We start from the raw sequence: 340,096 nt of genomic DNA on the forward strand, positions 1-340,096 counted from the left end.
GAAGCCACCAGCCCGAGCACCGCCGGGTACTTGCGCAGCCGCAGCAGCGAAGCCACGGGATTGGCCCGCCGCCACTGAAACGCCCGCCGCTGCTCGGGGGCCAGCGACTCGGGCAGCACAAAAAAGCCGTATAGGAAATTGCACAAGCTCAGGCCCGCTGCCACCATAAACGGCACCCGCGACCCATAATCGGCCAGCAAGCCCCCTATCGCCGGCCCTACAATGAAACCGACCCCGAACGCCGCACCCACCAAACCAAAGTTCTGGGCCCGCTTTTCGGGCGTACTGATGTCGGCGATGTAGGCCGTGGCCGTAGTGAAACTGGCCCCGGTGATGCCCGCAATTACGCGGCCCACGAAGAGCCACGCCAGGGTAGGAGCGAAGGTGAGAAAGATGTAGTCCAGCCCCAGGCCCAGTAGCGCGGCCAGAAGCACCGGCCGCCGCCCCAGCTTGTCGCTGAGCCCGCCAATGACCGGAGCAAAGCAAAACTGGGCCAGCGCGTAGGCAAATGTGAGCCAGCCCGAGTACTCCGACGCCCGGCTCAGCCCTTCGCCCGTGAGCTGCTGAATGAGTTTCGGCACCACCGGAATGATGATGCCCAGCCCGATAACATCAATCAGAATCGTGATGAAGATGAAGCCCAGCGCGGGGGAACGTTTATCGGACATAGGGCAAAGCAAAACGACTCCGGCCGTGGGCAGCCGAACCGCAAAGGTCAGGAGAAAAAGCACGCGGCCGAAACGGTGCCAATCATTTAGGCCTCGTAGCTGTGCGGCGGACGTATTTTGCAGCTCTATTTCGCGGCGATAGTTACTTTATGCCTGCTCAACCTTATCCTGTACTAGCATACCGCCCCGAACTCAATGGCTTGCGGGCGGTAGCAGTGGTTATTGTGCTGGTGCAGCACTGGGTGCGCCCGTCATTCCCACTGGGCGAGTTGGGGCCGAGTCTGTTTTTTGTGCTTAGCGGCTATTTAGTAGCCGGCATCATCTGGAGGTACGACGCTTACGTGGGTGCGCCCGGGCCTTGGTGGCGCCGCGTGGGCGTGTTCTACCTGAGGCGAGCCTTTCGCATTTTGCCTTTGTACTACCTGGCCCTGGTTGGCTCAGCACTGCTGCCACTGGCCATGGTGCGCGAGTACCCCATGTGGTTTGTGCTGCCCGGTGCCAACCTGCTCATTTACCGCCTTGGAGGCTGGGGCGATGGTGTGGGTCATTACTGGACTATTGCTGTCGAAGCCCAGTTTTACTTTTTGTGGCCTTTCGTACTTGCTGTGGTAGGCCGCCGTCTTAAATCGTTATTGGCACTAGCAGCCACAGCCTGGGTGTTTCGCGTGCTGTGGTCCACTTGGGTGAGTCCCGGCATGGTGCATTTACTGTTGCCAGCCAGCTTCGACTTGTTTGCGTTGGGGGCAGTATTGCGCCTCGCCCAAGGACAGCAATGGTTGACCCGGATTACTGTGTGGTGGCACGTCTTGCTGGCTTGGGGCATCTGGGTAGGTTTGCGGTTGTTGCTGAGCCATAACCCTGAACCGCAGGCATGGGCGGTGGGCCAATCCATTGTACTGGCTCTGGCTGATTTTCTAACCGTTGGCTGGCTCCTAAATGCCCCTCAGGCTGGCCGGTACTTGGGCATCAACCAATCCGTGGTGCAATGGATAGGGCGACGCAGCTACGGCATATACCTTTTTCATTTACCATTGCTCGTATGCTGGCAGCGGCTGGTGTATCACTTCGTGCCGGATACTGCCGACCGCGCCCACTTAATGGGTCCTTTGCCGGTGCTGCTGGTCCTGACACCAGTATTAGCTGTTTTAAGTGCCGCTGCATGGCATTTGGTGGAAGCTCCCATCGACCGGTTCAAAAATAGGTTTCCATACGCCACCTCTCCATCAGAACTCAAACCAGCCTAGCGTGGCGTGAACGCCTTCAACGCAAGCAAGTGGTCCGAGAGCAGCATTCCGCAGCCAGCATTGACTAAACCGGCGCGCTGGCGCCCAAAGCGGCCAGTGGCAGGGGCCCCGAATCGACGAGGCGCTGCTGCGCACTGAGGCCCACGTCCAGCAAATCCTGCATCAGGCCCTCGCCAATGGTTTCCCGCGTGTAGGTGTCGTTGGTGGTGCTCACCACCAGCACCGGGCGTTCGGGCAGGCCCACCAAGGTGGCCCGGCGGTCAATCTCCGTTGGGAACACGGGCGCGCACATAATCAATCGGGTGTAGTCGATGCTGGTACTGGCCAGCCAGCGGCAGGCAGCCGCTGCGCCGTGGCCGTAGCCGAAGACGGTGAGGGGCGTGCCGGGAGGGCAACGGGCCAGCACGTCGTTGGTGAGGCCGTCGAGGTAGGCGCTGAGGTCGGAGAGGTCGGCCAGCAGCGAATCGGGCGCGAACCACGCCGCGCCAGTGAGCGGCGCTTCGCCCTCGGCGGTGGGCAGGGCGTGGCGACTTAGGGCTTCGGGCAGCAGCAGCAGCCGCTCGGGGGTGTCGAGGTTGAGGAGCTGGTCGGCCAGGTCCGACATGGGCTGGTCGTGGCCGTGCAGGCACACCCACACGTGCTCAATGGCGGGCCCCGGCTCGCCCAGGCTCAGGTAGCGCGCCGTGCGGGGCGTAGTAAAGGAAAGTGGAATCATAGGGTCGCAAGTAAAGCCAACGTGATGCAGAAGTCTATACGGTAGTTGTCGGCGTAGCGTCGGTTCGGGGCTCGTGCGTCTGCCTCAGACCGTGCCACCGCCCTGCCAGCAGGAGCAGGCTGCCGCAGGCGGTTCAAGGTCTGATTAGCTTATTGCGGGCCAAGCATTCCAGCAGCGTTGCTGACGAACTTACATCTGCTTTCCCAGCGTGCTACTTCCGGAATACTGTTCAAGTGCTATCTATTTGTTGTCAACTACCGTATGATGGGCAATCCCGGCTTTTCCGGGCCTCCCTCTGACCCTCACTTACAGTACTATTTCCATGAACCAAAAACGCACCTTCGGCACGGTTCTGACCATTCTGGGCATCCTCGGCATTATCATTGGCGCCCTTGCTTTTCTGGGTATCGGCAACCTTGGCCTGAGCAAGCTCAACTCCGCCGTTCCGTTTATAGTGGGCCTCATCTTCTTCATGGCCGGTATCAACCTCGTAAAGACCACCGGCGACCGGGCCTAGCGCTCCGAATTGATAAAATACTGGCTTGGTAGTCAACGGCTCACTGGCTGTGAGCAGGTTTTTCCACGCAAATACATTGCCTTCCCGAAAAAGCACATTACCTTTGTATCACAAACAGTGCGGGGTGGAGCAGTTGGTAGCTCGTTGGGCTCATAACCCAAAGGTCACTGGTTCGAGTCCAGTCCCCGCTACCTAAAAGGCCGTTTTCCATATGGGAAACGGCCTTTTCCTTTTTAGCCTCCACTATCGGGGCAATGGTTAGTTCGTAAAAAAGGCCCGACGCATGCGCCGGGCCTTTTTGCTAATATGAAACGGAAGCAAATCAGATGTTCAGCTTCACCAGCTTCATGCCCATTCTCTTCTCTTTCTTGAGGTAATCCACCAGCATCACATAACCCGGCTTGGCCGGGTACAGAAACGAGGACGTGGCGTTGCTGGTGCCGTCAATCTTGTCAATTTTGAACTGGCCGTTGTCGCCAAAGGCCACGTTGCCAATGATTTTCTTGGTGGCCTCGCCCTTCTCCTTGTCGTAGTTAATGTACACCACGTTGAACTGCGAGTTGGCGTCGTTTTTCTGGGTGAACTGATAGTCGAACTGGCCCGACTGGCGGAAGTACATGCCCAGCAGGCCCGCGCCCATCAGGCCGCCGCCCGGGGGCACTACGGCCACCGAAGGGTCTTTGGGGTAAAACTTGATGTCAGTCAGTTTGTAGTCGGGGTCGAGGGCGAAGACCAGCATGTTGGCGATTTTGCCTTTCGATACCGAAGACCGGCCGCCCAAGGCGCTCAGGGCAATGCCCATGCCGTCGCCAACCACTTTGTACTGCTCGGCCACGATGTAGGTCTTGCCGTTCGAGCCGCGCACGATGGACTGCGTGTAGTTCACGAAACCGTCTTCCACGCTCGCGCGGGCTTCGGCGGGCAGGGCGGCGGCTACTTCTTTTTGCCAGCCGTAGTTCTTGGCGGCCAACGGCTTGCCTGCTTCACTGAAGCGCTTAATGTAAAAGCCCTGGCTTTTGTTGACGAACGGCTTGTCATCGAGCTTGTAGAATTCGCCCACGGCAATAAACTCCCGCTTCACCGGGTCGAAGGTGAAGGAGTTGAGGGAGAGCTGCTCGGTTTTGGAGGTTTCCACCGGCATGTCGAGCACTTTCTTGCCAGTGGCCGACTCAATGGCTACCATGTAGGCCTCAACTTTCTTCGACATCATGCCGTCGCGGCGCAGGATGGTGGCCAGGATGTACTTGTCCGTGGCCTGGGTCATGCTGATGGACTCGTAGAATTTCGACTTGGGGTCGGAGCTCAGGCGCCAGCGTGGGTTCAGCTTGTCGTCGTACATCTGCAGGTGGAAGCCCTTCATCATGCCTTCGTAGCTGTTGCGCACGAAGCCAAAGTTGGGCACCGCAAACAGGTTCAGTCCAGCCATCATGCCACTGCTGCCCTCGTTGTTGCCGCCCTGCGTCGTGAGCGACTGCTGAAGCACCATCATATCCATTCGGTTCAGGTCGCCAATGGCCTTAAAGCCCATCTTCTGGAGGCCGGTGTCGTAGGTTTCCAGCTCCAGCGTTTTATCCTTCGAGTTGTAGTAATACATTGCGAAGGCGGTGCCGTTGAAGGAGTTGCTTAGCAGGGAATACTTGCCGGCCGGCTTCTGCAAGGTGATGTTGGACACCTTGTTGAGGTCCTGGTCGTAGAAATCGAGCAGGTAATTGTCGTTTTTGCGGTCGGCCTTGTCGCCCTTGGTGTAGGTCACATAGCCCTTCACCTCGTTGCCAGCATACACCGGCTCAATGGCTCCGCGGGAGACATTGGAAATGCCTTCGAGGGTTTGGGTTTGGGCGTGCAGCGCCGCCGGCACGGCCAGCATCAAGCAGGCCGCCAGTAGATGGGGTTTAACAAACATGAAAAAAGGTAAAGAGTTGAGGAATAGTGAAAAAATTAATGAATGGATTTTTTGGATGGCATTGAATTAGGAAACAGCAGCTTGGCAAATTTGCCGTTGTGGTAATGAGTTAGGTACTGACGCTGCAGGGTGGCCGCGGCCGGCGCGCCAGATATGGCCGCGGCGGCGTAGCTGGCAGCCAGCGTGTATTCATCGGCAGGGGCGGCGGTAGCCGGAGCGGCGCCGGCGCTTTGCGCGAAGCAGGCCAACAAACCCTGGTAGTCGTCGGCCTTCCAGGCGTTGAGCGCAGTCCGCAGCTGGTTAAAGTTTTCGGGGTGATGCTGTGAGACGTTGCCCACTACCTCGTAGAACGTGTGCTTGAGTAGGTGCTCGCGCAGCTCGTATAGGCTTAGCGTTACCACCGAGCGCAGGTAGGAGTTTTGGGGCTCCTCGCCCAGCAGCTGCAACGCTTCGAAGAGGGCGTGGTCGTAGCAGTCGTAATCAAACCAGCTCTGTACGGCCTCCAGGCGGCTCACGGAAATGATGCGTGCGAATTCCGGGGTAGGGGCGGCCGGAGCATCGGCAACCTGGCCCTGGGCCAACTCACTCAGGTAACGCATGCGCTTGGCGCAGTCGGGATGACTTTTGAGGGTGTCGGTGGTTTCGAGAGCGGTTTTGACCGGTGCCGCCACCGTAAAGATGGACCTGGATTTGACCGGCGCCTCGGGCAGCGGGTAGGGGAAGGCCGCGCAGCCAAAGTACTGGCCCAGGGCCAGGGGTTCGGGCGAGCGCGGCTGGTCGATTTTGTCCAGCAGCTGCAGCACGCGGTAGGCCTGCGGGGCGTCGAAGCGCGTGCGCTTGAGCAGCGTGTAGCCAAGGGAATCGGCCTGCTTTTCGTATTGGCGGTGGTGAAAGGTGCTGTTCAGCGACAAGCCCAGCGCCAACGCTTTCAGCTTGGAGCCGATGTTGTATTCGTCGGCCACGATGCGCTTCACCTCCCGGCGCAATTCCTTGCTGTGAATTTTGGTGAGCTGCCCGCGCAGGGTCCGCTCCATGTGCTGGGCTTGGATGTGGGCCAGCTCGTGGCACAACACGTAGGCCAGCTGGCTTTCGTTTTCGAGGCGGGCCAGCAGGCCCACGTTCAGCATCACGGTGCTGTTGCCGACGGCGTGGGCGTTGGGCGCGGGGTTGCGGCTGAGCACGAGCTGCACCGGCGGCAGCTGCGGATTGGCCTCCCGAATTTGGGCAAATACCCGCTGCACGAAAGGCTCCAGCACAGGGTCGAGCAGGGCCGAGTGCCGCACGGTGTTGTAGATGTCGGTGGCAGCTTCCTGCGCAATTTTCCGGTAGTGTTCTCTGTACTCGCTGCTTGCCGACTTGGGCAGTACCAGGTATTTCTGCACGGCCGCCTGCTGGGCCACGGCCAACTCGTGCGCTCGCAGGGTATCGGCTGAATAAAAAGGCAGGTATTGGGCCTGTTGAGCCTCGGCTGAGATTACCAGTGCACTGTTCAGGAAGAACAGCAAAAGCAACAGGCGCATAAGGTCGCGGCAGAATATTATTTCGTGCGGGGTAGAGAATCTGCCGAATCAAAGGTAGACCGGTACATAGCTATAATCCTAAGATTAAGTTCTGGCGCTTGCTGTGTTTTGTGTGGTGGTCAATGGCCTAATTCACTGCGTGATGACAAGGGCTGCGGCCTCTATTGAGACAGTTGGGACATACCATTAGCATAGCGCCAGGCGGGCCAACCCGCTCCCAAGTTGGGCTTGGGAAGCCCCGGCTTACTGTTCAAACACGCTCTTAATCCAACGCTAGTATAAAATTTTGATTTTTAGACAGTTTTAATCTACATAGCTATGTTTACTATGATAATAATCATACATTAGCTGTAATCATTCACTGTTTCACATCACCATTCTGTACCCTATGAAAAAAACGCTACTACGCCTAGGTCGGCTGGCCTTCTGCACCAGCTTACTGTTCGGCGCCCTGACCAATGGCTACGCCCAAGAGCCCAACGCAAAAGACAAGAAACTCAAGGTAGCAAAGGAGCTGCGCGAGTTGGGCAACAAATCCACCTCGGCTGCCCGTGGGGCCCAAGTAGGTGGCTTGCAGCGGGCTGACTTGCTGCAGGTAAAAGGTAATTACGTGGTGATTGAGGCAGTTTCTACCGACGCCGACGGCCGCGTGCTGCTGCAGCAATTGCAGCAGATGGGCCTGAAAAACGGCGCTTCTTTCGGGCGGATGGTGTCGGGCTTGTTTCCAATCGAGAAAATTGGCGAATTGGAGCGGGTTGAAAAGCTGCGTTACGCCACGCCGGCGTACCAGCCCATGCACAACAAAGGCCTCGTTACGTCGCAGGGCGATATATCGCTCGGTGCCGAGAAGGCCCGCGCTAGCTTTGCCGTGACCGGGGTGGGTACCAAAGTAGGCATCCTGTCGGATAGCTACGGTACTATTCCGGGGGGGGCGGCCGCTGGGGTTGCCTCCGGCGACCTGCCGAACGATGTGGAAGTACTCGAAGAATTCAACCTGCTCGGCAGCGACGAAGGCCGTGCCATGGCTGAGATTGTGCACGACGTGGCCCCCGGTGCCAAAATCGCATTCAATACCGCTTTTCTGGGGCAGGCGTCTTTTGCCAATGGCATTATCCGACTGGCCGACAATGGGTGCAACGTAATCGTCGATGACGTGTTCTACTTCGCTGAGCCCTTCTTTCAGGACGGCATCATTGCGCAGGCCGTAGACCGCGTGGTGGACCGGAACGTGTCGTACTTCAGCGCGGCTGGCAACTCGGGCCGCCGGTCGTACGAGTCGGGCTTCCGCAACTCCGGGCAGTCCGTTATTATAGGCGGTGTGAACTACGGGGTGGCCCACGATTTTGGTGGGGGCGACACCCGGCAAACCATCGTTATCCCGCCAAGTGGCCAGCTCCGCCTGGCCCTGCAATGGGCCGACCCGTTCTTCTCGGTGAGTGGGGGAGCCGGCGCGCAGACTGACCTGGATGTACTGGTGTTCTTCAACAATACGCTGTTAGGGAATTTGTCTTCGTTTGGCGATAACGTTGGCGGTGACCCCTTTGAATTCTTGGGGTTGAATGCTGGCACAGGAGGAGCTACCATCGAAATTGCGATAGTAAAATATGCCGGCCCCGACCCGGCGTTGATGAAGTACATCGAATTCGGTAACTCGACCGTTACCGAGTTCTTCACCACCGGCTCTACGGTGGTGGGCCACAACAACGCGGCAAAAACTATATCGGTAGGGGCGGCTCCTTGGTTTAACACCCCGGAATTTAATGTCAACATCACTCGTCCGGTAGTAGAGTCGTTCTCGTCCTTGGGCGGTACGCCGGTTTTCATTACCACGACGGGCGTGAACACGGGCATCGACCCCAGCAAAATCCGTCGCAATCCATCGGTGGTGGGTCCGGATGGCGGCAACAACACTTTCTTCGGTTCCGATATTAATCTGGACGACGACAATTTCCCGAACTTCTTTGGCACCTCGGCGGCAGCCCCGCACGTGGCTGCGGTAGCGGCGCTCATGCAGCAGGCCAACAGCAACCGGCTCTCGCCGCAGCAAGTGAGAGACCTGCTGACCAGCACGGCCCTCGACATGGACGACCCCTTCACCGTTGGGGTGTTCGATACGGGCTACGACTTGCGCACGGGCTTCGGCTTTGTGCGGGCCGAGCGGGCGGTGGCCCTTGCCGCCGACCCCTGCCTGAACGACGTGACGCCGCCAGTGGCGCGGGTGGCCAATATTGAGGTGGACCTGCAGAACGGGACACGCACCGTGCTGGCCACGGAGGTGAACAATGGCAGCACCGACAACTGCCGCGTGGCTTCGCTAAGCATCAGCCCCAGCACCTTCACGTGTGCCAACATCGGCCCCAACCAAGTCACACTCACCGTTACCGACCCCAGCGGCAACGTGAGCACGGCCGTGGCCACGGTCACGGTGAAGGGCACTATCCCCACCCCCACCATCACCGTTACACCGTCCAACTCCGTCTTTACTGGCGGCGTGGCGACCACCCTCTACCTGGGCTACGGCCCGCAGAGCGTGACCCTGGTGGCCAGCGGCGGCCAAACCTATAGCTGGAGCCCCAGCGCGGGCCTGAGTCGAACCGACATTGCGAACCCCATCTTCACGGCTACTGCGGCCGGCATGTTCACCTACACCGTCACGGCCACCAGCGCCAGCGGCTGCACGGGCACCGCAAGCGTCACGCTGACGGTCATCGACGTTCGGTGCAGCAGCAACGGCAAGAAAATGGACAAGGTGCTGGTTTGCAAAAACGACAAAAACACACTCTGTGTCGCCGCCGAGGCAGTCGAGGGTCAATTGCGGAGTGGCGCCGTGCTGGGCACCTGCGGCGACAACAGCCCATCGGCTAAGGCAGGCGGCCAGCTGTTAGCTTCCGAGGGCAGCGCTGCGGCCACTGGTCTATTGGAGGCCTATCCCAATCCGTTCACCACCAGCACCACCTTCCGCTTCAGCACCCCGCAGGCGGGACCGGTGCGCGTGCAGCTCTACAACCACCTGGGCCAGCTCGTAACCACGCTCTACGACGGCGAGGTTGCCGCCGACCAGCTCTATGAGCGCACTCTGGCACCTATGGGCCTGGCGAGCGGCCTGTATACCTGCCGGTTCACCACCAGCACCGGCAGCGTCAGCCAGCGCGTGGTCCTCACCCGCTAAGACGGGCCGTCGGTTAGCAAGTGCAACTGCTAGCTAATAGTGAAAACGCCCCGGCCAGTAGGTCGGGGCGTTTTTGTTTCGTCCTGGCATTGAAGCCGTCCCTTTCACTGAAGTGCTTTCGCAACGGGCCGTAGCTCCTGATGCTGCTGTCTTTGTTTCCATTGTAGGGGCGCTCTGTTGCTCAACCGAAGCATCAGAGCATGGCCCGTTGGGAACCTTCCGGGCCGCATTGGCCAGTGCTTTTGTGCCCGATACTGGTGAGCTGGTCTAAAGAGGCAATGCCAAGCTTGTGCGCCCCCTTAGCGCGAAGCCACCCGCGCCACCACGGCATACAGCGGGTCGGAGCGGCCGGGAGGGCGCGGGCTCCGGTCGAGTAGCTCGATGGCCTGCCAGCCGCCGGCTGCTACCAGGTACTGCTGCACCAGGGCCAGGTGGCCGCGGTCGTCGAGGTGGTGCCAGGCGGCGATGGCCTTGCTGGGAAAGCAGCGGTTGGAGAAGGTGATGACGAGCGGGGCTTCGGGCCGCAGCACGCGGGCCAGCTCGCGCAGCACTGCCACGGGTTGGGTCAGGTAGTCGATGGAAACGCAGATGGCGGCGCCGTCAAACTCATCATCTTGGAAAGGCAGGCTGGGCTGCTGGTTCAGGTCCTGCACCACGTAGGATTCCAGGCGGGGGTTGGCGGCTAGCTCGGCGGCGTTCATGCCCAGGCCCACCACGCGGCGGTAGGCCACGTCGGCGGGCAAGTGGCTGACCCAACTGCTCATTAGGTCGAGAATGGCGGTGTCAGGGGCGAAATATTCGCGGTAGAGCTGCGTGACGGCGGCAATGGCCGCGTCGTCGATGTGCGTGACGAAGCGCGGGTGATGGTAGAATTCCGCGTCGGGCGTTTCGTCCTGGCGGCGGAAGATGTTGGCGGGGAGAGCGTGGTTTGGGTCCATGAGTAGTGGTACGCAAATGCAACTAATGCGTACTTAACTACCGGGAAGACGCCACCATGATTTGGCAGCTGAAAAATTTGCTATGGCAAGGGCTTGCGAGACACGTACACTGTGGCTCGTTGGTTGCCTTTCTTCGTAATAGGGTCTCCCGTTACTGCGTCGAAGCGAAGGCCCGAAACAGCGACGTAAAGGCGGTTTTGGGTGTCGAGGTGAAGATTGTTGAGGTAATGCCGGGCCGGCAGGCGTAGCGTCGACTGCGAGCTACCAGCCGTTCGAAGCAAGTCGCCAGCCAACACCAATCGACTTGTTGAGTTGGGTATCGGCCGGGTATTTTCCTGCACACGGTAGCTTATGCCGCCTGCCTCCACCTGCCCGAGCGGCCGAACAATGCCGCTGTAGCGCTGGTACCCGCGGGGCAGCAGGCCGGTATAGGCCCAAGTCTTGCCAAAATCAGTCGTATACACATCCGCATTACCGGCTATTTTTTCGCCCTGCCCGTTCAGGCCGTAGGCAACCAAGGCAAAAATGGTGTCGTTGCGCGCTAGCAAGCCTACCTGCCTGTCAAAGTTCCGTACTGCCTGCCACGTTTTGCCCTGGTCCAACGTGGAGAACACCTGCGTCATATTAGCGACCAGCAGGGTTTTGTCAAGGTCGCCAACCACAGCGCTGGCCATGTCACCAATGTCATCAGAGTAAATGGTGGCCGGAAGCTCCAGCTTTATCCAATCCGGGTCTTCGGCTTCGCGGGTAGCAAGCCCGATATCTTTTTTCTGGCAGGCCGCCGCGAGTAGCCCGGTGGCAAGCAATAGAACGTAGGGTTTCATTGAGACAATGGCGGGGCAAGACAGATTGAAGAAGAGTAGGGCGTGAAGATAAGATAATTAGAATACTCCGAGTCATCTTTATTTATCCAGGAACGCCCGCAGGTATGGCGCCGTGCTGCTTTCCCTGGCTTTGGCCACCTTGGCAGGCGGCCCGGCCACTACCACACGCCCGCCTTCTTCGCCGGCCCCGGGACCGATGTCGATGACCCAATCGGAGCCAGCCACCACGCGCATGTCGTGCTCGACCACGATGACGGTGTTGCCCGCTTCCACAAGGCCGTCGAGTTGCACCAGGAGCTTTTCCACATCGGAAGGGTGGAGGCCGGTGGTGGGCTCGTCGAGGATGTAGAGGGTGTTGCCGCGGCCAATGCGCTGCAGTTCGGTGGCCAGCTTAATGCGCTGGGCTTCGCCACCCGAGAGCTCGGTGGCGGGCTGGCCCAGGCGGAGGTAGCCCAGGCCCACTTCGCGCAGCACGGTGAGGGCGCGGTGCACGGGCGGCTCCTCGGCAAAGAACTCCCAGGCGTCGTCCACGGTCAGGCCCAGCACTTCGGCAATGTTCTTGTCGCGGTACTGTATTTCCAGGGTTTGGGCGTTGTAGCGGGCACCGTGGCACACGGGGCAGGGCGCGTACACGCTGGGCAGAAACAGCAGCTCGACCATCACGAAGCCTTCGCCCTGGCAGTTTTCGCAGCGGCCCTTGGCTACGTTGAAGGAGAAGCGGCCGGCATCGTAGCGCCGCTTGCGGGCGGCGGGCGTGGCAGCAAACAGCTTGCGCACGTGGTCGAACAGGCCGGTATAGGTGGCCATGTTGGAGCGTGGCGTACGGCCAATGGGCTTCTGGTCGACGCGCACCAAGCGTTTGATGCCTTCCATGCCACTCGTGATTTGGCCGCCTAGAGTGACTGGCGCGGGCTGGTCGAGGGCGTCGGCGTCCTCTTCTTCAAAGGAAACCTCCTGGCCTAAATGTTCAGCCACCAATTCAACCAAAACCTGGCTTACGAGGCTTGACTTTCCCGAGCCCGACACACCCGTGACGGTGGTAAATACGCCGAGCGGAAATTCGGCGTCGAGTTGGTCGAGGTTGTTGCGCGTGACGCCAGCTAGATGCAGCCAGCCGGTGGGAGTGCGCGGCTCGCGAGACGCTAGTGCTACTTCAGCGTCGGCAAAGAGATGGCGCCGCGTTTGCGATTCCTCTATTTGCTTTAATCCTTCGGGTGGGCCGCTGTAGAGCACGTGACCGCCTTTTTCGCCCGCGGCGGGGCCGACGTCTACCAGCCAGTCGGCTTTTCGAATTACGTCCAGGTCGTGCTCTACCACGAACAGGGAGTTACCCGCGTCTTTCAAGCCCGCCAGTGCCGTCAGCAGGGCCTCGGTGTCGGCCGGGTGCAGGCCAGCGGAGGGCTCGTCGAGCACATAGACTACCCCGAACAGGTTGGAATAAAGCTGGGTAGCCAGGCGCAAGCGCTGCAGCTCGCCGGGCGAAAGTGTGGGTGTGCTCCGTTCCAGGGAGAGGTAGCCCAGGCCCAAATCGAGCAATACGGCGAGGCGGGCAGCCAGGTCTTCGGCAATGCGCCGGGCCACAATGGCTTGCTCAGGGTGCTCGGCATCGTGCACCTGCTTGCGGGCCGTGCCCCGGGCAAACGGCTCCAGTAGGCTCGCCAGGCGCTTGAGCGGCAGGCGCGACATGTCGGCAATGTCGATACCCGCAAACATTACCGACAGCGACTCGGGCCGCAGGCGCTTGCCCTGGCAGGTGGGGCAGTCGCTGCTGAGCATGTACTGCGCCACGCGCTTCTTCATGAGCGGGCTGTGGGTGGTGGCGAAGGTGTGCAGCACGTGCCGCTTCACGCCCGTGAAGGTGCCCATGTAGTTGGGCTGCTCGCGGCGCTTGATGGCGCGCTGGGTTTCCTGGGGCGAGTAGCCGGGGTACACGGGCAACACGGGTTGCTCCTCGGTGAAGAGTATCCAGTCCCGGTCTTTCTGGGGTAGGTCGCGCCAGGGCGTGTCCACGTCGTAGCCCATGCTCACGAGGATGTCGCGCTGGTTTTGGCCGCCCCAGGCCTGCGGCCACGCCGCAATGGCCCGCTCCCGGATGGTAAGGGAAGGGTCGGGCACCATGCTTTGCTCCGTGACTTCGTACACGCGGCCCAAGCCGTGGCAGGTGGGGCAGGCGCCTTCCGCGGTGTTGGGCGAAAAGGCTTCGGCGTAGATAATGCCCTGGCCGGCCGGGTAGTCGCCGGCCCGCGAGTAGAGCATGCGCAGCAGATTGGAAAGCGTGGTCACCGAGCCCACCGACGAGCGGGTGCTGGGTGCGCCGCGCTGCTGCTGCAGGGCCACGGCCGGTGGCAGCCCATCGATGGAAGTGACTTCCGGCACGGCCATCTGGTGAAACAGGCGCCGCGCGTATGGAGAAACCGATTCCAGGTAGCGGCGCTGGGCTTCGGCGTAGAGCGTGCCGAAGGCCAGACTCGACTTGCCCGAACCCGACACGCCGGTGAACACCACCAGCGCATCGCGCGGAATGTCGACGTCGACGTTTTTGAGGTTGTGCTCGCGGGCGCCGCGAACGCGCACGAAACCCTGCGAATCGGAAGAAGTGGAGAGGTTTGTCGGTTTAGCCATGGTATAGGGTAGAGAGCCCCTCGCCCTACAAAGGCGGAGCTACCCCACGCATACGCAGCCGGCGCGACAGCATCCAAACCTAACCTGCAAAAAGCGCTGCTGGCATTGTGGGTATCCCCGCGGCCTCTTGGTGCTGACCAGGTTGAGGGACGCACCAAAAGGACGGGCGCCGTCGAGCTTACGCCCCACGCCACCCGTCCCGAACAGAACCTGTTCAGTGCCGCTTACTGCTTGCTGAATCGGCTCGCTTGCTTCTGGCCAACAGTAGTTTGCAGTATTAGCGTGTAGAGACCGGGCTTCAGGGCCGATACGTCTACAGTTTCGCCACGGTAGGTGCCGCGCCACACCTGGCGGCCCTCCACGCTCAGAATCTGCACCTCGCTGCCCACAAACTCGGGGGCGGTGGCCAGCGTGAGGCGGTCAGTTACCGGGTTAGGGTACAAGGTCAGGCCCTCGTTGGTGCTCGCAACTTCTTTGGTAGTAGCCAGGGCCGTGCGGGCGGTGCCCTGCTTGGTGATGCGCACCCAGTTGAGGTTGTAGCCGCCAGTTTGGGCAAACACGCCGAAGTTGTAGGAGCCCGCGGCCACGGTCACGGTGCGCGAGACGGTGGTCCAGTTCTGCCAACCGCCGGTGCCGGGCACGGCCGTGGTGCCCAGCTGGGTGCTGCCAGCGTTCAAATCCGACGAAATTGTGCCACCGGCTGCGCCGCTGGCCACGCGGTACTCAAGCAGGTAGGTGCCGCTGGTGGCGAAGTTCACGTTGTTGAAGACGAGGTAGTCGCCGGCGTCGATGTAGCCCATGTTCTGTCCGCCGCCGGTGTCAGTGCAGTTCTCCACCACCATGCCATTGTTCACGTTCGCCGCCTCGGCTTGTAAGGTCAGCGCCGTGGGCGTGGGCGTGGGGCTGGTGGTTTTCTGGTACACCCGCACGTAGTCGACGAACATGGTGGCGGGCAGCTTGCTTTCGTCCACGGTCTGGCCGGGCCAGTTGCCGGCCACGGCCAGGTTCAGGAGCAGGAAAAAAGGTTTCTGAAACTCCTCGGTGCCGCCTGTGCCGTTGCTGATGTTGATTTCGTGGAATTTCACGCCGTCTACGTACCAACGAATGGCCGCGGGCTCCCACTCAATGGCGTACACGTGGTAGACGTTGGGCGCCGTGGGCGTGTTGCCACCGTATTCGGCGTGGCCGTTGTTGTCCCAGTGCACCGTGCCGTAGGTGCGGCTGTCGGCGTTCACCTGTTCCATGATGTCGATTTCGCCGCACCGCGGCCAACTCACCGTGCTGATGTTGCTGCCCAGCATCCAGAACGCCGGCCACAGCCCCTGGCCCAGCGGCAGCTTAATGCGCGCTTCCATCCGGCCGTAGGTGAACTCCTTTTTGCCCTTGGTTATCATGCGCGCCGACGTGTAAGGCATGCCGCCCATGGCCTGCTTGCGGGCCGTAATCTGCAGTTCGCCGTTCACCACGGTGGCGTTAGCAGCCTGGTAATACTGCTTTTCGTTGTTGCCCCAGCCGCCGCCGCCGGTTTCAAATGTCCAACTCGGGCCGATGCCAGTAGTGAACTCATCGGCCCAGACCTGCTGGTAGGTTTGGGCCTGGGTAGCGGCGGTACTGAACAGCAGTGCTGCCGCCCCAAGTAGTGAGGTAAGCGTTTTCATGTGGTAGAGGGGAAAAAAGTGGAAAGAAGCGCTCCGGCGGTAGTGCCGAAGCAAGTGAAAAGCAGTTCAATGTCTCAGCCCGGTGCACCCCGCTCGGGCCGCCAGCCCTAAGCAGGTCCGGCCCGGCCAGTAGGAGCGGGCGCTGTGCTGGTTTCTTAGGGGCAGCAAGCCGGCCGGGTAGTCAAATGTCACCCCTTACTACTGGCAAGACAAGTCCCTAACTGCTTCGTTTTTGGGCTTTAGAAGGCAGTTTTCCCGGCACTTATACACTTACAGCACATTCGCAAACCCCCGATTGGCCCAAGATGCTCCGGAATCGTTACCGGAGAAATCGGACCTTTTCTACGCATAAAAAACACGCAAAAAACTTCCCGATTGCCGGAATTATATTGTTTATTTTTTGGAGTCCCCAACGGCTACTCTGCTTGCAGTATCCTGCTAATTAGCGCGTTTGGTATTATTTCAATGTTGGTATTGACTAGGGCGCTGCGTTTGCCACATCGAGAGTTCGTTTAACAAAGCACTGGATAGGGCGCCTGTGACTACCTAAGGCGAGGCCGGCGCCTCACCGGCGCCATCGGCAGCAGGAGGTAAGAGGTGCACGCTAGCCGAGTTGATGCAGTAGCGCAGGCCGCTGGGCTCCGGCCCATCGGGAAAAACGTGCCCAAGGTGGCCATCGCACACGTTGCACCGGGCCTCGATGCGCTGCATGCTGAAGCTGTCGTCGAAGGCGTAGCGGATGGCGTTGGGGGCGCGGGGCTGCCGGAAGCTGGGCCAGCCGGAGATGGCATGGTACTTCTCGGTGGCTGCAAAAAGCCCGCTGCCGCAGCCGGCGCAGACGTACTCGCCCGGCTCGTAGGTACGGCAGTAGGCGTTGCGGTAGGGCGGCTCGGTGGCCTGCTGGCGCAGCACGTGGTGCTGGCCGGGCGTGAGCAGCTGGGCCCATTTCGCTTCGGAATGCTCCACGCGCCGGGGCGGCTCGGGGTTGCCGTATTTGGCGAAGGTGATGATGTCTTTCCAGCGGAGCACGGGAAAAGTAAGGCTATACGCCGTTCATACCACCTGCGGTGTGGGCTGGGGAGGTGACCATCTTAGCCTAACTCGTTCTGGTGGGCGCCTCACCCCCGGCCCCTCTCCGGTGGAGAGGGGAGCCGGTTATGCGCACGCGAAAATCGTCAGGCTCCCCTCTCCACCGGAGAGGGGCCGGGGGTGAGGCGTAATGCGGAGGGCGACCTCGCTAGAATGTAAACTGTAAACTGGGGCTGGAGGTAGACTTAATCGCACCAAGTGTAAATGGTGACCCTCAGCCGCTGGTGGCCAACTGGGCCACCACTTCCACGGGGTCATCCACTTCGATAATGAGCTGCTGGTATTCTTCGTCCCGCAGCGTGATTACAACCACATTCTCTGGCTTGGCCACGTCGATAAACGACGGCTTGTGGCTGCCTTGGTGGTCGAGGTAAAACGTGCCCGCCGTGACGAGCCCCGGCACACTGGTGCCACCGGCGCGCAGGCCCTCAATGTGCTTGGCGGCCTCGGGGTCAGCCCGCACTTCTGTGATGTGGGAGCGCGGCACGGTGAGCTCGCTTTTGAAGGCAAAAACCTTGTGCAGGCCGCGTACGGTGAAAACAACGGTGTCGTGATGGACGGTGACTTCAACCATGGGAAGATTATTGAGCCAATGAAGAAGGAACGGGATGGGCAGCAGAGGTCGCTAGCGCATTGGGGTGGCTGGCCGTTTGCCAGCGCATCAGCACCAGGTATACCCCACCCGATACGAGGAAACCCACAAACCAGGCGTAGTTGTACACCGCCACCAGGGCGGGCCACACGGCGCCCTTGTCCAGCGCGCCAATGGCGGTGAGAAAGCCGGGAATGTTGGGCAGAATGCCGATGATGAGGGCCGCAATAGCCGCCAGATTGTAGCCGTTGCGGTAGGCGTAGCGCCCGTGGTACTGGTAGAGGTCGGGCACGTCGAGCCGCTGCTGGCGAACGAGGTAGTAGTCGACTATCATGATGCCGCCGATGGGCCCCAGCAGGCCCGAGTAGCCCACCAGCCAGGTGAAAATGTAGCCGGAAGGGTCGGCAATGAGTTTCCAGGGGAAGATGAGCACGCCGAGCACGCCGGTGATGTAGCCGCCGGCTTTGAAGCTGATGCGGGTGGGGGAAAAATTGGCGAAGTCGTTGGCGGGGCTCACGATATTGGCCGCGATGTTGGTGGCCAGCGTGGACAGGGCCACCGCCAGCATGGCCGCGCTCACCAGCAGCTTGCTCTCAAATTTGGCCGCCAGCACCACCGGGTCCCAGATGGTTTTGCCGTAAATGACGAACGTGGCCGACGTCACGACCACGCCCACAAACGAGAACAAAGTCATGGACGTGGGCAGGCCCAGCGCCTGGCCCATCAGCTGGGCGCGCTGGCTGGTGGCGTAGCGCGTGAAGTCCGGAATGTTGAGCGAGAGCGTGGCCCAAAACCCCACCATGCCCGTGAGTGAGGGAAAGAAAAAGGCCCAGAACGCCGCGCTCGACGTGAATTTGCTCGGCTGCGCCAGAATCGGCCCCAACCCGTTGCCGGCCGATATGGCCCACCACAGCAGCGCCACCGCAGCCACCGGTAGGAAAAACGCCTTGAACACCAGTAGCTTCCGGATGCTCTCTACCCCCAGGTACACCACGTACATGTTCACCAGCCAGAACAGCAGAAACACCAGCGCCGGACCCGTTTCGAGGGCCCAGCTGGCTGGAAACACGGGCGGCAGCGTGGCCAGCCCCGGCAGCCACAGCACCGCCATTTGGTAGAGCGCGTAGCCGCCTATCCAGGTTTGGATGCCGAACCAGCCACAGGCAATGATGGCCCGCAGCAAGGCCGGCACGTTGGCCCCGCGCACGCCAAAGCTGGCCCGCGCAAACACCGGAAACGGGATGCCGTACTCGGCCCCGGCGCGCCCGTTGAGCAACATGGGCACCAGCACAATGGTATTGCCCAGAAAAATGGTGAGCAGCGCCTGCCACCAGTTCATGCCGCCCTCAATGAGCGAGCTGGCCAGCATGTAGGTGGGAATGCACAGGCTCATGCTAATCCAGAGCGCGGCGTAGTTGCCAGTGCCCCAGGTGCGCTCGGCCGGCGGGGTGGGGGCCAGGTCGGGACTGGTGAGGCCGGGGGCGGCCGGCGCGAGTTGCTGCGTGGTTTGCATGGTGTTGCTGAAAAAAAAGACCCGGACTAATGTAAGCGTCTGTTCGAAAATAACGTCCTGTCGAGCTTGAAGAACGGTGATTTCGAGCAGTGGCTTGCATTAGCCCGGGCTTATTTCAGAACGGGTGTGAGGCTGTAGCGCGGACATTTAGTCCGCGACCCAGTTTGTGCTATGAGTCGCGGACTAAAAGTCCGCGCTACGGCCTGGTATTCGTGGCCCAAATCAGGGCGTGATGGTCTCGATGCCACCGTCGGCCCGGCGCTTCAGCTCGGTGACTTTGATGTTGCGCAGCCAGGTTTTGCCCGAGAGCTGGGTGTCGTGGTAGAAAATGTACCACTTGTCTTTGATGGGCACAATGGAGTGGTGGGTGGTCCAGCCCTGCACGGGCTGCATGATGACACCCTGGTAGGTGAAGGGGCCTGCGGGCGTGTTGGCGGTGGCGTACGCCAGCAGGTGGGTATCGCCGGTGGAGTAGGAGAAGTAGTACTTGCCGTTGTACTTGTGCATCCAGGCGCCTTCGAAGAAGCGGCGGTTGTTATCGCTGGATTGCAGGGGCTTGCCATTCTCATCCAGAATCACAACTTCCTTCACCGGGCCGTCGAATTTCTTCATGTCCGGGGTGAGCTTGGCCATGCGGGCGTTGAGGGCGGGTACATCACTATTGGGCTCCTTCTCAGCGGCGTTGGGGTTGTACTTTCCACCCTGCCAGCGCTGGAGCTGGCCGCCCCAGAGGCCCCCGAAATACATGTAGGACTGCCCGTCGGTGTCGGTGAACACGGCGGGGTCGATGCTGAAGCTGCCAGCAATAGGCGTCGGCTCGGCTTTAAACGGGCCGGTGGGCGTCTTGCTGGTGGCTACGCCGATGCGGAACACGTCCTGCTTGTCTTTCACAGGGAAGTACAGGTAGTAGGTGCCGTTTTTGAAGGCCGCATCGGGCGCCCACAGCTGCCGGCCAGCCCAGGGAATGTCCTTGACGTCGAGCCCCACACCGTGGTCCGTAACCTTGCCGTTGATGCTGTCCATGGACAGAATGTGGTAGTCGCGCATGGCGAAGTGGTCGCCCTTGTCGTTTTCCGGAATGTCGGCTTCGATGTCGTGCGAGGGGTAGATGTAAATCTTGCCCCCAAACACGTGGGCCGAGGGGTCAGCGGTGTAAATGTCGCGCACCAGGGGTTCGGACAAGGGCTTTTTAGCCGCAGCGGTGTCGGCCTGAGGCGCCGTAGTGGCCGTGGTTTCTTGCGTAGAGCTATTGCTTTGGCAGGCCCCGAGCAAAGCCAGGGAGGCCGCCAGCACCGGCACCGAAACGGATGTTTTGAAGGAAGTGAGCATGGGGAATTTTAGGGATGGAAAGCACTTGCGGGAAATGGCAAAAGCGGTTCGCGGGCAGCCCGCGGAACACATCTTAATCAGATTGCCGCGTAAATATAGAAGCAGTGTCTGCCTGCGCAACTCTTTGATAGATAGCTGCTTTTAAAGCAAAACTACCGGAACCGTTTGTGATAGGTTGGCCAAAACCATCGGCGCGCCAGCCCGTTTATTCCCGCTGCGGCAGATAACTATTTTGCGGCCAATTGCTTTTATCAGCGGGCCGCCAGCTGCCGCCCTCACCCCCGTACATTTTGCCATTCATTATGGACACTACCACAGAAACTGCCTTCCGCCGAATTTTTCAGGTTATCGACGGCAATAAGAAAGCCGTGGGCGACGGCTTCCAGGTAACCAGCCCCATGCCCGGGCCGCGCATCCGCCAGCTCAGCCCCTTCTTGCTCATCGACCACATCGGCCCCATGGCCGTGGCCCCCAGTGACAAGCCCCTGGGCTCGCCGCCCCACCCGCACCGCGGCTTCGAAACCGTGACGGTGATGTACCAGGGCGTGCTGGCCCACCGCGACACGGCCGGCCACGCTGGTAACATCGGCCCCGGCGACGTGCAGTGGATGACGGCCGGTGCCGGCCTCATGCACGAGGAGCTGTACGAAAAGGAATTCACGCGCCAGGGCGGCACCCTGGAGGTGGTGCAGCTGTGGGTGAACGTGCCCAAAAAGGACAAGATGGCGCCGCCCAACTACCAGGACATTCCGTCCGCGGCCATCAAAACTCTGCCCACGTCCGACGGCAAAGGCACTATCCGCGTGATTGCGGGCACCTACGAAGGCGTGAGTGGCCCTGCCACCACCTTCTCGCCCATGACCATGCTCGACGTGCACCTCACCAAAGGCGCCGAGCTAACCCTGAACCTGCCCGCCGACTACAACGTGGGCCTCTACATTGTGAAGGGCGACGTGCTGCTCCACGGCGAGCGACCGGCCGCTACCAAGCAGCTGGTGGTGCTAGGCTGGAATTCGCAGGAAGCGCAAATAACCGCCACCGAGGACAGCATTGTGCTGGTGTTGGCGGGCGAGCCCATTGAGGAGCCGCTGGCTACTTACGGGCCGTTTGTGATGAACACTAATAAGGAGCTGATGCAGGCCATTGCTGACTTTGAGAGCGGGGCAATGGGGAAGTTTGAGGACGAGTAACCTCACCCCCTGACCCCTGCCGGGCACGGCCCCTCTCCAAAAAAGAGGGGGCACCGGCTTTGCGCTGTCATATACCGCTAAAAGTAAAAAGCCTGCTAAACAGCAGGCTTTTTTAATTAACACTATTATCCTAAGGCATGACCAGTGCCCCCTCTTTTTTGGAGAGGGGCCGTGCCCGGCAGGGGTCAGGGGGTGAGGTTTACCGGCTTCCGTAGCGCTGCCCAAAAAAATCGCCCTTGTTCCAGGTCGGCCGCACTGGGTTCTGCGCCACTTGGTAGCCAATCAAGAAGCACAGCTGCACGTATTTCTTACCAGCTTCGAAGTCAAATAAGCCGTTGATATCATCCTGCGGTTTGTGGTAGGTGACGGCGCGCCACTTCTGCACCTCTTCGCTGAGGTTGTTTTTGCCGTCGGCGGTTTTGTTACCGTATTTGATGTGCAGGGCCGGGATGCCGGCGGTCACGAAGTTGTATTGGTCGCTGCGAATGAAGCGGTTCTGCTCCGGCTCGGGGTCCTGCTCCAGGGCGATACCCATGTAGGCGGCGGCTTGTTTCACGGGCTCCAGTAGGGTGGAGTGCTGCCCGCCCAGCGCCACCACGGACAGCAGCGGAGCGATGATGGTGGGCATGTCCATATTCACATCGGCCACGATGCTAGCTTTGGGCACGGTGGGGTTGGCGGCAAAGGCGGCCGAGCCCAGCAGGCCTAGTTCTTCGCCAGTCATAAACACGAAGAGCATGCTGCGCTTAGGCTTCTCCTTGAGCCTGGAGTAAACCTTGGCAATCTCCAGCACGCAGGACACGCCCGAAGCATTGTCGTGGGCACCGTTGTTGATGGAGTCGCCTTTCACGGGCGCCGTGATGCCGAGGTGGTCGAGGTGGGCCGAATGCACCACGTACTCGCTGCGCAGCTTGGCATCGGAGCCTGTGACTTTGCCCACCACGTTGTAGCTCTCAATATCCTGGTAAGTGGATTCGCCGCGGGCACTGACAGCCGTTTTCAGCGGTGCCGAAGCTGGCTTGCCGCCCTTGATAGTGGCAAAAACCTGCGCCGTATCCAGCCCGGCCCCCTGCATGAGGCGCTGGAGCGTAGCGGCGCTAACGGCCGCGTACAGCTGCTGGCGGCTGCCCACCGCAAAGGAGCGCGAGGCGGCCACCTTGCCGTTGGCGCCCAGCACGCTGTAGGTGCCGCGCTTCAAGTCGGGCAGGGCGCCGGCACGCGTCGAAGCTACAATCAGGCCCACGGCGCCGCGCTGGGTGGCCGCCTGCAGAATGCCTGATAGGTCCTGGCTAGCCGCGGCCACCGTGGATGCAAATGTCCTTGGCGCGCCGCGGACAATAACCACCACCTTGCCCTTCACGTCGAGGCCGGCGTAGTCGTCGTAGCCCAGCTCGGGCGCACTGATGCCGAAGCCCGCGAAGGCCAGTGGGGCATCGGCTACGGTGGTGGCGGGCAGCTCGGGGCTGGGGTAAATAACGTAGTCCTGGCCGGCCGTAAGCGGCGCGGCTGCCTGCGCCTCACGCAACGTGAACGTGGCTCCAGGCTTCAAAAGCGCCTTGCGCAGCTGAACCTTCTGGAGGTAAGTGCCGCCTTCGCCAGCGGGCTGTACGCCCAGGTCTTTCAGTTGTTTCGTGACGTAGTCGACGGCCATCTGGTAGCCTTCTGTGCCGGGCTGGCGACCTTTCAGCCGGTCGTCGGCCAAGTAAGCAATGTGGGCTTTGATGGCCGCGGGTTGCACCTGGTCCAGGGATTTTTTGACGGGTGCAGGCACGGTGAGCGGGGCTTGCGCGTGGGCAGTGCCGCTTAGCAGCATGGTGGCAAGCAGAATAAGAGGACTGTTTTTCATTGGAAGGATGTAGAGACGCCACGCTTGGCGTCTCGTAGTTGAACAGTTACGAGGGAACGATGAGGTCCTCACGGCGCTGACGCCGAGACGCAAAATGTTGCGTCTCTACAAGGCTAAAATCTGCTTTAGCTCGGCGTCGGTCACGGTGAGCAGGCCTACTTTGGGCAGGCGCTCGGTGAGCACGCGCCAGTTGGGCTCCTGCTTGAAAATGGGGCGGAGCAGGGCAATGGCGGCCGGCACCTGCTGCTTATTGGCGAGGGTGATGGCGTGCCAGTATTTCATTTCGAGGTTTTTGGGAAACATCTTTTCGGCGGCCTCATATTCCTGAATGGCTTTGGGCATGTCGTTTTTCTCCACGGCGAGGTCGCCGGCGTTCATGTGCTCGTAGGCGCGGTGCAGGCTGAGGAGGCGGCGCAGCTCGGGCAGCGGGGCGGCGCTGTCGTCCACGCGCAGGTCCACGAGACGGTCGGCCCAGGGGCCTTCGGTGGCTTTGCCGCGCACCACCAGCAGCGCGGCCGACTGCCGGCCGCGGATGTCGCCGCCCTGGGCTTCGGCCGCATCGAGAGCAGCCAGTACCCGCTCGGCTAGGGGAAGTTTGGCATTTTGCTCGAAGGCCTTGGCCATGGCGGGCCACACTTTGTCGGAGAGCATCATGTTGGCTTGCACCGAGAATTGATTGCCGGTGATGTGTCCGGCCTTGTCGACGCACTTGTTACCAGTATGCACGGCCACGCGGCCCTGGTTGTCGAGGATGGCGACCTGCCGTACGTCGCGGCCTTCGTCGTTCGACAGCAGCTCATCCAGCGCCTGCTGGGCCGATTTACCACTTTTCAACAGCGCCAGGCCGCGCAAACCGAACGACTTATTGGTAAACGACTGCGTAGCCACCACGCCCACGCCGGCCTCGCCCCAGCTCACGGATGTGCCCACCGAAAACCAGTGGCTTTGCACGGCCACGGCCATTTCGCCGGTGGCGGGGTCGCGGGCCACTATACTGAATGTGTGAGCCAGCGGGTCGGTGGCGGAGTAAAACTGAGCAGCCACGGGCAGGTGCAGCAGCACAAGCAGCAGGAGGGAAAGCAGGTATTTCAGAAGCATAGCCGGGAAGCGAGGTGAGGTGAAGGCAGTGGCCGAAGGTAGTAAACAGCGCTTCTTTGCTTGAATTGGTGCGCTGCAAACCCAAACTGGTATGTGGGGTTTACCTTGCTCCTTCTAGCTCTTATGCTCCCAACTCAACCGCCCATGATTCGCGTTTCCCACCTCAGCAAACGCTTCGGGGCGCACGCCGTGGTGCAGGACGTGTCGTTTGAGCTGGCGGCCGGCGAAACGCTGGTGCTCCTCGGCCCCAGCGGCTGCGGCAAAACCACCCTGCTCAAGATGCTCAACCGACTGGTGGAGCCTGACAGCGGCACCGTCGAAATCAATGGTCTAAATGTATTCGAGCAGCGTCCCGAAACGCTGCGCCGCGGCATTGGCTACGTCATTCAGCAAGTGGGCCTGCTGCCGCACTACACCGTGGCCGAAAACGTGGCCGTGGTGCCGCGCCTGCTCGGGCACGCACCCGCCGCCATTGCGGCCCGCACCACAGCGCTGCTCACGCGCCTGCACCTGCCGCCCGAGCGTTACGCGGCGCAGCTCCCGCATCAGCTCTCGGGCGGGCAGCAGCAGCGCGTGGGCCTGGCCCGCGCCCTGGCCGCCGACCCGCCCATTATCCTGCTCGACGAGCCCTTCGGTGCCCTCGACCCATTGACCCGCGCCAGCATCCGGCGCGAGTTTCGGGAACTGGAGGAACTGCGCAGCAAAACGGTGGTGCTCGTTACCCACGATGTCACCGAAGCCTTTGAATTAGCCGACCGGATTTTGCTGCTCGACGCTGGCCAGGTGCAGCAGCTGGGCACGCCGCGGGAGCTGCTATTTCAACCGGCTAATGACTTTGTGCGCCGGTTTTTCGCCGCCGAGCGGCTGGCCCTGCAATTGCGCACCCTCACGCTGGGCGATGTCTTTACTGAGGAAGCAGCAACGCGGAGCGCCGGGCCAATCCCTTTGCCTTTCACCACCGCAACCACCGTGCATGATGCCCTCGAAACCTTAACCGATTCCGATGCTGGCGCCTCAACAAGCTTCAGCGTAGCGGAGCTGATGGCCGCGTTCGGCCAGGCCTTACAACGAGAGGAGGAAGCATGGAAACGCTAGCAGCCCTCTTCACTTTTTGGCGCGAGCAGGCCGGCAAGCTGGGCGAGCAAACGCTGCAGCACATCGGCCTCACGGCGGCTTCGTTGCTGCTGGCGGTGCTGCTGGGCGTGCCCGTGGGCTTGTGGCTGTCGCGCCGGCCGCGCTGGGCTCCGGCGGTGCTGGGCCTGGCCGGCGTGCTGCAAACGGTGCCCAGCATTGCCCTGCTTGGCTTCCTGATTCCGTTGCTGGGCATCGGGCCCAAGCCGGCCATTTTTGCGCTGTTTCTGTACTCGCTGCTGCCCATTATCCGCAACACCCTGGCGGGTATTCAGGGCGTAGCGCCGGCCGTGGTGGAAGCCGCCCGCGGCCTGGGCCTCACCGATGGCCAAGTGCTGCGCCGGGTAGAATTGCCACTGGCGCTGCCGGTGCTCATGGCCGGCATCCGCACGGCTACAGTAATAAACGTGGGCGTGGCTACCCTGGCGGCCTACGTGGCGGCAGGTGGGCTGGGCGAGTTCATCTTCGGCGGCATTGCCTTGAATAATCCGGCCATGATACTGGCCGGGGCGTTGCCCGCCGCGGGGCTGGCCCTGGCGTTTGATGCGGCGCTGGGCGCGGTGCAAAAGCTGAGTGCCCGCCGCCTGCGGCAAGTGGGCGGGGCGCTGCTAGTGGCGCTGCCGCTGCTGGGCGCGCTCTACCTGTTGCCCCGCGCCACGGGCAAGCTGCTGGCCGGCTTCAGCCCCGAGTTTGTGGGCCGCGCCGACGGCCTGCCCGGTCTCACCAAAACCTATGGCCTCACGCGCCTGCCCAACGTGGTGCTGGCGCCTGCGCTGGTATACGAAGCCGCCCGCAACGCCAACGTCGACGTCATCGATGGCTACTCCACCGACGGCCGCATCCGGGCCTACAACCTGCGCGTGCTGCACGACGACCGCCGCGTGTTTCCGCCCTACTACGCGGCGCCCGTCATTCGCCCCCAACTGTTGCGCGAGCACCCTGAGCTAATGGCCGTGCTGGCCCAACTCGATGGGCAGATTTCCGATTCGGTGATGACCAACCTGAACTACCGCGCCGACTACCTGCACCAGTCGCCCCAGGCTATTGCCGAAGCTTTTCTGCGGCGGCGCGGGCTGTGGCGCGCTCCCCGCCCCGCCATTGCCGATGCGCCAGTCGTGCGCTTGGGCTCCAAGATTTTTGCCGAGCAATACATCCTCGCTGAGATGTACGCCGCCCTTATCCGCGGCAATACCAACCTGGCCGTGCAAACCAAAACCGGCCTCGGCGGCACCACCATCTGCTTCGATGCGCTGCGTGACGGTGCTATCGATATGTACCCCGAATACACCGGCACGGGCCTCCTCGTGCTGCTCCAGCCCACGCCCGCCGTGGTCGATTCGCTCGGGGGCCGGCCCGATGCCGTGCTTAATTATGTGCGTCGCGAATTTCAGCGGCGCTACAACCTGGAGTGGCTTGCGCCGCTGGGCTTCAATAATACTTATGCCCTGCTGATGCGGCAGCAACAGGCGCAGGAATTGGGCATTGCGAGCGTATCAGAATTAGGGCAGTACCTGCGGCGGTGATGGGGTTACTGCTGTCATCCTGAGCGCAGCGAAGGACCTTATCACAGTAGGGTGACTTGAATTACCGCGTATCAGAATCAACATAATAAGGTCCTTTGCTGCGCTCAGGATGACAGAAGGCTACTTTTGTTATATGATTCTTGCCACTGCCACCCCTGCCGACGCCGCCCGCCTCACTAACCTCGTAAACCGCGCCTACCGGGGCGACTCCTCCCGCCGGGGCTGGACCACGGAGGCCCACCTGCTCGACGGCCAGCGCATCGACGAAGAAGGCATGCAGGAAATGCTGGCCGTGCCCGAAGCCGCCATGCTGCTCTGCCTCGGCGAAAACAACGCGTTATTGGGCAGCTTCTACGCCCATGCGCTGGGCCAGAAAGTATACCTGGGCATGCTGGCCGTCGACCCTCAGGGGCAGGCTCAGGGAGTGGGCAAGTTTCTGATTCGGGCGGCCGAAGACTACGGCCGCCAGCACGGCTGCACCATCAGCAAGATGACCGTCATCTCGGTGCGAACCGAGCTTATTGCGTTCTACGAGCGGCAGGGCTACCGCCTAACCGGCGCCACTGAGCCCTTTCCCACCGACCCGCGCTACGGCATTCCCAAGCAGCCCCTGACGCTGCTGGTGCTGGAGAAACCACTCGCCTGAGGCAACTGAAGCTGTGCCAGCGCAGGCTGCCCTCAGTTCCGCTGCACGCTTATTACAACGCTTTTTGGCTGTTGGGCCGTGGCTCTGCTTGGATAAGGGGTCACGTCGTGGAGCACCACCAAGTAGGTTCGCCCATTGGCTTGCACCACGCCTTGCGCATCGGCGCTGACATTGGACAGAACCAACTTAAGCGACTGACTCGACCCATCGCTGGCCTGCACGCTGAGCACCGCTTCCGCAATGCCTCCCCACACGCAAACCACGTCTTGCGGGCAGCGGCTATCGTTCACGGCGTCCACCCCAATAGTCAATTCTGGCACCCGCTGGTTGGGAAAAGCTCCGCTTTGCTGCTGGCGCAAGGCCACCTGCTGGCCGAAAGGCGCATCGATGCGCGGCGCGGCAGAATCGTCTTTCTGGCAGCTTGCCAGGCACCACACGAAGGCCATTAAAACCAAAAGTAATTTCATAGGAGAGGGACTTGACGTATAGGTTAGAGCCAGGAGTTTCGCAGCGTAGACCGCTGCATCAGCCTAATGGTTGCGTGCCGCTCGTAGCAATTGCCGGTCGGCGTTGTTTAAACAACGACTCTCGCATTAAAATTAATTTACGAGCAACTTCCAAAAACCGAGCCGGTTCAAGCAGCAAACTTCCTCTCGCCACGTTATAGTAAGCGGGGCGCTTGTTCCTAAGTAAAGAACACAAACCCGCAAAGGCACCAGACACCAACGTTCCATTCCCTCAACCAAGTGCTATGACCAATACCCCTCTGTCCGAACTTGAACTGGTTCTGAAAGCCGATACTCCGCCCGCCGAAGCGCTACAAAGTGCTCTCGAATTGATAGGCCAGCACCTGCGCGCCGACCGTTGCTTTCTCTACGTGCGCGACCCGGCGCAGGGGCGTGGCCGCATCGCCCTGGTCTGGCGCCTCGATGAAGCCGTGCCCGACCCGCGCCACGACTGGCAAGCCGACACCGGCGACCTACCCAAAGAAGACCCGCTCTTCCGCGCCGCCCTGGCCGCTCAGCCCTCGGTGTTTGTCAACGACGTAACCGAGGCTGGCCCCGAGGTGCTCAACCAGGAATTCGAGCGCCGCACGTTCGGCCACCGGGCCCTCATCCACGCCCACATCACCGAAGGCGAGCAGCTGTGGGGCATTTTGCAGCCCTGCGTCTTCGGCCACCCCCGCCACTGGACCGCTGCCGAGCGGGAGTACGTGGATGCGGCGGTGCCGCTGTTTCTGCCGATTATTAGAGAATATGTGCAGGAGGTGGGCAAGCGCTGAGGGGATTAAAGTGCTGCTCGTCTTTTCCCGAATTGCTCTCAATTAGGGTCCTTTCGGAAGTGCACTTTGGGATTTGGCAATGAACCCAAAGGAAGTGCAACGTTAGCCGATGGGGTAAGTCTATGAGAAGCCTTGGTACCGAGCCAGGGCTTTTTACTTTTCATGCTCCGTCTCATGATACGCCTTCTCCTTCTTTGCCTGATGCTGCTCGTCGTCGTACCCGCGTTTGCCCTTCGGCCGGTGGCTGCTTGGTGGGCCAAGCCGGACACGCTGGGCCTGAAATACCAGCAATTGGAGATAACCACAGCCGACCATGTGAAGCTGACTGCTTGGCTCATCGAGCCTTCAGCCAAGGCTACTGACCAGCACACTACCATGGTTGTGGCCGGCGGCGACGCCTACAACATGTCCAGCAATATCTACACGGCGTGGGCGCTGGCCGATGCTGGCTACCGTTCCTTGCTGTTCGACTACCGGGGCTTCGGCCACAGTCAGGCCTTTGCCATCGACCCACAGCGGCTGTACTACGAAGAATTTGCCACCGACCTGCGTGCAGCGTTGGCTGAAGCACGGCGCTTGCAGCCCCGCGACCGGGTAGGTATTCTGGGCTTGTCAATGGGCGGTATTATCGGGTCGAGAGTGGGAGCCAGTGACAAGCCCGATTTTCTAATCACTGAGGGCTATGCGGGCAATCTGCCGGCCATAGTGGCTTACCAAAAAGCCGCCCACAACAAAACCTTAACCCTCCCAGCCGGGGCCGCTACCTACCCCCGCGTGGCGGCCCGGGTGCATTGCCCCTGGCTACTCATCGCCGGCACCCAGGATAAGAACACGCCCCTCGCCGATTCGGCCGCCGTGGTGAAAGCCGCTCGCCGCCGTCAGCGGCGCCAGTTGTTAGCCGTAGACTGCGGCCACTTGGGTGCGCAGGATAAATTGACCGAAAAGTTCTTCGCTGAAGGCTATGTGCAGGCCATTAGTCGCTTTCTGGCGGGCGGCGAAGCCTAACAGCTCAAGGCAGGGCCAACTGTGTCCGTAAACAGCGTGGCGGCATGTGCTGCTCCCAAAGCTTGTGAAACGAGCTCAGCAGCTGCAAAACCTGATTTAATTGCCAGGCGTAGAGGCATGGCAGGCCAGCCGAACCTCTCCTGGCCTTCTTTGCGCTGTTGTCAATCCTTCATAACTTCTCGCTTGACTACGATGCAGGGCGTGACCTGCTACTGGGTCACTGGCTCCCGGGAATGACAGAAGAAGACCTTTACCCTTCCTATGCCCGGCTGCTAGCGGCGGCCCAGGAGCATGGCAATTGCCGGTTTTGGCTGCTGGATATGCGCCAAAGGGCGTGGCATTCGGCCGCGTTCGCCGCTTGGTTTAGCGGGCTGCTGGCCCAGCAGGTCGTGCGTGAGTTGGGTGCCCCAGTGTTCGTGGCCTATGTTGCCAGTGAGGAGCACCGCGCTACCATCGAGAGCATCTCCACTGCCGCCACTTTGCGCAAAGCCGCGAAGTCTGAGCTTTATCCACACTTTTTCAACAACGAGAAAGATGCTGCGGAGTGGCTGTGCTACTACCAAACTCATAGCGAGTGGAAGTCTCGTCTGCAAAGCACTTGATGATTGCTGTTGGTGTAGACAGCAAGCTAGGCGTGCAGAAAGAGCTTTATAGCAAAACGCATTGGCTGGCGCAGATGACGCTCCGCTAAACTTGCTCCAGCGCGACTTCCGGAACTTTATCGCACCAGCTTCTCGGCCCGAAACAGGTCGTCTGACGCTTGCAGGAGCTTGGCGCGCAGCTTGGGATTATAGTCCGGGTGGAAATTCAGGAAGGCGCGCACCACGCCGGCCGCCCTATCTGTCTGGTAGGAGCCCAGCGAGGCCTGCAGCCAGGAATACGGGAAGAAGATGTCGCCCGTCAGCTGAATTTCCTCCAGCAGCTCCAGGCTCTGGGGCAGGTATTTTTCTGACGTTTCGTGGCGAAGCGGGTGGTGCAGGTAGCCGAGGGCGGCCGTGACCCAAGCTTCTTTTTCGCGGTTTTTGTCGTCGGCCAGGGAGGTGAAGAAGGCGTCGCGGGTGGCGGCATCGGGTGCCAGGGCGGGCATCAGAAATTGCAGGCGGCGTTGGCGGTCCACATTTTTGATGCGATTGAGCTGCTGGGGCAGAATGGGCTGGGGCGAGGTGAAGTCGCGCACGGCCAGCGCCAGGGCCAGGGCAGTGTAGTCGTCCTCGGTCAGCTTCACGCCGACGGGCGCTTTTTCCGATTGCCAGATTTGGTAGAGGCGGGCCTGCGCGGGCTGAGTGAGGGCGATGGACTGGTAGGTTTTAAAGAGCAGCTTTTTGGAGTTGGCCGCCGGGTTTTTCTGCAGGGCAGCCCACAGGTCTTTTTCCAGCGCGGGAGCCACGGCTACGCGCTGCGCCGGGCTGAGAAAGTGCCAGAAAATGTCGCTGGCCTGGCCCGTGAGCAGCTTCAGGTTCAGCTCCTCGGGCTCGCGGGTGAGGGCCTGGCGGTAGACCGTGAGCAGCTCCTGCGGCTTGATGACCTGACCGTTGAGCATGTTCTCGTAGAGGTTGACGTAGGCGGCGGCGCGGGCCACGGGGTTCTTCAAACCCGCGAGCTGCGCCGGAAGCTGCTGGGCCACCGGGAACACACCGTAGCCCAGGCCCGTGGAGTTGAACAGCACGAAGCTGGGCGCCGGCTGGCCCACGGCCAGGGGCAGCGCCACGGTGCGCTCACTCATGTTCACGGTTAGCTCTTTGGTGCGGCCGTTGGGGTACACCAGCAGCACCTCAAACAGCTGCGGCCAAAGGCGGTCGGAGCCGTCTTCGGCGCGCTGGGTGAGGGCGAGGCTGGTGATTTTACCAGCGTTGGTTTTCAGCTCGTGGGTGAAAACAGGGCGGCCGGGCTGGTTCACCCACACCTGGTTCCAGGCCTGCAGGTCGGCGGGCGTGCGGGCGTCCAGGATGTCGATGAGGTCGGGCCAGGTGGCGTTGCTGTTCGCGTACTTCCGCAGATACTCCTGCAGGCCCTGCTGGAAGGCTGCCGGGCCCATCAGCCGCTCCAACTGCCGCATCATGATGGGCGCTTTGTGGTAGATGATGTTGCCGTAGAGCGAGCCCGCGTCCTGTAGGTTGGTTAGCGGCTGGCGGATGGGATTGGCCCCGGCCGTGCGGTCGATGCCGTAGGCGGCAGGGTAGTGGTCGATGACGAACTTGAGGTCGTAGTTCGAGTTTTTTACGGCCACCTGGGTCACTTTATCGGCCATGAAATTGGCGAATACCTCCTTCATCCACACATCATTAAACCACTGCATGGTCACGAGGTCGCCAAACCACATGTGGGCTGTTTCGTGGGCCACCAGGTTGGAGCGGGCCAGCAGTTGGTCCTGCGTGGCGCCCTCGTCCAGAAACAACGTTGAGGCCTTGTAGTCAATAGCCCCCACGTGCTCCATGCCACCGTACTGAAAGTCGGGAATCGACACGAAGTCAAACTTCTGAAACGGGTAGGGAATGCCCGTGTACTGCTCCATAAACTGCAGCGCATCGGCGTGCAGCTGGAAGATGGGCCCGAGGCTGCTTTGCAGCTTCGACGGGTCGGTTTCGCGGTGCAGCAGGGTCATGGGGCGACCGTTCATTTGCCGGGTGAGGCGCGTGAACTTGCCCGCCGCAAACGAAAACAAGTAGGTGCTGATGCTATCCGACGTGGCAAAGCGGTACTGCTTGGTGGCGCCATTTGCTGTCGAGTCGCGCACGGGTCCGTTAGCCATGGCCTGCCAGCCTTCGGGCACGGTGAGGGCCAGCGTGAACGTGGCCTTCATATTGGGTTGGTCGAAGACGGGAAACACGGTGCGGGCGCGGTCGGGTACCAGCAGCGTGTATAGGTAATCGGCGTTGCGGTTGAGCGACTGTTCGCCGGCGTTGAGGCGGATTTCGGCCACGTTGCGGCCCGGCTTGAGGGTGCTGGCGGGCAGCACGAGGTGCTCATTGCGGTGGTCGAAGGGCACGGGCTGGCCGTTCACGGTCAGGCTTTGCAGGTTGGCCGTGGGCGCTTTGAAATCGAGCTGCACTGGTTCCTGAGCATCGCGCAGGTTGAAGGCGACGGCTTCGACCACGGTAATGGGCTCGGTTCTCTGGGCCGGAATGGTCAGGTTTAGGTCATAGGCTATGCGGCTGATGTTCTTTTTACGCGCAATGGCCAGTTCCTCGGATACGCCGGTTGTGACAGGTGGCCCGCCGATGTTCGCAGCACTAGCCGCAGCTGTGGCCGGCAACACGGCGGGGCGGGACACGGGTTGGCGCTGGCAGGCGGCAGTGAGCACGGCGAGCGCAAAAGCGCCAGCCTTGCCATATTTACGGAAGCTAAAATTCATCAGGAGTTTCCAGTGCAGAGAAGCCCAAAAGTAACCGCCAGCACGTGAGAAACGTCCCCGAATCACCATCTGTGGCCCCTGACAATATTCGGCTGTACCCACTGGGCGACGCAGCTATCGTGCTTGAATTCGATGGCCGCATCAGCCCGGCCACGCACCGCGCTATTCAGGCCGTGAGCACCTATTTAGGCCAGCATCCATTTCCTGGCCTGCGCGAATACGTGCCCGCTTTCACCACCCTAACGGTGTATTACGACCCCTGGGTGCTGAGTGAAAACGGCCAGCAACCCTACGAAAGAGTTTCAGAAATTCTACGGCGTCTGCTGCCCGCGGCCCAGGCTTCGGAGGCAACAGTAGCGGCTAAGAAGGTTGAAATTCCGGTTTGCTACGGCGGGGCGTTTGGGCCTGACTTAGCGTTTGTTGCCCAGCACACGGGCCTATCAATAGATGAAGTAGTTGCCCAACATTCAGCGCCCGATTATTTGGTGCACATGATTGGCTTCGCACCCGGCTTTCCTTACCTCGGCGGCATGGATGCGCAGTTGGCTACGCCGCGCAAGGCTCAACCGCGGCCGCTGGTATCAGCCGGCTCCGTTGGCATTGCTGGACTGCAAACGGGAATTTACTCGCTGCCCACGCCGGGCGGCTGGCAACTCATTGGCCGCACGCCGCTTCGCATCTTCAACCCAGAATGGAAAGCGCCCAGCCTACTCCAGGCCGGCCAGCACCTGCGCTTTGTGCCCATCAGCGAAGCCGAATACCAAAGCCGCCAGCAGCATGAGTCTTAGCATTCTTCGCCCTGGCCTGCTCACCACCGTGCAGGACCTCGGCCGGCACGGCTACCAGAAAGACGGCATCGTAGTGAGCGGCGCTATGGACGCCACAGCCCTGCGCGTAGCCAACCTGCTGGTGGGCAATTCCGAGAATACCGCCGGACTGGAAATCACCCTGCTGGGCCCCAAAATCCGATTCGAAACCGATTGCCTCATTGCCCTCACTGGCGCTCATCTTTCTCCGGCCCTCAACGGCCAGCCCGTGGGCCTGAATCGGCCCGTGCGGGTAACGGCCGGCACAGTGCTGGCCTTCGGCGCGCCGGTGGCAGGTGGCCGGGCCTACCTCGCCGTGTCGGGTGGGTTTGCTTTGGCTCCGGTGCTTGGCAGCTACGCCACTTACCTGCGCGCGGGCTTCGGCGGGCTGCACGGCCGAGCTCTGCAAACTGGTGACGTGATTCCCTGCACCGGCCCCACTGATACGGGCCACAGGCTGCTGCAGCAACTTGCCGCTGATGAACCGGCCGCAGCCTGGCAGCAAGCCCGCTGGACGCCAAATTCCGAGTTGTGCCCCAGGCCTCGACCGCGCCCAGTAATACGCGCGCTTCGAGGACCTGAATACGAGCAATTCTCAGCGGAAAGTCAGCGCGATTTTTGGCAGCAGCCCTATACTGTAACCACCGAAGCCGACCGCATGGGCTATCGACTGCAAGGGCCCGTTTTGAGCCGTCAAACCAACGTCGAACTGCTGTCTACTGCCGTCACCTTTGGCACCGTGCAGGTGCCGGCCAACGGCCAACCCATCGTGCTCATGGCCGACCACCAAACTACGGGGGGCTACCCGCGAATAGCTCAGGTTATTTCAGCTGATTTTTCAGCGCTGGCGCAAGTGGTGCCGGGGCAGGCCATCCGGTTTCAGGAGGTGACATTGGCCGAAGCGCAAGCGCTGTACCTTGCACAGAAACGGCAGTTGCACGGGCTGCGGCGGGCTGTTGAATTTAAATTTAAAACTAATTTAAGCTAACCCGTCATGTCGAGCGGAGCCGAGACATCTCGCTCGAATCGTCGAGATGCCATTTGATTACTACCCCACGCGAGATGTCTCGGCTCCGCTCGACATGACCGTTCTTCTGCTTCAGCCACAGCTATGCCTCCAACTCTTACTGTTGACCTAAATTGCGACATGGGCGAAAGCTTTGGCGCCTGGACCATAGGCAACGACGCCGCCCTAATGCCCTTCATCACTTCTGCCAATATTGCCTGCGGTTTCCACGCCGGCGACCCAGCCGTGATGAAGCAAACCGTACGCTTGGCCCTACGTCACAAAGTAGCAATCGGCGCCCACCCCGGCCTGCCCGATTTAGTAGGATTTGGGCGGCGCGATATAGCCATTTCACCCGAAGAAGCCTTTGACATGACGGTGTATCAGCTCGGCGCCCTCACGGCCATCGTGCGGGCCGAAGGCGGACAGCTCCACCACCTCAAGCCCCACGGCGCGCTCTACAACATGGCCGCCACCAGCGCCGCCCTGGCCGAGGCGCTCGCCGAAGCCGTGTATAAAGTGCAGCCCGAGCTCACGCTCTACGGCCTGGCCAACTCGGAACTGACCAAAGCCGGCGAGAAAATCGGCCTCAAAACCGCCCACGAAGTCTTCGCCGACCGCACCTACCAAGCCAGCGGCACGCTCACCCCGCGCCGCCAGCCCGATGCGCTTATCACCAGTGCCGACGCCGCTATTGCCCAGGTGCTGCGCATGGTGCAGGAGGGCCAGGTTCATACCCAGCAGGGCACCAACGTTGCTATTCGGGCCAATACCGTGTGCCTGCACGGCGATGGCGCCCACGCCCTGGAATTTGCCGAGCGCCTGCACGGCGCCCTGCGCCAGGCCGGCGTGGTGCTCCAGGCGGGCCACCTAACTGTTGCCAAATGAAGCCGCTCCCCAAAGCCCGCTGGTGGAGCGGGGCCGGCCTGGGCGCCGCATTCCTCATGGCCAACTCGTCCATCGGCCCGGGCTTCCTCACCCAAACCACAGTATTTACCCAGCAGTTGCTCACCAGTTTCGGCTTTGTGATTCTGGTGTCGGTATTGCTCGACATTGGCGCCCAGCTCAACACTTGGCGCATTCTCACGGTGAGCGAGCTGCGGGCGCAGGACTTGTCCAACAAAATGTTGCCGGGCCTGGGCTATTTCCTGGCGGCGATGGTAATCCTGGGCGGCTTTGCCTTCAACATCGGCAACCTGGCGGGCTGTGGGTTGGGACTGAATGTGCTCACGGGCCTGTCGTTCGAGACGGGCGCGATAATTAGTTGTGCAGTGGCCCTGCTGCTGTTTTGGGTGCGGGAGTTTGGCAAGATGCTCGACAGCTTCGCCAAGGTTCTCGGCATGGGCATGATTCTGCTCACGGTGGGGGTGGCCTTCAGCGCGCACCCTCCCGTGCTGCAGGCCCTGCACCATACGCTGCTGCCCACGCAAATCAGTGCGGCGGCCATCGTCACCATTGTGGGCGGCACGGTGGGTGGCTACATCACGTTTTCGGGCGCGCACCGGCTGCTCGATGCGGGTATTAAGGGGCCCGCGCAGCAAGGGGTGGTCACGCGCAGTGCCATCAGCGGCATTGTTATTTCCACTATCATGCGGTTTGTGCTGTTTCTGGCCATTGTGGGCGTGCTCCGGCAAGGAGCAGTACTTGACCCCGACAACCCGGCCGCGAGCGTGTTTCGGTCGGCTGCCGGGGAGATTGGCTTCCGCATTTTCGGGGTGATTTTGTGGAGCGCCGCAATTTCTTCAGTCGTTGGCGCAGCTTATACTTCGGTGTCTTTTTTCAAAACCTTCCACCCGATTTTCGAGCGCTACGAGCGGGTGTGGATTTCAGCATTCATAGTGCTTTCGACGGCGGTATTTGTGCTCGTAGGCAAGCCTACGCAATTGTTAGTTTTTGCCGGTGCAGTCAATGGCTTGATACTCCCAGTGGCATTGGGCATCGTGCTGGTGGCAGCCACTAATCGCCGATTGATGCAAGGGTACCAACACCCAAAATGGATGCTGGCGGCGGGCTGGGTAGTGGTGCTGGTGATGGGCTGGCTGAGCGTACCGGTGCTGATTGATTTGGTGGGTGGGTTTTTGAAATAGAAGTTGTTCCGAGTGGCGCGCTCGAGGACCTCACCCCCGGCCCCTCTCCCGCGGAGAGGAGAGCCACGGCGTTATAGATGTAGCGTAGACTCTGCGAGTCCGCGCGTGGTGCTGGTTGGCCGTTGTTAGGGTTTCGTTCAAGCGCGGACTCGCAGAGTCCACGCTACACTTCGTCAGGCTCCCCTCTCCGCGGGAGAGGGGCCGGGGGTGAGGTTCTGCTCGGGGTGATTTCAACGGGTAGGTTTTGCCATATACATTGGTTTACCAATGGAAGCCAACCCCTACCGCCGCGAAACCCTACTGCAGCAGCTCACCGCCGTACCCACCTGGGACCTAATCGTAATCGGTGGCGGGGCCACGGGCCTGGGTGTGGCCCTCGACGGTATCAGCCGCGGCTACAAAACGCTGCTGCTTGAGCAGGCCGATTTTGCCAAGGGCACCAGCAGCCGAAGCACCAAGCTGGTGCACGGCGGCGTGCGCTACCTCGCGCAGGGCGACATAGGGTTGGTGCGCGAAGCGCTGTACGAGCGGGGGCTATTGCTGAAAAACGCCCCGCATCTATGCCACAATCAGTCATTCATCATTCCCAACTACAGCTGGTGGGGCGGCCCGTTCTACACCATCGGCCTGAAGCTTTACGACCTGCTGGCCGGGCGTCTCAGCCTCGGCCCCTCCGAGCACCTGAGCAAAGCCGAAACCCTGCGCCAACTGCCCAACCTGCGCCCCGCTGGCCTGTGCGGCGGCGTCCGGTACTTCGACGGCCAGTTCGACGACGCCCGCCTGGCCGTCAACCTCGCCCAAACTTGCATCGCCCACGGTGGCACCGCTCTTAACTACTGTGCCGTGCAGGGCCTGCTGAAAGATGCCACCGGCCACCTCATCGGCGTGCGCGCCATTGACCTCGAAACCGGCCTCAGCTATGAGCTGCAAGCTAAATCAGTGATGAACGCCACCGGCATTTTTGTCGACGCCGTGCGGCAGCTCGATGAGCCCGGCGCCCGCCCGCTGGTGCAGCCCAGCCAAGGCGTGCACTTAGTGCTGGACAAGTCCTTCCTGCCTGGCACCGCCGCCCTCATGATTCCCAGCACCGACGACGGCCGCGTGCTCTTTGCCGTGCCGTGGCAGGGCCGCGTGGTGCTGGGCACTACCGATACCCCCGTGCCCGCCGCAGCCCTGGAGCCCCAAGCCCAACCGGCCGAGATTGACTTCCTGCTGCGCACTGCGGCCCAGTACCTCACCCGCGCGCCCACTCGCGCCGACGTGCTGAGTATCTTCGTGGGCCTTCGTCCGCTGGCAGCCTCGGCTACTGGCAGCACCAAAACCAAAGAGATATCGCGGAGCCACAAAATCGTGACATCGGCCAGCGGCCTCATCACCATCACCGGCGGCAAATGGACCACCTACCGCCGCATGGGCCAAGATGCCGTCGACCAAGCCATTGTCCTGCGTCAGCTGCCGCCCGCCCACAGCCGGACCGCACACCTGCCCATCTACGGTGCCGAGGAAACGCCTGCTCCTGCTTTGCCCTACGACTCGCTCGCCCACTACGGCAGTGCCCGGGTTGCCCTTCGGCAGCTTATTGTCGAACAGCCAGCGCTCGGCCATAAGCTCGATGGCGCGCTGGATTTCCTGCAAGCCGAAGTTGTGTGGGCTGTGCGCCACGAGTTGGCGCGCACCGTCGAAGACGTACTGGCCCGGCGCGTGCGCGCCCTGATTCTGGATGCTGCCGCGGCCCTGCGCGCGGCCCCCACCGTGGCGGCTCTGCTGGCGCAGGAACTAGGCTACGACGAGGCATGGGAGAAGCAGCAATTGGCCGCGTTCGATGAGTTAGCCCGCCAATACCTGCTCACAGCATGATTGAAGCAACTCCACGGCTCGGCGAGGCCCGAAACTTTCCGGGCCGCTAGATGCTTTAGCCGTTCGTACTTTTGTACTACACGCGGCCCCGCCGCCTATTAACCTATTAAGACAATGGCAGTTTATCCCGAATACATGGTCGCGCCCATCCGCCAAGACCTCACCGAGGTTGGTTTTGAGCAGTTGATGACCCCCGAAGAAGTAGATACCGCCCTCGCCTCCAACGAAGGCACCGTGCTGGTGGCCGTAAACTCGGTGTGCGGCTGCGCCGCTGCGAAGGCCCGTCCCGCCCTGAAAATGGCCCTGGCCAGCGCCGACAAAAAGCCCGGCAAACTCGTGACCGTATTTGCCGGCATGGAAACCGATGCCGTAGCCAAGATGCGCGAGCACTTGCTGCCCTATCCTCCCTCGTCGCCCTGCATCGCCCTGTTCAAAGACGGCGAGCTGGTGCACATGATTGAGCGCTACCACATCGAAGGTTCCGACGCCATGCGCATCGTGAACAACCTGCAAGGCGCTTTCGAAGAGTATTGCTAAGCTCTCGGCGTTGCGTCGTAAATGGTCGCTCCGGTTTCGGGGCGACCATTTTTTTTGCTCGCTTCCACCTTTTCCGCCGGTTTAGCCGTGGCAATTAGCAGCGCGCCACCAGCCATAAGCACCGCGCCGGCCATCACCTGCCAGGTTATTTTCTCCTTTAAAAAAATCGCTGCCAATGCCACCGAAAACACCAGTGCCACATTGGTCAGCGGCGACACCCGCGAGGCATCGCCCATCGATAGCGCCCGAAACGAAAGCAGCGAAGACGCTGCCGTGAGCACGCCCGCGGCCAGCAGAAAGCCCCAGTCCCGGCGCTCAATCTTGCCTATATCCGGCAGCAACCCCTGCCAAAGCACCGTGCCCCACGACACAATCAGAATAAGAACGGCCTGCACCGCAAAGGCCAAGCTGGGCGGCACGTTCCGGACTCCAAACTTCGAGAGAGTAACAACGGTAGCGGACACCAGGGCCGCCATTAGGGCAAAAACTATCCACACAGGACCACAGATTTAACGGGTTTCGACGGATTGAAACGGATTATTGTGGTTCCGCTTGCTTTGGAACAATGGTTTCAAACGCTTTTAGTTCAACCACTAGTCTACCATCAACGAAAAAGTCGGCCCTGAGGGAGCCGACTTTTTCGGTTTTCTACTGTTTGACTTCTTATCCAGCGCGCACGCCTTGCAGTAGAAATTAGCTGAATCTGCGGTCTTAGTTAGCCACCTCGCTCAAGAACTTGATGCGTACCAGCCGCAGTTCTTCTTCCGTGTAGTCGTCGCCCATCTCCTTCATGGCCACCGCAATGTTATCAGTGGTAGCCGTCATGAAGTAGTCATAGATTTCTTCCTGCCGGTCTTCCTCCACCATTTCGTTGAGGTAGTACCCAATGTTCAGGCGGGTGCCGGAGTAGCAGATGTGCTCGATTTCCTCCATTAGCTCGGCCATGTTGATGCCCTTGGACGAAGCAATGTCCTCCAGCATCATCTTCTTGTCGATTTGCTGAATGATGTAAATCTTAATCTTCGAGCGGTTCACGGCCGACTTCACCACCACGTCTTCCGCAGTTTCGATGTCGTTGTCTTCCACATACTTTTTGATGGCGGCCACGAAGGGCGCGCCAAACTTCTGGGCCTTGCCCTGGCCTACACCCGACACGTGCGTGAGGTCGTGCAGCGAGGTAGGGTAGGTGGTGGCCATCTCCTTCAGGCTCGGGTCCTGAAAGAGAACGTAGGGCGGCAGGTTCTTCTGCTTGGCTACCTGCTTGCGCAGTTCCTTGAGCTGCACGAACAGCGCTTCGTCGTGCCCGGCGGCCTGCTGCACTTCTTCCTTCTCCTCGTCGGCCTTCTGCTCGGCGTCGAAGTTGTGGTCCTTGGTGAGGGTGATGGGATGAGGGTTCTCGATGAAATCGATGCCCTTGTCGTTGATGCGCACCAAGCCGATGCTGTCGATGTCCTTCTCTAGGAAGCCATTCAGCAGGCACTGGCGCAGCACCGAGTGCCAGAATTGGGCATCGCCCAACGCCTTGCCCTGGCCGTACACCGGCAGCGCGTTGTGGGCGTAGCTCTCGATGTGCGGGTTGCTCAGGCCCAGCAGCACCTGCCCGATGTGGGTCAGGTTGAAGCGGGCTTCGGTCTGCACCACCGCGCGCAGGGCTAGGCCCACTGCCTCTTCGCCTTCAAACCGCTCCTTGGGGTGCTTGCAGTTGTCGCAAAATCCGCAGTCTTGGTTCAGCACCTCGCCGAAGTAGTGCAGCAACTGGCGGCGCCGACACACCGACGACTCGGCATAGTTCGTCATCTCAGCCAGCAGCTGGTGGGCGTTGTCGCGCTCGGTTACCGGCTTGTCCTTGCTGAACTTCTCCAACTTCAAAATGTCGTCGTAGCTGTAGAACATCAGGCAGTTGCCTTCAAGGCCGTCGCGGCCGCCGCGGCCGGTTTCCTGGTAGTAGCCTTCTATGCTCTTGGGCGCGTCGTAGTGTACCACAAAGCGCACGTCGGGCTTGTCGATGCCCATACCAAAGGCAATGGTGGCCACAATCACATCACACTCTTCATTCAGAAATGCGTCTTGGTTGTCGATGCGCACCTGCTGGTCGAGGCCGGCGTGGTAGGGGCGGGCGCGCACGTCGTTCACGCGCAGCAGCTCGGCAATTTCCTCCACCTTCTTGCGGCTCAGGCAGTAAATAATGCCGGCCTTGCCCTTGTGCTGCTTCACGTACTGAATCAGCTGCTTTTTGGTGTTGTGCTTGGCGCGCACTTCGTAGTAGAGGTTGGTGCGGTTAAAGCTGGTTTTAAACACCGAAGCATCGTCCATCTGCAGGTTCTTCTGGATATCCAGCTGCACTTTGGGCGTGGCCGTGGCCGTGAGGGCAATAATGGGCACGTTGCCACCCAGGTTATCAATAATGCCGCGAATCTTACGGTACTCGGGGCGGAAGTCGTGGCCCCACTCCGAAATGCAGTGGGCCTCGTCAATGGCTACGAAGCTGATGGTCGACTTCAGCAGAAACTCAATGGTGTCGTCCTTAGTAAGACTTTCCGGGGCTACGTACAGCAGGCGAACCTCTCCGCTGATAACGTCTTTCTTCACCCGGTTCATCTCCGTTTTGGTCAGCGTCGAATTGTACACCTGGGCATTTACCCCGAAGGCGCCGAGCTGGTCGACCTGGTTTTTCATCAGGGCGATGAGGGGCGAAATGACAATGGCCGTGCCCGGCACCACCAATGCCGGCAACTGGTAGCACAAGCTCTTGCCTGCGCCGGTTGGCATTATCACGAAAGTATTGTGGCCCGCTAATACGTTTTGAATAACAGCCTCCTGCGTGCCCCGAAACTGGCCGTAGCCAAATACTTCTTTTAGTGTGTGTTTTAAGTCAGCAACGAGGGTCGGAAATTCTTGTAGGGCAGCAGATGGCATGGGGCGTGAGCTCAGATGGAACACGTGCAGACGCACGGTTCATTACGAAGATAAGCACGAGCCTACTTTTTTGACGTAAAAAATGGTGTTTTTCGTGAATTGTGGAAAACAATTTAATCATATAAAAGCCCTTGCATTCTCCTGCTTTAGTAACCAGCACTAAATGAATGATTAAATTAGGATTCAACATAGAACATACCTGATAGTCGGTCGCCTCTCCATCCTTACTCGAAGACGGTGCGCCGTCCTAGCACCCCAAGTCAGCTATTCGCCCGGCTTAATTTCTATGCCCCAATTTTGTAGTAACCCACCTGCTCCGCTTATGCTTGCTTCCACTCACTCTGCTCACCTGCCTGCCGCTGCCGTCGAGGCTCCGGCGGCTACCGACGTGCTGGCTATTGCCCGTCAGGTACTTCACGAAGAGGCTGCTGCGCTGCACGACGTGGCCAATGCCATCGGCGCCACTCCCGACTTTGAAAACTGCGTGCAAGCCATCCTGCAGCTCAAGGGCCGCGTAGTGGTCACGGGCATCGGCAAGAGTGCCCATGTGGCGGGCAAAATCGTGGCCACGCTCAACAGCACCGGCACGCCGGCCCTGTTTATGCACGCCGCCGATGCCATCCACGGCGACTTGGGCATGATTCAGCCCGAGGATTTTGTAGTGGCTATTAGCAAGAGCGGCGACACGCCCGAGATAAAGGTGTTGGTGCCGCTGTTGCGCCGCAAAGGCGTGCCGCTGGCCGCTCTAGTTAGCAACGCCGACTCCTATCTGGGCCAGCAGGCCAACTACATTTTGCATGCTCCCGTGCACAAAGAGGCTTGCCCCAACAATTTGGCCCCTACCACCAGCACCACGGCGGCTTTAGCCCTGGGCGACGCCCTGGCCGTGTGCTTGCTGGAAAGCCGCAAGTTCACCGCCGCCGACTTTGCCCGCCTACACCCCGGCGGCACCCTCGGCAAGCGCCTCTACTTGAAAGTGGGCGACCTGAGCCGTCAAAACCAGCGCCCCCAGGTGCGGGAAGACTCCCCGCTAAAAGAAGTGCTGCTTGAAATATCCGGTAAGCGCCTCGGCGCCACCGCCGTGCTCGACGCCGCGGGCTCCTTGGCCGGCATCATCACCGACGGCGACCTGCGCCGCATGCTCGGCAGCTTCTCTGATTTGGAGAGCTTGCGAGCCCGCGACATTCTCACGCCCCGCCCCGCCACCATTGATGTCGACGATTTTGCCGCCGAAGCCCTGGTGCGCATGCAGCAGCGCAACATCACGCAGCTAGTAGTGACAGAGCAAGGGCAGTTTGCCGGCTTCATTCACCTGCACGATTTGCTGCGCGAAGGGCTGGTATAACTCCAACTGTCGGTTGGCCCTTCGCCTACCGAACACAATTTCGCAGCCATCTACTCAATAACTCGCCAACAAATAGTTGGCATATACGATACCTTTGTTACAATGAATTCTACTTATCTCATCGTTATGGCCGGCGGCATTGGCAGCCGGTTCTGGCCATTTAGCCGCACCAACCACCCCAAGCAGTTCCATGACGTGCTAGGCGTTGGCCGCTCCATGCTCCAGCTTACCGTGGACCGTTTTGCCGGCGTGTGCCCACCCGAAAACGTGTTTGTGGTTACCAACCGCGACTATACCGAGCTGGTGCAGGAGCACCTGCCTGATTTGCCCGCCGACCAAATTCTGGGCGAGCCCATTGGCCGCAACACAGCGCCCTGCATTGCTTACGCCAGCTACCGCATTGCTCAGCGCGACCCCAAGGCAGTAATCATTGTGACGCCAGCCGACCACGCCGTGCTGCGCGAAGACGAATTTCGCCGGCTCATGACCGTGGCAGTAGAGTCGGCCCGTGCCAACGATGTTCTTATCACGCTCGGTATTCAGCCCTCGCGGCCCGATACGGGCTACGGCTACATCCAGTACATGGACGAGCAGTCGTTGCCCGGCGGCCAGCTGCACAAGGTGAAAACCTTCACCGAAAAGCCCAATCTGGAGTTGGCCCGCATGTTTGTGGAAAGTGGCGATTTCCTCTGGAATTCTGGCCTGTTCGTGTGGCGAGCTGATGTCATCATTGATGCGTTTCATCAATATCTGGGTGACATTGCCGAAGTATTCGAAGAAGGCGCCGACCAGTTGGGCACGCCCCAAGAGGAGGCATTTATCGGGGAAGCTTATTCGCGTTGCCGCAACATCAGCATCGACTACGGCGTGATGGAAAAGGCCGACAACGTGTATGTCCTACCCGCCGACTTTGGCTGGAGTGATGTCGGCACCTGGGATTCCCTGCACCGCATTGGCCAGCAAGACGAGTTCAACAATGTAGTGAGCGGCGACGTGCTGCTCTACGACACGACGGGCTGCGTTATCAAAACCCCTTCTGAGCGCCTGGTAGTAGTGCAGGGCTTGGAAGATTACATCGTAGCCGAGTACGACAACGTGCTGCTGATTTGCAAGCGTAGCGAAGAGCAGCGGGTGAAGGAATTTGTGGCCGATGTGAAGGCGAAAAAGGGCGTAGGCTACAACTAGCCCCGCGCCGCCTGGCGGCAGTCCTAAGGCAACGCTGTTGCCGCGGCTGCCAGCCCCGAAAACGGGCGCAGTCTCCAGACTGCCGAAAAAGGAGCTATTTCCTTTACGGCAGTCTGGAGACTGCGCCCGTTTTATCGGCTTACAGTTACGCTTCGCTAAACTGTAGCCAGCCTAGGTAAAGCCCTAAGCCTGCACCCGCTGGCGCGCTACTTCAAACAGCATAATGCCTGCGGCTACGCTCACGTTCAGCGACTGAATCTGTCCTGCCATGGGCACCTTCAGCTTCACATCGGCCAAGCGCAGTAGCTCCGGCGAAATACCGTCTTCTTCCGAGCCCATGAGCACAGCTACTGGACCAGTGAAGTCGACTTCGGAAGTGCCTACAGCTTCGTCGGCTTTCTCGGTACAGGCTACTACAGTTACGCCCGATTGCTGTAGGAATTTGATGGTTTCCTGCAGGTTATTCTCGCGGCAAACCGGCAAGATGTTCAACGCGCCGGCTGAGGTTTTCAGAGCGTCGCCGTTGATTTGGGCGGCGCCGCGGCCGGGTACCACAATGGCTTGCACGCCCAGGCACTCGGCGGTGCGGGCAATAGCGCCAAAGTTGCGCACGTCGGTAATGCGGTCGAGCAGCAGCAGGAACGGCACTTTGCCTTCCTCAAACAAACCGGATACGATGCCGTCGAGCGGGGCGTAATCGATGGGCGACACGAAGGCCACGGCGCCCTGGTGGTTTTTGCGGGTGAGGCCGTCGAGCTTTTCGCCGGGCACCAGCTGCACCGGAATGCCCACGGCGCGGGCGGCTGTCGAAATGTCCGAGACCAGGCTGTTTTTGGTGCCGCGCAGCAGGAAAATTTTCTCCAGCGTACGGCCGGCGCTCAGCGCTTCCAGGATGGGGCGCAGGCCAAACAGCATGTCGATGCTGCGGTCGGCGGCGGGGCGGTTTTCGTAGCGAGGCCGGTCATCCGAGCCTCCGCTGCTGCGCTCGCGATAGGGCGGGCGCGATTCGCCGCGGTCGGAGCGGCCGGTGCGGTCGCCGGCGGCTTCGTCGCGGTTGTCGCTGCCGCCGCGGCCTCGGGGGCGGGCAGGGCGGTCGTCAAACTCGCTGCCGCCGCGGTCGGGGCGGAACTGCTTAGGGGTGACGGGACGGTTGGCGCCGTCGTAGAAGCGGCGGCCGGCTACCGGGCGCGCGGGACGTTCGGGCCGGTCAGGGCGGTCGGTGGGGTTCTCCATTTTTCAACGGCGGCATACCAGAGCAGTTCGTACTCGGGTCGGCGCACCAATTCGTAGTAATCAGGTGCAAAGGTACTCGGCCGCGGGCGGAAGGTGTAGGTGATGGGCCCGCCGTTCTGGCTGCCTTCCGGATAAAACCACCGCTCTTCGCCATTATACAGGCGCCGGACGCTGGGCGGGGCTCCCAGCACAATGTATAGCAAGCCCCTGTCAGTGAGCCAGCCCGCTTTGTGAGCGGCAAAAAGGTGGTTGGCGGCCGTCACCCGTCCGTAGTAGCGCCGAATCAGGTCTTTGCCCAACGCCTGATTACCTTGGGCAATGTCGAGCCAGAACCTGTCCACGGCCCGCTTGGGCTCGGGCGCATCGGTGAGGCGCTTGCGCTCCTGGCTGGTGGTGAGGTAGCGTAGGGGCTCAATCAACTCGGCCGCTGTAGTCAGTGCCGGGTACTTGTTTTCGGCTACCATTACAGCCAGCGTGCGCGAAGCCGTGCCGCCGCTGCCTCCTACCCGCAGGGCATACAGGCCAGCCTCGCCAAAGCGCAGGGGCTCGCCGGGCCGGGTAGTGGCCGAATCCAGAATCGGCAGCACCCGCGGCCCCGCCGGCATGGCCGAAGGGTTGGTCATGGGCGGAAGCGCCGCAATCGGATTCACGGCGTAGCGTGCCCAGCGCACGGGCTGGTAAAGGCCGTAGCTGTCGACGCCAAAGGTTTCGCCGGCCTGCACGTAGCGCCGCAGCAGGGGCTGGCCCACCGAATCGGTGAGCACGAAGGGGCGGGTCAAGTGGGCCTCGGTCAGGCGCAGCCAGGCGGATTTAGTGGGATCCTGGTAATCGTCTTTGGCATCAATGGGACCAGTGCGAAGCTGCAGCACCGTGCCTGCAGGCACGCGGGCTGCAGCTATGCAAAAGCTCAGGCGCACCCCGTCGGCTTCGGGGCGGGGGCGCTGCAGGCGCCGCGGTATGCTGTCCTGCCACAAGGGCTGCTTGGCCTCGTAGCTGGGCCAGGCCACCACGTGCAATGGGTGGCCTGGACCCAGGCGTGCCGGCGCGAGCAAGCGCATATATACGCGCAGGCTGTCGCCCTCGCGGCGAGTGTCGACCTCCAGCCGCGGGCCCTCGCGGTAAAGGCCGGCGTAGTCGGGCCGGGCCGCTTGAGGGACGTACGCTTCCCGCGCCCCCATGGTAGTCAGCACCAGGCAGCTCATGGCCCCGAACCCAATAAGACGTCTCATAGCTATAGTCGTTTCTGGACAAGTATTCAAAAGGGTTCAGCTTTGAGGAGGCATGCCCTATTGGATTCAAACGAAAGTTACCAGCGACGGGTATGCTAACGTATGCATTTGTTCCAAAAAAAGGCCGGTCCGCACTGCGCGGACCGGCCTTTTCAGCAAGGTGCCAACCGCAGATTCTAGCGCGGGTAGTACTGATTCATCAAGCCAATGGCTTTCTCGCTACGAGCCTTGTCGCCGCTGAGCTCGGCGGCGCGGTACACGCTCTGCAGGCTGAGCAGGTAGCCGCGCTGGTCGTCCTCGAAGAGGCTGCCATCGGGCCGGGTGGAATAGTAAGCCAGCATTTGCTCCGAGCGGCGGGTCATGGTGTCCAGCAATTCATCGGCCTTTTTCTTATCGCCGCCGGCTACCAATGCGGGCACCAGCTGCGGCGAGTAGTAATCATAAGGAATGGTGTTGTCGGGCATCAGCTCCAGGCACTTGTTGGCTACTTCTTTGGCTTTCGCCACGTTGCCCTCGGAGAGGTAGGCCGAGGCCAGGCGGGCAAATTTGTCGCGGTAGTTAGCCGGGAAGCGCAGGTGGTTTTCGTCGTAGAAAATATTGGGGTTCTGCAGGCCGCGGTATTGGAAGTCCTTCAACAAGTGCTGGTAGGTGATGTCTTTTTCCACGTAGCCTTCGTCACCGCTGCGCGGGTCGTAGTTCGGGTCCTTCAGCGGGAGCAGGCGGTAGGCCATGCCTTCGAGCTGGAAGTAAGGCTGCAGGTTCATGTAGTCGCTGGGGGCTACGGTGCTGCTGAAGTAGATGGGACGCTCCCAGTTATTGGTCGCAATCATATCCAGAATCACCAGGTTTTTCTTCTCAATGGCGCGCTTGCCCATGCTCCACTCCATGCGCGACACAAGCTGCTTCTCCCGCTCTTTGGGGATGATGCCAAGCTTTTTCACGGCGGCTGTGTCAACGGGTAGGTAGAAATTGGGGGTCGGAAACGACATCATGCCCGGGCCGCCTTCCTGGTACTGCACCTGCAGCAGCGGGTTGTTGTCCTGCACCAGCTGGATAAACTCCTTCAGGTTCACGCTCTGCACCGAGGGGTTGGCCGCGAATGGCAGCATGTCGTTGGTGCCCTGCGTGTACCGGTCTTCGCCCATGCTAATGGGGAACGGTTGCGACTTGTAGGAGCGGCGCTTCATCTGGGCGATGTACCAGTCGGTGTTCAGGTAGCTGAGTACGGCCACGCGCACGTCGGTACGCACGCCTTCCACCTCCTGGGCATACCAGAGCGGGAAGGTGTCATTGTCGCCGTTGGTGAACAGAATGGCGTTCTGGGCGCAGCTGTTGAGCAGGTTTTTGGCCGAGTCCACCGAGTTGTAGCGGTTGGAACGGTCGTGGTCGTCCCAGCCCTGGGCCACCATTATGCCGGGGATGAGCAAGCCCGCCGCCAGGGCCAGGCCGGCGCGTAGGCCATCGGCTTTCACCACTTTGCCCAGCAGCTCGGCTATGCCCAGCACACCCAGGCCTATCCAGATGGCAAAGGCAAATGTGGCCCCTGTGAAGGTATAGTCACGCTCGCGGGGCTCGCGCGGCGGCTGGTTGAGGTAGAACACAATGGCCAGGCCGGTCATCAGGAACAGAAGGCCCGTTACCCAGGCGTCTTTGCCATTGCGGCGGCTCTGGAAAAACAGGCCAACAAGGCCCAGAATAAGGGGCAATGCCAGGAAGTTGTTGTGCGCCGGGCTCTCGCCAATGCGAGCGGGTAGGGAAGAAGCATTGGGGCTAAATGGCCCCGCAACGCCCGCCTGCTGAATGTCGGACTCGCGCCCCACATAGTTCCACATGAAGTAGCGCCAGAACATGTGCCCCATCTGGTAGCGGAACATGAAGCCCAAGTTTTGGCCCATGCTGGGCTTCACCCCGTCCTGAATGTCAACCCACTTCTTGTAGTGCGCAATCTGGTCGGGCTCGTAGTTGTAAAGGCGCGGCAGCAGCATCTTGTCACCATCGGGGTAGCCGGCCTGCTGTTGGCGGGGCAGAATTTCCTTGTAGGTGCCGGTTTTCTGGTCGCGGGCGTAGCGGGGGGCGCCTTCCTCGTAGTGGTCGGGCTGCGAGAACAAGTGCGGGCCGTAGAGCAGGGGCCGCGAGCCATACTGCTCGCGCTTGAGGTAGCTCACGAAGGAAAGCACATCATCGGGGGCATTCTCATTGATGGTGGGCTTAAACGAGCTGCGAATGGGAACAATCAGATAGCTTGAGTAGCCTATCATGATGAACACAAAGCACAGCATGGCCGTATTCAGCAGCTGGCTGCGTCGCTTAAATGACTGCTGAAAGCCCACATAAATCAGGGCAATAAACGCCAGCAGGAAGATAATCAGACCCGAGTTGAACGGCAGGCCCACGGAGTTCACAAAGAATACCTCGAAGCTGCCCGCCAGCGTGGGCAGGCCAGGAATGATGCCCACCATAATGGAGCCCACAATGACCATGCTCACCGCCAGCACGATGATGGCGCCTTTGGTGGTGGGGTTGGCGGTGCGGCGGTAGTAGTAAATGAAGCCCAGCGCGGGCAGCGTCAGCAGGTTCAGCAAGTGAACGCCAATGCTCAGGCCAATAACGTAGGCAATGAGGATGAGCCACTTGTCGGAATCGGGCTCGTGGGCCCGCGCTTCCCATTTCAACATAATCCACACCACAGCAGCCGTGCAAAGCGCCGACATGGCGTACACCTCGCCCTCTACGGCATTGAACCAGAAGGAATCGGAGAAGGCAAAGGCCAAAGCGCCTACCGCGCCCGCACTCAGAATGAGCAGGGTTTGGGCGCCGGTAGGCTCGATGTATTCGGCCGAGACGGCAGAGGCCGCGGCATCATAGCGCAGCACCAGCTTGCGGGCCATGCGGGTGATAATCCAGAACAAAAACAGAACCGTGAACGCACTGCTTAGGCCCGACAGGGCGTTGATGAGCACGGCCACTTTGGTAACGTCGCCAAACGAGAACAGCGACATCAGGCGGCCCAGCAGCAGGAAGGTGGGCGCGCCCGGAGGGTGGGGCACCAGCAACTTGTAGGAGCAGGCTATGAACTCGCCACAGTCCCAGAACGAGGCAGTGGGCTCCAGGGTGAGCAGGTACGTGACGGCAGCAATGGCGAAAACGAGCCAGCCAACGAGGTTATTCAGGCTTTTATAGGAACGCATAGAGTCGATAAGAGCGCAGGCCCCACGGGCCAACGCAGCAGGCAGAGGGTCGGGAAACGAAAGTTAGGAAAGCAGTTAAAAGTCAAAAGTAGGCATTGCAGCGTTGCAGTAGCACGAAGTGCAGGCCACGGGCGCGCCGGTAAATCAACGCACTGGCTTGTCAGGAGTGCCACTTGGGCCCGGGGAGGCGGAATACGTGGCGCCGAATACCCCACAAACACGAAAAGCAGCTAAAAGCTGCTTTTCATTCACTAAATCAGAAGAAGTTTCGGTTAGTTCTGCAGAACCAGCCGCTTCGTGGTCACCACTTTGCCGTCTACGAGCAGGCTGTAGAAGTACATACCCGCCCGGAAGTCGCTCAAATCAACGGGCAGGCCGGCGCTGGCAAGCTCGGGCTTAAGCGCGATGGTGCGCAGCTCCTGGCCGATGATGTTGCTCAGGCGAAACTTGTAGTCGCCGGTGGTCCGCTGGGTCAGCTGCACGGTTATCTGGCCGCGGCTGGGGTTGGGGTACACATTAAGGAACGTGATAGAGGCGCGGGTGTCGGGCGTCGTCGTTGGTGCTGCCGCCGGGGCCGGAGTGCCCTGCGTGGCATTGGCCGGCGCCGCAAGCGCTACTGCCAAAGGCAACAGCAGGAACACCAAGCACTGAGTAAAGAATCTCATAGTCAAATCAGGAATAGCAAAGAAGAAAGGAGGCATCAGCCTCAACCATTAAAATACAAGCACCGTGCCGAGTTGAGCTAGGTATTGCCCTTCGCTAGCGCAAAGCGTGTATTGTCAATATGATAGACCAATAACATGGCGAAAAGTTGCATGCCCAAGCTAAAAAAAGTAAGCAATGGCCACCCTGACATGTTCGGCCAGTGATTATTCGCACCAATTGAAAAATTCGGATACGCTGGTTTGATGCCAAAAAGCCCGCAATGGTTGCTACACGTGCCGGATTTCCTGCATTCCAAACCGGCGCAGCTCCTGGTCAATGGCCACGGCCAGCCGCCCGTCATCTTCCACCCCGACAATCTGGCCGCTTACCTGCTTTCCATCGATTAAAAAGGAATGAATTTCCTGGTAGCGGTACAGCGCCCGCAGGTACTCCTGCCGCAGCTTGCCTACTTGCCCGGCTCGCAGCTGCAGGTAGCGCCGCTCCAGGCACTCGAGCAGGCGGGTGGCCACGGCCTCGCGGGCATAGGGGCGGCCCGTGAGCTGGCCAATGGAGGTCGCGGTAGGCACGGCAAAAATTTGCTGGTTGATATTCAGGCCAATACCAATGATGCTGTGTTGAATCTTTGTGCCGCTCAGGCTGTTTTCAATGAGCACGCCACCCAGCTTCTGGTTCCCGTAGTACAGGTCGTTCGGCCATTTTAGCTTTAACTTGGGGTCGGGGCCCAGCAGGGAGGCCGCCCAGTCGTGCACGCCCAGCGCCACGGCCTGGCTAAGGCGGAACTGTTGGGCGGCGGCCAAAAACGTGGGCTGCCACACCACCGAAAGCATGAGGTTTTCGGAGGGGGAAGCCTCCCACTGGTTGCCGCGCTGGCCCCGGCCAGCGGTCTGAAAGTCCGTAATTACGGTGCAGCCGTCGCTGGCCCGGTTTTGGACAATCAAAGCTTGTGCCTCCGTATTGGTGGAGGCACATACCGGCAACCAAATCAGTTGCTGGCCCGTGAATAAGGTTTGAGGGGTGAGAACCACGGCCTTCTTTCGCGTTTCGTTAACTTCGTAGACTTTCAGCTGCAAAGCTCAAACCTAATAACACAATATGAAAAGCACGTTGGTCCGTCAGGATTCAGACACATTGGCAGATTTGGTAATTCGCGGGATGCAGGACAAGAAAGCTTCTGACATCGTGGTGCTGAATTTGAAGGAACTCAAAAACGCCGTGGCGGATTATTTCATCATCTGCTCGGCCAATTCGGACACGCAGATTGATGCCGTAGCCCGGTCGGTGGAGGAAGAAATTGAAAAAGTAACCGGCGAGAGCCCTTGGCAAACCGAAGGCCGCACCAACCGCGAGTGGGTGCTGCTCGACTACGTCGACGTGGTGGTGCACGTGTTTCTGCGCGACCGCCGCAAGTTCTACGCACTCGAAGAGCTGTGGGGCGACGCCAACATCAGCTACATCGAGGCCGAGCCGGCTTAATTCGGCTTGCCCGGATAAAATAAATACGCTGGTACTGCGTCTTATCCGAACCGAACATTTGCTTTCGGCGCGGTGTTTCGCTCTTAGTTATACCTGATTTAACTAGCTATTTTCATGTCGGATAAAAATCCTAATAACAATAAAAAGAAGAAGCCCCTGATGCCGGCGCCTAACCCGCGGCCGGGTGTGCAGCTGTGGGTGCTGGCCGGCTTGCTGGTGTTCTTGTTTGGGGTGATGTGGGTGAACAACCTGAACTCGCCCGCCAAGATTAATCAGCAGCGCTTCGAGCAGATGCTCGTGGCTGGCGACGTACGCGAAATCACCATCATCAACGAAAAGATGGTGGAGGTGAGCCTCAAGCCCGAGGCCTTGCGCAAAAATGAGTACAAGCAGGAGCTGACCCGCCGCACGCCCTTTGGCGCTGCGGGCACCGGTGCCCAGTTCTACTTTCCCGTTGTTGATGCCAAGCTGTTTCAGGAAAACCTGAACAACCTGCAGAAAGATGTTCCCCAAGCCGAGCGTCTGCCGCTGAACATTGACAGCCGTCAGAGCCCCGGCGACTACATCGGCACTTACGGCTTCATCATCCTAATGATAGTTGGCTTCTGGTTCCTGATGCGTCGCATGGGCAGCGCCAACGGCCCTGGTGGTCAGATTTTCAGCATCGGTAAGAGCCGTGCGGCCTTGTTTGAGGGCGGCGACAAGGTGAAAATCACCTTTAAAGATGTAGCGGGCCTCGAAGAAGCCAAAGAGGAAGTACAGGAGATTGTGGAGTTCTTGAAGAACCCCAGCAAATTCACCATCCTCGGCGGTAAAATCCCCAAAGGCGCGCTGCTTGTAGGTCCTCCCGGTACCGGTAAGACTCTGCTGGCGAAAGCTGTAGCCGGTGAGGCTGATGTGCCATTCTTCTCGCTGTCGGGCTCCGACTTCGTCGAGATGTTTGTAGGTGTGGGTGCGGCCCGGGTACGTGACTTGTTCAAGCAAGCCAAAGCCAAAGCGCCCTGCATCATCTTCATTGATGAGATTGACGCCGTGGGCCGTAGCCGTAGTAAGGGCAGCACGCCCGGCGGCAACGACGAGCGCGAAAACACGCTGAACTCTCTGCTGGTGGAAATGGACGGCTTCGGCACCGACTCCGGTGTTATCATTCTGGCCGCCACCAACCGCCCCGATACCCTAGACTCGGCCCTGCTGCGTCCCGGTCGTTTCGACCGTCAAATCAGCATCGACAAGCCGGACATCAATGGCCGCACCGAGATTTTCCAGGTGCACTTGAAGCCCCTGACCTTGGGCCCCGACGTGGACGCTCGTCGTCTGTCGGCTCAAACCCCTGGCTTCGCTGGTGCTGAGATTGCCAACGTCTGCAACGAGGCCGCGCTGATTGCCGCTCGTCGCGACAAGAAGATGATTACCGACCAGGACTTCACCGACGCCATTGACCGTGTGATTGGTGGTTTGGAGAAGAAGAACAAAATCATTTCGCCCGGTGAGAAGCGCATCGTGGCCTACCATGAAGCTGGCCACGCCATTGCGGGCTGGTTCCTGGAGCACGTCGACCCCTTGGTGAAAGTGAGCATTGTGCCTCGTGGTGTAGCCGCTCTGGGCTATGCGCAGTACCTGCCCAAAGAGCAGTTCCTGTACAACACCGAGCAGCTGATTGACGAGATGTGCATGGCCCTGGGTGGCCGCGCTGCCGAGGAACTGGTGTTCGGCAAAATCTCCACCGGCGCCCTCAGCGACCTAGAGCGCATCACCAAAATGGCTTACTCCATCGTGACGATGTACGGCATGAACGCCAAGCTAGGCAACGTCTCGTTCTACGATTCGAAGGGCCAAAATGAGTTTGGTTTCTCGAAGCCCTACTCGGAAGCCACTTCGCAGATGATAGACGAAGAAGTTCGCACCATCATCGAAAACGCCTACGTTCGGACCAAGGAACTGCTCACCGAGCGGCGTCATGAGTTGGAAGTAGTAGCGAAGGAATTGCTGGAAAAAGAAGTGCTGCAACAGGAAGACCTGACCCGCCTCGTGGGCCCGCGTCCGTTCGACAGCCAGACCAATTACCAGGCCCACATGGCCGGCACCGACCGCAGCGAAACCGCCAGTGAAGTCAAAGGCGAGCAAGCCGCAGCCGGCAAGCTCGGCAACGACCTGCCCGAGCTGAACCTGCCCGGTATGGAAAGCAATGACCGCAACAACGAAACCTCGGCCCCCAGCGGCAACGCTGTAGCCGGCTTGTAACCTAGCTTAACTGCTACCAAAAGCCAGTCCGCAAGGGCTGGCTTTTTTTTGTGGGCTTCCCGTACCACTTTCCACTTCTGACAAGCCGGTTACCTTTGAAGCTTCAACCCGGCCCATTTTTACTCCATGGCAGAAAGTTCTCGCGACGCCGTGCTCGCCCGCATCCGCCAAAGCCTGGCGCAGCCCGCGCCGCTGCCGCCCCGGCCCGATTTTGCTGCGCCGGTACACCCGCCGCTCAATAACAGCGACGTAGTGGTGGCCTTTGCTGAAAGTTTCCAGCGTGTAGGCGGCGAGTTTTACTATTGCGAATCCCTTGAGCACCTGGCGGTGCAACTGGCCGGTTTCCAAAAGCGCCAGCAAGTAGGCGCGCCCTACGTATGGGAGCCTCAGCTGCAAGCGCTGCTACGGACCTCTGGCGTAGCCTTTCGAGCCGACGAAACCGAGTTTGTCGAGCAAGCCGATTTAAGCCTAACCAGCTGCGAGGCCTTGGTGGCCCGCACGGGCAGCGTGCTGGTGTCGGCTGCCACGGCCAGCGGGCGCCGCCTGAGCATTTACCCCGACCAGCATTTAGTGCTGGCCCGCCCCAGCCAGGTAGTGGCCGAGATAGGGGAGGCCCTGCGCGTGGTGCAGGCGCGCTTCGGGGCGCAAATGCCGTCGATGGTGTCGCTCACCACCGGCCCCAGCCGCACCGCCGACATTGAAAAAACCTTAGTACTTGGGGCCCACGGCCCGCGCCGCCTGGCGCTTTTCCTGTTGGAAGACGACGCCGAAAACCTGCCCCTATGAAGCCACCCCGCACGTTGCCCGACCTGGCCCTGGAGCCCGGCCGCCGGGTGTATTTTGCCTCCGACTTTCACCTCGGCGCGCCCGATGCTGCGTCGTCGCTGGCCCGGGAGCGGCGCATTGTGCGCTGGCTCGATGAGGTGTCGCAGGATGCGGCGGCCATTTACTTATTGGGCGACATTTTCGATTTCTGGTTTGAGTACAAGCACGCCATTCCGCGGGGGTTCAGCCGCCTGCAAGGCAAACTAGCCGAGCTCACCGACCGGGGCCTGCCCATCACCATCTTCACCGGCAACCACGATATGTGGATGTTCGGCTACTTCACGCAGGAAATGGGCATTCCGGTGCTGCGCCACGAGGTATCGCAGCGCATCGGCAACCAGTTATTTCACATCGGCCACGGCGACGGGCTGGGGCCGAAAGACCATAAATACAAGCTGCTGAAACGGGTGTTCACCTCGCCGGTAGCGCAGTGGCTGTTTGGGTGGGTGCACCCCAACTTCGGCATTGGCCTGGCCAATAAGTGGAGCCGCCACAGCCGCCTGCAAAACGGTGAGGCCGATGCGAAGTATTTTGGGGAGGAAGAATGGCTGCTACAGTACTGCCGCGAGGTTGAAGCAGACACGCACCACGACTATTACGTGTTTGGCCACCGCCACCTGCCGCTTGATGTAGCCGTGGGGCCGGGCAGTCGCTACGTCAACCTGGGCGAATGGGTCAATTATTGCTCTTACGGTGTGTATGATGGCAACGAACTGGCCCTGCAGCATTTTGAGAAGTAGCGCCCACAGACGCGTGCCAGTGGGTCAGCTATTGTTGACCCTGTTCTTTCTCAGTACCACGGCCCACGGCCAGGTTAAAGCTCCTTCCGCGGCTTCGGTAGCACCGGCATCGCAAGTAGTGGTGTCGCCGGTGCAGCCGGTAACAGCACTTGTTGACTCTGCGGCGGGCGCGGCGCCTTGGAAATTTTTGCGCCTCATTAAGCTGCGCAATCCGGGTGCGGCCTCGCTCGACCGACGCGGCACTCTCTACGTCGCCGATGCCGATAACAACCTGCGCCAGTATGGCCCCGAGGGCTTGCCGCTGAATACGTTCGCGCCCACCCAGCCTGGCCATGCGGCCCAAGTTGAGGCTTGGAACATGACCAGTATTCTGGTTTTCAACGACGACCGGCAGCAGTTGGTCCTGCTCGACCGGTTTTTGGCGCTCATTACCGAAGTGCGGCTGGCCGACTTCCTTGACGGCACCGTGCGGGCCGCTACCCTGGCGCCGGATAATCGCATCTGGCTGCTCGACGAGAGCAATTTAGTGCTGCGCGAGTTCGACCCGAACAACCTGCGCCTCGTCAAGAACACCCCATTAGACCTGATTATTGGGCGCACCCGGCCGGACTTCCGCTTTCTGCGGCACTACCAGAATAATATTTACCTGGTTGACCGGGTGACGGGGGTTTATGTGTTTGATAACCTGGGCAACTACAAGAAGAAAATTCCTTTCACAGGACTGAACATGGTGGGTTTCCGGGGCGATGAGATGTATTACTTCGCCGGCGGCTCCATCCATTTTTTCCACCTCTACAACCTCACGGAACGTCGCATGGCTTTGCCCGCCGACGTCAATCCGGCGGAGGTCCGGCAGGTGCTGGTGGGCGATTCCCTGGCGTATATTTTCACGGCTGCGGGAGTGGCAGTGTATCAGTGGAAATAGTCTGAACTAACGCCGAGCTTATTATTACGAGACTCTGAGGCTGGTAACTTCTGGAAAGGTGGGCCGTTAGCTTGAGGAAGTTCTTCCTCCTCAACCTCAACCCATTTCCTATGAAAGCCCTTCGAATTCACGGCATGCGAGATGTCCGCGTCGATAATGTGGACGACCCCGAAATCCTGGACGCCCGCGACGCCATTATCCGCGTAACGAGTACGGCCATTTGCGGGTCCGACCTGCACATTTACAACGGCAGCATTCCGCAGCCCCGGCCCATGACCCTGGGCCACGAATTCATGGGCATTGTGGAGGAAGTGGGTCGGGGAGTGGGCAACCTCAAGCGCGGTGACCGCGTGGTGGTGCCCTTCCCGGTGGCCTGCGGGCATTGCCTGTTCTGCAACCACGAGCTGCCCGGGCACTGCGAAAACTCCAACCCCGAGCACTACGGTCCCGAAGGCGGCTTAATGACCGAAAAAGGCGGCGCCCTATTTGGCTACACCGACTTGTACGGCGGCTACGACGGCGGCCAGGCCGAGTACGTGCGCGTGCCCTACGCCGACTTCGGTCCCCGCATTGTCCCCGATAGCCTGACCGATGAGCAGGCGCTTTTCCTGACCGATATATTCCCCACCGGCTACACCGGCATCGACTGGGCCGGAGTGAAGGGGGGCGAAGTAATTGCCATTTTTGGCGCCGGTCCGGTTGGCATCATGGCCGCTAAGTCGGCTTGGCTGCGGGGCGCGAGCCGGGTTATCATCGTCGATACCCAGGCTTATCGCCTCGACAAAGCCCGCGAAACCGCTAATGCCGAAGGCATTTTGTGGGAAAACCAGAAGCAGGTGGTGGATGAAATTCGGAGCATGAGCCGCGGCTACGGCGCCGACGTGTGCGTGGAAGCCGTGGGCTTCGAGCCCGACCGCAACCTGCTCGACCGCGCCAAGGCCGTTATCAACGTGGAGAAAGGCTCCGACAAAGTGCTGCTGGCCTGCATGAGTGCCGTGCGCCGCGGTGGTTTCGTGTCGGTGCTGGGCGTGTACTCTTCGCCGTTCGACAACTTCCCGATTCACCAGTTCTTCGACAAAGGCATCACCATCAAAGGCGGCCAGGCCCCAGCCCACAAGCACATCGACCGCCTGCTCAAGCACGTGGCCAACGGCGACGTGCGGCTCGACGACATCATCTCGCACCGTCTGCCGCTGACCGAAGCGGCTCACGGCTATAAGATTTTCCGCGAAAAGCTGGACAACTGCACCAAAGTGGTGCTGAAGCCCGGCATGTAAATACTGTTTTGCAGCCAGAGAAGAAGGAACCTGCGTGGTGCGGGTTCCTTCTTTGCTGTTAGAACAAGTGCTTTATCCATTTAAAATGATGTTTGGGTTATCTTTGGAAGAAGACGCGCCCAGCTGATTTTTCTACCAAAGAACTTGCATACATGGGGTTAGTAATAAGTGGGCCCACGGGCATTTATAGGCGTTGGCTGCCAGCGGTAAAAAGCACAGGCATTGCCATGCTTCTGACCCTGGCTGCTGTCGGCACACTTCATGCTCAAGTTCCATTTCGCCCCGCTCCGGTTAGTAAGCTAGCCCCGGCACTGCGGGCCCCGGCCGCTCAGCAGCACACCCGAACGGTGCGCGTGAGCGTGACAGACCCGGTGGCTTTTCGGCAATGGGCACAGCAGTATCTGCGCACCGCCCGGGTTTCCCAGCCCAGTGCTTCGCCCTACACTTTGGCAGTGGGGAGCCTTCGCCCAACTACGCTGGCGCAACTGGCCGCTTGTCCATTTGTGGCATTTGTGGACGTGGCAGACCGGCAAGCCCATCCCGAGCGGCAGCTGAGCAACTCTGATTTGTCAGTAAATGCCATTGCAACGGTGCAGGCGCGCTTCCCGCAGCTCACCGGGCAAGGCCTCACGGTTTCGGTGAAAGAGCTGGAATTCAACCCCGACGACATCGACTTTAAAGGGCGCGTGGTGAACCCTGGTGCTTTCGCAGGTCCCGCCTCAGACCATGCTACGGGCATGGCCACGCTCATAGCCGGTGCGGGCAACTCCCACCCGCAGGGCCGGGGTGTGGCGCGGGGAGCGCGCCTGGCCAGCTCCAACTTTGCCCGGCTACTGCCTGACGATGGCCAGCAGCTGACCCAAGCCGGTGTGTCGGTGCAAAACCACTCTTACGGGGTGGCCATTGAGAATTATTACGGTGTAGAAAGCCAGGAATACGACCGCCAGCTGCGGCAGTTTCCGTCGTTGCTGCATGTGTTCTCGTCCGGCAACTCGGGCACTCAAACCAGTGCAGCCGGGCCTTACGCGGGCGTTGCGGGTGTGGCCAACCTCACGGGGCAGTTCAAGATGTCGAAGAACACCCTGACCGTGGGCGCCACCGACCCTTCGGGGCAGGTAGCCGCGCGCAGCTCACGGGGGCCGGCTTACGATGGCCGCGTGAAACCCGAGCTAGTAGCCTACGGCGAGGCCGGCTCGTCTGAGTCGGCGGCGCTGGTGTCGGGCATTAGCTTGCTCTTGCAGCAAGTGTATCGGGACCAAAACAGTGGCGCGCTGCCCACTGCAGCCTTGGTAAAAGCCGTGCTCGTCAACAGCGCCAACGACCTGGGGCGCCCGGAAGTGGACTTTGTGAGTGGCTTTGGGCAGGCCGATGCCTTGGGCGCCATCGGCACCATGCGCGACCGCCGGTTTTTTAGCGGCACTGTCACCCAGGGCAACGAGCAGGTGTTCACCATTACTGTTCCGGCTGGCCAGCAGCAGCTCAAGGCCACCTTGGTTTGGAACGACCCCGAAGCGCCAGCCAACGCCGCCCGCGCCCTCGTCAATGACCTGGACCTGGAGCTGGTGGCGCGCAGCACCGGCCAGCGCTGGCGGCCGTGGGTGCTCAGTGCCTCGGCTCACCCCGACTCGCTGGCCTTGCCCGCCCGCCGCCGCCCCGACCACCTCAACAACGTGGAGCAGATAACGCTGGCCGTGCCCGCAGCGGGCACATACGAGCTGCGCGTGCGTGGCTTCAGCGTGCTCCAAGGCCCCCAATCCTTCAGCCTGGCCTACGAAGTAAATGCCCCGAACTTGGAGTGGGTGAGCCCGCAAAGCACCGACAACGTGCGCCCCGGCGCGGCCAACACGCTGCGCTGGGACTGGAGTGGCGCGGCCACCACGGCCCGCCTGGAATACCGCCCCATTGGCCAAAACCAGTGGCGCTTGGTTGAGCCTGCGGTGCCGCTAACCCAAAACCGCTACGCCTGGACCACGCCCGATACCACGGCCCTCGCCCAGCTGCGCTTGGTGACCGGTAACCGCACTTTTGTGTCCGACACCTTTGCGCTGGTGCAGGCGCCACCCCTGCAAGTGGGCTACACTTGCACCGATGGCGGCACGCTGCTGCATTGGGCGCAGGTGCCCGGCGTGGGTCAATACCAGGTATATCAGCTTGGGGCTACTGCGCTCGAGCCCTTCGTGCTCACCGCCGATACGGCACTGCTGCTCAGCCCCGCCCAAATGGCTAACCGCTACTATGCCATGGCCCCGGTGGTGCAGGGCCAGGTGGCAAGCCCCAGCACTACCATCGATTTTAGTACCCAGGGCACGGCGTGTTATTTCCGCTCGTTTCGGCCGCGGCAGTTCGTGACCGATTCGGTGGCGTTCGACCTGGAGCTGGGCACTGCCTTTCAGCTGAAGTCCGTGACGCTGGAGCGGCGGGCCTCGGGCGGGTACCAGGGCGTGCAGACCATTGCGCCGGTCACGCAACTGGCCATGCTGCTAACCGACCAGCTCCCCGAACCCAGCCGCTACCATTACCGGGTGCGGTTGGAAACCACCAGCGGGCAGGTGTTTTTAAGTCAGGAAGAGGAGGTGGACTACGTTGGCCCCGACGACCTGCTCGTGTTCCCGAACCCAGCCGAAGCCGGCACCAGCCTAAGCGTGATTTCGGGCAGCCAGGATGAGATACTGATGCAGCTGTACGATGCCTTGGGCCGTTTCCAGCGCGCCGGAACCGCCAATGGAGCCATCAACAGCATCGACACCAGCGGCTTGCGCCCGGGCGTGTACCTCCTGCGAGTGCAGGCCAAAGATGGCCCGACGACCACGCGGCGTATCGTGCTTATGTAAGACGCATGTGCAACAAAAAGCCCCGCCTCTAACAGAAGCGGGGCTTTTTGTTGCACATGCGGGAGCGGCTAGTACAGCGCGTTCAACGCAATTTTGTCGTTGGCATTGAAAGGCCGGTCCACGCCCGAACCGATGCAAGCGAGCATAAACGAGTTGGGGTCGGCAGCGGCGGGCGTGCCCGGAATCAGGATGGCACCCACGGTGCTGGCGCCTTCGTTGCTGGTCGAGCCACCGCAGCTGTAGCTCCGGTCCATGTAGTCGGTGTGGCGGAAGCCGATGCAGTGACCGATTTCGTGGGCCAGAATAGTGGCGATGTACGTGCTGGGATTAGCCGTGCCGATGGCCTTGGAGTTAATCAGGACTTGGTTGTGGGGATTGCCGGCGCTGGTGGGGAAGCCCGCCGACGCCAGATAGCGGGCGCTTTTGGGCGCTTGGGCCAGCGTGATTTCACCGCCAGACGTCACGCGCGTCATCTTCATCAGCAGGTTCTCGGCGTTGAAACGGCGAATGGCCTCGTCGGTCGCGGTAACATAGGCAGTGGGCAAAGCCGTGGAAACCGTCACGGTGATGGTGCGGCCCGAACCCACGTTGACCAGATTGGTGGTGCGGTACTGCTCTTCCGCGCCCACGCGCATCAGCTGGACGGGAGCGGGGTTGGCCAAGTTGTCATTGCTGAGGAAGATGTCGCCTTCCACCACATAGCCGCCTTCAACGGCCATGGCGCCTTGGGCAGTGAAGCCCAGCTGTTTGATTTGGGCCAATACCTCCGACGTTACCTCGTCGGATTTGGTGACTGATTCGGTTTCTTTCGAACACGAGGAAAAAGCGAGTGCCGAAGCGAGGCACAAGCCAGCACTAAGTAGTTTTCTGGTTAGCATGAGCGTGATGAAAAAGAGTGAAAATGGTGGGATTGCAAAGCCGAGCGGCTGTACTTTTTTCGACCGCGCCGGTAGATGATTTATTAAGGATTAAGCTAAAAGACCCCGGCTTTGTGGGGCCGGGGTCTTTTATCATCAATGGGTTGCTGTGCTGGTACTGGCGTCGGCTAGTACACGTAGCGCAGGGCGGTTACATCGCTCGAAGTGAACGGACGGTTTTGGCCGCTGCCTACGCAAGCCAGCATCCACGAGCCGGCGCTGGCCGTGGTGGGCGTGCCGGGGATGTGGATAGCGCCCACGGTGCTAGCGCCTTCGTTGGTGAAAGCACCGCCGCAGCTGTAGCTCCGGTCCATGTAGTCGGTGTGGCGGAAGCCGATGCAGTGACCTACTTCGTGAGCCAGGATGGTGGCGATGTAGGTGCTGGCGTTAGCCGTGCCAATGGCGCCCACGTTCACCAGAACTTGGTTGTAGGGGTTGCCGCCGGAAGGGAAGCCCGCCGAAGCCAGGTAGCTGGCGCCCGTTGGCGAAGGATTGAGCACAATGCTGCCGCCCGAGGTAACGCGGGTAAAGCGGATGAGCAGGCCCTGGGCATTGTAGCGGCGAATGAGCTCGTCGGTAGCCGTGACGTAAGCCGAAGGCAGCGCAGTAGACACGCGAATGGAAACCGTGCGGCCCGAGCCTACGCTCACCAGGTTGCTGGTGCGGTACTGCTCCTGGTCGCCCACGCGCAGCATTTGGTAGTCGGGCTTGCTGGCCAGGTTTTCGTCGGTAATCACAATATCGCCTTCAACAAGGTAGCCGCCGTCGACGCGCTGGATGTCCTGGGTGGTGAGGCCCATGTCCTTGATTTGCGAGATTACGGTTTGGGAAATGCTAGCTTCCTGGGTTGCGGGTGCTACAGCTTCCTGCTCTTTTGAACAAGAGAAAAGTGTCAACGCCGAAGCGGAGCACAAGAAGGCGGTGGACAGTACATTTTTGATTTTCATATGCTGTTGGTGGATTGTGTGTGGTGGTAGGTAAAGGTTTTTTTGAGAGTATGGACGCAATTAGAGGATAATTAATATGAACAACAATAGAAATTAAGTGAAACATTAAAAATATTTCAAAGTACGCGTGTGTATGCCTATTGCTGGCTGTTGTGAATATGTTGATAATGCCGAATTGCCAAAATCTTACACCAATCTCAACAAAGTGCCAACGGTGCTGAGGCGGCGCACTGTTTAAGGTTAGGGTTTGTTTCCTTCATCAAGGCAACATTGCCTTACTTAGCAGGGCTCTAATGAGCCGGCACCCCCTAATCGATTTTCGTATCTTTGCTAGGAACCGAATTTTCGTGGAAATTTTATTTCCCTCAACTATATATTTTTTAGCTAGTGGCTTGTTCATCATGTTCTTCCGGCGGGGGCTGCGGCACCAAGCCGGGCGGCTGCAAATCCAACGGGGGCTGTAGCACCGGAGGCTGCAACCGCCTCAATGTATTCGATTGGTTACAGGACGTAGAAGTCCCGGATTCCTTTGCCGGGTTTGATATCGTAGAAGTCCGCTTTAAGGGCGGCCGTAAAGAGTTTATGCGCAACGCCGAGCGCCTGCCGCTCGTGACCGGCGACGCCGTAGTAGTAGATGCCGCCGGCAGCGGCTGGCACCTGGGCCACGTGAGCCTGAAGGGCGAGTTGGTGCGCCTGCAAATGCGCAAGAAGAAAGTGCCCACCGACTCCAAGGAAATTCGCAACATTCTGCGCATTGCCACGCCCGATGATGTGGAGCGCTGGGAGGCCGTGCGCGACCTCGAGAACGGCACCATGTTCCGGGCCCGCGCCATGGTGGGCGAGCTGCGCCTGCGCATGAAGCTGAGCGACGTGGAATACCAGGCCGACCGCACCCGCGCCCTGTTCTATTACTCGGCCGAAGACCGGGTCGACTTCCGGGAGCTGATTCGCCGCTTGGCCGACGAGTTCCGGGTGCGCGTGGAGATGCGCCAGATATCGCTGCGCCAAGAGGCCGGCCGCATTGGCGGCATTGGCGTGTGCGGCCGCGAGCTGTGCTGCTCCACTTGGCTGCAGGACTTCAAAACCGTGAGTACCACGGCCGCCCGCTACCAAAACCTGAGCCTAAACCCGCAGAAGCTGGCCGGCCAGTGCGGCCGCCTCAAGTGCTGCCTCAACTACGAGCTCGACGCCTACCTCGACGCACTCAAGGATATTCCGCAGGTGCAGCGCCCGTTGCAAACGGCTCGGGGCGAGGCATTTCTGCAGAAAACCGACATCTTCCGTCGCCGCATGTGGTTTGCCTTCAAAGGCGACAACAACTGGGTGATGCTCGACACGTCCCGCGTGCGCGAGCTGCTGGAAATGAACAAGCGCGGCGAGAAAATTGAGAGCCTGCTGCCGCCCCGCGAAGAAGAGCCCGAGCCCGAAGTGTCGGCCATTGTGGAAGGCTCGCTCGACCGCCTGGACGACAAAATCAAGTCGAGCAGCAAGCGCTCCAAGCGCAAGAAAAGCCGTGGCGAAGGCGATGCGACCGAGGCCCGCGCCCCACGCGAAAGCCGCGAGATGCGGGAACCACGCGAGCCCCGTGCTGCTGTTGCCGAGAATGGCACCGAGCCCCGCGAAACCCGTGAGCCCCGGGAAGCGCGCCCACCCCGGGAGCCCCGCGAGGGCCGGATGCCCCGCGACGGCCGCCGCCCCGCGGGCGCCCCTCCCGGCGGCCCGCGCCCACCCGAGCAAATGACCAGCCCCGGCCCCGCCGACATCGATAATCCGGTGCCCGCCCTGGGCGACGTGCCCGAGCAGCGCGGCCGCCGTGGCGCCGCCGCCCGCCCCCTAAACCGCCGCGGCGGCCGGAACCGGAGCGACGCCCCTCGCCCCGAAGGCACCGAGCCCCGGCCCGAACCGAAGGAAGGCGCTGCGCCTTCTGGCCGCAATCGCCGTCCGGAAGGCCCCCGCCGCCCCGATGCCAACGCTGCCGGTGGCCCGCCCCGCCCCGCCGCTGAAGGTGGTGCTGAACCGCGCCCCCGCCGCGAACCCGGCGAGCGCCGTGCCGAAGGCGGCGAGCGCCGCGAAGGCCGTGGCGGCCGCAGCAACCGCCGCGGTGGGCGCGGGCCAGCCGGCGAAGGCGGAGCTCCGTCGGCCCCGGCGCCTGCTCCTGCCGGCGCTTAGGCCTCGGTTTGTTTTTTAATGCCAATCAAGTAGTTAGCTGGCAGCGAAGTAATGCCGCCGATGGGAAACCATCGGCGTGGCATTACTTCGCTGCCAGTTGATTATTCACCCCCGTTTACCTGCGATGTACCAGCGTTTTGCACTCCGATTGACCACAGCCATCGGGCTACTGGGCCTGCTCACGGCCTGCGACCCTAACCGGGTATTTGAGCAAAACATTGACTTCCCGAACGACTCCTGGGACGTGCAGCAAAAGCCTGCCTTCACCTTTGCCATCGAGGACACGACCGCCACTTACGACGTGTACTTCAGCGTGCGGCACGCCTCGGCCTATGGGTTCTACAATCTCTACGTGAAGCATACCCTAACGGGCCCCGCGGGCCGGGTTGGGCAGCCCCTGCTGCACCAAATGCTGCTGCTGGACCCCAAAACCGGCGAGCCCAAAGGCAGCGGCACCGGCGACATCTACGACATTCAGATACTGGCCCTGCCCAACCAGCGCTTCACTAAACCCGGCGAGTACACCCTGACGCTGGAACAATACATGCGCCAGGCTCAGCTGCCAGGCCTCATGGCCATGGGCGTGCGCGTGGCCAAGCACTCGGATAAAAAGTAAGCATTGAGCAGACGAAAAAAGCCGGCTTCGCATTGCGCGGAGCCGGCTTTTTTCGTCTGTATATTTTGCTTTCGCTCAGGCTGCGAGAAGGGCGGCTGCCTGTTTGGAATGGGTGGCTGCTTATTGCAGGCGGGTAACGTCGACGGCGTTAGGGCCTTTCTTGCCGGCTTTGATGTTGAATTGGACCCGGTCGCCTTCCTGAATTTCGTGGATGAGGCCGGTCTGGTGCACAAATATTTCTTCTTGGTTGTCGTCGGCGACGATGAAGCCAAAACCTTTGGTGTCGTCGAAAAACTTAACGGTGCCGGTAAGCATAAGCGGTTGGAGGGGGTAAAAATGGATATGGCCTTGAACTAACGCACCTAACGAGCCGCAGGTTGGCGGCGTGCGGCCCAGGCGAGGAGTACGCAGCCGGGCAAAGGTAAAATTCCTGCGGCGAATGACTTCCGCACTACGGAGCAGGTTGGCTTTGGCCAGGGCAAAGGCGAACAACGGGTTGGGGCGCGCGTATAGACGAGGAGTCTATCCTTTCACCGATTCTAATTCCCGCCCCTGCCATGAAAAATGAGGAAACAAACCTGAACACCGAATCCAACGACATTGCGGGCAACCGCATCGACGGGCCGGTAGGCAACACCGCTGCCCGGCCTACCCAGCCCGGCGCCGGCACGGGAATCCCCGGCGGCCCCCCGGCCCAAAACACCGCGGGTAGCCCTGACATCAGCAGCCCCGATGCCCCGGCGTCCAGCGAGTCGTTGGTAGATTCGGAAATGGGTGCCGGCAATGGGGCCATTGATGCCGATGGCGAGGAGCAAGAAAACAAGGAAGCCAACCCCGACGACCTGAAGCCCACCGATACCTACGGCGGCAACTTCAGCAACAGCACCCAGGGCAGCTACAACGACCGGGAGCGCCGCGAAAACCAAAACAGCGACCCCAGCCGCGGCGAGTTTGGGGCTCAGGACCTGGGCGGCACCACCCAAGGCGGCTACGGCAATCAGAACCGCATTATCAACTACCAGCCCCGCGGCTCGGCCGAAGACCAGTACTACGGCGGCGCCGGCCGCCCGGGCCTGCAAGACAACTCCTACCGCGCCTACGATGGCGGCAACGAGCGGTCGGACAACCGCGCCAACTACGCCTACGAGCAAGGCACCGCTACTGCCGGCACCTCCGGCCGTGCGGCCGATGATGGCCAGCTCCGCGGGACCAATTACGACGGCCCGAGCGGCGACAACCGCAATCAGCCCGACCGCGGCGATGCCAACAGCGCCTTCCAGGTCGACAATGGCTCGGCCCCGAGCAGCCGCGACAGTGGCTTTGCCGATGATTATGGCCATACCTCTCTGCGCGGCGAAGGTGCCGGCAACGTGGGCGCCGCCTCCCAGGCCACCGGTCAAAGCGGCGCTGAGCACCGTAACCAGACCGAAGAGTATCGGCCGCAGCAAACTGGCGTTGACAAGCAAGGCCACCGCGAAGAGCAGCACCCCGGCTATTCCACCAACGACCCCGAAGTAGCTGACCAGCGCGGCCAACGCCCTGCTAGCAGCATGGGTTACGCCGACCGCGGCCGCGAGCAGCCCCGTCAAACTCCTGACTTCCAGACCGGCAACGACCGCAACGGCTACGTGCAGGGCAATGGCGGCGACGCCTCGCAGGGCATGGGCTCAAAAGGCGGCTCCTACAACGACGCCTACGACGACAGCGAGCCCGGCAGCAACCTCGGCTCGCCCGCCCAGGGCGACCAGCGCATCGAAGACCGGGCCCAGAACTATGGCCAGGCCGCTCGCAAAGAAAACCGCAGCGCCGAAGGCGATGATGACGCGGCCGACCACGGTGCCCCGCGTCGCAACGCCGGCCGCGACGACCAAGCCGACGAGTAACCGAACCCGTTTAACACAGAAAAGGCCCGCCAATTGCTTGGCGGGCCTTTTCTGTGTTAGGCAGAAGTTGGAAAATGCTACTTGCCGCTTGCTTTTTGGGCCTGCTGCATGGGGTTCTGGGGAGCCTGCTGCTGCTGCTGGAAGAGCTCGAAGCGGGAGGCGGCGGCCTGGCGGGGGAAGGCGTTGTTGCTCAGGTCCGTGTCGGCCGTCTGCTGGAAGGGGTCGAGCACGAAAGAAACCACGGGCTGCTTGGTGACGATAATCTTGCTGACCTGCGCGTTGTTCTTGCGCCAGATTTCGGCCGGGATGGTCTGGATTTCGGTCGACTGGTCGGCGTAGGTGAGCTGGACGATGACGGGCATCACCAGGCCGCCGACGTTGCGCAGGCTCAGCTCGTAAAAGTGCTGCTGCTGGCCCAGGCGCTGGCGCTGCTCGGGGCTGAGGCCGCCCAGGTAGGCGGTGTAGCGCTGCTGGTCGGCGGGCGTGACGGCCAGCGGGTTGTACTGGTTATAAAAGTCCTTGAGCTCGGGCTTCTCATCCACGAGCGTGCTCGTCAAGGCCGTGGCGTTGCGCTGGGCCGAGATGGAAGGAGCCGCCGCCGCTTGCAGCTGTTGCTGGCGGGCCTTCTCCACGGCCGGGTCGCCGGTGCTCGGGGTGTAGTACTTCACGCATTCCAAGGCCAGGTCAGAGCGGTCGGTGGTGTAGAACCAGCCGCGCCAGAACCAGTCCAGGTCCACGGCCGAGGCGTCTTCCATGGTGCGGAAGAAGTCGGCCGGGGTGGGGTGCTTGTAGGCCCAGCGCTGGGCGTAGGTCTTGAAAGCATGGTCGAAGAGCTCGCGCCCCATCACCGTCTCGCGCAGGATGTTCAGCGCCGTAGCCGGCTTGGCGTAGGCATTATTGCCGAACTGCAACACCGACTCCGAGTTGGTCATAATCGGCGTTTGCAGGCTCTTGTCCGTCCGCATGTATTCCACGATGTTCTTGGGTTCGCCGCGGCGCGAGGGATAGTTGCGCTCCCACTCTTGCTCGGTGAGGTACTGCATGAAGGAGTTCAGTCCCTCATCCATCCACGACCATTGCCGCTCGTCGGAGTTCACAATCATGGGGAAGAAGTTGTGCCCCACTTCGTGGGTTATCACGCCAATCATGGCATACTTGGTCTGGGCCGAATAGGTGCCGTCCTTCTCAGGACGGCCGCCGTTGAAGCAAATCATCGGATACTCCATGCCGAAGATGGGACCGTGCACCGAGATGGCGACGGGGTACTCGTAGGGGATGGTGTACTTCGAATAGGTCTTGATGGTGTGAGCCACCACCTCGGTCGAGTACTGGCCCCAGAGAGGGTTGCCTTCCTTGGGGTAGTACGACATGCACAGCACGGGCTTGCCGTTTTGCTTAATCTGCATGGCGTCCCAGATGAACTTGCGCGAGGAAGTCCAGGCGAAGTCGCGCACATTCTTGGCCGCGTAAGTCCACGTTTTGGTGCCGGTGGCGCGCTTGCTTTCCGCCTGCACGGCCTCGGCTTGGCTCACGATGAGCACCGGCTTCTTAGCAGTTTTGGCTTGCTCCAGGCGCTGGCGCTGCGTGGCCGAAAGCACTTGGGAAGGGTTTTGCAAAGTGCCAGTGGCGCCCACCACGTGGTCGGCGGGCGCGGTGATGCTGACCTTATAGTCGCCAAAGGGCAGCGTAAACTCGCCGCCGCCGAGGAATTGCTTGTGCTGCCAGCCCTGGTTGTCGGAGTACACGGCCATGCGCGGGTAAAACTGCGCGATTTCGTAGAGGTAGTTCTTGTCCTCCGGGAAATACTCGTAGCCGTTCCGCCGAACCTGCTGGCCGTTGATGTTATAGCGCCACTTCACGTTGAAGGCGAACGACTGGCCGGGGCGCAGGGGCGTGGGCAAGTCCACGCGCATCATGGTGTAGTTCGTTACCGTCTTGAGGGCCTTACCGTCTTTGCCCGTCACGCTTTCAATCTTGAAGCCGCCGTCGAAGTCTGAAACCAGGCTTTCGATGGCGTTGAACGTCATGCGGTCTTGCAGCTGGCTTACTTCCGTGGTCGCGGTAATGGAGTTTTTCTCCAGCACGTTCTGGTCGAGCTGTACCCAGAGGTAGGGCAGCACGTCGGGCGAGAGATTGGTGTAGGTGATGGTCTCGCGGCCGGTCAGGGTCTGCTTGGTGTCGTCGAGCGTAACCTGGATGTCGTAGTCGGCCCGCTGCTGCCAGTAGTCTTTGCCCGGGGCGCCGCTGGCCGTGCGGTAGCTATTGGGGGTAGGCAGCACGGTTTCGAGCTGCGCAAATTTGTCGGTGCCCGAGTTGGTGGTTTGAGCCTGCAGCGCCAAGGGCGACAGCAGCCCCAGCAACAAAGCCGTAACGCCGCGACGCGGCGAGGAGAATAAGCGAATTAGCATGAAGCAAATTTATTCAATAAATACGTCTGCCTGGCCATTCAAACCATCAGCGTAGTTGTTGAATAAGTTCGAGTGCCGAAGCGAATCGAGGGCCAGCGCAGTCAAGCTCAAGCATCCTGCTCGTTTCGCCTGTCATGCTGAGGGTGCGAGCTGGGACGCAGCCAGAAAAAAAGCCGCCGACAGGCCCAGCGCCAGTGCACCAGAATACCCAAAGCGTTGTTTTAACACGCAGCCAAGATGCCGAACCACAACCAATTGCCGAGCTTCTAAATCCTCTTACAAGCGGTTGGATGGTTATAATCAGTTGCTAAATTGTATGTTTATGGCTTGTTAGCCCTCGCGCCTATGCCTGCTGTCGTCCGCGCCACCTCCGACTTCTTCGACCAGCTGACCAACGACCTGCTGGCATTACGGGTTCTGGCACAGCAGCGCTTTCGTCCCCTGAGCGCCGAAGAGCTAAACCGTCGGCCCAGTCCAAGCCGCTGGAGTGCAGGCCAGTGCCTCGAGCACCTCAACATTGTGGGCGGCTACTACCTGCCCAGCATAGCCAAGCGCATCGCCAAGGCCCAGGCCCGCGGCTCCAAGCCCACGCCCACCCTGAAGCAAGGCTTTTTTGGCCGCCGTTTTGTGGACGCCATGCGTACGCCGGCCAGCGAAAAAACCTACACCACGCCCCAGCGCTATGCCCCCACCGGCACGCGCCTGCCCCGCACCGTGGCCGAGGTATTCAGCCGCCAGCTCGATGAATTACTGCGCCTGGTGCTGCTGGCCCGGCAGGTGAACGCCAACGCCGTGCTCATCCCCAACGCCGTGTTTCCGCTGCTACTCCTGCGCCTAGCCGACCAGCTCGAGTTTTTGGTGGTGCACATCCAGCGGCACGTAGCGCAGGCCGAAGCCGTGCTCGCCGGCAATGCCGTTAGCGACAAAGCCTCGGCAGCGTAGCGGGCTGTTTAGTAGGCGAATCGTTGCTCCGGTCCGCCCGCCCTAGGCGGGCCGACCGGTTGAAGAATGCACCGCCTGGCTTTAATGACAACCGGTCGGCCCGCCTAGGGCGGGCGGACCGGAGCAACGTCTCCTTTGCAGAGAACTTCCTTAACAACGTATTAAGGATCAGTCTACTAAGAGTGTCCTCATCAAAAAAACCGCCCCGATAGATTCGGAGCGGTTTTTTTGCGATAGATGAAGACTTCTAATCAAGCAGCAGGACTACTTGCCGCCGAAGAAGTAGTTAGCCGACACCTGAAAAGAACGGTTGTAGATTTCGCCGCCAGTGTCGTTGCCATCGGGGTCGTTGGGAGAAATGTTGATGAGACCCAGCCCGTACCCTGCCTGGAGCTGATACGCTCCCAGCCGGTAGCCAACGCCCGCGTTGAGGCCGGCGTCGAAGCGGCGGAAGGTGGCAATAACGTTTGGGGTGGAGTTAAAACCTCCGCCGAAGCCATTGTTCAGTTGGTCGTTGGGGTTCTGCCGGTCGCCGTACTCAATGGTGAGGCCGATGGGAAATGAGTTGGCCGCGCCAATATTTACAAGGTTGGGGTCGGTGCTGGTGATGGCCAGTCTGCTGGAGCCGGTGCCGCCCACGCCAAATGCCACGTAAGGCCCCGCGAACAGCTGCAAGCCGTGGTCGCCTTCGGACGTGTACACCAGGTTCAGGGGTACTTCCAGGTAGGCGAGCTTGGGCGTGGCGGTGTAGGTAACGGTGGTGGTGTAGGGAGGATTGGAGCTGTCGGAACCCGAAAACTTGAGCTGCGACCCTTTCCGGCTGAAAAGCACCGAGGGCTGAAGCGCCAACTTGCCGAAGCTTATGTTGGCCGTGCCGCCAACTTGCACGCCGGTGATGTAGTTGGCCTCGCTGGAAAGCCCGACCGGAATGTCGCCGTACTTATAGGAGAAATTCGAAACGTTCAGACCCAAGCGGGCCCCGAAGCTCACGGCCGTTTGGGCGTGGGCGGTGGGAGCGGCGGCAACCAAGCCGGCCGCGAGGCAACATGCAGATAAAAGGTTTTTCATGCGTGGTAAAAGAAGTAAAAGTGGGTAGGTTAGGTAAAGTGTATGACTTTGATAATCCGGGCAAAAGTACGGGGCGAAACCAGCTGGCCAATCAGTGCCAGCCCTTGCAATAAATTAATTTAAATCGGGGCTGTCTATGCAATAAAAGCGGGTCCGGCATCTTTAAGTCGCCGCTCCACTGCTGCGCTTTGTTTATGCGTCTATTCCTTTTTGTCTGCCTGTTGATAACGATGATTTTCAGCCCTGATTCGGCCGCCCCCACGCCGCCCGACCCCTACGTGGCCCAATGGAAGAAGATTGACGCGCTGCTGGCCAAAAGCCAGACCACCACGGCCGCCCCGCTGGTGGAAGCCATTTACCAGAGCGCCCGCAAGGCGCAGCACACGCCCGCCTACGTGCGCGCCCTGCTCTACAAAATTCGGCTGCTGCAAGCCAAGGAGGAAGACGAAACCGAAAAGGGCATCGCCCTGCTGGAAACCGAGCTGAAAACCGCCACCTTCCCGGCCCGGCCCATCGTGCACTCGCTGCTGGCCGAGCTGTATACCACCTACCTCAACCACAACCGCTACCGTCTCTACCAGCGCACTGCCGGGGCCAGCGCTACCACCGGCCCTACCGCCAGCGCCGACGCCGGCACCGGCCTCGCCACCTGGGACATGGGCAAGCTGGGCGCTGCCATCGTGCGGCACTACTATCAGTCGGTAGAAGATGAGCCGCAGCGCCAGCTCGACGTTTCGCTGGCTACCCTTGGCGACCTGGCCGCGGGGGGGGATACCGAGGGCCGGGCCCTGCGCCCTTCGCTGTACGACCTGCTGGCCCACCGCGCCATCGAGGGCCTCCAGAATCAGGAGCTGTACGTGACCCGGCCCGAGCAGCAATTTCAGCCCACTGAGCCCAAGCTCTTTGGCACAGCCGCGGAGTTCGCTGCCCTGCGCCTGCTCGCGCCCGAGGCCGATTCGCTCAACGGGCAATTGCACGCGCTGCACCTGCTACAGCGCCTCACGGCCTCGCGCCAGCAACTAACTCCGCCAAACAAGGAAGCCCTGGCCGATGTGGATTTGCAGCGCATCGACTACCTGCGCAGCATCACCCAAAACACCGACCTGGCCGACCAATACGAGCCGGCGCTCGTTCGCATGGCCGCCACCTACCAAGGCTTGCCCATCAGCACGCAGTTCATTGCCCGTCGTGCCGAGCTGCTGCGCGAAACCAACCCCGTAGCCGCCGTAGCCCTAACGCGGGAAGCCGAAGCCCGGTTTCCAAAGTCACGCGGGGCGGCCCGGGCGCGGCAGCTGCGCGCTGAAATCGAGCAGCCGGAGTTGTCGCTGTCGGCGGCCGAAATGGTGGTGCCGGGCCAGCCCTGGCGGTTCGATGTGAAGGTGCGCAACATAAATGGCCTGCACGCCTGGGCTTATAGGCTGACCCTGAAAGAGTGGGAAAGCTTTGGAAAAATGCAGTACGGTCGCCCGCGGGATGTGGCGGCTTATAACGCCCGCATTCGAAAGGCTACGGAAGTGGCGGCCTGGACCATTCCGGTAGTGCCTCAGCCCAAAGAGTACAGAGAGCAGCAAGTGGCCGCTACCGGTGCTGCCCTGCCCATCGGCTACTACCTGATTGCCATTAGCAGCCAAAGCACCGATGTTACCCATCCCACGCCCCAAAGCGCTACTTCTTATGTTCTGGTGGGGGCTAGTGAGCTGAGCGTGGTAAATCGATTTAGCCCTGCTACGGGTGCTGCCCAGATGCTGTTTTTGCAGCGCCAGAGCGGCGCTCCGCTTTCGGGCGTGAAAGTTCGCGGGACCTTCAACCGTTTCAACCCTATACAACGCAAGCACATCAGCCGTGCCAGCGAGCTGCGTACCACCGGTGCCACGGGCGAGGTTGAGTTGCCCGCCCCAGCTTCGGCAGTTGATAATGCAGGCGAGGAAAGGCTGATTTCAGCCCGTGCCTGGCGGGGCGCCGATACGCTGCTGGTAGAGGGCGTGGGCGGATATTACCCCGGCCAGTACCCAGAGCGAACTGAAACAACCTGCTTTCTCTTCACCGACCGTGCCATCTATCGGCCAGGCCAAACGGTCTATTTCAAGGGCATCTTAGTGGAAAGAAAAGGCGGCCAGACCAAGCTGCTGACACGTGAAGAGCAGGACGTGGAGCTGAACGACGTGAACGGCCAGACGGTGCAGACGCTGAAGTTTGTAACCAATAGCTACGGCTCTTTCAACGGCTCTTTTGTGCTGCCCAGTGGCCTGCTCAACGGGGAGTTTACGCTGCAGGCCGATGACGGCGAGCTGCGCTTTGCGGTGGAAGATTACAAGCGGCCCACCTTCTTCGTCGCGCTCGACTCGGTGCCCGGTCGGCTTCAGTTGGGCCAACCCCTGACCATGGGCGGCCGCGTCCAGGCCTATTCCGGGCAAGCCACTGATGCCGCGACGGTAAGCTACCGCGTCACGCGCCGCGAGCTGTGGCCCATGTTTGACTTCGGCTTCCGCCCGGGCATGTACCCGCCCGGCCGCGGCAGCAGCCAGGAAATTGCCCACGGCGCCGCCACCACCGACGCGGCGGGCCGCTTCAGTGTCACGTTTACGCCGCCGCTGGTGCCTAAAGTGCCGGGCCGGGGCCGCACGGGCCGTCCCGATTGGGAGCCAGGTTATCTATTTGAAGTAGTGGCCGACGTGACGGATGCGGCCGGCGAAACCCGCACCGGCACGCGCAGCTTTCCCATCGGTCGCAACCCGTTGGGGCTGCGCCTAGCGGGCCCGCAGCAGGCCAATAAGCAGCAGCTGCCCACCTTCACGCTGCTGGCCACCAATGCCACCGGTGAGCCCATGGTGGCAGCTGGCACCTTGCGCCTGCTGGCCCGGCGCTACCGCCCCAACCCGCCCGGCGTGCCCGGTCCAGTGCTCGAAACTCCCGAGAACGAGGCCGCGCCGGAACTGATAAGCACCGTGCCCTTTGACACGAAACCTGGCTCTAACCTCGATTTGGCTGCCGCGTTGACGGCGCTGCCAGCTGGCCGCTACCTGCTCGAAGCCCAAGCGGCTGGTCCCGATTCGGCTCGGGCCCGCCACAACTTCACGCTTTTCGACTCGAATGCTGCCACGGTTCCCTATTCCACCCCCGATTGGTTTGTGTCGCTATCCGAACGTGTAGCGCCGGGGCAGCCAGCCAGTATTTTGCTTGGCAGCAGCGAGGCTGGGGCGCGCATTCTGGTTCAGTCCGAGCGCAACGGCAAGCTTCTATATAAAGAATGGTTGACGCTGAAGGCCGGGGAGCAGCGCCGGTTGGCCCTTGCGAGCGGGCCGGCAACTGCTTCGGGACCGATGCACATTCACACTATTCAGGTTCGCGATAATCAACTCTACTGCCACGAAGCGGTGGTGCAAGTGGCAGAAGAACCGCAGCCATTAAAGCTCGACATCAGCACCTTCCGCGATAAGCTCCGGCCCGGTCAGAATGAGACTTGGCGCGTGACCATTCGCCAAGCCAACGGCAAGGCGGCCAATGCCGAACTGCTGGCCACGCTCTACGACCAAAGCCTGGATATTTTCCGGCCGCACCAGTTTGGAACACTGCGCTTAGAAGCTGGCCACTCTCAGCCGCACTTTGGGTGGCAAGGCTACTTTGGGCAGGCCCACTGGCTGGGAACCACGGGCCGAAATGCCAGCAGTTTGGGAGAGGAGTCCATTCAATATCCGCTGCTTAATACTTGGTCAGCCTTTGGTGGGGGCATAGAGCGCCAGCTTGCCGGCCGGGTGGCAGGCGTGCGGATAAGGGGAGCGGCTGGTGGGGCGCCCGCGCCCGTGATGATGGAGGAGGTTGCGGATTCACAGTCTCTCAACGAAGTGGTGGTGACAGGATTTGGCATGGGCAACCAAAAGCGAAGTGACATGACCGGCTCGCTGACTACCACCAGCCCGGCCGTGGACCTGTCGGCGGTGCAGGCCCGCACCGACTTCCGCGAAATCGCCTTCTGGCAACCCGCCCTGCACACGGACCGCAACGGCGATATCGTGCTCGAATTTCAAATGCCAGAAGCCGTGACGCGCTGGCAGCTGCTGGCCCTGGCCCACGACAAAGACCTGCATACCGGCCAACTGGCCCGGCAGCTCGTCACCCAAAAGGAAATCCAGATTACGCCCAACGCGCCGCGCTTCTTCCGTCAGGGCGACACCTTCACTTTTACCGCCAAATTCTCGAACCTGACCGCCCAGCCGGTAAGTGGCACGACGCAGCTTTTTCTGCTCGACACTGCCACTGGTCAGGACATCACCAGCCAGCTTCTGAAAGGCAATGCCCAGCAGCCCGCCGTAGCTGCCGCCAACCAAAGCGCGGCCTTGGGTTGGGAAATCAGCCTGCCAGCTGATTTCGCGCCGGTGGCCGTGACCTACCGAGTGGTTGCCAGCGCTACGTCGTCGGCGGCAGGTGCCGAGAAACTCACCAGTCAGCAAAAGAAACAAGCCAAACGAAAGAACAAAAAGGGCCAGGAAATCGACAACCAACAACTAACGTCCACTTTCACCGACGGCGAGGAAAACACCTTGCCCGTGCTGCCCAACCGCGTGCTCGTTACCGAGAGCCTGCCGCTGCCCATAGTGGGCCCTGGCACCCGCACCTTCGAGCTCAGCAAGCTCACCAGTACCAGCAGCCCCACGCGCCGCAACTACTCGCTTACGCTGGAAATGACGGCTAACCCCGCCTGGTACGCCGTGCAAAGCCTGCCCTACCTGATGGAGTACCCTTACGAGTGTTCCGAGCAAATTTTCAGCCGCCTCTACGCCAACCTACTCGCGGCCCAGATTCTCAAGTCCAACCCGCGCTTCAAAACCATGCTGGCCGAGTGGGCGCGCCAGGCCCAGAGCGGCACGGCGGCCCAGAAAAACGCCCTAGCCAGCAAACTGGCTCAAAACGAAGACTTGAAAAACCTGCTGCTGCAGGAAACGCCCTGGGTGCGCGATGCCCAAGGCGAAACCGAGCGGCAGGCCCGCCTCACCGAGCTATTCGACGCCACCCGCCTGCAGGGCGAGACTAGCCGCGCCCTGCTCAAGCTGCAGAGCATGCAGCTGCCCGGCGGCGGTTTTCCCTGGTTTGAGAAGATGCCCGAAGACCGGTACATCACCCAGCTCATTGTGGCCGGGTTCGGGAAGCTGAAAAAACTAGGAGCCTTCGATGCCAGCGCCGACCCGGTGGGCCGCCAGGTACTGCAAGAGGCCCTGCAGTACCTGGATGGCAGCCTGGCCCGCGACTACGCCACGCTGCGCAAGCAGAAAAACGTGAAGCTGGCCGTCAACCACCTCCGCGACCTGCACATTCAGGCATTGTACGCCCGCAGCTTCTGGCCGCAACTGGCCGAGGCTCCAACTTCCAAAACGGCGCACGCCTACTACCGCGGGCAAGCTGCCACCTTCTGGCCTGACCAGACGCGCTACCTCCAGGCCCAGGTGGCGCTGGCGCTATTTCGCGAAAGCAAAGCCGCTCCAGCCGCCCGGGAAATTCTGCGCGCCCTCGCCGAAAACGCCCTCCACTCGCCCGAACTGGGCATGTACTGGAAGGAAGTGCGCGGCGGCTACTACTGGCGCGAAGCCCCCACCGAAACCCAGGCCACGCTCATCGAAGCCTTCCACGAGGTGCGCAACGACCAGAAATCGGTGGATGAAATGAAGCTATGGCTGCTCAAGCAAAAGCAGACCCACCACTGGGAAAGCACCCGCGCCACCGCCGACGCCTGCTACGCCCTGCTGCTGCGCGGTTCCGACTGGCTTGCCCCCACCCAGCCGCTGAAAATGACCGTGGGCAGCGAAACGATATGGCCCGAAGCCCAGGCGGGCACCGGCTACTTCAAAGCAAGCTGGCCGGCGGCCGAAGTGCGGCCCGCCCAGGGCAAGGTCACCATTGCCAAGACTGATGCCGGCGTGTCCTGGGGCGCCCTCTACTGGCAGTACTTTGAAGAGCTGGACAAGCTGATGCCCGCCGCCACCCCGCTCAGCCTGGAGCGCCAGCTCTACCGCGAAACGCGCACGGCCAGTGGCACGGCACTGGAAAAGGTGAGCGCCACCACGCCGCTCAAAGTAGGCGAGGCCTTGGTGGTGCGCCTGGTGCTGCGCACAGACCACGCCCTCGAATACGTGCATTTGAAAGACCAGCGCGCCGCCGGGCTCGAGCCCATTGCCCAAACCAGCGGCTACCGCTACCAGAACGGATTGGGCTATTACGAGTCGCCGCGCGACGCCGCTACCAACTTCTTTCTGGGGGCCGTGCCCCGTGGCACGCACGTGTTTGAGTACCGTTTGCGCGCTGCTCAAGCGGGCGATTTTTCGGGTGGTTTGAGCGAGGTGCAGTGCCTGTATGCCCCCGAGTTTCGGGCCCATTCGGCGGGTTTACGACTGAGGATGACTCGGTGAGCCGGCTATCAGGTAAAATATGCTGTTGGATGGTCTCAGGGCCCTTCTGGTCCTCTAAAATGGTCATGGCCTTGGATTTAAAAGGGGAGGGCCGTAGTTTTGTCTTACGTCGGGTTTATTACAATCATCTATGAAGCATCTATTTGTCCTTTTTTCGCTGCTCCTCACCTGGAGTAGTGCCCAAGCTCAAAGCGAGAAGCAAACCCCTGTTACGAAGCTGCCAGGCGAAGAAAACCTGAGCGTGCGCGAACGTGCCGAACGGGATTTTCTAATGCCCGTACGGCGCAAAAAGATGGTGGCAGTAGAGGCTGCCAAAGCCAACGCTGAGGAGAGCACCGCCTCCCCCGAATCGGACGCTACCGCTCGCTACAGCGAGTCGGCTGAGGAATCCAGTTCGGCTCCGGCGCGCACCACCCGCAGCTACGAGGCCCGCAACACGGCCCGCCTCGCTGCCCGCCGCGAAGAAGCCCGCGCCGAGGCTCGGGCCGAAGCCCGCGCCGAAGCCCGCCGGGCTGCTCGCCGCCATTCGTCGCGCAGCAGCAGCAAGAGCTCCAAATCAAAAAGCCACAGCAAATCCGAGTCGCACAGCACCAAAACGAAGACCAAAAGCAAATCGGGAGCCAGCAAGTCTAAATCCGGCAAAAGCAGCGAGTCCAAGCACAGCGCCAAAAAGAGCACTTCCAAAAAAGGAAGCGCCTCGAAAAGCGAATCCAAAAAGAGCAAATCTTCGGCTAAAAAGTCAAGCTCAAAAAGCGGCTCTTCTAAAAGCAGCGCCTCGAAGAAAAGCACGCCTTCGAAGTCAACTTCCAAAAGCAAATCCAAGCGCCGCCGCTAGTCGCGCCATCAACTGAAAAGTCAAACAGCAACGCCTGACACTACTAGTGTCAGGCGTTGCTGTTTTTAGGTAGTAGCGCGACCGTGCCTGGCAGGGACTCTGTAGTTCGCGTGCCCGTGCCGCGTGGGTATCGTTCAGGGACGCGAACTACAGAGTCCCTGCCGGGCACGGTCGCGCTACTGCTCACAACAGCCAAGTAAAGCAGCCCCGTGCGCACTTGCTGGGAGTAGTCAAGTTTTTAAATATCCTGGTTATTCCTATTGCTTATTCTATTGCACATAAAAAAGGCAGGCCACCCGAAGGGGTGGCCTGCCTTTGTCAAATCACTGCAAACGACTAGCGCTTGTTGCGAATGATAAAGTTGTTGAAAACGGCGCTGCTGCCTTCTTCTCCTTGGGCCACTAGGCCCACGCGCACGCCGCGGTCCCAAGGCGGGAGGTACGTACCGTTGAGGCTGAAGCTTTCGGTGGGGAGAGGCTGCCAGGAGGCGCCATCGGTGCTGTAGGCGAAGCGGTAGCGCTGGCCGCCCCACACCTCCAGGCGGAGGGTGATGGTATCGCACGGGTCGACGAATACCTGCACCAGCGACTGCTGCTTGCCGCTCTTCACGTGCCAGATTTGCACCTGCCCATTTCCGGCCATGATGGCCAGGGCATTGTAGGGGTCGCCGATGGCGGCTAGGCCTGCAAACGTGTCCTCGGGAAGTTTAGCAAATTCCAGGGTGGTAGCCGCTTTGTAAGTGGCCACATTAGAGCGGCGGGCCACCATAGCGCCAAGGCGCGAAGGGTTGGCTCCGAGGTGCAGCTGGCCGGCGCGAACGCTAGTTTTAGGCTGCTGCCAAATGGGCCACTGCCATTCCAGGCCCAGCCGGTCGCCCTCAAACTCTTCGGCAACGTTGAAGCGGGCCACATCGGTGAGGGGAGCGGCCTGGGGGCTGCGGCGCTCAAACTCGGGCCAGCCTTCTTCGTTCCAGGTGAACTCGCTCAGCAGGCCCTGGCGACCTACGAACTCGTGGCTCTCGGCCAGGTAGGCGTGGTGCAGCAGAAACCAGCGGCCGTCCATTTGGGTAACGGTGCCGTGGCCGGGGCATTTCCAGGTAGTGTTGCGGTCGAGGATGGGGTTCTGGTCGTACTTCTCCCAGGGGCCGAGCAAGGCCTTGGAGCGGGCCACACCAGTCGCGTAGTTGCAGCTCTTGCCGCAGCAGCTGTTGCCGGCGTAGAACATGTAGAAGTAACCGTTGTGGTGCACCAGGGCCGAGCCCTCCACAAGGGGGCCTTCCCACTTCACATCGTTGGTAAACAGCTCAGTGGCTTCGCCGATGAGGGCGGTGCGGTCGGCGTTGAGGAGCTGGGCCCAGATGGGGGTGTCCTGGTGGCAGGAGTTGCCGTCTTCTTTCCAGATGAGGTAGAGGTCGCCGTTTTCATCGGGCATCGCAAAGCCGTCGATGGAGCCGGCCTCCTGGCCTACCAGGGGGCCGTGGTCGGTGTAGGGGCCCTCGGGGTGGTCGGCGCTGGCTACGGCCACGCACAGCATGCCGCCTTTTTTGCGGGCGGTGTAATACATATAGGTACGGCCGTTTTCATAGTGAAACTCGGGCGCCCAGAAGTTGGAACTGGCCCAGTCGGGCAGTTTCTCGGGAAAAACGTGCGAAACCAGCTTCCAGTCGAGCAGGTTTTGGGAGCTAAAGATTGGGAAAACGGCACCCCACTCAGCCGAGGTGGCGCTGGCATAGTAAGTGTCGCCAATTTTGGTGACGGTAGGGTCAGGGAAGTCGCCGGGCAGCACCACATGGTCGTAGGAGTGGCGGGCGGGGGAGGGGGCAACCTCGGGCGAAACGCCGAGGGCGATGGGGCCTAATGGGGCCGCCAATTCTAGTTCGATTGACACGGTGGGATGTGAAAAAAGGATAGACAGGAAAGCAACCCGTAGCGCGGCTTCGCTTCCATATTTGAAAGGTACGCTAATGAATTTGATACTATAACGAAAACTGTGATTTTTTTTGGATGAACCAACCAAAGTAACCGGCGAACGTAGCCATATGCTAGACGAATGCCTTCGGAATAAATACGTAGAAATTTAGGCCGTAAAGAGGCCTAAATAAGCAGAATAAGCTATGTTTGAGATTGGGTGTTGCCGTGAAATACCTAAGCATATTTGGGGCCACTCTCTGGTATTTGCAGCTATCAAAGCAAAACATAATTGCACTCTGCTAATAAAATGCGTGCGTATAATCCTGTGGCGGAGTAAATACCTGCCGGCACTACTTGTTGAGCGATGATATAGAGAGGCTGGCAGGCAGCGGAAAAATGAAATATCCTCTACACAGTGCCTCAGCTGATACTGGAAGCGCAACGCACAATGCCGGTGCACAGCTGGCCGTTTGCTGCAGGACTAAAATATTAATTCCGGTGAGGGTCCTGAACCGAAGGCGTGGCTATCGGGTACGTTTAGTTATGGCGCTATTCCGCTCCTAGGCTCCTGAGCAACGCACTTTGCAAATCGTGCTGACACGGCGTGCGTACTCAACCCACGGACACGGCCGTTGCGGTGGGCAGGTTGATGGTGAACGTGGTGCACACGTCCTGGCAAGTCTCCACGGTGATGTGACCTTTGTGGGTCTTGACAATGTCCTGGCTGATGAACAGGCCGAGGCCCGTGCCTTTAGAGGTGGGCTTGGTGGTAAAAAAGGGAGAAAACAGCTGCTCTTTTTCAACGGCAGAAATGCCGGCCCCATTGTCACGAACCTGAATTTCTGCTCCGTCCTCCCGAAAGATGGTAGCGACAGTGAGCTGGGGCTGGAAATCAGGGTGCCGCAAGGATTTTTCGAGCACGGCGTACATCGCATTATTTAGCAGGCTAAACACTACTGTGCTCATCTCGGTGGGCACTATTCTGATGGAAATGTTATCTGGGTTCGTGCCAATAATAAGCTCTAAGCCAACATGATGATGTGTTTCATCCAACTCGTTTCTGTATGCCACCAGCTGTTCGTCAATGAATGAATTGAGGTCGACTTCGATGAATTCATTCGACTTGACTTGCAGGAGCTTGTCCATGCTGCGGACTATGCGGGTGAGGCTGGCGCCGTGGTCTTTGATTTTGCCTGCGTTGGTTTCAATCATTGCGAGCAGGGGCACCAGTTCGGTCTGAATGGATTCGTCGGCGGCGTAGACTTCCGAGGCAAGCAGCTCCCGGCATTCGGCCAAAAGCTCCAGGGAGATGTCGGAGAAGTTGTTGATGTAGCTCAGCGGGTTGAGCAGCCGGTCTACCAGCCCCTTGGTGAGTTGGCCAATCGAAGCCAGTTTTTCCTGCCGGATTAGCTGCTCCTGGGTTTCGCGCAGGTCGGCCAGCGTGCGCTTCAGGCCTTCCAGTAAGTCGTCCGACTTTCGCTGCTCGACCAATAGCTCGCTGGTACGGGCGTCGAGCTCCTGGCGCGTCGTGGAGAGGTCGGTCACCATTTTATTGAACGCCGTGCCCAACTCCCCAATCTCATCGCGCGAATTGCTTTGCACGCGCTGGGTGAGGTCGCCGCGCCCCACTTTGGTGGCGGCATCGCGGAGCTTCAGCACCGGCACCGATATGCTTTTGGCCAAACCAAAACCAATTCCGATGCCGATGCTGAACACCAGGAAGCTGAAAAACAGCGAGGTGATGCGAATCTGCCGTTTGCTCTGCACAATTTCTCGGGTGGAAAACGACAGCATGATTTCGCCGGTCATCATGGGTGTGCTAAAACTGGTTCGCTTGACCACCGAGGAGTCGCTGGAAGTGGCGTCGACGTTTACCTTCTTCTGTTCGGGATAGGTCTTGAAGACGGTCCGGTCGATGCGGTACCGGGTGCGGTTGGCGTCCCAAACGGTATCGGTGTGGAGCAAGCTCACAAATTGCAGGAGGGGGTCTTTCTTCACGAAGTCCATGGCCGTTTGCACGCCCTGGAAGTTCTGTTCGGTCATGGCAATTTTCACCCCTAGCGCCACCGTGTTAGCGTGGTTTTGCACGTCCTTGTTGAAGTTGTTCAGCAGGCTGCGCTCCTGAATGACAGGCAGGTAGAAGAGGACGAAAAAGGAGAACAGCAGGACAATGCTCGTCACCGCCAACCAGATTTTGGTCTTGACCGTGAGGCGCATGTGACGGACCACGTTCAAGGCGGCCGAATGACGTGAGTTGTTTACCATACCAGGCGGGCCCGTTGGTAGCAGGCCGAATAGGGGCTGTCCTTATAAAAACTTCTTCCCGTCGATGGTGATGGTTTTACTGCTCGGGGCGGGTTGGTTGACTACGCCAATGGCTCCGGTGGTTTGGGCAACAAAATCGGTTAGCTCGGCTTCGGAATTGAAGAAGTTGGGCGCATCTGCTTTGCCTTGGAACACCAGCGCCAACCAGTACTTGTTCAGCTCGTTGGCGCTCATGTTGTAGATTTTCTTGCTGGTGTTCTGGCCAATGGGCGTGGTGGTTTTCAGGAGGGCTATCACCACTTTGCTGCCGTCGGGCCAGCGAAGCTTTTCCCCCTTCATGGTCGACCTCAGCTGCTCTAGCTTCATTTCGGGCGGCACGCCTTTGCCGTTGCCAATGACCACGAGGTTGAGGTCCTGCGCGCGCGCCGGTGCGCGGCAGTGCACCATGAGAAGCAGTAAGCAGAACGTAAATCGATACACCCAAGCCATATAGAACGAATTAAAAGCCAACGGCAACCTGGAAAGTGACCCTGTCGTGGTTGGAGTGCAAGTGGCTGTTGGCGCGTTGGTATTCGAGTTTCAGGACGGCCAGGTAGCTCAACTCATAGCGCAGGCCGGCCACGAAGGATTGGGTGTTGTCGGAGAGAAAGTACACTTCGCGGTTGCTGGTAAACCGAATGTCGTCGAAGCGGACGTAGGGAATGAATTTCTCGGTAAGGCGCAGGCCCGCGTACACGTAAGAAGCCACGGCGCGCTGCATGCCCAGGCTGTCGGACTGGCTGGAGACCATGCTGCTTTCGGCCAGTAATTCGAATTTCCTGGAGGAAACTGAATCAGTGTAGGAAATGGAGCCCGTCACGATGTCCTGATTTATCCGGGTGAGGGCCACTGGCCTCACCCCGCCATTGCCCGAGTGGTTGTGCATGGTGCTGCCTTTCGAGATGGCATCGTGGTAGAGGGAGGCGCCCAACCGCATGCCGTCGGTGGGCTTGATGTGCACGGCCAGCGTCACGGACTTTACCGGGTTGTTGTCGACCACATCGCCCGACCCGATGCCGTTGCCCACCATAGCATCGTAGCCGAAGCGGATGGCACCCAGGTTTTGCCCCTGCAAGCTCACGCCCGTGGTGTGCAGCGGAATAATGCCCTGTGCGAACAGCAGGGGCCGGTCGATGGTGGGGAAGAACACCCGGCCGTGGTGGTAGGTGTCGTTCCAGTAGTTGATGGGCGTGTGGTGCTTGCCCAGCAAGACGCTGTGGTTGCCCGCGTAGTTATACTTCAGGATGATGCGCTCGACACTGATGTTAAAATTAGTGGGCGAAGCGAGCGAGAACCTGAACACGGTTTCTCCGAGGAAGGACAGGCGCTCCGTTATCTCGGAGGTGATAAACAAGTCCTGTTCGCCAAGGCCAAAGTTTACTTTGCCGTTTTCGTAGTAGGTCAGGGCGTCGACGAACCCTCTGATATGGGTTCGTTGAGCGGAGGCGCGTGGAATGACGCCCACAAGCAAACCAAGTAGCAGGACAATGCGTGAGTAAAAGTTTATTTTCATACGCCACGCATTATTTTTTGACGGCTCCAGGCTTGAGAAGGAAAGAGTGTTTCTCTATTTAGTAGCGGCCCATTGCCACTACAGAAAGCCCGCTCACGAGAACACTGGGCAAGTGCTTACTTGTTATAATTCTTATTTAATAAAGTATTATAACACAACGCTGCCAAATATACTTCAAGATTTGATTATCATAGTGCAATAAGATAAAATTGGCAGCAATGTGTTGAGCGAGCTAACAGTTGAGCCGACTATTCATTTCTATGAACTCATTATCGCACCTAGCCGCTGTTGCCAAGTTCCGCGCCGATGTAGGTGTTGAGGGTGCCGAGCAGGTGCAGGCAGAGATTGCCGCCCGAATTGCTAATGCCCGGCTCGACGTGCCACAACGCTTTCTTGTCCTGATAAGCCTCTATTTCCTGCCCCAGCTCGTTCAGGTCGCGGTCGAAGAGCGTTTTTAGGACGGCTACCAACATGGTGGGTTTAGGTGAGGAGTTAGGGATTGCCATCCAATTTTGAAAATCGCACTTCAACTGTTTCGCTAACGAAGCTGTTTGAATGCCAAGTAAAAGACAGAGAGCTTTATCTGATTCTCTGTTCCATTAACCTTAGAAGCAGCGGTAATGAGTACTCCAGTTGTGATTGAACGTGTCTATGAGGCCCCCATTGAAAAAGTGTGGCAGGCCCTAACCAATACGTTGGCCATGAGGGAGTGGTACTTCCCCCAACTGCAGCAATTCGAGCCCGTGGCTGGGTTCCGGTTTGCGTTTGCCGGTGATGGGTCGCCCTACGGGAAAGAGTGGGTGGTGACGAACGTGGTAGCCGGGCAAAAACTAGCGCACACCTGGGCCTACAAGAACTACCCCGGTAGCTCGGAAGTGACCTTCACCCTAGCTGAGCAGGGCGATAATACCCGGCTTACCCTCACGCACACCGGCCTGGAAAGCTTCCCGGATGACCCCCACTTTGCCCGCCGCCGATTTGAAGATGGCTGGGCCCAGATTCTGGGTAGCAACCTGAAGGAGTATCTGAAAAGGAATAGTTGAATAGCTCGTTGGAAACAAGGCTGCCCGCGCTACGATGGCTACCCGCGGGGCCCGCAAGCTATTCAGCTCCGGCGCTGGGGGCGGCCAAGAGAAACTAGTCGCGGCGTAGGTTTCGGTGGGGTTGGAAATGAAGCCGCCCGCTTCCGGTTGGGGAGCGGGCGGTTTTTGCGTTTCAAGGCAAATAGATAATTACTTCTTCTTGGTAGCTGTATGAATGTTATTGGCATTAGTTAAGCCTATAACATAAGAGACTAGCAAATTCTTGAATTTAGAGTTGCCAAGCAAAGGCAGTACCTTAAGAAGGCTGCGAAAATACATGCCTCTTATCCTGCTAAACATTGTGTAATTTTTATAATACATCTTTTTAAGCTCCGCTTGAGAAGTAATTTTGAGAAGGCCTTCATTAACATTTATAGTTATTAATGGATATTCCGCTGCTCCCTCTGCAGTCAGAATTACTTCTCTATCTAAGCTATAGCTGATAGCCTGCATAAATTTTATAACAGCACCAATTTGAGGCTGCTGTTTAAATTCTCTGGGGTCAATATCAAATTCAATTTCATCTTGTAAAAAGAAATGGCAATTGACAGTTATGCCTTCAATTGTGAACGAAGTGCTTCTGCGGTCAAGCTCGCCTGATTCATCCACAAACATTCTTTTTACATAGTCTTTATCAATGCCGGACCTAGTGTCTCCTTCTTCTTCCGAAGGACCAAAATGCGGGTTGTAATTCTCATTTATAAAATCAATCAACTGCATCCAAACGTCTATACTCACCTCTTGAACATAGATATCTAGTAAGCCACCATCTGGCTCAAATATCCATTTGTGTTCTTCCCATTGTTCATTCATGTGTTAAACTTAATACCTCCGCAGGGAGGTGAAATCTACTTCCAAATCGGCCGCGCCCCCATCACAAACACCACCGTGCCACCCTTCGCCACGTCCTGCTGCGCCAGAAACGGCTGCGTCAGCTTTTGCCCGTTGAGGGTGACTTGCTGCACGTAGACGTTTTTGGCGCTTTGGTTTTTGACCTGAATGGTGAATTGCTGGCCGTTTTCGAGGTGCAGGATGGCGCCGTGCACGAGGGGGCTGCCGAGGGCGTATTGACCCGAGCCGGGGGCGACGGGGTAGAAGCCGAGGGCCGAGAAGAGGTACCAGGCACTCATCTGGCCGCAGTCGTCGTTGCCGCCGAGGCCGTCGGGGGTGGGGTGGTACTGGCGGGCGAGGATGTTGCGGACCTGGGCCTGGGTGCGCCAGGGCTGGTCGGTGTAGTTGTAGAGGTAGGCGGCGTGGTGGGCGGGCTCGTTGCCGTGCACGTAGCCCCCAATGATGCCCTCACGGGTGATGTCCTCGGTTTCGGCGAAGAACGAGTCGGGCAGGTGCATGGTGAAGAGCGAATCGAGGTGGGGCACGAAGCGGCGGTTGCCGCCCATGCGCGCAATGAGGCCGGCGGGGTCGTGGGGCACGGCGAGGGTGTAGTTCCAGGCGTTGCCCTCGATGAAGCCCTGGCCGTTGGTGCTGAGCACGTCGAACTTGGGGCGGAAGCTGCCGTCGGCCAGGCGCGGGCGCATGGCGTTGGCGCGCGGGTCGAACACGTTTTGCCAGTTGGTGGCGCGCTTGCTGAACTCCTGGTAGAGGTCGGCGTGGCCGAGCTTCTGGGCGAGCTGGGCGATGCACCAGTCGTCGTAGGCAAACTCCAGAGTGGTGGAGACGGAGGTGCCGCTGCGCTCGTTGGGCACGTAGCCGCGGGTGATGTAGTCCCCGAGGCCGTCGTACCAGCGGTGGCGGGCGGTGGCCACGCAGGCGGCCAGGGCGCGCTCGGCCTGGGCGGGCGGCACGGCGCCGTTGAGCACGGCATCGGCAATTACCGAGACGCTGTGGTAGCCGCTCATGCACCAGTTTTCATTGGCGTGGTGGCTCCAGACGGGCAGCATGTGCTCGGCGCTCTGGTCGTAGTGGGCCAACATGGACTGCACCATGTCGGCGTTGCGCTTCGGCTGGATGAGGTTGAAGAGCGGGTGCAGGGCCCGGAAAGTATCCCAGAGCGAGAAGGTGGTGTAGTTCGTGAAGCCCTCGGCTCGGTGGGTTTGCTGGTCGAGGCCGCGGTACTGGCCGTCGGTGTCCTGGTAGATGGTAGGGCTGAGGCAGGCGTGGTAGAGAGCCGTGTAGAAGTTCTCCTTATCGGCCCGGTTGGGCGTTTGGATGGTGACTTTGCTCAGCTCCTGCTGCCAGAGCTGCTGGCCGGCGCGGCGGGTCTGGTCGAAGTTCCAGCCGGGCAGCTCGGCGCGCATGTTGGCCAGCGCGCCGGCCGCGCTCACAGGCGAGATGGCAAACTTGACCTTAATTTTCTCGCCGGCCACGGTGCTGAAATCAAAGTAGAGGCGCAGCTGGCGGCCGGCCTGCTCAGGCCATCCTTGCGTCTGGTCGAAGCGGCCCCAAAAACCGCGGTAAACTTCCTTGGGGTCGTATTTGCGGGCGCCGTAGGTTTTGAAGGGCTTCGAGAACTGCATGGCGAAGTACTCGGTGCGGGTGCGGCCCCAGCCGGTGGTTTGGCGGTAGCCGGTCACGAGCGAGTCGTTTTCGATGCGCACGTAGCTCCACACGTTCTTATCGGGGTAGTTGTAGATGCCGGCCATCATATCCAGAATGATGTGAGCTGGCTCGGTGCCCGGAAACGTGTATTGGTGGAAGCCCACGCGGGTGGTGGCCGTGAGCTCGGCGGTGATGTTGTGGTCGTCGAGCTTCACCTTGTAATAGGCCGGCTCGGCTACCTCGTTCTTATGCGAGAATGCGGAGCGGTAGCCACTCTGGGGCCGGTCAGCGGTGCCGGTGTTGAGCTGCAGCGGGCCGGTGGTGGGCATGATGAGGAAGTCGCCCAAATCGGAGTGTCCCGTGCCGCTGAAATGCGTGTGGCTGAAGCCGACGATGGTGCGGTCGTCGTAGTTGTAGCCTGCGCAATACTTGTAGATGTCGGGGTTGTATTTGCCGTTCAGCTCGTAGCTCAGCGTGTCAGTATCGGGCGAGAGCTGCACCATGCCGAAGGGCACGGTGGCGCCGGGGTAGGTGTGGCCCATCTTCTGGGTGCCCACCATGGGGTGGGCGTACTGCACGAGGTTTTCGGGGGCTTTTTGGGCTTGAATAGCCGTTGCAGACAGAAGCAACAGGAGCAGAAGTTTCTTCGGCTTCTTCATACGGGTAGTGCGAATTAGGCGGCAATATCCAGTAATTCGGGCCATGAATAACTGCTTGCATTGTGGCGCCACAACCGCTAATCCCAAATACTGCTCCCGCTCACATGCGGCCATTCATACCAACCAACAGGCTCCTAAGCGGCTGCTAACGCGCAAATGTGCCGACTGCGATGTTTTGATTCCCGCGAGCCGGCAGTTTTGCGCTGTGCACGGCAAACGCAAAGCCGACTATAGCCAGCTAACCGTGGCGCAACTCAAAGCCAAAGATGCTATCAAGCACCCCAGTTACTACCGTGGCTATCTCAACAGCATTACGCGGCTGCTAAATGCCCATCGGCCCCGCGTATGTCAATCGTGCGGCTATGACAAGCACGTCGAATACTGCCACAAACTGCCCATCAAATCTTTTCCTGATTCGGCTACGGTAGAGAAGGTATCAGGAGCGGAAAATATTCTGGTGCTGTGCCCAAACTGCCACTGGGAATACGACCACGGTCTCCTATCAATAAACCCCACACGGGGCGGCCTTAGCTAGGAAGGTCGCCCCGTGTGGGGTTCAAAAAAGTGGACCTGACAGGAATCCAACCTGTACTCTAGCCCTTAGGAGAGGCTTGCTTTATGCAGTTAAGCTACAGGTCCGGTTGGCAAACGTGCTCAGCAAATATAACGCACGACTGCGGATTATGGGTTCAATCTACGACTTATACAGCAGCACGATGATAAACGACAGCACCGTCAGAATCAGCCCGACCATGAACACCGAGTAGCTGGTGCGCAGCAGGCCGTATTTGCGGGAAAGCACCTCGCCGAGGTAGTACACGTCGGTCACCATGTTGGTGTAGAGGCCTTCTTTCTGGCGCATGAGCTCGCGGATGCCGTCCTGGAAGTTGTCAAGGCTGAGCTTGGTGAAGTTGCCGAAGAACAGCAGGTTGACGCGGCGGTTGGTGGCAATCTGGGGGCTTTTCTTTAGCCACTTGAAGCTCGTGACGTCGGGCTGGGCCGAGAGAATGGCCGTGACCACCGAGGCCAGTGAGGTAAGCAGCAAGATGCTCATCGGGATGGCCAGTACCGGGTTTCGCGTGAACTCCGGGCCCAGGGTCGAGCTTTTAGCACCCAGGTAGGTAATGATGACCGACAGCAGCACCGCATTGAGCGAAATCATCATGCTGGCCTTTTTATCGGCCATGTCCGACAGCTTCATGTGGTTGTTGTACATGGTGCGGAACATGGTTTCCACGCCGCGCTTGGGGTCGGCGAACGTATCGGTCGCGGCTTCGACCTTTTTCTTCTTTTTCTTCTCGGTTTTTTTGAGTCGTTCGCGCTGCTCGGCCACGTTCTCTTTGAAGGCTTGGGCGTAGCGCTCCTTGCCGGCCTCCGACTCGTACTTGTGCTCGAGCATGAAGTTGAGCTGCTGCTCAGCCCACTCGGGGTTGGTGTACGTCTTGCCCAGCACCAATTCCCATTCGGTGCGCAGGAGCTCGGCGTTGGAGCGAAAATCTTCGCGCGCCAGGTTGCTCATGTCGGCGTCGGTGAGCAGCTTTTGTAGCTCGGTTTCGGGCTCCGAGTCGCGGTGCGTGGCCTTGATGAGGTCCTGCACCAGCTGCGTGCGGGCGGCATCGGCGCCGCGCTCGGTGAGCCAGGCACTGGCGCGCTCCATGCTGCGAAACTCGTGGCCGTCGTACACGTCCAGGTAGCCGGTATCGTGAAACCAGGCGGCCACCAGCAGGGCTTCGGTGTCTTCGGGGCTCAGGTTGGCGTCGGTGGCCAGGGCGCGGCATTCTTTAACCACGGCCTCGGTGTGGCGCAGCGAATGGTAGGTAAGCTTGGCCGTCAACTCCTTGTTAAAAAGCTCCGTTACGTAAGCCTGCGCGTCTTTCACCAAGGCAGAAACTTTGGTTTTGGGCGCCTTCCCGGCCACCTCCGCGGGGAGGGCTGGGGCTGCTGAAGGGGTAGTACTTTCGGGAGATGCCGTCGGTGCGCCCGGGGCCACAAGGGAGGCGGTTACGACGGTATCGGGGGTGATTTCTTCCATGACAGGCGAAGCTACGGCCGGTTCATCCGGCGGGCTTGCCAGCATTGAACGCGAAGCGTTGAATAGAAGTTAAAAAACACAAGCCTAACCGCACCGCAGCGCTTTGCGTAACGGGCCTATGCAGGCCATTCCCGCGCCGGTCGTACGTTTACTTCAGTACCCTGCGTTAGGGCTTCGGTGCCCCATCCATTTTTAGCTTTATGCCCTTATTTTTTCGCTTTCGACCCGCGCTGCTAACGCTTTGCGCGGTTTTGGCGTTCCCATTGAGTACCCTGGCCCAGGGCGAGTCTGACCAAAACCCCAAATACTCCCGACCCAACTACCGCGGCCCGGGCGTTGGCTGGGAAAAGAACCTGCCGCCCGACAGCTCACGCATTCGGTATTCGGTGTTTTTGATTGGCGATGTGGGCAAGCCCATCGACGCGGCAAAGGGCGGCGAGCCGTCGCTGAATTTCATGCGCAAGCAGATTATGGCGGCGGGGGCCAAGAGCACCACCATTTACCTCGGCGATAATATTTACGAGTACGGCATGCCCGAGGAAGGCGCCTACGACCGCAAGGAGTCGGAGCGCCGCCTGCGCGACCAGATTGACGTGCTGCGCGGCTACCAGGGCGAGAAATACATGATTCCGGGCAACCACGACTGGAAGCAAGGCCTGAAAGGGGGCTTGGAGCAGGTGCTGCGCGAGCAGCGCTACGCCGAAGCCTACATGGGCAGCGACTCGGCCGCTTTTTCCTACACCGGCGACTTCATCACCCCGGCCGACGGCTGCCCCGGCCCCTACGAAATCCGGCTGCAGGACGACTTGGTGCTCATCACCATCAACTCGCAGTGGTTCCTGACGCAGCAAAACGAGCGGCCCTACGGCTCGAGCGGCGGCTGCGGCGTCGACGACGAGACCGATTTCATGGCCCAGCTCGAGGACATCATTGCCCGCAACAAAGACAAGAACATCATGGTGGTGGGGCACCACCCCTTGTTTAGCGACGGCGTGCACGGCGGCTACTTCACGCTGGCCGACCACATTTTCCCGCTCAGCATCGTGCGGAAGTACGCGTTTTTGCCGCTGCCCATCATTGGGTCCATCTACCCGTTTGCCCGCAAGTACGGCGGCATTAGTCAGGACATAGCCTACCCGGCCTACCAGGCCTACAAGCAGGGGCTGATGAACATCTTCAACAAGTACCCCAACATTATTTACGCGGCCGGCCACGAGCACAACCTGCAGTACTTTAAGGAGGGCGACACGCACTGCATCGTGAGCGGCTCGGGCTGCAAAACCCAGCACGTGAAGCCCGGCAAAGACGGTGGCGCCATTTTCTCGGACAAGGAGAAGGGCTTTGCCCGTGTGAACTACTACGACGACGGGCAGGTCTGGACCGAATACTTTGTGCCCGAAGGCAACGGCGATAAGGCCCGCGTGGTGTTCCGGAGCCCGCTCTACGCCAAAACCACCGGCGACGTGGCCACCACCCCGGCGCCCCCCGTGACGCCCGAGGGCAAGCGCAAGAAGCGAGACGACCAAGCCGTGGCCGTGCAGCCCCTGCCCCTGGCCCGGCCGGACTTCCGCGACAGCACCGTGACGGTGGCCATAAACCCGGACTACAACAAGCACGGCCGCGTGCACAACTGGCTGCTCGGCAAGCACTACCGCGCAGCGTGGGCCACGCCCGTGAAGCTGCCCGTGCTGGACCTGGCCACCGCCAAAGGCGGCCTGGTGCCCTACAAAACCGGCGGCGGCAAGCAAACGCTTTCGCTGAAGCTGCGCAACGAAGCCGGCCACAACTTCTCGCTGCGGGGCATCGACAAGGACCCCGCCGCCGTGCTGCCCGAAAACCTGCGCACCGGCCTGGCCAAAGACGTGCTGCAGGACCAGATTTCGGCCCAGCACCCCTACGGCTCGTTTGTGCTGCCGCCGCTGGCCACCGCCGCGGGCATTCTGCACACCAACCCCGAGCCCGTTTACATTCCGCAAGACCCCCTGCTGGGCCAGTACTACGGCACCTTTGCCAACCGGCCTGCGGCCCTGGAAGAGGACGCCAAAGACGACCAAAGCAATGTGGCCAGCCTGGGCTACGCCAAAAACCTGGTGGGCACGGAGCGCGTGCTCGAGCGCGTGCTGGAAGACAACGACAATAAAGTGGACGCGGTGGCCTTTGCCCGCTCGCGCCTCTTCGACATGTGGGTGGGCGACTGGGACCGGCACGAAGACCAGTGGCGCTGGGCCGAGGTGAAGAGCAAGGACGGCGACCGCACCTTCACGGCCGTGCCCGAAGACCGCGACATTGTGTTCTTTAAGGGCGATGGCCTGCTGCCTTACCTGGTGAGCCGCAAGTTTGCGATTCGCAACTTCCAGAATTTCGGCTACGACTACGCCGACTACAAGGGCCTGAACCAAACCGCGCTGGCCAACGACCGCACCTTCCTGAGCGGCGTAACGCGCGAGCAGTGGGTGGCCCAGGCCACTTACATGAAGGAAAACCTGACCGATGCCATCATCGAGAAGGCGTTTCGGGAGCGGTGGTCCAAGGAGATTTACGACCTGCACGCCGCCGAAATCATTGCCAAGCTCAAGAGCCGGCGCGAGCTGCTGCCCGACCTGGCTGCCAAGTATTCCAACCTGCTCTCGGAGATTGTGGAAGTGCGCGGCAGCGAGAAGAACGAGAAGTTCGTGGTAGAGCGCCTGCCCAACGGCAACAGCCGCGTGCAGGTGCGCAAAATCACGAAGGAGGGCCGGCTCACCAAGACGATGTTTGAGCGCGAAGTGGAGTACGGCGTGACCAAGGAGCTGCGCCTCTACGGTATCAGCGGCAACGACGTGTACGAGGTGAAGGGCCAGGCCAACAAAGGCATTAAGATGCGGCTGATAGGCGGCACCGGCCGCGACACCATCACGGACGTGAGCAACGTGGCCGGCTTCCGGCACAAAATTCAGGTGTACGACGGCGACACCGGCAACGTCATCAACACCGGCAAGGATGCGCGCCTGCGCCTGGAGCCGGGCGTGGACGTGAGCCGCTACGACCACCCCAAGCGTTTCGACCTTAAAGACTACCGCCTCAACTACACGGGCCCGGCCCTGTTCTTCGGGTTCAACATCGACGACGGCATTTTGCTGGGCGGTGGCGTTACGCACCGCCGCTACGGCTTCCGCCGCGAGCCTTTTGCCTCAGAGCAAACCCTGGTAGCCAACTTTGCCCCGGCCCGCGAAGCCTACAACCTGCGCTACACCGGGCAGTTTACGCGGGTGTTTGGCAAGCACGACCTGCGCGTGTCCGCCCAGTATTTCGGCCCGCAGCTGCTCTACAACTTCTTTGGCATTGGCAACGACACCGAGAACTTTGCCCGGCCCGATGCCGACCGCGACCGGGTGACGGTGCGCACCGTGAACTCGGCGTATCGGGTGCGGTTCGAGCGCCTCACCATTGCCCCCACGCTGGAGCGCAAGCTGTTCAGCTTCCTTACCATGGGCTACGGCCCGCAGTACGACCGGTTTGAGGTTGAAAAGTCGCCCATCGGCTCCGTTATCCTCGACAGCCTTACCACTACCGCTGGTGAAACCACCTACGAAAACCGCCGCTTCGGTATTCGGGCCTCGGATTTCCGGCCCAACCACTACCTCGGTGGTTTGCTGTACTTCAACCTCGACGCCAGCTCGTCGCCCAAGAACCCGCGCATCGGCATCCGGTGGTACAACGAGGCCCAGTACAACTTCCAGCTCAACGACGAGCGGCTGCGCTTTGGCCGCCTCACCTCGGAAATTCGGGCCTACCTCACACCCAACTTCCCCTTGCACATCACCTACGCCGGCCGCCTGGGCGTGACGCGCAACATTGGTGACTACCGCTTTTACCAGGCCAATACCCTGGGCGGCACCACCAACCTGCGCGGCTACCGCCGCACGCGCTACGCCGGCCGCGGCAGCCTCTACGGCAACTTCGAGGCCCGCATTCAGCTGCTGTCCTTTAATGCCTACCTGTTTCCGGGCAAGCTCGGTGTGCTGGGCTTGGCCGATGCCGGCCGTGTGTATTCTGACAACGACGTGCGCACCGGCCTAGGCGCGCTGCACACCGGTTTCGGGGGCGGCGTCTACGTCGACATCCTCAAGCAAGCTGTTATCAACGTCACGTACTCGAAAGGGGAGGAGCGGTTGCTGTTCCTTGGCTTCGACTTCCTGTTCTAACTAATAAGCTCCGGCACACGCGCCGCAGAGCAACACATTGTCAGCCCGTTTTCGGAGCTGGTCGGCCCACAGGGCTGGCTAGCTTTGGAAACGGGCTAATTTTTTGCCCAAATTTTCCGTCGTTACAGGGTGTGCTTCAATGTACAAAATTTGGGCTTTTTCATAAACTCCTCACATTGCACGAAACCTTATTGATTTCGTTTAAACCAACTTTTCCTAACAGTGAATTCAATTTTAACTGAGTTTATTTTATTTTTTCTGACAAAAACGGCCATAACCTTAATTATTTGGCAACGTTGAACCCGCTGATTGCCGAAAAGAACCCCTCGGCTCTCCGTCCCGCTAAATTCATTTCCACCTTTTCCACATCCTATTTCCAACTACTACATGAAGAAGGTATACCTCTCCGCGCTGGCCCTATTGGGCAGCGCTACCTCTTTGCTCGCGCAGGATGCCCTGGTGCGCAAGCCCCTCAACCTGACGCCTGTTCGGCAAGAAGCTCCTGGCCGCAACTGCGCTACCATGGAAGTGTTTGAGGGCCAGCTGGCTGCCGACCCGGCCCGTGCCCAGCGCATGGAAGCCATTGAAGCCCAAACCCGTCGTTACTTGGCCCAGCCCACCATGCTGCAGCGCTCCTCGGCTACTGCCGATGGTGTCATCACCATTCCGGTGGTGGTACATGTGGTGTACAATACTGCCGACCAGAACGTACCCCAGAGCCAAATCGACGCTCAGATTAAAGTCCTGAATGACGACTTCGCCAGAATGAACAGCGACGCTGGCAATGTGCCGGCGCTTTACGCTGGCGTGGCCTCGGCCACCAACGTGCGCTTTGTGCTGGCTACCCGCACGCCCACCGGTGGTGCCACCAACGGCGTAGTGCGCGTGTCAACCAAAACCCGCTCCTTCAGCAGCAACGATGCTGTGAAGAACAGCAAGCGCGGTGGCAGCGACGCCTGGCCGGCGGGCAGCTACCTCAACCTGTGGCTTTGCAACCTGGGCAGCGGCCTGCTGGGTTATGCCCAGTTCCCGGGCGGCCCCGCGGCTACCGATGGTGTAGTTTGCCTGTATTCCTCGGTGCCCGGCGGCACTGCTACCAGCTACAACCTGGGCCGCACGGCCACGCACGAAGTGGGCCACTGGCTGAACCTGCGCCACATCTGGGGCGATGCTTCCTGCGGCAACGACCTGGTGGCCGACACCCCCACCCAGCAGACCAGTAATGGCGGCTGCCCTGTTTTTCCTAAAATTACCTGCAACAACCAGGGCGACATGAGCATGAACTACATGGACTACACCTTCGACCGGTGCATGTACATGTTCACGGCTGGCCAAAGCAGCCGCATGGATGCCCTCTTTACCGTGGGCGGCGCCCGCGAGTCGCTGAAAACCTCTAACGGAGCCGCAGTGCAGCGCCAAGTGGCCGCAGTAGCACCCGTGTCGTTCTACCCCAACCCGGCTTCCGACGTGCTGAACCTGGAAATCCCGGGTAAAACCAAGAGCACCTACGCCATCAGCGTGTACGACCTGCGCGGCCAGCAAATGTCGCAGGTGCGCTACGATGGCGACGGCCACGTGCAGGTAGCCTCGCTGCCCAAGGGCCTGTACTACATCCGCATCGCCAATGGCACGGAGGTAACTCACCAGCGCTTCGAAAAAGAATAGTAGCTACGGCGCCTGCCTTTGCTTGAATTAAGAGTCGCCCGTGGGGCGACTCTTTTTTTGCCTTCAGCGGGAAATAAAAAAATGTCATAAGCATTCTTGTATTTCTGCTAATAATGGAATTCTACCTGTTGAATCCCCGAGTTTGATTTCATCTATTCAAAAGATGATGCTTTTCGATGCGATAAACACAAGATTTCACTTTTGAGCTCAACTGAATTTTGCTTTCTACCATTTCACTTCTTTTTCAAATTCCACATGAGATTTAATGTGTACAAGTTGACGCTGGGCCTGTTGGGCTTGGCCTGCATTCCGGCCGCTACCCAGGCCCAGACTGCTACCGGACTGACCGAGCCCCAGTCGGGCCGCACTTGCGCCAGCATGGAAGCGTTGGCCGCGCAGCTCGCCGCCGACCCGGCCCTGGCCCAACGCCTGGCCACCATTGAAAAGCAAACCCAGCAATTTGCCGCGCTGCCCGCGGGCCCGCTGCAGCGCAGCACGGCCGTTACGCTCACCATCCCGGTGGTGGTGCACGTGCTGTACAACACCACGGCCCAGAACATCAGCGACGCTCAGATTCAGTCGCAGATTGACGTCCTGAACGAAGACTTCCAGAAGCTCAATGCTGATGCTAGTAAGACACCCTCGGCCTTTGCAGGTTCCGTAGCCGATGTGGGCATTGCCTTCACGCTAGCCAAGCGCGACCCCAATGGCAACGCCACCACGGGCATTCAGCGCAAGTCGACCACCATTACCAGCTGGGGCACCGACGACAAAATGAAGAGCACTACCACGGGCGGCCTCAACGCCTGGCCCGCCGGCAGCTACCTCAACCTGTGGGTGTGCAACCTGAGCGGCGGCATTCTGGGCTATGCGCAGTTTCCGGGCGGCGCGGCTGCTACTGATGGCGTGGTTATCCGCACGTCGGCCTTTGGCCGCAACGGCTCGGCCACCGCGCCCTTCAACCTGGGCCGGACCGGCACGCACGAAGTAGGCCACTGGCTGAACCTGCGCCACATCTGGGGCGATGCTTCCTGCGGCAACGACTTAGTGGCCGACACCCCCACCCAGCAAACCAGCAACACGGGCTGCCCCAGCTTCCCGCGCCGCACCTGCGGCAATACCACCAGCGGCGACATGTTCATGAACTACATGGACTACACCGACGATGCCTGCATGTACATGTTCAGCACCGGCCAGAGCAGCCGCATGAACGCCCTGTTTGCCACGGGCGGTGCCCGCGCTTCGCTGAAGACCTCCGCCGGCGGCACGACTCCCGGCACTACCACGCCCACTGCGCCCACCTACTGCGCCAGCAAAGGCAGCAGCGTGGCCTACGAGTGGCTTGACCTAGTGCAACTAGGCAGCATCAACCGCACGTCGGGTGCCGATGGCGGCTACTACAACGGCACGGCCCTGAGCACCAACGTTACGGCAGGGGCAGCTTACACCATCAACTTTTCGGTGGGCTTTTCGGGCAGCGCCTACACTGAGTACGTGAAAGTATATGCCGACTGGAACCAAAACGGCGTGTTTACCGATGCGGGCGAGCTGATTGTGAACGCCGCGGGTAGCACCTCGAGCACCACGCGCTCGGCGAGCTTCACCGTGCCCAGCGGCGCCAAAAACGGCAGCACCCGCCTGCGGGTCATCGTGAGCGACAACTCGGCCACCACCAGCTGCAGCAGCTACAGCTACGGCGAAACCGAAGACTACACCCTGAACGTGGGCGGCGGCACCACCCGCACCGACGGCACCGAGGGCGGCATCGCCACCCGTACGGCCGGCGGCCTAGCCGACCAGTACACCCTGTTTCCAAACCCGGCTACCGACGTGCTGCGCATCGCCCGCCCTACCACTGCTGACTCTGAGCAACCCTTCACGGTGAGAGTGCACGACGTACGCGGCAGCGAGGTACGGGGCCTGACTTTCGGAGATGGCCAGCTGAACGTGTCGGCCCTGCGGTCGGGCATCTACATGCTCACCATCAGCGACGGCAGCTCGACCACGCACCAGCGCTTTGTGAAAGAATAAGCGACTGTAGAACGCCCGTAATCTGCGTAAAAAAGCCCTGGCTATTGAGCCAGGGCTTTTTTGTGTTCAATACTTGCCAGACCGTGTGGATAGTGAGGAAGACTAAGACAGACACTTATGCAGAGCGCAGCGCAGCCGTTACGGCATCTAGGCGCTGCACCAATTCCTCGTTGCTGGGGAAGAAAGGGCGTAGCTCGGCAGGGAGGGTATCGGTGAGGGTGTAAGTGGCTACGCCGATGGGTTTGTTTACATCGCGCAAAGCGAATTCTACGACCGTTCGCTGCTTGCTTTGGCAGATGATGATGCCAATGCTGGGCTGTTCGTGGGACTTCTTCACTCGTTCATTGAGCAGGGAAAGGTAGAAGTTCATCTTGCCCGCATATTCGGGCTGAAACTCGGTAATCTTCAACTCCACGGCTACCAGGCATTGCAGTTCGCGGTGGAAAAGCAGTAGGTCAATAAAGTACTCTTGGCCTTCAACCTCCAGTCGGAACTGGTTGCCAATGAAAGTGAAATCGCCACCCATCTCAATCAGGAAGCGCCGGACGTTGCTTAGCAGCGCCTGCTCCAACTCATACTCTGAGTGCTCGGGAGCGAGGGCCAGAAAGCCAAAGGTGTATTCATCCTTCAGCGCCAGAGTAGCCGCGGGCAGTTGGGCTGCGGTGAGGGTAGTGGGGAAGTTGTGCTGGGCTGTGATGGTCTTTTGGTAAGCCTGGGCTTTCAACTGCTGAGCCAGCACTGCCTTGGTCCAGTTGCTGTTGCGGGTTTGCAGCGTGTAGTAAAGCCGCTCATGCGGGTCTTTGCACTTGCTCATAATGAGTATGTGCTTGGCCCAGCTGATTTCTCCAACCAATGGTTGGAGAATTCCATTGGTGCTGTATTCGAGATAGAATTGCCGCATGTACCACAGGTTCTGAACGGAAAAGCCGCTCATGCCCACGAACTCTGTTTGTAGGTCGCGAGCTAGTGTCTCTACCACACTTTTGCCCCAGCCGTCTTGCTGCTGGCGCTCGGCAATGAGCTGGCCCAGGTCCCAATACAGCTGCATCTGCTGCTGATTAACTTGCTGCAAAGCGCGGTACTGTGCTTCGCGAACACGCCGCTTCACGGCGGCAAGCAACTGGTGGTAATCGGTAGGGGCTGGGTTCATCGCCCCAAGATACGCGCAGGCAAAATGCCTGCTTCGCGTCAGCGAAGAGTCAACGCAGCAAGACTTATGCTCCCGAATAGGCCCGCGGGTAGTACATGTTATTTGGCTTTGGCCACAAGGCCTGCTCCTCAAAGTGGCTCATGCTGTAGGTGGTGCGGCAGAACCGTTTTAACCCCAATCCGGCTTTGCTAAGTGCCGAACACACCGCCCAAAGGCCAACATAACCTTTTCCTAATGCTTGAGGTAAGCAAAGCACCCCTAGCTTCGTCCCATGAAAACCCTGTATCTCCTTCGCCACGCCAAATCCAGCTGGAGCTTTGATGAGCTTAGCGACCAGGAACGCCCCCTCAACGACCGCGGCCGCGACGACGCCCCCCTCATGGGCCAGGCCCTGGCCAAGCGCCGCATTTGCCCCGACCTGGTGGTGAGCTCGCCCGCCGTGCGCGCCATGAGCACGGCCGTGCTGGTAGCCCGCGAAATGAAGTATCCGCACGATAAAATCGTGGTTGAGCCGGGCATTTACGGCGCCGATGTCGACGACCTGCTGGCCATTATCCGCGACCTGCCCGACACGGCCGGCTCGGTGCTGCTGGTGGGCCACAACCCCACCATTACCGAAACAGCCAACGCGTTATCGCCCAACCCCATCAACGAAATGCCCACGGCCGCCGTGGTGTGCCTGCACTTTGACAGCAGCCAGTGGGCGGAAGTAGGCAAGGCCAACGCCGAGTTCTACTTCTTTGATTCGCCCAAGAACGTTGACTAACTGGGCCAACCCGAGGGGCTGAGGTAGGTGCGGGGAAGCCCGGGAAGTGGCTTTACTTCTGGCAAAATCGTAAAGGAACCCCGGCCGCCAGGCTTAAGTCCTCACGGCGCCCTCAACCCTCTGCTTCATGAGCTCACCTGCCCCCTTGCAAACCCTTTCCCGCGACCTAAGCTGGCTTCGTTTCAATGCCCGCGTGCTGCAGGAAGCCCAGAGCCCCGACGTGCCGCTGCTCGAGCGCCTGAAGTTTCTGGCCATTTTCAGCAGCAACCTCGACGAGTTTTTCAAGGTACGGGTGGCCACCCTGCGGCGGCTGGTGAAGCTCAAGAAGAAGACCCGGGCCAAGCTCAACGAGCGGCCCAAGCGCGAGCTGCGTAAGGTGCTGGAGGAAGTATCGCGGCAGCAGGAAGAGTTCGGGGTCACATTTCGGGAGCAGTTGCTGCCGGAGCTGCACCGCAACCACATTCACCTGCTGAGCGACGCGGAGCTGACCGATAAGCAGCGCGAGTGGGCCAAGCACTACTTCCAGCAAAAGGTGCGCGACCTGCTTTCGCCCGTGGTGCTCGACGACACCCTGCACCACCTGTTCCTGAAAGACCAAACGGTTTACCTCACGTTCTTCCTCAGCCAGCCGCGCGACCCCGAAGCCGGCTTGGCCGACGAGCGAGTGCTGATAATGGAGCTGCCCACCAAGCGCCACGGCGGCCGGTTTGTGCGCCTGCCCGACGAAGGCCAAGAGCGCTACGTGCTGTTTCTCGACGATGTTATCCGGATAGGCGCCGCTGAGCTCTTTCCCGGTTATGAGCAGGTAGCCGTGAACGCCATCAAGCTCTCACGCGATGCCGAGCTGGACATTGAAGAAGAGGTGTCGGGCGACTTGATGGAGATAATCCGGAGCAGCCTCGCTAAGCGCGCCACCGGCTTCCCTGCCCGCCTGCTCTTTGACCCCGAAATGCCCCAGGAAACACTGCAGGCCATCAAGCAAAAAACCGGCATCACCGATGAGGAACTGGTGGAGGGAGGCCGCTATCACAACTTCCGCGACTTCTTCGGCTTCCCGGAGTTCGACGAGCCCAGCTTTTACTACCCCGCCCGGCCGGCATTGCCGCACCCCACGCTGCCCCGCACGGGCAGCCTGCTGGCCGCCGTGGGGCAGCGCGACCACCTGCTGCACTTGCCCTACCAGTCCTTCGACTACGTGACGCGCCTGCTGCGCGAAGCCGCCACCGACCCGCGCGTGTCGGCCATCAGCATCACGCTCTACCGCGTGGCCAGCAAAAGCGCCGTGGTGAAGGCCCTGCTGAAAGCCGCCAAACACGGCAAGCAAGTGACGGCCATAGTGGAGCTAAAGGCCCGGTTCGACGAAGAGTCCAACCTATTTTGGGCCGATAAGCTGCAGCGGGCCGGGGCCAACGTCATATTCACTCCGCCCGAGCTCAAGGTGCACAGCAAGCTGCTGCTCATAGCTCGCCGCGAAGACGACGAGAGCACGCGCCGCTACGGCTATTTCAGCACCGGCAACTTCAACGAAAGCACCAGCGAGCTTTACACCGACCACGGCCTCTTCACGGCCAATGAACAGCTCACCCGCGAATCCGAAGCCGTGTTCGACTACCTGCGCGACCAACAAACCGTGCCTGAACTAGAGCACCTGCTGGTGGCCCCCTTCGGCCTACGCTCCGGCCTCAACGCCCTGATTGACTACGAAATCAAACAGGTCCACAAAGGCAACGAAGCTTACATCCTTCTCAAAGTAAATTCCGTGGAAGACCGCGGCATGATTGCCAAGCTCTACGAAGCCAGCGCGGCGGGCGTGCGCGTGGAGCTTTTGGTGCGAGGCATCGGGTGCCTGGTGCCCGGACAGCCGGGCTTCAGCGAAAACATCACCCAGCACGGCCTCATAGACCGCTTTCTGGAACACAGCCGGGTTTACGTTTTCGCCCACGGCGGCGAGGAAAAGGTATTTGTCTCGTCGGCTGACTGGATGACCCGCAACCTTGACCGGCGGGTAGAAGTGGCCTTCCCCATCCTCGACGAGGCCTTGCGCGCCGAGGTCCGCTTCTTGCTCGACCTGCAGCGGCACGACACTGTGAAAGCCCGCGATTTTGACAATAACTACCTCTTGCCCGAAGACGGCAAGAAGGGCCTGCAAGCGCAGGAGGCTACCTACGCTTGGCTGAAAGGCCTGAAGCGGAGGCAGCGTGACGCTGCTGCTAAGGTGAAGCCAGAGAAGAAGCAGAAGATTTAGGTCTCATCATTGCCGCACAGCGAAACTTCATCTTAACCGCAGACAAATAAAAACCATCTGTCATGCTGAGCTTGCGAAGCACCTTATCACATTCGCACAAATTGTTGTGTGGTGATAAGGTGCTTCGCAGGCTCAGCATGACAGACGGTTAAGTATTTAGGTTTTCTGCTATGCCACCGTCCCCCCACAGCTTGAGCCGCTGCCGGCGGTGCAGCCGTAGCAGTGCTGGTTCACCACAATGCTGCGGCGGCCCAGGGCTTCGGCGTCGAAGTCGCGGATATGTTTTCCGGGGCTGGCGACGTGCAGGTCCAGCATTTGGTTGAAGTCGCAGTCGTACAAACCGCCGTCCCAGCCCACCGAGACGGTGTTGCGGCACATCACGCCAGCGGCGGCCACCGGGTTGAAGGCGTTCACCAGCTTTTCCATGTAGCCAGCGTAGTTGCCCGACTCGATGAGGTAGTCGAGGTAGCGGCTGACGGGGATGTTGGTGATGGCATACAGCTCGTTAAACACAATGCCGAAATCCTTGGCCAGGGCCCGCTTAAACTGGTCCTGCAGCCCTTTTTGCGAGCCGGGCATGAAGGCCCCGCTAGGGTTGTACACCAAGTTGAGTACCAGCCCCGAGCCCTCCTGGCCGTAGCCCACGGCGTTGAGCATCCGCAGGGCCTTTATGGAATCGTCAAACACGCCGTCGCCGCGCTGGCGGTCGGTTTTGTCGGCGTTGTACGAGGGTAGTGAGCTGACCACCTCCACGCCGTGCAGTTTGAAGAACTCGGGCAGGTCGTGGTACTTCTTGTTGGCCACGATGATGGTGAGGTTGCAGCGCACCAATATTTTGCGGCCCAGCTTGCTAATTTCCTCCACAAACCACCGGAAGTCGGGGTTCATCTCGGGCGCGCCGCCAGTCAGGTCCACGGTTTGGATATCGCTCTTGGCCAGCGCGTCCAGGCACTCCTTCATGGTCTCGCGGGTCATTATTTCCTTGCGGTCGGGGCCGGCGTCCACGTGGCAGTGTTTGCACACCTGGTTGCACATCTTGCCCACGTTGATTTGCAGAACGGTGGGCGCCACCGACGGCAACGGGAACAACCCCGCGCCGCGCAGCTTCTCGTGAAACAGCGGCAGATGCAGCGTCTCGGCCACCTCGCGGCTAAGCACCGTGAGCTGAAAAGCCGAGTCGGCCAGCTGGTGGCCCGTGGCCTTTAGGGATTTGGTTGATTGCACAGGAATGAATAACGACTAAGGCCGCGGCCTAATTCGATTACATGGATAAATCCTTGACTTTGTTCATCATCTGCACGCTGTGCACCAGCGTGGCCCCGCCCCGAATGGCAGCGGCAACGTGCACAGCTTCCATCATTTCTGGCTCAGTACAGCCCTTCTCCAGCGTGTCCGATGTGTAGGCATCGATGCAATAGGGGCACTGCACCGCGTGCGACACGGCCAGGGCAATAAGCGACTTTTCACGCGCAGTGAGGGCGCCTTCGGCAAACACCGCCCCGTAGTAGGAGAAAAATTTCTCGGCAAATTCGGGCTGGAACTCGGCGATGCTGCCAAATTTCTTGAGGTCGTCGGGGTTGTAGTAGGTGTCCATGGGCGGGTCAGCTGAGATGTACGAAAATGAAAGAAGCTTCGGGTTTGGAAAACGAGTTATTCGTTGAAATTACGCAAGCGACAAATTGTTATGAACTCTACTCAGTTGCCCACGCGGGGGAAATTATTCACAGATGCAACTTGCCGGGCCGATGGGCATACCGTTGAGGGCCAATAATGAGAAAATAGCGTTAGCACTGCCCTCATTCCGGTAAGGTGCAACAGGGCAGTTCTGAACGGGCCCACTGTGCCGTGCGCGTTGTTGTCAAGCGCTTGTTGAGCAGCGCTTAGCGCCGCAGGCCCGACTTCTCCAGCAGCTTGCGCGGGGGCGTAATGAAAAGCTCCAGGCTGGCATAAGGAGCTCCGTTGAACTTGGAGTCGATGATTTTCTCGCGGTCATTGTTGGTCCGGTCGAAGGCATCGAAGGCGTAGTTGTAGCGGTAGCCGGCTTCGGCCCCCATCCAGAGGAAGCTGAAGATTTCGCGCTCCCAGCGCAGTCGGAATTTGACTTCTGTTTCGCGCAGCTCCAGGGTGCTGAGTGCCCTCTTGCCGAGAACCGGCGTGCCAGTATTGGGGTCCCGACGATTGAGCTCATTGCGCAGCTTGATGATGTAATTGTAGCCATCCACGGTGTAGCCAGCGTAGAAAATGGACGACTCCGACACGTTGTACCGGGCCGTTACACGGGCGGGAAACAAGGCCTCGATGCCCCACCGGTTATTAAACGTTCGGTTGTAGAGCACCGCCGGGTACAGGCTCAGCCGCCCAAAAGTGTAGCCATACTGAAAGCCCAGGCCCCACGAAAACAGAGCACTGCGCTTCCAGCCGTACACGGCCTCGGCCGAGAAGCGGAAGTAGTCGAGGGTATTCAAGTCGGTAGCGGCGTTATAGTCGCCGCTCAGTTCGCCTTTCACCCGGGCCAGGTACCAGTGCACATCATCGACGGGCCGCAGCACCACTACCTGGGAGGAAATGCTTTTCAGCCCCTTGTCTTCGATGTTGCGGTACAGCTCGTAGTCGGTGGTGGCGGGGCCGTTAAATTGGAATTCTTCCCGCTCATAGGCCAGGCCCACTACTACCTTAAGGTGCGGCCGGTTCCAGGCCGGAATGTACCCCTTGATGGACAGGCGCGCGTTTTTGTCGATTTCCCCTGAGTAATTGCTGATGCCCACCACCTGGGCCTCCGACTTCACCCCGAACCGCGGCATACGCTCGTAGCGCACAATCAGGCCCTTGCTGGGCCCCATGCCTAGCACCGAAGGGTTGGCAAACAGGCGTCGATTGGGCAGGCCCACTATGGTATCGACTCCGGTTGGTGCGGCTAGTGGGTACACAGGGGGCCTATCCTGGGCCTGAGCCACGCCTCCAATGCAGAGAAACGCGGCCGCTACCAGCCGGAAACGATAAGCAAAAAACAGAGCCATAGAAAGGGGCCGGAATAGGTAATTAAAGGCGAATGTTGCCCATACGCATAAACCGGAACAATGGCTATTGGCAACGGGGCGGGTGTTGGTGATTTAGCGACTGTAGTGATTTAGTGAATTAGCGATTCACATACTGAAGTAAGTACACGTCTAGTAGCCAGAGACAAATGACCAATCGGGTGCAAGCCCAATTCCTTACCTCTCGGAATCGCTAATTCACTAATTCAGTACATTACTCACTCACCGATTGGTAGGGGTAGCGCTGCTGGTGCAGAGCCGCTACGCGCTTGCCTAGCAATTCGCGCAGCTCTTCCAGGTTGGTGCGCTCCTGGGCCGAAATGAACACCACCGGGTCGTGCAGCTTGGCCATATAGGTGGCTTGCAGCTGCGCCAGCGGCGGGCGCGGGGCGGTGCCGTCGTCCTCGGCGTCGAGCACTTCGCCGAAGGGGTCTTTTTCGGCGTCGTCGGGCTTGTACTGGTCTATTTTGTTGAACACCAACAGCACGGGCTTATCGGCAGCGCCAATGTCGCTCAACGTGTCGTTCACCACCTGAATCTGTTCCTCGAAGCCGGGGTGTGAGATGTCGACCACGTGCAGCAGCAGGTCGGCTTCGCGAATCTCGTCGAGCGTGCTCTTGAAGCTCTCGATGAGCTTGGTGGGCAGCTTGCGAATGAATCCTACCGTGTCAGACAGCAGAAACGGGGTTTGCTCGAGCACCACCTTGCGGGTGGTGGCGTCTACGGTGGCAAAAAGCTTGTTTTCGGCAAACACGTCGGACTTGCCCAGCACATTCATCAGGGTGCTTTTGCCCACGTTGGTATAGCCAACCAGGGCCACGCGCACCGAGCCGCCGCGGGCTTTGCGCTGGGTGTGGCTCTGCCGGTCGAGGTCTTCGAGCTTTTCCTTGAGGAAGGCAATGCGGTCGCGCACAATGCGTCGGTCGGTTTCAATTTCGGTTTCACCCGGACCCTTCATGCCCACGCCACCACGCTGCTTGTCCAAGTGAGTCCAGAGGCCGGTGAGGCGGGGGAGGAGGTACTGGTACTGGGCCAGCTCGACCTGGGTGCGCGAGGTGGCCGACTTGGCCCGCAGTGCGAAAATATCCAGAATCAGCAGCGAGCGGTCCACAATCTTCACCAGCAGCTCGGCTTCGAGGTTGCGGAGCTGCGAGGGGGAGAGGTCGTCGTCGAACACCACCATGCTGGTGCCTTCGTGCTGCACGTAGGCCTTGATTTCGGCCAGCTTGCCTTCGCCCACGTAGGTCCGGATGTCGGGCTTTTCGAGGCGCTGCACGAAGCGCTTCGTGGCGGTGGCGCCGGCCGTTTCAATGAGAAAGGCCAGTTCGTCGAGGTATTCGGTGGTTTGGGCTTCGGACTGGCGGCGCGGGGGCACGCTCACCAGCACGGCGGTTTCCTGCTCTTTGGCGGTGTCGTAGGCGCCGCCCGATTTGCTGGCGACAAAGCCGGCCTTGGCGTTGTCGGTGGTGAAGTGCCGGGTGCTGCCGCCCGGCTTGCGGCCGCCGGAGGTGGGTTTATTTGCCATGGAAAGGGTAGTTGTCGGTTGCTCGTGGTGGCGGGTTGTCAGAAATAAATCCGCTGCCAGTTTGCTGAACGAATTTCTGACGCTTTTGGGTGCGCCTGCTCTTTGGATTGCAAGCTGGCGCCACCAAGCCGCAACTAACAACTAAATCACCGCAAGGTGAGCGAGTAGGCCACCACCTGCTGCACTTGCTGGGGCGTAAGGGTCTTGCCGAAAGCCGGCATCTTGCCCATGCCATTGGTAACTAAGTAGGTGCGGCCAAAGGCGTTGAGGTTACTTTTGGTGAGGTCGTGGGCCCCGTTCAGGCCGGCTTTGCCGTTGGCGCCGTGGCAGCGCTGGCAGTTTTTCTGGTACAGCAGCTGGCCCGGCAGCACCGGGGCCTGGGCCGAAGCCGCCGACACAGCGAGGAAAGGCAGCAGCAGCGACAGCGCCGCAAAGCGAATATTCATATCAGGCACAACACACAAAGAGCCCACAAAGTACCGGCGGATAAAATTAAAGCCATGAGGGTAGGAGGGTGTGAGGGTAGGAAGTATTCTTTATAACCTAAGAGTCATAACGCCGTTAGCCCGACCTTTGCACCTCCTGCCCTCACACCTTCTTACCCTCTTGCCCTAAAAAGTGCGCGTCGCCCTCGTCATCAACACCAGTTGGAATATTTGGAATTTCCGTGCCAGCCTCGTGCGCGCCTTGCAAGCCGCCGGCCACGAGGTGCTGGCCATCGCGCCGCCCGATGATTACTCCCAGCGCCTCGAAACCGAGCTCGGCTGCCGCTTCGTGCCCATCCTCATGGAGAACAAGGGCACCAACCCGGCTAAGGACGCCGCGCTGACGCTGCGCTTCTACAAAATTTACAAGCGCGAAAAGCCCGACGTGGTGCTGCACTACACCATCAAGCCCAACATCTACGGCAGCATTGCGGCCCAGCTGGCCGGCGTGCCCAGCATCAACAACGTGAGCGGCCTGGGCACGGTGTTCATCATCAAAAACTTCGTGAGCAAGGTGGCGCTGGGACTCTACCGTTTCGCGTTCCGCTTCCCGCACAAGGTGTTTTTTCAGAACGGCGACGACCGGCAGCTATTCCTCGACAACGGCTTGGTGCGTCGCGAAATAACCGACTTACTCCCCGGCTCCGGGGTCGACACCGACCGGTTTCGCCCGGCTCCCGAATTCACGCGCCAAACCCCGTTTGTGTTCCTGATGGTGGCGCGCGTGCTCTACGAAAAGGGAGTAGTCGAATACTTTGAAGCGGCCAAAATTGTGCGTGAGGCAGTGCCCGGTACGCGCATTCAGCTGCTCGGCGGCCTCGACGAAGCCGGCGGGGTGGGCGTACCCCGCGCCACCTTCGAGGAGTGGCTGAAAAGCGGCGACATCGAGTACCTGGGCCGCTCCGACGATGTGGCCGCCCACCTGCACCGCGCCGATTGCGTGGTGCTGCCCAGCTACCGCGAAGGCACGCCCAAAACCCTGCTCGAAGCGGCAGCCGTGGGCAAGCCCCTCGTCACCACCGACGTGCCCGGCTGCCGCGAAACCGTAGTCGACGGCCACAACGGCTACCTCTGCCAAGTGCGCAGCGGCCCCGATTTGGCTGCCAAGATGCTGCAGGTGCTCACGCTGCCCGAGGCCGAATTGAAAGGCATGGGCCGAAACAGCCGCCACTTGGCCGAAACTAAATTTGATGAACGGCTGGTGCTCGATAAGTACCTGACCGCCGTAGCCACCGTGCGCCGGTAGCAGCTCTCTGGTGCGGTCGTGCTGAGCGGTGCCGCCGTCTGTTTGCCGCTTTGCATGAGGACTTTTTTCAGAAACCGTCGCAAACACGCATTCGGATTATTCTACATTTGTGTCAATGGAAGTAAAGCAATTCCCCATTTCCGGGCTAGTCGAGTTCACTCCCCGTCTGTTTGCCGACGACCGGGGTCATTTTTTTGAAACCTTCAGCGCCCGCCTCATGGCGCAGGCCGGCGCCGAGGCCCAATGGGTGCAGGACAACCAGTCGAACTCCAAAAAAGGAGTGCTCCGCGGCCTGCATTTTCAAATCCCTCCACACGCCCAAGCCAAGTTGGTGCGCGTAGGCCAGGGCCGCGCCCTCGATGTGGCCGTCGACTTGCGTCGGGATTCTCCCACCTACGGCCAGCACCAGATGGTAGAGCTCATGGCCGAGCGTGGCAACATGCTCTACATTCCCGCTGGTTTTGCTCACGGTTTCATGGCCCTGGAGGACAACACAATTTTCCTCTACAAATGCAGCGACTACTACGCCCCCAGCGCGGAAGGCGGCTTGCGTTGGGACGACCCCGATTTGAACATCAACTGGGGCACCGAAGTGGCGCCGTTGGTGTCGGGCAAGGACGATGAGCTGCCCTTGCTAAAGGATTTTGTAAGCCCGTTTTAAAAAGCTGAGCAGAACATCAAACTCCCCTCCTTACCAAGGAGGGGATGTTTTCGCGAAGCGAGAACGGGGGTGGTTGTGGGCGTTGAACGATAACAGGCGGAACGACTCGCGGTAGAATCGTTCAGGTGTCGTTCAACGAGTGCAACCACCCCCGTCCGAGCCTGCGGCTCGAACATCCCCTCCTTAAAAAAGGAGGGGAGTTTGACCGTTGTTACAACAGTTCCACCAGCGTCTCCAACGCCATGCCGCGGCTGCCTTTCACCAGCACCTGCTGCCCCTGAGCCGGGTGTTGCTTCAGCCACTCAGCTGCTTCAGCTTTGGTAGAGAAGTGCTGCGCTTGCCTAGCTGCTTCAGCTGCCAAGCTCATCTCAGGGCCAATTAGCAATACAGCGGAGAGGTTCAACTCGGCTAGCAGTTGGCCCAGCTGGCGGTGCTCAGCGGCGCTGTCGTCGCCTAGCTCAAACATATCGCCGAGGATAACCAGCTTGCTCTGGCCACCTGCGGCAGGGCGGGCAGAGAAGCTGCGCAGTGCCGCCGCCATGCTGCTGGGGTTGGCGTTGTAGGCATCCAGCACCAGCTCATTTCCTCTTTCTGTGCGGAGCAGCTGCGAGCGGTTGTTCTGTGGGTTGTAGCGGGCCAGGGCGCTGGCTACTTTGTCGGCTTCAACACCAAAGTGCAGGCCCACGGCGGCAGCGGCCGCCAGGTTGGGAAAGTTGTAGTCGCCGGTGAGCTGGGCGGCTACGTCGGTGCCATCGGCTAGGCGCAGGGCCAGGGCCGGGTCGGCGGCTAGCAGCGTAGCGGGGTAGGCATCGGTGGCGCCGGGGTAGGTGAGGCGTGTGGGCACGGCCGCAGCTAGGCCGGGTAGTTTGGGGTCGAGGGTGTTGACGAAAGCGGTGCCGCCGGTGCGGGCCAGATAGTCAAACAATTCGCCTTTGCCCAGGGCCACGCCCTCGGGCCCACCAAAGCCTTCGAGGTGGGCCTTGCCAATGTTGGTGATGAGGCCGTGTGTGGGCAGGGCCCACTGGCAGTAAGCCGCTATTTCGCCCCGGTGGTTAGCACCCATCTCAATCACGGCGAAGTCGTGCTCACCGGTGCGCAGCCGCAGCAGCGTGAGCGGCACCCCAATGTGATTGTTGAGATTGCCGATGGTGGCCAGAACGCGGAATTTCTGGGCCAGCACGGCCGTCAGCAGCTCCTTGGTAGTGGTTTTGCCATTCGAGCCCGTGATGGCCAGCACCGGGATGTCGAACTGCTGGCGGTGGTGCCGGGCCAGTTCCTGCAAAGCGGCCAGTGGGTCGGGGGCGAAGGTGTAGCGGGCCGGGTCGGTGGCGGCCAGGTCGGCGTCGTCCACCACGGCGTGGCGGGCGCCTTTTTCCAAAGCCTGGGGAGCAAAGGCCGCGCCCCGGAAGCTGGGCCCATTCAGGGCAAAGAATAAGGTGCCGGGCTGCGGCTGGCGCGAGTCGGTGCTAACCTGGCCGCCAGCCGCCAAATAATGAGAATAGAGCAACATAAAGTTGAACGCGAAGAGAAAACCGGGTGTAAACTGTTACAAAGGTGGGCTTGATTTTTGTCCTCGCTATCATTGCCTGCCCGAACCGTTTTCATTGCTTTGCGCCTATGCTCCGTTCTACGCTTGTTTTGCTGGTCCTGCTGGCTTTTTCAACTGCTGCCCGGGCCCAGTTGCCAGCGGGCTTTGGGTTCGAACACCAGCCGTTGGCCGCGGTGGTGCACGGCACCGATACGCTGCGCCACGCCTGGGCTGGTGGCTTCGACACGCCCCAGTTCAGCACCATCGACCTGAACAACGACGGCCAAAACGACCTGTTTGCCTTCGACCACATCAGCAGCCGCGTCTATACTTTCCTGAGTGCGGCTGCGCCGGGCACCGCCGCGGGGCGCCGCTGGGAGTATGCCCCACAATACGAGTCGCTGTTTCCGGCCGACCTGCAAGGCTGGGCCCTGCTGCGCGACTACGACTGCGACGGCCGCCCCGACCTTTTTACCTACGTCAACAACGGCGAAATCCGGGTATTTCGCAATGTGCTGGTCAACGGCCGCCCCAGCTTTCAGCTCACCACCAACCAGCTTCGGTATTCTGGCGGATTTACGGGTACTGCCAACCTCGTTCTCGGAGGCTACAACCTGCCCGCCATTCAGGACGTGAACGGCGACGGCAAGCTCGACATCATGACCTATGATTTTGTCAGTTCATCTTACATCGAGCTCTACCTCAACACCAGTCCCGGCACCTGCGGCAGTGACCTCACTTTTAGGCTGAACACCGATAATTGGGGCGGCATCCAGGCCTGCAGCGGCTGCGCCGAGTACAAGTTCACCGGCCAGTCGTGCTTTACCGCGGCCCGGCCCTTGCACACGGGCGGGCACAGCTTGCTGCTGCTCGACCTCGACGGCGACGGGGTTCAGGACCTGCTCGACGGCCGCGACAACTGCGCCGAACTCACGCGCCTGCTCAACCGAGGCACGGCCCTGGCTCCCGTCATAAACCAGGCCGGCATCAGCTCTAGCTTTCCTTCAGCGGCCACGCCCGCCCGGGTGCCCGTGTTCCCAGCGGCGTATTCGTTTGACGCCAACTTCGACGGCCGCCCCGACCTCGTGGTGGCCCCAAATATGCTCACCAATTTTGCCGACCAGGTGAGCCTGCGCAACCATGTGCAACTCTTCGAGAACACTGCTGCTACCGGGCCGCCGGCTTTTGCGTATCGGTCCGCTGGCTTCCTGCAAAACGAGATGATAGACGTGAGCGAAGGCGCCGCCCCAACCTTTGGCGATGTTGACGGCGACGGGCTGCCCGACATGCTCATTGGCAACATCGCCGACCGCGTCAACAACGTGTACCGCGCCACTATTACGTACTACCGCAACGTGGGCACCCGCGCGCGACCGGTGTTCAGCTTCGTTACCGACAACTACCTGGGCCTGGCCGCTCAGCGCCTGGAGGGCATTAAGCCCGTGCTGGTCGACCTGAATCGCGACGGCGCCCTCGACCTGGCCTACGCCGCCTGGAGCAGCAGCGCCAATGTGCTCTACTACATCCTCAACACGGCCGCCGCTGGCCAGCCCGCCGCGTTCGACGTGGCCCGCGCCGTCAGTTTCAAGCCCCAAGGCGCGGCTGGCAGCGGTGTGCTGCCCTATTCTCGGGGAGACATGCCCTGTTTCACCGATGTAGACAATGACGGCTACGTCGACTTGCTCATCGGCACCAACGAAACCCAGGAGCCCGGCATGAGCCTGCGCTACTTCCGCAACCGCGGCTCCGGGCCGCTGGAAGATGCCTTTGTGCTGGTGGATAATGATTTTGGCCGGATTCGTGACGCTTCCGGGGGGCGGCCCACCAACCTGAGCGCCACCGTAGCCGATTTCGACGGCGACGGCCAGCCCGACCTGCTCACGGCCGACGCCAGCGGCTTCCTGCGGTTCTTTTCCAACTACCGCGCCCTGACCAGCATTTTCCCCGAGCGCACCGACTTGCTTTACAATCCCCTGACCGGCCAGTACGAACCCACCCGCCTGGGCCTGGAGATTTCCTCGCACTTCGGCCTGGCTGCCACCGACCTAAACGGCGACGGAACCCCCGAGCTCTTCATTGGCACTCAGGCCGGCGGCGTTCTCAGCTACGGCACGCGCAACCGCACTGCCACCTCCACCACGCGCTCTGAGCCCGCCCGAGCATTGGCCCTGAGTGTGTACCCCAACCCTGCTACCGCCACCGCGACCGTAGAAACGGCCAAGCCCACCCGCATCACCCTGCTCGACCTGACCGGCCGCGTGGTGCAGCAAGTAAGCAGTGCCCAACGCCGCCACGCGGTAAACCTGGCGGGCCTGGCGCCCGGCGTGTACCTGGTGCGGGCCGAAGACGCCGATGGCTCGGCGGCGGTGCAGCGGCTGCTGGTGCGGTAGTGACTTGAAGGTGAGTTTAGGAAACTCATCTCCTATTCGAGGTTTCTAAACTTTGAAAGGTAAACGAGTTTAGTAAACTCGTGTCGTGCAGGAGGCCGATGGCTAGCAGCCCGATGTACGCTCAAGTATGTACAGGAAAGGCGTTCACGGCAAATTGGAGTCGGAGGGATTGGTTTGAGCAGTCCGGGACCGCCGCTGGTCGCGGTGTACGACGTAAGTGATGAGTAAAAGTGAGAGATAAGGCAGCGCGAACCCGATGCCAAACCAGCGCCAAAAGGAGCGTCCGTTTCCGTGAGCCATATAGCCCGTAATCATGGGCATGAACAGGATGGGGGTCAGCAGGACAATGACAAATTCCATAGGTGGAAGCGTGATTATTGCACCCCTGCTGGGGTGGCTTGGGTCAAGAAACAATCGGATTTGGCCTGCAGCAGCGCGCAGTGCAACTGCTCGTTGGGCCCAGCCAGCGTCAGGGAAAGGGCGGCGGGCGGCCCCAGCGTCGCATGCCCACCCATCCAAAGCAGGAAGGCGGCCAATTTCCTTTTCTTATCCATGCGATTTAACTACTTGGTTAACGGACTAGCAAAAAAATATCAGGCTCGAATGGCCCGGATAACAAATTCAGCCACTTCGGTTCGCCGGTGTTCCATCTCGCGTTTGAAGTCCTTGTCGCTTAGCCCCAACCCTACCTGAATAATGGGCTTGCCCAAGAAAGGAAAGATGACCAGTGACATGACATTCATGAACAGTTGCGCGGGGCTGATGGGATGAATTCGTCCCTGCGCCACGGCTTCTTCCACCTGGCGGCGGAACTTGTCGAGGTGGTTGCGCTCCTTCTCCACCACAGCCCGGAAGAAGAAGTGGGGGTTGCGGTTCACTTCGTTCACGATGAACAACGGCAGGAAGCTGTTGCGGCTCACGAAGGTGAGATAGGTATCGACCACGAGCCGGATTTTGTCAAACAACTCCATATCGGTGTCCAGCACAGCCATCACGCGCGGCAGTATCACCCCAATGGCCCGCTCGATAATCAGCGCCGAGAGCTTTTCCTTGCTGCGGAAGTAATAATGCAGCAGGGCTTTGTTGATGCCAGCGCGGTCGGCAATTTCCTGCATGCGCGCCCCGGCCAAACCCTTTTCCAGAAACACTGCTTGCGCGGCTTCCAGAATCAGTTCTTCGGTGGAGCGTTTTTGCAGGTCCATTGGCCAGGTAGTTTAACTGCTTGGTTAAATTTATGCAAAGATGCACTGAAAATTCAATACGACCAGCTGTTTAGCAAAACGGGGAATTGTAAACATCAAACCTAATGGTCTCCCTAGGTTCATGGGCTGCATACTTAGCCCATAATTCCGCATAGCACACACAAACGGGTTTCTGCCCAGTCGCTAGTGGAAAGCGGCTGGGCGGAAACCCGTTTGTGTTTCACCAATAAGTAACTACTTACCTGGCGACAACTACCCGGTGATGAACCAGCTTGGTGGCGGTCATCAACCGAATGGTGTAGACGCCGCTTGGCAAATCGGCTGCTTGCAAGGCTGCCTCCTGCTCGGCACCGGCTTCTACCGTTCCGGAGAAAATCTGACGCACCAGGCGGCCTTGCATGTCGTAGAGGGTCACCGTGGCTGTGCCGGTTGTGCCAACCCTAAAGCGAATCGTGCTCTGGGCCGTGAGGGGGTTGGGAGCCGCCGTCAGGGTTACTGCGTCGGCGGCCAGGGCGTCGACAACGGGCTCTTGAGCAATTACAGCCGCTGAGGTCTTTGCAGCGGTGGTCGGTACGAACGGCGACAGGCGGCTGCCGGGAATCGGGCCTTCCATGGTGCCGTTGGGCAGCTGCCAGGCCACGGCCAGGTGGTCGGCACCGGTCATCTCCTTGTGCAGCGCCTCAATGTAGTAGCGCTGCCCTTGCACCAGGGTGATGGGGGCAGACTTCTGGTCGGCGAACTTGTTCCACTCCCGGGGGGCGGTGCGGCCCGAGAGCACCGCAATGCGGACTTTGTTGGCGGGCGCATCGTTGGTGCTCAGCCACAGCTCGCCTACTTCGTCGCCGGCAATCCAGAAGGTGTAGGCGCCGGTGGCGGGTGGGCAGAGGTAGCCCCGCACGCGGGCCCCGTAGTTGTCGCCCTTGTTGGTAGGCGTTTCGAACTGGGTCAGCTGGCTGGTGCTGGTTGGGGCGGTTTGGGTAGGAATATCCGAAACGTTACGTCCTTTTGCATTGCTCCACTCTTCCCGCAGGATGGTGCCAGTGGCCGAGCACACTGTAGGGGTTGGGGTCGGTGTGGGGGTAGGCGTGGGCGTGGGAGCCGGCGTCGGGGTCGGAGTAGTGGTGGCCGGAGCAGCGATTACGAAAACAGGCGTTTCGGTTACCTGCATGGCCAGTTGGCCGCCCTGCAGGGCTACCCGCTGCACCTGCATGGTGCGGCTGCCGTTGGTGGGGCGGTACACGTCGGCCTGCGTGGCGCTGCCCAGGTTCAGGGTATAAGAGGCGGTGCGGCCTTTTTCGTCCGGAACCACCAACATGTAGACGGACTGCCCGTTGAGCTCGTAGCGGTCCACGATGGGGTCGGCGTTGAGGGTTTCCATGTAGGTGTGGGCACCCATTAGCCGGTTAACCTGGCTCAGGTACTGCGCGGCGGGGCGGGGCGACTTGTCGGAGTTGATGAGGCCCATTGAGTTGAACTTCGTGGCGCTGGTGGGATTGTCGTCGTAGAGCTGGTAGTGAAACACGCGCTCAACGCCCCAGCGGGCATAAGCCAGGGAGGTGCGCAGGGTCCAGTCGGCCTGCGTTTCCAGTACCGACCGCGTGCCCACGGCTACGGCTTTCAGGGGGCTGCCCTGGTTCAGGTCGTAGCCGGTTTCGGTAATCCATACCGGCATGCCGTTGGCGAACTCATTGGCCAGCTGCACGAAGGACTGGGCCACACGGCCGGCGTTCGATACTTCCGGGGCCGCGCCGCGGGCCGAGCCACCCTCCTGTGAGTTGCCGGTGTCGTTGGAGTACAAGTGGTAGTTGATGACATCCCAGCACAGGTTCACGCTGCCGTCGGCCTTGAGGCCGCGGAACTCCCGGCACCAGTCTATCATGCCCTTCACGTAGTCGAAGTTGGCGCTGGCCAGGCCGGCCATTACCACCTGAATGGTGGGGTCAGCGTTTTTCACGCCCACGCCGGGGCCCATGGTGTTTTTGTGGCCGTCGTAGAACGCCGACAAGTGGGCGGCGTGCTCGCGGGCGGTCTGGTAGGCCTTGCGGCCGGCCCACCACTTGTCGCGCTCGTTGTCGCACTCGATGTACTTAATCAGCCCCAGGCCCACTTTCACCTGGTTGATGGCGTCGCCCTGCCAGATGGGCGTGGTGTTCACGCTCAGCAGCGAGCGGTCGACGTTGGGGTTGGAGCCGTACCGGGCCGCCACTTGGAACGCCGCCTTGGCGTGCTGCACATAGGAAGCCGGGGCCAGGAAGCTCTGGCCGAAGCGCACGGGCACGTTGTCGCCGGCCCGCTGGTCGAGCGGGTAGGTGGCCTGCAGCCATGGTGGCATGTCTTTCAGGCACACCAGCACTTCCACGCCTTCCTGCTTGAGGCGCTCGTACATGGCGTCGTAGTTCCAGCCGCCGCGGTGGGAGGGATTGAAAGTGTAGCCGCCTTCGGTCCACTCTATCTTTTCCCAGTCGAGGTAGTGGCGGATGCCCGCAAAGTTCTTCATGGCCCGCAGGCGGGCGGTGTCTACCACCGAAGGCTTGTTGGGGTCTTCCAGGTCCCACTCAAAGGCGTTCACGCCCATGGATTGCCGCAGCTTGATTTGTTTTTGCGCCGCCAGCGTGGCCGGGCTCGGCATTGGGGCCGGCGCGGGGGCCGTCAAGGTCCCGTACAGCTCCATTTCGGTGGGGTACCCGCCCGCCGAAGACGTGATAACCAAGTAGCGGGCGTTGCTGACCACGTTGTCGAGGCGGAACGTGGTGGGCCGGCTGGGGTAAGGGCCTACCCACTGCATGTACTGCTCGCCGGTGAAGGTGGCCACTGGCACGCGCTGCCAGGTGTCGGTGATGACCGACAGGGTCATGGGTGCGTTGGCGAAGCTACCGCTGCCGTCGTAAAGCTTCACGCTTTCGATGCTGATGGCCTCGCCGGCCTTCAGGGGGTAATAAGAATCAAAGGTTGGGATGATTTTGCCCCAGCCCGTGGTAATGTTTACACTGGTCACGCCATCGAAAAGTTGCGTGATTCCATCGGGCGAGTTCGTGAGCTGGTACCAACGCTTGGGGTCGAGAGCGATTTTGCCGGCAGTGGACGGAGTAGTGGTAGGTGTAGTAGGCAAGGGGGCAGCCTTCACAGTCAGCGGCTGGGCCACGTCGGTGGCGGGCAGGTAGGCGGCGCTACCGGCCTGCGAAGCCGTGATGGTAACAGTGCCGGCAGCAAGGGCTGTGGCCAGCCAGCGGCCGCTGGCATTCGAAACCGACACCAGCGCCGGGTTGGAAGAAGCAAAAGTTATGGGCGTAACGCCGTTGGTGCTGGTGGCCACCAGCTCGGATGGTGTGTCGCCAACCGTCTTGGTAGCCAAGGCAGGGAAGCTGATAACCGACTGGGAAAGAGAGGGGCTGGCGAGAGCCGTGCCAAAAACCTGGACCTTTTGCGGCAGGTTGTTGCCGTATTTCCGAACAATGATGGCGTCGGCAGTAACGGCAGGGCTCACGGCGATATTCACCCACTGCATGTAAGCTTCGCCGGTGAAGGTGCCCAGCAGCGTGCGCTGGCTGCCGTTCTGCGCGTAGATGTAGGCCGGCGAACTGGCAAAGGAACCTTCGTGGTCGTAGAGCGAGATGCGGCTAACGCTGGTTTGAGCACTCAGGGCCAGCGTAACGTCGACGTACTGCAGGTTGATGGAGGCCCATTGGGGCTGCACCAGCTTGGTCAGGTCGTCGTTCAGCCACGGCGAGTAATCCTGGCCTGTGTTGAGGCTGGGCACTATGGAAACGACGGTAGCTCGGGTTGCCGTCTGCGCGAAAGCCGGCTGCCCCGCAGTTGCCAATACGAGGCAATAGCAGATTAAGTGCCTCAGCCAAGTAAATGATTGGTAGATTCTTGTCATAACAATTCGGGTTGATTAGAGCGGTTAGAGCGAACTGGTTGATGGGTCTGCTTCGTCTCGATTTGAAAGCTAAAGCAGGTGAATAAGTGCTGTTGACTTGTTGGATATAATTTGACTATTTCCAATTTCAGCGTAATTGTGAAATTGTCTTTTATATATAAGCCAAATCCGACTAACAGCACGGATGTGTATTGTCTAGGGCATTATTTAACTTGTAAAAAGACAAATTGACATGCTCTGAGTGGAGGATGGAAGAGCATTGGTCACGCTAAATAATAAAGTGTATTCTGAATATTTTGCCTCTAAATTACAGCTTAAAAAGGATATAAAAAGAATTTCTGAAAAAAATGTGACCAATTTTTCGAAAAACTTCTTTTGCGGTCTAATTGATATGTCGGATAGTGACAAGAATTCAACTTTGATAATTATTAAATTGAGTTTTATGAAATGGCTCATTAAGTATCTGTTTCATTTTCGTCATTCTTAATTAAAATATTACTTTAGTAATACAGAACGCCAAGGAGATTGTAATTTTAGTGTTCCCGCGTCTTAAAAGTGCTGCTCGCTGGCAGGGATGGCAGCAGCCAGCAGCCATGTCTTATTTCATCCAGACGGTGCAGCGTAAGAAGGTGTAAGGCTGCCCGCGCGTAGGGCAGAAATGGGCCTTGGCGCCCTGGTATTGACTCAGCTTGTTGTATAGCTGATAGCGCAAGCAAGAGCATCACTTGGTCGGCTGAAGAAGGGGAGAAGCTTAAGCAGCGATAGAAACCTACATGCCAGGCGTGGGCGAGCCTCCAACAATGATTCGCGGCCAGATAATGGGGGGGGGGCGGTTGGCCGCTGTTTGCTTAGCATGGCAACCGAAGCAAGCACCGAGCGCAGGAGGAACTGATGCTTTGCGCCGCAGAAACAAAAAAGCCTGCCAGCAAGCGCACTCATAGGCGCTTGCTGACAGGCTGAAACGTGGAGGGTTGTTAAAACTAGGGCGCCGTTAATTCAAAAGCGTCGCCGTCGTTCAAGGCGGTGAACTTGGTTCGAAACTCCTCCAGCTCGTCGCGACGCAGGGTGTGGGTAAACACACCGGCTTGGTCGTGGGCTTCTAAGAGGTAGTTGCCACGGGCGTCAATCAGGGCGGAGTCGCCGGCGTAGTCGTGGGCCAGGGCATCGCGCCCAATGCGGTTTACGCCCAGGGCGCAGGCTACGTTCTCAATGGCGCGGGCGCGGAGCAGGGTCATCCAGGCGGTGCGGCGTACGGCGGGCCAATTGGCTACGTACAGAAGCAAGTCGTAGGGCTCGGTGGCCTGGTTGCGGCTCCAAACGGGGAAGCGGAGGTCGTAGCACACCAGCGGACAGATGCGCCAGCCGCGCCACTCCTCTACTAAGCGAGTGCGGCCGGGCGTGTACACGTGCTGCTCGCCGGCCAGCGTGAAGAGGTGGCGCTTGTCGTAGCTGCGGAGGCTGCCGTCGGGCCGCACCCACAGCAGGCGGTTGTGGTAGGCGCCGTTTTCCTGAATAATGACGCTGCCGGTGACCACGGCGTTGAGGGCGGCGGCCCGCTCACGCAGCCAGGCCACCGTGGGGCCGTCCATGGTCTCAGCCTGCGCGGCGGCTTCCATGCTAAAGCCGGTGGTGAACATTTCGGGCAGCACCACGAGGTCGGTGGGCGTGGTGAGCTGGGCGAGGTGCTGCTCCATGGCCGCGCGGTTGGCAGTGGCATCGTGCCAGTGCAGCTCGGTCTGAACAAACGAAACGGTGAGGTTAGACATGCTTTAGAGAATAATTGGCATCCTGCGCTGCCTACCGCAGGCGGCTGGCGGCTTCAATGAGCGTGGCCTCCTGCTTGGCAAAGCAAAACCGAATCAGGCCATCGTCAAACCCATCGTGGTAAAACGCGGATACTGGCACCACGGCCACGCCTTTGTCGCGGGCCAGGTACTGGGCGAAGGCTAGGTCGGTAGCCGGGGAAAGGGCGTTGTAGCGAGCCAGCTGGAAGTAGCCACCGGGCACGGGCAGCAAGTCCCAGCCTGCCCCCGCCAGCAAATCGCGAAAGGCGTCGCGCTTCTGCTGATAAAAGCCGGCCAGGCCGCGGGCGTGCGCGTCCGAGGTGTCGGCGGCGAGCACGTCGGCCAGGGCGTGCTGGGTGGGGGTGCTCACGGCAAAGGTCAGGAACTGGTGCACGCGCCGCACTTCGGTGGTGAGGGCGGGGGGCGCTATGCAGTAGCCCACCTTCCAACCGGTGGCGTGGTAGGTTTTGCCGAAAGAGGACAGCACGAAGCTGCGCTCGCGCAGCTCCGGGTGCTGGCGGGCGCTCATGCGCGGAGTGTCGTCGAACACAAGGTGCTCGTACACCTCGTCGCTGAGCACGAGGGCATCGGTGCCGGCCAGCAGGCGGGCCAGCTCGTGCCAGTCCTCGGCGGTGAAAACGGCTCCGCTGGGGTTGTGGGGCGTGTTCACCATCACAAGGCGCGTGCGGGGCGACACCACCCGGCGCACGGCGTCCCAGTCGGGCCTGAAGTCGGGGGCGGGTAGGCGAACGTAGCGCGGCACGCCGCCCTGCAGCCGAATGGCGGGGCCGTAAAGGTCATAAGCCGGCTCAAACACCACCACTTCATCGCCGGGGCGCACCACGGCCGCCAGCACCGCATACAGGGCCTCAGTGGCACCCGCCGTGACGGTGATTTCCGTGGCAGGGTCGGGCGCCGGTGCGTTGGTGTGCAGGCGGGCTACCTGGGCAGCAATGGCTTCGCGCAGCCGCGGCAGGCCGGGCATGGGCGCGTATTGGTGGTGGCCGGGCGTGAGGGCGTGGCGGGCCAGGGCTTCCAGCAGCTCCTGCGGCGGGTCGTAGTCAGGAAATCCCTGCGCCAGGTTGATGGCTCCCGTTTCCTGGGCCAACAAGGTCATTTGCGTGAAGATGCTGACGCCAACGTCGGGAAGCTTGGAATGGAGCACAGGGGTGGGGATGAGGGATGTATGAAGGCGAAAGAACGGTCAAACTCCCCTCCTTACCAAGGAGGGTATGTTTCAGTGAAGCTGAAACGGGGGTGGTAGTGGCGTTGCACGATGGTGGAACGACTTATAGGAGCATCGTTCTCACATCGTTCAACGAGGTCAACCACCCCCGTTGTCGCTGCGCGACAACATCCCCTCCTCAGCTGAGGAGGGGAGTTTGGCCGGGCTTATAAATAAATCTGAAAGGTCGTTCCCTCGCCCACCACGCTGTTTACTTCAAGGTGGCCGCCGTGGTTCTGCACAATGCGGTTGACCAGGTACAGGCCCATGCCCGTGCCGTCGACGTGGGTATGGAAGCGGCGGAACAGCTGGAACAGCTGCGGGCCAAAACGCTCCATGTCGATACCAATGCCGTTGTCCTGCACCCGGAGGATGGGGCGGCCGCTCACCACGTCGGGCATGCAGCTGATGTGGATGCGGGGCGGGCGGTCGGGAGCGGCGTACTTGAGCGAGTTGCTAAGCAAATTGAAGAGCAGGCTCTGCATGTTGGGGCGCACGAAGGTGACCACCGGGCAGGTCGCAAAGTCCAACTCGAACACGGCGCCGCTTTGGGTGACCTGGTCCTGCAGACTGCCAATCACTTCGTCTACCAGCGGCGCCAGCAACACTTCTTCGGCCGGAATTTCCTGCTGCTGCCGCTGCCCGCGCACGATGGCACTAAGGTCATCGATGGTGCTGAAAATCTGGGCCAGGGCCCGCTCAAAGTAAGTGATGAGCTTGATGGCGTCGGGGTCGCGGAAGTAGGCCGTGCGGGTCAGCTCCTCGAAAATGCCGGCCATGTTGTTGATGGGCTGCTTGAGGTCGTGCGAGGCGGTGTACACGAAGTTGTCGAGGTCGTCGTTGGTTCGCACCAGGCGGGCATTCTGGGCCTGCAGCTGCTCCTGTACCTGCTTAAACTCGTGCACATCGGTGTTGGCGCCTACCCACACGGCAATGTCGCCGGCTTTGTCGCGCAGGGCTTCGGCGCGGGTGAGAAACCAGCGATAGTTGCCTATCTGGTCGCGCCAGCGGTGCTCCCTTTCATATGGTTCTCCCGTGGCCAGGCTCTCTTGCCAGCCTTGGAGGGTGCCGGAAAGGTCGTCGGGGTGCACAAACCGCTCCCAGCCCCAGTCCTGCAGCTGCTCGAAAGTGCCACCAGTGAAGTCGTACCAACGCCGGTTGTAGTAGTCCACGCGGCCGTCGGGATGGGCGGTCCAGGCCATTTGGGGCAGGGCTTCGAGTAGCTGCTGAAAACGGGCCTGGCTGGCCAGCAGCTGCTCTTGCAGCACGCGCTGCTGGTGCACGTCGGTGTTGGTGCCGTACCACTTCAGGACCTGGCCGCCCGGGGCGCGGCGGGCCTGGGCCTGGCCCAGAAACCAGCGGTACTCGCCGTCGTAGCGGCGCAGGCGGAACTCGGCTTCATAATATCGCTGGCTGGCAATGGCCTGCTCCCAGCGGGCCTGCATGGGGGCGTGGTCGTCGGGGTGCACGAAGGTGAGCCAATGGGCGGCCCCGTTCTTTTCCATGGCGGCGCCCACGTAGGCCGCCGTGCGGTGGTTGTAGAAGTCCACGGTGCCGTCGGGCTGGGCGGTCCACACTTGCTGCGGAATGCTCTCGGCCTGAATGCGCAGCTCTTCCTCGCTGGCTTCGAGGCGGGTTTGGAGCTGGCGCAACTCGGTGACGTCGGTGTTGGTGCCAAACCAGCGCACCACTGCCCCCGTTTCCGCGTCGCGAATGGGCCGGGCCCGGCTCAAAAACCAGCGGTACTCGCCGTCGTGGCGGCGCAGCGGAAAAGTGTCTTCCCAGGGCTCGCCACTGGCGATGCTAGCGCGGAAGCGCTCGGTAATGTCTTCGACCAAGGCAGGGTCGTGCACGGCTTTCCAGCCCCAGCCTTGCATGGTTTCAAACGTAGTATTGGTGTAATCGTACCACTGCTGGTTGTACCAGAAAATATAGCCCGAAGCATCGGCCATCCAGGCCAGCTGGGAAATGTTGTTGGCCAGGGCCGCAAAGTCGGCGCGGCTGCGGGCCAGTTCCTCGGTGCGCTCGTGCAGGTCCTGAATGTCGAGGGTAGTGCCGTACCAGCGCAGCACCTCGCCGGTAGCCGGGTCCAGCTCTGGGGTGGAGCGCGAAAGATGGCGCCGGTACTGCCCGTCGTGGCGGCGCAGGCGAAACTCGTACTGCCAGCTTTTGCCACTCGCAGTGTTGGCCGTAAACGATTCGCCCACCATGGCCCGGTCGTCGGGGTGAATGGCCTCGCCCCAGCTGCTGGTCGCGTCAAATGAAGCCGGATTCTGGCCAGTATAGGCAAACCACTGGGGCGAAATGTACTCGGTGGTGCCGTTAGCGGCGGCCTGGTAGGTGATGAGGGGCAGGCTCTCGGCCAGCAGGCGCAGGCGCTTGTCGGCGGCCTGGGCCACGGCTTGGGCGGCGGCAGCGCGGTTGCGGGCCTGCACCCGTTCAGTCACGTCGACGGCAAAGCTCAGAATGCCCTGTGTGGCGCCCTGGGCGTCGGGCTGCGCGATGTAGGTAAAGTCAAAGTAGCGTTCCTGCATCTGCCCGGTGTCCGGGTTGGCTATTCGAGCCATTACCTCTTCCCCAACAAACGGTTCGCCGGTTTGGTATACCTGGTCGAGCAGGTCGACAAAGCCCTGGGCCGCCAAGTCGGGCAGGGCCTCGACCATGGGTTGGCCCAGCCGGATGCCTTGGCCCAACAGCCGGCTGTAATTGGGGTTGAAGAACGTGAAACGATGGTCTGGCCCCTCCAAGGTGGCTATCATGGCTGGGGCCTGGTCCAGTATCCGGCTTAGCTGCCGGTCTTTTTCTTCCAGCCGCTGCTGGGTTTCGCGCAGCTCGTGCACGTCCAGCATGTAGCCGTAGCGCTGCCGAAGCTGGCCGGCCGCGTTCAGTTCGGGCACGGCCTCGGTCAGGAACCAGCGGTACTGGCCATTGGCACCGCGCAGGCGCACTTCTACCCGCCCCAGCCGGGTAAAGTCGATGCTTTCCTGAATTTCATAGCGGCTCTTTTCCTGGTCGTCGGGGTGCACGCGGCTGGTCCACTCCGTGTCTACCTCGTGCCAGGGGCCGCCCGGCTTCTGGCCCGTGAAGTGGTACCACTGGGGGCTCATGTAGGTGGTGCGGCCCTGGGCGTCGGTGCTGAAGGTGATGATGGGCAGCACCTCGGCCTGGCGGCGCAGGCGCAGGTCGGCGTCGCGCACTGCGGCTTGCAGCACCTCGGTTTCCTGGCGGGCCAGCACTTGCTGGGTCACGTCGACTCCGAACGCCAAAATGCCACTGGCTTCCCCTTGGTCGTTGCGCAGAAGCTGGTAGGTAAAGTCCAGATACAGCCGCCGCCGCTCCTCGGCGGTGCCGTCCTGCACGTCGAGGGGGATGGCGCGGCCCACAAACGGCTTGCCCGACTGGTACACGCTTTCGAGCAGTTTTACGAAGCCCTGCTCCGCCACCTCGGGCAGGCACTTGGCTGCTGGCTCGCCGACGCGGGCCCGGTGGCCCATAAGCTCATCGTAAGCATCATTCACGAAGGTGAAGCGGTGGTCGGGGCCGGCCACGGTGGCAATCATGGCGGGGCTCTGGCTCAGAATCTGGCTCAGCTGCTGGTCCTTGGCTTCGAGCTGGCGCTGGGTTTCGTGCAGCTCGTGAATGTCGAGGTCGGAGCCGAACCACTGCCGGGGGCGGCCGGCGGCCTGGGCATCTTCCAGCGGTTCGGGCACGCCCTGGCTCATAAACCAGCGAAACTCGCCGTCGTGGCGGCGCAGGCGTATTTCGTAGCTCCACGACGTGCCGTTGGCCAGCGCGGCGGCGTAGGCAGGCTGTACGCGGGCCAGGTCGTCTGGGTGCAGCTGTTCTTGCCAGGCCCGGGTGATGTCATCGGCCGGACCAACGCCGGTGTAGGCATACCACTGGGGGCTGATGTACAGAATGTCGCCCTCCTGGTTGCTGATGAAGGTGATGGAGGGCAGGCTTTCGGTGACGCGGCGCATGCGCTGGTCGGCAGCCCGGGCCTCGGCAACAAGGGCCTCGTTGTGCCGCCGCGCCTGCACCTGCTCGGTCACGTCGAGGCTGTAGGCCAGCACGCCGGCACGCTGCCCGTTGCGCAAAGGCAGGTACCCAAAGTTGTTGAAGCGTTCGCGGAGCGTGCCCGTAGCGGGGTCTAGCACTTCGGTGCGTTCCTCGTGGCCAAATATGGGCTGGCCGCTGTCGCGCACCTGCTCCAGCATTTTCAAGTAGCCCTGCGCTGCTATTTCCGGCAGGCTTTCGGCCACGGTGCTGCCCACGGCCACGCGGGTACCCATCGACTTCTGCGCCCGGGCCGAGAGAAAAGTAAATGTGAGCTCGGGCCCTTCCATCGTGCTGATGGTGAGGGGCAGCTGGTCCAGAATGCGCAGCTTGCGCTGCTGCTCGTCCACGTTCAGCAGGCTTAGCAGGAGGTAGCGCAGCTCGCCCGCCGCGGCGCCGGCTGGCACGGGCTGTAGGGTAGCTTCCCAATGCCTCATAGCGCTAGGGGCAGTGGCCGTTGCCGGCTCTTCGGGCTGCCAGTCGGGCTTGAGGAGTTGGGTGGCCCCGGCCTGTGCCGCCCGCAGGCCCGTTGCCCAGGCCGGGGCGGGGGCTACCACATGGCCGGCCGTTTCCAGGGCCTTGCGGAGCGCGGCTAGTGGCTGCCCGCAGAACTGAGCGGCTGCATTTGGCCCCAGAAGTTGCTCCATCGCCGTGTTCAGGGCCAGAACGGTGCTGTCGGGCGCCAGTGCCGCAAATGGGGCAGGCAGCGCTGCGAACAGCAGTTCAAAGTCCGGAGTAGGGAGAGGTAGGGTGGGCATAAGGAGCAATGACAGCGAAGCGCAAGGGGCTTGCTTTTTCAAAGATAGGCGCCAGCATAATGCCAGTCATTTTATCCAGCAAAAAGCCCCAGCTAAGGTAGCTGAGGCTTTTCCGCTCTCAAATAAAGGGGCAGTGCCCTTCCTTATAATGGGCTCTTTAGGTCTTTGGCAAACTCCTTCTGGACGTGTTCTACCTTTTTGGCCGACACGTTGGTGATGTACGGATTCTCGGGGTGCAGGCGGTAGTAGCCCTGGTGGTAGTCCTCGGCGGGCCAGAATTTTTTAAGCGGCAGCACCTCGGTCACAATCTTGCCATCGTACTGCTTCGAGGCATTGACTTTGGCAATGGTCGCCTCCAGAATTTGCTTTTCCTGCGGGGTGCGGTAAAAGGCGGCCGAGCGGTACTCGGGGCCCACATCGGGGCCCTGGCGGTTGAGCTGGGTGGGGTCGTGCGAGGCGGTGAAAAAGATGTCGGCCAGCTTCTCGAAGCTCACCACTTTGGGGTCGTAGTAAATCTCGACGGCTTCGGTATGGCCAGTGGTCCGGCTGGCTACTTGCTCGTAGGTGGGGTTGGCCTTGGTGCCGCCGGCGTAGCCGCTCACCACCTGCTTCACGCCCTTTATTTGCTCAAACGCTTCTTCCTGCGCCCAGAAGCAGCCGCCAGCAAACGTGGCCAGAGCCAGCCCGTTGAGGTTGGCAGGAGCAAAGCCGGCCGTGGAGCGCGGCGGGTTCTGAGCATCGGCCGGCTGCTGGGTGCCGCACGCAACCGTGAAGGCCAGCAGGCTGAGGCTGAGAAAAGATTTCAATCGGTTTTTCATGAGAATAGCAAGACAGAAATGGTGCCGGGAATACAAATTCTGGTGGAGTTGACGTCGCCGCCACGCCAACCTTACACGCGCCCATGGGGCCGGGTGAATACCCTACGATTTTGGAGGCCGCCCGGCTTGCAGTGCCTGGCTATAAAAGCAGGATAGCCAGGCTAAAGTTCAGCTTTTGCGTTCGCCTATGTTGGCTAAAAAGCTGCGCTTAGGCTGAGGTCCAGGGACGGCACTAGGTATTTGTTCTGGCGTAAAACGGCCCTTCGGCGGCTGAGGCACCCTAAATGCCTTTTGTCTCGCAGGGGTGCATCCTTTTCTGCGTATTTACCGTAGCATGCGGCATTGCACCCTTGCGCCCATCTATGTCCACACAACTTCTACTTGAAACTCCTCACGTCACCATCAAGTACGACCACCTAAACGATTGGCTGCATGCCGACTGGCACGGCCAGCAAGACCTGACCAGTGTGCAGCATGGATGCCTGGAAATGCTACGCCTGATGGAGTTGCACCGGAGCCACAAAGTGCTGAACGACAACACCCGCGTGACCAGCATGTGGAGCGATGCCGCGGAGTGGGGCGGCCGCGAGTGGTTTCCGGCCATGGTTACGGCCGGACTCAAGTACTTTGCCTGGGTGTACTCGCCCAATGTGTACAGTCGCCTCAGCACCGACCTGACGCTGCAGTTCACCGATAGCAGCCCCGTGGTGTCGACCTTCGACGACATCGAAACCGCCAAGTCCTGGCTGCAAGTGATGTGATGTAGGGCCCAGCCCGGGACCGAGCCCTGTTTGCTGTAGATTTGTCTGAAGCCCTGCGCGGCGGCAAGTTGCCGGGCGCTTTTTCAGCTCATTATGGCCATCGCTCCCACTGCCTTCACCGTTGCCACGGCTCCCGAGCCCCACCGCGTGCGCACCCGCCAACTCATCAAAGCCCACCCCGAGGTGAAGCAGTTGATGACCCGCAACCCCACCACCTTCCTCATCGGGGCCGGTTGCGTGGCCGCCCAGGTGGCGCTGGCTTACCTGCTGCGCAACCAGGCCTGGTACTGGACCATTCCGGTGGCGTACCTGGTAGGGGCATTTTTCTCGCACACCTTGTTTGTGGTCATTCACGAAGCGGCCCACAACCTGGTGTTCAAAAAGCTGTGGCAAAACGTGGCCACCGGCATCCTAGCCAACTTCCCGTCGGTATTTCCCACGGCCATCAGCTTCAAGAATTTCCACATCAAGCACCACGTATTCCAGGGCGTACACGAGCTCGACGCCGACCTGCCCGACTGGTACGAGGCCAAGCTGATTCATAACTACAGCATCGGCAAGGCCATCTGGCTGTTTTTCTTCCCGCTGTTTCAGGTCATTCGCACGGCGCGCTGCCGCGAGGTGGCCACCATCGACCGCTACGTGGCCGCCAACATCGTGGCCCAACTGGCCTTCGACGCGGCCATTGTGTATTTTTTCGGCTGGACGGCCCTGCTCTACCTGTTCCTCAGTTTTTGGTTTTCGGTGGGGCTGCACCCGCTCGGCGCCCGTTGGGTGCAGGAGCACTACCTCACCCTCAGCCCCGAGCAGGAAACCTATTCCTACTACGGCCGCCTCAACGGCATCAACCTAAACGTGGGCTACCACAACGAACACCACGACATGCCCAGCATTCCGTGGAACAACCTGCCCAAGCTCAAGGCCGTGGCGCCGGAGTTCTACGAGCCGCTGCTGGCCCACACCAGTTACACCAAGCTGTTCTTTCGGTTCTTGTTCGACCAAGAAATCAGCCTGTACTCCCGCATCATGCGCAAGGAGCGGGGCACCGCTACGCTAAAGGACCAGAGCGTACCGGACAAGGAACTGCTGTCGATTTAAATCGGATGGATATGCATAAAAAAGCGGCTCCTTCGTGCGAAGCAGCCGCTTTTTTATGCTATATAAAAAGATTATAACCTGTAATTACGCCTGCTTGATAAGCTGCACGTTAGCAATCAGCTTCACGTCGTCGCCGAGCACGATGGAGCCGGTTTCGGTCACGGCGCCCCAGGTGAGGCCGAACTCCTTGCGGTTGATTTTGCCGCTTACCTCAAAGCCGGCCTTGTGGTTGCCGTAGAAGTCGACGGCCGAACCGCCGAATTCGGCTACCAGCGTTACGGGTTTGGTCACGTCTTTCATCGTGAGGCGGCCGTGCAACTGATAGGTATCGTCGCTTTCCTTGATGAAAGAAGTTGACTCGAATTTGATTTGGGGAAACTGAGCGGCGTCGAAGAATTCTTCGCTTTTCAGGTGGCCATCGCGCTGCTCCTGGTTGGTGTCAATGCTGTCGACGTCGAGCGTGAACTCCACGTTGGCGTTTTCGAAGGTGTCGCCTTCGGTATGAATCGAGCCTTGGAAGGACTTGAAGGAGCCCGTGACGGTGGAGATTACCAAATGCTTGATTTTGAATTGCACTTCGGAATGAGTCGGGTCAATTACCCATTTCGTAGCGGCGGCGGTGGCGGTTTCAGACATGACGTTTGGAGTTGAGGTTGTGATTTGTTGCTACAAAGATAATAAATGTATCGACATTTAATGTTGGTACATTTATTAAAATCAAAACCTCCACCAGTGCTACCAAAACAAGCTTTACACGCCCCGCGTGCCCGACGGCTTCAACGTAGTCAAGTCGCCAATCTTGATGGGCTTGCCGCTGTCGATGCTGTGGCGGGCCGCGATGCCTACCAGGCAGGCCATGGCGCCGTCGCGGGTGCCAGCGGCTTGGCGGTAGGGGTCCTGGCCAGTGGGAGCAAAGATTTGCTTGCGCAGGCGTACATCGCCGCCACCGTGGCCGGGTTCGTTGTTGGGCATCCGAATAATCTCACGCTTGCCGAAGTTGGTGGTGAGCTGAATTTCGTCGACGGGCTCCTCGTCCCAGATTTGGCGCTCCTTAATCCAGGCCTCAATGCGGCCCTTGGTGCCGTTGAAGGCAATGCGGTAGCCTTCGTAGGGCGAGTAGGTAGTGAGGGAGTAGCTGACCTGCACCTGGTTGGCGTACTTGATTTGCACGGCCATCTTGTCAAAAATGTCGATGTCTTCCTTCCACACGCAGCCGTCGCGCAGGTAGCCGTCGTGCTTCTCGTTGTCGGCGTAAATGGCCATCAAGCGCTTGTCCTTGGTCATGTCCCAGTAGAAGGCGCACTTGTCTTTGTGCGGGCAGGGGCGGCAGTTGGTGTGCCGGAACGAGTTGTTCTTGCCGTAGAAGTTGAGCTGCCCGTTGGCGTACACTTCCTCGGGGTCCGACTCCAGCCACCAGTTCAGCAGGTCGAAGTGGTGGGTGGCCTTGTGCACCAGCAGCGACCCGCTGTGCTCGCGCAGGCGGTGCCAACGGCGGAAGTAGTCGGCGCCGTGGTGCACGTCGAGGTACCAGTGGAAATCGGCCGAGGTGACGTCGCCAATCACGCCGCTACGCAGCATTTCGTAAATCTTTTGGCGGTGCGGCGAGTAGCGGTAGTTGAACGTGACCTTAACCTTCTTGCCAGTGCGCTGCTCGGCGTCGATAATCTGCTGACACTTTTTCTCGTCGGTGGTCATCGGCTTTTCGGTGACGATGTCGGCCCCGTACTCCATGCCCTTCACGATGAATTCGTTGTGCGTATCGTCCACCGTGGTCACGATGAGGATGTCGGGCTTGGTTTCCTTCATCATCTTGTCGAAGCTGGTGAAGGTGGGGCACTTCACGCCCAGCATTTTTTTGCCGGTGGCCACGCGGCCGGGGTTGCTGTCGCAGAGGCCCACAAACTCAAGCTGGTTGCTGTACTCTTTGAGCACGTCGACGCCCCACATGCCCAGGCCGCGGTGGCCGGTGCCCACCATGGCCACGCGCTGCTTTTTGCCAGGCGCCAGGGCCGCGGCTAAGGCATTGTTGGTGAGTAAAGAGCCGGCCAACGCCGTGCCGGTGAGTTGTGCGAATGTGCGACGTTCCATAGCGTGAGATTTTAGGGCGAGTTAGCGTCTGTAAGTTGGCTGAATGAGAAGGAATTATTGCCAGCTTTGGCGCACTATAGTTGCGCAATCGATGCCGGAAATCAATTGCTTTTCAGAAAACAGAACGCCAGGCTGAGCGGAGCCGAAGCATCTCTACCGCGAGAGTGATTATTTTCTTGCGCAGTAGAGAGGCTTCGGCTGCGCTCAGCATGACGTTCTTTAAGGTCTTTTCCAGTTTGCTTTACCTCGAATACTACATGCGTTTTTTGTTGCTATGTGGGCTGTTGGGCCTGAGTGCATTACTTAGTGCTCAAGCCCAAAGCCTGCCCGTGCTGCCCCAAAACCCGCCGTCGCTGCGGTGGCAGGAGGTGCGTACGCCCCATTTTCGGGTTATCTATGCCGGCGCCATCGACTCAGCGGCGCAGCGCACGGCCGCACGGCTCGAACAGCTGCACGGTCCCGGGGCGGCTACGCTGGGCGTAAACCCGCCCCCCATCGGCATTGTCCTGCAAAACCAGACTACCGTTAGCAATGGCTTTGTGACCTTTTTGCCGCGCCACGCCGAGTTTTTTACCACGCCGCAACAGGGCTTCGGCCTGGGCACCGTGGATTGGCTCGATGGCCTGGCCGTGCACGAGTACCGGCACGTGGGGCAGTTCGACAAAGCCCGGCAGGGGATAGGCCGGGTGCTGACCCCGCTGTTTGGCGATGGCGCTCTGGGCATTGCGGCGGTGGGCGTGCCGCAATGGTTTTTTGAAGGCGATGCCGTGGGCACGGAAACGGCCCTCACCCGTAGTGGTCGCGGTCGCATTCCCAGCTTCGACGTGGGCCTGCGCGCCAACCTGCTGGCGGGCCGCCGCTACAGCTACCAGAAGGCCGTGAACGGCTCCCTGCGCGACCAAGTGCCCAACTGGTACGTGCTGGGCTACTTCATGACGTCGTACCTGAAGACCCACCACGGGCCCAATGCCTGGGCCAAGGTGCTGGACAACTACTACCGGTTTCCGTTCTACCCGTTTTCGTTTTCCAATGGCATCCGCCGCAGCACCGGCCTCACCGTGGAACGGCTCTACGACCGAACCATGACGGAGATAGATTCGACCTGGCGGGCCCAGCAGGCCGCTCTGCCAGCCATCACGCCAGTGCGCGAGTTTGCGGCCGCAGCCACCGAGAAAATCTATACCCAATACCAATACCCGCAGTACGTCAACGACAGCACCGTCCTAACCCTGAAAACCGGCCTCGGCCACATTGCACAGTTGGTGTTGCTCAGCCGCCGCGGGTCATACCCGGCAGGGGCCGAGCGGAAGGTGTTTGAGACCGGGCAGCTGAATATTCCGGAAATGCTGTCGGTGAACGGAGGCAAAGCCGTGTGGCCCGAGTTTCAGCAGGACGCCCGCTGGGGCCAGCGCATTGCCTCCGAGCTGAAGGTGCTGGACCTGGCCACCGGCCGGCTCACCCGCGTGGGAAAGGGCGCCCGCTACGCCGCCGCTGCCCTGTCGCCCGATGGCCAGCGCCTGGTAGCGGTTCGCACCGACGTCAACTACCGCCATGCCCTCGTGATTGTGGATGCCCAAACCGGCGCCGAGCTCCAAACCCTGCCCAACCCGCAAAACGACTTCTACCAGCAGCCCCGCTGGCATCCCGACGGCCGCCGCGTAGTGGCCGTAACGCTGAGCGCCGCCGGCAAAACCATTGTGGTCATCGAGCCCGCTACGGGCACGGCCCGCGCCCTGCTGCCCGTGGCCAACGTGAACCTGGCCAACCCCCAGCCCTGGCGCGGCTTCGTGCTCTATAATTCCTCGCAGTCGGGCATCGACAACCTCTATGCCGTGAATGCCCGCACCGGCCAAACCTACCGCGTCACGTCCCGGCCGCTGGGTGCCTACCACGCCGCCGCGTCGCCGGATGGCCGTGCGCTGGCTTTTCACGACTTCCGGGCCACTGGCGCCCGGGTGGTCGAAATGGCACTCGACTCCACCGCTTGGACGCCGATTCCTACTGCCACCGCCGACATTCCCGGGCCCTACGCCGCCGCACTCACGGCCCAGGAGCCGGCTGGCCGGCTGGTGCCGCGCCTGCTGGCACAGCCCGATTCGGCTGCCCCGCGCTACGGCGTCCGGCGCTACTCCCCGCTACGCCACGCGTTCAACGTGTTCAGCTACGGGGTAGTGCAAAGCCCCACGGGCAATGCCGTGACCCTGGGCCTGCGCTCGCAGGATTTGCTGAACACCACTCAGATTTTTGCGGGCGTGGGCTATGACCAAGTGGAGCGCACCGCCAGTGTGATTGGCGCCCTCAGCTACCAGGCCCTCTATCCGGTGCTGGACGTGGACGTAACCTACGGCGGCCGCGACGCCGCCATCATTTACCAAGGCCAGACCCTGCGCGACCAGTGGCGCTACACTCGCCTCACGGCCGGCCTGCGCCTACCGCTCAACCTCACCCGCTCCAAATATTTCCAGGCGCTGTCCATCGGCTCCTACTACCTGCACGAGCAGGTGTTTGACTACGACCTGCCCGTGCGTCGCCGCACCGAAACCGGTTCCGAAACGCCGCTGAACGCCATTCAAAACACCATTAGCTATGCCTCGCAGCTCCGGCGCAGTGCCCGCGACGTGGCGCCGCGGGGCGGGGGCACCTTCCTGGGGACCTGGCGCACCACGCCCTTTAACACGCGGCTGCAGGCTACGCAGCTGGCGGCGCAAGGCAGCGTGTTTTTGCCCGGCTTGGGCCGCCACCACGCCATCCGGCTGCGCGGTGGTTATCAGTGGCAGGACCAGGCGCAGTACCAGTTTGCGCCGGCCGTGTCGTTTCCGCGCGGCCAGGGCTACACTAGCTTTGACCGGCTGCGCGTAGCCAGCCTCGACTACAGTCTGCCGCTGGCGTTCACGCACTGGGAGCTGGGCCGGTGGCTGTACGTGCAGCGCCTGCGGGCCACCGTGTTTGGCGACGTAGCGCGGGGAAGCAACCGGCTGGGCGCCGGCATTCGCGATTACCAAAATGTGGGCCTGGATGCGCTGGTGCAGTTCAACGTGCTGCGCCTGCGCACCCCCGTAGAGGCCGGCGTGCGGTTGGTTTATAACACCGTAGTGCGGCAATGGGTGGTGGAGCCCCTGGCGTTCGACATCCGGCTCTAAACAAGCCCAATACCGAAACCAGCCGTTTGGCAGGCGGCCCACGAGTGGCGCAGCGCTGCCGGACGGCTGGTTTCAACTCCTTTCATTAAAGGTGTTTACCCTAGGACCGTGTCCCGGTTCAGGAATTTGTCAATGGCCGAAAGCGTCTCCTGCGGGGCGCTGAGGTGGGGGCAGTGGCCGCCGGTTTCTATCACCACCATGCGGCTGTCGGCCAGTTGCTCGTTGATGTAGTGCCCCACCGCCAGCGGGGCGATGACATCGTGAGCCGACTGCACAACAAGCGTGGGAATGGTGAGAAAGCCCAGCTCGGCGCGGGTGTCGGAGAAGAACGTGACGCGGGCGAAGTGCTTGGCAATTTCGGGGTTGGTGCGCACGAAGCTGTTGGTCAGCTCCATCACCAGCTCGGGCCGCTCGTTCTGGCCCATCATGACGGGTGCAAAGCCGTGCGACCAGCCCAGGTAGTCGCCCTCCATGGCGGCCAGCAACTCGTTGATGTCTTTTTGCTCGAAGCCTCCCGCGTAGCTGTTCTCATTAAGGAAGCGCGGAGAGGGCGAAATCAACACCATTTTGGCAAACCGCTGGGGCTCGCGCACGGCCGCTAGCACCCCAATCATGGCGCTTACCGAGTGCCCCACAAAAATGGTATCGTGCAGCGCCAGGGCACTCATCACGCCCAATAGGTCGGTGGCATGGCCGTCGAGGGTGCCGTGGGTGTTGGGGCTGTAAGCCGATAGGTCCGATTTGCCCGCCCCAATCAGGTCCAGCAGCACTACTTGGTACTCAGCCTCGAATGCGGGGACTAGCAGGCGCCACATGCTTTGGTCGCCGCCAAGGCCGTGCAGAAACACGATTGTTTGCTTGTTAGGGCCTGTAGCTCCGCTAATGGTGACGTTGCTGCGCTCTAAAATGGATGTAGAAGTATTCACAAATTGGCTTTTTTAGTATTTAAGGGTGGAAATTTACACGTAAACAAGAGTATTGCAGGTGGGTTTGAGACTCGCTTGATATGATTGGAGTCATAACGCTTTAAATAGCCAGCACTTATTTTTTTAAGTAGTCAGCCGCCTGCAAGCATTTTGGGTCAAACCCTCAAGTGTTTGGGTACAAAAATGCCCGACCATTTTGGCCGGGCATTGCTTTTTGCAGACAGAAAGAGAGTTGCTTAGCGGGAGCTTGTGCCCGCGCAGTTTGTAGCCGAAATGTTGCTCAGAACGAAGTGCGGCACCGGCAGCGGCAGGGTAATAGCGATGCAAGCGCGAACCGCCCGCTGCTGATTAGGGTCGTTGCGATAGGTGAAGTACACGCGTTTGCCTACTTGGTTCAGGCTGGCCAGGTCAGCGAAGTTCACGGCAGCAATGACGTTTTTATGCTCGCCTGCGGGCTTGCCAATTGGGAAAGCATCATCCACGTCAATCAACACACCATCGGGGCAGGCATCGCCCACTACCACGCCCGAGTAGCATTTGGGCTCGAAGGGGAAGCAAATAATCGGCTCGGGCTTTGGTTCTGGCTCGGTGTTTTCGCTGCAGCTCAACACCGAGAGCGAGAGCAGGACAAGGCTGAGAGTAGAGAAGAAGCGCATAGCAGGAAAAGGCTGAAGGGAGTGAATAGGGGTTTCTGCAGCCCTGACCGGTGTCCTTCGAAAAGGGTTGCGTGGGCATCCTCAGTGCCGTCAACTTCCTGCTTTGAAGCGATTGTCCTTGCTCACACAATGGCCTTTTCCTCCACCTCGGCTTCCTGCAGCGGCGGTTTAGCCTTGCCGATGATGTAGCGCAGCCCTTTGTCGTGGCTGAGGTAGCTCCAGGTCCAGTTCAGCAGCACCATGAGGCGGTTGCGGAAGCCGATGAGCGAAACCACGTGCACCACGCCCCAAGCCAGCCAGGCCGGGAAGCCTTGCAGGTGGTATTCCTTGTCGAAAAGCTTGATGTCGGCCACCGCGTGGTTGCGGCCGATGGTGGCCATGGCGCCTTTGTCTTGATAATGGAAAGGCTGCAGGGGCTTGCCGGCCAGCAGGCGAGCAAGATTTTCGCCCAGCAGGCGCCCTTGCTGCAGGGCAGGCTGGGCCACCATGGGGTGGCCCTCGGGGTGCGCCGCGGTGCGCATGGCAGCAATGTCGCCGATGGCAAACACGTTGTCGTAACCCTGCACGCGGTTGTGCTCGTCTACAGCGTAGCGGTTGCCGGGCAGCAGGCAGTCGGGACGCAGGCCGGCGATGGGCGCACCCGTAACGCCCGCCGCCCAAATGAGCGTGCGCGTGATGAGCTGCTGGCCGGTATTGAGCGTGACGGTATAGCCGTCGTAAGATTTCACCCGGGCATCGAGCCACACCTGCACCCCAAACTTTTGGAGCGACTCCAGGGCCTGCTGCGAGGCATTGGCCGACATGCCCTTGAGCAGCACCGGGCCGCTTTGCACCAGGTGAATGTCCATTTGCTTGAAGTCCAGTTCGCGGAAGTCCTTCGGAAACACGTGGGTGCGCAGCTCGCTCAGGGCCCCGGCAATTTCGACGCCGGTAGGGCCGCCGCCCACAATCACGAAGTCGAGCAGGCTGTTGAGCTGTTCCATGTCGCCGAGTTGCAGGGCTTGCTCGAAGTTGGAAAGCACCGTATTGCGCAGCTCAATGGCATCGTCCACGCTCTTGATGGCGATGGCGTTCTTCGCCATCTGCTCGTCGCCGAAGTAGTTGGTGGTAGCGCCGGTGGCCAGCACCAAGTAGTCGTAGCGCACCCGCCCAATGGTGGTTTCCACCACCTGGGCCACGGGGTCCACGCCTTGCACTTCGGCCAGCCGGAAGTAAAAGTTGTCCTGATTGCTCAGGATTTTCCGAAACGGCGACACGATGTCGCCTTCATTGAGCCCGGCCGAGGCCACCTGGTACAGCAGCGGCTGAAACGTGTGGTAGTTCTGCTTGTCGATGAGCACAACCTGCACCGGGGCATCAGCCAGCGCCTTGGCCAGCTCCAGCCCGCCAAAACCCCCGCCCACTATCACCACGCGCGGTTTGCCGAGGTCATCAATTTTGGTTAAGCCTTCCATGCGGTAAATGTCGGGACCGAATGGGGCCGGCAACGGTGCTGCTTACCGTGTTTGGAGGCAACTGGTTGCCGCGGGCTGCTTCCGGCTCGCTCAAATAATTGCCGGGGCTTGGCCGAATTGGTTTCATGCTCATTCAATCGCTGAACAGCTTCATTGTGAGCGTTGCATCCGGCTGCTATCGAACTCTTTCCGTAAAGCCAGATGTTGGGTCGCTACTTCCACGTTTTTCACTTTTTGCTTATGAGTGTGCTGTCGTCTGTTTCGCTGTTGGTCGGTACTTGTTTGCTGGGCGCTGCCGCGCCGGCGCCTCGGGTGAGCGACAATCAGCCCGTAACGGTTGTGGTAACGTCGCTGGTGTCTACCACTTCTACCGTTAAGCTGTTTTTCTACAACACCCGCGAGGGGTTCTTGAAGAGCGGCAAGTGGGTGTTTTCCAAGTCCGTGAAGCCGGGTGGCAAAAGTGAGTTCACGCTGCCTGTGGAGCTACCCAAGGGCGAGTGGGCCGTGGCCATCACCCAGGACCTGAACAATAACGGCAAGATTGACAAGAACTTCATCGGCATTCCCACCGAGCCCTATGCCTTCTCGAACAACTTTCGCCCCAAGGTGGCCGCGCCGGTTTTCGACGACTGCAAGTTCACGGTAGATGGCCCGGGCAAGGTTGTGAGCATAGTGCTCAAAAACTAATTTCCTAGCGTTCAAGCAAGAGACTTCTGCCTTACTTTGAGGGAGGAAATCAGTCACCCCGAAACGGGTGCAGCCCCCGGCCAAGGCGCTCCACCAGCTGCACCGCGCGCCGCACGCGGGTTTCGCGCTGCTTGGCCTCGTCCACAAGGCGGGCCATGGCGCGGCGGTGGGCACCACTGTAAGTATGAAAAGCTGTTTCGGCCTCAGGCCAGGCGGCGAAAGCTTCGGCTAATTCCGGGGGCAGGTCCACGTGGTCAGGGTTAGGGTCGGGCGCAATCTCAACGTCAAACTCATCGCCCAGCGCGATGCCCAGGGCGCGGCACACGTCCTTGTTCAGCATAAGGTAACGGCCCCCGCCTTCTAGCAGCAATAGACCCAGCCGCAGCTCCTGCCCACGAATGGTGCATATCACCCGTTTGGTGGCCTTGCCACCCAGGGCTTCGAGTATTTCCGTGGGCACTACAATGGTTTGGGTGGGCATAAAGCTGGGGCCACCGGGCTCCAGCGTGGCCCGAAAGTGAACAGGGGTGTGCATAGGTCAGGACGTTCGGATGTGGCCATCGCCGCGCACCAGCCACTTGTAGCTCGTCAGCTCCTCCAGGCCCATGGGGCCGCGGGCGTGCAGCTTTTGGGTGCTGATGCCAATTTCTGCGCCCAGCCCAAATTGGGCGCCATCGGTGAAGGCCGTGGAGGCATTGGCGTACACGGCGGCGGCATCCACGGCGCGCAAAAAGGTGTCGAGGTGCGCCGGGGTTTCCGACACGATGGCCTCGCTGTGGCGCGAGCCGTGTTGGGCAATGTGGTCCAGCGCTTCATCCAGCGAGCCCACGGTTTTTACGGCCATTTTCAGGGATAAAAACTCGGTGCCAAAATGGTCTTCGGTGGCGGGCGCCAGCAACTCGGGCGGGTAGTGCCCGGCGAGGGCAGCATGCGCGGCCTCATCGGCAAAGAGCTGCACCTCGGCTGCCGCCAGCGGAGCCAGCAGCGTGGGCAAATCAGTTAGCCGAGCCTCGTTCAGCAGCAGGCAGTCGAGGGCGTTGCACACGCTCACGCGGCGGGTTTTGGCATTGTGAATGATGGCTTGGCCCTTGGTCAAATCCCCGGTTTCGTCGAAGTAGGTGTGCACGATGCCAGCCCCGGTTTCAATGACCGGCACCCGGGCGTTTTCCCGCACATAAGTGATGAGCTGCTGGCTGCCGCGCGGTATCAAAACATCAACGTAGCCCACGGCCGCGAGCAAGGCCGCCGTCGCGGCGCGGTCGGGCGGCAAGAGGGTGGCTACGGCGGCGGGCAGGCCGTGTCGCTCCAACACGGGCCGTGCCACTTCCAGCAGCGCGGCGTTGGAAAAGGCTGCGTCGGAACCGCCTTTCAGTAAGCAGGCGTTGCCGGTTTTAAGGCACAGCGCCAAGCTGTCGAACGTCACGTTGGGCCGCGCTTCATAGATGATGCCTACTACCCCTAGAGGTACGCGCACTTTGGTTAGGCGCAAGCCGTTGGGACGGTCGGTTTCAGCCAGTACCTGGCCTAGCGGCGTGGGCAGCGCGGCCACGTTGCGCAGGTCGTCGGCCATGCCGCGGAGGCGTTCGGCGGTGAGGCGCAGCCGGTCGTGGCGCGGGTCGTTGGTGGGCATGCGGGCCAGGTCCCGGGCGTTTTCGGCCAGCAGGAATGGGGTGTGGGCTTCGGTGGCATCGGCCAGGTCGCGCAGCAGGGCATCGGTGGACGCGGGCGCGACGGAAGCCAGCGTGCGGCTGGCTTGGCGGGTGGCTTCAAAAACGGGGCGCAGCTCCACGGTCAGGCAGGGGTAGGGGTGAGAAACAAATAATCGTAGTGCACCAGCGGACGTTGGTGTTGCTGGCCCAGGCGCTCCAGGGCTTTGTCCGAACCATATTCGGCAATGCCCAAGCCCAAGCCCTGGCCCTTTTCGTTGGTCAGGCGAATGATGTCGCCCTTGCGGAACTGCCCCTCAATGGCTACCACTCCCACCGGAAGCAGGCTAGTAGCCTTGCCAGCGGCCGTGAGCGCCGCTACGGCGCCCGCGTTCAGGCGCACCGCCGCCTTGGCCGAATCCGGGGAGGTAGCCAGCCACTTCTTCTTGCCCGAGGCCGTTTTGCTGGGTTGAAACCAGGTGTGCGCCGCCGTTTCTGCCAACACCGCGGGCAGAATACCGGCCGTCTTGCCGTTGGCAATGTGCACGCTGATGCCCAGCTTGGCCACTTTGTGGGCCATGTGGCACTTGGTGAGCATGCCGCCGCGCCCAAACTGCGAGCGTTGGCTGGTGACGAAGTTGGCAAAGCCCGTGGCCGTGGGCGCAATCTCGCGCAGCAGCTGCGAAGTAGGCAGGCGCGGGTCGCCGTCAAAAATCCCGTCCACGTTGGTGAGGATAATTAGCGCATCGGCCCCAAGCTGCGCGGCAATCAGCCCGGCCAGCTCGTCGTTGTCGGTAAACATGAGTTCGGTCACCGCAATGACGTCGTTCTCGTTCACAATCGGAATCACCTCGCGCAGCAGCAGCTCCTGAAAACAGTTGCGCATGTTGAGGTAATGCTGGCGGTCGCGGAAATCCTCCTTGGTTACCAGCACCTGGGCGCACAGCAAGTTGTGTTGACCAAACAGCTCGGCGTAAGTGCTTAGCAGCTTCACCTGGCCCACTGCTGCCAGCAACTGCCGGCCCCGCACAGCATCAGCTTTTGCCGGCAATGAAATCAGGCTGCGTCCCGCCGCCACTGCTCCCGACGACACCAGAATAACCTCCAGCCCCTGCGCTTTGAGGGCGGCAATCTGGGCTACGAGCTGCTCCATGCGGTCCAGGTCAGGCAGGCCGTTGTCCTGGGTAAGCACGTTGGAGCCGATTTTGACAACGAGGCGGCGATAGGCGAGGGGCATGGTGCCAAAGATAGAAATAGCACCCCCCTCATCCCCGGGCCTGCTTTGCTTTTCCGATAGCAGGCCCGGGGCGGGAAACTATACGGCCTCCGGGGTCAGCGCCCCCAGCTGTTTGTTGATGAAGTCCAGCTCCTCAAACGTGAGCGCGAAATCCATAGCGCGGGCGTTTTGCACAGCCTGCTCGGGGTTGCGGGCGCCCACCAGCGCCACCGTAATGCCGGGCTGCGCCAGCGTCCAGCGCAGCACCAGCTGGCCGAGGGTAGCGTTTTTAGTTTCGGCCAACGGGCGAATTTTGTTGAGCACGGCGTTCACGCGGGTCACGTATTCGGGTGTGAAGAAGCGGTGGCCGGCGCGCAGGTCGCCTTCGCCAAACGTCTGGCCCGGCTTGATTTTGCCGGTCAGCAAGCCCAGCTGTAGGGGGCTGTACACCAATATGGCTTTGTTGTTTTCGATGCAATACGGCACCACATCGGCTTCAATCTCGCGGCGCACCATGCTGTAGGGTACTTGGTTGGAGGCCAAGGTTAGCGTCTTTTCGGCTTCCTGCATCTGGGCCACCGAGTAGTTGCTGACGCCGGCGGCGCGCACCTTGCCCTGCTCAATGAGGCGGCTCACGGCCTCCATGGTCTCATTGATGGGGGTGGTGATGTCGGGCCAGTGCTGCTGGTAAAGGTCGATGTAGTCGGTGCGGAGGCGGCGCAGGCTGTCCTCGCATTCCTTGATGATGCTGTCGCGGCCGGCGTACTTGTACACGTCGAGGTCCTGGCCGTTGTTGTCCTTGGTTTTCATGGCAAAGTCGCCCTGAGCCAAGTCCCAGCGCATGCCAAACTTGGTGAGGATTTGCACCTTGTCGCGTGGCAGGTCCTTGATGGCCTCGCCCACGATTTCTTCGCTAAAGCCCATGCCATACACGGGCGCCGTGTCGATGCTGGTCACGCCCAGGTCGTAGCTGGCGTGAATGGCGCCCACGGCGTCGTTTTGCTCGGTGCCGCCCCACATCCAGCCGCCAGCGGCCCAGCTGCCAAACGTGATGCGTGAAACGGTGACGCCGGAGGTGCCTAATTCTTGAAATTCCATAAAAAGATAGGATGCGTGTAGAGGAGAAAAGCTGCTCCTCAGAAAGAGGAAAGCCAGGGTGCTAACTGTGCTTTTGCGCGCAATGTTGCGGCCCGCGCCCACACCTCAACCGTACCGGGCCGCCAAGCTGCACCGAGGGAAGAAAAAAAAACTGATAGCCAAAGCGTAAGAAAATAGCATTCAACCTCCCTCGAACTGGCCCGTACCTCAGTCACTCATCTTGCTGTCAGACATTCTATTATGACTGGCGGAATGAAAGAGGCAGGTGCTTTTCCAGGGCGTAAAAAGCTCGCCGGTGTCGGCCCTGCATGATTCAGAATACCAGCAACTCTCTTTTCATCAAACGCTTTTTTCCACATCCACCCTTATTCCTTTCCCATGAACCAGTTGAATTCGATGCAGGACCTGCTGATGCACGACGTACAGATGATGCACAGCGCCGAAACCCAAGCCCTTGAGGGCATGACCGCCATGATTCAAAGCGCTAGTGACCCCAAGCTCAAGGCAGCTTTTGAGAAGCACGGGGTCGAAACCCAGCAGCAAATAGCCCGGCTCGAGCAAATCATGACCATGATGGACATCAAGCCTACCCGCGAAGCAAACTCTGCCGTGAAAGGACTCATTAGCGATACCGAGAAGCTGTTGCGTAAGGATTCGTCGCCTGAGATTCTTGACGCTATGCTCATCGCCGCCGCTCAGAAAATAGAGCATTATGAAATTGCCTGCTACGGCACGGCCGTCCGCATGACCGAAGACCTTGGCTTAACCCAGGCAGCCGAACTGCTGCGTCAGACCTTAGAGGAAGAAAAGAAAACCGACAAGCTCCTTACGGACCTGGCCGAAGCGCGCGTGAACACCAAAGCGGAGCAGAAGCTGTAAGCCCAGGCCTGGCCACAGGTGAAAAGCCAACAAAAGCCCATTGTGCTCCGCTTTGCGCCGTACAATGGGCTTTTGCATTTAGGCACGCTGCGTAAACTTTTTGCTGAGCCTGAATTGTTGTACCTACATCAATTTACCTTGGCTCCTCTATTATGAAAGTTGAAATCTGGTCCGACATCGTTTGCCCCTTCTGCTACATCGGCAAGCGCCGCTTCGAGCAGGCGCTGGAAAAGTTTCCGCACGCCGATAACGTGGAAGTGGTGTGGCGCAGCTTCGAGCTCACCCCCGACTACCAGCCGGAGCCCGGCCGCAACGTGTACGAGTCGTTGGCCCTGAAAAAAGGGATACCCGTGGCGCAGGCGAAGGAAATGAGTGACTACATGGCCAACATGGCCCAGGAAGTAGGCTTGCAATACGACTTCGATAACGCTGTGCCCACCAACACCTTCCTCGGGCACCAGCTCATTCACTTGGCCGCCAAACACGGCAAGCAGGGCGAAGCCAAAGAGCGACTGATGGCCGCTTATTACATCCAGGGTCAAAACCTGAACGAAATCGACACGCTGGCGAAGCTGGCCACCGAAATCGGCATCGACGCCGAGGAAGCTCGCACCGCGCTCACCGCTGGCACATATGCCGAAGCTGTGCGCTACGACGAGTACCAAGCACAGCAAATCAACGTGCGCGGCGTGCCCTTCTTCGTGTTCGAAGACAAATACGCCGTTTCCGGCGCCCAGCCCACCGAAGTATTTGCAGAGGTGTTCGAAAAAGTGTGGGACGAATTCAAGCCCACCAAGCCGGCGCCCGTAATGCTGGCAGACGGCACCGCTTGCGGGCCCGACGGCTGCGAGGTGTAAGCAGCAGCTTCTACCCCTATGACCTTAGAACGTCATGCTGAGCTTGTCGAAGCATCTGTACTGCAATACTAAACTGAGTTAGTTGCGCAGTGGAGATGCTTCGACAAGCTCAGCATGACGTTCTTATTTTTCGTGATTAGGCCCGCCGCATTGGGATATGCGGAATCCCATCTTCCAAATAGCCTTCCCCGCACTGCACAAACCCGAAACCCTGGTAAAACCGCTCCAAATATTGCTGCGCGCCAATCTTGATAGGCTGCGCGCCATACAATACCTCACAGTGCGCAACGGCCTGCCGCATGAGTTCCTGGCCCAGGCCGTGCCGCCGGTGCGCGGGCGACACAATCACCCGGCCAATGGCTACTTCTTCATAGCTGATGCCAGCGTCGAAGAGCCGGGCATAAGCGGCTAGCTCGCCCGCTTCGGTGTAGCCGAGCAGGTGGTAAGCCTGGTCGTCTTGCCGGTCAAGGTCTTGAAAAACGCAATTTTGTTCCACTATGAAGACCTCGACGCGCAGCCGTAGCAGCTCGTAGAGTTCGTTTAGGGTGAGGTCTTCGTAGGGTTTGATGGTCCAGTGGAGGGTCATTCTAGTTATTCTTTGGGCATGCGGGCTACCTCGTCCAGCGTTACCACGCGGTAGGTAATGCCCAAGTTGGCGGCGTTTTGCTCCACAGTGGTGGGGAATCCGGCTTTTTTGCGCCGCTCGTTCACTTGTGCAGCGTCTTTGATGGGCCACACAAAGGGCGGCTGGGGCTCGCGCTGGCCGGTGGCAGGATTGCGGGTATTGTACCCCAACGCCTGCGTGCCGTAGAGCTGCTGCTTCCCCTCGCGCATGAGCTGGCGGTCCAGCATCTGGCCATACAGGTAGAAGGGCAGCTCGCCACGCTTGGCTGCCTTTTTCATAAGCGGGAGGTAGCTTTTGATGTCGTCAGAATGCTGAATGACATACCAGGCGGCCTCGTTGGTAGGCGTGCCCACCAGCGTCTTGCCAGGATAGCCGTACTGTTTCAGAATAGCCCGCACCCGCACCTGGTTCGCCGAATCGGTTTGCTGCATGCGGCGGCCGATGTAGGGAAACAGCGCTTCCTTCGGCACGCCCAGCGCGGCGGCCAAAGAGTCGGGCTTGCGGCTTAGGCGCTGGTCAAACAGCATGCTTCGCCACCGCTGGTCAACGGCGTAAATGCTATCCAGTTCCCGCTTTAGGGCCGGGTTGAGGCGCGATTGGCCCAAAACCGAATGGGCGGCCGACAGCAGCAGAACAACCAAAACAACAATTTTCATAGGCAGCAAAAGAACAATCCCAGAGAGGCCGGCAAAAATAAACCCGGCCCGCTGCAACAGCGACGGGCCGGGTTCTAATCAACGGGCAAGCGCCCTGTTTATTTCTTGGGCTTGGTGCCCAGGTCGTTTTTGCTCACGCTTTCAATATTGCCGCTGCCCGTGGGGCGCGACTGCCCCGCGGTTTTGGTTTTAGAGCTGGAGCGCGAAGCCCGTGTAGGGCCGGTTGCGGGCGTAGTATCGGTTTTGCGGCCGGTGCGCTGCCCGGTGCCGGGCGAGTAGTTCGGGGTAATGGTTACGGGGCTGGTAGCTGGGCTGGCGTTGGTGCGGCTGCCGGCCCGGTCCGCGGCTGACGGAGAGCCGCTTCGGGAGTTAGGCGTCTGGGCCGAAGCGGTAGCAGTGCCAATGGCCAGAGCGGCCAGAATAAGAAGGTTTTTCATAACTGAAATCGGAAGGAAAATAGGTGGGATGCAATTACAACTGGCTCAGTTACGGCATTGTTGCTCCCACCGTTGGCAAATAATAGCTACCGTTCAGCTTACGCCGCCACCGGCTCTTCGCTGCCCAGCTCGGTCAGCACCCGCTTGGCCTGCTGAATAGAGCGCACTTCCTCAAACGTCACAATCAGCTGCTCCTTTTTCTCTTTCAAGCTGGCCGTGCGCGAGTGCGTCTGCACGTAGTTGAGGATGGTGCCGAACTGCTCGCCCTGGAAGTACTGCTTGTGGTCGTCGTCGGCCGGCAGGTAGCCCTTCAGGGTATCGCGTTTGAGGGTGATTTTGGTGAAGCCCGCCTTGCAGGCCTGCCAGCGCAGCCGAACAATGTCGGCCAGCTGCTCCACTTCGGGCGGCAGCGGACCAAACCGGTCCACCATGCTGGTGAGCAGCTTGCGCAACTCCTCGGGTTTCTGCGCGCGGTCGAGCTTGGCGTAGAGCTGCAGGCGTTCCGACACATTGCTCACGTACTTTTCCGGAATGAGGACTTGTTGGTCGGTTTCCACGTTGCATTCGTGCTGGCGGCTGGCACCCGCGGCCATTTGCAGGCGCTGGTTGGAGTCGCCCAAGAACAAGTCCCGGAACTCGGTTTCCTTCAGTTCCTGCACCGCCTCGTCCAGAATCTGGTGGTAAGTTTCGTAGCCCAGGTCATTGATAAAGCCCGACTGCTCGCCGCCCAGCAGGTTGCCGGCGCCGCGAATGTCCAGGTCGCGCATGGCCACGTTAAAGCCCGCGCCCAGGTCCGAAAACTCTTCCAGCGTGCTCAAGCGCTTACGGGCATCGGCGGGCAGCTGCGCCACTGGCGGCGTGAGCAGGTAGCAATACGCCTTGCGGTTGGAGCGGCCCACGCGGCCGCGCATCTGGTGCAGGTCGGAAAGACCGGCCAGATGGGCGCGGTTGATGATGATGGTGTTGGCGTTGGGAATGTCCAGGCCGCTTTCAATGATGTTCGTTGAAACCAGCACATCGTATTCGCCCTCCACAAATTTCATCATGCGCTTCTCCAGCATCTCGCCGTCCATCTGCCCGTGGGCGTAGGTGATTTTGGCATCGGGCACGAGGCGCAGAATAGTGCCGGCCATTTCCTCAATGTCCTTCACGCGGTTGTGCACAAAAAACACCTGCCCGCCGCGCTTCAGCTCCCGCGCCACTGCGTCACGAATCAGGATTTCATCATACACGTGCAACTCCGTGCTTACCGGCTGGCGGTTGGGCGGCGGCGTGGCAATCACGCTCAGGTCGCGGGCGCCCATCAGCGAGAAGTGCAGCGTACGCGGAATGGGCGTGGCCGAAAGCGTGAGCGTGTCCACGTTCACCTTCAGCTCCTTGAGCTTGTCCTTAGTCTTCACCCCAAATTTCTGCTCTTCATCAATAATGAGCAGCCCCAGGTCCTTGAACTTGATGTCCTTGTTAGTGAGTCGGTGCGTGCCAATTAGAATGTCGGTTTTCCCCTCAGCCACGCGCTGCAAGGTCTCTTTTATCTGCTTGGTCGACTTGAAGCGGTTGATGTACTCCACCGTCACCGGCAGCGTGGCCAGCCGGTCGCGGAAAGTCTTGTAGTGCTGCATGGCCAAGATGGTGGTAGGCACCAGCACGGCCGCCTGCTTGCCATCGGCTACGGCCTTGAAGGCCGCCCGAATGGCAATTTCCGTCTTGCCAAAACCCACGTCGCCGCAGACCAGCCGGTCCATGGGGTGGGGCTGCTGCATGTCCTGCTTCACATCTTCGGTGGCCTTGGCCTGGTCGGGCGTGTCTTCGTAAATAAAGCTCGATTCCAGCTCGGCCTGCATAAACCCATCGGGCGAGAAGGCGAAGCCGGGCGCCGTTTTGCGCTTGGCATACAGCCGAATCAGGTCGGCCGCAATGTCTTTCACCTTCTTCTTAACCGACTTTTTCTTGTTCTCCCACTCCGGTGAGCCCAGCTTGCTCATGGTGGGTGGCGCGCCCTCGGCCCCGCTGTACTTGGCAATCTTGTGCAGGGAGTGTATGCTTACCGTTAGCAAGTCATCATCCCGGTACACCAGCCGAATAGCCTCCTGAATCTGCCCATTGATTTCCACTTGCGTCAGGCCCGCAAAGCGCGCAATGCCGTAGTCCTGGTGCGTCACGTAGTCGCCGGGCTGCAGCGTTTTCAGCTCGCGCAGCGTCAGCGCCTTCTTCTTCGAAAACTTTTTCGTTTCCTGTGCCCGGTAATAGCGCTCAAACAGCTGGTGGTCGGTGTACACGGCCAGCTCCAGCTGCTCGTCCACGTAGCCTTCGCGCAGGGCCAGCAGCAAGTGCTGAAACTTCACGTTGTTGTCCAGCTCGTCAAAAATCGTCCGCAGGCGGTCGGCCTGCCGCACGGTGTCGGCGGTGATGATGGTGGTGAGATTTCGCAGCTGGTTTTCCTTGAGGTTCTTCACCATCCGCTCAAATTCCTTGTTGAAGCTGGGCTGCGGCTTGGCCGAAAACTGGAAGGTCTCCGCGTTCTTGAAATGAAACCGTTTGCCGAATTCCACCACGGCAAACTCGTCGAGCAGCTTCTTAAAGTTTTTGCCCGACTCAAACAAGTCGCCCGGCTTGCTCACGATTTGCATGCCGCCGGCCTCGCTCAGCATCTGCTGAAAGTTGGCCTCGGCTTTCTCAAACAGCTCCGTCACCACATCCAGCGTCTGGCGCACGTCTTTCAGCCAAATGCAGGCCGTCCGCGGCAGAAAGTCGAAGAATGCCTCGCGGGTTTCCGTCAGCATCTTGGTCTGCACGTTGGGAATGATGCTGATGCTGGGCCGTGGCTCCACCGAAAGCTGCGTTTCCGGGTTAAACGTCCGGATGCTCTCAATCTCATCGCCAAACAGCTCCAGCCGAAATGGCAGCTCATTCGCGTAGCTGAACACGTCCACGATGCCGCCGCGCACGGCGTACTGGCCGGCCTCATACACAAAATCCGTCTTCTCGAAATCGTACTCGCCCAGCAGCTCGCCCAGGAAGTTCACGTCCAGCTTGTCGCCCACCTTGGCGTTGAAGGTGTTCTTCACCAGGCTTTGGCGGTTGATAACCTTTTCCGTCAGCGCCTCTGGGTAGGTCACGATGAACACGCTGTTGCCCGTCGTAGCTGCGCGGGTCGTATTCAGCCGGTTCAGGGCCTCGGCGCGCATCAGCACGTTGGCGTTTTCCGTTTCGTCGAACTGATATGGCCGCTTGTAGGAGCTCGGAAACAGCAGCGCCTCGGGCCCCTCCGGCAGCAAGTGCTGCAGGTCGGACAGGAAGTAAGCCGCCTCGTCCTTGTCGTGCAGCACAAACACATGCGGGTGCTGGCCATGGGCCACGGCGGCCGCTACCACCGCATCTTGGCTGCCCACCAGGCCACGCAAATGCAGGCGCACGCTATTAGGTTCGGGCTTGGCGGCACCGCGCAAGCGCGCTGCCAGGGTTTGCAGCTCCGGAGAAAGACGATAGAGGCGGAGAAAATCAGCTACTTGCACAGAGAAAACGGCTTGCGAACAACAAATACAGTAGCCCGGCCGGAGAAATTCCGGTCGGGCAGGGGCTTACGATACAGCGTAGCCGAAGGTAAGGTTTCCGGAGCCCACCCGTAGCTTCGTGGTTTCGTTGTCGGCCGGGGCGTGGCCCAAGCTTAGTTGTCGGTTGCTTGTTGTCGGCTGTCAGGCAAACGTTGGCCAACAGATGCCTTTGCCAACTACGACAAACCTCAGTTCTGACAACCGACCTCTAGCACCAACCCCATGCGCGGCTCTTCTCACCTGGCCATTGGCCTCATCACCGGCGTGGCCATAGCGGGGCTGGTCCCGGGCACTCCGTTTTCGCTGCCCGGCATTGCCCTGGCCGGTTTTTCCAGCCTGGCCCCCGACCTCGACCACCCCGATAGCCGCCTCAGCAAGCGGTTAGGTTTCACCCAGAACTACGTGCGGTGGGCGTTTGCGGCGGGTGCCCTGCTGCTGGGTGCCTATGCCTACCTGCAACTGACCCCCGGCCCCGAGCAGCGGCTCTACTACACCGCGGCCCTGGCCTTCGGGCTCATTGGCGTAGGCATGCAGGGCGGCTCGGCGCGCCGGCTGGCGCTACTGTTCACGGGCCTGGGCACGGTGGTAGCCGGCCTCTACACCGAGCAATTGTGGCTAAGTTTATTGGGAACGTTTGTGGCGCTGGCGCCCTTCACTGCGCACCGCTCCTGGACGCACACCATCTGGGCCACCGCCCTCTGGACCTACATCGGCTACCTGGCCGAGAAGCACCTCGGCTGGAGTAGCGTAGCGCTGTTTGCCGGCGCTGGCTATGCGTCTCATCTGCTAGCCGATAGCCTGACCAAAGCTGGGGTCAGATGGTTTCTACCAGTCTTCGATTATTCTTTTAAACTTCCGCTAATTTCCACTGGCTCGGCTACCGGCAACCTGCTCGAAATAGCCATTTGCGCCGGCTACGGGCTGTTGGTTTTGGGGCTGGTCATCGGCAATATTGGTTTTTAAACGGTAGCGCCGCCGCCGCCGCGGGGTAATTGAGCCCAATTGCTTGCTGGCCTGCTGGCCCGTTCTGTTGCATAAGTCAGCCAATACCATTAGCTTCGCAGCAGATATGCCAGTTTATCAAGGCAGTGTTGTTATTGATTCGTATTACTATCCAGCGTTATCGATAGCCCCGGCCGTTCGGCATTCTATAAAGCCAAGCAATTATTATAACATCTAGTCGGGACGTGCTGCACACCGGACGCAGCTACCAGAACAAATAGTGCTATATCGATTGTCATGGACTTGCAGCAGGAGCACTTGTGCCCTGCTTTCGTGGCGATTCTACCCAATCCACACCATTTGTACCACCTAAAACGCTTTTCTAACTTTAATAAAAATCATTACCATGAACCAGATGAACAGCCCCTTAATTCGGGTTGGTGTCTTCTATGACGGCAACTATTTTCTAAAAATAAGCGACTATTACTATTTCCAGCACGAACGCAAGGCCCGCATCAGCCTGGAGGGACTACACGAATATATACGCCATCAAGTTGCTGAAGAAGAGGATGTAGATGTGCGCCTCGCACAGATTACCGATGCGCACTTTTTCCGCGGCCGCCTTTCCGCCACCGAAGCCCGCGACAAGGACCGCCTGTTCCATGACCGCCTGCTCGACGACATCCTGATGAACCTGGGCGTGCAAACGCACTACATGGCCCTGAAAACCCGCGACGGCCGCCTCCAGGAAAAAGGCATCGACGTGTGGCTCTCCCTCGAAGCCCTCGAACTGGCCCTGCACAAAACCCTCGACGTAGTGGTACTCATCGCCGGCGACAGCGACTACGTGCCCCTCATCCGCAAGCTCAACACCGTGGGCACCCGCGTGATGCTGCTGAACTGGGACTTCAAATACGAAGACTTCAAAGGCGAAACCCGCGTTACGCGCGCCTCGCAGCAGCTGCTGGAGCAGGTTACCTACCCCGTGGCCATGCACGACGTCATCGACCGCGGCCTGCAAACCCAGGACGAAGTAGTGGAAGCCCTGTTTGTGAACCAGTCGGAGCCTGCGGCGTTTGCCCCCAGCACCGCCTCGGCCCCCAAGCTGGTGCGCCCCACCGGTCCCACCGCCGCCGGCCCCGTGGGCACGCTGGGCATGAGCACCATCAAAAACCTGAAGAACGGCTTCGGTTTCGTGGTAATGCCGCCCAACAACCTGTTCTTCAGCTACGCCGACCTCACCGAGGGCGACTTCAACGACCTGCGCGAAGGCGATTGGGTGGAGTTCACCGTGGGCCGCAACCACCGCGACGAGGACTGCGCCCGCAACGTGCGCAAAGTAGCCGCCCCGCAGCTCAGTGATATGGAAGACGAGTACGAGCCCGTCATCGTGCACGCCGCCACCGCCGAGCTGTAAAGCCAGAAATTAAAAAGTTAGAATTTGAAAAGCTCGTCTGGATTTCCAGGCGAGCTTTTTTTCTGGGCATCCCGCTCTCAGCTCATCACCAGCTTCGCGAAGTCCCGCTTATCGGCGGGGTAGCGGTTGAAGGTGCCCAGGCCGCGGGCCACGGCCACGTCTTCCTTGCCCTCGGCCACGCGGTAAATCACGCAGCTGCTCACCACCAGCTTTTTGCCGGTGTGGTCTACCAAGCCCTTTGCCACCAACACATCGTGTAGGTGCACCGCGTGCAGGTAGTTCATCTTGAACTCCACCGTCGACACAAACTCCAGGCTGGTGAAAGCCAGCGAAAGTGCGGCTGCCCCCAGGGCGGCATCCATTAGCCCAGCAAGCACGCCGCCGTGGCAGGTGTTAGGGGAGGAGAGGTGTTCTTCCCTCACCGTCATGCGGTACTCGGCCTGGCCGGGGGCGGGCACGCGCAGGTCCATGCCGTTGGCTTGGCCGTAGCGGTTCATGGCATTGTAAGCGGCTACCATGGCGGCCAGGTCGGGAATGTGGCGGGTTACGGAGTTGGTTTCGGACACAGAGTTGGACGAAAAATCTAATAAAATGAATTGAACTAGCAATTGTGCCGAAAATCAGCTTCATTTACCAAACATAAGCGAGCTTCTGCTGGCCTCCCTACCTACGTTTCTGCTATTTGCCCCAATCATGCCTGTTTTGCCGCTCACTTTCGCTGAATTCTACCCGCGCTACCTTCGTGAGCACAGCAAGCGCGGTACCCGCGTGCTGCATTTCATAGGAACTACGCTATTTTTAATTTCTTTGGTAACGCTGACCATAACCGGGCAGTGGGGATGGCTCGTGGCGGGCATTTTGGCCGCCTATGGTTTTGCGTGGGTGGGCCACTTTTTTGTCGAGCGCAACCGCCCGGCTACGTTCCAGCATCCGTGGTTTTCCCTACTCGGCGATTTCCGCATGTACGCCGACCTGTGGAGCGGCCGCGAGAAATTCTAGGACCCGCTTTAGAGTTGCTTTCGCATCAAAAAATGCGGAATCACTCCAAACAGCGTATGCGAAGGCGCTACCACCGCGTAGCCCAGCCGCTCATAGAAGCCCACCGCTGACTCGCGGGAGTGCAGCACAATTTCGGAAAGGCCGGTTGCCCGTGCCTGGGTTTCCAGTGCGGCCATTATCTGGCGGCCCAGGCCCATGCCCGCGGCCTGGGCCGCCACTGCCATGAACCGAACCTGCCCCTGCCGGGCCGTGGTGGGCTGCAACATGCCCACCGCCAGGGCCACGGGGTGTTCGCTGGTGTCGGCTTCCAACAGCAGGGCGTGAATGGTGCCGGGCTCCTCGTCGGCGGGGCTGCGTTCCGAGCCGCGGGGCTGCTGCCAGGGCTCGCGGAGCACCGTGTAGCGTAACTCGTAATAGGCGTCCCACTCGGCAGGCGTGCGGGGCGGGCGGACGGGTGAATTGGACATAAACTGAACCGTGGATAAAAGCACGCAACCATGGCGGAGTTGGGCCGTTACCTTTGCGCCCGGCCCCGGCCGATTACTCATTTCAAAACTACGCCCCACTCCGCTATGGCATCCTTCGACATCGTGAGCAAAGTAGACCCGCAAACCTTGGAAAACGCGGTGAACACGGCTCAAAAAGAACTCCAGACCCGCTACGACCTCCGCGACACGAAGGGCGGCATCGAGCTAAATAAAAAGGAAAACACGATTCTGCTGTCGTCGGAAAACTCCATGCGCCTCAAAGCGCTGGAAGACATCCTGCTCGGCCGCGTGGTGAAGCAGGGCATCGACGGCACCAGCCTCGACTTCTCGGCCGACGAGCAGGCGGCCGGGGCCTTGGTAAAGAAAACCATCAAGGTGCGCGCCGGCGTCGACAAAGACTTTGGCCGCAAAATCATCAAGGCCATCAAAGACGCCAAGGTGAAAGTAGAAGCCCAGATGCAGGACGACCAAGTGCGGGTAACGGCCAAGAAAATCGACGACCTGCAGGCGGCCATTGCCGTGCTCCGCAAAACCGACATCGGCCTGCCGCTGCAGTTCGTGAACATGAAATCCTAGTTCTTCAGCACCGCTACTTCACCACCTCCTTACCTTCATTATTTACATTAATGTACGATTTCGGTGCCTTTGCCCAGGCAGCTACTTGGGTTAGCTTGCTTACCCTCACGTTTATGGAGGTTGTGTTGGGGATAGACAACATCATTTTCATCTCCATTGTGGTGGGCCGCCTGCCGCAGGAGCAGCAAGCCCGCGGCCGCACCATTGGCCTGCTTCTGGCCCTGGTGTTTCGGGTGGGCCTGCTGCTGAGCATCTCGTGGATTGTGGGGCTGAGGACTTCTTTGTTCGACCTCAACCTGCCGTGGATGGACGAGCCCTTTGGAGTGACGGGCCGCGACTTGATTCTACTGGCTGGCGGCCTGTTCCTCATCTACAAGAGCACCACCGAAATCCATAACAAGCTGCAGGGCGATGAAGACCACGAAAGCGGCGTAGGCGGCAAGCAGGTGACGATGGGCAACATCATTTTTCAAATCATCCTCATCGACATCGTTTTCAGCTTTGACTCCATCCTTACGGCCGTGGGCTTGGTCGACAACGTGCTGGTGATGATTGCGGCCGTGGTAGTGGCCATGGGCATTATGCTGGCATTCAGCGGTGTAGTGGCAGGTTTTGTGAATAATAACCCCACCATCAAAATGCTGGCTCTGTCGTTCCTCATAATGATTGGTTTCATGCTGGTGATGGAGTCGGCCCACAAAGAGATTGAGAAAGGCTACCTCTATTTCGCCATGGCCTTCTCGCTCACGGTGGAACTGCTGAACCTGCGGCTCCGCAAAAAGAGCAAGCCCGTGCAGCTGCGCGATTCGCAATACGACTAGCACTGTTCTACAGCGCGCCAACTGGCCGACACAACGCCCATTGAGTGCGTTGTGTCGGCCTTTCTGTTTGGGTAGTACCCGCCAAGCTTTCGGAGAACTTACAGCAGGATTTGGAATGCCGTAAGCACCAGCAGCAGCACCGCTGCTACGGAGACCACCAAGCGGTAGTCGTTTTTGAGTTGGGGTGTCAAGCCGAGCGCCGCCATTAGCAACAGCCCCAGCCAGAGGAGTTTCTTCTTGCCTTCGTAAATGGAAGAGATGGGGTACTCGCGCTGGTAATAGGAGGGCCGGGCCGAAACAGCGATTCCCAATAGAGGAGTGCGCCGCACCACGACCCGGGCGCCGTTGGGCAGGTCGTTGTAGAGGGTGAACGTGCCCCGGTCCGTCTCGTGAACGGTTTTTTGGTAAGAACCCTGGTCGGTATAGATGTAGGTGGTTTCGTTGCGAACGACCGTCTCGGTATTCTCGCTAGCCAGGAAATAGTCCAGCGTCAGGCTGGCGCACAGCAGCAGCGAAACCAGGAGCAGCGGGCGCAGCAAGCGCATGGTCCACGCATAGGCTTTTGCGTGGCGAACGGTGAAGGGGACGTGGGCGGGCTCGAAGCGGGTGGCCCAGGCGGTGCTGCGGGCAACTTCGCGGGCGCGTTCGGGCCAGGCAGGCCGGGCTAATTTGGAACCCGGCTGAATGTTGGCGTCGTAAGCAACGCGCCGCGACGGGTCGCTCAGGACTTCGTAGGCGGCATTGATGGCAAAATACCGCGCATGCGCCTGTGGGTCGGGCGTGCGGTCGGGGTGCGTAATAAATACCAGCCGGCGGTAAGACCGTCGAATTTCGGCTAATGAGGCATTCTCGGGCAACTCCAATACCTGGTAGTGTGTCATCAAGGACAAAATGCTAAAGGGCAGCGGAATCGTTTGCGAGGGTAAGTACAAGCGCGGTTTGGTCGAGCACCCGCTGCTGTACCAACTCGAGCATGCGCCGATTCAGCTCAGACCGATGCTGGCGATAAAAAATGTACTCCCCAGCGCTGAAGACGCCGCTTACCAATCCCACCACGGTGTAGCGAAGCTTGGTGTTGCGACCCAGCAACTCAGCCAGCAGCCGCTGCTGATCGGTGCCGCTGGCTTTGGCCAAGGGAATGTGGTGGTCAAGTACAAAATCTGCTACGATGGCCAGCAGCAGCATGTTTTGCATTTTTAGCACCGGGCGCAGCGTGGTGTGCAAAAAGGCTCCTACCGTGCCGGGCTCTACCGTGGCCGTGGGCACCGACGGGCGCATGGCCAACAGGGCTGCATCGGGGCGAACATCGGAATCAGAAAGCATACAAACGAAGAGAAGTTGGGAAGCGCAGCTAGTCAGGCAACAAAAGAAGGTCAGCCCTTAACGCGTTTTGGAGATAAGTGGTCGAAGTACCTGCCTTGGCCAAAGAAGGATTCGCATCAAAAGCCATACCCGAAACTGCTCGGGCCGTGCATCAAGCTCAGTCAGAGGCTCAGGTACTTGCTGCCCAGAAGCCGAAGGGGCCACAAGAACGCGCAAACATGCGGAAAGCGCACCATTGGTGGTGGCCTGCCGCTTTTACACCACCCCCAGCTTCACCAGCGCATCCCAGAGGACCACGCCCGCGGCCACGCCCACATTCAGCGAGTGCTTGGTGCCAAACTGGGGGATTTCCACGGCCAGGTCGCACAGGGCCAGCACGGCGTCGTCGACGCCAAACACCTCGTTGCCGAGCACCAGCGCCAGCGGCCGGCCCGGTTCCGGCTGGAAGTTGGGCAACGACACGCTGCCCGTGGTTTGCTCCACGGCCACTACCTGGTAGCCTGCTGCTTTCAGCGCCGCCACGACCGCGGTGGTTTCTGCGGCAAATTCCCAGGCCACCGACGTCTCGCTGCCCAGGGCCGTTTTGGTGATTTCGCGGTGCGGTGGCCGCCCCGTGATGCCGCAGAGCCATATTTTCTCCAGGGCAAAGGCATCGGCCGTGCGGAACACCGCCCCCACATTGTGCAGGCTGCGCACGTTGTCGAGCACCAATACCACCGGGCTTTTGGGCGTACTTTTGAAGTCAGCTACCGCCATCCGGTTTAGCTCGGCCATTGTCAGTTTTCGCATGGTCAGTAGCGCGAACTTTGTAGTTCGCGTTTTCGGTTTTAACGTTATTAATTCGCCGTTTTGGGCCTCTAAGTGCTTGGCGCCGCGTGCGAGCTTGGTTGCTTGGCGCTGATTTCTTTTCAAAAACGCGAACCGCAAAGTTCGCGCTACTTCGCTACTCCGCTTTGTCTGCAACCGCTGCTCCCAAAAAACAATTTGTCATCAAGTCCGTCGGGCCCGACCACATCGCGCCCGGCTCGCCCGTCGACACGCCCCTGATGAAGCAGTACTACCTGCTCAAGCAGCAGCACCCCGGCGCGGTGCTCTTGTTCCGGGTGGGCGACTTTTATGAGACGTTTGGCGAGGATGCCGTCACGGCCAGCCGCATTCTCGACATCACGCTCACCAAGCGCGGCGGTGGCACACCCAATGAAATTGCCCTGGCCGGCTTCCCCCACCACGCCCTCGACAACTACCTCCCCAAGCTGGTGCGGGCCGGCCAGCGCGTGGCCATCTGCGACCAGCTCGAAGACCCCAAACAGGCCAAGGGCTTGGTGAAGCGCGGCATTACGGAGCTGGTAACGCCCGGCGTGAGCATGCACGACAACGTGCTCGAGCGCCGCTCCAACAACTATCTCGCCGCCATTCACTTTGGCAAAGCCGAAGCCGGCATTTCCTTCCTCGACATCAGCACCGGCGAGTTTTTGGTGGCTCAGGGCACCCTGGATTACCTGGGCAAGCTATTGCAGAACTTCAGCCCCGCCGAAGTGCTGTTTTGCAAGAAAAGCCGCAATGAGTTCGAGCAGCACTTCGGCCCCGACTTCTGCACTTATGCCCTCGACGAATGGGTTTTTGGCAACGACTACGCCCACGACACCCTCACCCGCCACTTCAAAACCACCTCGCTGAAAGGCTTTGGAGTTGACACCTTGAAGGAGGGCATCATCGCCGCCGGCTGCATCCTGCACTACCTAGCCGAAACCAAGCACTCCGACCTGGGCCACGTGGCCAGCTTGGGCCGCCTGGAGGAAGACAAGTACGTGTGGCTCGACCGTTTCACGGTGCGCAACCTGGAGCTGGTGCACGCCCAGCACCCCGGCGGCGTGCCCCTCATCGACGTGCTCGACCAGACGCTGACGCCCATGGGCGCCCGGCTGCTGCGCAAGTGGATAGTGCTGCCCCTGAAGGAAGTCAGCCAGATTCAGCGTCGCCTCGACACCGTGGCCGCCCTGGTGGCCGATGAGGAGTTGCTGGCTGACCTGACCCAACACCTGCGTCAGATAAACGACCTCGAGCGCCTCATCAGCAAAGTGGCCGTGCGCCGCGTGAACCCGCGCGAGCTGCTGCAGCTGGCCCGGGCTCTGGAGGCCATTGCTCCGATGCGGGAGCGTCTGGCCGCCTCCGGGGTAAAAGCTCTCGAAAAGCTGGCTGACCAGCTCAATCCCTGCGCCAACCTGCGGCAGGAAATCCTCGCCAAAATCAAGCCTGACGCGCCCTTGCTCACCAACCAGGGCGGCGTGCTGAACCCCGGCATCGACGCCGAGCTGGACGAGCTGCGGGCGCTGGCCTTCTCCGGCAAGGACTACTTGCTGCAACTCCAGCAGCGTGAGCAGCGCAGCACTGGCATCTCGTCGCTCAAAGTCGCTTACAACAAGGTGTTTGGTTACTACCTCGAAGTCACCAACGCCCACAAAGACAAGGTGCCCGTCGAGTGGATTCGCAAGCAAACCTTGGTAAATGCCGAGCGCTACGTAACCGAAGAGCTGAAAACCTACGAGGAGAAAATTCTCAACGCCGAAGAACAGCTCTTCGCCATCGAGCAGCGCATCTATACCGATTTGGTGCTGGCGGCGCTCGACTTCGTTCCCCAAATCCAGCAGAATGCCCGCGCCATCGGTGTTACGGACTGCCTCGCCAGCTTTGCCCTTACGGCCCGGCAGCAGCGCTATGTGCAACCCGTGGTGAACGACGGCACCGTACTCGACATTCGCGCCGGCCGCCATCCCGTGATTGAGCGCCAGCTGCCGCCCGGCGAAAGCTATATTCCCAACGACATCTGCCTTAACCAGGACGAGCAGCAGATTGTAGTAATAACTGGCCCCAACATGGCCGGCAAGTCGGCTCTGCTGCGCCAGACGGCCCTCATTGTGCTGCTGGCCCAAATCGGTTCCTTTGTGCCCGCCGACGCGGCCACCGTGGGTATCATCGACAAGATTTTTACCCGCGTAGGTGCCTCCGACAACCTGAGCAAGGGCGAAAGCACCTTCATGGTGGAGATGACCGAAACCGCTTCCATTCTCAACAACCTCTCCGACCGAAGCCTCGTGCTGATGGACGAAATTGGCCGCGGTACCAGCACCTACGACGGCATCAGCATTGCCTGGGCCATTGTGGAGCACCTGCACAACAACCCCAAAGCCAAGGCCAAAACCCTCTTTGCCACCCACTACCACGAGCTCAACCAGTTGGCTGACGACTGCCCGCGTGTCCGCAACTACAACGTGGCCGTGAAGGAGGCCGATGGCCGCATCCTGTTCCTGCGCAAGTTGCAGGCCGGCGGGTCCGAGCACAGCTTCGGCATCCACGTGGCCCGGCTGGCGGGCATGCCCACTTCCGTAGTGCTGCGCGCCAACGAAATCATGCACCACCTCGAAGTGGAGCGCACTAGCGCCGGAGCCGAAGACAGCGTGCCCACCGAGTTCGATGACCTATTAGACAATTTGAGCAAGAGCAACGGCCACCGCAACGCCCCGCCCAACCTTGCGAATGCGCCAGAAGCAGCCGTGGGCGCCGAAGCGGTTGCCGCAGTTCCACGGCCGCGGGCTACCTCAGCCGTCGCCACTGCCCCGCGCCCTACCGTGCAGCTCAGCATGTTTGAGCCCTCGGACCCGGCATTGGAGCGTATTCGTGAGCTACTCCAGCACCTCGACATTAACACCCTGACGCCCATCGAAGCCTTAATGAAGCTCAACGAGCTGAAGCTGACCTTGGGGAGGTAAGAAATTTTTCGGCCTGAAAATGAAGCGGAAAGGCCCGCCAGGTGAAAATTTATATCCCTGGTACTTGCTTCGCCAAAAAAGCCCCTTACCTTTGTCGAACCATTCAGCGCTATGAAAGTAGCAATGAACCTCCCGCGAGAGTAGCTCAGTTGGTAGAGCGCGACCTTGCCAAGGTCGAGGTCGCGAGTTCGAACCTCGTCTCCCGCTCCAAGTTAGAAAAAAGACGTTGCTTTACCGCAACGTCTTTTTTTTATGTTCTTTTCTGTGCATGGCTGCTCCGCTCAAATCTCGCGTTACAGATGAAGAGTTTAGGCTGGTTGTCGCACAGTCTTTTTCCGTAGCGGAAGTCATTGCCCAGTTAGGGTTGGTGCCAGCAGGAGGAAATTATAAGACTGTGTACACCCGTATTAAGAGACTGGAATTACCTATAACACACTTTACCGGCAGCGGATGGAACGTTGGACGACGTTTTCGACAGTTCGGCAAACCTTTTTCTTGGGACAAAATTCTCGTTAAAAACTCAACCTATACATCAACATTTCGGCTCCGCAACAGGTTGATTTTGCATGGTTTGAAAGAGCATCGTTGCGAACAATGCAAGCTGGCAGAGTGGCAAGGGACTCTCATTCCGCTTGAGTTACATCACATCAATGGCATCAATAACGACCATTGTCTTGCTAACTTGCAGTTGCTTTGCCCCAATTGCCATGCCTTAACAGACACCTATCGGGGCAAAAATCAAGCACGAGCCGGAGTGGTGGAATAGGTAGACACGCGACACTTAAAATGTCGTTTCCGTAAGGAAGTACGGGTTCGATTCCCGTCTCTGGTACTAAAAAGGCCGGTCGCTTCCCAGGAAGCAACCGGCCTTTTTTTGCGTCTGCAATTTACTAAGAGCGGTTACCCTGTGGCCCGAAACCGGCCCTCATCAGCACGTAAAGGCCAGCTACCGGGAGCGGGCTTACAATGAAGTCCAGCAGCTGGCGGCTGAGTCGGTAGGCCCAGGCACTGTTGCCGGTGAGCTTGTTGAGCAGGACCATGGCAACGTATACGGCCAAGGTTACCGCGTAAAGCCGCAGCGCAAGCCGCCAGGCAGCAGGAGGGAGCAGAATGCGGAGCAGCAGCAAGCAAGTGCTTAAATAAAGCACCGCATACGTGGCCACAGCGGGCAGGAAGCGTTTGGTAATGCCTCCATCAATCCCCTGCTGCAGGGTTTGGGCCGAACGACTCAGGCCTAGGCTTGCCATCAGGCTTTGCCAAAATTTAGTAAGGGCTTGCAGAACAGGCTCGTCGAAGACGCCAATCAGGAACAGTACCCCTACTAAAAGGCCCGCAACGACCCACTTTCCATAGCGCACGATGCCGGATTTTGGAGCAATGTGGCCAGGCTGTTTAAGCACGGAGAGCATCGGTGGAGGAACGAGGCGTGCTGGAGCTTTGGGCGGGAATAGCCAAGCGCTTTGCCCACAGCATCCAAAGCCCGAATATGAAACCGTACACTACAAAAGTGAAGGTGTAGTGGTGGTTGAAATCGACTGACTGCTGGGAATAATAATGGTTGATGGCCAACGCCGCCACCCGCACAACATTCAGGCACCAGATAAGCACAATGCCCGCGGGAATGTACCACAGCTTACGCAGCCAGGGCCCCGGAAAAGCTGCCACAAATCCCGCAAACAGCATGTATAGCACCAACCCATTGCACGGAGCTCCTATTACCACCGCGGGCTTGCCGCTCATCATAACGAGCGTAGAAAGCTCGGGGCTAATCGTGGCTTTGAAACCTAATAGCTGCAGTAGGCCTACTCCAGCCGCAGTTATCTGCGCGCAAAGTGCGGTATCGAGCCGGCCGTCGGGCTTCAGCCACTGCTCGTAGCCAAAAAACCACAAGAGAAATAGTGCTGCAGCAATAAACAGAAACCGATAGAGTAGGCGGTTGCCGGAAGGAGCCGGGCTGATGGTTACCGTAGACATAGACCGAAGCAATAAAATAGAAAGCAATTATCAACAAAAAAGCGGCTCTTCCTTTCGAGAGAGCCGCTTTTAAACGTACACCAGGAGTTACGCCTTGCGCCGACGGTTGCGAAGATGCTTTGCGCCGTAGGCAATGCCACCAGCCAGCAACAGAGAGATGCCGCCATCAATGGGAATCTCGGTAGGGTTGGTGGGTGTGGTGCCGCCAGGCTCAGGACCGCCGCTGCCAGGCTGGGCCACAGCTACTGCAGTAGCGACCAAAACAAGGAATAAGCTGGGCAATAAATTGTTTAGCAGAAATGATTTCATACTCGAAGGCTAAGTGGGTTTAGTAAGGAGGCAGCGTTGGCGACAGTAGCAAAGATAAAAACACTTATCCATAAGCCAGTTCTGTTTCAATCAGGAACTGGGTAAGCACGAGTTATCTTAACTACTTATGCCACACCTACGTGTTTGGGGCCTAATTGGTTTGCAGGGCGCTAGCGAAGAGAATAAAAGCCTGCTTTAGAAAGCCAGAATGCTATAAATGAGATAACAGTGATTGCCATGGTGCTGACTGGAATGGCAGTGAGTATTTGACGCTATTCCACCTCCTCGCGTGCATCAGCCAGCAGCTGATTTGAATACTGCTGGTGAAAAGAACGACCCATTAGCCTACACCAGCGGGCTTGTTTAACGAGTCCCCGTATGGTAGCACATCGGCCTTGTGCCTACCTTGCGGTTGTCGTCCTGCCCGTTTTTATCTATGCTTCCTGCTTCTGACGCTTCTGCTTCTTCGGCTGCTCCCGTTGACTATCATCCCCTCATTCGCCAGGTGTTCGCCGAAATGGGCAAAGTCGTGGTGGGGCAGCAGCCGCTGCTTAGCCGCTTGCTGATTGGCTTGTTTACGGGCGGCCACATTTTGCTGGAAGGAGTGCCGGGACTAGCCAAAACCCTCACCATTTCAACCCTGGCCAAGGTCCTGCACCTGCACTTTCAACGCGTGCAGTTCACGCCCGATTTGCTGCCTTCCGATTTGGTAGGCACCATGATTTATAATCAGAATCAATCGGTGTTTGAGGTGAAAAAAGGGCCCATTTTCGCTAATCTGGTGCTGGCAGATGAAATCAACCGCTCGCCGGCCAAGGTGCAAAGCGCCCTGCTCGAAGCCATGCAGGAAAAGCAGGTAACCATTGGCGAGACTACGTACCCGCTCGACCTGCCCTTTCTGGTGCTGGCCACTCAAAACCCCGTAGAGCAGGAAGGCACTTACCCGCTGCCCGAAGCACAGGTCGACCGCTTCATGCTGAAGGTGCATGTCGATTATCTTAAAAAAGCCGACGAGTTGGAGGTGATGCGCCGCATGGCCAACCTCAGCTTTGTGGAAGACGTACAACCCGTGCTCACGCAGGCCGATATCTTCGGCATCCGGCAGCAAATCAATCGGGTGCAGATTTCCGAGACGTTGGAGAAATACCTCATCGAACTCGTGTTTGCCACCCGCCGCCCGGCCGACTACGACCTGCCCGAGTTTTCGCAGGCTGTTCAGTTTGGTGCCAGCCCCCGGGCCAGCATTGCCCTGCATCGTGCATCCAAAGCCGTGGCATACTTAGAAGGCCGTGACTACGTGCTGCCCGAAGACATCAAAGAAGTGGCCTCCGACGTGCTCAACCACCGCATCTTACTCACCTACGAGGCCGAAGCGGATGGCATTCGGACCAAGGATTTAATCGAAGCCATTCTGCGCAAAGTGCCGATTAGCTAAAGCGCCCGCGGTTATTGAACAGGTTCCGGACAGTATTGTATGCTACTACATGGTGGCTGTAGCGGTGGCCCGTAGCAGGGCGTAGGCATTCTCTGTGGGGTCGCAGGTGTGCACAGGCACCACGGTGCGAGCGGGCTCGCCGGGCCGGGGCGTTAGGCCATAGGTGTAGGTCTTATCGTAGTAATCCAGCACCAACTCAACCATGAGGGGAAAGTCACCGGCCTCCACGGCAGCCAGCGCTTGCTGAGTGGCTAGGCCGCCTAGGCGCTTGTGTAGCCGTTCGATAGCGGCAGCGAGCTCAGCGGGGGCTTCGGCGCCGTACTCGGCAGCTAACTTGGCCACGCGGGCAGCGCGGGGCACCTCTAGTACCCAGCGCGGGGCCGTGCGCAGTTGGCCAAACAGAGCCGGCGGAATGGTGAGCCGGCCAATTTGCCGGCTTTCGTCCTCTACCCACACCGGGGCAGCCGTGGGCAGCGTCATCAACGCCGCGGCCAGGTTGTTCTCAAACTGCTCCTGCGTGGGCTGGGCCGGCTGGCCAATAGCTCCAAAAGCCGACCCTTTGTGGTGCGCCAGCCCTTCGAGGTCGAGAACTGGCTGGTTGTGGGGCACGGCCGCTAGGGTGTGCAGCACGTCGGTTTTGCCACTGCCGGTGAGGCCGCCGAGTACCCGCCAGTTGCGCGGGGTTTCGAACGAGGCGAGTACCGTTCGGCGGTATTCTTTGTAGCCCTTGTCGAGCAGGTGCACTTTAAAGCCCGCCAGTTCCAGCAGCCATAGCACCGCGCCACTGCGCATGCCGCCCCGCCAGCAGTGCAGGCGCACTTCCTTGCCTTGGGCCAGCTTCTGCGCCTGCTTCACCATTTCCGACATCTTGGGCCCGAAGAATTCCAGGCCAAGGTGCACGGCGCGCTCCTGGCTCACTTGCTTATAAGTGGTGCCGATGCGGGCCCTTTCCTCGTCGGTGAATAGCGGTAGATTGAGCGCGCCCGGAATGTGCCCCTGGGCAAACTCAATCGGAGCGCGCACGTCGAGAATAGGGTAGGGCAGCGCTTCAAATTCGGCTAACGGATGGCGGGGCATGGCTTTAATTAAGAAGTGACAAAGACGAATGAATACGGAACAGTCGCCTCCCGGTGCGGCCCAATTAAGAATTCCTCCCGCTAAGCTGTCGTTTGTAAAGCTGCACGGTGTTTTCCAGACCCAGGTAGATGGCGTCGCACACCAGCGCGTGCCCAATGCTGACTTCGGCCAGCTCGGGCAGCTGCTGCTGCAGCCAAGCCAGGTTGTCGAGGTCGAGGTCGTGGCCGGCATTTACACCCAACCCCAGCTGCCCAGCGCGCGCTGAGGCAGCTCGGTAGGGGGCCACCGCTTGTTCGCGGTCCGCTAGGTACTGCCGAGCGTAGGCTTCGGTGTAAAGCTCAATGCGGTCGGTGCCAGTTGTTACGGCGGCTTCCACTAAAGCCACCTCAGGGTCGAGGAAGATGCTGACGCGGCAGCCCAGGGCTTTTAGCTCGGCCACTACGTCGCGCAGGTAATCTTGGTGCTTGATAACGTCCCAGCCGGCGTTCGAAGTGATGGCGTCGGGAGCGTCGGGTACCAGCGTCACCTGCTCGGGGCGCACTTCGCGCACTAGGTCCAGAAAATCGGGGGTGGGGTTGCCCTCTACGTTAAGCTCGGTGGTCACAACGGCCTTCAAGTCGCGCACGTCCTGGTAACGGATGTGGCGCTCGTCGGGGCGTGGGTGTACCGTGATGCCCTCGGCCCCGAAGCGCTCAATGTCGCGGGCCGCCTGCAAGATGTCGGGCCGGTTGTGGCCCCGGGCATTGCGCAGGGTGGCCAGTTTGTTGATGTTGACGCTGAGCTTGGTCACAGAAGAGGTAAGAATAGGATGAGACATGCAGTCGCGAAGCACAACCGTTCGACACTTTACGCAAGCCACTTGTTTAGGACTGAGCCCTGCTTGCCGACTAGCCGCCGTAGCTTCGGGGCGAAATTACGCCTCTTGCCTTCCTTGCAAGAAGGAGTGAGGTGCTGTGGCCTCTTATGGTCAGGCCGCGCTTTGCTTCCCCCGGCCTATTGATGACCTTTGCCGAGCCAGTCGTTGCATTCGGGGCATCAGGCACACACGAGCCCGTGGCCGTATACCTCAGCTAACCGCAGCAGTTCATTGCTACAACCGGCATTCTTGCACAAACATCCACGCGCTAACCCGCCAATTCACCACCTCATGCTAAAAGACACCATCGACGCCGCCATCAAGCAAGCCATGCTGGCCAAAGACAAAGTGCGCCTGACTACCCTGCGCAGCATCAAATCGCAGATTATGCTGGCCGAAACCGCCGAAGGCTCCCACGGTGCAGCTCTCACTCCTGAGGCCGAGCTCAAGCTCCTCAACAAGGCCGCCAAGCAGCGCCGCGACGCAGCTGCCATCTACAAAGAGCAGTTTCGCTCCGAGCTGGAAGAAAACGAGCTGGCCGAATTGGCTATCATCGAAGAATTTTTGCCTGCCCAGCTCTCCGATGCCGATTTAGTTGAGCGCTTGGTGCACATCATCCAGCGTGTAGGAGCCCAAGGCCCTTCCGATTTGGGCAAGGTGATGGGCGTAGCCGCTCGCGAGCTGTCTGGCCAAGCCGACGGCAAGCGCATCTCCGACGTTATCAACCACTTGCTCAACAATACCAACTTGTAAGGGCTACCTGTTTGCTTCGCTGATGTGCAGCGCGTTTTGTAACCCGCTTTATAGGCGCATCGGCGAAGCAACTAGGCAGTAAGCTACTATATGACGGCCCTCGATATCCTGCTCTTGCTTCCGCTCGGTATCGGGGCGGTAAAAGGTTTTCGGCGCGGGTTGGTGCTGGAAGTCGTTTCGCTGGTGGCCTTTGTTTTGGCCGTTGTGGGCGGATTGAGCCTGTTATCAGCGGCTGTGCCGCTGGTGCGCCACTACGTGGGCAGCGCTTATGGCTTGTTGCCGTTACTGTCGTTCGCGTTAGTCTTCATAGCCATCATGTGGGGCGTGCACCTGCTCGGCGGCTTACTCAAAACGGCCGTTCATCTCACCCCGCTCGGCGTGCTCGACAATATTCTGGGCGGGGCTGCTGGCGTTGTTAAGTGGGTGTTGGGCCTGAGTTTGTTGCTGCACGGCACACGGTTGGCCGGGTTGCACCTGCTGTCGCCCACCCTCATGGCCGACTCGCAGGTGCTGCCCATTGTGCAGCAAGCCACTCCGCTGGCTCTGCAGCTCACGGGCTATGTGCTGCCCATTGCTCAGGATTTGTTGGCAAAGATTAAAGCCGCGTTTGGCGTGAATTATAAAATTTGAGTGTTGCCATTGTTGCCCCGGCCTCAACATTCAACCCTCAACAACTCAACGTGCGCCTGCTGCTGCTCGATAACTTCGATTCTTTCACCTTCACGCTGGCCGATTACCTGCGCCAGCTGGGAGCCGAAGTGCTGGTACGTCGCAACGACGTGCCCCTGCACGAGCTGCAGGCTCTGAGGTTTGAGGGCATCGTGCTGTCTCCCGGGCCAGGAGCACCCGCGCAGGCCGGAGTGATGCCAGCCGTTATCCAGGCTTATCACCAGCACGTGCCCATGCTGGGCGTGTGCCTGGGCCACCAAGCGTTGGGCGAGTTCTTTGGCGCCACCATCACGCGAGCGGCCCGGCCCATGCACGGCAAAGTAGCTGAGATGCGCTGCGAGGCCGATGGAACCCTTTTTGCGGGGCTTCCGGCTACGCAGTTGGTCACTCGCTACCATTCCCTCATCGTCAGCGAACCCTTGCCGGCGCAGGTGCTGCCCCTAGCCCGCACCACCGGCCCCAACCCCGAGCTAATGGCCCTGCGCCACCGCACATTGCCGCTCTACGGCGTCCAGTTTCACCCCGAAGCCCTGCTTACCCCGCACGGCCTGGCAATTTTGGCCAATTGGCTCCGTTGTTGTATCATTGCCAAAACGCCGGGAATTGACGAGAAACGAGATGGAATTGCGCCGCCAGCACCAGCAAGGGTATGAATACGTAGACGAAGGCCAAGGCCCGGTGCTGCTGCTGTTGCACGGCCTGTTTGGTGCCCTCAGCAACTGGCAAGACGTGGTACAGGAGTTTGCGCCCGACCATCGCGTCATCATTCCCCTACTGCCTATTTATGACATGCCCCTGACCCAGGCCGGCGTGCCGGGCTTGGTAGCGTACGTCGAGGGCTTTGTGGCTACCATGGGCCTCCCTGCCGATTTTACGGTACTAGGTAACTCTCTGGGCGGCCACATCGCCTTGGTTTATACCCTCAAGAATGCCGAGCGGGTCAACCGCTTGGTGCTCACGGGCAGCAGCGGCTTGTTTGAAAACAGCATGGGCGCTTCGTTTCCCAAGCGCGGCAACTATGCTTATGTGCAGGAGCGGGTCGGCTTTACCTTCTACGACCCCACCGTGGCCACCCAGGAACTGGTAGACGAAGTCTTCAACGTGACCAATTCCAACTCCAAGTGCCTGCGCATCATCGCCATTGCCCGCTCCGCCCAGCGGCACAACCTGAGCAAGGAGCTAACCAGAATTGAGGTGCCCGTGCTGCTAGTGTGGGGGCTGAACGATACTATCACTCCGCCACCCGTTGCGCACGAATTTGCACGGTTATTGCCTAATGCCGAACTGCGCTTCCTCGACCATTGTTGCCACGCTCCCATGATGGAGCGGCCCGCGGGCTTCAATGCCTACTTGCGCCGGTTTTTGCGTACTACCGAAACAGCCCCGGCCCTGGCTAGTTAAGTTCTGGTTATCATTCTGCCGGCTCAGTTGTTGTTCACTACTTTACCACCTATTCCAAGGGTGCTAATGCCTTTCCACTATCCTTCCACCAAGCCATTACCTATCCCTTCGCCGCTCATAAACTAATTTAGAATATGCCCGCCCTGCTCGCCGAAGACTTACTCAACGAAATGATTCCGCCCTTGAAAGGCACCGATTCGGCGGGCAAAGCAGCGCGCTGGCTCGATGAATTTCACGTGGCCCAACTGCCCGTGCTTGACAACCGCGTTTACCGCGGCCTCGTCACCGAAGCCGACCTGGCCGACTTCGACAACCCCGAAGCGCTGCTTTCGGAGCTTCCCCTCGGCTACGCCGAAGCCTTCGTGCGCCCCGACCAACACTTTTATCGGGTGATGGAATTGGCCATCGAAAATAAAATTCAGCTCGTGCCCGTGGTTGATGAGCGCCACGAGTATGCCGGGGTTGTGACCATTGCCGATGCCCTAGCTGCTTTTGGGCAGCAGCCTGCCGGTGGCCAAGGCGGCATCATTGTGCTCACGATGGAGGAGCGGGACTATTCCCTCACTCAAATTAGCCGCTACGTCGAAGAAAACAATGCCAAAATCGTCAGTGCCCTCGTGGCGCAGGACGAAGTCGACCCCTACCGCATCCGCCTTACCCTCAAGCTGAATACCGATAACTTAGCCCGCATCACGGCTACCCTCGAGCGTTTTGGGTACGTGGTAACCGCTCAGTTCAATGGCAATGCGGTGGCCAGCGAAGACGAGCAGGAGCGCTACGACGCCCTCTTGCGGTATTTGAATGTCTAGCGCCGGGTGCTAAAAGGTTTATTGACGTTGTGGGTGTTTCTGGCCAGCACTGGCCTGAGCCTTGCTCAGGACGCTGATACGCTAGCCCGTCCCCTGCGTCCCACTGTGGTGCCAGCAGATACGCTGGTCCGGGTTGTTCCCTGCCCAGGCGTAGAGCGTGCTGCGGTTAGCACCATCCTCTTTGCCGGCAATAGCGTTACCAAAGAGCGCATTCTTCGCGCTGAGTTGGATTTCCGGGAAGGCGACACCCTAATGTTGGCTGATTTGAGTGCCCGGCTTGAAGCCAACCGCAGTCGGTTATTCAACCTGCAGCTGTTCCATGCAGTGGTAGCTCAGGCCAGCTGTGCCAGCGGCAGACTCATTGTCGTTTTTGGCGTTCAGGAGCGCTGGTACACGTTCCCCGTACCCATCTTTTCCTTGGCCGACCGTAATCTGCGCTCATGGAGCGAGCGTCCGGACCGTTGGCGCCGAGTCGATTATGGCGTACACGTAGTGCGCAGCAACTTTCGCGGGCGCAACGAGCAAATCATCGCCAACCTGCAACTGGGCTTCAATCGCAAGTACGAGCTGTTTTACGAAGCCCCCGGGCTGGGCACTCACCGCCGCATTGGTTTCGGAGCAGGAGCCTCGTTTTACCAAAGCCGCACCCTTGACTACGTCACCCGTACCGACCGCTTGGTGGCATTGCGAGCCGAGCAAGGCTTTCCCATACAGCGGTTCTATGCTACCGCGGGCCTACGTTTCCGCCATACCGTTCAGTTTCTGACAGCACTCGATGCCTCTTATCACCGCGAGCAAATCAACGATTCTGTCAACTTTTACAACCCCAACTACTACCAGGGCCGTACCCAGCGCGAGTTCCTCGACCTCACCCTGACCAGCACTCGCAACCAGCGCAATACGTTTGCTTACCCGCTCACGGGGCAGTATGCTCAGGCCCGGCTCACGCACCGCGTTTTCCTGGACAATACTACCCCCAGCCTTACCACTCTACGGCTTAAGTATGCCCGTTACGTGCCACTGGGCCGCGAGTTTTACTACGCGGCAGGGGTCAGCGGCCAAGCCCGCCTCACCCGCCATTTGGCCTATGCCGATTCGCGGGCTCTAGGCTACGAAGACTTGGTGCGGGGCTACGACGAGTACGTAATTGACGGCCGCCACTATGGACTGTTGCAGCAAGGACTCTCTTATCGCCTGTTCCATCCCGAGCCGGTTCGGCTGCCATCGGTCAGCAACGCGAAAATCAACACCATCCCTTTAGCCGTCTACCTGAATATCTTTGCCGATGCGGGCTACGTAGTCAGCTCTAATGTTTTACCCGAAAACCGCCTTCCTAACCACTTCCTCAGCGCTATTGGTCTTGGCCTGCACCTTGTCACGTACTACGACCGGGTATTTACCGCCGAGTATACCTTGAACGGACTGGGCCAAACCGGTTATTTCTTCCGAGCCGAATTCCCGATTTAACAGTCTTGCCGCGCTCGGTTAGTTATTTATTTGTTACGTAATAGTCCTTTCCATTACGTAATCTGCTTTCCTTATCTGCATGAAAATCGCCATTCTCGGCAAGCCTTTCGACGACGAAGCCGCTCCGGCTATCCAGGCATTGTTCGATGACTTGGCCGCTCGCCGGGCCGAGGTGCGCATTGGCGAAGCCTATAGGGTCTTCCTTAGCAACCGCATTCGCCTGCCCGAAGGCACCACCGAGTTTCGCCGTGGCGACTCGCTACGTGGCGTGCAGTTCGTGCTCAGCATTGGCGGCGACGGCACCCTCCTGGACACGGTTACTTATGTGGGCAGCCTCCAGATTCCAATTTTAGGCATTCACACCGGGCGGCTTGGCTTCCTGGCCACCATCACCCCCGACCGCATTGCCCAGGCCATCGATGCGCTCTACAAGGGCCACTTCAACATCGAAGAACGGAGCCTGATTCGTGTCGACACCGACCCGGACGTATTTGGCAGCCTCAACTTTGGCTTGAACGAATTCAGCGTGCTCAAGCGCGACACTTCGTCCATGATTGTCGTGCACACCTATATCGACGGGGAATACCTCAACTCCTATTGGGCCGATGGCTTGGTCGTGGCCACGCCCACTGGTTCCACTGGGTACTCATTGAGCTGCGGAGGGCCCGTTATGCTGCCGCAGACCAACAATTTTATCATTGCCCCCGTATGCCCCCACAATTTGAATGTGCGCCCTCTCGTGGTGTCAGACCAGAGTGTGATTTCCTTTGAAATTGAAGGACGAAGTACGAGCTATATGCTGGCCCTTGATTCACGCTCCCTGCCCGTAGAAGCCTCCGTTCAAATTGCCGTCCGCCGTGAAACGTTCAATGCGCGCTTGGTTAAGCTCAACCATGTCAACTTTCTCAGTACCTTGCGCAGTAAGCTCAATTGGGGCCTTGACCGCCGAAATCCAGCCGGTATACAATTGTAACTAGACTATTTCTCGTCTAAAAATTTTCACAAAGTTTTTTTAGTTCCCGATAACGCCTACTTTTGTCACTGTCTGAAACTGCGCATTATCTGTGCCGCCCATAACAATCGAACTTAGCATCATCATTTTTGCTGCCTTATGAAAAATATTTTCACATATTCTACGGCCTTTGTGCTCGGTTTGGCCCTAGTGGCGACGCCGGAAGCAAATGCTCAGCAGTTCAGTAAGCGGAAACAATATAACTCCGTGGGCTTTAGCCTCAACGCCCTAAACTATTTTGGTGATGTTACCCCAAGCACTAGCTTCGCTAGCTTACGCTTCGGCGCAACGCGTGTGGGGGCAGGTGTTTCCATCACCCGTCGATTTTATCCTCGTCTCTCAGGCCGTTTTGGCCTTTCTTATGGTCGCATCACCGGCGATGACGCTTTAGCAGCAGACGAAGCAGGCGCGGACTCTAGGTTCCGGTATAACCGCAACATGAGCTTCCGCAACGATATCCTGGAGGCTTCTGCGGTCGCAGTTTTCGACCTGATTGAAAACCGGAACAACTACCTCAAGCGTCCTGACTTTGTACCTTATGTATTCGCCGGCGTTGCAGGCTTCTACCATAATCCGAAAGGCCTTGTAGGTCCTAACGACTTGGGGTTGAGCGAAGGACAATATATTGCCTTAGCAGACTTGAAGACCGAAGGACAAGCTAGTTCTTATAGCAAGGTTAACGTTTCTATTCCTTTCGGTGGTGGTATCCGCTACCGCATCAACCGGAACTTTGATGCTAGCTTGGAAGTTGGCTGGCGCAAAACCTTTACCGATTACATTGATGATGTAGGTGGCAAATATGCAGGTGCGCAAGCCCTCGCAGGTGGCTCACCCGCGCAACGGTACTTCGGCCGCGAAATCACTAGAAACCGTACGGCATTTCCTGGGTTCGATGACGCTGGTTCCCAACGTGGCGATGCAGGCAATAGAACCGACTGGTACATCGTTACCGGTGTCACCTTGAACTACATCTTGACTCCCCGCATCAAGAACCCCAAGTTCCGCTAGCGTACTTTGCTGGCTGATTTTATACCTTACAGTCAGTTTGAATGACAAATTCTGTTTTCCAGAGCGCACTCCTCGTTTGCCTTATGCAAGCGGGGAGTGCGTTTTTTTGCCCAATTACTAAAGCGCAAACCGCCACTGCTACTGCTACTACCCAAACAACTAGCGAAGTTGGGATTGGCATTGGTGCTACCAACTATCGGGGCGAAGTCTCTCCCGAATATCAGTTCCAGAACAATCGGCCGGCGCTCACTGCATTCTACCGCAGAGACGTGTCAGTGCCTATCACCTTGCGTGGTGGCATAACGGCGGGGTTTCTGCGAGCTGCCGACGACAATGTTGTGGGGGTGAATGGAGGGGTACCACCCTTACAGAACTACCGGCAGGTTAATACCAAAGGTGGTTTAGTGGAGGCCTCCGCTGTAATGGAATACAACTTTCTAGACTACCGTAATCGGACGGCTAAGATTCACTTCACCCCCTACTTGTTTGTGGGAGTGGCAGCATTTTATGCCAATACTTCCACCGTGACCAATAACCCGGTTTTGGAAGGCGATTTCAATCGGCAGGGGGCCATGCTGGGCTTTTCCATACCGGCAGGGGTAGGTTTCAAATATGCGCTGTCGAAACACATCAACCTTGGGTTAGAGACTGGGGTGCGCAAAGCCTTCACCGATAATTTAGACCACTTGTCGGACCAAGACCCACTTCTGGTAAACCCTCATACTCAAGATTGGTATTATTATAGCGGCATTAGTCTGTCATATACCTTCTACAAAATACTGTGCCCTGACCAGTATAAGAAGGATAGTCAGCTGTTAAAGTAGTAGTTACGCCAGAAGCGTATGGCTTATCAGTAAATAGAAGTTTCTGCTTGTCTGCAGATGCTTGGGAGGTGTTGGCAGCAGCTAAATGCAACCATTTCCGTAACTTGCGTCCTCTTTTAGCGAAACCGCAAAGATGACCGGCAAGGCCGATATTGATACTCAAAATATTCCCGCCCACGTGGCCGTTATCATGGATGGTAACGGACGCTGGGCCAAGCAGCGGGGGGGCTTGCGCGTCTTTGGGCACCAAAGCGCCATTACAGCCGTGCGCGAGACCGTGGAGGAGGCTGCCGAACTCGGCGTGCGTTACCTGACACTGTACGCTTTTTCAACTGAGAACTGGAATCGTCCGGCACTCGAGGTGATGGCGTTGATGCAGCTGTTGGTGCATACCATCCGCCAAGAGACGGCTACACTGCTCAAGAACAGCATTCGGTTGGAAGCCATTGGGGACATCAGCACGCTGCCGGCCAACTGCCGGCGCGAACTGGCCGAAGCCATGGAACTAACCAAAGCAGGCAACCGCATGACACTGGTGTTGGCCCTGAGCTACAGTGGGCGCTGGGACTTGACGCAAGCGGCTAAGCGCTTGGCTGCCGATGTAGCCAGTGGCCAGCTTCAGCCTGCGAACATCACCGAGGGTACGATAGCCAATTACTTGGTAACGGCTAACATGCCCGACCCGGAATTACTCATTCGAACCAGTGGCGAGCAGCGCATTAGCAACTTTCTGCTGTGGCAGTTAGCTTATACTGAACTTTACATCACCGATTTGCTGTGGCCTGATTTCCGGAAAGAACATTTTCAGGAAGCTATTCGGGCTTATCAGCGCCGGGAGCGCCGATTCGGTAAAACCAGCGAGCAAATCGCTGTATCTTAAATATTTGTAATGATTATTGTGCGTAGTTTCTTCGTAAGATGTGTGCTGGTCCTCTCGTTGCTGGGGGGAGGGCTTGCCAGCCCGGTTTTGGCGCAACAGGGCGCTGCGGGCTCGATTGACGAGCCCAAGAAGTACGTGCTGGGAGGCATTACGGTAAGCGGTTCTCGCTACCTTGACCCCAACACCCTCATTGGCCTGACGGGCCTCCGGATAGGCGACGCTATTTCGATTCCGGGCGAGGAAATTGGTAAATCCATTCGCAAGCTCTGGGCGCAAGGCATTCTGGGAGATGTGAGCGTGACCATCGCCCGTACCGAAGGCAATAAAATCTTCCTTGACTACAACCTCAAGGAACGTCCTCGCTTGTCCAAGTTTACTTTCACGGGTATTCGCAAAGGCCAAACGGAGGACCTTACCAAAAAGATTACCCTGATTCGTGGCAAGGTGGTTACCGATGCCTTGCTGAACAACACCCGGACGCAGGTTCGCAAGTTCTATGTGAACAAGGGCTATCTGGATGCCAAAGTCAATATCATGCAGGTGCCGGACTCTTCTCTGTCTAATAGCGTGGCGTTGCGCATCGATGTAGACAAGGGCGCTAAAGTGCGCATTCATGACATTGCCTTCGAAGGCAACACTGCGTTTTCGGACCGCAAGCTGAAGGGCAAGCTCAAAAAGACCAAGGAACGGAAGTGGTACAAGATTCTCACTCCCGCCAAGTTCCAGCGTAGCGAGTACGAAGAGGATAAGAAAAGCCTGGTGGAGTTCTACAATGCAGAGGGTTATCGCGATGCTACCATTGTGAGCGATACGCTGGTGCGTGATGCCGAAGGACTTGCATTGCGCATCACCGTCGATGAAGGGCCGAAATACTATTTCCGCCACATCACCTGGAACGGTAACTACCTCTACGACGATAAAACCCTAGCCAATGTACTTGGCATCAAGCCGGGCAGCCCATACAGCAAGGAGATTCTCGATAAGCGCCTGAATTACAATCCTACCGGACAGGACATCTCTTCGCTGTACCTCAACGACGGCTACCTCTTCTTTACCATTGACCCGGTAGAAACCAAAGTAGAGGGCGATTCAATTGATATTGAGATGCGCTTGAGCGAGGGTGTACAGGCACACATCAAAGACATCAACATCTCGGGCAATACCAAAACCAGCGACCACGTGCTGCGCCGCACCCTGCGCACGCTTCCCGGTGACAAATTCAACCGCGAGCTTCTTATCCGCTCGCAGCGTGAAATCGCAACTTTGGGCTACTTCGACCCGGAGAAGATTGGCATCAACCCCATTCCAAATCCAGTGGATGGCACCGTAGACATTAACTACACTGTAGTTGAGAAGCCCTCTGACCAGGTTACGCTATCTGGTGGCTGGGGCGGATTCGCAGGTTTCATTGGCACCGTAGGACTGGTTTTCAATAACTTCTCGATGCGGAAGGCCGGTACCCTCCGCAACTGGACGCCCGTGCCATCGGGTGATGGCCAGCGTTTGGCTCTGAATATTCAAGCCAATGGCGTTCAGTACCAAGCTTACTCGCTCTCGTTTACGGAGCCCTGGTTGGGTGGCCGTCGACCCAACTCTTTCTCCTTTAGCCTAAACCACAGCATTCAGCGTTTGGGACAGGCTTTGGACGCCTCCACAAGCAGCTTTATCAAGGTAAACAGTGCCTCAATAGGTTTGGGACGGCAATTGCGTGTGCCAGATGACTATTTCACCCTGAGCAATTCGCTTTCGCTAAGCCAGTACCAGACGCAGAATTACAACCTGATTCCTGGCTTCGCTACGGGTTTTGCTACCAACATCACATTTAACACGACGCTGGCCCGTAACAGCATCGACAACCCTACTTATACCCGTCGGGGTTCAGCACTCAGCCTGAGCCTGAACTTGACGCCGCCTTACTCGCTGTTAAACCCGAACCACCCCAATACCAGCCAGCTGATTGAATTTCACAAGTGGATGTTCGACGCGTCGTGGTTTACCCCCATTGTGGGCAAACTGGTGCTCAATACCCGCGCCCACTTTGGCTTCTTGGGCACTTACAGTGCCAACCGTCAGATTGGTCCCTTTGAACGGTTCAAAATGGGTGGAGCAGGCTTAGGTAATAACGGCGGAGGTAACTTTCTGGTTGGCACCGACTTTGTCGGGTTGCGCGGCTACGACGACCCCAACGCTACGTTTGCCATCCCTACCGCTCAAGATAGGCAAGCGGGTGGTATAGCTTTCAACAAGTACGTGTTGGAGATGCGCTACCCTGTCAGCCTTAACCCGGCAGCTACAGTTTATGTGCTGGCATTTGCTGAGGCTGGTAACGCTTACGATTCTTACCGGAATTACAACCCGTACAAGCTCTACCGTTCGGCTGGCGTAGGTGCTCGAATATTCATGTCGGCATTCGGTTTGCTAGGGTTTGACTTTGGCCATGGTTTCGACCAGGTTATTCCGACTGTGCCTAACGCTGGCAAGCAGGACCCCAATCACTTTCACTTCATTATTGGACAGCAAATTCGCTAGTCGGGCACTAGCAGGCAGCATTTCACGTTTCCTCAGCTATGAAGATTTTCCGTGGCCTGCTGGCCTTATTGTTGCTAAGTGTAGCGTCTGAAGCTCAAGCACAGAAATTTGGTTGGGTCGATACGGAGTTCATCATGGCCAAAATGCCTGAGTACGCCAAAGCCCAACTCGAATTGAACACGTTCTCCGAAACGTGGCAAAAGGAAATCGAGGCACAGAAGAAAGACCTCGACAAGATGTACCGCAACTACAGCGCGGAGGAAGTGGTGCTAACCGAGCCCATGAAGAAGAAGCGCCAAGACGAAATCCTGAAGAAGGAACAAGACATCAAGGCGTACCAAAACAAGCAGTTTGGCTACGAAGGCCAGATATTTAAGAAGCGCCAGGAGCTGAATAAGCCCGTTCAGGACAAGGTTTTTGAAGCAGTGGAAAAAGTCGCTAAAAAGAAGCAGCTTGCTGTGCTCTTCGATAAATCTGGCGATTTGACCATGCTTTATACCAACCCAGCGCACGATTACACGGAATTTGTGTTAGAAGAACTAGGCCTTGGTGCCGAGGACCGCAACCAGCCTGGCCCGAAAGGAACCGTAAAAACCGTGGCTCCGCCCCAAACGCCCGTCGACCCTAATTTTGAGTCTGACTCGGGTGCTCCCGAGCCAGCTGCCAATGGCAAACCAGCTTTGAAACCCAAAACTGCTCGCCCAAGCAAGAAGAACTTGAAGTAATTACCTTTGTCTTAATATTTTTCTGACCTTTTTTCTTTTTGATGAACCTCGTGAAAATCTTTCGTCTGACGCTCGCCGCTGCTCTGCTCACCGCCGGAACCCTGGCTACCACTTCTGCGCAGGCCCAGGCCCCTTTGAAAATTGGCTACACCGACGTACAGTATGTGCTGGCCCAGATGCCCGAAAGCAAGCAGATTGAATCTGACCTGAAAGCTTACAATACCCAACTGGAAGGCCAGTTGAGAAGCAAGTCGGGTGAGCTGGAAGCCAAATACAAAGCGTATCAGCAAGGTGAAGCCACCATGACGGACATCGTGAAGGCTGACAAGCAGAAGGAAATGCAGAACATGCAGCAGTCCATCCAGGAATTCCAGCGCAGCGCGGAGCAGTCGCTGCAGCAGAAGCAGCAGACCCTGCTGAAGCCTGCCCTCGACAAGCTGCAAAAGAACATCGATGCGGTAGCCGAAGAAAATGGCTTCACCTACGTGTTCAACTCGGATGGTGGCGGAAGCCCGCTGTTGTTGCACGCTCCCAAGGATGGCGATATCTCTGACTTGGTGCTGAAGAAAATGGGCATCACGCCTGGCGCAGCTGCTACCATCAAATCGGGCCCGACTACTGCTCCGGCCACGGCTCCTGCGGTTCCTGTTAACAGCAAGACCAAAACCAAAACCAAGAAATAAGCGGCAACTTGCCGCACAGTAGCGAAAAGCCGGAGCAGTTGCTTCGGCTTTTTTCGTGCATCAATACCCAAGTATGATAAGCAACAAACTAGACGCTAAGGATTTAGAGGGAGCCGATTTAGACGCTGCAGAGCTAGGCGACGAACTTTACGAGCATCATCGCATTGTGGTCGATAAAGGGCAGGAACTGCTACGCATCGATAAGTTTTTGCTGGGGCGTTTGCGCAATACCTCGCGCAACAAGGTGCAAGAAGCCATTCGGGCGCTGGCAGTCGAGGTGAACGGCGCCCCCGTGAAACCCAACTATCGGGTGAAGCCTCAGGATACCATTACCATCACGCTACCAGAGCCTCCTCATGAAGGCAAAGTGGTGCCCGAAGAGATGCCCCTGGATATCCGATATGAGGATGCTGAGCTTCTTATTGTGAACAAGCCTGCCGGGTTGGTGGTACACCCCGCCTACGGCCACTGGCAAGGCACGCTGGTGAATGGCTTAGCGCATCACTTGGCCAACTTGCCTACTGGCCGCAATGGTGAAATCAGGCCTGGATTGGTGCACCGAATTGACAAGGACACTTCGGGCTTACTGGTTATTGGCAAAACCGAGTTTGCCATGACGCATCTTTCGTTGCAATTCTTTCACCATACTATCAAGCGTAGCTATTTAGCGTTGGTTTGGGGGACGCCACCGGGCCCGACGGGCACTATTCGGGGTAATATTGGCCGCAGCCTGCGCGACCGCAAGGTGCAGGCGGTATATCCTGGCGGAGAGCAAGGCAAGCCCGCTGTGACGCATTATGAAGTGCTGGAGAGCTTTGGGCCGGTCACGCTGTTGCGCTGCGTGCTGGAAACGGGCCGTACCCACCAGATTCGGGCACATATGCAATACCTTGGCCACCCCTTATTCTCAGATGCGACCTACGGTGGCGACCGCATTCGGGTAGGCCAGAACACGGGCACTTACCGGGCTTTCGTAGAGAATGCCTTTCAGCTAATGCCGCGTCAGGCATTGCATGCCCTTTCGCTGGGGTTTGTACACCCTACTTCGGGAGAACAAATTTACTTTGAGGCCGAGCTGCCCGAAGACTTCGCAATTGTGCTTGCGAAATGGCGCAATTGGGCCGGATAAAAAAGTTTATTCCAAACAAAAGCCCCGATGCAGCTGCATCGGGGCTTTTGTTTGGAATGGAACAAGTACAGGCTACTTCTTCTTGGCTGGGGCCTTCCTGGGAGCAGCAGCACTAGGCTTGGCTTTAAGGATGCTGATGTTGTTGGCAGCACCTTTATTGCCTGGGTCCAGTACCAGAACTTGCTCGAAGTAATTCAAGGCAGCTGATTTGTCGCCTTTCTGGAAGTTATATACACCCAGATAACCGTTGGCTTCTACTACGCCTTCTTTGAACTTAGTAGGGTCGGCACCTTCAGCTTTCGACAGCTCAATGTACTTCTCGTAGTAAGGCTTAGCTAAGCCTTTTTTGGCTTCAGGGTCAAGGTTAGAATTCACCTGCGCCCGAGCCAAGTAGCCAGGAGCGTAAGTAGGACGCGCGGTCAGGATGATGTTGTAAACACTGTCGGCCTGTGTGAACTGCTTGTTGCCAGTATAAGCCGTAGCGAGACGGAACTGGTCGGTGAGGTCACCATTACAGCTGGTCAGCTTGTACTTATACACGCTCACAGCACCTTTGTAGTCCTTCTGGTTGGCGTAGATGGACGCCAAGTCGTTCTGGAAGTCGCAAGCTTTGGAAGGGTCCTTGGCAATAATCTGTTTAATCATGCCAATAGCTTCGGGGCCACGGCCCGTCTTGCTCATGATTTTGGCTTGGTAAGCGTAGTCTTCCGAAATAATCTTGTCGGCAGGAGCAAGCTTCATGTACGTGTCCATGGCCGTGCCAGCCCCGGCAAAGTCGCCGGTTTCATACAGCAAGTAAGGGCGCAGGCGGTTCATCGTAAGGTTGTTGGGGTCGCTCTGCAACACTTTGTTCACCTCGGCCAAAGATTCAGGATACTTCTTGGTCAGGTACAGGAACGAAGCATATTGTGCGTCGGTGGCCGGCGATTTTTCAGCCAGGCCGATGTACTTCTGGAAGCTTTCCAAGGCCAGGTCGTACTGACCAGCGTAGTAGTACATGTCAGCCAACTCCCGGTGAGCGGGGGCATAGCTGGGGTCAAGCTCAATAGCTTTGTTGAGGCTTTCGCGGGCAGCGTTGTAGTTACGCGAACGAACGTTTAACGCGCCTTTCTTATAGTAAGCCTGGGCGTAGCTAGGATTGGCGTTAATAGCACGGTCGTAGCTGCTCATTGCCTCTCCACCACCTTGGTCCGACTGCAAGTAAACATCGCCCCGCGCTACCATCAGCGCCGGTTCGTCTTTCTTGTTCAGCGTTTGTGCAGCGTTGATGTATGTTTGGACTTTGCCGGTGTTTTTGATGTTCGACTCGCCATACGCCTGCGCAATCATGGTGAGCAGTTTGGCGTCTTTGTTCTTAGTTGCCTTTACAGCTGCATCAAATTGTGCTTCGGCAGGACCCACCTCGCCTTTGGCGAGCAAGGCACGGCCAGCAGCTACCTGACCAAAAGGGGAGGTGCCGGATGCGCGGTTGAAGTAAAAAGCAGCTGAGTCGGGCATCTCGCGCTTCGCGTAGAGGCGGCCCAGTTCATAGGCAGCTTCGGGCGAAGAACCGGGGCGCAATGCAGCACGGGCTTCGTTGTAGCGGCCGAGCTCAATGGCGCGTTGGGCGGATTGCACGTTTTGGGCGGTGGCCGCCGTAGTGCCAGCTACCATTGCAATGGCAACGAGCAGCGGCTGTTTCCAGGGCTTGAAACTCATAGGAAGAAAAAAAGATTGAAAAGCGGTAATGAAAAGTGGGTACGCAGGCAGGGCGATTACAGTTTAGGAGTCGTAATAATACGAGCCTGCATTTGAGCGGGCATCAATCCCGATTTTTGGAAAATGAGCTGCCCGTTTTTGCCTGCCATGAAAGATGCAAACCCCGTGCCCAACCCCACACGGGCCTCACGGCTGATTATGTAAAGGTGGCGACGTAGCGGGTAATTCTGCAAGTCGGGATATTCTGCCAGTTGGGCGGCTGTTTTTTCAGCCAAATAAACTTGATAAGGTTGGATGTAGTCGTCGGGCTTGGGATTGGGCCGGGCCGTGATTCGGGCCACTCGCACCTTGTTGGCGAACTTCATCGCTGCGGGGTCGTCCCGGTCCGAAATCCAGTTTACGCCCACAATGCCAATGGCATTCGGATGCGTCGCAACATAATCAAGAAGAGCAGGGTTCGAGTTGGCCGCAAAAACCCGGGTTGTCAGGGTTGCGCCACGCGTCACCGAGTCGCGCACGAAACGCGCGGTGCTGCTGCGGTTGGCATCAAAAACAACATTAATGGCCGACAGACCTTTTTTGCCGCTTACTTGCTGCCAATTGGTGGCCTTGCCAGTGAAGATATCCGCCAGTTGGGCCACTGTCAACAAAGAATCGGGGTTGCTGCGGTTCAGCACAATAGCTAATCCGTCAGTCCCGATGTGGGTGATGCGCGGGGTAATGGTCTGCTTAACAAAGTCAGCCTTTTCCTCAGCATTGAGCTGACGCGAGACCACCGCCACTTTCACCTTGTCATTGATAAGGTCTAAGAATACCTTTTCTTCCGGTTGGAAGCTCATTTTCAGGTGCGCATTCGGATAGAGCTTCGAGAAGGTGTCTACCTGCGCTTGTAAAATAGGAGCGAAGGTTTCGTCCACGCTCACAGCTATCGTACCACTAGTGGGCGTGTCTTGCGCACCCGGGGTGCCGGGGCCATTGCAAGCCACAACCGCTAGAACTCCGGCTAGAAGAGCGCTGCCTGAGGAAAGTAAGTATGCGCGCTTATTCATGGTCATCAGAAGGAGTTTTTTTGCGAAAATGCACGTGGTAGGCTCGGCCAAATCGCACGAGTCCGTAGAGTATGAACACCGAGCCTAGTACCCGGCGAGCATTGGTGCCCATATTAATAATACCTCCATCGGAAGGTTCATGAGCCGATACCCATAGCCAAACACCCAGCCCTACATACACTAAGGCCATGAAAAGGACAAAGTAATGTACCAATCGTTGGGGAGACTTGCCGAGTCGTTCTTCGGTGGTGGGAATATTAAGCATAACGGGTAAATGCAAGAATTGAGAAGTAATAAACCGTGATTCAGCCGCTAAAGGTTCGACTCAATAATAGCCTCTTACTGGCTGCCACTGCAAAAGAGTAGAAAAATGGTCGTTTTTCATAGCGCTGGGCTAGTTTCAGCTATTTGCAGCGAAACCATACCAATGCCTTGCCTCAGCGGTCTAGGTACCGCAGCAAATAAGCTAAAACGGCTTATAACACTTGGACTGTGCCCACTCCTAAACGTTTTCTTCTGTCGCAACTAGAAAAGCAATTCCTGAATCGCTTGCTCGTATTGCTAGCAGTTTTCGTGGAGCGCTTCTGCTTTATATGTAGAATGATTTTCGGTTTTCTATACTCATACGAGAGTGAGTGCTCTTACGCTAAAAGTGCAGTCCTTTTCAACGTAGCAGCGATGCTCAATAGTATGTAGGCATAGCCACTACTTCAGTCAATAGGTGGAGCCTATTAAAAAACCCCGAACCAAGCCGCAGCTCAATTCGGGGTTCTTAATCATTCTGACAAAAAGCAGAACAAAGACTTACTGAATTTTGAAGGTAATCGGAACAGTAAATGATACACTTACTGCACGGCCATTCTGCTTACCGGGGTTAAAACGGGGCAGGGTCTTTACGGCCCGAATCGTTTCCTCGTCCAAGCCGGAGCCCAGTCCTTTTACCACTTTTACATCTGATACTTCGCCTTGAGCATTCACGGTGAAGCTTACGAAGATGCGGCCTTCAACTTGGTTGCGGAGTGCCAGCGGAGGGTATTTGCTGGCTTTCTGGATGGCTGCCACGATAGCGGCGTTGCCACCACCGCCGGGCAGTTCCGGCATTTGCTCCACGTAGGTGTAAACCTTGTTCTCCACAACGGCTTCAACTACTTTGTCGCCTTCGCCGCTAGCAAGCTCGGTCAAGTCCGGAGCGTTCGTGTTTCCTTGTACGGTCACGGTAGCTACAGTCTTTTCCTTCAGCTCTTCTTGGTCCGGCACCTCCTGCTTCTTCACTTCCTCGTCTTTTTTCACTACCGGAGGAGTGAATTTAACGGTGCTCAGCTTGGGGGGAGGGGGTGGTGGCGCCTCGGGTGGCGGCGGAGGGGGTGGCGGCTTGGTGTCGTCCAAGGGAGGAGCGTCCATGAGCACGTTTTCCTGCAGGTTTTTCTTTTCTTCTTTAGGCTGTCTGGCTTTCAGATATGCCGAGATAAGAGGAAAAGAAATCAGCAGCAAGAAAATCGAGGTGGCAATTATCAGCGCCCGGGTTACGTGCCGCTGATACAGGCGGCGCAACACGTAGGCACCGTATGCCTTGTTGCGGCCCTCAAAAATGATATCATTTAAGCTGGCCTTCGAAATTTGCGCGTTATCCATCATAAGGCTGCTTCTTTAATAAGGTCCACGTCTTCTTTGGGTACCTTCACCAGCGCGTATTTCTTCTGGTTCGTGATATTCATCTCGTCCAGAATGTCCACCATGTTCCTGTACTTGGCGTCCTCAGTGGGTTTGATGAGGATGATGGGGGCACGTTCTTCGGAGCCGCCAGCTTCCCGTTGGCGGTCCAAAATAACCTTACGGATGCCGTTGGCTGAGTAGTCGGTTACCTTCAACTCAACTTTCGGTACGGTAGGGTCATTCGGAGTGTTAAGGCCGAAGTAGTAGTAAGCTTTGTCTTCCTTGCCGAGAAGGATGGTCATGGCTTGCGAAGCCTTGATTTTGGTATCCTCCACGTCGTCGGTTTTCTTCACCGGCATCGTGAGCTGCATCACGGTGGGCTTGGCGAAGGTGGTGGTCAGCATGAAAAAGGTGAGCAGCAGAAAGGCCAAGTCCACCATCGGTGTCATGTCGATGCGAGTCGACATTTTTTTGGCCCGTTTTTTCCCACCTTTCCCACCGGAATCGGCTTTTCCTTGAATTTCTGCCATGGGATTTAATTAAGTGAATGGGCTCGAAAATAGGTTCGCACGGTCTGCTCAGGATTATTGAGCAGCGGCTACGGGCTTATTCTCCAAGTCCGTGATGAGGTTAAAACGGTTGATGTCGCGCTCTTGCAGAAGCTTGATTACTTGCTGCACCGTGGGGACGTCGGCGTTGCCATCGCCCTTGATGGCGATGTAGGTAGGCTTCTTGAAAATGGCTTGGTTGGCCCGACGGGCTTCCATTACCCAGTCAATCAGCTGATTGTTGAGCGAATCAATCGGAATACCGGGCTGCTGTGCATTCAACTGCTTACGGTCTTCCTTTTCCACATTGAGGTAAGACCCAAGCTGGTTGATGGGAAGGCCGAAGTTGGGCAAGTTACCAAACTCCTTGGCTTGAGCTGCAGTGAAGTTAACGCCGTATTTGGCAGCTACCTTTTGCAACGCCTGAATCTTGGTTTTGGTATCATCAACTCCAAAAAACACCCGTTTTTTGGCATCGATGGTTAAGGTAATGATATTGCTTTCGGGCAATCTTATCTCCGAAATAGAAGATGGCGTGTCCACTACCACCGTTTCTTCGGGAGCAAACTTGGTGGTGAGCATGAAGAACGTCACCAGCAAGAAGGCCAGGTCCACCATCGGCGTCATGTCGAGCGACGGCGAGGTACGGTGCGGTTTTACTTTAGGCATTGCGAGGTGGGGTTAAAAGGGGGCGATTCGTTCTAATATCCTGAACGAACCGCCCCGCATTTTAGTGCATCAATGAAAGACGGAATTAAACCGTACGCACCGGCTGGCCGGCGTTTGCATTGTTGCCGTGCTGGCTAGCAAAGGTCTGGATAATGCTGAAACCAGCTTCATCGATGCTGTAAGTCAACTCGTCAATTTTGCTAGTGAAGTAGTTATAGGCTACAATGGCTAGGGCCGAAGTACCGATACCGAGAGCCGTGTTGATAAGGGCTTCCGAAATACCGTTTGCCAGTGCTACTGCGTCAGGGCTACCGGCCTGCGCCAGTGCGGCGAAGGCGTTAATCATACCGAATACAGTACCGAGCAGACCCGTCAGCGTGGCGATAGAAGCCAAGGTGGAGATGATAACCAAGTTCTTCTCCAGCATGGGCAACTCGAGAGCGGTGCTCTCTTCGATTTCCTTCTGGATGGCAAGTACACGCTGGTCGGTGCCCATGTTGGTTTCACGCGACATCTCGTTGTATTTCAGCAAACCGGCTTTTACTACGTTGGCAACCGAGCCTTTCTGCTGGTCGCAGGCAGCGAGGGCACCGTTGATGTCGTTGGCGTTCAGCTTCTGGCGCACGGTGCGTACAAACGACTCGATGCTTTTGCTGCCTTTGGCCTTACCAATGGTCAACATCCGCTCGATAGAGAAGGTGATAACCATCAGGAGCATCGACATCAGTACGGGTACTACAGGGCCACCTTTATATACAATGCCAAGGTAATCACCGGACACTGGGTTGTTTGCATTGTTACCACCTTGGAAGTGGCTTGGGTCACCGAATACGAATTTGTAAACGAGTAAGCTGACAACGTAGGCCAAGATAATAACCAGGATGGAGAACAGCGAGGCACCACCGCTGCTTTGGGCTTCGGCTTTGGCGGCCGTTGCGGCGGGCCGTGGGCTCGTATTCATGGCATTTTTCTGTTCCATTGTTCTGGATTGTTTGGGGTTGTTGAGTGAAGTAGTTGAATTGTGTGGGGGTAAAGAAAGAGCAAAAACTTGGTTAGAAGCCAAGCTGCGGCAAAAATAACAATCGATAATCCCGAGTTGTAAAGGACTAAAATAGCACTTACCGAAGCTCAATCTACTCACCAAGCTGTCTTAGTTGGGCAAACCTAACCAAAAAGCACGGGCCGACCAAAGAAAACTTGGCCGGAGCCAATAGAAAGGAAGTGAAAATGTGGTAGAAGTGCGACAACGCTAAATGCCCTGCTTGGGTTGGGTTGGATGCTTTTTTGCCTGTTCCCAGTACACATCCATCTCGGCTAAAGTGAGGTCAGCAAGGCGTTCGCCATTGGTGGCTGCGGCCGACTCTAGGTACTGAAACCGGCTGATAAACTTGCGGTTGGTGCGCTCTAGTGCTTCTTCGGGGTTGATGCCGGCAAAGCGGGCAAAGTTGACGAGTGAAAATAGTAAATCACCAAATTCATCGGCGGCCTTCTCAGGGTTCATTTTCTCGGGCTGGCCGTGGCTGTATTCGTCGCCAAATTCACCTAATTCTTCTTTCACCTTTTCCCAAACCTGCTCGGGCTGTTCCCAGTCGAAGCCTGCGCCCCGGGCCTTCTCTTGTATGCGCATGGCTTTCACCAGAGCCGGAAGGGAAGTAGGCACGCCGCCAAGAACGCCGTTGGTATTGCCTTTTTCTTTCAGTTTGAGCTGTTCCCAATTGCGTTTTACGGTTTCCTCGTCATCCGCTTGCGCATCGCCATAGATGTGGGGGTGACGATAAATCAGCTTTTCGCACTGGGCGTTAAGCACGTCGGCAATGTCGAAGGCTCCTTGCTCTGCCGCGATGCGGGCATAGAATATCAAATGCAGCATGACATCGCCAAGTTCCTTTTTCAGGTCCGTTAAATCATCGCGCAAGATGGCATCGCTGATTTCATAGGTCTCCTCTATGGTGAGGTGGCGTAGGGTCTGGAGCGTTTGCTTTTTATCCCAAGGGCATTCGGTGCGCAAACGGTCGAGAACATCGAGCAAGCGTCCAAATGCTTCGAGCTGCGCTGGCCGGCGAGCACTGGTAAGCAGAGCGCTAGAGACAATCGGGGTATTTTCCATTATTCCAAAGATAAATGAGGCATCGGCAACCGGCTGCCAATGCCTAAATTTGCACTTTCAAAAACTCTACCCCGTGACTCTTATAAAATCAATTTCCGGCATTCGCGGCACCATTGGCGGACCAGTTGGGCAAGGCCTGACTCCTCTCGATGTGGTGAAGTACGCCGCTGCCTATGGTACCTGGGTGAAGACGCAAGCTGTTGACAGCAAGCTCATCATCATTGGCCGCGATGCCCGCATTTCAGGTGAGATGGTTAGCCGCCTGGTGGCAGCCACGCTGCAAGGTCTGGGGCTAGACGTGTGCGACCTTGGGCTGAGCACAACACCGACAGTGGAAATGGCGGTTCCCGCCAAAAAGGCTGCGGGGGGTATTATTCTGACGGCTTCTCACAATCCCAAGCAGTGGAATGCCCTGAAACTGCTGAATGCCCACGGCGAGTTTATCTCCGACACCGATGGGCAGCAGGTGCTGGCTTTTGCTGAAAGTGAAGACTTCGAGTTTGCGACAGTCAATAAGCTTGGGCAGTACACCGTCGATGCTACGTTTTTGAAGAAGCACATCAAAGCCATCCTGGCCTTGCCGCTGGTTGATGTGGAAGCCATTCGGGCCCGCAACTTCCGGGTGGTGGTCGATGCCGTGAATTCTTCGGGAGGATTCGCCGTGCCGCAATTGCTGGAAGCCCTGGGCGTGACCACCATTGAGAAGCTGCACTGCGAGCCGACCGGCGACTTTGCTCACAACCCCGAGCCCCTGCCCGAACACTTGCGCGACATAGCCAAGGTGCTGGAAAAAGGTGGCTTCGACCTCGGCATAGTGGTAGACCCAGACGTGGACCGCCTTGCGCTAGTGAGCGAAAACGGGGAGATGTTCGGCGAGGAGTATACGCTGGTGGCCGTGGCCGACTACGTGCTGAAGCAGCTTGGCGGCGGCAATACCGTGAGCAACCTGAGCAGCACCCGCGCCCTGCGCGATGTGACCGAAAAGGCCGGCGGCCAGTATGCCGCCGCTGCAGTAGGCGAGGTGAACGTGGTGACCAAAATGAAGGAAACCAACGCGGTGATTGGCGGCGAAGGCAATGGCGGCATTATCTATCCCGAACTGCACTACGGCCGCGATGCTTTAGTAGGCATTGCGCTTTTCCTGACGCATTTGGCCAAGTCTGGACTCAATATGAGTCGGCTGCGTAGCTCGTACCCCAGCTATTTTATTTCGAAGAATAAGATTGAACTAACTGCGGAAATCAACACCGACGATGTACTGGTGAAGATGGAGAAGCGCTACGCCAAGCAGCCCGTGAATACGATTGATGGCGTGAAAATCGAATTTGACAAAGAGTGGGTGCATTTGCGCAAATCGAACACCGAGCCGATTATCCGAATCTACGCCGAGTCTGATTCGAACGCTACGGCCGACTACCTGGCTCAAAAAATCATCGGCGACATAAAAGAGATTATTGCGGTTAAGGCATAGCGCTTGCCAGCCGCCGCAACGAGGCATCCTGCCCACTAGCTGCTTAAAGCTCAGGGCTAGGGTTGGTTTCGGCCAAATGTCCGACGTTTGTATAACGATACCTCAGAATTGCCGGACGCACCCACGTTCGGCATCTTCTGTTCTTACCCTCATTATATGACCAACCCCGCCTCTTCTGCTCCCGCCTTCGCTTATTTTGACAATGCAGCTACCACGCCCCTCGACCCCGAGGTGCTGGAAGCCATGCTGCCCTTTCTCAGCCAGCACTACGGCAACCCGAGCAGCCTGCACGGCCCGGGCCGACAGGTACGGGCTGCCATCGAAAATGCGCGCAAGACGGTAGCTCATCTGGTGGGGGCAGCTCCAGCAGAAATTACGTTCACCAGCGGGGGCACCGAGGCCGATAATTATGCTGCTTTTGGGAGCATTCGAACTTTGGGGCTGAAACACGCTATTACTTCGCCGCTTGAGCACCATGCCGTGCTGCACCCGCTGCAGGCCATGGCCAAGGCTGGCGAAATACAGCTGCATTATATAAGGCACGATGCCCAGGGAAATCTTGACTTGGGACATCTGGAAGAATTGCTCGCGGCACAGTCGCGCACGTTCGTGAGCCTGATGCACGCCAACAATGAAATCGGTAACCTGAATAACGTTGAGGCCATCGGGGACATTTGTGCTCAGTTTGATGCCGTGTTCCATACCGACACGGTGCAGACGATGGGCCACTACCGGCACGACGTGCAGAAGCTGAAAAACCATTTTCTGGTGGGGTCGGCGCATAAGTTCCATGGCCCAAAGGGTGTGGGCTTTCTGTATACCCGTAGCGGTTTGCAGGTGAGCCCGCTTATTCATGGGGGCTCGCAGGAGCGCAACGTGCGCTCGGGCACCGAGAATGTGTACGGAATAGTGGGGCTGGCCAAAGCCCTGGAAATTGCGGTGCGGGATTTGGCCGCGCACCAGGCCCACGTGCAAGGGCTCAAAGACCAGTTCATCACGAAGCTGCGGGCTGAGATTGAGGACGTGCAGTTCAATGGTTGTTCTGCCGTGGCCGACAAAAGCCTATACACGGTACTGAGCGTGAGCTTACCGCCTTCGCCCATAAGCGAAATGCTGCTGTTCAACCTTGACATCAGCAAAGTGGCGGCTTCGGGGGGCTCGGCGTGTACCAGCGGGGCGCAGGCAGGCTCGCACGTACTCGAGGCCCTGGGCTGCGACCCCGACCGCGCTACGGTGCGCTTCTCAATGAGTAAAATGAACACCGCCGCCGAAGTAGACTACGCGGTAGCGCAATTAGCCAAGCTGTATCGGCCGGTAGCGGTTTAAAAGCAGGAGAATGTGATTCTGGTAACGGCCCAGCTGAGGGTGGCGTGCCCTAGGCATCGGAGGCTGATGCTTAATGAGTGAAAGAAAATAAAGCGGAGCTGAGGAGGAATAGGTGGCGCGCTGCAGGAGCGATGAATAAAGCTTATTAATCAAGCTCCTCCTAACATGCATGCTTAATATGCGTAAGCCTAGGCAGGTTTCACTATTTTCCTCTATTCACTAATGAACCAGCCCCAATCACCTTCGCCTGCTAACGCAGGGTCTGCTAAATCTTTCATCAGCCAAGCCCAACAGTGGCTTAAGCAGGGCAACGTGGGCCAACTTTTGGGCCAGGTGCCTGCATCCCTCAAAAAAGTAGGCAACCAAACTAGCACCAGCTTCAATAAACTCAGCACCACCCAAAAAGTAGTGGGCGGCGCTGCACTGCTCGTAGGAGCCACCCTGCTGGCCCGCCGCAACAAAGGTGGCCGCGCCGGCCAGTCAGCTACGCTGAATGAGCTGCTGTACTTCGTCAACGACCGCATTGAAGGTTACAAGCGCGCCGTAGACGAAAGCCAGGATACCAAACTGCGCGGTTATTACCAGCAATTGGTGACTCAGAGCCAGCAGTTTGCCAACCAACTCAATGCCTACCTGAGCCAAGAAGGTGGCGCACGCCAGACCAGCACCACCGTGAAAGGCAAATTCTACCGCGCCTGGATGGATGCCAAAGCCGCCCTCACCGGCAACGACGAGAAAGCTATTCTTGGCTCCAATATCTACGGGGAAGAATGGGCTATCAAAGCGTACGAAGAAGCTTTGAACGATGATACGCTGACCGGCGTGATGCGCCAAGCCGTAGACCGCCAGTACGCGCAGTCGCAGAAGACTTACCATGAGCTGAAAAGCCTCAAGGACAAACAATAGGTACACCTATTTAATAAGCCCCACCGGGCGTGGCTGATTGTCGGCCATGCCGGGTGGGGCTTTTTATATTCAATGGACGCCTTGGCCGCCAAGGACAACGCGGAAAAACGGCAAAGCGTCATCACTGCTCAATAGCTACTTTTCGCCGGGTTTCGTAGAACGTGGCTATAATTCATTACTACATGGCTGACATCAATATTCAACGTAAAAAATCGGCACCTAGTCCGTGGATTCTCGTGCTGCTGGCTGTTTTGGCCGCAGCGGTAGCCGCCTATTTCTTCCTGCGGGCTGACCCCACCGATGAGCGCACCCCCACCGCTGCATCCGGTATAGAAACCACCCCCACGGGCCCGCCTCCCGGAGCTCCTACCGACGATACCCGGGTTCCTTCCACGGTTGATACACAGGAAGAGGCCGGAGAATTTACCGCTGCCTCGCTAGCAACTCATGCCGCGACCGACCCTACTGCTCCCGAGTATGCCGTGACGGGCTTGCAGCAACTGACCGGCACGCTGGTGGCATTGGCCGACCGCGACGACCTGCGCGACCCCGCCATCACAGAACAGCGCGACAACTTGACCAGCGCTACCAACCGCTTGGGCGAGTCGACGGCCAGCCTGCGCCCCGGATTCATCGCTGCCGCTGGGCTTATTCGGGTGATGCAGCAGAAGGCGTATCCAGAATTGGAAAGCCGGGCCAATGACTTGGTGAGTTTGGCAGGCCAGATGTCGGGTCGCAGCGCCACCGCCGCCGACCAGCAGCAGAACAAGCAGTTTTTGACCCAGGCCGCCGAGGCAGTGAGTGCCATGAGCGAACCCGCCCGGTAGCTTCGCATGAGTGGCAGCAGCTACTAGCCGGTAGCACATTGCTAGCTAGACACGCCTAACCACGCAACAATAAAGAACTAATATTTCTTATGGAAACCCCTTTGCTGCGCCGCCTGCGCGACCTAACTGAGTTTGAAGTAGCCGACGGCAACCCCGACGTGCGCGGCTGGGCCGTGCGCGGTGGCGACGGCCATGCGCTGGGCCAAGTGCACGAGTTAATTGTAGAGCCCGCCGCCCTGAAAGTGCGCTACCTGGACGTAGAACTTGATGCGCGATTTAAACGTGGCCAGCACGAAAATCATATTCTGCTGCCCATTGGTGTGGCCTCGCTCGATACCGATGGCGACAACGTGTTTGTGCCCGCGCTAAATGGGGAAACCGTATTGAACTACCCGCCCTACAGCGAAATCCAGATTACCCGCGATTATGAAGAAGCCATGCTTCGGGCCTTGGGCATAAACACAGTCAGCGAAAGTGACCAGTTTTATGAGCGGGACTCCTACGACGCAGCGGCATTCTATCGCAGACGTGTTTAATTTCCTGCTTTAGCAACCTTATACGCAGTAAGTGACTCTTGCTTCCATGAAGCAATTTTTATTATTTTTCTGTGGGGTAGGGGTCCTATCGGGTTGTGCCGTAACAATGGCGCCCCATGCCCCATATATGCCAGTCATTCGTGACAAAGGGCAGGGCGAAGCAGCTTTGGCTACGGGGCTAAACGGCACTGAACTGAAGGCAGGCTACCAACTTACCGATAAGCTGATTGTGCATACTTCTTTGCTGCAGTATGGCTTGTTGAGGGACGTTAATAAGTTTCGTTCTGCCGACCTGGGCGTGGGCTACTATTACAACTCACCCAACGGCTTTTGGCGATTGGGAATGCATACCGGTGCCGCCTACGGGAGCGGTAAATCAGCGGGTGGGGGAGGCTTTGACAGCACTGGTCCAATAGTTAGTTCGGATTATAACCTGCGCTATTCCTATGCCTATGTTCAGCCGACAGTGTTGTTGCTAGACAATCGTAAAACGTGGGGCATCGGCGTCCGGTTTGGGCGGGCCTATTATCACCGATTCACGCTGCTGCGAACCGATTCCACCGGTGGCCCCACCCAAAACATTAACTATGCGGGGCGCCAAGCTGCTTTTGTGCAGGTCTCGGCTCAGCACAGCTACCAACTGTCGCGGTGGCTCATGCTTTCCGGTTCCTTTGGGGCGCAAGGATACTTGAACAAGCCTACAGCCATTGGCGATATGCCTCCATTCGTAGGGCAAGTGGGCATCCACTTTCTGCTCAGCAACCGTAGCGCCCTGTAGCGCTAGTTTCGCCGAATCATAGACGCCACGGCGTCTACCCACTGTGGCTCGGAGTTCAACGAAGGCACCAGTTGCCAGTGGCCCCCACCTGATTCCTCGAATAATTCCTTGAATTCCTCGCCAACTTCAATGGTGGTTTCCAAGCAGTCGGCCACAAAGGCTGGACTGAAAGCCAGCACATTCTTGATTCCTTTTGCTGGGAACTCCTTCAAGGCTTCGTCGGTGTAAGGCTGCAGCCACGGGTCGCGCAATCGGCTTTGCAGGCGGCTCTGGAACGCCACGGTGTATTGGTCGGGCGAGAGGCCGAGCTCGGCTGCCACCAGACGCGATGTGGCAAAGCACTGAGCGCGGTAGCAATACTGGTTTTGGTCAGTTAGCGTGTCGCAGCAGCTGCCGAAGCGACAGTAGTTGGTAGGGTCACCTTTCTTGACGTGGCGCTCTGGAATGCCGTGGTAGCTAAACACCACGTGCTCGTAGTGGTGCTTTTCCATTTCAGCCCGGCCCCGCGCAGCAATAGTGGCGATGAAGCCCGGCTCAGTAGCAAACTGGCTGATGAAGTTGATACTGGGCACTACCCACCATTCCTTCACAATGTCCATCACCTTTTCCTGCACCGAGCCCGTGCTGGCCGACGCGTACTGCGGAAATAGTGGCAACACCACGATGCGCTCCACGGCCGCTACACGTAGTTCTTCTAGAGCACTGGCAATGCTGGGATTTTGGTAGCGCATGCCGAAAGCCACTACATAATCGGACCCCAGCGCGGCCTGTACCTTCTCCTTCAAATCGAGCCCGTGGAACAGCAGCGGCGAGCCCCGCTCGGTCCACAGCTCCTTGTAAATTTTAGCTGACTTGGGGGCCCGCAGCGGCACCACTAGCCCCTGAAACAGCGGGTAGCGAATGGCAGCCGGCATGTCAACCACGCGCCCGTCGGTAAGAAACTCATTCAGGTAGCGGCGCACGTCGGGCGTGTTAGGCGAATCGGGCGTGCCCAGGTTGACGAGTAAAACGCCGATGCGGCGGGCCGTAATGGTGGCGGCCGCCGCAGCCGGTGTCGGCGCAGCAGTATCGGAGGTGGAAGGAAAAGTATTCATCGGGGCAAAGTTCAGCAGCAACGCGCGGACTATTGGCAGGAGGCTAAGCAACCACTTGGGTAGCGGCTTAGTTTCGGTGGCTGGGGCAAAACCAGGGTCCGCGCAGCCAAGTAGGGCGCCGAAGTGGCGTTTCACACGACTAGCAGCAGCGTCGCCTTCCACCCCACTTGCAGTAGCGGTAGCTTTTGCCCTTCAAAATTCGTACCTTTGCGGCCCTGATTATCAAACCCATCCATCGTGAACCCCGAAACTAAACCCCACCGCGCCGGCTTCGTGAGCATCATCGGCAAGCCCAACGTTGGCAAGTCCACGCTGATGAATGCGCTGGTGGGCGAGCGGCTCAGCATCGTTACGAGCAAGGCCCAAACCACCCGCCACCGCATCCTGGGAATTCTCAATGGCGAAGATTTTCAGCTGATTTACTCCGATACGCCCGGCATCATTCAGCCCAAGTACGAGCTGCACAACGCCATGATGTCGTTTGTGTACTCCTCGCTGGAAGACGCCGACGTGGTGCTGTTCGTCACGGACATTTACGAGAAGCACGACGAGGAGCCCGTGGTAGAGCGCCTGCGCAAAATGGTGGACACGCCCATCATCCTGCTCGTCAACAAAATCGACCAGGCCGACCAGGCTGAAGTAGAAGCCAAATTAGCTTACTGGAAAGAGCAGCTGCCCAACGCCGCCGAAGTATTGCCCATCTCGGCTCTCAATGCCTTTGGCACTGAGGGCGTGTTGCAACTGGTGCTCGAGCGTCTGCCCGTTCACCCCGAGTATTACCCCAAAGATGAGCTAACCGATAAGCCGGAGCGTTTCTTCGCCGCCGAAATGGTGCGCGAGAAAATCTTTAAGCTTTATAAAAAGGAAATTCCCTACAGCTGCGAAGTAGCCATTGAGGAATTCAAAGAAGAGGAAACTATTATCCATATCCGCGGCATTATCTATGTAGAGCGGAGCAGCCAAAAGGGCATTATCATCGGCGCGGGCGGCGCGGCGCTGAAGAAAGTAGGCACCTGGGCCCGCGAGGAGATGGAGAAGTTCTTCCAGAAGAAAGTGTTTCTGGAGCTTCACGTCAAAGTCAACGAGAACTGGCGTACGGACCCCAAGGCCTTGAGCCGGTTTGGGTACCAATAAAACAAGGGTAAGAGGGTAGGTGGGTGTGAGGGTAGGAGTTGTTACAATTCAACTACAAACTTCTCCCCTCACACCCACCTACCCTCTTACCCTAAAAATACTACCGACCATCTTTTATTTAAATAACCCCGGGCACTGTCGAATCTAGGTCGGGTCGGCGGCTGGGGCCACACAACATGTCTAAGCAGAACACCATCGCCATCGTGGGGCGGCCCAATGTGGGCAAATCCACGCTATTCAACCGCCTCGTGGGCCAGCGCAAGGCCATTATGGACAACGAGAGCGGCGTAACCCGCGACCGCCATTACGGCTACGGCGACTGGATTGGAAAGAACTTCACCGTGATTGACACGGGTGGCTACGTCCACAATTCGGAAGATATTTTCGAAGGAGAAATCAACAAGCAGGTGAAGCTGGCCATTGAAGAAGCCGATGTGGTGCTCTTCATGGTAGACGCCGATGCTGGCGTGCACGGTCTGGACGAAGAGTTCGCTCACGTGCTACGCCGCTACATGGGCAAAAAGCCCATTTACATGGTGGCCAACAAGGCCGATACGAACCTGCGCGCCAACGGCGTGGGCGAGTTCTATTCCCTCGGCCTGGGCGATGGCGAAATCTACGCCATCAGCAGCCAGAACGGCCATGGCACCGGCGAACTGCTCGACGCCGTGGTGAGCCACTTCGACGACCCGGGCATTGAAGAGCCCGAGTCAGAAATTCCGCGCATTGCCGTGGTGGGCCGCCCCAACGTGGGCAAGTCCAGCCTGGTAAACCTGTTGCTGGGCGAAGACCGCAGCATTGTAACCGACATTGCCGGCACCACCCGCGACTCAATTTCGGCCCGCTACAACGCCTTCGGCAACGAGTTTATCCTGGTCGACACGGCCGGCTTGCGCCGCAAGGCCAAGGTGAGCGAAGACATCGAGTTCTACGCCAACATGCGCAGCCTGCGTGCGTTGGAGGAATGCGACGTCTGCATCGTGATGCTCGACGCCAGCCGCGGCATTGAGGCCCAGGACGTGAACATCATCACCCTGGCCGATAAGAACCGCAAAGGCATCGTTATTCTGGTGAATAAGTGGGACTTGGTAGAAAATAAAGAAACCAACACCGCCAAGGATTTCGAGGCGAAAATCTTGGAAAAGATTGCGCCCATTGCGTACATCCCAGTCATTTTCGTTTCGGTGCTCAACAAGCAGCGGGTGCACAAAGCCATTGAAACGGCTGTGGAGGTGTTCCACAACAAGCGTCGCAAAATCCCGACCTCGCAGCTGAACGATGTCATGCTGAAGGAGATTGAGAAGTACGGCCCGCCGGCACTGAAAGGCAAGATGATTCGCATCAAGTATGTGACGCAATTGCCCACGCACAACCCGGTGTTTGCGTTCTTCTGCAACCTACCGCAGTACGTGCAGGCCAACTACACCCGCTACCTCGAGAATCGGATGCGCGAGCATTTCGACTTTAAAGGCGTGCCCATTGGCATTGTGTTCCGCAAAAAGTAAGTGGCTGCGGGCTGACGGGCAACGGCGGTCTCTCCTGGTTTTGTGAAAAAAGTTTTGAGGGGTGGGTTACCTTCTATAGGCTCGGGTATAAAGCCTCGAATTTGATGATTTGCTTCGTGCTAGCCGTCATTCTAAAACTGAAACTCACCCCATTTAACACAACATCAAGATGAAAAAAGTATTGTTCCTCGCCCTGGCTGCTGCTTCGTTTTCGTTCACCGCTTGCGAAAGCAAGAAAGAAGAGGCTGTAGAGCAGCAGGCTGAAAACGTGCGTGACAACGCCGAAATGAAGGCTGACTCGCTCACCGAGAACGCCGATGCTAAAGCTGACGCTATGGAAGAAGGTGCCGACAAAATGGCTCCTGCTACCGAGACTCCTGCTGAGGAAGTTAAGAAGTAGTTCTTAGCCAACTAAGACAAAAAAGCCTCGCCGGTAACGGCGAGGCTTTTTTATTGCTCGATGGTGGTCTCGGGCGAACCTAGCCGGCGGTTGAGTAAGCCGTCTACTACTTCAAATAGGCGGCGCGGCTCGTAGGTGCGCCACGGCAAATCGTCGAGTTGACCGCCGAAGTTGACATAGTTATCGACGTTATATTGGTGCATTTCGCGCTGCACGTGCTCTTGAAAGTTAATGCCCGCAATCCAGCCGTCTTCCACGTCTTCGTACCATTCTTCATAGTAGTCGTCGTCGGAGCCGTGGAAGTTGAACACGTTTTCGCCCACGAGAATAAACTTCCGGATGCCTTCGTGGATGAGCACATCGATGATGTTGCGCTTAAGCTCCATGATGTCGTTTTCGATGGCGTCGTTCCACTCGCCGATGAACTCAAGCACGGCCACGCCGTCTTCGTAATCAGCGAAGAGAATCTTGAAAAACAGGGTGTCGGACCCCAGGCTGTCCCACTGCGGATGAATGTAGTAGCCGTAAATGGTATTGGTGTAAGACTCCAAGCTGTTCTCCGCTTCGAACAGCGGCGACCGCGGGTCTTCGGAAGCGGAATACTGGTCAATCCAGTTGTAATGGGGCTCGATGGTATGCATAGGTCAGAGGCACTTGCTTTGGCTTGTGCCTACCTAGAAACGCCAAAAAACCTGAATCGTTCGAAGGAAAAAATAACCGCATGAGACACAAGCCGAAGCGTGCGCTGCTACCGGGCCATCAGCGCCGCTCGCACACTGCCGTGTTGCTTCAGCAACTGTGCAGCTTCCTCCTCGCCGATTCCTAACTCATCCATCAGCATTCGTTCGCCGCGCTCTACGAGTTTGATGTTGGATAGCTTCATGTCGACCATCTTGTTGCCCTTCACGTAGCCCAGGCGGATGAAGGTGGCAGTAGTGAGCATGTTGAGCACCATTTTTTGAGCCGAGCCGGCCTTGAGGCGGGTGCTCCCGGTCAGAAATTCCGGCCCGGTAACTACCTCTACCGGAAACTCGGAGGCAGCGGCTACGGCTGAGCCAGCGTTGCACACCACGCAGCCCGTAGCCACGCCTGCTGCCCGGGCCTTAGTCAGCCCGCCTACCACGTAAGGCGTCCGGCCCGAGGCGGCAATCCCCACCAGCACGTCTTTGGCGCTGATGCCGTGGGCCTGCAAATCTTCCCAGGCTTGCTCGGCGTCGTCTTCGGCGCCCTCTACTGCCACGCGAATGGCCGAATCGCCGCCGGCCATGATGCCGACCACCAGCTCGGCGGGCACGCCAAAAGTGGGCGGGCATTCCGAGGCGTCGACCACGCCCAGGCGCCCACTGGTGCCCGCCCCGATGTAAAACAACCGCCCCCCGGCCTGCAGCCGTGCCACCGTTGCCTCAACCAACTGCTCGATTTGGGGCAGGGCCTTAGCCACAGTTTGCGGCACCGTGTGGTCGAGCTGGTTCATACCGGCCAAAATATCGGCGGTGGCCAGGGTTTCGAGGTGGTTGTACTCGGAGGGAGATTCGGTGGTCATACGGGGAGGATTATTTCAACAAACCTATGACAGGGAAATTGTCAAACACGTTGGCGTTGTGAGGAGCGTCTTTGTCAAGCTCCGTTGTCAGGTCCTGACCAGCCCAGTGTTCGTAATGGTGGCCGCGCTGCCACAGGCGCGAGCGGCTCACGTCATATATCTGACCCTGATAGGCTACCCAGATTTCGTCGCGGTCTTGGCCGTTGCGCAGGGCAAGCTGGTTGCGGGTGTAGGAGGGGAGGTCGTTTGGTGCCACTGGAACATTATGCCTAGCCCAGCAACGCCTGCAGCCGAATCCAGCGCTGGGGCAGGTCGCCTTGCGAGGCGTTTAGGTAGTCTTCATAGGTGCAGGGCACCACGCGCTTCACCGAGTTATCGCCGAGGCGCTCAACTTCCATCCACCACTTGTCGGCGCGGCGCGATTTGTAGAATACCAGCTTGTCGGGGTTGCCCGGCAGCACCACCGTGTAGGTGAGGAAGCGAAAGGTGCCAAAGCCAGTTTCGGGGCGGCGGTGGTAGAAGCCTTCCACGAAGTACCACAGCATGGTAGCCAGCGTAGCCGCGGCCATGCCGTGCGGGTCCAGGTCGGCGCGATAGCCGTAGAGGCCCAGGGAACTGAGCTGTTCGTTGTGGCCGGCGTACCAGCAGAGTTGGGTCGCGTCCTCGTTGCCGAGGCCGAAGGGGTTGGCGGGATAGTAGCCCGGGGCGTCCTGCCAGCGCAGGGCGGCAATGTCCACGCTCAGGAATTCCGCCTGGCGAATGAGCGGCTCGGCCAAACGGCGGTCGGTTCGCAATTCGCCCACGCTCATGGTTTCGAAGTGCAGCTTTTCGAGGGCTACTAATACTTCGGGCGGGGTGAGGTACTGCTGATGGCCAAGGTGGGCTAGGCTGAATACGAAGTTGGGCTCGTGCACCAACAAGCGGCGCAGGTGGCTTTCCTCGGGTGGGGTGCCGGGGCCGGGCTCGGCCATGTCGGGCCGGGCATCCACCACCGCGAAGCAGATGGCGCGGTCCTGGGATTCATAGGCCAGAAACTGACCGTAGTCGAGGTCGTGGCTGCCGCCGAGCAGCACGGGCACGGTGTTTTCTTCCAGCAAGGCCCCAATGATTTCGCGCAGGCGCTGGTAGGTGTCTTCCAGGGTGAGGCCGGGGCGCAAGTTGCCAAGGTCCACGAAACGCACGGTGCCGGTGCCTTTCTGCAGCTGGTAGAAGCGTTGGCGCACCTCGTTGGCGCCGTGGCGGTTGGGGTTGGGCGGGCCGGCGGCGCTGCCGCGCCATTCATCGAGGCCGATGAGGGCAAGGTCGGCGTTGCGCCAGTCGGGGAAGGTTTCGGTGAAGCGGGTGGCGTAGGCGGCTAGCGTGGTGGGCGCGGGTACAGCGGCGGTCAGCGTATCCGGCAACGGGTCAAAAAACAGGGCCAGATTCATTGGGAGCGGAAAGGCAAGTGCCCAAAATTACACAGGAAAAGCCCGTATACACGGGCTTTTTGGGCGTTTTGACTACTGCCCGGATTTTTGCTACCCACCGTATGTTATGGTTTCGCCTGCAGAACTATAGCACGGCGAAAAAAAAAGCTCTTTATTTAAGCTGAATTTCACTCTGCACGCCTAATAAAACCCACCCCATGGACGTTCGTCGCACCTTCGATATACTGGCCCATCAACTAGCCAATTCGCCCAAGTCGGACGCATTTGCCGCCAAGATTGACGGCCAGTGGGTGCCCACGAGTACCCAGCAAGTGCAGGACCAGGCCAACCTCGTGAGCCTGGGGCTGACGTCTCTCGGCCTGAAGCGCGGCGATAAAGTGGCCATCATCAGCATGAACCGCCCCGAGTGGATGCTAACCGATTTCGGCATCTCGCAAATTGGCGCCGTGAGCGTGCCCATGTACCCCAGCATCACCGTCGAAGACTACAAATACATCTTTGCCGATGCCGGCGTGCGCGCCATAGTCGTGTCCGACGAAAAGCTGCTGGACAAGGTGAAGGAGGCCACGGCCGGTCTCGATATTCCTGCCGACAACATTTTCTCGTTCGACCGCCTGCCAGGCACCCGCCACTTTAGCGAGCTACTGGAGCTGGGCAAAAAGGGCAATGTTGCCGACCTCGAGCCGCTAAAAGCTGCCGTGCAGTCCGACGACCTGCTCACCCTCATTTACACCAGCGGCACCACCGGCAGCCCCAAAGGCGTGATGCTCACGCATGATAACATTCTGAGCAACTGCCGCAGCTCGCAGCCCGCCGTACCGGTTTCCAAAGAAGATAAAGCACTGAGTTTCCTGCCGCTCTGCCACATTTTTGAGCGCATGGTGACCTACCTCTACATGATTAACGGAGTAAGTATTTACTATGCCGAGAACATGGAGGTAATTGCCGACAACCTGCGCGAGGTGAAGCCGCAGATTTTCACCACCGTGCCCCGGTTGCTGGAGAAGGTGTATGATAAAATCGTAGCCAAAGGCCACGAGCAGGAGGGCGTGAAGAAGAGCCTGTTTTTCTGGGCGCTGGACCTGGGCCTGAAGTTCGATACCCAAAAAGACCAGGGCTTCGTGTACAATACCCAATTGGCCCTGGCCAACAAGATTATTTTCAACAAGTGGCGCGAGGCCCTGGGTGGCCAGCTGCGCTGCATCGTGTCGGGCGGCGGAGCTTTGCAGCCGCGCCTGGCCCGCGTGTTCTGGGCCGCAGGCATCCCCGTGATGGAGGGCTACGGCCTCACTGAGACATCGCCCGTTATTGCCGTGGGCGGTTATCAGAAGGAGAACAACATGATTGGCACCGTGGGCCCGGTGGTGCAAGGTGTGCAAGTGAAAATTGCTCCCGATGGTGAGATTCTCACCAAATCGGCCTCTGTAATGAAGGGCTACTACAACAAGCCCGACCTGACCGCCAAGGAATTCGACGAAGAAGGCTGGTTCCACACCGGCGACATCGGCGAGCTGGTGAACGGCAAGTACCTGAAAATTACCGACCGAAAGAAAGAGATGTTCAAGACCTCGGGCGGCAAGTACATTGCCCCGCAGGTGATTGAAGGCAAGCTCAAAGAAGACCCCTTGGTGGAGCAGGCCATGGTGGTGGGCGCCGACCAGAAGTTTCCTTCGGCGCTTATCATCCCCTCTTTTGCCGACCTCCGCGGCTGGTGCAAGCGTAATGATATGCCGGACGCTTCCAACGAGGAGCTCATCAAAAACGAAAAAATCGTGCAGCTCTACGACGACTTGGTGAAGAAATACAATAAGAGCTTCGCGCAATGGGAGCAGGTAAAGCGCTTTGTGTTGCTGCCTGAGCTCTGGACTGTGGAAACCGGCGAAATGACGCCTACCATGAAGGTGAAGCGCAAGATTATTTCGGAGAACAACAAAGGCATTATTGAAAGCCTGTACCGCCAAACCGAGAAGCGGTAATTCTAGGCAATGACAAAACTAGGCAAAGGCTGATTGCGACCTTGCCGCAGGAGTTCTTGCGTATAAACCAAAAGTTGGGCAACCTGAACTACGTTTGGGTTGCTCAACTTTTTTAAATGGAAACTAGTATGCAAGCCTAACAAATTATTCGTAAGTTTACCGCACTTACATCTCCTATATGAAACCCGAAGAAACCGTCGATTACAATATTAAAGTGGCCTGGCACGCCATTTCGCGGATGTATAATACCCAGGCGGCGCAGAACGACATCACGACCAGCATCGGGTTCGTACTGTTGAACATCGACCAGGAGAAAGGTACGCCGGCCACCAAAATTGCGCCCCTGCTTGGCCTCGAAACCCGTAGCCTGACGCGCATTCTGCGGAGCATGGAAGAAAAAGGCCTCATCTATAAGCAGGCCGATTCGGTGGACAAGCGCTCGGTGCGCATCTTCCTGACGCCGCTGGGACTGGAGAAAAAAGAGGTTTCGCGCCAGACGGTGCGGCACTTCAACCTGAAGATTCGCGAGAAGATACCGCAGAGTCAGCTCGATACCTTTTTTAAGGTGACGGCCCAGATTACCAGCATGATTGAAAGCAAAGGCCTCTTTGAGGGCTTTGAATTGAAGCCGTTACGGCACGAAGCATCGGCCTAAGTAAGCCGTTCTCTCTTACACCAATACATCACTTTCCCACTAATTCCCCCACCCGAGGATGAATCGAACTATCAAGAAAGTTGCCGTGCTGGGCTCCGGCGTCATGGGTTCACGCATTGCCTGCCACTTCGCCAACATTGGCGTGCAGGTGCTGCTGCTCGACATAGCTCCCAAAGAGCTGCTGCCCGATGAAGAGAAAAAAGGCTTGAAGCTGGAGGCCCCAGCCGTGCGCAACCGCATTGTCAACGCTGCCCTGCAAGCTGCAATCGTTTCCAACCCCTCGCCACTCTACCGCAAAGCCGACGCCAGCCGCATCAAAACCGGCAACTTCGACGACAACCTCAAGGACATTGCCGGCTGCGACTGGACCATTGAGGTAGTGGTTGAGCGCCTCGATATCAAAAAGGGCCTGTTTGAGCGCGTGGAGAAGTTCCGCAAGCCCGGCACCCTAATCACCAGCAACACCAGCGGCATTCCGATTCACCTGATGACGGAGGGCCGCTCCGACGACTTTAAGAAGCATTTCTGCGGCACGCACTTTTTCAACCCGCCGCGCTACCTGAAGCTGCTCGAAATCATCCCGACGCCGGATACCGACGCCGCCATCGTGGATTTCCTGATGCACTACGGTGACCTGTATTTGGGTAAAACCACGGTACTCGCTAAAGACACTCCGGCTTTCATCGCCAACCGCGTGGGTGTGTTCGCCATTATGGACGTGCTGCGCATTATGCAGGAGCTGGGCCTGACGGTGGAAGAAGTGGATAAGCTCACCGGCCCAGTGATTGGCCACGCCAAGTCGGCTACCTTCCGTACCTCGGACGTGGTAGGTTTGGATACGCTGATGAACGTGGCCAACGGCCTGGCGCAGGGCCTGCCAAACGACGAAGCCAAAGACGTATTCGCGCTGCCCGAGTTCCTCAAGAAAATGGGCGAGAACAAGTGGCTCGGCGACAAAACCGGCCAGGGCTTCTACAAGAAGGTCAAAGGCGAAGGCGGTAAGTCGGAAATCCAAGCGCTGGACCTGAACACGCTGGAATACAAGCCGAGCGCCAAGGTGAAATTTGCCACGCTGGAGCTGACCAAAACCATGGACGCCTTGGCGCCGCGCTTCGCGATGTTGGTGACAGGCAAGGACAAGGCCGGCGAGTTCTATCGCAAGAGCTTTGGCAGCCTGTTCGCCTACGTGACCAACCGCATTCCCGAAATCACCGACGCGCTTTATAAGATTGACGACGCCCTCCGCGCCGGTTTCGGCTGGGAAATGGGTCCGTTCGAAACTTGGGACGCTCTGGGCGTGCAGAAAGGCGTAGAGCTGATGCAGGCCGAAGGCAAAGAGCCGGCTGTCTGGGTTACCGAGATGCTGGCCGCTGGCCACACCACGTTCTACAAAGTGAACGAGGCCGGGGTGAAGGAATACTACGACGTGGAGTCGAAGAGCTACCAGCCCATCCGCGGTGTTGAGAACTTCATCATCCTCGACAACCTGCGCACCACCGGTAAGGTGCTGTGGAAAAATGCCGGCGCTTCGGTTATCGACCTCGGCGATGGCATCCTGAACGTAGAGTTCCACTCCAAGATGAACTCGCTGGGCCAGGATGTAATCCAGGGCTTGCTGAAGGGCATCGATATGGCCGAAGCCGGCTACCGCGGCCTGGTGATTGGCAACGACGGGGCGCAGTTCTCGGCCGGTGCCAACCTGGGGCTGGTGTACATGCAGGCGCTCGAGCAGGAGTTCGACGAGCTGAACATGATGATTGCGCAGTTCCAGAATGCCATGATGCGCATGCGCTACAGCAGCATACCGGTAGTGGGTGCGCCGCACGGCCTCGCGCTGGGTGGTGGCTGCGAAGTCAACCTGCACTGCGACCTCGTGGTGGCTGCCGCCGAAACCTACATGGGCCTGGTGGAATTCGGCGTTGGCCTGATTCCGGCCGGTGGCGGCACCAAAGAAATGACCTTGCGCACGGCCGCCAAGTACGAGGAGGGCGAGCCTGAGCTCAATCTGATTCGGAACACGTTTGTCACCATCAGCACGGCCAAGGTTTCAACCTCCGCAGCCGAAGCATTCGACTTGGGCTTCATGCGCCGGGGCGATGAGATTGTGGTGAACAGCAACCGCGTGATTGCCCAGGCCAAAGCAGCTGCCATTGACTTGGCCGATGCCGGCTATACCCAGCCGGTACAGAAAACCAACATTAAGGTGCACGGCAAAGGCGCGCTGGCCATGTTCAAGACGGGTGTGTACGCCATGAAAGAAGGCCGCTACATCTCGGAGCACGACCAGAAAATTGCCGACAAGCTGGCCTTCATCATGTGCGGTGGCGACCTGAGCGCCCCCACCGAGGTGAGCGAGCAGTACCTGCTGGACCTGGAGCGCGAAGCCTTCCTCAGCCTCTGCGGTGAACGCAAGACGCTGGAGCGGATTCAGAGCATCCTGACTACCGGCAAGCCGCTGCGTAACTAATCAATTTGTCATGCTGACGAAGGAAGCATCTTATCACGGCTGCTTTTGTTAGCTTTTCATAAACCAAGTGGCGCGAGCGTGATAAGGTCCTTCGCTGCGCTCAGGATGACAATCAAAACTAAATGTCTAACAACACAGCATATATCGTTGCCGGCTACCGCACGGCCGTGGCCAAAGCGCCCCGCGGCGGTTTCCGCTTTACCCGCACCGACGACCTCGCGGCGGAAATTATCAAGCACCTTGTGGCCTCCGTGCCGGCTCTTGACCCGGCCCGCGTCGACGACGTGATTGTGGGCAACGCCGTGCCCGAGGCCGAGCAAGGCCTGCAAATCGGCCGCATGATTTCGCTGCTCTCCCTGCCCATGAACGTATCGGGCATGGTAGTGAACCGCTATTGCGGCTCGGGCGTGGAAACCATTGCCATGGCCGTGAACCGCATCAGCGGCGGCATGGCCGACTGCATCATTGCCGGCGGCGCTGAGAACATGAGCATGGTGCCCACTGTAGGCTGGAAAACGGTGCCCAATTACAACCTGGCCACCAAGTATCCGCAGTACTACCTCGGTATGGGCCTGACGGCCGAAGCCGTGGCGCAGGAGTACAAAATCAGCCGCGAAGACCAGGACCAGTTTGCCTACGCCTCGCACCAGAAGGCCGTGAAGGCTATTCAGGAAGGCAAGTTTAAGAGCCAGATTCTGCCCATTACGGTAGAGGAGACCTACGTTGACCAGGCCACTGGCAAGAAGAAAAACCGCTCTTTCGTGGTGGATACCGACGAAGGCCCGCGCGCTGATACTTCGGTAGAGGCCTTGGCACGCCTGCGTCCCGTGTTCGCCGCCAATGGCAGCGTAACGGCTGGCAACTCGTCGCAGACTTCCGATGGCGCGGCCTTCGTACTCGTGATGTCGGAGCGCATGGTGAAGGAACTGAACCTGGAGCCCATTGCCCGCATGGTGACTTATGCCACTGAGGGTGTGGACCCCCGCATCATGGGCATGGGGCCGGTGAAAGCCGTGCCGAAAGCTTTGAAGCAAGCCGGCATGAAGCTCGACGACATTGATTTGATTGAGATGAACGAGGCTTTTGCTTCGCAGTCCATCGCCGTGATGCGCGAACTGGGCATGAACCCGGACAAGCTGAACGTGAACGGCGGCGCTATTGCCTTGGGCCACCCGCTGGGCTGCTCGGGCGCCAAGCTCTCCATCCAATTGTTTGATGAGTTGCGCGGCCGTGGCCAGAAGTACGGCATGGTAACCGCCTGCGTAGGTGGGGGCCAGGGCGTGGCTGGCATTTACGAGTTGCTGAAGTAATTCACAAGTGCTGCTATATTTTGCAGGCTCAGTTTGACAGATGCTGGTTGCAGCTTTTGTGCCGTATACAAATTGATTGTCTGAGAACTAGCAGCCGTAACTAGTCGTTATACTAAAAGCAGAAAGCCCCGCTCATCCGGGGTTTTCTTTAACCAAAGTAGTAGGCGTGCCTAACAAATTCGCCTCAATTCGCTTAACTTTACACACCCACTCCTAACCTAGCCAACGTCATGGAAGTAACGCAGCATGCGCCCCTTAAAGGCGGCGAATTCATTATTAAACCCACTGATTCGCAGGACGTCTTTACGCCGGCCGATTTCACCGAGGAGCAGAACTACATGCACCAGACCTGTCTGGACTTTGTAGCCACCGAAGTGCATCCGCTGCTAGAGCGCCTCGATAACCACGAAGAAGGTCTCATGCGCGGCCTGATGGAAAAGGCGGGCCAATTGGGTCTGTTCGGTGTGAGCGTGCCCGAGCAATTTGGTGGTCTGGACATGGACTTCCCCACCGCCCTGCGCGTTACGGAAGGCGTGGGCGGCGGCCACTCGTTCCCAGTAGCTTTCGCGGCCCACACGGGCATCGCGCTGCTGCCCATTCTGTACTTCGGCAACGACGAGCAGAAGGCCAAGTACCTGCCCGGCCTCACCAATGGCGAGCTGATGGGCGCGTACTGCCTCACCGAGCCCGGCTCCGGTTCCGACGCTCTGGGTGCCAAGACCAAAGCTGTCCTCAATGCCGAAGGCACGCACTACGTGCTGAATGGCCAGAAAATGTGGATTACGAACGCCGGCTTTGCCGATGTGTTCATCGTATTTGCCCAGATTGACGGCGACAAGTTCACCGGCTTTATTGTGGAGAAGAACACGCCCGGCCTGAGCCTCGGCAACGAGGAGCACAAGATGGGCATTCAGGGCAGCAGCACCCGTCAGGTATTCCTGGCCGACGCGCTGGTGCCCAAAGAGAACGTGCTGGGTGAGATTGGCAAAGGCCACCTCATCGCCTTCAACGTGCTGAACATTGGCCGCATTAAGCTGGCTGCAGCTTGCCTGGGTGCTACCAAAATGGCGGCTACCCTGAGCGTGAAGTATGCCAACGAGCGGGTGCAGTTCAAACTGCCGATTTCTAAGTTTGGCGCCATCCGCTACAAGCTGGCACAGCAGGCCATCCGCATCTACGCTGTTGAATCGGCTATCTACCGCGCTGGTTCCGATATCTACCGCATGGAGCAGCAGCTCATGGCCGAAGGCAAAGGCTCCAATGAGGCCCTGCTCGGCGCCGCTCGCGAATTCGCTGTAGAGTGCGCTATTCTGAAAGTAGAAGGCTCGGAAGTGCTTGACTACGTGGTAGACGAAGGTGTGCAGGTATATGGCGGCTACGGCTTCTCGGCCGACTACCCCATGGACCGCGCTTACCGGGATTCGCGCATCAACCGCATTTTCGAAGGCACCAACGAAATCAACCGCCTGCTGGCCGTTGACATGATTTTGAAGAAGGGCCTGAAAGGCGAAATCGACCTGATGGGTCCGGCCCAGGCCGTGCAGCAGGAGCTAATGAGCATTCCGAGCATGAGCCAGGACGAGGAAAGTGGTTTGTTCAGCAAGGAGTTTAAGACTATTGCCAACCTGAAGAAGGCCATTCTGATGGTGGCCGGCTCGGCCGTGCAGAAATTCACTGCCACCCTTGCCAAAGAGCAGGAGTTGCTGATGAACATTGCTGACATGTCCATCAAGGTATACATCGCCGAAAGCACGCTGCTGCGTGTGGAAAAAGAAGCTTCTGCTAAGGGCGAAGAAGCCTTGTCAGTAGAAGCTGACATGGCCCGCGTATACCTAGCCGATGCCATTGACATTGTAGAAAAAGCAGGCAAAGACGCAATCGGCAGCATGGCCGAAGGCGACGAGCAGCGCCTGTTGCTGATGGGCCTGAAGCGCTTCACTAAAGCCGAATTGCTGAACGTGAAGGAAGCCCGCCGCCGCGTGGCTGCCAAGCTGATTGAAGCCAACGAGTACGCTTTCTAAAGCACTGGTTTTTCAAATTTGACAAATTAGTCGGGTTTTGTAAGCGTAAAAAAGGCCGCTCCTGATTTCAGGAGCGGCCTTTTTGGTTGCTATGCAGATACCGTTACTTGAGAAAGCCAGCAACTGATGCCCGCCAGCGAGCGGGGTTGTTGCGGACGTAGCTTTCGTGCTTGGCAGTAGGGTAGGTGACGAGTTGCTTGGGACCGCGGATGGCGGCATAAATGGCCTCGGTTTCCTGGCGCGTCACGCGGGGGTCTTGTTCGCCCCACTGCAGTAAGGTTGGCACGCGCACGGCGCGGGCATAAGCCACGGCGTCGTGGTTGAAGCCCCAAAAGCCGTTTTGAAGGCTGCCCGTAAACACGATGAGGTGGGCCAGTGGCTCCTCGGGCTTGTTCAACGAGCGGAGTCGGCCCTTGGAAGCATCAATCAAGCTGGCGAAAGGACATTCCAAAATCAGGCCCTGCGGCTGCATGGTGGGAAATTGCTTGATGCCACGCAGCACACTCACGGCGCCCATGCTGGTGCCAAAGAGGTAGATTTTCTGATTAACGTTTTGCCTAAACACCCAGTCGTACGCGGCTTTCACGTCTTGAGCTTCCTCGTAGCCGACAGAGGTATAGTTTCCTTCGGAGGCACCGGAGCCGCGAAAATCGACTTGTAGGGTGCTGAATCCTAGTTTGCGGAAGCTTTTTGCTTCGGTATCGAGCCCTCCGCGCTGGCTGTGGTAGCCATGAAACAACGCGACCGTCCCCCTGGACTTATCTACGGGCACGTACCATGCCGCCAGATGGGTGCCATCGGCAGCCGTGAAGGTTACGTCTTGGTACACGGTGTCGGGGGCCGGTCCATCAATGGGGCGGCCGTTGGGCACACCCAGTAAAGCATACTTCGCCATTGCCAGCGCCGATGGTGGGCCGGGAGGCAACCTGTCGCCCGCTACGTCGAAGTGGGTAAAATGGTAGGCTTGATTAAACAGCACGAAGCTGCAAAGCGCCAGCAGGCCGGCCAGTGCCCAGGCAATGCGCCCTGTCCAATTCCGCTTTCTTTTGATGGGTTGCATGGGTTACTTTACCACTATTTTTTCGAGCTGCAGAGCCGCCGATTTCTTGCTGGGCCGGCTCACGCCAATAATGGTTTTCTCGCCCAGCCACGCGGTGAAGTCCTTCACGTAGGCAAGCTGCTGGTCGTCGGCAACGTTAAGCTTCAGTCGTTCGGGCTGGCTCACCACGCCTGTTTGGGCATTGATGCGCCGCAGGTAGAGGTCCGATTTTTTGTTGATGTTTTCCAGCGTCACCACCTGAATGGTGTTATTGAACACGGCTGCCCGAAAGCCGATGCCCGTATAGGCGTCCACGGCTGGGGCCACTTGTTTTTTGGGCACGATGCTGTGCCAAGTAGGCTGACCAAACTCACTGTAACCAAACACATGCAGCTCGCGGGCATGCACCGGAGTGCCTTCTCCGCCCTCTTCAAAATGCTTCTCCGCAATTACGACCAGCTGTTTGTCTGCTGTCAACAGCAACTCGCTTAGGTAGACGTCCTCTAGGCGCTTTACTTCCACTCCGTTGGCTTTGCCCACCTCAGCTAGGTAGGCAGGAGTGAAGCGGAATTCCGGCGAAAATTTCATGTCCCCAGTGCCACTGAAGTCGTATTTCACCACCTTCAGGCTATAATATTCGCCGCTTTGGTAGTCGGCGCACAGCGCCGCGGCATACAGGCTGCCATCGTTCAATACCTTAAACTTGGCATCGCGTATCGTCACCGCCTTGCCGCCATAGGTTCCCCCAACCGGAACCCCCAATACTTTAATCTCGGTAGACTTGCCCGCTGGGTACCGCCGTACGGTTAGTTTGGTCATGCGGTCGCTAACCAGGGTCACGTACTGAGTGCCATCGTTGGCCACGTGAACAGCCGGGGAGAAGAAGTCGCCCAGTGCGTGAAAGTCGTAGGTCTTGTCTTCCAGCTTGGCTAGGTTCTGGTCGAATAAGGTGGCAGCAATGCTTTTCACTTGCTGCTCGCGGGTATAATAGCGGAAGGCCAGCAGCCGGGTACCATCAGGCGAGATGGAAACTCCGGGCCGCCGGTCACGGGCGGGCACGGCTATCACCGTTTTGGCTGCGCCTTTTTGACCGTTCTGTAAGTTCACCGCCACCACGTTCAGCTTTTGGCCGCTTTCCTCTTTCTGATGAATCACCACCAGGGCTTGCTGCGGTCCGCGGCCAAAAGCTTCAAGAGTTTCATCGGGGCCCACTGGAATAGTGGTGCTCCATTGTTTTTTGAGGTCAGCATCGTAACGCTCCACGGCATAGCCGCCCGCGCTTTGATGCGCCAGAATGACAAAGCCCGAGCCGTCGGCTAAGGGAAGGGTTTTGTTTGGCACCCGCATATCGTAGCGGTCGGCGCCTTGTTCGGGCAAATAACTGAAAGGGGTAGACTTCACTTTTTGCGCCAGTGCCGGGGTGGCCAAACTTAGGAGTGCGCTTCCCATCAAGCCTGTCAGCAACGCTCGGTAAAGCATAGGTTCTAATTTTTTTTAATTGTGCTATAATACCGGGTTCATGCCCCGGTTGTGCCCAAAAGTACCCACTATCGACTGAGCTTTAATTAAAAGATGCACTATAAACAGTACCAACCTCAAGCCACCTAACAAAAAGATGTTTTAAGCATAACACTCCTGCTGTCACTTTCGTACATAGACCCCGTTTACTTTGTGTCTGCAAGGAGAAGTGCAATAAGGCTGATGCCAAAATCTGGATAACTAATTGCTAATCAGCTTATTGCAATTGTATAAGAAATTTTTATCTGGTCTTTCACACATTTTGCCTACCCAAAACTTAGTCCTTCGTACCTTTGCCGAAGCATTAGGTTATAATATCATGAAATCTCTTTTCAAGTTTACGCTATTATTTGCGCTCATCGTCAGTGGCAAACTTGCTAAGCAGCCAGCTGCTGCTGCTATGGCAAAGAATGCAGAAAGCAAGCCTGCAGCTGATACCTCGATGGTTTTTGTCAGCCAGATGATTCCTGCTCAATCGGTCAAACCGGCCCACGCAAAAGCCAAGACCCGGCAGACAGGAACTGACCTAATAGCAAACCTATTTTAATAATTCCCTCGACTTTTTCGGAAGTCTTTTTTTTGCCCGTACCTCTAGCAACCCGTCTGTTAGCTAATTCGGCTCCAGTTTACGGCTGTAGCCGGTAAGCTCTCAATGTGGCGCCGGATGTTCGCATTGGCAGGTTGCTCCAGGTTGGGGTCGTCGGCCAGAATGGCCTGAGCCGCTGCCCGGCTTTCACTCAGGATGCGGCCGTCTTTGGCCAGGTCAGCAATCAGCAAGTCTAGCACGCCGCTTTGTTGCGTGCCCATCAGGTCTCCAGGGCCGCGCAGCTTAAGGTCGATGTCGGCAATTTCGAAGCCGTTATTGGTTCGCACCATGGTTTCGAGCCGAGTGCGGGCGTCTTTGCTCAGCTTAAAGCCCGACATCAGGATGCAATAGCTCTGGTCGGCGCCGCGGCCCACGCGCCCGCGCAGCTGGTGCAGTTGGGAAAGGCCGAACCGTTCCGCCGATTCAATTACCATCACTGAGGCGTTGGGTACGTTCACGCCCACCTCAATCACGGTGGTCGCCACCATAATCTGGGTTTCCTTCTTGATGAAGCGTTGCATTTCGAAGTCTTTCTCTTCGGCCTTCATGCGCCCGTGCACAATGCTGATTTGGAACTCCGGGAAAGCCCGCGACACGCTTTCGTAGCCATCAGTCAGGTCCTTATAGTCCATCGTTTCCGACTCCTCAATCAGCGGGTACACGATGTAGGCCTGTCGGCCCAACTTCACCTGGTCGCGGATAAATTCAAAGACTTTCAGGCGGTTGGCGTCGTAGCGGTGCACCGTCACGATGGGCTTGCGGCCGGCGGGCAGCTCGTCAATCACACTCACGTCGAGGTCGCCGTACAGCGTCATAGCCAAGGTGCGCGGAATGGGCGTGGCCGTCATGACCAGCACGTGTGGGATTACGTGGGGGTTTTTCTGCCACAGCTTCGAGCGCTGCGCTACGCCAAAGCGATGCTGCTCGTCCATGATGGTCAGGCCCAGGTTGCGGAACTGCACCACGTCTTCGAGCAGGGCGTGGGTACCCACCAGCATGTGCATGGTGCCGTTGCGCAACGCCTCGTGCAGCACGCGCCGCTCGGCGGTGCGGGTGCTGCCCGTGAGCTTGCCAATGTGAATGCCCAAGGCATCGGCGTACACTTTCAGGCCGGTGTAGTGCTGGTCGGCCAGAATTTCGGTGGGCGCCATGATGCAGCTCTGAGCACCGTTATCGGCAGCCATCAGCATCGCAATGAAGGCCACGATGGTTTTGCCCGAGCCCACGTCGCCCTGCAGCAAGCGGTTCATCTGCTGCCCGGCACAGAAGTCTTTATAAATATCGTGGATGACCCGCTTCTGTGCGCCCGTCAGGTCAAATGTGAGGTGATTTTTATAGAAATCAACCAGGGTAGGCACTTGATTGAAAATCTGTCCGGCCAAGGTCACCTTGCGTTGGTCGCGCTGCCGCAGTAGCTTGAGCTGCACGTAAAACAGCTCCTCAAACTTCAGCCGGAACTTGGCAGCGGCCAGCAACTCTGGACTCTGCGGAAAGTGAATCTGCTGCAAGGCCTGGGGCTTGCTCATGAGCCCGTAATGCTCAATCAGGGCCGGCGACAGCGACTCTACTACGTGCGACTGCGCCAGTTTCAGCAACTCGGCCACCATGCGCATGATGGCCTTGCTGTCGACGCGGTGATAGTTTTTTAGTTTCTCCGAGGTGTTGTACACCGGCTGCAGAAAGCTCTGACCGGGTTTGGCCTCAGTCACTTCTTCCAGTTCGGGGTGGGCCATCTGGGGCCGGCCGTTGAACATCGTCGGCTTGCCAAAAACGATGTACTCCTGGTTGTTTTTGGTGTACTGTTGCACCCACTTCACACCCTTAAACCACACCAACTCCAACTCGCCGGTGCCATCGCCCACCTTGGCGGTGAGGCGCTGCTTCGGGCCTTCGCCTACCAACTCCTTATTGCGCAGCATGCCCTTCACCTGCACATAAGGCAAGTCGTCGTGCAAATCAGCCACGTTGTAAACCTGCGTCCGGTCGAGGTACCGGAAAGGGTAGCGCTGAATCAGGTCGCCGTAGGTAAACAAGCCCAGCTCTTTGCCCAGCAGCTGGGCGCGCTGGGTACTGCCCACGGTGCGCAGAAACTCAAGCCGGGTGTTGAAGAAACTCATTTAACAATTAACACTTATCATTTAACAGTAAGCAACCTCTTATCAATCAACGGGCCTGAATTGGCAGCACCCTTGCTTTCCTGCGAAAGCTGTTAAATGTTAATTGATAAATGGCAAATGATTAGCGGTAGCGCAGCGTATTTAGCATCCGCACCATGTCTTCCTTCACGTACTCAATCACAGGCGCTAGAGAGTCGTTGGCTGTTGCCGTGCGGAAGTACAAGGCTCCGCGCAGGAAGTGCTTAGTGCTGTCCGTGGTATAGAACTGAAACTGGCTCGGAACCTCGCCCTGCAGCTCAAACACGGAAGCGCGTAGCCCGTTTGGGGTCTTCAGAATGCGCTCATCAATGGCCGTGGCCTTGATTTCGTGCTTGCCGGTCAGCTTGCGGGCATCCTCCATCATCTTGTTATAGAGGCGGCGGTCGCGCTGCACATCCATATAAGTAATCTGCACGTTGGCATTCAGCTTGGGGTAGTACACGTTCAGCCAGTGCGGCTGAGCCATGTAAGACGAGTCGCGCTTAATTACCGCTTCCTTCGAGATTTCAAAAGAGTAAGGATGGTCGCCTGGAAGAAGCTGGTAATGGTGGGGCGGCAAGTCGATGCGATTATATCCCTTGGGCTTGGGCGTAAATTCCGGAGCCGAAGAACAGCCTGCCAGCACGACCAGCGCCACAACCGCCAAGGAAATCTTTTTCAGTAGTAATGCCACGTAGTTTCTGCTAGTGATGCGACGCCAACATCATGGCCGGCGTGCCAGGTATCAAAGGTAACCTTTGGCCCGTGCCAGTCGCAACGAAAAAAGCCCCGGGCTAGTGCCGGGGCTTTTTCTGAGAATCGTTAATTATCGACTAAAAGGGGAGTTTGTCGAGCTCAGGTTCGTGGCGGAAGGTCTGTTGCGGTTCGGCAGCTGCCTGACCGTTGGCATCAGAGCCGGCAGCTCCGGTGCCTTGCGGACGGCCGCCCAGCATCGAAATCTCATCAGCGATGATTTCCGTGATGTAGCGGGTTTGCTGGTCCTTATCCTGGTACTGGCGAGTGCGCAGTTTGCCTTCAATGTATACTTGCTGCCCCTTTTTCAGGAATTTGTCAGCCATGTCGGCCAAGCCGCGCCACGCCGAGATGTTGTGCCACTCGGTGCGCTCTACGCGGTTGCCTTGTTTGTCTTTGTAATAGTCATTGGTAGCGAGGGTAAAGTGAGCCACGCTCACGCCACCTTCCAAATGCCGCACCTCAGGGTCTTTGCCCAGGTTGCCTACCAATATTACTTTGTTCACTCCGGCCATATTAATGCACGTTAGGAAATACAGAATCGAAAGAGCCACTCGGCTTTTCTTGCATTAAAGATAAGGCATTAAATTGAGTATTGCTAATATTTTACTAAAAATAAAAGCACGATTAACTAATATGAATGGGATGATACGAGTCAGATATTCTGGCTGCAATAATTAGCAATAAGCTTGGGCTTGGGCAATGCCTCAATCTCATCGGCAGAGTAGGCCCGTAGGCCTAAATCGCGAAGGGTGCTGGCCGGCAATGGCTGAGCTAAAGTCATGGGGTGGAAGCGCGCCTCCAGCTTCTGATGGCTTAGCACGTGGCGGTAAGCTGCGCTGGGCTCCGCGGCCTGGCTGGTATCGAGGCGCGCACCCAAGGCGTCGAGGTGGCGCACGAGTTCCGCAGGGGGCAATTCCGCGACGGTGGTTTCGGTCATGGCGAAATCGTAGAGGCCTTGCCAGATGTCTTTTTCGCGCCGTTCGCGCAGATAGGTTTGCTCGCCGTGGCGCAGCACGAAGTAATGAAAGTAGCGCGTGCGCGACGCTTTGGCTTTGCTCTTCACCGGCAACAGCGCCACTTGCCCGTGCTGAAACGCCCAGCACTGGCTTTGCAAAGGACAAAAGAGGCAGTCGGGCTTTAATGGAGTGCACTGGATGGCACCGAACTCCATGATGGCCTGATTAAAATCAGCGGGCGTGCTGGCTGGAATGTGCTGGTCGGCCAGGGCCTGAAATTCCTTGCGCGAGCTGGGAGCGGCGATATCGGAATGCAGGCCGAAGATGCGGGCCAGCACGCGGTACACGTTGCCATCGAGTACGGCCACGGCTTCATCAAAAGCAAAGGAGGCAATGGCGGCTGCGGTGTAGGGACCTACGCCGCGCAGCTGCAGCAAGCCCGCGTAGGTGCTGGGAAATTTCCCTCCGAACTCACGCACTACCTGCTGGGCGGTATGGTGCATGTTGCGAGCCCGCGAGTAGTAGCCGAGCCCCTGCCAGTAGCGCAGAACCTCGGCTTCGGGCGCTGCCGCTAACTCCTGCACCGTAGGGTAAGCCGCTAGAAAGGTGTTATAGTAGGGGAGGCCCTGTGCCACACGGGTTTGTTGTAGAATTACCTCCGATAGCCAGATGGCGTATGGGTCGCGGGTATGGCGCCACGGCAGGTCGCGGTGATGGCGGGGGTACCAGGCCAAAAGGGCGGCTGCCAGAAAGGAAGGCCGGGGAGTTGTGTTGGTCAAAATTTTGAAAGCGAATAATTTGAGTCCAGAACTTGTTTCGTGGTTCTGGTTGGTAAAACAAAAAAAGGAGGCTACCTTTGTGGCCCCAATTCAAGGGCGAACCGCCTACCGGGCAAGGGCTTACGCTGGAATGCGGGATTTTTTTGCCTAAAAACGTAATTTTTTTAACCACATAAGGACCATACCAACGTGACTAAAGCTGAGGTAATCGCCGAAATCTCTACGAAGACCGGCATCGAGAAAGCAGATGTATTGATGACTGTTGAGGCTTTCTTCAAAGTCGTGAAAGATTCAATGACGGAAGGCAACAACATTTATGTACGCGGCTTTGGCTCGTTCGTAAACAAGAAGCGCGCCCGTAAAGTAGCCCGCAACATCTCGAAAAATACGTCGCTCATCATCGAGGAGCACTATATCCCGAGCTTCAAGCCGTCGAAGACTTTCGTGGCTAAAATCAAGAACAGCAAGAAGGTGAAGTCCGTTGCTGCTAAAGCCTAAATTATCTGGCAATAGGCGGTAAATAAAGTGCACAGTAGCGAGCTTTCTGAACACTTATTTGGGTTATTACTGTTACGCAATCGGGCAACCGACCGGGACCCCCAGCTACCTACTATCAGATAATGAATTACCGGCCGCGCCGCCGGTGTCTTTTCCGCAAGGGGAAGCCCGGCGGCCGGTTTTTTTCAGCCCATGGCCACTACTAGCTCAGCTTCGCATCAATTGGTTGTCCTCGCCGCCTCGCTTGCGTTGGTGGGAGGACTTTACGTATTGCCCAAAGGCATCGTTAAGCCAAAAGAAAGCCGCTCTGAACTGAACAAGGACGCTGCTAAAACGGCCAACCGTGATGGCGGTGGCTTCAAAACCAATGGCTCCAAAACCGAGGCTTCCTCGGGGCCGGTGCCGGCTACGGCTATCGACAACGGCGGTGCCCATTCTGACGACGACGGCCACGACCACGGTCCGTCAGCTCCGGAAGCCGCCCCGCACACCAGCGCCACTTCCGCCCAACGGCAGGAACTGGCGCGTTTGCTCAGCCAGTATAAGGCAGCGCCTAATGCGGCTGCGCAGTCGGCAACTGCTATCACGTTGGCCCGTCGCTACGAAGCCGTAGAGCGCTTTGACAGTGCCGGTTACTACCTCGAGCAGGTAGCGCTGGCCAGCCCAAGCGCTCAAAACTGGCAGCGGGCAGCCGATGCTTACTTCCAAGCGTTTAGCTTTGCGGCGTCGGAAGAGCGGGTAAAGCTGCTGGGCGGCAAGTCCCGGGAGCTTTATGCGAAGGTGTTGCAGAAAGAGCCGGGTAACCTCGACGCTAAAACCAACCTCGGCATGGCCTACATGGCCTCCGACAACCCCGTGCAGGGTGTAACCATTCTGCGCGAAGTACTGGAAGCGGACCCCCGCAACGAGAAAGCCCTGTACAACATGGGCATTCTGGCGGTGCAAAGCAACCAGTACGATAAAGCCGTGACACGCTTCAAGGACTTGGTGAAAGTCAATCCGAAGAACGTGAACGGACAGTTTTACCTCGGCGTAGTCCTGGCCCGTACCGGTGCCAAGGAAGAAGCCAAAGCGGCCTTCCTCACCGCCAAGAGCCTGAGCCCTGACCCGGCCCTGGCGGCTTCGGTCGACGAGGAAGTTGCCAAATTGAAGTAGCTACAACCCAATCAAACACCAACTTAACCCCCAAGCATCATGCCCTGCGGTAAAAAAAGAAAGCGTCATAAGATTGCCACTCACAAGCGTAAGAAGCGCCTGCGCAAGAATCGCCACAAGAAGAAGTAAGCCTCACGGGGCGTAGCGGCGGCCGGCAGTTTTCCTAACGGGAAAGGAGCCAGCCACCTATCTCTCACGTAGCCTCCTGGGTGTGGCCGCGTTGGGTGCTTTTCCCGTGGCTCGCGAGGGAAGCCAGAACCATCGGTTCTGGCTTCCCTTTGCCAGTTTCGGGGTAGTGCTGCGGTTACATTTTGGCAGGTTACCTTAACTAAATCAATGCTTTGAGTAATGAATTAGTGATTAATTCTACTCAGGAAGGCGAGCGAATTGCGTTGTTGCAGGACAAGCGGTTGATTGAATACCACTTCGACCGCAACGACACCAATTACTCAGTAGGCGACATCTTCCTGGGCACCGTGAAAAAGGTGATGCCTGGCTTGAACGCGGCATTTGTGGACATTGGCTACGAAAAAGACGCGTTTCTACACTACGGCGACCTCGGCGAGCAATACAACTCTTTCACGAAGTGGGTACGCACCGTTCAAAGCGGCCGGGCCGGCACTGCCGGGCTGGAGAAATTTACGTTTGAGCCTCCGCTTGAAAAAGTAGGCAAGGCCGAGAGCGTATTTAAGAAGGGGCAGCAGCTGGTGGTGCAAATCATCAAAGAACCCATTTCGACCAAAGGCCCCCGGGTGAGCACCGACATTTCGATGGCTGGGCGCTACTTGGTACTGATGCCGTTTTCGAACACCATCAGCGTTAGTAAGAAAATTGTAAGCAAGGCTGAGCGTGACCGTCTGAAGCGGCTCATCGCCAGCATCAAGCCCGTAAACTTTGGCGTTATCATCCGCACCGTAGCGGAAGGACGTGAAGTAGCCGAGCTTGACAAAGACATGCAAGACATGGTGGCCAAGTGGGAGCAGCTCTACAGCACGCTCCGCACGGCCAAGCCTAACGACAAAGTCCTGGGTGAGCTGGGCCGCACGTCGTCGATGCTCCGCGATATGCTGAACGAGTCGTTCGACAGCATCATGGTGGACGCCCCGACGATGTACGACGAGATGCGGGATTACCTGCAAAAGATTGCGCCCGACAAGCTCGGCTTGCTGAAGCTTCACAACTCGAAGATTAAAATCTTCGAGCAAACCGGCATCGAAAAGCAGCTTAAGACGCTGTTTGGTAAGACCGTAACGGTGCCCGGTGGTGGTTACCTCGTAATCGAGCACACCGAAGCCCTGCACGTTATCGACGTAAACTCGGGTAGCAAGAGCAACCAGGAGAATGACCAGGAGGCTACGGCCCTCATGATTAACCTGCTGGCGGCGAAAGAGGTGGCCCGGCAGCTGCGGCTGCGCGACATGGGCGGCATCATTGTCATCGACTTCATCGACATGCGCTCGGCCGAAAGCCGGAAGAAGGTTGAGGATACCGTGCGCGACGTGATGAAGCTTGATAAAGCCAAGTACACCGTGCTGCCCATCACCAAGTTCGGGCTGATGCAGATTACCCGGCAACGGGTACGGCCAGCTGAGAACATCGTGACCGGCGAGGTGTGCCCCACTTGCGGCGGCACGGGCAAGATTTCGGCCTCCATCCAGGTAACGGACGACATCGACAACAGCATCGATGACTTGCTGGTGAACCAAAACCAGTCAGGTATTACGCTGTCGGTGCATCCGTTCCTGCATGCCTACTACACCAAGGGTCTGGTTTCGCGCCAGATGAAGTGGTACCTCAAGTACTACAAATGGGTGAAAGTAGTGAAGGACAGCAGCCTTGGCCTCACTGATTATCGCATTGAGGACGAGCGCGGCGAAGAAATTCAGCTTCGTTCTTCAGCAGCGGCCATGAGCCGTTTGCAAGACCGTGAGGTTGAAATTGTTGACTAAACAGGACAATAGGTTCTGCTAAAAGAAGGGCCCCGCCGCTTGCACCAGTGCAAGCGGCGGGGCCCTTCTTTTAAGTGCTCGTGCGTAAGTATTTACTCAATCAAAGAAGAGCGCCGTGCAGAGCGCAACTAAGCATCTCGCTCGCATCGTTCAACGATTGAGTTACTACCACACGCGAGATGCTTCGACTGGGCTCAGCATGACGTGCTTCTCAACATCAGTATCTGATTTTTTGGTTAGTACCTAACAAAGCACCCCAAGCGAGCTTAGAATTTGATGCCCAAATCCAGCGCTACGGAGCTGTTCTTGATGGTGATATCTCTGAAATCACGGGTCTTCTCGAAGTAGCGGTCGATGTCTATCAGGCCGCGGTTGTAGCTGATGCCGGCAAAGACCTTTGTGCTTTTGGCTAGCTGAAATTCAACACCCAGGCTGGCCAAAGCATCGGCATCCAAAAACAAAACATGGTCGCTTGCCTTAGTCTCTTGAGCAGTGGCGGGGTCGGTGTAGAACTTGCTGCTGTTGATGCGAGTGCCAATGGGCACGTTTAGCGAGCCGCCCACCTGGAAGTACAGGCGGGTGTCGGGGGCTACCTCGTTGGTGAAGAGTTTTACCGTGAGGGGCGCCTGCAGGTACTGCATATTGAATTTTTGCGTTGCAGTGAAGGGCTGCCCCCCCGAAACATCCCGGTAGGAAATTGTACCGCCTCTGCCATTCAGCAGCAAACCCGTGCTTAGCGCATAGTTTTCACCAAAGAAGTAGTCAACGACCAAGCCGCCACCGAAGCCAAACTGGCTGCCGTCGCTCTTGAAGGCCTTGTCGCTGGGCGACTCGGCCCGCATGCTGTTAATGGAAGGCGATATTTTCAGACCAATTTCAATCTGGGCCGAAGCAGTAGTGATGCTGGCTGCAAAGGCCAACAGGGCAAAGAATAGTTTTTTCATGAGTGGCAGAAAAGTCCATTGGGTCGGGCAACTGCCGACTGCCAATGGGTTTTGGCTAATTTTACCCCAAAGTAACGAGCGTGAATAAGAATAATTTTGCCTGGCGGCGCTGGCTGCCCCTGTTTTTTGGCTTAAGCCTCGGGTTGGGAGCTTGCAAAAGCGGCTCTTCGGACGGGTGCCGAACCGATGCTGCCGCTGATGCACCAGCCGTGCCAGTGCGTGTTAAACACTTGGAGACAAGTTTCTTCAAGGTGAAAACGCCGGCTGATGCGCAGCAGTTTATGGCGGCAAATCCGGCGTTTTCCCGCTACTACTTGCAGCGGCAGCCTGGCAGTGAGCAGCAATTGGCCACTAGCTTAACACAGCTAGCCACCAACGACGCCTTACAGCAGCTAGGCAATGAAACCCGCGCTGCTTTTCCGGACAGTGCCGCACTCAAGCGCGACCTGGGCGAGATGTTCCGTAGGGTGCATCATTATTTCCCCGATTTTAATGCCCCGCCCGCCGCAACCTACGTGAGTGGATTTTTGAGCAAGGACATTTATGTGAACGACAGCTTGCTGGTGTTGAGTCTGGACTGGTTTATGGGCCCCAAGGCCAGCAAGCGTCCTGACTTGCCGCAGTACATGCTGCGCCGCTACACGCCAGCGGGCCTGATGCCGCTACTGGCCCAGAATGTATCATCGAAGTACAACAAGCACGAACTGACCGCCAATACCATGCTCGATGCCATGGTGCACTCGGGCAAGGCCCTCTACTTCGCGAGCCTGATGTTGCCGTGTACGCCCGATTCATTGCTCATGGGCTACACTAGTCGCGAAATGGTAGGGCTGGAGGCTAACGAGCCACGGGTGTGGGGTCACTTCTTGGAAAAGAACCTGCTGTATTCAACTACGCCGTTTCTGTTGCAGAAATACGTGGGCGAGCGGCCCAACGTGCCTGAGATTGATAAGACCTGTCCCGGGCGGGTAGGGCAGTGGGTGGGGCTGCAAATCGTGCGCAAGTACGTGGCCACCCACCCCGATGTGAGTCTGGCCCGCTTGATGGCCGAGAAGAATGCGCAGCGCATTCTCAACGAGTCGCACTATCGCCCTAAAAATCAATGAGCGAATGAGTGAGTGGGTGAATGCGTGAATGAGCGAGACCACTGTTCATTCACGCATTCACCCACTCGCCCATTCGGCCATTGCTCCTCATGCACATCGCCGTTTTCAGCCAGTACCATACTAACCCCGACTGCCCGGCTACCAGCCGGCACTACACGCTGCTGGCCCACATAGCCAAAACGCACCGGGTGACGCTGCTGACTACGCCGGCCTGGAAGGGGCAGCGGCTGAGCCAGGCATACCCCTGGGTGCCGGTTGGCGTGGAATTACGCGAAGCACAAGTGCCGTACGATAACAAGATGGGGCCGGCTCGGCGAGCCTTTGCTTTTGCGCAATATGCGCTTTGGGCGGTTCGCGAAGGCTTACGCATTGACAAGCCCGATGTAATTTGGGGCATTAGCACGCCACTGACGGCGGCGTGGGCAGCGGCCCAGGTAGCGCGCTGGCGCAAGGTGCCATGGGTGTTTGAGGTGCAGGATTTGTGGCCGGCGTTTCCCATTGCTATGGGGGCGGTGCCTACTGCGCTGGCTCGGAAGCAACTGTACCAGTTGGAGAAGCGGCTTTATGACAGCGCTAGGCACATTTTGCCGCTGTCGCCGGATATGACGCGCTACGTGACTGACCTGGGAGTTTCGGCGGGAAAGGTGACGACGGTGCTCAATGGAACGGACCTGGAGTTGGCCGCGTACGCCACTCCGGAGGCAGTGCAGGCACTGCGCCAAGAACAGGGATTGCTGGGGAAGCGCGTTATTCTGTACGCGGGCACCTTTGGGCGCGCCAATGATATACCGACGCTAGTAGCAGCTGCCGAAGCCATGGCTGCCACCGATACGGACGCGGTCTGGCTGTTTCTGGGGCATGGTTATTTTAAGCCGTTGATTGCGGCGGCGGCAGCCCGCTGGCCGGGGCAGATTCGGATGGTGGGTGGGCAGGCGCGGCACGAAGTATTCACCTGGTTTGCGCTGGCTGATGTTTCAGTGGTTTCGTTTCTGGGCTTGCCGGTACTCGATTCAAACTCGCCGGCTAAGCTGTACGATTCGTTGGTGGTGGGGACACCGATTATTGTCACCAATCAGGGGTGGACCCGGGCGCTGGTGGAACAGCACGATTGCGGCTGGTACGTGCCAGCTGGCGATGCTGTAGCGTTGGCTGCGAAACTGCAGGAATTGCTGGCTCAACCGGAAGTGTTGGCGGCGGCTGGCTCGCGTGGGAAACACTTGGCCATCGAAGAATTTGACCGGCAGCTGCTGGCTCAGCGCGTTCAGCAGGTACTCGAAGCAGCTGCTGGAAAAGCATAAGGCGTTGCTGAGCGTTACAGTGTAATATGTAACGTTTTATGCTATATAGTGCCGAGCTTGTGCCGCTTAATGCTGTTGGCTATTAAGGTGCCGGTGTAACGCACCGCTGTTGTTTACTCTGTGGGGATGGGTTCGTAGGCCAGCGCTTTGCCAAAGTTCTTCTCGAAGTAGGCACAGCTAGGCGCTAGGGGGCAAATGCTGCATTTTGGCGTGCGAGCCACGCAGATGTAACGGCCGTGCAAAATCAGCCAATGGTGGGCTTTGGCTATTGACTCCTGCGGAATGTACTTCACTAAGCCCTTCTCTACTGCTAGCGGGGTGGTAGCGGTTTTGGGCACCAGCCCGATGCGGTGCGACACCCGAAACACGTGCGTATCCACGGCCATGGCGGGCTGGTTGTAGATAACAGAGGCCACCACATTGGCCGTTTTGCGGCCTACGCCGGGCAGGCGCTGCAACTCCTCAATCTGGCTCGGGACCTCGCCACCAAACTCACTCGTGAGCATGCGGCCCAGGCCGGCGAGGTGCTTGGCCTTGTTGTTAGGGTAAGAGACGCTGCGGATGAAGGGAAAGATGTCTTCGGCAGCGGCGGCGCCCAGGTGGGCGGCTGTGGGAAACTGTTCCAGCAGAGCGGGCATCACCTGGTTCACGCGCTTGTCGGTGCACTGCGCGCTCAGCACCACAGCCACGATTAACTCATACGGATTGCCGTAGGCCAGCTCGGTTTTGGGCTCCGGGAAGTTGGTGGTGAAGTAGTCGAGGAAGTATTTGAATCGGTCGGCGCGGCGCATGGCGAGGGATAGCGGCAAAAAAGAACTGTCATCCCCGGCGCGGCAAAGGCCGGGGACAGCAGCCCAAAGAAACGTAATTACAGGAACTACGGGCCTTGAGCGGGCTATCCTTTGGCTCTTCGCTGCGCCCGGGATGACAGGAACAGGAAACCGAAAGGGTTTAGGACTTGGCTAAGAAGGTGCGCGAATAGCGCAAAATGGCCTCGGAGGTCTCGGGCCGCGGCTCGCGACGGACGCCGTCGAGAACTCGCTGGGCCAAAAGGAGGTCGGCGCACGTGGAAGCCAAATCCGGGTCGTGCTGCAATGCCTCCTCTACCTCGCGCTGCCTTTCAGGAGGCAACTCGTTGTACACGTACTGGAGCAGTGTCGAATGGGGTAAGGTTTGGATCATAGTGGAGAGAATTGGCGGTCATCTTCTTCCGCAGGTTTATCAGGGCGTAGCGCATACGGCCAAGGGCCGTGTTGATGCTAACACCGGTTGCGTCAGCTATTTCCTGAAAGCTCATGTCGCCGTAATGGCGCATCAGCAATACCTCCTTTTGGGCGGCTGGAAGTTCTTGAATTAACGCCCGAAGGCGGCTGTGGGTTTCTTCCCGGGCAAGAATATCGTCCGGGCCGTCGTCGGCGATGGTGAGGGTGCTGGCGAGCCGCTCGTTGTCGGTGAGGCTGACGTGGGGTACACGCTTGCCGCGCCGGAACGAATCGATGGCCAGGTTGTGGGCAATGCGGCAAATCCAGGGAGCGAACTTGCCTTCTTCGTTGTAGCGGCCACTCTTGATGGTGTGGATGGCCTTGATGAATGTGTCCTGCAGCAGGTCTTCCGCCACGTCTTCATCGCGCACGATGAGCATGATGGTGGTGAACGCACGGCTTCGATGACGCTCCAAAAGGGTAGCGAAAGCGGATTCCTGGCCGGCCAGGTAGAGCGAGATGAGCGCGGAGTCGCTAGGTTGCAAGAGGTCCATAAAGGGCTACGGATTAAGAGAACGTAGAGCTTTAGACCAATAGTATGCAGTTACCTGAAAAAATATGAGAGCGACCGTGGGGGTGGGGCTTTTAGCCCGCTAGAATCAGACCAAATGTAGAGAAATGCAGTGCACTCCTGCAATAGCACCGTGAATAAAAAAGCCGGAATCTTTTCGCTGATTTAGTGCAACCTTCGTCAAACCAGCTGATAAAGCCTTTTTGCTTCATCAGAACAATACTATATTCAGAAAAAAATTTCTGTGGGCTGTATAATCTTTCGAGTTGGTAGGCTATTGAGCCAGCCAGTGGTAAGCCGCGGCCTCGTCGGTAAACAGGGCGGTGTAGTAGCCTTGGCTGGGGCGCTGGTTGCTGCTAATGGTAGCCACGGAGCTAGCTGATTGGGCTTGCAACGCCCGTAGCGGCGATACCAGAAAGGCAATGCGGACCGGCGCCGCGAAGCGATTGGGCAGCTGGGTGAAGAAGTCGGTTTCGAGCCAGGAGTCGAGTTCGGGCGTGGCCAGCTCTTCGCGGCGGCGCAGGTCGAGCAGCCACCGCCAGCAGTGGTGCTCATCGGCCGCGTCGAGGACGGCGAAGTAGCCGGACTTGAGCTCCTGCGCACTGATTTCGCGCTGCCAGCGGGCGACAATGGCCGGCAAATCCGGACGGGGCGTTATTTCCAGGCCGTAGTTTGGCATAAGGCGGAGCGAATGGCGTGGCGATGTATCTGCAATGTAGTCGAAAGGCCTGCACTCCCCAAATGACTTGGAGGCGCCGCGCTACCTTTGCGCTCCTTGGCCGTACAGGCTTTTTTTGTGTTGCATGCTTCCTTCTGACCCTGGCGGTGCTCCGGCTGCCCACGACCCGTACGCCGCCCTTCGCCTGCCCGATTTTCGCCGCTTGGTTTCGGCTAAAACCCTCCTCACGGTGGCCACGCGGGTGCAGGGCCTGGTGGTGAGCTGGCAAATTTTCAAGCTAACCAATAACCCCCTGGCGCTGGGCCTGATTGGGCTCGCGGAGGCCATTCCCAGCATTGTGGTGTCGCTGTATGCGGGCTACGTGGCCGATTCTGTGCGACGCAAAAACATTGTGGTGGCGGCCATGGCGGTGCTTTTTCTGTGCGCGGTGGCGCTGGCTGCGTTTGCCAGTCCCTACGGCATTGGGTTTTTGGCGAAGGACTCGCTGTACACGCTGCCGCTGTACGGGGTAATTTTTGTGAGTGGCATTGCGCGCGGGTTCATGGGCCCAGCGCTGTTCTCGTTTATGCCGCAGCTGCTGCCCGACCGGGCCTTTTTGTCGAATGCCATTACCTGGAACAGCACTACCTACCAAGCAGCATCGGTGCTGGGGCCAGCCATTGGCGGGTACCTGATTGCGCACTTGGGCGTGGCCGATTCGTACGTTGTTACAACGGTCCTACTGGCGTTTGCGCTGTTTCAGTTCCTGCGGATTGCGGGCCGGCCATTGCCGCCCATGGAAGGCGAGCGGCTCAATTTGAAAGACAGCGTGCTGAGCGGCCTGCGGTTTATTTTCAGCAATCAGCTGGTGCTGGCGGCGCTGTCGCTGGATATGTTCGCGGTGCTATTTGGGGGTGCAATAGCCCTGCTGCCCGTGTTTGCGTCGGATATTCTGAAGGTGGGGCCCACCGGGTTTGGGCATTTGGAGGCGGCTCCGGCTGTTGGCTCGGTGCTGATGGCGGTGGTGCTGACTTATTTCCCTCTGCGGAAGCATGCGGGCCGCAAGCTGCTGTGGGCCGTGGCCGGGTTTGGCGCGGCTACCATTGGGTTTGCGCTGTCTAAGAACTTCGTGCTGTCGCTGGGGCTGCTGTTTCTGACAGGGGCGTTCGATTCTGTGTCAGTTATCGTGCGCTCAACCCTGATTCACACGTTCACCCCGGAGTACATGAAAGGCCGGGTTTCGGCAGTGAACAACATTTTCATTGGTTCCAGCAATGAGATTGGCGCGTTTGAGAGCGGCCTGGCGGCGAGGATTATGGGAACGGTGCCGTCGGTTGTGTTCGGCGGGGTGATGACGCTTTTGGTAGTGGCCGTGACAACCTGGAAGGCTGATAAACTGCGCCGACTGGAGATGGGCAATAAGTAGGCGCCCAACTTGATTTTGAGAATAGTGAGCAAAAAAAGGTGGTCATGCAGAGCGCAGCGAAGCATCTCGCGTGCAGCAGTAATCCAATCGATTGAGTTACTACCACAAGCGAGATGCTTCGCTGCGCTCTGCATGACCGTTAATTGGACAACACAACATGTCATATCCCAGGCCACCAGTTGTTTAGTCGCAGAGCGTAGGCAAGTCTGGATTTATCGCAAACTCCATCATGGCCTGTAATTGCGCCAAGGTGTTGCGGTCGGTGGACAGTTCGAGTGAAGCCAGCTCGGAGCGGTGCACCCAGCGGGCTTCCGTCGTCTCGGAGGTATCAGCCTGCAAGCTGCCGCCCACTTCCCGGCACAAAACGAAGGCTTTGTAGATGTACCACGGCTGGGGTGGATGGGCGTGGCACTTCTTGTCGAGCAATGCCAGTAGACGCACGGCCTCCGTTTCGAGGCCGGTTTCTTCCCGGGCTTCTTTCACGGCTACCTCGAAAGGCGTGTAGCCGATGTCGGCCCAGCCGCCGGGGAGCGTCCACCGGTTGCCGTCCATCTTCTCCTGCACCATTAGGATTTCGTCGGTGTCGCGGAACAGGACAGCCCTGACGTCTACTTTTGGCGTGGGGTAATTGGTTTCACCAGCAAACAGCGTGTTGAGTTGCCCCACCGGCTCGCCGGTGAGCATGCCCATCATTTGCAGGCTGAGGTCGTGAATTTCCTGGTAACGTTCCTGGTCGTAGGGATTGGGTTCGTAAGCCAAGCCTGTTTGAGCGAGAGCCTGTAAGCGTTGAGCAATGAGAAGCCAGTCGGTAGGGGCGTTGTTCATGCGTTTGATTGAGGCCGGGTCAGCAGTGCGGCGTATTCTTCAGGGGTATCGACATCCAGTAAGCCCGCCGGGAAAGCCACGCGGCCAACAGCTGTGCCCAAGGCGGCAATGAGACGGTTGGCGCCCTGGGCACCCTGCAGTTGGCTCAGAGCTGAAAACTGGGTGCGGTCAAAAATAGCTGGTACGCCCAAGGTTTCCCCATAGGCTGCTGCTATTACGGGCGCCTGAGTTTGCTGCTGTTGGGATATCAACTGCCTTAGTAACTCAGGTGTCACGAGCGGCTGGTCGCTGAGCATGATGAGGCAGGCGCGGGGTTTGAAATTGGCCACGGCAGCCAAGCCGGCTTGGATGGAGGATGCCATGCCGGTCTGCCATTCGGGATTGTAAATAACTTGGAAGGACAAATCTGCTACTTCAGCGGCTAAGGGTTCGTGGACTGCTCCCGTCACTAGCACCAGCGGCGCGCAGCCCGTGGCCGCGGCTGTCTCGGCGGCGTGGCGGAGCAACGTGTGGCCGCGGTAGGCAAGCAACTGTTTGGGCTGACCCATGCGGGAGGAGGCACCAGCCGCTAGCAACACCAACGCCACCGAACCAGGTTGAGCCGGAGCGGTGGAGGTTGAATCGATTAACTGCGGAGGCATCTAAACAGCTTTGGTGCCCAAGATTTTATCGGGCGTAATGGGCAGGTCGCGCACGCGCTTGCCGGTGGCGTGAAAAATGGCATTGGCCACCGCCGCCGAAACGCCCACCATGGAAATCTCGCCGATGCCTTTCACGCCCATGGCGTTGATGTGGGGGTCACGCTCATCGATGAACTCCACGGTCATTTCCGGGATGTCGGCATTGACGGGAATGTGGTAGTCGGCGAGGTCGGCGTTGACGTAGCGGGCGTAGTTGTGGTCGCGGTGGGTGGCTTCCATTAGCGCCGCGCCGATGCCGAAAATGGAGCCGCCAATAATCTGGCTGCGGGCCGTTTTGGCGTTGAGAATGCGGCCGGCGCCGTGCACGCTCACCCAGCGGGTGACCCGCACAGTGCCCAAGTCGGGGTCGACCTGCACCTCGCAGAAGTGGGCACCGAAGGAGTGCATGGAATGTTGGCCGGCCTGCTCCACGTTGCCCGAGCTGGCGGGGCTGGCGGTTTGGCCGGTTTCGTAGCCGGCGCCGTACTTGCCATTGCCGGTGCCCTCGATGTCAGTGAGCTCTGAACGCTTCATCAGAGCCATGAAGTCTTCGCCTTTAGCTTTGTTTTTCTTGAGCTGCAGGCGGCCTTTGTCTACAATAACATCTTCGGCTTTTGCCCCAAAAAGAGGGGATTTTTTGTCTTTGATGGCCAGTTTGGTGAGGCGCTGCCACACGTCCTGCGCCGCCATGTAAACCGACGACGACACGGTGCCGGCCGCTACCGAGCCACCCGAGTTAGGCGCGGTGGGCAGCTTAGTGTCGCCGAGCTCAAACCGGATTTTTTCGGGTGGCAGGCCCAGTGAATCGGCGGCTACCTGCGTCATTACGGTGTAGGTACCGGTGCCGAGGTCGGTGGCGCCGCTTTGTACCACGGCGTGGCCGTCGGCGTAGAGGCGCACGCGGGCGTTGCCCTGGGAGTTGTGCACGGGGTAGGAGGCGGTGGCCATGCCCATGCCCACTAGCAGGCGGCCGTTGCGGGTGACGCCAGCCTTGGGGTTGCGCTTGCTCCAGCCGAAGAGTTCGGCGCCGCGGGCGTAGCATTCTTTGAGCGACTTGCTCGACCACGGGTGCCCGTTGGTAGGGTCTTTATCGGCATGGTTCAGCAGGCGAATCTGGATGGGGTCGATGTTCAGCTTGTAGGCCAAATCGTCCATCAAGCTTTCCAGAGCGAAGGAACCGGGCGCTTCGCCGGGGGCGCGGGTGAAGGTGGAGGTCATTACGTTGCCCCGGGCCAGCTGGTAGCTGGCTTCGAAGTTGGGGCAGTCGTAGAGCATGTTGATGATTTTGCTGTTTGACTCGGCGTAATTGTCCCAGGGCGAGGTGGTGGAGGTTTTCTCATGGATGAGAGCCGTGAGCTTGCCTTCTTTGGTGGCGCCCAGGGTGAGGGTTTGGGTCTGGTCTTCGCGGTGGCCCATGCCCGTGAACTGCTGCTTGCGGGTAAGTGAGAGCTTTACTGGCCGGCCTACGCCCTTGGCCGCCAGCACCGTGAGCACGCTGTGGGGCCAGCAGGAGCCTTTGCAACCGAAGCCGCCGCCGATGTACTTCGTTATAACGCGCACCTGCTCATTAGGCAGGCCCAGCATCGTGGACAGGGCTTTTTGCGTTCGGGTCACGCCCTGGGTCGACTCGTACACCGTGAGGCGGTCGGGCGCTTCCCACACGGCCGTGGTGGCGCCGGGCTCCATGGGGTTGTGGTGGTTGATGGCGTGGGTGTACACGGCCGTCATCTGCACGGGGGCGCTGGTCAGGGCGGCGCGGGCGTCGCCGCGGCGAGTTTTGCCATCTGTTTTACCGTCCTGAATCTTTTGCGGGTCGAAGATTTTCGCCTTGGGGTCGGTGTAGGCCGCAATGGGCTGCTCGGTGAGGTAGGTGACGCGCACCAGTTCGGCAGCGTGGGTGGCGCGCTCGAAAGTGTCGGCTACCACCACGGCCACGGGCTGACCGGCGTAGTGAATGACATCCGACGTGAGCGGCATGAAGCCCATGGGCGCACCGATGGCTTTTTTGCCGTCGGCGTCGTTGGGAGTCACGGCCAGCTTCGGAATGTTGAGGTGGGTGAAAATGGCCAGCACGCCGGGCTGTTTGGCGGCAGCACTGGTGTCGATATTCTGAATTTTGCCCTTGGCGATGTCGCTGGTTTTGAGCACGCCATAGGTGAGGCCGGGAATGGGGTACTCGGCCGAATATTTGGCCCGGCCCATCACCTTGTCGCGCCCGTCGACGCGGTTCAGCGGCTTGCCGACCACGTTGGGGGTAGGGGAGGTTTCGAAAAAGGAGGGTTCGGTTTCCATAGCCAATTTTGACGATTAGAACGACTGTATAAGTTGTCATGCAGAGCGCAGCGAAGCATCTCGCGTGCTCAAGTAAAATCAACCAATGAAGCGCCATTGCCGCAAGCGAGATGCTTCGCTGCGCTCTGCATGACCGGTTATTTAGGCATTAAGCCTTAAGCTGCCGTCAACTCTGTAAGGGCGCGGACCAAGGTGTTTTGGGCGAGCTCTACTTTAAAACGGTTGTGCTCTCGAGGCTGGGCTTCGCGGAGCGCGGCGGCGGCGGCGGCCCGGAAAGTAGCTTCCGTGGCGGGGGCGCCGGTCAGCACTTTTTCGGCTTCGCGGGAGCGCCAGGGCTTGGTTCCCACGCCGCCCAGCGCCACACGGGCCGAGCGAATCTGGCCGCCCTGCACATCGAGCCCGACGGCCGCGGAGGCTAGCGCGTAGGCGTAAGAGGTCCGTTCGCGCACCTTCAGGTACATCGATTTGCGGGTGTGGGCCGCTGTGGGAACCGTGATGGAGACAATCAGCTCGCCGGGCTCCAGCACGGTTTCCTTTTGGGGCGTGTTGCCCGGCATCAGGTGGAAGTCGACCAGGGGCACGCGGCGCTGCTTGCCTTTGGCGTTTTCGAGGAGCAGCACGGCATCCAGTGCCACTAGGGCAATGGCGAGGTCGCCGGGGTGGGTGGCGATACAGGCATTACTGCCGCCCAGAATTGCCAGGCCGCGGTTTTCGCCGTCCTGGGCAGGGCAACCGGAGCCGGGTTGGCGCTTGTTGCACGGAAAGGCCGTGTCGCGGAAGTAGCCGCAGCGGGTGCGCTGCAGCAGGTTGCCACCGATGCTGGCCATGTTGCGTAGCTGCGGCGAGGCCGCCTGCAGCAGCGACTGCGAAATAACCGGGTACTGCTGCATCACCAGCGGGTTTTCGCCCACGTCGCTCATGCGCTCCAGGGCGCCGATGCGTAGGCCGTCGCTGGTCTGTTCGATGCCTTTGAAGGCGAGCAGGTTGATGTCGACCAGCTGGTCGTGGTTTTCCACGTTCAGCTTCATCAGGTCGAGCAGGGTGGTGCCGCCGGCGATGAATGCCGCCTGCTTGTTGTCGCGGATGGCGCCGGTGGCTTCCTTGGGCTGCGTGGCCTGGAGGTAGGAGAAGTTGTTCATGGCTAAGACTTGAAACCGCTTTGTTCGACCTGCCGAATGGCTGCCACGATGTTGGGATAGGCGCCGCAGCGGCAGAGGTTGCCGCTCATCCATTCGCGCACGTCGCCGTCAGTTTTGGCGTGGCCTTCTTTGATGCAGGCCACACCCGACATGAGCTGGCCGGGGGTGCAGTAGCCGCACTGGAAGCCGTCGTGTTCAATGAAGGCGGCTTGCAGCGGGTGCAGCTCCTCGCCTTTGGCCAGGCCCTCCACGGTGGTGATTTCTTTGCTTTGGTTCATTACAGCCAGCGTGAGGCAGCTGTTGATGCGGCGGCCGTCGACTAGCACAGTGCAGGCGCCGCATTGGCCATGGTCGCAGCCTTTTTTGGTGCCAGTGAGGTCCAGGTTTTCGCGCAGCGCATCGAGCAAGCTCACCCGCGGCTCAGCACTGATGGTGCGCACGGTGCCATTAATCTTAAGCCGCATCTCCGTCACGCCCTCCACCTTTTTGGAGAGGGCCGTCAGTCGCTCGGCCTGGCCGATGAGCGGCGGTGCCAGGGCCAGCCCTAGAAAGCCGGTGGCTTGCTTGATAAACGAGCGGCGGCCGTCGTTGGGAATCGGGCCGTCGGGCTGGGCAGCCGAATCGGGCGTGGAGTTGTCAGTCATGGCAGGGGAAGTCTGGGGTAGGTAGCTAACCGGGGGCGGTGGGCAATGGTTAATTTGCCTCACGCCCTGGCTTGCTTTCCCTTAAGTTAACATCTTCCTACGGTTCTGCTACCCCGTTAAGTTGCCGATGAACTTAATGTTGTACGTGGTTAGGGCTCAGCTGCTCCGATTTAGTCGCAGCGCACGTATGGCCGCATCTTCTCCCAATCCTCAGTTTTCAAAATCGGAATCTGCTTCAGGTCCTCTACTTGTTTGTAGGGCCCGTGCTGCTGGCGGTAGGCCACAATGAGGCGGGCCCGCGGCTTGCCGATGTAGGGGTGCAAGTAGAGCTCGTCGAAAGTAGCCGTGTTCACGTTCACCACCTTGGGCGCAAAACCGGGAGCCACGAAGGTGTATTTCTTGAGGCTGTCGCGCAGGTCGGGCGCATCGCGCAGCACAAACACCTCGTCGAGCTGGTCTTCGCGCAGGTAGCCGCCGAGCTGATTGCGGTAGCGCACCACCCACTTGGCCCGGCCCGAACCAATGCCGCGAATCTGCATCAGCTGCGTGGTGTCGGCGGTGTTGAGGTCGAAGGGCTGCAGGTTGCGCGGCTTGCTGGGGAACTTGCCGGGCGTGTCAGCAGCAGAGGTAAAGGGCGGAAATTTGCCGTCGGGGCCCGGTTTGTTCGCGGCGTACTCCGGCCGTTCGGCGCGCTTGGGCGCTTCGTCGGGCAGTTGCATGAAAGGGGCTAGTCGCTGATAGACGGGGTCTTCCAGGCCGTACATTTTCTTCACCTGCGCTTTGGCTTTGAAGCCGCCGGCCGCTTCCCGGTATTTCACGATGCGCGCGGCTACGAAGCGGGGTACGCCGCGGGCTTCCCAGCCCTCGGCGGTCAGCGAGTTGGGGTCAAAAGGAGTAAGAGCTACCTGGGCCACTTGGGGGTAACGGGAGCCGCCAGCGCGCTCGTAGTTCCGCTTTGGGTAGCGGGTGGCGTAGCCCTGTTCGGCCGTGCGGTGCTCTTTGAGCTGAGCGGCCAACTGGTCGAGGCCTTTCTGGTCGGATTCAGGCAAATAAACCGGCGCGGCCGGGCGCAGCAAAATGGGCGCTACAATGGCCGCCAGCATTAGCACCAACAGCCCCACCATGCCCCTGGCTTCGCCCCGCGAGTAGCCCATGTAGCGCCGTATCCAGCGCATGGGGCCGGAGTTTTCCCACGACCAGCGCGGCCGTGGTGGAGGTGGCGTAGCAGCCATGGTCGGTAGGTCCAGCGCGGGGCTGGAAAAAGAGAGGGAGAAGGGAAAGCAGTGGCCGCGGAAATTTCGCGCAACCACCACAGAGGGCAAGTATAGCTCAAAAAGCGGAGCCCGGCGTTAGCGAAAGCCTTACTGGCTGCTTGTAGCGGCCGGCCAGCCAGGTTGCGCACCCAGCTGGCCGGCTCGCGAAGTCACCGAAGCGCCTCTTAACTCCGATGAAACAAGCTTGACACTTTGGCTACTTTTGGCGCTGTCGCGGGCTGCGTGGCATTCGGCGTCGCAGCAGCCTTTCCGGCTTTGGTATTCACCCAATCGTTGATTTTTTTCAGTGCCTCGGGCGAGAAGGCAGGTTGCTGTACCCCATTAACCAGCGGCCACTGCGCCGGGGCGGGCTGGAACAAGTGGTTGACACCATCGAGGCGATAAGCCGTAACGGAATGCAGCCCGCGGCGCAGCGGCGTCATGTTGCGCTTGGCCGACACCTGTAAGTCGGCGGTACCGTTGAGCAGCAGCACCGGGCAGGCTACTTTGTTTAAGTTGGTCAGGGGGTTGAAATCGAAGAAGTAGCGTGACCAGGGCGAAGTGAGCTGCACGGCCCGGGCGTGGGCCATGGAAGTGGTGATGCCAGAGTGAGTGCTGTTGAGCACGGTAGCCAGCTTGGCCTGAGCCAGGTCGTTATTGGGCGTTTGGCGTACAATGCTAACCAAGCGCTGGTAGGAATCCTGCGCTGCTTTTATCTCGGCTGCGTCTGACCCAATTAAGCGCATGATTTCGCCTTGCTGGCGCAGCAGCACGTCGAAGCCCGGCTGGCCGTAAGCGGCGAGTGATATCACAAAATTCGGTACATGTTGGGGTGCAATGGCCGCCAGCAGCGCCACGTTTCCGCCTTCGCCGTGCCCAAGCAGGCCCACTCGCTGCGGAGCAATGAGGGGGCGCTGCCGCAGAAAAGCTAGCGCGGCCTGTGCATCGGTCACCAGGTCGGCGGTGGTGGCACTGGCGTAGGTGCCGTTGGACTGACCCACGCCGCGGTCATCGAACCGGAGCACGGCAATGCCGTGGCGGGTGAGGTAGTCGGCCAGCTGGCCAAACATACGGTAGCCGGCCACTTCCATTTCCCGCCCCTGCGGGCCCACGTCGGAGAGCAACGCTACGGCGGGGAAAGGCCCCTCGCCCGCGGGCACCGTAAGGGTTCCCCCCAAATGCTGCTTGGACGCCGGGTTCTGGAAGCTTACCTCGGTAACGCGGTAGGGCGGCGCGGGGCGAAACGGCGTAGCGGCCGTGGCAGCCGGCTGCCCGGCGGCGGCCCGCAGCAACACCATGGGCTCCTTGAGGCCGGGCTGCGTCCAGGTACCCCGGAGCATGGCGCCGCCATCCAGCACCTTGCCTACAAAGTGGCTGCCGGCTTGCTCTATGTCGAGTTTTATGTCGTTGCCTTTTATCTCCACAGCCACTGGCATGCGGCTGATGCGCTGCTGCGGGGCGTCGAGAGCGGCGTAGTAGGTGCCGTTGGTAAGCGGCACCATGGTAATGATGACGGTGATTTTGCCCCCGAGCATCTTTAGCGGGCCTTTCCATTGGCCATTGAGCGGCCCAAACGGCTTAACGACGCCTGGCTGGGATGCGCCCACTGGCTTTGCCGAAGTGCGGGTTTGAGAAGTTTTAGAAGGGGTATATGTCGGGCGACGTGTTTGCGCGCCAGCGGGTAATTGTGCCAGCAGCGCGGTAGACAGCGCCAAAGAAGCAAAAATGAAGGGTAGATATTTTATCATAGAATTATGCAATTCAGAAAAGCCCTTAAGGCAATCAGAGGCGAATACGAGTTGAAAAGTACAACAAACGTAAACCATTGACAAGAGGTTATAGGATTTGAATACCCGCTGAAAATGCAAATAGCCGACACAAAATGCCGGCTATCTTCTGCGAATAAGCAAGACGGTAACGCTGCTTATTTCTTAGTGCGTTGGACTATCCAGCTGCTGATAGCCTGAAGCGCAGCCGGCGCAAAAGTTTCTTCGATAGTGCCGTACTCGGCTGGCCCGCCGGTGGTGGCAGTCTGGAACAAGTGGTTGAGGCCGGGCATCTCCTTGATGGTAACGTCGCGGTTGTTTGCGGCTTTTAGACCGGCGACTGTGGCGGCCAGATTTTCTTTGGCGGGCACCTGTACGTCTTTGCTGCCGCCCAGGGCCAGCACCGGGCAGCGCACCTTAGCCAGGGTTTGGGCTGGGCGGTCGGCCAGCAGGTCGCGGTAGGTTGGCGAAACCATGGCTGCGAACTGGGGCTCAAGCTGAGCCAGCAGCTGGGCGTTGGTAGAGTTAGTGGGGTTGTACAAGGCCGAAAGCTGGGCGCGGGCCTGGGCGTCGTCAGCCGTTTTCTGGAGGATTTGCGTCATGGTCCGTTGCTGCTTTTCAACCGTCGTCAGCATGGTGGCATCGGTGGTTTGCAGGCGGGTGAGAGCCAGCGACTGCTGCACTATCATCTCATCGCCGGGCAGGCTGGGGGAGGCCAGCAGCACCAGAAAGTCTGGGCCTTGGGGCAGAACGGCAGCGCCGGTAGCGGCGGTACCGCCCTGGCTGTGGCCTAGGAGGCCCACTTTATTCTTTACGATGCCGGGCTGGGCCCGCAGCCAGGCCAAAGCCGCCTGGGCATCGGTGGTGTAGTCGGCGCTGGTCATGCCTTTTTGGGTGCCGCCCGATTGGCCCACGCCGCGGTCGTCGAAGCGCAGCACGGCAATGCCCTGGCGGGTGAGGTGGTCGGCGAGCACGGCAAAAAGCTGGTGCCCGAAAATGGTGGAGTTGCGGTCTTCTGGGCCCGAGCCGGTGAGCAGCACCACGGCCGGAAACGGACCTTTGTCGGCGGGCACGGTGTAGGTGCCTGCCAAGGTTATACCGGCTTTTTCGTTTTTAAAGGTGATGTCGGCCGACTGGTAGGGGAAGGGCGGCTGCGGCGTTTGGGGGCGGCGCGGGCCGGCGGGTTTTGCGGCGGCGCCTTCGCGGGTGATGGTGAAAGCAAACTCGCGCATGCCCTGCTGCCACACGCCCACTAGGCTCTGGCCATCGGGCGAGCGCAGGCCGGCAAACTGCGCGGCGGGCTGAGTCAGGCGCAGGTACACGCTGTCGCCGGGGGCGGTGAACTGCAGGGGGATGCCTTTCGCGCTCTGCTCCGGAATATCGAGCGTGGCGGTGCGGGCCCCAGTGGCCGGGTCGGTGAGGTGAAGAACGAATTCGGTACCCGCCACTGTGCCGCTCCAGTTGCCCGTGAGGCTGGGGCGGGCGGTTTGGGCGTGAGCTCCGAGGGTAATGAGAGCAGCAGTAGCCGTAGCGAGGAGGAGGCGGGTAAGCATCGACATAGAAAGGGGAGCGGTGGATGACGATGCAATGCTACGAAGATAATTAGACAAGTTTCTAATTATTCAGAAAATAAATTTTAGCTGATTCACCAACAGGCTGTTATTGCTTCATTACCCCTCAAAAACTGACTGCTAACTCGTGGGTTCTTTGAGTTGAAGGAAGCTGGTTCGCCACATGTAAAGCATTGGCAATGCAATCAGCCGCGCTGTAGTGGGTATATATAAAAAGGCTCTTGCCTTTGTAGTTAGCCACTGTACTTGAGCCAACATCTGGTTTCTCATTCGAAAACAGGTAGCGTTTTTTGCCGGCCTTACGGGATAGGGAATAGACAACTGAGAATTAGTGTCCAATACCAAACGGCACATTTCCAACAGAATATCCTTCCAGGTTGTGATGGGCTTGATGGCGCCATTGGGAAGGCGTAGCTACTTGGGCTTCTGGCCCGGCAACAGTTTCAATTGATGCACTTGAGCCACGTTGGTGAAGGCCATTTCAGGCTGCAATAGATGCTTTGGCTTCGCTGATTGCTTGGAAACAGGTTTGGCAAGCGGGATTTCGATTGCGGGGGCAGCAGCAGTTTCTTGTGCAGCTGGCGGCAGGCCGTGGCCGCACCGCGCGGCATCGAGCCAGCGGATGAGTTCATTGGCCGCTGATAAAAAGTCGTTTTTAGCCAGCGTGAACACAATGGGCTCCGGCTTGCCGTTCTGCAAATGCGAGTGGATGTGCCAGGTGAGGCCATCGGTGATGCACACGGTGTGGACGTTGAGCGAAATGGCGTAGCCCAAAATCTTGCCCACGTAGCCGTATTTGTCCAGGCTGCTCCCCAGGCATTTGGCTTCGACGACAATCCAGGGCTTGCCGGCGGGGTCGTTCAGCAGGTAATCAATTCGCAGCTCGTTGCTCAGCGTTTTTTCGGGCTCTACCATGCGCACGTTGGTCGTGTCCCAGCCCACGGCCCGCAGCACCGGGTCGATGAGGGCGGCGCGGGTGGCGGCTTCGTTTTTCTGAAAAATGCCCACATTGGTTTCGGCGTTGGCCTGCACCTGTTGCAAGACCTGATAAATAGCAGCAACGGGACTGGAATGGGGCATCTGCAAATTCAAAAAGAAGTATGCCACAATGTTAAGCACTTGCCCGGCAGCAGGCTTCGCCCATAGCCTTGCGGGCGGCCTTACCTTCGTGGCACCAAACCGCTGCGCCGGGCCGAAACCTTCCGCCCCCTTCCTGCTGTTAGTTCGTTTATGCCCAAAAAAGACGCTTTGCAAGTTTCGGCCCCCGCCGACAACGCCATTGACAACCTCGACCCGCGCGAATTCATCCTCATCAAGAATGCCCGGGTTCACAACCTCAAAAACCTCAGCGTGGCCCTGCCGCGCAACCAGTTTATCGTCGTCACGGGCCTAAGTGGGTCGGGCAAGTCGAGCCTGGCGTTTGATACGCTGTATGCTGAGGGCCAGCGCATGTACGTGGAAAGCCTGAGCAGCTACGCGCGCCAGTTTCTGGGCCGCATGGACAAGCCCGACGTGGACTACATCCGCGGCATCTCGCCGGCCATCGCCATCGAGCAGAAGGTCAGCATCAAGAACAACCGCTCCACGGTGGGCACCAGCACCGAGATTTACGACTATCTCAAGCTGCTGTTTGCGCGGGTGGGCCGTACGTTCTCGCCCGTGAGCGGCGAGCAGGTGCGCAAGGACAATGTGGCCGACGTGGTCGATTTTCTGGCCGCCCAGCCCGAAGGCACCAAGGCTATGATTCTGGCCCCGCTGCACCGCGCCGACCCCACCCGGGCCATGAGCAAGGAACTGGACTTGCTGCTGCAAAAAGGCTACAGCCGCGTGGTAGTGGACGGCGTCACTTCCCAGATTGAGGACTTGATAGGGGAGGGGCAGCCTGAAGTGAAAGGCGACGTGTACATCATGGTGGACCGCGCCGTGCTGCGGCCCAACGACGAAGACCTACTCTTCCGCCTATCTGATTCCGTGCAGACCGCCTTTTTCGAAGGCCACGGCACCTGCGTGCTGCGTCTCAACGACGACGAAAGCCGCACCTTCTCCGACAAGTTTGAGCTGGACGACTTGGTGTTCGAGGAGCCCAGCGTCAACTTTTTCTCCTTCAACAATCCCTACGGCGCCTGCCAGACCTGCGAGGGCTTCGGCTCGGTGCTGGGCATTGATGAAGACCTAGTGATTCCAGACAAAAGCCTCACGGTGTACGAGGGCGCCATTGCCCCGTGGCGCACCGAGAAGCAGGGCGAGTGGCTGAAGCCGCTGCTGAAAAACGGCATCCGCTTCGACTTCCCCATTCACCGCCCCTACAACGAGCTCAGCGAAGCCGAGCAGCGCCTGCTGTGGACCGGCAACAAGCACTTCGACGGCCTCGACAAGTACTTTAAGTGGGTGAGCGAACAGACCCACAAAATCCAGTACCGCGTGCTGCAGAGCCGCTACCGGGGCCGCACCACCTGCCCCGATTGCCGCGGCACCCGCCTGCGCAAAGACGCCCAGTACGTGCGCATCGACGGCCGCAACATCGCCGATATCGTGCTGCTGCCCATCTCCGACGCGCTGGCCTTCTTCGAGAACATGACCCTGAGTGAGCACGACGCCAAAGTGGCCGAGCGCCTCGTGACGGAAATCACCAACCGCCTCGGCTACCTCAACCGCGTGGGCCTGGGCTACCTGACATTGAACCGCCTGAGCAATACGCTAAGTGGCGGCGAAAGCCAGCGCATCTCCCTGGCTACCTCGTTGGGCTCGGCCCTGGTGGGGTCTATGTACGTGCTCGACGAGCCCAGCATCGGCCTGCACCCCAAAGACGCCGAGCAGCTCATCGGCGTGCTACGCTCTCTGCAGCAGCTCGGCAATACCGTGGTGGTGGTAGAGCACGAGGAGAAGATGATGGAAGCGGCCGACCAGATTATCGACATCGGCCCTGAAGCCGGCAGCGGCGGCGGCAACCTGATGTTTCAGGGCACCATGGAGCAGCTTTTACAGGACACCAGCACCTACACTGGCCAGTACCTGAGCGGCCGCATGGAGGTAGCCGTGCCCAAGGTGCGCCGCCCCTGGCGCAACGCCCTGGAGCTGACCGGCGCTCGCGAAAACAATCTCAAAAACGTGAGCGTGAAAATTCCGCTCGGCGTGATGACGGTGGTGACGGGCGTTTCCGGCTCGGGCAAGTCCACGCTTATCAAGCGCATCCTGGCGCCGGCTCTCATGAAAATGCTGGGCGGTGGTGCGGGTGAGAGCACCGGCAAGTTCGACCGCCTTACCGGCGTGAACGGGCAGGTGTCGCACGTGGAGTTTGTGGACCAGAACCCTATTGGCAAGTCGTCGCGCTCCAACCCGGTGACCTACGTGAAAGCCTACGACGCTATTCGGACGCTGTTTTCGGAGCAGCCGCTGGCCAAGGCGCGTGGGCTGAAGCCTTCGCACTTCTCCTTCAACATCGAAGGCGGTCGCTGTGAGGTGTGCACGGGCGAAGGCCAGGTGAAAATCGAAATGCAGTTCATGGCCGACATCTACCTGACCTGCGAGGGCTGCGGCGGCCGCAAGTTCAAGCAGGACATTCTGGAAATTAAATTTCAGGACAAGGGTATCGACGAAGTGCTGGAATTGACGGTGAGTGACGCCGTGCAATTCTTCAAAAGCCAGCCCAAAGTAGCCGAGCGCCTCAAGCCACTTGAAGACGTGGGCCTGGGCTACATCCGCTTGGGGCAGTCGGCTAACACGCTTTCGGGCGGCGAGGCCCAGCGCGTGAAACTGGCCTCCTTCCTCACGAAGGGCGCCACGCTGCAGCAGGACAAAATCCTCTTCATCTTCGATGAGCCCAGCACCGGCCTGCACTTTCACGACATCAGCAAGCTGCTCACGGCCTTGAATGCGCTGGTAGAGCAGGGCAACTCGGTGCTCATCATTGAGCACAACGTCGACATCATCAAATGCGCCGATTGGCTGATTGATTTGGGTCCCGAAGGCGGCCTCAACGGCGGGCATTTACTCTTTGAAGGCACTCCCGAAGAGATGGTAAAATTGAAGGATACGAATCATACCGCGCGTTTTCTGGCGGAGAAGGTGTAACGTTGTGACCCGCAACCACGGTTGCGGCTAACCATAGGGCGGTTAGGTTGGTTGAAGAGGGAGGGTTGGCAGCGGCCTCCCTGCTGAGAACCAGGACTCTTTCTCCTAATCCAAAGCCCTTCGCCACTACGTAGGTTTTGTTTTTAAAACTCAACCATGACCGCAACGTCATCACCTCCAGACAACTACGCTGCACCCAACCGCTCGTTCACGGGCCGGCTGTGGCGGTGGCTGACGGCGCTGGCCATTTTCGGTAACATCGCGCTCAACTATTATTCGAATACCCATCCCTTTGCCGGGCAAACCATGGGGCAGGTTTCGGCCAAGTACCCCACGCTGCTCACGCCGGCTGGCTACGCGTTTAGCATCTGGGGGCTGATTTTTTTGGGCTTGGTGGTGTACGCGGTGTGGCAGCTGCTGCCCGTGGCCCGCAACCTGTCGTTGCCCGATGCCCTGGCCAAGCCGCTTACGCTGGCCAGCGTGGCCACGGCGGCCTGGGTGGTGCTGTTTGCCTACGAGCAGATAATCCCTAGCGTGGGCGTGATGCTGCTCATCCTGGTTTCGCTGATAGTGGTTTACGGCCGGGCCCGGCGGCGCATTTTCGTGGCAGCCGCCCCGACGTGGGTGGGCGTGCCATTCTCGCTCTATTTGGGGTGGATTTCGGTGGCGTCAGCTATAAACATCACCATCGGCTTGCGCGAAATGGGCTGGCAAACCGCCGAGAACCTTTCGGTGACCCTCACGCTGGGCTTGCTGTTTGTCATTGTGGCGTTGGCTTTGATGATGAGCCGGGCTTTCCGCGACATGGTGTTTCCGCTGGTGGTGGCGTGGGCGCTGGTGGCCATTTGGGTGGTGCGCTTGCGCGAAGTGGCCGAGCTAGGCTGGGCGGCGCTGGCCGGTGCCGTGGTGGCCGTGGTGCTGGGTGTAGTGCTGTCGCGGCGGGGTGGCCGCAAAGAGCCCTGGCAACTGCGCGACGAAGCAGCGGCGGCAGCCGAAGCCGAAATTGCGGCCACCCGGGCCATGCGCCTGGAGGAGTAGTGGAGGACCCCGGCGGCTGGTTGGCCGGTTCTGAGTGGTGGCTAAACGAGGGCTGTTAGCTTTGTGGCATATCACCCCACCCTTACTGCACCTTCAGCTTATGCGCAAAAACCTCGTTGCCGGCAATTGGAAAATGAACCTGACCTACCCCGAGGGCCTCGCCCTGGTAGGTGAAATCGTGAATGCGGCCAGTGCCGCGGCCACCGGCGCCAACGCTCCCGAAATCGTTATCTGTCCGCCATTTCCGCTGCTGCAAGGCGTAGGTCAGGCCTTGCCACAGGGCGGCAAATTTCACCTGGGCGCCCAAAACTGCCACCAGAAAGAAAGTGGCGCCTTCACCGGTGAAGTATCGCCCAAAATGCTGGCTTCGGTGGGTTGCGAATACGTGATTCTGGGCCACTCGGAGCGTCGCCAGTACTTCCGTGAAGACGATGAGCTGCTGGGCCAGAAGCTGAAAGCTGCTCTGGCGGCTGGCCTGAAGCCTATTTTCTGCGTGGGCGAGTCGCTGGATACCCGCGAGGCCGACGAGACCTTCGACTATATCGGCAAGCAGCTGACGGATGGCCTGTTTCACCTCAGCAACGAGGAGTTCGCTCAGGTGACTATAGCCTACGAGCCCATCTGGGCCATCGGCACGGGGCGTACTGCCACCAGCGCGCAGGCGCAGGAAGTGCACGCCTTCATCCGCGAGCGCATTGCCCGCGCCTATGATGGCCAAGCGGCACTCGACACCACTATCCTCTACGGCGGCTCGGCGAATGCGCAGAATGCGCGGGAGCTTTTTTCACAGCCTGATGTTGACGGCGGACTGATTGGTGGCGCCGCGCTGAAAGCCGCGGACTTCGCTACCATTATTCAGTCGTTTTAAGGCTGGCCTGGCACCGTTCTTGAATGCGGTCGGGCTGGTTTATTCTGCGTAGTTCCGCGCTAAAATTTGTTGCTTCCGCTATGTTCTTCTCCTTCCTGCTTACTGCCTTGCTGGCCATTACGCCTGTTGCTTCGCCGGCGGGCCATGCGCCCATAGCCGCGCCCCGCGCTACGGCGTCGGCTTCGCTGGAGCCCTGCAAAATATACGGCTCCATTTACCTCGAAACCGACCCCGGCCGGCGCAGCTACTGCTTCGGCACGGTGTACGTGGAGCCCGAGGAAGCCTTCGCGGACCTCATCGTATTTAAGGAAACGAATAAGCTGTTTGCAGACAAAGTCGGGCTGTGGGCTGATGCTCCGGCCCGGGATTTTGCTGATTACGTGTTGTTCGTAACGCCTGACCGCGGCAAGGCTGATTTTGCGATTCACTACACCAAGGTGCGGTCGTTTGCGGGCTGCAAGCAGTAGGGGTTTGATATAAAAGCCGCTCTGGTCAATTAGATAGAACGTCATGCTGAGTGTAGTCGAAGCATCTGACCGCAATACTAAAATCCATTAGTTGCGCGGTCGAGATGCTTCGACTACGCTCAGCATGACGTTCTTTGGCGTCTACCACTGCCAACAAATGGAACTAGAACTACGCAACCTGACAAAGTTGTTTGGCGCGAAATCGGTGCTGCGCGAGGTATCCCTTACTGCCCACACCGGCTACTGCGTGGGCGTGCTGGGCCGCAACGGAGCCGGAAAAAGCACTCTTTTCAACCTGCTTACCAACGTGCTACTGCCCAGTAGCGGCGAAATTATACTGGACGGCCAAGCGCTGGGCGAGACCTTTCCGGTGGCTACGAAGCGCCGCATGGGAGCCCTTGTCAACCAAGCTTACTTGGTAGAGCAACTAACCGCTGAGGAGTACCTGCAGTACGTGGCCCGCATCTACGAGCTGCCCGAGGCACAGGCGCGCATCGAGAGTCTGCTGGCCCATTTGCTGGAAGAATACGAAAGTGTGCGCTGCAAGCGCCTAAGCTCCTTTTCCACGGGTATGAAGCAAAAAGTGGCCATTGCCTCCTGCTTGCTGCACCGACCGGAACTGCTGATTCTGGACGAGCCGTTCAATGGCCTCGACGTGTTTTCAGCTGACAGCGTGCTGAGCCTGCTCAACAGCTACCGCCCGCAGGCCCTTACGTTTGTGTCGTCGCACAACCTGGCCCACATCGAAAGGGTCGCTACTCACCTGCTCGTTATCGACGACAGCGAAGTGAAGTACTGGGGCTCCATGGAAGACTTCCTGCAGGGCCAGCGCGCTTTCCTCGGCGAAGCTTTGCTGCAGCTCATTCACCCCAACACCAGTACCACGCAAGACCTGACATGGCTGACCACGCAGCGCTAGGCCACTTTTTGCCCTACTTGCTCCGGCGCCGCCTGCTGGCCGTGGTGTGGCCGACGGAAGGTGGAGAGCGTACCACGTCTCTGCTGATTTTAGCAATTGCCGTTTTTTACGGTGCAGGGCTGGGCCTGCTGCTGAACACGGCTTCGGAAAGCGAAAATATAGCCGAACTGATGCCCAAGTTGCTTATTGGCTTGAATGCCACGCTGCTGGTGTCGTCGCTGCTCGTGGATTTCGTACCGTCGTTTCGGCCCGTGACGCGGCCACTGCCGGAGCATTTTCCAGTTTCGGCGCGCCTCAACGTAGTGACGGCTTTTCTGCTTGACTTCATTTCGCTGCGGCGCCTCACCATGGCCGTAGGCTTACTAACGGCTTTGCTGGTGGCGCCTAGCCATACCTCGGTGCTGGGGTTTGGGGTGTTGTTGCTGCTGGCCGGGGGCACGCTGAGTTTCAACCTGCGGCTGCTGTTTTCCTTACAACGGTGGCACCACCCACTAATGGTGCTGCACGTAGCCAGCCTGGGACTCATGGCTTGGTGGATGAGCAACCCCGAAGGGCCATATTATGTGGCGCTGGGCCTTGGCACGGCCCTGCTGCCGTGGCTACTGTGGGCCGTGCAGCTGCGCTGGCTGGGTCCGTTCTTCAGTGCCCGTTATTTACCTGTCGAGGCACCGGTCGCTTCCACTTCAAACCAGCTGTTGCTGCGGCTATCGCCCGAGTGGAAGCTGTATGTGCGCAAAACCTGGTTGCCCTTGCTCATAGGACTGGTGTTCAAGCTGATTATGGTAGGCTTCGGCGGTTATCTACTTAACAAGGAAGGAAAGCCTCCACAAACCGGGTTTTTTACAGTCTTCTTTATGGCTTTTCTGCCTGCCATCGGGTTCACCTACGTTAACAATAACTTTTTTGGCTTTATGGGGCCGCTGGTGAGCAATGAGTTGCAGCGGCTCGGCCTCACGCGCCGCCTGCTGGGGCTGTACGCACGGCTGGTGGGGGCAGTGGTCCTGGTAGACTGCCTGCTGTCGGTGGCGCTGCTGGCTGGCTTGTTTCCGAGCAGTGGTGGCAAGATGCTGGGCCTGCTTCCGTTGGCCTCGGCCTCGTTTTTAAGCCTGGGGCTATGGGGCAGCTTATACCGGGCCCAACCCGTGTCAAAGAGTATTGATTTTGCCAAAATGCGCACGAACACCTCTCAACTTATGAGCCTCGGTACCATGAGCGTGGGTGCGTTTTTGTACTTCGTGCCTTTGTGGTGGGTGCGTATTCTGGTAGCTGCGCTGCTGGCTGCTTCGGTGGCGTGGCCAGTGCGGGCCGTGCTGCGGAACGACGGCGACCTGCGTCGGCGACTGTGGCGCAGCATTGGCGCGTGATGCGTTCAATTTCGCCAATATCAAAAAAAACTCTCCTGTGCTACACAGGAGAGTTTTATCGCTAATAAGCGCTTGGCTATTCGATAACCAGTTTGCGGCCCGTGCCGGCTACTGCGAGCCAATAGGTGCCCGGGGGCAGGGCAAGGGGCAATTGCAGCGTGGGTGCTGCTAGAATCCGCCGATATACCACTTGGCCGATGCTATTAAAGAGGCGCACTTCTTGGTTCAGCAGGCGGGAGTCTGTTGTTTTTAGGGTGAGGTGATGACTGGCTGGGTTGGGGAATAGCTGCAGCGCCGAGGCAGGCACTCGCGGAGTGGCAGCACTCGTAACCACTGAGGCAAGGGCGCGGGCGGCGTTCACGCGGCCAAACCCATAGTACTGGTCCCAACCGGCAACATCTTCGCTGGGTTGGCCTATTTGGTCATCGGCCGTCGATTGCAGCGTGGATTTTACCTGCGCTGGAGTTAATTGGGGCCGGATGGTCAGCAACAGCGATGCGAGGCCGACAACGTGCGGCGTGGCCTGCGATGTACCGCCCCAATAGCTGTTGTAATTGGTATTAGAGGTGTGACTCAGGCCGTAGATGTAGTTGCCGGGTGCCACCACCGAAATGTGGGCGCCGTAGTTGCTGCCGCTGGTGGTACTCCAGAAAAACGGACTCGTGCGGGCGTCGTCGGGGTTAGTAGAGCCCACGGCGATGACGCCCGTCATGGCGGCCGGGTAGTAGGAGGTGCTGCTGTTGGTGTTCATGGTGCAGGCCACCACCACCACGCCTTGCTGGTTGGCAAAAGCGATGGCATCCTGCATGGCCTGCGAAAAAGAAATCCCGCCCATCGACATGTTGATGACGCGGGCGCCGTTGTTCACAGCGTAGAAGATGCTGCTTGTCCACCAGGAGTAGAATCCATTATTTTGGGAATCCAACGCTTTGCAAACCATTAACTTGCAGCCCCAATTCACACCTGCGTAGCCCAGTGAGTTATTGCCCGAAGCGCCAATGATGCCCGCAATGTTGGTGCCGTGGCCCTGGTCGTCGGTGGGGTTACTGGTATTGGATACAAAATTCCAGCCCTGCACATCGTCGATGTAGCCGTTCTGGTCGTCGTCAATGTTATTGCCGGGTATCTCCCGGCGATTGCGCCAAATGCGTCGGTCAAGCTCGGGGTGGTCGAGCTTGCAGCCGCTGTCGATGATAGCCACCGTGACGGAAGAGTCGCCGCGGGTGATGGCCCACCCGTCTTCCATGCTAATGTCGGCCCCGGCTCGGGCCGCGGAGAGGGTAAACGAACCCGTGTTTTTTAAGCCCCACTGGCGGTTATACAGGGCGTCGTTTGGCACGAAGCTTTGCACGCCGCCGCCCTGCCCAGCTGCGTCCAGCTCCACGTAGCGGAACAGGCCAGTTTGCTCGTAATCTTTAACTGCTTGCTGCACATCGGTGCCCGCAGGCAGGGTAATAAGATACATGGCCGGTGCCGCAACGGCCGCGCCCCGATTCTGGGGGCGGCCCGGGTTCAGGACCTGCACCTGCATCGCTCCGTGGCGGCGGTTCAATTGTTCAAATGCTTGCTCTTTGGCCGTGGCCGCAACCGGGCGGGCGGCTCCTGTAGCGGGAGCGAGGTCGTCGTTTAGTCGCACAACAAGGCGCGGGGCCGGCGCTACGGCCTGAGCATAAGCGCCAACTCCCAAGGTCAGCAGCAGAGCAAGCGTGGTAAAGAGTTTTTTCAAGTAGAAAGTAGAAAAGAAGTGGAAAATAGCTTCTGGTCTTGTAGCAAGCCAAAGCACAGTAGCGAACCGAAATATACATCTTGAGCTATCGATGTAGTGAGCGACCCAAGAAAACAAAAAGCTGCGGCAGCGAGGCTAATCTGGGAGGCCGTTCCAGAAAAAAGTAAAGCGCTAGCGAAGCGAGCTGCTTCTTTTGCCGCGACTTTTGTAGACTTTTTACTATTGACACACCCTGGCAAATGGATTTTATTGAACTGAGCGTTGAGGCGCCGCGCGAGCTGGCCGATATCCTGGTGGCCGAACTGGCTGAGGTAGGCTTCGACACCTTTGAAGACACCGATGAAGGCTTCCGGGCTTACACCACCGAAGATGTTTTCAACCCCGATGCGGTGGCCGAAATCATGAGCCGCTACGCTGGTATTGGCGAGCTCAACCACTCGCACCGCGTCATCACCCGCCAAAACTGGAACGCTGAGTGGGAGAAGAACTTCCAGCCGCTCATCATTGCGGAGCGGGTATCGGTGCGGGCGCCGTTCCACTCCGAGCCCGCTGGCGTGGACTATGACATCGTCATCATGCCGCGCATGTCCTTCGGCACGGGCCACCACGAAACCACGGCCCTGATGATAGAAAACCAGCTCGATGTGGACCATAAGGGCCTGCGCGTGCTGGACATGGGCACTGGTACTGGCATTCTGGCCATTATGGCTGAGATGCTGGGCGCCCGCCAGATTCTGGCTGTCGATACCGAGCCCTGGACCGTGGAAAATGCCCGCGACAACGCCGCCGAAAACCAGTGCCGTACCATCGAGTGCCGCTTGGGCGGCGTCGAAACCCTCGCCGAGGAAGAGCCTTTCGACCTCATTCTGGCCAACATCAACCGCAACGTCCTGCTCGAGGACATGCACGAGTATGCCCGCCTGCTGCCCAGCGGCCGGCCCATACTTTTCAGTGGCTTCTACGAGGAAGACCTGGCCAAGATTACGGCCGAGGCTACTAAGTGCGGCCTGCGCTACCAACGCCACCGCACGCTGCGGAGCTGGGTGTCGGCCATCTTCGAGAAAGAATAGGTGGGGCCTTCGGCCAGCTGCGTAGGTTGGCATCGTTCCCGGTAACGATTGCGCGAATAAAGGAGGCCTAAAAGGCATTTCCGGGCTGGTTCGGCTCATAATATTAGAATAAGATTGGTCGGGCTGCTGCCGCTATTTAGTAGCGGGGGTAGCTCGATTTTACTCTATTCTGACCTTGCCTCCCTGATGTTCTATTTCTCTACCCGCTGCTTCGTTTCCTCCATTAGCCGGTTAAGGCAGGCGGCCCGCTTAGGCTTCGGAGTGGTTGCTGCCCTGGCCGGCCTGGCAGCCACTGTGCCCGCACAAGCGCAGCAGTTGGCTTTTCCGGGGGTAGAGGGCGCGGGGCGGTTTGTGACCGGAGGACGGGGCCTAGCTGCCACGCCCACCACGGTATTTGAGGTGACCAGCCTGGCCGATACCAACGTGCCGGGTACGCTGCGCTACGCCATCAGCCAGCCGGCGTCGGCTGCATTGCACCGCACCATTGTGTTTCGGGTGTGTGGCACCATTCACCTCACGGACCGGATGAATATTCCGGCCAACACCACCATTGCGGGCCAGACAGCCCCCGGCGACGGCATCTGCATTGCCGACCGCCAAGTGACCGTGAGCGGCAACAACGTCATCATTCGGTACATGCGCTTCCGCCTCGGCGACCGGTACCCACAAATCACTAACATCGGCATGGTGAACGGCAATGGCGACGAAGACGCCCTCAGCAGCCAGGAGCGCAAGAACATTGTCATCGACCACTGCACCATGAGCTGGAGCATGGACGAGGCCTTCACGTTCTACGGCGCGGCCACCGACTCCATGACCCTGCAGTGGAACCTCATCAGCGAGCCACTGAACTACTCTTACCACTTCGAAACCGGCGACAACGACTACCAGCGCCACGGCTACGGCGGCATTTGGGGCGGGCGGCGCGCCAGCTTCCACCACAACTTGTTTGCGCACTGCCTCAGCCGCACGCCGCGCTGGAACGGCACCCGCTACGGCGCGGCCATTGGTGCGGAGAACTGCGATTTTCGCAACAACGTCATCTACAACTGGGGCTCGAACAACGTGCACGGGGGCGAGGGCGGCAACTATAACATCGTCAACAATTACTACAAGGCTGGCCCCAACACCAGCTCAGGCTCGCGCTTCCGCATCTGGAATCCTTACCGGCAAACCACCGCGCCGGTGTTGCCCTACGCCCAGGCATACCTGGCCGGCAACTACGTAGACGGGTCGCCAGCTAACACTGGGCGTAACTGGGTGGGCGTTACCATGCAGGGCGGTACCCTGGCCGATACGGTGCAATCGAAGGTGAGCACACCGTTCGACATGGCGCCTCTCAACACGCAGTCAGCCACCGATGCTTACGCCTCCGTGCTGGTCAACGTGGGCTGCGTGCTGCCCACCCGCGACGCCGTCGACCAGCGCATTATCAAGGAAGTGCAGGACCGCACCGGTAGCATCATCGACGTGCAGGGCGGCTTCCCGGCGCGTACGCCCTACAGCACCTCCCAGACTGCCTGGCCCGTGCTCAGTTGCGGCCCCGCGCCCGCCGACACCGACCACGACGGCATGACCGACGCCTACGAGCTGGCCAACGGCCTCGACCCCAACAACCCCGCCGACCGCCAAGGCATCGCCGCCAACGGCTACACCAACCTCGAAAACTACCTTAACGGCCTCGTGACCGTAGTGACCAGCGGCAAAAAAGCCACCGGCGCCATCGTGGAGCCGTTGCGCCTGTTTCCTAATCCCGCCAGCGAGCGGCTCACGGTGGAACACCCCCGGGCCAGCACAACGGCCGCGCTAGTGGTCTACAACTTCGTAGGCCAGCGCGTGGCCTCGTTCGTCCCCGCGGCTGGAGGTGCCTCCACCGCCGTAAACATCGGCACTTTGGCCAAAGGCAATTACCTGCTGGTGTACACCGATGCCAACGTGAGCCTGACGGCCAAGTGCACCCGGGAGTAGCCGCAAGCGGCTGACCAGGTAATAGTAAAGCAAAAAACGCTAGGTCCGGGCTTGTCAAAACAACTCTACCATGAGAAATGAATTCTACTTGGTGAGTGTGGTTCTCTTCGCTGCAACGAAGCGGTAGAGTTGCTTTGACAAGCCCGGCCTGACGTATTGATTGAATGCAGTGCTGCTAACCTACCAGCTTGGGCGCCGGGCGCGAAGACTCGCGTACCACCAAAGTGGTGGGCAGCTTCATGGTGCTGGGCCCCGTGCTCTTATGCTTGCGCTCGATGAGCTCAATGAGGCGTTCGGCGGCCAGCTGGCCTATTTCCAGTGCGGGTTGGGTCACGGTGCTCAGCGGCGGGTTCAGCAAGTGGGCCGACTGCGAGTTGGTGAAGCTGAGCAGCGCCACTTGGCCGGGAATGTCGACGCCGCGCTCGCGCAAGGCGGCCAGGCAACCCAGGGCCAGGCGGTCGCTGGCCGTGAAAAAAGCATCGGGTGGGGGCGAAAGCGCCAGCAGCTCATCTACCAGGGGGCCGGCCTCGTCGGGACCGAAGGTGCCGTAGCGCACCAAGTTTTCGTCGTAGGGCACTCCGTATTGCTCTAGGGCCGCACGGTAGCCCGCCAGCCGCTCCTGCGTGATGCTGAGGTAGGGCGGAATGGTGAGGTGCGCAATGCGGCGGCGGCCAGTTTGCAGCAGATGGGATGTGGCAGCGTAGGCCCCGCCGAAGTTGTCGGCCACTACCTTGGTCACGTCCACTTCGCTGGTTACGCGGTCGAACAGCACCAGCGGCATGCCTTGCTCGTGCAGGGCTTTGAGGTGCGCAACGTCGGAGGTTTCGCTGGAAAGCGACAGCAGCAGGCCATCGACGCGGCGCGACACGGCTTGCTGAATGTTGGCTACTTCCCGCTCGTAAGACTCGTGGGTTTGGAAGATAATGACGTGGTAGCCCCGGTTGTAAGCAATGGCTTCAATGCCGTTGATGGCCTGCGAAAAGAAGTTGTTCGCAATCTGGGGCACAATGACGGCCAGGGCCTTGCTGCTGCTGCCTTTCAGGCTGAGGGCAATGGGGTTGGGGCGGTAGTTGAGGCGTTCGGCGTACTCCATCACCAGCCGCTTGGTTTCGGGGCTGATTTCGTAGCTGTCGCGCAAGGCCCGCGACACCGTCGAAGTCGACAGGTTCAGGGCGTGCGCAATATCCTTGATGGTGACGGGGTCCAAGCGCTTTGACTAAGTGAGGTAGAGTAAACAGCTGTTCCAGTAGGCCAGTGGCTTTTCCTGAATGACCAGATTTAGCGGCGCGGCTGGTTTTTGGAAAGGGACCCGATGCGGGGCTCTGACCAGCGCCGATACCCTTGTGGAATGGGCAGCCGGCACGGCAGCACACACCTTCTGGAAATCTTTACCTAGCTAAATCTATTACAAGAGTAACAAATTTTGGCTAATTCTGAGCCGTTGGGCCATGTTGCTTCGCGGCGGCGCATTCAATTTGCTCTTGGCTTGCGCAGGGCAAGCGGCCGGCTTTGTGGCTTCGCCATCTTTGTGCCGTAATTTTCTGGTCGGTTTAAATTCTTAAACCACCCGTTTTCGATTGGATTGCAAACATGAAAGTAGTGCGAGTGAAAAATGGAGTGCTGGCGGCCCTGCTGGCTGCTGGAGTACTAGCAACGGCCTTCCGCCCCCGGCCCACCGAAGAAAGCCTGATGCAGCGAGTGGCCCGGCAGGTTGGCGAGTTTTACGCCGCGGCCCAGGGCGAGAAAGCCTACCTCCACCTCGACCGGCCCGTGTACGCCACGGGCGAAACCATCTGGTTTAGCGCCTACGTGGTCGATGCTTCCCAGCACGCACTCGATTCCGCTAGCCAAGTCTTGCACGTCGACTTGCTCTCGCCCGCCCGCAAGGTGGTGGCGCGCCGCACCCTGCGCCTGCAAGGCGGCCGGGCCAGCGGCGACCTGGACATTGCCGATTCCCTGGCCGCGGGTACCTACGTGCTGCGCGCTTACACCAACTGGATGCGCAACGCCGGCGACAATTTCGTGTACAGCCGCCGCCTGAGCATTTGGCCGGCCTCGCCCATTGGGCCCCAGGAACCCAGCCCCGATGCTTCCGGCAGTGCCTCCAAAGGCAAGGGCGCTGCCACGGCGGCCACCAAGCCCGATATTCAGTTTTTTCCCGAAGGTGGCTACCTGGTTGAAGGTCTGCCCGGCGTGGTGGCCTGCAAAGCCACCGATGCCAGCGGCCGGAGCATTGCCGTGAAAGGACAAATTCTGAACGCCCAAAAAGCCGTGGTGGTGCCGAGCTTCAGTACCCGGCACGCGGGCATGGGGCGCTTCATGTTTGTGCCCGGCAGCGGGCAGCGCTATTCCGCCCGCCTCACCCTGCCCGACGGCAGCACCGCCGAGTACCCCCTGCCGGCCGTGCAGCCCACCGGCTACAGCCTACATGTGATTGAAAACGCCGAAAACTTCCTGGTGGAAGCCCGCTACCGGGGCGTAGGTAACGCGCCCGCTCCGGGCCCGGTGCAGCTGCTTACCCAGGTGCGCGGCGTGGTGGCGTATCCGAGCGCCCGCACGCTCACGGGCAGCAACTCGGCCACATGGCAAATGCCTAAAAAGAACTACCCCAACGGCATCATTCATTTCACTTTGTTTGATGCCGAGGGGCAGCCGCGGTGCGAGCGGCTGGCCTTTGTGCAGAACACTGCCCCACTGCGGGTAACCGTTACGGCTGACCAGCCCAGCTACGGCGCCCACGCCCCCGTGCAGCTCTCGGTGCGCGTGGCCGATGCCGCGGGCCAGCCCGTGTCTACTTACCTCTCGGTAGCCGTGAGCGACGCCGGCCTGTCGGCCCTCGACCCCAATGCCGAAACCATCGCATCCAACCTGCTGCTGACGTCTGACCTAGTCGGGCACGTTGAAAACCCGGGCTATTATTTCCGGGAGCGAACGCCTGCCACGGCCCAGGCGCTCGACGACCTGCTGCTCACGCAGGGATGGCGGCGCTTTGTGTGGAAAGAAGTGCTGGCCGGCCAAGCCCCGCAACCCCGCTTCCTGCGCGAGAAGGACATCATGCTCACCGGGCAGGTAGTAAGCGCGAATGGCAACCGCCCCATTGCCAACAGCCAGCTGACCTTTATGCAAACCAGGCCTGCCCGCAATGTAGCCACCGGCTCCACTGATGCCGACGGCCGGTTCTCGTTCTCCGGCTTTCCGCTGCGCGATACGGCCATCATCACGTTGCAGGCCCGGCGGGCCCAGGGCGGTTCCAATGTTATTATTCGGCCCGATGATGGGCCGGTGCCCAGCACCCAGCCGCTGCCCACGTTGCCGTCGCTGACTGCCGCGCCGGCGGGAGTGGCGGCCTTTGTGCGACGCAGCCGCCAGGCCCAGGCCGCCGACCTGGAGCTTCACCCCGAAAAAGCCATGCGCAACATCCGGCTCGATAACGTGGCCGTGACGGCCAAGCGCGTGACCGTGCCCAAAGACGACCCCCGCCGCCTCTACGGGGCCACCGGCGGCACCGTAATTGATGTGGCAAATATGCCGGCTGCGCAGTCGGCGCAATCGGTGCTGCAGCTGCTGCAAGGGCGCGTGGCGGGTCTCACGGTCACCGGCAACCCACCCAATATGTCTGTGCAGATTCGGGGCCAGGGCACTCCGCTCTTCATTGTAGACGGCATGCGGACGGATGTTGAGATGGTCACCAATATTCCAACGGCCGATATCGAGTCGGTCGAAGTATTCAAGGGACCCGAAGCCGCCATTTTTGGCGGCACGGGTGGCGCTATCGCCATCTACACCAAGCGCGCCGACCCCAATTACAAGGGCGCCGATACCGGGCCCGCGCCCGGCATTGCCACCGTGAAGCTGCCGGGCTACTACCAAGCCCGCGAGTTCTACCAGCCTCGCTACAATGCGCTGCTCACCAACCCGCCCGCCGACCCCCGCACCAGCACGCTCTACTGGAACCCCGCCGTGCGCACCAATGCCCGCGGCGAAGCCGAGCTGCACTTCTTCACCGCCGACGGCAGCGGCAACTTCCAGGCTGTGGTAGAAGGCCTCAGCGCAACCGGCCAGCCCGCTCTGGGCACAGGCACGGTGGTAGTTAAAGGAAAGTAAAAGGAGCTTTCGAGTTTTCTAAGCATCAAAAAAGCCCCGCTGGTATTTCCGGCGGGGCTTTTCTGTGATTAGCGGTATATCGAGTGGCTGAGCTTTGCCATTGATTATAAGTAAACCGAGGAGAAGTTTGGCATAGAATCAGGGTGTGGTGTTGGGTGGGAATCCGGACCAAAAGTACACATTGCGCCACCTCGTAGCGCTGACTGAGCTGCTTTTATTTATGCAATCGATGCCGGGAGCCATAGCGGCCAGAATGCCTGAAAAACAAGCCCCTTCGCTTTTCTACTTTATGTGGCTTGGTGAATGATACCGAATGCTTGCCAACGCCAAAGTGCGGGGTTAATAACGATGAAAATGACCGGGAGCAGAATAGGGGAGTGTACGTTCAGAAAGTCAGCGCTTGGGCCTTGCGAGAACGTTCCCGGCATCGATTGCGCAAAAAAAGGTGCCTTTTCAAGCACATAAAAGGCCCTTGCGGTTCACTATTGGCCTAATATTGTATAGGGCGATACTGCCTTCACTCCCCGTGCTGCTAGCTGCCGGCGAGTGCAACTACTTCCTATAGCTCATGATGAAATCAACTTTGGTGCTACTGCTGGCCGGCATAGCGGCTTTCCTGACCTTGGCCTTTCGGCCGGCAGCCGAGCCGAAAACGCAGATTTTCCTGGTCGGTGATTCCACCATGTCCGAGAAGGCCGACCTGACCAAGCCTGAGCGCGGCTGGGGCATGGAGTTCGGGCAGTACTTCGATGGCAGCGTGACCATCCGCAACACTGCCGTGAACGGTCGCAGCACCAAAAGCTTCCTACGCGAAGGCCGTTGGGCCAAAGTGCTGGAAGAGCTCAAGCCCGGTGACTGGGTATTCATTCAGTTTGGGCACAACGATTCGAAAGCCGAAGACAGCGTGCGCTCGGCCCCGGCCCAGACGCTGTATCGCCAGCTCCTGACCAAGTATGTGCAGGAGGCCAAGAAAAAAGGCGCCAACCCGGTGCTGCTCACGCCGGTGGGCCGCCGCTACTTCGACGATAAAGGCAAGCGTAAAGACGACCACGGCGCATACCCCAGCGTAGTGCGCGAGGTGGCCAAGGCCCAAAAAGTGCCGCTGATTGACTTGCACGAAAAAAGCTGGGCCATGTACTCGGCAATGGGCGAGGAGGGCACGCGGCCACTGTTCTGGAGCTATTTGAATGGCTACTACCAGCCCAACCCGGTGGCGCCTGCCAAAAACGACAACACCCACTTTTCAGAATATGGCGCCACCCGCGTGGCTCAGCTAGTGGCCCAGAGCGTGAAGGAGCAAAACCTGGCCCTGGCCAGCCGCCTTGCCCGGGCGCCTTACGATGGCAAATACGCCCACGACCTGCCGGTGGTGCTGGAGCCTGTGTTCAAGAAAGACACCTTCAACCTGACCAAGTACGGCGCCGTGGCCGACGGCCAGACCCTCAACACCGAAGCTTTCCGCAAAGCCATTGACGCCTGCGCCGTGAACGGCGGCACGGTGCTCGTGCCGCGGGGCCTGTGGCTTACGGGCCCCATAGTGCTGAAAAGCAACGTGAACTTGCACCTGGCCACCGGTGCGCTGGTGCAGTTCAGCGCCAAGCCCCTCGACTACCCGCTGGTGAGCACCACCTGGGAAGGGGAGGAGGCCATCCGCAGCCAGGCCCCGATTTCGGGCGTCGACCTCACCAACATTGCCATCACCGGCAAGGGCACGTTTGACGGGGCTGGCGACGCGTGGCGCCCCGTGAAGAAGAGCAAGCTCAACGACAGCCAGTGGAAAACGCTGGTGGCCTCGGGCGGGGTGCTCAACGACAAAAAGGACTTTTGGTACCCTTCGGCCAGCTCCCTGAAGGGCAACCAGATGGCTGCTGCTGGCACCCTCCCCAAGGGCACCGACCCGAAGAACTTGGATGACATTCGCGACTACTTGCGGCCCAACATGCTGAGCCTGACGCGCTGCAAGCAAATCCTGTTCGAGGGCTTCACCATTCAAAACTCCCCGGCCTGGACCATTCACCCGCTGCTGTGCGAGAACATCACGCTGCGCAACGTGACGGCCAAAAACCCCTGGTACGGCCAGAACACCGACGCCCTGGACCTGGAATCGTGCCGCAACGGCGTGGTGGAAGGCTGCACTTTTGACGTGGGCGACGATGGCATCTGCATCAAGAGCGGCCGCGACGAGCAGGGCCGCAAGCGCGGCGTACCCACCGAGAACTTCATCATCCGCGACACGAAGGTGTACCACGCCCACGGCGGCTTCGTGATTGGCTCGGAAATGTCGGGCGGGGCCCGCAACATCTACGTCAACAACTGCACGTTTATGGGCACCGACGTGGGGCTGCGTTTCAAAACCGCCCGCGGCCGCGGCGGCGTGGTGGAGAACATCTTCGTCGATGGCGTCGACATGACGGACATCGCCGGCGAAGCCATTCTGTTCGACATGTACTACGCGGCCAAAGACCCCGTGCCGCTGGCCGGTGAAAGCACCGCCCCACCCGTGATGAAAGCCGAGCCCCTTAACGAAGGCACCCCGCAACTGCGCGGCTTCCGAATCCGCAACGTGACGTGCAAGGGCGCCACCACCGGCATTCTGGTGCGCGGCCTGCCCGAAATGAGCATCAAAGACATCAGCCTCGAAAACATAGTGCTGGAAAGCAAGAAGGGCCTGGTGTGCCAGGAGGCCGAAAACATTCGCCTGAAAAACGTGACCCTGCTGTCGACGGATACTGCGCCCGTGATGGAAGTGCAAAACAGCCGCAACATCGCGCTCGACGGCATCCGCTACACCAACGGTGCCGACCTGCTACTTCGCGTGACTGGTGACCGCAGCAAAGACATTCGTTTGGCGAACACCAACACCAAGCAGGCCAAGAAGGACGTGGAGCTAGGCCAGAAGGTGGCCAAGAAAACGGTCGTCATGGCCAAGCGGTAATGGCTTTTGACAACCGGTTTATTTGAGAAGGAACGTCATGCAGAGCGCAGCGAAGCATCTCGCGTGCTACCACTAATCTTATCGATTGAGTCACTATCGCACGCGAGATGCTTCGCTGCGCTCTGCATGACGTTCTATTTTCATCTATGAAAACCAACTCTCGTTTCCTGCTGCCACTGCTGGGCCTCGCGCTGCTGGCTGAAACCGCCGCGGCACAAACTCCGCAATCGGCAGCGCAGGTCGTGCCCATGTCGCAGCGCATGGCCGATTCATTCATCAGCTGGCACCCCGACTCCATACTCATCGGCAACCGCAAAACGGTTCGCTGGGACTACGAGCAGGGCCTCATGATGCGGGCGATGGAGCGGGTGTGGCAGCGCAGCGGCGACCCCAAGTACTTCACGTACATCAAGAAGGACCTCGACCAGTTTGTGCAGAACGACGGCACCATCCGTACCTACAAGCTGGAAGATTACAACCTCGACAACCTTACCACGGGCCACGCCCTGCTGCTGCTGAGCCAGGTTTCCTTGCCCAGCAACGGCAACGAGAAGTACATCAAAGCTGCTCAGCTGCTACGCAAGCAGCTCGATGGCCAGCCCCGCACCAAGGCCGGCGGCTTCTGGCACAAGAAAATCTACGAGAACCAGATGTGGCTCGATGGCCTGTACATGGCCGAGCCCTTCTACGCCGAATACAGCCAGGTTTTCAACCAGCCGGCCGGGTTCGATGACATTGCCAAGCAGTTTGCCCTGATTGAGAAAAACCTCGTCGACTCCAAAACCGGCTTGCTCTACCACGGCTACGACGAGAGCCGCCAGCAGCAGTGGGCCAACAAAACCACCGGCCAGTCGCCCCATTTCTGGGACCGCGGCATTGGCTGGTACAGCATGGCCCTGGTCGACGTGCTCGACTACTTCCCCCAAAACCACCCCCAGCGCCCGGCCATTATCAAGGCCCTGCAGCAGCTGGCGCCCGTGCTGGCTAAGTACCAGGATTCCAAAACCGGCACCTGGAGCCTGGTGATGAACCAGGAATCCCGCAATGGCAACTACGCCGAAGCTTCGGGCTCCAGCATGTTTGTGTACGCGCTGGCCAAGGGCGTGCGCATGGGCTACCTCGATAAGAGCTTCGCGAAGGTGGCCCAAAAAGGCTATGACGGTTTGCTGAAATCCTTCGTGGCCACCGAGCCCACCGGCGCGCTGGCCTTCAACGGCACGGTGAGCGTGGGCGGCCTGGGCGGCAAGCCCTACCGCGACGGCTCCTACGAGTACTACCTCAGCGAGCCGCTGCGCAAAAACGACCTGAAAGGGGTGGGCCCCTTCATCCTGGCCAGCACCGAAATGGAGATTGCCGCCGAGAACAGCGCCGGCCAAAACAAGACCGTGGGCCTCGACTACCATTTCAACCACGAAATGCGGAAAAACCCCATCACCGGCGAGCAGGAGCAGTGGCACTACACCTGGGAAGAGCGCACCCACGGCGGCTTCTGGCTGTGGGGCAACCAGTTCCGGGAACTGGGCGCCAAAACCGTGGCCGTGCCCGCGGCCCCCACGGCGGCCAGCCTCAAAAACCTGAGCGTTTACATCATCGTGGACCCCGACTCGCGCAAGGAATCGCCCAAGCCCAACTACATCCAGCCCGCCGACACCAAGGTGATTACGGAGTGGGTGAAGGGCGGCGGCACCCTGGTGCTTTTCGCCAACGACACGGCCAACTCGGAAATCAAGAACTTCAACCTGCTGGCTAAAAACTTCGGCGTACAGTTCACCGACGAGAGCGTGAACATGGTGAAGGGCGACCAGTTTGAGCAGGGTAAAGTGGATTTGACCTCCGGCAAAACCGTGTTCAAAAACGCCAAAAAGGCCTACGTGAAGGAGCTGGCGGTGCTGTCGGCCCAGGCGCCGGCCCAGCCGCTGGTTACTGACGGCGGCAAGGTTATCATGGCCACGGCCAAGCTGGGCAAGGGGCGCGTGTTTGTCCTCGGCGACCCGTGGCTGTACAATGAATACGTGGACGGGCGCAAGATTCCGGCCGAATACCAGAATTTCCAGGCTGGGAAAGACCTGGCGAATTGGCTCCTGACTGCCAAGTAGCGACCCACAGTAGGAATTGTAGTGCGGAGGCTATCGGAAACGTTTCCGACAATTAATGCGGGTAAAAATCAAAGTTTTTCTTTCAGAAGCGGTTTTTTTAGCGGAACATTACCTTCCCATAGCTTCGCCGCTAGTGCGCTATTCGGCGCGCTGGTGAGTTGCAGCAATAAAATACCCACTCTGCTAAATGAACAAGCTCGACACGATTGATTACATCGTATTCTTCGTCTACTTCATCATCGTCTCCGGATACGGCATCTGGATTTACCGGCGCAAAACGGGCCACGACGGCACCATTGAAGGCGATTCCAAAGACTACTTCCTCGCCGAAGGCTCCCTGACGTGGTGGGCCATCGGCTCCTCGCTCATCGCCTCCAACATCTCGGCCGAGCAGTTTGTGGGCATGTCGGGCTCGGGTTTCAAAATGGGCCTGGCCATTGCCACCTACGAATGGATGGCGGCCATCACGCTCATCGTGGTGGCGGTTTTCTTCATTCCGGTGTACCTCAAGAATCGCATCTTCACGATGCCGCAGTTCCTGAGCCAGCGCTACAACGGCACGGTGGCCATGATTATGGCCATTTTCTGGCTGGCGCTCTACATCGTGGTCAACCTGACGTCGATTCTATACCTCGGCGCCATTGCCATTAGCAGCATCGCCGGCCTCAACCTCGAGTTCTGCCTCTACATGCTGGCCGCGTTTGCCGTGCTCATCACCCTGGGCGGCATGAAGGTGATTGGCTTCACCGACGTTATTCAGGTGTTCTTCCTGATTCTCGGCGGCCTGGCCACCACCTACCTCGCCCTCAACCTCGTGGCCGAGCACTACGGCCAGTCCGGCGTGCTCAACGGCTTCAACCTGATGACGGCCCAGGCCGGCGACCACTTCCAGATGATTTTCAAGAAGGACAACCCCAACTTCATCGACCTGCCCGGCATGACCGTGCTGCTCGGCGGCATGTGGATTGTGAACCTGAATTACTGGGGCTGCAACCAGTACATCACCCAGCGCGCCCTCGGTGCCGACCTGCCCACGGCCCGCGCCGGCATCCTGTTTGCGGCTTTCCTGAAGCTGCTCATGCCCGTGATTGTGGTGCTGCCCGGCATCGCGGCCTACGTGCTGTTCAAAGCCGACGTGTTCGGACCGGCCGAGTTTGGCTCGGGCGCCGACCTGAACCCGGACCGCGCCTACCCGGTGCTGCTCAACATCCTGCCAGTTGGCTTGAAAGGCCTGTCTTTTGCGGCCCTCACGGCGGCAGTAGTGGCCTCTTTGGCTGGCAAAGCCAACAGCATTGCCACTATTTTCACGCTTGATGTCTATAAGAAAGTCCTCAATACCGAAGCTTCGGAAAAGACGCTGGTGAAAGTGGGCAAGATTTCCGTGGTCGTGGCCATGATGTTGGGCGTACTCATTGCGCCGCACCTGGGCATTGATAAGAAAGGCGGTTTCCAGTTCATTCAGGAGTATACTGGGTTTGTGTCGCCGGGCATATTTGCTATGTTTATTCTCGGATTTTTCTGGAAGCGGACCACGTCGACGGCGGCGCTGTTTGCCACCATCGGCGGCTTCCTGCTGTCGGTGCTGTTCAAGTTTATGCCCACTTTCGTCGACCTCTCGTTTCTGGCTCCGCTTGGCTTTGCAGTTAAGCCAGAAGGCTCCAATATTTACGAAATCCCATTTCTTGACCGCATGGGCTTTGTTTTCATTCTGTGCGTGTTGGGCATGGTGATGATTAGCCTATTTGAAACCAACCGGGGTGTGAAAACCAAAGGGCTGGAAATCGATGCCAGCATGTTCAAGCCACAACGCAGCTTTACCATTGGCGCCATGATTATCATGGTTATTATTACCACGCTCTACACGGTTTATTGGTAGTCAGTCCACCGGGTTCTAATAGGCCGTCATGCTGAGCGGAGCCGAAGCATTTCGTGTGTACTGATAAACTCAATCGACTGGATTAGTTACAGCACGCGAAATGCTTCGGCTCTGCCCGGCATGACGGTTTTTATTTTGTTTATTCTGCACCTCTTTCACTATGAAATTACTCCGCTACGGCCCGCCCGGCCAGGAAAAACCAGGCATCCTGCAAGGCGACCAGCGCTACGACGTATCCACGTTTGGGGAAGATTACAACGAGGCGTTTTTCGAGAATGACGGCCTGGAACGACTGGCCGAATTTGTGGCGGCCAACGCGGGCAACCTGCCCGTAGTAGCTGCCTCCGAGCGCCTGGGCCCACCCGTGGCCCGGCCCTCCAAAATTCTGTGCATTGGCCTCAACTACTCCGACCATGCCCGCGAAATGAACCTCGCGGCCCCCACCGAGCCGGTGTTGTTCATGAAGTCGACCACGGCACTGGTTGGGCCTTTCGATGATATTATTATCCCCAAAAACTCAGTGAAAACCGACTGGGAAGTAGAGCTAGCCGTGGTCATTGGCAAGCGCGCGTCCTACGTGGCTGAGGCAGATGCCGCGAACTACATTGCCGGCTACATGCTGCACAACGACGTGTCAGAGCGCGAGTTTCAGATGGAGCGCGGCGGCACCTGGACCAAGGGCAAGGGCTGCGACACCTTCGCGCCCATGGGCCCTTTCCTGGCCACACCCGATGAAATGGGCGACGTGAACAACCTGCGCCTGTGGCTGACCGTGAACGGACAAACAATGCAGGACGGCAACACGGCCAACCTCATTTTCAACGTTCCCTTCATCATCTCCTATGTCAGCCAGTTTATGACGCTGCTGCCCGGCGATGTGATTTCGACGGGTACGCCCGCGGGAGTGGGCTCCGGCTTTAAGCCACCCGTGTACCTCAAGCCCGGCGACGTGGTAGAGCTGGGTATCGACAACCTGGGCTCGTCGCGCCAAGTGCTGAAAGCCTACCAAGCGTAGGCCCCTGCTTTATTCTTTTTTCTTCATCTCATCTGTCATGCTGAGGTACGAAGCATCCTATCACGCCACAACGGACCGTTGCGTGCAGATAAGATTTTTCGTGCCTCAACGTGGCAGCCAGCGTTACTCATTTCGCTTTGCGATATGTTCTATCTGATATGAACACCCATTACAAGCGGCTGCTATATTTCTTCTTGCTCTTCGGCATGGCTTTGCAGGCCGAAGCTCAGTCGACCCTGTCCCAGGTGTGGGTGCCTGACCTAGGGGACGGCACTTACAAAAACCCGGTGCTCTATGCCGATTATTCGGACCCCGACGTGGTGCGGGTCGGCACCGACTATTACCTCACCTCGTCGAGCTTTAACTCCGCGCCCGGCCTGCAAATTCTGCACTCCAAAGACTTGGTAAACTGGACCATCATCAGTGCCGTTTTTCGTGAGCAGCAACCAATAGCCGAGTTCCAAAAGCCTCAGCATGGCAACGGCGTGTGGGCGCCCGCCATTCGCTACCACAACAAGCAGTTCTACATCTACTACCCCGACCCGGACCACGGCATTTATGTGACCCGCGCCAGCAACCCTGCCGGCCCTTGGGAAACCCCCAAGCTCATCAAAGAAGCCAAGGGCTGGATTGACCCCTGCCCCCTGTGGGACGAGGATGGCCAGGCCTACCTCGTGCATGCCTTTGCCGGCAGCCGCGCCGGGTTCAAGTCCATCATTGCGGTGTCGCGCATGAGCCCCGACGGCTTGCAGCTCATTGGCGACGACGTGCTGGTGTTCGATGGCCACGCCAACCACCCCACCATCGAAGGACCGAAGTTTTACAAGCGTAAGGGCTACTACTACATTTTTGCGCCTGGCGGCGGCGTCACCACAGGCTGGCAAACTGTGCTGCGTTCCAAAAGCGTGTTTGGTCCTTATGAAGACCAGATTGTGATGGACCAGGGCAAAACAACCATCAACGGGCCTCACCAGGGCGCTTGGGTTGATACCCCCGACGGCAAGGAAGACTGGTTTCTACACTTCCAGGACCAGGGTCCGTATGGCCGGGTGGTGCATCTGCAGCCCATGGTTTGGAAAAACGACTGGCCCGTAATCGGCGCCGACCCCGATGGCGACGGCAAGGGCGAGCCCGTGCTCACCTACCGCAAGCCCAAGGTACCCGGGGCAGCCCAGCCGCTGGCTACCCCGGCCACATCCGACGAGTTCAGCGCCAACTCGCTGGGCTTGCAGTGGCAATGGCACGCCAACCCCCAAATGGGCTGGGCCTACCCAAATGGCGCGCAAGGCTTCCTCCGCCTCTACGCCGTGCCCCTGCCCACCGGCTTCAAGAACTACTGGCAGGTGCCTAATCTGCTGCTGCAGAAGTTGCCGGCCGAGACTTTCACCGCCACGGCCAAGCTCACCTTCACGCCCCGCGCCGATGGCGAAAAAGTGGGCCTGATGATGATGGGCCTCGACTATGCCTACCTCTCCGTAACGAGCCAGGGCGGGCAGTGGCGCATTGCCCAGAACACCTGTCGCAACGCTGAAAAGCTAACGCTGGAAACTGGCACGGTGCCCATAGTTACGCCTCCGGCCAAAGGGCCACTCTACCTGCGGGTGCAGGTGCTGGCCGGCGGCAAGTGCCGCTTCAGCTATAGCATCGACGGCCAGCAGTTTGAGAATGTAGGAGAAGTGTTTCAGGCACGAGAGGGAAAATGGATTGGGGCCAAGGTCGGTCTGTTCTGTAGTCGGGTCGGCAAGACCAACGATTCCGGCAATGCGGACGTGGACTGGTGGCACATCGAACCCTAGTCCGCGAATCCATCCTAGTTGACCATATCTGGCGGCCGCACTTCTTACGAGGTGCGGCCGCTTTTGCTATTGTTGCTTCAGGTTTTGGGTGTTGTTGCCTACCTGTAAAAAGATTTCAGACTGAAAGCGTGCATTAGAGAAGTGGTAGCTGGTTGCCGACAGTTCGTGGCATTTTAAAGTGGGTAGATATGACTGAGCCGAATTGTTAGTCATAGTTTCCTGTGATGCGAAAAGGACGCTTTATCGGTAAAATACAATAAACTGAGGCTATTACATTGGCTTGCTTACAGAGCAGATATTTAGCGTTTTCTGTTAAGCAGAGGCATATTATTGGGAGTGAAAGAGGAGAAGTTGAGCGATGGCATCGTTCCCGGCAACGATTGCACAAAAAAAGATTGTCCAACTCTTGTTTTCGGGACTTGCTGCATGAAACCTTTAAGTAGCAAAACCGCCCTCGACAGCACCGCGGCTTTGGTTTTGTCTACTTACTCGTCTCCGCATCGTCCTTCTTTATGACTGCATTCTCTTCCGCTTTTAGTTTGGCCGGCAAGCGCGCCCTCGTTACCGGGTGCGACCGGGGTATCGGACAGGCCATTGCCTTGGGCTTGGCCGAAGCCGGCGCCGACATCATCGGTGTTTCGGTACACATGCCCCAGGGCGGCGAAACGGAGCAGGCAGTGCAGGCCATGGGGCGCGGGTACCGCGGCTACCAGGCCGACTTTGGCGAGCGCGAGTCGTTGGATAGCTTCATCAAGCAAGTGCAGGCCGATTTTCCGGTCATTGACATTCTGTTCAACAACGCCGGCATCATCCGCCGCGCGCCAGCCGCCGAGCATTCCGACGACGATTGGGACGCCGTGCTGACCATCAACCTAGACGCGCCGTTTCGGCTGGCCCGCGCCATTGGTGCGCAAATGCTGCAGCAGGGGAGTGGCAAAATCATCTTCACGGCCTCGCTGCTCACCTTCCAGGGGGGCATCAACGTGCCGAGCTACGCGGCCAGCAAAGGCGGCGTGGGCAGCCTGGTAAAGGCCCTGGCCAACGAATGGGCCAGCAAGGGCATCAACGTGAATGCCATTGCCCCCGGCTACGTGGCTACCGACAACACCGCCGCCCTGCGGCAGGACGAAGAGCGCAGTGCCGCTATTCTGTCGCGCATTCCGGCGGGGCGCTGGGCCCTGCCCACCGACTACCAAGGCCCGGCGGTGTTCCTGGCTTCGGCCGCTTCCGACTACGTGCACGGCACCATCCTCACCGTCGACGGCGGCTGGATGGGACGGTGATTTCATTTAACAGTTATCAATTAGCATTTAACAATGTGATGTTATTTGTTGATTGACAATGTGTTGAACTTGAATACTGGTTGGCCAGACGGTCTGTTAAATGTTAATTGATAACTGTTAAATGAATACTCGTTTCGCTATTGGCCCCCGGGAAACCGCCACTCTGAACACCGCAGGAATTCGGGAGCATTTCCTGATTGAAAGCCTGTTTGTGGCCGGGGAGGTTAGCCTCACCTACACGCACTACGACCGCATGATTGTGGGCGGGGCTCAGCCCGGCGATGCGTCGCTGGCCCTGCCGTGCCCGGAGTCGTTGAAAGCCAATTTCTTTCTGGAGCGCCGCGAACTGGGCGCATTGAACGTGGGCGGCGCCGGCACCATCACGGTCGATGGCCAGGCCTACGAGCTGGGCAACCAGGACTGCCTCTACGTGGGCATGGGAGCTAAGGAAGTGACGTTTGCCAGCGCCGACGCGGCCCACCCGGCCAAATATTACCTGCTCTCGGCCCCGGCCCACCACGCCCACCCCACCGCGCGCCGCACCCAGGCCGAGGCCACGCCCGTGGAAATGGGCGCCGCGGAAACGGCCAACGAGCGCACCATCTACAAATACATCTACGCCGAGGGCATCCAAAGCTGCCAGCTGGTGATGGGTCTCACCCAACTCAAGGTCGGCAACGTGTGGAACACCATGCCCAGCCATACCCACGACCGGCGCATGGAAGCCTACCTCTACTTCAACCTGCCCCCGGGCCAGCGCGTGCTGCACCTGCTGGGCGAGCCCACCGAAACGCGCCCGCTGTGGGTGAGCAACGAGCAGGCCATTCTCTCGCCGCCGTGGAGCATCCACACCGGCTGCGGCACCAGCGCCTACGCCTTCATCTGGGGCATGGCCGGCGAGAACCGCGAATACACCGATATGGATGCCGTGCCCCTGGAGGCCCTGCGCTAACCAATTTTTTAACCTCCCACCCAAACTTTAAAAAGATGAAAAAACATTTTCTCCTGCTTTGGCTGCTGCTCTTGGGGAGCATCGGACTGGCAGCGGCGCAAAGCCGCCAAGTTCAGGGCGTCGTGAAATCTGCCGAGGGCGAGGGCCTGCCCGGCGTGACGGTGCTAGTGGAGGGTACTACCAACGGCGCTTCGACCGGCGGCGACGGCGGCTACAGCCTCACCCTGCCCGAAGCCGGCGCAGCGGCGGCCAAGCTTCGGTTCAGCTACGTGGGCTTTGTGGCCCAAACGGTGCAGGTGGGCAGCCAGTCCACCATCAACATCACCCTCGCCTCCGACAGCAAGCAACTCGAAGACGTAGTGGTGATTGGCTACCAGGAGGTGCAACGCCGCGACGTGACCGGCTCGGTATCGTCGGTGAGTGCCCAGCAGATTAAGGACATTCCCGTAAACTCGGCCGCTGAAGCGCTCACGGGCCGTTTGGCCGGTGTGCAGCTGACCAGCGCCGAGGGCACGCCCGGCAACCCCGACGTGCAGGTGAGGGTGCGGGGCGGTGGCTCCATCACCCAGGACAACTCGCCGCTCTACGTAGTGGACGGCATTCAAATTGAAAACGCACTGAACGTAATTTCTCCCCAGGACATCGCCTCGGTTGACGTGCTGAAGGATGCTTCGGCCACGGCCATCTACGGCGCCCGCGGCGCCAACGGCGTTATCATCATCACCACCAAAAAAGGTTCGGAAGGCCGCACCACGGTGACCTACAACGGCTTTGCCGGCGTACGCAGAATTGCCCGGACGCTGAACGTGTTGGAGCCCGAGGATTTCCTGAACTACCAGTACGAGCGTTCCCGGCTGGTAGGGGCTACGGGCCCGGGCTCGCTGGCCTCGTTTAAGAACTTGTACGGCAGCACCAATTTCAACAGCGACACCCTGCAGCGTGCCCGGAACTCGCCGTTCGTGAACTGGCAGGACGAGGTATTTGGTCGCACCGCTTTCCAGCAGACGCACAACGTATCGGTGGCCGGCGGCGCCAAGGGCACCACCTACGCGCTGAGCCTGACCCACAACGATGAAGAAGGCATTCAGCGCGGCTCTGAGTACACCCGCAACCTGCTCAACTTCCGCTTCGACACCAAGGTGAGCGAGAAGTTTCGCATCGGCCTGAACACACGCTTCAACGACCAGGGTACCCTGGGCACGGGCACGGGCTCGGCGTTGGGCACCTCCTCAACGGGCCAGACCGTGAACACCGGCTCCAGCACCACCTCGCGCCTGCGCAACTCCATCCAGTACCAGCCGCTGCTCGTGCCCAAAATCAACGGTTCCGTGCCCGACCCGTCGGACTTCGACTCGGACTTTGCCGATAACTCGGGCCTGGTAAACCCAGTGGTTACCATCGACAACGAGTACCGCAAAGACAAGCGCCGCACCCTCAACATCGGCGCCAACGCTTCTTATCAGATTGTGAAAGGCCTGACCTTCCGCACCACGGCGGGTTTCGACATCACCGACATCAACCTGAGCACCTTCAACGGGCGCTACTCGCCCACGCTGCGCTCGGCGGCGGGGGGCTATTCCAACCTGCCGTTTGCAACCATCACGACTATTCGGCAGACCACGTTCAACAACTCGAACGTGCTGGATTACAACTTCAAAGCTGGTCAGCACGCGGTTGGGGTATTGATTGGTGAAGAAACCTACCAGCAGCGCGCCGAACAGATGTATATCCAAACCAACTTCCTGCCGGTGGAAATCACGGCGGAGCGGGCGCTGGCCAACATCAACCAAGGCGTGATTCCGGCCGGCCAGACGGCGCAGCCCATTCTGCCGGGTACCAGCGTGCCGGTGGACTATCGCCAACTGTCCGGCTTTGGCCGCGTGACCTATTCGTTTGCCGATAAGTACTTGTTCACCGGAACATTCCGCGCCGATGGCTCGTCGAAATTCCCTCCCGGCAAAAAGCTGGGCTTCTTCCCCGGTGCTTCGGCGGCCTGGCGCATTTCCCAGGAGGAGTTCTTCAAGAGCGTGCCTACCATTTCGGACCTGAAACTGCGCCTGAGCTACGGCCAGGCCGGCAACAACCGCATCCGGGATTTCCTCTACAACCAGCTTTTCCAGGCGGCTACGGCCCCCTACGCCCTCAACAACACACTGGTGCTCGGCTCGTCGGCCACGAGCCTGGCCAACCCCAACCTCATCTGGGAATCGACCACCACGCGCAACCTGGGCTTAGACCTGGCCTTGCTGGATAACCGGGTGCAGTTCACCGCCGACGTGTACTACAACACCACCAGCGACCTGCTGCTTGACAAGCCGGTGCCTGCCTTCATCGGCTACACCTCCCAGCTGCAAAACGTGGGCTCGACTTCGAACCGCGGCCTGGAGCTGCAGCTGACCGGCACCGTGCTTCGCAACGAGAACTTCAGCTGGACGGCCACGGCCAACGCCTCGTTCAACCGGGGCCGCATTGAGAGCCTGGGCGGCGACCAGCAGGAAATTCTGGGCATCACCTCGGGCTGGGGCGGCACCGCCCTCACCCAGGACTACCTGGCCCGCGTGGGCCGGCCCGTGGGCGAGATGTACGGCTACGTAACCGATGGCTTCCTCACGGCCAATGAATTCTCGGGCTACGTAGCCCCTGGCACCGCTACCGGCAGCACCGCCAACGCGTGGCGGCCCCGCGCCGACGTCACCTTTGTGGACAACCTGGGCCTCATCGGCGAGACGGCTTACCGGCCGGGCTTGGTGAAATTCAAAGACCTGAACGGCGACGGCAAGATTGACGCCAACGACCAGACGGTGATTGGCAACGCCAACCCCAAAATGGTGGGCGGCCTGAACCAACAGTTCTCCTATAAAGGATTTGACGCCAGCTTGTTCCTCAACTTCGTGCTGGGCAACGACGTGTACAACGCCAACAAGATTGAGTTCACCACGAACACGGCCAACACGTCCTTCAACAACGTGCTGGGCATCATGGGCGACCGATACCGCCTCATCGAAGCCGATGGCTCGCCCATCACCACGATTGACCGCCTGAACGAGGTGAACCAGAACGCCTCCATCTGGACCCCCACCCGGGGCCTGGTGTTCCACTCCTGGGCAGTAGAAGACGGCTCGTTCCTGCGCATCAATAACCTGACCATGGGCTACACCCTGCCCAAGGCCCTGACGAGCCGTGCCAAGATGCAGTCCCTGCGTTTCTACGTGACGGGCAGCAACCTGTACACCTTCACCAAATACACGGGGTATGACCCCGAGGTGAACACCCGCCGCGCTACCCCGCTCACTCCGGGCGTGGACTACGCCGCCTATCCCCGCAGCCGCGCCTTCATTTTCGGCGTGAACCTGTCGCTTTAATTCCCACCCGTTTTTCGCCCTCTATATTATGAAATCGTTTCATTCTTTTGGCCGGTTTTTGCTGGCTACAGTGGCGCTTGCCGGCACCGCCGGGCTGGTGTCCTCCTGCAAAGACTATCTTGAAGTAGAGCCCATTGCGCTGAACACCACGGAATACACGTTCAGCAACGTGAGCGGTGCCACCGCGGCCATCATCGGCGCCTACGACCCACTGTCGGGCGACTACGGCTACGGCCAGCGCGTTAGCCTGTACTTCCCCCTGGATTCCGACGAGCTGATTGGCTCGATAGGTGCGCCTTCTGACGCCCGCCGCCAGATTGCCCGCTACGCCGTGCAGCCCAACAACGACGACGTGACCCGGTCCTGGAACCAACTGTACCAGGGCGTGGAGCGCGCCAACATCTGCATCGACCAGATTCCAAAGATGGCGCTGTACACGAGCGGCAGCGCCGCCGACGTAGCGGCCCTGCGCCGCCTGCACGGCGAAGCCCTTACCCTGCGTGCTCAGTACCTATTTGAACTGGTGCGCAACTGGGGCAACGTGCCGGTGCAATTCACCCCAGCCGTCTCGGGTCAGAATTTCAACCTGCCCAACTCCGACAGCAATGGTACCCTGGAGCGCCTCGTGGCCGACTTGCTGCTGGCCTCCGACCTGTTGCCCTGGCGTTCGCAGGCCGGTGCGTTCAACGAGCGCATCACCAAGGGGGCCGCTAAAGCCCTCCGGGCTCGCATTGCCCTGTACCGCGGCGGCTTCTCACTGCAAGGAAACCAGATGACGCGCCCCAGCGACTACCTGAGCTTCTACCGCATTGCCCGCCAGGAGTGCGCCGACCTGATGACCACCAGCGCCCGCCAGGAGCACAACCTAAACCCTAGCTTCCTGGAAACTTTCAAAAGCATGAACGAGCTGCGCCCCGAGGCAGCCAACGAGCTCATTTTCCAGGTGGGCCACGCCACCGCCACGGGAGCTTCGGGCAGCAAGCTGGGCTACTACAACGGCCCGCGCCTGCAAAACCCCTCCAGTGTTTACGGCTCTTCGCAAGGCGGCGTCACCATCGTGCCCACGTACTTCTATGCTTTCGACTCGACCGACCTGCGCCGCGACGTGACCATTGCCTCCTACGGTATGGCTGCTACCGGCACCGTGCAGATTGGCGTGGCCCTGACGGCCGCGGCGGATGGCAAGTGGCGCCGCGACTGGCACATCCCGCCCGTGACGGGCTCGGTGAACTACCTGGACTACAACTGGCCCATCATCCGCTACGCCGACGTTCTGCTGATGTTTGCCGAAACCGAGAACGAAATCGACGGTCCCACCCAAGCGGCACAAAACGCGCTGTTGGACGTGCGCAGTCGTGGTTTCGGTGGCAACCGTGCCTTGGCTACCTCTACGCTGACGCGGGGAGGGTTCAGCCTGGGTTCGAAAGCGAGCTTCTTCACCGCTTTGGTAAACGAGCGCTACCTGGAGTTCGGGGGCGAAGGCATTCGCAAGTATGACCTGATGCGCTGGAACCTGTTCGAAGCCAAAATGAACGAGACGAAGGCCAACATCGAGAAGCTGGCCCTGGGCCAGGCACCCTACAACAACGTGCCGCTGTACCAGTACTACCGCATCCCGACGGCTCCCTCGCTGGCCGTGCAGCCCGTGCAGTGGACCCGCTCGTTCTACAGGCCCTCGCCCACGCCCAACGCAGCGCCCACGGGCACCGCTCGGGTCGACTGGCGCCAGGCCATCACCGCGGCGTACGTCACCAACACCAAGCCGTCCGGTACGACCTACACCCTGTCAGGTACCACGGCTCCGCTGACGAGCATTGGCTCGGGGTTGGCCGCGCAGTACTTGCCCGGCCGCGGCAAGGAATTGCTGCCCATTCCGCAGGCTACCATCAACGCTGACCCCGCCCTGAAGCAAAACTTCGGCTACTAAGCCGCCCCGCTGTCAACGCTGCTTTCCAACTCCATGGCAAACACTCTGAATGGTACTCCTCCGGTGTTCGGCCGGGCCGACGCCCGGTCCTGGGAAACGGTAGCTAATGGGGTGCGCCGCCAGATACTGACCTACGATGCCAACACCATGCTGGTGAAAGTAGACTTCGACCAGGGTGGCATTGGCAGCCGACACCAGCACGTGCACACGCAGCTGAGCTATGTGGAAAGCGGCGTGTTTGCGGTGACCGTGGGCGACGAGCGGCAAGTGCTGCGTGCCGGCGACTGCTTCTACGCCGCCTCTAACGAGTGGCATGGCGTGGAGTGCCTCGAAGCCGGCGTGTTGCTCGACGTGTTCAACCCTGCCCGCACCGATTTTTTGTAGTCAATACCAACCGGGCCCGGCCCAACTATACCAACGCATGATAACGCTGCAACTACTGTTCCTGTTGGCGGGAATGAGCAAGGTGGGACTTGAAACGCCCCTGACTCAGCAGGTGACGGTGGCCGCGGGTGGTTCGGAAAGTTTCCGAACCGCCCAAAAGCCGCAGCAAGCAGCGGCGGTGGACACCACCGCCGAGAAGATGCTGGTGTTTCAGCGGGCCATCGGTGGCTGGCCCAAGGCCGTAGGCACCGCCAAGGTCGACTACACCCGTCCGCTGGGCACCGTGGAGCGCGCCAGCACCCTGGACGACAAAAACCGCAATGACGCCACGATTGACAACAACGCCACCACGCGGGAAATCACCTACCTGGCCGCGGCATACCAAAAAACCAACAACCCTGCCTACCGCCAGGCCGCTGAAAACGGCGTGCGCTACCTGCTGAAAATGCAGTACGCCAATGGCGGCTTCCCGCAGTTCTTTCCCGACTTCAGCAACTACCGTCACCAGATTACCTACAACGACAACGCCATGGTGCGCGTGCTGCAGACGTTGCGGAGCGTGGCTACCCGAAGCAAGCAGTTTGCCGTGCTCGACGCCTCTTTGGCGCCCCGGGCCCAGGCAGCTGTTGACCTGGGGGTGGAGTGCATCCTGAAAACCCAGTACGTGCGCAACGGCCGCCCCACAGCCTGGTGCGCCCAGCACGACGAAAACACCCTGCAGCCGGCCAAAGCCCGCGCCTTCGAGCTCGCCTCGCTCAGCGGCGACGAATCGGTGGACATTGTTCGGTTCCTGATGGGCATCGAGAAGCCCTCCGACGCCGTGAAGAAGTCGATTGAAAGCGCCATCAGCTGGTTCGAAAAAGTGAAGCTAACCGGCTATGCCACCAAGGATGTCACAGCCCCTGGCAGCAAGAAAGTGCTCGACCGCCTTATCGTGTCCGAGCCCGGCTCCACCATCTGGGCACGTTTCTACGAGCTCGAAACCGACCGCCCCATCTATGTGGGCCGCGACAGCAAGGTGCGCTACCAACTCTCAGAGATTGAAAACGAGCGCCGCGCCGGCTACCTCTACGCCGGCACCTGGCCGGCCAAGCTGCTGGCCGTGGAGTACCCCGCCTGGCAAAAACGCGTGAACAGCACCAACGGCGAAGCAAAAAAATAATCAGGCTATATATCCTGCCCATGACTACCCTAACCCAAAAGCTCGCCCTGGCGGCCCCCGCTACTGCCACCGCCCTGGCCTGGCCCACGGCCGAGATGCTTGCGCTGCCCGAGAAGGTGCTCCAGTTTGGCACCGGCGTGCTGCTGCGCGGCCTGCCCGATTTCATGATTGACGAGGCCAACCGCCAGGGCGTGTTCAACGGCCGCATTGTGGTGGTGAAAAGCACCGATGGCGGCGACGCCACCGCATTCGACCGTCAGGATGGCCTGTACACGGTGAGTATCCGCGGCGTCGACGACGGCCAGCCGGTGGAGGAAAACGTGGTGTGCGCCAGCATCAGCCGGGTTTTATCTGCCAAAAGCCAGTGGGCCGAGGTGCTGAGCTTTGCCGCCAGCCCCGACCTGCAGGTAGTCATTTCCAACACCACGGAGGTCGGCATTCAACTCGTAAACGAGGACATTCATCTCACGCCCCCACAGTCGTTTCCCGGCAAGCTGCTGGCCGTGCTCTACCAGCGCTTCCAGGCTTTCAAAGGCGACGTGAGCCGCGGGCTGGTGATTGTGCCCACCGAGCTGATTCCTGACAACGGCCGCAAGCTCGAAGCCATTGTGCTGGAGCTGGCCCATCGCAACGACCTGGGCAGCGAGTTCATCGACTGGCTCGAAGTAGCTAACCACTTCTGCAATACGCTGGTCGACCGCATCGTGCCTGGCCGCCCCGACGCTGCCACCTACGAGCAGCTGCAAGCCGACCTGGGCTACCAGGACGAGCTGCTGACCGTGGCCGAAGCCTACTCGCTTTGGGCCATCGAAGGCGGTGAGCAGGTGCGCAACATCCTGTCGTTTCACTCGGTGGCGCGGGGCGTGGTCGTCCGGCCCGACATCACCATGTTCCGCGAGCTGAAGCTGCGCCTGCTCAACGGCACGCACACCCTCAGCTACGCCCTGGCCCACCTGATGGGCTGCACCACGGTGCGCGAAGCCATGGACGACGAGAACCTGACCCGTTTCATCCACAACCTGATGCTGGCCGACCTGCTGCCCGGCATCCCGTACGCGGTGGATGAAAAAGTGGGCCAGCGCTTCGGCATGCAGGTACTCGACCGCTTCCGCAACCCCTACCTGGAGCACCGCTGGCTGGCCATCGCCATGCAGGGCACCATGAAGATGCAGATGCGCAATGTGCCCACGCTGTTGCACTACTACAAGCAACACCAGGCCGTGCCGCACTACATGGCGCTGGGCTTCGCGGCCTACCTGCTCTTTATGCGCAACACGGCCTCGGCGCCGGGGGTAGGACAGGGCGAAGCCAACGGCCAGACCTATGCCATCCAGGACGACCGCGCCGGCTACTTTGCCGACCTCTGGGCTCGCCTCTCGCCCGAGGAGCTAACCGCCGCCGCGTTGCGCAACACCGCCCTCTGGGGCCAGGACCTAACCCGCCTGCCCGGCTTCACCAATTGGGTGAGCCAGTACCTGAACCAGCTACTGGAGGAAGGCGCGCCCTCGACATTAGCAGCGTTTTTCACCAAGAAAACGGCTGTTGTTAATTCTTAAAAATGCCTGTCATCCTGAGCTTGCGAAGGACCCTATCACGTTTGCATCAAATGAATTCGGGCAAACAATCCAGATGTGATAAGGTCCTTCGCAAGCTCAGGATGACAAAGCAGGACACAACCCCCAACTTCTCCTTACCAACTATCACATCTCCGTGAAGCATCAAGTAGCCCGTATTCACCCCGCTGATAATGTGCTCGTCGCCCTCGCCGACCTGCCCATTGGCACCGAAGTGCCGTGGGAAAATGGGTTCGTGACCACCAGCGAAGCCATTCCGGCCAAGCACAAGCTCGCGCCCTTGGGCCTGAGCCCCGGCCAGTCCGTGACCATGTACGGCGTGCTAGTGGGCACCGCCCGCGAGGAAATCCGCCCCGGCGGCCGCCTCACCACGGCCAACATCAAGCACGCCACCAACACCTACGACGAGAACGCCCAGCAGCGCCCTGCCTGGACGGCCCCCGACGTAAGCGCTTGGCAAGACCGCACCTTTCTGGGCTTCCACCGCGCCGACGGCCGCGTGGGCACCGCCAACTACTGGCTGGTTATCCCGCTGGTGTTCTGCGAAAACCGCAACATCCAGGTACTGCAGGAAGCTCTCATAACCGACCTCGGCTACGGCCGCCGCAAGAGCTACCAGCCCGAAACCCGCAAGCTGCTGAGTTTGCTGCAGGCCGGCAAGTCGGTAGAGGAAATCCTGAGTGCCGACCTGGAAACCGCGCAGGATGCGGCCCGCAGCACGCGCCCTTTCCCCAACGTGGACGGCATCCGTTTCCTGGCCCACGAAGGCGGCTGCGGCGGCATCCGTCAGGATGCCCAGACGCTGTGCGGCCTGCTGGCCGGCTACATCACGCACCCCAACGTGGCCGGGGCCACTGTGCTCAGCCTGGGCTGCCAGAATGCGCAGGCCAGCATGCTGCAGGACGAAATCAACAAGCGCGACCCCAACTTCAGCAAGCCGCTCTACATCCTCGACCAGCAGAAGCTGGGCACCGAGGAAACCCTCATCAGCACGGCCCTGCGCCAGACTTTCGCGGGCCTGATGCTGGCCAACCAGGCGCGCCGCGAGCCCGCCCCGCTGTCCAAGCTGAACATTGGCCTGGAATGCGGCGGCTCCGACGGCTTCTCCGGCATCTCGGCCAACCCAGCCCTTGGGCACGTTTCCGATATGGTGGTGGCGCTGGGCGGCTCGGTTATTCTGGCCGAATTCCCGGAGCTGTGCGGCGTAGAGCAGGAGTTGGTTGACCGCAGCGTGGACCAACCCACGGCCGAGCGTTTCAGCAGCCTCATGAAGGCTTATGGCGACAGCGCCATTGCCGTGGGTTCGGGCTTCGATATGAACCCTTCGCCGGGCAACATTCGTGACGGTCTGATTACCGATGCCATGAAGTCGGCAGGAGCGGCCCGCAAGGGTGGTTCATCGCCCGTAGTAGCAGTGCTCGACTACCCTGAGTTGGTGACCAAGCCCGGCCTGAACCTACTGTGCACGCCCGGCAACGACGTGGAATCCACGACCGCCGAAGTAGGCTCGGGCGCCAATGTCGTGCTCTTCACCACCGGCCTGGGTACACCCACTGGCAACCCCATTGCTCCGGTTATCAAAGTGGCCAGCAACACGGCCCTGGCTAAGCGCATGCCCGATATCATTGATGTAAACACCGGAACCGTAATCGACGGCGAGGAAACCATTGAACAAGCCGGCGAGCGGATTCTCGACTACGTCATCCGCGTAGCCAGCGGCGAGGAAGTAGCCGCCGTGCGCCACGACCAGGCCGATTTCATTCCGTGGAAGCGCGGGGTGAGTTTGTAAGGGGCGAAGGAGGCGTTTGAAAACGCCTGTCATCCTGAGCGCAGCGAAGGACCTTATCACGGTTGAACGAGTTGCTTCAACGTGTACTCACCTATTGATGCTCTGCCAATGTGATAAGGTCCTTCGCTCCGCTCAGGATGACAACCGAGCTGACAGGCAACTCAATCGTCCCTGCACCTGCCGCAACCGTTTCCGCTCAGCTATCACAATCGTTTACGTAAATAAAACCTGTTCAACACGCTTTTCTGATAACGTTGCGGTCTGATTCTGCTGCTACCTTCGGCAACACACCGCTTCTTATTCTATCCGATTTTCGCCTCGTCATCCGCGTTACTTATGAAGCCATTTCTCAACGACGACTTCCTGCTGCAAACCGCTACGGCCAGCACGCTCTACCACGAGTTTGCGAAGCAGATGCCCATTATCGACTATCATAATCACCTGCTGCCCGACCAGATTGCTGAGGACAAGCAGTTCGAGAACATCACCCAAATCTGGCTCTACGGCGACCACTACAAGTGGCGCGCCATGCGCGCCAACGGCGTGCCCGAGCGCTACATCACCGGCGATGCTTCCGACTGGGAGAAGTTTGAGAAATGGGCCGAAACCGTGCCCTACACCCTGCGCAACCCCCTCTACCACTGGACGCACCTGGAGCTGCAGCGCTACTTCGGCATCACGGAACTGCTGAACAAGGACAGCGCCCGCCGCATCTACGACGAGTGCAGCGCCAAGCTGCAAACCCCCGAGTTTTCGGTGCAGGGCCTGCTGCGCAAGATGAACGTGGAAACCCTCTGCACCACCGACGACCCCGCCGATTCGCTGGAGCACCACCAGGCCATTGCGGCTTCGGGCTGCGAAGTGCGCGTGCTGCCCACCTTCCGCGCCGACAAGGCCATGGCCGTAGACGATGCCGCCAGCTACAACGCCTACCTCGACCGCCTGGGCCCAGTGGCGGTAGTGGACATCCGCACCTTTGCCGACCTGGAAACGGCCTTGCGCCGCCGCCACGACTTCTTCGCCAGCCTGGGCTGCCGCTTGTCGGACCACGGCCTAGAGCAGATTTACGCTGCCGACTACACAGCCGCGGAAATCGATGCCATTTTCACGAAAATCCGCGGCGGCAGCGAGCTGACCCACGCCGAGAATCTGCAGTTCAAATCGGCCATGCTGGTGCTGCTGGCCGAGATGGATTGGGAGAAGAGCTGGACCCAGCAATACCACATTGGCGCGTTGCGCAACAACAACTCGCGCATGCTTCGCGAGTTGGGCCCCGACACGGGCTGGGATTCCATCGGCGACTTCCCTCAGGGCCGCGCCCTCTCCACCTTCCTCGACCGGCTCGACAGCCAGGACAAGCTGGCCAAGACCATCATCTACAACCTCAACCCAGCCGACAACGACCTCATCGCCACGATGATTGGGAACTTCAACGACGGCTCGGTGGCCGGCAAAATGCAGTTCGGCTCCGGCTGGTGGTTTCTCGACCAGAAGGACGGCATGGAAAAGCAGCTGAACTCGCTCTCAAACATGGGCCTGCTGCCGCGTTTCGTGGGCATGCTCACCGATTCGCGCAGCTTCCTCTCGTACCCGCGCCACGAGTATTTCCGCCGCGTGCTCTGCAACCTGCTCGGCAACGACGTGGAGAACGGTGAACTTCCGGCCGACATGGAATTGCTGGGTCGCACGGTGCAGAATATTTGCTACGGAAACGCCAAGGAGTACTTTGGCTTCGAGAAAGTGGCTGCAGCGGTGGCTGCAGACGCACAGTAACCATAATAGTCTGTCATCCTGAGCGCAGCGAAGGACCTTATCAAATAAGAACGATTAGCAGCATACCTGATTGTCTGTGCGTGATAAGGTCCTTCGCTACGCTCAGGATGACAGACGAAAACCTTATGATTTCCAACCATTCCAATACATGAAGCAAGTTGTCACGTTCGGCGAAATCATGATGCGGCTGTCGCCGCCGCTGAATTATCGGTTCGCACAAACCCCAAGCCTGGAAATCACCTACGGCGGCGGCGACGCCAACGTGGGCGCCTCCTTGGCGGGCTTTGGTGTGCCCGCCGCGCACGTTACTTGCTTTCCGGCCAATGACATGGGCCTTGCAGCGGCGCAGCACTTCCGCGCTCTTGGCGTGAACATGAACGCCACGGTTTTTCAGGGCGACCGCCTCGGCCTTTATTTCCTGGAAGTGGGAGCAGGGATGCGGCCCAGCAAAGTGGTGTACGACCGCGCCAACTCGGCCTTTGCGCACCTCGATGCAACTGCGTTCAATTGGGATGAGATTTTGAAAGACGCTGGCTGGCTGCACTGGACGGGCATCACGCCCGCCATCTCGGCCAGCACTGCTGAGGCCACGCGCCAGGCCATTGCCGCGGCGCGCCGCCTGGGCATCACCGTATCGGCCGATGTGAACTACCGCCGCAACCTGTGGCAGTACGGCCAAACGGCCCAGGACGTAATGTCGGAGCTGGTGGAAGGCTGCGACATTGTGGTGTGCTCCGAAAACGATGCTGACGACTTGTTCGGCATCAAACCGCTGCCCGGCACCGACAACAAATTCGTGTCGGTAGCGCAGCAGGTGATGGAGCGGTTTCCGCAAGTCAAGCAGGTCATCACCACGCGCCGCAAAACCCACAGCGCCTCGCACAACGGCCTGAAAGGCATCTTCTACGACGGCGAGCAGTTCCTCGAAACCGTCACCTACGACATCAATCCCATCGTGGACCGCATTGGCGGCGGCGATGCCTTCATGGCCGGCTTCATCTACGGCTCACTGGCCTACAACAACCCGCAGCAGGCCCTGACATTCGGCGTCGCGGCCTCCGCTCTAAAGCACACCATTCACGGCGACATCAACCTGGTGTCGGTGGCTGAGGTGGAAGACATTATGCGCGGCAACACTAGTGGCCGCTTGCTGAGATGAAACATCATTAGAACGTCATGCAGAGCGCAGCGAAGCATCTCGCTCGCTTCGTTCAGTGGTATTAATTACTGCAGCATGCGAGATGCTTCGCTGCGCTCTGCATGACAGGTTCTCGTCACGCTCTTACTATCAAAACAAACATGCCCCGCCACACCCCCGCAGCCACTCTTGCCACTTTGCTCGCCCACCCGGTGGTGCCTGTGTTTTACCAGGCCGATGCCGCTTATGCCCAACGCATTGTGCAGGCTTGCTACAACGGCGGCATTCGGGTGTTTGAGTTTGTGAACCGTGGAGAGCAAGCCATGGTCGTGTTCGAGCAGCTGCAGGAGTTTGTGCAGCAGCAGTGCCCCGACATGGTGCTCGGCATCGGTACCATTTACAAGGCCCAGGAAGCCGAGGAGTTTATTGCGGCCGGCGCCGAGTTTGTGGTGCAGCCCCTGGCCACGGCGGAGGTCGCCGAAGTATGCCGCGCCCATGACATTCCGTGGCTGCCCGGCGCCATGACGCCCACCGAGATTTACAACGCCAGCCAGCAGGGCGCGGCGGTGGTCAAAATCTTCCCCGGCAACGTGGTGGGTCCCGATTATGTGAAGGCCCTGCGCGGCCCCATGCCCAACACCAAGCTCATGGTGACGGGCGGCGTAGAGCCCACCCACGAAAGCCTCAGCGCCTGGTTTGGCGCTGGCGTGAATGCCGTGGGCATGGGCTCGCAGCTTTTCAAGAATGCCGATGATACCGATGCGCTGGCCACCCGCATCGCCGAGTTAATGCAAATTGTTGCCCAACTGGGTAAGTAACCGTTCTCCTTTCCATAAACCCGCCCCAATATGACGCCATCTCAGCAGCTAGCTCCGGACGTTCCATCCATCGATGTGGGGCCCGCAATTGGGAAGTACCGCTGGACCATTTGTTCGCTGGTCTTCTTCGCCACCACGGTCAACTACCTCGACCGCGCCGTTATTTCCCTGCTCAAGCCCTATCTGGAAACGGAGTTTAAGTGGAACGCCGGGGATTACGCCAACATTGAAATTGCGTTCAAAGTCGCGTATTCGGTGGGCATGCTGGGCGCGGGCCGCATCATCGACAAGCTGGGCACCAAGATTGGCTACGCCTTGTCGACCTTCCTGTGGAGCCTGGCCGCCATTGGCCATGCGTTTGTGAGTAGCACGCTGGGCTTTAGCGTGGCCCGTGGCTTTCTGGGCGTGACGGAAGCCGGCAACTTCCCCGCCGCCATCAAAACCACGGCCGAGTGGTTTCCGCAGAAGGAGCGGGCCCTGGCCACCGGCATCTTCAACTCCGGCTCCAACGTGGGCGCCATCATTGCCCCGCTCACCGTGCCGCTCATCGCCGAAACCATCGGCTGGAAATGGGCCTTCGTGATTACTGGCGCCCTGGGTTTTGTGTGGCTGATTTTGTGGTTTATTTATTACGAAATACCCGCCCGGCAGACCCGCCTCAGCAAAGCGGAATTCGATTACATCCACAGCGATGTGGACGAGCAAGTAGCTGCCCAAGGGGTGCAAGGCAAGGTTTCCTGGTTTAAGCTGCTCACCTTCCGCCAAACCTGGGCCTTCGTTTTGGGCAAGTTTCTCACCGACCCGGTGTGGTGGTTTTACCTGTTCTGGTTGCCCGATTTTCTGAACAAGCAATACGGCCTCCGGGGCACCGACGTGGCCTTCCCGGTGGCCGCCGTGTACATCCTGTCGAGCATCGGCAGCGTAGGCGGCGGCTGGATTCCGCTGAACTTCATGCGCAACGGCATGGCCGCCTTCCGGGCGCGCAAGCTGTCGATGCTGCTCATTGCGCTCTGCGTGTTCCCGATTGTGTTTGCGCAGTATCTCGGGCAGATGAATATGTGGCTGGCCGTGCTGGTTATCGGCATTGCCGCCGCGGCCCACCAAGCTTGGAGTGCCAACATCTTCACCACCGTGTCGGACATGTTCCCGAAGCGGGCGGTGGCTTCGGTCACCGGCATTGGTGGCATGGCCGGCGGCCTGGGCGGCATTTTGCTGTCGGCACTGGTGCAGAAGCGCATGTTCGTGTACTACGAAAGCATCGGTCAGCTGGAAACGGCTTATTTCATCATGTTCCTGATTTGCGGCGGTGCTTACCTGCTGGCCTGGGTGCTCATGCACTTCCTGGCCCCCAACATGAAGCAAATCAACCTCGACGAACCCACTCAATCCGTAGCCTAGCGCTCGCCTCTTCTTATGAAACAACTGCTCACACTGGCACTGATTTTTGTGCTGGGCCTGGCCGCTGTGGCCCAAACCACCAACGGCAAAAACGACAAAGCCGCCAAAGAAGTAGAAGCGCTGGAGCGCCTGCGCTTCGAAGCCCAGGTAAAAAAGGATTACCCTTTCCTGGAAAAAGCTTTCGCCGATGACTTGGTGTACACGCACTCCAACGGCAAGCAGAATACCAAGACGGAGTACATCCAAAGCATTCGCGACGGCAAGAGCGTGTATGACAAAATCGAAGTTGAGAACATCAACGTGCGCGCCTACAACGATGGCAAAGCAGCCGTGGTGAATGGCCAAATCAACATTTACCAGCCCAACAAGCCCGACGGCTCGCCTAACGTGGCGCACATCAAGTATGTTGTGGTGCAGGTGAAGAACAAGCAGGGCTGGCAGGTGGTGCTGTGGCAGTCGCAAAAGCAGGCATCTTAATTCCACTATTGCCAAAAAAAGCGGTCATGTAGAGCGCAGCGAACCGCAGGTCGCCGTAGGCAAGCATCTCGCTCGCTTCGTTCAACGATTGAGTTAGTACTGCACGCGAGATGCTTGCCTACGGCGACCTGCGGTTCGCTGCGCTCTGCATGACGTTCTGTTTTCTGGTTTGGCCTACCATCTTTGGCGCCTTCCGCTATCCAAAAATCCCACCCCATGTCTCCGACCACCGAAAATACCTTGGCCACGCCTGTTGGCACCACGCTTGAGCGCTACATCATGCGCAAGCAATCCGAATTTGCTTACGCTACTGGCGAGCTGTCGCAGCTGCTGCGTGACATTGCACTGGCCGGTAAAATTGTAAACCGCGACGTGAACCGCGCTGGTCTCTCGCGCATCACCGGGGCCATGGGCGAGAAAAACATACAGGGTGAAAACCAGCAGAAGCTCGACGTAGAAGCCAACATTCGCTTTGTGCGTGCCCTAACTAATGGGGGAGAGGCTTGCGCTGTGCTTTCGGAAGAAGACGAAGACATCATTCAGACCGGCAACGTCAACGGCAAGTACGTGGTGGCCATCGACCCGCTCGACGGTTCGTCGAACATCGACGTGAACGTGAGTATCGGTACCATCTTCAGCATCTACCGCCGCGTGTCGCGCATTGGCGGGCCGGCCCGCAAGGAAGACTTTTTGCAGGGCGGCCGGGCGCAGATTGCGGCGGGCTACGTGCTGTATGGCTCCAGCACCATGCTGGTGTACACCACGGGCCACGGCGTGGCAGGCTTCACCTACGAAAACTCGCTGGGCGAATTCTTCCTCTCGCACCCCGACATCAAAATTCCGCGCCAGGGGCCGGTGTTTTCCTGCAACGAGGGCAACTGGTTCGATTACCCGGAGTTTGTGCGCACCTTCCTCACTACTTGCAAGGAGCGCCGCCTCACGGCCCGCTACGTGGGCTCGCTGGTGGCCGACTACCACCGCAACCTGTTCACGGGCGGCATTTACTTGTACCCACCCACGGTGGACAAGCCCGAAGGCAAGCTGCGCCTGCTCTACGAGTGCTACCCGCTGGCTTACCTCATCGAGCAAGCCGGTGGCGTGGCCGTCAGCGGCGCCGACGTCCTGCTCGATGTGCCGCCAACCAGGGATTTGCACCAGCGCGCTCCCATATTCGTTGGCTCAGCCGATTTGGTGGAGGAGCTGCGCTGCATCGCGACCAAATAACCGGGCTGCCATGCGTTGGAGGGCCGTTCTGCTTGCTTTGATGGCTGTGCTGCTGGTGCGCCAATCAGCCGCTGCCCAGCAAGCAGGCAGCCCCAACGTGCTTGATTGGAAAGCCCCGGCCACGCTCAGCACTTACCTGCTGCAACAGATGCACGCCCAGTACGCCCCACGGGCCGCCGAGCTGGACCGGGCCGCGCAATCGGCTACCGGCGCGGCGGCTTACCGCGACAGCGTGCGGGCCCGCTTCCGGCTGGTACTGGGACCGCTGCCAGCACGCACGCCCCTGCGGGCACAGGTCACCGGCAAGCTGGCGCGCGACCAGTACCGCATCGAGAAAATTATCTACGAAAGCCAGCCTAACCACCACGTTACGGCCAATCTGTACGTGCCCGCTGGCAAGGGCAAGAAGCCCGGCGTACTGCTTTTCTGTGGTCACGAACAGGAAGCAAAAGCCACGGCTTCCTACCAGAAAACGGCTATTCTGTTCGCGCAGCACGGCTTCGTAGTGCTGGTCATCGACCCCATTTCGCAGGGCGAGCGCATGCAGCTTACCGATGCCGCCGGCAAGCCCTTGGCCCGTGGCGGCACCACCGAGCACACCTTGCTCAATGCCAACGCTGCCCTGTTGGGCCACACCACGCCCGCCGAACAGCTCTGGGACAATGCGCGCGGCCTCGACTACTTGTTCACCCGCGCCGAAGTCGACACGGCCCGCATTGGCTGCCTGGGCAACTCCGGTGGTGCCACCCAAACAGCCTATTTCATGGGCTTCGAGCCGCGGGTAAAAGTGGCAGCGCTGTGCAGCTACGTGGCCAGCGGCGAGCGTAACCTGGAGCTCACCGGCCCCGCCGATGGCTGCGTGCAGCTGCCTGGCGCCGGCCGCGCCCGCCTCGACCTCGCTGATTGGCCCATCATGTTCGCTCCCAAGCCGCTGCTTATGCTGGCCGGCCGCTACGACTTTGTCGACTACACCCAAATAGAAGCTGCCACGGCCGAGACCCGGCTCATCTACACGGCGCTGGCGAAGCCGGAGCAGCTGAGCCTCTTCACCTACGACGACGGCCACGGCATTTCGCAGCCCAAGCGGGAAGCAGCTGTCACGTGGTTTCGGCAGTGGTTTTATGGCGATGCGACACCGATTCAAGAAGGGGCTTTGGCTACTTTGTCTGAACAGGAGCTGCGCTGCACGAAAACAGGCCAGGTCAACACGGCTTTCCGCAAGGAAGTCACCTTGGCACAGATGCATCAGGCAGAGGCACAGCGGTTGGCGGCCCGTCGTGCCAACTACAAACCCGAAGCCCTAGTTGCCCAGGTCCGCCAGCAGCTGCAGATGCCAGCCGGTGCTTCTGCTCCACTGGTCACAGTAGCGCACCTCGATACCTTGCAGCGCGTGGGGTTTACGTGGCAGAAGCTCATTCTGCGCCGCGAAGGCGAGCCGCCGCTGCCGGCTTTATTAGCCTTACCCCCCGGCGGCGCCCCACCTTCTAAAGTTCTCCTCTGGCTTCCCGACGCGGGTAAGGCCAGCGTGCTCGACAGCGCCGCTCAGCTGCAAGCCTACCTCCGCCAGGGCACGGCCGTGCTCCTTGCCGACTTGCGCGGCCTCGGCGAAACCACTGACCCCGCCGCCTTCAACGACCCCAAGTACTACAACCGCGAGTACCGCAATGCCCAGCTGGCGCTGCACCTGGGCCGCCCCCTGCTGGCCCAGCGCGCCATTGATATCATTACCCTCACCGCCTTCCTGCGGAATGAGAGCCGCCTCCAAGACGTGCCGGTAGAAATGCGCGCCAGTGGCCGGGCCGTCGCCCCTGCACTGCACGCGGCCGTGCTCGCACCCGCCATCACCCGCGTTGCCATGGAGCAGCAGCCCCGTTCGTATCAGGAGCAGCTGGCGCAACCCACGGCCAAGGATGCGTATTCGGAAGTGCTGCCCGGCGTGCTGCAGCGGTATGACCTGCCAGATTTGCAGCAGGCGCTGGGCAGCCGGCTGGTGCTGCCGTAGCGTGGTAATGTGCCCATAACGGAGTTCATTGTAGGTACTCAGTGCCGGGCCTTTTGCTCGCCCGGTTGGCCGGTAGTGCCTTCACTTATCCAATACCGTGTAACATCTTCATCGTACTCTGCCAGCGCAGTGAGTGCTGCCTGGCCTTTGGCCTTAGTCTCTGATGCTGCCGTCCTCATAGGCGCTTGCACGGCATCAGTTGCATGGGATGAAGACGATGGATGATAGAATTAACAAGGTAAAGTACAATTAGTATACTCCATTTTTGCTTAAGCTCAGGGCTTGTACTATTCCTTTCTTCGTGCTCATAACCGGAATGAATGAAAACATAACTTAACTCTAATTGGCAAATGACAAAATTTTATAATATTAAAAAATTTGTTGAATAATATGCTTTTGAGACTAAAAATGATAATTGTAGGAAGTGCTTAATAATTAGGAGAATAAAATTAAAGCTTTTTAATGTTGTCCTTTTTGGGGAGGGTGAAATTGATTTTTATATTGACTAAATCTTTAACCACTTTCCAACTCCTACTAAATGAATAAATTCATACCAAGGGTAGCCGGGCTAGCACTGACGGCAACTTTATTCATGGGCAGCCATGCATCGTTCGGCCAAGAAGGGGCTAGAGCACAACAAAAAGCAGTCCCGCGGGCCGCGCTGGATTACCTCCGCAGCAACAAGCAAGCGCTCAAGCTTACCGAGGCCGACTTAGCCGATATTGAGCTAAGCAGCGAAACGGTTTCGGCGAAAAGCGGAGTCAAGCATTTCTACCTGCAGCAAATGCATCAGGGTATTGAGATTCACAACGCGGTAACCAACATCAGCCTGAGCCGCGAGGATAAAGTGATAGCTCTGGGCGACCGGTTTCAAAAAAACGTTGGCACTCGGGCAAAAGCAGCAAAAGCCAAGCTCACGGCCGAAGCAGCTGTGACAGCGGCGGCTCGCCACCTAAACTTGGCATTGAAACAGCCGCTGGTTGCGAAGCAACGGGCCGGGGGTAAAAATGAAGAAGTAGTATTCACCACGGGTGGCATCTCGCTCGAGCCCATTCCGGCCAAGCTAGTGTACCAGCCCATGCCCGACGGCAGCCTGCGCTTGGCGTGGGAAGTATCCATCTATGAGCTAGACGCTCAGAACTGGTGGGACATGCGCGTGGATGCCAACACTGGCGAGGTGCTAGAGAAAGACAACTTGGTCACCCATTGCGAGTTCGACAACGATGGGCCCGGTGGCCTGCCCCTGCTCGAACACTCTGCCTACGCCCATGCAGCTGCCAAGCCGTTCAACTTTGCCTCAGTAATGGCCGGGACAAACGTGTACAACGTGTACGCCATGCCCGAGGAAAGCCCCAGTCACGGCCCCCGCAGCCTAGTGAGCACGTCAGCGGCCGATGCCATAGCTTCTAAAGAAGGCTGGCACCATACCCTAACGGGCAAGTTGACCACCACCCGTGGCAACAACGTCTACGCCTACGAGGACCCCAATAACAACAACAGCCTGGCTAACTACAGCCCCAACGGGGGTCCCGAATTAAATTTCGATTACCCAGTTGATTTTACGAAACAGCCCGTTGATTACCGCGACGCGGCCATTACCAACCTGTTTTACTGGAATAACGTCACGCACGACGTATGGTACCAGTATGGCTTCGATGAAGCCAGCGGCAACTTCCAGGCCGACAACTTCAACAGAGGAGGCGCGCAGGGAGACTATGTTAGGGCCGAAGCGCAAGACAGCCGCAACGTGGCAACTACCCGCAACAACGCCAACTTCTCGACGCCCATCGACAACGGCATCGGCGCTCCCCGGATGCAGATGTATCTGTGGACCAGCCCGCCCGATGCGAACATGTTCCGAGTGACCTCGCCCGCAGGAATTGCGGGCAGCTACCCCGCGGTGCAGGCTGCTTTCGGGCCACGCCTCAACTCCACGCCCATTACCGGCAAGCTAGTGTTGGGCAATGGCATTGGAGGCCTGTCTACCAACACGGACGAGGGTTGTGGGCCGCATACCAATGCCGCCTCGATAGCCGGAAATATTGCCGTAGTGTACCGTGGCAACTGCGATTTTAGCCTGAAAGTATACAATGCTCAACTCGCTGGTGCTATTGCCGTGGTGGTAATCAACAATCAGCCGGGTACTCCCATCTCCATGGGAGCGGGCGCTGCTACCCCGGCCCCCATCGCGATTCCGTCATTGATGATTTCGGACGTGGCGGGTGCCGCGGTTCGTGCGCAGCTCAATGCCAGCCAGGAAGTTCGCGTTAGCTTGAAGGATGATGGCCGGCCTGAGCTCGACGGCGACTTCGACAACGGCATTATCGTGCACGAGTACGGCCATGGCATCTCGACCCGCCTCACCGGTGGCCGCCTCACCAACTGCCTGGGTGGCCAGGCCGAGCAAGCCGGCGAGGGCTGGAGCGACTGGTTCGGTCTGATGATGACCATGAAGGGTACCGACACCCGTACCAAAGTGCGCGGCATTGGTACCTACGCACAAGGCCAGCCCACCAACGGCCAGGGCATCCGCCCCGCTCCTTACTCCACCGACTTCGCGGTAAACAACTATACCTACGGCCGGACCAACAATACTACACTCAGCCAGCCTCACGGCATCGGTTTCGTATGGGCTACGGTGCTCTGGGACATGACCTGGGACCTCATCGATAAGTACGGCTACGACGCCAACCTTTATACCGGCAAGAAGGGCAATAACATGGCCATGCAGCTGGTCATCGACGGCCTGAAGATGCAGCCCTGCGCTCCCGGGTTTGTAGATGGCCGCGACGCCATTTTGAAAGCCGACCTTGCCAACTACGGTGGTGCCAACCAAGAGCTGATTTGGCGGGCATTCGCCAAGCGTGGCGTAGGCTTCAGCGCCAGCCAGGGCGCGGCCAACAGCCGTATCGACCAGGTAGAGGCCTTCGACCTGCCCCCCGTTTACGCTTGCACTGCGCCCACCATCACGTTGGCATCTGCCCTGGCCAATTTCCCTGATGCCGCTGCCAACACAATTTACCTCGGCTACGGCCCGCAAAGTGTGCAACTACTGGCTAGCAAACTAGCGAGTGACCCAGAGTTTACCTACACCTGGAGTCCCGCCGCTGGCCTGAGCGCTACCAACGTGGCCAATCCAGTATTTACGCCCACTGCCGCTGGAACTTACACGTTCACGGTTACGGCTGTAAATGCGAATGTGTGCACCCGGACGGCCTCGATTACCATTAAGGTCATGGACGTGCGCTGCGGTAAGAACAGAAAGGTTGCTGTTTGCTTCAAGGGCAAGGAGATGTGCGTTGATGCCGCCGATGCCACTGCTCTGCTTAACCGCGAACGTGGGGAGGCCACAATAGGCGCGTGCGGTACACAGGCAAGAGGCACCGCGGAAGGCACCGTAGCCAGCGCGCCACTGCCCTTCGATGCTGCTCTCACGGCTGCGCCCAACCCGGCCAACGCCAAAACGACCCTCGCCTTCACACTTGCTGAAAGCGGTGCCTACCGCCTGGAAGTGGTGAACACACTGGGCGCGGTGGTGTCCGTAGTAGCCCAAGGCAACGGCGAAGCTGGTGAAACCCTCTCGCATGAGTTCAGCCGTGGCAACTTGGCCGCTGGCCTGTACATGGCCCGGCTTGTATCGGGTGGTAAGAGCCATTTCACGCGCATTGTGCTGCAAGACTAGCGTCACCGATATTGTTACAGTGATAGAAAAAGGGAGGCCGCAGCAATGCGGCCTCCCTTTTTCTTTTACCTGATGAAATGGGTCTTGATGATGGCGTGCTCGGCCAAGCCATTGCGCGCCCGCGCCTTGGCAATAGCAGCTTTGCAGAACATGCAGGCAGCACTGCACCACCTAAAGCCAACGACTTAGCTGTAGATACCACTGTTTACGGAGGCCAACGTTTGCGATGGTTCATCTATAACCAGACCTGGTTTTAAGGCGATAGCCGAACTGATTCTGTTGCTACAAGGGCGTGGCTTCCTCAGAGAAACCTGCCTGACTTATAGCCTGGCGGAGCAGTGAGCGCCATTGATTTCATTGTTTGAATTTTTTTAAGCTTAGCACACACCACAAAAAAACCGGGACTGTGCACCAGCACAGCCCCGGGTTAATGCTTCTTCGTCCGAAAAACTAGTCTTTCAGCTCAATGCGGGTGAACTTGTTGCCACTGCCCGTAACAAGGTGGGCAATGTAGAGGTCACCGCGCAGCGCGCCTTTCTTGAACTCGTAGCTGAAGCGCTGGCCGGCTTTGCCGGTGCCTTCGCCCAGCACGGCCACTACGGCGCCCTGCATGTTCAGCACTTCCAGGCGGAAGCTGCCTTCCTCGGGCAAGGTGAAGGACACCGAAGTCTGGCCGACGGCCGGGTTCGGCAGGCTGGTCAACTCGCTTTCTTTAGCAGCGTCCTGGTCCTGAGCGGCAAGGGGAGACGTAGTAGCGCCGGAACCACAGGTGCCCAGCGTGCCGCCGCGCTTCAGCAGGTTGGGAACATCGCTGGAGTTCACGCAGCGGGAGTTCTTGCCGCTGCAAACCACCACCTGGTTGTTGGTGGGGCCGCAACGCACGTCGATTACCGTAATGGTCACCGAGGCCGATGCCGAGCACCCGGCGTCGTTGGTCGACGCCACCGTGAAGCGGTAGGTGCCGGCCGCAGTGGGCGTGAAGATGGGGTTGGCCACGTTGGCATTGTTCAGGCCAGCGGCGGGGCTCCAGCTAAAGCTATTCAGGCCGGCGTTGGTGCTGTTGGCTTGCAGCTGCACGTTCTGTGGGCCGTAGCCGAGGTAGATGGTCGAAGCCGGGCCGTTGGTGTTCACGGTCGAGGTGCGCACTACGGTGATGGTGGGCGCGGTGCACGAGAAAGCGGGCGGCAAATCAAACGCCTCTACCTGGTCGAGCCGGCTGGTGGTGGAGCCCTGCTTGGCACTGAAGCCCAGGCCCCGGCGGGCAAACACCGTCCAAATCATCTTCTGGTTGGCACCGCCGTTGTTGGCGCGGTCGGCGGCCAGGATGGCGTCGCGGGCATCCACGAAGCCGGGGTTACAGGGCTGCAGCTTCAGGCCGTCGATGACCAGCTGCATGGCCATGTTGTTGCCGCCTTTGCCGGTGTACAGGTTGGCATCGTAGCCGTACTTGTCCACGAACGACCAAGTCATGTCCCACAGCATGGTGGCCCATACGAAGCCAATGCCGTGCGGCTCGGTGAGCGTGGTGTTGTTGGTGGCGGCGTACGTGTAGTTGTTCACACCGAAGTCGGTGCTGTAGGGGGAGGGGCGAATGCCGCGGCCGCTGGTGGGCTGGTTCTGCACATAGGTGCCGATGCCGCGGGGCTTGGCGCCGGTGTCGCCGGCGTTCATGGTCAGCATCAGGCCGAACCAGTCGCTCCAGCCTTCGCCGCCCTGCTCGGCATTGCGCAGGCAGCTCGAGTTGTTGGCGCCGCCGGTGAGGCGGGTCGAGATGCCGTGGCCGTACTCGTGGGCAATGATGCCGTTGTCGAAGTCGCCGTCGAGCTCGGGCAGCGAGCCCGTGTTTTTCAGGATAACCGTTACCTGCGTGCCGGCATTCAGCTGCTGCCGGATGGTCTGGCCGGCTTCCATGCTAATCATGACGGCCGGAATGGTGATGGCCGGGGTGGCTTTGGTAGCCGTGCCGCCCATGGCAATGGGGTCGCCGGGGGCATTGTTTATCACCACCACCGCCACAGCGCCGGCAATCTGCGCATTCTGCACTTTGTCGGCAAAGCCGCAGGTGCCACGGTACACCACGGCAATGTTACCGCTGATGGCCGTGCCGTTGGTGAAGGCGCCGCAGCCTTCCTCGCTGGTGCCTCCTGCGGGCGGCGTGGACTGGGCCAGCACCAGCTTGCCGGTGAGCGGCGTGGCGGTGAGGGGCTTGCTAAAGGATGCTTCCAGGGCCGTGTAAATCCCGGCAATGCTGGATGGTGCACTCACCTGAAACAGGTCCCGGGCCGGGGCGCCGCTCCACAGGTACATCTGCATGCGGGGCGCCTGGCCGTCGACGGGCGTAGCGAAGTTGGCGTTGTTGCGGGTGGCCGCCACGTTGCGGCTGTCCTGCGACTCGGCCAGTACCGCGTCCGCGCCGAGGCCGCCCAGCAGGCTGGGGTTGGTAGCCTGGAAGTTGCCGCTAGCCTCGTTGAAGCCGTACTGGTACCAAATGTCGTGCATGATGTTGCTCATGTAGAACAGGTTGGTGGTCGCGGCGTTGAGGTACGTCACCGGCTGCTGATTGAAGTCAACCGGGTAGTCGAACAGGAGGGCGGAGCCACCGTCGGGGCTGCTGTTGAGGCCCGGGATGTTGCGGTTGTCCGGGTCTTCGTAGGCATGCACGTTGTTGCCGCGGGTGATGGTGTACGATACCCCCGTGGCCAGCTTGTGCCAGCCCATGGGCGAGGCCTTGGGGTCGGCCGCGGTGGTGGGCACGTACGTGCGTGGTCCGTGGCTGGGCGTTTCGGTGGGAAGAGCAAATACGTTGTAGGCATTGGCGGTAGGGCCAGCAGCTACGGAATAGAACGAAAACGGAGCGGCTTCGTGCTGGTGCGTGCGCACCATTTCGCCGGGAGCGTGTTCGAAGTTGCACTCCACCACCAAGTTGTCTTTGTCGAGCACGGCGCCGGTGGCGGCATCTACCCGCACGTTCCACCAGTTGCGGGCGTCCAGTTCGTAGATGGACACTTCCCAGGCCAGCGCCAGTTGGCCATCAGCCAAGGGCTGGTACACCAGTCGGGCCGGAATGGGGCGCAGCGAAATGCCACCCGTGGTGAATACCGTGGCGCGGTTGGCTGCTTCACTGGTTTCGGTGGCCGTGAGTGCTCCTTTAAGTGCAAGGTTGAGGTGGCGGGCCGCAGCGGCTACGGCCGCCTGGGCGGTGAGCTGGGCCTGCTTGCTCTTGATTTTTTTGCCGACTTGCTTCTGGAACCGGTCGCCCATGTTCAGCACCTTTTCGTCCTTGGTCAGATTGACGTTGGACACGGCGCCAAAAATCTCGATGCCTTGGTGGCGCTGCTGAATGTAGAGGTGCTTCAGGCCGTTGTGTTTGCTTTCGGTCTCGCTGCTGAGCACCAGGTCCGAAAGGTCTTCACTGGCCAGTTGCAGTTCCTGCTGGTTCTTTTTGATGTGGTCAAGCGCCACTTGTGGCACGGGACTTTTGGCAGCTTTGCCACTGCTTTGGCCAAAGGAGGCCAAATTCCCGACTAGCAATCCCATGACCAGAGCCATGCGAGTTGCAAACAGTATCATTTTGTCCATTTGCTTCAATTAATGAGTAAGTGAGGGTAATAGCTGTCTTTCTTTTAAAGTAAATTCAAAAATTTCCCCGACTTACGTTGAAAGTCTTAATTCGGCCTTGCGTTATTTCAAGTTTTTGTTACACCACCTTTTAATAGGTATTTTACTGTTTTTTGATATTCAAAAGAAGGCGAAGAGTTAACTTGATGAACAACAGTGCTTACAGCGTCGGTAGGCGGTGTTGCATAAACTGCTAAAATGTTTTGTCGAAACAGAAAAAAAATTTCTTTCAATGTTCTGGCACTTCAATAGCGCTTTTGCAAAAGCTTCTCAGCTATGCCTGCCCATTGCTGGTGCTGAACTATCTAATTGAGCCGCAACAGCAGGGCGAGCATTCGCAAAAAAACCGCCCCGGCCACGTCAGAAACGACGCAGTCGGGGCGGTTCACAAGCCTTAGATACTCTCAGTGGCTAGCCTAGCAGCTGCAGCAGCTCATGGGCGGCCGGCTCCGAAGAAGCCGGGTTCTGGCCCGTGATGAGGTGAGCTGCGCGCTGCACGTAGGGCTTCCAATCCTCTAATTTGGAGTAGTTGCTGCCGTTTTCCTTCAGCATGTCCTCCACCAGAAAGGGCACGACGTTGGTGAGCTGCACCGCTTCTTCTTCCGTGTTGGTGAAGCCCGTCACGGCCTTTCCTTGCACCAGCGGCGAGCCGTCGGGCGCTTTCACGTGGCGTAGGGCCGCGGGCGCGTGGCACACCAAGGCCACTGGCTTGCCCGCCGCGTACATCTCTTCGATGAGCTTAATGGACGTTTGGTCCTCGGCCAGGTCCCAGAGCGGGCCGTGGCCACCGGGGTAAAACACGGCGTCGTAGTCAGCAGTGGATACGGAGTCGAGCTGCACGGTATTGGCCAGGGCGTGCTGGGCGGCATCGTCCTTCTTGAAGCGCTCGGTGGCGTCGGTCTGCGCGCTGGGGTCGTCGCTTTTGGGGTCGAGGGGCGGCTGGCCGCCCTTGGGCGAGGCCAGGGTAAGGGTGGCCCCAGCGTCTTTAAACACATAGTAGGGCGCGGCAAATTCTTCCAGCCAGAAGCCGGTTTTGTGGCCAGTGTCGCCGAGCTGGTCGTGCGAGGTCAGTACCATCAGGATGTTCTTGCTCATTTACTTTTAGTCTGTGGAAGTGATGCGTCAATGCGCAGAATGTCACCACCAGCCGGTGGTGCAGGGGGAGCTGCAACAACCTGCAGGAAGCATAAACGGTTAAATGCCGCCCGCCCGGGGGCATTAAATTGGGTATTCGCGGGGCTGGTGCTGCACGGTCACCCACTGCACGCGGGTCATCTCGTCCATCACCCATTGGCCGCCAAAGCGGCCCATGCCCGATTCCCGCTCGCCGCCGAAGGGCGCGTTGGGCTCGTCGTTCACGCTTTGGTCGTTCACGTGAATCATACCTGTTTCCACCTGTTGGGCCAGGTGCACGCCGCGCTCCACGTTGCGGGTGTGCAGGGCGCCGCTCAAGCCGAAGTTCAGCTCGTTGGCCAGCTGCAGCATCTCTTTCTCGTCTTTGAAAGGAATGAGCGCGGCCACCGGACCGAAGATTTCATTCTGGGCAATGGGCATGTCGTTGCGCACGTTCGAGAGCACCATGGGGTAGAGCACGGCGCCTTCGGCCTGTCCGCCGCACTCAATTTTGGCGCCCTGGGCCACGCTGGCTTCCACGTCTTCCTGAATGCGCTTCACCTGCTTGTCGTCGATGAGCGGGCCGATGTCGGTGTTTCGGTCGAGCGGGTCGCCAACGGTGAGTTGTTTGGTGCGCGCCACTAGCTTGCCGCAAAATTCATCGTACACCGCCTCGTGCACCAAGAAGCGGTTAATGGCCATGCAAATCTGACCTTGGTGCATAAACTTGCCCATCATGCCGGCTGCCACGGCCTGGTCGAGGTCGGCGTCTTCCATCACAATGAACACGTTGTTGCCGCCCAGTTCCAGCGCCACCTTTTTGAGGTTTTCGCCGGCCAGCCGGCCAATGTTCTTGCCCACGGGCGTGGAGCCGGTGAAGGAAATGAGCTTGGGAATGGGGTGCGTCACAAACGCATCGCCAATGACGGACGACTTGCCCACCACCACGTTGAAGACGCCTTTAGGCAGGCCGGCTTCTTCAAACAGCTTGGCCAGCAGCGTGCCGCCGGTAGCGGGTGTTTGCGAGGCGGGCTTCACCACGATGGTGTTGCCGCAGCCCAGCGCCGGCGCAATGGAGCGCATGGACAGGTGCACCGGAAAATTCCAGGGGCTGATGATGCCCACCACGCCCAGCGGCTTGCGGTACACGCGGCTCTCCTTGCCGGGGATGTTGGAGGGCAGAATGTAGCCGTGCAGGCGCTGCGGGAAAGTGGCCGCTTCCAGAATCACTTCGCGGGCCAGCATCACCTCTACTTCGCCTTTGGCATGGGCGCCACCGGCCTCCTGCGCTATCCAGCGGGCAAATTCATCCTTGCGCTGAACCAGGATTTCGGCGGCTTTCAGCAAGAAGTCGCGGCGCTCGTGCGGCAGTAGTGCGGCCCAGGCCGGAGCGGCGCGCTCGGCCGCTTCGTAGGCTTCGTTCAGCTCGTCGGGCCCGGCGCATTTGATGGTTAGCAGGACTGAGTTGTTGTAAGGGTTGATGTCTTCGATGGTGTCGGCCTCGCGGCCGTTGCGCCAGACGCCGTCGATGTATTGCTTGTCTAGGTCTTCGTAAGCCTTCATATTTCTACTGAATAGGTTAAAGTGTTCTGTAGGCTTACGGGCAGGGCAATAAGGCCGTTCAGTCTGGCGCAAGCGCAGGGCAAGCCCTAGGTTGAGCTAGGAGCCAAGCGCGCTCCCGATTTGCGTGTCGACGAATTGTGCTGGCACGACACTGTTCGCTGTTTACCAGCCTTGGCTGATGCTACACGCAGGTGTTTTGCGCGAATTGGTAGTTCAGCTACACTATTCATTTGCCGATACCAAGAAACACTTGCTTACTGATTATTCCGCTCGCAATAGCTCCGCCCAATCTGAAGCAAATCGACTGAAAAGGGCTTTCGTAACATTGCCGTCACATGCGGTTCATCAAAAGGAAATAATTAATGCCGCACTTTGTGCCAGCATTATCTTTTGATGAATAAACTGTTAATTGGCCTCCTCTTTCTCGTGGCCGGGCGCGCTTTCGGCCAGGCTTCCGACACGACTGTACAGGCGCCACCACCCGACAAAAAGTGGTTCGAAACCTTCGCTATTCGGGGGTACGTGCAGGCCCGCTACAACCGCCTGCTCGAAACTAATCCGGACCTGGCCTGTGAGCAGTGCGACCGGTCGTGGGGGCGCAACGGAGGCGTATCGCTGCGCCGGGTGCGCATCATTTTTTTTGGGCAGCTAAGCGAGCGGGTCTACTTTTATATTCAACCCGACTTTGCAAGCACTGTTAGCGGCAGCACCTCCCTGCAGTTTGGCCAGCTCCGCGACGCCTATTTCGACGTAGGGCTTGACAAAGCCAATCAGTTTCGTATCCGCATCGGCCAGAGCAAAATCCCCTTTGGCTTCGAAAACATGCAGTCGAGCCAAAATCGGCTGCCCCTCGACCGCAACGATGCCATCAACAGCGCCTTCTCGAATGAGCGCGACCTGGGCGCTTTTTTCTACTGGGCGCCCACTGCCGTGCGCCAACGCTTTGCGAAGCTGGTGAAGGAAGGCCTAAAAGGCTCCGGCGACTACGGAGTGCTGGGCTTTGGTGTCTTCAACGGCCAAACGGCCAACCGCCCCGAGCTCAACAACCAGCAGCACCTCGTGGCTCGCCTCACGTATCCGCTGGTGCTGGGCCGGCATATCATCGAACCCGGTATTCAGGCATACTCCGGTGATTACGTGGTAGCTACCGACCAGCTGTCTACCGGCGTGAAGACCACCCCAGACCGCAGCTACCTCGACCAGCGCGTGGCGGCCACTTTTGTGCTTTACCCCCAGCCGTTTGGCGTGCAGGCCGAGTACAACATCGGCCGCGGCCCGGAGTTCAACCCGAGCACTGGCACCATCGAAAACCAATCGCTTCACGGTGGGTACCTGTTGCTCAACTACCGGATGCGCCTGCAGAAGCAGCAGTTCTACCCCTTCCTGCGGGCGCACTATTACGAGGGCGGCAAAAAGCACGAGCGCGACGCCCGCAGCTACTCGGTGCGCGAGGCCGAGTTGGGCGTGGAATGGCAGCCCGTCAGCAACTTCGAGCTGGTGACCATGTACACGCTGTCGTCGCGGCGCTTCGAGGATTTTCAGCGACCCGACAACCGGCAGCGCGGCGGCTTGCTCCGGCTGCAGGCGCAGCTTAACTTTTAAATAATGTAGGTGGCCCAACGAGGAGTCAGGAATTGCCAGCTTGCCTCTTCTCAGTTTGCGTCGGCGGCCAGCAGCTCGTTTTGCCACAGCAGCTCCTCCGCCCGAATGGGGTAGGGCACTCCCTGGCGTATGGTCTGGTGCACGGCTTCGAACAGCTGCATATAGTTGCCCGGAGCCGCGGCGTCGGAGTGGGTGGCAAGGCGGCCATCGGCTTCGGCTAGCGTGAGCCGGCCCTCCTGGCCCGGTTTCTCGTGGCCGTAGTCGGGCGCCAGGGGCGACACTCCCTGCAACAGCTGAGCTTCCTGCGGGTCGGTGCGGCCCTTTTGGTAGCTGCCCTGGGCGCCGTGAAGCACGTAGGCCGGACCGGGGTCGGCCACGAGCAAGCCGGATGTCAGCCACACATTCAGGCCCTTGGGGTAGCGCAGGTGCAGCGAGAAAAAGTCGTTGACTTGGCTGCCCGGGCGGTACTGCCCCATGGTTTTGTGGAAGCCGAGGGGTTGGCCAAACAGGCTGATGGCCTGGTCGATGAGGTGCGGGCCCAGGTCGTAGAGGAGGCCGCTGCCGGGCAAGGGCTCTTCCTTAAATTTCTTGGTGTTAAGGCTGGGTTTGTAGCGGTCGAAGCGGAAATGCACTTCGATGAGCTGGCCCAGCTGCCCACTCTCTATCACGCGGCGCACGGCGCCGAAGTCACTGTCCCAGCGGCGATTTTGATAGGCTAGCAGGTGGCGGCCCATTTGCTGCGCCAGAGCCTCCAGGGCCTGTATCTCGGCTACGGACGTGGCCACCGGTTTTTCCAGCAGCACGTGTTTGCCGGCTCGCAGGGCTTGCTGGGCCAGGCCGAAGTGGGTGTTGCTGGGCGTGTTCACCACCACCAGCTCAATGGCAGGGTCGGCCAGCAACTCGTCCACGCTCGGGTAGCTGCGAATGGCGGGGTAGTCCAGGTGCATGCGCCGCTCGGTGCGCTCCACCACTGCCTGCAAGTCAAAGCCGGAATGCGCGCTCAAAAAGGGCGCGTGAAAAAGTTTGCCCGACATGCCGTAAGCTAGCAAGGCGGTGCGAATAGGGGCAGTGCTCATAGCCCAAAGTAACGCAGACGCCTCCCAACCACCAGTCCAACCCCAACGCAAGCCAATGGCTGGAGGAAGGGCAAGGATTTTGCTTAGCTAACAAGCAAAGTAGGATAAGAAGGGGATGTGAAAAAGGACATTGCTCAGAAAATTATTGATAATCAAGTGGTATTAATCTTTAACGACGGTGGTTGATGTGTTGCTTTTTTGATTGTGCCTAACTTGTACCGGGTTTTTTAACTCAACACTCGGCACTATACTTTATGCCAGGTGTTTGTGCTAAAAAAAGCAGCCCATCAACTTCTGAATTTGTCATTTATTCGGTGCGACGAATAGGGCAAGAGAGGGGCTGGTGATGAGTTGCTCTTAATCTTGCCCAGATACAGTGCGCGGCTTGCTACCCAAGCCATTATTACAGACTACAATTAGACTATATGAAGCGATTAGCTATTCTTACTTCGTGGTTCGGCCTGCTATTGGGCACCTATACCGCGGCCCAGGCTCAGGCCCAGCCGAAGGCGTCGCCACCCGTAGCGGCTACCACCGCCCCACCGACGGCAGCGGCCCCGCGCTACCAATTGGGCAAGCTCTCGACCGACCCCGCCCAGTACATGCTGGACGTGCAGAGCATGATGGCCGCCACCAACAACGCGGCTGCCCGGGCCACTGCGGCCCGGCTCCAAACGCTGTGGGGCACCAACCGCCTCACCTCGTCGCAGCAGGCGCGCATCGTGGCGTTATCGCAAACCATGCTGGCCAAGAAGTTTCGGCCCCGGCCCCACTTCGAGCTCTTTTTTGGTGCCATAGTTGGCGGAGCTACCACGGCCAAGCTCAGCGACCAGCAAATGGACCAGTACCTCGATGTGCTGGGCCAAACGCTGGAGAAAGAAGCGCCGCAGGAAACCGAGAAGTTTATTGCCAGTACCAACCGCTTCTTGAATGGCGGCTACCTGCACCGCTCAGGCTACAGCACGCTACGGGCCGTGGGCGGCACCGTAACGTTTGCGTATTCGCCCGTAGCTGCCCCGGTTTCCAACCTGGAGTTTGGCGCACCCACCCCGGCGCCTAAAAAAGAAGAAGCCCTGCCCGCCGCGCCCGCCGTGAAAAAGCCCGCAGCTGTGGCCAAGGCACCGGTGAAAGCCGCCCCCAAGCCCGCTGTTAAGAAGAAAGCCAGCAGCAGCGGCTGGGACACCGCCGACATGTGGTCGTCGCCCTCGGGTGGTGGCTGGGGCGATACTGACGACGGCTGGGGTGCTCCCGTGAAAAAAGCCCCCGCCAAGCCCGTTGCCAAAGCACCGGCTAAAGCCGGTCCGGCCGCGGCCAAAGCCGCAACGCCCGCTGCCAAGCCAGCCACGGCCGTAGTAAGTGCCGCCGATTTCGACGCTCCCGCTGCTGCTTTCACCCCCTCGGCTTTGCCTTATGACGACTACCTGGCCCCGCCTACCCGAGGTGCCGTGATTGTGGTGAAGGATGCTGACTTGGTCCTGGGCTCAGCCGGCGACTCGGTCATGCTTAAGAAAGTAAGCGGCACGGCCGTGCCCAACTCAAACCGGTTTGTGGCCACCGGCGGGCAGTTTGCCTGGAATATCAAGGCCAACCCCGTAACGGCTGAGCTGGAAGGGTTTGACTTAGATATGGCCAAGCCCGAATTCACGGCTCAGACCGTGACGGTAGCGTATCCAGCCGTGCTGGAGGCGCCCGTAAAAGGCTCCCTGAGCTACAAGAACGTGCGCCGCAAGTCCGGCACCACCGAAACTGGGTACCCCCGCTTCATCTCCCTCACCAACAACGCCCGCATCAAAAACCTGGGCGAGAACCTGCAGTACCGCGGCGGCATCTCCATGGCCGGCAGCAAGGTGCTCAGCGCCGCCCTCGACGGCTCTCCGTCCAACCTCATCGTGAGCCTGGACGGCAAGCCCAAGTTCAAGGCCACGTCGCGGGCTTACGTACTCGGCGACTCCATTATCACGGCCAGCCGCGCCGCGGTTACCATCTACCAGGGCGCCAAGGACTCGGTGACGCACCCCGGCGCCGAGCTCAAGTACAACAAGGGCAAAAAGGAACTGAAGCTTGCCCGCGAAGAAGGACTCTACAAAAACACGCCCTACAGCGACTCCTACCATCAGCTCGACATCCGCACCGAGGCCCTGACCTGGAACCTGGGCCAACCCACCATCGACTTTGCCGTGCTGTCGTCGAAAAACCAGCAGGCAGCCGACTTCGAAAGCAAGGAATTCTTTACCAACAGCCGCTACCAGCAGCTCAAGAGTATCAACCGCCTGCACCCGCTGCAAATGCTGTTGGGCTACAGCCAAAGCCACGGCAACGTCAAAACCATCAACGTGAGCACCCTGGCTACGGAGCTCAAGACCTCGGAGCCCAACATGCGCAGCGCCATGGCTGGCCTGGCGCGCGACGGCTACGTGCAGTGGGTGCCGCAAACCGGCGAGGTCATCATCTTGCCCAAGGGCTCGCACTACGTGGCCTCGGCCCGCGACCGCAAAGACTACGACCACATTGCCATCAAGTCCCTCTCGGGCTCGGGCCGCAACGCCACCCTCAACCTGGTCACCAATGAGTTATTAGTTCGGGGCGTGGAGCGCTTCAACTTCACCGACGACTCGGCCACGGTGTTTGTGAAGCCGGACAGCGCCATTATCCGCATCCAGAAAAACCGGAACATCAACTTCAACGGCACCGTGGTGGCCTCGGCCATGCGCTTCCGCGGCCGCGATTTCAAGTTTGACTACGACGGCTTCTACGTCGACATGGCCAAGATTGACTCCATCGTCATTCGCAGCGAAGCCAAGGACGCCAAGGGCCGACCCACCGGCAAGCACGCCGACTTTGCCCTCACCAACAAAGGCAAGGTCTCGACCGGCCGTCTCTTCCTCAACGACCCCAACAACAAGTCGGGCCGCAAGAAGAAGGGACAGTACCCGGCCTTCGACTCTCAGAGCGGGGCCAACGTGTATTTCGGCAAGCAGTCGGTACTGGGCGGGGCCTACGACTCGACCATGGTGTTCGACATTCCGCCGTTTAAGCTCGACTCGCTCAACGGCATCAGCAAGTCGGCATCGGGCTTTAACGGCACCTTCCGCAGCGGCGGCATCATTCCGGATATTCAAACCAAGCTCACGGTGCAGGAAGACGGCGCGCTCGGCTTCGTGTACGATGTGCCCAAAGATGGATTTCCGCTGTATAAAGGCCGCGGCCGCGTATTCAACAAGGTGAAGATGGACGGCGGGGGCCTGCAGGCCGACGGCAGCATCAGCTACCAAACGGGCACGTTCACATCGAATAAGTTCGTGTTCTACCGCGACTCGGTGGTGACGGTGGGCCGGTCGGGCCAGATTGGGGCCAAGAAATCCGACGGCGTCGACATTGCCAAGATGACCTTGCCGCCCAACTACCTCATGCACTGGGATGTGAGCCGAGACTCCATGTTCTTGAGCACGCCCAGCTCGGGCGAGCCCATCCGCCTCTACAGCACCGCCGACCGCAAGGCCAAAACCGTGTCGGGGTACAACTTCAAGGGCACGGCCCTGCTCACGCCCAAAAGCACGGGCGGCAGCGGTACCCTCGACGGGCCCCAGTCTTTTATTAAGTCGCCGGAATTCATCTTTAAGAACGGTGGCTATTCCGGGCGTCGGTCCACGCTCAACGTGAAATCGGCCGAGGCCAACAAGCCGGCACTTACGGCCAACGAAGTGTCCTTCGACTATAACATAGACAAGGGCTACGCCGACTTTAAGCGCGAGGAAGGCAGCAAGGCCAGCATCGACCTGCCGTACTCCAAGTTTAAAACCACCCTGAGCGGCGGACGCTGGGACTTCAACAAAAAGCAAGTGCAGCTCCGCGTAGCGGCCAATGCCGACTCCACCAAGTCGTACTTCTACAGCACCAATTCCGACCAGCTGGGCCTGAAGTTCAAGGCCGCCACCGGCGTCTACGACCTGGCCAAGTACCAGATGAAAGTGGGTGGCGTGCCCTACATCGCCGCCGCTGATGCCTGGATTATTCCTGACTCGGGCAAGGTTAACATCTTGGCCAACGGCCGCATTCAGCGCTTCAAGAACGCCACCGTCGAGCTCGACTCATTGGGCAAGTTTCACCGACTTGTGAGAGGCACGATAGAAGTGGTATCGAAGGAGGCTTTTACCGGCAACGCCGAATACAGCTTCAAAACGGCCCGCGACACGGTTGCCCTACGCTTCTCTAACTTCGAGCCCGACCCGGCCGCCATTCTGGCTGGCAAGGGCAAGCTGATAAAGCTGCTGCAGCGCGACAAAGACAAGAAAGACGGCTTCGAATCGACGACCTTAGCTGGCCCGCCCACCGTGGCTACGGCGGTGGTCAACTCCTCTACCAAGTTCCAGCTTACCCCCCGCATTGGCTACCGAGGCAACGTGCAACTGCACTCGCAGCGCCGCGGCTTCGCCTTCGACGGCCAAGTGCAGCTGCAGTTCGGCAAAGACCGCAACTCGGCTGCCTGGGTGGCCGTGAAAGACTCCATCGATCCCAAGAACTTCAGCCTCAACCTCAAGGACATCAAGGCCGAAGACGGTACGCCGCTCATAACCGGCCTGTTCCTCTCCGATGAGAGCAACAAGGTGTACCCGCTCTACGCTGCCACGTTGCCCAGTAAGGCCGACGTGCCCATTCTGACGGTAGACGGCAACTTGCGCTACGACGACAAAAATGGTGTTTACACCATCTCGCGCAACGACATGAGCGACGTTAATGCCTACGAGGGCGCTGCTCTTATCTACACCGATGCCACCAATTCGCTGAAGTTTAGAGGGCCGATGACGTTCATTACCTCGAACAAAAACTACAAGATGGTAGGCAGCGGCGTGGGCACCGCCAACCCGGACAGCGCCCGCTACGCCGTGGACGCCATGCTCGGCATCGACATCGATATGCCTCAGAAGGCCATTGATGTGATGGGCGCCGAGCTAGCCAAGCTCACCAAAGGCTCGCCCGAGGCCCAGGACGGTTCCGGAAACGAGCTCTACAAGCTGGCGCAATTCATTGGCAACAAAGCCACGGAGGCCTATTCCATGCGCAAGGGCAGCCCCGAGTCCATCATGAAGCTGTCGCCCAAGCTGATGCACACCATCTTGCTAAGCCGGGTGAACCTGCGCTGGAACGAGAAGCGGCGGGCCTGGTATTCGGTGGGTAAAATTGGCTTGTCCGGTGTGGGCAAACAGCCCCTCAACGCCCTCATCGACGGCCACATCGAAATCCGTCGCGAAAACTCCACCGATGTAGTGGAAATGTACCTCGAAGTGGAGCCGCAAAGCTGGTACTACCTCAAGTATGCCAACAACCTGCTGCTGACCAAGTCGCCGAGCGAAAGCTTTGAAAACGAAATCAGAAGCAAGGCCAAGTACGACTACAATACGGCCACCAGCTACGGGGCCTTCGTTGGCGACTTCTCGGACGTGGATGCCTTCCGCTCGCATTTCCAGAAAGACTACCTGGGCAAGAGCGGCAAGCTAGCGACCCGGCCCGCCAACCCCGCCCCGGCCGACAACTTCGACACCGTAGACAGCAAGAAAAAGAAAAAGGGCAAAGGCGACGACGCCTTCGGCACCGCCGACCCCAGCGCTCCCGAAGCTGCTCCCGAGCCCGCTAAAAAGAAGAAAAAAGCCAAAGCCAACGACCCCTTCGGCGACGGCGTGATGGACGATGCCACCGCTCCGGTGGCGCCAGCGCCCGCGCCCGCCAAGAAGGAGAAAGCCAAGGAAGCGGCTCCCGATGCAGCCCCCGACCCTGTCGTGGACAAAAAAGAAGCCGAGCGCCAGGCCAAGGAAAAGGCCAAAGAAGACGAACGGCTGAGAAAGCAGGAGGAGAAACAGAAGAAGGACGAAGAGAAGCGCAAGAAGAAAGGCACCGAAGACCCCTTCGGCGACAGCTAAGCGCTTTCCTGCAAGGCAGCAACGCAAAACGGTCATGCCCAGCATGGCCGTTTTGCGTTTAGGAGCAAAAGGCCGTAATCGTTGCTTCGCGCTACATTTATCCCCGCATGAACTATTTCTACATTCTCCTTGCCCTCGTGGCTGCTTACCTGCTCGGCTCCATCCCGACGGCCCTGTGGGTCGGCCGCCGCTTCTTTGGCCTGGCCGATATCCGGGAGCACGGCTCCGGCAACGCCGGTGCCACCAATACCTTTCGGGTGCTGGGCCCCAAAGCTGGCTCCGCCGTGCTACTCGTCGATGCCCTGAAGGGATTTGTAGCGGCCTACTTTCTACCCGCGTGGCTGGTGGCGCAGGGGGCCATTGCTCCCGAGCACGAGCTATATTTCAAGCTGGCGTGTGGCGTGTTGGCCATTGTGGGCCACATCTTCCCGGTATTTGCGCAGTTCCGGGGCGGCAAAGGCGTGGCCACTGTGCTGGGCATGATGCTGGGCGTGGCGCCCGCCACGGTGGGCGTGTGCATGTTGGTGTTTATCGTGATGCTGCTGCTGTTTCGCTACGTGTCGTTGGCCAGCATGACGGCCGGCCTCACCTTCGCGCTGCTGCAGCTGCTGCCTCAGTTTCGCCCCGCGCAACCGTTCATGATTTACGTAGGCTTTGTGCTGGCCGCGCTGCTCATCTACACCCACCGGGCCAATATTGAGCGACTCCGGAGTGGGACCGAGAGCCGCGTGCCGCTGTTTGGGCGGAAGTAAGCCCTGTGAGGAGACTCAACTCGGGCAGTAGTTTAAGCAGCTATAACACTACAGCGGATTTCAGGTCTGTGTACAGCGCGTTCAGTAGCGCGAACTTTGTAGTTCGCGTCCCCGCGCCGTTAAAGTCGTTCGGGTTTCCGCCGGGGACACGAACTACAAAGTTCGCGCTACTGAACGCGCTGTACAATAACCTGAAATCGTTCTAGGTTCTTCAAACGCCAGAGCCTTTGATAATGGGCTCAAGGTTTCATATTAAGTGACAACTTGTCCAACCAGTTCTCTCTATCCTTATGCTCCGTTTTCTATTTCTGCTACTCTTTGCGTTGCCAGCCGTAGCGCAGAAATACAATGCCGAGCTAGCTACGCCGCCGACTGGCTTTACCTGGCAGGCACTGCCCGAAATCAAAGGTGCCATGCTGTTGCCGGAGGGTTGGTATTTCAAGCCCGAAGGCCAAAAAGATGCCAACGCCTACTTTCTGACCCTAGAGGAAATTGTGGAAGGTGGTGAGTTTCAAACCGGCATCACCATCAACGTAAATCGCAAATTGAAAGCCAAAACTGGCCTAGCTGCGCCCAACTACGCCAAGGCCTTTAGCGCCCGCGGGGGCATTGGCCCCAACTTGGAGCTGCTGGAAAAGCAAGCCACTGTAGACGGCCCTTTTCATAAGTATATGGTGCGTTACCGGGCAGCGCTGCCCGATGCAGACCCCAAAATCATCTACCAGCTGGCCATTGGCAATGCCAAGACCGATACGCTGTACACCGTCGTTTTTGAAAGCCCGGAAAAAGACTGGACCGAAGCCTGGAAGCTGGGCGAAGTGATGCTGAAAGAGCTGGTGCTGGACTCGCGGCAGTAGTCTTTACTGTTCTGGCTCTGCATCGGTCCCGGCTGGCTACTTTTACTCCACTGTTCCCAACCCATCACCCTTCAACTCCTGCCTCGCATGGCCAATTATCTTTCCGACAACCAAACCCGCTTCCTCGACGAGCTGATTGACTGGCTCCGCATCCCCTCCGTTTCGGCCGACCCCAAGTTTCACGGCGACGTGCTGCGGGCCGCTGATTACCTGAAAACGCGCCTCGAAGAAGCCGGCGTTAACAACGTCGAAATCTGCCCCACGGCCGGCAATCCCATCGTCTACGGCGACTACCTCACCGACCCTAGCAAGCCTACCGTGCTGGTCTACGGCCACTACGACGTGCAGCCCGCCGACCCTTACGAGCTGTGGACCTCGCCGCCCTTCGAGCCGGTGATTAAGGACGAGAAAATCTACGCCCGCGGCGCCTGCGACGACAAAGGCCAGGTGTACATGCACGTAAAGGCCTTCGAGATGATGATGCGCGATGGCCAGGGTGGCGTGCCCTGCAACATCAAGTTCATGTTCGAAGGCGAAGAAGAAATCGGGTCCAACAACCTCGAAATCTTCGTGAAAGCCAATAAAGAGAAGTTGAAGGCCGACGTCATTCTCATTTCCGATACTGGCATCCTGGCCAACGACGTGCCCAGCATTGAAGTGGGCCTGCGCGGCCTGAGCTACCACGAAGTAACCGTGACCGGCCCCAACCGCGACCTGCACTCCGGCCTCTACGGTGGCGCCGTGATGAATCCCATCAACGCCCTCTGCCAAATGATTGCCAGCCTGCACGACGAGAACGGCCACATCACCATCCCCGGCTTCTATGACAACGTGGACGAGCTCAGCGCCGAAGAGCGCGCCGAAATGGCCAAAGCCCCGTTCTCCGAAGAGGAGTTCAAGCAGAGCATTGGCCTGCCCGCCACGGCCGGCGAAAAAGGCTACTCCAGCATGGAGCGCACCAGCATCCGGCCCACGCTCGACGTGAACGGCATCTGGGGCGGCTACACCGGCGAGGGCGCCAAAACCGTCATTGCCTCGCAGGCCCACGCCAAAATCTCCATGCGCCTGGTGCCCCATCAGACCAGCGCCGAAATCACAGCGCTGTTCCAAAAGCACTTTTCCAGCATTGCCCCGGCCGGCGTTACGGTGGAAGTGCGCCCCCACCACGGCGGCGAGCCCGTGGTAACGCCTACCAACTCGGTGGCATACAAAGCCGCCGCCGATGCCATGGAAACCACCTTTGGCAAACGCCCGGTGCCCACGCGCGGCGGTGGGTCCATCCCCATCGTGGCCATGTTCAAGTCGGAGCTGGGCCTCGATACCGTGCTGCTCGGCTTTGGCCTCGACTCCGATGCCATTCACTCTCCCAACGAGCATTTCGGCGTGTTCAACTTCCTGAAGGGCATCGAAACCATCCCGCATTTCTATCGCAACTACGCGGCTGCGCAGTAAGCACAAAGCAGGTATCAAACCCAAAAGGCCCGGCTTCTATGCAGAAGCCGGGCCTTTTGGGTTTGATACGCGGGCTAATTATTCGCCGAACAAGTAACCCAGCTGAAACTGAACCACCGAGTTACGGGCCTGCCCACCGCCACTGTAGGTACTGCGGATGCCGCCGTTGTACCGCACGCCCACTTCCAGGTGCAGCGGCAGCTGGTAACCCACGCCAACCACGTAGCCCAGGTCGAGCCGGCGGGTATATTCAGTCGCATCTGTCGTCGTGGTGGTAGCGAGAACGGTGCTGGAACTTCTGGTGTCGGTTGTTTCCGCATTAAGCAGGTAGCCGGCCTGCGGGCCTGCTTCGACATACAAGCCCTGAAACTTTAGGCGCAGCAACACCGGCAGGTCGAGGTAGTTGAAGCCGGTTTGTGTGCGGCTGCTAAAACCGTTCGGTCCGGTCGCATCCAGCCGCAAGCCCTTTTGGGAAAACAGCAGCTCTGGGTGCAGCGACAGCTTATCGCTGAGGGCTGCGTCGGCCATCACCCCGGCCGTGGCCCCTACCAGCCTTCGCACCCCCACCACATTGTAGTTTGTGAGAGTAGCCAAATTGACGCCCGCCCGAAAACCATAGCGAACGTTTTGGCCCTGAGCAGTTGCGGCAAACCCTGTTAGCAGGCCCAAGCAAACGATAATTTTTTTCATCGGAGAAAGTGAAATTGGTAGAAGGGAAGTAGAAGGCAGGGGTGAAGCATTTGCCTGACAGCAAGGCCACTCAAACTGCCTCCTTCTTTTTTGGTGAGTGCCGATGCCAAACGCACAGCCCAGCTGCTACGCCGGAATCAGCATTATCGCAAGGCCCCCAGGCTATTTGCCCCCAAACATGTACCCCACGTACACCTGAAAAGCGCTATTGCGGGCTCGCGGCTGTATGGTCAGGGCGCCGAACGACTCCGCCTTGGTAACGTCACGGAAGCCGCCGTTGTAGCGCAGGCCCAGCAGCAGCCCGCTGCTTGTTTCGGAGCCGAGACCCAGGGCATAGCCGAAGTCCACGTCATTGAAAGAGCTTTTGTTCGACACATTGAAACTCATTTTGTTGCTCTCATACGAAGCCTTGGCGCTCATCAAAACCCCCACTTGGGGGCCCGCTTCCAAAAACAACTGCCCCAGCTTTGCCTTTGCCAGCACCGGCACGTCCACGTAGTGCATCGTTTGCGTGCCCGTCACAGTCGAGCCATTGAAGGAATATTTGGTTTGGGCCCCCTTCATAGAATACAATAATTCGGGCTGAATAGAAAACCTGTCGGTAACGCTTAATTCGGCTATCAAGCCCCCGTGGTAACCAAGCCTGTTATTAATGTCCGAGTCGACATCTTTGCCCACGAAGGTGGTATACGACCCGCCAGCCTTAATACCGAAGCGAGAACCTTGCGCATGTCCAACCATGCTGCTGCCCACGAGCAGCGTAGAAAAGAGGAGAAGTTTTTTCATTGAAGAAATTGAGGTAGAATTAGAAAAATAATATAAAGCTACGGGTGGTGCACCGTTCCGCAAACCGTTCAGCAAAAGAAAAGCCCGGCTTCTTCTCAGAAAGCCGGGCTTTGCTTTTGCTGAGCGCAGTGGGTTTAGCGCCTGCCGAAGGAATACGTCAGATAGAGCTGAAACACACTGTTGCGGGCCCGGTCTTGGTAAGTGGTGGTGCCCTGCAGATACTCCTTGCCAATGTTGGTGAACGCACCGTTGTAGCGTAGTCCGGCGCCCAAGCCCGATTTGCGCTGGTAGCCCAGGCCCGCCAGGTAGCCGAAGTCGATGGAGTTGTAGCTGTTCTTAATGTCGGTCGAGGCGTTGCCAACCTTGGATTTGGCACTCAACAAAAAGCCCACTTGTGGCCCTGCCTCCACAAAGAAACCGTTGGTGTTGACGTGAAAGGCCAATGGCACGTCCACGTAATTAAAACGGTAGGTAGCGTAGTTCTTTTCGAAGCCCGGGCTATTCAAGGGCTGCTTCGTGCCCTTTTGCGAATACAAAAGCTCGGGCTGAAAGGCAATGTGATTGCTAAGGCTAAGGTTGGCAAAAAGGCCGGTGTGAAAGCCGAAAATGTTTTCCAGCGACTTAGTGTCTTCCCCAGCAAATCCGGACAGCGAAGCGCCCACCTTTACCCCCAGGGCCGGGTTGCCGCGCTGGGCGTGGGCTGCGCCGTGCAGACCAGCGACGAGAAGGAGCGAAAGAGTTAATTTTTTCATAATTCGGCAGATTGGTTACTGCCGCAAAACTACAACGGCAGCCTCTGCACAGGTCATAAATGTTGCTGGCTTCCCAAAATCTCAGAACAAGGTGGCGATGGGGCATCTTTGATTCTAGCGCTTGCGCCAATGCCTTATGCGTATGCCTGGCAGCATCACCTAATCACAAAAGCCTGCCACTGAAACAGCGACAGGCTTTGGAGTTGGGGAACGAAGACCAGCTATTTGCCGCCGAACATATAACCTAGTTGGAATTGAAATACAGAGTTGCGCGTCACGGCGCCGGCCACCGAAGGGTCGCTTAGGTCACTAAAGCCGCCGTTATAGCGCAGCCCCAGGCTCGGGCCGCTGGCCAATTGGTAGCCCAGGCCCAATACGTAGCCGAAATCAACCTTGCGAGTGCCATCGGTGCTATTGGTCGAAGCAGTGCGGCCGCCAACCTCCTCGGTGGTTTTCTGCGACACCAAAAAACCGACTTGTGGCCCAAGCTCGAAGAAAGGGCCGTCGGCGTTGAACTTCACCAACACCGGAACGTCCAGGTAGTTGAGGCGGCCTTCGCGCTTGTAGTTGCTCACTTCGTATTTGGTGCCCTTCATCGAGTACAGCAGTTCGGGCTGCACCGAGAGCAGGTCCGAGAAACCAAAGTTGGCGGCCAGGCCACCATTGGCGCCTATGATGCTTTTGAGTTCGCGGGTATTATCCCCGGTCACGTTGGCTAGGTTCACACCAGCCTTCAAGCCAAAGGTTACGTTTTGAGCTTGTGCGGCGGCGGTAACGCCAACCAGTAGGCCCAGAGATAGAATAACTTTCTTCATTATTTAAAAAGAGACGACAAAATAAAAAGCGGCAGAACCAGACGGTAAACTCTGCGCAAATGCACAGAGCCACTTGCTCAGCTACGCAGAAAGCATGCCTAATTATTGATAGATATAGTTAATCAGAATAAAGAAAATCAGGCTGGGGCTGGCCTTTTACAATAAGCACTGGTTTTACAAACTATAGAACTGCATTAAGCATTATGCGCAGCCTTGCGGGCTTCCGCAGCAACGCGTAAATAAAAAGCCCGGCTCTGCGGTAGAGCCGGGCTTTTTTAGTGCTGGATTCAGCTTATGAAGCGAGCTTATTTGCCGCCGAATGCGAAGCCAACATACAGCTGGAAAGCGCTATTACGCGACTTGTCGCTGTCGTTGTTGTTATTCTTGTTGATGTCGGAAATGCCGCCGTTATAGCGCAGGCCAATCATGGGGCCGCTCTCAGCTTGGTAGCCCAAACCCACTGCGTAGCCGAAATCAACCGATTTAACATTTTCCTTAAAATCTTCCGACTGGCTGCCATTGGTCACTTTAGCAGTGGTAAGAAAACCTACCTGAGGGCCGCCTTCGAAAAACAACCCGCCGGCGTTTACTTTCACTAGCACCGGAACATCAATGTAGTTTAGCTTAACCTTAACGTCGCTCATGTCTTTCATTTGGGCGCCTTTTTGCGAATACAGCACTTCGGGCTGAATCGAAATCAGGTCACTCAAACCAAAATTCGCAAAAACACCGCCAAGCAGGCCGATTTTGCTTTCTGCATCGCTGTCGTCTTTGCTGGTAATGGTGCTGTAGTTAACACCACCCTTCAGGCCAAAACGAACTTCTTGGGCTTGGGCTGCCGTGGCAACGCCAGCCAGCAAACCGAGGGATAAAATTACTTTTTTCATGGGTGTGAGAGAAAAAAAGGTGAGGAGAGAGAAAATTAAGCCGCAAAGCTATGAGTAAATTTTTAAGTAGATACTAAAGTATAGTAGTAATGCCTCAGGGGGAATCATCATAGATTATACTGCCTCTTCGCTGAACGCAGGAAACAAGGATATGTGAAAGATAATAAATTGTAATTAAATGATAAAATTTATAAAGAAATAATATTGCTCTCCTGGGTGATGCATAAAAAAACGCTGACTGCCATTGGCAGCCAGCGTTTTAAATTTTAGCTTAGACTTGTTGCGAAGAGCCTAGCGGCCCAGCGGCAAGAGGTAGCCAAGTTGCAGGGTGAAGGCGTTGTTGAACGCCTTGGGCTCGTTGTCGGTGTTCTTGGAATCAATGAGGGAGTTGAAGCCACGAGCGTAGCGCAGGCCCAAACTCAGGCCGGCCTCGCTCTGGTAGCCGATGCCCGCTACGCCAGAAATGTCAAATTGAGCCAAATCAGACTTGTCGGAACCGCTCTGGAAGGCGCCCGAGTAATTCTGGAAGCTGCCGTTGTCCTCCACCTTGTCCTTGGTGCCGTCCGTGTACTTGGTGGTGGTTTGTTGCTTGTTTTTGGAGCCAAACAAGTAGCTTACTTGCGGGCCAAGCTCAAAGAAAAGGCCGCCAGCGTTGATTTTGGCCAACAGGGGTACATCCAAGTAGTGTAGCACTCGCTGCTGCTCGAACTCTACTTTGGAGATGTTGCCGCTCACGCTTTTCTGAGTTGATTTGATTTCGTAGCCTTTGCGGTTGTACAGCAACTCGGGAGCAAACGAAAAGAAGCCGTCGCTGCTGATGGGAATGCTCAACCCGATGCCGCCGTTGTAGCCCAGCTTGTAAGAACCAAGACCACTGTCGTAGTTAGGGCCGGTGATTTGCGAAACATTGGCGCCGGAAATATTCGAGTAAGTGGCACCGGCCTTCAGGCCAATGCGGAAACCGCCTGCATCTTGTGCTTGGGCAACGGATACGCTCAAAAGGGACAAGCCTAGTACTGCAATCTTTTTCATGGCAGATAATGTAATGTGAGGTTAATTAAAGTGAATAGGTCGTTCACTGGTCCTCTATTTGTTTGCCAGTGAATTCGGGCCTCTTACCGTACAAACGAGGCAGAAGGTTGCGTAAAAAGTAATATTTAACGGGCATTTAATGCCCCGGCACATCCAGTCAGTGGGCTGTAAAAAGAAGGTAAACAAGCGGCCCTCAGGCACTTCGCGCAGTAGTAAGAACACCTAAGAAAATAGAGGCAGCACGGACAGTTGCGGGCTTGCTTGGGGCCCATTTGCCTGCCCGATAAGCATGGTAGGGAGCTCTCTTTTCAAACCGGCCCTAAGCTCATACCGCGTCTTCGCTACAACCACTCCCGGCACGTAGCTATGCATAAACCGAGCTAAATGGTCGCAAAAAAGCCCGGCTCCTTTTACAGAAACCGGGCTTTTTTAAGTTCATGGTTGCTTCAGCCGATTGGCTTAGCTGCGACCGGGGAATGCGAAGCCCAGTTGAAACTGGAATACCGAGTTGAGAACCCGGGCGTCGCCGTAAAGGCTCCGCAGGCCGCCATTGTAGCGCACGCCTACGTTGGGGCCGCTGGCTAGCTCGTAGCCTACGCCAACAACATAGCCCAGGTCAAGGCGACGGGTGTCGCCGGTACGCAGGCCTACGTCACCTTTCGTGGACTGGCCAATGCGGTAACCGGCTTGCGGGCCCGCTTCAAAAAGAAGCCCGGCGGCGTTCAGGCGCATCAGCAGCGGCACGTCGATGTAGTGAAACGTAGTTCTTTGGTTGGCCGACCCTTGCTTGTACTGGAAGCCCTTCTGGGAATACAGCAGCTCGGGGTGGAATTGCACTAAGTTGCCAACGCCAATGGTGGAAGTAGTGGTGATACCGGCTTGGAAACCAAAGCGGTTTTGGGTGTTGTCGCCAAAGCGAGCATCGGCATCTCTGCCGTTAACGTTGGCAGCTACAACACCGGCCTTGAGGCCAAAACGGGGGGCAGTTTGGGCAGATGCGGCACCGACAACGCCGGCTAGCAGCCCAAGGGTTAGAACGAACTTTTTCATAGCGAAAAAAATAAAAAAATGGGTGGATAAGACAGGTTCATCAATTGTAAGTCCTCTCTATTCAACGGCAGTAATGCAATCTGGTTGCAAAAAATTGATGTTTTTAAGGTAGAAACTGTGTACCCATCCTTGTTTATTGATAGTCATTTTATTACTCAAATAAATCAACATTTTTGAATAGCTGAGACTTAAATGCACTTGATAAAACAGGACTATCAAATGAAGTTAGAAAGCGCTTTAACCACTATTTTTGACGCTTACTTGCATATCCATGGCCTTGCTATCTTATTGCTTTCTTCGTCGCGGATGCTTTGCCCTGCTGGTCTTAAGCTGCAGCTTTGGCAGCGCAGTACGGGCGCAAGAGTACGCTGCCGAGGAAGTGCCCCCGCGCGCTCCGCTGATAGTGGGGGCGTATGCCCATGGCAGCATCATCATAGCGCACACCAATTCCCTGCGCCACTTGGTGACCTCACACCCCACGGGTTTCGAGCTGAACTTTCAGCGGCAAACCACCGGTGCCGAGCCTTGGCACGGCTGGTATAAGTATCCCAAAGTGGGGCTGGCTCTCATCTACTACAACTTTCACAACCCCATTCTGGGTCATGTGGTAGCGGCGAGCCCATACATAAGCAAATCGTTCTCGCACGGGCCCCGGCACGACCTGAGCTTTCGCCTTGGCACGGGGCTGGCCTACATCACCAATCCTTATAACCGCGAAACCAACTACAGAAATAACATGTCCAGCTCGGCGTTCAACGCCACGATACAGCTGCGATTTGAGTACGATTACGCCCTTACGCCCCGCCTCGGCTTGCTGGCGGGCCTGGGTCTCAACCACTATTCCAACGGCGCTACTTCCAAACCCAATCTGGGGGCCAACCTGCCCACGCTAGTGCTGGGCCTCAACTACCACGAGTTTCGCGCGGTTCCCCGCGTGAACGCCAACGCTCCTGCCCCCGCCGACCTGGGCCGAACCTTCTACAACGTGAGCACCAGCCTGGGCTATAGGCAACGCGTCGAAAGAGACCCCCGGAAGTTTGCGGTGTACTCCCTTACGGCGGCCGTGGGCCGGCGCGTCAACCGCAAGTCCAACTTGGTAGCCGGGGTCGACGGGTTCTACGACACGTCGCTAACAGCTCAGCTGAAAGACACCACCCGTGCCGGCATCAAGTATCCCGACGTGAAAAAGGCGGGGGTGTTTGTGGGCCACGAGCTGCTTTTTGGCCGCTTGGCGTTTGTGTCGCACTTGGGCATCTATGCATACAGTCCTTACAAATCGTCCACGTTCTACTACGAGCGGCTGGGGCTGAAATATCAATTTACCAACGTGGCCTTTGGGTCGGTCGACTTAAAAGTTCACCGTGGCTCAGCCGATGTAATTGAGTTTAGAATAGGAGCGCGGCTGTAGTAGCCGCCTGTACTACTTCATTGACAGTGGTTGCAGTTTCGTTGCGCTGTTCGATGGTTCGGGAAAGCAAAGACAACGTCGCTGCCGAACCCAACCAACGTTACCTGCTCACAAGCGCTTTATTAATCTGGCTCACCAGCGCCGGCCCTTCGTAGATGAAGCCGGTATAGAGCTGCACCAACGAAGCCCCCGCCGCCAGTTTCTCCTGCGCATCGGCGGCCGAATGAATACCGCCCGCGCCGATAATGGGCAGGGCCCCATCGCTGCGCTGGTGCAGGTAGCGAATAACTTCTGTGGCCCGGGCCCGCAAAGGCCGGCCGCTCAAGCCGCCCGCACCGAGGGATGTTACGTGGGCGGCATCGGTTTGGAGGTTGTCGCGGCTGATGGTGGTGTTGGTGCCCACTAGGCCGCTTAGCTTGGTTTCGCGAGCTATTTCCAGGATGTCGTCGAGCTGCGAATCGGTGAGGTCGGGCGCAATTTTCAGCAGTAGTGGGCGTGGCGTAGCGCGGCTCAAATTCCGCTCCTGCACTTGCTGAAGCAGCTCAATCAGCGGCTTTTTTTCCTGGAGCTGGCGCAGGTTGGGCGTGTTGGGAGAGCTCACGTTCACCACAAAATAGTCTACCTCCTCAGCCAGGGCCTCAAAACACGCCACGTAATCTTCGGCGGCCCTCTCGTTGGGCGTGTCCTTGTTCTTGCCGATGTTGCCGCCAATGATGAGCTGGCGGTTCTTACGCTGGGCTAGGCGGGCGGCCACTACCGCCGCGCCGTCGTTGTTGAAGCCCATGCGGTTCACCAAGGCCTCGTCTTGCGGCAGCCGGAACAGGCGCGGCTGCGGGTTGCCGGACTGAGGCCGCGGCGTCACGGTGCCAATCTCCACAAAGCCAAACCCCAGCGTCGCCAATTCGTCGGTCAGGGCCGCATTCTTATCAAACCCCGCGGCCAAGCCCACCGGGTTGGGAAATTTCAGGCCAAACACCTCCCGCTCCAAGCTGGGGTGTTGGAAATTATACAGCCCCCGCAACACGGCCTTGGCACCGGGCACACTGGCCGCCCGGCGCAGGTTATCGAAAACCAAGTGGTGGGCGCGCTCGGCGTCGATATTAAACAGTGCAGGTTTGACGAGTGCCTTGTACATAGTTTTTTAGCCGGCCCAACCTTCTCGGTCGAGGCTGCGGTATTGAATGGCTTCGGCCAGGTGTTGAATTTGAATCTCTTCGGTGCCGGCCAGGTCGGCAATGGTGCGGGCCACTTTCAGGATGCGGTCGTAGGCCCGGGCCGAGAGGCCGAGGCGCTCCATGGCTGTTTTTAACAGCATGCGGCCCGCCGGGTTTATCTCGCAGAGGTCTTTCACCATTTGCGGCGGCATCATGGCATTGGAATGCACGTCGGGATAGTCCTTAAACCGCATTTCCTGCACCTGCCGGGCCTTATCGACACGCGGCTGAATCTCGGCACTGGTTTCGGCCTTGCGCGTCTCCGTCATCTGGTCAAATGTCACGGGCGTGACTTCCACGTGTAGGTCAATGCGGTCGAGCAATGGCCCGGAGACTTTATTTAAATACTTCTGTACTACCCCAGGTCCGCACACGCATTCCTTTTCAGGATGGTTGTAATAACCACATGGACAGGGGTTCATGCTCGCGATGAGCATGAAGTTGGCCGGGAATTCAATGCTGACTTTGGCTCGGGAGATGGTGACGCGGCGCTCTTCCAGCGGCTGGCGCATCACCTCCAGCACCGTGCGCTTAAACTCCGGTAGCTCATCCAAAAAAAGCACGCCGTTGTGCGAAAGCGAGATTTCGCCCGGCTGCGGATTGCTGCCCCCGCCTACTAGGGCCACGTCCGAGATGGTGTGGTGGGGTGCTCGGAACGGCCGCGTGCTCAGCAGCCCGCCGCCCGCCAGCTTGCCGGCCACGGAATGAATCTTGGTGGTTTCGAGCGCTTCCTGCATGCTCAGCGGCGGCAAAATGCTGGGCAGGCGCTTGGCCAGCATGGTTTTGCCTGCGCCGGGCGGGCCTATCATAATCACGTTATGACCACCGGCCGCGGCAATCTCCAGCGCCCGCTTGATGTTCTCCTGGCCCTGCACATCGGCAAAGTCGGCCGTGTATTTGTTCACGGCGTGCAGGAACAAGTCGCGGGTGTCAACTTTGGTCGGTTCAATTTCCAGCCGGCCCTCGAAGAAGTCGATGGCCTCCTGCATGCTCGCCACGGCTATCACATCAAGGTTGTTGACAATGGCCGCTTCCTCGGCATTTTCCTTGGGCAGAATAATTCCCTTGAAACCCTCCTTGCGCGCCTGAATGGCAATGGGTAATACGCCCCGAATGGGCCGCAGATTGCCATCGAGCGACATTTCCCCCATGATGATGTACTCGTGCAGCCGGTCAGTATTCAGCTGCTGCGAAGCGTGCAGAATACCCAGGGCAATGGGTAGGTCGTAGGCCGCGCCTTCCTTTCGGATATCGGCCGGCGCCATATTGACGACCACTTTGGTGCGGGGCATGCGGTAGCCGCGCAGCTTCAGCGCCGCCTCAATCCGCTGTTGGCTTTCCTTAATGGCATTATCGGGCAAACCCACTACATAAAAAAGCGTCCCCGCCGACACCACTACCTCAATGGTAATGGTGTAGGCATTGACGCCCTGCACGGCTGAGCCAAAAGTCTTGGTGAGCATGGTGGTAACTTCAGCTTATAGCTGAAGCAAAATTGAACAAGTGGTAGAGATAAGCCCAGCAATTTAAGCCAAGCAGCGCGAATGCTGCTTAACCTACAGCCGTGCTCACAGCACCAGCTTCTCAATCAGCATAATCAGGATGTGAATCACCTTGATGTGGATTTCCTGAATTCTATCGGCGTAGCTGGAGTGGGGCGCTCGTATCTCCACATCGCTGATGCTGGCCAGCTTGCCACCGTCCTTGCCAGTCAAGGACACTACCAGCATGCCAGCGGCTTTGGCAGCTTCGGCGGCGCGTAGCACGTTGGGCGAGTTGCCGCTGGTGCTGATGGCCAAGAGCACATCGCCCGAACGGCCCAGGGCTTCCACAAAGCGGCTGAATACAAACTCGAACCCGTAGTCGTTGGCCACGCAGGTCATGTGCGAGGCTTCGGTGATGGCGATGGCGGCCAGGGCGCGGCGGTCGCCGCGGTAGCGGCCGCTGAGCTCTTCGGCGAAGTGCTGGGCGTCGCAGAGGCTGCCACCGTTGCCGCAGGACAGGATTTTGCCGCCGTTGCGCAGGCTGCGGGACATCAGCTCAGCGGCCTCCGCGATAAGGGCCAAATTGGCCGGAGCCGACAAAAACCGGTCGAGCACGTCGCGGGCTTCGGCCAGCTCAGCGCGGATGAGGTCGGGGAGCAGGAGAGTATCGGGCACTTAAGAGAGTATTCGGTATTGAATCGTCAGGGGCCGGCGCAGGTGGGTATCAGCAGGCTTTCGCCCGGCTATTGACATGGACAGGCACCCCGGGCGAGCAAATTTACAGCGGCCGGCGGTCGGTCGGCGGCGTGTTGGGCAGGTTGGGGTCGTTCTGCGGATAAGTGGTCCGGGGCCCGGCGTCGGGAGAATGAAGCTCGGTGATGGTAACCGGGCTGGCCGGGCGTACTTCCGTTGCCGGAGCATCGGTCACGCGTCCGTCGATGGTGCGAGCTGTGGGCACGCCCACTGGAGCCGAAGCACGCTGCTGCAGGTCATACAGCTTGGCTTTCAGCTCATTGATTCGCATTTCGTGCTGGCTCACCGAGCGGCGCAGCAGTACGCTGTCCAGGTTTTCGGTAATTAGGTGCAGTGCGAGGAGCACGGCGCCCACCACAAACATGGTGTAGTAGAATTGCCGCTCCTGCTCTAGCGCCGACAGGCCGGTGCCCATGCCCATAACGGAGGTGCGCACCGCGGGAGCAAGAACGAATAACAGCGCCAGTAGCAGATAAACCATTACGGCGACGGTAACAATGCGTTTGAGGGCGAGCATAGCGAAATGAGCTAGGGTGAGAACAGGGTAAGGCCACGTAATTGCGGCCCAACGGGAGACAGCCGCAAATTAGCGCTTATTAAACGAGCTATTTATCTGGCGCGGACATCTGAGCAGCTTCTGCCGAGTCGGCTGGGTCTACGGTTACGCCCCGCAGCCCTTCCGCTTCGCGGTTGGCACGGGTGGTAGGCCGAGGCGTTTCCACCTTCGGCCCAAACTTCTGAGTAACGGCCCGGTAGCCCAGGTTATAGAACAGCTTCGCTACCACGATGAACACGACAATGAACAGAAGCCAGCGAAAAGGATTTTTACCAAGCATGATTGCAACGCAATGAAGTAGAAAACGCCAACCGGTGCCGGCTGGTCAATTAATAACGGCTAAACCAACGCGGCGTTGGTCTGCATGGAGCTGAGGCGCTGATAAACACCGCCCTGGCGCCGCACCAGCTCGTCGTGGGTGCCACGCTCAACGATGCGCCCGTGCTGCAGCACCACAATCTCATCGGCGTGCTGCACGGTGCTTAGGCGGTGGGCAATCACGAGTGAGGTGCGGTTTTGCATCAGCCGCTGCAGGGCCTCCTGCACGAGCTTCTCGCTTTCGGTGTCGAGCGCCGAGGTGGCTTCGTCCAAAATCAGTATGGGTGGGTTGCGCAAAATGGCGCGGGCAATGCTGAGCCGCTGCCGCTGCCCGCCCGAGAGGCGCGAGCCCCGGTCGCCAATCACCGTTTGGTAGCCCTCGGGGCTGGCCACGATGAATTCGTGGGCGTTGGCAATCTTGGCAGCTTCGATTACTTCGGCTTCGGTAGCCTGGGTATTGAAGCGGATGTTGTTGAAAATGGAGTCGTTGAACAGGATGCTTTCCTGCGTCACGATGCCCATTTGGTCGCGCACCGAGTGCAGGGTGCAGGCCCGGAGGTCGTGCCCGTCAATCAGGATTTGGCCGGCGCTGGGGTCGTAAAAACGGGGCAGCAGGTCGGCCAGCGTGCTTTTGCCGCCGCCACTGGAGCCCACCAACGCCACCGTGCTGCCCTTGCGGATTTTCAGGTTTACATCGAATAGCACCGGGGTTTCGCCGTAGCTGAACTGCAGGTTCTGAAACTCAATCTCGTGTTCGAACGGCGGCAGCACGGCCGCATCGGGCTGGTCGCGAATGGCCGGCTCGGTATCGATTATGCTCAGCACCCGCTCGCCCGCCACTAGCCCGCGCTGGATGTTTCCGAATGAGGACGACAAGGCCTTGGCGGGCGTCAGCACCTGCGAAAACAGGATGATGTAACCGATAAATTTGGCCGCCGTCAGGTCCGACTGCCCACCCAGCACCATCACCCCGCCAAAATAAAGCAGGCCTGCCACCACGGTCACCCCCGCAAACTCGGAGAAGGGCGAGGCCAAATCCCGCGTGTTGTCGATGCTGCGCGAGGTGCGGGCGTACTGGTCGTTCTGGTCCATAAACTTGCCCAGAATGTACTTCTGCGCATTAAACGCCTTGATGACGCGCACCCCGCCCAGGGTTTCGTCAATCACCGACAGCATCGTGCCCAGCGTTTTCTGGCTTTGCTTGGCCTGCCGCCGTAGCCGCTTAGACACGGTGGCAATGATGCCTCCCGAAATAGGCAGCAAAAGCAGCGAAAACAGCGTGAGCTGAGTCGACATCGTGAACAGTACCACGAAGTAAAAAACAATGGTCAGCGGGTCACGGATGACGCCGGTAAGGGTATTCACTACCGAGGTTTCCACTTCCTGCACGTCGTTGGTGAAGCGCGACATCAGGTCGCCCTTGCGCTCGCCGCTGAAGAAGCTGAGCGGCAACTGCAAAATGCGTTGGTACAAGTCGAGGCGCAGCCCCCGGATTACCCGTGCTCGCACCCGCGCTATCAGCCGCAGGCTGAGATAGCGAAACAGGTTGCTGAAAAACACCGACGCCACCACCACAAGGCACACAAACGTGAGCGCCCCTATGCGGCCGTGCTCGGCGATAATCTGACCAAAGTAGTATTTGAACGCACCCGTGACGTACGCTATGCTGAGCGCAAATGCAGGCATGGCCGTGGGTGCATCGGCCACTGTGGCCTTGGTGGTGTCAAACAGCACGTCCAGCAGCGGAATGATGAGCGTGAAGTTGCCGATGCTGAAGAAAATAGTCAGCAGCGTATATACCAGGTACAGCGGCAGAAAATCGGCGATGGGCCGCGCGTACTGGAGTATGCGGAGGTAGGTTTTCATTTATGAAGCGCTTCGAGCGACTTTAAGAACGCCGAAACTCGGCTATTACTTCAATCGGCCCTTCAATATGCTGATTGAAAACGGCCAGCTCTTCCGCAGGCACCCATAGCTCATCGTGCTGTTGGTCGCCCACGTTCTGAACCGGAAACTGCTTCAGGTACTCCGCATCCACAGCAAAGCGAACCACATATCCCACACCGTAATAAGGTACATTCCAGTCGCGGCTGATTTGGGTAGCATATTCCTCGTTCAGCACTGGATAAAAGATGGGTTGCTCTGGCAGGCGCGGTGGAAAAGCTTTCCAGGCCAGTGCGGCAATCAGGTCCAGCTCCTGCTGATTAACGGGGCGGTATAGAAGAGTGGTCGCAACCATGTGTTTAAAATTCGTGCAAGCGCTGCGCGATGTTCCAGCGCAAGGCCAGCGAAGCAAATACCTCGTTGCCATTGCGGTCCGACGTGAGGGTGTAAGTCTGGTTGCGGCCAATGAGTTTGGCATCAACAAACAGGTTCAGGCGCGGCTGGTAGGTAGCCGTGAAGTCGGCGTGCAACAGGCGGCTTTTGTTGCCCTGGGCCGTGCGGTTGCCGAATTCACTCACGCGAGTATTGTACGATTTGAGCACGTTGCCGCCGAAGTTCTGCAGGTTAACATCGGCATTGTTCAGGTCCAAGCCTTGGTGCGAGTAGAAAGCCTTGCCCACCAGCATCAGGCGGGGGAGGGGCTGGTAGCTGAGCACGCCCAGGATTTCGGCTACGTTGGCGCCCATGGGGTGGGCCAGCGGCTGCTGGTAGTGCTGGTAGTTGGTGTAAATGTCCTCGTGCTGGTACATGAACGGGCGGATGTAGTTGAACTCCACCTGCAAGTCAACGTTGCGCAAGCCGGCCACGTCAATGTACTTGGCGCCTAACTGGGCCGCTTGTTTGTTAGCCCACCAGCCGTTACGGGCGCGTATCTCGCTCAGCTTAAATTCATCGAGTACCACCTGTCCGTAGAGCTGCGCGGTGTGGAGAATGTTCCATTTGAAGTCCAGACCCAGAATGGCGTTGTCGGGCGAGCCCACATTCTGCTCGATGGCCCGGTAGAAGATAAGCGGGTTCAGGTACTGCAGCTCGAAGCCCCCACGCCCGGCGCTGCCGCCCAAAATGGTGCTTTCAAACACGCCGATGTTGAGGTTAGGCGTCACGTCGAAGCTGAGGTGGTGCATCGCCATGTACTTTTTAGGGTACACTTGGTCTTCGTTTCTGCGCTCGGCGGTTAGCTCAGAAAACAGGTTTTGGTAGTTAAACTTCCAGATGCGGGTATTAATCTTCAGGAAGAAGTAGGGCGCGCTATAGTCCGAGAGAATAAGCGAGCGGTAGCCATTGCCAATGAAGTTGCGGTCGTGGGCCAGCTGCAGGTTGATGTGCTTGGTGGCCGCGTAGGTGATGCCACCCCGCGCTGTGAAAAAGTCGTACTGACTGCCGCCCACCGTCTTAAAGTACTTCCAATAGCCTTCGTGGGGCACCACCTGGTCGCGCTGAATCCGGTCTTGCACGTACTGTGGCACCGCCATCTGGTTTTCGGCCAGAAACGTGTAGAAGCCCAGCCGCTGGTCAATGGTGCCTTCCAGCTGCACGCCGCGGGTGTTCACGTAGCGCAAGCCGTCGATTTTGTTGTCGCGGCCCGCCTGCAGCAGCAGCACCGGGTTCACGCGCAACGTGAAGTCCGGCGTGACGACGTGGTACAAGTCAGTCTGGTTGCGGTAGAAGTAGCTCAGAATGGGCCGCTCGCTCTTGTTAGCTTCCGCACCGTACTCAGAGTTAGCCCAGTTGTCTTTCAGCAAATACTGCGCGTTAAAGCGGTCGGCGCGGGAGAGGCTGCCGTTGCCGTAAGCCTGCGTGCTGTCCGGCGATAGCATGCGCTCGGCTAGGTGGGCTACGCCAATGCGGCTGTAAGGCCGCACGCTGGTGTGCGGGTCGTGTAGCGAGTCGGAGCCGAACTTGATGGCGTAGCGGTCAATCAGGCGGTAGGTGTCCTGGTCAAGAGGCACGTAGTTGGCGCCTTGGGTGGCTTCTACTCTGTTGCCTGACGCGCTACGCTGCCGCTTAGCGCTAGTGCGCACCGTCTTTTCGCGCAAGGGCCGTTCGCGTGCCGCTTTGCTGCGCGTAGGGGGGAGGCTGTCCAGCGGCTGGTCGAAAATCAGCCAGGGCGATTTCTCCTCTTGGGTCGGTGTGGTAGGGGTAGCCGGTTCTGCGGGGGGCGTGGGCGCCGTTTGGGCGGCCAAAGGGCCAGCCAGTAGCCCTATGGCAGAAATCAGAAGCAGAGCTTTATGCATAAATACAGATAGTCTTCCTAATAAAAGCGAAACGACGCAACCCGATAAAACTTAAGGGCGGCAATTTCTTAACAAACCTACGCAGCAAGCCGTTGGCATGAATAAGCACGGCCTCCGGCGTACCCCCTAACGGTCTCATTTGGCGTGGCCAGGGCAGTGGTCAGCACCGACGAATTCCCTCACCGTTTCTTGCCAGCCCCCGGTTTTCGTGCCAACTTCGGGGCTCCGGCCGGCTTTCCTTTCCCGCCTTCACCTTCCAACTTCTTTCCAGCATGGCCAATACTCCACTTCCCTCTGCTTCGGCCAACGCCGCTGTGCCTCCCACCGCCTCGGATGCTCCGGACACGCTGGCCAACGTGCACGTGGTGTGCGCCGAGCCCAGCATTGCCAACCATTTCCTGGCCGAGCTGCGCGACAAAGAGGTGCAGAAAGACAGCCTCCGCTTCCGCCGCAACCTGCAGCGCCTGGGCGAAATCATTGCCTACCGCATCAGCCACCACCTCAGCTACACCGATAAAGTCATCCAGACGCCGTTGGCCGAAACCACCGGCAAACTGCTCCACGACTTTCCCATCCTAGCCACCGTGCTCCGCGCCGGTTTGCCCTTCCACCAAGGCTTCCTCAACTACTTCGACCAGTCGCCCAGCGCCTTCGTGGCCGCCTACCGCATCGAGGGCACGGCCCAGGTGCAGGTGCAGGTCGATTACCTCTCGGCTCCCAGCCTCGACGAGCGGGTGCTCATTCTGGCCGACCCCATGCTGGCCTCCGGCAAAAGCCTCGTGCAAACCTACCGGGCCATGCTGCGCTTCGGCACGCCGCGGCAGGTGCACATCGCCGCCGTCATCGCCTCGCCCGAGGGCCTGGCCTACGTGGCCCGCGAAATACCCGAAGCCAACCTCTGGGTAGCAGCCATCGACGAGCGGCTAAACGAACAAGCCTACATCGTCCCCGGCTTGGGCGATGCCGGCGACTTGTCCTACGGCAGCAAGCTGTAACCCCGACGGCGCGGCGGGCCTGCTGGTATCGCAAAAATGAAAGGCCGGCTCCGTTATCGTGGTATCTTTGTGGGGCGCTTTTCGCAAGTAGTTTCCCACACTTCACAGCCTACCTTTTCAGTCTACTTTGGTTCACCCCGCCTTAAAATTCGCATCTGTGTTCTTGCTGAGCACAGTTAAGTTTTTGGGTGGCCCGCTGGCCGGAGCTTCTATGGGCCTGAACTTCTGGGTAACTCTCGGGCTCACCGTGGGAGGCATGATGACCAGCGTAATTGTTTTCTCGGGCATTGGCCGCGTCTGGATGCGGCACCGCCAGAAGCAGCGTCGCCTGCGCCGCGAACCCATCTTCACCAAACGCTCCCGCAACATCATCAAGGTGTTCCGCAAGTTTGGGATGGGCGGCATCGCCTTCCTAACGCCCATTTTGCTTTCCCCCATTGGCGGCACGGTCATCGCCACCCTGCTGGGCGTGCCACGGCAGCGCATCCTGTTACACATGCTGTGGAGTGCGCTGTTCTGGGGCGGGGCGCTCACCTTCGCCAGCATCCACTTCGGCCATATGCTGAAGCACTAACTAGAGAATAACAAAAAGAACGTCATGCCGAGCGCCGCCGAGGCATCTCGCGTGCAGCAGTAATCCATTCGATTAGATTACTACCCCGCGCAAGTAGCCTCGGCGGCGCTTGGCATGACGTTTTGGAGGCGCTACCGCCGCTTCCGCGCCTTAATGGCTTTCACGCCGGGGTTCGAGCCCCCTTTCTTGCCCACGTTGGCCTTCGAGCCCTTGGTGCTCTTTTTCTGGCCCTCCTTAAAGGGCTTGCCAGTGCGCTTATCGATGGTCACGCCGGGCTTAATCCACTCTTTCTTTTCGTGGAAAGCGCCCTGGAATGTAGGGTCCAGCTTTTTGCGCCGCTCGTCTAGCTCGCGGCCCATCTTCTGCTGCTCCTCAAAAGGCGTTTCCTCTATCACCACCTCTTCGGGCAGCGGCAGCACCTCGATTTGCTGATTAATGAGTTGCTCGATTTCGCCGATGTGCACCATTTCCGCCTCGTTGGCGAAGGTGATGGCGGCCCCAATGTGCTGGGCCCGGCCCGTGCGCCCAATGCGGTGCACGTAATCGTCGTGCACAATCGGCACGTCAAAGTTGATAACGTGTGTCACCTGCGGCACATCGATGCCCCGTGCGGCCACGTCCGTTGCCACCATGTAGCGCACTTCGCCGGCCCGGAAAGCCTCCATGCTGTTGATGCGGGCGTTCTGGCCCTTGTTGCCGTGAATCACGCGCACCTCGCCAGCGGGCGCCTTGCGCTCCAGAAAGTGAGCCACCTGGTCGGCGTGCTCCTTGGTGCGCGTAAACAGCAGCACCCGCGTCATAGTCTCCGCATCGCGGTACAGCAGGAAATTCAGTAGGTTGATTTTGGTGAGCAGGTTGGGGGCCTGGTACAGCGTCTGGGTCACCGTAGAGGCGGTTTTGGCCGGAGGGCTCACCTCCACGCGCACTGGAAACTCCAGAAACTCCTCGCTAAGCAGCGTCACTCGCTCCGGCATGGTGGCCGAAAACAGCACGTTCTGCCGCTTGCGGGGAATAATCTCCAGGATGCGCCGAATTTGGGGCATGAAGCCCATATCCATCATCTTGTCGGCCTCATCCATCACGAAGGTCTTCAAGTCCCGAAGCACCAAAGCGCCTTTCAGGTAGATTTCCATCAACCGGCCCGGCGTAGCAATGAGCACGTCCACGCCCTCGGCAATGGTCTCAATTTGGGTTTTAGGCCCCAGGCCGCCGTAAATGGCAAAAATCCGCAGGTCGGTATTCACCGCCAGCGCCTTCAAATGCGTTTCTATTTGCATGGCCAGCTCGCGGGTAGGCGCCAGCACCAGGGCCCTGGGGTTGGTTCCCTGAGCATATTTTACCTTCATGAGCAGGGGCAAGCCGAAGGCCGCCGTTTTGCCGGTGCCAGTTTGGGCGATGCCCAGCACGTCGTGTCCGGCTAGGAGAAGCGGAATAGTCTGCTGCTGCACTGGCGTGGGCTCAGTAAAGCCGGCCTGGGCCACAGCTGAAAGCAGTTGTTTGTTAAGCTTAAAGTCGTCGAATGACGGGATAGTATTGGGTTCCATTCTACAAAGGTCGGAGTTTTGAAGCCGTTTGTCATCCTGAGCGGAGCGAAGGACCTTCCCACACTCGGGCCTTTAGTTATGATTTCCAGTTGAGTCAGCGGTGATAAGGTCCTTCGCTTCGCTGAGGATGACAGATACACAGAACTTTTTTTGCCCAATCCCGCTTCCTTTTCTATCTTTGCACCACCAAAACCAACACGGTAGATATAGCTCAGCTGGTTAGAGCGTCGGATTGTGATTCCGAAGGTCGTGGGTTCGAGCCCCATTATTTACCCACTAATTAAGTCCCCGGAGTTTTCCGGGGACTTTTTTTTTAATTGCCGAACGTTGTAGCAGGGATTGCGGCGCTTCAATGGGGTTCTGCTACCGAGCCGCCGGTTCTGCAATCTTCTGTTTACTTTGACAAAACCTTAACCAATAGTTACATGAGTCTTCTCGTCATCGGCAGCGTTGCATTCGACGCCATCGAAACGCCCTTCGGCAAAACCGACAAAATCATCGGCGGTGCCGCTACCTTCATCAGCCTCTCGGCTTCCTACTCGTTGAAGCCTGTGAAACTGGTGGCCGTGGTTGGCGAAGACTTCCCGCAGTCCGACATCATGCTCCTCGAAGAGCATGGCGTAGACGTAGAAGGCCTGCAAGTGAAGCAAGGCGAAAAGTCTTTCTTCTGGTCGGGCAAGTACTCGCAGGACCTGAACTCGCGCGAAACCCTCGTGACTGAGCTCAACGTGCTGGCCGATTTCGACCCCATCATTCCCGATAACTACCAGGACTGCAAATACCTCATGCTGGGCAACCTGGCCCCTCAGGTGCAGCGCCTCGTCATTCAGCGCCTCGTGAACCGTCCCAAGCTGATTGTGATGGACACCATGAACTTCTGGATGGACATTGCCCTGGAAGACCTCATCGCCACCATCGAAATGGTAGACGTGCTCAGCATCAACGACGAGGAAGCCCGCCAGCTCAGCGGCGAATACTCGCTGGTGAAGGCAGCCAAGAAAATCATGGGCATGGGCCCGAAGTTCCTCATCATCAAGAAAGGCGAGCACGGCGCCCTGCTCTTTCACAAAAACAAGGTGTTCTACGCCCCCGCACTGCCCCTGGAAGAAGTATTTGACCCCACCGGCGCCGGCGATACGTTCGCGGGCGGCTTCATCGGCCACCTTGCCGCTACCGACGACATCAGCTTCGAAAACATGAAGCGTGCCGTGATTCACGGTTCGGCCATGGCATCGTTCTGCGTCGAGAAATTTGGCACCGAGCGTCTGCTCAACCTCACCGACGAAGAGGTTGAAGCCCGCGAAGCCCAGTTTGCCGAGCTGGTGAAAGTGGTGCCAATGTCGGCTGTGGCCAACGTGGAGTAAGTAGCGTAAAGAGGGCACGGTTTAGGAGTTAAAAGTTGGGAGCCAAAACGCTCTTCGCTTTTAACTCTGACCCGAAGAGGCAACCAAATGCTTGAAACAAGGGTAAAAACCTTGTCAGCCTTTCCCTCTGACGCCACTGCCATGTCTAAGAACGAACAGAACGACTCGTCTGAGCATAAGAACGACCCAGGCTCGCCTATGGGCCCCGATGCGCTGAATGCTCCTAGCGCTAAAAATCCTCCGGCTTCTGTAGAGGCTGGCGTATTGGGTAGCAAGAGCACCATCACTCAGAACGCCAACCAGAACCACATCACCGTTTCGGGCAACCAAGTCAAAGGCAACCAGCCGGGCGGTAACCTCAATGATATCATTCACTCGCAAGTGAATAAACCTCGCAGCAACCCTCAAGGCAATGCGCCCATGTCGGTCGACCGCGACAACTCCAAGAAAGGCCCCGGCAGCAAAGCCGACTAACCTGCCGTTATAAAATAAAAGCCCCTTCAACTCGATTGAAGGGGCTTTTTTGATGACGTTACTTGCCTAGAAGTCCCAGCCCAGCCATTTACTAAATCCTTCCTGCTGGGCCGTATCGGCCGTATCCAGCTTGCTCACCGCGTACCGTTGGCCAAAGCTCACCCCTGGCATTGCGGCCAGGGTCACGGTCAGCAGCCGGCTCTGGCGAAACACGCTGACCTCGTAGCTCGCGGCCCCGTTGTTTAGCAGCGACTGGAGGTTCATATCGACGCGCCGACCGTTTACCGCCACTATTTCATCGTCCACGGTCAGGGCCAGCGCCGCCGGCGAGTCCGGCCAGATGGCACTTACCTCGGTGCGCTCGTTCTTCACCACCGTCCGGAAACCAAACGTGCTTTCTGAGGCCGAGCCGTTCTCAGCTACCATCAGCTGGCAGCCCACGGTGTGCAGCACTTTGTTTAGAGGGTCGGTGAGCGGAGCAGTGCCATAAATGAATTTATCGAAGTAGGCCTGCATGTTACGGCCTGCCACTTCGTTCACAAGACGGATATAATCAGCTTCAGTGTAGCCAATTCCGGTTTTGCCAAACTCCTCGTACAGCCGCCGCAGCACATCGTCGAGGCTGCGGGCGTGGCCTGACAACTGCCGGATGGTAAGGTCCAGAATCAGCGCAGCCAGAGCGCCTTTGTGGTACACCGATACCTTGCGGTCGGGCACGCCGGGCTTGTAGCCATCGAGCCAAAGGTCCATCGAGGCATCGGCCAGGGAGAGGTTTTCGCTGCTAGCATCGTCGAAGTGCTTACGCAGCACCGTGTTCAATTCTTCGAAATACTGCGCTGGCGTGTGCACCTGGCAGCGGGCCAGCAGGTACTCACCGTAGTAAGTCGTGATGCCTTCGGCGATGAAACAGGTGCGGAAGTAGTTCTCACGGCTGTAGTCATAAGGCTGCATTTCGGCTGGCCGAATGCTTTTGATGTTCCAGGTATGGAACAGCTCGTGGCAGCTCACGCCCAGCAACTCTTTGTACAAGCCCTCGCTCATAATCAGCTCGGCCGGGCCCAGCGTAATCACCGTAGAGTTGTTGTGCTCCACCCCGTGGTAATGCTTGTAGGGCAAAAACTGGTTTAGAAAGTGATAATCTGCTACCGGGAAGCCTCCGAATAGTTGCAGCTGCACTTCCGAAAAGGCTTTAAAATCGGTCAGAATCCGCGGCCAGTCCAGCTCAGCCTCGCCCTGCACCCACACGTGGAAGGGCAGGCCGCCGGCTGCGTATTCCTGGTGTACCAGGGTGGGGCTGGCGATGAGCGGCGAATCGGCCAAGTGGTCAAAATCCGGGGCTGCCAGCACGTTGGGTGATGTTTGAGGCAAGCCACAGGCTATTTGCCAGCCTTCGGGTAGGGCCAGGGTTAGCTCGCAGGCTTCCTGCTGCCTTCCCTCCACGTACATCAGCGCCTGCACCGGGTTTAAGTACAGTTGCGTTTCGTCTAGCCAAGACCCGCCAGCGTCCATCTGGTGGGCGTAGAAGTTGTAGCGCACGCGCACCGTCAGGCCGGCAGCGTTGGCCACTTCCCATCGGTCCTTGGTTGTCTTGCGGAAGGGGAGAAGCTTATTCGTAGTCGCATCAAATACCTCCACCTTCTGTATTTTTTGCGCAAAGTTTTGCAGCTCATAACGGCCCGGGCGCCACGCCGGTAGCTGCAGCTCTAGTGGAGCTGCGGCCTCAGGCGCCACATCCATGGTAAGCTCAATTTGGAAATAAAACGTGAGGGGATTTTCGAAGGAAACGCGGTAGTGAATCATGGCCAAAACGGTGTAAAGGGGCTTAAAGCTACTGCGAGCCGGCCCATTGCCGGTAAAAGTGGCTGAGGGCCTTGCCTTTTCCACAGAAAGCCCGTACCTTTGCCGGCCCAACTCGAAACTAGACATACCATGAAACGTACCTATCAGCCTTCGAAGCGTAAGCGTGTTAACAAGCACGGCTTCCGTCTCCGCATGGAAACCGCTAACGGCCGCAACGTACTGGCCCGTCGTCGCGCCAAAGGCCGCAAGCGCCTCACCGTATCCGACGAAGGCAAGCACAAGCGCTAGTATTTATTAGCTGCTGGCTTATAGCTGTTAGCCGTTGGAGAACAGCCGTAAGCAAGAGGCTAACAGCTACCCGCTATTCTTATGCAAGAACCACAATCACCTGGCTCCCCCTCTCCACGGGAAAGGGGGCCGGGCGGTGAGGTTCCCGGAGTGGCGCCTACCCGGCGCTATACCTTTCCAAAAGAGGAACACCTGTGTCGCAAGAAGCTCATCGAAGAGCTTTTTAGCAAGCAGAGTTCCTCTTTTGGCGTTTATCCCCTTCGCATGGTGTGGGTGGCAAGTGCCGCGCCCACAACAGCGCCACCCCAAGTGCTCATTAGCGTAAGTAAGCGCACCTTCAAACGGGCCGTAGACCGCAACCGCCTCAAGCGGCTCATTCGCGAGGCTTATCGGCTCAATAAATATCGGTTGCTGGAGCAACCCGGCGGGCATCAGGTCGCTCTTCTAGGTATTATCTTCACGGGCAAGGAAAAAAGTCCGCTGACGTTGGTGGAAAAAAAATTAATTTCCGGAATACAACGTTTGTTAAGCACGACGGCCGCGGCATCCGCCTCGCCTTCTGCCCCGTAGATTCGCCTACCTGCTACCTGTATTTTATGACTATCCGTAAAAAACTACTCGCTACTCTGGCTCTAGGTACGTTGGGGTTGGTGTCTTTTCGGGCAGCTTCCGATAACGAACGGTACTTCGAAATTGCCAAAAACCTGGACATTTTCGTTACCCTGTTCAAGGAGGTGAACACCTATTACGTTGATGAGATAACGCCCGCTAAGCTCGTGAAAACGGGCATCGACGGCATGTTGCGCTCGCTCGACCCCTACACCAACTACATTCCAGAAGACGACATCGAGGATTTCCGCACCATGACCACCGGCCAATACGGCGGCATTGGGGCCTCGGTAGTGAAGCGCAACGGCAAAACCATTGTGCAAAGCGCCTACGAAGGCTATCCGGCCCAGAAAGCAGGTTTGCTGCCCGGCGATGAGATTCTGAATATTAACGGCGTAGTGGTCGATAAAAAGACCAACTCGGATATCAGCAAGCTCCTCAAGGGCCAAGCCAACTCGGTTGTGAAGCTCATGGTGACGCGCTACGGCCAGACCCAGCCTGTTCAGATTGACATTACCCGCGACAGAATTCAGGTAGACAACGTGCCCTACATCGGTATGATAGCCGGCGACGTCGGCTACTTCCAGTTGGGCGGTTTCACCGTTGATGCTGGAAAGGAAGTGCGCATGGCCGTGAACAAGCTCAAGGAGCAGGGCGCCAAGAAAATCGTGTTCGACATCCGCGACAACCCCGGTGGTTTGCTGAATGAGGCTGTGAACATCTCCAACCTGTTTATCGACAAAGGTCTGGACGTAGTGAGCACCAAAGGCAAGGTGACGGAGTGGAATAAAACCTACAAAGCCCTCGACCAGCCGCTCGATACCCAGATTCCAGTAGCCATCATCACATCGAACCGCTCAGCCTCGGCTTCTGAAATTGTGTCGGGTGTGCTCCAAGACTATGACCGCGCCGTACTGGTTGGCGAGCGCACGTTCGGCAAAGGCCTCGTGCAAGCCACCCGCCCGCTGAGCTACAACTCCCAGCTAAAGGTGACCACTGCCAAATACTACATTCCCAGCGGCCGCTGCATTCAGGAAATAGACTACGCCCACCGCGCCGATGACGGCACGCTGGGCAAATTCCCCGATTCCCTCCGCACCGCTTTCAAAACGAATGCTGGCCGTACGGTGTACGACGGCGGCGGCGTAGCCCCCGACATTGAAGTGCAGGACCGTGAAATTGCGGACATCACCCGCATTCTGCTCCAGAAAAGCTACCTCTTCGACTATGCTACCCGCTATCGGGCCGAGCATGCCACCATTGCCCCGGCCCGCCAGTTCAAGCTGTCTGACCCGGAGTACCAGAAATTTGTCAATTACCTCCAGGGCAAGAACATCAGCTACAGCACCGATGCTGAAAAAGCCCTTACCGAACTCGGCAAAAAGGTAAAAGACGACAAGCACTACGACGACGTGAAACTGGAGCTCGAATCCATCCGCAAGAAGGTGACCGTGAACAAGGCCAACGACCTGCAGCGTTTCAAGCCCGAAATCAAAGAGTTGCTGGAGCAGGAAATCGTTTCCCGCTACTACTTCGAGAAAGGCCGCACCGAAGCCGGCTTCGACGACGACCCCAACATCATTGCCGCTGTGGCCGTGCTGAACGACCCAAACCGCTACGCCGCTCTGCTGAAACCTACGGGGCAAGCAGCTAGTGCCCGGAAGTCATCGGGGACTAAGTAGTAATTTTGATGCTAAATGAATAAGAAGCAGACCCCATGAGGGTCTGCTTTTTTGTGTAATCGTAAATGTCAACACTCCTTCTTTCCCTCGAAACCTCTTCTCCCGTCTGTTCGGTAGCTCTCCACCGAGTTGAGGATGGCTCCCTAGTCGGTCAAACCGAGCTGCGTCTCGATAAATCGCATTCCACGCACCTCACTATCTTAATTGAGCAGCTCCTCGAAAACACCGGTCATTCCCTAAAAGACCTCGCGGCCGTAGCCGTGAGCGACGGACCTGGCTCTTACACTGGCCTGCGCATTGGCGGCGCTGCAGTCAAAGGCCTATGTTTCGCGCTGGACATTCCACTAATAGCCATCAGCACACTGCAGGCGCTTGCCGCACAAGTAGCCGCTGTCACTGCTCGGCCTGAAGCGCATCTGTACTGCCCAATGCTGGATGCCCGGCGCATGGAGGTCTATGCTGCCCTTTATACCCACGAAGGACAGGAAGTCTTGGCTCCCACGCCACTCCTCCTCGACGCCGACACGCTGGCTGAACAATTGAGTCGCTATTCCGTGTTGTTCTTTGGTCACGGAGCAGCAAAGTGTCAACCGCTGCTAGGGGAGCACCCCAACGCCGGCTTCCTAACCGGCATTGAGCCTTCAGCCGTGGCAGTTGGGAAATTGGCAATTGCCGCCTATCATCGCCAGGATTTCCAGGACGTAGCATATTACGAGCCGTTTTACTTGAAGGAAGTTCATACCACAACGCCAAAAAAACTGTCATCCTGAGCACAGCGAAGGACCTTATCACGATAGACGTGCAGTTGTTCCAAACGACGCGGACGTAATAAGGTCCTCCGCTGCCCTCACGGTGACAAGTGTTTACTAAAGAATATTCTATGGAACCTCTCTTCGTCAACCGCGTCGCCAATAGTGGCCTCGTTACCATCAACCTGGAAGAATTCATTCATCCCGGTGAGCGGGTGGTATACGACATCAAAGACAACCTCTTCCACGGCCTCATGCTGCGCGAGAAGGATTTCCGCGAGTTTGTTAAGACCAACGATTGGAGCCAATACGACGGCAAGAACGTCGCCATCATCTGCTCGGCCGATGCCATCGTGCCCACCTGGGCCTACATGCTACTCGCCACCAAGCTTCAGAATCATGCGCACCGCTACGTCTTCGGCAACCTCGAAGCCCTAGAGCAGTCCCTCTTCCAGGAAGCCATCGCAGCCATCGATACCGAAGAATACCGCGACGCCAAAGTAGTAGTAAAAGGCTGCGGCAACGTGCCCGTGCCTACCTATGCCTACGTAGCCATCATGCAAAAGCTGCTCCCCGTCACCAGCAGCATCATGTATGGCGAGCCCTGCAGCACCGTGCCGCTCTACAAAAAGCCCAAGGTTCAAGCGTAGTGCCCTTGCCCTCCTTGCTGTAGAGACGCGGCACCTCGCGTCTCATCGTTGAACGATGCTCGAACAATGACGTCATCACGGCGCGGATGCCGAGACGCGAACCGAAGGTCGGCGTAGCCAAGCGTCGCGTCTCTACAGTTTGAACCTACTTCGGCTCAAACAGACCACAGGCTTGCATCTTTGCACCATGCCTGAGCTTACCCGCATACCCTATAAAATCACTTTCCTCACTGGGGCGTCCATTGTCATCGCCAATATGGTGGGCACGGGCGTGTTTACTAGCTTAGGATTTCAGGTGATGGGCATCCAAAGCGGCTTTGCGCTGCTCATGCTTTGGTTGGTTGGTGGCCTGATTGCCCTATGTGGTGCCGTTTGCTATGGTGAATTAGCCGCCGCCATGCCCCGCTCGGGTGGCGAGTATCATTACCTAAGCCAGATTTATCACCCAGCGCTAGGGTTTCTTTCCGGATGGGTATCCGCAACTGTTGGCTTTGCTGCGCCCACGGCCCTGGCTGCTTTAGCGCTGGGCGAATACGCCAAAAGCCTCTGGCCAAATCTCCAGCCCACGTGGCTATCCGTCGCGGTAGTGCTCGCACTCACCGTAGTCCACGGTAGCAGCACCCGTGCCGGCAGCCGCCTGCAAGTCATCATCACTGCTTTGAAGGTAGTAGTGCTGGTCGTTTTTATCGGTGCCGGCATGGTGATAGGGGAGGGGCAGCCCTTAAGCTTCGCGCCCGACGCTGCTGGTTGGGAGGCCCTGCTCAGTCCTGCTTTTGCCGTTTCACTGGTTTATGTGAGCTATGCATACTCCGGTTGGAACGCCGCCGTCTACGTCACCGGCGAAATCGAAAACCCCAAGCGCAACCTGTCACGCATTCTATTGGCTGGCACGGCCGTGGTTCTCCTATTATATGTAGGGCTCAATTATGTATTCCTGCGCTCTACGCCACTGGCTGGATTGAGCGGCCAGGTTGAAGTCGGCTTTGTTGCCGCTACATCGCTTTTTGGTCCTCTCGGCGGCCGGCTCATGGGCGGAGTCATCGCGGCCCTGCTCGTTTCTACCATCAGTTCCATGATTTTTGCTGGCCCACGCATCGTCCAAACCATGGGGGAGGACATTACCGCCCTGCGCTGGCTGGCCCCCCGCAGCCGTGCCGGCATCCCCGTGCGGGCACTGCTGCTTCAAACGGCCATCACTCTGGCCTTCATTCTCAGGCCCAGTTTCAAAGAAGTTTTAGTGTACGCAGGCTTCGTCTTAAATCTCTTCACCTTCCTTACGGTGCTGGGCTTATTCGTTCTCCGGGTAAGAAAGCCAGACTTGCCGCGTCCCTACCGCGCCTGGGGCTACCCCATCACGCCGCTGATTTTCCTGGGCCTGAGTGGTTGGACGCTGGCCTTCATCCTGCGCGACAAGCCCACTGAATCGCTCTATGGCTTGGGGACCTTGGCCGTCGGCTTGCTCGTGTACTTCTTCACCATGCGCACCGCCCGCCCGGCACCAGCAGCCCCAGGCTAAGGCGCTGCCGTAACTTGCAGCTTCTTTATCAGGCTTCACTCCAAAGAATTGCCTTCTTTAACTAGGTTCTATATAATGTACGTCCGCACCGCTGCACTTCGGCTGTTCCCAGCCGCGCTGCTTCTACTGACTGCCTGCTCCGAGTCGAATACCAAATCCGACACAGCTGCCACCGGAGAAACCATGGCTTCCACCGCAGATGCCATCGATTCCACCAAATCGCCCTCGCCAAGCGCAGCTTCCGCACGTCCCAATCGCTCAGCCGTACCCGATACCAGCTACGCTCAGGATGTCGCGGCTTATCTCGGCGGCCTGCGCCCCAGCCAAAAGAGCAACCTCACTACGCTGGCCGAGCAGCCTGCTTGGCAGGCTTTCGCCAAAGACCAAGACAAAAGCTGGGATAAATACCGCGCCACCCACACCACCAACATGACTAAGTGGGCCAGCACCGAACTCGACGAAGTGCACCGCAGTAGTCCCACCGTCTTCTATCCCTTCAGCGGCCCCGATTTCCTGAACGTCTTCACGATGTTCCCCACTAGCCAAACCTACGTGCTGATGGGGCTCGAGCCCGTTGGGAGTGTACCCGTGCGGGCCTCCCTGGAAAACCCTGCCTTGTTCCCAGCCGTCAAAGCATCCCTTTGGTCAGTTCTGAACTTCAGCTTCTTCCGTACCAACGACATGGCCGTCGACCTAAAATCCGTAGAGCTCGACGGTGCCCTGCCACTCCTGATGCTCTTCGCTGCCCGCACCGGTAACCAAATTACCGCCATTCGCCCCGTGCAGCTCGATGCCGCCGGCCAGCTTCTCGACGCACCCACTGATACCACCCAGGCTGCCAGCCCTAACCAAAAGTCAGCGTTAGCTAAATCTGTCCCCGGCGTCGAAATGAAGCTGCGCGGCCCCGACGGTCAGCCTAAAACTGTCTATTATTTCTCCACCGACCTCAGCAACCATGGCCTGCAAGTCAAGCCGGCTCCCATTCAGTTTGTGCGCTCCCTTGGCCCTCTGACCACCTATGTCAAGTCGGCTACGTATCTAATGCACAAACTCTATTTCAGCGAGGTACGTCGGCTGGTGTTGCGCCACAGCCGCTACATCCTGCAAGACGATTCTGGCATTGCCATGAAATTCTTTCAAAAAGGTGCGTGGCAATTCAATTACTATGGCACTTACAAGCGTCCCATCAACTTATTCGCCAAACACTATCAGCCCGAGCTCACGGCTGCCTATACCGATTCTACTCACCGCCCCAAGTCCCTGCCCTTCGGTACCGGCTACAACTGGCGCCAGACAGATTCCAACCTGCTACTAGCCCGCCGCCTAATTCCTCTGGCTGATTAATCTTCTAGCAAAAGCAGCCTCACAGGGCCGTGGTGGCAACACCACGGCCCTTTCTATTTTATCCTCCTATGAAAACGCCCTATAAACCGACGTTCCTACGCTCCTATATAATAGGCGCAACCCTATTACTATCTACAACTGCCATACTTGCTTTAGCCAAATCGATACATTCTCTTCCGCAAACCCCCCTTTTCTATCAGTCAGAGGATATATCTGTCAGAAAACAGAGTGCATCGTCAACCAGCAATGATTCCCCTCTATTAGACAGCCTCCTCCGCGCCACTCCGCAATTAGCTCGCGTTGCCACCAATCCTAACTACGAGCTTCAAATCATCTACACCCAAATAAATCGCGACGCCCAAAATCGCCCCAGTTTCATTCCCCACACCTTCCATCTCAACGCTAGCCAGTACTTCAATCCCGCCAGTTTAGTAAAGCTCCCGGTAGCAGTCCTTTCTCTCGAAAAACTCAATGCCATCAACAAAACTGGAATTACCCGTAATACTATCTTAGCCACTGGAGTCGCGTTCCGCTGCCAAACGCCCGTTCGCTTCGCCGCCCCCGCCGACTCTGACCAAGCCGCCACCGTTGGTAACTACATCAAGCGAATATTGCTCATTAGCGACAACCTCGCCTACAATCGCCTCTACGAATTCCTCGGCCAGCGCCCCCTCAACGAGCGTCTTGCCCAGCTTGGTTATCCCAACTCGCGCATCACCCGCCGCTTTGTCCCCTGCGACACCACCGCCAATCGCCACACCAACCCCATCAGCTTTCATACCCGCCAGGGGGATACCTTATATAAGGAGTCGGCCAAATTCAACCCGCGTCCCTATACCAGTCCCCTCGGCCCAGTCCTCAAGGGCCGCGCCCACCAGGCCGGTGGCCGCATCATCCCCAAGCCCTACGATTTCACTATCGCCAATCACCTCCCTCTGGCCGATATCACCTCCCTACTACAAAGCATTCTCTTCCCTGCTACTGTTCCCCCCAACCAGCGCCCCAACCTCACCGCTGCCGATTACAGCTTCCTGCGTCGCTACCTCCACGCAACCCCGCACCAATCCGGCTTCCAGCCATATACCCCAGCGCGCTATTTCGACGCATATAAGAAGTATCTCTATTACGGCCGAAACTCCAAGCTACCTCATCAACCCGGGCTTCGCATCTACAACATTGTAGGCATGTCTCACGGCTACCTCTCCGACGTCGCCTATTTCGCCGATTCCCTGCGCCAATCAGAATTTATGCTCAGCGCTGTTCTGTACGTCAACCGCAACGGCATCATCAACGACGGTACCTACGAATACGAGTCCATCGGCCTACCCTTTCTAGCCCAATTAGGCCGCACCATTCATGAGTACGAAGCCCAACGTCCCCGTCAATTCCGACCTAATCTGTCCGCATTTTTAACAGCTGAGCTAAGCCGCTAAATTTTTTCGACGAAATCCCCTTTGATAAGTCGCTGATTTATACTTGCCACTAATAATAAACCGTCCCATGACTGGCTCAACAAGCAATAATCTTTGCTTTGACCTTTTGCATCTCGAAAAAACCTCCTACTTTTGCAGTCCCAAAACGTCAAACGGACTACTGGGTTTCTCTGAACGTAAGCTCTTGAGAAAATTTGAAAGTTATGGAACTCCCCTTGAAGTTTGTTTGTCTTGCTTCTCGTGCTGCCTGAGCAAAGTCCTAGAAAATAAATTTTCGAGAGCTGTTGCGAAAGCCGAAAAAGTTACCGTACCTTTGCACCCCGCTTCAATAGGAGGCGAAACGAATTGAAAAGCGAAAAAGAAAAATCCTAAAAAATTTTCCTCTGCAGCTTGACAAATGAAAAATCTCTCTTACCTTTGCACTCCCAAATCGAAAGAAGGGAATTGAAAGAAAGAAGACATCGGCCAAATAGGCCACACTGTTAACCCAACTGGGGTTGGCACACGTTCTTTGAATGTTTGGAAAAGACAAATTGGTAAGACCTGCTTTTAGCAGGTTGACAACCGAGCGTAACATAGAAGATGAACTCGTTATATACGAGTCGGATTCGCACTCGACATCAGCCCGTGTTCGCACGGGTGTAGGAATATTTTACAATGGAGAGTTTGATCTTGGCTCAGGATGAACGCTAGCGGCAGGCCTAATACATGCAAGTCGAACGGTTCTTAGCAATAGGAATAGTGGCGCACGGGTGCGTAACGCGTAACCAACCTACCCAGTTCTGGGGGATAGCCCGCCGAAAGGCGGATTAATACCGCATAAGACCATAGAGTGGCATCACTTCGTGGTTAAAGATTTATTGGAATTGGATGGGGTTGCGTGCCATTAGCTAGTTG

General features: G+C 58.8%; 268 protein-coding genes, 5 tRNA genes, 1 rRNA gene and 1 pseudogene (1 of these 275 cut by a window edge). 144 read left to right on the forward strand and 131 right to left on the reverse strand.

The window, feature by feature from the left end; all coding sequences use genetic code 11:
* A protein-coding gene (locus BMZ66_RS10340) for a TCR/Tet family MFS transporter (RefSeq protein WP_439645761.1) crosses the window boundary here: on the reverse strand, positions 1-719 show its 5' portion. The gene continues 589 nt to the left of window position 1, outside the view; the window shows 719 of its 1,308 coding nt (coding positions 1-719); the start codon lies at positions 717-719; its stop codon lies off the left edge, out of view.
* Between the two features lie 98 nt (positions 720-817).
* Here BMZ66_RS10340 and BMZ66_RS10345 point away from each other — a divergent pair, with 98 nt between their 5' ends.
* A complete protein-coding gene (locus BMZ66_RS10345; RefSeq protein WP_092672107.1) occupies positions 818-1,912 on the forward strand; it encodes an acyltransferase family protein in 1,095 nt (364 codons plus the stop codon).
* 64 nt (positions 1,913-1,976) lie between these two features.
* Here BMZ66_RS10345 and BMZ66_RS10350 read toward each other — a convergent pair whose 3' ends face one another.
* Positions 1,977-2,627 (reverse strand): alpha/beta hydrolase, encoded by a 651-nt coding sequence (locus BMZ66_RS10350; protein ID WP_092672110.1) that lies wholly within the window; start codon positions 2,625-2,627, stop codon positions 1,977-1,979.
* A gap of 322 nt (positions 2,628-2,949) precedes the next feature.
* Between BMZ66_RS10350 and BMZ66_RS10355 the strand changes: the two genes are divergently transcribed.
* The gene (locus tag BMZ66_RS10355; RefSeq protein ID WP_092672113.1) at positions 2,950-3,144 is read left to right on the forward strand and encodes a hypothetical protein; all 195 of its coding nucleotides are present in this window, start codon (positions 2,950-2,952) and stop codon (positions 3,142-3,144) included.
* 118 nt (positions 3,145-3,262) lie between these two features.
* Positions 3,263-3,335: transfer RNA gene (locus tag BMZ66_RS10360), tRNA-Met, on the forward strand.
* Positions 3,336-3,466: 131 nt separating this feature from the next.
* On the opposite strand, the gene BMZ66_RS10365 is transcribed toward BMZ66_RS10360, so the two are convergent.
* Together BMZ66_RS10365 and BMZ66_RS10370 are read right to left on the reverse strand one after the other, a co-directional pair.
* A complete protein-coding gene (locus BMZ66_RS10365; RefSeq protein ID WP_143080144.1) occupies positions 3,467-5,047 on the reverse strand; it encodes a DUF6770 family protein in 1,581 nt (526 codons plus the stop codon).
* A 35-nt stretch (positions 5,048-5,082) separates the two neighbouring features.
* The gene (locus tag BMZ66_RS10370; RefSeq protein ID WP_092672119.1) at positions 5,083-6,567 is read right to left on the reverse strand and encodes a M48 family metalloprotease; all 1,485 of its coding nucleotides are present in this window, start codon (positions 6,565-6,567) and stop codon (positions 5,083-5,085) included.
* A 388-nt stretch (positions 6,568-6,955) separates the two neighbouring features.
* On the opposite strand from BMZ66_RS10370, the gene BMZ66_RS10375 reads away from it, so the two are divergent.
* Entirely contained in the window at positions 6,956-9,736 is a 2,781-nt protein-coding gene (locus BMZ66_RS10375) for a S8 family serine peptidase (RefSeq protein ID WP_092672122.1), read from the forward strand.
* 299 nt (positions 9,737-10,035) lie between these two features.
* Here the strand turns inward: BMZ66_RS10375 and BMZ66_RS10380 are convergent, their stop codons facing one another.
* The 8 genes from BMZ66_RS10380 to BMZ66_RS10415 all read right to left on the reverse strand — a co-directional run bounded on the left by BMZ66_RS10380 (position 10,036) and on the right by BMZ66_RS10415 (position 20,301).
* Positions 10,036-10,674: a class I SAM-dependent methyltransferase gene (locus tag BMZ66_RS10380; protein WP_092672125.1), complete on the reverse strand. Its 639-nt coding sequence runs from the start codon at positions 10,672-10,674 to the stop codon at positions 10,036-10,038.
* Positions 10,675-10,754: 80 nt separating this feature from the next.
* Positions 10,755-11,498 (reverse strand): hypothetical protein, encoded by a 744-nt coding sequence (locus tag BMZ66_RS10385; protein ID WP_092672128.1) that lies wholly within the window; start codon positions 11,496-11,498, stop codon positions 10,755-10,757.
* A gap of 78 nt (positions 11,499-11,576) precedes the next feature.
* Positions 11,577-14,120 (reverse strand): excinuclease ABC subunit UvrA, encoded by a 2,544-nt coding sequence (uvrA, locus tag BMZ66_RS10390; RefSeq protein ID WP_092672132.1) that lies wholly within the window; start codon positions 14,118-14,120, stop codon positions 11,577-11,579.
* Positions 14,121-14,344: 224 nt separating this feature from the next.
* Positions 14,345-15,778 (reverse strand): carbohydrate-binding protein, encoded by a 1,434-nt coding sequence (locus BMZ66_RS10395; protein ID WP_143080145.1) that lies wholly within the window; start codon positions 15,776-15,778, stop codon positions 14,345-14,347.
* A gap of 546 nt (positions 15,779-16,324) precedes the next feature.
* Complete coding sequence (gene msrB, locus BMZ66_RS10400; RefSeq protein ID WP_092672138.1) at positions 16,325-16,807, reverse strand: peptide-methionine (R)-S-oxide reductase MsrB; 483 nt, start codon at positions 16,805-16,807, stop codon at positions 16,325-16,327.
* 274 nt (positions 16,808-17,081) lie between these two features.
* Positions 17,082-17,441, reverse strand: a complete 360-nt coding sequence (locus BMZ66_RS10405) for a hypothetical protein (RefSeq protein WP_092672141.1) — start codon at positions 17,439-17,441, stop codon at positions 17,082-17,084.
* A gap of 7 nt (positions 17,442-17,448) precedes the next feature.
* Positions 17,449-18,972: an NCS1 family nucleobase:cation symporter-1 gene (locus BMZ66_RS10410; RefSeq protein WP_092672144.1), complete on the reverse strand. Its 1,524-nt coding sequence runs from the start codon at positions 18,970-18,972 to the stop codon at positions 17,449-17,451.
* A 222-nt stretch (positions 18,973-19,194) separates the two neighbouring features.
* The gene (locus BMZ66_RS10415; protein ID WP_092672147.1) at positions 19,195-20,301 is read right to left on the reverse strand and encodes a glycoside hydrolase family 43 protein; all 1,107 of its coding nucleotides are present in this window, start codon (positions 20,299-20,301) and stop codon (positions 19,195-19,197) included.
* 302 nt (positions 20,302-20,603) lie between these two features.
* Between BMZ66_RS10415 and BMZ66_RS10420 the strand changes: the two genes are divergently transcribed.
* On the forward strand, positions 20,604-21,491 hold the full coding sequence (locus BMZ66_RS10420; protein WP_214606979.1) for a pirin family protein: 888 nt from the start codon (positions 20,604-20,606) through the stop codon (positions 21,489-21,491).
* A gap of 199 nt (positions 21,492-21,690) precedes the next feature.
* Here the strand turns inward: BMZ66_RS10420 and BMZ66_RS10425 are convergent, their stop codons facing one another.
* Together BMZ66_RS10425 and BMZ66_RS10430 are read right to left on the reverse strand one after the other, a co-directional pair.
* Positions 21,691-23,337, reverse strand: coding sequence for a M28 family peptidase (locus tag BMZ66_RS10425; protein WP_092672150.1), 1,647 nt, complete (start codon positions 23,335-23,337; stop codon positions 21,691-21,693).
* A 105-nt stretch (positions 23,338-23,442) separates the two neighbouring features.
* The gene (locus tag BMZ66_RS10430) at positions 23,443-24,429 is read right to left on the reverse strand and encodes a DUF1028 domain-containing protein (RefSeq protein ID WP_092673030.1); all 987 of its coding nucleotides are present in this window, start codon (positions 24,427-24,429) and stop codon (positions 23,443-23,445) included.
* A gap of 150 nt (positions 24,430-24,579) precedes the next feature.
* On the opposite strand from BMZ66_RS10430, the gene BMZ66_RS10435 reads away from it, so the two are divergent.
* The 3 genes from BMZ66_RS10435 (at position 24,580) to BMZ66_RS10445 (ending at position 27,735) form a co-directional block, all read left to right on the forward strand.
* The gene (locus BMZ66_RS10435) at positions 24,580-25,530 is read left to right on the forward strand and encodes an ABC transporter ATP-binding protein (protein WP_092672153.1); all 951 of its coding nucleotides are present in this window, start codon (positions 24,580-24,582) and stop codon (positions 25,528-25,530) included.
* Positions 25,518-27,089: an ABC transporter permease/substrate-binding protein gene (locus tag BMZ66_RS10440; protein WP_092672156.1), complete on the forward strand. Its 1,572-nt coding sequence runs from the start codon at positions 25,518-25,520 to the stop codon at positions 27,087-27,089. The genes BMZ66_RS10435 and BMZ66_RS10440 overlap by 13 nt, the downstream gene beginning before the upstream one ends.
* 133 nt (positions 27,090-27,222) lie before the next feature.
* A complete protein-coding gene (locus tag BMZ66_RS10445; protein WP_092672159.1) occupies positions 27,223-27,735 on the forward strand; it encodes a GNAT family N-acetyltransferase in 513 nt (170 codons plus the stop codon).
* Between the two features lie 32 nt (positions 27,736-27,767).
* On the opposite strand, the gene BMZ66_RS10450 is transcribed toward BMZ66_RS10445, so the two are convergent.
* Positions 27,768-28,202, reverse strand: a complete 435-nt coding sequence (locus tag BMZ66_RS10450; protein ID WP_143080146.1) for a hypothetical protein — start codon at positions 28,200-28,202, stop codon at positions 27,768-27,770.
* 284 nt (positions 28,203-28,486) lie between these two features.
* On the opposite strand from BMZ66_RS10450, the gene BMZ66_RS10455 reads away from it, so the two are divergent.
* The 3 genes from BMZ66_RS10455 to BMZ66_RS10465 all read left to right on the forward strand — a co-directional run bounded on the left by BMZ66_RS10455 (position 28,487) and on the right by BMZ66_RS10465 (position 30,624).
* The gene (locus tag BMZ66_RS10455; protein WP_092672165.1) at positions 28,487-29,017 is read left to right on the forward strand and encodes a GAF domain-containing protein; all 531 of its coding nucleotides are present in this window, start codon (positions 28,487-28,489) and stop codon (positions 29,015-29,017) included.
* A 174-nt stretch (positions 29,018-29,191) separates the two neighbouring features.
* Entirely contained in the window at positions 29,192-30,022 is an 831-nt protein-coding gene (locus BMZ66_RS10460) for an alpha/beta hydrolase (protein WP_177204680.1), read from the forward strand.
* A 233-nt stretch (positions 30,023-30,255) separates the two neighbouring features.
* Complete coding sequence (locus BMZ66_RS10465) at positions 30,256-30,624, forward strand: hypothetical protein (RefSeq protein ID WP_143080147.1); 369 nt, start codon at positions 30,256-30,258, stop codon at positions 30,622-30,624.
* A 116-nt stretch (positions 30,625-30,740) separates the two neighbouring features.
* Here the strand turns inward: BMZ66_RS10465 and BMZ66_RS10470 are convergent, their stop codons facing one another.
* The gene (locus tag BMZ66_RS10470) at positions 30,741-33,374 is read right to left on the reverse strand and encodes a M1 family metallopeptidase (RefSeq protein WP_092672176.1); all 2,634 of its coding nucleotides are present in this window, start codon (positions 33,372-33,374) and stop codon (positions 30,741-30,743) included.
* Between the two features lie 71 nt (positions 33,375-33,445).
* Between BMZ66_RS10470 and pxpB the strand changes: the two genes are divergently transcribed.
* From pxpB to BMZ66_RS10500, 6 genes are all read left to right on the forward strand, one after another.
* On the forward strand, positions 33,446-34,162 hold the full coding sequence (gene pxpB, locus BMZ66_RS10475; protein ID WP_214606981.1) for a 5-oxoprolinase subunit PxpB: 717 nt from the start codon (positions 33,446-33,448) through the stop codon (positions 34,160-34,162).
* Positions 34,152-35,168, forward strand: a complete 1,017-nt coding sequence (locus BMZ66_RS10480; protein ID WP_092672179.1) for a 5-oxoprolinase subunit C family protein — start codon at positions 34,152-34,154, stop codon at positions 35,166-35,168. The genes pxpB and BMZ66_RS10480 overlap by 11 nt, the downstream gene beginning before the upstream one ends.
* 123 nt (positions 35,169-35,291) lie before the next feature.
* Positions 35,292-36,074, forward strand: a complete 783-nt coding sequence (locus tag BMZ66_RS10485; protein ID WP_092672182.1) for a LamB/YcsF family protein — start codon at positions 35,292-35,294, stop codon at positions 36,072-36,074.
* A complete protein-coding gene (locus tag BMZ66_RS10490) occupies positions 36,071-37,273 on the forward strand; it encodes an NRAMP family divalent metal transporter (RefSeq protein ID WP_092672185.1) in 1,203 nt (400 codons plus the stop codon). Before BMZ66_RS10485 ends, BMZ66_RS10490 begins: the two co-directional genes overlap by 4 nt.
* A gap of 267 nt (positions 37,274-37,540) precedes the next feature.
* Complete coding sequence (locus tag BMZ66_RS10495; protein ID WP_092672188.1) at positions 37,541-39,130, forward strand: glycerol-3-phosphate dehydrogenase/oxidase; 1,590 nt, start codon at positions 37,541-37,543, stop codon at positions 39,128-39,130.
* Positions 39,131-39,244: 114 nt separating this feature from the next.
* Positions 39,245-39,667, forward strand: coding sequence for a BrxA/BrxB family bacilliredoxin (locus BMZ66_RS10500; protein ID WP_092672191.1), 423 nt, complete (start codon positions 39,245-39,247; stop codon positions 39,665-39,667).
* On the opposite strand, the gene BMZ66_RS10505 is transcribed toward BMZ66_RS10500, so the two are convergent.
* The 3 genes and pseudogenes from BMZ66_RS10505 to recQ all read right to left on the reverse strand — a co-directional run bounded on the left by BMZ66_RS10505 (position 39,664) and on the right by recQ (position 42,583).
* Positions 39,664-40,164 carry an EamA family transporter gene (locus BMZ66_RS10505; protein ID WP_092672194.1) on the reverse strand — a complete coding sequence of 167 codons (501 nt, stop codon included), beginning with the start codon at positions 40,162-40,164 and terminating at the stop codon, positions 39,664-39,666. The two genes, BMZ66_RS10500 and BMZ66_RS10505, sit on opposite strands and share 4 nt — an antisense overlap.
* 40 nt (positions 40,165-40,204) lie before the next feature.
* A pseudogene (locus BMZ66_RS26425) lies at positions 40,205-40,300 on the reverse strand (hypothetical protein); the annotation flags it as partial.
* 78 nt (positions 40,301-40,378) lie between these two features.
* A complete protein-coding gene (gene recQ, locus BMZ66_RS10510; RefSeq protein WP_092672197.1) occupies positions 40,379-42,583 on the reverse strand; it encodes a DNA helicase RecQ in 2,205 nt (734 codons plus the stop codon).
* A gap of 322 nt (positions 42,584-42,905) precedes the next feature.
* Between recQ and BMZ66_RS10515 the strand changes: the two genes are divergently transcribed.
* On the forward strand, positions 42,906-43,928 hold the full coding sequence (locus BMZ66_RS10515; RefSeq protein WP_092672200.1) for a KpsF/GutQ family sugar-phosphate isomerase: 1,023 nt from the start codon (positions 42,906-42,908) through the stop codon (positions 43,926-43,928).
* 102 nt (positions 43,929-44,030) lie between these two features.
* Entirely contained in the window at positions 44,031-45,113 is a 1,083-nt protein-coding gene (locus BMZ66_RS10520; protein ID WP_092672203.1) for a mannose-1-phosphate guanylyltransferase, read from the forward strand.
* A 183-nt stretch (positions 45,114-45,296) separates the two neighbouring features.
* On the opposite strand, the gene rlmB is transcribed toward BMZ66_RS10520, so the two are convergent.
* From rlmB to BMZ66_RS10545, 5 genes are all read right to left on the reverse strand, one after another.
* Complete coding sequence (rlmB, locus tag BMZ66_RS10525) at positions 45,297-46,346, reverse strand: 23S rRNA (guanosine(2251)-2'-O)-methyltransferase RlmB (protein WP_092672206.1); 1,050 nt, start codon at positions 46,344-46,346, stop codon at positions 45,297-45,299.
* Complete coding sequence (locus BMZ66_RS10530; protein ID WP_092672209.1) at positions 46,292-47,575, reverse strand: GWxTD domain-containing protein; 1,284 nt, start codon at positions 47,573-47,575, stop codon at positions 46,292-46,294. Before BMZ66_RS10530 ends, rlmB begins: the two co-directional genes overlap by 55 nt.
* Before the next feature lie 176 nt (positions 47,576-47,751).
* On the reverse strand, positions 47,752-50,763 hold the full coding sequence (locus BMZ66_RS10535) for a glycosyltransferase family 117 protein (protein ID WP_092672212.1): 3,012 nt from the start codon (positions 50,761-50,763) through the stop codon (positions 47,752-47,754).
* Positions 50,764-51,035: 272 nt separating this feature from the next.
* Entirely contained in the window at positions 51,036-51,428 is a 393-nt protein-coding gene (locus BMZ66_RS10540) for a T9SS type A sorting domain-containing protein (protein WP_177204681.1), read from the reverse strand.
* Positions 51,429-51,695: 267 nt separating this feature from the next.
* The gene (locus BMZ66_RS10545) at positions 51,696-52,454 is read right to left on the reverse strand and encodes a biotin--[acetyl-CoA-carboxylase] ligase (RefSeq protein ID WP_177204682.1); all 759 of its coding nucleotides are present in this window, start codon (positions 52,452-52,454) and stop codon (positions 51,696-51,698) included.
* A gap of 67 nt (positions 52,455-52,521) precedes the next feature.
* Here BMZ66_RS10545 and rsfS point away from each other — a divergent pair, with 67 nt between their 5' ends.
* The 7 genes from rsfS (at position 52,522) to BMZ66_RS10580 (ending at position 61,741) form a co-directional block, all read left to right on the forward strand.
* A complete protein-coding gene (rsfS, locus tag BMZ66_RS10550) occupies positions 52,522-52,902 on the forward strand; it encodes a ribosome silencing factor (protein WP_092672218.1) in 381 nt (126 codons plus the stop codon).
* A gap of 114 nt (positions 52,903-53,016) precedes the next feature.
* Positions 53,017-55,143: an ATP-dependent zinc metalloprotease FtsH gene (ftsH, locus tag BMZ66_RS10555; protein WP_092672221.1), complete on the forward strand. Its 2,127-nt coding sequence runs from the start codon at positions 53,017-53,019 to the stop codon at positions 55,141-55,143.
* 126 nt (positions 55,144-55,269) lie between these two features.
* The gene (locus BMZ66_RS10560) at positions 55,270-55,929 is read left to right on the forward strand and encodes a LutC/YkgG family protein (protein ID WP_092672224.1); all 660 of its coding nucleotides are present in this window, start codon (positions 55,270-55,272) and stop codon (positions 55,927-55,929) included.
* Positions 55,926-56,708, forward strand: coding sequence for a UDP-2,3-diacylglucosamine diphosphatase (locus tag BMZ66_RS10565; RefSeq protein ID WP_092672227.1), 783 nt, complete (start codon positions 55,926-55,928; stop codon positions 56,706-56,708). The genes BMZ66_RS10560 and BMZ66_RS10565 overlap by 4 nt, the downstream gene beginning before the upstream one ends.
* Positions 56,709-56,742: 34 nt before the next feature.
* A complete protein-coding gene (locus BMZ66_RS10570; protein ID WP_092672230.1) occupies positions 56,743-57,633 on the forward strand; it encodes a hypothetical protein in 891 nt (296 codons plus the stop codon).
* A gap of 110 nt (positions 57,634-57,743) precedes the next feature.
* Entirely contained in the window at positions 57,744-58,910 is a 1,167-nt protein-coding gene (locus BMZ66_RS10575) for a zinc-dependent alcohol dehydrogenase (RefSeq protein ID WP_092672233.1), read from the forward strand.
* A 227-nt stretch (positions 58,911-59,137) separates the two neighbouring features.
* A complete protein-coding gene (locus tag BMZ66_RS10580) occupies positions 59,138-61,741 on the forward strand; it encodes a S8 family serine peptidase (protein ID WP_177204683.1) in 2,604 nt (867 codons plus the stop codon).
* Between the two features lie 68 nt (positions 61,742-61,809).
* On the opposite strand, the gene BMZ66_RS10585 is transcribed toward BMZ66_RS10580, so the two are convergent.
* Complete coding sequence (locus tag BMZ66_RS10585; protein ID WP_092672239.1) at positions 61,810-62,619, reverse strand: M57 family metalloprotease; 810 nt, start codon at positions 62,617-62,619, stop codon at positions 61,810-61,812.
* A 167-nt stretch (positions 62,620-62,786) separates the two neighbouring features.
* Positions 62,787-63,605 carry a M57 family metalloprotease gene (locus BMZ66_RS10590; protein ID WP_092672242.1) on the reverse strand — a complete coding sequence of 273 codons (819 nt, stop codon included), beginning with the start codon at positions 63,603-63,605 and terminating at the stop codon, positions 62,787-62,789.
* Positions 63,606-63,992: 387 nt separating this feature from the next.
* On the opposite strand from BMZ66_RS10590, the gene BMZ66_RS10595 reads away from it, so the two are divergent.
* Together BMZ66_RS10595 and BMZ66_RS10600 are read left to right on the forward strand one after the other, a co-directional pair.
* A complete protein-coding gene (locus BMZ66_RS10595; protein WP_092672245.1) occupies positions 63,993-65,774 on the forward strand; it encodes a PSP1 domain-containing protein in 1,782 nt (593 codons plus the stop codon).
* Positions 65,775-65,922: 148 nt separating this feature from the next.
* Positions 65,923-66,390 (forward strand): gliding motility lipoprotein GldH, encoded by a 468-nt coding sequence (locus BMZ66_RS10600; protein WP_234795057.1) that lies wholly within the window; start codon positions 65,923-65,925, stop codon positions 66,388-66,390.
* 120 nt (positions 66,391-66,510) lie between these two features.
* On the opposite strand, the gene BMZ66_RS10605 is transcribed toward BMZ66_RS10600, so the two are convergent.
* Positions 66,511-66,705: a cold-shock protein gene (locus tag BMZ66_RS10605; RefSeq protein ID WP_068189689.1), complete on the reverse strand. Its 195-nt coding sequence runs from the start codon at positions 66,703-66,705 to the stop codon at positions 66,511-66,513.
* Positions 66,706-66,947: 242 nt separating this feature from the next.
* Between BMZ66_RS10605 and BMZ66_RS10610 the strand changes: the two genes are divergently transcribed.
* Positions 66,948-68,273 (forward strand): hypothetical protein, encoded by a 1,326-nt coding sequence (locus BMZ66_RS10610; protein ID WP_092672251.1) that lies wholly within the window; start codon positions 66,948-66,950, stop codon positions 68,271-68,273.
* 77 nt (positions 68,274-68,350) lie between these two features.
* Here the strand turns inward: BMZ66_RS10610 and BMZ66_RS10615 are convergent, their stop codons facing one another.
* Positions 68,351-70,681, reverse strand: a complete 2,331-nt coding sequence (locus BMZ66_RS10615; RefSeq protein WP_143080148.1) for a M1 family metallopeptidase — start codon at positions 70,679-70,681, stop codon at positions 68,351-68,353.
* Positions 70,682-71,026: 345 nt separating this feature from the next.
* On the opposite strand from BMZ66_RS10615, the gene BMZ66_RS10620 reads away from it, so the two are divergent.
* Positions 71,027-71,623 carry a DinB family protein gene (locus BMZ66_RS10620; RefSeq protein WP_092672254.1) on the forward strand — a complete coding sequence of 199 codons (597 nt, stop codon included), beginning with the start codon at positions 71,027-71,029 and terminating at the stop codon, positions 71,621-71,623.
* Positions 71,624-71,887: 264 nt separating this feature from the next.
* Here BMZ66_RS10620 and BMZ66_RS10625 read toward each other — a convergent pair whose 3' ends face one another.
* Positions 71,888-72,691: an outer membrane beta-barrel protein gene (locus tag BMZ66_RS10625; RefSeq protein ID WP_092672257.1), complete on the reverse strand. Its 804-nt coding sequence runs from the start codon at positions 72,689-72,691 to the stop codon at positions 71,888-71,890.
* Between the two features lie 194 nt (positions 72,692-72,885).
* On the opposite strand from BMZ66_RS10625, the gene BMZ66_RS10630 reads away from it, so the two are divergent.
* Positions 72,886-79,089, forward strand: a complete 6,204-nt coding sequence (locus BMZ66_RS10630; protein ID WP_092672260.1) for an alpha-2-macroglobulin family protein — start codon at positions 72,886-72,888, stop codon at positions 79,087-79,089.
* Between the two features lie 130 nt (positions 79,090-79,219).
* Complete coding sequence (locus tag BMZ66_RS10635) at positions 79,220-79,924, forward strand: hypothetical protein (RefSeq protein WP_092672263.1); 705 nt, start codon at positions 79,220-79,222, stop codon at positions 79,922-79,924.
* 336 nt (positions 79,925-80,260) lie between these two features.
* Here BMZ66_RS10635 and BMZ66_RS10640 read toward each other — a convergent pair whose 3' ends face one another.
* The 5 genes from BMZ66_RS10640 to BMZ66_RS10660 form a co-directional block, all read right to left on the reverse strand.
* Complete coding sequence (locus BMZ66_RS10640) at positions 80,261-81,811, reverse strand: family 43 glycosylhydrolase (RefSeq protein ID WP_177204684.1); 1,551 nt, start codon at positions 81,809-81,811, stop codon at positions 80,261-80,263.
* A gap of 635 nt (positions 81,812-82,446) precedes the next feature.
* Entirely contained in the window at positions 82,447-84,063 is a 1,617-nt protein-coding gene (locus BMZ66_RS10645) for a sensor histidine kinase (protein WP_234795071.1), read from the reverse strand.
* Between the two features lie 78 nt (positions 84,064-84,141).
* A complete protein-coding gene (locus BMZ66_RS10650) occupies positions 84,142-84,546 on the reverse strand; it encodes a hypothetical protein (RefSeq protein ID WP_092672272.1) in 405 nt (134 codons plus the stop codon).
* A gap of 52 nt (positions 84,547-84,598) precedes the next feature.
* The gene (locus BMZ66_RS10655; RefSeq protein ID WP_143080149.1) at positions 84,599-85,651 is read right to left on the reverse strand and encodes a hypothetical protein; all 1,053 of its coding nucleotides are present in this window, start codon (positions 85,649-85,651) and stop codon (positions 84,599-84,601) included.
* 278 nt (positions 85,652-85,929) lie between these two features.
* The gene (locus BMZ66_RS10660; RefSeq protein WP_092672278.1) at positions 85,930-86,124 is read right to left on the reverse strand and encodes a hypothetical protein; all 195 of its coding nucleotides are present in this window, start codon (positions 86,122-86,124) and stop codon (positions 85,930-85,932) included.
* A gap of 147 nt (positions 86,125-86,271) precedes the next feature.
* On the opposite strand from BMZ66_RS10660, the gene BMZ66_RS10665 reads away from it, so the two are divergent.
* A complete protein-coding gene (locus BMZ66_RS10665) occupies positions 86,272-86,694 on the forward strand; it encodes an SRPBCC family protein (protein ID WP_092672281.1) in 423 nt (140 codons plus the stop codon).
* Positions 86,695-86,883: 189 nt separating this feature from the next.
* On the opposite strand, the gene BMZ66_RS10670 is transcribed toward BMZ66_RS10665, so the two are convergent.
* Together BMZ66_RS10670 and BMZ66_RS10675 are read right to left on the reverse strand one after the other, a co-directional pair.
* A complete protein-coding gene (locus BMZ66_RS10670; RefSeq protein ID WP_092672284.1) occupies positions 86,884-87,546 on the reverse strand; it encodes a hypothetical protein in 663 nt (220 codons plus the stop codon).
* Between the two features lie 35 nt (positions 87,547-87,581).
* Positions 87,582-89,888, reverse strand: coding sequence for a GH92 family glycosyl hydrolase (locus tag BMZ66_RS10675; RefSeq protein WP_092672287.1), 2,307 nt, complete (start codon positions 89,886-89,888; stop codon positions 87,582-87,584).
* A gap of 205 nt (positions 89,889-90,093) precedes the next feature.
* Here BMZ66_RS10675 and BMZ66_RS10680 point away from each other — a divergent pair, with 205 nt between their 5' ends.
* Positions 90,094-90,423, forward strand: a complete 330-nt coding sequence (locus tag BMZ66_RS10680) for an HNH endonuclease (protein ID WP_177204686.1) — start codon at positions 90,094-90,096, stop codon at positions 90,421-90,423.
* 30 nt (positions 90,424-90,453) lie between these two features.
* Here BMZ66_RS10680 and BMZ66_RS10685 read toward each other — a convergent pair.
* Positions 90,454-90,527, reverse strand: a tRNA-Arg gene (locus tag BMZ66_RS10685).
* A 55-nt stretch (positions 90,528-90,582) separates the two neighbouring features.
* Entirely contained in the window at positions 90,583-91,920 is a 1,338-nt protein-coding gene (locus BMZ66_RS10690; protein ID WP_092673042.1) for a Pycsar system effector family protein, read from the reverse strand.
* A gap of 200 nt (positions 91,921-92,120) precedes the next feature.
* Between BMZ66_RS10690 and BMZ66_RS10695 the strand changes: the two genes are divergently transcribed.
* The 3 genes from BMZ66_RS10695 (at position 92,121) to BMZ66_RS25530 (ending at position 99,800) form a co-directional block, all read left to right on the forward strand.
* Positions 92,121-96,104: a metallophosphoesterase gene (locus BMZ66_RS10695; RefSeq protein WP_092672293.1), complete on the forward strand. Its 3,984-nt coding sequence runs from the start codon at positions 92,121-92,123 to the stop codon at positions 96,102-96,104.
* Positions 96,105-96,491: 387 nt separating this feature from the next.
* Entirely contained in the window at positions 96,492-97,769 is a 1,278-nt protein-coding gene (locus BMZ66_RS10700) for a M43 family zinc metalloprotease (RefSeq protein ID WP_177204687.1), read from the forward strand.
* A gap of 255 nt (positions 97,770-98,024) precedes the next feature.
* Complete coding sequence (locus BMZ66_RS25530) at positions 98,025-99,800, forward strand: GEVED domain-containing protein (protein WP_177204688.1); 1,776 nt, start codon at positions 98,025-98,027, stop codon at positions 99,798-99,800.
* A 115-nt stretch (positions 99,801-99,915) separates the two neighbouring features.
* On the opposite strand, the gene BMZ66_RS10710 is transcribed toward BMZ66_RS25530, so the two are convergent.
* Positions 99,916-100,950, reverse strand: a complete 1,035-nt coding sequence (locus tag BMZ66_RS10710) for a PDDEXK nuclease domain-containing protein (protein WP_092672296.1) — start codon at positions 100,948-100,950, stop codon at positions 99,916-99,918.
* Positions 100,951-101,221: 271 nt separating this feature from the next.
* Between BMZ66_RS10710 and BMZ66_RS10715 the strand changes: the two genes are divergently transcribed.
* The gene (locus BMZ66_RS10715) at positions 101,222-101,716 is read left to right on the forward strand and encodes a SixA phosphatase family protein (protein ID WP_092672299.1); all 495 of its coding nucleotides are present in this window, start codon (positions 101,222-101,224) and stop codon (positions 101,714-101,716) included.
* Between the two features lie 127 nt (positions 101,717-101,843).
* A complete protein-coding gene (gene ppk1 / locus BMZ66_RS10720; protein ID WP_092672302.1) occupies positions 101,844-103,961 on the forward strand; it encodes a polyphosphate kinase 1 in 2,118 nt (705 codons plus the stop codon).
* 168 nt (positions 103,962-104,129) lie between these two features.
* Here ppk1 and arsS read toward each other — a convergent pair whose 3' ends face one another.
* The 5 genes from arsS to BMZ66_RS10745 form a co-directional block, all read right to left on the reverse strand.
* The gene (gene arsS, locus BMZ66_RS10725) at positions 104,130-105,185 is read right to left on the reverse strand and encodes an arsenosugar biosynthesis radical SAM (seleno)protein ArsS (RefSeq protein WP_092672305.1); all 1,056 of its coding nucleotides are present in this window, start codon (positions 105,183-105,185) and stop codon (positions 104,130-104,132) included.
* A gap of 37 nt (positions 105,186-105,222) precedes the next feature.
* Positions 105,223-105,555, reverse strand: a complete 333-nt coding sequence (locus BMZ66_RS10730) for an arsenosugar biosynthesis-associated peroxidase-like protein (RefSeq protein ID WP_092672308.1) — start codon at positions 105,553-105,555, stop codon at positions 105,223-105,225.
* A gap of 286 nt (positions 105,556-105,841) precedes the next feature.
* Positions 105,842-106,978 carry a porin family protein gene (locus BMZ66_RS10735; RefSeq protein ID WP_092672312.1) on the reverse strand — a complete coding sequence of 379 codons (1,137 nt, stop codon included), beginning with the start codon at positions 106,976-106,978 and terminating at the stop codon, positions 105,842-105,844.
* A 232-nt stretch (positions 106,979-107,210) separates the two neighbouring features.
* Positions 107,211-108,521, reverse strand: coding sequence for a GTPase HflX (gene hflX, locus BMZ66_RS10740; protein WP_092672315.1), 1,311 nt, complete (start codon positions 108,519-108,521; stop codon positions 107,211-107,213).
* A 146-nt stretch (positions 108,522-108,667) separates the two neighbouring features.
* Positions 108,668-108,967 carry a c-type cytochrome gene (locus BMZ66_RS10745; protein ID WP_092672318.1) on the reverse strand — a complete coding sequence of 100 codons (300 nt, stop codon included), beginning with the start codon at positions 108,965-108,967 and terminating at the stop codon, positions 108,668-108,670.
* 172 nt (positions 108,968-109,139) lie between these two features.
* On the opposite strand from BMZ66_RS10745, the gene BMZ66_RS10750 reads away from it, so the two are divergent.
* Together BMZ66_RS10750 and rfbC are read left to right on the forward strand one after the other, a co-directional pair.
* Positions 109,140-110,252: a glycosyltransferase family 4 protein gene (locus BMZ66_RS10750; protein WP_092672321.1), complete on the forward strand. Its 1,113-nt coding sequence runs from the start codon at positions 109,140-109,142 to the stop codon at positions 110,250-110,252.
* Between the two features lie 115 nt (positions 110,253-110,367).
* Complete coding sequence (gene rfbC, locus BMZ66_RS10755; RefSeq protein WP_092672324.1) at positions 110,368-110,913, forward strand: dTDP-4-dehydrorhamnose 3,5-epimerase; 546 nt, start codon at positions 110,368-110,370, stop codon at positions 110,911-110,913.
* A 211-nt stretch (positions 110,914-111,124) separates the two neighbouring features.
* Here the strand turns inward: rfbC and BMZ66_RS10760 are convergent, their stop codons facing one another.
* The gene (locus BMZ66_RS10760) at positions 111,125-112,423 is read right to left on the reverse strand and encodes a UDP-N-acetylmuramoyl-tripeptide--D-alanyl-D-alanine ligase (protein WP_092672327.1); all 1,299 of its coding nucleotides are present in this window, start codon (positions 112,421-112,423) and stop codon (positions 111,125-111,127) included.
* Positions 112,424-112,530: 107 nt separating this feature from the next.
* On the opposite strand from BMZ66_RS10760, the gene BMZ66_RS10765 reads away from it, so the two are divergent.
* Positions 112,531-114,831 (forward strand): FG-GAP-like repeat-containing protein, encoded by a 2,301-nt coding sequence (locus tag BMZ66_RS10765; protein WP_092672330.1) that lies wholly within the window; start codon positions 112,531-112,533, stop codon positions 114,829-114,831.
* Positions 114,832-114,975: 144 nt separating this feature from the next.
* Here the strand turns inward: BMZ66_RS10765 and BMZ66_RS10770 are convergent, their stop codons facing one another.
* From BMZ66_RS10770 to msrA, 8 genes are all read right to left on the reverse strand, one after another.
* Complete coding sequence (locus tag BMZ66_RS10770; protein ID WP_092672333.1) at positions 114,976-115,191, reverse strand: hypothetical protein; 216 nt, start codon at positions 115,189-115,191, stop codon at positions 114,976-114,978.
* Between the two features lie 14 nt (positions 115,192-115,205).
* Positions 115,206-115,385: a hypothetical protein gene (locus BMZ66_RS10775; protein ID WP_092672336.1), complete on the reverse strand. Its 180-nt coding sequence runs from the start codon at positions 115,383-115,385 to the stop codon at positions 115,206-115,208.
* Between the two features lie 39 nt (positions 115,386-115,424).
* Positions 115,425-116,033 carry a TetR/AcrR family transcriptional regulator gene (locus BMZ66_RS10780; protein ID WP_092672339.1) on the reverse strand — a complete coding sequence of 203 codons (609 nt, stop codon included), beginning with the start codon at positions 116,031-116,033 and terminating at the stop codon, positions 115,425-115,427.
* Positions 116,034-116,271: 238 nt separating this feature from the next.
* A complete protein-coding gene (locus BMZ66_RS10785; protein ID WP_143080151.1) occupies positions 116,272-119,790 on the reverse strand; it encodes a T9SS type A sorting domain-containing protein in 3,519 nt (1,172 codons plus the stop codon).
* A gap of 1,103 nt (positions 119,791-120,893) precedes the next feature.
* Positions 120,894-121,679 carry an amidohydrolase gene (locus BMZ66_RS10790; protein WP_092672345.1) on the reverse strand — a complete coding sequence of 262 codons (786 nt, stop codon included), beginning with the start codon at positions 121,677-121,679 and terminating at the stop codon, positions 120,894-120,896.
* Positions 121,680-121,710: 31 nt separating this feature from the next.
* Complete coding sequence (locus BMZ66_RS10795) at positions 121,711-122,862, reverse strand: methionine aminotransferase (protein WP_262507573.1); 1,152 nt, start codon at positions 122,860-122,862, stop codon at positions 121,711-121,713.
* Positions 122,863-123,089: 227 nt separating this feature from the next.
* Positions 123,090-127,736 (reverse strand): PAS domain-containing sensor histidine kinase, encoded by a 4,647-nt coding sequence (locus tag BMZ66_RS10800; protein WP_092672351.1) that lies wholly within the window; start codon positions 127,734-127,736, stop codon positions 123,090-123,092.
* 143 nt (positions 127,737-127,879) lie between these two features.
* Entirely contained in the window at positions 127,880-128,554 is a 675-nt protein-coding gene (msrA, locus tag BMZ66_RS10805; RefSeq protein ID WP_092672354.1) for a peptide-methionine (S)-S-oxide reductase MsrA, read from the reverse strand.
* Positions 128,555-128,916: 362 nt separating this feature from the next.
* Here msrA and BMZ66_RS10810 point away from each other — a divergent pair, with 362 nt between their 5' ends.
* Positions 128,917-129,315: a hypothetical protein gene (locus BMZ66_RS10810; RefSeq protein ID WP_092672357.1), complete on the forward strand. Its 399-nt coding sequence runs from the start codon at positions 128,917-128,919 to the stop codon at positions 129,313-129,315.
* Between the two features lie 93 nt (positions 129,316-129,408).
* On the forward strand, positions 129,409-130,413 hold the full coding sequence (locus tag BMZ66_RS10815) for a fatty acid desaturase (RefSeq protein ID WP_092672360.1): 1,005 nt from the start codon (positions 129,409-129,411) through the stop codon (positions 130,411-130,413).
* 84 nt (positions 130,414-130,497) lie between these two features.
* Here BMZ66_RS10815 and BMZ66_RS10820 read toward each other — a convergent pair whose 3' ends face one another.
* Positions 130,498-131,049, reverse strand: coding sequence for a YceI family protein (locus BMZ66_RS10820; RefSeq protein ID WP_092672363.1), 552 nt, complete (start codon positions 131,047-131,049; stop codon positions 130,498-130,500).
* Between the two features lie 114 nt (positions 131,050-131,163).
* Positions 131,164-132,501: a Gfo/Idh/MocA family protein gene (locus BMZ66_RS10825; protein ID WP_092672366.1), complete on the reverse strand. Its 1,338-nt coding sequence runs from the start codon at positions 132,499-132,501 to the stop codon at positions 131,164-131,166.
* 257 nt (positions 132,502-132,758) lie between these two features.
* Between BMZ66_RS10825 and BMZ66_RS10830 the strand changes: the two genes are divergently transcribed.
* Positions 132,759-135,641 carry a hypothetical protein gene (locus BMZ66_RS10830; protein ID WP_092673045.1) on the forward strand — a complete coding sequence of 961 codons (2,883 nt, stop codon included), beginning with the start codon at positions 132,759-132,761 and terminating at the stop codon, positions 135,639-135,641.
* Positions 135,642-135,736: 95 nt separating this feature from the next.
* On the opposite strand, the gene BMZ66_RS10835 is transcribed toward BMZ66_RS10830, so the two are convergent.
* From BMZ66_RS10835 to BMZ66_RS10845, 3 genes are all read right to left on the reverse strand, one after another.
* Positions 135,737-136,567 (reverse strand): alpha/beta fold hydrolase, encoded by an 831-nt coding sequence (locus BMZ66_RS10835; protein ID WP_143080152.1) that lies wholly within the window; start codon positions 136,565-136,567, stop codon positions 135,737-135,739.
* A gap of 236 nt (positions 136,568-136,803) precedes the next feature.
* Positions 136,804-137,223, reverse strand: coding sequence for a hypothetical protein (locus BMZ66_RS10840; RefSeq protein ID WP_092672369.1), 420 nt, complete (start codon positions 137,221-137,223; stop codon positions 136,804-136,806).
* A gap of 122 nt (positions 137,224-137,345) precedes the next feature.
* On the reverse strand, positions 137,346-138,677 hold the full coding sequence (locus tag BMZ66_RS10845; RefSeq protein WP_092673051.1) for an NAD(P)/FAD-dependent oxidoreductase: 1,332 nt from the start codon (positions 138,675-138,677) through the stop codon (positions 137,346-137,348).
* A gap of 240 nt (positions 138,678-138,917) precedes the next feature.
* Between BMZ66_RS10845 and BMZ66_RS10850 the strand changes: the two genes are divergently transcribed.
* Positions 138,918-139,364 carry a DUF2141 domain-containing protein gene (locus tag BMZ66_RS10850; RefSeq protein WP_092673054.1) on the forward strand — a complete coding sequence of 149 codons (447 nt, stop codon included), beginning with the start codon at positions 138,918-138,920 and terminating at the stop codon, positions 139,362-139,364.
* A gap of 49 nt (positions 139,365-139,413) precedes the next feature.
* On the opposite strand, the gene BMZ66_RS10855 is transcribed toward BMZ66_RS10850, so the two are convergent.
* From BMZ66_RS10855 to BMZ66_RS10870, 4 genes are all read right to left on the reverse strand, one after another.
* Positions 139,414-139,899 carry a YdeI/OmpD-associated family protein gene (locus BMZ66_RS10855; RefSeq protein WP_092672372.1) on the reverse strand — a complete coding sequence of 162 codons (486 nt, stop codon included), beginning with the start codon at positions 139,897-139,899 and terminating at the stop codon, positions 139,414-139,416.
* A gap of 3 nt (positions 139,900-139,902) precedes the next feature.
* A complete protein-coding gene (locus BMZ66_RS10860) occupies positions 139,903-141,153 on the reverse strand; it encodes a glutamate-5-semialdehyde dehydrogenase (protein WP_177204689.1) in 1,251 nt (416 codons plus the stop codon).
* 2 nt (positions 141,154-141,155) lie between these two features.
* On the reverse strand, positions 141,156-142,247 hold the full coding sequence (gene proB / locus BMZ66_RS10865) for a glutamate 5-kinase (protein ID WP_092672378.1): 1,092 nt from the start codon (positions 142,245-142,247) through the stop codon (positions 141,156-141,158).
* Between the two features lie 78 nt (positions 142,248-142,325).
* Entirely contained in the window at positions 142,326-143,324 is a 999-nt protein-coding gene (locus tag BMZ66_RS10870; protein WP_092672381.1) for an aldo/keto reductase, read from the reverse strand.
* A gap of 378 nt (positions 143,325-143,702) precedes the next feature.
* Between BMZ66_RS10870 and BMZ66_RS10875 the strand changes: the two genes are divergently transcribed.
* Both BMZ66_RS10875 and BMZ66_RS10880 read left to right on the forward strand, forming a co-directional pair.
* On the forward strand, positions 143,703-144,203 hold the full coding sequence (locus BMZ66_RS10875; protein WP_092672384.1) for a YciE/YciF ferroxidase family protein: 501 nt from the start codon (positions 143,703-143,705) through the stop codon (positions 144,201-144,203).
* Between the two features lie 152 nt (positions 144,204-144,355).
* Complete coding sequence (locus tag BMZ66_RS10880; protein WP_092672387.1) at positions 144,356-145,060, forward strand: DsbA family oxidoreductase; 705 nt, start codon at positions 144,356-144,358, stop codon at positions 145,058-145,060.
* A gap of 136 nt (positions 145,061-145,196) precedes the next feature.
* Here BMZ66_RS10880 and BMZ66_RS10885 read toward each other — a convergent pair whose 3' ends face one another.
* From BMZ66_RS10885 to mfd, 4 genes are all read right to left on the reverse strand, one after another.
* Positions 145,197-145,646: a GNAT family N-acetyltransferase gene (locus BMZ66_RS10885; RefSeq protein ID WP_092672390.1), complete on the reverse strand. Its 450-nt coding sequence runs from the start codon at positions 145,644-145,646 to the stop codon at positions 145,197-145,199.
* Between the two features lie 5 nt (positions 145,647-145,651).
* Positions 145,652-146,341, reverse strand: coding sequence for a DUF6624 domain-containing protein (locus tag BMZ66_RS10890; RefSeq protein WP_092672393.1), 690 nt, complete (start codon positions 146,339-146,341; stop codon positions 145,652-145,654).
* Between the two features lie 98 nt (positions 146,342-146,439).
* Positions 146,440-146,778 carry a hypothetical protein gene (locus BMZ66_RS10895; protein WP_092672396.1) on the reverse strand — a complete coding sequence of 113 codons (339 nt, stop codon included), beginning with the start codon at positions 146,776-146,778 and terminating at the stop codon, positions 146,440-146,442.
* Between the two features lie 98 nt (positions 146,779-146,876).
* Positions 146,877-150,290 carry a transcription-repair coupling factor gene (gene mfd / locus BMZ66_RS10900; protein ID WP_092672399.1) on the reverse strand — a complete coding sequence of 1,138 codons (3,414 nt, stop codon included), beginning with the start codon at positions 150,288-150,290 and terminating at the stop codon, positions 146,877-146,879.
* Between the two features lie 261 nt (positions 150,291-150,551).
* Between mfd and BMZ66_RS10905 the strand changes: the two genes are divergently transcribed.
* Both BMZ66_RS10905 and BMZ66_RS10910 read left to right on the forward strand, forming a co-directional pair.
* Positions 150,552-151,292, forward strand: coding sequence for a metal-dependent hydrolase (locus BMZ66_RS10905; protein WP_092672402.1), 741 nt, complete (start codon positions 150,552-150,554; stop codon positions 151,290-151,292).
* A 394-nt stretch (positions 151,293-151,686) separates the two neighbouring features.
* On the forward strand, positions 151,687-152,688 hold the full coding sequence (locus BMZ66_RS10910; protein WP_369407590.1) for an NYN domain-containing protein: 1,002 nt from the start codon (positions 151,687-151,689) through the stop codon (positions 152,686-152,688).
* 77 nt (positions 152,689-152,765) lie between these two features.
* Here the strand turns inward: BMZ66_RS10910 and BMZ66_RS10915 are convergent, their stop codons facing one another.
* A complete protein-coding gene (locus BMZ66_RS10915; RefSeq protein ID WP_234795058.1) occupies positions 152,766-153,254 on the reverse strand; it encodes a PaaI family thioesterase in 489 nt (162 codons plus the stop codon).
* A gap of 127 nt (positions 153,255-153,381) precedes the next feature.
* Here BMZ66_RS10915 and BMZ66_RS10920 point away from each other — a divergent pair, with 127 nt between their 5' ends.
* Positions 153,382-153,687, forward strand: a complete 306-nt coding sequence (locus BMZ66_RS10920; protein WP_092672408.1) for an Mpo1-like protein — start codon at positions 153,382-153,384, stop codon at positions 153,685-153,687.
* A gap of 8 nt (positions 153,688-153,695) precedes the next feature.
* On the opposite strand, the gene BMZ66_RS10925 is transcribed toward BMZ66_RS10920, so the two are convergent.
* Positions 153,696-154,154 carry a GNAT family N-acetyltransferase gene (locus BMZ66_RS10925; protein WP_177204690.1) on the reverse strand — a complete coding sequence of 153 codons (459 nt, stop codon included), beginning with the start codon at positions 154,152-154,154 and terminating at the stop codon, positions 153,696-153,698.
* 105 nt (positions 154,155-154,259) lie between these two features.
* Between BMZ66_RS10925 and BMZ66_RS10930 the strand changes: the two genes are divergently transcribed.
* Positions 154,260-154,751 carry a YajQ family cyclic di-GMP-binding protein gene (locus BMZ66_RS10930; RefSeq protein ID WP_092672414.1) on the forward strand — a complete coding sequence of 164 codons (492 nt, stop codon included), beginning with the start codon at positions 154,260-154,262 and terminating at the stop codon, positions 154,749-154,751.
* 50 nt (positions 154,752-154,801) lie between these two features.
* The gene (locus tag BMZ66_RS10935; protein WP_092672417.1) at positions 154,802-155,572 is read left to right on the forward strand and encodes a TerC family protein; all 771 of its coding nucleotides are present in this window, start codon (positions 154,802-154,804) and stop codon (positions 155,570-155,572) included.
* A 98-nt stretch (positions 155,573-155,670) separates the two neighbouring features.
* Here BMZ66_RS10935 and BMZ66_RS10940 read toward each other — a convergent pair whose 3' ends face one another.
* The 3 genes from BMZ66_RS10940 to BMZ66_RS10950 all read right to left on the reverse strand — a co-directional run bounded on the left by BMZ66_RS10940 (position 155,671) and on the right by BMZ66_RS10950 (position 157,684).
* Positions 155,671-156,453, reverse strand: coding sequence for a J domain-containing protein (locus BMZ66_RS10940; protein WP_092672420.1), 783 nt, complete (start codon positions 156,451-156,453; stop codon positions 155,671-155,673).
* Positions 156,454-156,466: 13 nt separating this feature from the next.
* On the reverse strand, positions 156,467-156,895 hold the full coding sequence (locus tag BMZ66_RS10945) for a hypothetical protein (protein WP_092672423.1): 429 nt from the start codon (positions 156,893-156,895) through the stop codon (positions 156,467-156,469).
* Between the two features lie 255 nt (positions 156,896-157,150).
* Positions 157,151-157,684 carry an RNA methyltransferase gene (locus BMZ66_RS10950; RefSeq protein ID WP_092672427.1) on the reverse strand — a complete coding sequence of 178 codons (534 nt, stop codon included), beginning with the start codon at positions 157,682-157,684 and terminating at the stop codon, positions 157,151-157,153.
* A gap of 257 nt (positions 157,685-157,941) precedes the next feature.
* Between BMZ66_RS10950 and mutS the strand changes: the two genes are divergently transcribed.
* The 4 genes from mutS to BMZ66_RS10965 all read left to right on the forward strand — a co-directional run bounded on the left by mutS (position 157,942) and on the right by BMZ66_RS10965 (position 161,494).
* Positions 157,942-160,662, forward strand: coding sequence for a DNA mismatch repair protein MutS (mutS, locus tag BMZ66_RS10955; RefSeq protein WP_092673060.1), 2,721 nt, complete (start codon positions 157,942-157,944; stop codon positions 160,660-160,662).
* A 134-nt stretch (positions 160,663-160,796) separates the two neighbouring features.
* Positions 160,797-160,872: transfer RNA gene (locus tag BMZ66_RS10960), tRNA-Gly, on the forward strand.
* A gap of 58 nt (positions 160,873-160,930) precedes the next feature.
* On the forward strand, positions 160,931-161,428 hold the full coding sequence (locus BMZ66_RS25110) for an HNH endonuclease signature motif containing protein (protein WP_143080154.1): 498 nt from the start codon (positions 160,931-160,933) through the stop codon (positions 161,426-161,428).
* A tRNA-Leu gene (locus BMZ66_RS10965) sits at positions 161,411-161,494 on the forward strand. The genes BMZ66_RS25110 and BMZ66_RS10965 overlap by 18 nt, the downstream gene beginning before the upstream one ends.
* A 58-nt stretch (positions 161,495-161,552) precedes the next feature.
* Here the strand turns inward: BMZ66_RS10965 and BMZ66_RS10970 are convergent.
* The 3 genes from BMZ66_RS10970 to BMZ66_RS10980 form a co-directional block, all read right to left on the reverse strand.
* A complete protein-coding gene (locus BMZ66_RS10970) occupies positions 161,553-162,062 on the reverse strand; it encodes an XrtX-associated membrane protein (RefSeq protein WP_143080155.1) in 510 nt (169 codons plus the stop codon).
* Positions 162,055-162,636, reverse strand: a complete 582-nt coding sequence (gene xrtX / locus BMZ66_RS10975) for an exosortase X (protein ID WP_092672435.1) — start codon at positions 162,634-162,636, stop codon at positions 162,055-162,057. The genes BMZ66_RS10970 and xrtX overlap by 8 nt, the downstream gene beginning before the upstream one ends.
* Before the next feature lie 87 nt (positions 162,637-162,723).
* A complete protein-coding gene (locus BMZ66_RS10980; RefSeq protein ID WP_092672438.1) occupies positions 162,724-162,945 on the reverse strand; it encodes a PID-CTERM protein-sorting domain-containing protein in 222 nt (73 codons plus the stop codon).
* A 436-nt stretch (positions 162,946-163,381) separates the two neighbouring features.
* On the opposite strand from BMZ66_RS10980, the gene BMZ66_RS10985 reads away from it, so the two are divergent.
* Positions 163,382-164,380, forward strand: coding sequence for an AAA family ATPase (locus tag BMZ66_RS10985; RefSeq protein WP_092672441.1), 999 nt, complete (start codon positions 163,382-163,384; stop codon positions 164,378-164,380).
* 45 nt (positions 164,381-164,425) lie between these two features.
* On the opposite strand, the gene mnmH is transcribed toward BMZ66_RS10985, so the two are convergent.
* Positions 164,426-165,457 carry a tRNA 2-selenouridine(34) synthase MnmH gene (mnmH, locus tag BMZ66_RS10990; RefSeq protein ID WP_092672444.1) on the reverse strand — a complete coding sequence of 344 codons (1,032 nt, stop codon included), beginning with the start codon at positions 165,455-165,457 and terminating at the stop codon, positions 164,426-164,428.
* Positions 165,458-165,521: 64 nt separating this feature from the next.
* Positions 165,522-166,247, reverse strand: a complete 726-nt coding sequence (locus BMZ66_RS10995) for a pyridoxine 5'-phosphate synthase (RefSeq protein ID WP_092672447.1) — start codon at positions 166,245-166,247, stop codon at positions 165,522-165,524.
* A gap of 357 nt (positions 166,248-166,604) precedes the next feature.
* Here BMZ66_RS10995 and BMZ66_RS11000 point away from each other — a divergent pair, with 357 nt between their 5' ends.
* The 14 genes from BMZ66_RS11000 to BMZ66_RS11065 all read left to right on the forward strand — a co-directional run bounded on the left by BMZ66_RS11000 (position 166,605) and on the right by BMZ66_RS11065 (position 180,202).
* Positions 166,605-167,066 carry a GatB/YqeY domain-containing protein gene (locus tag BMZ66_RS11000; protein ID WP_092672450.1) on the forward strand — a complete coding sequence of 154 codons (462 nt, stop codon included), beginning with the start codon at positions 166,605-166,607 and terminating at the stop codon, positions 167,064-167,066.
* Positions 167,067-167,156: 90 nt separating this feature from the next.
* Positions 167,157-167,696: a CvpA family protein gene (locus BMZ66_RS11005; protein WP_092672453.1), complete on the forward strand. Its 540-nt coding sequence runs from the start codon at positions 167,157-167,159 to the stop codon at positions 167,694-167,696.
* Positions 167,693-168,388 carry an anthranilate synthase component II gene (locus tag BMZ66_RS11010; protein ID WP_304608023.1) on the forward strand — a complete coding sequence of 232 codons (696 nt, stop codon included), beginning with the start codon at positions 167,693-167,695 and terminating at the stop codon, positions 168,386-168,388. Before BMZ66_RS11005 ends, BMZ66_RS11010 begins: the two co-directional genes overlap by 4 nt.
* Positions 168,354-169,136, forward strand: coding sequence for an alpha/beta fold hydrolase (locus BMZ66_RS11015; protein ID WP_092672459.1), 783 nt, complete (start codon positions 168,354-168,356; stop codon positions 169,134-169,136). Before BMZ66_RS11010 ends, BMZ66_RS11015 begins: the two co-directional genes overlap by 35 nt.
* A 134-nt stretch (positions 169,137-169,270) precedes the next feature.
* Entirely contained in the window at positions 169,271-169,945 is a 675-nt protein-coding gene (locus BMZ66_RS11020) for a CBS domain-containing protein (protein ID WP_092672462.1), read from the forward strand.
* Between the two features lie 6 nt (positions 169,946-169,951).
* The gene (locus BMZ66_RS11025) at positions 169,952-171,412 is read left to right on the forward strand and encodes a BamA/TamA family outer membrane protein (RefSeq protein WP_092672465.1); all 1,461 of its coding nucleotides are present in this window, start codon (positions 169,952-169,954) and stop codon (positions 171,410-171,412) included.
* Positions 171,413-171,491: 79 nt separating this feature from the next.
* Positions 171,492-172,385: an NAD kinase gene (locus BMZ66_RS11030; RefSeq protein ID WP_092672468.1), complete on the forward strand. Its 894-nt coding sequence runs from the start codon at positions 171,492-171,494 to the stop codon at positions 172,383-172,385.
* Positions 172,386-172,523: 138 nt separating this feature from the next.
* The gene (locus BMZ66_RS11035) at positions 172,524-173,432 is read left to right on the forward strand and encodes a DUF6089 family protein (RefSeq protein WP_092672470.1); all 909 of its coding nucleotides are present in this window, start codon (positions 172,524-172,526) and stop codon (positions 173,430-173,432) included.
* Between the two features lie 41 nt (positions 173,433-173,473).
* Positions 173,474-174,256: a type IX secretion system protein PorG gene (gene porG, locus BMZ66_RS11040; protein ID WP_092672472.1), complete on the forward strand. Its 783-nt coding sequence runs from the start codon at positions 173,474-173,476 to the stop codon at positions 174,254-174,256.
* Between the two features lie 133 nt (positions 174,257-174,389).
* The gene (uppS, locus tag BMZ66_RS11045; protein ID WP_092672475.1) at positions 174,390-175,136 is read left to right on the forward strand and encodes an undecaprenyl pyrophosphate synthase; all 747 of its coding nucleotides are present in this window, start codon (positions 174,390-174,392) and stop codon (positions 175,134-175,136) included.
* Between the two features lie 9 nt (positions 175,137-175,145).
* Positions 175,146-177,665: an outer membrane protein assembly factor BamA gene (bamA, locus tag BMZ66_RS11050; protein ID WP_092672478.1), complete on the forward strand. Its 2,520-nt coding sequence runs from the start codon at positions 175,146-175,148 to the stop codon at positions 177,663-177,665.
* Between the two features lie 38 nt (positions 177,666-177,703).
* A complete protein-coding gene (locus BMZ66_RS11055; RefSeq protein WP_092672482.1) occupies positions 177,704-178,390 on the forward strand; it encodes an OmpH/Skp family outer membrane protein in 687 nt (228 codons plus the stop codon).
* A gap of 41 nt (positions 178,391-178,431) precedes the next feature.
* Complete coding sequence (locus BMZ66_RS11060; RefSeq protein WP_092672485.1) at positions 178,432-179,073, forward strand: OmpH/Skp family outer membrane protein; 642 nt, start codon at positions 178,432-178,434, stop codon at positions 179,071-179,073.
* Between the two features lie 73 nt (positions 179,074-179,146).
* On the forward strand, positions 179,147-180,202 hold the full coding sequence (locus BMZ66_RS11065) for an RluA family pseudouridine synthase (protein ID WP_092672488.1): 1,056 nt from the start codon (positions 179,147-179,149) through the stop codon (positions 180,200-180,202).
* 72 nt (positions 180,203-180,274) lie between these two features.
* On the opposite strand, the gene BMZ66_RS11070 is transcribed toward BMZ66_RS11065, so the two are convergent.
* The 7 genes from BMZ66_RS11070 to mazG all read right to left on the reverse strand — a co-directional run bounded on the left by BMZ66_RS11070 (position 180,275) and on the right by mazG (position 187,926).
* Complete coding sequence (locus tag BMZ66_RS11070; RefSeq protein ID WP_092672491.1) at positions 180,275-181,900, reverse strand: tetratricopeptide repeat protein; 1,626 nt, start codon at positions 181,898-181,900, stop codon at positions 180,275-180,277.
* A gap of 56 nt (positions 181,901-181,956) precedes the next feature.
* On the reverse strand, positions 181,957-182,955 hold the full coding sequence (locus tag BMZ66_RS11075; protein ID WP_369407592.1) for a PstS family phosphate ABC transporter substrate-binding protein: 999 nt from the start codon (positions 182,953-182,955) through the stop codon (positions 181,957-181,959).
* Positions 182,956-183,753: 798 nt separating this feature from the next.
* Positions 183,754-184,584, reverse strand: a complete 831-nt coding sequence (locus BMZ66_RS11080; protein ID WP_234795061.1) for an energy transducer TonB — start codon at positions 184,582-184,584, stop codon at positions 183,754-183,756.
* Positions 184,581-185,132 carry an ExbD/TolR family protein gene (locus BMZ66_RS11085; RefSeq protein WP_092672497.1) on the reverse strand — a complete coding sequence of 184 codons (552 nt, stop codon included), beginning with the start codon at positions 185,130-185,132 and terminating at the stop codon, positions 184,581-184,583. Before BMZ66_RS11085 ends, BMZ66_RS11080 begins: the two co-directional genes overlap by 4 nt.
* 54 nt (positions 185,133-185,186) lie before the next feature.
* Positions 185,187-185,819 (reverse strand): ExbD/TolR family protein, encoded by a 633-nt coding sequence (locus tag BMZ66_RS11090; protein ID WP_092672500.1) that lies wholly within the window; start codon positions 185,817-185,819, stop codon positions 185,187-185,189.
* Positions 185,820-185,904: 85 nt separating this feature from the next.
* Complete coding sequence (locus tag BMZ66_RS11095; protein WP_439645762.1) at positions 185,905-186,798, reverse strand: MotA/TolQ/ExbB proton channel family protein; 894 nt, start codon at positions 186,796-186,798, stop codon at positions 185,905-185,907.
* A gap of 270 nt (positions 186,799-187,068) precedes the next feature.
* Positions 187,069-187,926, reverse strand: coding sequence for a nucleoside triphosphate pyrophosphohydrolase (mazG, locus tag BMZ66_RS11100; RefSeq protein WP_092672503.1), 858 nt, complete (start codon positions 187,924-187,926; stop codon positions 187,069-187,071).
* A gap of 73 nt (positions 187,927-187,999) precedes the next feature.
* Here mazG and glmM point away from each other — a divergent pair, with 73 nt between their 5' ends.
* From glmM to BMZ66_RS11130, 6 genes are all read left to right on the forward strand, one after another.
* Entirely contained in the window at positions 188,000-189,397 is a 1,398-nt protein-coding gene (gene glmM / locus BMZ66_RS11105) for a phosphoglucosamine mutase (RefSeq protein WP_092673070.1), read from the forward strand.
* Positions 189,398-189,553: 156 nt separating this feature from the next.
* Complete coding sequence (locus tag BMZ66_RS11110; RefSeq protein ID WP_092672506.1) at positions 189,554-190,723, forward strand: cysteine desulfurase family protein; 1,170 nt, start codon at positions 189,554-189,556, stop codon at positions 190,721-190,723.
* Between the two features lie 222 nt (positions 190,724-190,945).
* Positions 190,946-191,629 carry a ferritin-like domain-containing protein gene (locus BMZ66_RS11115; RefSeq protein ID WP_092672509.1) on the forward strand — a complete coding sequence of 228 codons (684 nt, stop codon included), beginning with the start codon at positions 190,946-190,948 and terminating at the stop codon, positions 191,627-191,629.
* A 182-nt stretch (positions 191,630-191,811) separates the two neighbouring features.
* Positions 191,812-192,456, forward strand: coding sequence for a hypothetical protein (locus tag BMZ66_RS11120; protein WP_092672512.1), 645 nt, complete (start codon positions 191,812-191,814; stop codon positions 192,454-192,456).
* 89 nt (positions 192,457-192,545) lie between these two features.
* Positions 192,546-192,992 (forward strand): PRC-barrel domain-containing protein, encoded by a 447-nt coding sequence (locus tag BMZ66_RS11125; protein WP_092672515.1) that lies wholly within the window; start codon positions 192,546-192,548, stop codon positions 192,990-192,992.
* A gap of 127 nt (positions 192,993-193,119) precedes the next feature.
* Positions 193,120-193,770 (forward strand): hypothetical protein, encoded by a 651-nt coding sequence (locus BMZ66_RS11130; RefSeq protein ID WP_092672518.1) that lies wholly within the window; start codon positions 193,120-193,122, stop codon positions 193,768-193,770.
* Between the two features lie 2 nt (positions 193,771-193,772).
* Here BMZ66_RS11130 and hemH read toward each other — a convergent pair whose 3' ends face one another.
* On the reverse strand, positions 193,773-194,864 hold the full coding sequence (gene hemH / locus BMZ66_RS11135) for a ferrochelatase (RefSeq protein WP_092673073.1): 1,092 nt from the start codon (positions 194,862-194,864) through the stop codon (positions 193,773-193,775).
* Between the two features lie 237 nt (positions 194,865-195,101).
* Between hemH and era the strand changes: the two genes are divergently transcribed.
* From era to BMZ66_RS11150, 3 genes are all read left to right on the forward strand, one after another.
* Positions 195,102-195,998, forward strand: a complete 897-nt coding sequence (gene era / locus BMZ66_RS11140) for a GTPase Era (RefSeq protein ID WP_092672521.1) — start codon at positions 195,102-195,104, stop codon at positions 195,996-195,998.
* A 176-nt stretch (positions 195,999-196,174) separates the two neighbouring features.
* Positions 196,175-197,503 (forward strand): ribosome biogenesis GTPase Der, encoded by a 1,329-nt coding sequence (der, locus tag BMZ66_RS11145; RefSeq protein ID WP_092672524.1) that lies wholly within the window; start codon positions 196,175-196,177, stop codon positions 197,501-197,503.
* Positions 197,504-197,672: 169 nt separating this feature from the next.
* Positions 197,673-197,903 (forward strand): hypothetical protein, encoded by a 231-nt coding sequence (locus BMZ66_RS11150; RefSeq protein WP_092672527.1) that lies wholly within the window; start codon positions 197,673-197,675, stop codon positions 197,901-197,903.
* Between the two features lie 50 nt (positions 197,904-197,953).
* Here BMZ66_RS11150 and BMZ66_RS11155 read toward each other — a convergent pair whose 3' ends face one another.
* From BMZ66_RS11155 to BMZ66_RS11170, 4 genes are all read right to left on the reverse strand, one after another.
* Positions 197,954-198,544, reverse strand: coding sequence for a hypothetical protein (locus BMZ66_RS11155; RefSeq protein ID WP_092672530.1), 591 nt, complete (start codon positions 198,542-198,544; stop codon positions 197,954-197,956).
* Positions 198,545-198,651: 107 nt separating this feature from the next.
* On the reverse strand, positions 198,652-199,446 hold the full coding sequence (gene murQ / locus BMZ66_RS11160; protein WP_092672532.1) for an N-acetylmuramic acid 6-phosphate etherase: 795 nt from the start codon (positions 199,444-199,446) through the stop codon (positions 198,652-198,654).
* Between the two features lie 10 nt (positions 199,447-199,456).
* Positions 199,457-199,702 carry a cytochrome b5 domain-containing protein gene (locus tag BMZ66_RS11165; RefSeq protein ID WP_092672535.1) on the reverse strand — a complete coding sequence of 82 codons (246 nt, stop codon included), beginning with the start codon at positions 199,700-199,702 and terminating at the stop codon, positions 199,457-199,459.
* Between the two features lie 13 nt (positions 199,703-199,715).
* Positions 199,716-200,873 carry an arginase family protein gene (locus tag BMZ66_RS11170; RefSeq protein ID WP_092672538.1) on the reverse strand — a complete coding sequence of 386 codons (1,158 nt, stop codon included), beginning with the start codon at positions 200,871-200,873 and terminating at the stop codon, positions 199,716-199,718.
* Positions 200,874-201,070: 197 nt separating this feature from the next.
* Here BMZ66_RS11170 and BMZ66_RS11175 point away from each other — a divergent pair, with 197 nt between their 5' ends.
* From BMZ66_RS11175 to BMZ66_RS11195, 5 genes are all read left to right on the forward strand, one after another.
* Positions 201,071-202,849 carry an AMP-dependent synthetase/ligase gene (locus BMZ66_RS11175; protein WP_092672541.1) on the forward strand — a complete coding sequence of 593 codons (1,779 nt, stop codon included), beginning with the start codon at positions 201,071-201,073 and terminating at the stop codon, positions 202,847-202,849.
* A gap of 178 nt (positions 202,850-203,027) precedes the next feature.
* Positions 203,028-203,504: a MarR family winged helix-turn-helix transcriptional regulator gene (locus BMZ66_RS11180; protein WP_092672544.1), complete on the forward strand. Its 477-nt coding sequence runs from the start codon at positions 203,028-203,030 to the stop codon at positions 203,502-203,504.
* Positions 203,505-203,562: 58 nt separating this feature from the next.
* Complete coding sequence (locus BMZ66_RS11185; protein ID WP_092672547.1) at positions 203,563-205,971, forward strand: 3-hydroxyacyl-CoA dehydrogenase/enoyl-CoA hydratase family protein; 2,409 nt, start codon at positions 203,563-203,565, stop codon at positions 205,969-205,971.
* Between the two features lie 122 nt (positions 205,972-206,093).
* Complete coding sequence (locus tag BMZ66_RS11190; RefSeq protein WP_092672550.1) at positions 206,094-207,281, forward strand: acetyl-CoA C-acyltransferase; 1,188 nt, start codon at positions 206,094-206,096, stop codon at positions 207,279-207,281.
* A 230-nt stretch (positions 207,282-207,511) separates the two neighbouring features.
* Positions 207,512-209,302 carry an acyl-CoA dehydrogenase FadE gene (locus BMZ66_RS11195; protein WP_092672553.1) on the forward strand — a complete coding sequence of 597 codons (1,791 nt, stop codon included), beginning with the start codon at positions 207,512-207,514 and terminating at the stop codon, positions 209,300-209,302.
* A gap of 103 nt (positions 209,303-209,405) precedes the next feature.
* On the opposite strand, the gene BMZ66_RS11200 is transcribed toward BMZ66_RS11195, so the two are convergent.
* Both BMZ66_RS11200 and BMZ66_RS11205 read right to left on the reverse strand, forming a co-directional pair.
* Positions 209,406-210,362, reverse strand: coding sequence for an alpha/beta hydrolase (locus tag BMZ66_RS11200; protein WP_092672556.1), 957 nt, complete (start codon positions 210,360-210,362; stop codon positions 209,406-209,408).
* Positions 210,363-210,365: 3 nt separating this feature from the next.
* On the reverse strand, positions 210,366-211,718 hold the full coding sequence (locus BMZ66_RS11205) for a hypothetical protein (protein ID WP_143080156.1): 1,353 nt from the start codon (positions 211,716-211,718) through the stop codon (positions 210,366-210,368).
* A 367-nt stretch (positions 211,719-212,085) separates the two neighbouring features.
* Between BMZ66_RS11205 and BMZ66_RS11210 the strand changes: the two genes are divergently transcribed.
* Positions 212,086-212,406 (forward strand): hypothetical protein, encoded by a 321-nt coding sequence (locus BMZ66_RS11210; RefSeq protein ID WP_143080157.1) that lies wholly within the window; start codon positions 212,086-212,088, stop codon positions 212,404-212,406.
* A 59-nt stretch (positions 212,407-212,465) separates the two neighbouring features.
* Here the strand turns inward: BMZ66_RS11210 and recG are convergent, their stop codons facing one another.
* The 4 genes from recG to mutY form a co-directional block, all read right to left on the reverse strand.
* Entirely contained in the window at positions 212,466-214,562 is a 2,097-nt protein-coding gene (gene recG, locus BMZ66_RS11215; RefSeq protein ID WP_092672565.1) for an ATP-dependent DNA helicase RecG, read from the reverse strand.
* A gap of 121 nt (positions 214,563-214,683) precedes the next feature.
* Positions 214,684-215,274, reverse strand: coding sequence for a gliding motility lipoprotein GldD (gene gldD / locus BMZ66_RS11220; protein ID WP_234795062.1), 591 nt, complete (start codon positions 215,272-215,274; stop codon positions 214,684-214,686).
* 139 nt (positions 215,275-215,413) lie between these two features.
* Positions 215,414-215,848: a single-stranded DNA-binding protein gene (locus BMZ66_RS11225; RefSeq protein ID WP_092672568.1), complete on the reverse strand. Its 435-nt coding sequence runs from the start codon at positions 215,846-215,848 to the stop codon at positions 215,414-215,416.
* Positions 215,849-215,988: 140 nt separating this feature from the next.
* The gene (gene mutY / locus BMZ66_RS11230) at positions 215,989-217,071 is read right to left on the reverse strand and encodes an A/G-specific adenine glycosylase (protein WP_234795063.1); all 1,083 of its coding nucleotides are present in this window, start codon (positions 217,069-217,071) and stop codon (positions 215,989-215,991) included.
* A gap of 189 nt (positions 217,072-217,260) precedes the next feature.
* Here mutY and BMZ66_RS11235 point away from each other — a divergent pair, with 189 nt between their 5' ends.
* The 3 genes from BMZ66_RS11235 (at position 217,261) to BMZ66_RS11245 (ending at position 220,673) form a co-directional block, all read left to right on the forward strand.
* Positions 217,261-217,569: an HU family DNA-binding protein gene (locus tag BMZ66_RS11235; RefSeq protein ID WP_092672574.1), complete on the forward strand. Its 309-nt coding sequence runs from the start codon at positions 217,261-217,263 to the stop codon at positions 217,567-217,569.
* A gap of 192 nt (positions 217,570-217,761) precedes the next feature.
* Complete coding sequence (locus BMZ66_RS11240; RefSeq protein ID WP_092672577.1) at positions 217,762-218,724, forward strand: tetratricopeptide repeat protein; 963 nt, start codon at positions 217,762-217,764, stop codon at positions 218,722-218,724.
* A 341-nt stretch (positions 218,725-219,065) separates the two neighbouring features.
* Positions 219,066-220,673, forward strand: a complete 1,608-nt coding sequence (locus tag BMZ66_RS11245) for an Rne/Rng family ribonuclease (RefSeq protein WP_177204691.1) — start codon at positions 219,066-219,068, stop codon at positions 220,671-220,673.
* Between the two features lie 266 nt (positions 220,674-220,939).
* Here the strand turns inward: BMZ66_RS11245 and BMZ66_RS11250 are convergent, their stop codons facing one another.
* On the reverse strand, positions 220,940-221,617 hold the full coding sequence (locus BMZ66_RS11250; protein ID WP_092672582.1) for a porin family protein: 678 nt from the start codon (positions 221,615-221,617) through the stop codon (positions 220,940-220,942).
* An 80-nt stretch (positions 221,618-221,697) separates the two neighbouring features.
* Here BMZ66_RS11250 and gldB point away from each other — a divergent pair, with 80 nt between their 5' ends.
* Both gldB and BMZ66_RS11260 read left to right on the forward strand, forming a co-directional pair.
* The gene (gene gldB, locus BMZ66_RS11255; protein ID WP_092672585.1) at positions 221,698-222,723 is read left to right on the forward strand and encodes a gliding motility lipoprotein GldB; all 1,026 of its coding nucleotides are present in this window, start codon (positions 221,698-221,700) and stop codon (positions 222,721-222,723) included.
* Positions 222,724-222,812: 89 nt separating this feature from the next.
* Positions 222,813-224,021, forward strand: coding sequence for a glycosyltransferase family 4 protein (locus BMZ66_RS11260; RefSeq protein WP_092672588.1), 1,209 nt, complete (start codon positions 222,813-222,815; stop codon positions 224,019-224,021).
* Between the two features lie 113 nt (positions 224,022-224,134).
* On the opposite strand, the gene nth is transcribed toward BMZ66_RS11260, so the two are convergent.
* The 4 genes from nth to BMZ66_RS11280 all read right to left on the reverse strand — a co-directional run bounded on the left by nth (position 224,135) and on the right by BMZ66_RS11280 (position 226,473).
* Positions 224,135-224,812: an endonuclease III gene (gene nth, locus BMZ66_RS11265; protein WP_092672591.1), complete on the reverse strand. Its 678-nt coding sequence runs from the start codon at positions 224,810-224,812 to the stop codon at positions 224,135-224,137.
* 160 nt (positions 224,813-224,972) lie between these two features.
* The gene (locus tag BMZ66_RS11270; protein ID WP_234795064.1) at positions 224,973-225,152 is read right to left on the reverse strand and encodes a hypothetical protein; all 180 of its coding nucleotides are present in this window, start codon (positions 225,150-225,152) and stop codon (positions 224,973-224,975) included.
* Positions 225,142-225,777, reverse strand: a complete 636-nt coding sequence (locus BMZ66_RS11275) for an RNA polymerase sigma factor (RefSeq protein ID WP_092672597.1) — start codon at positions 225,775-225,777, stop codon at positions 225,142-225,144. The genes BMZ66_RS11270 and BMZ66_RS11275 overlap by 11 nt, the downstream gene beginning before the upstream one ends.
* A gap of 291 nt (positions 225,778-226,068) precedes the next feature.
* On the reverse strand, positions 226,069-226,473 hold the full coding sequence (locus BMZ66_RS11280; RefSeq protein WP_092672600.1) for a hypothetical protein: 405 nt from the start codon (positions 226,471-226,473) through the stop codon (positions 226,069-226,071).
* A gap of 124 nt (positions 226,474-226,597) precedes the next feature.
* Between BMZ66_RS11280 and BMZ66_RS11285 the strand changes: the two genes are divergently transcribed.
* Positions 226,598-227,878 (forward strand): MFS transporter, encoded by a 1,281-nt coding sequence (locus BMZ66_RS11285; RefSeq protein ID WP_092672603.1) that lies wholly within the window; start codon positions 226,598-226,600, stop codon positions 227,876-227,878.
* Positions 227,879-228,061: 183 nt separating this feature from the next.
* On the opposite strand, the gene BMZ66_RS11290 is transcribed toward BMZ66_RS11285, so the two are convergent.
* The 9 genes from BMZ66_RS11290 to BMZ66_RS11330 all read right to left on the reverse strand — a co-directional run bounded on the left by BMZ66_RS11290 (position 228,062) and on the right by BMZ66_RS11330 (position 239,128).
* Entirely contained in the window at positions 228,062-228,703 is a 642-nt protein-coding gene (locus BMZ66_RS11290; protein ID WP_092672606.1) for an NUDIX hydrolase, read from the reverse strand.
* Complete coding sequence (locus BMZ66_RS11295; RefSeq protein WP_092672609.1) at positions 228,700-229,344, reverse strand: nucleotidyltransferase family protein; 645 nt, start codon at positions 229,342-229,344, stop codon at positions 228,700-228,702. Before BMZ66_RS11295 ends, BMZ66_RS11290 begins: the two co-directional genes overlap by 4 nt.
* Complete coding sequence (locus BMZ66_RS11300; protein ID WP_092672612.1) at positions 229,345-231,675, reverse strand: xanthine dehydrogenase family protein molybdopterin-binding subunit; 2,331 nt, start codon at positions 231,673-231,675, stop codon at positions 229,345-229,347. It lies immediately after the preceding gene.
* 155 nt (positions 231,676-231,830) lie between these two features.
* Positions 231,831-232,814, reverse strand: a complete 984-nt coding sequence (locus BMZ66_RS11305; protein WP_092672615.1) for an FAD binding domain-containing protein — start codon at positions 232,812-232,814, stop codon at positions 231,831-231,833.
* Between the two features lie 2 nt (positions 232,815-232,816).
* Entirely contained in the window at positions 232,817-233,458 is a 642-nt protein-coding gene (locus tag BMZ66_RS11310) for a (2Fe-2S)-binding protein (RefSeq protein ID WP_092672618.1), read from the reverse strand.
* Positions 233,459-233,628: 170 nt separating this feature from the next.
* Positions 233,629-234,690, reverse strand: a complete 1,062-nt coding sequence (locus tag BMZ66_RS11315) for a ComEA family DNA-binding protein (RefSeq protein WP_092672621.1) — start codon at positions 234,688-234,690, stop codon at positions 233,629-233,631.
* Positions 234,691-234,896: 206 nt separating this feature from the next.
* Complete coding sequence (locus BMZ66_RS11320) at positions 234,897-236,459, reverse strand: alpha/beta hydrolase family protein (protein WP_177204692.1); 1,563 nt, start codon at positions 236,457-236,459, stop codon at positions 234,897-234,899.
* Between the two features lie 176 nt (positions 236,460-236,635).
* Positions 236,636-238,036 carry an alpha/beta hydrolase family protein gene (locus tag BMZ66_RS11325; RefSeq protein WP_092672627.1) on the reverse strand — a complete coding sequence of 467 codons (1,401 nt, stop codon included), beginning with the start codon at positions 238,034-238,036 and terminating at the stop codon, positions 236,636-236,638.
* A 426-nt stretch (positions 238,037-238,462) separates the two neighbouring features.
* The gene (locus BMZ66_RS11330; protein WP_143080159.1) at positions 238,463-239,128 is read right to left on the reverse strand and encodes a hypothetical protein; all 666 of its coding nucleotides are present in this window, start codon (positions 239,126-239,128) and stop codon (positions 238,463-238,465) included.
* 150 nt (positions 239,129-239,278) lie between these two features.
* On the opposite strand from BMZ66_RS11330, the gene uvrA (BMZ66_RS11335) reads away from it, so the two are divergent.
* The 6 genes from uvrA (BMZ66_RS11335) to BMZ66_RS11360 all read left to right on the forward strand — a co-directional run bounded on the left by uvrA (BMZ66_RS11335) (position 239,279) and on the right by BMZ66_RS11360 (position 246,775).
* On the forward strand, positions 239,279-242,119 hold the full coding sequence (gene uvrA, locus BMZ66_RS11335) for an excinuclease ABC subunit UvrA (RefSeq protein WP_092672633.1): 2,841 nt from the start codon (positions 239,279-239,281) through the stop codon (positions 242,117-242,119).
* A 156-nt stretch (positions 242,120-242,275) separates the two neighbouring features.
* On the forward strand, positions 242,276-243,157 hold the full coding sequence (locus BMZ66_RS11340; RefSeq protein ID WP_092672636.1) for a TspO-related membrane protein: 882 nt from the start codon (positions 242,276-242,278) through the stop codon (positions 243,155-243,157).
* Positions 243,158-243,257: 100 nt separating this feature from the next.
* Positions 243,258-244,025, forward strand: coding sequence for a triose-phosphate isomerase (gene tpiA, locus BMZ66_RS11345; protein ID WP_092672639.1), 768 nt, complete (start codon positions 243,258-243,260; stop codon positions 244,023-244,025).
* A gap of 80 nt (positions 244,026-244,105) precedes the next feature.
* Positions 244,106-244,492, forward strand: a complete 387-nt coding sequence (locus BMZ66_RS11350) for a 7(1) septoil knot domain-containing protein (protein WP_234795065.1) — start codon at positions 244,106-244,108, stop codon at positions 244,490-244,492.
* Between the two features lie 157 nt (positions 244,493-244,649).
* A complete protein-coding gene (locus tag BMZ66_RS11355; protein ID WP_177204693.1) occupies positions 244,650-245,411 on the forward strand; it encodes an ABC transporter ATP-binding protein in 762 nt (253 codons plus the stop codon).
* Positions 245,390-246,775 carry a hypothetical protein gene (locus tag BMZ66_RS11360; protein WP_092672645.1) on the forward strand — a complete coding sequence of 462 codons (1,386 nt, stop codon included), beginning with the start codon at positions 245,390-245,392 and terminating at the stop codon, positions 246,773-246,775. The genes BMZ66_RS11355 and BMZ66_RS11360 overlap by 22 nt, the downstream gene beginning before the upstream one ends.
* 76 nt (positions 246,776-246,851) lie before the next feature.
* Here BMZ66_RS11360 and BMZ66_RS11365 read toward each other — a convergent pair whose 3' ends face one another.
* Complete coding sequence (locus tag BMZ66_RS11365; protein WP_092672648.1) at positions 246,852-248,501, reverse strand: S8 family serine peptidase; 1,650 nt, start codon at positions 248,499-248,501, stop codon at positions 246,852-246,854.
* A gap of 239 nt (positions 248,502-248,740) precedes the next feature.
* Here BMZ66_RS11365 and prmA point away from each other — a divergent pair, with 239 nt between their 5' ends.
* Together prmA and BMZ66_RS11375 are read left to right on the forward strand one after the other, a co-directional pair.
* Complete coding sequence (prmA, locus tag BMZ66_RS11370) at positions 248,741-249,571, forward strand: 50S ribosomal protein L11 methyltransferase (protein WP_092672651.1); 831 nt, start codon at positions 248,741-248,743, stop codon at positions 249,569-249,571.
* A gap of 186 nt (positions 249,572-249,757) precedes the next feature.
* Positions 249,758-251,539, forward strand: a complete 1,782-nt coding sequence (locus BMZ66_RS11375; RefSeq protein ID WP_177204694.1) for a T9SS type A sorting domain-containing protein — start codon at positions 249,758-249,760, stop codon at positions 251,537-251,539.
* A gap of 175 nt (positions 251,540-251,714) precedes the next feature.
* On the opposite strand, the gene BMZ66_RS11380 is transcribed toward BMZ66_RS11375, so the two are convergent.
* On the reverse strand, positions 251,715-252,746 hold the full coding sequence (locus BMZ66_RS11380) for a LacI family DNA-binding transcriptional regulator (protein ID WP_092672654.1): 1,032 nt from the start codon (positions 252,744-252,746) through the stop codon (positions 251,715-251,717).
* A 383-nt stretch (positions 252,747-253,129) separates the two neighbouring features.
* On the opposite strand from BMZ66_RS11380, the gene BMZ66_RS11385 reads away from it, so the two are divergent.
* From BMZ66_RS11385 to BMZ66_RS25115, 23 genes are all read left to right on the forward strand, one after another.
* Complete coding sequence (locus tag BMZ66_RS11385; RefSeq protein ID WP_092672657.1) at positions 253,130-255,643, forward strand: TonB-dependent receptor; 2,514 nt, start codon at positions 253,130-253,132, stop codon at positions 255,641-255,643.
* Positions 255,644-256,211: 568 nt separating this feature from the next.
* A complete protein-coding gene (locus BMZ66_RS11390; RefSeq protein ID WP_369407591.1) occupies positions 256,212-258,578 on the forward strand; it encodes a glycosyl hydrolase family 28 protein in 2,367 nt (788 codons plus the stop codon).
* A 146-nt stretch (positions 258,579-258,724) separates the two neighbouring features.
* A complete protein-coding gene (locus BMZ66_RS11395) occupies positions 258,725-260,674 on the forward strand; it encodes a glycoside hydrolase family 88/105 protein (RefSeq protein ID WP_092672662.1) in 1,950 nt (649 codons plus the stop codon).
* 187 nt (positions 260,675-260,861) lie between these two features.
* On the forward strand, positions 260,862-262,550 hold the full coding sequence (locus BMZ66_RS11400) for a sodium/sugar symporter (RefSeq protein WP_092672665.1): 1,689 nt from the start codon (positions 260,862-260,864) through the stop codon (positions 262,548-262,550).
* Positions 262,551-262,710: 160 nt separating this feature from the next.
* Positions 262,711-263,565 carry a fumarylacetoacetate hydrolase family protein gene (locus BMZ66_RS11405; RefSeq protein ID WP_092672668.1) on the forward strand — a complete coding sequence of 285 codons (855 nt, stop codon included), beginning with the start codon at positions 262,711-262,713 and terminating at the stop codon, positions 263,563-263,565.
* A 158-nt stretch (positions 263,566-263,723) separates the two neighbouring features.
* Positions 263,724-265,361 carry a glycoside hydrolase family 43 protein gene (locus tag BMZ66_RS11410; RefSeq protein ID WP_092672671.1) on the forward strand — a complete coding sequence of 546 codons (1,638 nt, stop codon included), beginning with the start codon at positions 263,724-263,726 and terminating at the stop codon, positions 265,359-265,361.
* Positions 265,362-265,873: 512 nt separating this feature from the next.
* Positions 265,874-266,644 carry a 2-dehydro-3-deoxy-D-gluconate 5-dehydrogenase KduD gene (gene kduD / locus BMZ66_RS11415; protein ID WP_092672674.1) on the forward strand — a complete coding sequence of 257 codons (771 nt, stop codon included), beginning with the start codon at positions 265,874-265,876 and terminating at the stop codon, positions 266,642-266,644.
* Positions 266,645-266,765: 121 nt separating this feature from the next.
* Positions 266,766-267,596, forward strand: a complete 831-nt coding sequence (gene kduI / locus BMZ66_RS11420) for a 5-dehydro-4-deoxy-D-glucuronate isomerase (protein WP_092672677.1) — start codon at positions 266,766-266,768, stop codon at positions 267,594-267,596.
* Between the two features lie 35 nt (positions 267,597-267,631).
* The gene (locus BMZ66_RS11425) at positions 267,632-270,958 is read left to right on the forward strand and encodes a SusC/RagA family TonB-linked outer membrane protein (RefSeq protein ID WP_092672680.1); all 3,327 of its coding nucleotides are present in this window, start codon (positions 267,632-267,634) and stop codon (positions 270,956-270,958) included.
* A gap of 28 nt (positions 270,959-270,986) precedes the next feature.
* Positions 270,987-272,885, forward strand: coding sequence for a RagB/SusD family nutrient uptake outer membrane protein (locus tag BMZ66_RS11430; RefSeq protein WP_092672683.1), 1,899 nt, complete (start codon positions 270,987-270,989; stop codon positions 272,883-272,885).
* Positions 272,886-272,918: 33 nt separating this feature from the next.
* Positions 272,919-273,269, forward strand: coding sequence for a cupin domain-containing protein (locus tag BMZ66_RS11435; RefSeq protein WP_092672686.1), 351 nt, complete (start codon positions 272,919-272,921; stop codon positions 273,267-273,269).
* Between the two features lie 37 nt (positions 273,270-273,306).
* Positions 273,307-274,431, forward strand: coding sequence for a pectate lyase (gene pelA / locus BMZ66_RS11440; protein ID WP_234795066.1), 1,125 nt, complete (start codon positions 273,307-273,309; stop codon positions 274,429-274,431).
* Between the two features lie 20 nt (positions 274,432-274,451).
* Positions 274,452-275,987, forward strand: a complete 1,536-nt coding sequence (locus BMZ66_RS11445; protein WP_092672692.1) for a tagaturonate reductase — start codon at positions 274,452-274,454, stop codon at positions 275,985-275,987.
* 154 nt (positions 275,988-276,141) lie between these two features.
* Positions 276,142-277,794 carry a UxaA family hydrolase gene (locus BMZ66_RS11450; protein ID WP_092672695.1) on the forward strand — a complete coding sequence of 551 codons (1,653 nt, stop codon included), beginning with the start codon at positions 276,142-276,144 and terminating at the stop codon, positions 277,792-277,794.
* Between the two features lie 336 nt (positions 277,795-278,130).
* Positions 278,131-279,567, forward strand: coding sequence for a glucuronate isomerase (gene uxaC / locus BMZ66_RS11455; protein ID WP_092672698.1), 1,437 nt, complete (start codon positions 278,131-278,133; stop codon positions 279,565-279,567).
* Positions 279,568-279,715: 148 nt separating this feature from the next.
* Positions 279,716-280,726 (forward strand): sugar kinase, encoded by a 1,011-nt coding sequence (locus BMZ66_RS11460; protein WP_092672701.1) that lies wholly within the window; start codon positions 279,716-279,718, stop codon positions 280,724-280,726.
* Positions 280,727-280,866: 140 nt separating this feature from the next.
* Complete coding sequence (locus tag BMZ66_RS11465) at positions 280,867-281,523, forward strand: beta/alpha barrel domain-containing protein (protein ID WP_092672705.1); 657 nt, start codon at positions 280,867-280,869, stop codon at positions 281,521-281,523.
* 30 nt (positions 281,524-281,553) lie between these two features.
* Positions 281,554-282,921: an MFS transporter gene (locus BMZ66_RS11470; protein WP_092672708.1), complete on the forward strand. Its 1,368-nt coding sequence runs from the start codon at positions 281,554-281,556 to the stop codon at positions 282,919-282,921.
* Between the two features lie 15 nt (positions 282,922-282,936).
* Positions 282,937-283,398, forward strand: coding sequence for a nuclear transport factor 2 family protein (locus tag BMZ66_RS11475; protein WP_092672711.1), 462 nt, complete (start codon positions 282,937-282,939; stop codon positions 283,396-283,398).
* Between the two features lie 216 nt (positions 283,399-283,614).
* On the forward strand, positions 283,615-284,622 hold the full coding sequence (gene fbp, locus BMZ66_RS11480) for a class 1 fructose-bisphosphatase (RefSeq protein WP_092672714.1): 1,008 nt from the start codon (positions 283,615-283,617) through the stop codon (positions 284,620-284,622).
* Positions 284,623-284,662: 40 nt separating this feature from the next.
* Positions 284,663-286,624, forward strand: coding sequence for an alpha/beta hydrolase family protein (locus tag BMZ66_RS11485; RefSeq protein ID WP_092672717.1), 1,962 nt, complete (start codon positions 284,663-284,665; stop codon positions 286,622-286,624).
* Positions 286,625-287,162: 538 nt separating this feature from the next.
* Positions 287,163-290,306 (forward strand): T9SS-dependent M36 family metallopeptidase, encoded by a 3,144-nt coding sequence (locus tag BMZ66_RS11490; protein WP_092672720.1) that lies wholly within the window; start codon positions 287,163-287,165, stop codon positions 290,304-290,306.
* Between the two features lie 77 nt (positions 290,307-290,383).
* On the forward strand, positions 290,384-290,563 hold the full coding sequence (locus BMZ66_RS25115; RefSeq protein ID WP_143080162.1) for a hypothetical protein: 180 nt from the start codon (positions 290,384-290,386) through the stop codon (positions 290,561-290,563).
* A 193-nt stretch (positions 290,564-290,756) separates the two neighbouring features.
* On the opposite strand, the gene BMZ66_RS11495 is transcribed toward BMZ66_RS25115, so the two are convergent.
* The 3 genes from BMZ66_RS11495 to BMZ66_RS11505 form a co-directional block, all read right to left on the reverse strand.
* Positions 290,757-293,885 (reverse strand): T9SS-dependent M36 family metallopeptidase, encoded by a 3,129-nt coding sequence (locus tag BMZ66_RS11495; RefSeq protein WP_234795067.1) that lies wholly within the window; start codon positions 293,883-293,885, stop codon positions 290,757-290,759.
* 450 nt (positions 293,886-294,335) lie between these two features.
* Complete coding sequence (locus BMZ66_RS11500) at positions 294,336-295,019, reverse strand: type 1 glutamine amidotransferase domain-containing protein (protein WP_092672723.1); 684 nt, start codon at positions 295,017-295,019, stop codon at positions 294,336-294,338.
* A 123-nt stretch (positions 295,020-295,142) separates the two neighbouring features.
* Positions 295,143-296,600, reverse strand: a complete 1,458-nt coding sequence (locus BMZ66_RS11505; protein WP_092672726.1) for an aldehyde dehydrogenase family protein — start codon at positions 296,598-296,600, stop codon at positions 295,143-295,145.
* Positions 296,601-296,993: 393 nt separating this feature from the next.
* Between BMZ66_RS11505 and BMZ66_RS11510 the strand changes: the two genes are divergently transcribed.
* The gene (locus BMZ66_RS11510; RefSeq protein ID WP_092672729.1) at positions 296,994-298,202 is read left to right on the forward strand and encodes a porin; all 1,209 of its coding nucleotides are present in this window, start codon (positions 296,994-296,996) and stop codon (positions 298,200-298,202) included.
* Between the two features lie 50 nt (positions 298,203-298,252).
* Here BMZ66_RS11510 and BMZ66_RS11515 read toward each other — a convergent pair whose 3' ends face one another.
* Positions 298,253-299,278, reverse strand: coding sequence for a Gfo/Idh/MocA family oxidoreductase (locus BMZ66_RS11515; protein WP_092672732.1), 1,026 nt, complete (start codon positions 299,276-299,278; stop codon positions 298,253-298,255).
* A gap of 425 nt (positions 299,279-299,703) precedes the next feature.
* On the opposite strand from BMZ66_RS11515, the gene BMZ66_RS11520 reads away from it, so the two are divergent.
* From BMZ66_RS11520 to BMZ66_RS11535, 4 genes are all read left to right on the forward strand, one after another.
* Entirely contained in the window at positions 299,704-305,193 is a 5,490-nt protein-coding gene (locus tag BMZ66_RS11520; RefSeq protein WP_143080163.1) for a hypothetical protein, read from the forward strand.
* Positions 305,194-305,300: 107 nt separating this feature from the next.
* Complete coding sequence (gene plsY / locus BMZ66_RS11525) at positions 305,301-305,945, forward strand: glycerol-3-phosphate 1-O-acyltransferase PlsY (protein ID WP_092672738.1); 645 nt, start codon at positions 305,301-305,303, stop codon at positions 305,943-305,945.
* 290 nt (positions 305,946-306,235) lie between these two features.
* Positions 306,236-306,802 (forward strand): hypothetical protein, encoded by a 567-nt coding sequence (locus tag BMZ66_RS11530; RefSeq protein WP_092672741.1) that lies wholly within the window; start codon positions 306,236-306,238, stop codon positions 306,800-306,802.
* A gap of 87 nt (positions 306,803-306,889) precedes the next feature.
* A complete protein-coding gene (locus BMZ66_RS11535; RefSeq protein ID WP_092672744.1) occupies positions 306,890-308,254 on the forward strand; it encodes a dipeptidase in 1,365 nt (454 codons plus the stop codon).
* A 78-nt stretch (positions 308,255-308,332) separates the two neighbouring features.
* Here BMZ66_RS11535 and BMZ66_RS11540 read toward each other — a convergent pair whose 3' ends face one another.
* The 7 genes from BMZ66_RS11540 to BMZ66_RS11570 all read right to left on the reverse strand — a co-directional run bounded on the left by BMZ66_RS11540 (position 308,333) and on the right by BMZ66_RS11570 (position 314,266).
* Entirely contained in the window at positions 308,333-308,944 is a 612-nt protein-coding gene (locus BMZ66_RS11540; RefSeq protein ID WP_092672747.1) for a porin family protein, read from the reverse strand.
* A 162-nt stretch (positions 308,945-309,106) separates the two neighbouring features.
* Complete coding sequence (locus BMZ66_RS11545) at positions 309,107-309,730, reverse strand: porin family protein (RefSeq protein WP_092672750.1); 624 nt, start codon at positions 309,728-309,730, stop codon at positions 309,107-309,109.
* A 134-nt stretch (positions 309,731-309,864) separates the two neighbouring features.
* Complete coding sequence (locus BMZ66_RS11550) at positions 309,865-310,482, reverse strand: porin family protein (RefSeq protein WP_092672753.1); 618 nt, start codon at positions 310,480-310,482, stop codon at positions 309,865-309,867.
* 221 nt (positions 310,483-310,703) lie between these two features.
* Positions 310,704-311,297 carry a porin family protein gene (locus BMZ66_RS11555; protein WP_092672756.1) on the reverse strand — a complete coding sequence of 198 codons (594 nt, stop codon included), beginning with the start codon at positions 311,295-311,297 and terminating at the stop codon, positions 310,704-310,706.
* A 305-nt stretch (positions 311,298-311,602) separates the two neighbouring features.
* On the reverse strand, positions 311,603-312,184 hold the full coding sequence (locus tag BMZ66_RS11560) for a porin family protein (RefSeq protein ID WP_092672759.1): 582 nt from the start codon (positions 312,182-312,184) through the stop codon (positions 311,603-311,605).
* A 291-nt stretch (positions 312,185-312,475) separates the two neighbouring features.
* Positions 312,476-313,216, reverse strand: a complete 741-nt coding sequence (locus tag BMZ66_RS11565) for a porin family protein (protein ID WP_092672762.1) — start codon at positions 313,214-313,216, stop codon at positions 312,476-312,478.
* 459 nt (positions 313,217-313,675) lie between these two features.
* A complete protein-coding gene (locus BMZ66_RS11570) occupies positions 313,676-314,266 on the reverse strand; it encodes a porin family protein (protein WP_092672765.1) in 591 nt (196 codons plus the stop codon).
* Positions 314,267-314,537: 271 nt separating this feature from the next.
* Between BMZ66_RS11570 and BMZ66_RS11575 the strand changes: the two genes are divergently transcribed.
* The gene (locus tag BMZ66_RS11575) at positions 314,538-315,674 is read left to right on the forward strand and encodes an acyloxyacyl hydrolase (RefSeq protein ID WP_092672768.1); all 1,137 of its coding nucleotides are present in this window, start codon (positions 314,538-314,540) and stop codon (positions 315,672-315,674) included.
* A 100-nt stretch (positions 315,675-315,774) separates the two neighbouring features.
* On the opposite strand, the gene BMZ66_RS11580 is transcribed toward BMZ66_RS11575, so the two are convergent.
* The 8 genes from BMZ66_RS11580 to BMZ66_RS11615 all read right to left on the reverse strand — a co-directional run bounded on the left by BMZ66_RS11580 (position 315,775) and on the right by BMZ66_RS11615 (position 324,177).
* Positions 315,775-316,809, reverse strand: a complete 1,035-nt coding sequence (locus tag BMZ66_RS11580) for a quinone-dependent dihydroorotate dehydrogenase (RefSeq protein ID WP_092672771.1) — start codon at positions 316,807-316,809, stop codon at positions 315,775-315,777.
* A gap of 6 nt (positions 316,810-316,815) precedes the next feature.
* Positions 316,816-318,351, reverse strand: coding sequence for a YifB family Mg chelatase-like AAA ATPase (locus tag BMZ66_RS11585; protein WP_092672774.1), 1,536 nt, complete (start codon positions 318,349-318,351; stop codon positions 316,816-316,818).
* A gap of 105 nt (positions 318,352-318,456) precedes the next feature.
* Complete coding sequence (lpcA, locus tag BMZ66_RS11590) at positions 318,457-319,047, reverse strand: D-sedoheptulose 7-phosphate isomerase (RefSeq protein ID WP_214606984.1); 591 nt, start codon at positions 319,045-319,047, stop codon at positions 318,457-318,459.
* 103 nt (positions 319,048-319,150) lie between these two features.
* On the reverse strand, positions 319,151-319,642 hold the full coding sequence (locus BMZ66_RS11595; protein ID WP_092672777.1) for a hypothetical protein: 492 nt from the start codon (positions 319,640-319,642) through the stop codon (positions 319,151-319,153).
* A gap of 88 nt (positions 319,643-319,730) precedes the next feature.
* A complete protein-coding gene (locus BMZ66_RS11600) occupies positions 319,731-319,961 on the reverse strand; it encodes a hypothetical protein (protein WP_092672780.1) in 231 nt (76 codons plus the stop codon).
* Positions 319,962-320,020: 59 nt separating this feature from the next.
* Complete coding sequence (locus BMZ66_RS11605) at positions 320,021-321,865, reverse strand: ABC transporter ATP-binding protein (protein WP_092672783.1); 1,845 nt, start codon at positions 321,863-321,865, stop codon at positions 320,021-320,023.
* A gap of 22 nt (positions 321,866-321,887) precedes the next feature.
* Positions 321,888-322,238: a hypothetical protein gene (locus BMZ66_RS11610; protein ID WP_092672786.1), complete on the reverse strand. Its 351-nt coding sequence runs from the start codon at positions 322,236-322,238 to the stop codon at positions 321,888-321,890.
* Positions 322,239-322,242: 4 nt separating this feature from the next.
* Positions 322,243-324,177, reverse strand: coding sequence for a capsule assembly Wzi family protein (locus BMZ66_RS11615; protein WP_092672789.1), 1,935 nt, complete (start codon positions 324,175-324,177; stop codon positions 322,243-322,245).
* Between the two features lie 272 nt (positions 324,178-324,449).
* On the opposite strand from BMZ66_RS11615, the gene upp reads away from it, so the two are divergent.
* Positions 324,450-325,172, forward strand: a complete 723-nt coding sequence (upp, locus tag BMZ66_RS11620) for a uracil phosphoribosyltransferase (RefSeq protein ID WP_092672792.1) — start codon at positions 324,450-324,452, stop codon at positions 325,170-325,172.
* A gap of 157 nt (positions 325,173-325,329) precedes the next feature.
* On the forward strand, positions 325,330-325,746 hold the full coding sequence (locus tag BMZ66_RS11625; protein ID WP_234795068.1) for a hypothetical protein: 417 nt from the start codon (positions 325,330-325,332) through the stop codon (positions 325,744-325,746).
* 131 nt (positions 325,747-325,877) lie between these two features.
* Here BMZ66_RS11625 and BMZ66_RS11630 read toward each other — a convergent pair whose 3' ends face one another.
* The gene (locus BMZ66_RS11630) at positions 325,878-327,290 is read right to left on the reverse strand and encodes a DEAD/DEAH box helicase (protein ID WP_092672795.1); all 1,413 of its coding nucleotides are present in this window, start codon (positions 327,288-327,290) and stop codon (positions 325,878-325,880) included.
* Positions 327,291-327,490: 200 nt separating this feature from the next.
* Between BMZ66_RS11630 and BMZ66_RS11635 the strand changes: the two genes are divergently transcribed.
* The 3 genes from BMZ66_RS11635 to BMZ66_RS11645 all read left to right on the forward strand — a co-directional run bounded on the left by BMZ66_RS11635 (position 327,491) and on the right by BMZ66_RS11645 (position 329,128).
* Positions 327,491-327,564 (forward strand) — tRNA-His (locus tag BMZ66_RS11635).
* Between the two features lie 151 nt (positions 327,565-327,715).
* The gene (locus tag BMZ66_RS11640) at positions 327,716-328,654 is read left to right on the forward strand and encodes a PfkB family carbohydrate kinase (RefSeq protein WP_092672798.1); all 939 of its coding nucleotides are present in this window, start codon (positions 327,716-327,718) and stop codon (positions 328,652-328,654) included.
* 141 nt (positions 328,655-328,795) lie between these two features.
* Positions 328,796-329,128: a hypothetical protein gene (locus BMZ66_RS11645; protein ID WP_092672801.1), complete on the forward strand. Its 333-nt coding sequence runs from the start codon at positions 328,796-328,798 to the stop codon at positions 329,126-329,128.
* 66 nt (positions 329,129-329,194) lie between these two features.
* On the opposite strand, the gene BMZ66_RS11650 is transcribed toward BMZ66_RS11645, so the two are convergent.
* Positions 329,195-330,928: a M61 family metallopeptidase gene (locus tag BMZ66_RS11650; protein ID WP_092673094.1), complete on the reverse strand. Its 1,734-nt coding sequence runs from the start codon at positions 330,926-330,928 to the stop codon at positions 329,195-329,197.
* A 129-nt stretch (positions 330,929-331,057) separates the two neighbouring features.
* Here BMZ66_RS11650 and rpmH point away from each other — a divergent pair, with 129 nt between their 5' ends.
* The 9 genes from rpmH to BMZ66_RS11695 all read left to right on the forward strand — a co-directional run.
* Positions 331,058-331,216: a 50S ribosomal protein L34 gene (gene rpmH / locus BMZ66_RS11655; RefSeq protein WP_046246180.1), complete on the forward strand. Its 159-nt coding sequence runs from the start codon at positions 331,058-331,060 to the stop codon at positions 331,214-331,216.
* Between the two features lie 81 nt (positions 331,217-331,297).
* Complete coding sequence (locus tag BMZ66_RS11660; protein WP_092672805.1) at positions 331,298-331,786, forward strand: ribonuclease P protein component; 489 nt, start codon at positions 331,298-331,300, stop codon at positions 331,784-331,786.
* 26 nt (positions 331,787-331,812) lie between these two features.
* A complete protein-coding gene (locus tag BMZ66_RS11665; protein ID WP_092672808.1) occupies positions 331,813-333,507 on the forward strand; it encodes a S41 family peptidase in 1,695 nt (564 codons plus the stop codon).
* A gap of 65 nt (positions 333,508-333,572) precedes the next feature.
* Positions 333,573-334,277, forward strand: coding sequence for a tRNA (adenosine(37)-N6)-threonylcarbamoyltransferase complex dimerization subunit type 1 TsaB (tsaB, locus tag BMZ66_RS11670; RefSeq protein ID WP_092672811.1), 705 nt, complete (start codon positions 333,573-333,575; stop codon positions 334,275-334,277).
* A 110-nt stretch (positions 334,278-334,387) separates the two neighbouring features.
* Positions 334,388-334,906 carry a DUF2480 family protein gene (locus tag BMZ66_RS11675; protein ID WP_092672814.1) on the forward strand — a complete coding sequence of 173 codons (519 nt, stop codon included), beginning with the start codon at positions 334,388-334,390 and terminating at the stop codon, positions 334,904-334,906.
* Positions 334,907-335,093: 187 nt separating this feature from the next.
* Complete coding sequence (locus BMZ66_RS11680) at positions 335,094-336,422, forward strand: APC family permease (protein WP_092672817.1); 1,329 nt, start codon at positions 335,094-335,096, stop codon at positions 336,420-336,422.
* Between the two features lie 183 nt (positions 336,423-336,605).
* Positions 336,606-337,766 (forward strand): hypothetical protein, encoded by a 1,161-nt coding sequence (locus BMZ66_RS11685; protein ID WP_143080164.1) that lies wholly within the window; start codon positions 336,606-336,608, stop codon positions 337,764-337,766.
* Between the two features lie 68 nt (positions 337,767-337,834).
* Positions 337,835-339,199: a serine hydrolase gene (locus tag BMZ66_RS11690; RefSeq protein ID WP_092672823.1), complete on the forward strand. Its 1,365-nt coding sequence runs from the start codon at positions 337,835-337,837 to the stop codon at positions 339,197-339,199.
* Between the two features lie 654 nt (positions 339,200-339,853).
* Positions 339,854-340,096 (forward strand): 16S ribosomal RNA (locus tag BMZ66_RS11695); the annotation flags it as partial.

Origin of the sequence: Hymenobacter arizonensis, from assembly GCF_900115775.1 — a bacterium.
GTDB classification, from domain to species: Bacteria; Bacteroidota; Bacteroidia; order Cytophagales; family Hymenobacteraceae; genus Hymenobacter; species Hymenobacter arizonensis.

Bases quoted from the DNA above. Each gene is read 5' to 3' on its own strand.
- BMZ66_RS10395 (WP_143080145.1), bottom strand. From the start codon at position 15,778: ATGAAAACGCTTACCTCACTACTTGGGGCGGCAGCACTGCTGTTCAGT.
- BMZ66_RS10815 (WP_092672360.1), top strand. From the start codon at position 129,409: ATGGCCATCGCTCCCACTGCCTTCACCGTTGCCACGGCTCCCGAGCCC.
- hflX (WP_092672315.1), bottom strand. From the start codon at position 108,521: ATGGCAAATAAACCCACCTCCGGCGGCCGCAAGCCGGGCGGCAGCACC.
- BMZ66_RS10365 (WP_143080144.1), bottom strand. From the start codon at position 5,047: ATGTTTGTTAAACCCCATCTACTGGCGGCCTGCTTGATGCTGGCCGTG.
- BMZ66_RS10710 (WP_092672296.1), bottom strand. From the start codon at position 100,950: ATGAACCCAGCCCCTACCGATTACCACCAGTTGCTTGCCGCCGTGAAG.
- BMZ66_RS11095 (WP_439645762.1), bottom strand. From the start codon at position 186,798: ATGGAACAGAAAAATGCCATGAATACGAGCCCACGGCCCGCCGCAACG.
- BMZ66_RS11435 (WP_092672686.1), top strand. From the start codon at position 272,919: ATGGCAAACACTCTGAATGGTACTCCTCCGGTGTTCGGCCGGGCCGAC.
- rfbC (WP_092672324.1), top strand. From the start codon at position 110,368: ATGGAAGTAAAGCAATTCCCCATTTCCGGGCTAGTCGAGTTCACTCCC.
- BMZ66_RS10650 (WP_092672272.1), bottom strand. From the start codon at position 84,546: ATGGTGCACTGCCGCGCACCGGCGCGCGCGCAGGACCTCAACCTCGTG.
- BMZ66_RS10820 (WP_092672363.1), bottom strand. From the start codon at position 131,049: ATGTCTGAAACCGCCACCGCCGCCGCTACGAAATGGGTAATTGACCCG.
- BMZ66_RS11675 (WP_092672814.1), top strand. From the start codon at position 334,388: ATGGAACCTCTCTTCGTCAACCGCGTCGCCAATAGTGGCCTCGTTACC.
- BMZ66_RS11685 (WP_143080164.1), top strand. From the start codon at position 336,606: ATGGCTTCCACCGCAGATGCCATCGATTCCACCAAATCGCCCTCGCCA.
- BMZ66_RS10825 (WP_092672366.1), bottom strand. From the start codon at position 132,501: ATGGAACGTCGCACATTCGCACAACTCACCGGCACGGCGTTGGCCGGC.
- BMZ66_RS10985 (WP_092672441.1), top strand. From the start codon at position 163,382: ATGCTTCCTGCTTCTGACGCTTCTGCTTCTTCGGCTGCTCCCGTTGAC.
- BMZ66_RS10660 (WP_092672278.1), bottom strand. From the start codon at position 86,124: ATGTTGGTAGCCGTCCTAAAAACGCTCTTCGACCGCGACCTGAACGAG.
- BMZ66_RS10470 (WP_092672176.1), bottom strand. From the start codon at position 33,374: ATGAATTTTAGCTTCCGTAAATATGGCAAGGCTGGCGCTTTTGCGCTC.
- BMZ66_RS11360 (WP_092672645.1), top strand. From the start codon at position 245,390: ATGGCTGACCACGCAGCGCTAGGCCACTTTTTGCCCTACTTGCTCCGG.
- BMZ66_RS25530 (WP_177204688.1), top strand. From the start codon at position 98,025: ATGAGATTTAATGTGTACAAGTTGACGCTGGGCCTGTTGGGCTTGGCC.
- BMZ66_RS10700 (WP_177204687.1), top strand. From the start codon at position 96,492: ATGAAGAAGGTATACCTCTCCGCGCTGGCCCTATTGGGCAGCGCTACC.
- rpmH (WP_046246180.1), top strand. From the start codon at position 331,058: ATGAAACGTACCTATCAGCCTTCGAAGCGTAAGCGTGTTAACAAGCAC.
- BMZ66_RS10880 (WP_092672387.1), top strand. From the start codon at position 144,356: ATGAAAGTTGAAATCTGGTCCGACATCGTTTGCCCCTTCTGCTACATC.
- BMZ66_RS11650 (WP_092673094.1), bottom strand. From the start codon at position 330,928: ATGATTCACTACCGCGTTTCCTTCGAAAATCCCCTCACGTTTTATTTC.
- BMZ66_RS11690 (WP_092672823.1), top strand. From the start codon at position 337,835: ATGAAAACGCCCTATAAACCGACGTTCCTACGCTCCTATATAATAGGC.
- BMZ66_RS11610 (WP_092672786.1), bottom strand. From the start codon at position 322,238: ATGGTTGCGACCACTCTTCTATACCGCCCCGTTAATCAGCAGGAGCTG.
- BMZ66_RS10615 (WP_143080148.1), bottom strand. From the start codon at position 70,681: ATGCTAATTCGCTTATTCTCCTCGCCGCGTCGCGGCGTTACGGCTTTG.
- BMZ66_RS10465 (WP_143080147.1), top strand. From the start codon at position 30,256: ATGACAGAAGAAGACCTTTACCCTTCCTATGCCCGGCTGCTAGCGGCG.
- BMZ66_RS11065 (WP_092672488.1), top strand. From the start codon at position 179,147: ATGATAAGCAACAAACTAGACGCTAAGGATTTAGAGGGAGCCGATTTA.
- BMZ66_RS10515 (WP_092672200.1), top strand. From the start codon at position 42,906: ATGCTTGCTTCCACTCACTCTGCTCACCTGCCTGCCGCTGCCGTCGAG.
- BMZ66_RS11630 (WP_092672795.1), bottom strand. From the start codon at position 327,290: ATGGAACCCAATACTATCCCGTCATTCGACGACTTTAAGCTTAACAAA.
- BMZ66_RS11495 (WP_234795067.1), bottom strand. From the start codon at position 293,885: ATGGACAAAATGATACTGTTTGCAACTCGCATGGCTCTGGTCATGGGA.
- BMZ66_RS10930 (WP_092672414.1), top strand. From the start codon at position 154,260: ATGGCATCCTTCGACATCGTGAGCAAAGTAGACCCGCAAACCTTGGAA.
- porG (WP_092672472.1), top strand. From the start codon at position 173,474: ATGACAAATTCTGTTTTCCAGAGCGCACTCCTCGTTTGCCTTATGCAA.
- BMZ66_RS11540 (WP_092672747.1), bottom strand. From the start codon at position 308,944: ATGAAAAAAATTATCGTTTGCTTGGGCCTGCTAACAGGGTTTGCCGCA.
- BMZ66_RS10950 (WP_092672427.1), bottom strand. From the start codon at position 157,684: ATGCGAAAACTGACAATGGCCGAGCTAAACCGGATGGCGGTAGCTGAC.
- BMZ66_RS11505 (WP_092672726.1), bottom strand. From the start codon at position 296,600: ATGAAGGCTTACGAAGACCTAGACAAGCAATACATCGACGGCGTCTGG.
- BMZ66_RS10425 (WP_092672150.1), bottom strand. From the start codon at position 23,337: ATGAAAAACAGTCCTCTTATTCTGCTTGCCACCATGCTGCTAAGCGGC.
- BMZ66_RS10445 (WP_092672159.1), top strand. From the start codon at position 27,223: ATGATTCTTGCCACTGCCACCCCTGCCGACGCCGCCCGCCTCACTAAC.
- BMZ66_RS10415 (WP_092672147.1), bottom strand. From the start codon at position 20,301: ATGCTCACTTCCTTCAAAACATCCGTTTCGGTGCCGGTGCTGGCGGCC.
- proB (WP_092672378.1), bottom strand. From the start codon at position 142,247: ATGCCCCTCGCCTATCGCCGCCTCGTTGTCAAAATCGGCTCCAACGTG.
- ftsH (WP_092672221.1), top strand. From the start codon at position 53,017: ATGTCGGATAAAAATCCTAATAACAATAAAAAGAAGAAGCCCCTGATG.
- BMZ66_RS11185 (WP_092672547.1), top strand. From the start codon at position 203,563: ATGAATCGAACTATCAAGAAAGTTGCCGTGCTGGGCTCCGGCGTCATG.
- BMZ66_RS10575 (WP_092672233.1), top strand. From the start codon at position 57,744: ATGAAAGCCCTTCGAATTCACGGCATGCGAGATGTCCGCGTCGATAAT.
- BMZ66_RS11535 (WP_092672744.1), top strand. From the start codon at position 306,890: ATGGCCAATTATCTTTCCGACAACCAAACCCGCTTCCTCGACGAGCTG.
- uxaC (WP_092672698.1), top strand. From the start codon at position 278,131: ATGAAGCCATTTCTCAACGACGACTTCCTGCTGCAAACCGCTACGGCC.
- BMZ66_RS11430 (WP_092672683.1), top strand. From the start codon at position 270,987: ATGAAATCGTTTCATTCTTTTGGCCGGTTTTTGCTGGCTACAGTGGCG.
- BMZ66_RS10560 (WP_092672224.1), top strand. From the start codon at position 55,270: ATGGCAGAAAGTTCTCGCGACGCCGTGCTCGCCCGCATCCGCCAAAGC.
- BMZ66_RS10655 (WP_143080149.1), bottom strand. From the start codon at position 85,651: ATGAAAATAAACTTTTACTCACGCATTGTCCTGCTACTTGGTTTGCTT.
- upp (WP_092672792.1), top strand. From the start codon at position 324,450: ATGGCCAATACTCCACTTCCCTCTGCTTCGGCCAACGCCGCTGTGCCT.
- uvrA (WP_092672132.1), bottom strand. From the start codon at position 14,120: ATGGCTAAACCGACAAACCTCTCCACTTCTTCCGATTCGCAGGGTTTC.
- BMZ66_RS10605 (WP_068189689.1), bottom strand. From the start codon at position 66,705: ATGCTTACCGGCACCGTTAAGTTTTTCGACGACACCAAAGGTTTTGGC.
- BMZ66_RS11190 (WP_092672550.1), top strand. From the start codon at position 206,094: ATGTCTAACAACACAGCATATATCGTTGCCGGCTACCGCACGGCCGTG.
- BMZ66_RS10405 (WP_092672141.1), bottom strand. From the start codon at position 17,441: ATGGTTGAAGTCACCGTCCATCACGACACCGTTGTTTTCACCGTACGC.
- BMZ66_RS10625 (WP_092672257.1), bottom strand. From the start codon at position 72,691: ATGAAAAACCTTTTATCTGCATGTTGCCTCGCGGCCGGCTTGGTTGCC.
- BMZ66_RS10480 (WP_092672179.1), top strand. From the start codon at position 34,152: ATGAGTCTTAGCATTCTTCGCCCTGGCCTGCTCACCACCGTGCAGGAC.
- BMZ66_RS10455 (WP_092672165.1), top strand. From the start codon at position 28,487: ATGACCAATACCCCTCTGTCCGAACTTGAACTGGTTCTGAAAGCCGAT.
- BMZ66_RS11645 (WP_092672801.1), top strand. From the start codon at position 328,796: ATGTCTAAGAACGAACAGAACGACTCGTCTGAGCATAAGAACGACCCA.
- BMZ66_RS10935 (WP_092672417.1), top strand. From the start codon at position 154,802: ATGTACGATTTCGGTGCCTTTGCCCAGGCAGCTACTTGGGTTAGCTTG.
- BMZ66_RS11485 (WP_092672717.1), top strand. From the start codon at position 284,663: ATGGCTGTGCTGCTGGTGCGCCAATCAGCCGCTGCCCAGCAAGCAGGC.
- BMZ66_RS10920 (WP_092672408.1), top strand. From the start codon at position 153,382: ATGCCTGTTTTGCCGCTCACTTTCGCTGAATTCTACCCGCGCTACCTT.
- BMZ66_RS11545 (WP_092672750.1), bottom strand. From the start codon at position 309,730: ATGAAAAAACTTCTCCTCTTTTCTACGCTGCTCGTGGGCAGCAGCATG.
- BMZ66_RS10980 (WP_092672438.1), bottom strand. From the start codon at position 162,945: ATGAAATCATTTCTGCTAAACAATTTATTGCCCAGCTTATTCCTTGTT.
- msrA (WP_092672354.1), bottom strand. From the start codon at position 128,554: ATGAAAAACCGATTGAAATCTTTTCTCAGCCTCAGCCTGCTGGCCTTC.
- uppS (WP_092672475.1), top strand. From the start codon at position 174,390: ATGACCGGCAAGGCCGATATTGATACTCAAAATATTCCCGCCCACGTG.
- BMZ66_RS10495 (WP_092672188.1), top strand. From the start codon at position 37,541: ATGGAAGCCAACCCCTACCGCCGCGAAACCCTACTGCAGCAGCTCACC.
- BMZ66_RS10590 (WP_092672242.1), bottom strand. From the start codon at position 63,605: ATGAAAATCAAAAATGTACTGTCCACCGCCTTCTTGTGCTCCGCTTCG.
- BMZ66_RS11395 (WP_092672662.1), top strand. From the start codon at position 258,725: ATGAAAACCAACTCTCGTTTCCTGCTGCCACTGCTGGGCCTCGCGCTG.
- BMZ66_RS10780 (WP_092672339.1), bottom strand. From the start codon at position 116,033: ATGGACCTGCAAAAACGCTCCACCGAAGAACTGATTCTGGAAGCCGCG.
- BMZ66_RS10830 (WP_092673045.1), top strand. From the start codon at position 132,759: ATGCGTTTTTTGTTGCTATGTGGGCTGTTGGGCCTGAGTGCATTACTT.
- BMZ66_RS10890 (WP_092672393.1), bottom strand. From the start codon at position 146,341: ATGAAAATTGTTGTTTTGGTTGTTCTGCTGCTGTCGGCCGCCCATTCG.
- der (WP_092672524.1), top strand. From the start codon at position 196,175: ATGTCTAAGCAGAACACCATCGCCATCGTGGGGCGGCCCAATGTGGGC.
- bamA (WP_092672478.1), top strand. From the start codon at position 175,146: ATGATTATTGTGCGTAGTTTCTTCGTAAGATGTGTGCTGGTCCTCTCG.
- BMZ66_RS11200 (WP_092672556.1), bottom strand. From the start codon at position 210,362: ATGCAACCCATCAAAAGAAAGCGGAATTGGACAGGGCGCATTGCCTGG.
- BMZ66_RS10375 (WP_092672122.1), top strand. From the start codon at position 6,956: ATGAAAAAAACGCTACTACGCCTAGGTCGGCTGGCCTTCTGCACCAGC.
- BMZ66_RS25115 (WP_143080162.1), top strand. From the start codon at position 290,384: ATGGGTCTTGATGATGGCGTGCTCGGCCAAGCCATTGCGCGCCCGCGC.
- BMZ66_RS11130 (WP_092672518.1), top strand. From the start codon at position 193,120: ATGCCAGTCATTCGTGACAAAGGGCAGGGCGAAGCAGCTTTGGCTACG.
- BMZ66_RS10630 (WP_092672260.1), top strand. From the start codon at position 72,886: ATGCGTCTATTCCTTTTTGTCTGCCTGTTGATAACGATGATTTTCAGC.
- BMZ66_RS11490 (WP_092672720.1), top strand. From the start codon at position 287,163: ATGAATAAATTCATACCAAGGGTAGCCGGGCTAGCACTGACGGCAACT.
- BMZ66_RS10855 (WP_092672372.1), bottom strand. From the start codon at position 139,899: ATGCACACCCCTGTTCACTTTCGGGCCACGCTGGAGCCCGGTGGCCCC.
- BMZ66_RS11305 (WP_092672615.1), bottom strand. From the start codon at position 232,814: ATGAACAACTTCTCCTACCTCCAGGCCACGCAGCCCAAGGAAGCCACC.
- BMZ66_RS10665 (WP_092672281.1), top strand. From the start codon at position 86,272: ATGAGTACTCCAGTTGTGATTGAACGTGTCTATGAGGCCCCCATTGAA.
- BMZ66_RS10760 (WP_092672327.1), bottom strand. From the start codon at position 112,423: ATGTTGCTCTATTCTCATTATTTGGCGGCTGGCGGCCAGGTTAGCACC.
- BMZ66_RS11085 (WP_092672497.1), bottom strand. From the start codon at position 185,132: ATGGCAGAAATTCAAGGAAAAGCCGATTCCGGTGGGAAAGGTGGGAAA.
- fbp (WP_092672714.1), top strand. From the start codon at position 283,615: ATGTCTCCGACCACCGAAAATACCTTGGCCACGCCTGTTGGCACCACG.
- BMZ66_RS11290 (WP_092672606.1), bottom strand. From the start codon at position 228,703: ATGAACAACGCCCCTACCGACTGGCTTCTCATTGCTCAACGCTTACAG.
- BMZ66_RS10435 (WP_092672153.1), top strand. From the start codon at position 24,580: ATGATTCGCGTTTCCCACCTCAGCAAACGCTTCGGGGCGCACGCCGTG.
- BMZ66_RS10410 (WP_092672144.1), bottom strand. From the start codon at position 18,972: ATGCAAACCACGCAGCAACTCGCGCCGGCCGCCCCCGGCCTCACCAGT.
- BMZ66_RS11005 (WP_092672453.1), top strand. From the start codon at position 167,157: ATGACGGCCCTCGATATCCTGCTCTTGCTTCCGCTCGGTATCGGGGCG.
- BMZ66_RS10735 (WP_092672312.1), bottom strand. From the start codon at position 106,978: ATGGCTCTGTTTTTTGCTTATCGTTTCCGGCTGGTAGCGGCCGCGTTT.
- BMZ66_RS11295 (WP_092672609.1), bottom strand. From the start codon at position 229,344: ATGCCTCCGCAGTTAATCGATTCAACCTCCACCGCTCCGGCTCAACCT.
- BMZ66_RS10875 (WP_092672384.1), top strand. From the start codon at position 143,703: ATGAACCAGTTGAATTCGATGCAGGACCTGCTGATGCACGACGTACAG.
- BMZ66_RS11180 (WP_092672544.1), top strand. From the start codon at position 203,028: ATGAAACCCGAAGAAACCGTCGATTACAATATTAAAGTGGCCTGGCAC.
- BMZ66_RS10870 (WP_092672381.1), bottom strand. From the start codon at position 143,324: ATGGAATTTCAAGAATTAGGCACCTCCGGCGTCACCGTTTCACGCATC.
- BMZ66_RS11580 (WP_092672771.1), bottom strand. From the start codon at position 316,809: ATGTACAAGGCACTCGTCAAACCTGCACTGTTTAATATCGACGCCGAG.
- BMZ66_RS10775 (WP_092672336.1), bottom strand. From the start codon at position 115,385: ATGGATAAGAAAAGGAAATTGGCCGCCTTCCTGCTTTGGATGGGTGGG.
- uvrA (WP_092672633.1), top strand. From the start codon at position 239,279: ATGCCCAAAAAAGACGCTTTGCAAGTTTCGGCCCCCGCCGACAACGCC.
- mnmH (WP_092672444.1), bottom strand. From the start codon at position 165,457: ATGCCCCGCCATCCGTTAGCCGAATTTGAAGCGCTGCCCTACCCTATT.
- BMZ66_RS11640 (WP_092672798.1), top strand. From the start codon at position 327,716: ATGAGTCTTCTCGTCATCGGCAGCGTTGCATTCGACGCCATCGAAACG.
- BMZ66_RS11000 (WP_092672450.1), top strand. From the start codon at position 166,605: ATGCTAAAAGACACCATCGACGCCGCCATCAAGCAAGCCATGCTGGCC.
- BMZ66_RS11520 (WP_143080163.1), top strand. From the start codon at position 299,704: ATGAAGCGATTAGCTATTCTTACTTCGTGGTTCGGCCTGCTATTGGGC.
- BMZ66_RS11400 (WP_092672665.1), top strand. From the start codon at position 260,862: ATGAACAAGCTCGACACGATTGATTACATCGTATTCTTCGTCTACTTC.
- BMZ66_RS11605 (WP_092672783.1), bottom strand. From the start codon at position 321,865: ATGAAAACCTACCTCCGCATACTCCAGTACGCGCGGCCCATCGCCGAT.
- BMZ66_RS11555 (WP_092672756.1), bottom strand. From the start codon at position 311,297: ATGAAGAAAGTTATTCTATCTCTGGGCCTACTGGTTGGCGTTACCGCC.
- recG (WP_092672565.1), bottom strand. From the start codon at position 214,562: ATGAGTTTCTTCAACACCCGGCTTGAGTTTCTGCGCACCGTGGGCAGT.
- BMZ66_RS11565 (WP_092672762.1), bottom strand. From the start codon at position 313,216: ATGAAAAAGATTGCAGTACTAGGCTTGTCCCTTTTGAGCGTATCCGTT.
- BMZ66_RS10535 (WP_092672212.1), bottom strand. From the start codon at position 50,763: ATGCGTTCCTATAAAAGCCTGAATAACCTCGTTGGCTGGCTCGTTTTC.
- BMZ66_RS10765 (WP_092672330.1), top strand. From the start codon at position 112,531: ATGCTCCGTTCTACGCTTGTTTTGCTGGTCCTGCTGGCTTTTTCAACT.
- tpiA (WP_092672639.1), top strand. From the start codon at position 243,258: ATGCGCAAAAACCTCGTTGCCGGCAATTGGAAAATGAACCTGACCTAC.
- BMZ66_RS11340 (WP_092672636.1), top strand. From the start codon at position 242,276: ATGACCGCAACGTCATCACCTCCAGACAACTACGCTGCACCCAACCGC.
- BMZ66_RS10695 (WP_092672293.1), top strand. From the start codon at position 92,121: ATGCCCTTATTTTTTCGCTTTCGACCCGCGCTGCTAACGCTTTGCGCG.
- BMZ66_RS11500 (WP_092672723.1), bottom strand. From the start codon at position 295,019: ATGAGCAAGAACATCCTGATGGTACTGACCTCGCACGACCAGCTCGGC.
- BMZ66_RS10885 (WP_092672390.1), bottom strand. From the start codon at position 145,646: ATGACCCTCCACTGGACCATCAAACCCTACGAAGACCTCACCCTAAAC.
- murQ (WP_092672532.1), bottom strand. From the start codon at position 199,446: ATGACCACCGAATCTCCCTCCGAGTACAACCACCTCGAAACCCTGGCC.
- BMZ66_RS11035 (WP_092672470.1), top strand. From the start codon at position 172,524: ATGAAAAATATTTTCACATATTCTACGGCCTTTGTGCTCGGTTTGGCC.
- BMZ66_RS10730 (WP_092672308.1), bottom strand. From the start codon at position 105,555: ATGGACACCTACTACAACCCCGACGACCTCAAGAAATTTGGCAGCATC.
- BMZ66_RS11150 (WP_092672527.1), top strand. From the start codon at position 197,673: ATGAAAAAAGTATTGTTCCTCGCCCTGGCTGCTGCTTCGTTTTCGTTC.
- kduI (WP_092672677.1), top strand. From the start codon at position 266,766: ATGAATACTCGTTTCGCTATTGGCCCCCGGGAAACCGCCACTCTGAAC.
- BMZ66_RS11445 (WP_092672692.1), top strand. From the start codon at position 274,452: ATGACTACCCTAACCCAAAAGCTCGCCCTGGCGGCCCCCGCTACTGCC.
- BMZ66_RS11355 (WP_177204693.1), top strand. From the start codon at position 244,650: ATGGAACTAGAACTACGCAACCTGACAAAGTTGTTTGGCGCGAAATCG.
- BMZ66_RS10940 (WP_092672420.1), bottom strand. From the start codon at position 156,453: ATGACACACTACCAGGTATTGGAGTTGCCCGAGAATGCCTCATTAGCC.
- BMZ66_RS11075 (WP_369407592.1), bottom strand. From the start codon at position 182,955: ATGACCATGAATAAGCGCGCATACTTACTTTCCTCAGGCAGCGCTCTT.
- BMZ66_RS10690 (WP_092673042.1), bottom strand. From the start codon at position 91,920: ATGGAAGAAATCACCCCCGATACCGTCGTAACCGCCTCCCTTGTGGCC.
- BMZ66_RS10540 (WP_177204681.1), bottom strand. From the start codon at position 51,428: ATGAGATTCTTTACTCAGTGCTTGGTGTTCCTGCTGTTGCCTTTGGCA.
- BMZ66_RS11390 (WP_369407591.1), top strand. From the start codon at position 256,212: ATGATGAAATCAACTTTGGTGCTACTGCTGGCCGGCATAGCGGCTTTC.
- BMZ66_RS11155 (WP_092672530.1), bottom strand. From the start codon at position 198,544: ATGCATACCATCGAGCCCCATTACAACTGGATTGACCAGTATTCCGCT.
- pelA (WP_234795066.1), top strand. From the start codon at position 273,307: ATGATAACGCTGCAACTACTGTTCCTGTTGGCGGGAATGAGCAAGGTG.
- BMZ66_RS10385 (WP_092672128.1), bottom strand. From the start codon at position 11,498: ATGAAACCCTACGTTCTATTGCTTGCCACCGGGCTACTCGCGGCGGCC.
- BMZ66_RS11385 (WP_092672657.1), top strand. From the start codon at position 253,130: ATGAAAGTAGTGCGAGTGAAAAATGGAGTGCTGGCGGCCCTGCTGGCT.
- BMZ66_RS10450 (WP_143080146.1), bottom strand. From the start codon at position 28,202: ATGAAATTACTTTTGGTTTTAATGGCCTTCGTGTGGTGCCTGGCAAGC.
- BMZ66_RS11615 (WP_092672789.1), bottom strand. From the start codon at position 324,177: ATGCATAAAGCTCTGCTTCTGATTTCTGCCATAGGGCTACTGGCTGGC.
- BMZ66_RS11060 (WP_092672485.1), top strand. From the start codon at position 178,432: ATGAACCTCGTGAAAATCTTTCGTCTGACGCTCGCCGCTGCTCTGCTC.
- kduD (WP_092672674.1), top strand. From the start codon at position 265,874: ATGACTGCATTCTCTTCCGCTTTTAGTTTGGCCGGCAAGCGCGCCCTC.
- BMZ66_RS10635 (WP_092672263.1), top strand. From the start codon at position 79,220: ATGAAGCATCTATTTGTCCTTTTTTCGCTGCTCCTCACCTGGAGTAGT.
- BMZ66_RS10910 (WP_369407590.1), top strand. From the start codon at position 151,687: ATGAACAGCCCCTTAATTCGGGTTGGTGTCTTCTATGACGGCAACTAT.
- BMZ66_RS11465 (WP_092672705.1), top strand. From the start codon at position 280,867: ATGCCCCGCCACACCCCCGCAGCCACTCTTGCCACTTTGCTCGCCCAC.
- BMZ66_RS10580 (WP_177204683.1), top strand. From the start codon at position 59,138: ATGCTTCTGACCCTGGCTGCTGTCGGCACACTTCATGCTCAAGTTCCA.
- BMZ66_RS11575 (WP_092672768.1), top strand. From the start codon at position 314,538: ATGGCCTTGCTATCTTATTGCTTTCTTCGTCGCGGATGCTTTGCCCTG.
- BMZ66_RS10790 (WP_092672345.1), bottom strand. From the start codon at position 121,679: ATGTCTAACCTCACCGTTTCGTTTGTTCAGACCGAGCTGCACTGGCAC.
- BMZ66_RS10350 (WP_092672110.1), bottom strand. From the start codon at position 2,627: ATGATTCCACTTTCCTTTACTACGCCCCGCACGGCGCGCTACCTGAGC.
- BMZ66_RS11080 (WP_234795061.1), bottom strand. From the start codon at position 184,584: ATGATGGATAACGCGCAAATTTCGAAGGCCAGCTTAAATGATATCATT.
- BMZ66_RS11350 (WP_234795065.1), top strand. From the start codon at position 244,106: ATGTTCTTCTCCTTCCTGCTTACTGCCTTGCTGGCCATTACGCCTGTT.
- BMZ66_RS11250 (WP_092672582.1), bottom strand. From the start codon at position 221,617: ATGAAAAAACTATTCTTTGCCCTGTTGGCCTTTGCAGCCAGCATCACT.
- BMZ66_RS11280 (WP_092672600.1), bottom strand. From the start codon at position 226,473: ATGCCAAACTACGGCCTGGAAATAACGCCCCGTCCGGATTTGCCGGCC.
- BMZ66_RS10620 (WP_092672254.1), top strand. From the start codon at position 71,027: ATGCCTGCTGTCGTCCGCGCCACCTCCGACTTCTTCGACCAGCTGACC.
- BMZ66_RS11665 (WP_092672808.1), top strand. From the start codon at position 331,813: ATGACTATCCGTAAAAAACTACTCGCTACTCTGGCTCTAGGTACGTTG.
- BMZ66_RS11315 (WP_092672621.1), bottom strand. From the start codon at position 234,690: ATGGCTGCTACGCCACCTCCACCACGGCCGCGCTGGTCGTGGGAAAAC.
- tsaB (WP_092672811.1), top strand. From the start codon at position 333,573: ATGTCAACACTCCTTCTTTCCCTCGAAACCTCTTCTCCCGTCTGTTCG.
- BMZ66_RS10800 (WP_092672351.1), bottom strand. From the start codon at position 127,736: ATGCCCACCCTACCTCTCCCTACTCCGGACTTTGAACTGCTGTTCGCA.
- BMZ66_RS11560 (WP_092672759.1), bottom strand. From the start codon at position 312,184: ATGAAAAAAGTAATTTTATCCCTCGGTTTGCTGGCTGGCGTTGCCACG.
- BMZ66_RS11320 (WP_177204692.1), bottom strand. From the start codon at position 236,459: ATGATAAAATATCTACCCTTCATTTTTGCTTCTTTGGCGCTGTCTACC.
- BMZ66_RS10520 (WP_092672203.1), top strand. From the start codon at position 44,031: ATGAATTCTACTTATCTCATCGTTATGGCCGGCGGCATTGGCAGCCGG.
- BMZ66_RS11115 (WP_092672509.1), top strand. From the start codon at position 190,946: ATGAACCAGCCCCAATCACCTTCGCCTGCTAACGCAGGGTCTGCTAAA.
- BMZ66_RS10675 (WP_092672287.1), bottom strand. From the start codon at position 89,888: ATGAAGAAGCCGAAGAAACTTCTGCTCCTGTTGCTTCTGTCTGCAACG.
- BMZ66_RS10440 (WP_092672156.1), top strand. From the start codon at position 25,518: ATGGAAACGCTAGCAGCCCTCTTCACTTTTTGGCGCGAGCAGGCCGGC.
- BMZ66_RS11570 (WP_092672765.1), bottom strand. From the start codon at position 314,266: ATGAAAAAGTTCGTTCTAACCCTTGGGCTGCTAGCCGGCGTTGTCGGT.
- recQ (WP_092672197.1), bottom strand. From the start codon at position 42,583: ATGCCATCTGCTGCCCTACAAGAATTTCCGACCCTCGTTGCTGACTTA.
- BMZ66_RS10810 (WP_092672357.1), top strand. From the start codon at position 128,917: ATGTCCACACAACTTCTACTTGAAACTCCTCACGTCACCATCAAGTAC.
- BMZ66_RS10770 (WP_092672333.1), bottom strand. From the start codon at position 115,191: ATGGAATTTGTCATTGTCCTGCTGACCCCCATCCTGTTCATGCCCATG.
- hemH (WP_092673073.1), bottom strand. From the start codon at position 194,864: ATGAATACTTTTCCTTCCACCTCCGATACTGCTGCGCCGACACCGGCT.
- BMZ66_RS10355 (WP_092672113.1), top strand. From the start codon at position 2,950: ATGAACCAAAAACGCACCTTCGGCACGGTTCTGACCATTCTGGGCATC.
- BMZ66_RS11170 (WP_092672538.1), bottom strand. From the start codon at position 200,873: ATGAATCTGGCCCTGTTTTTTGACCCGTTGCCGGATACGCTGACCGCC.
- BMZ66_RS11470 (WP_092672708.1), top strand. From the start codon at position 281,554: ATGACGCCATCTCAGCAGCTAGCTCCGGACGTTCCATCCATCGATGTG.
- BMZ66_RS11405 (WP_092672668.1), top strand. From the start codon at position 262,711: ATGAAATTACTCCGCTACGGCCCGCCCGGCCAGGAAAAACCAGGCATC.
- BMZ66_RS11600 (WP_092672780.1), bottom strand. From the start codon at position 319,961: ATGCTTGGTAAAAATCCTTTTCGCTGGCTTCTGTTCATTGTCGTGTTC.
- BMZ66_RS11660 (WP_092672805.1), top strand. From the start codon at position 331,298: ATGCAAGAACCACAATCACCTGGCTCCCCCTCTCCACGGGAAAGGGGG.
- BMZ66_RS10850 (WP_092673054.1), top strand. From the start codon at position 138,918: ATGAGTGTGCTGTCGTCTGTTTCGCTGTTGGTCGGTACTTGTTTGCTG.
- BMZ66_RS11330 (WP_143080159.1), bottom strand. From the start codon at position 239,128: ATGCCCCATTCCAGTCCCGTTGCTGCTATTTATCAGGTCTTGCAACAG.
- BMZ66_RS25110 (WP_143080154.1), top strand. From the start codon at position 160,931: ATGGCTGCTCCGCTCAAATCTCGCGTTACAGATGAAGAGTTTAGGCTG.
- BMZ66_RS10895 (WP_092672396.1), bottom strand. From the start codon at position 146,778: ATGAAAAACCTTCTTATTCTGGCCGCTCTGGCCATTGGCACTGCTACC.
- BMZ66_RS11325 (WP_092672627.1), bottom strand. From the start codon at position 238,036: ATGTCGATGCTTACCCGCCTCCTCCTCGCTACGGCTACTGCTGCTCTC.
- BMZ66_RS10345 (WP_092672107.1), top strand. From the start codon at position 818: ATGCCTGCTCAACCTTATCCTGTACTAGCATACCGCCCCGAACTCAAT.
- BMZ66_RS11030 (WP_092672468.1), top strand. From the start codon at position 171,492: ATGAAAATCGCCATTCTCGGCAAGCCTTTCGACGACGAAGCCGCTCCG.
- BMZ66_RS11550 (WP_092672753.1), bottom strand. From the start codon at position 310,482: ATGAAAAAATTAACTCTTTCGCTCCTTCTCGTCGCTGGTCTGCACGGC.
- prmA (WP_092672651.1), top strand. From the start codon at position 248,741: ATGGATTTTATTGAACTGAGCGTTGAGGCGCCGCGCGAGCTGGCCGAT.
- rlmB (WP_092672206.1), bottom strand. From the start codon at position 46,346: ATGGAGAACCCCACCGACCGCCCTGACCGGCCCGAACGTCCCGCGCGC.
- BMZ66_RS10380 (WP_092672125.1), bottom strand. From the start codon at position 10,674: ATGGACCCAAACCACGCTCTCCCCGCCAACATCTTCCGCCGCCAGGAC.
- BMZ66_RS11285 (WP_092672603.1), top strand. From the start codon at position 226,598: ATGCTTCCTTCTGACCCTGGCGGTGCTCCGGCTGCCCACGACCCGTAC.
- BMZ66_RS11195 (WP_092672553.1), top strand. From the start codon at position 207,512: ATGGAAGTAACGCAGCATGCGCCCCTTAAAGGCGGCGAATTCATTATT.
- mutS (WP_092673060.1), top strand. From the start codon at position 157,942: ATGAAGCAGTACTACCTGCTCAAGCAGCAGCACCCCGGCGCGGTGCTC.
- BMZ66_RS10905 (WP_092672402.1), top strand. From the start codon at position 150,552: ATGCGCGGCTCTTCTCACCTGGCCATTGGCCTCATCACCGGCGTGGCC.
- BMZ66_RS10420 (WP_214606979.1), top strand. From the start codon at position 20,604: ATGGACACTACCACAGAAACTGCCTTCCGCCGAATTTTTCAGGTTATC.
- BMZ66_RS10490 (WP_092672185.1), top strand. From the start codon at position 36,071: ATGAAGCCGCTCCCCAAAGCCCGCTGGTGGAGCGGGGCCGGCCTGGGC.
- BMZ66_RS11110 (WP_092672506.1), top strand. From the start codon at position 189,554: ATGACCAACCCCGCCTCTTCTGCTCCCGCCTTCGCTTATTTTGACAAT.
- BMZ66_RS11090 (WP_092672500.1), bottom strand. From the start codon at position 185,819: ATGCCTAAAGTAAAACCGCACCGTACCTCGCCGTCGCTCGACATGACG.
- BMZ66_RS10610 (WP_092672251.1), top strand. From the start codon at position 66,948: ATGAAAAATGAGGAAACAAACCTGAACACCGAATCCAACGACATTGCG.
- BMZ66_RS11055 (WP_092672482.1), top strand. From the start codon at position 177,704: ATGAAGATTTTCCGTGGCCTGCTGGCCTTATTGTTGCTAAGTGTAGCG.
- BMZ66_RS10925 (WP_177204690.1), bottom strand. From the start codon at position 154,154: ATGTCCAATTCACCCGTCCGCCCGCCCCGCACGCCTGCCGAGTGGGAC.
- ppk1 (WP_092672302.1), top strand. From the start codon at position 101,844: ATGAGCTCACCTGCCCCCTTGCAAACCCTTTCCCGCGACCTAAGCTGG.
- BMZ66_RS11070 (WP_092672491.1), bottom strand. From the start codon at position 181,900: ATGAGTTTCAAGCCCTGGAAACAGCCGCTGCTCGTTGCCATTGCAATG.
- BMZ66_RS10500 (WP_092672191.1), top strand. From the start codon at position 39,245: ATGGCAGTTTATCCCGAATACATGGTCGCGCCCATCCGCCAAGACCTC.
- BMZ66_RS10945 (WP_092672423.1), bottom strand. From the start codon at position 156,895: ATGCTTTCTGATTCCGATGTTCGCCCCGATGCAGCCCTGTTGGCCATG.
- BMZ66_RS10565 (WP_092672227.1), top strand. From the start codon at position 55,926: ATGAAGCCACCCCGCACGTTGCCCGACCTGGCCCTGGAGCCCGGCCGC.
- BMZ66_RS10585 (WP_092672239.1), bottom strand. From the start codon at position 62,619: ATGCTAACCAGAAAACTACTTAGTGCTGGCTTGTGCCTCGCTTCGGCA.
- BMZ66_RS11175 (WP_092672541.1), top strand. From the start codon at position 201,071: ATGGACGTTCGTCGCACCTTCGATATACTGGCCCATCAACTAGCCAAT.
- BMZ66_RS11510 (WP_092672729.1), top strand. From the start codon at position 296,994: ATGAATAAACTGTTAATTGGCCTCCTCTTTCTCGTGGCCGGGCGCGCT.
- nth (WP_092672591.1), bottom strand. From the start codon at position 224,812: ATGCGCCGCGCCGACCGATTCAAATACTTCCTCGACTACTTCACCACC.
- BMZ66_RS11515 (WP_092672732.1), bottom strand. From the start codon at position 299,278: ATGAGCACTGCCCCTATTCGCACCGCCTTGCTAGCTTACGGCATGTCG.
- BMZ66_RS10670 (WP_092672284.1), bottom strand. From the start codon at position 87,546: ATGAATGAACAATGGGAAGAACACAAATGGATATTTGAGCCAGATGGT.
- BMZ66_RS11015 (WP_092672459.1), top strand. From the start codon at position 168,354: ATGGAATTGCGCCGCCAGCACCAGCAAGGGTATGAATACGTAGACGAA.
- BMZ66_RS11585 (WP_092672774.1), bottom strand. From the start codon at position 318,351: ATGCTCACCAAGACTTTTGGCTCAGCCGTGCAGGGCGTCAATGCCTAC.
- BMZ66_RS10530 (WP_092672209.1), bottom strand. From the start codon at position 47,575: ATGAGACGTCTTATTGGGTTCGGGGCCATGAGCTGCCTGGTGCTGACT.
- BMZ66_RS11425 (WP_092672680.1), top strand. From the start codon at position 267,632: ATGAAAAAACATTTTCTCCTGCTTTGGCTGCTGCTCTTGGGGAGCATC.
- BMZ66_RS11680 (WP_092672817.1), top strand. From the start codon at position 335,094: ATGCCTGAGCTTACCCGCATACCCTATAAAATCACTTTCCTCACTGGG.
- BMZ66_RS10745 (WP_092672318.1), bottom strand. From the start codon at position 108,967: ATGAATATTCGCTTTGCGGCGCTGTCGCTGCTGCTGCCTTTCCTCGCT.
- rsfS (WP_092672218.1), top strand. From the start codon at position 52,522: ATGAAAAGCACGTTGGTCCGTCAGGATTCAGACACATTGGCAGATTTG.
- BMZ66_RS11275 (WP_092672597.1), bottom strand. From the start codon at position 225,777: ATGGACCTCTTGCAACCTAGCGACTCCGCGCTCATCTCGCTCTACCTG.
- BMZ66_RS11410 (WP_092672671.1), top strand. From the start codon at position 263,724: ATGAACACCCATTACAAGCGGCTGCTATATTTCTTCTTGCTCTTCGGC.
- BMZ66_RS11310 (WP_092672618.1), bottom strand. From the start codon at position 233,458: ATGACTGACAACTCCACGCCCGATTCGGCTGCCCAGCCCGACGGCCCG.
- BMZ66_RS10845 (WP_092673051.1), bottom strand. From the start codon at position 138,677: ATGGAAGGCTTAACCAAAATTGATGACCTCGGCAAACCGCGCGTGGTG.
- plsY (WP_092672738.1), top strand. From the start codon at position 305,301: ATGAACTATTTCTACATTCTCCTTGCCCTCGTGGCTGCTTACCTGCTC.
- BMZ66_RS11460 (WP_092672701.1), top strand. From the start codon at position 279,716: ATGAAGCAAGTTGTCACGTTCGGCGAAATCATGATGCGGCTGTCGCCG.
- BMZ66_RS11375 (WP_177204694.1), top strand. From the start codon at position 249,758: ATGTTCTATTTCTCTACCCGCTGCTTCGTTTCCTCCATTAGCCGGTTA.
- BMZ66_RS10485 (WP_092672182.1), top strand. From the start codon at position 35,292: ATGCCTCCAACTCTTACTGTTGACCTAAATTGCGACATGGGCGAAAGC.
- mazG (WP_092672503.1), bottom strand. From the start codon at position 187,926: ATGGAAAATACCCCGATTGTCTCTAGCGCTCTGCTTACCAGTGCTCGC.
- BMZ66_RS11475 (WP_092672711.1), top strand. From the start codon at position 282,937: ATGAAACAACTGCTCACACTGGCACTGATTTTTGTGCTGGGCCTGGCC.
- BMZ66_RS11530 (WP_092672741.1), top strand. From the start codon at position 306,236: ATGCTCCGTTTTCTATTTCTGCTACTCTTTGCGTTGCCAGCCGTAGCG.
- BMZ66_RS11020 (WP_092672462.1), top strand. From the start codon at position 169,271: ATGCCCGCCCTGCTCGCCGAAGACTTACTCAACGAAATGATTCCGCCC.
- xrtX (WP_092672435.1), bottom strand. From the start codon at position 162,636: ATGTCTACGGTAACCATCAGCCCGGCTCCTTCCGGCAACCGCCTACTC.
- BMZ66_RS11240 (WP_092672577.1), top strand. From the start codon at position 217,762: ATGGCCACTACTAGCTCAGCTTCGCATCAATTGGTTGTCCTCGCCGCC.
- BMZ66_RS11225 (WP_092672568.1), bottom strand. From the start codon at position 215,848: ATGGCCGGAGTGAACAAAGTAATATTGGTAGGCAACCTGGGCAAAGAC.
- BMZ66_RS11300 (WP_092672612.1), bottom strand. From the start codon at position 231,675: ATGGAAACCGAACCCTCCTTTTTCGAAACCTCCCCTACCCCCAACGTG.
- BMZ66_RS11595 (WP_092672777.1), bottom strand. From the start codon at position 319,642: ATGCTCGCCCTCAAACGCATTGTTACCGTCGCCGTAATGGTTTATCTG.
- BMZ66_RS10460 (WP_177204680.1), top strand. From the start codon at position 29,192: ATGATACGCCTTCTCCTTCTTTGCCTGATGCTGCTCGTCGTCGTACCC.
- BMZ66_RS10715 (WP_092672299.1), top strand. From the start codon at position 101,222: ATGAAAACCCTGTATCTCCTTCGCCACGCCAAATCCAGCTGGAGCTTT.
- BMZ66_RS10370 (WP_092672119.1), bottom strand. From the start codon at position 6,567: ATGCGCCTGTTGCTTTTGCTGTTCTTCCTGAACAGTGCACTGGTAATC.
- BMZ66_RS11125 (WP_092672515.1), top strand. From the start codon at position 192,546: ATGGAAACCCCTTTGCTGCGCCGCCTGCGCGACCTAACTGAGTTTGAA.
- BMZ66_RS10840 (WP_092672369.1), bottom strand. From the start codon at position 137,223: ATGCGCTTCTTCTCTACTCTCAGCCTTGTCCTGCTCTCGCTCTCGGTG.
- BMZ66_RS11120 (WP_092672512.1), top strand. From the start codon at position 191,812: ATGGCTGACATCAATATTCAACGTAAAAAATCGGCACCTAGTCCGTGG.
- BMZ66_RS11260 (WP_092672588.1), top strand. From the start codon at position 222,813: ATGCACATCGCCGTTTTCAGCCAGTACCATACTAACCCCGACTGCCCG.